Raw genomic sequence first — 461,373 nt, forward strand, 5'->3', positions numbered from 1 at the left:
CGTAGTTATCCGCGAGTTGACTGGCGGTATGTACTTCGGTGAGAAGTATCAGGATAACGATAAGGCATACGATACTGATATCTATACCCGTCCTGAGATTGAGCGCATCCTGAAGGTAGCTTTCGAGTTTGCCATGAAGCGCAACAAGCACCTGACAGTAGTAGATAAGGCAAACGTATTGGCATCTTCTCGTCTCTGGCGTCAGATTGCCAAGGAGATGGAGCCACAGTATCCTGAGGTAAACACCGATTATATGTTCATCGACAACGCTTCTATGCGCGTATTGACTGAGCCTACATTCTTCGATGTTATCGTTACAGAGAATACCTTCGGTGATATCCTGACCGATGAGACTTCTTGCATTACCGGTTCTATGGGCTTGCAGCCATCCAGCTCTCTCGGTGAGCACACACCATTGTTCGAGCCTGTTCATGGTTCATGGCCACAGGCAGCTGGCAAGAACTTGGCTAACCCAGTAGCTCAGATTCTTTCTGCAGCCATGTTGTTGGAGCACTTCGGCTTGAACGAGGAGGGTGCCTTGATCCGCAAGGCAGTAGATGCTTCTCTCGATGCCAATGTCCGCACACCTGAAATTCAGGTAGAGGGTGGTGCTCACTATGGCACAACTGAGGTTGGCGCATGGATCGTTAACTGGATTAAGAATGCTTAATCTGTAAATGGATTTTTCGGCGCTTGATGATAAAAGAGGGTGTGTCATAAGTTTAAACAATGGCAGCCGAAGACGGGCTAAGAGCTTCTGCCCTTTCAGGGCGTATGGGAAGTGGCTTATGACACACCTTCTTTTCTTGTTGATTGTCCTGTCTTTCTGAAATTTAGTTCTTTTTGTAAACTCAAATAAGTTTTATAGTTTTTTATTTGGCAGTTTGCAAAAGTCTTCTTAACTTTGCACCATGAAAAGTTTTTATACATTATTATTGGCATCGATGGTTTCTTTATCTGTATCTGCGCAGAACGTAGATGCCGACAAGGCACGTGCTGCTCAGAATAAAGCCTTGCGCGATTCACTCTCCAAGGCTACAGAAGTGCTTGCATATCATCCCGACAGTATCGATCTGCGACTGAAAAAGGCTGCTTGGAATATCCAGTTGGAGCAGTGGCAATATGCCAAGGATGATCTTGATAAGGTACTCTTTCTGAACAATACCAATATCGCCGGTTTGTTCTATCGTGCCTTTGTCAATGAGAAGTTGCTCCGTTATAACTTTGCACGTCTCGATTATCAGAATCTTCTGGTACTTGTTCCTGGCAACTTCCAGGCGCAACTCGGTCTGGCATTGCTCAATGAGAAAGATAAGCATTATACCGAGGCTTACGATGGCATTAACAGTCTGATAGAGCAATACCCTGACAGTGCGATGGCTTATGCTGCAAGAGGTGGCATGGAGAAGGAGAGGGGTATGCTTGAGCTGGCAGAGTTTGATTACGCCAAGGCGATGGAGTTGGATGCCGGTAATGAGGATTTTGCTTTCAATCATGTAGACATCCTGATTCTGCTTGGAAGAAAGGATGAAGCCTATCGTGATTTGAAGAAACTGCTCGATGCCGGTTGTCAGCCAGGCAGGTTGCAAGGTTTCTATGCAAGGTTGAAAAAGAAGAAAAAGTAGTATTTAAGAGTTATAAAAAAAGAGTTTTTAAAGATAAATAAGACAAGAATGCATAAAATTATTCCCTATATCCTGGCAGCCTGTTGCCTCTGTATGGTGGCATCCTGCGATACCGTCTTCGATGTTCATCCGTATGATGTGCAAATCGACGGCGATAGAAATCTGAATGTTACCAATATTCAGAAGATTGAGGCTGCAGTAAAGTCGAAAGATACAATCCGTTTTGCTATGATCAGCGATTCACACCAGTGGTTGGATGATTTGAAGAGTGAGGTTAATGATATCAATCGCCGCAGTGATTCCCTCGATTTCGTGATTCATTGTGGAGACCTTACCGACTTTGGTGCTACCCGTGAGTTTCAGTGGACCCGTGACCATCTTCAGAAGTTGAAGATACCTTTCGTGGCTCTGCTGGGTAATCATGACTGTTTGGGAACAGGTAACCAGGCTTATGAGAAAATCTTTGGTAATCCGGATTTCAGTTTCATCGCCGGTAAGGTAAAGTTTGTCTGTCTCAATACCAATGCCATAGAGTTTGACTATTCCCGCCCTGTACCTAATTTCGATTTCATGGAAGAGCAGGTTAAGGCAGATGCAGATGACTTTTCGCGTACCATTGTCTGTATGCATGCTGCCCCTTATTCAGAGCAGTTTAATAATAATGTGGCTAAGGTCTTCAATTTTTATACGCATCAGTTCCCAGGTTTGATGTGCTGCCTTTACGGTCATGGTCATCATACCGAGCAAAATGACATTTATGGCGATGGCATCATCTATTATCAGGTGGCCAATGCCGCTAAGCATCAATACTATATATTCACCATTACTCCAAAAGGTTATCGTTATGAAATTATTGAGTTTTAAGCATATATTCATTCTGGGAGCTTTGCTTGCTGCAGGTTCTGTACAGGCTCATGCAGCCGATGGGGTTACCGGGAAAAGTGAGGAGTTGGAACTGACGGATAGTATCGTTCATGATACTCTGGTGTTGGCGGATGGCAAACTGACCCGATATGACCGCCGCGTCATGCGCTACCGTAAGCATTGGAATTTGCTGATACCTACTAGTGGTATCATTCAGACCTGTGGCAATATGGGTATCATTTCGCTGGGTATCGGATGGGAATATGGTAAGCGCCGCCAGTGGGAAACGCAGCTCTTGTTTGGCTACATCCCGAAGTTCAGTTCTGACGATGAGAAGTTAACCATGACGCTCAAGGAAAATTTCATTCCTTGGCGTCGCAATATCGGTAAGGGCTGGTGGTTTGAACCGCTGGAGTGCAGCCTGTATTTCAATACGGTGTTCGGACATGATTTCTGGACAAAGCAGCCTACCAAGTATGAAAGCGGCTACTATCCGTTCTCTACCAGAGTCCGTCCTAATATCGCCTTGGGTGAACGTTTTAAGTATGATATTCCGCACAATAAACGTAAGCGTATCAAGAGTATTACGTTCTTCTATGAGTTGGGTACAACGGATATCTACTTTATGCGTTTCTACCGTAACGGCAATGCCGGTTTCTGGGATGTCTTCGGCCTCTCTATCGGTGCCAAAGTGCAGTACCTTTAAACCAAGAACTGGTTGATGAGTTTGCTTACTCTGATGATATCTTCATCGTTGAGCGATGAGTTGCAAGGCAGACTCAGTTCTTCGTCAGCTATTCTCTTGGCTACCGGAAATTCCAGATGATTCATTTCCGGATAGCATGGCTGCAGATAGGGTGGGCGGAAGTAATGAATCTTTGTGCCGACCCCATTCTCAGCCAGGAAAGCTTTCAGTTGGTCTCGCTTCGGGGTAAGGAAAGGGAAGACGTGGAAAACATTTTCATGAGCAGGGGAGATGAGTTTCGCAGCGATGCATCTGTCCTTGATGCTGTCATCCAGATGCTCCAGGTATAGCTGTACCTGTCTGTGTCTTGCTTTCTGTTCGTTTTCAGGATATTGCAGTTTCACATACAGTACCGCAGCCTGAATCTCATCCATGCGCGAGTTGACGCCCTGATATCTGAAGATGCCGTCTTCTATCTTTCCATATTCGTGTAGTGACATGATGGCTTCCGCCAATTCCCTGTTATTGGTAGTTACAGCTCCCGCATCTCCCAATGCTCCCAGATTCTTGCTAGGATAAAAACTGTGGGCGGCAGCATCCGAAAGATTTCCGGTATATCTTCTTTTCGATGGTTTTTCAGAAGAATCAGATAGAGTAGTGGAGCATCCGAATCCCTGCGCATTGTCTTCGAAAAGCAAGAGATGATGTTTCTTGCAGATTTCTGCAATCTTCGGAGTCCATGCCAGTTTGCCATAGAGATGAACAATCATGATGGCTTTGGTCTTCGGTGTGATTCGGGCTTCTATCAGTCGGTCATCTATCTGTAATGTATCGATATTGGCATCCACCAATACAGGTGTCAGTCCTACGCTGCTGATGGCAAGTACGGTAGCGAAATAAGTGTTGGCAGGCACGATCACCTCATCATCTTTCTGCAACTTTCCGATAGCCAGTTCGCCCATCAGCATCAGTTTGAGCGCATCCGTCCCATTAGCGCAGCTGATGCAGTATTCAGTACCGATAAACTGTGCATACGATTTCTCAAACTTCTTTACGGCTTCGCCTTGCAGATACCATCCGCTGTTGACCACCTTGTTGATAGCATCCTTTATCTCCTTCTCGTATGGCTTATTGATAGCCTTCAGGTCGAGATAAGGTATCTTCTTTATTTCTGTTTCCATTATTTCTTATGTGATGATTTATACCAAGTGATAAAACTTGTTTCTATAAATAAAAACGGATGTTTTCTGGTTTTTATTATATGTGGAGGTATAAAAAAGACAAGAGCAGCTATCTTCTCAGACAACTGCTCTACATTCAATAGGTATTAGTTTTCTTTAAGGTAAAAAGATTGTATTCAGGATAACGTTTGCAAAGGTACTAAAAAAAAATGAAACAAAAAAATAAAATGGCAACAAAATTACCATCAACTTAAAAAAAAGTTCTAAAAACCATTACGGAGTCTTTTCTATTTGTACGGGAAAACAGATTCTTATATAAATATTGCCAAATAAAAAGCTGTGAAATGGAAAAACTGTCACGAAACAGTCTTTTTCCCTTTCACAGCGTTCGATGTCTAAAATATTTTGATTTGTACGGTTGAAATTACCCAACTGAGCCCTTTGGCCTGTTTCAACCATACAGTTCGCACCAATTTCTTCTGTAACTTTCGAGAATTGGATATATTTTTCAGCCTTTTATCGTTTAAAAGAATCTAAAAATCAATAATTGTAGTTTACGAGTTCCCACTGTGGGAACTCTCATTTATTTTATTTTTTGTATCTTTGCACCGTGTGACACAGATTAGAACCTTATTACCTACTTTAGAGACGCCTCGACAAAAACAGTAATGTACGGATCTCTACTTCCGAAAGCCAACGGAGGCGGAGACAGGAGAGTTTATGCCCATAGCAAGAGAGCTATACAGCGCATTCTCAGCTCAGTGTTCACGGTGACACGGTGACAGGGTGACACGAGTTTTTCAACATTTCGCCTCGCACGCGGGCAGGCAGGAAAAATCAGGCCGAAAGTTCCTGCCTGCCCGCGCGAGAGTAAATCTTCAGAATTCCCTGTCACCTCTGTCACCCGTCACCCAGAAGTAGGTTACTTACGATGCGAAAGTCAGTTACTTACGATACGAAAGTCAGTTACTTGCGATGCGAAAGTTAGTTACTTACGCCCCGTAATCCACTGGCTTACGACGCGAATTACAAGTGTTAACTCCTTTAAGATCAAACAAGCTATGGAGATAGAAGTTACATCAGGAGCAAACAGAGTCAGATCTGTTACCTTCATTTTTATGTTAATTCTTTAAAAAATCAATAAATAATCATCTATTTATTTGCATATATAAAAGAATTACCATATCTTTGCAATCGGATAAAGGCTTCTTTATTCAGGATTGGGGTGTCCCCGGTCGGGAAAGGGTTACTTCACAGTGACTCTTTTTTTGTATTATTTTCCTTGTTCTTTTGGGAAAATCTTCATACCATATACCTTTCCGTTTAATTGGAAGATATTCTTTTTCAGTACATCAAAAGCAAGATTCACTCCATTAGGATTCAAAACATGTCGAGTTACCGGATAAGCTATCAAGTCAGCAATCTGAAGTCCAATTATATTTTCAGATTTCCATCTCATGTCGAACTTTTTAAAAACTTTTTTCATTCGATGACTATCCACCCAATATGTTCCTCTGTCTAACAGCTGATTATAATAATTAAGAAGGGATGCATCTTCCTTTTTGCCACGTTTTTCGATAATGGTACAAAGTTCTATGTCAGTCAAACCAAGAGAGTCTAAATAAAACACGACTCTTTCCATGATATACGATAAAGACAACCCATATACATCATTCAGTTTACCATACTGCCTGATATATGGTTCTTTTAATATCGAGCAGCAAACTACGACATATCCATTATCTCCAAGTATATCATTAACACCCTGGAAGAATCGTTTTTTGACATCAAGGTCAAACAAAACCTCGAATCCATTTTGACACTTTCTTATATCCCGACTATGAAAAATAATATTTATATTGTTCCAGATTTCCTTTTTAAGGACATTGATTCGTTCTGTCAACACTTTGTCCTGTTCCTCGGAGACAACAATACCACAAAGTGTAAATATAGGGAATTGTGGGTCAAAACTTGCTAAGTTTTGATCTCCGCATTCATCAAGATACAATATAAATTTATTCGCCATAATTTTTGCCTATTTAAAATGCAAAAATACAACTTTCTTTTCTATTTACAAAGTTTGCTGAGATAAAATAACTTAAAAGATCGCTATGAACAAGTATTCACCCCTTTATTGCATCAGTAGCTCATCATTAGAATATTTTGCCAAACATAATGTTCACCAACGTTTTGAATAGAATCTTGACATCGAACCACCAGGATCTGTGCTCCAGGTAGAAGAGGTCAAGACTTAGTCTTCTCAACATCTTCGGCATCGTATCCGTATATCCATTATATAAGGTAGCGTAAGAAGTCACTCCTGGACGAATTTGGTAAAGAAAACGATATCGAGGATCATGCTCCATAATCTGGTCGATATAAAATTTGCGTTCTGGACGTGGACCAATAAACGCCATGTCGCCCTTGGCTACGTTCCACAATTGTGGCAGTTCATCTAGATGATGTCTTCTAAGAAAAGCTCCAATGCGTGTCATGCGAGTTTCTCGTTCATGTTGGAAGAGTTGAGGACCATCTTTTTCTGCATCCACTTTCATACTTCTGAATTTATATATGTAGAAAGGTTTGGCGAATCGGCCGATTCTCTCTTGTTTAAAGATTGCAGGTCCATTATCTTCTCTTTTTACGAGAAAATAGCACACAACAAATAGAGGTGAGAAAACTATTAAGCCAAAGATAGCTAATAGAAAGTCTCCCGCCCGTTTTACATTTCTTTCAAATTCTGTCATGCCATCAGCAATGAAACGTTCGTCAGCTACGTTATCATTTAATTCTATTTCGAATGGTATGTTCGTAGACTTATTTCGTTGTACTCTGTTCATTTCGTTCTATTATGTTTTATTATCCTTAATTCCGCAACACTATAGTTTAACATTATTTATAAGTGCCTGAGCAACAAAAAGTTGCCCAGGATTTTGCCATGTCAGAATTTTCACTTACCTTAGTGTTGCGAAAAGAAGACAAGCAAAACTCTAATATGACATGGCAAAGATACAAATAAAATCTGAGAAACTCACTCCTTTTGGAGGAATTTTTTCTATTATGGAGCAATTTGATGCTCTTTTAGCTCAAACCATAGATTCCACCTTGGGATTGAGATGCACTATGTTTGGTTATCAATATAGCGAAATTCTACGCTCTCTGATGTGCGTATATCTTTGTGGCGGCTCATGTATTGAGGATGTTACAACTCACTTGATGAAACATTTGTCTCTTCATCCAACTCTTCGCACTTGCAGCGCAGACACCATATTGCGTGCTATCGAAGAACTGACTTGTAAGAACATCACCTATAAATCTGCTTCTGGCAACTCCTATGATTTCAATACTGCAGACAAGATGAACTGCTTATTGATCAAAGCCCTGCTTGCTACTGGTCAATTGAAATCCGGTCAAGAGTATGATTTTGACTTTGACCATCAGTTCATTGAAACAGAGAAGCATGATGCAAAACCAACCTACAAGAAGTTCCTGGGCTATAGTCCAGGTGTGGCAGTCATTAACGACATGATTGTCGGTATTGAAAATAGAGACGGCAACACAAACGTGCGCTTCAACCAAAGAGAGACTTTGGAAAGAATCTTCAAGCGACTGGAGGCATCAGAAGTATATATATCCCGTGCCCGCATGGATTGCGGCTCATGCTCGGAGGAAATCGTAGATATGGTAGAGGCTCATTGCAGGCATTTTTATATTCGTGCCAACAGATGCTCTTCCTTCTACGATTCCATGTTTGCCTTGACTGGATGGAAAACTGTTGAAATCAACGGTATTGAATTTGAGCTGAATTCCATCCTTGTTGAGAAATGGAAAGGAAAACCGTATCGTCTTGTCATACAGAGACAAAGGCGAATAGATGGAGATCTTGACATTTGGGAAGGCGAATATACCTACAGATGTATACTGACTAACGATTACAAGTCGAGTGCAAGAGACATCGTGGAATTCTACAATCTTCGTGGTGGCAAGGAACGCATCTTCGATGACATGAACAATGGCTTTGGCTGGAATCGATTGCCAAAATCGTTCATGGCACAGAATACTGTATTCCTGCTTATGACAGCTCTCATCAGAAACTTCTACAAAGCTATTATGCAGAGATTGAAAACCCATGAATTTGGATTGCGTGCCACCAGCAGAATCAAGACCTTTGTTTTCAAGTTCATCTCTGTTCCTGCGAAATGGATTAAGACATCACGTAGGCATGTATTGAATATTTACTCAGACAACAATGCTTATGCCAACCTGTTCAAGACAGACTTTGGTTAAAGACCATGCTTTTCTGGTTAAACCAGCGTATTACCTCAAGTCGCTTTATGGGGTAAGGGGATTTTGTGTCTGCGACATTTCTGTTGTGCAAGAAATATGTACAATAAAATGAATTTTGTCGCTTTGCAAGCAAAATCCCACTAAACCCTATAGGTTGCGGATTTGAGGATTATAAAACGTTTAGAGTGCTCATATATTGTCTAGAGTCTAGTTTTCTTTTTAGAATTTTGCAACCATAGCTTGGTAGAAACAGCAGAAAGAAGTATAAGTATGCTTTCAGTGTGCTGAATTTCAGTATGGTTTCGTATACAGCTATGTTGTAGTGAATGAGTTGCATCTTTTTCCTGGAAACTGAATTCTTTCTTACACAATAGTAGGCTAGAGGCTTTTTGGTATAAGCGTAGCATATTTTGCATTGTTGAAGAATCTGAATAAACATAGCCCAATCCTGTCTTTTGCGGATAGTAGGCATATAGTATTTCTTCCCCAAAGCTTTTGTATCATAGATAGCTGTGAGACATCCGATTTTATTGTCACGTTTTATCATTTTATACGTGATGCGGCGTGGCGGAATATTGATACCTATGGTCTCATAGTTAGAATTGCATATAAGATAAGTTGCACAGCAGAGAGCGCACTTCTTTTCTGACATGTAATTGATTTGGATTTCCAGTTTCTCAGGAATCCATCTGTCGTCGCAATCACAGAATGCGATGTATCTTCCTTCTGCTCTTTTGATACATGCGTTTCGGACATATCCCGGTCCATGGTTTTCTGAGAGTAGTTCTATTTTTACTCTCTTGTCTGCTTGGGCAAATTCCTTCAGAATCTTAATGGTATCTTCATCAGTAGATGCATCGTCAGTTATAATAAGCTCCAAATTATCGTATGTTTGTCTCAGTATACATTGAATGCTGTCAGCAAGAAATTTGCCGGCATTATAAGTAGGCATGATGACTGATACTAAGTCTTCTTTATTCATATTATTCTATATGTTTATATATTATAACGCCACGTAACATGGATTATTGTTATGGTTGCTAAAAAATATTTGAAAAAAGATATTGCCCCTCTTTTTGACAAAGATGTATGTTTCCTCCTTATCTATCCTCTGCTATTTTCCAAGGAAGAATTGTGCAGTTATCATATTCTTTTTCAGCAGGTTTACAATCACCCAAGATAGGAATCCACATATCGTGAAACCTAAGATAATCAGGACTTCTTCTTTATTGGATGGAACTATGAATCTCAATAATTTAACAGTGTAGTCCATCAGCGTCAGATGGCAAGTGTATATGCCCAGTGATAGTATTCCGACTTCTTGGATGAATTTGTTGAATCTATTGCTGCTGTCCAATGCTTTGCGTGCAACGCCCACAATAACCAGAACGGCTAGTATAGCGGTGACTCCTCTGTATGCGTATTGCAGCAATGAAGTTGGACAAAGTGGAATCCTTGGCATCCAGACTGGTAATTCATGCATGTTCCAGAACCATGCTAATACAGCCCATAGTAGCCCTAGGCAAATCATGGAAGATTTATTGGTAAGCTGTAATTTGTTGAATCTACGCATTGCATATCCTAGAAAGTAAAACAGATAATAGTAAGCCAGGAATTGAAAGCCGAAAACTCGGAGGTTGAGTCCAACCATGATGCCTAATAGCAGAAGGCAGGTGATGCCAATGGGTATAATCTCATCCATGTGATATTTCGCTGCAATTTTCTGATTTAGTATAAAGATGACTTTTATCCAAAAGAGAACCCATAAAAACCAAAAATAAGAATCTGGTGCTATGATGATTCTGCTTAAATTTCCAATGGAATAATCTGCAGAAATGACATAGCGTAATAGCGACCATGAAAGGTAAGGAACCATCAATTGGTTAAATCTTCGTTTACACAAAGACCCTACGTTTATGTTTTTGGATGTGTTGGAAAATGCGAACCAGCCACTGATAGCCATGAAGGCTGGCATATGGAATGAATAAAGGAGATTCCACAAGTGGTTTTGGAAACAGGCATCTCCCAGAGAAGATTGAATGGCATGTCCTAATACTACTAATATCATGAGCCACCCTTTAAGGAATCAATCCAAATTAATCTTTTCTTATCTGACATAATTTTATTTTTTGAATTTAGATATATATCATATTTATAATTAAGAAACGATTCTTTATATCTTTTATTGTTTATTTAGAGGAGATAAAGGAACATTTATTTTGTTGTTCTAAAGAAAAGTCGTACTTTTGCACAAAAATATGTTTAGTAGAAAATTTTATCTCTCTTTTATGTTGGCTCTATCAGTTTTTTTATGTTCTGATACTCCAAATGTCTTGGCAAGAAAAAAAATGCCAAAATATAAACTCGTATTTCATGACGAGTTCAATTCCAAGGATGGTAAGCTGGATACTACAATATGGAGCCGTGCACCTCGTGCTGCAAATATGTGGGCAAAATGGAATAGTAATTCTCCAGAAGTAATCCGAATAAAAAACGGCAAATTGATTTGTAGGGCGATTCCTAACCCAAGTCTCAGTGATACTGCCACTATGGTAACTGGTGCTATCAATACAAAGAATAAGTTCTATGTAAAGTATGGTCGTATTGAAGTTCGCATGAAAACCAATGGCAAGCGGGGAAATTTTCCTGCAGCATGGATGCGTCCTCAGATTGATGGAAATCCTTATCAATATGGAGAAATTGATATCATTGAATATTTCGGAAACGAAGGGATAGCCCGTCAAACGATTCTTTCACATCGAAGTACGATGATGAATAAGAAGGATCAGCAAACGGCTTTCTTTCATAAAGATATTGATTGTACCAAGTGGCATGTTTATGCGATTGAATGGATACCTACTGCCATCGCAACATTTATTGATGGAGTTCAGACAGGATGTTATCCCAAAAGTTCTGATAAAGTAAAACTTGCAGAAGGACAATGGTCGTTTGACAGACCTTTCTATCTTATTCTTAACCAAAGTCTGGGTTACGGGAATTGGCATGCCCCTAATACAGTTGATATTTATGAAACGTATTTTGATTGGGTTAGAGTATATCAGAAAGAGTAAGGGAACGCTTCATAGGCGCTCCCTTATATCTATTCAGTAAGTAGTTTCTTGAGTGTAGCTGCAATTCTTGTCAGATATAAAATACCATTATATGCCAATGGATGCGAAATGTATGTTCTTGTGTATAAGACGAGAAGACGCAGTTCCATTTTCTTTTTCTTTCTTCTCATTTTCGCATTTCTTGATGCCGAGGTATTTCTAACTCTTACATAATATATCGCATCTGATGCAGCTATGTTTACTGTTTTAATCTTGCAGGAGAGTTGAAACATGAAAAAAGAATCTTCTCCATGGGTGATGTTCTCCTTGAAGCGATGAGACCCAATGATGCTACGTGGAATCAACTTGCAGCATGAACTTGAAAGAAAGCTTCGATTCTTTACAATATGATGTCTTTCCTCAGGTTTGTATGACTTGTAAGCTGTAGACAGATAATGATATGTTTCAGCCTTGGAGGAATCATTAAATGCGATAACATTTGCTTCCGTTATCCCTTCTGGAGTGACATCCTTTAATAAGGCTTGCAGATAGCATGGGCTTATGAAGTCATCATCGTCAATGAAACTGACATATTTTCCTTGGGCCTTTTCTATTCCGATGTTTCTTGCCCGTGACACCCCATTAACGTTAGAGTATAATAATTCTATAGAGTATGAATAATTCTTTATTCTTTCTTTTATTAGAGAAAAATAAGGCTCTTTTGTGCCATTGAGAACTATCAGCACTTCATAACTGTCTTTATTTAGTGTCTGTTGTTCCAAACAATCAAGACACTCCCAAAGGTATTCTTTGGGAGTGTATGTTGGGATGATAACGCTGATATCTGGATTCATTGTATTTTATTTTGCGTATTCAATTTCTATTCCACCAATCTCTGCTGCTATTTGTGAGTAGGATGAAGCAACACTGCCTATGATTTTTCTTGTCTTGCTGAGACAAAACAAATCTACCACTGCAAATTTCATTCCTTCCAAGGAATTGCGGTCAGTATCATCCATCAGGGTAATGATGCGGTCTGGATACTTTGTTTTCAGACTTTCCTTTACCTCATCATCATCGCTGGCTACATAGAACTTGGTATTGGCTTTCTTCTTGATTTCCGCATTCATCATGTTGGTAAAGTTCTCTAATGGAGAGGATTGAATGGAAACCACATTGTCTGTTCTGCGGATATGTACACCGATAGTTCGCTCAGAAAAGCCAGCCACTACCTCGTCTATTCTGCGCTGGATATCATCCTGTGGGATGAACATCCCCTGGATGGTATATTTTGTACACATCGGATAGCACGAGATGAGAAGGAGCGAGCGTGAATAGCTCATTTTCAATTTGCTGTATATCTCGCCATCTCGGTAGATACTGAAGTTGAACACGATTTTCTCAAACATTGTTTTCAGCAGGGGCCATCTTACCAGGTAGTCCTTGTTGCCATTGATGTTGTATAGCCATTGCTTGTTCTCTACCAGTTTCACGTCTTCTTGTGGAATTGGTTTGAAAAGTTCACAATAATCAGCTTTCAAGCCCAGGCTGTTATTCCAGTAAATAACAGAAGGACAATGATAGCTTTTTGCCACAGCCACTCCTGTGGCTATGGCACGTAAGCGATTACAAAGTCCTCCTGTTGGTATGATTTTAACTTCCATGTTTCGTTATCGATGTAGTTATTCTTTTATTTCTTAATTGTATTTCTGATGGCATCCAGGAAACCATGACCATACTTGGTGTCTGGTTCCACATAGTTGCCTTCACCCCATTCGTTCCATGAGCGGAGGAAGAGAATCTTTCTCTGCTCTGGCTTGTTCTTGATGAGCTGCAGTGCATCTTCTATATGATGCTCGAAGTTTTCAGGAGTTGCATTCACGTAGATGCCTTCATGCTTACCGGCTCTTGGTGTACGGTCCCACTGTGGGAAAAGGGTAGGGAACACGTTGTCCCAATTGTCTTCTGGTGAAAAGAAATGCTTCATCACCTTAGGATAATCATACTTCAGAGCCGGCATGAAAGGGAATGCCTTCTGCATCGCTTTTCTTGCAATACGCCAATACTTTCCCTGATACATCATCTCGGCTCTACCTTTTCCCATCGGGTTGATGCCATCGAAACCTAATTCCAGGAATGAGTTATAGATGTCTGCACTGCTTTCAAGGTTTGGCATCACACGGCTAATGGTGCCATCTTCGTTTCTCTTGACCGTTGTTGTAGAAGCACACATAGCAACAAAGAAGATGTCTTTCAATCCATTCTCCTTTGCCATCTTTCTCCAGAGTTCCATGAAGTGGCGAACATCCTTGAAATGATATGGATCGAAAATCAAAAACAGTGGCTTACCATCTACGGTGATGTAACGGTGGTCTTTAAATGCCTTGAGCACATAGTTGAAATGGGCGATGTAATCTTCATCGCCAGGATACAATTGCTCACAGATCATCTGGTTGCCACCTTTGTTCTTCCAAGTGTTGGTTTTCCAATCATGGTTTGCCCATGCTAGGCAGAATGGAAAATCTGGCTTGCCGGAATTAAGAACCTCATCGAATGGACGCTGCAATAAACGCTTGCCGTTACCCATCCAGTAATGCCAGTAGCAGAATCCTTCCACACCAGCTTCGCGTGCCAACTGTGCCTGCTGTTCGCGTGTTTCTGGCAATCGAAGATCATAAAAACCTAAATCGGCTGGAATTCTTGGCTGATAGTGCCCATGAAATACGGGACGGGCTTTGGCTACGTTGGTCCATTCAGTAAATCCTGGTCCCCACACTTTGTCGTTTTCATGGATTGGATGAAACTGTGGCAAATAATATGCTATAACTCTTGCTTCCATTTAATATGTTCTTTTATTAATATTCTATTTCTATTTTTTTAATTAAGTATAATCATCATTCCTAGTCCGTAATGTGGAATGCTTACGTAGAGCAGGAGAAGGGAGATGATTAGCACAAAACTGATGCCTATCCACTTCTGCTTGAAAGTGTATAATATATATGTGTAAAGCAGGATATTCACGATGCAATACAGCTGGCTGGTTCGCAAAGCCAATACCGGCAAAAAGGCAAACGCCGAATACAGGGATAATCCTATTGCAGATGTCTTGAGCAATATAGGGAAATTACTGCATAGTTTTGTCAGCGTATCCTTAAAGAGGAACAGGTAATAAAACAGCATAATCGACATGATATGCAGCGGATCAAATATATTGATGCCTACTGTCATTTTACCCTTTTCCACTGCTGCCTGGTAGATAGCTAGTTTGTTTCCGATGAATGGAAGTGACGGGTTCATCAGAATGCTACCTCCTGCATAATATACTACATATCCCAGCGGAATGGCGCAAAGAAACAGAATGGTTGTCTTCTTGCAGAATGGCTTGTTGTTGAGAAACAAGACGGGAAGGAGTATTAATGAAGAATAATGTATCAAAGATGCTCCGAGCAAAATAAAGAAGGCTATTTTCTTTTTGTTCTCTGCTATGAGTGGGAGTGTGCAAAGGAAGATTCCTGATACAACCCCTGCTCTTATCTGGGTAAGATCGTGCAGTACATAGTAGAAACTGATGTAGCACAGCAGCGGAACAAAATAGAATTCGCTCATCTTTCTGAAGGCAAACATTTTCAGAGACACTCCGAATATTGCATAGATCAAGAACAGCATGTGTACATTATCGGTAAAGAGTCCCAAAATGTAAGATATGAGTAGAAAGGATGGCTCAATCATCTCGTCCGTACCATTCTTGAAATAATTCTGGAATGTATATTCGTAATTTTCCGAATCTGGATCCAAACCGATTTCTCGAAATCCTGCCACAAAAATCAGCACAAGCCCTATTAGGAAGAATAATGACTTCTGATACTTCCTAATATAGTCTTCCAAGTAACAAAGTATAGCAATGATTAGAAACAATGCCAATAAGATGTAACCCATATTGCTTTATTTTTTTAATTTTCTATTTACTAACTCTTTGATGAGGGTTCGCTCTTTCTTCGAAATACCCACTGCATATAATAGGATGGATATGCTTATAGCAGAAACGGCAAACGATAAGAGGAACTGAAAGATCCTGTTTGTATGCAATCCTTCTACGCAATACACTATCAGCGTAGTTGTCGAAATAATCAGAATGCCCGGTAACACCAGTCTCACTAGATATTTACTGACGGTTAAATCTGAAATACTTGTTTGCAGCATCAGTAATCGGATGATATGTGCCAGAACGCAAAGTCCAATCATAGTGACGAATACATAGTAGGATGGCATACCTAACTTGAATAAGACCCAACTGACAGGCAGGCATAGTATCGTCATGCTTTCAACATACATACTGTATTGGCGAATATTGCCCGTTGCCTGTATAATAGTCGTTATTGGATTATGTAACGCCAGACATATTGTGTAAACCGCATAGAGCCGGGCAAACAAGACCATGATAGGTGTACATTCTCCTAACCAAAGTGTGAGCAACGTCTCTGCTTCGAAGATGAATGGGATGAGAACCATCGACAGCAAATAGAGTATTGCCTTGCTGCTAGCAAAAAAAAGCAGCTCTAGATATCCATTCTCGTTCGACGAATATGCTTTGATCATCGCAGGTCGGAAAGCAATGACCACACTATTGGTAAGCGTGTTGATGGCATTGTAAATCTGATTGGCGATTCCAAAGGCTGCATTGATGATTGGTCCGAAGAACACATTCAGAATAATGGTACTTCCCTGAGTCATGCCTACACCTGCCAAAGCTCCATAGAATGACCAGCCGGAGAAAGAGAAAAGCTCCTTGTATAGAGTCTTCTTCTTTACGATGGTATATTTACATTCAGGATACTTCCTTCTGGCAATGATAACGTAAAGCATCATAACCATAAATGCTTCGAGCATTAATGCTGCTCCATAATACACTAAATCATCTCCACCAGTTATGCCGATGCAGTAGGCAATAAGGAGTTTCACAATGCAGTCGATAGTAGAAATCAGAGCATAGTATCCCATATTCTCATTGGCAAAGACTGCACCGATGAATGGTATCTGCAGGAGGGTGAATATGAAAGAAAACAGGGAAAACTGAAGAATCCATTGTGCCGCTTCCATACGTTCCACAGGAATGGTGAGTTGTGTAGATATCAACCAGGGACCAACAATCTCAAATAGGACTAACAGAACGAGAGCTATCATCACGACTATGTTGAGGCTCACGGAGAAAATCTCCTTTAATCTGTCTGATTCTCCTTTACCCATTGCGAAAGAATAAAAGCGTTGGGTGGATAGGGCAAGTACACTGCTGATGCATGTGCTTGCTGTCACCACGCCTGCCACGGCATTGAAGATACCATAGTCTTCTGTGCCAAGTCCTGCCAATACCCAACGTACCGTATAGAGATTGACGAAGGTGATAATAAGCATTCTTGCGAATAGCACCAATGTATTGGATGCTATTCGCTTAGAACGGTTTTGTATGTCTTTACAATTTGCATACATATTTAATCGATTTCTCCAAATATAACTTTTCTAATAGAAAAAAATGTAATAATCATGAAGGTCAAAAAAGTCATTCCAATTACAAACAACATTCTTTTTGGACCTGCGGGTTTTAAAGGTACGGAGGCACTTTGTAGCGTTGTAAAAGCTGGTGTTTGAAGTGTTAATTTAGCACGAGCTTGCTGAACTTGAGCTTGTAATGCAGTATAATTATTATAGAGTAACTGCATTTCATTTTCCAAGTCATTTTCTTTCAATTTATAGGATTCCAATATGATGTCATTGTTGGCATCAGCATAGCTACCATATGTCTGTCTAACCTTTTCATATTTGCTTTTTGCTTCAGAACAGAGTTTTTGATAGTACTCTAAATCTTTGCGTGCTTTACTTGTACGGTAATCTGTGATAAATTGTTGTAATCTAGCTTGTACCGTATCAGTTAAAGTTGCGCAAATAAGGGGATCTTGTGCTTCTACAGATATGGAAATCACATAGTTCTTCTTATCTACTGTACATGAAACTTTATCTGCAATGCTCCTTGCTATTTGATCCTGTCTTTTGGTTAGTCTGAAAGGATTTACTGTACTACTAGTGCTACTTGTCGTATCTTTTGTTGTAAACAATATTTTTATACGATTAATCGTTTTAGTCCACCATGGATATTTTTGTTTTGTAGCAAGGTAGTCATAGTAGGTGGTGTTGATGGTCCCGTCAAGTGACTTGACTTTGACATCAAATAAGCTTGTAAGGAAATCATTAGATTCAATCAAGTCTGGATACAATTCAGGGAAAATGGCATCTTCGTTAGAAGAAGAGCTACCTATGTCGAAACCAAAAGAAGAGGCAAGTTCCCCCAAGGAACCAGTACTAAAACTTGATAACTCTGGAGCAAGTTTAGCTGTGCTTTTGTAATGTCTAGGCACGCATATGATAATTAGGATAGATAAAATGAATGAGACAGGTATGCCTATAAAATAAGCTTTCCTGTTTTTTATCATTGCTTTTATGATGGCTGTTACATCAATTTGTTTAACTGAATTATTATTATCCATTTTCTTCGTTATTCTTTTGTTTACTTACTCATATTAGCAATCGTAGCAATCATGGCGGCGATGCTGCTAACTTATCTCTGCTTCCAGCTCTCAACTCCTCTTGTCTTGCTGGAGAAGTTGATGCCTAGCTTGACAACTGTTCGCTTATCCATAGCGAAAGGAGCTGCATAGTTTTTGACTTCTATCTGTTGCAGAGCTTCTTCGGCGCTTCCATCTAATTTGCATTCGATGATGTAAATGTAGTCGGAAGTTTGAATGAGAACGTCCATCCTGCCATCACTTGTCGGTATTTCTACCTGTGTGTGGAATCCCATAATCTTAAAAATGAGATATAGGGAATTTTGGAAGTAAAGTTCTGCTTCGCCTGCTACCTGATAGCTGTTATCTGCAAAGAAAGCGGTAAGCCGATTCATAAATTGTTCAACATGTCCTGCTTCCACATCCTTCACAAACTCATCAACCATAAAGGCGGAACGGTCACCTGCTGAACAATATAGCGGCAGCAGAAAGTTAAGAAAACCTTCTTCCACTTCTTTGTTAGGGAAGCCTAGTAGGTATTTCTTAAACCTTTCGTCATAGCCTTTGATTGTGAGATAACCACTCTGGTATATCACAGGTATCGGATTGGTTGACAGTGAATCCACGCTGTTGATTACATCGTCTGATACCCTTTCCTTTGTCATGTCTGGCAAACGATAGTTGTGCATTTTCAGCAAGTCAACTAGAAATGTGGGTGTGCCAGTCTCAAACCAGTAGTCTTTATAGCGAAGTCTTGACAAAGTGTTCAGTACACTGAATGGGTTATAGATTCCTATTGTATTCTCCTCGAAATGATATCCGTCGTATCTTGCCTTCAGTTTTGCTATTGTGGCTTCTTCTGTATCGCCATTGGCTTCGGCTAATTCGTTGATACCTTCCTTGAAATTCGTAAGCAGTTCCTTCTCTGTCATTCCGCAGATGCTAATATAGCGGTGGTCCATCGAGATGTCCATCAGGTTGTTGAGGTCGCTGAACACGCTAACCTTGCCAAACTTGGTAACACCTGTGAGGAATGCAAACTTGATATATCGGTCTTGTGTCTTCAATACCGAATAGAATGCTTTCAGCTGTGCACGGTGTTCAGCCTGCAACTCTGGGTCGCGCAAGGTCTGAAGTATAGGTTTGTCGTATTCATCGATAAGAATAACGACACCGCATCCTTCTTTCTCTGCAGCTCGTGCTATCACACCCTTGAAACGAAGGGCAAGTGTGGCTTCTGACTCACGGGTTCCATATTTGCTTTCCCAAGTTGTGAGGTAGTCATTAAGAACTGTGTACAGACTGTCTTTCTCTCGAAAGTTGGCTGTGTTGAGATCAATATGGAAGATAGGATATTTCTTCCATTCTGTCTCCAAGTCATATATGGCTAAGCCCTCGAAGAGTTCCTTCTTACCCTGGAAGTATGCTTCCAAAGTAGACAGAAAGAGACTCTTTCCGAATCGGCGTGGACGACTGAGGAAATAGTATTCTCCCTCTGTCGCCAACTTGTACACGAATCGGCTCTTATCTACATACGAATATCCATTTGTACGTAGCTTTTCGAAATCTTGTATTCCTATAGGATATTTCATAAAATGACTCCTCTTTTATAGGTGTTTGATTATTCTTACTTACTCATATTAGCAATCGTAGCAATCATGGCGGCGATGCTGCTTATGCTGCTTCCCATACTCATCATTTCTGCGGTACTCATCTTGCGCTTCAGTTTAGCTGGGACGACAATCTCGCTGCCTGGCTGCACTTTGGCACCATGAGAGAGCTTGGCTACCTTGCCATTCATATAGATGATGTATGCCTTGCTCTTTAATGCATCTGAGGCAAAACCACCAGCCTGATCGATGTAATAGCTTGCCTTCTTGCCCTTTTCGTAGGCTACCGTATTGGCAAACATTACGGCACCATTGATCTTTACCGTACCATTGTACTGAGGAATGACCAGACGGTCGCCCTCTCGTAAGATGATGTCGGCATCACTGCCTGGGTTCGCCAGTGCCTCAGGAAGATCGATACCTACAGGGTATTCGCTAGGTACGTTGAACTTCTCTATGTTGGTGCGTTCTACATCCTTAGAGTTCTGCAAGATGGCACTGGCATTGTTGCTGCTGGAGGCTAGCTGCAGAAGATTTTTCTGCAGCTCTTCGCGCTGCATCTTCAATACTGCCTCCATGCGCTGCTTCTCTTGTTCGTTGGCTTTGCGGATGATGCGGGCGCCCTTGAGGTATGCCTGGTCGGTAGCTCCACCTGCCTTCTTGAAAAGTTCACTCAGGCGGGCGTTGCGATGGTCTAATGTATAGAGACCGGCAAACATCACTTCACCGGTAATTGATACGTTCTGCTGCTCTACATACGCCGGACTCTGACGAATCATTACCTCATCAAATGGCATCAGCTTGAAGCCAGGGGTGCCGTCGATAACGAAGCCGTCTTTAAGAGATAGGGTGTAGGTCTTGGCGATAACGCTGTCTGGACGTAAAGCCTTGGCATCCATCACTCTACGGCTTACCATTACATTAACGGTTGAAGCCTTGTCGGTCAAGCCGCCTGCCTGAAGAACGAAGTCTTCGAGGGTCTCATTGTCGGCATATTGGTAAACTCCTGGATACTGCACTTCGCCACGGATGGTGAGGGTGCGCTCTACAATCTTTTCCTGTCGGGTAGGAATGAAGAGGACATCGTTCTCCTTCAATGGGATATCTGGAGTCTTGCCGTTCATGATGCCGGCGATGTCTACACTTATTACTTCGAGCGAGCGGTCAGACTTCATACGGTGCATTACGGCACGGTTAGTGAATGCCTCCTCAGTCAATCCTTCGGCATGCTCTACAAGGGTGCGTACGCTGTTGATTTCTTCGCCGAGATTGTACATGCCCGGACGGAATACGGCTCCTTTCACCTCTACGGTGTTGGCGTAGCGTGGCAGGATGCTGTCTACGCTGATTGAGTCGCCGTCATCGATGCGGAAACTTGAGAAGTCGAACTCCCCAACATTATATACGGCATGTTCTCTGCCTGTCTTGCGGTTCAGTCTTACTGATTTCTTATAAGCATCGCCTGTAAAACCGCCGGAATACTTCAGAAGGGAATTGACACTCTCGTTCTTCTTCATTTCGTAAATCATCGGGCGCTTAACCTTTCCGGCAATGGTTACGAGACAGTCGTATGGACCTACTACGATAACATCGTTGTCGGCAAGACGGACATTACCCGTCAGTTTGCCGTTCAGAATGTAGTCGTAGATGTCAACAACCGTTACCAGTTTGTTGTGTCTGTATACCTTGATGTTTCGCAATGTACCCAGATCGTTGGTTCCGCCAGCCATGTAGAGTGCATGGAATACGGTGGCGAAGGCTGAGAGGGTATAGGTGCCCGGAATCTTAACCTCGCCCATTACGTTAACCATGATGGTCTTGGTTTGTCCTACAGTGAGTTTGATGCGACTTGAACGGTATCTGCTGCCCACGGTATTGCGTAGGCGGGCATTAGCCTGAGCTACGGTCAAGCCTGAAACGCTGACTGGTCCATAACCCTCGATGGTTACCTCACCATCTGGCGAAACGGTACTCTCGATGGTTTTCTGTGAGGCACCATAGATGTCGATGATAACCGCATCGCCAGGTCCCAGTCGATAGTTCTGTGGGGTGGCGATGTTCATATTTGGCTCGAAACTGAGATCCTTGTTATTAAAGATGTCACGGCCGAATACCTTGTTGCGCTTGATGCCGAGTTCAGCCTGCATCTGTTTAACCATGGTAGCTGTATCTGGAACCAGTGCATTCATCTCCTTGCTGAAGTTAGCATAGTCAGGATTATTCTCATCATAAGATGAATAGTAGCTGTCGTTCTGTTTGCTCTGGATGCGATAATTGCTATAGGTTGAAACCTGCTTCTCATTGTCCTTGTCCTGGTAATCTTCTCTTTGCTTACCATTGTTGGTCCGCATTCTCTTGTTGCCTGCATTTCCTGCAGCGGTTGTGCTGTAGAGCTCGTTCTGCTGCGACATCTTCTGATACTTATTGCGTACACGTCGAATCTGGGAGATGTCTACGCCTTGCTGCATCAGTTTGGTAACAATCTGTGAATTGGATGTGCCACGCTCATGTTCTTTCACCACAAAGCTCATGACCTGATCATCGGTCATGTGTGAACTCTGTGCGAAAAGTGGTCCTGAAGACAGGACGAGCGCCAGTACAAGTATGATATGTTTCTTCATTATTATTCTTTTATCTTAGTTTAATTTATATAATAACTCGAAAAAAGTGATTTTGTTGCTATAGAAGGCTGAAAAGATGTTAATAAAAACAAGAAACCCAGGGTTCAACCCTGGGTTACTGATGTTCTGAGCGAGATACGGGAGTCGAACCCGCCTCACAGGCTTGGGAAGCCCGTGCACTACCGATGTGCTAATCTCGCGAAGGAAAATACTAACTCCTTTCACAAGAAAGAGCCACGAGCGGGACTCGAACCCGCGACCCACGCATTACGAATGCGTTGCTCTACCAACTGAGCCATCATGGCTTTTTGCCCAAAAGCAGATGCAAAGGTAATGAATATTTTTTGAAATAAGAAATTATTGCCTAAACTTTTCTTGTGGTTAACTCTTATTAACTAAAGTTCGTTGGTTGCTATACCGGGTTCATAATAAAAGAGGGACTATCGCTAGTGGATAGTCCCTCTTCTGATTATAGTTTCTTGAATGTTAATTCTTCTTTTTTCGAATTTTTGCCTACCGAGATGGTGTCGCCTGGCTTCATTGTGCCATCGAGTAACATCTCGCAAACGGAATCTTCAATGTAGGTCTGGATGGCGCGGCGGAGTGGGCGGGCACCAAACTGTACATCGTATCCCTTCTTGGCTACCATCTCCTTTGCCTTTTCGGTAATCTGGAAATGGAATCCCAAGTCTTCTATTCTCTTGACCAGTCCTTCCAGGTCGAGGTCGATGATGCGCTTGATGGCATTGAGATCCAACTGGTCGAAGGTGATGATGTCGTCGAGGCGGTTCAGAAACTCTGGAGCAAACTGCTTGCTCAGACTCTTCTGGACGATGCTGCGGGCATACTCCTTGTCTTTCTCATCCATCGCCAATCCGCCTTTTATACCTGCAGAAGTAAAGCCGACGCCTCTGCCGAAATCTTTCAGCTGGCGGGTTCCTGCATTAGAGGTCATGATGATGATGGTGTTGCGGAAGTCGATGAGTCTGCCGTTACCATCGGTAAGTCTGCCTTCGTCGAGTACCTGTAAGAGCAGGTTGAATACCTTGCTGTTGGCTTTCTCTATTTCGTCGAGCAATACGATGCTGTATGGTTTGCGGCGTACCTTTTCGGTCAGCTGTCCACCTTCGTTATAGCCTACGTATCCTGGAGGTGCACCTACCAGACGTGAGGTGTTGAAACTCTCGGAGAATTCGCTCATGTCTATTCTGATGAGTGAATCTTTCGAACCAAACATTTCCTCGGCAAGTTTCTGGGCAAGATAGGTCTTACCTACACCTGTAGGACCCAGGAACATGAATACGCCAATAGGATGGTTAGGGTCGCGCAAGCCTACACGGTTCCTCAGAATGGTCTTTACCATCTTGTTGATGGCATTATCCTGAGCAATCACCTTGTGCTTCAGGTTGTGTTCCAGATCTTTCAGACGTTTGCTTTCACCCTCTGCCATGCGTTGGGCTGGTACGCCGGTCATCATGCTGATAACGTTGGCAATGTCTTCGGCTGTCACCTCAACATATTCGCCAATCTCTCCCTGCTGCCATTGCGCCTTCATGTCCTCAATCTCTTTCTCGATCTTGGTCTGGGCATCTCTGCATGAGGCTGCCATCTCGAAGTTCTGGTTTGCTACAGCCTGCTGCTTCTTGCTGATTATCTTTTTCAGTTCTTTTTCCAGCTTGATATATGGAGCAGGAACACTTGCATTATTAATATGTACGCGCGAGCCGGCTTCATCTATCACGTCGATAGCCTTGTCTGGGAAGAGGCGGTCGGTGATATAGCGCTCTGTCAGTTTGACACATGTCTCGAGAGCCTCGTCTGTATATCTCACACAGTGGTGCTTCTCGTAATGTTCCTTGATGTTGTGAAGTATCTGCAGGGTCTCTTCGCGTGTTGTTGGTTCAACGATAACCTTCTGAAAACGGCGCTCCAGGGCTCCATCTTTCTCGATACTCTTGCGATACTCGTCGAGCGTGGTGGCGCCGATACACTGGATGACACCTCTTGCCAAGGCTGGCTTCAGAATGTTGGCAGCATCCATGCTTCCTTCACCGGAACCGGCGCCTATCATGGTATGAATCTCATCTATGAAGATGATGATTTCCGGATGGTTCTCCAGTTCCTTGATGACATTCTTGATGCGCTCTTCAAACTGTCCGCGGAATTTGGTTCCTGCAACGATGGCAGTCAGGTCGAGACTAATCAGACGCTTGTTGAAGAACATAGGCGATGTTTCCTGGTTGTTGATGAGTTGTGCCAGTCCTTCTACGATGGCACTCTTTCCTACGCCCGGTTCACCTATTAATACTGGGTTGTTCTTCTTTCTGCGACCCAGAATCTCGAGCACGCGCTGAATCTCCTTCTCTCTGCCCACGACAGGATCCAGCTTTCCTTCGGCTGCAGCCTTGGTCAGGTCGAAACTGAATTTGTCGATGGTAGGGGTGCTGCTCTTTTTGCGCGGAGTTCCATTTGAACGGGTAGACAGCCTCATCGGGTTCTGGTCCTTTTCCATATCGAATGGCTCTTCGTCAGTTTCCATCATGTCGTTCTTCTCGTTGTAGTCATCTTCTGCTTCTATTCCACCAGCCATCTCCAGGTTCTCTGCTTCCTCCTGCTTGTCAGCATCAGGGATTTCTGAATCTGGTGTTTGTGGTTCCATTTTGAAATCCTTCGGCTCTTCTGTCTTCTGCTCATCATCCTTGTCAGTAGGATAGAGCATTTCGATGGCACGGTCGTAGCTTAAGCCCAGTTGACTCAGCCAGTTGGCTACAGGGTTCTTGTCATTTCTCAAGATGGCAAGCAGCAGATGTCTTGGCTCTACAATCTTGGAGTGCTCGTAGTTGTTTGCCTCGCGGATAGAGTCTCTGATAATGCTGTCTGTTATCTGGCTGAATGGGATGTGGCTGTTCTCCTTCACGTTATCGGCAGGAGTTTCTTCCACACGCTTTTCCAGTTTGCTGTTAAGAACTCCGCTGAAAGCCATCGGACTGATGTCTGCGCCCTTCAGGAGCTTGTTGACATCGCTGTCGTTCTGGCTGATCAGACTCAGCATCAGATGCTCCACGCTGATTTCACTTCCCAAGGTGCGTGCTGCTTCTTTGCTACTTCTGTTCAGTATGTCCTGTATATGTGAAAACGGATTTATCATATTTGCTTATATTTTTAAATATCTCAGTGCAAAAGTACACATTATTTTCAAAAATAGCAAATGATATGCCAACTTTTTTGCATTGTTAAAATACAAATAATGCTAAAATAATGCGATTTTTCGCCTCTAAAGCGTTTTAGTATCATTTTTTTTTGTATCTTTGTCGGGAATTTCAAAAGGGTAAAACGGCTTAGAACGCAAGGAAATGCCCTTAAACGCGATTTCCGGATGGAAAACAGGCGTTTTGAAAGTAACGAATAAACAATAATACATTAATATAAGAAATGGACGAAAATCAGACAATGGATCATGATAGAATCATGAAGATCAACATTGAGGAGGAGATGAAGTCGAGCTACATCGATTATTCGATGTCAGTTATCGTGGCTCGTGCCCTCCCTGATGTACGCGATGGTTTCAAGCCTGTGCACCGCCGTATTCTTTACGGTATGCTCGGCATTGGAAACACCAGTGACAAACCTTATAAGAAATGTGCGCGTGTTGTTGGTGAGGTGCTCGGTAAGTATCACCCTCACGGTGACTCTTCTGTTTACGGCGCTCTGGTGCGTATGGGACAGGAGTGGAACATGCGTTATACCTTGATTGACGGACAGGGTAACTTCGGTTCTGTTGACGGTGACTCTCCTGCTGCCATGCGTTATACTGAGTGCCGCCTCTCCAAGATGGGTGAGCATATCATGGACGACCTTGACAAGGAAACGGTTGATATGACCAACAACTTCGATGATACCCTGCAGGAACCTACCGTGATGCCTACCAAGATTCCTAATCTTCTGGTAAATGGTGGTAATGGTATTGCCGTAGGTATGGCTACCAATATGCCTACCCACAACCTGGGTGAGGTAATTGACGGTTGCTGTGCATATATCGATAATCCTGACATCGACACCGATGGATTGATGCAGTATATCCCTGCTCCTGACTTCCCAACCGGTGCTACCATCTATGGTATACAGGGTGTGAAGGATGCATACGAAACAGGTCGAGGCAGAATCGTGGTTCGTGCCACTGCCGAGATTGAAAGTGGTGAAAACCATGATAAGATTGTTATCACCGAGATTCCTTATGGTGTTAACAAGGAGCAGCTCGTGATGGCTATTGCTGACCTTGCCAAGGAAGGCAGAGTAGATGGCATAGCTAACGTAAACGATGAGTCTGGCCGTCAGGGTATGCGTATCGTTGTTGATGTAAAGCGTGATTCTAATGCCAATGTTCTTCTGAACAAACTCTTTAAGCTGACAGCTCTTCAGAGTTCATTCTCAGTGAATTGCATTGCTCTTGTTAATGGTCGTCCACGTCTTTTGAGCTTGAAGGAATGTGTGAAGTATTTCGTAGAGCATCGTCATGATGTTACGATCCGCCGCACCCAGTTCGAACTGAAGAAGGCTCAGGAGCGTGCTCATATTCTCGAGGGCTTGATCATTGCCTGCGACAACATCGATGAGGTGGTACATATTATCAGAGCCAGCAAGACTCCTTCTGATGCTCAGCGCAACTTGGAGAAGCGCTTCGAACTCGATGAACTTCAGAGTAAGGCCATCGTGGATATGCGCCTCAGCCAGTTGACAGGCTTGCGTCTGGAGCAGTTGCACAATGAATTCAACGAGTTGATGAAGACCATCGACTACTTGAACCAGATTCTGAACGATCCTGAACTCTGCAAGAAGGTAATGAAGGACGAACTCAACGAGGTGAAGGAGAAGTATGGTGACGCACGTCGCACCATGATTAAGCCTGATGACCATGAGTTCAATCCAGAAGACTTCTATCCAAACGACCCAGTGGTTATCACCGTGAGTCATCTCGGATATATCAAGCGCACCCCATTGTCAGAGTTCCGTGAGCAGGCTCGTGGTGGAGTAGGTTCTAAGGGAGCCCGTACCCGTGATAAGGACTTCACCGAGTATATTTATCCTGCTACCATGCACCAGACCATGCTGTTCTTCACCAAGAAGGGCCGCTGCTACTGGTTGAAGTGTTACGAGATTCCTGAGGGTGACCGCAACTCCAAGGGCCGTGCCATCCAGAACCTCCTCAACATCGAGAGCGATGACCAGGTGAATGCATTCCTCCGTCTGAGAGGTTTGAATGATGCTGAGTTCATCAACAACCATTATGTAGTCTTCGCTACCAAGAACGGTACCGTGAAGAAGACCTGTCTGGAGGCATATTCCCGTCCACGTGCCAATGGTGTGATTGCTATCAACATCGTAGAGGGCGATGAGGTGGTAGATGTTCGTCTGACAAATGGTCATAACGAACTGATTATTGCCAACCGCAATGGTCGTGCTGTCCGTTTCGACGAGAACGAAATCCGTACAATGGGCCGTACATCTACCGGTGTTCGTGGTATGCGCCTCGATGAGGGTAATGATGCTGTAGTAGGTATGATTGTTGTCAACGATCCTGAGAAGGAAACCGTGATGGTAGTGAGCGAGCAGGGTTATGGTAAGCGTTCTGATGTACTCGATTACCGCGTTACCAAGCGTGGCGGTAAGGGTGTGAAGACACTGAATATTACCGACAAGACCGGTCGACTGGTAGCTATCAAGAACGTAACCGATGATAACGACCTCATGATTATCAACCAGAGTGGTATCGTAATTCGTCTTGCCGTAGCCGATTGCCGTGTCATGGGCCGTGCTACCCAGGGTGTACGCCTCATCAATCTTGCCAAGAAGAATGATGTCATTGCCAGCGTATGCAAGGTGATGAGTTCTGAGCTCGAGGCTTCTGTAGAAGAGGAGAGCCGTTCTGCCTGGGCTAAGAAGAGCGAGGAGATAGAGAATGATACCGTAGGTGCCAAGACTGCCGAAGAGGCTGCCGAGGCTGAGGCTCATCTCGCTGACGAAGCATCTGAAGCTGAGGATACCGATTCGGGCAACGTAGATTTCGAATAAAAGAAAAGACGCGTAAAAATAAATAACAACAACTTTTAAACTCATTAAGAAAAATGAAAAAGTTTTTAGTAGCTGCAATGATGGTACTAGGTGCCACATCAGCATTCGCAGGCGACAGTGACGCTCTCAAGGCTGTCATGAAGGCTAAGTCTTATGCCGAGGCTGAGGCTTTGGTTAAGCAGAATTTGGGTCAGATGGCTAACGATGCAGAGAAGGCCAAGGCTTACAACAAGCTCGTTGATCTCGCTATGAAGCAGTTCAACGACCAGCAGAGCATCCAGCAGACCAATCAGATCATGAAGAAGAACGACCCGGTTGACGAGGCTGCTATGTCTGAGGGCGCTTACAATGCATTGATCAATGCTATTGAGTGCTACAAGTACGACCAGCTTCCTAATGCTAAGGGTAAGGTTGCTCCTAAGTTTAACAACAACGCTAGCCGTGTATGGGGTGCTCGTGTTCAGCTCGTTAATGCGGGTCAGACTGCAGCTCAGAACAGTAAGGCTGATGAGGTATTGAAGTATTGGGGTGCATTCCTCGATACAGACAATGAGCCTCTCTTCGCTTCTGTAGACCAGAAGCAGAAGGATAGCGAGAAGGACTATATCGGTCAGGTAGCTCTCTTTGCAGCCCGTTATGCATACCAGGCTAAGGATGCTGCCCGTTGCGAGAAGTATTGCGACATCGCCATGAAGAGTGAGAAGGAGGCTAAGGATGCCCTCAACCTCAAGCTCTATGTAATGAAGGACGGCTTGAAGACTCACGAGGATTCTCTTGCCTATGTTAACAAGCTCAAGGATATCTTTGCAAAGGACGAGACCAATGAGGTTGTTCTCGATGGTTTGAACTCTATGTACTCTTCATTGAAGATGGAGAAGGAGCAGACTGAACTTTTGGACGCAGCTATTGCAAAGAACCCTAACAACTTTGTAGCTCTTGCCAACAAGGGTATGATGTATATCCAGAAGAACGATGCAGACAACGCTATCAAGTGTTTGAAGCAGGCTCTTGCTGCAAAGGAGGATAACGTAGTTGTTCTTACTTATCTGGGTGCTTGCTACAACAGCAAGGCTGGTAACTTGCAGGATCCTAACGGCCGCAAGGTTGTTTACCAGGAGGCTATCAAGGTTCTCGACAAGGCTAAGCAGCTCGATCCAGAGAAGGCTCAGGCTAACTGGGGTTACACCCGTTACCAGGCTTACTATGGCTACTATGGTCCTAACGCAGCAGAAACCAAGCAGGCTGAGGCTGAGAGCAAGTAAAGTTTAAGCTTCAAATAAGTATTTGATTCTCATAGGGGGATGTCACCTAGTGTGGCATCCCTTTTTTTATTTCTTTGAGATAGGGTTGTTCCGGTAAGATAACAAATAGGACTGTGTTTTTTGTGGCAAAATGATTGGTAAAAACATCAGCGAGAAATGTTGGTTTGCTGTAGGCGCCCATCAGCTGGTCTACGCATGCACAACAGGTGTTGTGCGAGCGCATATCAGCTGTTATGCAAGCGCACAACAGCTGTTGTGCGGCCTACGGAGTTAACTTCTCCGATAACCTATACTATCTTTTCCGACAACTTCATCTGTCTTTTCCGACAACTTCTTCCGTATTTTGCGATTGTATCTTACGCTTGTGTGCATTTATTGAAGTTGTTCATGTGTCGTAAAAATCTTCTTGGTATGTCCGTCTTCCATAAAAATAGGCTGAGCCATCATGCGATGACTCAGCCTTAATTCTTTTTTATCCATTCAGAACTTTACTGCTGAACAGGAATCTTCTTGACGCGACGCTCGTGACGGCCACCCTCGAATGTTGTGGCAAAGAACTCGTCGAGAATAGCCTCGGCGGTCTTGTTGTCTACGAAACGACCTGGAAGTACCAATACGTTGGCATCGTTGTGCTGACGAACCAAATGAGCAATCTCCTTGCACCATGCCAATCCGGCACGTACACCCTGATGCTTATTCAATGTCATGGCGATACCTTCGCCGCTGCCGCAAATGCCGATACCTGGATATACTTCGCCGCTCTCAATGCCTTTAGCAAGAGCATGACCGAAGTCAGGATAGTCTACACTCGCATCGCTGTATGTACCATAATCCTTTACAGGATAACCCTTCTTTTCCAAATATTCCAATACGAATTGCTTCAATGGAAAACCTGCGTGATCGCATGCAATACCAACTGTCTTTACTTCCATAATACTTAAGTTTTTAAGTGAAGAACGAAGAGCAAACTCTTCATTACATCACAAGGTTAATATAAAAGAGTGATAGGAGTTAGATGCTGTAAACCAGATGATTGCCTGATGACAAAAACTGATACCAAACTTCTAACTCCTAACTTATCAAACTAATTAAGCTTCAGCCAAGAAAGCCTTTACCTGCTTGTAAACGTTCTCGCCTGTGTAACCGAGCTTCTCATCAAGTACCTTGTAAGGAGCTGAGAAACCGAAGCTCTCCATACCCCAAACCTTACCATTAGCGCCTACGAGACCCTCGAGAGTTACAGGAAGACCGGCAGTCATACCGAAGATCTTAGCGTTCTTTGGCAATACGCTCTCCTGATATTCCTTGCTCTGACCACGGAACAAGCCCTCTGATGGAGCACTTACCACGCGAACCTTGATGCCGTCAGCACGCAAAGCATCGCAACCAGCCTCCAATGTAGAAACCTCAGAACCGCTAGCTACCAAGATAACGTCTGGATTCTCGTCGCTGCCTGCTACTATGTAAGCACCCTTAGCAGCCTGCTCGTAATCATTACCCTCTGGCAATTTAGCGATGCCCTGGCGAGAGAAGATGAGAGCTGTAGGAGTCTCAACATTCTCCATAGCGAGCTTCCAGCAAACTGTAGTTTCGTCAGCATCAGCTGGACGGAATACGCGAACGCTGTCCTTGCCTGCGTGGTTCTTCAACTTCTCCATCAAGCGGATCTGTGCCTCCTGCTCAACTGGCTCGTGAGTAGGTCCATCCTCACCAACGCGGAATGCATCGTGAGTCCAGATGAACTTAACTGGAACCTGCATCAGGGCTGCGAGACGTACAGCTGGCTTCATATAATCAGAGAATACGAAGAATGTACCCATTGCTGCAACCACACCACCATGGAGCATCATACCGATACACATATCAGCCATAGTCAACTCTGCAACACCTGCCTGGAAGAAAGCACCAGAGAAGTCACCGCGAACGATGCTCTTGGTCTTCTTCAGAAAACCATCAGTCTTATCAGAATTAGAGAGGTCAGCAGATGCACAGATCATGTTAGGAACCTGCTCTGCCAAAACACCGAGACAAGCAGCAGATGCTGCACGTGTAGCTGAACCAGCCTTCTGCTCAACCTTGCTCCAGTCTACCTTAGGAGCCTTGCCGCTGAACCACTCATCCATCTGAGCAGCCTTCTCTGGGTTAGCCTTGCGCCACTCAGCCTCTGCAGCCTTGCGCTCTGCTACGATCTTCTTCAACTCCTCAGCACGCTTAGCGTAGATTTCCTTCACATCGTCGAAGATAACGAATGCATTCTCAGGATCACCACCGAGGTTCTTGATTGTATTTACGTATGCGTCGCCACCGAGAGGAGCGCCGTGAGTATTGATGCAAGCCTCGTAGCTTGTTCCGTCTGCGCGGAGAGCACCCTTACCCATTACGGTCTTACCGATGATGAGGGTAGGGCGGTCCTGTTCCTTCTGGGCAGCATCGAGCGCCTCACGAATCTGAGCTACGTCGTTACCGTTGATCTTGATGACATTCCAGCCCCAAGCCTTGTACTTCATCTCAGTATCCTCGTTCATTACAACGCCACACTCTGTAGAGAGCTGGATATCGTTAGAATCGTAGAACATGATGAGGTTGTTCAGACCGAGGTTACCGGCGATACGACCAACACCCTGAGAAATCTCTTCCTCTACAGCACCATCAGAGATGTATGCGTAGATCTTGTGTTGCATCATGGTTGAACCCAGACGAGCCTCGAGGAACTTCTCTGCAACAGCTGCACCAGCTGCGAGGGCATGACCCTGACCGAGAGGACCAGATGAGTTCTCGATACCACGCTGAAGGTCGAGCTCTGGGTGACCAGGAGTTACAGAACCCCACTGGCGGAACTGCTTGAGGTCTTCCATTGAGAAGAAACCGCGCAAAGCCAAACCAGCATAGAGCATAGGGCTCATGTGACCTGGGTCGAGGAAGAAACGGTCACGACCTGTCCATGTTGGGTCTGCTGGATCATATACCAAGTACTCAGCAAAGAGTACGTTGATGAAATCAGAACCACCCATAGCACCACCTGGGTGACCTGAGTTTGCCTTTTCTACCATTGAAGCAGCCAAGATACGGATGTTATCAGCTGCATGATTCATTACTTTAATGTCGTTCATAATTTTATATTAATTATTGTTGTTATTTCTGCTGAAATATTCTTGTTTTTCTAGCTCTGAAGGCTACTCAAAAGAAGGATACTTCCTTTTTCGCCTTCAAAGATACTATTTTATTTTCAAAACTACGATAGATTTTGCAGGAATTTTTACCTTAAGGGTGTTTTTCTTTACTTTTGCATCCTTAAAAACTGCAGGCTTCACTACATCCGGGTGTGCAAAGTCGTTGTAATCGCTCACCTTGTTGCAGGAAAGAATCTGTCCTGTTACAGTTTTTGGAGCAGCTGCACCATCCAGATTAAACTCTACCTGCTGAGCCTTGTCAAGACTGACATTGGCAAGAGCAACCACAATGGTTCCATCTGCCTTCTTGGCTGCTGAAGTAGATACCAATGGAATCTTTCTTCCATCTCTTGCGTGATCATCGCCGCGAACATCCATAGAGTCGCACTTTACATCCATTGGGAGATAGGTTGCCTCCTGGAAGTCCTTGTACATGTTGAATACATGATAGGTTGGAGTCAGAACCATGTGACCTGTTCCCTTTGTATCAGTCAGAATCATTGACTGGAGCACATTGACAATCTGTGCGATATTGGTCATCTTCACACGCTCTGTATGGCGGTGGAATACATTCAGCGAGAGTGCAGCAACGAAGGCATCGCGCATACAGTTCTGCTGATAGAGGTGGCCCTTGATAGTGCCAGGCTCCTCATCCCACCAGGTTCCCCATTCGTCAACGAGGAGGGCTACCTGCTTCTTTGGATCAGCCTTGTCCATGATAGCCTCGTGCTTCTTGATGACATCTTCTATGCCGAGCGCCTTGCCCATGGTCCAGTAGTAATCCTCATTGTTGAACTTGGTGGCAGAACCCTTGCTGCCTGTCCAGCCTGTTACTGTATAATAATGTAGAGAGATGGCGTTGGCACGGTTGCCGATACGGTCCATCAATACCTTAGTCCAGTTATAATCGTAATCACTCGCTCCAGATGCAATCTTATAGAGCTGGTTTCCGTCATAGTTGCGGCAATAAACAGAGTAGCGGCGGAAGAGATCTGAATAATACTCAGGACGCATGTTGCCACCGCAGCCCCAACTTTCGTTACCAACACCGAGGTATTTTACTTTCCAAGCCTTGTCGCGGCCGTTCTGTCGGCGGAGTTTTGCCATAGGAGTATCTCCATCGCTGGTCATATATTCCACCCACTTTGCCAATTCCTCAACAGTGCCGGAACCCACGTTGCCGCTGATGTAAGGCTCGCAACCCAACATCTCGCAGAGATTCAGAAACTCGTGTGTACCGAAAGAGTTGTCCTCAATGGTTCCACCCCAGTTGTTGTTCTGCATCTTTGGTCGCTTTTCACGTGGACCGATACCATCCATCCAGTGATACTCGTCAGCGAAGCATCCTCCAGGCCATCTTAATACAGGCACTTTCAGGTCCTTGAGGGCTTGGAGCACGTCGTTGCGGTAACCCTGAGTGTTAGGAATCTTAGAATCAGGACCTACCCAAAGACCACCATAGATACAACTTCCGAGATGCTCGGCAAACTGGCCATAAATCTCTTTGTTGATTTTCTGTGTTCCTTGGTTGGCATGGATTGTTCCTGTTACATCCTGAGCTTGTGCTGAGAATGCAACTGCTGTTGAAAGCAATGTGGTAGCGAAAAGTTTCTTCATCATTGTTCTTATTAATTGTTGTCGATTTTAAGTATAATACGTTTGTGGAGGAGAAATCCCCACAAACGTATTTATCGTTTATTTACTTTTTGTTCTCAACTGCTGCCTTTTCGATAGCAAGACCAGCCTTGTAGGTTTCAATATATTTATCAAAACCGGCTACATCTTCGGCAGTAGGTGCAATCTCTACACCAGTATTGCCTGCAAATACCTTCTTGTCGAGATAATCTGCCAGGCTCAACTTCTCTTCGTTGTTAACGAGATAACCTGCGAGCAGGGCGATACCCCATGCACCACCTTCGCCTGCTGTCTCCATGACAGAGATAGGGGAGTTAATGGCTGCAGCGAGGATGCGCTGACCTACACCCTTGGTCTTGAACAAACCGCCATGACCTGTGATGCGATCTACCTGTACCTTCTCGTCCTTGAACAATACATCGTTACCAATCTTCAATACAGCTACTGAAGCATAGAGGTTGGCACGCATGAAGTTGGCAAGGTTGAAGTGGTCGTTGGCAGAACGTACGAACATAGGGCGACCTTCTGCGAGACCTGTTACAGGCTCACCAGAGATATAGTTGTAAGCAATCAATCCTCCGCAATCAGCATCGCCTTCAAGAGCGTGGTTGTAGAGCTTGCCGAATACCTCGTTCATATCTACTGGAACACCGAGCAACTCCTGATACTGCTTGAACAAACCTACCCATGCATTGAGGTCGGAAGTACAGTTGTTGCAGTGAACCATTGCTACAGGACTGCCGTCTGGAGTAGTCACCATATCAATGACTTCGTAAGGTTGGCTCAAGGCTTTCTCCAATACAATCATAGAGAAAGAAGATGTACCTGCACTGACGTTACCTGTGCGCTGACGTACAGCGTTGGTAGCTACCATACCAGTACCTGCATCACCTTCTGGAGGACAGAGTGGGGTGCCTGCCTGGAGTGTGCCAGATGGGTCGAGCTTCTTTGCACCTTCCTCGGTCAATACGCCAGCATCTTCGCCTGCGTTCAGTACCTCAGGGAGAATGTCGAGAATCTTCCAGCCCAGGTTCTTAGGCTCGATGAGCTTATCGAACTTAGCTACCATCTCTGCATCGTAGTTGTTGGTGTTAGAGTCGATAGGGAGCATACCTGATGCATCGCCTACGCCCAAAACCTTCTTGCCTGTGAGCTGCCAGTGGATATAACCGGCGAGAGTGGTAAGGAAGTTAATCTTGTTAATGTGGTCCTCACCATTCAGGATAGCCTGATATACGTGAGAGATACTCCAACGCAATGGGATGTTGAAGTGGAAGAGCTCTGAAAGTTCAGCTGCAGCCTTGGCTGTATTGGTGTTACGCCATGTGCGGAAAGGAACGAGAATGTTCTCATCCTTACCGAAAGCCATGTAGCCGTGCATCATCGCAGAAATACCGATGGCAGCCAACTGCTTGATTTCGCAGTCGTATTCAGCCTTCACGTTCTTGCGGAGGTCGGCATAACAATCCTGCAAACCTTTCCAAATTGTGTCGATGCTGTAAGTCCAGAGACCATCAACCAACTGGTTTTCCCACTCAAAGCTACCCTGTGCGATAGGGTTGTTGTCGGTGTCGATCAAGACAGCCTTGATTCGGGTAGATCCAAACTCGATACCGAGAATGGCCTTACCGGATTCTATAATAGTTTTTGCGCTCATTTCTTTTAAATGTTTAATGTAAAGAACAAAGGGTAAAGTATTGAATTTCATTACTTTTTAGCCCTTCGTTCTTCACTTTTTACTTTAATTATCGCAATGCCTTGTTGAGCATGTAATAAATCTCGTTGTTGCGGAGCTGCTGCTTGAAGCTGCTGATAGTTGTGTTCTTGTCGATGTTGACGAACTCAATACCGAGAATCTCGCAGAAGTCTTCCCAGTACTCAGCAGTGATATCGTAAGAGAATGCACTGTGGTGAGTACCACCAGCGAGGATCCAAGCACCTGCACCAATCTCGAAGGTTGGCTGTGGAACCCAGAGAGCTGAAGCTACAGGGAGCTTAGGCATTGCCTTTGGCTCGATGCACTCTACCTCACTTGCGATGAGACGGAAACGGTTGCCGAGGTCAACTACAGTTGCCTTAACACCCTTACCTGTCTTAGATGTGAATACCAAACGGGCAGTCTGCTGCTTGCGGATACCGATGCCGAGGAAGTGAACCTCGAGCTTTGGCTTGTCTGTAGCGATCAATGGGCAAACCTCGAGCATGTGGCTCTGGAGGCTAGATGTGCGGTCGGCAGCGAAGTTGAGTGTGTAGTCCTCGAGGAATGAGCAACCCTTCTCCAAGCCCTGGTTCATTACCCAGAGTGTGCGGTAGAGGCAAGCTGTCTTCCAGTCACCCTCAGCACCGAAACCATAACCCTCTGCCATCAGGCGCTGTGAAGCCAAACCAGGAATCTGGTCGAAACCGCAGAAGTTTGGATCGTTGATGTCAGCATCGCCGAGGTCATCGAAGTTGGTTGTGAATGCTACTGCGTTCTCATCCTTCAATACGCGACGGAGAGCGATCTCAGCCTTAGCTGCGTTCTTCACTTTCTCCCAATATACTTCCTCGCCAGACTCATCGATCTTGATGGTGTACTCCTTCTTGTACTCCTCAACGAGAGCATCAGCCTCTGCATCAGTTACCTTCTTGTAGTACTCCATGAGTGAAGATACTGGGTAGTAATCTACATGGTAACCCAAGCGTTGTTCGAACTCTACGCGGTCGCCATCTGTTACGGCAACGTTGTTCATGTTCATACCGAACATCAAGCAGCGTACGTTGTGAGCATCAGCAACACCTGCAGCTACGCGAGCCCATGTTGCAATCTGCTTCTGAGCCTCTTCGCTCTTCCAGTAACCTACAACTACCTTTCTAGGGATGCGCATACGGGTGCAGATGTGACCGAACTCGATGTCGCCGTGGGCTGACTGGTTGAGGTTCATGAAATCCATATCGATAGAATCCCAAGGGAGTTCTGCATTGTACTGAGTGTGGAAGTGGAGGAGAGGCTTCTCGAGAGCCTGCAAGCCCTTGATCCACATCTTAGCTGGAGAGAAGGTGTGCATCCATGTGATGATACCTACACACTTCTCGTCGTTGTTGGCAGCCTTCATGACAGCCTCTACTTCTGCAGAAGAGTTAGCTGTACCCTTGTAAACTACCTTGATTGGGATGATGCCACTATTGTTCAGACCATCTACCATGTCCTTTGAGTGACCATCAACTATCTTAACTGTTTCGCCTCCGTAAAGAAGCTGTGCACCAGTTACAAACCATACCTCTAAATTTTCAAATGCTTTAATCATGATTGTTTGTTGTATTAATTGTTATTGTTATGTGATTTATTATCTTTATTTGAAACACTGTTGATTAGTGCTTTTTCTGTCCGTAGTAAGCGTTAGGACCGTGCTTGCGGTTGAAGTGCTTCTCTACGAGCAATGGGTTCATGGTGGTGTTTGGATTCACAGAGAATGAGATGAAAGCCATCTTTGCTACCTGTTCAGCTACTACTGCGTGATAAACAGCCTGGTCTGCATCCTTACCCCATGTAAAAGGACCATGGTTCTTAACCAATACGCCAGGAGTATGAACTGGGTTGATGTTATCTTTCTTGAAACGGTCAACGATGACAACACCTGTGTTGTGCTCATATTCTGCCATCATATCCTCTGTCATAGCATCAGTGCAAGGGATGCAATCGTGGAAGTAATCAGCATGAGTTGTACCAATGTTAGGGATGTCTAAGCCAGCCTGTGCCCAAGCGGTAGCATAAGTAGAGTGAGTATGAACTACGCCACCCAACTCTGGGAATGCGCGGTAGAGAACCAAGTGGGTTGGAGTATCAGATGATGGATTCAGATCGCCTTCTACTACCTTACCTGTTTCCAAGTCTACCACTACCATATCGCTAGCCTTCATGGTGTCATAATCGACGCCTGATGGTTTGATGACAACCAGACCTTTCTCGCGGTCAATACCACTTACATTACCCCATGTAAAGAGCACGAGGTTGTGCTTAACGAGATCAAGGTTTGCCTTGAACACTTTTTCTTTTAATTCTTCTAACATAATATCTTTTGTTTTAAGTTATTTATTCTATTTCAAGTTGAACGATGGGTCTTCCTCGTATGCTTTCTTGTTGAAGCGGTAGAGGGCGGCGCCTCGTTTCGAGTTGACTTTATCGATGAGTTCTGTTTTCTCGATGAAGTCGATATCCTTCACGCGTTTGCGGAAGTTGCGCTTATCAATCTCTTCGCCTATTACTGCCTCGAATACATGCTGAAGCTGTGTCAGCGTAAAGAGGTCTGGGAGGAGTTTGAAGCTTAATGGCTCATGATTGATGCGGCGGCGTATCTGTGCGATAGCGTTGCGGATCATGAGTTTGTGGTCTGAGTAAAGTTCTGGAAGTTCGTTCAGACTAACCCATTCCAATCCGTGTTCTACACGGAGGCTGTCATCATAGTCTTTCACATTGATGAGAGTGCAATAGGCGATAGAGATAACTCGCTCACCTGGGTCACGGTCGATGCGGCCGAAAGCTCCTACTTGTCTTATATAGAGGTTTTTCATTCCAGTAAGTTCCAGGATGACTCTGTTAGCTGCATCTTCGAGATTTTCTGTTGCGCCAACGAAACCACCATAGAGTGACCATTCGCCTCTTCCCGGGTCCATCTTGCGTTTGCCTATCAGTACCTGGAGGTTACTACCGTCGAAACCGAAAATGATACAATCGACGGATACTAATACTTTGGAGTATTCATTATAAAACTGGGTCATGGTCTTTCTGCTGTTTTGATGTAATGATTCAATGTATGTATAGTTGTGTTCTTTTGCTTGCTCTTCATAGAGCAGGTTCGAGAGGAAAATCAAGGAGTAAGAAGGAGAAGTAAGGATCGCGGATTTTTTCAACAGAAACAGTTTTGTCTGATCTTTAAGAAAATTCCAGACTCCTCACTTCTTACTCCTGACGTGAATAATATTTTACCAGAAGTATGCGTAGAATGCTGCGCAGAGGCCGATTACTACGAGGGTACCGATAATATCGAAGGCACCCCAACTCTCACGGATAGACTTCTTGAAGTCAGATGTGAAGGTGATTGCCTCTACCTGCTCCTTGCTTGGAGCTGGAGTGAAGCAGCTTACTACTACCATGAAGATGATGAGGAATACGAGCAACCAGCACTCGAATACGAGCCAGTTGGTCTGCCAGAACCATGCGGTGTAATCCCAGAATGCACCATCCATTGTTGCCTTACCTGTGTCAGTAATAACGTTGGTAACGAGGCGGAGCATACCGATGAGGAAACCGGTAATCATGGTGTATTCACCTGCCTTTGGAGTAATCTTCTTGAAGAAGATACCCATTGCAAATACGGCTACCATGGCTGGAGCCAGAAGTGACTGGATACCCTGGAGATAGTTGTACAAAGTATCCATCTTCATCATGATTGGCAACCATGCGAAACCGAGAACTACAACTACAATGGTAGCGATACGGCCAACGAGTACGTAGTGAGCCTCAGACATGCCCTTCTTCAATGGCTTGTAGAAGTCCTCGGTGAAGAGGGTAGCACAGCTATTGAAGAATGCTGCCAATGAAGCAACGAGTGCGCAGATGAAACCGATGGTTACGATACCCTTGATACCTGCAGGAAGAACGGTCTTTACCATGATGGCGAAGGCTGCATCAGTCTCGTTCATCTGGATGGCACCCTTCTGAGCCAAGGCTGCTGCAATCATACCTGGAATCAGGAACATGAAGCAAGGGAGTACCTTGAAGAAACCGGCTGCGATAGTACCGCGGCGGGCACGCTTCATAACCTCTACGTTGCTCTCGCCAGGAACCTGACCCAATACACGCTGAACGATGTGCTGGTCAGTACACCAGTACCAGAAACCAATGATGGTTGCACCGATGAATACTACGAAACCAGGATACTCCTGATACATAGAGTCACCTGCCTCCCAGTGGAACATGTGAGTTGTACCATAACCGTTGTTCAACTTGCCGCAGTAATCCATCATGTCGGCCCAACCTGCAGAGATGCTGCCACCGCCGAGGGTAGAGAGACCGAGGAAGAGTACGAGGAAAGAACCGATGACGAGGATAGGAGTCTGGATGGTTGACAATGTCATCACGCCCTTCATACCACCGAATACGGTGAAGATGGTGGTGAGGATAATCAAACCGATAGCGCCAACCCAAAAGTTCAAGCCCCAAAGATATTCGAAGAAGATACCACCTGTAAGGGCTGTAACGCTCACCTTAGTAAGGATGTAAGCTACGAGGGTGATGATAGAGAGCCATGAACCTGTGCGCTGGGTATAGCGGAACTTCAGGAAGTCTGGCATGGTGATGATTTTACCCATCTTGTTGATGAGCAACTGATAGAAAGGTACGAACAACCAACCGAGGATGAGGATCATCCAACCCTGCATCTCCCAGTGTGCCATACCGACACCACTCTTGGCACCTGTACCAGCCAAACCAACGAGGTGCTCAGAACCAATGTTGGCAGCAAAGATAGCCATACCGATTACATACCATGGCTCACCCTTACCGAAGAGGTAGGCAGAAGAGTCTTCACCTTTCTGAGCCTTTCTGTCTTTCACGATTGCGTGCCAGACAGCCCAAATTACGCCTATTACACCAATGGCGAGTACAGCCCAATCAAGCCATACGAATTCTGTTGAATTCCAATTCATAATTACTATAAGATTGTTTGTTTATTATTATTTGTTTGTTTTTCTCTTTTGTTGGATGCTTATTATGTTAGTTTCTTATCCAGCACATTTCGTTTTTTGTCATTGCGAAAACTTCTTGTTGGATGTTAGCTGTTCCGGCGGACTTTATCCGCCGGTTCGCTAACTTTTAAACTAACTTACGCTTATTTTTTAACGCTGAATTTGTAAGCGAGGTGAGAATAGTATTTCTCTCCTGGCTTCAATGTGGCATCTGTCCAATCCTTTACCCCCTGAGCAATCTTGGTTGGAGAATCAGGATATTTCTGGCTCTCGAAGCAAACGCTTACGTGTTTAGGATACTTGATGCCATGCTTGCAGGCAATACCTGTACCTTGGAAGTTACCAGTGTAGACCTGAATACCAGGCTCGTTTGTAAATACTTCAAGAAGGATACCGCTCTTTGGTGAGTAGAGGCTTGCGCAAACTGTTTTGTCATCGCCCTTACCATTCTTATATGTGTTCAAACACCAGTTGTGGTCGTAACCTGTGGCATTCTTAATCTGGTCAAAGTTATAATCTACCTTCTTGCCGATTTCTGCAGGTTTTCGGAAATCCATAGGGGTTCCATCGACACTCTTGATTTCACCAGTTGGGATGTAAAGTGAATCTGCAGGAGTAAACTTATCTGCATTGATGTACATTACCTGATCGAAACCTTCCTTAGATGGATCGCCATTCAAGTTGAAGTAACTGTGGTTGGTCATGTTGACAACGGTCTCTTTGTCTGTTGTGGCGCCAAACTCGATGTCGAGTGTGTTGTCACTCTTGACGGTATACTTAGCTGTTGCTGTTACGTTGCCAGGGAATCCATTCTCGCCATCCTTCGCATTGATAGTGAAGGTAACGGATGAGTCGTTCTTCTCTGTAATGTCGTAAACCTGGTTCAACCATCCTGTAGCACCACCACCATGCAGGCAGTTGCCGTTATCATTTGCCTTCAACTGGTATGTTGAACCAGCAAGTGAAAGTTTAGCATCCTTGATACGGTTGGCATAACGTCCTACAGAAGAACCATAATCCGAAGGAGAGTTAAGTGTGTCAGCATACTGGTGTATGTTGTCGTAACCCAGAACCACATCCGTTGGCTTTCCGTTCTTATCAGGAACGGAAATGGAAACTACACGTCCACCATAATTGGTGAGGCAAACTTCCATGCCGTTTGCATTCTTGAGAGTTACTAACTCAGTCTTCTTGCCCAATACTGTTGAATCGAAATCTGCTGGATTCAAACCAGATTGTGTGAGACTTGCATTGTTGCTTGATGAACAAGCTGAGAGGGTAGCGATAGCCGCAAAACCAACTCCCATAAATAGGGTCTTAAATGTACTCATTTTTAGGCTGTTTTTTATTGTTTATTCATTTTGGGTGTAAAATTACAATTTTATTTCGAATCTGCAAGCGTTTTCCCTAACTTTTTTTCTTCTAAAGTGTCTTTTTAACACTATTTGTATGAAAACGCCTGTTTTTGGCTTATTTGGGACAAAAAAAACTGCAGTTAGCAAATACTAACTGCAGTTCCTTATATTATATATAATGTATATATTAGCAAACCTTGTGAGAACCCTCAGAGATGATTACAGGGTAAATCTCTGGAGCATGACCATATTTGGCTGTGAACTTAGCTGTAACGTCCTCAACGAACTTGTCGTAGATATCGTCCTTTACCAGGTTGATAGTGCAGCCACCGAAGCCACCGCCCATGATACGGCTACCAGTAACACCGTTCTCCTTAGCAATATCGTTTAAGAAGTCGAGTTCCTCGCAGCTTACCTCGTATTCCTTGCTCAAGCCGTGGTGAGTCTCGTACATCTTCTGACCTACTGTCTCGTAGTCGCCCTTCTCAAGAGCATCGCAGACAGCCAAAACGCGGTCCTTCTCGCCCAATACGAAGTGAGCGCGGCTGTAATCCTCTTCGCCTACCTCAGCGCGAACCTCTTCCAACTGCTCCCATGTGCAATCACGGAGAGTTTCGAACTTAGCCTCTGGATGCTTTGCTGCAATGTGCTTAACAACATTTTCGCAAGAGTTGCGGCGGTCGTTGTATGGAGAACCTGCCAGCTCGTGCTTTACCTTAGAGTTTACCAGGCAGAGTTTATAGCCCTTAGGCTCGAATGGGAAGTATTCAAATTCGCGGCTGTTGCAATCGAGGCGCATCAACTTACCTTCCTTGCCGAAAACAGAAGCAAACTGGTCCATGATACCGCAGTTAACACCTACATACTTGTGCTCAGTAGCCTGACCTGCGAGAACGAGATCCCATTTAGAAACCTTGTTGTCACCAAAAAGGTCGTTCAAAGCAAAAGCAAAACAGCTTTCAAGAGCAGCTGAAGAAGACATACCTGCACCGAGAGGCACATCACCATAGAATGCTGCATTGAAACCCTTTACGTCAACCCCCAATGCCTTCATCTCCTGGCAAACACCATAGATGTAACGCGCCCATGAAGCGCGAGGACCTTCAGGATCATTAACCTTGAATTCTACACGGTCCTTCAAGTCGATAGAGTAGAGCATGACGGTATCTGTTCCGTTAGGACGGATTTCTGCCATAATACCCTTATCTACTGCACCTGGGAAAACAAATCCACCATTATAGTCGGTATGCTCGCCAATCAAGTTAATACGACCTGGTGACATGTAGATGTTACCTGTTTTACCATCGAAATGCTTGATGAATCGGCTTCTTACTTTTTCAATATCCATAATTAGTTAAGTTTTTGTTGTGTTGTTACTAAAGATTTGATTATATGATTTAGCCCTAAGACTATATATGCCTTAGGGCTAATTTATTTCGTGTTTTTAATCAACAGGAATATCCTTGTTGATGTTCTTGCAACCAGCTACAGCATAGAAGAACATGTATGCCATACAGATGAGAGGCACAATGTAACTAGCCATATAGCCAGCGTTGTCTGCGATGAAGTTCTGTACCAATGGCATCAATCCGCCACCTACTACCATCATCATGAAGATACCTGAAGCCTGGGCTGTATACTTGCCAAGACCCTCGGTAGCAAGGTTGAAGATAGAAGACCACATGATAGAAGTGCAGAGACCGCAGAGTACCAGGAACATGGCAGCGATAGGCACTGTTACCATCTGGAATGATGTACCTGTAAATACAGGCATTTCTACTGTTGTTGACTTGCCGAGAAGTACGGCGAGGACGATAAAGATCATACCTGCACCATTGGCAATCATCATCATCATGCGGCTAGATACCTTGTCAGCAATAAAACTGGAGCAAAGACGACCAACCAGCATCAGAAGCCAGTATGTACCTGCAACGAAACCACCGATAGCTGCTGCATTTGCCAAAGCTGTACCATTGATGAAACCACCACCATTTGCTGTTGTATCAGAAATGTAGAAGTTCAATGTTCCAGGAATACCTACCTCAACACCTACATAAACGAAGATTGCGATAACGCCGAGGTTGAAGTGGCGGAAAGCCCATGGTGAATGCTCGAATACAGTCTTGTCTGTAGTCTTACCCATCTCTGGATCCTGGATAGGGATGAAGTTCAAGATAACGAATGCTGCTGCGAATACGGCAAGGGCAATGTAAAGCACGAGGTTCACATCTACCATTTTGGTGTTAGCAGTAACAGTACCGATAAGGGCACCTACGAGCATTGGGGTTAAAGTTCCGGATAAACTGTTCAATGTACCACCGATGAGGTTCAACTGGTTACCGCGGTTACCACCACCACCGATGAGGTTCAACATTGGGTTTACAACAGTATTCAAAATACAAACAGCAAAACCTGAGATGAACGCACCGAAGAGGTAAACGGCGAAGCCTGAGATGTCGGCACCGAACTTACCTGAAAGGAACTGGATGAGCACGCCTACGAATCCGGTAGCGATACCGGTGAGGGCTGTCTTCTTGTAACCAATCTTGGTGAGCAACTTACCTGCAGGGATACCCATGAAGAGGTAAGCCAAGAAGTTCATGGCGTTACCCAACATACCGATCATGTTAGCACTTCCGCTGTCAGCGAATACATTTTTCCAAATAACTCCGATAGGAGCAGCCAAATTCGTTACGAACGAAATCATGGCGTAGAGGAACATCATCGTGATAATGGCGATGATATTGCCATTTTTACTTTGGTTTTCCATTTTTTTTGATAGTTGATATTGTTATTTGTTATTATTATTTGCGAAAAGCTTGTTTATACTCTTTTTGAAGAGGTTATTGATTCTCTTTTATGGTAAAGAGGTTGCTACTCTTTTCTTCTAAGAGGTTGTTTCTTCTTTAAAGACGTTAAGACTTCTCTTTAAGATTGTTGTCGCGCTGGATGAGTTTTGTCATTCAAGCGCGAAAATGGAGCAAGTGCTGTTTAGAGTACCTGCTCCATGATTTATTCTGATTTATTTGTCAATTCCAAACTTATAGATTGTCTTCTGGGTGTATGTTTCACCCGGATTTAATCTGCAACTTGGGAAATAGGTGTGATTTGGAGTGTCTGGGAACTTCTGTGCCTCGAAGCAGACTGCACTGCGACGTGGGAATGTTGCACCAAACTGTCCTGAGATACCTGCAAGGAAATTACCTGTGTACATCTGCAAACCTGGTTCTGTGGTATAAACCTCCATGGTACGGCAGCTTACAGGGTCTTTTATACGGGCAGCGAAACTCAACTCACCTTCTTCTGTCTTGTTCAATACATAGTTGTGGTCATAGCCCTGACCATTCTTGATCTGCTCGTTGTCTGCATTGATGTCCTGACCAATTGGCTTTGGTGTACGGAAATCGAATGGTGTGCCCTCAACCTTCAAAATCTCACCTGTAGGGATAGAATACTTATCAATAGGGAGATAGTAGTTTGCGTTTACCTCACAGATGATATTGTCAACTGTTGGGGTAGGATTAGCAATACCCTGGATTGAGAAGAAAGCGTGATGTGTCAGGTTGCAGATGGTTGTCTTGTTGGTTGTAGCCTGATACTTGATAACGAACTCATTGTCGTCGGTCAATGTGTAAGCTACCCAAACTGTCAACTCACCAGTGAAGCCTTCTTCACCATAAGGGCTTGTGTATTTCAATACGACAGCGCTATCACTCATGCGGGTTGCATCCCAAACTTTGGTATGGAAACCTGTAGGTCCACCATGCAGGTGGTTGGGACCATCGTTGCATGCCAAGTGATACTCCTTGCCGTGAAGTATGAACTTGCCTTCTTTAATACGGTTGCCATAACGACCGATGAGCACACTCAAGAATGGCTCTGGTGAATTGATGACGTCCTGTATGTTGTCATGACCCTGGATGAGGTTGGCATAGTTGCCATCCTTGTCAGGCATCATGATGGCTACGACTGCTCCACCATAGTTAGTCACTGCAACTTCGTTGCCTTGCTTGTTTCTCAACACGAAGAGATCAGTCTTCTTGCCATTCACTGTGGTCTGAAAATCTTCTCTTTTCAAACCACACTTATTTGCTGGTTCTGTATTCATAATATCTCACTTTTTTTAGTTACCTTACTCTGGTTTAAGTAATGTACTGCAAAGTAACTAAAAAAAATGAGTATTACAAATATTTTATGAACTTTTTGATTTAAAAAATCCTAAAACGATTCTGATAGCAAATCGGCAACGACGTAACTTGATCCGCCAATAAAGATAAAATCATCTTTTTTTGCGTTTGCTTTTGCTTTGTTAAATGCCTGTGCGATAGTTTGATAGCATGTTCCGTTTAAGCTGTGCTTTTGCGCGTATCCGTATAATTTGTCTACAGGAATCGCTCTTTTGGTTGATGGCTGTGTCCAATAGAAAATCGTGCTTTCTTTTGGCAACTTTTCTAATAGTCCCATTACATGCTCTACATCTTTGTCGTCAACCATTCCGAAGACAATATGTTTCGTATCGGCTTTGACGGATGCAATCTGAGGTTCCAGATACTCCCATCCGGCAAGGTTATGTCCCGTATCACAGATGGTGAGTGGGTGCTCGTTGAGTTTTTCCCATCTGCCACGTAAGCCTGTCAGCTCGCATACATGTTCGAAGCCGTTCTTTATGCTTTCATCTTTGATTTCTATTCCTTCTTCCTTCAGGCATTCTACGGCTGTGGATATGGTGCAGTAGTTCTTTTTCTGATAGTTGCCTTTCAGTTCGAAGTTCATGTCTGCGTCAGTTGCATGTGCAAAATGGATTGGAGAATTCTGCTCATGGGCTTTCTTGATGAATACAGGTTGGGTCTCTTCGTTCCATTCGCCAATAACGACAGGAATCTGTGGCTTGATGATACCCGCCTTTTCGCCTGCAATCTCGCCGAGTGTATTCCCGAGGAATTGGGTGTGGTCAAAACTGATGTTCGTGATAACGGATAGGATAGGAGTGATGATGTTGGTACTATCCAGTCTTCCTCCCAATCCAACTTCGATGACGGCAAAGTCTACCTTTTGTTCTGCAAAATACTGAAATGCCATCATGGTGGTCAGTTCAAAGAACGAAGGATGTAGCGGTTCGAAGAAATTCCGGTTGTTTTCTACAAAGTCGATTACATACTCTTCGCTTACCATCTCACCATTTACGCGAATGCGTTCTCTGAAATCTATAAGATGTGGAGATGTGAACAGGCCGACCTTATAGCCCTGGCTCTGCAGGATTGCAGCAAGGGTATGGGATGATGAACCTTTTCCGTTGGTTCCTGCAATGTGGATACATTTATATTGGTTATGAGGATGTCCGAAGTGTTCATCCATTTTATACATCGTATCAAGCCCAGGTTTGTATGCCTTGGCTCCAATCTTTTCAAAAACCGGCGTGCTGGTGAAAAGATATTCAACAGTTTCTTGATAATTCATGTTATATGTTATACCTTATTATATATACAGATAATCCCCGAAAAGAGCGAACCGTTCTTTCGAAGATAGTTCGCCCTCTTCGGGGATTGCTCTTTACTGTTTATTTTTTAAAGAGATTCTTGAAACTTTCAAAGAGAGATTTCTTCTCTGCATTATCTGCTTTGAAATTATCGCATTCCTTGAATTTCACAACAAGATCCTTTTCTTCTTTGGTCAGAGAGGTAGGGATGAAAACGGTAATATTGACGATAATATCACCACGGCCATAACCATATCCCTTAATAGCCGGCATACCTTTGCCACGCAAACGGATCTGTTTGCCAGGTTGTGTGCCAGGTTCTATTTTGATCTTCGTCTTGCCATCCAAGGTAGGGACTTCTACCTCGCCACCCAAAGTGGCAGTTGCAAAGTCAAGAACAAGATTATGGTATAAGTCCTGACCAACACGCTCGAAATCATCGTTCTTTTCTACGCTTACCATTACCTGTAGGTTTCCGTAGAGACCATTGTGCTTGCCTTGGTTACCCTTTCCTTCAACGGTAACAACCATATCGTTGTCGACACCTGCAGGGATATTGATTTCTACGAGTTCCTCGCCCTTCACGATTCCGTCGCCACCGCATTCCTTACATTTGTTCTTGATGATAGTTCCCTCACCGCCACACTTTGTACAGGCAGCCTGAGTTTGCATCATGCCGAACATACTGCGCACCGTTTTTAAGACATAGCCGCTTCCGTGACATTCCGGACATGTTTCTGGCTGGGCACCACCTTCGCAACCTGTTCCGTGACATGCAGAGCAAGTTACATCCTTGCGAATCTTGAAGCGTTTGGTAACACCTGTTGCTGCTTCCTGAAGAGTCAGTTTTACTCTTACGCGAAGGTCGCCACCCTGGTAAACCCGCTTCTGTGAGCCGCCACCGAATCCGCCGCCACCAAAGCCGCTGAAACCGCCGTGTCCGCCAAAGATATCTCCAAACATAGAGAAGATGTCGTTCATGTCCATGCTGGCACCACCGCCGAATCCGCCGAATCCACCTTGTGGACCGTCGAAACCAAACTGGTCATACTGCTGGCGCTTCTGGGCATCGTGGAGAACTTCGTAAGCTTCGGCAGCTTCCTTGAATTTCTCTTCCGCCTCTTTGTTGCCAGGGTTGCGGTCTGGATGATACTTGATGGCTATCTTTCGATACGCCTTCTTTATTTCGTCTTCTGATGCCGACTTGTCTACGCCCAGCACCTCATAATAGTCTCTCTTAGCCATTTGCTTATTTCAAATATTGAATTTTCTTACAGAATTCTAATAGAATGTTCTGGATTTTGAAAAATAATTCTTGATATTTCTTTCTTACTGACCTACAGCTACCTTAGCATGGCGAATCACCTTGTCGTTCATCGTATAACCTGTCTGGACGCAGTCAATGATCTTTCCCTTCTTGTCATCGCCCATTCCCGGAACCATAGCAATAGCCTCGTGGAAATCTACATCGAAATCCTTGTCGTTGGTTTCAATCTTCTTTACGCCAAGACCTTCGAGTGTCTTTACGAACTTGTTGAAAATCATCTGAACACCTTCCTTGATAGCCTTAGGGTCTTCGCTCTTGTCAGCGATGGCACGCTCAAAGTCGTCGAGAATAGGCAGAATAGCAGCTACAGTCTTCTCGCCGCCATTCAAAATCAGTTCTGCTTTCTCTTTGAGGGTACGCTTGCGGTAATTCTCAAACTCAGCAGTCTTATAGAGCAACTGTTTCTTGAGTTCCTCTACCTCTTGCTGTGCTTTTGTTAAAGGATCAATCTCTTCTGCCTTCTTGTCAGCAGCGTCTGTATTGTTGTCACCTTCTTCTGCCTTGTTGTCAGTATTCTGATTTTCCTCAGTATTTTCATTTTGAGTTGTCTGCTCATTATTTTCATTCTGAACAGTCTCCTGAACGTTTCCGTCCTCTATATTGATTTCTTTTTCTTTTGACATAGTCTTAAATTTTTTAAACATGATAATTCTTGTTATTGGTTGTTTGACAAAAAGTGTGCCAACCCGATTCTCATCGAATTGGCACTATTAAATTATAAGATAATTTGTGGTTGCTGTTTAAAACAGCAGAATAACTTTCTGTTTAGAATCCGTACATCTTAGCCTTCTGCTCCTTGATAGCTTCATCGTAGATATACTCATCATAAGACATGAGCTTGTCGATGGTGCCTGATGGAGTGAGCTCGATGATGCGGTTTGCCACGGTGTTGATGAATTCGTGGTCGTGGCTAGAGAAGAGGATATTGCCCTTGAAACCTACCAGGTTGTTGTTGAATGCCTGAATACTCTCCAGGTCCAAGTGGTTGGTTGGTGTATCAAGAATCAGGCAGTTGGCGTTCTGCAACTGCATGCGTGCAATCATACATCTCATCTTCTCACCTCCGGAGAGGACATTTACCTTCTTCAGTACTTCTTCGCCGCTGAAGAGCATTCTTCCGAGGTAGCCCTTCATGGCAACTTCGTTACCTGGACCATACTGGCTCAACCAATCTACCAGATTCTTGTCGCTCTGGAAGAATTCTGTATTATCGAGTGGGAGATAAGCTGTTGTGATAGTAACACCCCACTTGTAGTCACCTGCGTCAGCCTTTCGGTTGCCGTTGATGATTTCGAAGAGTGCGGTCATCGCTTTAGGGTTGTGAGAGAGGAACACTACCTTCTCGCCCTTTTCTATGTTGAAGTTTACATTGTCGAAGAGCACTGTTCCGTCTTCGTCGCATGCTTTCAGTCCCTCTACCTCCAGAATCTGGTTACCTGGCTCACGGTCCATCTGGAAGATGATGCCTGGGTATTTACGGCTTGATGGACGGATTTCTTCAACGTTCAGTTTCTCCAGCATCTTCTTGCGGGATGTAGTCTGCTTACTCTTAGCAACGTTAGCTGAGAATCGGCGGATGAATTCTTCCAACTGCTTCTTCTTCTCTTCAGCCTTCATCTTCTGGTTCTGAGCCTGGCGGAGAGCCAACTGAGAACTCTCGTACCAGAAAGAGTAGTTACCTGCAAACATAGTAATCTTACCGAAGTCGATATCTACGGTCTGGGTACTTACTGCATCGAGGAAGTGACGGTCGTGAGATACTACGAGTACGGTCTGTTCAATGTTGCTGAGATAGTCTTCCAACCACTCAACTGTGTCGAGGTCGAGATCGTTGGTAGGCTCATCGAGAAGGAGGTTGTCTGGGTTGCCGAAGAGTGCCTTAGCCAGCATCACGCGCACCTTCTCTGTATTAGAGAGTTCACCTACGAGTTTGTCGTGGCGGTCTTCCTTTACGCCGAGGTTTTGCAGAAGTTGTGCGGCATTGCTTTCAGCCTCCCAACCATTCATTTCTGCAAACTTGAGCTCCAGCTCAGCAGCGAGGTTACCATCTTCTTCTGTCATTTCTGGCTTAGCATAGAGGCGCTCACGCTCCTTCATGTTTTCCCATAATGGCTGATGGCCCATCAGAACGGTATCCATCACGCGGAAATCGTCATATTTGAAGTGGTCCTGTTCCAAGACAGAAAGTCGCTCGCCTGGTCCCATTTCTACTGTACCCTTGTTTGGTTCAAGGTCGCCGCTGATAGCGCGGAGGAAAGTAGATTTTCCGGCACCGTTAGCACCGATGATACCATAAATATTACCATGAGTGAACTTGAGGTTTACATCCTTGTAAAGCACTCTCTTTCCGAATTGGATCGCAAGATTTTGTACTGTAATCATTATTTGTTCCTAAATATCTTTTATTCTGATTATATCTTTAATTCAGCTGCAAAATTACAAAAAAATATTTGAAACACAATGATTTATTGGCAAAAGTTACTAATTTTTAGTTAAAAACATGGTGGCTTTTTGTTATTTTGCAGAAAAGTCTTACTTTTGTAGGCTGAAACGGAGAAAATGCAGCATTGATTCTGTGTTTTTCATGTTAAGAAAATGATATTGATAACAATATGAGACAACAAAATAGAAAAGGAAATTTTAATAAGCATACCAATAATGCTTATGGCTACGGAAACCCTAATGAATATGAGCATTACAAGGTAGAAAAACCTGCTCCGTTGCTGGAATGGCTGATGGAGAATGTGAAGGGACCTAGCAAGACTAAGGTGAAGCAGACTCTGCAGGGTAGGGGAATCAAGGTGAATGGCAAAACCATTACCCAGTTTGATTATGCCCTGAAGCCGGGTATGAAGGTGAGTGTGAGCAAGACAAAGAAGAATCAGGAGGTATTTAAAAGCAGATACCTTAAGATTGTTTATGAAGACAGATATCTGATTGTTGTCGAGAAAAACATCGGTATCTTGAGTATGGCTGCCGGTCATTCTACTCTGAATGTGAAAACGGTGCTTGATGATTATTTTCATAAGACTCGCCAGAACTGCCAGGCGCATGTAGTACACCGACTTGACCGTGATACATCGGGCTTGATGATTTATGCCAAGGATAAGCAGACGGAACTGGCTTTGGAGGATGATTGGCATCATAATGTGTACGACCGCAGATATGTGGCTCTGGTTTCCGGAGAGATGGAAGAAGATGAAGGTACCGTTGCCAACTGGCTGAAAGATAACAAGGCTTATATTACTTACAGTAGTGATACGGATAATGGCGGCAAGTATGCTGTTACCCATTTCCATACATTAGAGCGTACAACGGCTCATTCTCTGGTGGAGTTCAAACTTGAAACGGGCCGTAAGAATCAGATTCGTGTTCATACAGCCGATATGGGGCATCCGGTGTGTGGTGACATCAAGTATGGTAATGGTGATGATCCATGCCAGCGCTTGTGCCTGCATGCCTATGTGCTGTGTTTCTATCATCCCGTAACGCATCAGCCTATGGAATTTGAAACTCCGATACCGGCTGAATTCCGCAGGGCATTAAAGAATGATCGTTAATAGGGTGATGAATGCTGATTGGTAGTTTATATATATAATAATGTGATATGAATGATTTTGGATATTATGCGCTGGCATTGGTAGTCCTTGTTGTAGGACTGTTTGTCTTAAAGAAGGTGGCTACCTGCATGATTAAAGCAATGGTAGCTGTTGTTATGATAGCCGTGCTGGCAGTTCTTTACTGGCTCTTCTGTTGATAGTAGAGTTGTGTAATGATGGCGGGATAAGATTTTAGATATTTTTGATTGGTAAATTGGTTGCGGTTGTCTGGGTGTAAACTTTGGATGGCTGCAACTTTTTTTTATAGTGATATTTAAAGAGATATAAAGTGATATTTTAAAGGTGATATGAAATGGTAGGGAGAAATACAAAACAAAAAAGAGCATTTCTGTTAAGAAATGCTCTTTTTGTACACCCTTAGGGATTCGAACCCTAGACCCACTGATTAAGAGTCAGTTGCTCTACCAACTGAGCTAAGGGTGCAACTATTTGTTGGTGACTCCGCAAGGATTCAAACCTTGAACCTCTTGATCCGTAGTCAAGTGCTCTATTCAGTTGAGCTACGGAGCCAAAACCATTTGTTTCAGTGAAGCTTTGATAGGAGAGTGACTCCGCAAGGATTCAAACCTTGAACCTCTTGATCCGTAGTCAAGTGCTCTATTCAGTTGAGCTACGGAGCCAATTCTTATCTTTTGTACACCCTTAGGGATTCGAACCCTAGACCCACTGATTAAGAGTCAGTTGCTCTACCAACTGAGCTAAGGGTGCAACATTTAAAAGCCTCATTTCTGAATTGCGAGTGCAAAGGTACTACTATTTTTTGATTCCACCAAATTTTTTTGCAACTTTTTTCGAAAAAAATCAATTTTTCTTCATCTTGAAGGTTCCTAATGTATGTCTATACCCCTTCTTGTTGATGCTTACCACGCGGTAGATACCCTCCTTTAAGTTTCTAACATCTAGCGTGTTATCTTTTGCATGGAGGTACAGAATATCGCATCCTTGCAGGGTTTCGACCATCAGAACGTCAAAAATGAGATTTTTGGTGGTTTCTGCTAGATATACCTTCTTTCCGTCACATTCGAGTAATTTCGCAGCTCCTGTGCTTTGGGCAAGAAGTTGAATCTCTTCCTCTTTTTCTTGAGTTGGCTGGCTTTCTATGCCATATCCGTCCATTGAAGTTACGGCAACAAACAGATGTTTTGCATCAGGATTTTCTATTTTGAACGAATTTCCTATGATTCGTGCGGCAACCAGATTGCGTGCATCGGTGATGTCAACCGGATATTTCTTGCTCGCGTATACATTATTATATATATAAGGGGTTGCGATTTTAGTGCCATCCGTATAGTTTGAAGGATTGCTCCAGGAAACTGATACCTTGTTATCGGTGGTGATTACCGATAATTGCTGTGGCTGTTCCGGTTGGTTCTTGCTTGCCCAGGTCATCGGCGGAACCAATGAAGGGTATGGATTGAAACGTTGGGTAAAGTCGAGAATACCCTGTTTGTTGTCCAGGAGGAACTTGTTTCTGAAGAAAGCATATCCCATTCCGAGGTTTCGGATGTGATACATTTCTGCCGTCACGTCATTGATGTTCCACTTTCCTTCTTTCGGATCGAGAAAGTAGATGCCCAGTCCTGGAACTACAATCTTGCCATGGCTCTGTTCCTGCCAGTCGATGGCAAATGGATAGAAGTGTTCGTTCTTGAAATACATCATAGGGAAGAGCTCGTCCATCAGACCGCTCTTGAGCCAGCCCTGTGCATCCTGGCAGACCTTCGTGTATGCATTCCAGCCAAAGCTCAGGTATCTGCTCAGGTCATCATACTTTCCTACAGGTGAGCAGCTCATTTTTACCCAAGGTTTTTCAGCCTTCACTGCATCGTGAATCTTTCTTACGATGTTGGTGATATACCGGCGTCCCTGTTCCCGGCTCACTTTGATGTTCCAGGTTTCAGGGTAACGGATGTAGTCGAGGTGAATACCGTCTACATTATATTTATGTGTAATTTCCCTGCAGATGTTTGCCAGATAATCACCAGTCCGGCTGTTTTCCGGATCCATGTATCCGTCGGCTCCAATCTTCTTGATGAGTTTCGGCATCTTCTGTCTGAGGGTTTTGCAGCCGAGTGCGTTCCATTTTCCTACAGGGATGGTTACCACCCAGGCATGCAGTTCCATACCGCGCTTATGGCATTCGTCGATGGCAAACTGCAGTGCATCATAGCCCGGACTTCTGCCCGGAAATCCTGACAGACATCCATCCCAAGGTTCGTATGCCGACGGATAAATCATGGTACCTCTTACGCGGGTCTGTATCAGTACGGTGTTGATTTTAGCCTGCTGTAACCGGTCCAGTATATCCGTCAGTTCCTTTTTCTGCTTTTCGGCAGAATAAGAAGACTGGGCATAAGAGTGTGGCCAGTCGATACCTCCTATGGTTGTCAGCCATACAGCTCTTACTTCATGTTTCGGCACCTGGTTATTGAACACGATACTCTGGGCTTTTGCGGCCAAAACAGAGCATAAAACGATAAAAAATATCTTAAATCTCTTCATAATCTTACAATTTGGCAACAAAGATACCAATATTTTTTGTATCAGTATGGTGTAGAATAACCTATTGATAACCAAATCGTTACGCTTTCTATTATAATACGTTTGCACGAAATTTGCATGTTTTACGTATTTTAACGTTACTTTATGGTAATGCAACAGCGCACTCTGTACCATCCTCTAATATCAGAAACATCAACAGTAAAGTCTGCAAAATTAGGGTTTACGGAGCGGCATATGACCTTCGTATCATCACCCTTTGCTTGGAATACATTCTTAATGATAGCTCCATTTACTGTATCGAGCACATAGGTGTTGCCCCATTCAATGAAAGCCTTCTCGTTAATCTTCTGCACAAGAACCTTACTACCGCTTGGGTACTCTGGCGACATACTATCCCCCGTGACTGAGATTGCCATCGAAATATTCTCAATAGGAGAAATTATCATTTCGCAATCATGCTTTTTTATCTGATACTCGAAATTGTTTGGTGTACCACCTTGCGCTGCAACCGGAAGAAGCGGTACTTTATAGAATTTGCCTTCCTCCTGTAGCTTATCGGTGTTAGTCATAAAACCCTCACCCGTTTCTAACCAATCAGCATTAATATCAGGGAAGACCTCTGAAACAGCTCTCTTTGTCTTCAATGATAATTTATCTGTATTATAGAAATGACTGATGCTTACACCAATCTTTTCCTGAAACTGAGCCATTGACATTCCCTTGTGCTCAGCCACCTTTTTTGCTCTTTCCAATAGTTCACCCATACGTTTATATTAATTATTATTAAAATATTAATAGAAAATAATAGTATCTCAATTTTTTTTATTAATTTTGCGGTGTAATTATAAAACACCGATATATTTCGGATGCAAAGATAATAATTTAATATTAATTTCTATATAAATTTATAGTTAAATATGGTTATTAAATCTCAAAAAGAAAAAGAAAGCTTGGTAGTTCAATCAGTTGAGAACTACATGAAGCATGGTCTCAAGAAGTCTGAGGCTGTGCGGCGGACAATGAGTGACTTCAAATATGCGTGTGAGGCTAGCATCTATGGCATCCTCAAACGCAACAAGGAGAAAGGAGGTAACGATGATAAACGAACCGCCTGATGTAAAGCCGAAAGGTAGATATTCGGTTAAGGAGACTGCTGAGAAGTTACGAGTTAGTGCGAACACCATCTATCGTTACATTAAGAGTGGATTCCTTAAGAGTATTGTAAGACCGAATGGGCAAGTTGCTATCGCAGGGTCAGAGATTACTCGATTTTGGGGTGGCGAGTATATATAATATATAATAAGGTGTAAATATGGAAAAGGAGATACAAGAAGCAATCACATTATTAGAATCCCAAGGTTATGAGATTATCCCACCACAATCTATCTCTGTTATAAATGAAGAGTTTGAAAAATGGTGGAAGATGTATGGTAAGTGTGTCGGTAAGCAGAAATGCTTAAAAAAGTGGATGCACATGACTAAGAAGGATAGAGCCGCTTGTATGGCAGCTACGCCACGATATGTTGCATCAATCACTCAGAAAGTATATCAAAAACACCCTCTTACTTATCTTAATTCCCGTGCTTGGGAGGATGAAATATATTCTGAGTATGACGAAGTACAGCAACAACAGCAGCGAACAGAGCTTAATTTCGCAAGAACAGCAGCAGAGGTCTTTAACGCTGATTAATTTCGAAGAGTGGGTAGAAACCAATTATCCTTTAATCAGTAAGCGAAAAGAGCCAGTATATTCACTAACTTCTGCTCTTAAAGATACCAATACATTAGCATCTTTAGATAATGATTATGGAGAAGGGTTCGCTCTAAAATGGGTAAAAGCTCAGTTATTAGATACCTTTAGACTTCTCGGTGCTGGTAGTTCTGTTAATAGTCTTCAAATTATCTTCATGGCAAGACGAATAAGAAGTATCTATTATTATCTATCTCCTAGCGAACTTACCTACTTTTTGGAATCATTGGTAGGTGGAGGATATGGAAAGATATATGTAGGTAATACTATTAATCCGCAGAACTTTATGGAAGCTCTAATGAAATTTGATTCAGAAAGAGCAACTAAGCTATCTCAGATAGCTAATGAAACCAATGAGGAGCGAAAGAAGAATGTAAAAGCTGATATTGATACCGTTAATGCTATCTGTAATAAGATACGCAAGGAATTGACTATTAAGCTTATGGGTTCTAGGGCTGGAAATGAATACAAATCGTTTAACGTTAATAAAAACAACAATGAAAATTGAAATCAAATCAATGACTTTACAGAACTTTAAGAAGGTTCGGAGTCAAGAAATTAACTTTAGCCACAATATGGTTATTAGTGGCGCAAATAAAGTAGGCAAGACAACTATCTATGATGCCTATCTTTGGGCAATCTTCGGCGTTATTAGCAAGAAGAATGCCACCGTACAACCTCTTGATATTAATAATGATGTTATTCATCATCTTGAAACCTCGGTCACTGTAGTACTTAACTATAATGATGAGCGAGAGGTTAAGGTACAGCGTATCCTTACTGAGAATTGGGAGAATAAGGGTACAGCAGATGAGAAGTTGCAAAGTACTACACAAGAACGACTTATTAATGATGTTCCTCTTTCACAGAAAGATTTTAATGCCAAGCTCGAAGAACTTTGTTCGCTCAAAAGATGGCTCGTTTTGTCTAATATCAATATCTTTATGTCTTATAAGGTTGATGACAGGAGAAAAATGCTTATGTCGTTGGCAGGCAAAATCAATGAAGAAGAATTGATGAAGCCTTATCCTATGGTGTATAAGGGCGTAATTGAAGAGAAGAAAGAACTCTCCGATATGCTTACACAGCAGAAGGCAACAAAGAAGAAAGCGGAAGAGGAGTTAGATTTGATACCTGCAAAGGTTCAGGCACAAGAGGCTCTTAGAGTTGATGCCGATTTTACTGCTCTCAAAGCGCAGAAGGTAAAGATTGATGCTGATATTGCTGCTATAGATGCGGCATTGGAGGGAACGACTGAGAAAGACCCTGCTATGGAAGAGTACCTCAATAAGTTGCAAGCGCATAACGTAAAGGTTGCGAATGCACAGAAGGTATGGCAAGATGCTAAGATTAAGGCGATTGATGAGCTTACGAAGAAGATTTCTACGGCTTCAACGAAACTCAATGACACTAAATCTGCATATACTACAAATATGGAGACCAATACAAAATACAAGGTTTCCTTGGCAGAGGTCACTATTAATTTCAATAACAAGATTAAAGAGTGGAATAATGCTAACGAAAAGAAATTTAACTATAAGCAAACAGATGTTTGTCCAGTTTGTGGTCGTCCTTATACGGACGAAATGAAGGCAAAGGAATATGATAACGCCGTTGCCGAGTTCAATAAGAATAAGTCTGATGAACTCACAAAAATACAGAATGAGGCTGCTCAAATTAAGCAACAGATGACAGTCCTCAAAGGTAATATCAATACCTATGAGCAGATTACCAAGGCACAAGATGAGGATAAGGTAAAGAATGCCCAATCTGAGTATCAGAAGTTAATTGACGAGCGCACAGAGAAGCAGAATCAAACTTGGGAAGCTGCTGCGGAAAAGGTGGTCTTTGATAAAGACCTCGCCGATATTGAAGCAAGTAAGCCTGTTGTGAAGGTTGATGCTACAATCGAAGAGAATAAGGAGAAAAAGAAGACCCTTACTTCTCAGCGTGATGTATTGGTTAATCAAATCGCAGGTGAGGAGACTAATAAGCGTATTGATACAGAGAAAGAAAAGCTCAATCATCGCTCTGTTGAGTTATCTCAGATTATTGCTGATTGTGGTGAAGTTATTAGCCAAATCAAAGCTTACAAGAAGGCAAAGATTAATCTTGTTGAGCAAAAGGTAAATTCATACTTCTCACTCATTCGTTGGAAGTTCTATGAGCAGAATAAGACCAATGACGATGAGAAGGAAATCTGCACCGCTATTGATAAGGATGGTATTGACTACGATAATACGAATGATGGAACTGTTATTGATATGGGCGTTGATATTATCAGCGGTATATCTAAGGCTTCAAATATCTTCGTACCTCTGTTCGTTGACCGCAAAGAATCGGCAGAGCACATCGTGCCCGTTGAGCAGCAGATTATCTACTTGCAATGCATCTACGGACAGCCATTGGAGATAAAATCACTTTAAAATATAAATATAGAAATTATGGAAGAAAATGGAATCGTGGTTTCACAGCCACAAGTTAGCGGACTTAATATGTTCGCAAATCAAGACAGTTTTAATACTGGTTATAGAATGGCGCAGATTTTATCAGCGTCCACAATTATTCCTGATACATTTAAAGGGAACGTAGGTAATGTAATGATTGCAATTGATTTAGCGCAGCGCATTCACACAAATCCACTTATGATTATGCAAAATATGTCGGTAATTTATGGTATGCCTTCTTTCTCCGCTAAATTCCTTATTGCTTGTATCAATGCAAGTGGATTGTTCGCAACACCTCTTCGCTATGAATTTGTTGGTGAGCAAGGAAAAGACGATTGGGGCTGCTATGCCTATGCAATAGATAAGCAAGGCGAAGTACTTAAAGGTTCTACTGTTACCATTCGCCAGGCAAAAATAAAAGGGTGGTATGATAAAAAAGGTAGCAACTGGCAAGCTGACCCAGAGCAGATGCTTCGTTATCGTGCTGCTACAAGATTTCAGAACGCCTATTGCCCAGAGATTACTTGCGGTCTTGCTGTTAAGGAAGACTTGGAGGATGGCGATTATACTGAGGTTACCGCTAATAACGTTGAGCAGCTTTCTGCCGAAGAGAAGCTCGCACAAGCTCAGCAGCAAGAGGAACAGCAAGCCAATACTCAGTCGCTCGATATGAATAACGGCGAGAATAAGGAAGAAAATAAGGCTGCTAATAATTCCTCAAGCGAAGAGCAGAAAACCGCTCAGACCGCAGAAAATGCGGCTCAAACAAAGCCTAAGGCAAAACCGATGGGTAAGCAGGAAATGCCTGATATGTTTAAGCAGCAGTAAAATGACGGATAGGAGAGGGAGAAATCTCTCTCCTATATATAAAAAGGTATAGAATATGCAATTAATTACATTAGGTAGTGGAAGCTCTGGTAATGGGTATATCCTACAGAATGATGATGAAGCACTTATCATAGAATGTGGAATGCCCTTAAAAGATGCCGTAGAAGCACTTGGAGGAAATCTCAAAAAGGTTGTCGGTTGCTTGATTACTCATAGCCACGGCGACCACGCAGGGTTTATTCTTCAGTATGCACGACCTTTCAATATCTTTGCAACCAAAGGTACTTTGGAAGAAAAGAAGATTAAGGAAGGTGAATTTCATTATAATGCCATACCGATGCTTAAAGAGTTTCGTATTGGTAACTTCGTTATAAAAGCTTTCGATACAGTTCACGACACCAAAGAGCCTTGCGGCTTTATCATTTATCATCCCGATATGGGAGATATGCTTTTTCTCACGGATAGCCATCATATCAAATATAAGCTATCGTTTCCGCTTGACTATATCCTTATCGAATGCAATCACATGGATTCTTTGGTTGATAAGAGTGTGAGAGAGGGCATTATTCCTAAGAAGATTGGCATTAGAGCAAAAGCTACTCACATGAGCTTGGAAAGATGTCTGAACTGCCTTAAAGAGAATAAATTGGAAAGAACGAAAGCGATAGTGCTTATTCACATGAGTGCAAACAACGGCGATGCCGTATTATTCTCTTCTGAGGTAGCGAAAGCCACGGGCAAGGCGGTTCACGTTGCGAAGAAAGGATTTTCGTTAGAATTAATAAAATGAAAACTCTTGAAGAAATGTCGTATATACATATAATAGAGCAGCTACGAGAGGAGGTTAGAAAACTCACCGATGAAAATAAGTTATTGCATGAATCAATAAAACGTTATTTACATGAAAACAGATAATGAAGAGCCTTGTTGCGGTAATTGCATTTCATTTACCAATGAAGGTATTTATGGTGATGGCTTTTGCTGCGATAAAGAAGAAGGCACAGTTTGTTGGGAATGGTGTAATAAACATAAATACAGATAATTATGGTAATAGAAGGAAAACAAGTTAAAGAATGGGTAGAACGTGCTTATAACAATGCCGTGAAACACGGATGGCACGAAGAGAAGAAGCCTACGGCACACTGGGTTATGATGATTAGCACAGAGGTTACGGAAGCCGTTCAAGCTGACCGCAACGGGCGTTGGATGGACGACCTTGATAAAAGTGGGCTTGATTGCGTTATCGCTAACGACCACCACGGAGGTTTGGTTGAAAAATTCTACGGCGAACATATTGAGGGAACTGTTGAGAGTGAATTGGCAGACATCTGCATTCGTTTATTTGACCTTATGGGGTTAAAAAACGTAAAATGTAGAACAAAATATACAACCGATGAAGAAAATGTAGAACTCTGTAAAACAAGAGATTTTACAGTTAATGCATTCTTCATTTCAAGAGGTATATTAAATTTTGCCACCCCGAATAACTCTTTGCTCAGTAAAGCTTATTTTAATGATATAATCGTTGCTACCTTTGAATGGGCAGAATCACTAGGTATCGACCTTGTACAGCACATTAATCTAAAGATGCGCTATAATGAGACCCGTGAGTATCATCACGGAGGAAAGAAATACTAAAAAAAATAAGGCGGCTGCTCTTCACGAGTAACCGCCTTTGTTATCCTAACAATCTTATAACCAAAAAAAACTAAAACCTATAAGTATCTGTAACTATTGAAAATGTCTTATCTTTTTCTATTTTTATATATTGCCAAGAATATCATACCTACCATGAAGAGAAGCACGAATACCGCCGTAACCTTACCTAATCGGTAGAATGTAGCATCTATTTTATTCATCGGTTTCTCTATATACACAAGGTATGGAACAGAATCTTGTTTAGCTTTATCTAAGGAATCGATTTTGAGTCGATACTTGCTTAGACTATCCTTATATGATTTATAGTAAGAAATGCTATCTCTGAGCTTCTGTACGAATACCTCTGTATAGTTATGGCTCTCGTAGTGATATTTGGCTTGTCTGAGAATATTACCATCTTTATCAACCATTGTAGAAGTGCTATCTCTAATATGGTTTGTTTCAGACTTGCTATTTTCTTTTAGCTCACTTTGAGTTCTCTGATAGAGTTCAAAGGTCGCCGAAAGTCTAGCATTAAATATCGAATCCCAATGTGACTGCTTATCGCTGATATAAGTCTGTCTGGTAACCACCTTCGGGGTAGCCGTACACCCGATAACTATCTGCGTCATAAGAAACAGAAGCATTGAAATTGATAAACAATAAAACAAATCTTTAACCCATTTCATAAGCTTATAATATATTAAAGGCTTTCAAAGCTCTCTTCCAATATTTGGTTCTGCTCGGCAAGCCGTTTGTTCCACCATTAATTTTTTTTGTAACCGCTTCAATATCATTCTTATCAGCTACGGCATTCAATCCTCTTACTAACCAATACCACATACCGCTTTTTACTGCTCCTTTCGGTTTCTCCAAGAGCTTTGGCTCTGCTACAACATCACCTTTGCAGTACTTTGAGTTCGTGTAGGCTTGATAATTTGCCCTTCCTGTTAAATGCAAGAAGCCACGACCTTTATATCTGTAGCCGTCACCCTTTTGAGTATTGCCCAACATCTTTGCGAGCCTACCAACCTCATACTTATGGCAGTAGTCAGCATTACCGATTTCTCGCATGTGTACCAACTCTGCGGTTTCGTGAGCCACTTGTGCAAGGAAATGTGCCATGCGAAGTGGAGTATTGATATTAAAAGCATCTGCGTAATCGTTGATATAAGGAAGATATATATCAATCCTTTCTCCAGCTTTCGGCATGATGGCTTTCATTTGTTCTTTTGTTACTTTCATTTTTTATCCTCCGTTGCTTTAAATCCTTCTTCTAAGGCATCACCAACACCTTCACTCTTTGATTTAGCAAGAGCTACGATAAAGGCTTTAATGAAGCCCTTTATTGTTTTCTTTTCTACCGCTACGCCACGAACAAACAAGAAATGTCCTACTATGCTCGGAATCTCTATTCTTACCGCAATAAATGCAGTAACAACCCATCCACCCCAAATATAATCAATATCAATCTGCGGCAATAAAGCTCTACCAAGAGATACACCTACCATTATATAGATAAGGTAGTCCACAAATTTATTTACAGTTCTGCGCCTTGCCCGTGATGCTCTGAACTCATATCTATCAGCAAGGAGAGGGCTCTTGCTTTCTAAAGCATTTTTATGTCGAAGGCTACTTTCTTCACAACCAAAGCGATAGTCAGCAATGATAAGTAGAACGATAGCAATGAGCATCCATCGGGTATCGAGTAACATACAACTCAACTCATCCCCGAATAGCATCATCCCTGCCGCTCTTGTCCCCGTATTTCCTACTTGTCCTACCATATTTTGTTTTTGATGCAAAGATAGCTTTTAAAATTGAAAGACAAAAGAAAATAGATAATCGGGTGTAAACAAATAAAGAGGAACTTACCAAAAGCTCCTCTTTACAAATGATTCAAACAGTATATCTACTTCAAAAAGTATTCTCTTATATTATATACGCCATCCTTATCTTTCAGTAGGTCAAGGGCTAATTTGTAGGCGTATTCTACAAGTTCTTCCTCATTTATATCAGAAAGAGATTTCTCGCCCTTTATTATGGCAATGGTCTCTCCGTGGTCGCTTATTACTTGATTCATGGCTATATACAGCGCATAATCATTGTAATATGGCTTATCCTCCATACATAAGCCCAACTTCTCCATTTCGTCCAACCATCCTTGCATATTCCAAGTTGCTTCGGGATTCATCTTACCGATAATATCCAAAGCCTCATTCTTGGTGAGATAGTTCTTCCATTTGATGGCGCAGAGCTTATCAAGATACTCTTGCGCCAACTCTGGGTGTTTGGCTGCCATATCCTGCATCATGCAACGCATGGTGTCTCCGAATGTGTGCATATACTTTACGTTGGTTGATGAAGCCATCATTCCATACAGCTCATCAAATTTACTCATAATCTCTTTTGCTTCCATATCTTATATATTTTAACCTATTATCAAATCTTTCAACTCTACAAAATCCTCCTCTGTGAAGTTGATGCTTCGCTTGCTTCCAAAGAGGATAGCGGTTGCAATTCCATCCGGCAGGTCAATAGACACAACGCCTTTATCGATATGTCCGTGAATAAAACCTACATCGAATTTGTAATCTTCCACGGATTTTAGCATCTGCATCATATCTTCAAATATCGTGTTGGCATCTATGTTTCCGTTCTCATCGGCGATGAATAGGGTAGCGTTGTCAATGCTCTTGCCCCAACTATCCTTGTGCTTGGCGATGATGTTGTGCGCCGCACGTTTCATGTACACTGATGGTATGGCGAGCATCTGGTTAGCCTTAACCATATCGTCTATTCTAGCATCTGCCCACAAATCAAGCGATGTAAGCAGTTTCTCTTTCAATTCTGTTACGTTCATTTCTTAGTTCCTCCCTTCTTAGCTTGATTCTGACCATTAATCATTGCGAGATAATCCTTGTATGCCATATCTGGATAATTGGTGAGGTAGTCATCAAGCAAGGCTCGCTTCTGTTCCTCCTCCTTAGCCATCTCCTTCTTTAGCTTTGTTACGATGGATAGGTGATGCTTCAAAGCCTCCTTGCCTTGCTCTGTCTGCTCTATACGAGGTCGGATAATGCGTAGTTCCTCATCTTGCACAAGCTTAGATACGTACTGCAAACTCTCCACGTATTCTTGGTTTTGTATCAAGAACTGCTTCTGAGTATCTGTAAAACTATCCTCTATCTTATCTATCTCATCGAAGAGTGGAGTAGAAGATACCTGCGTCTGCATATTGATAGATGCTCGCTTCTGTTGTATTGCTTCGTACATCTTCTGTAGCTCGGCATCCATCATCTGCGGCTGCTGCTGATTTGTACCCATATCCAATAATGGGCTGTTACCAAAATTCATCATAACAATCAAATATCTTTAAAGTTGGTGATATATTATAGAGAGGTGAGAGGGCATCCACCAACGAGGGCAAACGCCCCTCACCAACTCATTTTTTCTTAGTCTTTTTTACGGACTTTCTTGCTCTGTTACGCTCCTGTAGTGGGAGTGGAAGGAGCAGTACCGGTACAGCAATAGCTGCCGTAGCCCGAAATTACTGGCGTAGATGGGAGTACCAACTGACCACGCAAGCAATTGCATGTCTTTTCGTTAACGTAAGCCATCATAAGTTTCTCCTTGTAAGGAGTGAGGGCTTCCATAACGGCTACCTTCTTGTCGAGGTCGCTATACTTAGCCTGTAGTGCGTCATACTGGTCTCTCTGATTCTTGTACAAACCAAAGTCTGCATCAATCTGAGACTTGTACAAACCAAACTCAGCCTGCATTGCACGGCGGTTCTCAGCGTTGATAGCATCGTTAGCACCCTTATACATAGAGAACTTCTCTGCGATGTCAGTTTCACGCATAGCGTAGAACTTGTTAGCGGTGTCGAGCTTCAAACCGAACATGTCGGTAAGCAGCTTAACCTCATCAGCGCATTCCTTCTCCATTACCTGCAAGGCAGTTGGCTGATTAGCATTCGCATTTGCGCCATAACCGTAAGCGTTGATGTTAACGTTCTCAGGCATATTGCCGCCGAGTGAACCAAACACACTGCGATTACCTCCAAATAACCAAGCACCAGCACCGAGTGCCGTGCCAATGATACCAAGGGTAAGACCAGCATTTCCTGTTGCCTTAGAAGCATAATCATCGTGCTTCTTTCCCTCTTCGTAGATTTTCTTCTCTACGACCTTTGCATCTGTCATTTCCATAATACAATCTTTTGAAATCCTTAATATTAACTAACACTATGTAATCGATTACGGATGCAAAGGTACAAAGAACATAGAAGAGCAAATATAACTCTATCACACTTTCTTTTAGTGGTTGATTATCAATGATTTAAGCTGATAGTAGGTAGTATCATATATTGTTATGTATAATTTAAGGCAAAAAGTGCGTATATTTTTCGGGGAAATATGTGTGTTTTTGTCTATTATATTGCACCAAATAAAAAAGAGAGGCAATCACTTACCTCTCTTACTCAACTTGTAAGGAACACTTACATGTTCAACTATTAGGATAGAAGTAGAAACAAATTTCCCCTATACTACGCCAATAGTACAGGGGAAATATCACATTTCTGCTCGGAAATGCGATGCTCAAATATGCGATGCTCAAAAAGCATTGCAAAGATAGACAATAATTCCGAAACCACCAAATTTTTCGTCATTAATCTGTTAGATACAGATACAATCCTTCCCCGAACCACATGATTAATATCATAGTTGACATCGTAACCCAAGTCAAGAAGTACTTATCGACCTTCTTATACTCGTAAGAATAGTATAAATATGCGATGAACGTGCTATTTATTATTGCTAACATCGCTACTATAATCAAAGTACAAAACATATAATCCATACTCATATATGCTCGCTTGACCGTGCTGCGATAGGGCTTATACGTTATGATTTTCTCTTACTCTTAATGAAGTGAAGAATATCCCACTTCTTCCAATATCTCGTATGCCCTCGTTTCTTACACTCGCCATTCGGAATATCGCCTCTAGCAACCATACGATTGAGTGTAGCATCAGAAACGTGAAGTTTCTCCTTGACTTCCTCGGTAGATAGCATCGGGTTGAGCATATCGGGGATGATGTCGCATAGTCTATCCAAGTCATCATCGCTCATTCCGCAGGCGGTAATTTTCTCACCATTTCGCTGTTGCTCGTCTGCCTTGAAACAAGCATCACTGAGCGACTTTAAAGCCGTGCCGAGTATCTTATAATTCAATATCTTTCCCATATCTTATGCACAAATTTTACGTCCTAGTTTCGTATCATTAACAAACATTCTAGCAAAGCTATACAAATAGAATATAGTTGTCACGACCATGACCGTAAAGCAGGAATCCACCATATCTTTAGTTGTGTACCAACTCCACTCTACAATATGAGCCGCATTGATGCCTAAGTAGTACATAAATGGAATGCGATACCACTGGCACAAGAAGAAAAATCTACTTGCCAGTATCGTCACCATCGGCAGGACGTAAACCATGAAATAAATAAAGATATAGCAAGGCATATTTTCATTATATGGGATAAACATCTCACGTGGATGCTGAGAGAACTCCCAAATGCCGTATGCGTGGAAGAACATAATAATGATAGGCACATACTTGCAGAACCAGCGGAAGAACTTTAATATTCTCCTGCTATACCGATTACCATGCTTCTTAAGCATATCCATCAGCTCCGTCACATCAATGTCCTTTATCAACCGTTGGACTTCGGCTTCTTGTTCTAGTGTCATATTAATAAACCTCCTTTTGTCTATAGCTAATTGTTCATAATTCATTGATTTAAATTAAATGATGTTGCAAAGATACACTCTTTTGCACAAAACCAGCGAAAATGAGAATATTTCTGTGTTAAACTTTATAAAAAGTAACAATCTGAAAGTAGATGGCTACAAAAATAGCGTTAGAACGGCTTTCTTGCCTAATTCTAACGCTATTTCTATATCTACTTATCAGTGTTTATCCTATCACAACATCAAGGGTCTCCATATCAGCGAACTTCAAGCCGCAATCTTTCGCTGCCTTGAACAACTCCTTCTCGTCAACTGCCTCGATGGCTACCTCTACCTCCTTGTCGGCAAGTTCCTTGAAGTACTTCTCGGTCTTCTGCTTCTGATTGAAGAAGTACTCATTGACCTCAGCGAACTTGGCTGAATCGTCCTTGGTGTATTCGTAGCCTTCATCGGCGTGCTTCTGCTCCAACTGCTGGCACTCCTGAAGCTTGCACTGCATCTCCTCGAACTTATCGTCCTTCAAGCTCTGCTGCGCTTCCTCCACATCCTTGTCGTAGGTATCGGCTACTTGGCGCAGTGCCTTCATGTTTTTCCAAACTCGCATAGCGGCATCATCGCTCATTGATGATGTCTTCAATGCCTTCAATGTTCTGTAGGCATCAACTGCCTCAATTGTCTTAATCTTTTTCATAATTGTTTCTTTATTTTTATGTTATACAATATTCTTCGCCAGATTGCCATAGCAGAATACCTTTCCTATTAACAGTGCAAAGTTAAGAAAATAATTCCGAATAACAATGCAGGAGGAGCAAAATTTACGAATTTTAAAAATCAGCTTCCCCACGTTTGGTAATCACTAGGTCGCAACGTGTCTGCTTTCTCGGTGAGAACGTAAACCACAAATACATTTCTAGCATATTTGTTATATTAAGAACATCTGCTTTTTAATGCATAATATAACTACCACCTGGAGGAACTTGTTTCCATCCACCATCTATATTAATTTCAAAAGATAATTGACATCTTTGTCCATAATAACCTCCTTCATAAACATTATCAAATCTTATATATATATCAACATAATCTGTTCTATCACCTTCAGGAATAGTTACAGAACCTGTAATTTGACCAGAACTATTAGAAACATAACCTCTTCCGTATGTTGTCTTATTGTTACCATAACCACAAACACTTCTAAATATACCATCAGTAACTGTAAATGTAGCATCAGGAAGTTTATGTATTCTTGCTTTACAAATACAAGTACCACCAACTAATTCTCTCAACGATGAGAAATCAACAAAACCACTAGAACCACTTTTAATACTTTCCATATTAATTTGTCTAGGATAATATTTAAAAGTAATAGCACCCGGAAGAGATATAAAAATTATTTTTGTATTATCATATAAAGTTGCATTACGAGTATATGCTAAAAAAGGCACAATATCAATAAACTTATCTCCACTGCCTATATCAAAAGTTATTTCTTTACTAGCGTATACATAATCTGTTGGTTTTTTGCAATTACCGACATAATAATTTTTATAAATCTTATCATTAACATTATATGGTGAATCATAACGAATTTGAATCCAAAAAGACCAACCTAAATATAAATCAGGTATTATATCATCCATAGTAACATTTGTATTATAATCCACATTTGTTTTCTTATATAGAATACAATTAAATTTAGGAGTTGAAGAATAATAAATTTCAACGTTATGAAATTGAGGAATAGAAGTCAGAAATACATTACTTATTGCTTTACTACTATAGTTTCTAAAATCACTTAATCTATAAGGAGAATTAGCACCACCTTTTGGAAAATGTTTTCCTGATACACTTGTACTTGTGTTATCATGAATATAACCATTATTACCATATACATTATCTTTATAAAGATTTTTACATGCTTCAATAGCAAAACCTTCTCCTCCATAATTATAACGTAAGTTCTTATAAGTGTCCATAGGTATATTCATACCACAACGAACAACACAAGTATATCTACTATATGAAGAATTTACTATTTCCTCAGAGTCTTCTCTAATAGGATATTCTTTAAATTCACCTTTACAACTAATAGGTTTATACTTACTCCATATATTTATATTTTCACTCTTACAAAGAGTAGCAAGGTCATTGCTACTCTCTCCAAGAGCTCGTTTAACATCATCAATGCTAACAGGAGCACTAATAATTCCACTATCACTATTGTAAGACATAATCTTTATTTTTTTAAATATTCAACTTCATTTTCTAATTCTGTTACAACTCGCTCTACTGTTACATTGAACACTTTCGCAAGCTATAATATAAATCGTTCCATACGCTAATCTTTAGAACTTAAAACACTAGGCAAGGCAGCTCTATAAGAGCCACCCTGCGTTAATGCTCACGATACCTACTCTGCTGCCTCGCTTGCCATATTAGCGGCGATAGCGGAATTAACCTCCTTAATCAATGCAGATACCTCACTGAGCTTGCTCTGCGGAACACCGCTGATGTTGTAGGTCAGCTCGCTGCCGTTGTAGCTTGCGTTCGCGTTGCCGAGATAGTTACCATTGGTATCTGCGTAGATACTCATATTGATGCTGTCGATGTTGCCACCCGTCTTGTCAACATTGTAGGTGATTTCTACTCGATAGCCGCCCTTGGTATAAGTGGCGGTTGTCTGTTCACTCTTCTTGTTAATTTTTAAATTCTCCATTTTCTAATCTAATTTAATGAATTAATATTCTTGTTATCTAATCTCTTCTTGTTGCAGTCTTCCTTATCTCCACTCAATCGCAGAACCTCTGATTCAAGGAAGACCACCCGAGCCTTCAACCTGCTGACCTCATCGCCCACCTGCTCGATAGCACCGAATGCCGTTGCAATCAGCTTCGGAGACCAGTAGTTAATCTTGTAGTAGCCCTTCTCGTCAGTCTCCACGATGTCCTTTAAGTGAGGGTTGCACAAGACGTGTTGGGCAATCCAACCGATAGACCTTGTGTTGTCCTTCTTCCAAGCAAAGCTGAACGTGCCACCCATTGCCTTGATGATACCCAAGTAGTCCAACTTCCGCAAATCCTGCTTCAAGCGGATGTCAGAAGATTGATAAGCTGTAACTCCACCTTTAGCAAGAATGCTATTAGGGAAGTAAGTATTCATATTATAATCAAAGTTATATATATGACCTGTATGCCCCATAAATCTATCAGTAGGAAATGAATACTTAGTAAAAGCAAATATTCGTATTTTATTTATTGAAGCATTTCGTAATGCAGTAGTATTTTGGTCATGTTTAAATCTAAAACGAATATATCTTCTATCATCATTTCCTACACCAACAGCCGTATTACCATTAGATAAATTTATATAATTAAACTGATTCCATCCGGTCATATATTTAATATAAGTATTGACTATAACACCTTTACTATTTAAATATTCTACAGTACAAGTAACACCAACACCTTGTCCTATATCAACACAAGCAAAATATACTTGAGAATAACAAGAATTAGGAATGTCAAACGAAAACATTAATTCGTTCTTTTTTATTTGAGCTAACTTTTCAGCATCAGTATTACCAGTAATAACATTTCTACCTAAGTATAAACTATCAACACCTGCAACATTCGCATACGCCTTAAATTTAGTATCATTTGAAATATTATAATTAGTCCAATTTCTACCGTTATCATTAGTATAAACTATAGAAAGATTATCGACTGGTATACTATCAGTAATAGCAGTAATTCCAGAACATAAAGCATCAGCTGAAACATAACAACCCGCTCCTTTCTTATTAACGTCATAATCTGTAGGTAATATACCTTTATTATTTATTAAACCGTTAACTGATAAATTACCAGCAATAACAGCATTTTTACTAACACTAATACTATCACAACTAATAACATCATTAACAGTAAGACTTTTAAACGTAGCACTACCGAATTGTGTTATGTTCCAATAACTACTATTTACTTGACTACACATGTCTTGAACTTTCACAAAACCAGAATTATTAGCATTACCTAAATATAAATCACCACCACTACCTCCAATTCTAGCTCCACCATCAGGAGTTATAGTTGTAATACCTGGAAATTTAAGTGTACCATTACTTTGTGCACTATTAGCATTAAACACAGAATTATCAGCTATACCAAGATAAATAGTTTTATTAGAATGAGTATATTTAAGTCCAGCCCATTGATTCCAATCCCAAGCAGTTTCACCAAAACGAATAGCCGCACCTGTGTTGAAAATAACTTGCGCATCAATGGCACTAATAGGAGTTAACTTGTTGCCAATCTTAAGCGCACCATTCTGCAAGGTGGTACTGATGGTGTTGCTTGCGCTGATGGTGGTCGCACCGCTCAAAGCACCGCTCACGTTAGCCGTTCCGTTGAACGACTGTCCCCAGATGGTTCTTGCCGTTACAAGTTGGTCTGCTTGATTCACGATGCCAATTCTCGTAGCACCATCAAGCAAGGTGTAAGGGCTATCCCCTGTGGTTGCTGGCAAGCTTTGAGCCGCAGAGAACGATATATTTGTCACCAAAGTTCCTTGGCTTGTGAAATCGGCAGACGTGCGTCCTGTCTTCTTGATGATTGTGTAAGACAGACTTCCATATTGACGTTGGCAATTTCCCCAAAGTTGAACATTGCCAGTTGCATTGTTGTAGTACACACGCAACCTTGAAGACATGTTTCCAACCAACTCACGCAAGGATATGATAAAGTTGTATGCCCCAGAGTCCTTCGCTCCATTCTGACGGATTCTCAACACGACAACCGAAAAGGTATCGTTAAATCCGTTGGAGAAGAGGAACGTGAAATTTCTATCATCATATTGGTTGCCTGTGACGGTAATGTCAAACAACTTCGCCCAATAGTGGGAAAGGCTTGCGGTGTTGCTGTTTACCGCTCCCGACCATACGATGTTGTTTTTGTGCCAACCATCGAGCAAATCCGCATTGAGGTTTGTCCATTGTGCGGTAGTCGAAGCTATGTGATTCGAGCCGTTGTAACCGAATTGCATACCTCCCTTGCCGAACTTCACCATTCCTGCGTTGTTGTTGCCAACGCCCATCAAGCCGATAGTGTTGCCAATGTTACAATCACCTATGTAGCAATCATCGCCAATGCGCAATCCATTGTAAGCACCATTCAATGCGCTTGCCACAATCTTAAGCTGACCTGTGAGCGTTCCACCTGTCAAAGGCAAGTACTTTGCGGCGATGGCATCCACCTGTGACTTCGTATAAGCATCCGTAATGCCAAATCCCGACAAAGTGGTTGGCTTGTTGGTGATATAGCTCCACGCAAGGTTTCCTTGGAACGCCGTGAGTGCCTTGATGTGTGGAGCGATGAAGTAAGCATCGCCTTGGTTCGTAACGAAAGAAAGGCTTACACCTGCTCCTATAGTGTCATGGTCAGTATAAACCAATGCAGCCGATTGAACGCCACTTGCATCAGGGTTATCGCTAGTTGAGAAAACCAATTGCGGACCGCCATCGCCATAGGACAGCTTTCCAGCCGACTTGATGTAGTTTGCATCGTTGCCATAGGTAGTTCCATAAATCACCAAGCGATTCTGCTCTGCCTTGTAACTTGTGTTGACGGTGACACTAGCCTTTGACAACTTCAAGATGTTGTCTATCTTGGTGATTCCTGTCAAGGCTTGCTCGGCACTGCTGCCCTGCACCTGTGTCGTTCCCACATAATGAGTATGGTTAGACAAGCTGAAAGAACTACCCTTCGTCAAGGTCAAGGTATGCCCACTGATAGATGCGGTTGTTATCGCATTCCCAGAACCTGTTACGCTAACGGCATTCACACCGTCTGTGATACCATATCCGCTGAGACTTGTTGGCTTAGAGGTCAAACTTGCAAAAGTATGTGTATGCCCATTGAGCGAGAATGTAGAGCCTTTTGTGAAGGTGATGGTCTTGCCGCTCTTTGTAACGGCAGTAACGGCATTTCCACTTCCGCTAACTGCTATCGCATTCACGTAACCATCGAGCGATTGGTGTGCGGTAAGGTAGTTTCCCTTCGGTTGATACAAGCTGGCAGCGTCAGTCTTAGTAAGGTAGCTCGCAAGGCTCTGATGTGAAGTCAAGAACGTTGTTCCCTTTGTCACGATGATAGTCGTTCCACTCTTACTGATGGCTGTCACTGCGTTTCCACTACCGCTAACACTAACGTTCATAGCCGAGCCTCCTTCTAGGCTGGAGATACGAGAATCAAGAGCCTTGATGGAGTAGGCAGAGGCAATCTCACTCAGCGATTCTGATGTAAGCTTCAAGGCATTTGAATAACTCTTCACACTGCCGTTCAAGCCGCCACCACTGGATGAGGATGTCCCAACACCATAGGCAGAAACACCACCACTAGTATAGAGGTTTGCCACCTCGTTAGTCGTAGTGTTCGTAATCTTCAACGCCTTATTGGTTGCATCATACTCCATCTTTATGTTGCCGATGGAGATGTACTTTCCGTCAGGCACGATGATACTTCCGTTAATATCGGCAGTACCGTTAAACGAGTTCCCCCAAAGCTTGCGAGTATTTGTGAGCTGGAGAGCCTTTTTCGCTGAACCGCTTGTAAAGTAGCCCTGCAAGGTGGTGATACTCGTCTTGTTGGTGGATATGCCCGAAGCGTTCACCCCTTCTGCCTTTTTCGCTCTTGTTACCTCGTCAGATATAGACTTATTGATTCCATCAACGATACCACTTAAAGTGTCTGTCTGCGCAATATTGGCGAGGAAGCTCACCACCTCGTTCCACTTATTGATAACGCCGTCCGCAGTCTCCTCGTCAGTAGTTATAAGGGCGTACCAGTCATAGGCACTATCCCAACAAGTTACCTTCGTTGATGTAATGCCGTCCAGTACAGACTTATTGCTATGAGTATGCTTTGCTGATACCGCACCATCCCAAGCCGTCTGCTTTGCCGTTGTCGGTATAGAATAACCCGAAGCAAGACTAATAGCAAACGTACCGCTTGTTGTGATGACCTTTGTTGCGCACGTCAAACCAGTAGGAAGGGTAAGAGCTACAGATGTAACAGTACCCTTATTGGTAGTATAGCCCTTTGCATCAATCTCCGCTTTGGTATAATAGCTTGCGAGAGACTGATGAGCAGTCAGATACCCTTTATCATTGGTAAGCTGGCTTACCTTCGTGATGCGGTCAGTGATTTCTGTCCACTTATGGGTATGCGCACTAGGTGTGAATGTTGATGGCTTACCCGTGATGTTATTCCAAGAGAGATTAAGACCGCCAAGTTCTGTGGCTATGTTGTCAATTCGGCTGCTGAGAGCCTTTATAGCATAGGCATTCGGAATGCTAGTCAAGTCCGCATCCGTATAGTCTCCCTTTATGATTCTCGCATAGCTGATTACGCTTGCATTCAATCCGCCACCGCCAGTAGTACCTGCACCTTTTCCGTATGCGGTAATACCACCAAGAGCATAGAAGTTAGCAGCCTCCTTTCCTGCCGCATCCTTGGATAGTCGAAGGGCATTGTTGGCACTATCATACGATAGATAGATTCCACCAATTTTTAAGCTACCTTCGGTTGTCACGTTACCCGATACGTCAAGATGAGTGAACGGCTTCTGTGGGTCGATAGACAAGACGTTTGCCAACTTTGTCGTATCTGTAGTTCCGCTTTTCCATATAGGAGCGAAGAGAGCAAGCTGAACACCAACATTATTCTTGTTGATAATGAAAGATGTCGGGTCTGCGTGCAAAATACCGTCTGCGTCCCACCAAAGGTTTCCATTTGCGAAATAGCCTGTTCCGTCAAAGCGCAAGAGGGACTTGGCAGCAATTTTCTTCTCTTCCTCTGTTGTCGTGGAGGCTTGCTTGTCGATAGCCTTTCCACCTAGCCAAAGGGCGATGCCATTCTCCTTCGTGTCCGCTCCATTGATACCTGCGGTAACATTTCCCTTATCGTTACGTAAGGCTATCAATGTGGAGAGGATAAGACCACCCTTGACTACTGTGTCTCCATCAACAAGAGCAGCCTTGATGTATTCAAGACCAGCCATATTAGTGATGAGCTTAGTATTGAGACCATCAAACAGATTAGACGTGATATAGTTGTTCGCCACACCCAGCTTGTCGTAGAAAGCCTTATAAGCATTCGTGAAGTTGGTATACTTCTGAGCCGCAGCCGCCTTGATGGTAGCCTTTCCATTTGAATCAGAAGCGTTGTATCTGCTTACGATGTCAGAAAGATAGGTAATGAGTTCATTTTTTGCGCTATCGAGTGTAGCCTTAGCTGAAACCAAATCCGTTTTATAGGTCGTTTCATTACCATCCTTATCCAACAAGAACTTAGAGCCAACAACATTATTATACGACTCAACGGCTGCATTATAATCATCCTCCAGTCGCTTGCTATCCTGTGCGATAGCCGCAATCTCCGAGCTATCCAAGTAGCCATCAGAGGTAAAATCATCGAAAGCCTTCTTGTTGTTAGATACGGTCGTTCCGAGGGTATTCAAGTTGCTCTGTGTCGTCTTAATCTCTTCTTGCGCCTTCTCAGCAGCTTTCTTGGCTTCCTCTGCCTTCGTGTCATCGGTATACTTGCTAGCCAATTTCCAATCGGCAATATCGAACTTTTCTCCTTCTGCCTTGGCGGTGGAACACTTCAAGATTTCATTCTTGTAGGTACTTCCATCGCTAGGATAGGTGGCATTGACCCACATATCGTTCACGTCGTATGGGGGAACTGGCTGTGAACCGAAAATGCGTCTCTTGTCTGCGATATACTTATCCAAGGTTTTGCCATCATAGGTGGACTTTATATCCAATTCTCCCTTGATGGTAACTTTCTTCGTCTCGCTATCAAACTTGACATAGGATTCACCCTCGTAGTTATTGGCACTAGTAGGTCGGTCTCCGAAGTACATATCTCCGTAGACGTGGAAGAAAGCCTTGTTCGTGGAATGGTTCACGCCATAGTTCACATACTCCTTGTTATTAAAGGTGTAGCCGTCAACTCCGTGATAGAGTGTTATGCAAGGGGAATAGGTGTCAACGGCAGAGAATACCAAGCAACTTTGCCTTGTGATGTTCGTTCTATTACCGCACTGATTCAGAATGTCATCAACCATAGGCTCATCGCTGGCTGCGTCCTTGTCGATGTCCGATAAATCCACATAATGATATTTCTTGCCATCTATCTCCACTGCCTCGGAAGACACACCGATGACTAGCCTCCAATAGTAATGGTTGCCTACGTTATGATACTTTCCTGCCGTAAGATTGAAGCTCTTGCTCCTTGCTTGGTCTCCAACCTTCCATTTATTCTCCACCTTTGAGCCATCTTGCTCACCAAGGAAGTAGCATCTGTAAGCCTTCTGACTAACACCATCATAGGTAATATTCACCTCCTCAACCTTCAATATTCGGTTACTGCCTACTGGGGTGATGAACAATTCACCACCCAATGTGTCTGTATGCAATATTTCCAAGGTCTCGAAGATTGCTTTCATTCTGACTTGTAGATAATCTGTGGTTAGATGGGTGTTATCTAGTTCGTCAAGAGTCCAATCCCCGTTCGCCCCGACCTTCATTCCCTTCAAGAACTTCTGGAGCTTTTCCCAAGTGATAGTGCCTTTTGCAATGTCATCGAACTGCTTAGATATAAAATTATCACTTCCGTACTTCGCAATGAGTTTTCTTAGCTGGGAAACGGAATATCCACCTCCGTTACCGCTACTTCCTCCGCTCGCAATAATTGTCTGTACGTCTTCTTTGAGCTGCGTGATAGTGCCCTTAATTACTTGATTGCCTATTGTAATCGACTGAATAAAGTCGTAATCAATATTAGTCGATAGCTTCAACACTCTTGTCGCAAGCTCATATCCGTGTCCGTCCTTATACGTTATACTCTGACCGATTTGTAGTTGAGGGTTATCTTCCAAGAATACATCAGAATATGATTTAACCTCATAGTTATTCAAATCAGAGAGTAATCGCACAATCTCCTCCTTTGCTTTCTCTAACAATCTATTTTGAGCATCCTCGTAATAGATAGTATCAGCCATTGCAATATTATAGAGTACCGTGATATTACACTTCAAAGAAGGTTTGCTTTCTCCACGAGGAATGAGCATTTCTGCTTCATTTGTAGGTATAATGACCTCATTATCCTCTTGATAGATAATTTCGTAATCACCAGCCAATACAGAGAAATTACTATCACTAACATCATCTGACGTATGCGAGGATGATGCCTCTTTATGATAGATAAGTTCAAAGCCTACATATTCGCCGTTAGAGCCACGACCAGCAAGTGGAGTAGAAAGCGCACCCGTATTAAAGTTTGGTTCAAATGAGCATCCGATATTCTTACCATTGATAAGCAAATCATCTGTAACCTCAAAGTCATACCAATAATGAGTAACGCCATCATCAACTGTTGTATTGATAATTGTCTTTCCTTCTACTTTTTCTGTAGCAGGATAAGCCAATTTCATATACCATACTGTAAAGGTCTTATATTCCTTAACCGAGCCATCAGCATTATAAGAAATAGGTATTTTCTTATTATTATCATCAAGCACATACTTAACTCGCCCACGTACATTATATACATAGGTATTGAGCGAAGGATAAATCTGAGAAAAATCAAGCACCTTCGTAAAGAGAGGTTCTTTCGTTTTATCCGCTCTAAGGTCAAGGGTAGAATACTTATCAATAGAGTAGGAGCGTTCCTTTCCGTCTATTAATATTGTACCATTGCCCTCATCTAATTGCAGACGAATATCGCCAGATGAAACATTCTCACCTTTGCTATTTACTTGTGTAATATTTCTAGTACCGCCGAAGATAGAGAAAGCGTTATAGTAGCCTTCTTTGCTATTATTGATACTTGGTACACCTACATTCTTTCCAACCTCTAAAACGACAGGAGTTGCACCGATTAAGACCTTACCGATGTAGATAATTTCATCATCATAGTCAATATGCCATTCGCAGTTATCTCCAATAGCATTTGTAATTGCTGTAAGTGCAGAAATAAAATCGTTATCGCTGAATGATACATTGACAGTATTTGCCGTTACATTTGAAAAGATAACTTTCCATCCGCATTCGCCAAACATTAAATCCTTGTTAAGGAAATCTTTTATTTTTTCGCTAAGTGCAGATGTAGTACCTACGAAAGACCATACATTTTGCTTTACCTCTACATTCTGTGAATTACGAGTATAGATAAAGAATGGGGTCTTCGATAGAATCATCTTCGGATGCTGGAATTGAGGAGTGTACTTCCAAGAGCATTCATCTGATTGAGTAGGCTCATACGATTCCAAGAGAAGAAACTTCCTAGTAACCTCTCTTACTTTATCAATCTTATATGTATAATTGATATACGCACCAATGGGCAGAATAACCTTCTCAGCAGCAGAGAAAGACAGAGAAATGTAATCTGACTTAGACATTTCCTGTTCTCTCTTAGCCGCTGATGTTACTTCTGCTTGCATCAGCAATTTATCGTTAATATCATATATCTTAATCATAACTTAATTCTATCATTCGGGTTATACTCCGTTAATTTGAGTACAAATTTACCTCTTTTTAGACCGTAATCACCAAACTGCGAGCATTGCGTGTAAACAAGTTTAAAAACCCTCTTTAGGCGAGGAACTTTCAAGCAAAATTCACCCGAATAAGCTATCTTATCAAGGAAAGCCTCATACTTCTGTAAGTAATCTTCTTCTGAACTACCTTCAAGAAAGAAAGAGATACTTACTTCACGCTTATCTTTCTTTGCATACTTCGATGTAGCGATAACCGATTGTCCATGTTCCAATCGACTATCGTTAGTTACATAGCTTTTTACTGGGGCTGGGGTCAGCAGAGCTTCTCGCCAACCCCTTACCAATGTAATACCGAAAGTATCAAGGTCAATGTAAGCAGTATCCGCTTCATCGACCAATTTTATAAAAGCATCATTCTTCATAACTTAATACTTATCCTTCATTAATTTATACATACTTGCGATGTCTTCACGTATCAATATAATAGGGGCAGTATTCTTATTGATTGCTTCCAACTGCTGTAATCCTTGATACTGAATATCTCGCATTTCAGAGATATTATTATATGTCTGCTCAGCATAGATGCGCAAGAAAGAAACATCAACTGCGATAGCCTTACGAACCTCATTACCTTGCTCTTGGGCAATTTGCACCGCATAACCGATACCGATAAGGCTGCTTGCTTGGTCTGCGGTGATAGCTTCGATAGCCTTGCCCGTTGCCGTCTGCTGAGATTGCGCCTCCTTATACCCTGTTATTGCAGCAATATTATCTCTTATCTTTAAACCTTCATTAACGATGTTATCGTACTCTTTTTTAAGAGCATTCAAATCATCATCCGAAAGCTGTCCCTGCTTCATCTTATCAGCCCACTTTTCATAAAGGACTTTAAGTCTCTTGTTTGCAATATCATCAACGGCAAAGTTAAGCATTGACTTATTGAGCATCGTTGTGAAATCATTTGCGAAATCTTGCGCCGATTTACTCATATCCATAAGATTGCTAATAAAGTTGTCCTTTAACGAATCGAAGGTTGTCTGCGTAAGATTCTGATTGATTTTATCAGTCAGCTCTTCAAGCTTCTCGGCAAGGTCGGTATAATTCTCCCAATATTCAGTTTTATCATATTTACCTTGGTCGGTCATATTCTTCCATACATCTTGGTTGTATGTGCGAATATCCTTCATCTGCTCTGGAGTGAGCTTATAAATATCCTCCAAGGAATTTACCTTGCTTATCGTAGAATTAACATAACCGCCTCTTACTGCTGATTGCTGTGCCAACGTGCGATTGATAGCAGCATAATCCTGTGCCGACAGATTCCAATAATAAGCATTAGAATGATGCGAGCCATGGTAACCCATCTGTGCTTGAAGAATTTCCATACTCTGCTTATTGATTTGCTTCTGTGCATCATAGGCTTTTTGATAATTGCTGACGGCACTCATTCCCGAAGTCTTATCAATCGAACTCTTCAACTGCTCAATAGAGTATTGCAATCGCTCGTTTGATTCTGTAAGGCGATTCGTAGTCTCGGCAACCTCCTTCGCATTACTTCCATTGCCGATACCAAAAGCACTACCAAGCGATTTGATAGCCCCTATGCCGTTAATAGCTGCCCCGATATAGTTGCCCGTAGCAAAGTCTGATGCCGCTTGCGAACCCTTATTGAAGGCATCTGCACCACTTTTAAGCTTCTTTCCAAGGTCTGAATCACCGAAGCCGAGAACATCAATCAATTCACTTGCTTCTTGTAGCTTCTTAGCAACGTTACCGATGCTTTCTGCCCATTCATTAGCAATCTGCTTAATTGACTTTCTTGCCTTATCTTGTGATACATTTGCATCTTCTTGTGCCTTCTTTACGTCCTTTGTTGCCTTTCCGACTTTTACCTCAGAAACAGCGAGCTCATCAAAGAGTTTCTTTAATTTTTCGAGCTGTTCGTTGCTGAGATTCATCTTATTCTCATTAAAGAGTGCGCTCTTATTCTGAGAGGTTATCTTATTGGTGCTTACAGATACCCCCGTCTCCGCAAAGACTTTTTGTATAGCAATTTTCGTAGAAGACTGCTGTTCTTGTGCATTATATTGCTCTACTGTAGCTTTTCTTAATCGCTCTTGTGCATCAGCAGCCTCTTGTAAGAGCCGATTATATTCACGCACCTTCTCGTTAGACCAACCCCATTTATCGGTCTGCTCAGAAATAGCATCATCAATCTTACCAATCTGTTCAGATACAACCTTCATATCATCAATATCAAGAGTACCCGAACCGAGAAGGTCTTTGAGCTTTTTTCTTAGGTCTTCGAGATAAGATTTGCTCAATCTTCCCATATCAGAGAAAACAGAATCCCAGTTGATAGAATCCTTGAAATCATTAAAGTTGAGCTTCTTTAGCTGCTCTTCAAGGTCAGTTTTCAACTTTGCTTCCTCGAAAATATTACCCTTTGCCCTTGCTTCTTTGATTTTCTCGTTATATTCCTCAACGATGGCGAGCTTCTGCTGTTCGAGATTGCCATACTCCTTCAGGTATTCACGATATGATTTTAATTCATCAGCATAAATCTCATTATTATATAATTCTACAGTCTTCTGTTCAATGATGGTGTACTGCTCGGTAATCTTCTGAATATTCTTTGAATCAAGATGGTTCTTATCATCCCAAGTCTCAGCCTTGCCACCCTTTGCCTTAATAACAGACTGCTGTGCGTCAAATTCAGCTTTCTGTCGGTCACGCTCTGCCTTGATAGCTGCATTCTTTCGCTCTTCAATCTGCTCAATTTCTTTGGATAGCTCTCTTTTGCGCTCGGCAATAACCTTCTCTTCGCCTTCTTTCATCGCCTTAATCTTTGCATCGGTTACCTCCTGTTCCAAAGATTGCCAAGCTTTTGCTCTTTCATAAGCATTCTTATAGATAACATCATCAAGCTTCCCTTCTGCTGAATTAATCTGCTTCTGTTGAGTAGCATCTTTCTTAGCATCCGATTTTGCTTTATTCGCTAGAGAACGTTTTGCTGCTGCCTCTTGTCTGATGAGCATTCTCTGTTCGCTATTCTGCTGAACTTGCGTTCTAAGAACTTGCATTCTAAGTTCACGCTCTGCGGCAATATCCTTCAAAGATTGAGTATGCAATTTAGCTTGCTTTTTATGTAACTCAACGAGCTGTTGCTGCTGCTTTATCTGAAAATCGTATTTCTGCTTAACAAGAGCCTTTGCCTCCTCAATTGCAGCGATTTTCTCCTTTCCTTGTAAGGTATATATTTTATTTCTTACCTCGGCAATTTTTCCATCAAGTTTGAGCTGAGTTTCCTTATTCTTATTGATAGCGATTTGCGTTTCTTGAATCTTACCTGCAAGGGAAGCCGCTTGCTCTGCCTTTGTAAGTATTCCATTGAATGCCGCTCCTAACTTCTTTGATAAATCTTCATTGGTAAAAGCATCATAGATAGTCTTTGTTGCGCCAATAACACCTGATACTTGTGTTTTGAATACATCAATAACAGTTTCACCAGCACCCTTAATTCCATCCCAAGTCTTTTTAAGACCAGCAGTAAAGGTGTCCCAGTCCATATTTAATACACCTTTAATGGTAGTTCCGAGACCTCCAATAAGATTTACCGCTGCTTTCACGGCAGTTTTGAACGTCTTTACGAAGTTATTACCGAAGTCACGAAGGGGAGCGTTTGGCTTTGTGAAGCACTTATACAAGTATTCTCCGAAGATAATCACAATATCTGTGATAGACTTAGCAAGAGAACCAAAGTAAGCCATCAGCTTTGTATAGACCTTCTGACCCTCTGCGGATTTAGTCATCCATGTATGCACCGCCTTGAAAGCAAGAGCGATTGCAGCAATTACCGCACCCACAGGTGTTGCACACATTCCCCATAGAGCCTTTGTTACAGACTTGATGGCAGTAAGAGACCCCGTTACGGGAATACCAAGAGCCTTGAAAGCTTCACCGACCTTACCAATCTCACCTTGCAACTTACCATTGGCAGTCATTACATTAATGATTCCGTCTTTAAAATCATTGAGACCAGACTTTGCTTGTGTAAACTCCTCGCTAAAACGCTGACCAATGGAAGAGCCGCTTATCTTGGATTTTAGCTCATCAATAGGCTGTGTGATTTTATCCTTTATACTCTGCCCAAAATCAGAGATATTTTGCAAGGAATCGGAAATCTGATTACGTAATCTGCCAATAAAAGTCTCTTCGTTCTTCTCACGAATAGCCTCTTGTAATACAGATATATTATTCTTCGTCTTTTCAATCTCAGATTGCAAATTTCCCAAATCCGCTTTCTGCTTATCACCAAGAGGCTTTCCGCTGAATTTATCGGTTTCCGCTTCAAGCTCCTGCAATCTTTGCTTACTCTCGTCAAGTTTATTATTAAGCTCAGATAGAGAAGTATCTTCTATATTGATGCTTACAGTTGAAGATGAAGAATCAGGTTGAACGATAGCTTTTCCACCTTGTATCTGATTTGCAGCTTCAAGCAAGGTCGTGTACTCACGGAGGTCAGCATTAAGTCTTTGCTGCTCTCCACTCATTGCGTTTATCTTAGATTGTAAAGAATCTATATTATCCTGCGCTACCTGTATAAGTTGATTATAGTAATTAGCACCTTGCCCAGATTGATTATCCTCAGAAGAGAGATTTGATATAGCTTCCTTATAGCTATTAATTTTCTCTTTCTGAATCTCTATTTTCTTTGTTGCCTCTTCAATATTCTTAGCATAATCAGTAGAGCCAAGCTTTTGCTGAATATCATTGATGGCTTGCTCATATAGTTTAATATCAGCTTTAAGTTCCTTTGTGCTTTCAGATTGCATTCGTTCAATCTCGGCACGACCCGAAGCAACGGAAATATACTGTTGCAAGGCTTCTGTAAGATGTTTGGTTGCTTCTACGTTCTGATTCTCAGCTTCGGCATTCTGTGTTGCCGCCTCGGCATTTGCTACGTGTGCTGCCGCTTCTGCCGAGGTAGCAGTTGCCGCCGTTGTAGCCGTTGCTCCTACAGCAATATTCGTTGCAGATTGTACACTATTAGCACTTGTGCTTGCAACCGAGAAAGCACTTAGTGCCTGATATGCACCATTTACCTGAGAGATAGAATTTCTAACACCATCATAAGATTCAACAAGGTCTTTTACATCACCTTTCGCCAATTCCAAAGAGTGCTTTTGAGCATCAATCTGCTTTGTAAGCGAACCGAATGCCTCTGAGCCCTTTTCTGTCTTAGCTAACTGCTCGTTAAGTTTACCGATAGTACCTTCAATGGTTTCTACTCGTCTATTGGCAGTATCAATCATTTCTGGTACTACCTGTATCCCCTTTGTGGCTTCATCCATAGCAGATTTAAGAACCTGCATAGCCTTGGTGGTCTTTGTCGCAAGGTCTTCATCGGATTGCGCCACATCGTTAAGTGCCTTATTCATTCTCTGAGATAAGGCTTCTGTATCAACGCCGACACGATTCAAACCATCACAAAGCTTATCAAGTGATGCTTGAATATCGGAAATATCCATCTGTCCGCTGATTCCAAGTATTTCATCTGCTGCTGCCATATTGTTTGCTTATTTATGTGATTATTACATCATGCCCATAAAGAAATCATTAGCAGAAATTGACTTATCTATCTTATGATACTCTTTTTGTGGCTTCTTTTGCTGTCTGCTGCCTTTTCTCGGTTCATCCTTGGTATTTGTATTAAAGGGCGGAATCGAGCGGTTAAGCAGAATAATATTAAGGTATGAGCGATTAAATACGACCTCCTCGTAACTCATACGAAAGTACTTCATTACTTCTCCGATTGTTGCCCACGGGGAGTCGTTTTCGGCTCCGTCATTATCTTCGTCTGAGTTAGGAAAGTTATAGAGGTTAAGAAAAAATTTGCATTGAAAGAACCACTTATAAACTTCACAAGCTCATTGAATGCCATAATATCAAGGTGCTTGCGTATATATCGCCCCCATACCTTGCGTGCCCACTTCTTTCGAAAGGCGCACACGATAAAAATCTCGCTCATTAAACGAGCCGTCTCAGAGTGCTCAAACAAAAGAGGGATGATATTCATCATATCGCCTTCTTTCCATGTTGGTTCTTTGATAGAGTTACCGAATACACCCATTTCATAAATCTGCATAAAGGTAAGTGGCTTCACTTTAAAGCGAAACATACCAACCTTAATCTTTACAGATGCCTCGGAAAGCGTTTTTGCTACCTTTTCCTTATCTGATGTTTTCATATCAAAATATGTTTTATAACATAAAAAGCGGTGCGGCTTGGGAAAGTTCCCTTACCTCACCGCCTTTTGAAGTTTAATTTTAAATCATATAAAAGATAAAAGCTTTACTTACTTCGCAATAGCCGCAGCACTAATATCCTTTGTGAGGATATTGCGATGACCGCTCTTCTTGTCACCCTTTGCATCGAATACCGCCATCTGACGGAACTCAATGTTAAGATTAGGAAGTCCACTCTTACCGATAGAACCACTGCGAGTGATTGTAAGTTTCATCTTAGACCACTGGAAGGTACGAGAAGGAATATCATCCAAATCTTTTGTTACAATCTGTACAGCCTTGTAAATCTCGGTTTCTTGCGGAAGCTCATTCAACCAAGCATCCTTACCACCAGTACCAGAATCCTTTGTGTAACCAAGAAGCTTCGTAAAGTTTTCTTCTGAGAAATCGTATGTCTGCAAGGTAAAGCCCTTTGTTGCTGCTGATGTGGTCAGCACTGCGTAAGGGTCTTCTGAATCCTCAACCTCTACATCCGATGTCTGTGCTGCCTGGTCGTTAAAACTCAAGCTACCAGAAACGACAGCCTTAATTTTGTCGCTCCATGTTGTTGGGTAGCCGCCATTTTCGACACAATCGGCAAAACTGAAGCTTTCCAAGCCATATACACCATTCTTTGCCATAGTTTTATTCTTTTAAATTATTATACGTTACATTAAATTTCATATTGATGTAATAAGTGTTATCACTATCACGAGTAGGGCGAGAGATAGAATAGAAATCGAAGTAACAGCCACCGAGGTAAGTACCGTCACCAAACAGAGAAAGAATCTTCTCCGAGTAATCAGAGAGCTTCTTTATGTTAGGTAGATTTGATAAGGTCTTAGGGCAATGAATATTCAAATTCACTACACCCTCATTAATAGCATCACTATACACAAAGGGAAGATGATTGATTGCGATATAATCACAAACCGCCAACTTCTCGGGTATCTCATATTTAAAGATACGACCTTTCTTTATGCCTATTCTCTCAACATTATCATTGAGATACTTAAATAATGCCGTAACGGCTGTATCACCGAGTATCATATCTAACTATCGCTTTTAATCATTTCAGCTACTTCTTCAAAAATCTTCTTCATTTCGTCACGAAGGAAATACTTTGTAAGGTGTAAGACATTGTAGCCTTTATCTTCTACGTATTTACCATAGTTCATACCAGCAACAATAACGAGAGAGTACCCTTTGGGTGCTACTACACCTTCTTTCAGTGCATACTCACTGAGTGCAGCACTTACGCCCTCCTGTCCTTCTTCCGCTTCTTCTGCCTTTGGAATCTTACCAACTGCCGAGGTAATGAGTTGCCCATCAAGGTAGAGAGCGAAAGAAATTGAGTTCTTCAAATTTGCAGTTCGGTCTTGATAACCTTTGTTTTCTTTAGAGTAGGTGACCGCTTCTTCGGCAAGTTGCATCAAACGCATATTGAGGTAACTGATAATCTGCTGCCTCTTTTCGTTCAACCTTTTCTGTAAGGCTTCACGACCTTTGATTTGTAATTCAACCTTTGCCATATTGCCGCCTATTAGAGCCAAATTCTAAGATAGCGTTTCTTTAAGGTTACGAAGCCTTTAACCTCCATTTCCTTATCAATCGTGCCATCTTTCTTGGTTATCCAAACCTTTTCGCCTTCCTTCGGTATGAGAGGGTATTTTGCTTTTGAGAGAGGAGCATAGATTTCGTGCGAATACACGTACTGCTGCCCGTCTGTTAGAGTGATAATCTTCGCCTGAGAATTAGGCAAAATAACGCACTTTCCAAAGGATTGCCATTCTCCTTCGGGCTGTTCGATAGGATTTCCGTCCTCATCAAAGCCATCTTGTGGAGCACCTTTTACTTTAAGTATATCTTCAAAGTTCATACGCTATCTATTTGATTACCATACCTTCACACTCTGAACCCAATAATCATCAGAAGTACTATCAATAACAAGGTCAGCATCCAATCCAGCATCCTTCGCAATAGATTTAATCATTTTATCAATGAGATTCTTGTCGTTCTTGTAACTCTGAGAGATACCGCCAACATTCTCACTTGATAATGGATTCATCTTGTAGAGGATACGCATAGCCGCATAGGCTACGGGTTTCTTTACCGCTACAGAGTATTCATCAGCCACGGATGCCGTGATGCTAAACTTATCAGTAGCATCAATAAACATCTTCTCCAAAGTCTCATCAGAGGTAGAGAAAGGCTGAATCTCGCTTGCTATGGCTTCTGAAATTGTCATGCTAATCTTGTTATCTTATGAAGTTTCACTTATTAAATCAATATATACATAACTGAGGGTCAGTGCATTAAGCACCAACCTTCAAGATAAAGAAGTCTTCGATACCATCGAATACTGGTTGCATCCACATTTCGTTGGTAAGGTGATAACCCTTCTTATCTCTCCAATAACCGATAAGGTTGTTATCGTATGTAGAGTAAGAAACGCCATCAACTGGGTCGATAGCCTCCAAGCACTCTGCGCACTTAGGCACAGCCACCTTATCGGCACACATCGCAACAACTCGGTTATCTGGGATAAGGTTAAAGACTGTCTTGTCAGGCAGCTCAACAAACTTATCCTCATCAATCTGAATTGTTGGTAAGAGGATAGAGCGCAGATAGATATTCATCTGGTCAACGCTAATCATCGGTGCAGTAGGATTGATGGTAATCTGACCGAGGTTCAAGCGGAAGGTGTCCTTAATCTCCTTTGCTTTACACATTGCGAAGAATGTGTTCTCAGACATACGAAGACGCAGAATCTTACGACCCTTCTTGCGAGCCTCGTCCTTCAATTTCTTAATATCCTCAATAGGAGTTGCGTTCGCCTCACCCCAATTTGTGGTAGCAGAAAGCTGCTTAACACCCAAATCAAAGGTATAAGATACGTTAGCCTTAGAGTTATTGGTACGTGATACAGTCTGAGTACCCTTGAACAATCCCTCGAAGTACAACATATCAATACGCTTATGAGGAGCGATAACCGCCAACTCGAAAGGTTTGAATGAGTACTTGATAAGTTCATCGTACTTAGCATTGAGCTGTGACTGTGTATAACCGCCACGTCCCGACATATCATTATACTTACCCTCCAAGAGGTGCATCTGGTCGAGGTAGTCGTTATCAAGCTCCCACTCATCGGCGATACGACCGATAGAGCCAGTAAGCTGACCCCAATCAGGCATAGTATGCAATGGACGCTCTGCGTTCTTAGCGACAACAGAACCAACCATAGCAGCAGCATAGGTAGCCATATTTGCCTGATATACCTTTGCAGCACAATACTCAACAGGCTTCAACTCGTTCTTCCACTCAGCCTTGTAGGTGGAAGTCTTCATGTATTCGTCAATGTAGGTCTGAAAAGACTTTGGGTCTTGCAGATTTTTCAAAATACTATTCATAATCTATAATCTCCACTTTTAAAGGTTACTGAATCTTGAACAAAGCGATACCATTTGCTCTGATACCTTCCTTAATCTCATCATTGATAGGATAAGGGAGTGAATCTTCCTCTACCTCCATTACCTGTAAGGTAGGAGTAGCTGCGATAGAAGACTCTTGGTCTCTTACATCGAGAGTATCGTATGAAAAGCCAAGAAGTACGTCCTTGGTCTTATCGTAATCCGATACAATCGCATTTGCGGCAACTTCGTTAGCGAGTTCTGATACAGTTAATGTATCTACGCCATCGGAAGAAGTAATTGCCGAAATGGTCGCACCAGCAATCTTATCATTAACCTGGAATAAAGAACCACTAGCAATCTTTAAGCTTGTAGCAGACTTAACAGCCTTCTCTGTAACCTTTGCAGTCTTTACAACCTGCGCTTTACCACCAGTTACAAGTCTGAGAACTGTACCCTTCGCTACAAACTTTAAAGTAGCTGGAAGGTTGGTACGGTCGAGGTTATAACCACCCTGTCGGCGAAGGCACTGCTCTTCAAGCCAAAGTGCTTCCTTGATATCCTCTGGCTTGGTTCTATACAAAAAATAGCCTCTGTTTGACATAATTTTCTTCTTTTAAAGAGTTTAACATAATTCATTGATAATGCCTTACTCCTTTGGAGCATTACGCTCCGAGAAGCCTTGCATTTTTGTAATGAAATCATTCTGCTCGTCTTCGGGAGAGGTTGCCTTGGGTGCTTCAACAAAACTGCCGTTTGCTACAAGTGACTGCTTCAATGCTGTCCAATCATCGGCACATTGCTGTGCGAGAGTTTCAAGATTCTCTTCCTTGTCGAGCTGATAACGTGAACGGAACTGCTGCGGAACGTCCTTCAATTTTTCGCTCTTACCGAAAAGGTCATCAAGACGTGCTCTTTCTTCCTTTTCCTTGTATGGAGCAATGGCGGCGGCTACAGCTTCGCTAACTACTTTCTGGGTACTCTTGGTAGCCTCGGCAATCATCTGCTGAACCTGCTCTTGCGTAAGCCCTGTTGGAGGTACTGGAGGGGTAGGAGGAACTGGTGGAGTAGGCTTATGGTTAGGGTCGTTAGGGTCAATCCATCCATCGAATTTCTTCGTTGTCTCGCTGACCGCACGATTGAATGATGATTGCATCATACCAACATAAGGTTCAACTGCCGTGATAGCACTCGTTACATCCTCGTCCTTTGACTCATCTGTTAGACCACGACTTGCAACAATCAGGTCAACCAGCTTTGAAAGTTCATCCTTCTTCAAACCATACTTTGCAAATGATGTTTTGGCAGAAGCAAGCACTTTTTCTTTTATTGTCATAGTAATTCTGTTTTAAACGTTAATAAATAAATAATTTCCGATTGCAAAATTACTATTTCTATTAATAAAATAATAATAAATAATAGGAGCTGTGTAAACAAATGCTATTTTTGGCGATTTTCTTGCGGTCTAAGCGGCTTTCTTTTAGTTTATGTATAGTTATTAAGAAACAAAAATAAAAGGCAAGATAGCCAATATTATTGGTTACTTTGCCTTGCGTTGTATCATATCTATCTTTGCCTTAACCTTCTTCGGATTCCTAGCATCGTGATTACTCAATCTTACCACATGATACCCGAGCCGCCATATACCCGAAGAGCGGTTACCATCCTTGCGCTTTTGGTCTTTGGTAAAATGGTAGCCACCATCGAGTTCTACTATAGTTTTTATCTCGGGCAGATATATATCAGCGAAGTATAGCTTTCTGCCCGTGACTATCGGTTGCTGTGGTATCACCTTATATCCTAATAGAGTGCAGATTTTCGCCGCAGCCTTCTCCGCATCGGTTGTATGTGAAAGGAGGTCGCAGCGAATCTGATATATGAGTTTCTTGGATAGCATTATTTATAATACTTTTTAAAATTTTCTTCATTTGCGAAGTATTTTCCTGTAGTAGATGTTACTTCTTGCTTGAATTTTTTAACGCCATTAGCTAGTTTATTAAACTTATCTTTTGGCATAGCACTCTTAATAATAGATACGAATGCTTCGTGCGCTTTATCTGTTACATTCGGCTTTAATATGGCATTAAAAATGCTTCTATCATCGCTGAAATTTATATTTCCAGAGATATTTTCTCCATGATTTATCGCACTCATAATTTTTGTCACATCGTACGTTGCATTTTTGAGGAGTTGATGCAAATCTTGTTTATCATATTCACTCAAATTGCTTATAGCACTATTTGGCGAGTTTGTCTTCAAGACTATATTTTCATTTGTCCCCCCGATTGCGCTTTGCGCAAAGGTTCTGCTTGAGGCAGCATTTGCGCTGCTCACGGTTCTTGTACCACCACTTGCCTTACTCATAATCTTTATATTTTTAAAACGTTAAACTTATTTTTTCGATGCAAAGATACTATTTATATATCAGATATTGAGTACCTTTGCAACTTCTGTCTAAACTATTTACCCATCTTCTCCGCTCTTTTTCTTTCCAATCTTTGAAGATGCTTGATATGTCGCTTCTTCTTCTTTTGCTCTCGTTGTGCAGGTGTTAGCATAAAGTAAGCCTGCGTCTTAGTCATTACCTTAATGATAACGTCTTGCACCTTCGAGTATTTCATTTGCTCTTCTTTATCATATCTATCTCATCCTGTAGATAGAAGATTGCTTTGCTCAAATCCTGCACTCTCTGTTCTCGCTCTGAAAGGTTCATTTCCTTCTTTCCCTTGCGTAAAAGATACTTTACTGCCGAGCCGCAGTTAAAATCAAGGTGTCGGCAAATATCAATCGGCTCTATGCCGCAGAGTTCCTTTAGCCAAGCGTAATGGTTAGGGTGATTAACCATTTCTTCCTTTTCCTCTGTGACAATAGTACCATTTTTTGCAATCTCTTCAAACTGAATTGGAATATTCTTTCTATATACAAGATTGTATTCGTCTGGTATAATATTGCATTCTACAATACATCTACCTACCTTGATAACTTTCAATCTGAGAGGGCAAATATTGGCTAGCGAAAATCTTTCTTCTCCGATGTTATAAACGTAAACTTCTAGTCTATCATTTACATGGACTACCATACTAGGCTCTATTGGTAAGGTAAATACCAACCCTTCACGTATCTTCATTGATTCTATCATAATTCTTACTTTTTAAAAAGTTTATCAACTGCTAATTCCTGTAATTACGGATGCATACATCTTACAACCCTTGCTTCTGTATTATTTTTCTTCTGATAGCAACAGATATTGCATTCAAGTGCCCCAACCTTATTTATGGCGTGCGTATATCGCCCACATTCGCCGAAAGGACAATCTGTAATATACTCAATACCGCCGTGAATAAACTCACGTACCTCATATTTAACTGCCGTATTCGGCTTCTTTTCTTTCTTTTGGTATAACATATTATCTTATCTCAATTTTGATTTTATAAATCGACTTCTGCTTCAAGTTTTCCGTGCCATCAAGCAAAAGATGAGCAATGATGTTATCTACTGATTCGCTAATAGCTCTCTTCGTATATTCGTGATAACTGCCGTCTTCTTTTTCTTGATAGACATTTACACTGCCAGAGCTATCATCTGTGACAATAACCCCATTATCGGCGAACTCTAGCTTAAAATTAAGTTTTTCCATATAATTATTTTTTTTGTTCCATAAAATGTTTCTGTTGTATTAACATCATTCTTGTAATCAGATTCTGCATCTTTTCGATAATAAACTTCGGGGTCTCCGAAGTTCTGATAAAGAAAGGATGCTTCCCTCTCTTATGCTTATTGAAGAATAAAGCATCATCTTCACCCTCTATCTTTACAGCTATCATGTACTGACCGATGAAGAGGTGGGCACTTCCCTCTTTTCTCTTTCGAGGTGTGGTGTATTTGATACCGTTCTCGTCTAAGAAAGACATTAGCTTCTTTAATTTCGTTTCATTTTTCATCTTGCATATCTCCTATAGTTTAGTTATCGCTTAACATTTTCTCAACCTCATTATCGTATTTGTTTCTTTTGCACCAAGTAGTGAGGTCAAAGATTACTTCCGCTTCCTTTCTAAAGCTCTTGTATAAGCTCAGATAGTTTTTCTTTGTTTGTGCGTTAGCCTTTCTCGCCTCGTGGAAAAAGGTAAAGTAATTCTTAAAATATTCCGAATGTATTGTGATAATATCGGCATCTTCGCATTTTTGCATCATAAACAGCGTTGCTTCTACCATAACGACTGCCTTTGAAGCGCAATAGATGTGATTCTTTTCTTTTGCTACAACTTCTCCGTTCCTTATGATGATAACTGAAAATTTTCCTGTTGCGAACTTATCTTCATAATCACAACTTACGTAGCACTCATATCCAACAAGTTCTTTTGCTGGTGTGAGGTAAGTATCGAGCCAATTTTTCTTTTTCTCCATTTTGTATCTCCTGTGTTATTATATAATCGGGTGGGGGCATACGGGCGCACGTTAGTTAATTATTTCTTGGGGCTGTCGCCCCTATAAGGGAATAAATTTAATTAAAGCCCAAATCCCTTATTTTATTATTTTTGATTTTACATAAACTACATTTTCGCCTCCTTTCTTCTCATACCATGACGAGATATTGATATTGCATCGTCCATCTGCATACGATAGATATTCGATTCAATGGAAAATGCACTTCTACTTTTTGCGTTTATAACTATTATAGAACCTTCAAAATCCGTAATAGCCATATTGTTAGTACATACCTTTGCATCGCACCTTACTTCCTTGATTCTTGTGCGCTTATTGATGATACCCTTGTTTATAAGCTGATTTGTAACTTTGAACGCTTGGTACATCGTACCATAGATAACATCCTTGATTCTGTCATAAGATAAACCTTTGTTATCGCTAAACTTCTTCCTCAACATACGACTTTCACGTTTGAGAGCCTTGCGAATAGTCTTTGCATTTCTCCCATTCGTCCCCTTATTGTGCGTATTGATTACGTCCTCTTGCATTCTAACTTGGTTCTCCATGACAATCCTTCTCAAAAGGTTTTTGAGGGCAGGAAATGTCATCTTCGTCAAATCATTCTTGCGAAGCTTATAACTATATCCATTATTTGAATGTATGCTACGTGCAATGAATCTCTTCTTTCCATTTTTCTCTTCAAAACGGAAATACCCTATCTTGCAACCATATTCAAGCAGTCTCTTTAATTTATTATTGTCAATATGCAATAATTTAGCACAATGATTATATGATACAAGATTAAGGTCTGATGAGCGGAATAAGAGCTTTATTTTAAGGAGCAAGCAGAAGGCATCTAAGCGATTCCTATCGCTCAGAGCAAACTTAGCTTCCTGTATTCCTATTCTTATTCTTTTCATCATTATATATATATTAATGTAAAAACCAAACAGATGAAAGGTGCTATCTATCATTCTGCTTGGTTTGTATATCGAACCCTTTCACTTGTGTTGATTGGGCATATATGATTCTTTTCTTTGCTTGGAAAATAGCACTTTCCTTTTTATGCCGCAAAATTATAAAGAAAATCTGAGATATTCGCTTAAAATCTATTAAAAAACTAATAGTTAGTATTAATAAACTAAAAATAGCTATTAGAAAATTTGGCAGTCTGAGATAAAGTTATTAATTTTGCGGTATCAAAGTTAATAAAATAGCTTTTGATACATATAATTAATGTGGAAATTATTAATAAATTAAAAATAGGAGATACGAAAAATGAAAAAAGAAAAAGACATGATGAATCCATGTAATTGGAGAACCGAAGATGTAAAAGATGCGGTACAAGCAGCAATGCTTGCCGCTAGTGGAATTATTTTAGCGTATGCTGTTATCTGGCTCGCTTACTAAAAATGGAGGTAATATGGAGATAGTAACAACATTAGTTAAGTTCCGTTGTCGCAAGGATAAAATGATGGAGCAGTCAAAGAATGCTCAGATTTTTCTCTTTGAAGGCAAAGAAGGTAAGACAAAGGTATTCGTACCAAAGTCAAAGTTAATTATTAAGGAGGATGCAATTAGTGATAACTACAATCTTTGCATCATACCTAAATGGGTATTCCTTAGCACAAAGAACCTTTCGCAGAATGTTGAGTTGGTAGGAGAAACGCAACACATGGAGGTTCTCAATGATATTGAAGATTAATAGTATATATAGTAATAATTATTTTGTTTAATGTATTAAAAATAGGAGATACAACAATGAACACAATGGCAATGAATTTGATGGCACAGCCAAGAGTAAATGAAGTAGCGGTTGCAAAGCAGCCAGAGTTGAAGAGTGATAACATGAATCAGTTCTTGGATTTCGAAACATCTAAGGTACAGATTCTGACAATCGACCAGCTTGAACGCACCGAGAAAGAGAATGATGTGTACGGAAAGCCTTTGAAGGGTATATATCATTTTGACCTCATTCATCAGGTGGAAGACTTGTGCGAGAAGCACGGCTATAAGGCTGAGATTTACGACCTCTTTGCGGCGAATAACAAAGACCGCAATACTCCAGGTGTTACCCGTTTGCCTCAAAAGGAAGCTTTGATGGGTGATAGAGCTGTAGAGGCTCATATCCTTCGCCGAGTATTCTGTAATATTCGCTTGCGTGACTTTGATAAAGGAGAGGGCAATGATGAGATTACAACCAATATGGCGGTATCATTCCATCAGAAGGGTATTCAGTTAGGTATCGGTAGAAACGTAGTTATCTGTCACAATCAATGTATGCTTAGTGCTGAACATTACGCTGCTACCTACTCAGATATCAATAGCGGAAGAGGAGCTTTTAAGCTCGATGAGCTTCTTCAACGTGCTAACGCTTGGCTTGCTAATCTGAGAGGCATCATTGATGCCAATGATGAAATGATTGAGCGTATGAAAAATCGTGAGATTAAAGCACAGGAAATGTTTACCATCATTGGTATGCTGACCTCACTCCGTGTTGCTGCTGAAACGAAATACAAAGGCATTCGCAACCCTCAGGTCATTCCTCTCAATCAGGCACAGATTGGTCGCTTGACCGAGAAAATGATGATTGCCTACTACGAGCGCAATATTGTTACCGCTTGGGATTTGTATAATGCGGCTACCGATATGTATAAGTCAACTCAGCTCGACCAGCCAATGATTCTTTCACAGAACTTGGCAATGAGTAGCTTCATTCAGAATAAGTTGATTTAAAATATAACTACATAAGATTGAATATTGAAGTCATAAGAAAGTCGATAATAAGAGCCATAAAGCCGCCGTGAGGTGTCGGCTCTTTCTCTTAGAAGAATTATTTTATTCAGATAAATCTTGCCGTGAGGTAAGTTTTATGACGTTATTTTTGAAAATTTCATCTTTTTGCCCTACGGCGGTAGGGCATTTATATCCCGAGAAAAACCAATCGCACGGGGTGCGTGAGCTGTAGAATAGTGGTTCCGACTTCTTTTAGTTAGAATAGATGTATGTATTATTTTCCATGCTTTTAAAGTATATGCGAAGATACTCCGTAATAAGCAGCTCTTAATAAGCGGAGGTTGGCGAGGGTTCGATTCCCTCTCTTGGGGCTATGTTTTTTTAATATATATAATATGACAGATTTTAACGGAAAATTAAATTTGCTGAAGCTCAAAAGAGCTGGCGTAATGCAAATCCAAGGTCGAACCGAGGTGCTTCGGTGTGTGGTTATTCCTATCGAAGATAATAGTATCTTCGTTACAACAGATGATAATAATCAACCAAAGGCTGCTTATCTCGACCTTACTGCTTGGGAATTAAAGAACCCTAAGTATGACGAGACTCACATGATTAAACAGTCGTTGCCTAAAGAGGTTCGTGAGAAAATGACAGATGAGGAGAAAAAGGCGATGCCTATCCTTGGTGGTTTAAAGCCTGTAATTTTTGAAAGTCAGAATGCGGCTTCTTCTTGTGCTGCACCTTTTGCTCAAACACAGGATTTGAATGACTTACCTTTCTGAGCACAGACTCTCTTAAATAATGGTTTTAGATTAGTTTTAGATTATTAGAAATATGAGAAGTAGAACGAGTAATTGGTTTGAGGTAGGAATCCGCTACCAAAAGACCCAAGAAGATGGTTCAGAGAAATCTGTGACCGAAAAGTATGCGATTGATGCCTTATCCTTTACGGAAGGTGAGAGTGCAATCACAGAGGAAATGGCTGCTTATATTAGCGGTGAGTTTAAGGTTAAGTCAATGCAAGAGGCTTCGTACAGAGAGGTGTTCTTTTCTGATAAGGATGATGATGATTGCTGGTATAAAGCAAAGTTACAATTCATCTCCTATGACGATAAAACCAATAAGGAGAGACGTAGCAACGTGACTTACCTCGTGCAAGCAAAGTCTATGCACCGAGCAATAAGTAACATTGATGAGGTAATGGGGAAGACACTTATCGACTATGATATTGTGGGACTTAATAAAACGACAATCACAGATATCTTTGAGCATGATTTGGAAAAGCATCAAGGGCTTTGAGCAAAGTTATGATATATCAGATACAGGATTAGTTCGTTCTAAGGTAAATAATAAAGGAAAGTTAAGATATTTAATAAAGAAAACTCATGTAAATAATAACGGTTACGAGGTTGTTCCTCTTAGTCATAAAGGGAAACGTAAACTTTTGGCAGTACATCGTATTGTTGCATTAGCTTTCATTCCTAACCCAGAGAATTATCCGCAGATTAATCATAAAAATGAGAATAAACTTGATAATACGGTTGCTAACTTAGAATGGTGCACTTCTAAATATAACTGTCAATATGGAAGTAGAACAGAAAGAATGCGAATGAAAAGACGAAAAGATAAGCGTTCTTTTAATGTAGAGCAAATCGATAAAGAAGGAAATGTTGTTAATACTTTCTTTTCTATGAAAGAGGCTCAAAGAATTACAGGTATAAGAGAAAGTGGTATCTCAAAGTGTGTAAATGGAATAATATTATCAAGTGGAGGATTTTATTGGAGAAGAATAAATAATAAAATAAAAAAGTAAGATTATGGCAAGACCTAAGAAAAATGGCGCAGAACAGCCTTTAAATTTAGATGGCAATAATATGCCTATGGAGAATGAGAACGCTCAGCAGAGCCACGAAAATGCGGCTCAGCAGCAAAGTGAGGAGCAAGTTGAGGAGTTTGAGGAAGAGGATGAGTTTCCTTTTGAAATAAAGGATGGAGTTCCTTCCCCTATTAATAATAATGGTTCGTTCATTATCTACGCTCCTACTGATATTGAATCCCGTAAAGGTCGAATCCCTGTAAATATGGGTATTACTCTCAGAGAGGGTTATCGTGGCTTGATTGTTCCAATCACAGCCAATGCAATTTATGGTCTTCCTACTGAATCAGATTATCGCTTACAGCATTCTGATGTGATTTCCACACAGGTAGGGGAGGAGGAAGAGGTAAGGCTCGTACTCTCTATCAATGACGAGACAATGATACAGGAGCAGACAAACTTTGGCTCACGCTCCCGTAATCTTATTATCCCGAAGGGTACTCCGCTTGCCATTCTTGTGATTTTTAAGCTGTGAAATATATAATTGCGGATGGAGGTCTATTCTATAGTATCTCCTTCCGCTCTATTAAGTAAACTATGACAGAAGTTGAACGTAAAATGCGCAGAAGTAAATACGGCAAGACCTACTATCAAAAGCATCGTGAAGCTTGCATCGAAAGAGCCAAAGCTTGGTACAATGCTCATAAAGAGTATCGTAGGCTGTATATGCTTGCGTATAATGGTAAATAGTATTTTTATATGGATGAGTTGGATAAAATTAAAGAGTTGAATACTCAATATAAATTGCTGCGAAATAACGGAATGGTGGTAAAAGTAGACCTCGTAACCAATGTGGGAACTTATGTAGTAAAGAACCCTAACATTATTAGCAAGGTGCTTGACTTACTTATCCGTGAATCGCAGAAGCAGATAGAAAGTGAGGTGAATACATGATAGGATTGAATGATAGACCAACAAGAGCAAAAAGGGTTGTTGTGGTTCAGTTAAAAGACAAAAAGCCTGAACCTTTCCTTACTTGCCCAGAGATTTATTTAAAGTACGATAAAGAGAAGATTGGCATCTGTCTTAATGCTCTATGGAATGCTCTTGCTAAAGATGGTTTCTACGAGAATAAGAAATGCAAAATCTCTTATCAGAATATCGAACAATTAAAAACATTGGCATGGGAGTAAGTAATAAAGGGTGTTGTGTACTAAAATATCCTCATTCTATAGATAATGGATTGTTAGCTCTGTACGCGCAGGGGCTTACCATACCCGAAATCAGTAAAAAGGTAGGCATACCTTATGAAACAGTACGGCGGCGACTAAAAGGAAATGGAGTTAAACCTGCATCACCACGATTTATCGCTAAGTATGGTGAAATCCGTTATTTAGGGCGCTTTCGCTACTGGAGCAAGGAGGAGGAACAGAGATTTATTAGATTATTTCCCTTTCGTACAAATAAAGAAATTGCTAAAATCTTCTGTTGTAATATCAGAACAGTTAAGAATAAGGCTATGTCTCTTGGATTAAGAAAAGATGCCGTATGGTTGCATGAGTATAGATTATCTTCCATGAAGATTGCTGCCATTATATCCAAATCAAGCTCTAAGAAGTTTAGGTTTAAGGAAGGGAATAAATTCGGACATAAGTTTAAGAAAGGGTTTAAGTACGATAAAGAATTTTGGGAGAAATATAGAAGAGGTGAGGTTTCTTTGCCTTGATTACATTTTCTCGAAATATAAAATGAATAAACTATGAAATTTAATAAAGAATTACCGAGGGATTTGCAAGTAAAGACAATTATGCAAAACTTCGACAAAAAGCAAGCCGAATGCGATGCTCTCAAAAAAGAGAACGAAGAATTGAAAAAGAAGTTAGAGCAGAAGGATATTCTGTATCGTAATATGCTCAATCGCTATAGTAGTATGTCAGAGAGGCATGATATAGATTATAAGGAGAGATACGAACAGCTTAAAGCTAAAAATGCTGAAAGCGGTGAGCGATATAGCAGAATCCTTATGGATTTAACCAAGGCTAACGTAATGCTTCAATCCATCAAAGCTGTTATGGATAGAGCAAACGAAAGAATAGAGGACTTTTGTTCTGATGGTAAGATTGAAAATGAAGATATTCAGCCAAACTTTGATTTGACTGCTTCGGATAACTCTACCAGTCAGATAAGTATCAAAGAACAGAAGTTTATAAGTTATGTCCGTGAGCTTATTGCTAACTTCAAAGAAACTGGCTCTCTTCGAGGAATCGGAATGATTGCAAGAGAGTATGGTGTAAGCTCGTTGACAAAGGAGCAATTCTTTCGCTATGGATTGAATAATGATGGTGTAACTGATGAGTATATCATCAGTGTATATGAAAAGGCTAAAAAACATTTATAACTATGACGGATATAACTATTAAGCAGTATAATAATGGCTACTTCGAGGTCTTTCAAGGTGATAAAAGTAGCGGTGAACTTGGTTTTGATGAAATGTTAGGACTGATAACGTCTCTTACTATGTCTGAACGCCGTCCTTGCTTGCAATGGATGAAGACCAAGGAGCAGCGTGATGCCGAAGAAATCGTTCTCGCTCAGGTAGCGAAAGGTTCAATATTTGAAAACGTTCAAAAGAAAAAAGGAGAATAAAAATGGAAGAAACTAAGTATAATAATGATGTACCTTACGAAAGAGTGGTGCTTAGAGTGTTAGAAAATTATTCGAAGATGCAAACTAAGCTAACTCGTTACCAGAAGAAGGTCAAAGAGCAAGGTGAGTTGCTTAATAAATTAAACAACAAACACAATGATTACGAGAAGGTCGTAGCTGAGCGTGATGAGCTTCTCCAAAAGAATAAAGAACTTTCTCGCCAATTGAAGATTTACGAAGGTGTGCGTAAATACTTCAATGGTCAAGTCTCAAAATTAGAAACTGATAAATAATATATCAATATGAAGAAGATTTTATCTTGGTGCGGTTCTCATACTGAGCTGCTATGTGCATTCTTTTTGTTAGGATGCTGTATCAGTAGTGCGGTCAAAGATGGTTGGTCTGTGGCGATATTATTCTTGCCGTTTATCGCTATGTGGATATTTACCTATCACTTACAGAAAGAGATTTCCCGTCTTATTAAGAAGAATGAAGAGCTGAAAGAAACTAATAAGCAGCTCGAAGAGGCTTATGAGGATAAGACTTTAAAACTGAATAGATTTATGGATTTTAAGTCACTCTTTTATTATAGATACCTCTTAGCGCAGAATGATGTTAATTTATGCAAGAAGAAGATTAGCTGCGGTGACTATCTTTCAAATAGGAAGTATTATGAAAATATGATAGAGTTCTATCTTAAAAAGATTTTGGACAAGGTTGTGTAATAATGAAGTACGATGAGTTTTTAAAGAAGGAGCGCCAGAAGAAAGGCAGAAGCAAACCACGGCACATTGAATCGCAGATTCAGATTCAGATGGTGAAGTGGTTTCGCTTGCAATACCCTCGCTATATCATTGCCGCCATCCCTAACGGAGGACAACGAAGTGCGCTTGAAGCGAAGATTATGAAAGGCGAGGGCGTTTTGGCTGGCTTCTCCGACCTTATTATTATAGCAAGAGAAAATGTCCTATTTATTGAAGTTAAAACTAAGGACGGGTATCAATCTGATTTGCAAGCCAAATTTCAGTCTGACGTTGAGCGATTAGGCTTTCAGTACAGCATTTGCCGCTCATTGGATGAGTTTATCTTAACCATCGAAAAATGGTTAAAAGATAAGTTTTCTGTGTAAAAATATCCGATTTTCTTAGTTTTGTATTAATATCTATTAAAATACTAATAAAAACACCGAAAAGATTTGTTAGTTTCAAAAGAAATTATTAATTTTGCGGTGTAAATAATTAATAAATAGGTTTAACAATTAAAAGATACAACAATGGAAACAAAGAAAATTGCTCGATTCAGATTTACAGCACTTGCCCATACTTTCGATAGTTGGGATGAGGTTATAAGTTATTACGAAAGACTTGTAGAGTGTGGTGAATGTATGGTACTTCCTACTCTTTCATTTTGGGATGGTAAGGTAAGAACCAATAAGTGGCACGCACATGTTAAAAAGAATGGTAAAATTGAGTTTACAGAAATTGAAAAATAGGAGATACGACAATGGAGACAATAAACGTAAATGAGCTTTTAGATAAGCTCTCAGATAAGCAGAAGCAACTTCTGAAAGATACTATTATTAATGGCTGTTGGGGTACATGTGATAGTGAATTTGTAAACGAAAAAGGTATTATTATTGTGTCTAATTGTTATGGATATGTTGTTAATTTAGCAAAGGAAGCAGGGCATTTCAATGGTCGCCAAATATCAGCAATGTTCCGTTCTATATATAGCAAACTCTGCCCGAATAATGGTACAGGTAATTTTCTTTCTCATATCTCTAATTATTGGGGTAATGGTTCGGGTGATGCTTTATTCATAAAGAGAGATTATGTTATAGCTTTCGAGCGTTGGGCAAGAGAGCAATAACTCAATGAAGGAGATACGACAATGATTACAATTATTAATAAATACACAGGCGAGGTTATCACTAAGTACTCAGGTGCTTTGGTTAGTGAATCAGATGTTGATTCTTTTATTGCCAACGCAAAGGGTTCTGGTACGTTCAGAGGACGTTGGAATGCTATCGTAGAGTATTTTATTCCTCTGAAAGGGTTGAATGCAACACAATGCCTTCTTAAAAGCCAATACGCTGTGAAGGAATGTATAAAGAAGAAATAATTAACGTTTAAATATAGGAGATACAATTATGGCAGTAGCAGTTAGTACAAAAGGTGTTGAGAATCTTGTGAAGCAGATTAATGCTGCTTATGGTAAGGTAATAGTCACAGCTGAGTTACACTCAGACGGGTGGCTCATCCTCGTAGGTGAGAATCCTATTAAAAATATAGGAAATGCTAGCGAGGCAGTTCGTTACCTTGAAGGTGTGAAGCATGGCATTGAATTAATGAAAGAAGGACTTTAGTTATTAATCGGGCAGCGTAATAGCTGCCCATAAAAAAATAGGAGATACAATTATGGAAATCAAGGTAAATATACCACAAAACGATTATGTTCAACCAACCGAAGTTAGAGAGGAAGTCGTACAGGCAATCTGTAATGCCTTCTTATCTAATAGTTGTTGGGATATTTTTCATCCTTTCTCAGGTGCAAATAATGGTAGCCGACCTGCTACAAGACGTATTAGTTTGAGCAATCCACGTTTTAGTGGACACGCCAATGATAAGGATATGGTTAAAATACATGGATGTGAAATGAAAGCTGCCTTTAAGGTATTGATGAAGGCTGGTTATCACATGTATAAGGTATATGACTACGGCTCTTGGATGGGTTACGCTTGCGATAAGAAACCTTTCCGTGAGGGTGCATCTGAGGTTCTTACGTTTAACGATTTTATTGATTAAGCTTATGTTTATAGAATTTAAGAATTTAAATGTAGCATTCGGAAAAGAGTTCCCTTTAGCTATCGTGTACCTCAATAAGTGCGATGGTGAACGTTTTTTAAGGGAGCAAGGAATAGCGAAATCTGGCTCTTTTAGCAGCTTTATTTCGCTTATTGCAATCGTTGATAACGTACCACAAAAAGCGAGCTGTAAGATTATCTTTACTAATTATCGCATTCTCAATAAAGGAGAGGAGAAAGATGTGTTAGATACTCTTAAACGAAGTAATCTTACTATCAATGATAAAGGGTTTATTTCCTTTCTTGATTATAAAAAGGTTTGCTTTGAGGTTGATGGAAATATCCTTACCTATGATGACTTCTGTAAGTATGAATTACCAAAGGGACATGTATTCAAAATGGTCTTTGATAATGGTTATTCTTATTATGGCTCAGAGCCTTTTAAGGGTAATGCAAAGAAGTATGCTGATACAGCCATAAAAGTTGCCGAGAAATTAAGGTATCTTTGGTCTGGTTGGGCAATGGGCTTTAGGCTCAATAGTCTTTTGAATATAGATGTTGTTTACGGCAAAGATGAACGTTATTCAGTTGTATCTAACACATAATGATTATGGAAGAGGTTAAAGAAAAGAAGTTTATCATAGAAGCAAAGGGCGAAGTGCCCTTTGCACAACGCACGGGTGATGGCTACGAGCTATTCAATAACGAACGAACAATGAAGTTCTGTGCGAGAAGGCAACAGATACTGGATAATGAAACGGGTGAACAGAAATCTTGTTTTGCTGTTTTCTGCTTCGTTAAAGAGGATGATGGATGGGTACAAGGTGATAACTATCATCAGACGGAAACCATCACCTCTTTTGTTAAGGATTTGAATATCTCTCCTTATTTTACCAATGCTGTAAAGGAATATCGTGAGCAGATGGAAATCACAGAAATATGGGAGGTGAAAAAATGGGAATAGGAGCGATTTTAATCATCATAGGCGCATCCGTCATCGCATTGAGCAGCGTTGTTGCTGTTGGCGCAATGAATGGAAAATTAGAAGGTGTGGTAACCATACAAGAAAAAATCTTGATTACTATATTCTTATTAATCTTACTCATAACGGGTTGGGTGCTATTGTATAACGGAATATCAATAATTAATCTGTAATAAAATGGGAAAGAGATTAAGCTTAGAAGATAAAGCTAAAATAGCTAACGGCAATGAACGTCATTGTAGGCAATGCAATCATCGTGTTTGCCCAGATGGTTTGCTTGAAGTATGTTCGGAGGCTTTTATTCGAGGGTACAAGAAAGCAATACTCTGTTAATTCTTATGTAATCGATTGAAAATGAGAGAGTTAATTAACGTAATACAACTAATAAAATTTGGTTAAGTGGCTGATTATCAGTAACTTTATAGTTCTCTAAGCTCAAAGTTATATGACATCAGAACCACTCAACCAATATACGGAAATATGCAGAGATGCTATCAAAAGTTCATCTGCAAAGTTAAGCAAAACTTTCGAGAGTCTACTCTTGGAAATACTTTTATTGTACATGACGATACAAAGAAAGATAAATTTCACTCAAATGGAGCGTTACGGCACCCATTGTGAGCAGACCTACAGAACGAACTTCAACCGTGGTCGTGCTAAATGCATAGACTGGGTGAAGTTCAACCTTGCCCTATGCCGACGTTACTTGAATATGGATGGTCTATTGGCTATAGCCATCGATCCGAGCTACATCAGCAAGTCGGGTAAGAAGACTCCGCATATCGGTACTTTCTGGTCCGGTTGTGCAAGTTCCATGAAGCATGGGCTTGAAATCATGGGGCTTGCACTTGTCGATGTCCATGCCAACAGTTGCATGATGCTGCGCGCCCATCAGACTCCATCTACTGGAGAATTGAAAATGCGTAACATGACTCTCGTGCAACATTACATAGCGGTCATCAAGCGTTATAAGAAGGATTTGTTGAAGGTCACCGATATTGTTGTCGCTGACGCTTTCTTCTCTATCCGTCCGTTTGTGGACGGAATCAAAGAGTGCGGTTTCCATCTTGTCAGCCGCTTCAGGGATACTGCGAGCCTATATTATGTGTATACGGGACCTCGTTCCAATAAGCCTGGACGTCCCAAGACACTTGACGGAAAAATCAACTACAAGAAACTTGACCTCACACGTATGGCAGAGTTGCATATTGAAGGACTTGAAGGCACAGCCTACACACTCATAGCCTATTCAAAGGCATTGAAGCAGAAAGTGCGCCTTGTCATTTGGGTTATGCCGAACGGAAAACACAAGCTTTTCTTCTCAACAAAGACATCCATGTCGGGTGAGGAAGTGTTGCGCACATACCGCTCAAGATTCCAAATAGAGTTTTGTTTTCGCGATGCAAAGCAATATACTGGTCTTACGCATTGCCAAGCAAGACACAAGAACCAGTTGGACTTTTCCTATAATGCATCATTCGCATCACAGAATGTTGCGAAAGTGATGATGAAGGAAAATGAATTGCCGTATTCCATGGCTTCTTTCAAGGAGATTATGGCAAGCACATACATCGCTAAATTAATTTTCAACAAGTGTCGGAGAATACCGAACCGAAAGTTAATTAGTCATACTATCAAAGAACTCTTTGGCTGGCAACGTAAAGCTGCTTAGCCATTATCTCAAATTTTAACGAACTATTGAGAAAGGCTATAAACAAAGTCAGAAAGAACAGAAAGAACGTATTGATAAGATACTCCACCCTGTTACTGAGCCTTGTGGTAGTAATGCTATCTTTGTCTTTTTTAGAGACGTAAGAAGTGGTGAATTACAACCTTATATTGAGGATATGAGAATGCCTGATGCTAAACGTTACCAAGATATAGGTTCAATAAAGTTTTCGCCAGAAAAAGACGAGCCGCAAAAATTACAGGTTGCATGGTGTTATCCGAAGGATTTGGTTGAGCTTCTTGGATATAACAAGAAGTATGCCGATTTTGAGCGTATAGCTCTTTCTGAAGGTGCATTCTCTTATCCTCGTGAGGAGTATGAGGAAAATCTTCAAAAGTACTCTGCCGTGCGCTATGAACACAAAAAATATTATCATTATCGTAAATTAAAAAAATAGCTTTGTTATGGATAAAAAAGATATTAGTCTAAAAGTTATACTTGAAATCGGTGGCAACCTTTGTGGTATGACCATAAAGGATAAGGATGATAAAGTTGTGCTATTCGAGCATTTGTCATTTAATGAGCAAATTAAGATTCTCAATAGCCTTAGTCAGAATTATAACTGCCTTGTGCGGTTCTTAAAAGAAAAGGAGGGATAAGGTATGAATTTGGTTCTATTTGTATTGATTATCATATCTGTTGGGGTTACTTTCGGATGTCTTGTGCAAGGTAATAATAATAAGGAGAAGTAAAGTATGGAAGCAACTATTTTATTAGGCAATCATAATGATTGTAAGATTGATACGGGAAGATATGTAGAAACGGACGTTATGGGTTGGAAAGCCATTGTCTATCTACCGAGTGGCATTGATAATGAGCAGGTTCAGAAAGCCCTTGATTACGCTTATTCTACTCTCTGTCAGAGTTGCTATATGGAGTTTATCTTGGCAGACAACTTCCTTCTAATTTCTAAGGAGGTCTTTGATAAGAAGAAGGTGTTTAAGTTCAATCTTAAAAAGCACTTTACTGAATGCCAAACTTCTATTCGTGATACGATGAAGTTGTATGAGCGAAACATGGATGAAGACTACTATAATGAGTATTCTACCTATCTTTGGGATTTGATTAAGGATAAGGTTGAGAAGTTACGAAAGATGATTGAAGATAAGCTTCGCAATCTGAAATGCAAGTATAACCCTTATCTCTGCTCGTATGTCATTATGATTCAGAACCTTGTACAGCAGATTAATGATACCCATATACACGTTATGGAGATTACCGAAAGGAAGTATGGAGTTGATATTGCTCCAAGCTACGAAAATTATCGGGCTAAAATGGCATTCACGCAAGCGGATAATTGTCTGTACGACATCATGCACGATGAAGCAGAGAAATTCCGTGACAATATCGTTAAAGATAAGAAGGTTATCGCCGTATGGTCTGATATAACAAGAACTCTCTATGACCCTATCAATGCAAAGAAGGCTCGTTTCTCGGCTTTCTATAGTATGCCTAAGGAAACACAAGCTCTCTATAATTTGAGAGAGGAGGATGGCTTCTGCGAGCCTAAAGAAGGTACTAAGAAATTCAAGAAAGGAGCGTAGGGTATGGAGTTAGATAATATTTACTTCGGAGATTGCATTAACCTTATGCGTGATATTCCTGATAAAAGCATAGATTTATGTGTTACGGATGCACCATATCTCCATAATAAATCGCCACTTAGTCCTACGTATGATGGGAGTGAATGGAATCAGAAAAGTCCCTTTGGAAAATCGGAGCTTTATAAATATGGTGGTGATATGATGGGAGGGATGAGTTGTTTTGGCGAAGAAGAAATAGATAAGTTCCTTGATGCATTAAAGCCGAAAATGAAGATAATGAATGCTTATATGTTCTGTTCGGAAGAACAGGTACCGTATTATTGTAACTGGGCTAATAAGAATGGCTTGATGTTTACAATACTCGTTTGGGAAAAGCCGTTATCTATCATTAACAAAAATCGTTTTTCGCAGAACCTGGAGTACATAGTACGAGTATATGATTACGGTACTGCTCTTAATCGGTTAAATAATAACTTGTATTATAATCGGGTAAAGAAAGAAAAACCGATTAACGGGAAAAGTAAGAATCATCCAACAGAAAAACCTGTCTCAATTATGCAAGAGTTCGTTGAACTGAGCAGTAATGAGGGTGATGTGGTCTTGGATGCGTTCTGTGGCTCTGGTACGCTTGCTATAGCGTGCATTAATACTAACAGACATTTCATTTGCTTTGAGAAGAATAAAAAATTCTTTGATATTGCTAAGAAACGGGTTAAAGAACGGAAGCAACAACAAACAATTTGGTAATTAGTTATAGGAATGGATAGAGAAGATATGCGTAGGCTGATACATTATGCACGTATTCGTGCTAAGCAAAGAGGATTAAAATTATCCCAAATTACCATTGAAGAATGTATTAAAGATATGCAATTTTGGGAGAAAGGGATTTTTGCGTATGCGCCTTTTAAGGTATCTTAAAGAATAGACGGATTCTCATTTTATCTTAATATATATGTTGTATCTCTTTGGGGGCGGTGGTCTCGGCTGCTGCTCCCTTCTATAAGTATAATAAGTTTATCAAGGTAAAGAAATAAGTCTCTGATTCTTAACACGAAAGCTATTAAGCACTATTAATTCCGATTTATTTCTATTAATATCAAAAATAGTTGGAGAAAAATTTGGTAGTTCGCAGATTTCTTTTTAATTTTGCGACGTTCACAGATGATAGTAGGCTATCCCGATAAGAGCACGGTTATTGCTCATTCGTCTGAATGGGCATATTTTATGCTCACGAAGACCGTATAATACACGGTCGCCTATACGTAAGATAAAACGAAGCTCTTTCGGAGTGGACTACCATCTGTGAACAGCGTATATGGCGACCGCTTTTTGTTTGCCATTATCTTCTAAAAAGTTCACAGATGGAAGAAATCAAGATTATTAGTAAATCAACCTTCCTTGATAAGGAGATTGATGTATGGGGGTCAGTTGAAAACCCATTATTTCGGGCTAATGATGTACAGAGTTGGCTCGGTTTAAAGAATGTGTCACGTGCTGTTGCTAACGTTGACGAAGAGGAACGACTTAATTTAAAGTTAAGTCGTGGTGGAAGTATGTGGTTCTTGACAGAGGAAGGTGTTTATGAATTGCTTATGCAATCACGCAAGCCTATCGCCAAGCAGTTTAAGAAGGGAGTAAAAGCTATCCTTCACGAAATCCGAACCAAGGGCGGCTATATAGCTTCTTCGGTCAATGATACTCCCGAAGCTATCATGGCACGAGCCTTGAAGATTGCGGATGAGACATTGAAGCGGAACGAGCAAAGAGTTCGTGAGCTTGAAGCTCAGACCGAGCAGCAGGCACAGACCATCGGCATTCAGCAGAAAGAATTGACTGTAGCCGCACCAAAAGTAAAGTACTACGATGATACACTTGCATCAACGGACTGCCTTACTACCACACAAGTTGCTGATGACCTCGGTATCAGCGCAAGAGCACTAAATCAGCAGCTTTCCAATGCAGGTATTCAATACTTTCAATCAGGTTCTTGGCATTTGAAGGGCAAGTTCCGTGAATGGCAGCTCGCAAGCACCCGAACCTACAATTATATCAAGGGTGATGGTTCTACGGGCACAAAAGTAAACCTTGTATGGAATCAACGTGGCAAGCGTTTTATTCTTGCTCTCTATAACAACGACTTTAATGTGAAAGATGCTATCGCTGAAATCAACGGCGAGAAGAGAGCTGCGCTTGTATCTAAAAACAATCAGTCTAACTTTTAATTGAATAGGAGAAATCAAAAATGGATAATCAGAATATGATGATAGAGGTAACAGTTGATAATGATGCTACTCAGCGGTGTGTCGGTCTGCTTAAAGAACTTATGGCGGTACAGGAGAAGGCTATGAAGTTCTTGGTATCTGAGGGTATTGATGATAGCAATGAGGGTACGATGATTGCCGAGGGCATCGGTAACGCTGTGAAAGCCTTTGGTGGCGTACTGCCAGAGGGTATCTACAATAATGTAGTCGGTATTGAGGTTTAATGTTATGCGTGAATAGGAGATACGCAATACAACAAGGTGTAAATAATTATAGGAGATACAGCTACTATAAGAAAGGCAGGGCACTATTTGCGCTCTGCCTTTTCTTTTTCTCTTTGCTTTCGTTCAGCCCTTGCGAGCCGAATCTCTTCGTTAATCTCGTCCATCGTCATATTGACGTTATTCTTCCTTGCTTCTTCTATGAGAGCATTAAAGTTCTCTAAAGCCTTCTTCTTTTCTTCTTCTGTCATTATTTTATATTAATCAGTTCGTTTCTATCTATCTTAGGAACTTCCTTTTTATCTGAATCAAAGTCGAGTATATATTTTTGAGGATAACTAATACAATGTAGAAAAATATACTTCCTCTCATCAATATTTATAGTCCTTACGACAAAGGTATCATTTCTATAGAAATATGAGTTATTATCATTGAGAGTGAAATCAGCTCTTATCTTCTCTTTGATGATATTATTATCAACGGGCGTTTGCTCATATCCGTTCTCGGTAAGTAGATAAAGAAGCTTATCGTTACTTTGCAGTTTTAAGTCTTTATATTGGTAATCCTGTCCAACAACAATAAAGCTACCTGTTAGCTCACCGAGATATTTATCTACATAACTATATCCTATAAGGCTATATATGTTAGACAATACGACCGTATCTTTATTCATTTCATCAATAGGATGAGTAGAGATATATTGCTCGATAGTTTGTTTGGTCGCATCTGGTATAGGTGATAAGCTTGTTATCTTCTGTTGAGCGTTGGCTGCTATACAAAAGAGAAGTTCACTAAATATACATATCTTCTTTATCTGTTTCATATTATTTATCTCCAAGTGTTATAAAAGTCAGATTATCTTTATCGCAAGAAAACATAGCTTGTCCCACATTATAACCACCGAAGCCATTTTTTGCTCTATATGTAACAATAAACAACTTCTCTCCCTGTTTTGACGTTTCTTGCTCTTGCATATCAACGAACTCATAACTATCTGGGTCACGTAAGCGTTGTTTGATTAAATCGCCAGCCATCGTCTCAACATACTCCTTGTTTTCGTACAGAGGGGTATTCATAAGTTTTTCTGTCTCTTTTTTGTTTTCATTCTGTCCGATAGCTATCATTAAAAAGAATAAAATAACAAGGATTCCAAGACATCCACATCCCTTTTTCATAACTATATCTCCTATATTAATATTTATAAATTGCACGATACCTACTTAAAACACGCTCTGCGGCATTATCTTTCCTTTGCTTGGTATATACTAAGGCAAGGCGAAGATAACCCGTTCTGCGCAAGCAACCGAGGTACATTAGCCGCTCGTAGCAATATGTGGCTCTGCTTAGTATTCCATCACGGAGGTAGCGTTGAGCCATTGCCGCCAACTCCTTTGGTGATGCGTTATAAATCTGTGTCATAACTCGTCTGATTTGGTTATGTATGCAAAGGTAGCGAAAAATCGGTTACTATATTTTTATATTGCATTTTTTATATTAATATAACCTTAATTTACATATCAATATATTAAAAGCTATTAAAATAATAATAAAAAAACCGGAAAGATTTGGTGGTTTTAAAAGAAATTATTAATTTTGCGGTGTAAATAATTAATAAATAGGTTTAATATTCAAATTATAGGAGATACAACAATGAAAGTTACAATGATTAACGGAAAGGTAGTAGAGGCTAACGTTTTTGATTACGTTGCTCAGATTTACGAAGGTGGCAAATGGCAGGCAGTTGCCGTTAGCTCTGATTACAATGAGGTTGAGAAGAAACGTGTTGAGTACGCTGTGAAGGGCTGCTATACAAGAACAGAACAGCTTTACTAATTTAAAAGGAGATACAATTATGAATAGATACGCAGAATTAAAGAAGAAGCATCAGAAAGAGCTTGATAAATTGCCCATGAAAGCTGCTTTTGGTAAAGAGCAGTTTAAGAAAATGATGGAAGAGTGGGGGCTGACTACCTCGAAGGAGGACTTGATGAAGATTCGCTCACTCGGTTGCGGCGCATTCTGCCTTGCCTCTGACGTTTACCTTTTCGAGGAAATGCGTAAACGTCACGATAAGGAAATCTTGGAGCTCATAAAGACAGATGAAGGCTTGAAAGATGCTTTCATGTATGAGTTCGCAAACCACGAATGCGGCTATACATACAACCCAGAAGAAGCCGTGCTTGCCCTTGGGATAACAATGAGGGATGTAAGAAATAATATATTCATCAAGCCTGTCTTTGATAAGGCTTGGAAAGAGTATCTTGATAGATGTGAATAGCTTATGTACAAAGAAGGAGATATACTTAGGTTTTATAATGACGAAAGAGGTGAAAGTTGTGTTTTTATCTTGTCAAATATTCATAACGATGACTGGATAGAGGCTCACATAAAATACTCGTTCGCATTCAAATCTTTCGGTGTAGGCAAAGGAAATATGAGTACAAACATTAAATACTCGTCGGGTTGCTTACGATACGCAAATGAATGGGAGAAGAACTTTCTTCTGAATATAATGGAGAATAATGGTTATTCTTATGATTTTAAAACTAATAAAATAAAGGAGATTTAATTATGGCAAAGTTTATTGAGGTAAAGTATAAAGGGTTTTGTATCCTTATTAATATAGATAATATCGCTTACGTTGAACCTTCACGTAATGGCGATATAGCAACATCTATAAAGCTTAATTGCAAGACCACACCAACGGGCGGTCAAGTGATTCTCTGCGAGGATGATTATCACACATTCTTGGAGAGATTGAAAAACCTTGTTATCGTTGATAAAGCTGAGTAAGATATGAGAGCATTTGACGTACTTTTAGCCTTATTCGGCAACGTTATGCTCGAAATGGAGTATAAGATAATCAAGTATAATTAGCTTATGGCTCGTTTCGCTCTTAGAAATCAGGAGAAGATAAAGCAAGCATTCGGGGAAGAAAGATTGAATGAGCTTCTGAAAGCATTGAAGCTATATTCAGCCAAGTACCCGAAATTATCGTTGAACACAATCATCAAAGAGGGTAAGCCTTATCCTTCTTTTGTAGTTGATAAGGTTGCCGTACTATACGTAACTCGCCTGATGTATGATGTTTATCACGTTGCTTTAAAGGAGTTCTTATAAACAAAAAGCACCGCCCTCGGAGATACGAATGAGGACGATGCTAGATGTAAATAATTATTATGTTTAACGTTGTGAGTACATAGGAGATACGCACTCGATACAACAATTAATGCAAAAGTAATAAAAAATATTTGGTTATCTGAATATTTCTTCGTAAATTTGCGAATAATTAACATTAAAATAGGAGATACAGCTATGATAGGAGCAATTATAGGTGATATTGTAGGCTCAAAATATGAGTTTAATAACACATTTGATTATAACTTTAAACTATTTGATAAAGATTGTAATTTTACAGATGATACTATCTGTACAATAGCCGTAGCCGATGCTATTCTTAAAAAAGGTGGTGATGAAAAGCCGAATGTCGAAGATTATAGTATCTCGCTTCAATACTGGTGTCAGAAGTATCTAAACCCAATGGGTGGGTATGGTGCAAGCTTCGCAAAATGGGTTCGTAGCTCTAATCCACAGCCTTATGATAGTTTCGGAAATGGAGCAGCTATGAGAGTTAGTCCTGTGGGTTGGGCATTCAAAGAAAATTCTGATATTATTCGTCAGGCAATGATGAGCGCAAAGGTTTCGCATAGCCATGTTGAGGGATTGATTGGTGCTACTGCGGTAGCAGATTGTGTACATGCTTTAAAAGCATATAAACAAAAAGATTTGATTAGGGTAATAGCAAAACAATATTATGGCTCTGATTGGAATAAAAATCTTATTCCAAGAAGGAAATGGGCAGAAACTTGCCAAGAATGCGTTCCACTCGCCTTTATGATAGTCCTTAATAGTGGTAGCTTCGAGGATGCAATCAGATATGCTGTATCCTACGGCGGTGATAGCGATACGATGGGAGCAATCGTTGGTTCAATCGCTCAGCCACTCTTTGGTATTCCACAAGAAATGGAGGAAAAAGCATTGAACTATCTCCCTTTGGATATGAAGAATGTAGTAACTAAATTTATTGATAGATATGGCGAATAAGGAAGATTTAATCAAGCACTGCCGATACTATAGAGGTGGTGAGAACCCAAATACCAACGAAAATATGGCTTGGTTTTGGGATATGGAAAGAGTGTATGTTAATAGCGAAGGAAAGTTTAAAGGTGAGGAAGAATATTATAAGAAAATCAATGGTAAGGAATATAAGGGGATTCCACATACATTGCTTATTATAATGTTCACTTCATGGGCTAAAGCAGCCTACAATATTAAGGAAGAGATAGATAGGTTCTATAAGCTGATAGACGAATACCTCTTTATCCCAAACGACCATTTCCCAGAGGATAAAATTCCAAACGAACTATAACGAAAAAGGTGCGCCGTAATGGTACACCTTTTTTGTTTAATATCCGATATTGCTATCCTTTACATAAGATAAATCTCTTATTTCTTGCCCTATAACCTCGCAGTCTATGTAGGTCTTTCCACCTTCTTCATAAACCTTTGTTATTCGCATTCGTGTTCCTCTCTGAAAGAGTGTTTCGTGCTCGGAACTATACGTAGAGAAACGGCTTACTCCATCCCAACTTCTTTTATCACCACAACCGAAAGCAGAGAAAGGTTCTACGTAAGCAGCCTTTGTTCCTTTTGGTGCATATATGTTCATGATAACACTTCGAGTATTGAAGCCTTTTCCTTTTCGGCTACCAGTTGACATAAAACCACCTTCTTGCATTTCCATTCCAACAAGGTCTTGAAGGTTTTTTGGCATAGAACCGCCAGCAAACTTAATTCGTGATTCAATAACTTTCATTCCATCATCACCTCTTGTAAACCACATATCGGTAGGAAGTTCGTTCTTTTCTATATAGCTTGTTATATTATTAACCTTCTCTATGAACCTTTCCTTCGTTTGGTAATTATCATATTTTCTTCCTTGTAATGGTTCATTTACATCGCAATAATGATGAGTGTATTCGTATGTGAAATCTTTTTCTTTTTCTGTTGCTGCTATCCATTGTTTGGATGCAACATCTACGAGGGTTTTATCAGCTTTTGCACCATTACCCTTATCCCATACTGCGGCATCTTTCCTTGATTGAGAGAATCGGTCTGTATCAAATACAACATTCTTCGCATTTCGTTTTGCTTTCGCATTAATAAGCGTTTCTTTCTTTTGCTTAGCTTCATAAAGCAACTGCTCAGCAAGGGTCTTATCCTTTGCGAGCATAGCGTGTTCAAGGTCATAGATAAGCTTATGATATATCTTGCTCTGTGTCTTATAACCTTTTACGTCAGCATAAGCTTTATTGATATTTACCCAATCAATCGCCGTATTTACCTCATCAAGCTTTTTGAGATATGCCGCTTGCGATACCTTCCATGTAGCATACTTCTGCTGAACCCCGTGCATATTTCCACCAAGGAAATCAACTGCCTCAAATTGCAATTTGCTAGCTTGCTTTTCAAGCGTCAAGCTTTGCCATTGAGCCAACTTCGCTTCTACGGCATCATATACTCCGTGCAATTCCTGTGACGTGAACTGCTTATGCCACTTATTGACATCAGGGATGAGAGCGGAAAGTGATAGTTCATCCTTTTTAATAGCAGAAATGGCGTTTGCGAGCGTTTTTGCTTCTTTCCTTGCTAATGTATAGTTAGCAGACTTTAATGCGCTTAGAACGGAAGAAACATCGGTTTCTCCGTAATTAGCAGCCACCTTCATAACATTCATCGCAACCTTGCGGTCAGTCCATGCAAGTTTAGTCTGATAACCTCGCTTGAATCTATCAAACAAAAAAGCTATCTCTGAAGCACTCTTTTTGTCCTTGATAGCATAACGGATAGCATAGTACCGTTCAAAGAGGTCTTGGCTCTTTATATCCGTAACAGATTTACTACCGAGCAGATTATGAACCAAGCCATTGTAATAGTCACGTCTATGCTTATCCCATCGGCTCTGTATTTTATCTATCTGCTCCTTAGTTCTAAGGGCGTGGCGTTCCTTTGCCTTCGCAAGTATAAGCTCCTTAGAAGAAACCGCCTTTAACCCCAATTTCTTGCGGTCTGACGGGCTTAAAAGATGTACCCAATACTTTGTGTTGTCTTGTAAATGCCAAGCCAATTTACCCTTCATTCCTGCCTTCACGATAGCTTCGGAGTTATCCTTGATGTATTGATTGTACTTTTCTGGCATAGTGAGCACGGCAAAAGGGGAGACGTAGTTACTCATATCCTCGCCAGCCATCAAGCGTTTATAAAACTCCTTCTTCTCCTCGCCTTGTATAGTGATAGGGTCTGAGGTGCAGATACATTGAGGATGCCAAGAAATCCATACGTAATCTTTCGGGTAGCGACCTTCAAGGTCGTTGCATATATCATCAATATTATGCTGTGGTGATACGTGAATATACTGACCGATAACGAATGGTTCGTTCTGCCATCGTTCATTTCTTGCCTTGTGATATGCGGAATTTATCTCCGTTCTTGCTACTCTGAGAGCGTTCTTTCTCGCCGAGCGGTAAACACCCATGCCTACCTTCTCCAATGGCTCTTCAATAAAGCGCACCTTGCCGTCTATGATTCTACGTCTGCGCCAAGTCACCACATCTTTCTTCTTTCCGTTCTTCTGAACCTTGATAGTATGATAACGGCGATACATCATATCTGGGTCGTTGAGATACTTTCGTATGCTCTTGCCTACTTCCTCTGCTGATGAGCCTTTTTTGATTCCGTCCGCAATGGTATCACTCATAGCCATTTCAAATTCACTCTTTGTCTGTTGGCAGTAGTTCCAAATAATCTGAGCGAGATTCAATCCGTTCTTTGTTTTCAAGCGATTTGAAATAAACGTGGCTGCGGCGGTATCTCGTGCGACCCTTATAGCTTTATCAGTAAGCACGGAATAACCGCCTATAACCATTTCATCGTGGTTATACGCCAACGCAACGCCATCGGTGATACCGCTCTTATAACAAAGAAGGCTATTCTGATAGTAATCATTAAAGATGTCGTTCAAACGAGCCTTTAACTGCGGAAAGTTATCAAAGTTGAAAAGCACATCATCTTCGAGCACATCTTCTCCATAGCCAAGAGAGGTGAGCTTCTTGACATAATCGCTGTATAATCTGCCCAACCGCTTGTTATAAACGGCGAACAGATTATTCAGTTGTTCTTTCTGCTGTTTTGATGTGAGCTTCTTTGACATAGTTATTCTTCTTCCTCTTCTTCATTGGAAACTGACTGACTTCCACTTGCGGCACTACCAAGTCCCGAAAGGGCTGCTTGCTGCGCCAACGCTTCTTCCTGTTCACTCTTCATTTCTTCCTCAACCTTATCAGGGTCATCATTGAGAGGGTTAAGCTCGATAGCACGGCGATTAGAGGTAGATTTCGCACCACCATTGGATGAAGTGATAAGTTGCAACATTTCAACATCATTCTTTGGCAGATATGGCTTGAAGACCGGTTCAAAGTCAATCTGCTCAGCAACACTCTGGTCGATACCTTTTACGTAAACTCCCGTATTACAGATGCCGTTAGCTACGATATTCGAGCGGCGAGTAAACATTTCACCGAACATTTCTGTCTTTAAATCCGCTTTCATATAAGGAGCGGTGAACATCAAACGGATAGCCGCACCCGAGGTGTTGCTGCCCAAAGTCTTCATATTCTCAAAGCTGATGTCGGCTGTTGAGGTAAATGAATAGATGATATTGAAGAGATAAGCAATTTCACCCTTCACACTCTCAGGTGATTTATCCCAAGAAAGGACGTTCATACTTGCATCACTGCCACCTTGGAAAACTGCGCCTTGCTCGCCCTTCTCAGCGAAGCCCTCCAAACGACCTTTGATAAAGTACTTAGGCGTGCCGAAGTAGTCATTCGTATCACCCCAATTTGAAATACAGGTCTCCACTCTATCAATAGCCCATTGAACATCTTCCCACTCAGCTTGGTCTTGTCTATAGTAAACGACAGGCACTTTGGTGAAGCCATGAGGTAGGGCAGAAATAAGCTTCCAACCTGCGCCATCAATATTAGTGTACTGATAGCACAATCTATCTGTATATACATCAAAATGTAGCTCAGATTTTCCAAGCTCATCATATACATAGTACTCTCGAGCGAAGCCGTCCATGATATGGAAATCGTTGAAATGAGGGTAGAGCTTATCGCCGTTTGAAGGTGAAAGCAACTGAACTCGGATTTCGCCTCGAAGCTTTCCCTCTGCGTCTGTTGGCATATACCATAACTCGGCGCACTCACATTCCTTGAAGAGGGTACGGGCAAGTCGCTTATCGAAGTACTTCATCTTGTTGTCGTGATAGCAGTGCATGATGCCGTCATATAGCTTCTGCTGCTTATCGTCCATCTTCTTTATATCAACACCATGTGCCGTAGCTTTATAGGTAACGGCATTCATAAACAAGAAACCAACAGTAAGATTTGTGATTGACTTCTGAGCAGGGATAGCGATTCTTACTGGCTCAACTTTCTTATCCTTATAAATCGGTTTCTGTGTGATAGGGTCATACTGACCCGTAGGTACTTTGATTCGCTTCTTAGGACGGAAATCCTCATCAAAGATTTTATGCTTTGATGGATTCCATTGGTCTTCAAGCACAATCAGTGGTGTCTTAAAGCCTTTCTTTCTTGCTGTCAATACCGAGCGGACTGTGCTCGCATCTTGTATTGATACTATCTGTTCTATTGCTCTCATATATGAATATTTTTTGTTATAACAAGGGCAAAGTTAGTAATAATATGACTTATATAGGCATAAAGAAGAAACCCTGTGTAAACAAAAGAAAAACGCCTATTTCGGCAGTCTTCCAATGTGCCAATGATTGCACTCACTACAAAGATATACGGAGTAACCGAGTAGCCGTTTTTTCTTTATGTATCTTGCGGCTACCTTCTCATTATCAAAGGATAATTTGGCTACTCCTCTGCTATTATAGTGGGAGCGTTTACGATGATGCTCCCTTGGTTGTTTATCATATATTCGTTTCATAAGCATTTCGATTTTAACCCATCAGACCGAGAATGTCGGCGGCTTGCATTCCGCTACCATAATCACCCAATAACTTCTCCATAATAACATATCGGCATGCATCGATGGCGTGATTATACATATCTATAGGCTCATTAAGCCACTTTCCTTCCTTGTCTTGGCGATAGGTATAATTATTAAATTCCCTTCTTACATTTGTAGAGCGTTTTGTTATATGAATTGTGTATTCTTGCATCTTCATAATACTAGCTTGAATAGAACCTGCGAACTTCTTTACAGGTTTTATATCAATACCAGCATTATAGATTTCATCAATCAGACGAGGGTCGGCACTCTCTGATATTACCTCAATATTTTTTTTATCCTCTTTCAATACCCTGATAATATCAGAAGTAAGCATTTCTGTCTGATAGCATATTTCATCTATATAGATAATCTTTCCGTAGATATACACATCAACAATCGCCGTAGGGTCATTGGAGTAACCGAAGTCAATACCTCTGTATCGGTGTCTGTGCGCTTGTATAGGAATATAATCATCAACAACTACATTCTTAAAAATCAAGCCCTCAACCATAGAGCGCAATCCCAAACCATAAATACGCCAAAGGCTCGGATTCTTCCATCTAAGGCTCTCAATCTCAGCGATAACCTTTGGTTCGAGAAAAGGGTTATCCTTATAGGTGGATATAAACCAATAAGTGCTTTTCTCCTCGTTTACCTGATTTATCCAATGGTCTTCTGAGAAGGAAGGGTTATAATCAAGGATAGAGAACTCCGTGGTACGCATCTGTAGCTGCTGCCATTCGATGAAAGAAAGCTCATTCGCCTCATTTACGAAAAGTATCTTACGCTTAGAACCACGCACCTTCTGCTCGTTATCGGTGGAGAAGAACTCAATCCAAGAGCCGTTAGGGAAAGTATAAACGAACTCCGATTTATTCATGCACTTATCATCCCACCAACCAAAGTTGAGCATTATATCCTTGAAATCACGATAGACAGTTCGTTTAATGGAAGGCATACCAGCACGAATGATGGAAACGGTCGTTCCAGCATAGTTGAAGCAAAACATACAAAGGAACTGCACAACGCTATACGTCTTGGCACTACGACTTGAGCCTTGAAGAGAGCAAGTTGTAAACCCTGCTTCCTTTGCTGCCTTTACCCTCATGTAGTTCTTTGCTAAATATACGTGCGGCATATCTCTATTATCCTTTATTTGTCTCTTTTATCATTCTGCTGTCCTGTCTGGCTCAGCGTCCTTCTTTTCCTTCTCTTTCTGTATCTCAGCGAGAATCTTCTGATACTCTTCATTATTGGTAACAACATGTACTTGCAATGGGTCTTGCTTAATCTGCTCACCCTTGCTTGTAAGGTCAATGCGCTGAATCTTTCCGTAAGCTCTATCAATAACTCTTTCGAGCACATCAAGTCCTTTCTTGTCAAGTATTCCCTTGGCAATAATGCGTTGCATCATCGGGCGTGACTTATCAGCCAACACCGCCTTCAATTCGTCTTCGGGCAGCGTAGCGATATACAGAAAAGACTCTGCGATAATCTGAGAGGAAGGCACTTCATAGCCCTTCTCCTTCATTTCCTCGATGAATAATGACATCGTCTTAGGCTTTGGTGGTCTGCCCTTGGGGTTGCCAACTCCACCTTTTTTAAACTTACCTTTTTCAAGGTTTGCAAGCTGTTTTTTACGCTTGCTTTCATCTCTTGATAATGGCATATTAATAACTTTTATTCCTAATTTATTCCCAACAATAGCTTTTATTTAAGAAAAGCACCTTTATTTTCTTCTTCCTCTGCTGCCATATCTCGGCACATTTTCAGCACATCGAAATACTCTCCGAGATTGTTGTTATAGAGCAATTTTGCTATCTGCTGAACAAAAACAGCCTTACGCCCATCTTGCTGTAGCTTCACCACTTCGCAAGCTGGCATCATCAAAAACTGCTCCATGATTTCAACCTTTTCCTTAGAGGAAAGAAGCTTCTTGGTAGGAAGCAGAAAACCCACTTCCTCCAAGATTTGTGTTTTGACTGACTTAACCTTCATACTTATCACCATTTACGAGGTTCATAAACTCAGCCCTCACTTGTGGGTCATCTTTGAAAGCACCTTCAAGGTAAGAAGAGGTCATAATGCCCTTCTTCTTTGCGCCTCTGAACTCTTTGCAAGAATGATGACCCTTCATCACGAGAGCAATACCAAGTGGTGGGTATTCGCTACCGAGAGCCGCTTTCAGCATATCTACGATGTCGTGTACCAATCGCTCCTGTATCTGTAAGCGAGCGGAGCAGTAATCAACTACACGACCAATCTTAGAGATACCGAGAATCTTTCCCTTTGGGTTCGGAATATATGCGAACCAATACTTGCCCCAAAACCAAACACAATGATGCTCGCAGTTTGAATGGAAATCACCTTGGTCGATAACCATGTTATCATAGACGATACCATCCTTGCCATTATCAAAAGTAGTAATCTTTGGCTTCTGTGATGGGTCGTAGCCTCTGAATATTTCTTTCCACATTCTAATAATGCGGTCGGGCGTACCCTCTAAGCCCTTGCGGTTAGGGTCTTCACCGATATACTCCAAGAGTTCTTTGATATGCTTTTCTGCTGTTTCTTTTGTAATCTTAGCCATATTATTTACCTTTCCAAAATTCTTTATAATCTTGTTTCTCCTCCTCATTAGGCTCATATACCTCATAAGAAGTACCGCATTGCATACAATGATAGTAATCCACTACGGAATCATCATCCTCGCTGCGGTCACCTGATGAATCCCAACAAAGTTTCCCACCACAATAAAAGCAGATAGGACGATACTTTGTCGGGGTTTTCTTTTTATTCTTGCTCATAGGCGAAATGATTTATTTCACGTTGAGAATCTTCTGCTGCTGTAAGGAAAGCCGCCATTTAGGGTTAGCCTCTACGAAAGCAACTGTCTGTTTCAGAATCTCAGCATTCTTCTTCGCATCGCCTGTATCACAAGGCTGAACGTAGTAGTAATCTGCATCAATACCACAATCGGTAATCTCGTGCTCACCATCAAAGACAACCTTCACCTCAGTAGCAATCTTTATGATAGGTTCTGCGCCCTTAACGAATAAGCACTTAGGAGAACACGTAACCCAGTTGATACCACCTGGAATCTTGTGCGTTCCGTTGGTCTCCACAGCAATATAGTAGCCCCAATTTTGGAGAAGGGTAGTAAGCTCCTCATCCACTTGCAATGTAGGCTCACCGCCCGTAAAGACAACGAACTTGCAATCAGGTGAGAGCAACTGAATCTTATTCAGAATATCAATAGCCCCCATTTCCTCATACTTCTTAAAATCAGTATCACAGAAAGGACACTTTAAATTACAACCCGAGAAGCGGACGAAGATAGCCGCTCTGCCTGCATGTCTTCCCTCACCTTGGATAGAGTAGAAGATTTCGTTTACTTTATACTTAGCCATTAGAGAGCCTCCTTTCCGTCAATCTTATCATCGTCACAATAAACGGCGATATTGCCTTCACTTTCCTGTACCTGTGCCTTGTAGCACTCTTGGAACTGAGCAACAATCCATTTGGCGATATTCTCAGCAGTAGGATTGAAAAACAAAAGCTCGTTGAGGTTGCCGTGGTCGAGGTAGTCGTGAATCTTCTGCTTAATATGCTTGAAGTCCATCACCATACCATCCTTGTTCAGCTTTTCAGCCTTGCAGTAGACAGTAATAATCCAATTATGCCCATGAAGGTTGGCACACTTGCTTTCATAAGAGAGATTCAGCTTATGACAAGCGGCAATCTCCATTCTTTTTGAAACGTAATACATAATTTTTCTTCCTTTTATTTTGTTATTTCAATTTTTATTCTTAATTTTGCGACCGAGAGGAATAAATCGGGTGGGTCAGTACACTGGCTGCTCGATTTCATGCTTATTCTTCAAAGGCAAAGAGGTGTACCTGCTTTGCTGTTTTTATCAAAGCTTATGGCGATGAACATTGCCTGATAAGCCAACAACAATAACTTCTTTTAAGTTACCTCTTTCATTTCCTTTTGCATGAGTGAGATACATAGAAATTTGGTCTTTGACATATTCCTTTGTCATAGCCTTGTTATTCTGTATGAGGATAGCAACCTCTGCCCCTTGCTTTGCAGCACTCTTCAACGCATTCTCTACCTTATAGGCACTCGCCGAGTTGATGGTTTTCATATCCATCACGGCGTGCTCTTTGAAGCCATCAGTTTTCTTCGCTCCCGTTATATACGACATTTCGCTCATTAAATATATACGATAACCCTTCTTTGCAAGAACTTCTGCGGCATACATTTCCTTATTGGTGTTCGGGTCAGCAATTTCATTATGATGTTTATGTACCACATAGTAACCGCCGCTCTTATCGAAGTAGCTATCTTTATAGTTGCCCGTAGAGACGATGGCTTGAAATTCTGATTCTCTCTTAGCCATCGTCTTAGGATTACCCGAATAGTTTCGTGTACCTCCACTTGCCTTACTCATCCTCGTATTCAGTTGGGTCAGAGATACCAGCATCACGGAGAGCTTCCTTGCGTTCCATACAAGTTCCACACTTACCGCAATGCTTCTCACCACCCTTGTAGCAGCTCCAAGTTTCAGCGTAGTTGATACCAAGCTTCTTGCCGTGGCGAGCAACATCTGTCTTCGTAATATTGGTATAAGGAGCATCAATGGTAATACCCTCGTAAGTACCATTCTTCATTGCCTCTGACATGGCATCAATGAAGCCCTTGCGGCAGTCTGGATAGATAGCATGGTCGCCGAAATGGTTAGCAATAAGCACCTTCTTCAATCCATTACTCTCAGCAATGCCGCAAGCGATAGAGAGCATAATGCCGTTACGGAAAGGAACTACGGTTGATTTCATATTCTCATCATCGTAATTACCTTCTGGGATAGCTTCTGCGCCCTCAAGGAGAGACGACTTAAAGTAGTCGTGGATAAAGCCAAGTGAAATAACAATATGCTTGATACCAAGTCGCTCACAATGCAACTTAGCAAAAGGAATCTCCTTCTGATTGTGGTTAGAGCCATAATCAAAAGATACTGCGAGAGCGATACTCTCTTTCTTCTCATGCAGGAGAGTTACCGAGTCCATACCTCCTGATACAATAATCAATGAATCTTTCATAATCTATAAATTTTTATCAGCGTAATGCTGGAATTTTAACCATTCTTTAAAGTTATATAAAGTAAGAGCTTCTTTATCTCTCACCATCTTGTATTTAACTCCCTTATCTCTAAATGATAAACGTTTTATGCTACCATTTTCAAATTTAGAAGCTTCTCCAAATCGCCCCCCTACAGTCCATGTTGTGGAATCAATAGAATCGAATCTATATTTTTGTAGATTATCAACTCTTGTATATCCCAACCCATGAACCTTACATCCATTCTTATGAGCCATCCCTATCATGTAAGGAAATAATGCCTCAAATTTAGATATGGGCATTTCTTTTGCTGCTATCCCACCAATGGCAATATAAGGATATTCTTTTATCATTTGTAGATAATACTCTTTTCCTCTCCCTATATGCCAAACAGGTATTGGCTTGCGATGAGTTTTATCTTCAATTCGCTGCCGTAACATTTCTACATATTTGAGACCTTTAATCTTATCAATATCCAACTCAAAGAATAGTCTTATATCGTTTTCTATGATAAAATCGCAATATCTATCAACATAGCTGAGCCAATCTATATTTCCGTGCTTTGCGGCATTACTCATAAATGTGAATGCTCCACTATCCAAGAGAAATGATGCAAACTTTGGAATCAACGGTTTCTGCCAATCTCTTACGGAATAGAATGATTCAAGAGCAAATACCTCGTTTGCTTTAATATCTCCATTTAAGAGATAAGGCTTTACTCCCGATATGCCACTAAGATAAACCTTCATAAGCGAGCACGAGCGTACTTCATAAAGCGTACCCACTCGCCGAAATTATGTGCAGCAACCAACTTTGAGCGAAGTTTCTTGCCCTCAGGTGCTTTTGTTTTATCCATAGTTCCGTTCTTGGCATTGAACTTATATATAGAACCGCTCATATTGCCATAAAGCCAAGCTGTAGAATCTACAGAATCAAAGTGATACGTATGCAATCCTCTGATATTTGTATATCCAAGGGCATGTATCTTGCAGCCATATTTATGTGCTGTCTTTACGAACCAAGGAAATAACTTCTCATATTTATTGATAGGTATTTCTTTGGTTACGATACCACCGATAGCCACATAAGGATAATTCTTGCACATTTCAACAAAATACTCTTTTCCTCGTGACTTGTGCCAAACGGGGATAGGCTTACGTCCACTTAATCTTTCGAGCTTTTCACGAAGTCTTTCAACCTCTCTGATACCAACAACGGAATCAATATCAAGCTCAAAGAAGTTCTTTACGTTCCACTTCTTAATGAATGCAGCATATCCTTCCACGTATTTGTCGAAGTTAACTACACCTGCTCCCGACATAAATGTGAAAGCACCACTATCTAATAGGAAATTCTGAAAATTGCCTATCAATCGAGGAAACTCTTTATTATTCTGTAGATAATAGTAAGTTTCCAATATATTTAATCCTTCCCAATCGGCATCCTTGCCGTTCTTTACTGGGTGTTCACCTGCTAAAAAAACTTCCATAGCCTTTTCATAAACATAGGGTCTGCTTAAAGTCCCTGCTATATATAATTCCATACTAACACTTTTCCAAAACTTACTAAGATTTCCAGTAAGCCTCCCACGCAAGATAGACTTCCATATCTCTGTTATTTTATTTCCACACCATCGTATTCGGAGACGGCAGACTTGATAATCTCCTTAATCTCATCTACCTTATCTTCCAACTCTTGTGGAATATGGACGGAGAGCTTAATATCTTTAACTTTACTCTCGGTATTTTGAGCATCTTCGAATAGCTCATCAATATCGGTATCATCCTCATCGGTATTAAGAAAAGAGCAATCAACGCCCCAATTCTGCAAATCATCGGTTTCCCACTCACCATTCGCAAGCTCATCCCAATCCCAATTACCAGCTTGCACGTTATCCTTGATAGCATACTCCTTGATTTTCTGAATTGGGGTATCGGTCTTCAATACGAAACAAGGCAGCTTATCGAAGTTCGTATTTCCACCGATGCGTAACTCGTTAGCCACTCTGAGGCGCATATTACCGCAGATGGTGACGTATGTACCATCCTCCAAGCCATAAACCATCAAAGGCTTGTACTCTAAGAACTCTGGGCTATCGGCGAGTGACTTGACGAGCTTGTCGTGCTCGCTCTCCTTTAAGTAGCGAGGGTTCTTTGGAACGCCATCAATCTGCCCCTCATTATAGAGGAGCTTTGTAATGTCAATCATTTCACGAAAACCCAGCTTTACAAGAAGCTCATCCTTTGCGATGGATGGGTTCTGTGAGATTCTCTTTTCTCTTGCCATAATTTTATTATTTAATAATTATTATTTGCAAAGTTACGGAGATTATTCGGGTTTTAATAGAAAATAATAGATTGTGTGTAAACAAATAAAAAAGCTACCCATATAATGAGTAGCCTTTGAAGTTATCATAAAATATTATACCTCTTATATATAAGAAAAGCAGCTACCTATCACAGGCGGCTGCTTATAGACTAATAACTAACTATTATTTTCAATTAACCAAATCTTAACTAATACATATTGTTATGACACCTCAGAACCTATATTCCACAATTTCTGTTTTGCTGATGCAAAGATACAAAAGAAAGCGAGATACAGCAAATAAATGCCATATCTCGCATAAACAATCTTATTTTTCCTCAATCTGTTTAGAGACGTTATCTGTTCGGAAATCCTCAATCTGCTTGGAGAAAGGGGTGAGCTTATCAAGCTGCGCCTTAACAGAGAACTCTTCGCCGATAAAGGCAACACCTTCGTGAATCTTCTGCAAGGCGGCAAGCTGCTTCTTAGTAGTGACAACGGGGTTGATGTAGATGCAACCTCTATGGGTCTGGGCGAACCGCCGACACTCAGCACCGCCGCCGTAGATAACAAATAGCGGCTCTTTGCCCTCTGCCCAATCGCTTGCGATGGAATACTCAAAGGCGAGGTTATTCTGTCTATCCGAATATCCACGGGTAGCGAAGGCACGCCATCCACGAGGTACGCCAATCATATTGAGGCGATAGAACTTCTGCGCCACGTTGAGGTCAACGAAGATACCGATACCCTTACCTTGCATACAACGGGCAATCCAACGTTTCTTGTAGATAGCCTGCAAGCCGAAAGATACGGGCATCTCATTATATAAGGAGAAGTTCGGCTCAACGATAACGGCAGGGTGATGCTGCAATATCTTCTCAGGGTGCTCGTAGATAGCTGAGAAGCGGTAATCATCGGTATAGAAGTGCAAAGAGCCTTCGCCATTGAGGTTGAAGGTTCTCTTCTGTTCGCCGAAGCAAAGGAAGGGTGACTGACACTCCTTGGCTTGCATACCAATATCGAGTGTCGGAATCTCTAGGTCATTGTCCGTTGGGAAGAGCTGGTCGGGCAGGGTAAGCTCATAATCTGTTCTTTTCATTCTTTGTTACTTTTTAAGAGTTCTACGATTTGGTTATATATAGATAAGGTATACCTATCCTTTGACTGAACGTATTGCATATACTTTCGTGCTTGGTTGATTACGTTTGCTCTGGTACGGCAGAGTAGGCGAGCCGAGCGGTCGGGATGAATGCAATAATCACGGCTTATGAGGCAATATAGTCCTCTAAGGGTGTTGAGCTTGACGGTCTTCACCGCAGAGCAAAGTTCCATGAACGTAACCTTGCCTACCTCACATACCGCTTGCATGATGCGGTCGGAGAGTTCGTATTGCTGATATTGATTGTATATCATACGCTATTACTTATTATTTGGTTATTAATAGAAAATATAATGCAAAGTTATAAAAATCTATTAAAAAGCGAATAAAAACTATTAATTATTTTAAATTTATTAATAGAAAAGTTGGTTATTTGACAGATTTTTATTAATTTTGCGGTGTGTTTAAGATAGAACACTATCACTTAGCGAGTTTATGGGGAACTTTCTAATGTGTAAGAGTTTGGATTTACGTGAGCCGCAAGGCTACTAAATACGGAGCAGCAGAGAATCCCCATTTCTTTGCTGCTCTTGACTTTTTAAAGCATCTGTAAAATGGAGATACGCAGAAAGATATTGAACAATATGTATTGCAATCCCGAACTAAGGAAAGCAATTGCATTTTCCCTTTTCATTAAGACAAGGGTCAAGTCTTCTGCCGTGCAAAGATGGAGCATCAATAAGCTTCACGAAATCACGGGAGTAAGTGCCTGTGCTGTCCGTAAGCGTATTGATACCTTGAAGGCTCTGGGCTTGGTTGAGTTCACGGGCAAGAATAATCGTTGCCTCGTCTTCAAGTCTCTAAAAAGTCATACCTCTCACAGGAACGTCCTTGTTCCTAATATCGAGTTTATTTCAAGGAATGATTCTAAAAAGAATGCCTATGCGCAGAATGTAAAGTTTATAGAAGATACCTTATCTGCTATGCTTATCATTGATGTACAGAATCGAAAGAATTACGCTAAGCAAATGATTCAGCAGTCTAAGCACCCTAAAGGCTTAAAAGAGTTGAAGGCGGCAAAGAAGGTTTGTAATCGTTTTGGCTACGGCGATAAGTTTAGAGAGAATGGTATATCATATAAGTATATAGCTAAGAAATTAAGCGTGAGCGTACAGAAAGCCTTTGATTTAGTAAAGTTTGCGGTCAAAAACGAGATTTTATGCAAATACAGAAACATAGAAAAGCGTTTTTTATCCTCTATTGACTACATAAAGGATATGATACTCAATAACTATACTTATATCAAGGGAGGGGTAGTCTGTAGGGTGTATGCTAATACCTATGAGGTAATGGAGGGCTCGCCTTCGGCTCGTTTCGCTTCTATCGTGGTATATAATTAAATTATAAAAAACTAAGATTTTGTTTAACGTTTAAATAATAGGAGATACTAAAATGTTATTTGAGAAAATTACTCGCAGATGTTTGCTTACTTTGGATGGGGGGGGCAAAGATTCAAGCCGTCCTTACTATGCCGAAGCCGACAAAGCCCATTTTTCCCGAGAAAATGGAGCGTCAGTTCATTAATAGTTTTAATGAATCGCAGCCAAATGCGGTTCACAAGGTTATTAAGTGTCACATAATGAGAAATTAAGCGTATGGAAGATTTACCTATAGGCTCAGAAATCGTCTTGAAGGTGGTTGAAAGCGAGACAGAAGAATGTAATGGTTGCTTCTTTGACGAGATAAGCAGCAATATTTATGAAAATATCTGCAAAGATATTTGTTGTGCCGCAATCGAAAGAAAAGACAAAAAGAATGTTCAATTTATAAGAGTAAAATAATATGGAAACAAAAATAAATATAGCGGAAATCCTAAAGGATAAGCCGCAAGGAACTAAGCTGTATTCCCGAATATGTGGAGCTGTAGAGCTTAAAAAAATTATTGATGTTCGTAAAAAGAAATCTATTGTGGTGAAAGAACTTAATTCAAATAACCAACATAGATTTTGGCATAATGGCAATTTCTTTAGAGCAGGGCAATGTGTATTGCAACCTTCTGAGAATATGGCAGACTGGTCTAAATTCTTATGGAAAAAGGGCGATGTACTTCAAAATAACGACTATAATACACAAGTCATTTTTGATAGATTTACAAGTGATACTTATGAAATGATAAGATGTAAGTATTGGCTGAAAGTTGATAATGGTATTGAAAGGTTTATCATAGAAACGAATGTATTAACAAAAGATTACTTTAAGGTTAGTGAAGAATTGAGCCAGTGTTACATCAATAAAATAGAGAATAGATGTGGCGGTAAGTTAAACCTTGAAACTTTGGAAATTGAAAAGAAGCTTGAGTTCAAGGATGGGGATATAGTGGTATATGGAAAATCAGTAGCAATATGCCGAAAGATTTATAAGCATACCCTTAGTTTCTATGTTACTCTAAATGAAATGGTTGGATTATTGTTTGCCGATGAGGTGGAATCATCTGAAGAGTATAGATTTGCTACAGAAGAAGAGAAACAGCAGCTCTTTGATGCTCTCGCAAAGAAAGGCAAGGCTTGGGATGCTGAGAAGAAACAGATTGTGGATTTAAAGCCAAAGGTTGAGCTGAAACCATTCGATAAAGTGCTGGTAAGAGACTTTAGTAGAGATAAATGGAGTATAAGTTTCTTTAGTTTTAAAAAGGAAGACTGCTACGTATGCATAAATCATTGTAGTTGGAATCAATGTATTCCTTACATCGGCAATGAATCATTGTTAGGTACAACTAATAACGTGGAGGGTTAAGTATGATTAGAGACGATGCAAAGATAATTGTAACACCAACTGGTGTATCACTTAAAGAAGCCTTGACTAGTGAAGAAATCAATGCAATCAATGAAGCTCATATCTATAGAGATTATGATTGCATTCCACATTTTAAACTCGCTGGTAATCCTCCTAGTGGCAAGGAAAACCGTAGAACTAGGAGGATGTTAGAACTTAGAAAAAGAAAGGGTAGATTATGATAGATGATAATAAAATAGAAGCTGCAAAGGAAGAAATCTACGAGGATAGATTCTTGCTTAATGGTGAAGAGATAGTCTTCAACAATGATGAAAAGGAAGAAATGTTCTACAAAGAGGACATCAAAGAAGCCATTGGACTAGGTGCTAAGTGGGGTATCAATGAGCTATTGAAGGACATGTTTCACCCTGCTAGCGAAGTTCCACGTAACGACAACGGAAAGGTTCTTGCGTTCTCAAAAGAATTCGGTAATAGAAAGCTCTACGATATGAACGATGAGCTTGATAAAACCACTTGCGATACATATAAAGAAATGTGGGAAGAGCAAGTCAATATATTCCATTTGTCTGATTGGATATTCGTAGAAGAGTTGTTTGACTTAATTACGAAAGGAGGCAACCATGATTAAGACAGTTACTATGTACTCTGTCGTTTGTGACAGATGTGGAAAGACCTTCATTGATGAGTTTAATGGCATCGGGGCTTGGTTGGACGAAGGAACTGCAAAAGAGCAAGCAATGGAAAGCGAATGGGCAGAGATAGGCGATAAGCACTACTGCCCAGACTGCTATGAGTTTGACGATGAGTTAGATGAGTACGTTCCTAAAAAGAAAGGAGGAAGCAATGAAAGAGCTTAAAGATTTGGTGGTTGGTGATGATGTTCTAGTTATAAGTAGGTATTATAGACGTATCGCCAAGGTTGATAAAGTGACAAAAACTCAAATTATTGCTAATAACGCTAGATTTAGGAGAGATTCTGGCTGGCAATATGGTGGCGATAGCTGGGATAGGAAAAGTATATCTGTTCCTACAGAAAAGGAAATATCAGATGTTAAAGAAGAGAATCTTCGTAATACTCTCGTCTACGCTATCAGTTCTTTTGATTTCAAACGCTTATCAACAGATGAGTTAAAACAAGTGTACAATATTGTAAAAGGCAAAGAAAATGAAAGAGAATAAACACTCATTAAAGATAAGTCGTGGCTACTTTGGCGAAACTACCCTTGATGGTTATCCTATAGCTACATATTCAAATGATGAATTGAAGATTCTAAAGAACCTGCTAGAAAAGGTTCTGTGTGAAGTAAATGGATATATTCATCTTTAGAAAAGTAAAGCGTATGGCACATAAAGAATTTAGGAAACCACCTCGTTATATGGTGGGTGATATAGTTTATAGTCACGGATTTATTTGTATTGTCTGTAGCATCTATCCGTTCAATATAGATTATTCTTACGACTTGAAAGTTATTGATGGGCAAAGCTTGGGCAAAATTTGTCAAAATGATATTATGCACGTTCATATTTGGGAAGAGTTTCTTAAAAAGAATGGATGGACATGTTATCGCTCAGAAGGAGAATGTTTTGGGCATAGGTGGTATAAACACCAAGAATACCCTTTCACTTTGCGATATAATAATTTCTTGGGAATTATCGGAGTATCTTTCAATGACGGAAAAGACGATACTGTTATGATAAAATGTGTAGATGAACTCCAACATATTCTTTTTGGCTTGCAATTAGATAGCAATTTAAAAATATAAGCGTATGTATTTTGAATATAGAATAGTCAAAATTGAGAAAGGTTTGTTTCTCATCGAGTATAAAACCGCTCCTTATGGAGTTTGGCATGAAGTAAAAAACAAACAGTTCAAGACTAAGCCAAAGGCAGAAGCTTGGGCTAGAAAGAACTTAGGTTAATGAAGTAAAGCGTATGGATAAGCTAGAATACATTCCAGGAGATTTTATCTCTGTATATGTAGGTGTAAAGAAATATATCGTTGAGGTAATTGGTACGGAAAACGAAAATGAAGTACTCTCATACCAAATCAAGTTCCCAAATGGAGAAATTCAATATGCTGATAAGGATAATATTGTTCCGATTCCTCTCACTCCAGAGATTCTAGAGAAGAACGGATGGAAGAACGATGGCTATGATTGGTATAAATTGCCAACAAAAAGAGCTTATCTGTATATAACAAAAGATATAATAACTTTGGGTGAGTTCTTGGTGTGCGTAGGTCTAGACAGACACAATCTTGCTAGTATTAACTTTGTTCATCAGTTACAGCACATTTTCTTTAGCTTGAATATTAATCACAAAATGGAGGTGTAGGTATGGCAAAGTGTCCTTTTAATAAATATAAAGAGTGTCAAGAATCAGATTCGAGATATTGTTATTGTACTCTTCCATGTGATATATATAATAATTATAAGAAGAAGTTGTTAACTTAAAAGTATAGAGATATGAAATTAGGAGAACTCAGAAAAATCATAGCAGATATAGACACAGTATATGATAATTGTGATGTAACTTGTTATGAGAGCAATGGTAATTTAGGATATGCAAGTATTGCAACTACTGCTTATCTTGGTAAGACGTATGTAAATCAAGGCTATCCTATACGTAGAACATTTCAAATTCAATTTGAATTACCAGATAAATTAAAAATAATTATTTAAAGTAACTAACCGCCTTCGGGCATAAATTTTAAAGATATGACAAAAGAAGAATTAGAAGCAAAGGTATCAATACAGAAAGACATCATTCGTAATGCCAATTATCAGATTTATTCTGATGTGAATAAATATATCAAAAGTCTTCCTTTCAAGGTTAACGACAAGGTAAGATGCTCAAGATTTGATATTTGTTGGATTGTTAGTTTAGTTCCATGTAATAGCAATGGTTATTATAATGGAAAGATTCAGGTTAGAGTTAATATTCCCAAGAAAGATGGCACTCGTTCTAACCGAGAATACTTAATTTATAGTTGGGAAGTCGATAGTATAAAGAAGATTGATTAACTATCCCTTATGGGATATAAATAGAAGTAATATGAAAAAGATTATTTTAGCAGCCTTAGTCGTTGCAAGTTTGTTCGCTTCTTGCTCTAGCGAGAAGACTTTTAAAAAGAAAGATGGCTCTACGATTACAGCAAAGCCTTATGGCTGGGCTAGTAAGGAAAACAAAGTAGAAGGTGTTAACTACGAGTTGAATGCTCCAGATGTTGTAGCATCTATCATCTTCGCCCCATCTGTTATCGCTCCAGTTTTGCTGACAGCTTACGATGTATGGGAACCAGTATCATATACTGAGCCATCCAAGTAATTAACCACCCTCTCCTGTAAAAGGGAGAGGGTAAAAAGAAGAATATGATAATTTTATTAAAATTAGGAATCTTTCTTGTAATTGTTGCTATTGGTATAGGAATGGCACTTAAAGAGTTGGAGGAGTGATATGAAAATCTTGAAGCGATTAGTATATGTGTTACTTATGATTCCTATATGTACTATAGTATTCGTAATTGAAGGTTCTTTGTTGCCTTTAATCATACTAGCAATATGGGTAATAACAGGAAGTACTATATTACGAGTGAAAGAAACTAAAGGATGTAAATCATTCTATGTATACACTATTACTCAGATAGTGTATTATAGTATGGATAAGTATTTAACTAAATTATTAAAGCTATGAATAGAATTGAAGCTAAAGAATTTTATCCTATTATGCAAGCTTTTGCAGAAGGAAGGATAATTGAGTGTAGAACCAAACCAAGTTTCATAGAAGGTTCAGATGTTCCGAATGATTGGACGGAAATGAAGGAGATTGAGTTTTGGAAACATACAGAGTATCGCATCAAGCCAGAGACTACCTACCGCCCATTTAAGGACGCAGAAGAGTGCTGGGCAGAGATGCAAAAGCATCAGCCGTTTGGGTGGGTGAAGGATAAGGACACACAAAAGTTTTTAGTATGCAAGGCTCTTGGGAAACTTTTTTTCATAGGTATTGAAGATAAACCTTATAATTACAAGGAGGTATTAAGAGACTATACCTTTGCCGATGGCACTCCATTTGGCGTAGAAGTGGAGGAATAGTATGGCGTATTGTTTTTGTGATTTTTGCGATTACAAGGATGAATGTAAGCACTATCGAAAGGTAGTTGTTTGTCCTTATATAAAAACGGAGGAATAGTTATGGCATGGGTAGCAAAAGATTATATCGGAGAATGGATATTCAACTGCAAGCCTGATATGTGGGCTGGTGATTGTATCGAACATAATTATTGGTTGCCACAAGATAGATATGGAGCTTATGGTTTTCAACTTCCACAAGGTAGCATTAAAAAACTCATCGGAAGAGAATTGTCTTTTTCCGATGAGCCAGTCAAACTTAAATAAGAATAGCTTATGTATAGACCAATTACAATGTATCAGATTGTTTGCGATAGATGCGGAGAAGTTTTTGGCGGTACAGATACTTGCTCTGCACTATTCCACGACAAAAGTACTGATATTGAAGACTTCTCAAACTGGAAGATGATTGATGGTAAACACTATTGTCCTGTGTGCGATGGGGTGAGGTCATTAATGGAGTGTATACCTTTAAAGAAAAAATAGTTATGGCAACCTATAGAATAGTAGACATGTATCGCAAAAGTAAGGCTGTTAAAGGCATACATTACGATTCTCAGGATAATCCAATCCTTGCTTATCGTGTAGATAAGAGACATTCATTGTTATTTGGACTTATCCATTATTGGGATTATGGTGCATATAACCTTTGCCCAGACTATTTGTTTTCTTCGATTGATAAAGCAGAAGAAGCTATATTGAAGGTAGATAAAAGTAAAAGAATAACAATTTTATATGAATAGCTTATGAAAATAAAAAACATAAAATCCAAGGCTAAGCAGCTCAACTCAGGAAAATGGTTTGAGGGCGATTTAGTACGTCTAGGGAATAGGGTATGTATAGGAGGAGACCATATAAAAGATGGTATAACTGACGTTGACCCTTCTACAGTCTGTATGTTCACAGGACTGAAAGACAAGAATGGTGTAGAGGTATGGGAACACGACCTTTTAACAAAGGATGGCTCAGTAATCTATGAGGTTGGCTATGAAGGTTGTGGATTCAAAGCTTCTATTAAAGGAGAAGATGAGTTTGATTTAAATCTTGTTGCCGTATGTAAGTATGATTGTATTTGCGGAAACAAGTTCGACAGAAAGGAAGGTGAGAAAAATGATGAAGAAAAGAACATCTAGGATACTCATTATAGTCTTTTCCTGCATTATAATGGGATATTTTCTCGTTGGAACAATCCTTAATCCATCTGTTTATGAAGTGACAAGATGTTTTTTGTTTGGATTGTTCTTGGGATATTATACATATTGTTTATATAGCATTTATGAAGGAGGTGAGAAATGAAGATTAGACTAGCAAAGAAGATAATGAGGCGCAATACGCCTTATTGGATATTTCGTTATCTCTGCTATAATCGCATATTGTTACCAGGAGCGGGATATAAAGTCGATTTCAAAGACCACCGCATCACCAAGACGATAAGTTTAATAAGTAAAAAGAAGAAAAATGAGAATAAAAGATACTGACACTTTTATGGATTTAAGTAAAGAAGATAAGGATGCTTTAGATACTTGGGCACATTATTGTAAACAACATGAAGGTTATGAAAGAAATGAAGAAGGAAACTAGACTAAAGGTATATCGTATGTATGATGGTCATTGTGCCTATTGTGGCAGGACTATAGAGTACAAGGATATGCAAGTAGACCATATTGTTCCCAAAAACAGAGGAATGTATTCCAGATGGGATGAGAAACAAGGCAAGTTCGCAGTAACTCAAGGCGAGGATAGCTTAGAGAACTATATGCCAGCTTGCCGTGCTTGTAACTTCCGTAAGAGGGATATGACCTTAGAACAGTTCAGAGCAGAAATAAAGAGGCAGGCGGTTGGCTTGCTAAGTGGCGCTGCCAAGTTTCAAATGAAGATGAGTATTGCCTATGGTCTTATTATTCCTCAGTTCGATAAGAAGGTAGTGTTTTATTTTGAGAAAGTTAAACGTAAAGATTAAGAGATATGAATGAGTTTACAAAGATTTTCGCAAAGACAATAAAAGATGAAGCTATCAAACAGATAGAAACCCTATCTAATAGCGAGGCTTACAATAGTTGTAAAATAAGAATAATGCCAGATTGCCATGCAGGTAAAGGATGCACTATTGGCACGGTAATAGAGCTTGATAACAGAGTAGTTCCTAACACTGTTGGAGTAGATATAGGCTGCGGCATGAAAGTCGTAAGACTTGGTAAAGTTGATATTGACTTGCAGAAATTTGATGAAGCAGTCAATAAGTTGATTCCGTCTGGTTTTAATGTCAACGAGGGAGAAGTATCAGCCTACATAAACGGATTGGTTGATGGTTGTATGTTTGGCAAATTCCGTGCTTGGGATTGTCTTGACAGCATGGAAATAGTATATCGTTCTGTTGGAAGTCTTGGCGGTGGCAATCACTTTATTGAGTTAGATGCAAATGAAGAAGGAGAGAAGTTTCTTGTGATACATACAGGAAGTAGAAACCTTGGTGTTAGGGTATGCAACTATTACCAAAAACTTGCCTACGAGTATTGCCGTAAGAAAATAGCTGATAAGTCTGAGGTTATTGCCAAGCTAAAAAGCGAAGGCAGAGAAAATGAGATACAGAGTGTTATTAAGTCATTAGGTACTAAAAATATAAGCAAGGAACTTTCTTACTTGGAAGGTGATTTGCTCAATGACTACCTCAATGATATGCGCATAGTTCAAAAATATGCTGAACGAAACAGAATGATTATCGCCAACAGACTTGTAAATGCTTTAGGTGTAGATATTGATGCTAATTCAGATAAGTATTCTTTTACAACCATTCACAACTATATAGATACAGACAAGGGTATATTGCGAAAGGGAGCTATCAGTGCAAAAAAGGATGAGGTAGTCATTATCCCAATGAATATGCGTGATGGTTCTCTTATCTGCAAGGGAAAAGGTAACAAAGATTGGCTATGCTCTGCCCCTCATGGCGCAGGTAGATTAATGTCTCGTACACAGGCAAAGAAAGAGTTATCTATGGATTCTTACAAGAATGAAATGAATGGTATTTATTCCACATCAGTTTGTGAAGAAACCATTGATGAAGCACCTATGGCATACAAGCCAACCGAAGAGATTGTTGAGCTAATAAAACCTACGGTTAATGTGATAGATGTCATTAAACCAATTTACAACTTTAAAGCAAAATTATAATGAGCAAGGAAACATTTGACTTCTCGGAGGCTCTGAGAAGAATGAAGGAGGGGAAGAAAGTGAGACGTAAGATTTTTGCGGACGGCACATACGCATACATTGATAAGAACTATCTTGGTTCAGAGGCATTAATGTATAATAGCGTAGGAAGAGCTGCACCAGTTTTATGGTTACTTCCTGAGACTATTCTCGCAACAGACTGGGAGGAGGTGTAAGGATGGAAAAGAAAGTATTGACCCTCACCGTCAGCAAGCAATGGTTCGACATGATTGCGGACGGAAGAAAGAATGAAGAGTATCGGACAATAAAAGGATATTGGGTAAAACGCCTTTTCTTATTATGGAATGAAGATACTTGTACCAACGAGAAGATACCCACTCATTGCGTTAAAAACTGGGATAGTATTAGCCCCGAAATGGCTAACTATTGCATCAATAGTCCATATTACAAGGCTATTCCTTACACACACGTCCTCTTCATCAACGGCTACCGCAAGGATAGTCCACGAATTGAGAAGGAGATAGAGAGCATTAGTATCGGCAAGCCTAAGAAAGGCTTATGCCCCGATAAATGGCTTGATACCGAGTTTTTTATCATTAAATTCAAGTGATATGAATTACATACAATGTGATGAATGTAAATATAGATTAGTCTGTAACGGAGAGCCACTTACTAGTGGAAGTACAGGAAGTTGCGACCATCGTGTTATCAGCAATACTCCTATATTTCCAAAGATTAAAACACCACCAGATGAAAGATACGCTGACATTTGGAATTGGTAAATATTCATAAATTAAGTTTAAGGGATATGAAAATAAAGAATTTACCTAAGAAGATTTATCTCAATATCTGTAGCAATGAAGATGAGGTAGATTACAATGAGCTTAACGGGGTAACGTTCAGTACAGAAAAGATTGGTGTTACCGATTGTGATACAGAAAACGTTCCTTACGTGAATGCTGCATCATTATGGCACGACCTAAAGGAAGAGAAGCCACCATTAAAAAAGTGGGTAATGTTCCGATATAGTGGAGGTGGCGTAAATCCTACTGCTCTTCACTATGGAGCGATGAGTGATGACGTATGGCTTGTCACTAGAGGAGACGGAACACAGCGTATAGAAGTTCTGTACGAGTGTTACGAAAAGATTGAGTGGCTTGACTTTGATGAACTAAAATAGCGATAGCGTATGACAAACGAGGAATTTTTCTATGCTCATCTTGGTGAGCGAGTTCTTTATAAAGGTAAGGATATTGGCGCATACGTAGCAGGGTATATTGAAGATAAGTATATCATCTTAGGATTCGATAATTATACAGGCTGCATTCTGTACTTCACATCTAAGGTGTATAAAACGCTTGGTAAAACATATAACTCATACCGATTCGCAAAGTTAAAGTATTTGGAAGTAATAGAATAATAAGAAAGGGTAGGGCGAAAGCTCTACCCCTTCTTGTTATATAGAACATAATCAATAACCTTTCGATTGGCTTCATCAATCCGTTGTTGGTCTTTTCGCACATATATAGAGGTTATTCTATGGCTATTCTTATGCCCAAGGCAGTCTGCAATAATATCCATACTGATACCAATCTCATAAGCAATAGTAGCAAAGGTATGTCTTGCCCAATAAGTAGTTACTTCGGGTATTCCTATACTTTTGCAGATTTTGCTAAGACATCTATTATTGGCTTGGTCAAAGCTTAGATACGATGCTTTTCTATCGAATTGCTTGATAAGATGCTCTTTCCCTCTATATCGTTCAATAATCTCCATAGCCTCAGGTTCTACCTTTATATTATATAGCGTTCCCGTTTTTGAGCGGCGATAGGAGATTCTGCCGTTTTCTATTTTTTCTAATTTCGATAGGTCTTTAACATTGATACCCATTAGATAGAAGATAAGAAAGAACATATCACGATGTTTAGAACGGATAGGTGATAACTTTGCTTCATGCAATTTTCTTAACTGCTCAACAGTTAATGAGCGTTTCCTTGTTTCTTCTGATTTAATACTATACATATTAAAAACATATTCTTTAAGGACACCTTTTTTGCGAGCATAGTTTAAGATGGTTCGGATAATCCTTAATCTCATAGCAATGGTGTTTTTGCAATTTTTTATCTTTAGAAAATCAACGAAATCATCCAACCAGTCTATATCTATATCTTCAACCCTTAATGTATCATAATCACAGAAATCTTTTATTCTGTTTTCTGCTGCGATATATATGCGTTTAGTTCCCTCACTTTCTTTCTTGGATAGAAATTCTGCCATCTGTGTTTTGAAAAGATGATTCTCGTAATCGGTTTTATCTTCTTCGTTAGACAGATAAAGTGATAGCTTCTTATTAGAGAAGTAGCGCAGTTTGCCTTCTTCTTGTAACTGCACTATCTTATCATTGAGAAGGGAAATTCTTTTCATAAGTTTCATATTGATAACTCTCTGTTCGGGTATTCCTTTCACCTTCTCATTCTTAGCATCCCATTCATCTTCTTTCAGCTCATAGCCTGTGGGAATATAAATGGCACTATCTTTCCTTGCCACTTTGAACTTCAAAGGGAATCTGCCGCTATTCAATCGCCTCCTTTTATCCAACTTAATTGAAATCTTAATCATAAGTATGTATCTCCTTTATTTGCACGAAATTTGCACGTTTTATTGCAAACAATAGCAAAGTATGCAATATATTGATAATCATTCATAATGCAAAGATAACTATTTTTTTGCGGATTAATGCCTATTTAATAGTTTTTTTTGCATATTCACCATAAATATTTCAATATTTTTTTTTATTTCAAATAAAAATATTACTTTTGCGGTTGAAATATTAAAATAAAGTGCATTTTGCACCGAAAAGAGAGAAAATTTTAAGCAATAAAAGCAAAATGGTCAGTTTCGTTATTAGTTTGGTCGCCCTTGTATTGGGTTACCTTCTTTATGGAAAGTTTGTGGCGCATGTGTTCGGTCCTGATGACCGCCCTACGCCTGCAGTGACCAAAGCCGATGGGGTCGACTTTATGGTACTGCCTAGTTGGAAGATCTTCATGATTCAGTTCCTCAACATTGCAGGAACGGGTCCTATCTTCGGTGCCATTATGGGTGCCTGGTACGGACCGGTGGCTTATCTGTGGATTATCTTCGGGTGTATCTTCGCAGGAGCCATGCATGATTACATGAGCGGTATGCTCAGTATCCGTAACGGTGGAGCTGGTTTGCCGGAATTGGTAGGTAAGTATTTGGGTGGACGCACCAAGAAAGTGATGTTGGTCTTTTCGGTACTTTTGCTGATGATGGTGGGAGCTGTGTTTGTATACAGTCCGGCTATCATTATGAGTGGCATTTGTAATACGGATGCATTCTGGGGCAGCCAGATGTTTTGGATTGTGGTGATTTTCGTTTATTACGTCATTGCTACATTACTGCCTATCGATAAGATTATCGGTAAGGTTTATCCGCTCTTTGCCTTCTCGCTTCTCTTTATGGCGGGTGCTCTGATGATAGGTCTCTTTGTGAAGTGGCCTTCATTGCCTGAACTTTGGAGCAATTTGCAGAGTTGCAATCTCAATGAGAATCCGGCTTGGTTGGGAACGGAGTCTTTTGTACAGAAGAGTCCGATTTTCCCTTGCCTCTTTATCACGATTGCCTGTGGTGCCATCAGTGGTTTCCATGCTACGCAGAGTCCGCTCATGGCACGATGCATGAAGAATGAGAAGATGGGACGCCCTATTTTCTATGGAGCCATGATTACAGAAGGTGTCGTTGCCTTGATATGGGCTACGGTTTCCATGTATTTCTTCTATTATGGTGGATGGCGTGAATGCGTAAGTCCTGAGGTGGCTCAGCAGTTTATAGCTCAGTTTGATGGCGGCAAGTCGCTTATCCAGAACTTCGATGCGCCTACCGTTGTGAAGATAGTATGTTCCAGCTGGTTGGGTGTGGCTGGTGGAATCCTGGCTCTGTTGGGTGTCGTCGCAGCGCCTATTACCAGTGGCGATACGGCTTTGAGAAGTGCCCGTCTGATTATCGCCGAGTTTATCGGTTTGGAGCAGCGCTCTATGCGCAAGCGTCTTTATATCTGCGTTCCGTTGTTTGCTCTTACGGTGGGCATTCTGGTTTGGCAGATGGAGAATCCTGATGGTTTCAATATCATCTGGCAGTATTTCGGCTGGGCTAACCAGACGCTTTCTGTGTTCACTCTCTGGACATTGACGGTTTATCTGGTACAGCAGAAGAAGCCTTTTGTGATGACGCTGGTTCCTGCCTTGTTTATGACCGTGATATGTTCAACCTTCCTGCTCATTTCGCCAACAGCTTTGGCTTTGGGTGAGAGCCTGGCTTATGCGGGCAGTGTCATCATTCTGGTGATAGCCTTGGTTTGGTTCCTGGGTTGGTATCGCAGTTATCAGAAGAAACAATAGATTTATATATAAGTATTAATCAATATACGTAAATTTATATGATACGAATGAAAAAATTAGCTATTGCAGCATTGGCACTTGTCGTTTCGACAGCTGCCCATGCTCAGTTTGAAAGTGGAAAACAGTATATAGGTGCGTCGATGACGGGCTTAAACTTGAGTTATAATGGCTCTCAGGACCTCAATCTCGGTATTCAGGCTAAGGCTGGATACTTCGTAGAAGACGACTGGATGCTGTTGGGGCAGGTAGAATATAATCATTCTGGTCTTGAAGGCGTGAAGGATTATTTCGCTGTCGGTGCCCAGGCACGTTATTATATCGAGCAGAATGGTCTGTATCTGGGCGGCGGCGTAAAGTTGGCTCATTCCGGAGGTTATAATGATTTCATGCCAGGGGTAGAGGTAGGTTATGCTTTCTTCCTCGGCAAGTCGGTTACCCTCGAGCCAGCTATCTACTACGATCAGAGTTTCAAGAAGCATGTAGATTATTCTACTGTAGGTTTGAAACTGGGTATTGGTATTTATCTCTAAACTGCTAAGATGCAACAACAGTTTTCTTCGACTTTGTTGGAAAAGGCAGTGGCGGAGTTTTCTAAATTGCCAGGTATAGGGCGCAAAACAGCTTTGCGCCTTGTACTTTTTATGCTCAAGCGTAAGAGTGAGGATGTGGAACTCTTTGCTGATACCATTTCCAGGATGCGGCGTGAAGTGAAATACTGCAGAGTTTGTCATAATATCAGCGATACTGATTTCTGTCCGATCTGTTCTGATTCCCGGCGCGATGCTTCTACCATCTGTGTCGTTGAGAATGTGCAGGATGTACTGGCGATAGAAAACACGCAGCAGTTTCACGGACTCTATCATGTCTTGGGCGGCATCATTTCGCCGATGGATGGTATCGGTCCTTCGGATATAGAGATAGAATCGCTGGTTCAGCGTGTGGCTGAAGGTGGGGTGAAGGAGGTGATTTTTGCTCTCAGCAGTACGATGGAGGGTGATACAACCAACTTCTATATCTCCCGTAAACTTGCTGATTATCCTGTTAAACTCTCTGTTATCGCCCGTGGTATCTCGGTGGGTGATGAATTGGAGTATACAGATGAGGTTACCCTCGGAAGGAGTATTCTGAACAGAACTCCATTTGGACAATAATAAAAGACAACAAAATGAAAATCAAACAAGTACAACGAATATTGATGACCAATTTCCTCTTTGTCCTGTTGGTAGGATTCCTGCTGGTCTTGCTCTATGAGACAGAAATTTTGGAACCTACTAATCTGGCAGGGGATGTTACGTTGGTCTATGTGATTACCGTAGCGATGGAGTTTCTTACCATTGCCGTTATTCCTCTGGCGCTCAAACTCTTCAGTTTCAAGGCTATTCACCGTCAGTTGGTAACCCGTAAGGGAGATGCACTTCTTCCTCTGGGCACTGCCCGTCTGAATATGCTCTGCTTGCCAATGCTGATCAATACGTTTATGTATTATCAGACGATGGCGCCTGCTTTTGGATATATGGCTATCATCCTTTTTCTCTGTCTCTTCTTTGTCTATCCTTCTGTCGGAAGATGTGAGGACGAAACAACAGAGGCGGAAGGTTAAACTCTCAGTATCTAATATTTGCTATTCGGTATGAAACTTAGTGTTATCATAGTAAGCTATAATGTGAAGTACTATCTTGCCCAGTGTCTGCGTTCGGTAGAGAAAGCTATCGGCGTGTTGGAGTGTGGGCAGCAGGGTGATGCAAGTGGCGATACGGCAGAGATTATCGTGGTTGATAATCATTCTCAGGATGGAACGGTGGAATTTCTCGAACAGTGTTTCCCGGCTTCCCGATATCCTAATCTCCATGTTGTAGCCTGTACGCATAATAACGGATTTGCCCGTGCCAACAATCTTGCTATCCGCAAGAGCGAGAGTGATCTGGTTCTTTTGCTGAATCCGGATACCATTATCGGTGAGCATGTTCTCAAGGATGCTGTTGGTTTCATGCGTACTCATTCTGACGCTGGTGCATTGGGTGTAAGGATGTTGGGAGCCAATGGCAAACCAGCTCCTGAGAGTAGGAGAGGATTGCCTTCTCCGATGGTGGCTTTCTATAAGATGATGGGGTTGTGCAGCCGGTTTCCTCAGCATCGCAGTTTCGGTCATTATTACATGGGTTATCTTCCATGGGATAAGCCGGCAAAGATAGAGGTTGTGAGCGGTGCTTTCTGTATGATTCGTCGTGAAGCCTTGCTGAAGGTGGGGTTGCTGGATGAGGATTTCTTCATGTATGGCGAGGATATTGATCTTTCTTACCGTATCTTGAAGGGTGGTTATCAGAACTATTATCTGCCTGTAGATATCCTGCATTACAAAGGTGAAAGTACTCAGAAGTCGAGCTTCCGCTATGTTCATGTGTTTTACGAGGCGATGCTTATCTTCTTCCGTAAACATTATTCGGGTATGTCGCATCTCTTGAGTATTCCTATCAAATTTGCTATTTATGCCCGTGCCTCTGTAGCCTTTACGCAGATGATGACTGCGAGAATCAGAAAGAGTCTGGGATTCTTTTCTCCTTCTCATGTCGACCTGTCAAACCAGGTATTGTTTGATGCTGACGAGATGAGCTATGAAGAGATGCTGCATCAGCTTGCGCAGCGGTCTGACGAGAATATCAAACTGGCTACCTATACGAAGGACATCGGTAAGGTGATTACGGATAGGGAGGTGATGGATAAGGATGAATTTGGTTATTTATAAGGATAGATTTATTTCTATATTATAAGGTACGCGCGTACATTATTAATAAGTGTAGTTTATGAAAGAACCGAATATTCGATTACGTGCTTTAGAGTTGGAAGATCTAGATTTTCTCTACCATATAGAGAATGATGATCGGCTTTGGGAACTGGGTGTTTCCAATGTTCCATATTCGCGCCGGGTGCTGCTCGACTATATAACCAGTGCTTCGGCAGATATTTATGTAGACAATCAGGTGCGCCTGATAGTAGAGAATGAGCAGAATGAGCAGGTGGGCATCCTGGATCTTACTGATTTTGATCCCCGTCATCACCGTGCCGAACTCGGAATTGTCATCAAAAAGGAGTTTCAGGGGCAGGGTTATGCGAAGGCTTCTGTGTCACGCTTGTTGCAATATGCCCGGAATATACTTCATCTTCAGCAGATTTATGCTATTGTAGGTATCAGAAACCAAAAAGCGGCTAAAATGCTGCAATCTGTTGGATTTGAGGGGAATAATATCCTGAAACAATGGCTTTGTAGCCCAGTTGGATATGAGGATGCGATGTTTTTTCAATATTTTCTGTAAAAAAGTTGCATAAAAATTTGGTAGAACCAAAAAAAAGTAGTACCTTTGCACTCGCAAATGAAAAATGAGCGCTAAGCCATTCAATTTGATTTCATGATTGGTGCGTTAGTTCAGTTGGTTAGAATGCCTGCCTGTCACGCAGGAGGTCACGAGTTCGAGTCTCGTACGCACCGCTCAAAATCATCTTGCTGGCTTGCCAAAATAGTTTGGTGCGTTAGTTCAGTTGGTTAGAATGCCTGCCTGTCACGCAGGAGGTCACGAGTTCGAGTCTCGTACGCACCGCTAATTTCATTTTAACATTTCGACTCCTCCATAATAATAATGGTGCGTTAGTTCAGTTGGTTAGAATGCCTGCCTGTCACGCAGGAGGTCACGAGTTCGAGTCTCGTACGCACCGCAGAAACCTTCGAGAGTGATCTCGGAGGTTTTTTGTTTTTATATAAATTTAAGAGAATATGGCTATCGTTATCACAGTTCTGGCATACTTCTGTGTGCTTCTGCTCTTCAGTCATCTTACTGCCCGCAAAATGGCAAGTAATGAAACTTTCTATCGTGCCAACCGCCGTTCGCCTTGGTATATGGTTGCTTTCGGTATGGTGGGAGCGTCTATTTCGGGCATCACTTTTGTCAGTGTACCGGGCATGGTGATGAGAACGGATATGACCTACCTTCAGATGTGCATCGGTTTCATCCTGGGTTATTTCCTGGTTGCCTTTCTTTTGCTTCCTATCTATTACCGGTATAATCTCACTACGATTTACGGTTATCTGCAGCAGCGGTTGGGGGAACGTTCGTATAAGACTGGAGCTTCGTTCTTCCTCTTGTCCAAGATGACGGGTGCGGCGGTCCGTTTCTTTGTCGTCTGTATCCTCTTGCAGCGTTTCGTGCTCGATGGGATTGGTGTTCCGTTCTGGGTCACGGTTCCTGTCATGGTACTGCTTATCTGGCTTTATACGCGCAAGGGTGGCATCAAGACGCTGGTGTGGACGGATACCTTTCAGACGCTCTGTATGTTTGCTGCGCTCATCCTCATTATCTGTCAGGTGATGTCGGCGTTGGGCATGAGTCCTTCCGAAGCGATAACTGCGATTGCTAACGACAGTCATTCCCGTATTTTTGTCTTTGATGACTGGATGTCGAAACAGAATTTCTGGAAACAGTTCCTAAGCGGTGTCTTTGTAGTGATTGTGATGACCGGTCTTGATCAGGACATGATGCAGAAGAATCTTACCTGCAAGTCGCTCCGTGAGGCCCAGAAGGATGTTTGCAGCTATGGTTTTGCCTTTGTGCCTGCCAATCTGCTTTTCCTGAGTCTGGGTGTGTTGCTGGTGATGCTGGCTCAGAAACAGGGAGTGGCTTTGCCTGATGCTCCTGATGATCTGTTGCCGATGTTCGCAGCTTCGGGAGTGATGGGAAACCTGGTAGTGGTACTGTTCACCATCGGTATCGTGGCGGCGAGCTTTTCGAGTGCCGATTCTGCTTTGACCGCCATTACTACGAGTCTCTGTGTGGATATATTGGGCAGGAAAGAGGATATGAAGCTCCGCAAGCGTATGCATCTGCTGGTGGCTTTCGTCTTCATGCTCTTTATCATTGCTTTCAAGGCGATTAATTCTACGAGCGTGATAGATGCCATCTACATCCTCTGCTCTTATACTTACGGTCCGCTGTTGGGTTTGTTTGCCTTCAGTCTGCTCACCAAGCGTCAGGTAAACGACCGCTGGTCGCCATGGGTCTGCATTGCCAGTCCGCTCATCTGCTACGCCATCGATACCCTTACCTCGCAGTATGTGGGCTATAAGTTCGGCTATGAGCTTCTGATGCTGAATGGCGCCCTGACCTTTGCAGGTCTCGCCCTTATAAAAAAAGAAACAGTTAAATACAAACAATAATGAGAACAAAAGTATTATTCGCAGCATTGTTGCTCAGTGCAACAACTGCTTTTGCCCAGCAGGAGAAGTTGGGCTCCGGTATTGACAAGACCAACATGGACTTGACCATCAAGCCGGGTAATGATTTCTATCGCTATGCCGCAGGCAACTGGATGAAGAATCATCCACTCGATGCCGAGCATACCGACAATGGTGCTTTCACCGACCTCTTTGAGCAGAACCAGAAGCGCATCCAGGACATCATCCTTGAATATGCTTCCAAGCCACAGCAGAAGGGGTCACTCGGACAGAAGATCGGTTCGCTCTACAACCTCCGTATGGACAGCGTTCGCCTGAACAAGGAGGGATGGGCACCTATCAAGCCAACTCTCGACCGCATTGCAGCTATCAAGGACCGCAGAGAGTATCAGCTCGTTACCGCTCAGCTCGATTTCCGTGGCGAGGGTACCATGATGTATGGCATCGGTGTGGGCGCCGACCTTCGTGATGCCGCCAACAACCTCGTTGAGGTAGACCAGAGTGGTCTTGGTCTTGGTGTACGCGATTACTATGTAAACGATGACGAACAGACCAAGAAGATTCGTGATGCATACAAGGCTTATATGAAGAAGCTCTTCCAGATGGTAGGCAACGACGAGGCTACTGCCCAGAAGAAGATGGAGGCTGTGATGGCTATCGAGACCCGCATCGCTAAGGCAAGCTATAGTCAGGTACAGCTCCGCGACATCGACAAGAACTATCACAAGATGACTTACAACCAGCTCGTGCTCGATTATCCTGGCATCGACTGGGGCAATGTGTTCCTGGCATCCGGTTTCCCTGCTTTCAAGGAAATTTGCGTGGGTCAGCCTGAACCAATCCACGAGGTTGAGAAGATTCTCGCAGAGACCTCTCTGGATGATCTGAAGACATACGCAGAGATCAAGGTGATTTCTGGTGCAACCAGCGTATTGAGCGATGATTTCCGTGCCGTATCCTTTGAGTTGAGCAAGGTAATGAGTGGTGTTCAGCAGGACCGTCCTCGCTGGAAGCGTGCTGTAAGTACCGTGAGCGGCGTGTTGGGCGAGGCTATCGGAAAAATCTACGTAGAGAAGTACTTCCCAGAGAGCAGCAAGAAGCGTATGCTCGACTTGGTTCACAATCTCCAGACTGCGCTTTCACAGCGCATCGACGAGGCTACCTGGATGAGTGCTGCTACCAAGGCACAGGCTAAGGACAAGCTGGAGAACTTCATCATCAAGATAGGTTATCCTGACAAGTGGAAGGACTATAGCGGATTGCAGGTAGATGACAGCCTCTCTCTCTACGAGAATATGGCAAATATCTCTGAGTTCTTTACCAAGGATGCCATCGCCCGCAAGGTGAACAAGCCGGTAGATAAGACAGAGTGGGGAATGACTCCTCAGACTATCAATGCTTATTATAACCCAACTACCAACGAGATTTGCTTCCCTGCAGCTATCCTGCAGCCTCCATTCTTCGATCCAACAGCTGATGATGCGATGAACTATGGTGGTATAGGTGGTGTAATCGGTCATGAGATGAGTCATGGCTTTGACGATCAGGGCAGCCAGTTTGACAAGACCGGTAACCAGCACAACTGGTGGACTGCTGCTGACAAGAAGAACTTCGAGTCTCGCACCAAGATCCTGGTTGACCATTTCAACAAGATTGAGTTGGCTGGCAAGAAGGTAAACGGCCAGATGACCCTGGGTGAGAACATCGGTGACAATGGTGGTTTGAACATCGCTTTCCGTGCACTTCAGAATGTGATGAAGACAGAGAAGTTGGGTGTGAAGGATGATTTTACTCCAGAACAGCGCTTCTTCCTGGCATGGGCACGTGTATGGGCAGGCAATGCCCGTCCTGAGTACCTGCAGTATCTGATGACCGTGGATGTTCACTCTCCAAACGAGGCTCGTGTGAACGGTGCCCTCCCAATGGTGGATTCATGGTATAAGGCATTCAACATCAAGAAGGGCGACAAGCTCTTTGTTCCTAAGAACAAGCGTGCACATATCTGGTAAAAACATAAAAAAAAGTCTTGCAGGCTATATGCTTGCAAGACTTTTTTTTATCTAATCATTACTTCGTTCCGAAATAGAGGAACAGCATTCCGAGCAGAACGAGGAGAAGGTCCACGAACTTCGCCTTGAGATTCTTCTCGTGGAAGATGGCTGCACCGAAGAGGAAGCTGACGATAACCGAACCGCGGCGAATCATGCTCACGATACTGATCATGGCGCCAGGCAGACTCAGAGCGTAGAAATATACGAAGTCGGCTGCCGAAAGGAAGATACTGATGAAGATGATACTCCAGTGCCAGTGGAATGGGGTAGAATTCTTCTTGGTAGGCCACCATATCATCAGCAGCATGGCTCCCATGAGGAAACACTGGTAGATGTTGTACCAGCTCTGCACAATCATTCTGTCTAATCCTACACCACCATTCTCTGGTGGAGCCATCAGATACTTGTCGTAGAGACCGCTTATTGCACCGAGTACGGCAGCCAGCACGATGAAGTAAATCCATTTATTGTGCTTGAAGTCGATACCCTCTTTCTTGCCGCTGCGCGAAAGCATGGCAAAGGAGATGATGGCAAGGATGACACCAATCCACTGATACAGATTCAGTACCTCGCCGTAAACCAGCAGCGCACCCACGAGTGTCATTACCGGTCGGGTGGCGTTGATAGGTCCCACGATGGTGAGCGGCAGGTGTTTCATGCCGAAATAACCGAAGATCCAGCTGCTCAATACGATGAAACTCTTGAGCACGATGTACTTGTGAACTTCCCATCCGCCTTCTGCTACATGAAACATCGTTCCATCCAGCGAATTTCCTGTATAGCTCATCACGATGAACGGCAGGAAGATGAGCGATGAGAAGAGCGTGTTCAGAAAGAGCACGGGAATCACTGCGTTACCTGAAAGCGCCTTCTTCTTGAAGGCATCATAAAATCCCAGCAGCGCTGCTGAGAGAAATGCTAATACTAACCACATTTTTATGAATGTTAAATGTTAAATGTTGAATGTTGAATGTTGAATGAGGCTCGCGCCCTTGTGTTTCTAATCATTTAATCTTTGAAATCATACCCTACCTCTTCCAGGAACAATGCGTTACCTGGCATGCTTTCGCCTGCATCGCTGCGGCTTCCGTTGTGCAGGATATCGAGAAACTGTTCCATCGTAATCTTTTCTCTGCCTACATCGATGAGCGTTCCCACTACGGCTCTCACCATGTTTCTCAGGAAACGGTTGGCGGTAATCTCGAAATACCAGGTGGTAGGAGAGGTCTGTATCCATCGGGCGGCTGTTACATGGCAGATGGTAGTCTTGTTGTCGCCACCCGCCTTGCAGAACGCTGCATAGTCTTCGTGATGCAGAAAATGCTGAGCCGCCTCGTTCATCTTCTCGAAATTCAGGGGATAGTTCATCTGCAGTGAATAATGGCGCTCAAACGGATCTTTCTGCGTATGTATATAATAATGGTATGTGCGCGATGTGGCAGAGAAACGGGCATGCATCTCTGGGGCTACCTCCCTTACTTCGTATACGGCGATGTCGCGGGGCAGGATGCGGTTCAGGCGGTATACCAGCTGGTCGGGTTCCATCGGAATCCTGTCGGTATCGAAGTGGGCTGCCATGTGTCGTGCATGTACGCCGGTATCGGTCCTTCCTGCTCCCACCACCTCCATGTCCTTTCTCAGAAGTATGGAGAGGGCGCGCTGCAACTCCTGCTGCACCGAATTGGCATTGGGCTGAATCTGCCAGCCGTGGTAGTTGGTGCCGTCGTAACCGAAGAATATGAAATATCTCATGATGATCTTTGAACTTTTTTGTTTTTTGCTATGAACTTTGAGCTTTGATTTGTTCTTCGTTCTTTGCTTAATTCGGGTGCAAAGTTACTAAAAAAACGTGAAATATGGTATAATAATACAGATTTTTTTCAAAAATGGTACAATCTTGAAAGAAAAGTTCAATTTTATTTTGCAAATTGACAATAATTGTGTACTTTTGCCAACGTTTTTGATATTATAGATTATGGCACAGAACATATTCAAGGGTTTAGGTGTTGCCCTTATTACTCCTTTCAACACCGATGGCTCGGTTGATTATCAGTCGCTCAAGCGATTGGTAGAGTTTCAAATTGACAATGGTGCAGACTTCCTTTGCATCCTTGCCACAACTGGTGAGGCTCCATGTCTTACACAGGAAGAGAAAGATAAAATCACAGAATTGGTGAAAGACGTGAACAAGGGTCGCATCAAGATATTGAAATATTGTGGTGGTAATAATACTGCTGCTGTCGTTGAAGAAATCAAGAACACCGACTGGAGTGGCATCGATGGCATCCTCAGTATCTGTCCTTACTACAACAAACCTTCTCAGGAAGGTCTCTATCAGCACTTCAAGGCCATTGCCCAGGTTAGTCCGCTGCCTATCGTGCTCTACAATGTTCCTGGCAGAACCGGTATCAACATGAAGCCTGAAACAACCTGCCGTATCGCCCGCGACTTCCCTAATGTGGTAGCCGTGAAGGAGGCTAGTGGCAGCCTGGAGCAGGTAGATGAGATTATCAAGAACAAGCCTGATAATTTTGATGTTATCAGTGGTGATGATGCGCTTACCTTCTCAATGATTGCCAGTGGTGCTGCCGGCGTTATCTCTGTTATCGGCAATGCCCTGCCTAAGGCTTTCAGCCGTATGATCCGTCTCGAGTTCCGTGGCGAATATGAGCCAGCCCGTAAGATTCATCATTCTTTTACCGAGCTCTACAGTCTGCTCTTCGTTGACGGTAACCCTGCCGGCGTAAAGGCGCTGCTCAATGATATGGGCTTCATCGAGAACGAGCTCCGTCTGCCTCTGGTTCCTACCCGTATCGCAACCAAGCAGAAGATGAGCGACATTCTGAAGACTTTGAATATCTAAAATAGTGATTAGTTATTAATCATTTAGTACCATGGCAGAAGATAGAAGAATCATACACGAGATAACACCGCTGATGGGTAAGGATGTGCTCTATATTGCAGACCGACACAAGAAGGAGTTTACTTATCCTATCCATAACCATTCGGTGTACGAGTTGAACTTTGTTGAGAATGCAAAGGGAGTAAGAAGAATCGTTGGAGATTCGCAGGAGGTGATAGGCGACTATGATCTCTGTCTCATCACATCGCCCGATCTGGAGCATGTATGGGAGCAGAACGAATGCCACAGCGATGACATCCGTGAGATTACCGTCCAGTTTGATTTCTCCATGAGTGATGAAACGCTCTTCGGAAGAAATCCCTACGCCAGCATTACCCGTATGATGCAGGAAGCGAAGAAGGGACTGGTCTTTCCGATGCAGGCAATCATGAAGGTATACGGAATGCTTGATACTTTAAGTTCCGTAAAAGACGGTTTCTATGCCGTACAGCAGTTCCTGACCATTCTCTACGAACTGTCACGCTGCGAAAATGCCCGCACCCTGGCTTCCAGCAGTTATGCCAAGGTAACGGTAGAAGACGATAGCCGGCGCATCCTGAAGGTGAAGAATTTCATCTCCAAGAACTATATGGATGAACTCCGTCTGCCGGAGCTTGCCTCGCTGGCAGGCATGAGCAGCAGTGCGTTCAGCCGTTTCTTCAAGCTTCATACCGGCAGAAATATCTCTGAGTATATCATCGACCTGCGTCTGGGTTATGCTGCCCGCATGCTGGTAGATACCGCCAAGAGTATCAGCGAGATAGGTTTTGATTGCGGATTCAACAATCTCAGCAACTTCAACCGCATCTTCAAGAAAAAGAAAGGATGCTCGCCAAGCGAGTTCCGTGAAAGCTATCATAAGACAAGAATCATTGTATAATACAGCCAACGTAATCGTTTAAGTGAAATTATCAAAAATATTTCGCTTAAACGATTCTTTTTTCCGATATTTGTTGTATCTTTGCGCTACAATTTGAAATGTATAAATAAACATTTAAAAACTACGATAACGAATTATGAAGCAATTTATGGATGAAAACTTCCTGCTCGACACCAAGACTGCACAGGATCTTTTCCACAATCATGCGGCTAAAATGCCAATTATCGATTATCACTGCCACCTCATCCCTGAGATGGTAGCCAATGATCACAAGTTTAAGAGTATTACAGAACTTTGGCTCGGCGGCGACCACTACAAGTGGCGTGCTATGCGTACCAACGGTGTAGATGAGCGTTTCTGCACAGGTACTGATACTAGCGACTGGGAGAAGTTCGAGAAGTGGGCTGAAACAGTGCCTTATACTTTCCGTAACCCTCTCTATCACTGGACTCACCTGGAGCTCAAGACTGCTTTCGGTATCAATAAGCAGCTCAGCCCTAAGACAGCCCGTGAAATCTACGATGAGTGTAACGAGAAGTTGCAGTTGCCTGAGTTCAGCGCTCGTGGCTTGATGCGTCATTATAACGTAGAGTGCGTTTGTACTACAGACGACCCAATCGATGACCTGCGTTACCACAAGCAGACCCGTGAGAGCGGTTTCGAAATCAAGATGATTCCAGCTTGGCGTCCTGACAAGGCTATGAACATCGAGAAGCCAGATTTCGCTGACTATATGAACAAGCTCGGTGAGGTAGCAGGTGTTAATCTCGTTACATTCCAGGATATGGTAGATGCTTTGCAGAAGCGTCACGACTTCTTTACTGAGAACGGCTGTAAGTTGAGCGACCACGGTATCGAGGAGTTCTACGATGAGCCATACACAGATTCTCAGATTGAGACGATCTTTGCCAAGGCTATGCGTGGCCAGCAGCTTTCTGCTCTCGAAATCCGTCAGTACAAGCATGCATTCCTCAAGGTTTGCGCTGAGATGGATCACGCTGCCGACTGGACACAGCAGTACCACTATGGTGCTATCCGCGACAACAATACACTGATGTACAACAAGCTTGGTGCTGATACCGGTTTCGATTCTATCGGTGAGTTCACTACAGCCAAGGCTATGAGCAGCTTCCTCAATGAGCTCAACATGGAGGGTAAGCTTACACGTACTATCCTCTATACATTGAACCCATGCGCCAACGAGGTAATCGCTACCATGCTCGGTAACTTCCAGGATGGTTCTTGCCCAGGCAAGATTCAGTTCGGTTCTGGCTGGTGGTTCAACGATCAGCTCGATGGTATGACTCGCCAGATGAACGCACTCTCTGTATTGGGTCTCCTGAGCCGTTTCGTAGGTATGTTGACCGACTCTCGTTCATTCCTCAGCTACCCACGTCACGAGTACTTCCGTCGTTTGCTCTGCAACCTCCTCGGCAATGATGTAGAGAAGGGCTTGCTTCCTAACGACATGGAGAGCCTCTCTCGCATGGTAGAGGATATCTCATACAACAATGCTCGCAACTACTTCAAGTTCTATTAATCTATAGAACAGAAGCAATTTATACTAAGACAAATCCCTTCACGGCATCCCGGTGGTGTTGTGGAGGGATTTGATGTTTTATTCTGAAACCAATACTTTAAGCTTATGGGGGTAATAGACAGAATACTAGGTTTTTACGAAGATATCAGAGAGTTCAATTCTTCTAATATCAAAGACTTCCGGGGCAGACTCAAGTCTTGGATCAAGATGGGTATGCTTGCCGGTCGCATCTTCTATCTCAAGGATATGTGGGCAAGGGATGTGGCTGCCTTGACTTTTGCCTCCTTCATGGCTCTGATACCTTTCATGGCTATGATGTTTGTCATAGCCCGTGGTTTCGGCTATGCCTCTCTGCTCGAATCCTGGCTCTCTACCACCTTCGAGGCACAGCCCGTTGTAGCGCAGACCATCGTTAACTTCGTTCACAATTATATTGAGAATACACAGAGCAACTACATCATCGGTACGGGTATCGTGATGTTTCTCTATACCATCGTTTCGCTGATGCAGAAGATAGAGCTTACCTTTGATGACATCTGGCATACGGGCGAGCGTTCGTGGAAGCAGATTGTTACCGAATATCCTACCATTCTGTTTGGTCTGGGACTGCTGATACTCTTTGCTTCCAGCATCAATGTATGGACGGTGAATATGGTGGATAATGTAGACAGGATAGCGGATATCGGCGATACCATTCCTTCGTTCATCCTCCATCTGGCGGCTTTTGTTCCGATGTTCCTGTTCTTCGTGTTCTGCTATTATGTCATCCCGAATACCTATATCCGGGTTCGCAGTACCCTGATTCCATCGTTCCTGGCGGGTGTCTGCATGACGGCACTTCAGTATGGATATATCTATCTGCAGGTTTTTCTGTCCAGCTACAATGTCATCTATGGTTCGCTGGCAGCCATTCCGCTCTTCCTGTTATGGCTTCAGATTTCGTGGGCTATCGTAGTGTTTGGCGCCTTGCTTTGCCATACCAACCAGAACATCCATTATTATGATGGTGATTTGCAGTACGACCATCTGAAACTGGTGCAGCGCATCAAGGTTTGTGGGGTAGTGATGCATCTGGTATGTCGTCGGTTCAATCAGGGCGAACAGGCGTATACTCCGAAAGAAATTCATGATTTAACGAAGATACCTCAACAGATTGTCAACCAGTCGGTTAAGGAGCTGTTACGTGCCCGTTTGCTGGTAGAAATCCGGAATGGTAAGAAGAGCAGTTTTGAGGAATCGGTGGTTCTTCATCCGATAGAGAAGATAGAGCATCTTACCTATGGTGTGATGATAGAGCGCCTCTTCGGTTATGGCGAGGATATCTCAAGCCTGGCCGCATTGGAGTCGGATATGGCGATGTGGAAGGATATCGACATCGTGAATGCAGAGTTTATAGAAAAGGGAAAGCAAATCGCTTTCTGTTGAAAAAAGGTAGTTTCGCAAGTTCAGAAGTTAAAGGAGTTAAAGGAGTTAAAGGAGTTAAGGAGTTAAGACGTATGTCTTGCTGTTTGAAAAACTACGCCAAAAAGACTATTGTCTTAACTCCTCAGCGACCGTAGGGAGCGATAACTCCTTTAACTCCTTTAACTTCCTGATATGCGAAAGTAAAATATCTTATTTCTGGTCATATCCGTCAGAAATCTTTTTTCCCAGTGCTAGCGCCAGTTCAACCTTGGCACCATATCCTTCCAGCTGGTCGGCAAACTTGGCTACCGAATTGCCGGATGCGATGATGTCATCAAAGAGAATAATCTTTTTGCCCTGGAAGAAAGCCTCGTCGATATGGAGTTCATCTACAGGATCGCCATCTTCATCTACATCATGCGTGTAGCTGAAGGCAGGGTAGGCGTTGGTCATGCCCGTAGCCTTGCATATCTCCTCGCTGAACTCCTTGAAACGGCGCTTGGTATGCGCCTCAAGAGCTGCAGGAATGCAGACCAGGGTAAACTGTGCTGCCTCTTCGCCCAAAAGACTCTTCAGCTTGTCTGATACCATTTCGATAGCCTTCTTCAGGGCTTCCTGATGGTCCATCTCCGTAGTGAGCTCAGAGTTACCTTTAAAGTTGACGATAAAGTCGCGTTTTTCCCATTCCTCTGCTGTGAGTTCAAAAGTACCGAAGGCGCTGAATGCAGCGTAGTCGACAAGCCATTTGTAGTGCAGTCCGTTTTTCAGGACCGGCCACGAGTTGATTTCATTTTCGTAATTAGCCATAGACTAGAAATTTTTGATTATTAATAATGCATAGTTTCTGCAAAAATAGGAAATCTTTTCGAATTAAGGTGCCGGTTTCATAAAAAAGATTGGTTTTTTAAGTAATATTTCACGTAGCTGCCTTTTTTTTACTTATTTTTTAGTACCTTTGCACCGCATTTTAAGAAATACGTATATTTATATGACGAGAAAAACAAAACTTCATGAAATCCGCGACTACGTTATCATTGCCCTGGCGATGATAGAAGGTAGTATCGGTTTGAACATCTTCCTGCTTCCCAATCATATCACGATGGGTGGTGTAGGAGGTATCGCTTCTATCCTTTGCTGGGGATTTGGCATCCCGGCATCTGTATCTTATCTGGCGCTCAATGTGTTCCTGCTTCTCATCGCATTCCGCATTCTGGGCTATAAGTTCTGTCTGAAGACCATCTATGGTGTTGGTATCTTTGCCTTAACCACCCGTCTGATTGAGACGCATACGGTAGGCATGACGCCGCTGCTTCACGACCAGCCGTTCATGGCAACGGTCATCGGTGCGTTCTTCATGGGCAGCAGTGCCGGTCTGGGTCTTTCCTGCAATGGTTCTACGGGTGGTTCTGATACCGTAGCGGCGATGATCAACAAGTATTGGAACATTTCCCTGGGTCATGCCATCATGATTTGCGACCTGTGTATCATCACCAGTTCTTATCTGGTATTGCGCGATTGGGAGATGGTGATTTACGGTTATGTCTGCCTCTTTGTGCAGTCGCTCTGTGTAGATCATGTGGTGAATGCGTTGCGCCGTTCGGTTCAGTTCTTCATCATCAGCGACAAATATCTGGAGCTCAGTGCAGCCATCAATACCGCTGCCGACCGAGGTTGTACGGTGATGGATGGTCATGGCTGTTACAGTGGCAAGGATGTCCACATGCTCTTTGTATTGGCGCGTCAGCGCGAGTCTCAGAAGATATTCCGTCTTATCGACGAGATAGATCCTACCGCCTTTGTCAGCCAGAGTGCCGTCATCGGTGTTTATGGCGAAGGTTTCGACCGTTTCAAGGTAGGCAAGAAGATAGGTTTGCCGAAGAAGAAATAGTTTTAGATAGAAAAAGCCCGATAGGAGAGCGTTACAGCTTCCTGTCGGGCTTTGATTATTGTGTATCGTTTAAGCAATTTGTAAAGGCTTAACCGATTACTTGTTCTTGTACTTGACAACTACCTTGTTGGCATAAATGCCTTGTGCCTGTGAAATGGCAGCACCTGTGCTCTGTATGGTCAAAGCGTTGTTCTCAAATGAACTCTCAATACCTGTTGTGGCTTTGATCATTTCTCCTGTCTCCATATCCTGATCATCAGCAACTACCTGATTTGGAACATAGGTAGATACCTTTACGTTGCGGTTGAGAAGGAAACCAAGGAATAAGTCATCACGGCTCATTAACCAGCTAAAGGTGTTCAGCAAATAATAAGGCTCTACGGTGTTTGGACATGTACGGATACTCTTATTTGTTGTGAACTCGTTAGTTAAACTTAGAGTATAAGCAGACAAGTTGCCATCAGTATAAGTGCTCAGGAAATTTACATCAGCATCATCTGCTGCACCTACCTGCTTAACGCTTGTTAGGTAACCGTTTGCATCGTAGCTCCATGTATAAGTTACATCTTCGCCTGTCATCATATCCATACCTGTACTGCTGATAACGCGACCCTGGTCATCAAGAGTATAAGTATAAGGATTATTCTCTACAGAAACAGTTTTCCCGTTGTAATTGAAAACCCAACCAAGACTACCATTAGAAGTAATTTCCTTGAGAGTTCCATCTTCATTGTAAGACATGTTGAGAGTTAAAATGCCTTCTTGAAGACCCAAGTATGGGGCATACATGTTGAGTGCCGTATTATCTGATACAGTAATGCTCTCAATCTGGCGTTTCTGGAAGGCATATACCTTACCCAACTCCCAAGAAGCATTGCCGCGAACCAGAGATACGGCATATTCGCCCTCTGCCAAATCAGCAGGAATAGTAACCTTTACGCCATCAGAAGTAACTGTTGTCTCTAATGTCTTGTCACCAACTACAATCTTGTCGCCCTGGGCAAAACCGATACCGGTAAGGGTTACTTCCTCGCCAATACCCATCTCGCCTGGCAATGACAAGGTAGAGATTGGGTTGTCAGCTGCAAGAAGAGTCATGCTGCCCAATGTCCAGCTATCATTACCTGTCTTCAATACTACATTTACCTTACCTTCAGTCATGGTGTAAGGAATGGTGAAGGTTGCACCGTTAGAAGACATCTTGGCATTGGTGTTAACCTCAGTTACCTGCTCAGGCTGGAGATAAAGAGTCTGACCAGCAGCGAAACCGCTACCCTGTACGGTTACCTCGGCACCAATCTTTGCAGAAGTTGGAACCACTGCATTGCTTACTGGGTTAGTAGGCCCATCGTCGTCTGACGAACACGCTGAGAAAGTGATGAATGCACAAAGCATCAACATCATTGAAATCAATTTTTTCATAGTGCTGTATTTTAATTAATTAATAAATAAATTGTTTTAAACTCTAATTCTTACAAGCCAGGCTGACTGTTCAGAATCTTTTCTGTGTCCTCGCTTGAAGGACGGGTCATGTCTGGATTCACGATTCTGCCGTTAGGATCGAGGAGGATGAAGCGAGGAATGCCGCTGATGCGGTAATCGCTCTGGAACTTGCTGCCCTTACCGATATAAAGTTGGGTACCGCTCAGTGTACCGCTCTTAACCCGGGCTGCCCACTTCGCCTTGTCCTGATCGATAGAAAGACCTACGAAAACGATGTTTCTGCCCTTGAACTTCTCTTCCAGTTTCTTGAGGAATGGCAACTCCTTCTGGCATGGTCCGCACCAGGTAGCCCACATATCTATATATATGTACTTGCCGCGGAAATCACGGAGCGTCATCTCCTTGCCGTATACATCTACACCCTTGAACATAGGTGATGGACGGCCCACAGCCGCCTTGTCCCATTTGGCACATGCCTTCTTGAAGATTTCATTCAGGCGAGGCGATGTAACATAGGTATAGTACAGATTCTGCAGATCGGTGATGTTCTCCACGCCATTACCTTCAACATAGGTGAATGCCAGAAAATGAATCAGCGATTCGCGCACCTTGTCGCTCTTCGTATTCTCGCCGATATAGCTCATCTCTGCAAGCACCTTTGGATAGAGTTGGCGGATGTTCTTTCCCGCTTCATCAAATACATGGGCTGTCTCAATCATATAGTTGCGATACTCATCGTTGTCGGCGAGATCATCATCCTCCTTCACATACTGGCGCAGGGTATCGTAATAGTCCTTACCCAATACCAGAGTGGTATCCTGAGTGAGATAAGTATGACTTACCGGATACATCAGGAAGGCATTGGCATAGAAGTAGGTAATTCTGCCTTCTTCCATCTTCAGAAATTTGTCGTCGGCAGCAAACTTGCGTGCTTTCAGCAGGCGTTTCATCGAAGCGATCTTTTTGTCAACGGTAGCCTTAAACTCGCTCCAAGGCTGGCTGTAAGCCTCATTAGGCAAGCCGGTTAACTGAATCTTGTTCAAGTAATCGATAGCCTTCTCGTTGCCGCCCTTCACGGCGAAGGTGTTGTCGAAATTGTTGGCATCGAACGAGATGGTTACATCGTCGCCCTTCTGAAGATACACGTTCTTTGTCTTCTCGCCATAATAAACGTTGGCGTAGAGAGCATCCATGCCGTCGAGCTGCACGGTAGCCTTTCCGTCGGTCAGTGGAAATTCGTTGACGCTCATGTGGTAGACGAGTACCACATTAGAGAGCACCGGATTCTTGACGTCAAATCTAACGGTGATGCCCTCAGCTGCGTGCATGTTCACTGCAGCAAGCAGGAACAGAAGCAATGATAATATTCTATTCTTCATTTTTACTTTCTTTTTTTAAGTTGATGATTAGTTGGTACGCTCACGGTAAGTAGCATCTACTATCTTGCCGAAGCCTGAATAGCTGGTAGGTGTAACCTTAGAGAAATCGCCCTCTGCGCTCATGCCGTCGTAGATGCGGAGTGTGCCCGAACCATTGCTGTTCTCTGAACCTACGATGAGATCGTAATCATGGGCTGAAGCTGAATTCTGATAGAAATTAAACTTCATCATCGTGATGGTTTCGCCGTTGAAACTGAACTGGCGCTCTGCCTTCAATGGTTTCTCCGAGAGGTTTACGCGATAAACGGTACCGCCTACAGCATAATACATGTAGTTCTTCTGCGAACTGAAGGCGAAGCAAGAGGCATTGGCGATGTCTTTGCAGTCGCTCAAGTCGCCGTAGTAAGCCTTACCCAGTGCAAAGGTGCAGTCGGCATAGCAGAGCATATCACCCAGCTGAATGCCATACAGTTCAAACTTCTTTCCGCTGCGCAGGATGGTATAGGTGATGCCCATCTTGGCATTTCCCGGGTCGTACTTGGTATTCTCCATATATACAAAGTCCATGCCTGTAGGGTATTCGCTGAAGGCTTTTCCTGTTACCATATTCGATCCCTTGTATCCGGTAGCTATCTCTTCCATATCCTTCATGCTGTGATAGGAAACATCAGAGAGCGAAAGGCCTGGTAGGAAAGGACAGCAGGACATGAAGCACTTGTTCACATTATCATAAAGCAGATAGATAGATGCGTAAGAGGATGCTCCGATGTTGGCTCCTACAGCTGGTGCAAGAACAGGCTGCTTGTTGACGGCAGCGAAGAGTCCCTGGATACCCATGTTGGATGCCGAATATGCATAGCCGTTGCTCACAATCATTCTCATCATGCCGCTCTGGTCGCATACCATGCTCTGTGGCTTCAGATTGGTCTGCTTGGCTACCTCGTACTTGAAGTCGTAATCCTTCTGCCATACAAAACTGTTCTTTGACAGACGGGTGGCTCCGTCGGCTGTAAAGAGATAGAAAGGAGAGTCGGAATGTCCGCTGTTTGGCGCATACTGGATGTTGTATGGATGATTCAACTCAGGCATTCCGCTGGTCTTGAGGATGTCGAGATAGGTTTTACCTGTAACCTTCGATATCATGTCGAGACGGGTCTTGCCGTTCACATCACAGAGCACCATCCAGCCTTCTGAAGAGGTATCGCTCACAGTGAGTGTATAGCTCTGCTGCCAGAAGAGTCCGGTCTTCTTCTCTGTTGCGGTGAAGTAGAGGGTATATTCTCCTGCAGGAAGCGTCATTTCCTGCACGAGATGTTTTTCGTTGCCAAGTACAGTCACCTTGTTGTCACCCGACTTATTGATGACCTTCCACTCGTAGTTGTAGGCATCGAGGTCGGTGATGTTATCGCCCAGATTCGGGTCGAGGTCGATGTTGGCATGGGTGAGTACCGAGATGGTCTCAGGTACGCCGGTGATAGTAGGCTCGTTCAGACTGTGATAATCGTAGTTGCCCTCATCTTGCGAGCATCCTGCCATCATTGTAGCCATCATCAGAGCCGCTGCCATTATTTTATAATTTCTCATAATCTTCCAGTTTTTTTTTTATTCTCCATAGAAAGCCAGCGCATTGCCCTTTGCATCGAATGCATCGGCATCGTATGCCTCGCCGTTGTTGCGAAGTTTCTGCTGCTCTCTCACATAACTCTGCATCTCAGAACTTACATAGCTCTGCATGGCAAGCGTCATCTTAGAATCGTCGTTGAAATCGGCTGGGTCCAGGTCGAGTACCTTACAAGCCAGTTCGAACTTCTGCTGGGTGAAATCGCCGAGCAGATCGGTCTTCCATGCCTTTGGTGCCGTGGTAAACTTGTCAGAGAAGATAATCTGATAAGAAAGGGTAGAAACCACATCGCCGTTGGCTGTCGTCTCTTCGGTAACGGGAAGTGTGAAGTTCTCGTTAGGCTGCAGACTTACCTGTATATGCTTCTCCTGAGTTTTCAGGATGGCAGTACGTTTCAGCGTAATCATATATTCCAGTACGGTTTCGCCCGCTGGCATCTCAGCCTTTTCCGGCAGGATGTAGTCTGTGCCTTCCTGTGCATCCTCCGAGCAAACCATTAGGGCTATCTCGCGAGGCTGGTCTGTAGGACGGCCTACCAGCTGTATCTTGACAGGCACCTGCATCTCATCGCCTTTCTGATAGACAAAGGTCACATTGGTGTTTGCCTGTAGAATATTGGTGTTGGAGCGATTGTTCAGGTAAACACCGTTAATGTTCTGAAAAACATCCGGTTCCTGTTCGCTACATGAGCCTAGAGATAGGGCCGCCATCGCTCCAATCAATAGAGTCTTTATCTGATATTTCATATAAAAATCGTATATAATTAGTCTTAACTATAAACTCTCAACTGTAAACTGTTAACTAGTTCTCTGTCTCTGAGTCAGGTAGTGGAACCACGAAGATGAGGTCGCTTGCCTTTGGATTCTTGTTCGCGTTAGAAGAGGTGATGATGTCGCTGTTCAATCGCTTGTAGAGATAAAACAGCTGGCCTTCGCCATACAACTCGCGGATGTACTCATACTTCAGCAAATCAGGAGTCAGAGTCTGAAGGTTTGCTACACCGCGGTTTCTGCGTAGGGCATTGACATACTGTACTCCGTTAGCCAGGTTGTCGCTCTGGCTCTCGGCTGCAATGAGGAACATCTCACCCAGACGTATCATCGGAATCATCGTGTTCTGGATACTTCCGTTAGCCACCATATCGCTATACTTGTAGAAATAACGGTTGCTGCCTGTTGCTATCCAGTTGGCACGGTAACGGTAGTCGTCCTGATAGCCGCCGGTTGTTGCTGCACCGCCATACACGATGTTGCTCATCAGGTTATCGTCCATGCGGAACACATAGTTTGGCAATCGTGACGGATCGTAGAAATTCTTGTGAATCTTGCTGCGGCTGGTGTTGGTCAGTGCAAACAGAACCTCTGAAGAGAAGATGCGGTCAGGGTCGGCTGGCGAACCTATAACCAGACTCTTGTCTACGAATGGGAAGATGCCCTGGTCGGCAGTCTTGATGACATCGGTGGCATACTTGAACGCTTCGGTCTTATTGCCCATATAGAGATTCACACGAGCCAGAAGGGCCTCTACGGCATAGTAGTTGAGTCGGAGAGCACGGTAGCGCATGAAGTTGCTGGTACCGTCCTGCGAACCGCTCATCAGGGTTCCTTCTGTTTTAACCGGGTCGTTGGCAAGCAGGATGCGGGCTTCCTCTAGGTCGGCAACCACCTTCTCTGCCACCTCCTTGGCTGTAAGGATAGGCTCCGGACTGTTGGTCTGCTTATTATAATAAGGTATCGCCTTCTTCTCGCTGTCCTTGGCATAAACCGGACCGAAGAGGCGCAGCATGTCGAAGTGCAGCATCGCTCTCAGTGCCAGTGCTTCTCCCTTTACGGCATAATAGTTGCCGCCTGTAAAGAGACCTTGGTTCTGGTCGATACTTTCCAGAATCTTGTTGCAGTTCAGAATCAGCGCATAAGCCTTGTTCCAGGTCTGGTCCAGGCGGTTGCGCCAGTATTCTGTGCCATACTGGTAGTTGGAGAGGTCTTTGTAGTTGCCCCATACGCTGTTGTCAGTACCGATGGCGTATGCACCACCCATCACCTCAATCATCTCTACCGACAGCGACTGACCGTAGAGTGCATCGCTGTTGAGGTCGATGTAGATACCGTTGAGCATTTTCTGGTAGCCTTCTTCTGATTTCTGAAGCTCGCCCTCCGATATCTTGTCGTATGGTTTCACTTCCAACCAGCTGTCGCACGATACCATCATCGTGCTGCAGGCTAAAATCATTGTATATAATATCTTTTTCATTGCGTTCTGTTTAGAATGTTGCACCTATTGAGAATGACACGGTACGGGCAAAAGGATAGTCGATGCCTCGCTCTGCCTTCACGGTAGACCAGCGGAAGATGTCGTTCATGTTGGCCTGAACTGAGAGTGCCTGCATGCCAAACTTCTTGGCGATGTTGAGCGGAAATTCGTAACCCAGATTGATTGACTCGCACGTAAGTGTATTCTCATCCATTACGAAGCGGGATGACTTGTCGGTCTTCTGTACCATCGAGATGCCCTTGAACTGGGCATTGCGGTTGTTGATGCTCCAGCGGTCGTAGAGGGCACGGCGGTCCTGGTTGTTGTAGATGTCGGCAGTTCCGATGTTCTCTACCTTGTCGAAGAGCGAACTGTTGAAGAGCTGACCGCCATACTGATAGCGGAAGAAGCAGCTGAATGAGAATCCCTTATAATAGAAGGTGGTTCCCAGCAGTCCCTCTACATCCGGTTCGGTATCGCCGCATACTACCTCGTCGCTGGCATCATAGGTAAACGAATAGGTGCCGTCGCGCTTGATGAACAGCTCCTTACCTGTGGCAGGATCGATGCCCGCAGAGCGTACTGCCCAGATGGCTGTAGGACTTCCGCCGTCGTAATAGCGGGTGGTGTTGTGAAGACCGGTCTTTCCGCTCTCGTTCAGTGCGCTGAAGGCATTGCCTATGTTGGCATATTTCGACTTGGAGTGGGTGGCACTCAGCGAGATATTCCAGTTGATGCGCTCATGAGGCATATAAATAGGAGAGAACTTGATGGTGGCTTCCCATCCGTTGGTCTTCTGCTTACCGGCATTCAGAGCCTCGCTCGTTACACCCATTGAACCTGGGGTGGTGATGATGGCGAGCAATGGGTCGGTGTTCTTGATGTAGTAATCAAGCGTCAGATTCAGTCGGTTGCCCAGCGTGGTGATATCGGCTCCCACGTTGTAGTTGATGGTCTCCTGCCATGCCAGATCGTTGTTGCCCAAGCTGTTGATGATGACACCGGTACCGAATACGTTGGTCATCAGACTGTTGAACATATAGGTGGTATAGGCCTGGTAGGCAGAGAAGTTCTGGTTGCCCGGATTACCCACAGAGGCACGCAGTTTGAGCATCTGGAAAATGCCGTTCTCCTGCATCCACTCTTCGTTGTGGATATTCCAACCCAGACCTACTGACCAGGTGGTACGGAACCGGTTGTCGGTGCCAAACATTGAGGCACCATCGTTGCGCAGGTTGAAGTCCAGCAGATAGCGGTTGTCGTAGGCATAGCCACCGTTCAGATAGAAACTGGAGGCATGCTTGATGTTTTCGCTGTAGCTTGGTTTGCCGCCTGTAGGGTAGTTGTTGGCAAAGGATGGGGCATCAAACTGGTCGTCGGTAAAACCGGTGGCTGAGTAGCCATTGGTCTTGCTGGTGGTATTGCTGAAGTTGAAACCCAATACGGCGTTTATCTGATGCTTCTCTGCTATCAGCTTGCCGTAGGTGGCAGAAAGGTCGCCTTCGTAGTAGAGATATTTCTGCAGGCTGTGCTTGAACAGTCCCTTCTGGGTTGCTTCCTGGTCATCGAAATCGGTATGCTCTGGCGAGAGGCGCTGATCCTGGGTATCATCATACTTGGTGATACCGAACTTGCCACGCACACGGAGATCATCTGTAGCAAACCATTCGGCGATGAAGTTGTTGGTAAAGCCGAAACGCTGTCCCTTGTCGTAGTTGTTGAGATGCGCATTCCAGAGTGGGTTTGATACAGGGTTGTCATTCAGCCCCTCTTCCGGATAGTAAAGATACTTGTTGATCTTGCCGTCGGCACCATACTTTCTGTAATATGGGTTGGCATAGGCATATTCCGAGAAACTAACGGTCGGGTTGTTGGTCTCCAGATAGTCGATGGAGAGTTTGTTACTGAACTGGAATTTGCCGGTGCGGTAAATCAGGTCGAGGTTTCCGCCCAGAGTCTGGCGGTCTGAGCCCTTCATCACGCCGTTCACCTGTCCAAAGTTAAGTCCCAGTCCGTATCTCACGTTGCCTTCTCCACCTTCGGCATATACGTTGTGCTTATGGGTGAATCCGGTGCGCAGAGGCACACTGAGCCAGTAGGTATCTACGCCCTGCTCGATATCGCGCAGACGGGAATTGTAGAGATTATCCAACTTGATCTGGTTGAACGGATCATTGGTATTGTCCTTGTATACGCCTGCCAGTTTTTCGAACTCCAACTTTTCGCGGGAGTTCATCAGATTGTAGTCTGAAAGGTCAGCGAAATCCAGACTGTAGTCGCCCTTATATGAAATCTGCAGCTTACCCTTTACCGGTGCTTTGGTCTCGATAACAACCACACCGTTGGCAGCTTTTGAACCATAGATGGCTGTAGATGCGGCATCCTTGAGCAGCGTAACCGATGCTACGCGGTTCATGTTGAGGTTCATCACGGTTTCCAGGGTTGTTTCGAAGCCATCCAGAATAAAGAGCGGCTGGTTAGGGTCGGAACCGTATTCCTCCTTCAGTCCCGCCACGCTCGACTTGCCACGGATTTCCACGTCAGGCATCTTGTTAGGGTTAGATCCTGAGAGTGCGTTGTCCATAATCTTGAAAGATGGATCCAGGGTCTTCAGACTTTGGAGCACGTTCTGTGCACCTACGCTCTTGAGTTCATCGCCCTTGAAGGTAGCCGAAGAACCTGTAAAGCTTTCCTTCTTGCGTCGGTACACACCTGTAACCACCACATCCTTGATACTCTGGGCTTCAGATTTCATCATGATGCGGGCAAAGTCGCTATGGTTACTGCCTGTAAATCGGATTATTGTCTTTTTATAGCCGATGAAGGAGAGTACGATGTTGCACTCTTTCCTGACAGGCAGTTCGAAGTGTCCGTCGATGTCTGTCGTTACGGCGTTGGTTGTACCTTCGATAGCTACGGTTACACCAATCATGGGTTCATGGTCCCCGCTATCGAAAACTTTTCCCTCTATCACTCCTTGCTTGACAGTAATTTCTGTTTGGGCTGCTGTGTTCCCATTCACATTCTGTGCCTGTATCGAGGCAAGGGATGGAGGGGTGAGGCAACAACCTAGCAAAATCCAGCGGCAAGCGCTAGGGGTAAATTGATTTTTTTGCATAAAGTTTATTGGCTCTTCGCAAATTTTGGTGCACATAATGCCCAACTGCAGAATTCTTTAAGAAAGTTTTACATAAAATGTTAGCGATTGTCCGACAAAAAATGTAAGTTTATTAGTGTTCAAAAAATAAGACTTACAATGGAGACAATCGCTAACATTTGCAAAGGTACAGAAAATTTAGGAAACAACCAAACGGATTTAAAATTAAATGCTTTTGAAGTGGGAGAAAACCTCGTTGCTTTCCTCATCCCCCACTTTGCTAATTTCGTTATAATCAACTATACCATCACAGAGGATGAAGTGGCACTGACGCTAAAAAGCAAGTCTACTTGCGCTTGCTGTGATCGTTGCCATATCGAGACACATCATACCCGTGGCTGGCAAAAAAGGAAAGTAACCATGCCTCCGCTCGGTGGAAAACGTTTTACACTGATTTTGTATATGCGTAAATTTCACTGTAAGGCCGATGGTCATTTCTTTACAGAGCAACAGCCCGATTGGCTCAACAAGTATGCTAGATTTTCCATTGACTGTACAAGACTAATGAACCAAGTGCACTTACAGATGTCATCAGTCTCAGCTTCCAGAATATTGTCGGATATGGGAATACATTGCTGCCCCAACACATGTATCAATCATCTCAAGAATATAAAACTAGCTTCAGATAGGACGGCAACCAACATTGGTATAGACGATTTTGCTAAAAGGAAAGGCTATTCGTATGGTAGTGCCATCGTCAATCATGACACTGGTCAAGTGTTGGAATTGATTGATTCTAGAGACTCCGAAAAGGTCGCTGAAGTCCTGAGCCTCTATCATCATGTGTCCACCATCACTCGCGATAGGGGCAAGTGTTACATCAAGGCTATAAAGAAGGCTCTTCCTGCAGCAACTGTTGTCGCAGACAAATTCCATATTATGGAAAATTTGACGAAAGCACTTTTCCCACAAGTCCAAAGCCGCTTCTTGCATGAAAGAAAACGTTTGTTGGACAAAAGTGAAATTGGTCCCAAACCTCCAGTCTTAGATCAATCCTGGGTGCTACAAGGTATTTATGCATCTTTGGACTCAATGAGTAAAGACGTGGAAAAAGCTAAAACATTGGCTAAGCGGAAGTTGTGTCTTCAAATGCATGTAAATCAAGAGCTCTCTATAAAGGATATCCATGACAAAACAGGCTATAGCAGTTGCGAGATTAAGAAACTGCTAGATGCAACTTATGAGAGTTTTCTCAACCCTAGCCAACTATGGGTATATAAAAATGTGAAGTACATATCAGATAGAATCTTAGAGAAAAAGACTTTGGAATACTCAGGTGTGGTCAAGGGCGTTCATGGTTCGGGGAAAAAGTATGCAATGAAAATGTTGCTGTCCATTCTGAGGGAGAAATGGAAAAATGAATATGGGGAGTACAAAGAAAGAATGAGGAAATTTCTATCAAAAGAAAGCATACGAATGGAAGAGCATGATCTTTGGAACGCAATTGTACACTTTAATTCAAGACCAAAGACGGAATCTGTCAAGATTTTCATGCAACAAAAAAACATGTATGATTTGAAATACTTTGTCTCCACATTTCAAGGGATATTGAGTGGAGAGAACAAAATGGGACTATACAAATGGATAAATATGGCCATTGGATGTGGGGTGGATGGAATAGAAAAGTTTGCCATGGGTTTGCTTGACGACTACCAGGCCATCAAGAATTCCATTACCAGCAAATGGAACAATGGAATTCTTGAAGGAACGGTATGCAAGATAAAAACAGTAAAACGAATTATGGCAGGACGAGCCTCCATCACCTTGTTGGAGAAAAAGGTTGCGCTTAAGCTTTAGCACTATGTGCACCAAAATTTGCGAAGAGCCAGTTTATTTTTTCTTGTATTCTACAATACTCTGTTAATTCTTATGTAATCGATTGAAAATGAGAGAGTTAATTAACGTAATATAACTAATAAAATTTGGTTAAGTGGCTGATTATCAGTAACTTTATAGTTCTCTAAGCTCAAAGTTATATGACATCAGAACCACTCAACCAATATACGGAAATATGCAGAGATGCTATCAAAAGTTCATCTGCAAAGTTAAGCAAAACTTTCGAGAGTCTACTCTTGGAAATACTTTTATTGTACATGACGATACAAAGAAAGATAAATTTCACTCAAATGGAGCGTTACGGCACCCATTGTGAGCAGACCTACAGAACGAACTTCAACCGTGGTCGTGCTAAATGCATAGACTGGGTGAAGTTCAACCTTGCCCTATGCCGACGTTACTTGAATATGGATGGTCTATTGGCTATAGCCATCGATCCGAGCTACATCAGCAAGTCGGGTAAGAAGACTCCGCATATCGGTACTTTCTGGTCCGGTTGTGCAAGTTCCATGAAGCATGGGCTTGAAATCATGGGGCTTGCACTTGTCGATGTCCATGCCAACAGTTGCATGATGCTGCGCGCCCATCAGACTCCATCTACTGGAGAATTGAAAATGCGTAACATGACTCTCGTGCAACATTACATAGCGGTCATCAAGCGTTATAAGAAGGATTTGTTGAAGGTCACCGATATTGTTGTCGCTGACGCTTTCTTCTCTATCCGTCCGTTTGTGGACGGAATCAAAGAGTGCGGTTTCCATCTTGTCAGCCGCTTCAGGGATACTGCGAGCCTATATTATGTGTATACGGGACCTCGTTCCAATAAGCCTGGACGTCCCAAGACACTTGACGGAAAAATCAACTACAAGAAACTTGACCTCACACGTATGGCAGAGTTGCATATTGAAGGACTTGAAGGCACAGCCTACACACTCATAGCCTATTCAAAGGCATTGAAGCAGAAAGTGCGCCTTGTCATTTGGGTTATGCCGAACGGAAAACACAAGCTTTTCTTCTCAACAAAGACATCCATGTCGGGTGAGGAAGTGTTGCGCACATACCGCTCAAGATTCCAAATAGAGTTTTGTTTTCGCGATGCAAAGCAATATACTGGTCTTACGCATTGCCAAGCAAGACACAAGAACCAGTTGGACTTTTCCTATAATGCATCATTCGCATCACAGAATGTTGCGAAAGTGATGATGAAGGAAAATGAATTGCCGTATTCCATGGCTTCTTTCAAGGAGATTATGGCAAGCACATACATCGCTAAATTAATTTTCAACAAGTGTCGGAGAATACCGAACCGAAAGTTAATTAGTCATACTATCAAAGAACTCTTTGGCTGGCAACGTAAAGCTGCTTAGCCATTATCTCAAATTTTAACGAACTATTGATTCTATATTCTATTTTTTTTTCTGCAAGCTCTTGCTTTTTATTGTGCATGTTTCTGCAAGTTCTTGCTATATATAGTTTGCAAAGATAATGCAAATGAGCGCAATGAAAGCTTGCTTTCAAATTGCCGAGTGCAGCTTATCTTCTGCAAAGATAATGCAAATGAGCGCAATGAAAGCTTGCTTTCAAATTGCCGAGTGCAGCTTATCTTCTGCAAAGATAACATATTTTTCGAAAAATAACCTCTTTTAAATGTTAATTCTGCACTTTTTTTTTCACATTCTTACAAATTGATGCTATTTTTTCCATTTTCGTATGTGATTTTTCTGATATATAGTTCATATAACGCCGATGAAAAAGAAAAAGCCCCGCAGGAATACTACCTGTGGGGCTTGAATCAACTTAAAAAATAAATACAATGCAATCCAATTTTCTTCTGTCGTTGCGTATATTTGAGAGATTTGTACGATAAGCAGGGATTCGGGAAAAATTCCGTTATATGAGGAAAAAGAGTAAAATAATGCATTTTTTTTCAAATTCATTTGGCACTTTCAATAAAAAAATGTAGTTTTGCAATTGCTAAATAGAAAAAGATTATTATGGCAACAATTACATTAAGACCAGATGTATATGACAAAGCGGCAATCTTTGCAAGAAAAGATAAACTTAATATTGAGGATTGGGTAAATAAAATCCTGCAAAAAATTGTTGTTGATATATCTGAAAAGGAAGATATGAAAGCTCCTGCTGAGTCAAAAATGTTCAGTTGGGAAGAAATGGGCGGCATGTTCGCTTCTGATAAAAGTGATAAAGAACTGCGTGATGAGTATCTGGAAGAAAAATATGGGATATGAAAATCTTTTGTGATACCAATATTATAACGGAATTTTTAGAAAAAAGACTTCTGTTTGATGCAGTGGCTAAAATTCTTACCTTGGCATCTACTAGTCATACTTTGTTCTTGTCTGAAGGAGGATTCTACACCATCACTTTTCTCGTGGATAAACAATTACGAAGAATGAGTATCTACAATCCTGAACGTTTAGTACAGGAAAGGAAAATTCTGCTCCGCATTCTTGACACTTTCCAAATTTCGTCTGCTTCAAGATTTGGACTGAAACAAGGAGTAGAGGATGAAAACTTTAGAGATTTAGAAGATAGTTATCAATATCAGGCGGCTATTAATTGTGGTGCTGACATTTTGTTGACTATCAATGTTAAAGACTTCGTTGGTGTCTCAGATAATAAACGAATCAAAATAATGACTCCCCAGTCTTTTGTTGATGAGTTTCTTTCTAATACGCCTAGCTGACTTACGAGCCTGCGTTTATGTTCTTAAAACAGAAAAGGGTGTGTCATAACTGCATGACACACCCTTTTTTAGTAATTTTCTAAGTATAGACATCTATATCCTCTGGCTTCGACTAGATGTGGAAATCTACCAACTTCAGCCATCGCTTGACATCAAACGACGGACAGTCTTTGTGAACGTTTGGCAAATCGCGGTGGCCCAGTATCTCTGCATCAGGATAGGAGAGGCAGAGGCTCTCCAGAAGCGAATACAGAGCCTGATTCTGGGCTGGAGTACGCGTATCGGCAGGCTTGCCGTTCTTGTCGAGACCTCCCTCATAACAGATGCCGATGCTGTGGGCATTGTAATGACGGGCATGGGCTCCGACTTCCGACTCCGGACGACCCGGATATACCACACCATCCTTCGTGATGTAATAATGATAGCCGATACTCCGGAAACCGCGGGCAAGATGGCAGGCCTCCAACTGCTCGAATGTGAAATCCTGAGTCACTCTCGTGGCTGAACAGTGGATCACGATGAGTGAAATGCTACGATGTTTCTGTGTCATGGCAACCTCCCTTCTTTTAGCAGTTCTGTACACAGAATGAGCTGGCTACAGCTGTTAATACCGTGATGAGGAAGTTGATGATGGTTTTCCAATTTACTTTTTTCATTTTGCTTTGTTTTTTAATGATTAATACTAAGTGGATAATGATAGTCACATGCTTGTTTTAGTGGTTGAAATTTAGTTTCAGTAAGCGTTTCTGGAAGAAGAAGGGCGGGGGAGGAACTGCCAGCCCAGATACCCGTAAAAGGCAGGTTCTTGGGTCATTATGATTTGCTGTTTATCCGTAATCGTCAGGATGAAAACCAGCCGCTTTGTGCCTTCGGAATATCCCTGTCGCCGGTCAGTTCACTCCTTCCTTCTTCTGTCGTTTCGCATATTTGAGAGATGGATCACTACTCCAGACCGTCTCCGCTGTCGCCTGTTCCGTCGGTGCTGCCGCCTTGTGATGTACCGCCGCCTTGTGATGTTCCGCCGCCCCCAGTGGTTCCGCCGCCCTGTGTGGTATCGCCAGTGGTGGTATCGCCTGCAGCGCTCTCGCTAGAGTTGAGGAGATCCATGGCGTTCTTGGCGTTGGCATCGAGAGAGAGCTGGGTGTTGCTGAGCTTGCCGGTAGCACGGGCTCTGAGGCGGTAGCCTTCTACAAACTTGGCGAGGCTCCACTCCTTGATGCTGGCGGCTCCCATCTTGTTGATGATGCCGATGGAGAAGATGGCGAGGTTGTCTATCTTCACTGCCTTGTTCTGGAGCACGAGCTCCTTCACGCAGCTCACCATATCGGTGAGAAGGCCCTTGATGGCACCCTTCGAGAACGGGGTGTTGTGGCTCGCCATGTGTTCGGCGAGTTCATCGATACCGATGGTTTCTGTTACTACTGGTCGCGCATAATACTTGCCATACGCTTCCTTGATTGTCTTGTTCTTGTTCTTCGCTAACTTGATGAGAATCATACTTTTAAAAATTTAGTTTTAGTAAAAAGCAGTCTGTGTCTCCGCCGAGACCGTTGCTGCATCAACCTCTCTGATTGACGATACAAAGATACAACATTCCCGAACCCCCAACTATGCGATTTGTGCGATTTGCAGGGATTCGGGAAAAAAAGGTTGAAAAAAGTGGTATTTTTTATGTTAAAATCGAAAAAAGTTTTTGTTGTATCAGGTATTTAGCGTATTTTTGCGGAAAAATTTATAAACAATGAAAATTGAATATGAAGATGAAGACTTAAAGGAACTGATAGAAACGGGACAAAATAAGAAATATAAGAAAATAGCAAAGAATAAAGTCTTGATGGGTGGGTTGCTAAAGGTCTATAGAATTTTAGATCAAGCTCCTCATGTTTCTTTACTCAATCAATTCAGTTTTTTAAAGTTTGAAAAGTTAAAATATCAATATTCTGGGTGTTGTTCTGTGAGAATAGCAAATGGGCATATAGAACGTTTGATTTTCACAGAGCACGAAGGAGGTATAACAATAAAATTATTGAAATTAGACGATTCGCATTATGGAAACAAGAAATAATATTAATCCGCGTCCTTTTCAGCCGGTTAGTCCTGGTTGTATTTTGAAGGAGGAATTGGAAGCTCGCAGTCTTCCAATTTCTGACTTTGCTCATAAAATAGGGCTTGAAGAGTTTGAATTAGATAAACTTTTGAATGGAACGTTATGTTTAAGTCCTGAGATAGCTTCTTCTTTAGAACGTTTTTTGGGCATTCCTGCTTCTTTTTGGCTTTCTTTGCAATCTGCTTATGAAGAAGATTTAGATAAGAGCGATAATAAAGGCATGGTTCGAACTTTTCTTGATAAGTTTACAAGAAATCGTGTTGCACTTTAAATCAAGGAATTCCTATAATAAACTCACCCTGGAAGGGATATGCATAGTGTGTTGTATGCATTCCCTTCCAGGGTGATTTTTTATGGTTCATCCAGAAATTCGATGATTTTTGCCACTTGTTGCCTGGTGTAGAAGTGGGAAAACTTGCCGGCGTAGCCCGAACAGAGGCTCTGCTTGAGCTCGGGGCACCGGTTGATCCATCTCACCAGCCGGTTGAGCGCTACCCTGGGGGTAGCGGTGGGAAAGTAGAGCATGGCGAGCTCCGCCTTCCCGTAACTTCTGTCTTCTATCATAATTTGTTCTTTTTAGTCTGTTTTTGTCAGTTGCTTCTTTCTTCTGTCTGCTAGAATAAAATCTCTCCGAATCATAAGAAAATCCCTCCGAAAGATACGGAAATATCTCCGAAAGATAAAAAAATATCTCCGAAGCAGAATTTCCTAAAATGGGAGATCCCCGGGCGGAATATTCTCGCTGCCATCCATCTTCTGGTTGTTCTCTATCTCGTCAGGACGCATTTCTATCACCTTCCAGCCGTTGCCCGTCTTGCGGTGAATCTTCTTGAATCCCAGCGCCTCCATGAACATCGAAATATCCTTGTTCGACATCGACTGGCGGAAGGCGGGGTTCGTGCAGATGCGCTCCATCACATCACTCGCCGTAACAAACTTGCAGAACTCGGGCGGCGTATCGGCATCAGGAACACGGTAGAACTTGTTGATGCGCTCGGCTATGTAGTTGTTCACACGGAAATAAAGATTGTGGCGCTGAATCTCCTCGTTCTCCTCCTTCGTAAACCAGTAAACCCAGTCGCAGGGCTCACCCCTCCGGCGCTTCTCTATCACCTCCTGAGCCAGTGCCACAGCCTGGGAGTAGATGCCCTCGTAATTGAAGGGGAAGTCGATGGGACTCTTGATCTTCTCGATGCGCCAGATGAGGAAACGGCGGTTCTCGTCATCATCGATGATATGAACCTCATTGCTCGTGGCACAGAACCCCGCATTGTTCTGCAAGATGCAGTCCCACTCGGCATAAGGGATTCGCATGCTGATGTTGCGCTTCGTGATGTTGCTCTTGAAGGAATCCAGGTTCTTGCCGCGCAGACAGCTGAACTCATCCAGACACACTATCGCCTTGCTGGCACACATCTGCAGGAAATCCTTGTTCTTGTAGTCGCCCGTAGAATCGTTGGCGAAATACTTGCGCAGATGGGGCGGCAGGAGATGGTCGAAAAACGTGGTCTTGAAGATGCCGCCCTTGCCTACGAAAACCATGATAGACTGGTTGGTGACATCGGGCCGCACCCAGCAAACCACCATGTTGACCAGCCATTTCCTGAAGGCATAGGCAAAATCCTCCTCCGTATGGCGGTAACCGCCTGTCTGCATCACGGTTACCCGATGGGCTAATTCTGCGATATGGTCAGTCTTTCGGTCCCATTTCGGCAGACTCTTCAGATATTCCTCCATGGGGTTGAATTCGGGGCTGAAGTTACTTCTGATTACCGTATCCAGCTTTTTCTGGGTGGTGCAGATGTTCTCCAGTTCCATCTTCACGAACAGGGAATTGCTCACCCGGGTATCCACTTCGGTCCAGTCGAGATAGAGTTTCTCTCCGGTGTTGATGGCGCGCACTTCATACTGGTTGCTCAGCGTGTTGTGGTGCATTTCATATCGGGCTCCCAGCCATCCCAGCAGTGCTCTCATGCTGGTATAGCGTTTCTGCTCCTCATCTCCCTGCTGTCTTATCTTCCAGGTTCCCATCCGCTCGGTATGCTTGTAAATCTCTCTTGCCACCCGCTCGGTATCGGCATATTCGCCGCCAAACTTATCTGCCATGTGTTTCACAGCCTCCTCCTTTTCGGCTCCGAAACAGAGGCAGAATGTGGCGTATCTCACTACGTAGCTGTTGTGATGATGCTCCTCAAACCGCTCTTCCCAGCTCTCAGCCAGTTTGTCTACATACTGCAGAATCTCTTCGGTGGTGAGCGTCTTGGGTGGCGCCTCGTCTTCCTGTTTTCGAGGGCTTTTCTTTCTGGTTTTTTCAGTCTCCGTCTGTCTTTTCCTGTTCTGTTCCTCCTGTTGCTTTGTAGCTTTTTCGAAGTTCTCAACCTCCTCCCGGCTGATGGGGAGAACTTCGGCATTCCAGTTGAAGTAAGCCTCGGGGTCGTAAGCCAGTCCGCAACTCCTCACCATGTCCTGGCATTGCTTGTCGCTGCTGATACCCAGCAGTTTGTCGTACATGCTCATGGCTTTCCTGATGGCGAGCAGGTGGAGTTCGGTGGCAGTGAGATTGCATCCTTCAGGCCGCATATATCTGAGCAGGATGCGGAATCCCTTGCCCGAGACGGTGATGTAGAAGACCATGGTGAAGGGGATTTTCCGGGCTTTCTGCCTGAGTGCCGCGATGTTTTTGGGGGGCACGTCGTCATAATCGAGCATCAGCCAATAGGTTTCCTTCCTGAAGTCAGTCAGCTTCTTGGAGCTTCCCTTGAGCTGCACGCTGGGAGTGATGCAGGGCAGCCTGTGCTTGATGTCCTCTGCCGTTCTCTTGTCCACCTTCGTCATCGACCTGTAGCCTTCGGTATTGGTTTTCACCGGTGCCGAATGCATGATGTTGTACTCCAGCACCTCTCTGTTGGGGAGAGGCTTGCTGGTAGAGGTCTTCAGAGTCTGGAAAAAAGAGGGCAAGACCTCTTTCTCCTGTTCTGTTTCCGGGTTCTTTCCGGTCTCGTTTGTGGTTTTGTTTTCTTTCATTTCTTTTTGGGTTTTATGAGTTTGAATTTTTGGTTTAATTCCGCCTTTTTCATCGCAACAGAATTGTAGGATAGGATATTTTTCCAGTTGCTCAAACTATTGCTGAGGTCGTCCCAGTGTACCGAACCTTTGTGCAGTATCCATTTGCTCACTTCATCGCAGTAATACCAGAATCTGGTTTTTCCGTGGATGTTTCCTTCATATTCCCAGGTCGTACCATTGCAGGCATCCTCCAGATCCATTTTTATGAGAATGGATATAATGGCTTTATCCATTGCGTAGAGGATTTCAGGAGTGATTATCTTTTTTTTTATCTTTTCCGATATTGTGTCGCGTCCACCCATTACTATTCTGATGTCTGTGACATTTACGTCACATACTTTGGCGATAGCCAGTTTTATGCTGGCTTCTTCTTCCATTTCTGCTGAAAATTTCAGCACTTCTTGTTTTGTTACGTTATTATTTTCCATGCTGCGAAGTTACACAAAAAGCTGCACATTGGAAGTGAAGGTTATAGCCCTCACTTTTTACAAAGAATAACCTAGGTTAAAGTTTTTAACGCAGCATTTTTGCGCCTATTTTTGTTGGGGTATTTTGAAGAAGAAGTAGTGAAGAAGCGAAACATCGGAAAAGTGATGAGGTGAAGGGTGAAGGGTATATTTTAAATCTTATATTATATTCTTTTTTTTAGGATTTTTGGAAAAACCAGATAATCAGAAAAATGAAAAAACGGATTTTTTTCCTTGCCGCGCGTATATATAAAAAAGAGTTTTCAAACCTTCACCCTTCACCTTTTTATTTAAGGTTTTGTGTGTCAAATAGTTACTGGTGAAGGGTGGTGAAGGGTGTTTTTCGCTTTTTATAAACATATTTTAAGAATTCAGCCCGTTTTTACATATTTTAAGCGTTTATTTTTGGTTCCGAAAGGGGTGTCTTTTTTTAGGGGTCCACTTTTTCCTCTTTTCTTACCGCTGAAATCTTTGAAAAAGCGAGTGGGGTAGTGAATCCCGTCTTATGTTGTGTTAAACAATTATCAGATAAAAGAAGTTAACGATACCGAAAAAGGACTGATTTTTAAACAAATATTAATGCAGAAAATTTGAAGTTTCGCATATTAGATTCTGGTTTCGCAAGTTCAGAAGTTAACGAATTTTAAGGAGTTATTCAAGTTTCGCCAGTGTGGGAATTTATTGAAGTTAAAGAAGTTATCACTCCCTACGGTCGTTCGTGAAGTTAAGAGACAATAGTCTTCTAGCTTAAAATGCAGGACATTTGTCCCTTAACTTCCCTCTAACTTCCATCTAACTTCCCCCCATGCGAAAGTTCAGTAAGAAAGTGCAAAAAAGATGAGAAAAGTATGGCGGTTTCGGAAAATAATCGTAAATTTGCAATTGGAAAACAAAGATTAGGAATTATGGTAGAGATAAATGATAGAAAATTACCTGTAGGCATCCAGTCTTTTGAGAAAATCAGAAAGGATGGATACCTTTATGTTGACAAGACAGATATCATCTGGCAACTTGCCAACAGAAATAAAACGTACAACTACCTGAGCCGCCCACGCCGCTTTGGTAAATCTGTGCTGGTAGATACGCTCGAAGCCTACTTTCTGGGTAAGAAGGAACTCTTTGAGGGCTTGAAGATCATGCAGATGGAGACGGAATGGGTGAAGCGTCCTGTCATCAGACTGGATATGAGTCGTGCAGGCGCAGAACCGGAAACATTGCGCTCTTATCTCAATAATATTTTCAGACAATACGAAGGAGAATATTCATTGGTTCCTGACCCTACAGATAGTCTTGCCGACCGCTTCAATGCAATAATCGTGGGGGCGTATGAGCAAACTGGACAGCAGGTTGCCATCCTCATCGATGAATACGATTCTCCATTGCAGCATTCTTGGAAAACTCCTCACCACGAAGCATGTACCGCTATCTATAGAGAGGTTTTTGCCATTCTCAAGGCAGATGATAAATACGAAAAGTTTGTTTTTATCACCGGCATCACCAAGTTTACGCAAATCTCCCTCTTCTCTGTGCTCAACAATCTGAGCAACATCAGCTTTGATTCTGAGTATGCGGCTCTCTGCGGTATCACGAAGGAAGAAGTCTTACGTGATTTCAAACCGGAAATCAACAAGTTGGCAGCAAGTAAGGGATGGACTTTCGATGAAGCCGTAGTGCAATTGACAGCTTATTATGATGGCTATCATTTCAGCCATGAAAATATGGTTGATGTCTTCAATCCATTCAGTCTTATCAATGCACTCGCTGATTCTAAACTGAGGAACTACTGGGCTTCTTCGGGTGCAACCTCGCTGCTTCCAAAGTTTGTGGATGACATGGAGATTCGTTTGAAGGATTTCGATCATAGTGCCCTCTTGGGCACTATCATAGAAACTTCTGACGTAACAGGCGGTGGAGCAGAGCTGTTTCTCTATCAGTCGGGCTATCTCACGATTAAGGGTTACATAAACGGAACTTATCTTCTTGGCATTCCTAACTTCGAGGTTCGGCAAGCCTTGAATGAAATCGTGTTGCCAACGCTTGCCATGCGCAAGAATAATGACCTTCAATCTACCCAGGCATTTCTGAATGTTCACCTCAGCCTTGGCAATCTTCCCGAAGCCATGAAATGCCTGAAGGCTCTCATAGCTGACGTGCCCTACAGCAACAAGAAGCTTGCCAGCATGGATATGGAGGAGCGCTACCGACTGATTATGAGCACCATATTCAATGCCATCGGCTGCCGGGTAGAAGTAGAAAAGATGATTGCTACGGGCAGAATAGATATGGTGGTAGAAACCACCAACTTCATCTATGTGCTGGAGTTGAAACTGAGCAACAACGGTGGCGTGGATGCTGCCACGGAGCAGATGAAAGCCAAGCAGTATGCCGAACCTTTCAAGGCTGATAAGCGCAAGGTAATTGCTCTTGCCATAGAACTGGATGATATGGGAAAGGGACTGGTTGATTGGAAGGAAGTATAATAGTGCAAAAAGGGTCTATACGCCACCTATCATCGTGGCATATAGACCCTTGTCGTTTAATGTTCGTTGCGGACGGAACTTTTCCGCCCGCAACGGCTTACTGCTTCTTCAAGGTAGGCAATGCTCCTTTAAGTTCGTAACGCCACTTTGAACCTGCGTTCTGCAAGGCGGTGTTCATGGCATCGACGGCTTTCTGCCAGGTAACGATAGAGCCGTTCACCTCCGTGGCTCCGGTGCTTTCCCTATTGTAGCCGATGCCTTGTTCATGATTGTTCTTCCAATAGCAGGCGGTCATCACGGGGGCGTAGTTATTTCCCAAAAAGCCGCCGATATGTACTTGGCCAGTGCTACTACCCGTACTGGTTACGTTGCCCGTGGCATAGCAGGCAAGGAGGCTGCTTCCTGCGTTCATTCCCACCAGACTGCCGCCAGCGATATTCTTTGCGGGGTTTATTTCTATGGTCACGTTGCCCGTGGCATAGCAAGCGGTCAGGGTGGCACTCGAATTCGTCTGACCTGTCACGCCGCCGACATCGACCGTTCCCTTCACTGTGGCAGAGGAGCTGCATCCGGTGATGGAACCGCCTATTTGAACACCCACCACACCGCCGACATACACCGTGCCGCTGATGCTGCCCGACACCGAGCAGTTTTCAATGGTGCCATAGCTAGATCCTACCACGCCGCCAATACTGCCGCCATATATTTGATTGCTTGTTATCTGTACGCCCTCCATCACCACGTTCTTCACCGAACCAGCTCTATTGAGCCAGCCGAACAGACCCACACCTTCGTCATTTGTCGTAACGGTCAGCCCCGTGATGGTATGGCCGCCACCGTCGAAGGTGCCGGTGTATGAGTTGCTGTAGCTTGTGCCTATCGGCGTCCAGTCTTTGCCTGTGAGGTCAATGTCTGTGTCGAGGGTAATGTTAATGTCGGTCTTACCTCCGTTCACTAATTTGGCTATATTCATCAGACCATCGGCGGAGGTCACGGTGTAGCTGCCGTCGTCCTCTATGATATAGCCTTTTTCCGCAGCGAGGGACACGGTGTAGGTATATTCACCGCCAGCCTGCCAGTCGGCAGCATTCTTCATCTTATAAACGAAGGTCTTGCCGTTAGTGAAGGTGCAGGTAATGAATGCCGTGCCAGCTGCCACACTTTGCGGGGCTACAAGAGCGGTGTAGGTGTTGCTACCCTTGTCATACGGGACGATTATATCCGGGTTGTCGCCTTTGGTAGAGAGACCCGTCAGCTGCACGGATGCCAGCCCCTCGGTGTAGTCCGTCAGAACGATGGTCACCCGCGCCGTGCGGTGGGTGAAGCGGAGCGTGGGGCTACCGTAAGTCACCGTCTGTCCGTCGGCTACGATGAGGTCGCTGCCCTCAAAGTCTTTTTGGGCACTTTGGTTGGCTTTTACCTTTACCGCAGGTGGGGTTGTCTCGCCAGCGGTGTAGGGCCACCACGCCGTGACGGTGATGTTGTTGTGGTTGGTCCAGTAGTACGGGTCGGTGGAGGTCAGCGTGGCGCTGGTGGGGTCGGCGGTGGAGGGCGTCACGTTGTACGTCTTCACCGTGCCGTCCATCAGAACTGCCACGCTCTGCACACCCTCCCAATTGCCGTCCGCTGGGGCACGGGTGCCGGCGGTGGCTGTCGCGGCGGGGTTCAGCCCCGTGGCGGTGAAGACGATGGATGTGCCTTCCGCCCCTTCCGACAGCAAGCCCGCTTCATCCTGCGTGCAGGCGGCAAGGCCGAGCAGCAGGGCGAGGGCTGCGAATATATGAATGGTTGTTCGTTTCATGATGCGTGTTGTTTAGAGATTGTTATTGTTTCTTTTGCAGTACGGGCAGACCGTTGGTGCCTAGTGCCCACTGGTAGTCGCCAGCGGTGAGGGCGGTGTTCATGCCGTCGACGGCTGTCTGCCATTTCACTGTCGCGCCGTCCACCTTCGTGGCATCTACCGTTCCTCCTTCAATACGGAATACTCCTTGCCCGGCATTGCCTCCCCAATAACAGGAAGTTATATCAGCGTAGTTATAACGCACTATAGCTCCATTGTTAGACTCTTTCAATGTGCCGTCGAACCAGCAAGCGATGATATCGCCATAATTTGATTCGGCTATACCACAAGTTCCACCATATGATGCAGAAATTTTTCCCGTCACAGAGCAGGCAATGATTTGGCCATGATTTCGGCCCACTATTCCAGCAGTATTTCCACTACTGCCATACAGATTCACATCTATGAGTTGTAGGTTCTTTATCACTCCACGTTCACTTAAGAGTGAACCCAAAAATCCAGTATTATTCATTGCTGAAGAGTTAAATCCTGTAATGCGGTGTCCTTGTCCATTAAAGACGCCGGAGTAGAATGTAAATATGTCTGACCGTGTCCATTCCTTACCCGTCATGTCGATGTCGGCGGTGAGGGTGCAATTTATCGATTCATCTTTTTGTGAGGCTTCGTTCCATGCCAGCAGGCCGTCGGCGTTATAGACCGTGTAGGTCTTGGTGTTGCTGTCGTAGATGTAGCCCAAATCCTCGGCTGTGCCGCTCTCGCCGCCGCCGTCAGCCCAGCTGCCGATGGTGCAACCCTCTAACGTCAGGTCGGTGGCGTTCACCTTAACGGTGTAAGAATAGCGGTTACCAGCCTCTAATACGACGTTGTTCTGTGGACGGAAGTAGAAGGTTCCGCCGCCGAGTTCCACCTTGACGAACGACTTGCCTGCCGCAACGGTCTGCGGGGCGGTCAGTGCCTCGTAGGTGTTGCCGCTTGCGTTGTAGGTCTTGATGGCGGTCGGGTTGCCGTTATCGGCGGAAAGGCTCACGAGGCTCACCGTGGCACCGGCGACGCTCGTGAATCCCGTGCCGGGCTTCAGTTCGATTGCGACGCGTGCCGTGCGGTGGGTAAATCCAAGTGTCGGGTCGTCAAATTTCACCGTCTGGTTTTCGGCGGAAATGAAGTCGCTTTTCTGGAAGTCAGCCAATATGCTCTGGTCTTCGGCAACCTTCACGACAGGCATCTGTGTGATGTCTGTATTATCCAAGGGCCACCATGCCGATACGGTAATCGGGTTGCGGCTGGTCCAGTAGTACGGGTCGTTCTCGCGTGAAAGCATGGCACTCTTGTATCCGTCGGCATCCGTAGCCGTAACGGTGTATTCCTTTACCGCATCGCCAATCTTGAGTGCCACGGAAGTGACGCCCTGCCAGTCGCCGTCCACGGTGGTACGGGTTGATGGCGTTGCCTCCACGGACAGTCCGGTGGCATGGATGACTATTGGGTATTCCTCTTTGGACAGACGGCTATCGTCAGCCAGTTCGTCCTGTGTGCAGGCGGCGAGGGCGAACAGCAGTGCGGTGGCTGCGGGGATTAATAATCTATGTCTCATAATTCTTCATTCTAATCAATTAATTATTAATATCTTACAGGTCAGCATCCACTTCTCCACCGTCTATATCGTTCCACTTTGCAATGGTGGCTTCGCTGACTTCAAGGACTTTGTTGCTCACCTTGACAGTATAGGTGTAGTTGTTGCCCGTCAGCAGTGCGCCTTCGGGCACGGTGAGTGTGGCAGGATATTCCTGACCTTTGTAATTCACAACCAACGGCAGGGATGCAACTGTCTGCGGGAAGAGGATGACCGATGACGTGAGATTGCCGTCTGCCAGATTCATGGACAGTTCTCCGGTCTGTGCACCGTTGTCTGCGGTGGCAATACCGTCGGCCGTGTTGAACGTACCAGTGAGTAACAATCCGTCCAGCTTGTAACGTTCGGGCTTGACCACGCTGAAATCCACACCATCGCCCGCCTCGAAGGTAAGGGTTATCCGGCTCATGCGGTGGTGGAAGGAGTTGTCTTCACCGCCTTTGTAGGTTTTGTCGGTAAAGCTCACCACCGGGCTGCTTTTGTCTCCCGTGGCTCCTGAAGCAAAGAGAAAGTCGATGGCAGGCTGGTTCTGCTGCGCCGTGGCATCGGTCGTGGCTGTGAGGATGCCTCCCGCCGCGTTGTACGGATAGTAGGCGCGGAAAGTATGGGGCTTTGCATCTTCGATATAGATGACCTTTCCTTCTGCCTCAAATTTCCCGTTCTTCAGGATGAAAGGCACGTTGCCGTACTGGGTATCGTTGTCGATATCGGTGATGCCGATACGGTCACCGTTGTCCCAAGTGGTTCCGCTGGCACGGGTGTTTACGCTGATACCACCAGTAAACTGCACGGCTACCTTACCATTTGCTGTTGTAGGAGCTGTATCTTCTGTACTGCATGAAACCATTGCACCTGCTAAGAGTGCAAGGGCGAAAAACTTCGTCATCTTTTTCATATTATCCATATTTTAAAAGTTATTATTATTATTTGGTTTCTACTTCATTGTTGAGGTTCGTCCAACCGTTGATGGTAGCTTCCAGATTCATCTTCGGCTGCATTTCTTCGTACTTGAACCTTAGCTCATACTTTCCACCAACATTCATCTTAGGAGCAGTGATGTCAAACTCCTGCAAGGTCTTGTCTGGGAGCTGTAGTCGGAGATAAATATGAGAGGCGGGGCTTCCCTGTATGGTTGGCATCAGTCGGATGACTTCCGATTTCAGGGTTGATTCCGTAGCCAGGAGGGTAGGGAGTTCCACTTCCGTTGGCTCTATGCTCGGCAAACCGTAGTCTCCATCACTGTTCTTCAGTGTTGGGAACAGGCACCCGGCACAATCCAACACCTTGCCACTCATCTCTGTGCCTTTCGGTATGTTCTCGATGATGATGATCAGTTCGGCAAGCACGCTCTTTATAGGGGTTTGCACCACATAGCTGCCTTCCTTGTTATCTATCTTCACATCGGCAACTCCGAAATAGGCATTATGCTTCACATCTTTAGGATTGGTCAAACCTATCAGAATATTGTTCCAGTTGGTCAAAGACCGGGTCTGGTCAGTGGTGAAGAATGGCTCTATGAGATTGGTAATAGCCAATATCTGATAATGCCCTTCAGGAAGAGCGAAGCGTTGGCTTGCCACCTCCTGTGCACTGCCATATTGTTTTTCCTCTACAAGCGAGCCGTCATTGGCATTGAATATCCAGAGTTTCACATCCTTCACTTCCGTGCCTTGGTCAGCTTCATCTGCCCAAGTGAGCGATACCGACAAGCCGCTTTCTTCCTTGTCATCATGAACATCATGGTCGCAACTTGCCAACAGGCATGGGACGCATACCAGCACCCATAACCAAATATTAAATCTTCTTTTTGCTTTCATTCTCTATCTTACCTGTTGGCGGAATTAAAAAACCGCCTGAAAATTAGTATATTTTTATGGAGAAAAAAGTTGTGCATCTCGTTGATTTTTAGTAACTTTGTAGTGTCCAATTATAAAGTTATATATTTCACGCTATGCACAACTTGTATGCAAATTTCGTAAAAATTCTTGAGATATGCAAGGATTTCTCCAAAAATTTAGTTAATGAGCTAGGAAATATTCCTCGCCCAGGAGTCGTACCACGTTTTTCAGACCTCGAAGTTGTTGCTTTGAGCTTGACAGCCGAGCATCTTAGCATCGACAGTGAAAACAACTTGTTCGATAGGCTGAAGGAGTATAAGGCAGATATGCCAAATCTGATTTCTCGACGCCAGTTCAATGACAGGCGAAAGTTCACTGCGGAACTATGTGAGAAGATTCGTAAGCGCATAGCGTCAAAGATGGATGGTGCAGAAGAATATTTCTGCATAGATTCCAAACCAATAGAGGTGTGTCGCTTGTCCAGAGGCTTGCGTTGCAAGATGAAAGGAACAGACGTAACAAACTCTCCTGCATTTGGCTATTGCGCTACTCAGAAGATATACTACTTTGGGTATAAACTCCACGCTGTCTGTGGGTTAAGTGGAGTTATCCACTCGTATGACCTGAGTCCAGCTAATGTTCATGACATTCATTTTCTTAAAGATGTAAAGTTTCAATTCCATGACTGTTGCATCCTTGGCGATCGAGCTTACCTCAGTGCGGAACTACAGCAAGACTTGTTTTCTTCTGTAGGCATCAAGTTGGAAGTTCCATATCGCTTGAACATGAAGAATTGGCGACCAACATTTAAGCCTTATGCTAAGGCGAGGAAGAGAATCGAGACAAATTTCTCTCAACTTTGTGATCACTTCATGCTCTTCCGAAACTATGCTAAGCAAACACTAGGACTGTTTACCCGAATCATCGGGAAAATCAGCGCATTTACAGTCTTGCAATATATTAATTATGTAAACAACAGACCGGTTGGCAGGGTTAAGTATGCGCTAAATTAATTCCGCCAACGGGTTCTATCTTGTTTTAGGAGTTACGGATGATGATTGGTAAAAGGCAAGTTGATTCCTAATCTTATGCCACTTTCCCACAAGAAGTTGTTCTTATGCAGATATTCCGGCATTCCATCCATACGTTCGCCAGTAAGACGGGTCAAACCGGAATAGATACCAAGTTTTAAGCAAGAGGTCAGTTGGTAGCCAACCTGCAAGTCTGCGCCATACCCCAAATGCCAGTTGGTAGAACCTTTTATCACCTTAGCATCATCGGCTATAGTCTGAATATCAGCCTTGGTCGTTACTGCATAAATATGAGGTGATACTGCCAAATCCCATCGGCTGTCAGCTGTTTGAGGGAACAACCCAAGGAGGTTGATATTTACTCTGGCTCCATATTGTCCCATACAGACATGGCTTTTCAGATTGGCATACTCCCAACTGTCCATGCCCAGGACACCTGCCTTGTAAAGCACACCGTCGCTACCCAACCAATAGTTACGTTCTACACAACAGTCTTGTGCCGACAAGTTCATTTCTCCATACTTGGCAGATAACTCAGCCGAGAAGATGGAGTTGAAACGATAGCCCCCATATAAGCCAGCAGCCCAACCGGGATGAGTCTTGTCGTGTCCGAAACTCGAGAAAGTAGAGAAGCCGAAAGGCATTCCACCCTCTACTCCTACATACCAGCCTTGCTGACCGGTCTTTCCATCTTCTCTTGCTTCTGCTTTCGCGAAAGAAAATGGAAGAATTAAAGCAAGTGCTGCAACCAGTAATCGTTCTTTTCCAGTTAAATAATTTCTCATATTAATCTATTATGTTTTGATTATAATTTACAATATTTTAAATCCTTCATGATACAGATTGTAAAAATCCTGGTGCAAAGATAAGGTTTTTATTTGAAAGTGGGGGGTAATATTTGTTTTTTTAGGTATGATTTTTTGTTTTTTGGTGTCTCATTCGTGGGCAATGCGACACCTTGTTTGTATTTTTTAACGTTTTCCAGGCTCTATTCAAGCCCAGAATCTGTGTAAATCTTTAGCCGGTGTCCATTGGTTCAATACGCCCTGAAAGGGCAAAAGCTCCTAGCCCAGGGCAGCGCCCTGGGTAATGTTGGCAAAAAACAAGGTCGCCCTGAAAGGGCAAAAGCTTTCAATTTCAAAGCTTTTGCCCTTTCAGGGCGACTTTGCTGAGTTTATTCTAAAACCCAGGGTGCTGCCCTGGGCTAGGAGCTTCTGCCCTTTCAGGGCGTATGGCATGTGGCTTGTGACACACCCTCATAGTTTCTTATTTCTTCTTGAGCCCCTTGTATGCAAGGAACGCTACAATAACAACGGCAAGAGCCAAGATGATGTAACCGAGCTCATGACTATACTTTAATGCCTGCTGATATACATCTTGAGTTGTTTTATAGTCTGTATATTGGTAAATACCCCAACCGATGGTTGCTAAAACTGTATTCCAGATGCCAGCACCGATTGTGGTATAGAGCAAGAGTTTGCCTACATGCATACCTGCCAAACCGGCTGGAATGCTGATTAACTGGCGAACAGCTGGTACCAGGCGCCCAAAAATAGTGGATGCGGCTCCATGCTTGCGGAAATACTCTTCTGCAACTTCTACCTTTTGGCGGTCTATCAGGCACATATGTCCGATGCGGCTGTCGGCAAAACGGTAGATGATAGGGCGGCCTACCCATTTAGCTAAATAATAGTTGATAAGTGCACCGATATTGGCACCAATGGTGGCAAATACGATGACTAGGATAAACGACATTCCGCTATCAGGATCCATGGCTTTCCATGCTGCAGGTGGAACAACCACCTCTGATGGGAATGGGACGAATGAACTCTCGATAGCCATGAAAAGGGTTACTACCCAGTAATTTAAATTGTCGAGTATCCAAAGAAAAAGATCTGCAGTATTCATTTGTTATCTTGAATCTGAATAATATCTGTCTCAGCTGTTGAAACTGAGACAGATATAGGTGATTTATTTATTCTGTTTTGCCCATGTATCCTTCAAGCCAACGGTTTTGTTGAATACTGGTTTTTCTGCAGTAGAATCAAGATCGGCCATGAAATAACCGATACGCTGGAACTGGAGATATTCACCTGGCTTCTTGTTGGCTGCATATTCCTCAACATAGCAGTTAGGATAGTCGTGGAAGCTATCCGGGTTGAGCAGCTCGTGGAAGTCACGTTCATCAGCAGATGGATTTTCTACCATAAAGAGACGGTCGTATTCGCGCACCTCTGCCTTTACGCAGTGATCTGCTGATACCCAATGCAATGTACCCTTAACCTTACGGTTGGCACCTTCCATGCCGCTCTTACTGATAGGATCGTATTCTGCCTGAATCTCAGTGATAACGCCATTTTCGTCCTTTGTGCATCCAGTGCACTTAACGATGTAAGCATTCTTCAGACGAACTTCTTTACCCGGAGTCATACGGAAGAATTTTTTAGGAGCATCTTCCATAAAGTCAGCACGCTCTATCCAGAGATTCTTAGAGAATGTGATGGTATGTGTACCGTCAGCTTCATTTTCTGGATTATTGATTGCTTCCATTTCCTCAGTTTCACCTTCCGGATAGTTGGTAATTACGAGTTTTACAGGATCAAGTACTGCGCTCACACGACATGCTTTCTTGTTCAAGTCTTCTCTAACAGATGCTTCGAGTAAGGCCATATCGTTGAGAGCATCGAACTTAGTATAACCGATACTGTCGATAAACATACGAATACTCTCAGGAGAGTAACCGCGACGGCGCATTCCGCAAAGAGTAGGCATACGTGGGTCGTCCCATCCGATAACCAGTTTCTCATCTACCAGCTGGTGAAGCTTACGCTTGCTCATTACTGTATAAGTGAGGTTCAATCGGTTGAACTCAATCTGGCGTGGACGATTGTCGTTTAATACATCTGCAGTTCCGTCCTTCTCCTTCAAGAAATCGATGAACTTATCGTAAAGCGGACGGTGAGGTACAAATTCCAATGTACAGATAGAGTGGGTTACCCCCTCAAAGTAGTCACTCTGTCCGTGAGCGAAATCATACATAGGATATGCATGCCATTTTGTTCCTGTACGGTGATGAGGAGTTTGGATGATACGATACATGATAGGATCGCGGAAATGCATGTTTGGATTCGCCATATCGAGTTTTGCGCGAAGCACCATGCTGCCTTCTACGGCCTCAGGAGTATTCATCTTCTCAAACAAAGCAAGGCTTTCTTCGATTGGGCGATCACGATATGGACTAGCAGTACCCGGTGAGGTAGGGGTACCCTTCTGCTGTGCTATTTCTTCAGCAGTTTGTTCATCAATATATGCATTGCCCTTCTTGATCATCCAGACAGCAAAATCCCAAAGCTTCTCAAAGTAGTCTGAAGCATAGTAGATATTGCCCCACTTGAATCCGAGCCACTGGATGTCTTGAAGAATATTCTCTACATATTCATTGTTTTCCTTGCTAGGGTTAGTGTCATCAAAACGAAGATTGCAAACACCATTATATTTCTCTGCAACACCAAAGTCCATGCAGATAGCTTTGGCATGGCCGATATGCAGATAACCATTAGGCTCTGGCGGAAAACGCGTCTGGATTCGTCCTCCGTTTTTGCCTTCTTTGAGGTCTTCCTCAACTAACTGTTCTACGAAAGAGATACTTTTCTTCTCTTCCAAATTGTTTTCTTCATTAATTGCCATAATTCAATAAAAAGAATAATTTTTAAATTTATGGTGCAAAGATACAAATTTAATTGTAAGTACCGAAATTATCTGGCAGATAATTTTGTTTTGGGAGCAATAATTCACAAAATATGTTTTTAAACATATAAAAAGATTCGTTCGTTTCGAAAAATATGTCTATCTTTGCATCGTTATCCTGAATACAATCTTTTTACCTTAAATGAAACTAATACCAAAAAAGAACGCCTTCGCTGTGAAGCGAGGGCGTTTTGCTTTTATACCAGGTTCATATTTAATTACTTTTTGCGGAATGTTTCGTTCTTAATAATGATAGAACCTTCTTCTGTATCGAGTGTTGCCTGCTCCTGAACGTCGGCATCGAGACCCTTGCGGCTCAGGATAATCACAGCAGCTTTACCTTCTGGCTTAGCAGGCAATTCCCACTTGTAAAATTCCTTATCAAGGCCTTTTACTTTAACAGAGAAATCACTGTTCAAAGTTACACTGCGTTCACCATCTGCGCTCTTATATTCACCGGCTGCGGCAGCCTGAAATGCAGAATCGGTTACAACAGTCTGTTCTGCCTGAGCTGGTGCTGGAGCTGGTGCTTTTTTCTCAGAACATGCTGTGAAAGCTATCAGACCCATAGCAAATGCAAGAATTGATAATTTCTTCATAATCTTTAAATTTTATATGTTAATAATAAAGTTAATCTAAACCATTTTTATAAGCTAACTCTTTTTATACATTTGTTTATCTCAGTGGTATGCTATAGAAAGATAGTATTCCACTGGTACAAATGATTACCCAAATAGAAACGAGCCCCGTAATGATAGGGACGCTTGCAAATCTGATGTCGTGGTTGGGCTTAAAACGTTCGGTATGCTTCCTTAAAAAATACTGAAATATATAATAATATAAGGTGGCATAGAGAAAACCAATGAGGGTACCAATCAGGATGTCGCCAAAATAGTGTACACCGAGATACATGCGGGAATAACTGGTTATCAATGCCCACAGGCATAAGAATATCGTGAGTTTGCTCCGGCGAACCAGATATTGTGCAAAGAAGGCCATGCTCCATGCATTGGCTGCATGAGAAGATGGGAAACCATATCTGCCACCCCGATATCCTTGAACAACATGTACCATCGGACTGATAGGATTATCAGGATTGCTGGGACGCATTCTTGCTACTAATGGCTTCAGAATACCTGATGCAGTCTGGTCTGAAAACAAGATAATCAGAGTGATGACAACTATAGTGCTCATCACAACCTTGACAGGAAAATTCTTAAGCAGTACAAAGATAAAACTGGCATAGAACGGAACCCATACAAAACGGTCTGAGAAAATCATCATGAAGTAATCCCAATACACGTTGTGAAAACCATTGAAAAACAGAAAAATCTGCGTATCAATCTGTTCTATTTGATGAAGTAATTCTATCATAGTCTTTCTTTATGAAATTCTGTAATGTTCGCTTTCTTGTTTCTGATAATCTGTTGCCCTGTCGTTTGGGCTATTTTGCACTCAAGTCATCGTACAACTTCTGTAGATAAGCCATGCCTCGCTTCAGGTTATAACCTTTTTTGCCTTTATCATAAACAACCTTTTTGGATTTATTGTCGTAGATGATAGAGTTCTCCTCTGATACCATGCCGAAAGCATCGGGTACATCAAAGAATGCAAATTTAGGAGTAGCATCACTCAACATATTCTTGCTGAACAAGAAGTCTTTGTGAGGAATGCCTAATTGTCCGAGCAGTGTAGCTGCTATATCATGCTGACTTCCTATGAGTTTTACATTCATTGGGCGAGCTATTGCTCCACCGGTCATGATAAGTGGAATCTGATAGCGGCTGCGGTCAAAGTTGTCAAGATGTTCTTTGTATGCGCCAACATGATCGGCAACGAGTAATACCAAAGTATTTTTCCATCTAGGCAATTTGCTGTATTCACGCAGAAGATGACCTATGACACTATCAGTGTAAGCAAATGCATTTAACCGTTTGTCTTTCAGTCTGCTATATGGTACATCGAATGGCTCATGACTGCTTGATGTCTGGAATACTCTCAGCATAGGCTGTTTGGCATTCTGTTCTTTCCTGAGGTCTGCAAGCAGCCGGTTGGCTACTATATGATCGTGTACTCCCCATTTGCTCAATTTGTCTTCTATAGGGAAATCACTATCTGAAATGATTCTCTCATAGCCCTGGGAAACCAGCCAAGAGCGTTGGTTGGCAAAATCAACATCACCACCATAATAATATGCATTGCCGTAATGCTTTGCTTTAGCCAATGAACGTGCCAATGATGGTAATTGTGCAGATTTTGCCGGGTAGCGCATGATGCTGGTTGTAGGTTGTGCAGGATAACCGCTCAAAACAGCAACCAGACCACGATCCGTGCGGAAAGTGTTGGAATAGAATCTTGGGAAGAAAATTCCCTTTTTGGCTATTGAGTCCAAGCAGACCGCTACGTCTTTATGTGTTCCGACGGAAGGCATGATGTCGTTGGCAAAGCTTTCCATAATAATAATAAGTATATCCGGCTTTCCGTTTTTCCGAGCTTCTTCATTCAGGAGTGGGTAGGTGTTCTGGTCGCTTGAACTTACCATTTGAGCAAAGAGCTTGTTAGCTTCTTCTTCTGGCATGTATCGGTATTGCGATGCAAAATCTTCTTGATGGGTCAGTGATTCAAACAGGCTGAACATCGGATTGACGGCAGCATGATTCAAAAACGCATTTTGGCTGAAATATGCCTTTCCTGTATTTGTTGTAGATACAGTAAATCCTCCTCTGATAGGAATGAAGAGAAGGGCAGTAAGCAGTAACAGAATAAGAGAATGGCGCATACGATGATACTCTATGTCTGAGTAGCGTGTTCTACGACCACTGCCGAAATCTCCAAAACCATAGTTGCTGTATCTGCTGGAATAGCGCTTCTGGGTATGAGGCATGCGGAGTGCGAACCAGACGGCTATGGTAAGCAGCACAGTGATGAGGAGAGCAAAAAAGATGTAAAGCCCTCCAACACTTGCAAGTGCATCCTTTGGCGAGGTAAAGAAATAATATAATGGAGTGCTATCTAGCGGGAAGTTCCAATATGGATATAATCCTGCATTCAGTATGAATGTAATGGAAACCAGGAAAGATGCCAGTATAAAATAAGCATTCAGAATGGGACGTATAATCTCCTTACGAAACCAAATCATAGCGATGAGCAACAAACCCGGTAGTGCGGTGAGGTAACCAGCCATAGAGAGGTCGAGTGATAAACCGTACCACATCACTGTAGGCATTTCGCTCCAGATATTATCGATAGGTTGTGTAGCAGAAGCCTTTTCCAATATCATGAAAAATGGTTTCTGAATACTGAACAAAATGACAAACGTAAAATACGTTTTTATAAACCACAATATTTGCTTCATATCTATGCTTCTTGACTAATAATTATGATATACTCGGCTTTGAGCTTGAAAATTAATGCAAAAATAACCATTTTATTTCATATAAACGACTTTTTTGTGTTTATTTTTCAAAAAAGTGAGAAAAAATTTGGTCGTTCTAAATAAAAGTCGTACCTTTGTTGTAATAAATTTTATAACATAACTATGGCTAAGTACAATATTCAACCTAAAAAAGAAAAAATAGCAAGATATCAATCTATGCTGAGTGAAGAAACTAAGGACCGCCTTCGCGACGAGATAATCCGTGTTCTTGTTACTGAAAGAAAGTACAAGGACCCAGACTATAGTTCCAAGAAACTTGCAGAGGATTTGAATACTAACTCTCGCTATATTTCTGCTGTATGCGCAACTCGATTTCATAAGAATTATGCCGAGTTGGTGAATGATTATCGAGTAAACGATGCTATGTCTTTACTTACCGATAAGCGTTATGCAAGAATGAGTGTAGAAGGTATCAGCGAAATGGCTGGTTTCAATACTCGTCAGAGTTTCTATGCTAATTTCTTCAAGCGAATAGGCGTTACTCCCCGTCAATATCGTGCTAATCATTTTAAGGGATTGGAGTAAGTTTTAATTGTTAATAACTAGAACATGAAACAAAAAGGAGGGTGTATCATAAGTTAATGATTCACCCTCCTTTTTGTTTTTACAAACTATTGCGAGTTACCTCTTGAAGTAGTTTCTCAATGCCTGGTGGCGGATACTCCTGTTCAATCTGCGTATGGTCAGATTTCGTATCTGGCGAACTCGCTCGCGTTTGAGCCCCATATCTTCAGCAATTTCTGCCATCGTTTCTTTAGGAACACCTATACCATAGAATTTGGTGATGATTTCTTTCTCTCGTGGCAATAAATCTGCAATGCTTTCTGCCATCTTTTTCTTCATCATTTCTATATTCAGGGTATCATCTGCAATCTTTACATCCGGATCGTTTAATATGTCTAATAGGGTATACGGATTGTTTGCGCTTAGTGGCGCATCTACAGATACAGCCTTGTCTGCGTTTCTTGGGGCAAATTTCTTCTGGTCTTTCGGTAAACGATAAAGTCCTGATTGTTTATCGATGGTCTGTGATATAGCCTTGTGAACGAATGGACCGGCATAAGCCACAAAATCGGTGCCCCGGTCGGCTTGGAACTTTCTGGCTGCCATAAGCATTGCCAGAGTTCCTTCGCTAACCAAGTCATCAAACTCAACGCCTTTACCTTTATACTGGTTGGCTACTGATTTTACATAGTTTAAGTTCTCACTAACTATCTTGTTTATTTCTTTTTCTGTCATACTCAATAATTCTTTTTGCAAATATACATAGAATAATTCAAAAAAGCAAGTATTTTGCGCATTTTAACCAATCATTTTGGTTTCCACATATTATATATGTTTCTATGATTTGCATAAAGCTGCATATGGACAGTATTCGCAACGATGCTTATCATCTGTAGGCCGGAATGGTTGGTCCTTGTCAAAGATGTTGGCGATGAGAACTTTCAGTTGTTTCATAAACTCTTCTTCGTATACATCTATGCTACTGATGAGTTCCTTGCCCATTTTTAATGTCGGATCATAATCTTCTGCTCCTGCATTTTGTATAAACAGCAAGCCTGGAGATACGGGCTCTTGAGCCGGATTCAGATTCCTGTTGTGGCTTACAATAATCGAGTAGAGCATAGATTGTAAATAATAATCTGTATGCTTGTTGAGCATGGATGGATCAAACACTTCGCTCAGTTCTCTTGGACGTGTTGTTGAAATACGTCCTGTTTTATAGTCTATTACGCGGATTCGTTCTGCAAGATTATTGCCATTTGCATTACCGTTAGCTGCAACAGCGTCCAGTCGGTCGATAAAACCTCCTATTGACAGAGATAAATTGCCGATACTTGTTTCTACTTCGACGTCAGTTTTTACAACCAGCTCTAATCCGAGTATGGTGAATGGAGCCTGGCGCATATCTATCGTGACAAGTTGCCGGATATATCTTGCTATTACTTCTTTATTGATCAGTTGCAGACCATTATATTTTGGACGATATCCTGCAGCGCTAACTTTAAAGAGTTCTTCTCTGAATGCCTGATCAACCAGGCGATAAATCAGAGATTCGTCTTTTAAGGCTTGCTCTAATTGCTCTTTTGATACAACGATAGGACGAGTCAGTTTGAGTTCTCCTTTACCGTCGGTTGTCAGAGCATCGCTGCTTGCTAATCCCAGATAGAACAGTTCTGCTGCCCGATGGAATATATTTCCAAATACTTTGTTGTCTACTTCGTCCTCATCAATTTCATCTGGCTCAATCAGTCCTTCTACATATTTATAGTAGAATTGCTTTTCACATCTCAAATAGGTATTCAAAAATGTTGGCGTAAGCATTTTCAAATTCCTGAGCTGGCTGAGCGCATGCAGTTTTTTCTCTATTGGTTCATAAGTAGGACGCAGCGTGTTTTGTCCTGCGACCAAAGAAAAGCGCTCGATGTCATGATGGCTTTCTACCAGGAGTTGTAGCATAAAACGGCTCATCTCACCCGATTGGCCATCTTCTGTTGCGTTATTGTAACACAAAGTGATGTCGTGTGAGCGTTGGAGCAGACTGTGAAAATAATAGGCGTATATGGCTACTTTGTTATCTACCGTAGTCAAGCCGTATGCCTTTCTCAATGAATAGGGAATAAATGAAGCATCGTTTACACCTTTCGGCAGTTTTCCTTCGTTACATGAGAGTACTAAGATATGCTCGAAATCAAGATTTCGAGTTTCCAATACACCCATTACCTGTATTCCTTCTGCAGGTTCTCCGTGGAAAGGAATACTTGTTGACTGGACGAGCTGTTGGATGAGTCGTTCCAGAGTGATGCAGTCTACTGCTAAGTCTCCTGTCTGGATGAGTTCTTGCAGACGGTTCAATAATGTATAGGTCCTGAAGAGCGATTCCTGGAATAAAGGATCGTCCTGTTCTTTACTATTCACACCTATTGTCTTCAAAATATCCAGCAGATACTGGATGAGTCTCAAGTTGTATTCATTTTCTGTTGCAGTCTCACCCAAATCTTTGAAAAGCAGTGACAAGCCTTCATCACCATCCATGCTTAGGAATTGGCGGGTAGGATAGAACTGCTTCTGCTCGTCAAGAGCGCTCAAGAGTTTGCTATAATTTTGAGAGATATAGCGTGTGTATGGATGACGGAGCACCATGAGCACATTATGTAAGCGATAGTTGTTACTATGCTTGGGGTGACCTACGCCCTGCAACTTGATGAGCTGTTGCAGCAAACTGTAGAATGGTGTCTGTTGAAGCGGATAACCCAATGTTATGTTATATGATAACTGGTCGTTCTCAGAATAATCTGGCAACGACTTGATGTCTTCGTTTGTAGGAAGACTATGTATAACACTTTGTAACAATCCTTCATCGGCTAATACTATAGCCACTTTTTTCCCATATTTATAGCGTTTCTTTTCTTTAAGCCATTGGTTTACATAGCGGGCCTGAATGTTTTCAGTTGATGCCGAAATGTATGTAATGTCTTTATTGTTATCAAAGTTATGATAAATATCACGAAGATCCTGAGGAGGCATATCATTCAATTCGTTAGGATAATATTTGAGATATTCACGAATGTAGTGACCTGCCTCATGATTGTTTTGCATATAATAGTCATCGTAGTCCCAATAGAAATGTGCTTTACCCTCTTTCATCAAGCGGTCGCAGAGTTTCCGTTCTACTACTTGCATCATATTAAAACCGACAAAGAGATATTTCTTGTGTTGGAATCTGATATTTTCATCATTTACAACTTTCCTGTATAGAGCCCCCTCATAAGCCAATCCTTGTTCTTCAAGACGCATGTTGAACTGCTTATAGATATCAAGAAAATGGCTCCATAATTGTAGAAATCTCTTTTTGAGTTCTGAGTTGTGATCATCGTTGAAATTGCTGAAAAATTTCTTAATCAGCGTTTTCTGTTCTTCTGTAAGATATGAGATGTCATCAAGTTCATGTATATTGCTAAGATTGGCAAAGAGTTTTTCTGCTTCTGCCATGTTTTTATCAATATCGTCAAAATCTGTGATAAGAAGTTGTCCCCATCCATAAAAATGGTCGAGGGTCTCATCAATACCAGTGCAGGCTACGAATGTCTTATGTAAATCGCAAACAAGTTTGATTGGGTCTCCAACTTTCAATGTGCTATGTTTGCGAAACAGGTCGCTGATAGTTATGTAAGATGGCGACCAGATAGGGTGATCAGTCAAACGGGCCAGACTCTCGTTGAGGAAAAGAGCGGCGCGTTTATTTGGAAACACGACGGCAATGTCGCTGAGATTGTTTCCGTATTTCTCGAGAATATCTCTTGCTACATATTTTAAAAATGCTTTCATATCTTAATGGACTTTTCAATGTTTGCAACTGTTCTTTATGTTGCCCTACTTTTTGGAAAGGGGCAATAGAACCATATTATTTTATTACTTCAACTATTCTGTTAGGGTATACATACCATAGATAACCTTTTACTCGGTGATGTCCCATACTTTTTAACAAACCGATGTATTTTCTAACCTGTTCATGGTGTTCTACTTTCTGCTTACCGAATTTGAAGTCTACCACGATGGTTTCTTTTTTTGAGTTTTGCATCACGCGGTCTGGACGGTATTCTGCCACTTTTCCATTTTCAACTGTCAGGATAGAACATTCATTTAGTATGGTCAGTTCCTTGTCAAACCATTTTGCGACCTTTGGTGATTCAAGTCTTTTCCTGATCATCTCCTTTATTTTCTCTGGTGTGAGGTCTTGATCGTATAAAAGTCCGTCTAACTCCAACTGTTTCAGGGCTCCATCAATATCATCAACCGTGCGGATTGTAGAAAAGAGGTTGTGCAAAATGGTACCCATTTTGATATAAAACTTCTGTTGTTCTTCAGTTTCATCACGCTTTATAAAGTCACGGCTCTGGTTACTCTGTCTGAATTCTGGCATTTCAGGCGTAACATTTATTTTAATTTCTAAAGGTTGAGAATAGGCTGAGAGCACGTTTGTATCCTTCTTCTCGTTTGATTTCTTGGAAGAATCAGGTACATATATTTCATTATAGCAGAAAGATATGTCATCTGTTTTGGCATCAGAACCTATTCCTGTTAACTCCATCTTTACATCATTAGCTTCAAGTCGACTGGCTACCTTGTCGAGTACAGATTCGATAATGGCAGAACGATATGCACTATTAGCTCGTTTGCCAATTACAATCAGGTTGTGACTGGCACGTGTGAAGGCTACATAAAGCAGATTCAAATTGTCGACTATGTTTTGCAGATGTTCATGATTATAATCTGCTTCATATATACTTTGCTTCATCAGCTTAGCACTGAAATCTATAGGTACCAGTGGAAGCTCGTTGTATGGAGCTTCTTGCGGTGTGCACCAGATAGTGTTGGCTTTTTCTAGTTGCCAGTCACAGTAAGGCATGATAACATGATCGTATTCCAGTCCCTTACTCTTATGTATAGTAAGGAATCTGATACCTCCATCGCCATCGCTATGAATGCTTTTTTCGTGAATACGGTTATCCCACTCTTTCAGAAATCCAGTGATATCACTACTGTTATCTGTGAGATATTTACTTAAGCAATCATAAAAAGTACAGATGTAGGCAGTTTGCTTGATCATGTCTTTTATTTCGCCAAGTTTAAGTTCTGCAAAAAGGCGTTCTGTGAGATCGAACAGTGGCATTTCCAGATACTCAGAACGATTGGTCAAAAGTTGTTCCGGCATATTTCCTGCTTCAGAATACGTGTCACAAAACTTGTTGAGAGTTGCTAATGCAATATTGTCATTTGGGTGTACCAGTATGTAGAGAGCGTTAACCAATGTGCATACTGCTTGGGAGGCATCCAGCCTGAATGCCTCATCAGAAACCAACGGATAGTCGGAATGGTTCATAAAATACTCAGCAATGTCCTGTATGTTACGGTTGCTTCTTACCAGGATTGCTATTTTGTTGCAAGGAACACCTCTTTCAACCAACTTGTCTACAGTGTCCAGTGTGGTTTGCATCATTCTGTCTTCAATATTTTCACCGCCCAGGAGCTGAATACTGATAGAACCATTAGGAACAGAATGGTGGTCTGGTACTTGCTGGCAGACATCGCTATATGCACTTTCCAGCTGTTTACATTCCTCAGGACATTTATCCGTCAGGTCTTCAATCTCCAATTTTACTGCTTCTGTGAAAAAAGCATTGTTGAACTCAATGATGTTTCTATCAGAGCGGTAGTTGGTACCCAAAGTTTCTATGCTTACTTTTTTCGCGCTTTTATTAAATTCTTTATCAATATTATTGAGCAGTCTCCAATCGCCGGATCGCCATCTGTAAATACTTTGTTTTACGTCACCAACAATGAGGTTACCTGCATCTTCTCTACTCATGGTTTCTTCGAGCAGCACTTTAAAGTTCTTCCATTGGATGGTGCTAGTATCTTGAAACTCGTCAATCATTATATGGTCGAGTTGAGTGCCAATCTTTTCAAAGATGAATGGCGAATCGCTATCCTTTATCAGTGAGTTGAGCAAGGTCTGAGTATCGCTCAAAAGGAAACGGTTCGCCTCTCTGTTCATCTCCCTGACTTTTTTATCTATGCTTCCCAAAAGGCGGAGCTGATTAAGATGCTTTATGGTCAGATCGGTACTTTTGAAGATTCGGGTGAGTCTTGGACGATTATCTTCTGCAAACAGCAGAATAGGGTAGAGCACCGATTCTACATAATTGAAGATATCAGTACAATTTTTTACATCAGATTTTTTGACCCATGCTTCCGGACTTTCCCGACATTTACAGAAAGTATCATTATGTAGATCATCATCTGTATATTTGCCATTTTTCAGCTTGTTGAAATAGCTCCAAATACCTCTCGTTTTTCCAGCTAAGTCGTCTGACGTAAAGCCTTCTTCTTCAAGGGAATCGAAAAAAGTAGCAGCAATTTCTTTAAGCTGCTCTTTTGCCTTATTGCGCATGTTCTTCATTCGGTCGGTAAAATCCTTGAAGAAATCTTCTTGTTCCATCAATTCTGTCAGCTTGTCGGAATGAGCTTTGTAATAATCCTTGAATATGTTCTCACCGAATTTCTTGATCTGTCCTATGACATTCCAACTCTTATCATCATCAATATTTTCTTTGATATAATCCATAATCCAGAAAAGTAGACGATCGGTATCTTCAAGACTTTCTATAAGTTCATCAACGGCATGCTGTTCTATTTGATAGTCATTGAGTTCTATCCGTAAATTGGCAGTCAGATCAAGTTCACGTGCTAGATTTCTCAATACACTCTGAAAGAACGTATCGATGGTCATAACCCGGAAATAGTTATAATTATGTATGAGCAAATGCAGGGCAGATTCTGCATTTTTCTGAATTTGTTTGGATGAAAGATACGGTAAAGCCTGCTGTATTTGATTTACATAATCGTTTGCTTCTGGTAGTCCGTGTGCAATTTCGTATAATTTTCCTAAGATACGCATTTTCATTTCTTCAGTAGCTTTGTTGGTGAAGGTTACTGCAAGAATGGTTCTGTAGGAAGCAGGATTAGCTATCACGAGTGTCATATACTCGCGAGCCAAAGTAAATGTTTTACCTGATCCTGCACTTGCTTTATAAACAGTTAGTTGTGAACTCATATTTTGATTTTTTTATGATGTTATTGATATTGTGCCCTAGAAATCATGTTTTATCCATGCTTTTATGAATATTACCAATCTCTAAATAGTTCAAAACCGAAGCGACAGCCTATGCCATTAAACTTCGTGTTTTTGAAGGCTGCAAAAATCCCTAGGGTAATAGCTCTTGTTGTTACTCCATATCCCCATTCTGTATATGGGTGTAAATGGTTTACAACAAGACTGCTTACATACAGACGCTCTGCTTCTATATATTTCCCAATCAGGGGGAGCCATGCAGTTGCAATCATGGGAGCTTCATAAGTGAAATTTCCGCGAACGTAATAATCACTGGCATTATACCATTGGGATGGCAGTAATTCGAATTCTCCACTCCAACTGTCATTCCAACCTCCAGGAATATTGTTGTCATGGAAATTGGTATAGTCAACGAAGTCCCAATGGTCACCTTTACGGGTATAAAAACCTGCTCCTAATCTAACAGAATATGATTGACGGCGTGATGCTTGAAAAATAGTTTGTGCATCTACTTCTACCCGTTCGTAGTCTATGTTTGAACCTAGTAGGTTTTTCCATCCCTTTTCATAGTCTATTTTAAAGATAGAGCCTTTCTTACCCCATGGTAAGAGTTCTAAAGCTACAGCTGGTGCTACTGACACATATTTGCTTGGGTAATTAAACTGTTTATAGAAACTTTCTACTACAGCTTTTCGTTGATGTGAAACTAAACCTACTTCAAAACCGATATAGTCGTTGAAACTCCAGTGGTTAGTAAGACGAAGGTAATCATCTTTAAACTCTGTCAGTTTCCTGTTATTAGCATCAATATCTGTTGAGATTTCCGGTAACGATAATCCTGGATATTCTGAGAATAGTGGATATAGGAAATCGTTATCTTCAGGTTTGCTGATGCCTAACATCTTTCGTGCAACACGATTATTCGATATTCTATTACCATTACCGATTTCTAACTTCAGATATCCATTGTGCTTCGGGTTATAGTTGAATGTCAATGGTATATTGAAATAAAATCTGTGTTGTTTCATACTGTAACCTCCTTTAAAGCGAAGCCCCAATTCCAGATTTTCTGTAAACCTGTAGCCTCCCTTCAGGTCAAACTTGTATACAATTCCTTTTCGCTCGGAGTATCCCATATAGAGTGGGTTGAGAATAGGACTGATACGGAAGTAGCCTTGGTTTTGCTTTCCGAAGCCTTGGGAAATCCTGTTTAATACATTGTCACCGATAACATCCCAAAGTATGTCTTTTGCAAAGTTTTTCTCTGGTGTGTTGTTATTCAAGGAATCTGTTATTTGTTTTCTTTTTTCATAGAATTTTTTGTATATGTCAGCCTCATCTTGGTTTAACTCAATTGGGCGCACTTTTGCCATTAATGCTGTGTCGGCAACATTATTGAGTGAATCACTTAATATTTTCGGCAGTCCGTATACAGTTGTATACATGCCCGTTATCTTGTTACCCATAAAACTGAAGTTGGCTCTCATGCTGCACCTTGCAGGAGAAAGTGAACCAAATCCGTCTTTACCCATAATAATAGAGATATAAAAACGGGTCATATCATATTCGCCCTCAAAGTCTACCATGCTTATCTTTCCGCTTTGGGAATCAACAATGGCACGTGCTTCAATAACTTGGGTGTTTTTGAGACGTGGATATACGTAGACTTGTGCTTTGCCGAATGGTAATTGGGTGACGGCATATTTATAATATCTGCGATTCTTATAGTGGAAAGGAGAAAGAATATTCGTCTCGAAAAGTGTTTCTCCATATACCGTTGGAGTCATGTATTTCAAAACAGATGACAATGTGTTGCTTCTATGCGGAATGGTGCTTATGTTCAGCAAACGCTTGGCAACTGGTCTGCCATTTGCGTCTAGCGTCATTTGGTTATAATACTCGCTGATGAATCTTCTGCCACCGCCATGAGCCACCGCATACATTGTCGGTACTAGCATGAGCGTTGCATTGCGTTTGTTTGTTTTGATTTGAAATTTAGTGTAGGCATAACTCTTGTGCTCAGCTCTACCTGTTGTGTCAACAGATTGTGAATATTTAAATACCAAACACATCACCGAGTCACTAAAGGTGTCTCTCGGTGACATTCTTCTTGCATGTGCTGCAAAAGCCATCATGCAGAAGATAATCGTCAAAATGATGTGTGTTTGATATTTCTTCATCTATTATGAGTTAAGATGTTACTTGGCAGAAAAACTATTCCAAATATTTTGGACAGCAGCTTTCCTAACCAAGATATTTCATAAGGATTCCTATCTTCCCGGATTCTCTCAGTTTGGTGATGCTTTTTTCTCTTATTTGGCGAACTCGCTCACGGGTCAGCCCCATTTTATCACCAATTTCCTCGAGTCCCTTTTCGGTTTCCCCAATTCCGTAGCATGCGCAGATAATTTTCAGTTCGCGATCCTTGAGGCAAACTTTTAAAACCTGTCTTAGGTCTTGTGCCATACTTTCATGGTCAACCTGCTTGTCTGTTCTGGCATCGTCTCCGCTTGCCATTACATCTGCCATAGAGTTGTCATCGTCATCACTGAATGGAGCATCGATGCTTACATGATGACCACTGGCAGCCATGCTCTGAGAAATCTTGTCCTCGTCAACACCTGTTCTGGCAGCAAGTTCTTCAACGCTTGGACGACGTTGGTTTTCCTGCTCAAACTTATTAATTTCCTGGTTTACCTTATTGAGTGATCCTACCTGGTTGAGAGGAAGTCGAACAATTCGGCTTTGCTCTGCTATTGCCTGTAAAATACTCTGACGAATCCACCATACAGCGTATGAGATAAATTTGAACCCTCGTGTTTCGTCGAAGCGTTCCGCAGCTTTGATGAGTCCGATGTTTCCTTCGTCAATCAAGTCTGTCAAGGTGAGTCCCTGGTGCTGATATTGTTTTGCTACCGACACCACAAAACGTAAGTTGGCTTCAATCAACTTATTTTTTGCTCTTTCGCCAGCTCTACCTCCCTTGCGGATAGCTTGAGCCAATTCTATTTCTTCATCAATAGAAACCATTGGGGCTCTACCTATCTCTACAAGATATTTGTCGAGGGCTTCACTATTACGATTGGTTATACTCTTTTGTATCTTAAGCTGTCTCATTATCTTTCCTCTTAGTTACACATTGCACAATTGGCGCAAAGATAATAAAAATATTGATACACGACTATAATTATAACTTACTTTAACGTAATTAACCTAACTTACTCATTTAAAGGTTATTTTACGGTCTTGTTCTTAACAAAACTTTGAAAAGCGTCATCGTATCCGTTAAACACGTTGATGTCTACCTCTCCATGTATTCCTGCTACTCTTCCGTCGGGGCAGAGTTGCCAATATACCAATCGGATGTCTGGTTTATACTCTCCATATCGTGCAATCCAAACCTGGTAGTTATGTTTCAGATCGGGAGCCTTTGGCAGATAGCGATTTACGAAAGTTTGGCTGATGTAAAGAATAGGCTTAACACCTGTTGTTCTCTCTACTATTCTAAGCCAAGTTCTAATGCGTGCAAACAATATTCCAGACCCTCCCATTTTCTTGATTTGACTAGGAAGCGGTTCAACATCAAGAACTGGAGGAAAATCGCCTTTCCTAATGATACTGTGTTTCAGAAAGTGTCGTGCCTGTTCGGCAGCAGGTGTTATGGTGGTAAAGAAGTGATAGGTTCCAACCTTGTAACCATGTGCTTTTGCATCACGATAATCTTTTCTGTAATATGGATTTAACAGCGATTTACCTTCTGTACTCTTGATATAGATGAAGCGAATAGGGAAGTTTACTGTACCTGAAACTGTCTTTTTGCTGAGGCGGCCAAGATGTGTAATGCGTAAACGGTTCCAGTTGATAGCATATTTTTTTCTGCCTTTTCCATGCTGGTATTTGCTCAGATCAATTCCATAAATACGTTCCGATGTATATACGAGTCTTTCGCCTTTATAGCGGTCATTTTTCCATTCGCCTATTCGTAATGGCTTCTTGGGAGCAATGCTGAATCCGAATCCTTCACGTTTCCCGTTTTTCCAGTAACCTTCATAATAGGTTCCATCGTATCCTTGCCAGCATCCATGACCGTTTGGTTGATAGATGCTGTCGGTTGTACCCCGATAATATCCTAGAGAATCAGGTAAGAGGGTGTAATCAATAGAGCGTCGAAGTGTGACTCCATGAGCTGTTGCTAAAGATGCTGCAAGTTGAGGTGAAATAGCTTTAACCCCTTCAGGAGTTGTTTCTGAGGAAAGTTGGAATGTGTGGCTTCCTTGTGCAGTTTCTCCATTCATTGCTTTGATGAGTTTGCATGCCTGACTCTTCCATTTTCCGTTCTCGTCTCTATAATAGGCTTGATATGAAATGGAGCGTTTCAACTTGAAATGTCCCTTTTTCTGTACATGTTTCAGGGAATCAATCAGTTTCTTGGCAGAATCGCGTAGTTCCAGTTCGTGTTGGGTATAAGCGCAAATAGCGTTGTAGCCTACATCCTGGACTGAATGAGAGTGAATATAATAGTTCAGTTCTCCAACTTTCCATTTGGAGTCTCTATACAAACTGTCTAAAGAATCAACTTTCTCTTTAAAGATGCTATCCGCATCTTTGCCAAGATAGTGACTCCGGCTGATGCTGTTGTTGTAGCAGGCGGCAAGTCTTCCTTCACATGAAGGAATCAACGCCCAACGATTCATAAAGTTGGCAGCCAGTGTCGTAGTGTCTTCGTCGAACCGGAGTATTGTTTTTCCATTTTGAATTAATTCATAGTGACTGTATACTTTTATGTTTGCTTTTGCCTTGTTCACTCTATCACTTGATGGGTTCAGGCAATAATAGCTCCATGTGCTGGCGGCAGCCAGCAGAATGAGAACTAAACTTGTGATATATAATATTTTCTTTTTCATTTGATGATGACCTCCAATATTTTCTTGGTGGTTTCGGTAATCTTTGTTTTTTCAGACGTACGTTCGCCGATAAGCCAGATGATTTCACCTTTACTATCAGTTAATACATGCTGTGTCTTCTTTTGTATAAAGTCAAATTTCCTATCGGTCATATAGTCACTCAACAGTTTGCTACCCTTCATGCCGAAAGGTTGAAATCTGTCGCCTTCTTTTACCAGTCGGTAGGTGAGGGGAAAACTGACTTTTTCAGCATCCAAAGTGATACATTGCGATTCTTTGCTTGGCATGAAGTCACCCATATGCGAGAAGATTCTTATCTTGATTTGGGTTCCTTCGTCCATGTTGTAAATGCCTTCTTCTGGCAGTCGGAACGCTCTTTGCTCCTGAATGTTATTCAAGTCTTTTATGTTAGAGATCAACAGCTGTTCTCTGTCGATGACTATCATATAGTCTTCGTTTTTCCAGATTTTACCGACACCACAACCCTGACTGAAGAGGCTTTCACAGATGTCATCAATGACATTGCCGTGAAAACCATATCTGCCTAATTCTTTATGGAGTATGAATTCCGGACTTGGAGCATTCATGACAGATACTTTAGGGATATATATAACTTTCCTATAAGAGTCGGTTGTACTGATGCTATCCATGCTCTCAAGTATACTTTTCGCTTGGCGTATGTATTTGGCAGAGAGAGCGATATTTTCACTTGCTGCCGGGTTGATACTTTCTAAAAGAGGTACTACATGATGGCGAATTTTATTTCTTAAAGCATCGTCTTCCAAATTTGTTGAATCTGTGACAAAATCTTGCTTTTTTTCTTTTAGGTATTGCAATATATCCTGTCGGCTGATGCAGAGAAGAGGGCGCAGAATATTTCCGTTTTTGGGGGCGATGCCTGCTAATCCGTCTACTCCAGATCCTCTTAACAGATTCAGAAGTAAAGTTTCTACATTGTCATCGCGATGATGGGCCACACAAATGCCTCCTGCATGCAAGTCTTTTACTAATTGGGCAAAATAGCTGTAGCGTAAGTTGCGTGCAGCCATTTCGATACTTACCTTGTGCAAATGGGCATAAGCATAAGTATCAAAATGGATTCGAGACAAACTGATTCCCTGTTGTTGGCACAGATTTACACAAAATTGCTCGTCTCTGTTACTCTCTTCACCGCGAAGGTGAAAGTTACAGTGCGCAGCAGAAATATTCAGTCCTATATTTTTCAAGATAAGCAATAGGGCAACGCTATCTGCTCCTCCGGACAAGGCAACGATATATGGTGTTTGCCACTTGAACATACCATGGTGAATAATATATTTTTTGACGATATTTTCAATTTTGTTCATTCTGTGATACTTTAAAAGTATATGATGTTTCTTATTACTTTCTGTTTTTCAAAAAGTCTTCTGCCCGCTGCAAATCTTCTGGCGTGTCGATGCCTACAGTTTCTACATCTGTAGTACCAACTTTTATCTTGTAGCCATTCTGCAGCCATCGAAGCTGTTCCAGGCTCTCTGCTATTTCTAGTGAGCTTTGTGGCAGTTTGGTTACCTCTTTTAAAACTTCTTTGCGGTAAGCATAGATGCCCAAATGTTTCAGATAAGGAAAACTCTTGAGCCATTCTTCCTCTTCCTTTCCTCTTACGTATGGAATGATGCTGCGAGAAAAATACATAGCAAAGCCTTGATTGTCTACAACAATCTTTGGACTATTAGGATTTTTTACAGCTTCCATACTGGTAAAAGCTTTTCCTAAAGTGGCAATTTGGGTTGTTGGGTCATCAAAACACTGGCAGATGGTTTCCAATTGACTCTTGTCTACAAAAGGTTCATCTCCTTGAACATTGACAATGACATCCCAGTCTCCACCAATTTTTTCGATAGCTTCTTCTATGCGGTCAGTACCGCTCTTATGATCCTTGCGCGTCATAACAGCTTTACCGCCAAATGCTTCTACAGCATTGAAAATTCGCTCATCGTCTGTTGCAACATAGGCTGCTTCTAGACAAGCTGCTACTTTCTCATAAACATGCTGTATCACTGGTTTGCCATCTAACATGGCAAGTGGCTTTCCCGGGAAACGTGTTGATGCGTATCTTGCTGGAATAATTCCTATAAATTTCATAATCTTCTATATTTAAACCTGTTTACTATTCAATTCATGCGATTCGTTTAACTTCAAATAAAAAAAAGTTGCACTTCCGCAGACGCAAAAGTACAACTTTATTTTGTATTCACCAAAAAACTTTTTGTTTTTTTTGAAAAACCTCAGAGAATATTTAATGTTCTCCCCATTTTTTTATTCGTATCTGATAGCCTCGATAGGGTCGAGCCTTGCTGCCTTCTTTGCAGGATACCATCCAAAGAAAACGCCAGTAAATGTACAGACTGCAAAACTCATAATAATGCTCCAAGGCTCTATTTGGGTGGCTATATGGAAGAAAGAGTTCAGACTGAGCGATAAACTAACTCCCAATATCACTCCTATAATACCGCCAGTTACAGAAAGTAAGATAGCTTCTATCAGAAACTGGTTCAAAATATCAATACCTCGTGCGCCCACACTCATTCGAAGACCTATTTCGCGGGTGCGTTCTGTTACAGATACATACATGATGTTCATGATTCCGATGCCGCCTACCAGCAGCGAGATTCCTGCCACGGATCCGAGCAGGATGGTGATTGTAGACATGGTAGAATTCATCATGCTTGAAATTTCCTCTTGAGAGCGGATATTGAAGTCATCTTCATCTGCTTCAGTAGTATCTGTTGCGTCTTTCAATTTGTGTTTGCGTCGCAATATTTCTGTAATCTGATCTTGGGCAGGTTGAGAAGCCTCTTCGGTGATAGCTGAGCAGACGATGCCTCCTAAATAGGTTTGTGCCATAATTCGCTTCATTACTGTTGTATAGGGGGCAAGTACCAAATCATCCTGGTCCATACCCATACTATTGTAACCTTTCTTCTTCAAGACACCGATTACTCTGAATGGAATGCTGTTAAATCGCACAACCTTACCGATAGGATCACTGCCATCAGGGAAAAGATAGTCAACTACTGTCTGTCCCAAAATACAAACTTTAGATGCAGCCTTAATGTCTGTATCAGTAAACATTTCTCCATCTGCCACTTTCAGTTGTCGGATGGAAAGATAGTCTTGGTTTACACCATAAATGGAACTTTGGGTGTTGTTGTTTCCGTAGATCCACTGTCCGGAACTGTTTACAGTAGGAGAAATAGCTGAGATATAATTACATTCGTCTTTGATGCTCTGATAGTCGGCTTGCTTCAGCGTCTCCATTGACGAAGCATCCTGTCTCACACCGCCACGCATGTCTGCACCTGGTGAAATCATAATCATGTTTGATCCCATCTCTGCGATGTTTGCCTTGATGCTGGCTTTACTTCCTTGTCCGATGGCAAGCATGGTAATAACCGCAGCAATACCGATGATGATGCCAAGTGCGGTAAGGAAAGAGCGCATTTTGTTGGCAGCAATGGCGCGGATGGCTATTTTGAAAAGATTCTGATAATTCATTTTACTTGTTGTAATGTTAAATGTTAAATGTTAAGTGTTAAGTGAAAACTTCGTTTGCTATTGGATGCTAAGTAATTTAACATTCAACACTTAACATTGAAAACTTATTCGTCCGTGTTGGCCGGCAAGGCTGCCAGACCTTCGGCTGCCGAGAGAATATGTTCGTTATAGGTGTCGCTGATGATGTGACCATCACGCAGTTCGATATTACGACTCGAATAATTTGCAATGTCTGGGTTATGGGTAACGAAGATGATGGTTCTTCCTTCTGCATAAAGTTTCTGGAAGAGTACCAGAATCTCGAAACTGGTTCTGGTGTCGAGATTACCCGTAGCTTCATCAGCAAGTATCACAGCGGGGTTGTTGACCAACGCACGAGCTATGGCTACACGCTGCATCTGTCCTCCAGACATCTGATTACTCTTATGATAGAGACGTTCTCCTAAACCAACAGCTTTCAGCGATTCGATAGCACGTTGCTTTCGTTCTTCTGCGCTTACGTTCGGGTTGTACATCAGTGGAAGTTCTACATTTTCTACACTTGTAGTCTTCGGTAGAAGATTGTAGTTCTGGAAGATGAATCCAATCTTTCGGTTTCTAAGAATGGCGCGATCATTACGTGACATCTTTCGTACGCTTACTCCATCCAGATAGTATTCGCCACTGGATGGGGTATCGAGACAACCTAGCTGGTTCAGCAGGGTAGATTTACCTGATCCTGATTTACCCATGATGGTAACAAACTCACCTTCGTATATTTTAAAGCTTACACCTTTTAGGGCGTGGACAGTTTCCTCACCCACAAGAAAGTCGCGACGAACATTGTCGAGTTCTATCACAACTTTCTTTTCGCTGTTTGCTTGAATATTGTCGTTTGTCATACTCTTATTCCTTATTTTTTCTTTCCTCTAGGTCCAGGACCGCTAATCAAACCTTGACTTTGTTGAGGCTCCTCATTCTCTTCAGGGGTATTAACTATGATTTCAGTTACAATCTTCTGTCCCTTCTTCAAGCCCTTGATAATTTCAGTATGTATACCGTCGCTCTGACCGATGGTTACAGAATGAGCTGTAAGGGTATTGTTAGCAAGCGTCCAAACTTTGTTCTTTCCTTTGCAGTCAACAATCTTGATGTTCTTTCCCACTGTTTCCTTGGTTGGAGTAAAGCGGAGTGCTTTGTTGGCAACGGCAAGAATACCAGCTCGTTCTTGTGTAAAGATGGTAACATTTGCAGTCAGTCCTGGTTTTAACTTGAGATCTGCGTTGGGTGCAGAGATGACAACTTCGTAAGTAACTACATTGTTTGTTGTAGTAGCTTCCAGACGAACCTGTTTTACTGTTCCCTGGAATACATCGTCAGGATAAGCATCTACTGTAAAATTAACGCGGTCACCTTCTTTTACACCGCCTATATCTGCCTCGTCAACATTTGCAATCACCTGCATGTTGGTCAGATCTTTAGCGATAGTAAAGAGTTCTGGCGTGTTGAAACTTGCTGCTACGGTCTGTCCTTCCTCTACGCTTTTTGATATGACAGTTCCATCTATTGGGGATGTAATTGTAGCATAGCTCAGGTTGGTTTGGGCTTTCTGTACATTTTCCTTGGCCGAAGCTACTTGCTCTTTCGCCTGGCGATAGGTGAGAAGCGCATTTTCATAATCGTCAGCACTTACCAAACCTTTCTTATAGAGGGTCTGGTAGCGGCTCATGTTTGCACTCTGATAGTTCAAACTGCTTTGCGCACTTGCCAGGTTAGCTTTGGCAGTATTCAACTCGCTCATCAGGTTGGTTTTGTCGAGTTCAGCTATGACTTCACCTTTTTTTACCTGCGAATTGTAATCAACATAAAGTTTGTTTACAATACCACTCACCTGTGTACCAACCGTTACAGAAGTTACCGCTTCAATAGTACCGGTTGCAGTTACACTATTCTGTAATGTTTGTGTGGTTACTGCTTCTTGCTTGAAGTCTATTTGCTCTTCGTTTTTGCTTCCTGAGAACAGCCATGCTGCCACAGCTACGATGATTACCACAATCATGGCAATCCAGATTTTGCTGATTCTAAGTTTTTTCATAAAAATGTATGTATACCTATTAATGATTTGCAATATGTTTTTGGATGTTAATACCAATCTTTCTCTTTAGATTCTGCCGTTTTGGTAGAATTTCAACATGTTGATATTCAGAATGGTAAGATACTTTGCCTGAAGTTCGTTCTGCTTAGCCTTCAGAAGATTATCTTTGCCAGTTCTCAATTCTACGATGTTCTTTAATCCCAGTTTAAACTGCTCACTTAACAGATCGTAGCTTGTTTGGGCACTCTCGCTGCTCACCTTGGCAGCCTTAAACTGGCTTTGGTTTGTATTAGCCTGCAACCAATAGTTTTCGATAGTAGAGTAGAGCTTAGTTTGCTCATTCTTTATATCGAGCAGGATGCTTTCACGCTGAATGAGTGCTTTGTTGACAGAAGTCTTGGTCTGTCGGTTATCAAAGATAGGAATGCTGACACCGATTCCACCACCCAGGCTGAAGTTGGTTTTTATCTGGCTGCCCCAACCGTTTTTGTTCATGGATGTGGTGCTGGTCGTAGCTCCTGCATTTGCGCTGATGGTTGGCAACTTTCCTGCCTTTGCAATCTTGATGTTCAGATCGTTCTGGTCGAGTTGGTTTTGATAGCTCAAAAACTCAGGGCGATTCTGAAGCGCAGCTGTATAGACACTGTTCATTCCTGGGATAGAGGCCAGAGCCATCTGGTCAGTTGTGCTTGGAATAGCGATGTCGAAAGCTTCTTCACTGGTAATCTGCAGGATTTCCTTCAACTGTCGTTTGTAGTTCTTTACGTTGCTTTCAGCCTGCACGATGTTAAACTCATCTTGTGCTCTCTGTGCTGTGAGTTGTGCTAAGTCTGCTTGGCTCATCTTGCCAATTTTTACCATTTCCTTACCACGCTCTTCGTTTTGAACACTCGACTGATAACTTTCTTTGTTTACGTTGATAGCCTCTGTAGAGTAGAGTATCTGTACGTAAAGTTGAGCTATCTGTTCTTGCAGGTTGAGGGCTTGTGCTGTCGAATCGAGTTGTGCCGCTTCCTTTGCCAGCTTGTTCAGTTTCACCTGATTTCTGTTTTTGTTTCCGTTCCAAATCGTGTAATTGCCCATCACGCTATAGCTGCCATTGTAATATACCTTGTCGATGGAAGCTTTGCTGAAACCTTCTCCGCTGATTCCATTAGAAACCCAAGGCGTATAGTTTACATTTTGATTGGTGCTGGCAGAGAGCGATGGCAGAAGTGCTGACTTTGATTGCAGATAGTCCTCCTGAGCTGAAGCTTTTGTGAGTTGAGTCTTCTGCAGTTGAATGTTGTTAGCCAGTGCGTAACTGATACAATCCTGCAGTGACCATTGCTTAGCTTGTACAGCGATAGGAGCCGACATGATGAACAGCGCTACCGCCATGTTTTTTAAACTTGCGTTCATACTCTTTTTACTTTTTGTTTTCATTTTTACAGAACTCTTTGCATCTGTTCTGATTAAATGTGGATTAATGTTCTTACTTTCCATAATTGCAAATCTTAATAGGATACATCATTTTTTGATTTGACGTAAGCGTCGCCTATAAAGTTGCAACTGATATGTGTTTTTGATTAAAAACGTGATGATAGGTTTAATATTTTCATTTATCTTTAACAATCCTTTTCATAGTGAAAGATTTCTTTTGCTTTTCCACATTAATTTATTTATATTTCTCAAAAAAATGTTTCTTCTTTCGTTATCTTCGCTGAAATTGTGTAACTTTGCAGAAAAATTTAAGAAAGGAATAAAATAAATGCCGTTAAGATTACCAGATAAGCTTCCAGCTATCGAACTGCTGAAGCATGAGAATATATTCGTGATGGACGAAAGTCGTGCGCATAAACAGGAGATTCGTCCGTTAAAAATCTGTGTGCTCAATTTGATGCCCCTCAAGATTACGACCGAGACAGATCTCGTTCGTCTTCTGTCGAATACTCCTCTTCAGTTAGAGGTTTATTTTATGAAGTTGAAAAGTCACACGCCAAAGAATACTCCAATAGAGCACATGATGATGTTCTACAAGGATTTTCAGGAACTTTCCAAACAGAAGTTTGATGGAATGATAGTTACCGGTGCTCCTATCGAAACGATGGCTTATGAGGAGGTAGAATATTGGCCTGAAATCAAAGAGATTTTTGATTGGGCCCGTACCCATGTTACTTCAACACTCTATATCTGCTGGGGTGCCCAGGCTGGTCTTTATCATTTTTATGGTGTTCCTAAGTATCCTTTAGAGAAGAAGATGTTTGGTATTTTTAAGCAGAAGCCTCTCGATTTGTCTCAGCCAATCTTCCGCGGTTTCGATGATATCTTTAATATGCCTCATAGTCGCCATACGGAGGTAAGACGTGAGGATATTGAAAAAGTGCCAGGACTTGACATCATTGCCGAATCGCCTGAAAGCGGTGTCAGCATTGTGATGGCCAGAAACGGCCGCGAATTCTTTGTGACGGGTCATCTTGAGTATGCGCCAAACACGCTGGATAAGGAATATAAGCGTGATATGGGCAAGCGTGATGATGTAGAACTACCAAAAAATTATTATTATCATGACGATCCGAACGAAGAACCTTTGGTGACATGGCGTGCTCATGCCAACCTCTTTTATAGTAATTGGATCAACTATTATGTTTATCAGGAGACTCCTTACAATATTGACGAAATCAGTTAATTTGAAGGAGTCGGATGATTTCGAGATAGATTTCTTATGCAAACATTAGAATTATTGGCGCCTGCCAAGAACTTGGAATGTGGTATTGCAGCCATAGATCATGGTGCAGATGCCGTATATATTGGTGCACCTCGTTTTGGTGCACGAGCAGCAGCAGGCAATTCGCTGGAAGATATCAGACAGTTGTGTGATTATGCTCATCAGTTTGGAGCAAAGGTTCATGTTACAGTGAATACTATCATCTATCAGGATGAGATGTTGGATACGCTTAAGATGATCCAGCAACTTGATGAGATTGGTGTTGATGCACTTTTGCTGCAGGATATGGGTGTGCTTACTGAGGTGAGGGCGCAGAATTTGTGGAGTAGAGAATTGCATTCCAGTACCCAGTGTGATGTAAGAACTCCTGAAAAGGCGTATTGGCTTACCACGTTAGGTTTCAAACGTGTTGTTCTGGCTCGTGAGCTTTCGCTCGATGAAATCAAGGCGATCCATCAGGCGATTCCGGATAGAGAAATAGAGGTCTTTGTACATGGAGCGCTCTGCGTAAGCTATTCGGGTGTATGTTATGCTTCCGAGAAGTGTTTCGGGCGCTCTGCCAATCGTGGAGAATGTGCACAGTTCTGTCGTATGAAGTTTGATTTGCTTGATTCCAATGGACAGGAGATAGAACATCAGCGTTATCTGTTGTCGCTCAAGGATCTTTGTCAGCTTGATCATCTCAAGGATCTTGCTGATGCTGGAGCTACTTCGTTCAAGATAGAAGGAAGATTAAAAGATATCAACTACGTCAAGAATGTGGTGGCTGCCTATAGCAGACAACTCGATGCAATCGTAAAAGCTGAACCGCGTAAGTATCGCCGTGCATCGGTGGGACATGTTCAATATAATTTTACACCTAATCTGAAGAAGACTTTCAATCGTGGCTTTACCCATTATTTCCTGAATGGGCGACAGCCGGATATCGCTTCTTTCGATACTCCGAAAGCTATCGGCGAGTTTGTGGGCAAGGTTAAAGAAATACGTGGCAATATTTCTTTCAACGTTGCCACAGTAGCCAGCTTTAAAAATGGCGATGGACTGTGTTTTATCAATGATGACCGTGAGTTGGAAGGCTTTCGTGTGAACAGAGTAGAGGGCAATCGCCTCTATCCGTTTGGAATGCCTGAACATTTGCGTCCGGGCATGGCTCTTTATCGTAATAACGATCGTGCTTTCGAGAATTTGCTGGCCCGTAAGTCTGCTGAACGTAAAATCTATATTGTCATAGCAATGGAGCCTGTGATGGGCAATGAGTTCAGGGAAGAGCCGCAGGGGGTAAAGGCTGTTGTCAACATCATGAAGACGATAGAGGCTGATGGAGGCTTGATTTATCAGGTGGCTGAGGTGTTTAAAGAGTTGAAACTCGAAAAGGCGAAACGCCCGCAGGGCGAAAATATAAAGGCTCAGATGAGCAAACTGGGCGATACGATTTACGAAGCTTACCAGGTAGAACTTCTGAAGGGAATGGAGACATACTTCGTTCCGAACAGTATTCTCACTGCTATCCGGCGTGAATTGATAGATGAACTTACCAAGGCAAATCAGAAACAGCTTGATAAGTCGTTGTGGGGTGGATGGGATAGAACCTTGTTCAACAATGGTTTTGGATTCAGTCAGCCCGGTGAGCACCGACTTACGAAAGAGGAATTTACTTGGCAGCCGGAATACGGAAAATGGGGATATCTCTATAATATAGCTAACTATGATGCAAGAGATTTTTATCAGATTCATGGTCTGTCGCCAGTAGTTCCGGCATTTGAGTTGGGTAAGAATATTCCTTCTGCATGGGATGCTAAGACCCAGGAAGAATATGATGAGAATATAGAAAAAGACAAGGCAAACCGAAGTATGCAGCCTAAGTATACCAATGAAAAGGGAGAATCGCTCCTCATGCAGTGCCGCCATTGTATCCGCTATTCGTTGGGCTACTGTGTGAAGCGTGGAGGCAAGAAACCATCTTGGAGAGAGCCTCTCTTCCTGCAGTTGGGTGACGGTCGCCGCTTCCGTCTGGAGTTTGCGTGCAACGAATGTCAGATGAACTTATATAGTGAGAAATAAATGAAAAAGAAATGGACGATACAGATTCTTTGTATGCTGGGCATCCTCTTGATGTTCAGCAGTTGTTATCATCGCCGTGCTCATCACCAGATGCATGCTGCTATGGTAGAGTACAGCAATAAACAACTCGATTCCATTTCGTTTTCTACCACCCATCATTATACCAACAAATTCAATTTTCTGGTATTCAAGGATTCCCTGGAATTGATAGCGCAACAGCCTGAAGAGTTTTTGAGCAATTTGCCTATCGACTCCTTCGCCGTCCGAAAGAACCGCCTGCTGGTGGTTACGGATATCCGTATGGTTCCTCAGGATTCTATAGATTCTGTTTGGGTGCAGTTGGCTACTGAAGATAATCAGTTTGGTTGGACCCGTGAGTCCCGTCTGCTGCCGAAGGTTGTGCCCGATGATCCTATTTCAGAGTTCATCATGACCTTCAGCAATACTCACTTGCTCATCTTCCTGGTTATCATTATCATCATAGCCGTAGCCTATACAGTTCGTAAGATTTTCCATAGTAATGGTAAACTGGTTCATTTTAATGATATTGATTCACCATATCCTACAGCCTTGGTGCTTATTGTTTCGATATCAGCAACCTTCTATGCAACCATTCAGTTGTTTTTGCCAGAAGTATGGCGTCATTTCTATTTTCATCCTACGCTCAATCCTTTTGCCGTACCGCCAATATTGGGCTTCTTCCTGGCTACCGTCTGGGCGATATTGATAGTAGGACTGGCTTGTGTTGATGAGGTGAAACACCGTTTGCCGGCAGGCGATGCAGTTCTGTATCTGGGTGGTTTAGTGGGTGTTTGCGCCATTGATTACATCATTTTCAGTGTCACTACCTTATATTATATAGGTTATTTACTGCTCGTAGCCTATATATGGTTTGCCATACGGGCTTATCTGTTTCCTCATAAATAAGGATAGGGGGTGCAGGAAAAAATATGTACCTTTGCACCCGTTATGAAAAGAATAGTATTTTATAGTAAAAAGAGCGTATGCATTGGTTTGGCAGCAGTAGCGTTGCAGGCTAGTGCTGCGGATAACGAAAGGGCTACTTGCTCTGACCTGTCATTGGGTACGAGTGAAAAGTTAGCAGACGCTAACGGTTTGCTGGCTGATAGCAGCCGAGTTTTTGATATTGATGAAGTTGTGGTTGTTTCGCAGCCTAAAGAGAATTTCCGTCTTCGTCAACAGCCTCTCAGCAGCACTTCCTTTGGTTCTTATCAGATGCAGCGATTGGGGTCTCGCGATTTGCGTGAACTTTCCTGCTATGTTCCTAACTTCGTAATGCCCAACTATGGCTCGCGTTTTACCAACGCCATGTATGTGCGCGGTATTGGAAGCCGTATCAACAGTCCGGCTGTAGGAATTTATCTTGACGGAATTCCAGTGTTGAGCAAGGCTGCTTTCAATCTTCACCATTATCAGACCAGCCGTATAGATATTCTCCGTGGTCCACAGGGAACACTCTATGGTCAGAATTCTGAAGGTGGTTTGGTGCGCATCTATTCCCGCGATGCTTATGATAGCAAGGGCACCTACGTTAATCTGGGATTGGGCTCTCATTTCTATCGTAATGTAGAAGCGGCTCATTATATGAAACTTTCACCTCGTATCGCATTAGGGGTAGCTGCTTTTTATGATGGACAGAAGGGATTCTTCCATCGTGCAGGAACCAGCGATTATGCAGACAATTATGATGAGGCTGGCGGTAAGTTTAATCTTAAGTTCCGTTTTGATAGAGGATGGAGCATGGATTTGCTGGCCAATTACCAATTTGTTTATCAGCATGCATTTCCTTATGGTCAGTTGGATTTAAACAGTGGCAAGGCAGCATTGCCAAATACAACATTCCCTGGGCTTTATCACCGCAACATGCTGCTTTCGGGTGTCAATCTTCGTCATGAAGGAGCGAAATGGGATTTTGCCTCTACTACCAGCTATCAGTTCCTGGATGACAATATGAAGATGGATCAGGATTATCTTCCTGAAGATTATTTGAGCTTGCAGCAAGATCAGTTGCAGAATTCTATCACTCAGGAGTTCACATTTAAGAGTCGTCAGCCTTTCTTCGGTTTCTGGCATCTTACCCAGGGTGCATTCTTCTCCCATGTGTGGTTGAAGACAAATGGTCCTGTAAAATTCGGTTCAGCATTGACGAAGCCTATCAGTAAGGTTATCCAGACTCAGATGCAGCATGCAATGCCTCCGGCAATGGCTAATGGGGTTTCTGTCAATGTAGATATGGGAGCTCCGGGTTTGTTTCATACTCCTCAGAGCAATTTGGGCCTCTATCACGAGAGTACGTTTGATCTTTCTTCCCGTCTGAAAGCAACGCTTGGCTTGCGTTACGATTTCATGCATACAAGTATTCATTACGATACTTATGCTTATATGGCGATGACAGCTAAGGTGATGGGCATGGAGGCTACTCGTACTTTGCGTTCAATGCTCGACCGCAAAACGAGTGATGATTACAACCAGCTCCTGCCAAAATTTGGATTAAGTTACAAGCTTGATGAGCAGGGGAGCAATGTCTATGCTACGGTGAGCAAGGGCTATCGTGCAGGCGGTTATAATATCCAAATGTTCAGTGATATCTTGCAGGCCGATCTTAAAGCTAATAGTCAGAAGGCGATGCGAGGCAATTATGACGTTCCTCATACCGATGAAGATTATGATAGAGTGAACCAGACTATTGCCTTTAAACCGGAAACCTCATGGAATTATGAGGTTGGAACGCATCTCAATCTTTTTGATCATCGTCTTCATTTCGATTTGAGTGCCTTCTATATGCAGGTTCGCAATCAGCAACTCTCTGTGATGGCAGGAACCTATGGCTTTGGCCGAATGATGGTTAATGCAGGTAAGAGTCACAGTTGTGGTATTGAAGCCGCGCTCAAGGGCCAGGCTTTCGACGGTGCTTTTGATTGGGGTGTAAACTATGGTTTTACACGTGCCGTATTTGATGAATATACTGATGGCGAGGGTGATAAGGCTGTGAATTATAAGGACAAGAAGGTTCCTTATGTTCCCCAGCATACGATAGCAGCCATGGCTGACTATCATTTAGGACAGTTTACCTTCGGATTGAACATGAATGCGCAGGGCAAGACTTATTGGGATAATGCCAATACCTACAGCCAGAAGATGTATTTCGTGATGGGTGCGCATTGTGATATTGATTTCAGCAAGATGAGCATCAGTATCTGGGGTAAGAACCTCACAGATACTAATTACAATACCTTTGCTGTTGATAATGCAGCAACAGGAAAGAAACTGTATTTTGCCCAGCGTGGCAATCCTTTCCAATGTGGTGTTGATCTGAAATTCCACTTTTAGGATTAAATAGAAAAGGAGTTCCGGCATTCTGAAATGCTAGAACTCCTTTTCTTTTTAATCTCATTTATCTCCTTCCTTTATTTTAATTCTCCATATCCTACCAGCCGGTCGGTGCGGTCGCTCTGAGCCCGATAGTAAACCAGTACATTGTATTTGTTCTGGGTCTGGTAGAAATTTCCTTCTGATGGGAGCAGCCTTATGCTTCCGTCTTCCATCTTCATGAGATACTGATAACTGTAATAACCTTGCTTCATGAAGAGACGTGCGTGATAGGTTTTCGTCATTTCATCATATTCCATCCGATATTCGGGGAGGAAACGGCCGTAGGTCCAATCTGCGTTCAGATAAACATCGCCTGGCTGTTTTGGAGCTTTCAGGGTAAAGTGAATCTGTGCATATTCGCAGGTGTTGTTGTTTTCTACGTTGTCGCTGTTGCGGATATAAAACGAACCTTTGGCAGCTTCATCGTAAACGTAATTGGGGCGAGGGCTGTCAGTCATTACCTTTACCTGATAGTCGCTTCCATCCCAATCTATAGCGTCTATTCCCATGGTTGGATGGTCGGTGTCCAGAAATTCAAACTTTCTGTATTCGTTGCCCGCATCGAAAATCAGAGCTCTTACATACTGCCAACTCATTTTGCCCGCACTCAGGTAGTCGGGTTTAGGATTGATGACAGCATTGTCCCATCTTCCGTTCTGAAGCACTACGATGTTCAGCTGGTTGGGATGAGTGATTCTCAGCTGGCTGTGATCCAGTTCCATTTTCAGTTGCTGATGGGCTTTCTGGATATCTATATCTGTTGTTGAAGTAGCTTCTAACTTCAGTTTAACCAATGGCTGAGGCTCTGTAATCATCCAGCAGGCTGTAAACATTTTGCCTTCTTCCTCGTTTTCCGCATTGTCGTCATAAACCGTCAGTCTGTAGTTGCCGCTCATGGTAAGTTGGCAGTCGGCATTGGGAATTGCCAGATGATAATGAGTGTAAGGATGATTGGTGTTGATGGATTGCTCTACATCTTCAATCATCTGATTGCCGTTGAAGCCTCTCATATAGTCGCTTTCAAAGAGCGAAGCAGATACGTTCCAGTTTGCATCACAATGTTCAATCTTGTATCTGTACCGATGATAATCGTGCGTCATGTCGTCAAAATCGATATGGATAGGTTCTCCGCCCAGCGACGATACTGGGAGCGATAACCAGTTGGTTCCGCCTACAACCTGTAGGGTTCTGATGCGCTGGTTGAATATCTCGTGCTGCTGTGCCCAGGCAGGATAGGTAAACAGAAAGAGAAGGGAGATGATAGTGTATAATTGTTTCATATTGCTTCTTACGTATATATAAAAAAATAACTTGCAGTAGCCTTTTGACAAAGAACTAAATGCAAGCTTAAACAATCTAAATTAATACATGAAAACACTTTTGTAGTCGATAGGGGAATCGAACCCCTATGCCAAGATTGAGAATCTTGTATCCTAACCATTAGATGAATCGACCATTCAAAAAAAATCTCTATTGGTCTCCCGACTTATAGAGACTTTATAAATCTAATACCATGAAAAACACATGTAGTCGATAGGGGAATCGAACCCCTATGCCAAGATTGAGAATCTTGTATCCTAACCATTAGATGAATCGACCAACGGTACATTTTTCGTACGATAGCTTGCGGAAGGTGGGGGATTCGAACCCCCGGTACGGTAACCCGCACGGCAGTTTAGCAAACTGCTGGTTTCAGCCACTCACCCAACCTTCCAGTCGGATTCTTAACCGAATCAACCAAGCATCGTTCTTAAATGCGAGTGCAAAGGTACTACTTTTTTCTGATTCTACCAAATCTTTTTGCAACTTTTTTTCGATAAAAATGCATTTTCTTTGTAACTCCCACATTATCAGGGGTTGTTTTCTTTCAGTATGATGAGTGCTTTCATTCCTAAAACGAGCAGAGGCGGATTTCTTTCTCAGAAATCCGCCTCTTGTAAAAGAAAGGGCCGCTCGATGATGTGATGAAACTCCGAATGTATAAACATTTGAGAGTCCTCCGCCTTTGTAATCCACCGGCTTTTCAGCTTACCTGCCTGCTGCAGTTTATGTGGCCCGCCATGAGCAAGAGTATGTCCTCTCGGTTTCAATAGTGTAATTTGATGAGTATCCCGATCGAACCGAAACGACCCTTATTCCTTCTAGCACCCCTGCATCATCACGATGCAATGGTGCAAACATCTTAGTCATTATTTGATAATGCAAAGATAATGCAATATTTTGAAACTACCAAATGTTTTAGCTGTTTTCTTCGAATATTTTTTCGAAATATTTTCTCAACTCTGTTTTGTCCTCTATAATATTGCGCAGTTCGTTGAGCGCTTTCTCGTTAGGGGAGTTGGGAATCCATAACCTGATGTATCCGTTTCTTGAATATTTCTCGTCCATGTGCTGGCTGAACCGCTCCCATTGCTGCTCCTTGTCATCAGCTGGATTGTTTTCTTTGCCATACTGTATGGCGCGCAGAAATATCTCGTGAACGTCAATGTCGCGATCGGCTTCTGCCACAATCTTGCCATAGATGCTACGAGGCTGACGGCTAGATGAAGCCCGATGGTCCTCAACGGCTTCTTTCATGATTTTAATCTGCTCTTTATTGAACCAGCGCTTCAGTCTTGCATCTGCCTGCAGAATCTTACCGCTGGTGATGTGATGAATGGCACGCGGACCGCTCATCCCCAGGTCGTGGTAAGCGGCTATTACATACACCATATCGATGTCGGCTCCGGTTACCGGAACCAGTTTCAGTGAGTTTCTGATGACTCGGGTAACATGTCTGAGTCCATGACTTTCGCCAAAAGCATTATATTTGGGGAGAATCTGTTTCTCCACAAAGTCCATGATTTCGAGATTTACCTGTTGCTTCATTGATATTCCTCCACTTTATTTATATAATAAGGTACGCGCGTACATTATTATTAGTTTATTATTGTTCAATTCGCCATTCCGATGATGATCAGGGATGATACAATGCCGAAACAGAAGATGTTCAGAGCTGTTTTGCCTAGAATTCTGTTCAGTTCTCTGCCTTCGCCTATCTTTTTCATCTCCATATAGGTTCTGTTGTGCAGAATGATATAGAGTGCTGCAAACGGCAGGAACATGCTGCTGGCTTCATGCTGAAATACTTCGCAGATGGTTACACCTATTATGGTAAGGATGCCCAGATTGCCCAATGCGCAGTATAACCGCTCGGCATTCTTCTTTCCTATGTGAACCACAAGGGTCTTCTTGCCGGCTCTCAGGTCGTTGTCATGATCACGATAATTGTTCAGAATAAGTAGCGTATCAACTACCAGTCCGCAGGCTACAGATACGAGAACCGTTTCCAGGCTTACTCCCTGCATGGTTTCGGGCATTACGAGATAGTATGTGCAGCATACGGGTACAATGCCGAAGAAGAGCAGTACCAGAAGATCGCCCATGCCCAGATAGCTGAGACAGGTAGTATAGAGGAAACAGAAGACTACGCAACAGATGCCTACAATGACCATTTCCCAACCACCGAAAAGAACCAGCGGAAGTCCTATGGCGCAGCCCAGAAGAGTAGTGAGGATGATTCCCCATTTCATGGCTCCCAATGTAATCCAGCCTTCAGCGCAGGCACGTTTCGGTCCCAGCCGGGTTTCGTCGTCATTACCATGTTTGAAGTCGAAATAATCATTCACCAGATTGCTGTCTATCTGCATCACCCATGCAAAGAGCAGGCAGAGTAGGGCTGGCAATGTCTGTATCTGCTGAGCGTCTTTATAAGCCAGCGCAATACCCAATAAAACAGGAACAGCCGCCGCCGTCAGAGTCTTCGGGCGAGCGGCTAGATACCATGCTTTTATAGAATTTGTTTCTATCATATTCTAAAAAGATTAAAATTGAATCTCCTGAAATTCTGAAGGAAAATCAGAAAGATTAATTGAAGAAGTTCCAACTTACTCCAATACGGAACACTCGCTCGTTCATCGGATAATGAGGCGCGAAGAAGTAGTTCTTGTCGCCCTGTCCTGCATTGATGTGGCTCATCATTACGAAGAAACGGGTGTGCTTGATGTGAACGTTGGCGTAAACATTGACGATAGGATAGTTGCCTATCTTTACGTTGTTCTCGCCGTTGCCCTGTACCGTATACTGTCCCATATAAGGTGAATAGTCGGGAGCTTCATAGCTTGTAAAGTAGCGCATGTCAGCACCCAGGTCTACGTTCAGCACCTTTACTACCTTGAACTTGATGTAGAGGTTGGTGTAGGCATTGAAGGCTGGTACTGGCAGAACACTCTCCTTGCTCGAATGCTGGTAGGTAAACTGGTTTTCCCAGTTCAGAATGCCCAGTCTGAAGTTCTGCTCCAATTGTGCTGTCAGCAAGTTGATTCCTCCACTTTCCTGCATCGGTGTTACCATGACTCCTGTTCGCAACCCTTTTTCTGTAATGTCATAGCTCTGCGAGAAGTAGGTGTAGTTCTTGATTTCATCTACAGCCACTCTCAGTTTGGTGTGCGTCTTAGGGAAGGAGAGTGTACCCATGATGCGGGTATGGATGGTCTTGTCGAGATCATTCTCCCACCACAGATGGCGGGCGTGATAGTTGCGGTAATAGAACGATGGGGTTTCTCTATGGAAGAAAGCATCGCCTCTTACCTGAAGCGTGTCGCCCAGGAATGGGATGTTCACGTCTACATTACCATCTATGGCAAGGGTTCCTGCGTCAACACCCGTCAGTCCTATTTCTGCTACGGCATTGTAGTGGAGTGTCTTGCCTTCCTGCTTGCTCAGCTGTCCGCCTACGCTCAGCACATGCTCGTTGTATTTTTCGAAACCGCCTTCCATGGTTGGCAGTTCATAGTGACGGAGGTCGTAGCTGGCGAAAGCCTTCAGTCCTGCCTTTGCCCATTTATTGAAACCTTCAAGCATGGCAATGGCGAAGGTATTCTTCATGTGCCAGTGCTTGGTCTGGTCGTAGATGGAATCACCGGTCAGCCTGCCTGCATCGTAATATTCATTCAGATAATAGTCGGCTGGAGTCTGATAAGCTTCGTAAATACGGCGATAGTTGTCAAACTTTACCGTGTGGATGAAGCTTGTTACCGGAACATATTCGCTCTTGTAGAAAAGCGAGTCTTCGGCATTTTTCTTCTGGACGGCAAGCAGACTGTCGGCAGCAGCTTTTCCGTTTACTGCGATTCGGGTACTGTCGTTCCTGATGTCCTTTGCGGCTAAGTCTTTAGCTGGTTCATCGCCTGCAATCTTGGCTCCGTCAGGACGGCCGCTGAATTTAGCTTTTTGCTGTTTTTCGAAGGCTTTCTCATCAAATTTCTTGCCTTGTTCCTTGGCTTTTTTTCTGGCTTCTTCCTTCGCATCCTCTTCAGCATTTTCCTTTTTCGAAGCCATGGCAAATTTCTTTGCCTTGATTTCTTCTTCGGTCATCTTTACCTTTCGGCTGAAACCTACGTTGTAGCGGTGGGTAAAGAAGATGTGCTGGTTGTCCAGTCGGTTCCAGTTCTGTTCCAGAACGGTAGGAATTTCATTGGTGGCAAACGATTCGGTGTAGATTTCCGGATGTTTGATGTAATCATCGTTGGTAATACCGCCGTTCTCGGTCATCTTCTCATGATTGGTACTGAAGAGGAAGTGTGCCTGATAGCGGTCGCCCAGGTAAGATGCCCACATGGTGTATTTAAAGTGGCTGGTACTCTGTGCGTTATAATATCCTCTGCCATACTTGTAGTCGAATCTGAAACCGGCGCCTAGCCTTTTGTTGGCATTCACGGCAAACATGGCCTTGAAGTCGTCTTCTCCCGTCACCTTATCGCCGCAGCTGTTCAGCGTTACGTTGGTGATAGGTGAGTAGGTGTTGGTGAAGTGGAAGTCGCTTACCGGATTTACGATATAATCGTAGGGCTCTGTAAAGATGAAGTTGCCCTGCGTGTTGCGGCGGTCGATGAAGATTCGGTTCAGTCGGGCAGTACCCATGTTTCCGAGGGTATTGTATTCGCCTCTCAGTCCTTCCGTGAAGGTTGAGTTCATGTACATGTGCTGCAAGGTGTCTACTACCGCAGCCTTTGTGTCGCCGAAGCGTTCGTCTACGGTCCATACTCTGATGCCTTTCGGAATCTCCTTGTCTGAGCCTAGTGAATCGGTGTTCACCTTGCGGTTGGTTTGAGGACGGAACTGCGAATCTTCGTTATAGTTAAAATCGTTTTGTGCCGCAACCGGGAGGGTTGCAGCACAAAATAGGAGTGATGAGAATATAATTTTCTTCTTCTTCATTATTTCTTAAATAGTCGGATACATACTTCGGCAATCTTGAGCACTACACCCACGATGAGTACGATGTAGGCGATATTGCGGCTTTCTTCCAGCTGGGTCCAGAGTATTACCCCCACGATGGCGAGCAGCATGAAGGCGATGTTGAGATAGTTGCGCACCTTCAGCATGTTGTTCTGGTCGCTGTAGGCCAATGGGCGGAGCCGGCGGTGCTGAGGTCTTACGGCGTAGCTGGTAGGCTGCTTCTGTTCAGTCTGTTCTGCGCCCTGCTCAGCTGTAGGCTGGGCTGTAGCGTTTGCAGGCTGTTGTGCCTCGTTCTGTTGTATCTTGTTGTCTGTATTCTGATTATCCATTTTTCTTCAACTTATTGTTTTACTAATGCAGCTAACTCTGCGAATATCTGGTCTTTGCGGTCGATGGTGCATTTGCGGAACTTTCCGAAGATCTTAGCCAGGTCGTTCTGCTTCTTGTTGAGCGCAATCTTGTCACTGATTACCTCTTCTGCAGGTTCCTTGAAACCGGTGCTTCTTCCTTCCTCGTAGTTGTAGATGATGCGGCCGAGCGAGAGATTCAGATGATTGTCTGAAATCCTGGCTACCAGCTGGTATTTGAATTCCGTGCGGTCGAGCGAGATGAATGACTGGCTGAAGACGAGCCATTCGTCCATCGTGTTGGCGATGATGTGTTCAGCTTCGTTTACCAGTGCTACTCGGCTTGCTATGTTCTGCTCGTTCTGTGTCAGTTCACTCATGTATTTTAATACGATGTCGTAAATCTGCTTGGCAGTTTTCCCGTTAGCATCCGTATCGAGCGTGAATTCTATCTTGTTTTCATCATTATATGTGATGGCGCCTGCCAGATATTTCATGTCCACTTTGGCTGTGGTGCCATTTGCCAGCTTGTTGGCAGGCTTGGCAGCCTCCTTTGGCTTAGCGGCTACGGCAACAGGAATCGCCCATCCCGTGGTTGGTGTGGTTGGCTCCTTTACAACAACTGGTTCTGGCTCAGTAGCATTGCCCTTCTTTGCTTCCGCCTTTTTTGCTTCAGCTTCAGCCTTGGCGCTTGCAGCGTTGATGCTGTCGGCCTGGGCCTTCAGTTTGGCAGCCTGTGCTTTAATCTTAGCCACTTCTAGTGCCTTCTTGGCAGCTTCCAGCTGTTTCTGTGCCTGTTCCAGCTGCTGCTCTTCTGTCAGCACGGTTTGCGCCTGTGCAGTCATCAGCGGGAGGAGCATAAATATGGGGATGATGATTTTTTTCATGTCGAGTTGTTTTATGAAACTATAAAATGACGGTTCCTGTAGGGGAACTTAGCGGAAGATGAGGGATTCAAACCCCCGATACCCAGAAGAGGGTATACCGGATTTCGAGTCCAGCGCATTCGGTCACTCTGCCAATCTTCCTTTTATTTTATCAGATGCAAAAGTAATACATTTTTCGCATCTGACAAAATATTGCTGTTATTTTTTAACTATATTAACCCCGCTTTATAGGATTTTATACTATAGTTTTTACTGTTGCTGCAGGAATCTGTCGGCCTCGATGGCAGCCTTGGCTCCCGAGCCTGCGGCAACAACACCCTGGCGGTAGATTGGGTCGGCCACATCGCCTGCTGCGAAAACGCCCGGAATGTTGGTGGTGGCAGTACCTGGCACTACTTTGATGAAGCCCTGCTCGTCGAGATCTATCTGCCCTTTGAAGAGGTCGGTGTTAGGCTTATGTCCGATAGCCAGGAAGAATCCGTCGATGCTGATGTCAAACTTCTCTTCGTTGGCTTCGCCCTTGTGGCGCACGAGATGAGCACCTTCTACACCGTTCTCGCCGAAGAGCCCCAGCGTATTGGTTTCGAACAGAATCTCGATGTTCTCCTTGTTCTTTACACGCTGCTGCATGATTTCTGAAGCACGGAGATATGGCTTGCGCACAATCATGTAAACCTTCTTGGCAAGTCCGGATAGATACATAGCCTCTTCGCAGGCAGTATCGCCACCGCCCACTACAGCTACGGTGCGCTTGCGGTAGAAGAATCCGTCGCAGGTAGCGCAGGCAGAAACGCCCTGTCCGCGATATTTCTCTTCATCGGCAAGACCCAGATATTTGGCTGATGCACCTGTGGCGATGATCACGGTTTCTGCCTCAATCTCGTTGTCGCGGTCATCTGTAAGATGAAATGGGCGTGAGCTGAAATCTGCCTTCACGATGCTTCCGTCTCTCATTTCGGCTCCGAATCTGGCTGCCTGTTCCTTCATGTCCATCATCATCTGTGTTCCGTCTACGCCGTCAGGATAGCCCGGAAAGTTTTCTACCTCTGTGGTGATGGTGAGCTGTCCGCCCGGTTGCATACCTGAATAGAGTACTGGCTGCAGGTTGGCTCTGCCGGCATAAATGGCAGCCGTATATCCTGCAGGACCGCTACCTATAATTAATGTCTTTATCTTTTCCATTTTTTATCTTATAGTTATATTTTTGTTTCCGATGGCTCGAAATGAGCCATTTTCTTTGCAAAGGTACATCAAAACAATGAGAAATCAAAATAAAAATACATTATTTTTCTTTTCTTGCATAAATTATTGCTTTCGTTTGAAGAATTATTGTTATCTTTGCACCCGAAAATAAAATGCTCCGGAAAGAACATCAATTAGAAGAAACGAAAAATATTTACTTGATATATGAATCAGATTAAGAAGATTGTACTGACGGGTGGACCTTGTGCGGGCAAGACTACCGCTATGGTTAAGGTGATTGAACATTTCTCCAGTCTCGGCTATAAGGTCTTTACCATTCCCGAGGTTCCAACCATGTTTACCCAGGCGGGCATGAATTATCTCACCTCCAACAAGGATTTTTTCTTCGAGGGCGAGAAGGCTACTTTCCAGACTCAGATCAACTTGGAAGACAGTTTTCAGCGCATGGCTGAAACATTGCAGCAGCCGGTCATCATCGTCTGCGATCGTGGTACGATGGATATTTCTACCTATCTCACTCCCGATTTCTGGCACCGCATCATCTCTGAAGAGGGTTATACTGATGCCCAGCTTCGCGACCGCTATGATGCTGTGCTGCATCTGGTGAGTGCTGCCGATGGTGCCGAGCAGTTTTATACTACAGCCAACAATGCGCAGCGCTTGGAGAAGGCGGATGAAGAAGGACTGAAGATAGCGCGCGAGTTGGACAAGAAGATTGTTTCTGCATGGAAGGGTCATCCTCATCTCAGGGTAATCAATAACCACGAAGATTTCAACAACAAGCTGAACCGTGTGCTCAAGGAGATAAGTAATGTGCTTGCCATTCCGCAGCCGATAGAGGAGGAGCGAAAATATATCGTGAAGCTGACAGGCGAGGTTCCTAATGCGATAGACAGCGATATTGTTCAGACTTATCTTTCGGGTGAGCCGGGTAGTGAGATTCGTCTTCGCCGTCGCGGTTTCGAGGGAGGCAAGTATGTGTATGTTCACACCACCAAGAAGCGTATTTCAGACAATGAGCAGATTGAGACCGAGCGACAGATTAATGCCAATCTTTACGAGAATATGCTTCAGCAGGCTGACCCTTACCGCCAGCGCATTCATAAGCATCGCAAGAGCTTTATCTGGAAGGGTCAGTATTTCGAGCTCGACGAGTTTCTTGAGCCGGTTTCCGACCTGATGATTCTTGAAACCCGCGGCATTTCTGCCAACGAGAGTGTGAAGTTTCCTCCTTTCATCCAGGTGCTGGAGGATATTACGGGCAACAGTAAATATTATAATTATAACATAGCGCTGAAGCGGTAAATCAGCCGAAAATGTAAAAAGTTACGGAGATAATTCATATTCTCCGTAACTTTTTACATAAACCACTCACTTTTGGTGTTATTGAGTTTCATCATTCTATTTTCTCCTTTATCCGTTGTACTTGAACACCTTGACCATTTCCTTGTCGCCACCCACGAGCTGGCTACATCTGTTCAGCATTCCGGTGTCAGAGAAACCGCATTTCTCCATGACTCTTCCTGATGCAGGATTGCCTGTGAAATGGTCTGCCCAGATGTTTTCGAAATGCTTCTCGTTGATGCAGTAGTCAAGCATCAGCTTCAAGGTTTCGGTGCAGATTCCTTGGTTCCAAAATGGCTTTCCTACCCAGTAGCCCACCTCACAGTCGTTTTCTCCGATAGGGATGTTGCTGGTTTCATGGGTGTAGTAGCCGATGCAGCCGATAGCCTCGCCAGTCTCTTTCAACACAATCGCCCATGTCGTTTCATTATGGAAGAATGTCCGGATTATCTCCCGACTTTCCTCTACAGACTTATGCGCCGGCCATCCAGCACGTGGTCCTACGTCAGGGTCGGAGGCGTACTTGAAGAGCGCCTCTGCATCAGATTCCTCCCAATAGCGAAGTAAAATTCTTTCAGTTTCCATCAGATTATTTCAATGAAATTCTTCGTTCTTTATTTTGTTATCTATTATCTTGTAGCAGAGATGTTTGGGGGTACTAGCTTATCTTATATGTTGTAATCTAAATATTTCTTTCTGCTTTTCTATTTCTTCCTTAAGTTGCTGTTCTGTAGGGAGATATGTAAGATATTTTGAAGCAAATAATTGCTTGCTGTCGTGCAAGATGGAAAATCTTGCGATATCCTGGCTGGTTTCCGAACAGAGTAGTATGCCGATGGTCGGATTGTCGCCTTCCGTGCGTTTCAGTTCATCATACATTCTTACATACATATCCATTTGTCCTACGTCCTGATGGGTGATCTTGGTCGTCTTCAGGTCAATCAGTACAAAACATTTCATCAGGTAATTGTAGAATACCAGGTCTATGTAGTAGTCCTGGGTATCGGTGATGATGTGCTGCTGTCGCTCTACGAAGGCATAGCCTTTGCCCATCTCCATCAGAAATTTCTGAAGATGGGTGATGATTGCACTCTCCAGTTCGCTTTCCGAGAAGCTCATGTCTCGGGATAAGCCCAAGAATTCTGTCACCATTGGCGACTTGATGAACATGGCAGGTGAGTCTGCGTATCCTTTTGTAAGGGTTTTCATCTCGTTCTCTACCTCATCTTTGTGCTCATTGCTGGTTTGCAGGAGTCGATAATAGTATTGTGAGGCAACATTGCGGTCGAGGGTTCTTGTGCTCCACATTTGCTCTGACGATTCCTTTAAATACCATAGACGAGCTTCTGCATCTGTAACTCTTAGAATACTCTTTAGATGAGTCCAAGTAAGATTTTGCACGCGCGCGTGCAAAATCTCCCAATCAGGAAAATATTGGTATAATTGCTTGAAATAGGCAAGGTTACGAACACCATAGCCGGAGCCGAACTCAGTCGTCAACTGCTGAGATATGGACTTGATGAGCTGTATTCCATAATCAGCACGCTGCTTGCCAAGCTGCTCTTCTTCAACAATACGTTTGCCGATTTCCCAGTTTGAGCGTATCAGGGTTTCGTTGATAGATTGATACGCCTTGTTTCTTGCCCTTGTGATGATGGTTCTGATATCATCTATGACATGTGCATCTATATTTATAATATTCTTTTCCATCTATATATTTTTTCATTTATTCAAGTTTCGTAAGTTTTGTCCCATACGCCCTGAACCAACGGTCACCGGCCGAAGGGAATTGAAAATCGCTGGCCGAAGGGTAAAGCAAAGGTAAAGGGCAGAAGCCCCTAGCCCAGGGCTAGGAGCTTTTAGGCCTTCAACCCGTACTTGAACCACATACGAAAGTTCAATTATTAATTTTAAGGCAAAGATAATAAAAAAAAGGAAAATGAGCAAAAAAATGATGATTTTTTACTCATTTCCCTTTAACTTTCTTTGTAAATCCTTAATGACCTTAATGACCGGATTTCTCAGTTTCCTTTATCCCATGCAGCTCGTTACTCCGAGCGTAGTAGCGATAGCGGTCAGAATGCTGATGGCTATCTGAAGAATTGTTTTCCAAGTGTTCGCTTTCATTTTTTTTGAATGTTGAATGTTGAGTGTTGAATGTTGACTTTTTTGGGGGGCGGATAGGCTGGGCTAGGGGCTAGCACCCTAGCCAGTCTATCCTTGGGCTATTCAAGGCCGTCGCCAGTATCGTCCTTGCCGGTAGTACCGCCGCCTGATTCAGAGCCTTGGCCTTCGCTGCCGGTCTGACCGGTGTTTGAGCCGCCTGGGGTAGAAGCGCCTGGCGTATTATCCGGAGTGGTTGGCGCGTTGAGGTCAACGCTGGTCTTACCCTCCTTAATCGCCTTGATAACGGCTGCCTGAGCACTGCGGCTGGCTACGAGGTTGAACTCGGCGTCATCGCGAAGGTTCTTGAACTCCTGACCTGGCTCCCACTGAACCTTCACACCGGTGATGTTCTGCGAGGTGAACTTGTCGGCATCCTCAGCACCCTTCGAGGTGAGAAGGAGAGAGAAATCACCGAGGTCGCCCAGACGAATCTTCTTGCCCTCAAGCAACATCTCACGCATGCAGTCTACGGCGATGTAGAGGATGGCGCTGATGTCGGCTCTCGAATAAACACTGCCATGAGAGGTGATGTGCTTGGCAAACTTCTCGATGGTCATGATGTCGGTGTACTGTGAGATGGCGAAAGCATTCTGCTTCTCAGTCTTCACGAGTTCCAGGTCCTTTGGGTCAGGGGTAGTACCTTCCTTCTTCGCCTGGTTGATGCGTGATTTAGCCTGGTTGATTTCCAGAAGATTTGCGTTCACGCTACGCATTACGATGCTGTAATTAATCATAGTCGTTTGTAGTATGTTTAGAGTCCTTTGTTTTGCAACTCCCCAGAACGCCCCGTTCCTGCCGTTTTCGGGGTCTTCATTGATGACCGGCGCCTGCCATCATTTATGACCCGTGTTGGTCTTAATAGAAGACCGCCTTCAGGCACCTAAGGCATTTCCTTCGATTGCTGGTGCAAAGATACGAATAAATCTGGTATCTACCAAATTTAGACATGTGATAAGGAGCGATTTTCAGCAAACTTACAATTTGAAAGTTGGTTCTAAATACAAACTCTATGTTTCATGTGGCGCATCTCTATGTTTTCGCGGTATAGAAGCTGTGTTTTTGCTGTAAAAACAGCATATTACAAAGTAATAACCTATTTACAGGAAACGTGTTCAGTATTCAGTATTCAGTTTTTTTCGCTGTTGTTACCACTCTCTGTAAAGATAGTATATTATATATATAATAATATATATATAATATAAAATAATTACTTACAATTTATAACCATGAAAAAGGTAACTATCGCGAAAAAAACTGAATACTGAATACTGAACACCCTTTAGGCACTAATTAGTTTACTCCGCAAGGGGTATTCCATTCGGGATGTGGCAAAAGTTAAGTGGAAGGGGCGTGAGTATGGTGCAACGAGTTAAGCGATTAAAAATACACAATCATAGCAATAAAACTATTAATTTTACGTTCTTTTCAAAAAAGGGGTTGTGCAATAGTGGCTTAAAGGCTAAAAGCACTACCTTTGAATGCAGTTAAATATGGTAATGTTCAAAGTCACAATTTGTGATTTTGGAAAAATGAATATAAATATGACAGATAAAATAGAAAAAAGGGAGAGCAGCGAACTGTGTATATCACATAGGTGCATCCATTAAGGACTTAGGCAAAAAGTGGTTTGGTTTCTCCAAGATGGAGATACTTACACCAGACGAATTGGAGGAAAGAATCAACAGGGAATAAGAAAAAATCAGAGCTCTCTATTGAGTATGGAAGAACTTTTCAGATATTATTTGGGGAATATTATTATTCTTCGTATCGGTACAGGCTTACGCTATCTATGGCTACGCTTTGTAAGGCATCGCAAGATTTCTTACCGAACCCTTTATGAAGGTAGTAAATCGAAAAAAACATCAGAATTATCTAATTTTGAGAATGAAATGTCAAATCGGGCATGGGGATGTGGCTTTATGCTTTTTGTGATATTCTTAATTATATTTTTACGCAGATTTTTATAATAGACATACAAAAAAAATGATTAATCACAACAAGGCTGCCTCGGAATGGATGTGGTGAAGAACATTTTGCCATGTAATGCTCATTAAGATAATGGTAAAAACAAAAAGTGAAATGTTTATTTTTGCAAACATTGATATGATAAGCACTTTAAATTTGAATTGGAAACAATATGAAAATTAAAACATTATTTAAAACACTTTTTTGTGCAGGGTTAGTTTTATCTCTTGCTTTATATTTGTTATATTTACATGGTAACCAGATCGAAAGAACTCAGAAGTCTATTGTAGATTATCAGTATAATGGATATGAAGAAAAACTTAATTATAAACGTTCAAATACAATTTTAATAACATATAAATCAAAACAATATGCATTACATACGGGAGATCGAATTTTGGACAAGATAAAGTCAGGGTATTTTCCTAAATTATACTATTCTTCTAAAACTGATTATCTTTTTTTTGAAGGAGATTATTTGCCTGTCGGTTATGCCCAAGCAGCTTTAATTTTCACGTTCATCTTTTCAGGTATCGGAACTTTAATCTGGAGGAAACAACTTGATGATGATATTAGTAAAATGTAAAAGTATCCAAGGACTATATTGTTTATTGAAGCGGAATCTCTCCTAATCCGCTTTTCAATAAAGTATTTGTCTTGTGCTATAAAAACTCAACAGCACAATTATTAATTGCAGTTCGACCTCCATATTTTCATTCGATAGTTCAAAGTATTGCATATTTCCTTACCCCTCATTGTCAGATTTTGCACGAGGATACTTTCTATTGCTCCTGATACAGACACATTAAATTCCATCATACGTTGGGTTAGACATGAAGCATTTTCCATCTTACGCATCAAAGTTTTTGTACAATAATCAATGGCTATGTAGTTGTTAGAATATATACTAATTAGGCGAAATTGCTCCACATCTTTAAAATAGATTGTTCGATATGTTCTCTTGCGCTGTTCGTAAATGTCAAGCCTATCGTCATGGATTATCAAAAATGGTATATGAGTAGTTATGTTATACAAAGTCATCATAAACATAAGCATTCCGCCACAACCAAAAAACACCATGCTTCCTATACCGCCAAATACTTTTGTTGGCCATGAGGTATTAGCATCATGGAGTATGAAATATCCACCTGCAGCAAAAGCGAAACAACCAACAGTCAGAAGAATATTCTTCCAAAGGCTATGGTATATTCGTATCTCTTTTATATTTTTATCGGTTTGTTTCATCTTTTTATATCGCTTTATTGTTATTACATAAAGTACATTATTTAAGCAACAAAGTTTGTACTTTCTTACTATAAGAACGTGTGTAAATTAGAATTATTGCAATGCTTGCAATAAAAAGTAGCCAAATTAAACAGAAAGGATATTTTGCATTGAAGCGGAATCCCTCCTAATCCGCCTTTCAAGATAAAGCCTTTGTCTTGCGCCCAACCAACGTAGGACAATGGCTTTTCCTTTGTGGGCAGCAGCCAACGGCTTCATCTCCTGTTACGCTTCGCTTCATCTGCACTTTTTTTGGTGAAAACAACCTGAATCAGAAGAAGACCTTCTCGAACACCGTACCGACGGCACCGATGCCTTCGAAACGCTCTATATCGGCTGCGAGAAGTTCCCACAGCACGATTTATATCCAATTGCTATTGGTGGAGTAAGAAAATTGCTAATTTTTGCAGAAAATAAAAAGAAATTCTGTATTTTTGTCGCAATAAAAATAAAAATAAAAAGAAGTATGAAAAAGATAGTTTTTATTCTACTCATTTTTTGTAGTTTTCTTGTTGTATGGGGATGCAATAAGAATAAAACGAAATGTGTTCTACAGAAAGAAGCAACTTCTGATTCTTCTATGAGAAGTAATGACGACACTCTAAGCCTTATGATAGAACATGAGGTTGACGATGTTGATTATGGCGTGATTATAAAACGTGGCGACAAGACCATTCATCGCTTCGGATACAAATATCCTGAAGATGATGATCTTGTACCAAATGAAGAACGTATTGATAGTTGTCTGTTGACTGACTTGAATTTTGACGGTATAAAAGAAGATGTGCTGTTTTATTTGGGTAGCTTTGGTGCTTCTGGCACTAAACATTTTGATGCATGTGTTTGGAATCCTAATACTGAGCATTATGACAAAATTGAAGAATTCAAAGATATTCCAAACCCCAAAATCAGCGACAAATACAAGTGTATTCTTTCAAAAGTGCATGTTTCTTCCGCAGAGAACGAATATGCAAAATATGTATGCACCAATGGACATCTCATTAAGGTTGCCGAATTGAGACAATATTGGAAAGGGAACATTTATCCAGAGCGAGACAGGGCTGTTTATGAAGAGCATTTTATTAAAGCTAATGTTTGGAAGAGAAACTTGAAACTAAATCAAATTAGCGATTTCTGGAAACCGGTCGTACCGTTTTGATTATATCCAATTGGAGTTGGTGGGGTCATATAAAAATAAAAGGAATTATGGGCAAATATTGCTTTCCATAATTCCTTTCTAATATTTTTTCTTTTTAATGAGTTGTAGATATTACCTTTTTCCCAGACAAATCATATATCTGTTCTTCCTTTTGTGGACTTATTGTAATGTTATTGACTCCTGTTGTCGGGAAATCATCCGTTTAAGGGGTAAATACGGTACAACGAGTGAAACGATTAATAAAAGTACAATCATCGCAATAATACTATTGATTTTACGTTCTTTTCAAAGAAAGGGGTTGTGTGATAGTGGCTTAAAGGCTAAAAGCACTACCTTTGCATACAATAATAAAAATTAACGCAATGAAATGATCAAAATATTTAAAGACAATGAAAAGAATTATCGATAGTACATTAGTAATACTTTCTTTGATGTTGATCTTCGGTTGCAAGGAAAGTAAGGTGGGGCAGGGAAACCCTACCAAAGACAGCATGTCTATTGACACCGATAGTGTGATTTCGGGCAAAGTTTTTAACAAGCAAGATATTGCATCGGAAGATACGCTTAACGCTGTTATAAGAACACAATCTCCCAAGTCCAAGGATTTCGATTTTGAAGTATTTATTATGCGAGGGGAGAAAACTGTACAAATTATACCTTTCTCTTATCCGAAGGACGATACTTTTGACCCAAATGGTGGCCGGAAGGATAGCTGTCTGATGGCTGATGTGACGTTTGATGGCAATAAAGATCTGTTGGTATATTTGGGACAATTCGGAAATCAAGGTGTGGAATATTGGGATGCTTATGTCTGGAATGAAGTCAAGCAGAAGTTCTTGTTTGTTCCATCATTCCATGATATTCCCAATCCTACGCTTAACAAAAAAGAAAAGATTATAGAATCTTTCAGCCGTGGTTCTGCCGTTGATTATGAGTTTGGAAAATGGAAGTTCGAGAAAGGAGTGTTTGTACAAAAAGAACTTCTGTCACACCCTCCGAGAGAGTGTGAGTAGTGTTATTCTCCGTTCATCACCACTTCATGGCCTCCTTGGGAAGCAACAACTTCGTGCTTTCTCTAAAGGTATGGATTCAAAAAACAGACGCAACAAGTGATAAAAAGATAGGGAACGCAGTGCGTTCCTATCTTCGTTTCTATTACTTGCCGATGCAGACAGTGAAGGAAATACACGCATGGAGGGAGTTCTTAACATCCAACAAAATGCTGATAATACAGAAGTTTGGTATTTGTTGCCTTTCAAAGATTATAGAGAAGTTGTCTTGGCTACATTCTATAGTGACGGTGAGAGTATCTTTAAAGATGTGACAGATAATTATAAGAAGACTTATCCTCACATTTAAAAGGTCGAGCTACAAGCCATTTGCGCAATAAAGGAATTGGAGCGGGACAAATAATTGATAGAAGTAAGTTACATTTATATCTGAATAAATTGCAACATTGTGGCATTAACCTTTACATTCAAAATGAACAGCTTATATTATTGGACGAAGAAGGACATCCGTCCCTCTTTGCCCCGATAATGATAGCCACACTTTCGACCTGTGCGCAATTGGAACGTGATAATATCTCATTCCGATTACAGTCAGGAAGGAAGCGGTTTGTATCTTTGTCGCAATAAAAATAAAAAGAAGTATGAAAAAGATAGTTTTTATTCTACTCATTTTTTGTAGTTTTCTTGTAGTATGGGGATGCAATAAGAATAAAACGAAATGTGTTCCACAGAAAGAAGCAACTTCTGATTCTTCTATGAGAAGTAATGACGACACTCTAAGCCTTATGATAGAGCATGAGGTTGACGATGTTGATTATGGAGTGATTATAAAACGTGGCGACAAGACCATTCATCGCTTCGGATACAAATATCCTGAAGATGATGATCTTGTACCAAATGAAGAACGTATTGATAGTTGTCTGTTGACTGACTTGAATTTTGACGGTATAAAAGAAGATGTGCTGTTTTATTTGGGTAGCTTTGGAGCTTCTGGCACAGAATATTTTGATGCCTGCGTGTGGAATCCTAAAACTGAGCATTATGACAAAATTGAAGAATTCAAAGATATTCCAAACCCCAAAATCAGCGACAAATACAAATGTATTCTTTCAAGAGTGTATGTTTCTTCCGCAGAGAACGAATATGCAAAATATGTATGCACCAATGGACATCTCATTAAGGTTGCCGAATTGAGACAATATTGGAAAGGGAACATTTATCCAGAGCGAGACAGGGCTGTTTATGAAGAGCATTTTGTTAAAGCTAATGTTTGGAAGAGAAACTTGAAACTAAATCAAATTAGCGATTTCTGGAAACCGGTCGTACCGTTTTGATTATATCCAATTGGAGTTGGTGGGGTCATATAAAAATAAAAGGAATTATGGGCAAATATCGCTTTCCATAATTCCTTTCTAATATTTTTTCTTTTTAATGAATTGTAGATATTACCTTTTTCCCAGACAAATCATATATCTGTTCTTCCTTTTGTGGATTTATTGTAATGTTATCGACTCCTGTTGTCGGGAAATCATCCGTTTAAGGGGTAGATACGGTGCAACGAGTTAAGCGATTAAAAATACACAATCATAGCAATAAAACTATTGATTTTACGTTCTTTTCAAAAAGGGTTTGTGCAATAGTGGCTTAAAGGCTAAAAGCACTACCTTTGAATGCTGTTAAATATGGTAATGTTCAAAGTCACAATTTGTGATTTTGGAAAAATGAATATAAAAATGACAGATAAAATGAAGAAAAGTATTTTTATATTGGGAGCAGTTGTGCTTATGACATCATGCTCTACAAAAAATCAGACTGAATACACAAAATACATTAGGGCAATAACCAAGGATGTACCATTTCCTGTGAATGGTTTACGCACTGTTGATGATAATATGTATGTATTTGAAGGAGTGAACAGCTGTGAGGTTCCTGATTATGAGATCAGCAAGGATGGAGTGTTGACTGTAACCAGGACAACTTTGTGGAAGCTACCAAAGAATGATGTTGAAAACATTTGGCGAAATCTATATTTCAATAAAAGACAACACCGACTTGTTTGTGTTGACAGAATAAATAAGGCTGGTAAGACAATACTGGGAATAATGTATGTCATGCAGACAGAATCTAAGAAATGGCCAGAGAAAGGTGTTTATCATTGGGATGTAACTGATATGCATAATATGCAGTCTGTAGCTATATCTTTGGAGGATTTCAAGAACAAGAGCATCAGAGTGATGCAGTCTGGTACTTTACCTGATGTGGAGGAAAGTCGGAAGTACAATAGTCTAATATCAAAAGCTGATTCATCCTACATGCAGCAGAATTATCAAGAAGCTGAACGATACTTCACCCATGCATTTGATTTTAAAAACTACGTTCGCGGCCAGCATCTCTATAATGCTGCATGTGTGGCATCACTGGCAGGTCATAAAGATGCTGCGTTCTGGTTTCTTGAGGAGAGAATGAAAGCTGAACCAGAATGGTATAGTCTGAACATAGAAACTGACAAAGATCTGCTCCCTATTCATGATGATGTGCGATGGAATGAAATCATGAATGCGATGCATGAGCGTCAGACAAGGAAAGAAGCCAACTACGATATTCCTCTCCGCAATCAACTGCTCGAAATAGCAAAGGATGACCAAGCCATTCGACAGGAATGGAGGATGACATCAAGACAGCAGCCACAAGACAAGGCAAAGATAGATTCCATTTTTTCCGTAATGGCTACGATTGACAGCATCAACCAACAGAAGATTTTTAAAATCCTTGATTCACGTGGATTTGTCGGTAAGGACAAGGTTGGTGATGCATGTAGAGCTTATTGGCTTGTTGTTCAGCATTCATCGGTCGAGATGCAAAGGAAATATCTGCCATTGTTCCTAAAGGCTGCAGAGAGAGGTGATATTCCTCGTGAGAATGTGGCGATGATGGAAGACCGTATCTGCCTTTTCGAAGGTCGTCCACAGCGATATGGCACCCAATTGGAAGAAGACAAGGACGGCAAATGGCATCTTTACAAGCTGGAGAATCCTGAGAAAGTTGACGAATACAGGAAGTCTGTAGGTATGGGAACGTTATCAGACTATCTTAAAATGATGGGAATCAAATTATGATAGACAGAGACTTGGCAGAACTTTATGGAGTGGAAACCAGGGTGTTAAATCAAGCTGTAAAGCGTAACATAGAGCGATTTCCCTATGATTTTCGTTTTGAATTGAGTAGAGAAGAATGTTTGAGGTCACAAATTGTGATCTCAAATGGAAGAGGCGGCAACCGCTATTCAACTTATGCTTTTACAGAGCAAGGCGTGGCAATGCTTAGTAGCGTTCTTCGTTCACAAACAGCTATTGAGGTTAATATTCAGATCATGCGAGCATTTGTTTCCATGCGTCACTTTATGGTAAACAATGCTTCTGTTTTTAGTCGTTTGGAAACGATGGAATATCATCAGTTGGAAATCCTGCAACATCAACAAGATACCGATAAGCACATTGAAGCAACCAATAAGCGCATAGACGAGGTGTTTCGCAGATTGGACGAGGGCAATGCAAAGCCGAAACAAGGTGTGTTCTACGTTGTCAGAGTTAGTTAACGCCGAGGATTGCATAAAGGCTTTCCAAGCCATATGTTTAATTCAAATTTAATCCACTTTTAAAGTGGAGTCATAGATAAAATCATATAGAATAAAGATGAAGGAATTAGTGGGTATTATATTATTGACAGTTTTGGTAGTATTTGGTTCATGCAACTCCAATACTAATGTGTCTCTTGTGGAAACATCTCCGCAACTATTTGATGTATGCCAAGTAAGCACAGGTAATCCAGACTATAGAAATAAAGAGTTGTTTATAAACGAATTGAAAAGAAAATGTAAATATCCTATTGAGTTTCAAAAAAATAATTTGGAGGCATACGTTGCTATTGAATACAAGACAGACCAACGAGGATATATTGTAAAAAAAAGAGTGGTTATTTGCGACAATAAAAAATTCAAAAAGACAACAATGGAAACATTCAATCAAGTTAAAACTCTCAAAATAGCCACAACAGAGAAAATAGATACAATCTACTTCCAATACAAGATACAAGGTTCACAAACTTTAATCCATTCAAAAGTAGATGTAAAGATTATCGGCTATGGCTACAATAATAAATCAATTTTAATGAAGTAACTCGATTTATCATAATTCACTACTGTCCAATAAAAAAGGCAATTCAAATACACGTTCTTCTTCAAGTGGGAATGGTTTTGGTTCTTTTGGAAGTGGAAGCAATAGTAGTAGTCAGGATTTTAATAGATGATTGTTTATGAAGAAACTGTTAATAATTTACTTGATTATATCATTTCTAATGGTTTTTGTTTATGCTATCTTTGTGGTAAATGCGTATGTTAGTATAAAATACGAGGTAGAAACTATAGATAATGATGCTATCATAAATATGGTTTACCAGATATTCGATACTGGTGTTACTATAAATTTTATTTGGTTTGCCATAAATACGATAATAATTTTGGGCTTGTATATAAAGCTTCGTCATAAGTGAAAAATAATATGATTATGCAAAAGATTGCATAATGTTAAGTATTGAACTTGGAACAGAAATCCTAAAGCAAGGAACTAATTTAAAATTATCTGGAGCCGAAAGGATTACAGATATGATAATTGAAAAGAAACAAGAAGAAGTCAAAAACGATAGTACTATTTGCAAAAAGTAATAATTATGAACGATATTTGTCTTTGGGGAATATTAGCGTCTATAACAGGAATTGCAATAATGTTTTCTGTTATTAAGCACAAAAAGTCGGTAAGTGCCATAAAAAATGGCACTTACTTGATTTTTTCAATTTTGATGATATGCTTAGGAATAACAACCATCTTATTTAAAAGATATGATAGTATTTGTGCAATATCCTTTGGTATTACATTCCTAAATATCACATACAAAGACAGGCGTAATTACCCACCGAGTTTTACAATAAGCTATATTGATTATCTTAAAGGATATTTTGTTGGTTTTGGGTCTATAATGTATGGTTTGTTTAGAATTTTTGAATAAATAATCAAGTAATATGTCACGACTTATAAAAAACGTGAGTAGCAAAATTGCTATCAACGTTTTTTATAAGTCGCATATTTTTTACTTTTTCAACACATAAAATTTTGTAGTCTCACCCTCTGGCTCATTACCAACAGAGTCTGTTAATACAATAAAGATGGTATCCTTCACCTTGTATTCAATCTGTACAGGTCGAAATAGTTCATCATTTCTCGCGCTGTGCGAATCGGCAAGCCTCGATGAGTTTCTGCTTCAGCTTGCCACGGCCAGCCATCACAGATTTATTTTGCTTCAACACGCTGCTAGGCCAGCCATCCTCGAAGCAGGTCACACTGAGATACTCCGAGGTCTGGGCATCTTGGTCAACTGCCTTGTCTATCTCCTTCTTAAACTCGTCGTTCAAGTCCTTGATGTCGCCATCATGATCCTTGCCGTCCTCGGTCTTCTTGCCCTTCAGTCCTTCCGTGAAGGCACCCATCAGTCCGCCCATCACCTTCTTCACAGTCTCCTTTGGTATCACGCTGACCACCTCGCAGGAGATTGTGTAGTTGCCATTCTTCTCTAGGCTGGCATTGATATAAGTGTCGTTGGCGTAGCTATCCTTGGTGGCATCCTCGTGCTCGTGATGCTCGCCCACGGCATATTGGCTTCCGTGGCAGGCGAAGAGCAGTTTCAGCTCCTCCAGGTAGCCCTCCACCACCTCGTCGGTGTTAGCCTGGTTGCCTATCTTCATGAAGTCTAAACCTATCGCCTTCTTCATTGCCTGCATGATGGGCATGGAGGCGATGTCCTTCATACTCGCCTTGAAGAGAGCCTTTGCCTGCTTCTTGATTTGCGAGAGATTGGTAATCTTGGTGATGCGACCGTATTCATCGGTCTCAAAGTTGATGGTGGTGCCTATCACGCTCTTGGCGGTGCGCTCCGCTATCATGGCCATCATCTTGTCCCGGAAGTTGTCGCCCACCGAATCGGCCTTTACGTCCAGGAAGGTGTAGCTCATCTTATAGCCCTTGCTGGTGGAATCGTTTACCACGAGGCGCACCTGGGTGGATACGCCGAGCGTCTTCACCGTGTCCTTGCCGTCCACCTTCCACTCATTCTCATATATCCAGTATTCGCAGGTGTCGCCCTTGCAGAAGTAGGCCACCACATTCACCACCGAGTCTTCGCCAGCAGTGTCCACTTCCAACGTGTCGGAGTTGTTCGATAGCCATTGACTATCAGTGATTTTCTTGGCAATCGATACCGTGTCCTCTACCTTAGGCGACATTTCTCCGCCCTTCACGATGCTGTGGTTGGCGAGCAGTCCGCAAGCTATTATGCAGCTCATCACTATCAACGAGATTTTCTTCATAAGTTTATTTTTTATGTTGTTTATTCTTCAAGTTTTTATTTTCTCGCTGCAAATTTACGATTTTTTTTTGTAAAAAAAGCCAAGCTCCTAAAAAAAACTGTAAAGTTAACCCAAGTTTAACAGTAAGTACGGTACAACGAGTGAAGCGATTAATAAAAGTACAATCACAGCAATAAAACTATTGATTTTACGTTCTTTTCGAAGAAAGGGGTTGTGCAATAGTGACTTAAAGGCTAAAAGTACTACCTTTGAATGCTGTTAAATATGGTAATGTTCAAAGTCACAATTTGTGATTTTAGAAAAATGAATATAAATATGACAGATAAAATAGAAAAAAGGAGAGCAGCGAACTATGTATATCACATAGGTGCATCCATTAAGGACTTAGGCAAGAAGTAGTTTGGTTTCTCCAAGATGGAGATACTTACACCAGACGAATTGGTGGAAAGGATCAATAGAGAGTAATCAATACGCAATATTTCAAGAATATAAATATTAAAAATTACGAATTATGAAAAAAATACCATCTATAAGGATTGTAGTTTGGGGAATAGCGGTATTATGTACACTATTCTTGAGTTCATGCAAGCGACCAGAGGTCTTAGACAATAGTACTCTTGTAAATAGCGCAAGAAACGTGGCTTTGACCTTTGGTCCTGCGTATGTTCCATATTTTAAAGAGGCTAACGTATCGGATGTTCAAGTTTTCAAAAAGGAGGATTACGGAGGAGACAGCCGCCCTCAAATAAGAAAACAGATAGGAAGAAAGTTCTATACTGTAACTTTTACATATGATAGTACTGCCGTTAAATTTGATTTTGGATTTGCAGCAAGAGTCAGAATATGGAAAGATACAGGGGAACCATTAGATGTTATATTTGGTAATGGTTGGGGAAGAAATTTTTTCTTTTTAAGTTTTGAGGAACAAACAGATCATTCTGCAAATGACTATGAGAAAGTGGCTTCTGACTCTATTGTTAAAGTACCATTGCAAACTGTACATGAACCAGAGAACATTTGGAACTCCAATGCTGACAACAAACAAGACAGCTTATCAACGAGAGACTTTTCATCCCATGGCTTTGTGGAAGACAAGAAGGCTATTACAAAAAGTTTTTAAAGAGTTCAACAAGTTTTGCATGGGACAGAAGCTCTTTTCCAAGTCGTACATCTCTATTGATGGAAGCAAGTTTAAGGCTGTAAATGCTAAGGACAACAACCTTACTCTAAGCAAACTCGATGACCGAATCAGAAAGCCAACGAAGGCTTTTGTGTCGGTCATGATGAGCAAACAGCTGTTGATGCGGAGAGCCATCTGATAGCAGGCTTCCAGGTAAGCAACAGTCCAACAGACCATGGTCAGCTTACAAGCGTAGCATCTGAGGTGAAAGCCGATTATGGTGTTGACGTTCTATAATCTACAGCAGACAAGGGGTACGAGTGTCCCGAGGATCATGCAGATGCATTGGCTAATGGTATCGTACCAAATTAAAAAAGTTAAGAAATAAAATTATGACAAAAAAAATATCGCTTATATTTTTCTTTCTCTTTTTTATACAATATTTCATAGGACATCAATCCAATATGTTAGCTAAAGGTATTAAATCTTATGTCGGAAAGTTCGAACTTTCCGACATGAAAATATCTTTAAGACTTACTATTGAAGATAATAGAAATGGAACGCTTAACATTTCCAAATGGATAAAAAGTAAGGGAAAGAAATATAAAATTGAAGAATTCTATTTTACTTCATTTGAAGCCGACACTTTGATATTGTCAGGAGAATTATTATATGATATAAAATATTTAGTAAAGAAACAAAAACGTAGTTGTTTTATTTATCCTATAAACTCTTTACCTGACGGCGTCCTTTTCTGTGATGAAAATACGAAAAGAATTGAATTGATAGAAAAAAAACATAGTAACAAGTAATATGTTTTTAACAATTAATTCGTGGGCATCACCTATGTTGTCCACGGATTGTATTTTAGTATTCAAACTTTATGCTTTAATAGTGTTTTCTTTAGCTCATTGCTGAAATAAAATAAGTATAAAATAAACTGTGCCAAGCTATATCAATTATAGTTCTGCACAGTTTATTTACATTTCATCCTTTCTTCTTAAGAGAATAGTTCTTCCGATTCTCTTTTTGGGGGGCATTACCAAACGAATCTATCAGAATAATATGGTTGACATCCCTCACTCTTATAAAATAGATTGTCCCCGTTCGAAGGATACACAAGCATCAGGATGTTGTAGTCAAGCACATGGAAAGAACCTTTTAACCATTCCTGTTTGTTCTGCTTTTCATTGTATGACTGTATCAACAAATAGGTACCATCAGCATTTAATGTGAGTGTTGTTTCAACATTAGGTGGTAACACTCCGTTATAAGTTCCAGCTATGGAATCCAAGCTAACTCTATTTTATAAAGCATATCATTCGATTTTAATTGAAATATATGCGTGTCGCAAAGTTTTCTATGATTATTTAAATATAGCGTAATACGTATAAAACCATTGATAGATCAGTATTTTGAGATAATGCTGCAATTCTATGCAATAAAATCAAATGTCAATCGTTCTTTAGATAAAACATAAAATAAAGACGTATGAAAGTATCAACAAAACAAGGCTATAAACCGCCTTAAAATTCGTCAGGGCTTATCAGAGGAAATTTCCCTTGTATCTTTGAAAGTTTTTCCATATAAAATCCAAGCACTACGGGTTAGGGATGATTTATCCAGACGAGGAGAAGATTACTTACTCTTACAATCTCGGTGGTCAGCTTGAGAAGGTGCATGGCTACAAGTCATACGGCTACGACTATGTGAGCAAGATTGACTATGACAAGTTCGAGCAGCGCACATATTTGAAGTATTGCAACGGTGCGGAGACCTTCTACACCGTAAGTTATCTTGCTTACATACCTTTACTAAAATTTAAAATATTGTTATGAACAAAATAATAAAAATATTATCAAGCTTAATTTGTTTTGTTTGCTTCGTCATTCATGATTGGATCGATTATTTTAATGGCTTTTTGTTTTTTTTGCCAAATCTTCCAGAATCATTAATATCTGAAAAAAAGTGGGAAAGAATATTACGCAAATTAATCAAAAAATCATAACATTATGAATGTGAACTAACCAGTCTTTTTAGGGGATATTGATTAGGGCACGAAAAACCGCAAAGAAATTTTTAGGTATCACTGAAAATCCCAAAAGAGTCCAAAGACAAAGCAATTCAACTTGTTCAGTTCTCCTTCAGGGCTGATGTGCAAGCGAGAGAGTCGTATGTACGACGATGAGTCAGCATGGCATAACAAGTTCTACAAGGAAGTAACCTCCAAGGTTGACGAAGACATTTTCAAACCGCTCTATACAACAGAGCGAGAGGATAATCGTGTCGGGTGTCCTCCTGAACGGGCTCCGTTATAAGTTCCAGCTATGGAATCCAAGCTGGCTCTATTTCCCAAAACTGCCGTATATTCTTCAAGCTTATCAGCACACCTGCCTCTAGCGTAATGAGGCTGGCGAACGAGTGTCGTCCCGAATGGTAGGAACAGGTAAGTCCGTTCTCTTTTCCACAAGCACATCGAAAGCCTTTTGGATGGAAAGCAACAACTGCTCGATGTCCTTGTTGGTCTCCACTGCTTCCTTGCTTTTGTTCTCCTTTGGCTGCTTTAGAGCTTTATGTTAATAAAACTACAATCATAGCAATAATACTATTGATTTTACGTTCTTTTCAAAAAGGGGTTGTGCAATAGTGGCTTAAAGGCTAAAAGCACTACCTTTGAATACTGTTAAATATGGTAATGTTCAAAGTCACAATTTGTGATCTCAAAAATAAAGATAGAAATATGGCAGATAATATAGAACATCAAGATAAAGGAGAACTGGTCGCAAATTGCGACCGGTTCTACAGCCATCGCCTCAAAGCGTCATGTGCCACCAATGGCTACTTTTATAAGCTCTATGCACCATTACAGGCAAATCGTCCGCAAACTGCGGACAATTTCAAATTGCTTTTTCTTATTCCTTGGGACCACCATCGTCGTATCATAGATAAGTGCAAGGGCAATGGCGCAACAGATAACCAAAGACCCTTCAATGCCCACCTCCATGCCTATGTGGTATATAAGAAAAATTACGGAATGCAAGCCGCAGTGGTTCTCAACCTCATGCATAAGGGAAAGGACTTGCTGGCTTTTATGAAGTAAATATAAGTGAGTTTTTCCGCCTCTCTATGTGTTAGCGAACTTATTTTGAGGCTAATTCTAATCTATAAATAAATACCTAAAAAAAAGAAAGTAAAATATGATGAAATCGGAGACCAACTGTCCCCTAAGGGTGTATTCCCTTATAGCTCTCCTGGCATTTGCTTGTACCAGCAAAATTGTTAGCGCAAACAAATTCTAACGTCCTCTACTAAGGAACGAGCGACAAAGAACTTATTACTAACTATTATAAATTTCGAATTATGGGGAGATTTATAATCAAGCTCTTGCGCTTGATACTGAAGTATGGGCGATTCGGCCTTTTTTGCGTGGTCATTCAATTGAATGGCAACAGCAAGTATATTGAGTATATTTACAATTTGAGGCGTTCCCTCCTATGGATATGAGCATACACGTACACATACTGGTAGATGTTGCCATGCAGGAAAGAGATTATCATGATGCGCTCGTAGTACGTCGCTTCCTGGAGACCTTTAACAGAATAGACAATCATTTGGTTGAAGCTGAACTTCCTAGGCTTGATGCCTATATCGCCACTCTGGATGGCTATTATGAATACCTAGAACAAAGGAATAGAAAACCATTAAAGAATGGTACCAGAGTCGGCCGAAAAAGAGAGTACCTTTTTGTGACTGATGAAGCATCTTCTTTAAAAGATGAAGAGACGACCGCCGAGCAAGCCTCTTTATTTATAGAATTTCTCACCCTAAATGGCCTAAATTCAATGTCTACCAGTGCTAGCAAGTCTTCACCAATGAATATCGCAATATTTGCGTTTATCAGATATTGGAGAAGGAAGGGCATCCTGGCACCGCAGCATATCGTTAGTGCCAATGCCATTTATCGATTTCTTACCGATGATTGCCATATACGAAAAGAAGTTACGATAAAATCGTTCAACAATGTCTTCAATCATTATGAGGACATAAAAAATCAAGAAATGGATGATAAAGTGGCTGATTTCTTTGCCCATAGATGATTTTTTTTATGGGACAAATATTAATCCTATTTTTCCTATTTTTCCCAAAGGTGTTTTTGCCCTATCTTTGCACCCGTAATCAGACAAGCAAAGTCTGATTGCGGGCGTTTTTTGTTTATAGGAATCCGGTACCGTTCCTGAAACAGAAATTTGGCGAATAACTCGCAGCCCAACCCTTTAATATGATATATTGATATGGCAGAAAATGCTTATGTGTTTTATCATCCGCAGTATGGCGGATTGAGAGTGGTGAACAACGACGAAGGTTTGTTCTTTTGCCTCGAAGACCTGGTTGCCATCACTGATATCGGCAGAGATACATTGTTCCCGGTATTAGCCGACACGGAGGGAAAAGTGGTCGAAATATATGTGGAAGCGGAAACCAAAAAGGTTCCGAAGGCTTTTAAACAACGTTTGTTTTTCGGTGAATTCTTTGGCAATGCTGACAAGGTGAAACAAAAATGTGGAATAGCTTGGAGAAGCATGATATTCGTTGACTCTCAGGTGGTGAGAGATATGACCATAGGCTGTTCGAAAGATCCTGAGCGTAAGTTGTTTTACAAGTGGGTCAAGGATTATATCCAGCCTGTGATGGAGGACGAAGGTAGATGTTGGCGTCATGAATGTGTCATGATGAAAAGAATCTGTTATGACCCTCTAGAAAAGCCGATTGACATCCGATATGCTGCCGACGGCCTGTATATCAACGATATGAGAATCAACTGACATTATTCATCTTTTAAACAAGTTATTACGATTATGAAACAAGCAGCAAAGAAGCAGCTCCTCAACGCCCAGAAGGTGGACGGAGCCATCATCAGTGAAGAAAACGGTACCATCGCCTTCCGCAAGGCGCCATGGAACGATACCGAGGTTATCTGCGAACAGCCTAAGGTGATACCGGGCAGAATGGTATGCTCTGGCGAGAAGGGAGGCGATGAGTTCGACTTCAAGCCTTATGAACGTACGGGCGAGAAGCTTTTCGAGGAAATCTTCAAGACCAAGCATGCCGTGGTGCGCACCACCAAGCGCACGGTGCAGGTGAACTATACCTTCAGCCGTGACCTGGACAAGCAGGACATGCTGCGCTACCTCAAGGTAGAGCACAAGGAACTGATTGCCGGATTCAAAGATAATGTTGAATGTTGAGTGTTGAATGTTGAATTAGGCTAGCGCCCTTGCGACCGTTAGGCAATTCAACATTCAACATAAAATTCAACATTCAACACTCAACATTCAACATTAAATTCACCATTCAACATTCAAGAACGATGGAACATATTATAGCATATAATCCGTACAAGAATGGCAATAAGGGGAGCGTAAGCTCCCAGCCACTCTCGGTCTACGACAAGACCATCGCTTATCCCTGGATGGCAGAACTGGTAGCTGCCATCCGTGGGGGTAACGATGAGCTGAAGAAGCAGCTGCCCTTCCGCTGCGCTCACTACTACCAGTTCCGAGACAACAGGCGTTCGCAGAAAAATGCCGTGCCCGAAAGCTTCCTCTTCCAAACCACCATCGACGTGGACGACAAGGAATATGTGGATAAGGCGATAGAGAAGGCACGGGAGCTGAACTGCAGCGACACCATCTGGAACGGAGCCTTGCTGCACCTGGAGTACTCAGCCCGCAAGAAGTTGCACATCGACATCCGCATGCCCATCGGCATGACTATCGAGGAGACGCAGCGAGCCTATTGCGAGGCGCTGGGCGTGCCCTACGACGAGAGCTGTATCACGCCAGAACGCATGCTCTTCATCACCGACAAGGCGTCGGAAATCTATCGCTCGCCCCACTGGTACGAGGTGCTGCCACAGGAAGAGCTGAAGAAGCGCAGACAAGCCTACCTGGACCGTGGGCTCACTATCGACGGGCGAATCCAGCAAGGCACCCAGCCAAAACCACTCAACATTCAACATTCAAAATTCAACACTCAACAAAATGTTCAAGACCATCGACTTCCGGGCTCTGACAGCCATCACGCTGTTTCTGCTGGCTCTGCTGTTCAGCCTGCCCAACCTTGTGATAGCAATGCTGCTCATGCTGCTCATCTCAGCCCTGCTGGAGCTCATCAGGATGCTGGCGCTGTGGCAACCGGCAAGAACCTAGCAGCCTTCGACCTCTTCCGCAATGCGGCAGGTCTGAAGGATGTAGACATCAACACCCCAGGCTCGCGTCACTCATCGCTCCTGGCGATTATGAGCGCAGGCGCATCGAGAGTGATGCCCGAAGAGGAACTGAAGGCGGTGGTGGCGCAGAAGATGCCTGCCTTCTCGCAGGAACGTGACTGCCAACAGCTCATCCACGACTTCTATGCGAAATATGGTGACAGTTCGAAGCCGATGTCGCAAGCCGTAATCCGCATCAATGCTCAGGCTGAGAAGTCCTCCCAGAAGGATGCCGTGACATTCAAATCCGCAAGTTCCGTGGGTTCCGAGGGCGGCACGGATTCCAATGCGGAAGATGATAAATTAGCTCCACCTCCGATGCCCGAACATCTCCCAAAACTCGTGGAGCTGCTGTTATCGAAGACACCGGACGTATACAAGCCAGCCGTGGCACACGCCATCTTCCCGCCACTTGCTACACACCTCTGTAAGACCACCTTCAAGTATATCGACAACGTGGAGCACGAGGCTACCCTGATGTGCTGTCTGCTGGCGGGTACGGGCGCAGGCAAGAACTGTGTGCAGATGCCCATCAACATGATTATGGAGGACATCAGACAGCGCGACCGTGAGAACCTGCAACGGGAGAAGGAATGGAAAGAAGAGGTGACACGCAAGGGCGCCAACAAGGATAAGCGCAAGCGTCCGGAAAACCTCATCATCCAGGAGATAGACGCCGATATGACCAATCCAGCTTTCGTTATGCGCACGGCTGAGGCTCAGGAGCATTTCCTCTATACAACGCTCAACGAGATAGATCAGTTCGACGCCCTCAAGGGACAGGGCAACCAGCAGTTCAAGATTATGTGCCTTGCCTTTGATCCTGGAAACTCATACGGCCAGACTCGCGTGGGCACATCGAGTATCACCGAGCGCATCACCATCCGGTTCAACTGGAATGCATCAACCACCGTCCAGCTGGGGCAGCGATATTTCTCCAAGGTGCTCACCGACGGACCTATCAGCCGCATCAACTTCTGTACCATCCCGGAGCGGGAAATCGGTGCCGAAATGCCAGTATACGGCGAATACGACGATGCCTTCAGAGAGGCGCTCAGACCGTACATAGAGAATCTGTGCAAGGCGTCGGGTAGGATAGACTGTGCTGAGGCTTTCGCCCTGGCAGAAAAGTTGAAGGATGAGAACGCCGACTTTTCGCGCATGTCGCAAAACAGGGTGTTCGAGAATCTCTCCTTCCGTGGCAACGTTATTGCCTTCCTCAAGGCTTGCGTGCTATACGTGGCAAACGGCTGCAAATGGGAACCCGAAATAGAAGAGTTCATCAGATGGAGCGAGAGCTACGACCTGTGGTGCAAGATGATTTTCTTTGGTGCCAGCATAGCCAAGGCTAATGAGGTAGGAGAGAAATCGAGCAAGCGAGGACCTACCAACCTGCTGCAGCAATTGCCTGACACATTCACTTATGCACAGGCTGAAATGGTACGTCTGCATAACGACTTCGGCAAGAAGGGTACGGTGACGATGCTGAGAAACTGGGTGAACCGCCATTATATCGAGAAAATCCCTCCGAAGGGAGTAAATGCCGACGGAGCTGACGGAAAGCAGGGCGGAAAGGTGTTCAGTATTCAGTTATTCAGTTTTAAGAAGCTATTATTCCGTTCTGACGGACTCGACCTGAGATGTTTTAGCGCAAAATAGTTTAACACTTAACATTCAAACAAAATGGAAATAGTATTAAAGCGTATAGCTAAAAAGGGAACTTATACCATCGGCAGACTCTATCTGCTGACCGATGCAAGCGTAAGTCGTAACTCGCTGCCCGGCAAGAAGAAAGACGACAAGTGCAAATTGATTCATACCTTTGACAGCCAGCTGCTGTCCAAGGATACATATCTCTGCGATACCATGGAGCCTACATGGCGCAATCTGTTGGGTATCAAGCTAAAGCCAGAGGAAGTGGATGCCCGCTATAGCCGCAAGAGCGGCGTGAAGGCGCGTAAGATACCTGGCCATACTGCCATTCCTGAGGGTACTTATCCTGTGGTCATATCGTATTCTCCAAGATTCAAACGTTGGTTGCCATTGCTGGTGGGTGTGCCGAATTTCGAGGGTATCCGCATCCATGCAGGCAATTATCCTGACGACACACAAGGCTGCATCCTTGTTGGAGAGAACAAGTTCGAGGGCATGGTGGTGAACTCCCGTATCTGGCTGCAGCGGCTCATCAACGCCATGACAGCGGCGCGCGACCGAGACGAAAGTATCTGGATAACCATCCTATAGACAAACAGCATCCCTGCATAAGGGATGCTGCTAATCTGTTTTTATATATTTTCTGACTGAAAACGTTCTTAAAGCTTTGACCAGTCGATGCTGCGGATAAATGCCAAGGTTGAAACCCAATCGCAGTCGAGGCAGAAAGGAGTAGGAACATCCGGGGTGTTGTAATAAGCCAGGGTAAACTCTGTATCTTCATCCTTAAATGCCTTGTGGTCGATGGTTGCCTGCTTGAAAAACTGGGTAACGAGCGGCTTGTTCTTGTTTGAAGCCTCCTTCAGTCGCCTCTGATAGAGCGTAATATAAACGCTCATGGCGTAGGCCTGCTCGTTGAGATAGCGAACCTTTATGTTCAAGGTGTCCTTGCTCAGATTCTTGTCGAGCATTACATACGGTGGCAGAATCTTGCTGCGCATGTAGGTCATTGCGTCAAACTTGAAGAGGGCTGTACGGCGCTCGTCCATGCTCTTCGTGGTGTCGTTGATGATTGCATCAGAAGTGCGGAGCACCTCGTTTAATACATCCTGGGCGCTTGCCTTAGCTATGCTGAGGGTGAGCGCAAATAATAATATTATGTATCTCATCTTTCTGAAATTATTAATTATCAATTTTTTTTAATCGTTGGTGTGGCGCAAGAGGAAGATGCTGTGGTCGATGCACGCTGGCAATTCTTCCTTATAATGCGTTACCATGATCATGGTTTTGTTCTGGCGGCGACAGAAGGCTTCGATGACGTCTTTTACAAGACGGCGGTTGCGGTTGTCGAGTCCGTGGAGCGGTTCATCGAGAATCAGCAGTTCCGGATCCTTGACAAAGGCACGAGCCAGGAGAACGAGGCGCTGTTCGCCGCTGGAGAGCTTCAGGAAACCACGGTCTTCAAGACCTTCCAGTCCGAAGACTTTCATCCAGAAGCGGCACTTGTCCATATCTTCTTCCTTCGGCTTTACATAGAGACCTACGGAATCCATCAGGCCGCTTGCCACGATGCGGATGGCTGGCAGGTCGCGCTGGTAAGAGCGGTGAAGCTCAGGAGATACGTAGCCGATGTGTTTCTTGATGTCCCAGATGCTTTCGCCGCTGCCTCGAGGATTGTTGAAGAGGGTAATGTCGCAGGCATAACTCTGCGGATTGTCGGCACAAACCAGACTGAGAAGTGTACTCTTTCCGGCTCCGTTCTGTCCGCTCAAAGCCCATCGCTCGCCGTTCATCACGGTCCAGTCGAGGTCGTTGAGGATGATTCGCTCGCCATACTGTATGCGTACCTTGTTCATCTTCACCACTTCCTGGGTGTGATATTCGCGGTCGCTGTAAGGCTGGTCTACGATGGCCTGTTCCATCTCCGGGCTCAGCACATGGGCAGGCACGGATTCTCTGCCGGCAAGATATTCGGCGAGGGTTACCTTAGGCAGAACCTTCATGTCCTTCACTTCTACCACGTGGGTGATGAAGTCGGGAATGTCATCGCTCTTGCTCAGTACGAGGATAATCTGCAGGGCTCGCTCAGAAGAGAGGGTCTTGAGCAGTTCCTTGAGCTGGTTGCGGGTTTCAGCATCGAGTCCGATAAACGGATTGTCCATGATGAGCACGCGAGGCTCAGAGAAGAGGGTAGAGGCAAGTTTGAACTTGCGGAGCTCGCCACTTGAGAGCAGGATGGTGTATTTGTCCATCAGGTGCTGCATGTGGAAGAGCTCGTAGATGTGCTGCTGCAGGGCTCTGCGCTCCGGTGTGTCTTCGCCGGCCATCTGGTAGGCTTCTTCCAGTTTATCCTTTACGATAGGCGTGTTTTCGTCTATCTCCAGCTGGTTCCAGCGCTGCTGCAGGAAATAAGTGCGGTCGTTATCGCCTCCGTAGGTGTCGCGGAAGGTAATATACTTGATGTTGTCGCTCACCATAGTCTTCCGGCTAGGTGAGAAATCGTAATCAGGATCGTGCATCAGGAGTGGGTGGCGACCTACGATGATGTCGACAAACATTGATTTTCCTCCACCGTTCGGACCTACGACAGCGATGTGTTCACCATCGCACGCCTCGAAGTTTACGGGTTCTGCCATACGCCATTCGGGCATACGGGTAACACCGTTTTTTATGCTAATAATCTTTTGCATCTCTCTTATTTTTTTATTCTACTCTGATTCTTTGTTGCAAAGTCTTTCCAGCTGCTGTAGTGCTTGGCATCGGTCTCGGGGCGGTTCATCTGCAGAAAGTGGCAGTAGGCTGCCCCCAGCGCATCGGTAGCATCCATGAACTTCGGCATTTCGTCTTGCTGAATATGGAGCAGTCGCTGCAGCATTCCCGCCACCTGTTCCTTTGAAGCCTGTCCCTGTCCGGTAATGGCCATCTTGATTTTGAGCGGCGCATATTCGTGGATAGGAACGCTGTGATGAATGGCGGCTGCGATGGCTACTCCCTGCGCCCTGCCCAGCTTGAGCATCGACTGCACGTTCTTGCCGAAGAAGGGAGCTTCTATGGCCATCTCGTCGGGCAGATAGCTGTCGATGATGCCGGTTACGCGGTCGAAGATCTTGCCCAGCCGGAGATAGGGATCGCTCTCTTTGCGCATGTCGATGACGCCCATCACCACCAGTTCTGCCTTGTTGCCGATGATGCGGATTACGCCATAGCCCATCACGTTGGTTCCGGGGTCAATGCCGAGAATAATCTTCTCTGTATTCGATTTCTTGATCATCACAAATAAATCTCCTGACTTTTTAAAAAGACGCTTGTTCTAGCGGTCCATATAAGGATTGTGAGCGAGCTCTTCGCCTATGCTGGTGTATTCGCCATGACCCGGGAGCACCTGGGTTTCGTCAGGCAACTGACCGAGATGGCGCAGACTGTTGATGATGCGGAACATGCTACCTCCAGGGAAATCGGTTCTGCCGATAGAGTTGTGGAAGAGGGTGTCGCCGGTGAAAGCTACGTGCTCTGCCTCGCAATAGAAGGTGACGGAACCGCTGCTGTGGCCCGGAGTGGCGATGACCTGGAACTCGTGGTTGCCGAACTTGATGACCTCTTCATCTTCGAAGAATCTGCCGATAGGCGGAAACTGGTAATCGAGCTGTATCTGATAGAAGGTTTCTGCCTGCTTGGCAAGTCCCTTCATCAGGTTTTCATCAGCTGCCGATACTTCCGGTTTCAGTCCGAACTCCTGATAGATGGTGTTGTTGCCGAAGTTATGGTCAAGATGACCATGGGTTACGAGCAGGTGAACGGGCTTGAGCTGGTTCTCCTTAATATATTGTGTAATAGCCGTGCGCTCTTCCGGATAGAAGGCGCCGCAATCGATGATGACGCATTCCTTGGTCTCATCGCTCACCACGTAGCAGTTTTCCTGCAACATGTTTACTTGAAATCTTTCTATATGTAACATTTCTTACTTTGAACTTTATGATTACTTTTCACTCTTCACTTCTACTACGCCGGAACGTAAACCAGTTGCTTGTCCTGACTGAACCATTCTTCATCGAAGAAAGTGCTGAGCGGAGTGATTTCTGAAATCTTGAAGTATTGCTTCAGTTCTTCTTTCAGATTACCGCCTTTCAGACACAGAAGTCCGTTAGGTAGAGCGTTTTGCCCCTTCTGCTTAAAGTTTTTCTTGATAATCTTCATCAGGTCAGGAAGCTGCATTACCGCACGGCTTACCACGAAATCGTACTTGCCTTTTTCGTCTTCTCCGCGCAGGTGTTCAGCCTTGAGATTCTGTAGATTGATGGCCGTAGCCACCTCGTTGCAGACTCTGATTTTCTTGCCCGTTCCATCTATCAGCTTGAACTTGCATTCAGGGAAGAGGATGGCGAGCGGAATGCCTGGGAAACCTCCGCCGCAGCCGAAATCGAGAATCTCCGTGCCCGGACGGAAATGGATGGCTTTGGCTATAGCCAGAGAATGGAGCACGTGGTGCTCGTACAGATTATCGATGTCCTTGCGGCTGATGACATTGATCTTGCTGTTCCAGTCGCGGTATAATGCATCGAGTGCCTCGAACTGCTTTTTCTGCTCTTCCGTGAGGTTCGGGAAGTATTTCTCTATTATTTCTATCATATAATTATATGTATTCTTCTTTATTTCTACTGATTTTTCTGCAAAGGTAGTGTAAAAAATCGGAAAACACGCTATAAAAACATCAAAATCTGTCAGATTATGCTCGTATATTAAGTTTTTTGCGTAACTTTGCACCCGTTTTCAATATAATTTAAGCAAAAATAGATAAAAACAGACAAGAAAATATGATAAAAGCAGCACTCTTCGATCTGGATGGCGTGGTTTTCGATACAGAATCGCAGTACTCCATCTTCTGGGGAATGATAGGCAGGGAGTATCATCCGGAAATGCCCGATTTCGAATATCGCATCAAAGGACAGACTCTGGTTCAGATTTACGACAAGTATTTCACCGATGAAGCCGTCTTCGCCCACATCGAAGGTTTTACAGGCGCAAAGGAGGAACAGGCTAAGATTACAGCCCGACTGGATGAGTTTGAAAAGACCATGCAGTATGAATATATTGCAGGGTTCGAAGACTTCATCAGCGACTTGAAGCAGCATGGCGTAAAATGCGCTGTGGTAACGAGCAGCAACATTCAGAAGATGCTGAATGTCTATGAACGTCACCCGGAATTCAAGGCTTATTTCGACCGCGTGCTGACCAGCGAGGATTTCGCCGAGAGCAAGCCTCATCCAGACTGCTATTTGAAAGGTGCAGCCTATTTCGGTGTGGAACCGGAGGACTGTGTAGGGCTGGAAGACAGCTTCAACGGACTGAAGGCGGTGAGAGCCTCAGGAGCCTTTACCCTAGGTCTCGCCACAACGAACAGCAGAGAAGCCATCCAGCCGCTATCCGACTATGTAATAGATGATTACAGAGGTTCCGGCTTTGCTGATTTGCAGCGCATCGTGGATGCTGCGAAATAGATTCAACGCAGAACAATAAATAAATCAAAATAAAAAAAATGGGATATTTATCTACTGACAAGAAGAAAATTACCACCAAGACCTTCGCGGAAATGAAGAAGGCTGGCGAGAAAGTAACCATGCTGACAGCATACGACTTTACAACAGCCGGAATTATAGATGCTGCAGGAATTGACTCTATATTAATAGGTGATTCGGCCAGCAATGTGATGGCAGGAAATGCAGACACATTGCCGATTACCGTAGACCAGATGATTTATCACGCCCGCAGCGTGGCCCGTGCCTGCCAGCATGCTTTCGTGGTTTGCGACATGCCTTTCGGCAGCTATCAGATCAGCAAGGAAGAGGCGCTGCGCAATGCTTGCCGCATGATGAAGGAAACGGGTGTAGACGCTCTGAAACTGGAAGGCGGCGTAGAAATCTGCGACACGGTTAAGGCGCTGGTTAATGCAGGAATCCCGGTTCATGGTCATCTCGGACTTACCCCGCAGAGCGTAAACAAGTTTGGCGGTTATGGCATTCGTGCCAAGGAAGAGGCTGAGGCACAGAAGCTTATCAGCGACGCCATTGCGCTGGATGAAGCAGGCTGCTTTGCCATCGTGCTGGAGAAGGTTCCTGCTAAGCTCGCTGCTGAAGTAAGCAAGAAGGTGAAGGCTGTAACAATTGGAATCGGTGCTGGTAACGGCTGCGACGGACAGGTTCTGGTTTATGCTGATGCACTCGGAATGACACAGGGCTTCAAGCCTAAGTTCCTGCGCCACTTTGCTCAGGTAGGCGAGGAAATGACCAAGGGTGTGAAGGCTTATATTGATGCGGTGAAGACCGTAGATTATCCTAGCGCTGAAGAGAGTTATTAACATTAACTCTCTTTTTAGCGAAGTGTAAGAGAGTATAAATACGATAGATTCATAAAAGAGTTTAGAATAATGGATACACAAAATACTCCAGTACATATCAAACTGTGGCACAAGGACTTCTGGCGGTTATGCTTTGCCAACCTCTTGCTGATGTCGAGTGTGTACATGCTCATTATTGCCATTCCTTATTTCCTGATTCCGGCGAATTATCAGATGTGGCAGATAGGGTGTGTGCTTCTTGCATACGGCTTTGGACTTTTCCTGTTTGGCGGCTTCTGCTCTTATCTGGTGCAGCGCTACCGCAGGAATATGGTCTGTCAGCTTTCCATTTTAGGTGTGGTTGTTTGCCTTTCGGTTCTTTACTATCTGGATACGTTCTGGAACATCAGGTTTCCTTTTGAGATTCTCCTGGCGGTCCGTTTTCTGCAGGGAGCTTTCCTGGGGCTGGCTCAGATGACGCTTGCCAGTACGCTGGTTATTGATTCCTGCGAGTCGTTCCAGCGCACCGAGGCTAATTATATTACCTCCTGGTTTGCCCGCTTTTCGATAGCTGTAGGACCCTTGTTGGCATTTTTTGTTTACAACTATTTCGGCATGGGCTATGTTTTCCCTACGGCTTCGTTGCTGGCTTTGGGAGCCTTCGTGCTGGTTTCTCGCGCCAAGTTTCCTTTCAAGGCGCCTGCCGAAGGAATGAAGGTTTTCAGCCTCGACCGCTTCTATCTGCCACAGGGAACTCCGCTGTTTGTCAATATCATTCTGATTACTTTTTCTGCGGGATTATACTTTTCTTTGCCTCATTCTTCTGGCATTTTTCTGATGATTTTCGGAGGATTGGTCTTGGCGTTTCTGGCAGAAAAGTTTGTCTTTGCTGATGCAGATCTGAAGAGTCAGATAATAGTAGGTCTGGTGCTGCTGGGAGCAGCTCAGCTGATTTCGTTTGCGAATCAGGAGTTTGCTGTAGAAATCGTGGTTCCAACCTTGCTGGGTTTCAGCTTGGGAATCATCGGAAGCCGTTTCCTGCTCTTCTATATCAAGCTTGCCAAACATTGCCAGCGCGGCACGAGCGTGAATTCGTTCTTCCTGGCTTGGGAATTAGGATTGAGCTTGGGACTCGGTCTCGGATTCCTGTTCCATAATCTTCCGGCGAGAGCGCATTTTGACGTAGATCATCCTGTATATAATATGGTTGAATCAGGGATGTTGCACTATGCGCTTCTTTTTACAATCGTATCGTTGCTGGTGTACAATTTCTTGGTTCATCCATGGTACATGAAGCATAAAAACAGATAAAATATTTGAAATCTCGTTTGTTTCATAAAAGCTATTCTTTAAAAGAACCTAAAAATAGCTTTTATGAAACATTTTTAATATTATTTAGATAGGTTTTTTCGCTTTTGTGGCTTAATTTGAGTACTTTTGCGTTTAGTTTTGGAAATATATTGTTTGAATTAAGAAATTAAACGTAAAAATATAGAATTATGGCAGAAGCTATTGATATCCGCGAATTGAATATCCGGATAGAACAACAAAGTCAGTTTGTTACCAACCTGGTAATGGGCATGAATAAGGTAATCGTAGGTCAGAAACACCTCGTAGATTGCCTTCTTATCGGTCTTCTCTCCGATGGTCATATCCTGCTTGAGGGTGTGCCTGGACTGGCGAAGACACTTGCAATCAAGACATTGTCACAGCTTATCAGCTCCGACTATAGCCGCATTCAGTTTACTCCTGATCTTTTGCCTGCCGATGTGGTGGGTACTCAGATTTATTCACAGAAAGATGAGGCATTCCATGTAAAGCGCGGTCCTGTCTTCGCCAATTTCGTCTTGGCAGATGAGATTAACCGTGCCCCAGCCAAGGTGCAGAGTGCGCTGCTCGAAGCCATGCAGGAACATCAGGTTACCATTGGTGATGAAACCTTCAAACTGCCTAGTCCGTTCCTGGTAATGGCTACACAGAACCCTATCGAGCAGGAAGGAACCTATCAGTTGCCTGAAGCACAGGTAGACCGTTTCCTGCTGAAGGTAATCATCGATTATCCTACACTGGAAGAGGAGAAGCTCATCATCCGTGAGAATATCCAGGGCGGACTTCCTGAGGTTACTCCTGTAACATCTGCCGAGGAGATTCTGAAGGCCCGCAAGATAGTAAACGAGGTTTATCTCGATGAGAAGATTGAGCAGTATATTGCCGATATCGTCTTTGCTTCACGTTATCCTGAGCGCTACGGACTGGGCGAGCTGAAAGACATGATTACCTTCGGCGGCAGTCCTCGTGCCAGCATCTCTCTTGCCAAGGCAGCCAGAGCCTATGCGTTTATCAAGCATCGCGGCTATGTGATTCCTGAGGATGTAAGAGCTGTAGCCCATGACGTAATGCGCCACCGTATCGGTCTTTCTTACGAGGCTGAGGCAAGCAATGTAACAAGCGAGGAAATCGTGAGCCGCATCATTAATAAGGTGGAAGTGCCTTAATAGTTAACAGTTTATAGTTAACAGTTTATAGTTAACAGTTAATAGTTTATAGTTAATAGTTTAGGATTTTGGATACACAAGATATCTTAAAAAAGGTTCGGAAGATAGAAATCAAGACTCGCGGACTGAGTCAGAACATCTTCGCAGGTCAGTATCATTCTGCCTTCAAGGGCAGGGGAATGGCCTTTGCCGAGGTGCGCGAATATCAGTACGGCGATGATGTGAGAGACATCGACTGGAACGTGACCGCCCGCTTTCATAAGCCTTATGTCAAGGTGTTTGAAGAGGAAAGGGAACTGACGGTGATGCTGCTCGTAGATGTCAGCGGGTCGCTCGATTTCGGTACGATGAAGCAGATGAAGCGCGATCTGGCTACTGAGATTGCTGCCACACTCGCCTTCAGTGCCATTCAGAACAATGACAAGATAGGTGTCATCTTCTTCTCTGACCGTATCGAGAAGTACATTCCGCCTAAGAAAGGAAGAAAGCATATTCTCTATATCATCAGAGAAATGCTCAACTTCCAGCCGCAAAGCCAGCGTACCGACATCGGTTGCGCCCTGGAATATTTCACCCGCGTGATGAAACGCCACTGCACAGCTTTCGTAATCAGCGACTTCTACGATCATAAGGATTTCCAGCATCAGCTGCAGATTGCCAACCAGAAGCATGATGTAGTAGCCATCCAGGTTTACGACCCGCGTGCCAAGGTGCTGCCTGATGTAGGACTGCTCAAGGTGATGGATGCAGAAACCGGACACGAAATGTATATTGATACAAGTTCGAAGAAACTGCGAATGGCCCATACCCAGCAATGGCTGATGCAGCAGGAGAATCTGAAAACCGACTTTGCCAAAAGCAAGGTCGACTGGACTTCGATTGCCACTAACGAGGACTTCTCGAAGGCGCTCCTGATGCTTTTCAAGCAGAGGGGCTGATAAACCGAAAGCTCAAAGTAAAGAAACTATGTTTAAAGTAAAGAATATCATATTGTCGCTCGCTCTCCTGGGGTGCTCAGGCTTGGCTCAAGCCCAGCAGGTAGAGCAACGCATCGACTCGCTGCAGATACTGATAGGACAGCAGACCGTGCTGCATCTGAAGGCTTCGGTCAAGCAGGGCGATAAGGTGCAACTGCCATCTTTCAAGCCGCAGCAGCAAATTACGCCGGGAGTGGAAGTGGTAGAGCAGAGTAAAGGCGACACTTCACACATAGGCGACGACCGCATGGTGGTGAGCCGCGACTATACGCTGACATCGTTTGATGAAAAGGTGTACGTGATTCCTGCGCTCAATGTGAAGGTAAACGGCAAGAACTGTCATGGCAACCAGCTTGCGCTGAAGGTGCTCACCGTGCCCGTAGATACGGTTCATCCCAACCAGTTCTATCCGCCCAAGGATGTTCAGGATAATCCTTTCTCCTGGAGCGAATGGAGTGCGATTTTTTGGTTGAGCCTATTGCTGTTAATCCTCTGTGGCGCATGGCTTTATCTGCGCAACAGACTGAAAAACAACAAGCCAATCATCACCCATATCCGCATCGTAAAACGAGTTCCGGCTCATGAAAAGGCGCTGAATCAAATCAACGTCATCAAGCAGCAGCACGTTGAGAATCAGGAAACACAGAAGGCTTACTACACTCAGCTTACCAATACGCTGAGAGAATACATCGTGAGCCGTTTCGGATTCAATGCCATGGAGATGACCAGTGCCGAAATCATCGAACGTTTGCGCGAAGCAGGCGACCAGAAGATGATAGATGAACTGAAGGAACTCTTCCAGACTGCCGACCTCGTGAAGTTTGCCAAATATGAAACCCTGGTGAATGAGAACGATGCAAACCTGGTGAATGCCATCAACTTCATCGACCAGACCAAGACAGATGAGAAACCTACAGAAGAAAAGGTGGTTCCACAATTGACCAATGAAGAGCAGAAGACGCAATCTCAGCGCCGCCTCATCAAGTCGCTCCTCTGGATAGGAGCCATCGTAGGTCTGGCTCTGTTGGGTTACATCATTTATCAGTCAGCCATGCTGCTGATGTAAAGCAGGGTGTTCTTATGAAACGTTTCGCCGGGCAAAGCGGTTTATTCCGAAACTCTTTGCCTGGCTATAAATAGAAAAATATAGAAATGGAATTTGCAAGTAAAGGCTATTTTCTGTTGCTCCTGTTGCTGATACCTTATATATTATGGTATTTCCTCTACAGGAAGAAGAATGCGCCAACCATGCGCATGAGCGACACGAAAAAGTATCAATATGCTCCGAAGAGCCTGCGTGTGCGTCTCATCCATCTGCCAATGGTGCTGAGATGCATCTGTTTCGTGCTCATCGTCTGTGCGATGGCTCGTCCGCAGACGCATACGGCTTGGGACAACAAGACGGTGGAAGGCATTGACATTATGTTGGCGATGGACGTTTCCACCTCTATGCTTGCCGAAGATTTGAGACCAAACCGTATGGAAGCGGCTAAGGATGTGGCAACAGAATTCATCTCGGGAAGACCGAACGACAACATCGGTCTGACTATCTTTGCCGGTGAAGCCTTCACCCAGTGCCCGATGACAACCGATCATGCCAGTCTGTTGCGCCTCTTGCAGGCAACCCGTACGGATATTGCCGCCCGGGGACTGATTGACGATGGAACCGCAGTGGGAATGGGACTCGCCAATGCCGTGAGCCGCCTGAAGGATTCTAAGTCAAAATCGAAGGTTGTGATTCTTCTTACCGACGGCAGTAACAACATGGGCGAAATCTCGCCAATGACCGCAGCAGAGATTGCCAAGAGCTACGGAATCCGCGTTTACACCATCGGTGTAGGAACCAACAAGGTGGCTCCTTATCCAATGCCTGTGGCAGGAGGAGTACAGTACGTCAACATTCCGGTAGAGATAGATACGAAGACGCTGAGCGACATTGCGCAGACAACCGATGGTAATTTCTATCGCGCAACGAACAATAATGAGCTGAAGAAGATTTACAGGGACATTGATAAACTGGAGAAAACCAAGTTTAATGTCAAGCATTTCGCTAAGCGATATGAAGCTTATCAGCCATTCGCCTTGGCAGCTCTCCTGGTATTGCTGGTAGAAATCCTGCTCCGCATCACCTGGTTCAGAAGAATTCCGTAATCCGGATACTGAGCCATTACTGATTATCGGAGATATTCCGCTATCTTTCGGAGATATTCTGCTATCTTTCGGAGATATTTTACCAGTTATCGGAGATATTTTACTGATTATCGGATAATCGAATAGAAGATATAATTAGAATAGAAAATGTTAAGATTTGAAGATCCTATATTTCTCTGGCTGTTGTGGATAATACCAGTACTGATTCTGATCAGACTGATAGGATGGAGAAGAAGAAAGGCTAGACTGAAGAAGCTCGGTGATCCGGAACTTCTGAAACAGCTCATGCCCAACATCTCCAAATATCGCCCAACAGTTAAGTTTGTGCTGATGCTTGCAGCCTTGGCGCTTCTCATCGTGATGGTAGCTCGTCCGCAGATGGGCAGCAAGATTTCTCACGATAAGCGACATGGTATTGAAACCATCATCTGCCTCGATATTTCAAATTCCATGCTCTGTCAGGACGTGGTTCCATCCCGTTTGGACAAGAGTAAGATGCTTATCGAAAATCTGGTCGACAACTTTAACAACGACAAGATTGGACTCATCGTCTTTGCAGGCGATGCGTTCGTGCAGTTGCCAATTACCACCGATTATGTTTCGGCAAAGATGTTTCTCCAGAATATAACCCCTGGTCTTATCCAGACCCAGGGAACCAATATCGGCGAAGCCATCGATTTAGCTTCCAAGAGTTTCACCCAGCAGGAGAATGTAGGCAGAGCCATTATCGTAATTACTGATGGCGAAAACCATGAGCCTGGCGCACAGGAGGCAGCGGCTGCTGCCAACAAGAAAGGAATCAATGTCTTTATCCTGGGCATTGGTAACACCAAGGGAGCGCCAATCCCTATGGGCGACGGCTCTTATCTGAAGGACAATGCAGGCAACACCGTAATGACCGCCCTGAATGAGCAGATGTGCAAGGAACTTGCCCAGGCAGGCAAGGGTCAGTACATTCATGTAGATAATACCAGCGATGCGGAAAGAGCATTGAATGATGATATTGCCAAATTGCAGAAAGGCGATGTGACGAGTGTGGTTTACAGCGCTTATGATGAACAGTTTCAGGCTGTAGGTATTCTTGTCATCCTGTTGCTTATCATCGAAATCTGTCTGCTTGAGGTAAAGAATCCTCTGCTCAGAAACATCAAGTTTTTTAAGAAAGACATCAAGAAGCCTTTCTGATAAACGTTTATACATTATTATATAATAGGAATGAGATATTTAAGATATATATTGGTTTTTGCCCTGATGGTGCTGGGCTTGGCGAAGGTGGGAGCGCAGAACGACCGCAACTTCATCCGCCAGGGAAACCGTGCCTATCATAAACAGAAGTGGGCTGCAGCTGAAACGCAATATCGCAAGGCTATCTCCAAGAACCAGAAGAATGCGCAGGCTGTCTATAATCTGGGTTGCGCCCTGATGATGCAGCAGAAGGATTCGATGGCGATGATACAGTTTGAGAATGCTTCGAAACTGGAAACGAACAAGATTCGGCGCGCCAGAAGTTACCACAACATGGGTGTGGTCATGCAGCAGCATCAGCAATATGCGCAGGCCATAGGATGTTATGAGAACGCCCTGCGCTGCAATCCGCAGGACAATGCAACCCGATATAATCTTGCCCTCTGCAAGAAACTGCTCAAAAACCAGAAGCAGAACAAGCAGAACGATAAGAACAAGAACAACAAGAATAAAAACAAGGACAAGAACAAGGACAAGCAGAATAAGGATCAGAACAAAGATCAGAATAAAGACAAGAACAAGAACGATAAAAATAAGAACAATCAGCAGAATCAGAACAATCAGGACAAGATGAGCAAAGATAATGCTGAACAACTCTTGAACGCTGCCATCCAGCAGGAGAAGGATACGAAGCGCAAGATGCAGAAAGCGATGAGTCAGCCTCGCAGAAAGCAATATGAGAAAAACTGGTAAAAAGTAAAATAATTCAACGAGCATAATAGATTTAGAACATGAAACATATAGGTTGGTATATTATTATATGGGCAATGCTTCTGGGCTTCAGTTTGCAGCTGAAAGCCCAGCATATCAGTGTGTCGGCACCAACACACGTGGCGGCGGGAGAAAACTTCCGTGTGGCCTATACCATCAATACACGTGATGTAGAGGAATTCCGCATGGGCGGAGTAGGAGAAGGACTTGAGGTAATCGCAGGTCCTTATACCTCATCGCAGTCCAGTTATCAGATGATCAATGGCCATACTTCCTCTTCATCATCGGTAACCATTACCTATACGCTCTACGCAGCTAAGAACGGAACCTTTGGCATTGGTGCCTCTCATGCCATCGTAAATGGTAAGAAACTCTCTTCCCATCCGGTAAAGATTACGGTTTCTGGCCATGCTGCACGCAACAACGGCGCTCCTTCCATGCACGGACAGGATGATTATAATGAACCACGCATGCGAACTGCCGGATCAAGAATATCAGGCAGAGACCTCTTCATCAAGGTTACAGCCAACAAGCGACGTGTTCACGAACAGGAACCGGTGCTCCTTACTTATAAGGTTTACACGCAGGTAGACCTTACCCAGTTGGAAGGCAAGATGCCTGACCTGAAGGGATTCCACAACCAGGAAGTTCCGCTGCCTCAGCAGAAGAGTTTCCATACTGAAACCGTAAACGGCCGACCTTACCGATGCGTTACATGGAGCCAGTATGTCATGTATCCGCAGATGACGGGAAGCCTCACCATTCCTGCTATTACCTTCAAGGGAATCGTAGTTCAGCAGAACAGAAACGTTGACCCGATGGAAGCTTTCTTCAATGGCGGTTCTGGCTATGTTGAAGTAAAGAAAGATATTATTGCTCCTAGTGTGAAAATTCAGGTTGATCCATTGCCTCAGCGCCCTGCCGACTTCTCGGGCGGTGTAGGTAAATTCAATATTACTGCTTCCATCGACAAGAAGGAAGTAAAGGCTGGCGAACCAATCACCATTCGTGTCGTGGTAGGAGGAATCGGAAACCTGAAGCTGCTCAAGCAGCCTGTCATCACCTTCCCTAAGGATTTTGACAAGTACGATGCGAAGGTGACAGACAAGACCCGTCTCACAGCCAATGGCGTAGAAGGCAATATGATTTATGACTTCCTGGCTGTGCCTCGTAATCAGGGAAATTATACCATTCCTGCGGTAGAATTCACCTATTATGATACTTCGGCTAACAAGTACAAGACAATCAAGACCCAGCCGTTTACGCTGAACGTAGAGAAGGGCGATGGAACATCAGACAATGAAACATCAGATTTCAGCAACAAGGATAAGGACATTCATGCGCTGAAACTGGGCAAGTCTAAGCTCCATGATATTGACGATATGTTCTACGGAAGCTTCGGCTACTGGACCAGTCTGCTGGTTCCATTGGCAGCCTTCTTTGCCCTGCTCATCGTCTTCCGCCGCCGTGCTCTCGAGAATGCCGACCTTGTAAAGGTCCGTTCCAACAAGGCAAACAAGATAGCAACCAAGCGCCTGAAGAAGGCTCATCTGCTGATGCTCGGTGGCAAGCAGGAAGAATTCTACGATGAAGTGCTCCGTGCTTTGTGGGGCTATGTAAGCTACAAGCTCAACATGCCAGCTGAAAAACTCTCACGTGAAAACATTCAGGCTATGCTCGAAAAACATTGTGTAGAGGAGAGAACTATCGAGAAGTTTACAACTGCGCTTGATGAATGTGAGTTTGAACGCTATGCGCCGGGCGACCCTGCCGGCAATATGAACCGTACATTCGAATCAGCAATGACTGCTATTATGGATATAGAAAATGCTATCAATGCAACGCGTAAGCAGCGCAAGAAGAGTGCAACCGGATACTCATTCGTCATGATGATCATGGTGATGTTGGGCTGCTCTGTTTCTGCAGGCGCTGTAACCAAGAACAATGCTGATACGGAATATCAGAAAGGTAATTATCAGCAGGCCATACGCGACTATGAGGAAATATTGAACAACTATGGTGTTTCTGCCGAAGTTTACTATAACTTGGGCAATGCTTATTACCGTACAGACAATATTACCAAGGCTGTGCTCAATTATGAGCGTGCCCATCTGCTCTCGCCAGGCGATGAAGACATCAGCTTCAACCTGCAGTTTGCACGTAGCAAGACCATCGATAAGATTACTCCGGAAAGCGAGATGTTCTTCGTAACCTGGTGGAAGGCGTTGGTTAACTTTACGAGTGTTGACTGTTGGGCAAAGACTGGCATCATAGCCATCATCATGGCGCTGGTTCTGGTCTTGGTTTATCTCTTCGGTTCGCATATTGTGTTGCGCAAGATTGGTTTCTTCGGTGGAATCTTCTTCGTGGCAGTCTTCCTGCTGAGCAATCTCTTTGCTTACCAGCAGCGGCAGATGCTCATAAACCGTACGGGAGCCATCATCATCGCTCCTTCTGTCAATGTGAAGAAAACTCCATCCAAGACGAGCGCTGACCTCTTCCTGCTGCATGAAGGAACCCGCGTTGACATTACCGATAAGGCGATGAAAGGCTGGCGTGGAATCAAGGTAGGAGACGGCAGAGAAGGCTGGATAGAGACCAAGGCAATTGAGGAAATCTGATTAAGATAAAATCTGATTAAAATAAAGAGAATGGATTTTAGTAGGATACAAGATTTTGACATGCAGCTGTTGCATGTGTTTAACGGCAGCGAGAATGTCTGGCTCGATCAGATGGCGATGGCGCTTACGTCGGGCTGGACATGGATTCCGCTTTATATCGTCCTCTTCGTTGTTGTGATAAGAAACAACGAGATGATGGGGCAGATTGCGCTCGTGGTTGGAGGAGCGGTGCTCTGCATCTTTCTGGCTGATGGACTGGTGGATGGAATTATCAAACCGCTGGCTGAAAGATGGCGACCTTCCAGCGACCCGATGTTCAAGTATACGGTTCAGGTGGTTGACAATATGCGCCTCAAGAGTTTCAGCTTCTGTTCGGCTCATGCGGCTAATACGCTTTCTATAGCCATCTTCTTCTCGTTGCTTATCCGCAGCAAACTGGTTACGTGGACCCTGTTATTATGGTCGCTCGTGAACTGTTGGACCCGTCTTTACCTGGGTGTTCATTATCCGGTCGACATTCTTTGCGGTCTGGCTATCGGAGCTGTGGTAGGAGTTGTCGTTTATCTTATCTACATCAGGATGTATTACCGCATCTCCCCAAAGATTAAATATATTTCCAACCAGTATACAAGTACGGGTTACGACTATGATGATGTAGATAAAATCATGACCGTAGTGATATTTACCCTTATCATGGTTGTGTTTTATGCCACCTGTCAGATGGCTTATCTTTAGTACAGAAATAAAAGTTCAAAAAGTAAAATAAATAATGGATACAAAACACATTAAGATTAGTGATTATAACTATGATTTACCGGATGAGCGCATCGCAAAATTCCCTATTGCCCAGCGCGACCACAGCAAACTGCTGGTCTATAAGCACGGCGAGGTAAGCGATGATGTTTTCCATCATCTTCCCACATATCTCCCTCAAGGAGCCTTGATGATATTCAACAATACCAAGGTGATACAAGCGCGTCTGCACTTCCGCAAGGAAACAGGTGCGCTTATTGAGGTTTTCTTGATGGAGCCTGCAGAACCTACTGATTATGAACTCATGTTCCAGACCGCCGGACATTGTTCCTGGCTCTGCATGATCGGTAATCTGAAGAAATGGAAAGAGGGAAGCCTGAAGCGTGATTTCGAAATCAAGGGCCACAAGCTTACGCTCAGCGCCACTATGCGACGCGGAGATGCGCTAGGCTCTGAAGCGCAGGAAATGGTTGCCAAAGGCGGAGGAACCAACTATTGGGTTGATTTTGATTGGGACAACGACAAGGTTTCTTTCGCTGAGATTCTCGAAGCAGTAGGCGAGTTGCCTATTCCTCCATATCTCAACCGCAAGACAGAGGAGAGCGACAAGACCACCTATCAGACGGTTTATTCTAAAATCAAGGGAAGTGTGGCTGCTCCAACTGCCGGACTTCATTTTACCGATGCTGTTCTCAAGGATCTTGATGCGCATGGAATCGACCGCGAAGAAGTAACCCTGCATGTAGGAGCCGGCACATTCAAACCGGTGAAGAGTCTTGAAATCGAAGGCCATCAGATGCATACGGAATACATTGTTGTTCATCGTCGCAGTCTGGAAAAACTCATCAAGCACGAGTGCCGGGTCATTGCCGTAGGAACAACCAGCGTTCGTACCATCGAGAGTCTCTATTACATGGGCGTTCATCTGCTGAAGCATCCTGAGGCAAATGAAGAAGATCTGCACGTAAAACAGTGGGATCCTTACGAGCTTTCTGAAGATGGCAATCTGGTAGATGGAATCACTCCGATGCAGGCTATCCAGGCAATCATTGATTATCTGGACCGCAACGGCTTGGAGGCTCTCCATTCCAGCACGCAGATTATCATTGCTCCTGGCTATCAGTATAAGATTGTGAAGATGCTGGTCACCAATTTCCATCAGCCTCAGAGCACACTCCTGCTTCTGGTGAGTGCTTTCCTCAAGGGCGACTGGAAGAAGGTTTACGATTATGCTCTTTCGCATGATTTCCGTTTCCTGAGTTATGGAGATTCATCCCTGCTCATTCCGTAAAAGGAGTTAGGAAAACTATCAATTATTCAAGTTTCGCAAGTGAGCTCCACACGCCCTGAAAGGGCAGAAGCTCCTAGCCCAGGGCAACGCCCTGGGTAATCATGGACGCAAGTTTGTCGCCCTGAAAGGGCAAAAGCTTTCAAGTACCAGGCAATTTACAAAGCTTTTGCCCTTACAGGGCGCATTGTTGCGCTGCCATTATACCCAGGGCGATGCCCTGGGCTAAGAGCTTTTGGGCCTTCAGCCCGTACTTGAACCACGTGCGAAAGTTCAGTAAATTATTAATTGTAAATTATAAATTAAAATAGATGATTTCAGTAGAAGGACTGAAAGTAGAGTTTGGCGTCAAGCCTCTCTTTCATGATGTAAGTTTCGTCATCAACGATCGCGACCGCATTGCCCTGGTGGGTAAGAATGGTGCAGGAAAATCTACGATGCTCAAGATTCTCTGCGGTTTGCAGAAACCTACTGACGGCGTTGTGGCTATTCCTAACGAAACCACTATCGGCTATCTGCCACAGGTGATGAAACTGCAGGACGATACGACCGTGAAAGAGGAAACCCGCAAGGCTTTCGCCCATAATACCGAGATGAAGGCGCGTCTGGACAAGATGCAGCAGGAAATGGCCGACCGCACCGACTATGAGAGCGAAAGCTATGCCCAGCTCGTAGAGAAGTTTACCCAGGAACATGAACGCTACATGATGATGGGTGGCGAAAACTATGAGGCTGAGATAGAGCGCACCTTGAGCGGTCTTGGCTTTACGCGCGATGATTTCGAGCGCCCTACCAAGGAGTTTTCCGGCGGTTGGCGAATGCGTATCGAACTTGCCAAGATTCTGTTGCAGAAGCCTGATGTACTGCTCCTCGATGAGCCTACCAACCACCTTGATATTGAAAGTATCCAGTGGTTGGAGCAGTTCCTGGCGCAGAGTGCCAAGGCTGTGGTTCTGGTGAGCCACGACCGTGCTTTCATCAACAATGTAACTAACCGTACTCTCGAAATTACTTGCGGAAGGGTAGAAGACTATAAGGTGAAATACGATGAGTATGTGGTGTTGCGTGCCGAACGCCGCGAGCAGCAGCTCCGTGCTTACGAAAACCAGCAGAAGGAGATTGCCGACATCAAGGATTTCATCGAGCGATTCCGCTACAAGCCTACCAAGGCGGTTCAGGTGCAGAGCAGAATCAAGCAGCTTGAGAAAATCGTGTCTATCGAGGTGGATGAGGTTGACAACAAGCAGATGCACCTCAAATTCCCTCCTTGTCTCAGAAGTGGCGATTATCCTATCATCTGTGATGAGGTGCGCAAGGATTACGGCGCACACACCGTCTTCGACCATGTTACCTTTACCATCAAGCGTGGCGAGAAGGTGGCTTTCGTGGGTAAGAACGGCGAAGGTAAGTCTACCCTGGTAAAATGTATCATGGGTGAGATTCCTTTCACCGGAACTCTCAAGATTGGTCATAATGTGCAGATCGGTTATTTCGCCCAGAATCAGGCGCAGCTCTTGGATGAGAATCTTACCATCTTCCAGACTATCGACAATGTGGCAACAGGCGAAATGCGTCTGAAGGTGAACGATCTCCTGGGCGCCTTCATGTTTGGCGGCGAGACTTCTGAGAAGTTTGTCAAGGTTCTGAGTGGAGGAGAACGCAGCCGACTGGCTATGATCAAGCTCCTGCTCGAACCGGTGAATCTCCTCATTCTCGATGAGCCTACCAACCATCTCGACATGCAGTCGAAGGATGTGCTGAAAGAAGCCATCAAGGCTTTCGATGGAACAGCCATCATCGTGAGCCACGACCGTGAATTCCTCGATGGTCTGGTAGATAAGGTCTATGAGTTTGGCGGCGGCAAGGTTCGTGAGCATCTCGGTGGTATTTACGATTATCTCCGTGCCCATAATGCCGAGAACATCAATCAGGCTCTTGCCAACCAGAGCATGGCTTCTGCCGGTTCGCCTTCTGCCAATACTTCCGGCTCTTCTGTCGCATCAGGTTCTACAGCCGACAGTCTTGCCTCTGCCACATCCGGCAAGCAGAGCTACGCTGAACATAAGGAACAGCAGAAGAAGATCCGCAAGGCTGAGAAAGCCGTGAAGGAATGTGAGGCGAAGATTGAGAAACTGGAAGCGAGAAAGAAGGAGATTGATGAACTCCTGATGAAACCGGAAAATGCAACCAACATGGAACTCGTTACTGAATACACCGAACTCATGAAGGGTCTCGATGAGGAGAACGAGCGCTGGATGCTCCTTTCGGAAGAATTGGAAGAAGTTTCGAAATAACAGTAACATTAATATAAAATAAAGAGAAGAAAATGAAAATGAAGATGATCTTACCGATGATGCTGATCGCAGCTCTGCCGTTAGGCACTGATGCTCAGAACAAATCGGGTCTTGTCATGAGCAATCTCGACAAGACAGTGAAGCCAGCAGACAGTTTCTATCAGTTTGCTACAGGTGGATGGCAGAAGAACAATCCTCTTCCTGCCGCTTACAGCCGTTATGGTAGTTTTGACCAGCTGGCTGAGAACAACAACAAACGCATCAACACCATTCTTTCTGAACTCCAGAAGAAGACTTACAAGACTGGAACCATTGAGCAGAAATTGTCTGATTTCTACAAACTCTCTATGGATGTTGACAGCCGCAACAAGGCTGGAATCGCTCCAGTAAAGCCTCTTATGGATGAGATTGAAGCTGCCAAGACCAAGGACGAGCTTCAGAAGCTTCAGGTTAAGTATGCATGGATGGGTCTCGGTTTGAGCTATGGCGCAGGTTTCGCTGCCGATGAGAAGAACGTAACCATGAACATCTACAACCTGATGCAGGGCGGTCTTACTCTCGGTGCCAAGGATTATTACCTCAACAACGATGCTGCAACTGTAGCTATCCGTGAGGCTTATAAGACTTACCTCAGCAAGATGTTCCAGCTCTATGGTTTCTCTGCTGATGAAGCTGCCAAGAAGGCTTCTGCCGTATTCCTTCACGAAACAACGCTCGCTACTTTCTCTAAGAGCCGTACCGAACTTCGTGATCCTCAGGCAAACTACAACAAGATGACCTTGGCAGAATTCAAGGAGAATTATCCTAACATTCCTCTTGAGGCACTTGCCAACGCCGAGGGAATCAAGAGCGAATATCTCAAGGAGATGATCGTAGGTCAGCCTGCTTTCTTCGCCGGTTATGACAAGGTGGCTGCTGCAGAATGTGCAGGCACATTGAAGGCTTTGATGGAGTGGGACATCATCAGTAGTTCTGCTTCTTACCTCAGCGATGAGATTCGCGAAGCCCGTTTTGAATTCTTTGGCAAGACTATGAGTGGCCGTAAGGAGGATTATCCTCTGTGGAAGCGTGCTACTGCTCAGGTAGAGGCTCAGTTGGGCGAGGCGCTCGGTCGCATCTACTGCAAGCGCTATTTCCCAGAAAGCTCTAAGAAGATGATGGAGACTCTCGTGAAGAATCTTCAGATCAGCCTCGGTCAGCGTATCGATGCTCAGACCTGGATGAGCGAGGCTACAAAGAAAGCTGCTCACAACAAGCTCGACAAGTTCTATGTAAAGATTGGTTATCCTAACAAGTGGACAGATTTCAGCAAGCTCAGCATCGACCCATCTAAGAGCTATTATGAGAACGTGTTGGCTTGCCGCAAGTTTGCCAACGATAAGGAGATTGCAGAGAAGGCAGGAAAGCCAGTAGATAAGGATGAGTGGTTCATGACTCCTCAGACCGTGAATGCTTACTACAATCCTACTACCAATGAGATCTGCTTCCCAGCCGGTATTCTCCAGTATCCTTTCTTCGATCCTAAGGCTGATGCAGCATTCAACTATGGTGCTATCGGCGTAGTAATCGGCCATGAGATGACTCACGGATTCGATGATCAGGGTCGTCAGTATGATGCTAGCGGTAATCTGAAGGACTGGTGGACTGCAGCTGATGCAGAAGGTTTCAACAAGCGTGCTGATATGTATGCTGATTTCTTCAGCAACATCAAGGTGTTGCCTGATCTGAATGCCAACGGTCGTTTCACCCTCGGCGAGAACCTTGCCGACCATGGTGGTTTGATGGTTTCATACAATGCCTTCAAGAATGCTACAGCCAAGAAGCCATTGAAGAACAAGGATGGTTTTACTCCTGACCAGCGTTTCTTCCTCGCCTATGCAGGTGTTTGGGGACAGAACATTACTGATAAGGAAATCCGCAACCGCGTAAAGGATGATCCTCATTCTCTCGGCAAGTGGCGTGTTGATGGTGCGCTTCCTCACATCGATGCATGGTATGAGGCATTTGGTGTAAAGCAGGGCGATAAGCTGTTCATTCCTAAGAACCAGCGCCTGGAGCTTTGGTAATTCCCGGAAGAAAATTTTTCCGAATAGAATTTTTCGGGAATGGTTTTTCCGAATAGATAGAAAGAATAAAGTCCTGATGTTTCGTTTGTTTGAAACATCAGGACTTTTGTTTTATGCTTGAAATATTTTTTGATAAGAAAACAATAGAATAGGGGTTATTGTTTCTTCTCCAGTTCCTGAAGATTTTCCATCTTCTTCGATTCCAGGAATTCGTAAATGCCGCAGAGATGTTCGCGGACGCGACCATGACCGAACTCATAAACCTTGCTGACAAGACCATCGAGGAAATCACGGTCGTGACTAACTACGATGAGCGTTCCGTCGAAATCGAGCAATGCCTGCTTCAGCACATCCTTGGTCTTCAGGTCGAGGTGGTTGGTAGGCTCATCGAGAATCAGCAGATTCACCGGCTCCAGCAGCAGTTTGAGAATGGCAAGGCGGGTGCGCTCACCTCCCGACAATACTTTCACCTTCTTGGTAGAATCCTCTCCGCCAAACATGAAGGCTCCGAGCAAATCGCGTATCTTGTTGCGGATTTCACCTTTGGCAACATCATCAATGGTCTGGAATACGGTAAGTTCGCCATCGAGCAGAGAAGCCTGGTTCTGGGCGAAATAACCTATCTGCACATTATGTCCCAATTCCAACTTTCCTTCGTTCTGAAGCTGACCCATGATACATTTCACAAGCGTTGACTTACCCTCTCCGTTTCTTCCCACGAAGGCAATCTTGTCGCCTCTTTCTACGGTAAGATTCACGCCGCTGAAAATCTTCTTGTCATCAAACGACATCGCCACATCGCTCATCTGAACCGGATAAGCACCGCTTCGTGGGCTCGGCGGGAACTTGAGTCGAAGGCGACTTGTATCTTCTTCATCCACTTCGATAAGTTCCAGTTTCTCTAGCATCTTCACGCGGCTCTGCACCTGGAAGGTTTTAGAATAAGTGCCTTTGAAGCGTTCTATAAAGTCCTTGGTTTCAGCAATCATCTTCTGCTGTTCCTCATATTTCTTCATCTGCTGTTCGCGGCGTTCCTTACGCAGTTCCAGATATTGGCTGTAAGTGGCTTTGTAGTCGTAGATGCGGCCCATGGTTACTTCGATGGTTCTTGTTGTAATGTCGTCAACGAATTTTCGGTCGTGGCTGATGACAACTACTGCTTTCGAACTGTTGATGATGAAGTCTTCGAGCCAGCCGATGGATTCAATGTCGAGATGATTGGTTGGCTCATCGAGCAGCAGTACGTCTGGCGATTTCAAGAGCAGTTTTGCCAGCTCAATCCTCATTCTCCATCCTCCCGAAAACTCGCTTGTAGGGCGGTTGAAATCAGAGCGCTCGAAACCGAGACCGAGCAGCGTCTTCTCTACATCTTCCTCGAAATGAGTCATGTCGATGGCGTAGAATTTCTCTGAGAGAGAGGATACTTTCTCAATGAGCTGCATGTAATCATCGCTGTCGTAATCGGTACGGGTGGTAAGCTCGTTGTTGATGCGGTCAATCTCAGCCTGCATTTCGTGCAGATGGGCAAACGCCTGACAGGTTTCCTCGAATACGGTTCTGCCGTCTTCGGTCATCAGATGCTGAGGCAGATAGGCGATGACGCAATCCTTGGGAGCGGAAACGGTGCCACGAGTAGCATTTCTCACACCGGCGATAATCTTGAGCAAGGTGCTCTTTCCTGCGCCATTCTTTCCCATCAGGGCTATACGGTCCTTCTCGTTGATCTGGAAGGAAATGTCTTTGAATAGGGTGGTGCCGCCAAATTCTACGGTCAATCCATCAACTGTAATCATATTATTTTCTTCTTGTTCAAATTTTTGTTTCTTTAAGCAACTCCCCAGAATGCCCCGTTCCTGCCGTTTTCGGGGTCTTCATTGATGACCAGCGCCTGCCATCATTTATGACCCGTGCTGGTCTTAAGAGAAGACCTGAGCAAGGCACAAAAGGCTGTTCTTTCGATTGCCGGTGCAAAGATACAACATTTTTGGGCAGAATGCAAGCTTTTACCCTGACTTTCTTTCGGAGAAGTAGTGTAAGTGATTGATTGATACTGATTTCTATTGGTTTTCTAGCTGAACTTTGTTACAGAAACAATGAAAAGCAAGAAAAAGACTCGGAAGTAGCTGAAGAAATGAAAAGGGGTCATTTGGTGTCAATGTCATTTAGGGTCATTTGAAAAAGTAAATGTCACTTTGCTGCTATAGTATATATAAATATATATTTATATATATCTATAGTGACTTTTTTACTCTCGGAAAACATAATGACCCTAAATGACTTTGACCTAATGACCCACTAAGTGTAATGCTTGAATTGGTTGTTTGTTAGTGTATTTGATAGTTCTAAATTGCTTGTATATGAGATGATTACGAAAGTTTATGTAAGTTGTGCTTTATTTGTATGTGTATAATAATAATCTACATATTCTGGTGTGGAATACTGCACGCTGTACCGCTCAGGTACTCATTTCCTATATCCCAATTCATTGTATTTGTCAAAAATACCTACCTTTGGAGCATGATTTCGAGTCAGAGGAGGTGCATTTTTCACTCTTAGTAGAGGGGTTAAAACATCATCCTACCCCTCATATTTTGCTTTTTTTCTTCGAAAACTCACTAAAAAGCACTGATTTTTGCCTCTTTTGGTTTCTGTTTTGGGTAGGTAAGGATAATTTACATTGCTCAGTCTGATTGCGCTTCTTGCTCCGTTTCTTTTAGCGGATTAAAAATCCGCAATAGTTCGATCTGTACGGTTGAAATTACCCAATACACCCTGAAAGGGCAGAAGTTCATAATTACCCAGGGCGATGCCCTGGCCTAAGAGCTTTTGGGCTTTCAGCCCGTCTTATACCACATGTGAATGTTCTGTTTTCTTAACAAAAGTATTCTAAATTGCCCCTAAAGAACTCAATTTTAAAATCATGATTTTTCCCTATGTTTCATCTCTTATTTCCAATTTTTACATGAATATGGAGCATTTTTAAACAAAAAAGACCTTGATTGCAGAACGCAACCAAGGTCTTCGGAGATTATATATTTAACCTATTGAAATCTCGCTAGATTAGATCTGCTCGCTCCAGTCCTCCTGGCTCTTACGAACGTAAGTCTGGTAACGGAGCTTAGCCATCTTCTCTGCCTGAGAGAAGAGCTCATCAGCCTCCTTAGGGAATGCCTTCTGTACAGAGAGGTAACGAACCTCACCGAGCAGGAAGTCGCGGAAGTTCTCCCAGTTAGGAGCCTTAGAGTCGAGTGTGAATGGGTTCTTACCCTCATCAGCCAACAGTGGGTTGTAACGCCACAAGTGCCAGTAACCGCACTCAACAGCCAACTCTTCCTCGTGCTGTGAACGACCCATACCGCCCTTACGCTTCAAACCGTGGTTGATACATGGTGCGTAAGCGATGATGAGTGATGGACCTGGATAAGCCTCAGCCTCGCGGATAGCCTTCAATGTCTGAGCATTGTCAGCACCCATAGCTACCTGAGCTACGTAGATGTAACCATATGTAGTCTGCATCAAACCGAGATCCTTCTTACGGATACGCTTACCCTGAGCAGCGAACTGTGCGATAGCACCGAGTGGAGTAGACTTAGAAGACTGACCACCAGTGTTAGAGTAAACCTCAGTATCGAGTACCAGGATGTTAACATCCTCACCAGAAGCCAATACGTGGTCGAGACCACCGTAACCGATATCATAAGAAGCACCGTCACCACCGATGATCCACTGTGAACGCTTAACGAGGTAGTGATCCAAAGTCTTGAGCTCCTTGCAGATAGGGCAACCCTTCTCAGCGCAAGCAGCGATGAGAGGCTTCAACTCTGCAGCAGCCTCCTTAGAACCCTCAGAATCGTTCATGTTAGCCATCCACTTGTCAGCAGCAGCTACGAACTCAGCAGAAACCTTCTCGCTAGCCTTAGCCTCCTCGAGCAAGTGAGCGATACGCTCCTTCATCTTCTTGTTACCCATTACCATACCGAGACCGAACTCGCAGAAGTCCTCGAACAATGAGTTGTCGAATGCAGGACCCTGACCCTTAGCGTTCTTTGTATATGGAGTTGATGGGATAGAAGCTGAGTAGATAGAAGAACAACCAGTAGCGTTAGCAATCATCTGACGATCACCGAAGAGCTGAGAAATCAACTTAACGTATGGAGTCTCACCACAACCAGAGCAAGCACCAGAGAACTCGAACAATGGCTGAGCGAACTGAGAGTTCTTAGGGCTCTGCTTGATGTCAACGAGATCCTGCTTAGAAGCTACCTTGTGTACGAGGTACTCCCAATTAGCTGCTTCCTTGATCATATCCTCTGCGTCTACGTTGAATGGAACCATTGTCAACGCCTTCTCACCCTTCTTACCTGGGCAGACGTCAGCACAGTTACCACAACCCAGACAGTCGAGTACTGATGTCTCGATGCGGAAGTGCATACCAGCCAAAGCCTTAGGTGCCTTTACATCCTGAGTCTCGAGACCCTCGATGCCTGCAAGCTCCTCGTCGGTCAATACGAATGGACGGATAGCTGCGTGAGGACAAACGAATGAACACTTGTTACACTGGATACAGTTCTCTACGTTCCATACTGGTACGAATGCCTCAACACCACGCTTCTCGAATGCTGAAGTACCGTTCTGCCATGTACCGTCAACTGTGTTGTGCTTAACGAAGTCAGAAACCTTCAAGAGGTCACCTGCCTGGCCGTTGATAGGACGAACGAGCTCCTTAACGAATGCTGGAGCGTTATCCTCCTTAGCCTCATCGTCAGCGAGGTTAGCCCAAGCTGGATCTACTGTCAACTGCTTGTACTCACCACCACGGTCAACAGCGCCGAAGTTCTTGTCAACAACGTCCTGACCCTTCTTAGAGTAAGACTTAACGATGAATGCCTTCATCTGCTCTACAGCGAGATCCAAAGGAATAACCTCTGTGATACGGAAGAATGCAGACTGGAGGATGGTGTTGGTACGGTTACCGAGACCAATCTCCTGAGCAATCTTAGTTGCGTTGATATAGTAAACAGTGATGTTGTTCTGAGCGAAGTAACGCTTTACCTTGTTAGGGATGAAGTTAACCAACTCCTCACCGTCGAAGATAGTGTTCAACAGGAAGAAACCGTTCTTACGCAAACCACGTGTTACATCGTACATGTGGAGATAAGCCTGTACGTGGCAAGCTACGAAGTTAGGAGTATTTACCTGGTATGCGCTGTGGATAGGGCTGTCGCCGAAACGCAAGTGAGAGCAGGTGAAACCACCAGACTTCTTAGAGTCGTAAGAGAAGTATGCCTGGCAATACTTGTTAGTATTGTTACCGATAATCTGAACTGAGTTCTTGTTAGCACCAACAGTACCGTCAGCACCCAAACCGTAGAACTTAGCCTCGAACAAGTCGTCGCCACCCATTGGGATCTCCTCCTCTTCTGGGAGAGAAGTGAATGTAACGTCATCAACGATACCTACAGTGAAGTGGTTCTTTGGCTGTGGCAACTCGAGGTTCTTGAATACAGCAACGATCTTAGCTGGAGTTGTATCAGAAGAACCGAGACCGTAGCGACCGCCAACGATCAATGGCTTGCGCTCGTCATCGTAGAGAGCTGACTTAACGTCGAGGTACAATGGCTCACCCTCTGCACCTGGCTCCTTAGTACGGTCGAGAACAGCGATGCGCTTAACAGTAGCTGGGATAACCTTCTTCAGGAAGTCAACAGAGAATGGACGGTACAGGTGAACTGCAACCATACCAACCTTCTTGCCCTGCTTGTTCAAGTAGTCGATAGCCTCGCGAGCTGGCTCTGTAGCAGAACCCATCAGGATGATGATGTTCTCAGCATCCTCAGCACCATAGTAGTTGAAGAGGTGGTACTCACGGCCAGTGATCTTAGTCATCTCCTGGCAGTACTTCTCTACTACCTCAGGGATTGCATCGTAGTAAGTGTTGCAAGCCTCACGGTGAGTAAAGAATGTCTCTGGGTTCTCAGCGGTACCGCGAGTAACAGGACGCTCAGGAGTCAAAGCACGGTTACGGAAGTCCTCGATGAACTCATCCTTAACCAATGGACGGATGTCTTCCATATCCATCTCCTCGATCTTGTGGTACTCGTGAGAAGTACGGAAACCGTCGAAGAAGTTAATGAAAGGAACCTTTGTCTCCAATGTAGCCAAGTGAGGAACTGCAGAGAGGTCCATAACCTCCTGAACAGAACCTGAGCAGAACATAGCGAAACCTGTCTGGCGGCAAGCCATTACGTCCTGGTGGTCACCGAAGATACAAAGTGAGTGAGAAGCCAATGTACGAGCTGATACGTTGAACACGCAAGGGAGCAACTCACCAGCAATCTTGTACATGTTAGGAATCATCAGCAACAAACCCTGAGAAGCAGTGTAAGTTGAAGTCAAGGCACCAGCCTGGAGAGAACCGTGAACTGCACCGGCAGCACCAGCCTCTGATTCCATTTCCTGGATAGAAACTCGCTGACCGAAAAGGTTCTTACGACCTTTGGCAGCCCATTCATCTACATGCTCCGCCATTGGTGATGATGGAGTAATAGGGTAGATAGCAGCAACCTCAGTAAACATGTAGCTTACGTGTGCGGCAGCTGTGTTACCATCACAAGTGATAAATTTTTTCTCTTTAGCCATTTTACTTTTAGATAAAATATTAAAAATGTTTTGTATTTAATTCATTCTTATTCTAATGTTCTTATTCTAATGTTGAGTGTTGAATGTTGAGTGTTGAGTTAGGCTTGCGCCCTTATGTGTCTTCATGCTGATGCCGTTAGGCAATTCAACATTCAACACTCCACATTCAACATTCCCTAATAAAGGAACCCCAGAAGCCATAACGGAATCCTGTTGTCCTTGCCTACCTCGGTATTGTATCGGGCGTAGATGATGTCGGGATTGTTGCGCACCTTGTTTGGAGATTGCGCATCGCAGATTCTGAACTTCTTCTCACCATCTACAATGAAGTAATGGTCCTTGCCGGTCTGGCTTACCTTGTGGTCTTTCCAGACCGAGTTGACGAAGAATGTTTCCATTACCTCCTGCTTGTCTATCTTGATAGGATAGATGGCGTACATCAGGTTGGAGTTGTGCATCATCACCTTGGATGGTTTCTTTGGGAACTCCTGCCCGGTAGGGTAAATCATGTTGATGAGTCGCGCATCAGCAAGATACTTGATGTAGTTCATTACCGTAGCTCTACTGGTGTTGATCTCTTCGGCAAGCTGGCTCACGTTGGGAGCCTTGGCACCTTCTACAGCTAGCTGATAGAAGAGCCGCTTGATCTTGGTGAGATATTTCAGTTCGATTTGCTTGATGAGGAGGATGTCTACCTCGGTCATCATGTTCATTGTCTTTAGTAGATTCTCTGTGAAGTTGCGGTTCTCCAGGAAGAATGGATAGAATCCATGATGCAAGTAGTCCTGGAAGTATTTCATCGGGCTCACCTTAGGTAGTATCTGCTTGATGATGTGCTCGTGATTGCGCAAGATTTCATCGAGTGTATATGGCTGGAAACTGTTGCCAGTCTGCAGGTTGATAAACTCTCTGAAAGAGAAGCCTCGCAAATTATAGCTTTTCACGATTCCATTGAGCTCAGGATTCTCTTCCTTCAGTCTCATCACGCTGGAACCTGTGAACACGATTCTTAACTCTGGATAGAGGTCGTAGCATTTGCGCAGCTCCTTGCTCCAGTCCGACTGCTTGAAGACCTGGTCGATGAGAAGGGTTCTGCCGCCGTGGCGAACAAAGTCACCGGCAAAATCTGCGATTCCTCTGCTTTGAAAATAGAAATTGTTCATATTCACATACAGGCACTTGCGGTCAGTAGGGCCAAAGTGCTCCTTGGCATATTGAAGGAGGAATGTAGACTTACCTACACCGCGTGTTCCCTTTATGCCAATCAAACGGTCGCTCCAGTCGATTTCGTCCATCAGAGTGCGTCTTACTGGTGCGTCCGTATGCTCTACGAGGTATGTATGTGTTCTGAAGAATGCTTCTTCCATGAGTTTATATCGTTTCTAATTGTTTTTACGATGCAAAGGTAATTAAATATTTCTAATTTGCAAACTCTAGATAGCAAAAAGTAACTTTTTTTTCATTATTTAGCACTTGTCTAAGTAAAAATGGGGATTTTCTGCCCTTTTTTGCACTTTTCTTTATATCTTTGCACCATGAAGTTATATATTTTCAATCCAGAACATGATTTGGCTTTGGCTGCAAATCTGAAACAGTTCACCGCGCCTCATGCGGGTAGACAACTTAGAAGTGATCTTGCTTTCATTCCGGCTCTTTGGGCGGGAGAGGGCGACCTCGTACTTGTGGATGATATTGATTTTGCGAAGAACAGGGTGCGCCATTTTGGGGCTGAACTGAACAGCAAGGTTGAGTTCATCACCAAGCCTCAGCTGAAGCATCTGCTCAAGACTGAATTTCTGGACAGTGTTCATCCCTGGGGATGGAACCTGTCGCTGAAAGGTGAGTTGGAGCGTTTGGGAATGCCGGAGATTATGTTGCCGACTGATGCTTTATTAAATAAGGTACGCGAGGTGAGCAGCAGGCAATGGGCTGCCCTTCATCTGCAGCGAGGCGTGGAATATGTTACTGAGACGACCCGCGTCAAAGAACTTATTCTCCAGCACGGCAAAGCTGTTGTCAAGGCTCCCTGGAGCAGCAGCGGGAGGGGAGTGAAATATGTAAGTGCTGAGGACTTCAGAACAGCCGGAGATTATCCTACCTTCGAAAGATGGGTGGCAAACATGATTTATCATCAGGGCGGCGTAACCGTAGAACCTTTATATAATAAGGTGAGAGATTTCGCCATGGAGTTTGAAATGAAAGACGGTAAGGTGCTCTATCGCGGTCTTTCGCTCTTCGATACGATCAAGAACGCCTATTCGGGCAATGTGCTCTGCTCTGAAGATGATAAGGTGGAAATGATGAAACCGCTCATTAGCGAGGCGCAGCTTGTCGGAATCAGACAGCGCATCATCGAGGTAATGGAGCCGGCGCTGAAGGATATTTACAGTGGTCCGTTCGGCGTTGACATGATGATCTGCACGAAAGGGGAGAAGGATGAATTCTGCGAGGCTGTGCTGAATCAGGAAGGTGAGGACGAAAACAGAACCGGACTGGGCGTGGTTCCTTGCATTGAAATCAATCTGCGCAGAACGATGGGTCATGTGGCAATCGATCTATACGAACATCTTGTAGCTCATTCGAGCGATGAGATGAAGACCAACAGGACGAACATCATGCGCGTGGAATATGATGGAAACAGATATCATCTCAGAATAAAGCCTGGCAGACCTTCGGAAGAGGCACCGCTGCATTGATTTTTTTGTAATGAACATAGATGTTTTTGTTAAGAAATAGTAAAATCGGCTTTTCCCGTGCAAGGATTAGCCGATTTTTCATTTTATCTTCAGAACTCACGATTCAGATTCCGATTCGGGAACTGCCTTTTAAAGAGGAACAGTCCCTTTGGGTTCAGGAGCGTTGAGTCATTAAAATGAACTAATAAATTAGAGAAATATGAACAAGAAAGTATTTAGTGCAGCTGTTTTAGCTTCAGCTGCAATGGCAATGACTTCTTGCAGCACTAGCAAGAATGCACAGAATGAGAACGCAACAAAGGCTGAGAAGATAACGGAGGCAGAGGCTGCCCGTCCGTCAGCAGATGAGGAAATGGACGAGAGTTATCTTATTCTCTCAGAGGCTCAGCAGAACATCGTGAAGAAGAATAATGATTTCGCTTTCAGACTCTATCAGCAGATCAGCGGCATGGATTCTGAGGTGGTTTCGCCAATGAGTATCGCCTATCTGATGGGAATGCTTGCAAATGGTGCCGACGGCATGACTCAGCAGGAGATTCTGAAGGCAATCGGTTGCGAGGGCGTGAGCGTGAAGGAACTCAACGACTGTTATAAGGCGCTGATGCTTTCGGCTGGCAAGCTCGACAAGCAGACAACCGTAAATATTGCCAACTTTATCGCTATCAACAAGAATTTCACATTGAACAGCGATTTCGCTCACACCGTGGCCGATTCTTATCAGGCTGGCGTGGAGAGCATGGACTTTACCTCTCCTAAATCTGCCACTCGTATTAATGACTGGTGCAAGAAGCAGACTAAAGGCATGATTCCTAGCATCATCGACCAGGTAGACCCTGCAGCCGTTTCTTACCTTCTGAATGCTATTTATTTTAATGGAATCTGGCAGGAGAAGTTTGATGCGAAGAACACCCGCCTCGAGAACTTCAGCGGTTACACCCGCGATATTAAGAAGGTGAACATGATGCACCAGAACAAGAAGTTTGCCTATACTGAAAATGATATGTTGCAGGCTGTAGAGCTGCCATACGGAAATGGAAGTTATCAGATGACCGTTCTTCTTCCTAAGGCTGGCAAGAGCATCAGCGAGGTGATGAAGGAGATGAATGCTGATAAACTTCAGAAGTTGAGTAATGACATGGACCGTTGCCAGGTAGATTTAAAATTCCCTAAGTTTACCACAGAGATGGATTTGTCGCTCAACCAGATTATCAGTAAATTGGGAGCTCCAAGCATCTTCCAGCCAGGTACGGCAGATTTCAGCCGTTTTGCCAATGGCAGCTTCTACGTATCGAAGATGTTGCAGAAGGCAAAGATTGAGGTAAGCGAGCGTGGAACAAAGGCTGCTGCCGTAACTGCTGCTGTGATGCTGACCTCACTGGATCCTAACGAGATGAAACGTGTAGAATTTCATGCCAACCGCCCATTCGTTTATTTCATTACAGAACGTAACAGTGGCGCCATTCTCTTCATGGGTCAGTTCCTGGGAGAATAATAACAGAGAATTTGCAGGTTCTTAAAACTAGAAAAGAGAAAGCCAAGTCCGTAATCCGGAATCTGGCTTTCGCTTTTTATTTCGCTTTATTCACTTGTTTACTCCTGAAACTTTTCTATGAACTCATCCTCAGTAATGATTGGAATATTGAGTTCATGGGCTTTCTTGTTCTTCGAACTCTGCGAAGCTGCATCGTTGTTAATCAGGAAGTTAGTACTCTTGCTCACGCTTCCCGTAACTTTGCCGCCCTGGCTTTCAATATAAGCCTTCAGCTCGTTGCGGTTCTTGTAATGATACACATCTCCCGTTACGACGAAAGTCAGCCCTTGGCATTTATTTCCCGTTTCTACAGGCTCCTGCTCCTCGATAATCAGCTCGGACAGCAGATGCTGCACATGCTGGAAATGAATATCGTCCTTGAACCAGGCGATAAACTTGGCACTCTTTTCAGGTCCAATGCCATCAATGCTTGCAAACTCATCATCAAACATGCTCAGGCGCGCTGTTTCTATCAGTTCCTTCACCTTGAAACGGCTGAGCAGTTTTTTAGCCACATCGCCGCCGCAGAGCGGAATATTCAAGGCGTAGAGCAGATGACGGCCGTCAGTATGGCGGCTTTTCTCTACACTCTCCAGAAGATTGCTTACGCTCTTCTTGCCAAATCCTTCGAAACAGGAAATCTCGAACGCATAATTCTTCAGTTTGTAGAAATCTGCATATTCCCTGATAAAACCATGATTGATGAATTTCCAGACAGTCTGTTCTGAGATTCCGTCAATATTGATTCCTTCCTTGCTGACGAAGCGGGCAAATTTCTTAAGTTGTTTGGCTGGGCAGGCTGCATTGGTGCAATGGAGAGTCTTGGTGCCGCTCTCACTCTCACGCACTACGGCAGGAGCATGGCAGACCGGACATTCGTTGGGAATGACGAAACTCCCCACAACCTCTGTAATATTGATTACCTTCGGGATAATCTTATTGGCCTTGATGACCTGCAGTCTGGTTCCCTTGTCGCCAATGCCCAGACGCTCGCATTCGCTTACATTGCAGAGCGAGGCACGCTGCACGGTGGTTCCTTCCAGTTCTACCGGTTTGAAAACAGCTACAGGCGTGATGGTGCTGGCTGCGCACGACCATTCGATGTGGTCGAGTTCTGTCTCTGCATGCTCGTCTTGCCATTTGAAGGCAAATCCTGCCCTCGTAGCGTGGTGGCCTGTAACCGACCCCGTAGCTGCATAAGCCGTATCATCGTAACAAATCACCAGTCCGTCTACCGGGAAAGGATTCTTCTTGCTTGTCACCTTCTCCGTAAACTTGTCTATTTCCAGCTGGATATTTTCTGTGGTAGGGTGGTCAATACGCTCTCGTTCTACAGGATTCATTCCCAGGTCTTTCAGCATCTGCATGCGTTCGCCCCATGAGGTAAGTTCCCGCTCAGTATAAACCAGGGTGAACGGAATCCATTGGATGTGGCGCTGCTTCACCTCATCAATATCCTTCAGCGTGAGTGAGCCTGAAGCGAGGTTTCGTGGATTGGCGTAATCGCCTTCGCTTTCGATGATGAACTGTTCGAAATCAGTATACGAAATGACGGCTTCTCCTCTTACTACAAGATGTCCTTTCTCTGAAATGGTAGCAGGAATGCCTGAAATGGCTGGAGCCAAGTGGGTAATGTTGGTGCCGATGTGTCCGTTACCGCGGGTAACGATTTTGGTGAGTTTTCCGCCGTCATAGGTTACTACGAGGGTCAGTCCGTCCAGTTTCCATGAAATCCAGATAGGGCGGTCTTCTGCCCATTTTACAAGATCACTTACCTGTTTGGTCTTTGCCAGAGAGAGGGCGGCAAATTCATGCTCCTCTTTCTTTCCTACGATAGAATCTTCTGACACGCGATTAGTAGGGGAGTCAGGCAGAATTTCGCCTGTTTCCTCTTCCAATCTCTTGAGCTGGTCGAAAAGGGCGTCCCACTCATAGTCGGTCATGAGTTCGCCTTTTCCGTTATAATAACTATCCGAAGCTTGGTTGAGTCTTTCAACCAAGCTCTTCATCTGCAATAGTTTCTCTTCCATAATGAATGTTTGAGGATGTTTATCAAATGTTGTGTTTTTCGATGGTAAGAAATTATTCTGCAGGTTCCATGGCTATGGAGAGTTTTTCAAAGGCGAAACGCTGACCTCTGTTTCCTCCATAGTTTACACGTCCGCAGATGCAGAAACCCATCGAAGACAGAAGGTTAATCATCGGCGTATTGTCAAAGTTGGTGTCAACCTTGATGCTAGGTATTTTTTCTACCTCGCACATGCTGTTCACCTTACTGATGAAAATACGCGCCAAACCTTCACGCTGGAAACTAGGCAACGTGGCAAAGCGATGTATTACATAATAATCGCCATCAGTAATCCAGTTGCCTACTAATTTCTTATATTTGGGTTCACCATTCAATATGACTGCTCCATAGACAACTACCTCTTCGTTTACTGTCAGAACGAAGGCGTTGCCATTTTCTATGTCTTTTCTGATGTCTTTTTCTGATGGATATTCCTCAGTCCATTGGTGACGTCCCGATTCTATCATACTTTGGCGAGCCTGGTCGATGACTTTCCAGCAAGCAGCAAAGTCCTTTATATACGCCGGTCTGAAGTTTGTCTTCATATTTAATTACGCTTTTATTATTCGGGTGCAAAATTAACAAAAAAAACGAATTAAACTAAAAAACGGAGGAAAAACTTCACTTTTTTGTTCGTTTTCCTCCGTTTTTCTTGTTTCCTGCTCATTTTGAGCTGTTTTTCCTTTGCTTTTTGCTAAGAACTGGGCAGAATAAGATTCTGCAATATTTGTTCTGAAGATAGACTTCTGTTCTGCTTGTCTACTTCTTTAATCTGTTTTATGCCAAGCACTTGTCGAGCTCAGCAATGATAGCATCTTTCTGCTCCTTGATATGCTGACCGATGAATACGATTTTTATCATGCGGTCGCCCAATTCCTGATCCCATTCCTTCTGCAGCTGTGGGTTATTCATCAAGACCTGGGCGAGTTCGTCTTTCGGCATGGTAGCCAACCATTGGCCAGCCTGCTTTACAGTCTTCTGCTTGCCAGCCTGTTCGAACACGTAGCACATGTCGCGCTCATCATCGAAATAGCAGATTCCCTTGGCGCGAACCACGTCTCTAGGCCATTTTCTTGCTACGAAATCATCGAAGAGACCCAGGTCGAAAGGCTTGCGACGATAGTAAACGAAGGTGCCGATTCCGTATTCCTCAACTTCTCCGCCTTCATGATCATGGTCATGATCGTGGTGATGATGATGGTGATGGTGCTCATGCTCATCGTGGTCGTGGTCATGGTCATCGTGGTCATGATGATGATGCTCATGTTCGTCTTCCTCGTCATGATCGTGATGATGTTCATGTGCTTCTTCTTTATCATCTTCTTCATGCTCTTCGTTTCTTTCTGATTCAATCTCCTGAATCCAGCCGGCCGAAGTGGCTACGGTTTCCCAATCAAACTTCTTGGTGTTGACGATCAGATTCAAGTCAACGTCACCATAGTTGCATTCAAAGATTTCTGCCTTAGGCTGGATGGCACGGATAATCTGCTTCAGGTGCTCCAGTTCCTTTGGTTCAACCTCTGCAGCCTTGTTCAGAAGAATGATGTTGCAGAACTCAATCTGCTGGATGACGAGAGAAGCCAAATCTTCCTCATCCATATTCTTCTTCATCAGGTCGCTGCCGTTGGAGAATTCATCCTTCATACGCAAAGCATCTACTACGGTAACGATGCTGTCAAGGCGCAGAATGCCATTCTCGATGTACTGAGGACCGAGGGATGGGATAGAGCAGATGGTCTGTGCAATAGGAGCAGGCTCGCAGATTCCGGAAGCCTCGATGACGATGTAATCGAAACGCTTCATGTCTACGATTTCCTTGAGCTGTTCAACCAGGTCCATCTTCAATGTGCAGCAGATGCAACCATTCTGGAGAGAAACGAGCGAATCATCTTTCTGACCTACTACGCCACCTTTTTCTATCAGGGCTGCATCAATATTGACTTCACCAATATCGTTGACGATGACGGCAAACTTAATACCTTTTTCGTTAGCTAAAATCTTGTTGAGAAGGGTTGTCTTTCCACTACCCAGGTAGCCTGTCAAGAGCAATACAGGCACTTCCTTCTTTGTGTTCATATTAAAATATTTTAATGTTATACTTCTTAAACCCAGTCTGCTGATAATGCTGCTTTCTCGGGCAGCTGTCATCTGGCAGTCTGACGGTTTTGCGAAACTGCAAAGATTGTGCCACACCTTATTTTTTTGCCATCTTTTTTTCGTACACCCCTTTTTGTCAGTTATCTTGTGTTATTTTTAGGTTATATTTCATGTTTTTCTCATTTTTCTTTGGTGGTTTCAACTAGAAATAGTATATTTGCAGAGAAAATGTGTTTTAAACAGCACATTAACTTAATGAATAAACATATTTAATATACATAAGTAAGTTAAGATGAAAAAGTTTAAGGTTTTAGTTCTGACGGTTGTGGCAGTCCTTGCGCTGTCATCTTGCGGCACTACTCAGACGGTGCCTCTGACCGGTCGCACTCATCGCATCTCTGTATCCGATGAGCAGGTTCTCAGTCTGTCTAATCAGGAATACACAAAGTACATGGCTTCTGCCAAGAAGTCGACCAATGCAGCCAATACGGCGATGGTTCAGCGGGTAGGAAAAAGACTTGCCAATGCTGTTGAACTCTATTTGAAGCAGAATGGATTTGAAGCCGACGTGAAGAATTATTCATGGGAATTCAACCTGGTACAAGATAAGTCTGCCAATGCATTCTGTATGCCTGGCGGTAAAATCGTGGTTTATGAAGGACTTTTGCCTTACACTCAGAATGAAACCGGTTTGGCAATCGTTTTGGGTCACGAAATAGCTCATGCTGTGGCTAAACATAGTGCTGAGCAGCTCACCAAACAGCAGAATCAGCAAACCGGTACAAGTATCCTGGGAACTGTGTTGAACCAGACAGTAGGTAATGGTGTAGGTAATGTGGCAAGTGCAGTTGCCGGACAGTATTTCTCATTCCGCAATCTGAAGTATTCCCGTGATAATGAAACCGAGGCAGATTACATGGGGCTTATCTTCGCAGCCATGGCAGGTTACGATCCTCAGCAGGCCATTCCTTTCTGGAAGAGAATGTCACAGGGCTCAAGCAGCAATCAGAGCGATATTTTCAGTGATCACCCTTCAGACGCCAAGCGTATTGCTGCCTTGCAGAAGGAAATGCCTACTGCGCTGAAGTATTATAAACCTCAGACAACTTTTAAGGTAGGTTCTACGAGCAAGACTTCTACAACCAGAAAGAAGACTACAACCCGCAGAAGATAAGGATTAGAAGAATCAAATTAAAATTGTTAAGTATGGAGTATTTATCTCATAACCTTTGGCTGATATGGACATCGGTGATGTTCATCTGCCTCATCTTAGAGTTGTCTTCGGGCGATTTCTATGTTACTTGTTTTGCCATTGGTGCGCTCATCAGCATTCCTGTGGCAATAGTAGGAGCACCTTTCTGGGTGCAGGTAGTGGTTTGGGCTATCTGCTCTATGCTTAGCATCTGGTTGGTTCGTCCGCATCTGCTGAAATCGCTACACAAGGGTGGGGAAGACCGCCGCAGTAATGCCGATGCGCTGGCAGGACAGATAGGGGAAGTGACCGAGATGATTCCTGCCGGAGGATATGGTAGAGTGAAGCTGGATGGAGATGATTGGAAAGCGGAAGCTCCGCATCTTGCCGAACCGCTTGCTGTAGGCGATAAGGTTCGAATCTTAGGTCACGAATCTATCATCCTCAAGGTAGAAAAAGTTTAGATAGAAAAAGTTTAGAGTCAACATTATTCACTTAATCGTATAAACATCATGAACATAGGAATTTATGTGCTGGTGGCTCTAGTAGCACTTGCACTCGTAGTGGTTAAGAAAACCATCGTGATCATCCCTCAGAGTGAGACGAAAATCATAGAGCGTCTCGGACGATATTTTGCCACGCTCAAGCCTGGTATTAATGTCATCATTCCTTTCATTGACCATGCCAAGGATATTGTGTCTATGAGAAACGGAAGATACGTTTATACAAACAGCATCGACCTTCGTGAACAGGTCTACGATTTCGACCGTCAGAACGTAATCACTAAGGATAATATCCAGATGCAGATAAATGCGTTGCTCTATTTCCAGATTGTGGACCCATTCAAGAGTGTGTATGAAATCAACAATCTGCCAAACGCCATAGAGAAACTGACCCAAACTACCTTGCGTAATATAATAGGTGAGATGGAACTTGACCAGACTCTTACTTCCCGCGATACGATTAACACCAAACTCCGTGCGGTTTTGGATGATGCAACCAATAAGTGGGGAATCAAGGTAAACCGAGTAGAGTTGCAGGATATTACACCTCCTGAGAGTGTGCTCCAGGCGATGGAAAAGCAGATGCAGGCTGAACGCAACAAGCGTGCTACCATCCTGACTTCTGAAGGTGAGAAGGAAAAGCAGCGCCTGCTCTCAGAAGGTGAGAAGGCTGCCATCGTGAACAAGGCTGAGGCTGCCAAACAGCAGGCTATCCTGAATGCAGAAGGTGAGGCTACTGCCCGCATCCGTAAGGCTGAGGCCGAGGCTATTGCCATTCAGAAGATTACGGAAGCTGTAGGACAGAGTACGAATCCAGCCAACTATCTCCTGGCCCAGAAATACATCAGTATGATGCAGGAAGTAGCACAGGGTAAGGATAATAAGGTGGTTTATCTGCCATACGAGGCAACCAATCTCTTGGGTTCTATCGGAGGAATCAAAGACCTTTTTAAGGGATAAAGACCTCTGAGTCAATGGATAATGCCCTTTGGCTCAAGATTGGCTCAAGAAATAAAGCACTCTGAATATCAGTAAACTGCAAGTTCAGTAAGTAAAAATATAAAACAGGATAAAAATGAAGAAAATCTGTATCGTTGCAGGTGCAAGACCTAACTTTATCAAGGTTGCGCCCGTAATTAGAGCAATTCGTAATGCTCAGGAAGCTGGTAACGAAATCAGCTATCAGTTGGTTTACACAGGAAAAGAGGATGAACCGACTTTGGAATCTTCTCTTTTCGATGACTTAGGCATTCAGAAACCGGATGCTTATCTCGGCGTAGACTGTCCAAACATGAATGAACTTACCGGACAGGTGATGGGTCAGTTTGAGCGCTATCTGCAGCAGAATGCTACAGATGTTGTCATTGTGGTTGATGATCTTGCTTCAACCATGGCCGTGGCTATTGTTACCAAGAAGCAGGGTGTGCAGCTTGCTCATATTGCAGCCGGAACCCGTAGTTTTGACATTACCATGCCAAAGGAAATCAACCGTCTGGTGATTGATGGCTTGTCAGATATCCTCTTTACCGCAGGCATTTCAAACAACAGCATCGCCAACAAGGAAGGTGCAGAATTGTCTAAGGTTTATATGGTAGGAAATGTGCTTATCGACAACATCCGCTTCCTTCAGTCTAAAATGCAGCGTCCTGAAGTCATGGACGAGTTTCATCTGAAAGAAGGCGAATATATGGTTCTGACCTTGAACCGCAAGGCCATCGTCAATAACATTGATGAGATGAAATCGCTCATTTCTGTCATAGATGAAGAGGCGCGCCAGGCTGGAGTGAAGGTGATTGCTCCGCTTCGAGGTAAAGCCTTGGGCTTCGTGCTCGCATTCAAGGCTTATCAGGAAGAGAGTAATCATCAGAGTGGAATCCAGGTGGTTCAGCCGCTGGATTATCTGTCGTTTGCTTATCTTACAGCTCACGCCAAAGGTGTGATTACCGATTCGGGTAATGTGGCTGAAGAAGCTACCTTCAATGGGGTCCCTTGCATTACGCTCAACAGCTATACTGAGCATATTGAAACTGTAAAGGTGGGCACAAACGAACTGGTTGCTGAAGATCCGGAGTTACTGAAGCAATCTATGCAGAAACTTCTGAAGGGTGAATGGAAGAAAGCGGGCATTCCTGACAGATGGGATGGTCGCTCAGCAGAAAGAATAGTCCAGATTCTCGCTGAATAGAATCTAAACTCATAGGTATAATCTCATGGAGAGAGATGATTCTATGTAAACTGATTCTTTTCAGAATAAACTTAGAGGTTCACTTCAATATCATTATATTGAAAAGTGAACCTCTTTCTTTTTATGCTTTATCTTTTTCTTAAGTTAAAACCATCCTTTTCCTTAATCTTTTTCAGGCGCCTTTGGCACAGGATAGTCGTATTGCTTGAAATAGGACGGCGTCTTATTATCATACCATACTCCTTCTACGTTTAAGCCGATAGAGAAAGTTTTTTTGGAATTAGTGTATCTTACACCGGCTCCTAAAACGTTGGCGCCAGGTACTCCCATTCCGTAGCCACCCGGCATGATTCCTCTGCCCATTCCCCAAGGATACATTCCGTAGCCCCAAGGCGAATAGCCGTAGGGACCATAGCCATAACCGCCATAACGGCCGTAGAGAGAATTGTAATTGTTGGCTACACTAAGCTGACCGTAAACGTAAGCCTCCCAATGCTCATTAAACTGGTAGCCCAGAATGCCGTAGACTCCGCCGTCATGATAACTGTCTCCACCATAGTTTACGTTGTTGATATAAGTACCAAGAGCCAGCCAGAGTTTGTTGTCTTTGGTGAGTGGCGTTAAGTAGGTTGCATCGATGGTCTGGGTGAAACCGCCTCTGTGAGGCACATTCTTGCCGAATGTGGCAAAGGCAGAAAGATCTACCGAGAGATTCAATCCTTTGTGCAGCCCCCAGCCATAGCCCAACGGATAACTCAAGCTGTTGGTAAGGTTGGAGATGGGATTATTATAATAGGTGCTGTCTAGCGAAGCATCGCCCAGCAATCCGTTTTTGCCGAGAGTTTCTTTCTTATCTGATAGTCGGGCAGGAGTCATATATGCATTCTTCACCGGTTTCCCCTGATAAATCATAGGTTTTCCTGCCTGGTAAACCGTATCGCCAGGCAGCAACCATTCTTCGCGCGGACTGTCCGGACTGTGCAATGGTCCTAAGCTTACCTGTTGCTGTGCACTTGCTTCTGTAGTGAGGAAAGTGCAAAAAGCGATGATAATATATGTTTTTTTCTTCATAATTGATTGCATTTTCTGTCTTCTGCTGCAAAGATATGAAGAATGTATGAAACAAAGTAACTTTTCCCGCATAAAAAATCAATTTTTTAGAATAAAATCATTATCTTTGCATCCGATAACATAAATAGATGTAAAATTATACAAAAATATGAAGAAGATCATCAGATTATTGACACTCGCTCTTCTTACGGTGCCTGTTACGACATTCGCTCAGAGTGAAGGCAATCAGAACACATCAGAACCAGCCGGAAAAGTTGTGGCGTCTAAGCCCGATTCTCTGCTCGACTGGGAAACACCGCACGATCCAACCTGCCCTCAGGTGCTGCTGGAAACATCGATGGGCAACATTCTCGTGGCTCTCTACAACGATACTCCCAAGCATCGGGATAATTTCCTGAAACTTGTCAATTCGGGCTATTATGACGGTTGCATCTTTCAGCGTGTCATCAAGAATTTCATGATTCAGGGTGGCGATTATTCATGCAGAAAGGTGAACATGGAAAAGCCGCAGAAGTTTGATGTAAACTATACGGTTCCGGCAGAAATCATCTATCCTAAATATTATCATAAGCGCGGACAGCTCTGTGCTGCTCGCGAAGGAGATGATGAAAATCCGACCAAAGCTTCGGCGCCTACTGATTTCTACATCACCTGGGGCAGAAATTTTTCTCCACGGCAGATGGAATATTATGTAGAAAAACTGAAACGGGACGGCAAGTATTACGCCATTCCTTCAGAACAGTTGCAGAAGGGCTACATCAAGCATGGTGGTGTTCCTCACCTTGACAACGGATACACTGTATTCGGAGAGGTGCTTGAAGGCATGGATGTGGTTGATAAGATTCAGAATGTGGCTACCGATAAGGCGAACAACGACAGACCTCTCACGGATGTCATCATCCTGAAAGCCAAGCAGATGAAGTAACTTCCGGATGGTAAACTGAAGAAATAAGTAACTGAGCCCATTAAAAGGGAAAAATCAATAAGTAAAAATATTAAATACGAGAAAAATGAAGTCATTAAAGGAATTATATAGAATAGGTAAGGGACCATCGAGCAGTCATACGATGGGGCCTCAGCGTGCTGCCAAACTTTTTCTGGAGCGTTGCCCTAACGCTTCTTATTATGAAGTAACCCTCTATGGAAGTCTAGCTGCTACTGGTAAGGGACACATGACTGATGTGGCAATAGAAGAAGTGCTCAGACCTCATAAAACTGTGAATATTATCTGGCAGCCACAGACTTTCCTGCCTTATCATCCCAACGGAATGAAATTTGTGGGCAAGGATCTGAACGGCGATATTATTGATGAATGGACCGTTTACAGTATTGGTGGTGGAGCCATATCAGATGGTACAGCCGGCAACGAAGAGCTGGGCGCCAAGGATGTTTATGATCTGAACAAGCTCGCCGACATCAAGCAATGGTGCTATGATAACGGACGCTCATTCTGGGAGTATGTTGAGAAATGCGAATCGGAAGATATCTGGGATTATCTCGACATGGTTTGGCAAACGATGAAGCAGAGCATCAGGAATGGTTTGGACCATGAAGGTGTTTTGCCTGGTCCGCTGAAGCTGCAGCGTAAGGCTGCCACCTATTATATAAAGGCGAAGGGTTACCGTGCTTCCCTGCAGAGCCGCGGCTTGGTTTATGCTTATGCGCTGGCTGTGAGCGAAGAGAATGCTTCGGGTGGCACCATCGTTACAGCTCCTACCTGTGGCGCCTGTGGTGTATTGCCAGCTGTACTCTACCACATGTTTACTTCTCATGATATGAGTGAACAGCGCATCTTGAGAGCCTTGGCTACAGCCGGATTGGTAGGCAACATCGTAAAGCAGAATGCTTCTATCAGTGGTGCTGATGTAGGTTGCCAGGGCGAGGTAGGTGTTGCCTGCGCCATGGCTTCGGCTGCAGCCTGTCAGCTTTTCGGAGGCAGTCCGGCTCAGGTAGAATATGCTGCCGAAATGGGATTGGAGCATCATCTCGGAATGACCTGCGACCCGGTTTGCGGACTGGTTCAGATTCCTTGCATCGAGCGAAATGCCTTTGCTGCCGCCCGAGCTTTGGATGCAGACCTCTACGCTTCCTTCTCAGATGGCCATCATACCGTATCTTTCGACCGTGTAGTTGAAGTAATGCGACAGACGGGTCATGACCTACCTTCGCTTTACAAGGAAACAAGCGAAGGCGGTTTGGCAAAGGGATTTCCAAGAGACATTTAACCATGAGATTCAGTTTCCGAAAGTGAACTCTACACGCCCTGTAAGAGCAAAAAGCTTTGATTATACCTTGATGCAACGAAGCTTTTGCCCTTGCAGGGCGTGATGTATTTGGGGCTTTCAGACCTTTCTTATATTTTGGCACGCTATTTGTAAGCCCCCTTGCCAAACAATAATAAAGTAAATACGAATAAAAACATTTTATATTATGGCACAGAAAGGTAATATTGGTGTAACGACAGAGAACATTTTCCCTGTCATCAAGAAATTCTTATATTCAGATCACGACATCTTCCTCCGTGAGATGGTTTCAAACGCCGTAGATGCTACACAGAAGTTGAAGACTCTTGCAGCTCAGGGCGATTTCAAGGGCGAGATAGGCGACACAACCGTTCGTGTCTCTCTCGATGAGAAGGCTGGAACCTTGACTATCAGCGACCATGGTATAGGTATGACTGAGGAGGAAATCGATAAATATATCAACCAGATTGCATTCTCAGGCGTAACTGACTTCCTCGATAAGTATAAGGAGAATGCCAACGCCATCATCGGCCACTTCGGTCTCGGCTTCTATTCTTCTTTCATGGTAGCCAGCAAGGTAGAAATCATCACTAAGAGCTACAAAGAGGGAAGCAAGGCTGTAAAGTGGAGCTGCGATGGTTCACCTGCTTTCGAAATCGAAGATGCAGACAAGGCTGAGCGTGGTTCAGACATCATCCTCCATATTGCTGATGATTGCAAGGAATTCCTGCAGAAGAGCAAGATTGAGGAACTTCTGAACAAGTACTGCAAGTTTATGGCAGTGCCTGTTGCTTTCGGCAAGAAGACCGAGTGGAAGGATGGCAAGAATGTGGAGACTGATGAGGATAACATTATTAATAATGTGGAGCCTCTCTGGACAAAGACTCCTAGCACCTTGAAGGATGAGGACTACAAGAAGTTCTATCACACCCTTTATCCGATGCAGGACGATCCGTTGTTCTGGATTCATCTGAATGTAGACTTCCCATTCAATCTCACGGGTATTCTCTACTTCCCACGCATCAAGAGCAGCATCGACATGCAGCGCAACAAGATTCAGCTCTATTGCAACCAGGTGTTCGTAACCGACCAGGTAGAAGGCATTGTACCAGAATTCCTCACATTGCTTCATGGTGTAATCGATTCACCGGACATTCCGCTGAACGTAAGCCGAAGCTACCTTCAGAGCGACAGCAACGTGAAGAAGATTTCTACCTACATCACCAAGAAGGTAGCCGATCGTTTGAACTCTATCTTCAAGGAGAACCGCAAGGAGTTTGAAGAGAAATGGGATGATCTCAAGATCTTCATCAACTACGGAATGCTCTCTCAGGAAGATTTCTACGAGCGCGCAAAGGACTTCGCGCTTCTGAAAGATGTTGAGGGAAAGTACTTTACTTTCGAGGAGTACAAGACGCTGATTAAGGACAACCAGACCGATAAGGACGGCAACCTGGTTTATCTCTATGCCAACAATAAGGAAGAGCAGTATTCTTACATCGAAGCTGCCAAGCAGAAGGGTTATTCTGTACTCCTGATGGAAGGTCAGCTCGATACGCCGATGGTAAACATGCTGGAGCAGAAGCTGGAGAAGAGCCGCTTTACACGTGTTGACGCCGACATCATCGACCGCCTCATCGTGAAGGAAGATGCTAAGAAGACCGATTTGAGCAAAGAGCAGTCTGACAACTTGACAGAAGTATTCCGCTCTCAGATGCCTCAACTTGACAAGACAGAATTCTTTGTAGAGATTCAGGCTTTGGGCGAACAGAACCAGCCAGTGCTCATCACCCAGAACGAGTACATGCGCCGTATGAAGGCGATGAGCCAGTTCCAGGCAGGCATGAACTTCTACGGTCAGATGCCAGACAGCTACAACATCGTACTGAACTCAGACCATGCTCTGGTAAAGAAGGTATTGGAAGATGCTGAGGCCAACACTGCTGAAACATTGAAGCCAATCCTTGCAGAAATCAAGGGTCAGGAAGCTCGCCTTGCCGTACTCCATCAGGAGCAGAACAAGAAGAAGCCTGAAGAGATTACCCAGCAGGAGAAGGATGATGTCCACAACACAGAGAAGGCTATCAGCGATGAGAAGGCTAAGCGCAACGAAATCATCTCGGGTTATGCTAAGAACAACAACATTGTTCACCAGCTCATCGACCTCGCCCTGCTTCAGAATGGTATGTTGAAGGGTGCTTCGCTCGACGCATTCCTCAAAAGAAGCGTTGACATGATTAAGTAATCCAACCTGTAAAGGGTTTGAATTAAGAAATAAAACTTTGCGATGCGTAACATTTCATGTTACAAATTGTTTCTATCATATGTGCTAAATGTTTCAAAACGAACATTTAGCACATTTTTTTTCTCTTTCCTTTGGTGGCTTTCTGTTTTTTTATTACCTTTGCAATATAGAAAAACGAAAAACATGATTAAAACAATCGCCATCATGGAACAAACAAATTCAAATTACAGCATTATTGCAGATTATTACTCTGAACACTACAACGAGCTGAAGTTGTATGTCATGTCGCGTTCGCTTCCGGCAGACGAGGCTGAAGATATCGTGCAGAATATTTTTGTGCGATTACTTCGAGGCGATAAGATGATTACGCCTGTAACCTTACCATGTTTTGTATACACCATTGCCAAGAATCTGATTATCGATTATTACCGTCGCAAACATAAGATTGAGGAGTATGAACACTTCCTGGGAGCTAGCGACTGGATGGGAAGATATGATGTTGATGGCGAATCTGTTTTCTCTGCCCAGCAGACCAACGAGATTCTGGAGCGTGGAATTGCCAGGCTCACGGAGAAGAGAAGCAAGGTTTACCGCCTGAACCTTTTCGAAGGAATGCAGGTGAGCGAGATTGCCCAAAGTCTGAACCTCGGATATAAAGCGGCTGAGAATCGTCTGACTCTGGCTAGAAAAGAAATAAGAGATTATATGAAAAAAGAGTTGGCTAGTTAAAATGCTAGTCAACTCTTTCTGTTTTTACTGCCTTGCTGAAAGGCAATTCTTAACTGTTTTTTTAGTTTTCCTTAAACCCGATTACTCTTGTCAAACCTTTATCAAGATAAAAGGTTTGGGTTACTTCCTGCTTCTCGCCCTGATGGTTGGTCAGCTTGTATGTAGCCCTTAAATATAATAAGGTGTCGGGATAAGCTGCATCATTATAATCAATATTCTTCTTGACGTAAGGCAGTTTGCTGACATTTTGTCGCATCTCCTTCATCTGGTCGAAACTGATCATGGCGGTAGGAGTGAGGCGGGAGAACCGCTCATAGCTGCAGTCCTGATCAACGAGGTTTTCATTAAGAAAATCCTTGACCAGAGATTGAGCCTTGTGCTGATCGCCACACGAGGTGAACATCAGCACAAGTCCTGAAACCATGACAAACATCATTTTCTTTATCATAGACATCTTCTTTATATTAAGCCGCGCTGCTTTTATGAAACTGGTTGTTTTATTTAGCACGCTTGCTTATTTAGCCACGCTGCGGAGAATCTCCAGCAAGTGGTCCCAAACCATCTCTACTGTAGGAATGAGAAGAGCCTCGTCTGGGGTGTGAACATAGCGAAGGGTAGGACCGAAACTTACCATATCGAGCTCAGGATAACGCTCAGAGAAAAGACCACACTCCAAACCGGCATGAATACCCTTTACCAATGGCTTTTTGCCGAAGAGCTTTTCGTAAGCCTTCACAGCCAGGTCGGTAAGCTCGCTGTTGGCGCGCATCTTCCAGGCAGGATACTTGTCGCCTACAGTTACCTCGGCGCCAGCCAGTAGGAAGGCTGCCTTTACGGTGTTGGTCATGTTCTCCAGATTGCTCATCACGTTACTTCGCTGAGAAGCTACGATGTTGATGCTGCTTTCATCGGTCATCACGCTTGCCACATTGCTTGAGGTTTCTACCATCCAGGCAATCGCCTCATCCTGACAGGTAGTAAGCGGACCGTTGTCTACAGCCTGGAGAGCCATTACGAACTTGTCAGCTACAGCTTTCTCGATGACAGGTGCAGCATCGGTGCTGCTCATATTGAACTGCATAGCCTGTTCGGTTACGTGGAATTCGTCTTCTACTTCTGATGCAAAGATGTTCCAGTCGGCACGAACCTGTTCCTTATCAGCATTCTTGACGGCGAAAACTATCTTTCCGTCGCGAGGAATGGCATTATGCATCTTGCCGCTGTTGAAGCTTACGAGGCGCAGACTTCCATCCAGTTTCTCATTTTCGAGGAAGAGGAAGCGGGCAAGAATCTTGATGGCATTGGCGCGCTTCTTGTTGATGTCATCGCCCGAGTGACCACCGTTGAGACCCTTCAGCGAAGCTTCCATGAAGAAATAACCCGCAGGAGCCTCTTCGCGAGAGAAGTGGAAGGTGGCATGGGTTGTCTGACCACCGGCGCAGGATACGAAGATTTCGCCCTCATCCTCTGAGTCAAGATTGATGAGCATCTTTCCGGTCATAAAGCCCGCCTTCATGCCGTGAGCACCGGTCAGTCCGGTTTCTTCATCACGTGTAAAGACGCACTCGATAGGACCATGCTCAATATCGTTGCTTGCCAGGATAGCCAGCTCGATGGCGCAGCCTATACCGTCGTCAGCACCCAATGTAGTGCCTTTTGCCTTAAGCCATTCTCCGTCTACGTAAGTCTGGATGGCGTCTTTGTGGAAATCGAAATCAACATCTACCAGTTTATCGCAAACCATGTCCATGTGGCTCTGCAGGATGATGGTTTCAGCATGCTCGTAGCCTGGAGTGGCAGCTTTACGGATGAGCACATTACCGGTTTCATCTACCAGCGTTTCGAGCTGATGAGCCTCTCCGAAAGATTTCAAAAACTCAATCATGTTCTCCTCGTGCTTGGAAGGACGAGGTATTTCGTTGATTTTTGCGAACTGCTCGAACACGAGAGCAGGCTTCAATTCACTTTTATTCATTTATTTTCTATTATTTTGTTTTGATAAAACATTTATTTCTGCTATTTTGTTTTGGTTATTCCCAAAAAAATAGTACCTTTGCACCCAAAAGTGCACTAAGGCACTGCAAAGGTAATAAAAATGATAAAATTAATGTTATTAAGCGTGTTAATAATTGCTATTTGCATGGCATTATTTTGCGTAAAGTTGATTTTTAAGAAGAACGGCAAGTTCTCTTCCCAGCATGTGCACGACAATCCGGGCTTGCGCAAGCAGGGCATTCATTGTGTGGTGGATCAGGACCGCGAGGCAAGGGAAGCCAACAAGGCTTATTAGAAAATAGTAATAATATAATATGATAGAAAAAATGAGAAAGAACATTTTGGGTTCAGTGGCAATTGCAGCTGTTGCTGCCCTGTCATTGGCATCATGCAACAAATCTCAGCCTCAGGTAGAGGCTAAGTCAGAGAGCAAGGCTCCTGCTGAATTGAAGATTGCTTATGTAGAGGTAGACTCTATCATGACTCAGTATACCTTTGCTAAGGAGTATTCTTCTATCTTGGAGAAGAAGGGTCAGAACATTCAGGCTACTATTGCGCAGAAGGGTCAGCAGCTCCAGGCTGCAGCAGCCAACTTCCAGCAGAAGATTCAGCAGAATGCTTACACTCGCGAGCAGGCTGAGGCTATCCAGGCTGGACTGCAGAAGCAGAACAACGACCTGCAGGGCTTGCAGCAGCGCTTGAGCAACGAGTTTGCTGCTGAGCAGGAGAAGTACAACAAGGCGCTCCACGACAGCATTGCCAACTATCTTGCCCGCTACAACAAGGACAAGAAGTACAGCATCATCTTCTCTAAGAGCGGCGATAACCTGCTCTATGCTGACAAGGCTTACGATATTACAAAAGAGGTGATTTCCGGCTTGAACAAGGCTTACAAGGGAAAGCTGAAGAAAGAGGAGGCTGCTCCTGCTAAAAAGTAAGAGAAATGCTTCGTAAGGAAAGATACGATTTTATATTGAATCATTTCAGAAGTGCGCTGCCGAATGTAACTACCGAGTTGCAGTTCGGTAGCGCATTTCAGCTTCTGGTGGCTACCTTGCTTTCTGCGCAATGCACCGACAAACGCATCAACATGGTTACGCCTGCTCTCTTTGCCCGTTATCCTGATGCGCAGCACATGGCACAGGCGAGCGAGGATGATATTTATGAGTTGATCAGTTCGGTGAGTTATCCGAATGCCAAGGCGAAGCATCTTGCTGAAATGTCTCGCCAGCTGGTTGAGATGTTCGGAGGTGAGGTGCCTGAGGCTGCGGATGATTTGGAGAAGTTGGCAGGAGTGGGGCGCAAGACGGCGAATGTGATTCGTGCCGTATGGTTCGGTCATGCTACGATGGCGGTGGATACGCATGTTTATCGTGTGAGTCATCGCATGGGTTTGGTGCCGAAAACGGCAGATACGCCCCGAAAAGTAGAAGATTATCTGATGAAACACATTCCGGCTGAGGATATTCCGAATGCGCATCATTGGATTCTGCTGCATGGCAGATATATTTGCAAGAGTACGAAACCGCTCTGCGATAAATGCTTTTTTAATGAATATTGCCCAAAACTATTAAAGGACAGTAAGCTTTAGAAATAGTTAATAGTTAATAGTTTATAGCGGCTTCGCCGTACAGCAAACTAGCTTAAAGTAGAGGGAAGATGATAAAAAAATAGTTTATAGTAAATAAGAACTCTGCTTGTCGCAAGAAAGCCCTATTTACTATAAACTATTAACTATTAACTGATTCTGACTGTTTTATTCAAGAGATAATTATCCAGAATCACCATGGCAGCCATGGCTTCAACCACTGGTACGGCTCTTGGCAAAACGCATGGATCATGACGGCCGCGGGCAGTCAGCGTGGTGGCATTTCCTTCCAAATCTACCGTATTCTGCTCCATCAGCAGAGTAGCAACCGGCTTAAAGGCAACACGGAAATAAATGTCCTGACCATTGCTCAAACCGCCCTGTATTCCTCCGCTATGATTGCTCTTTGTTGTAATACGGGCAGCAACATCCTGATTCACGGCAGCATCTTCTGGCATCTCTCCAGCATCAGCCTTCGGGATAAAGACATCATTCTGCTCACTTCCGCGGGCAGTAACTCCGGCAAATCCCTCGCCATATTCAAAACCCTTCACGGCGTTAATGCCAAGCATGGCAGCACCCAGTTGTGCATGAAGCTTGTCAAACTCAGGCTCGCCCAATCCTACCGGGCAACCCTTGATGACGCAAGTGATGATTCCGCCAATCGTATCGCCGTCAGCCTTAACCTGGGCGATGAGATCTTCCATTTCCTTCGCCTTCTGCTGGTCAGGACAGCGCACCGGATTATCTTCTATGGTGTTAAGGTCATACAGATGATAATCTTTCTCCAGCGCAATACTGCCCACCTGTGATGTATAAGCCGTGATGCTGATGCCCAACTTTCGCAAGGCAAGTTTAGCCAAGGCTCCACCTACACATCGGGCAATGGTGATGCGGGCTGAAGAACGGCCGCCGCCACGATGATCGCGTACGCCATACTTCTCGTGATAGGTGAAATCTGCGTGAGAAGGGCGGAAGAGGCAGCGCATATTCTCATAGTCCTGAGAATGCTGGTTCTGGTTACGCACCTCAAAGCCGATAGGGGTTCCTGTTGATTTGCCTTCGAACACACCACTCAGAAACTCTACCTTGTCAGCTTCCTTTCTGGCCGTAGTGATGTGGCTCTGTCCTGGGCGTCGGCGGTTCAGCTCGCTCTGGATAAAGTCCATGTCGATTTCTATGCCTGCAGGAAATCCGTCAATAACGCCTCCTACAGCTATTCCATGACTCTCTCCAAACGTAGTGAGAGTGAAAAGATTGCCAAATGTATTCCTCATTACCTTATATATTATAAAGGTGTTTGTTACTTGTTGCAGCCGCCTTCGCAACCACCTTCACAGTTGCCATCCTTGCAGTCGCCGCCGCAGTTGTCGCAGCCACCTGAGCAGCCGCCACCTTCGCCGCTGATCATCTGAGCCATCTTGGCAATTTCCTCAGCAGTAGCCTCGCGGCTCTCGAGAATCTGACCGCAGAAGTTGAGTTTCAAGCCAGCCAATGGGTGGTTCAGGTCGCAGGTTACCTTTGTATCGCTGATGTTCTTCACTACAGCGTTGAAGTGGTTGCCATCCTCGTTCTGCAATGGGATGATAGCGCCTACCTGTACGTGCTGTGCATCAAACTGGCCGTTGATGGTAAAAATCTGCTTGTCGAGCTCCAGTACGCGCTCATCATAGTGCTGTCCGTAAGCCTGCTCTGGGTCCAGCTGGAAGTCGAACTCTTCACCTTTAGCCAGGTCTACCACCTTCTCTTCGAAAGCTGGCAGGGTAACACCCATACCGCTGATGAAGATGAACGGACGCTCGTCGGTTGTGCGCTCGATGAGCATCTCCTCGCCGTTATCACCATTAGTTACATCATACAGTGCGTATGAAACTACAATAAACTTGTTCTTGTTGTTTGTTTCCATTTTATTATTTATTTTTTATTATTTCTTTTTCTTTTCTGAATGCTTACGCTCTTTACCATCTCCATGCGCTCCAGATAGATAGGGCGCCATTTGTCGATGATGTCTTGCAGACTTTTGCTTTTCTGCGAGAGTTCAGCATATTCCTCGCCGTCGGTCTGATTCTCTTTCTTGAGATCCAGCATTCGGGCGATGAGCTGTTTCTGGTGTTCCTCAGCCGCCTTGAGCTGGTTGCCCAGTTTCTCGAGACTTTCCATAAAGGCGAGTGCCTTGTCTATATGATTTTCCTGTACCATTTTGCTTGTTTTATAGGTTGAATCTTCTGCAAAGGTACAAATAATAATTGGTATAAACGAAGAAAAAGGGCTTTTTTTTCGATGATATTACAAAATGATAGAGAAAATGTAATATCTCTAACGTTCTGACACCTATTTCGGTGCATTGTTGTTGATTTAAGTCAAGAAATAGACGGAAAACTGAAAATATCCCAAGAAATGTTTGCGTACACAGAGAAAAGTTCGTATCTTTGCAGCGTCTTAAAGAAAAAGACTATAGGATAATGTTTAACAGAGCCGGCGTCTACGGATGTGCAAGGCTCACAAAGTAAAGAAAGGTAAAAAGATTATGAAGAAGATTATGGTATTAGCAGTAGCTATGCTTGCAATGGCAACAACTACTTTTGCAGCTGAAGAGGAGACAAATGCAACAGCAGCTTTCAACATGAACGTTAACATGTCTAGCATGGCAGATGCTTTGAGCTTGAACATCGACCAGGTAGAGGCTGTAGCTGATGTACACAAGAACTTCACCGCAGACATGATGAATGCTGCAACAGCAAAGGGTGAGGATCGTTCTGCAATGATTGACAAGGCTGTTATGAAGGATCTCAAGTACATGCACGTTATTTTGAACAACAGTCAGTATCGTAAGTACGTGATGCTTCTCAACACAACCCTTATCAACCGTGGTTTGAAGTAATCATCTTTTTATAGATGTGAAAAATAAGAGAGAGATTTAAAATAAGAATCCCAGTCGAGGTTTTATCCTGACTGGGATTTTTTTTTTGCTTTTGGGCCTTCAGCCCGTAGTTAAACCACTTGCTAAACATAGCTTCCTGATATGCGAAAGGAATGTGTAAATGCGTCATCAGCACAGGCTGCTCATGGTGGATGATGATTCGGATTACGGCTGTGTGATTTTTGCCCTAATCCGGCTCAGGCTTGCCTGCGTTACACCTAAATAGGTGGCGATGCTTCCCAATGGCAACCTTTGTAATAAGTCTGGTTCTTTCTCTAGCAGCTCCTTGTACCTTTCCGAAGCGATGGCGGATAGCATGGAAATCAGTCGTTCCTCGGTGGCAAGCAGCTCCATCTCTGCATAACGCCGTCCCCAATTGGCGATGTGTAAATCATCCAAAAACAACTCTTTCAGCTGTTTTCTTTCCAATTTATATAAGACCGAATCTTCCATCAACTCCATCGTCTCATATCCTGGCTCGTCGTTCACATAGCCTTTCAAGGAGACAATAGTCGCTCCCTCTTTGCCAAACCAAAAGGTAATTTCCTTTCCGTCCACTGAAGTATATGCGCGGACAATGCCTTTCTTGATGAAAAAGATGTTCTTCTCCACCTTACCTCTTTCCAACACCCGGAATCCTTTGGGATATGAAACTTCCGTTAAGCATCGCTGCAATTTGTCCAAAGACGCATCCGGCATGGCGTATCTCTTATTAATGATTTCTTTTATATCCATATTCTTTATTTGCTGTATTTGGTGTGCAAAATTATAAAATTTCACACGAAAACGAAAGTAAATGGTTATTTTTTTGCAAATGCAAAATCCGTTTTTGTCAAATGCAAAAAGCTTTTAGTTTTTTTTTTGCTTACTTTTGCACCCGAATTTAAAATTATAAAATAAATTAATAGATATGAATTGGATAATTTTATTGTTCGCAGGATTATTTGAGGTGAGCCTCACGTTCTGCTTGGGAAAAGCGAGAGCAGCATCAGGAATTTGGTTTTATCTGTGGGGGAGCGGTTTCCTTGCTTCCACCATTCTGAGCATGGCTTTTCTCGCCAAGGCGGTGCAGACTTTGCCTTTGGGCACGGCCTACGCCATCTGGACAGGCATCGGGGCAGTGGGTACGGTTTTGATAGGGATATTCGTTTTCAAGGAACCAGCCACTCCCATCAGGCTTTTCTTCCTCTTCACGCTCATTGCTTCCTTGATTGGATTGAAGATTGTGTCATATTAAAAAAAGAGGCGAAAAATGAAGTATGAATTGAGAGAGAACCAAGGTATTCCGGCACCTCTGCTGGCTCTGATGGCAGTAGCTACCGGACTTTCCGTTGCCAACTGCTATTACAACCAGCCCTTGCTGGGCAGTATGGCAAAAGAGTTTGCGGTATCAGACTTTTCTGCCAGCATGGTAGCTACCTTGACCCAGATAGGCTATGTGGTAGGACTTGTATTTGTCATTCCGCTTGGTGATCTGGATTCACGAAAGAAACTGATACAGGCCAATTACATCATTTCTTTGTGCGCCTTGCTTGCCATAGCCCTTGCTCCGAACATCTATTGGGTGTGGGGCGCATCCCTGGTTGCTGGCGCATCTTCGGTAATGCCGCAGTTCTTCATCCCGCTGGTGTCTTACCATTCCACGCCTTCACGCAAGGTGCGCAATGTGGGAATCATACAATCCTGCCTGCTCATAGGCATTCTAGGTTCACGTGTTTTCAGCGGCCTGCTGGCCGACGAATGGGGATGGCGTTCTGTTTATCTTGTGGCTAGTGTGTTTATGCTCGGATGTTTTCTGCTCATACACAGGATGCTGCCAGAGTTGTCTGCCCGTTCGCGGGAAAACTATGCAGGGTTGATGAAATCATTGTTGCGCCTGCTCCTCAAATACCCATACTTGCAAATCGCGTCGCTAAGGGCGGCATTGGCGTATGGTTCCTTCTTCGCCTTATGGAGTTGCCTGGCCTTCCGGATGAAGCAGTCGCCTTTCTTTGCTGGCGACGACATGATTGGAGCTCTCGGTTTGTGCGGACTGGCAGGTGCATCTACGGTGGTCTTCATTAGTGGCTACGTCCAAAAGTATGGTGCAAGGTTCTTCTCTGTTGCCGGAGGATGCGTCTTGTTGGCTGCCTGGCTGCTGGCATTTTGGGGGAATGACAGCTACTTGTGGATAATAATAGCCATCTTGCTGATTGATGCCGGTATGCAATGCATCCATTTGTCGAATCAGACCAGCGTAGTAGCCCTTGACGCATCTGCCATCAACCGTATCAATACTGTTTATATGACCATTTATTTCCTGGGTGGTTCTGCCGGAACTTTCGTTTCTGGCCTGTCCTGGCAGCATTATGGATGGACAGGCGTGGTGGGGGTAGGGGTTGCCTTTACCGTGGCTTCCTTGCTCGTAAACTGCATCAAGCCTAATGGCAAGCCCCAAACAGGGCGTGTGGGGCTTACTTGCGAAACTTGAGTCAGATTATTTCAATTTACTCCTTTACGATTTCTTTTCCTGCTGCCTGCCAGCCAATAAAGCCGGAATCGAGTTCTATTACCTGATAGCCGTTCTTTGTCAATATAGCTGCGGCATTTTTACTTCGCTTGCCGCTTCGGCAGTTCACGGCGATAGTCTTGCTTTTGGGAAGAGCGGCAGCGGCCTTCTGCTCGAAGTCTGATTTCAGTACGTCAATATTGATTGCGCCACGAATATGCCCATTGGCAAACTCCTCTGCGGTTCGTACGTCGAGACGGATTACTGCGGTGTCAGCGATGGCTTTCTCATAGTCATCTGCCGACAGACTCTTATAGCCCTTATTTTGCGCCTGACAAGAAGACAGGCTTGATAGCATGGTTAAAATGCTCATGATAAATATTTTCTTCATTTTCTAATCTTTTAATAATTATGCGCCTTTAATCTAGGAGGATAAGCCATGCTCAACCCCCTACATTCTAGTAATATATCTGCAAAAATACAAAAAATATTCAGAAAAGTGATTATATGGATGGATTTTGTTTGCAGGGCGAACTTGATTTAACCTTATTTTATAAGATAGAGGGATATTTTGATAATCTGAAATCCTTAATGACCTTAATGACCGTGACCTTAATGACCGGATTTATGAATACATGTACACATATACATCATGGGGGAGTTTGCTCGTGATGAGTAAACTCCCCTAATTATCTTAAAAAATCTTATTTGTTCAATAGAAAGTTTTGATATTCAGAATATAATCACTATATTTGCACGTAATATTAGTGGCGATATTATGTGCAATATTAAATATTATATAGATGAAACAGCTGCATATTTCGGCAATATGTTGGGCGAAAAAGTAGCTTTGGAACCAGCAGATAAAGATTTGTTGGAAGGAATACCTATGAATGTTTCTTCCAGGTTCTCTTTTTATAAAGGATGTATTTTGGGGCAGCACATTTTGATGGCTTACCTAAAGGATGGCGACTCTGTGCCACCTGCCCAGTTGAAGAAGCAATTGGATATTATACGTCGACAGACACAGCTCGTCGTCGTATTAATCACTCCATGCATTACATCTTATAATAAGGTAAGATTGGTGGCACAAAAAGTTAACTTTGTTATCCCCAATAGACAAATGTTCCTGCCATCTCTTTTGCTTGACATCAAACCTGACAGAAAGGTTGGCTTGGATTTGAAAGAAACCATTCCTCCCTTTGCCCAATGTTTGTTGCTTTATCATTTGCAGATAGAATCCATTGTTGGGACAACTGGTTATGGACTGAGCGATAAGTTTGGCGTTTCTTATGCGACCGCAAACAAATCATTGCGCTGGCTTGTCTCCAAAGATCTGATTAAGTTGGAAGGAGTAAAGACAAAGACGGTGCAAATTGATATAAGCAATAGGGAACTTTGGAATAAAGCATTGCCAATGTTAGTCTCTCCGATAGAGCAGCTTTACTATACGGATGCTATACTTGAAGGACAACAGATAAGTGGGGTGAATGCGCTGGCTTCCTACACGATGCTTAATGAAGAATCAAGGCAGTGTTGGGCTGTTACAAAGAAAGAACTGAAAACTTTGGCCGTCGCAACCGACAAGCAGTTCGGAGAAAATGAAATCCAAGTTTGGAAGTATAACCCCAAAATGTTAAGTACAGAAGGAGTGGTTGATAAGCTCTCGCTTTATCTGTCATTGAAAGACAATGATGACGAGCGCATACAAATTGAGTTAGAACGATTGATTAATGAAATGTCATGGTAAGAGGAATAGATACATTCAAGGAGTTCTTCAAAGGTTTTGAGGGCAATTATGTTATAATAGGTGGTACGGCATGTGAAATCCATGAGGATTTGTATGCTCAGGTGCCTCGTGCTACTAAGGATATTGACATTATCTTAGTGGTTGAAGCGTTGTCAGCAGAGTTTGTTGCCAAATTCTGGGAGTTTGTAAAGAAGGGCAATTATGAGCAGCGAAACAAGGGTGTTAATGAGAATGTTGAGCCCAAACATGAATATTTCCGCTTCATGAAGCCTGCTAATTCTGCTTTCCCATATCAGGTTGAACTCTTCTCACGTAGTCTTGGCTTGATGAATTTCCCAGAGGAGGCTCGTATCACACCGATTCTTGTAGAAGAAGACCTTTCAAGTTTATCGGCAATACTCATGGATGAAGACTATTATCGTTTCACGATTGATCATAGCTTGCAGGAAAATGGCGTACATATCGCCAATATCGAGAGTCTTATCTGTTTGAAAAGCAAGGCATTCTTGGATTTAAGTCAAAGAAAAGCTAAAGGTGAAAGTGTTGATAGCAAACATATTGCAAAGCATAAGAAAGATGTCTTTCGTCTTGCAGCAATGCTTACTCCAGCAAGTAGATATGAACTGCCCAATACATTAAAAACTGATGTTTGTGACTTTTGTGATGCTATCATGCAGGATTTGCCTAATGCCGATTTCATCAAGTCAGCAGGTCTTGGCAATGTGACAAGCCTGCAGATTATAGAACAACTTAAGAAATCAATGTTGTAGTCATGGTTAAGATACAATATGCTTCAGATTTGCATCTGGAATTCATGGAGAATACCCTGTATTTGGAGACTCATCCTCTTCAGCCTGTTGCTGACATCCTGGTGTTGGCTGGAGATACTGGCTATTTAGGTGATGAAGGCTTTGTCAAGCATCCATTCTGGGATTGGGCTTCAGAGAATTTCAAGGAAGTAATAGTAATACCAGGTAATCATGAGTTTTATTTGGGTTATGACTTGGAGCAACTCTATGATGGATGGTGCATGGAAATTCGGCACAATATCAGATGCTATTATAATGCTGTAAAACATCTTTCGGATGATACAGACCTCATCGTTTCTACACTATGGGGATATATAGAGCCGCAGGATGCTTTTTCAACCGAGCGCAGAGTAAATGATTTCCATCGTATTAAGGATTGTGGCGTTGTGATAAACAGCGAACGGTTTAATCAAGAGCATGCTAAGTGCCGCGCTTTCATAGAAAAGGCTGTTAGTGAAAGCCAGGCAAAGCATATTGTTGTGGCAACGCATCATGTTCCATCATTTCAACTGGTGTCTCCGGATTTCAAGGAAAGTCCGATAAACGGTGCTTTCACAGCAGAGCTGGGGAACTTCATTGCTTATAACCGAATAGATTATTGGGTTTATGGTCATTCTCATCGTAACATAGACAGGATAATAGGAAATACTCAATGTGTTTCGAATCAGCTTGGGTATGTGAATCATGGAGAATCTGAGTCTTTTGATTCAAAGAAATGTATTAATTTAATGCTTTAGTTGAGGCTCTACATTATATAGAGAGCCAATAGCGTCCGTACTGCGGACGCTATTGGCTTAAGCTCATAAAAAGACACAGCCCCTTCATGACACCCCTGAAAATTCGTAATTCGACACTTAAGTTATACGTGTTGAATGGCATTCTGTTAGTTACCAGTGTATTCGCATTTTGCCCCCCCAAAAAAATCCTTAATGACCGAAAAAGACCGTGACCTTAATGACCGGAATTCTCGGTAGAACGAAAACGACCGCTCTCCTCATATAGAGGTGAGCGGTCGATTTTGTTTTTATCCCATGCAGCTCGTTACTCCGAGCGTAGTAGCGATAGCGGTCAGAATGCTGATGGCTATCTGAAGAATTGTTTTCCAAGTGTTCGCTTTCATTTTTTTTGAATGTTGAGTGTTGAATGTTGAATTTTTTGTGGGGCGGATAGGCTGGGCTAGGGGCTAGCACCCTAGCCAGTCTATCCTTGGGCTATTCAAGGCCGTCGCCAGTATCGTCCTTGCCGGTAGTGCCGCCGCCTGATTCAGAGCCTTGGCCTTCGCTGCCGGTCTGACCGGTGTTTGAACCGCCTGGGGTAGAACCGCCTGGCGTATTATCCGGAGTGGTTGGGGCGTTGAGGTCAACGTTGGTCTTACCCTCCTTAATTGCCTTGATAACGGCTGCCTGAGCGCTGCGGCTGGCTACGAGGTTGAATTCGGCGTCATCGCGAAGATTCTTAAACTCCTGACCTGGCTCCCACTGAACCTTTACGCCGGTGATGTTCTGAGCGGTGAACTTGTCGGCATCCTCAGCACCCTTTGAGGTGAGAAGGAGAGAGAAATCACCGAGGTCGCCTAGACGGATTTTCTTGCCCTCGAGCAACATCTCACGCATGTAGTCTACGGCGATGTAGAGGATGGCGCTGATGTCGGCTCTTGAATAAACACTTCCATGAGAGGTGATGTGCTTGGCAAACTTCTCGATGGTCATGATGTCGGTGTACTGTGAGATGGCGAAAGCGTTCTGCTTCTCGGTCTTCACGAGTTCCAGGTCCTTTGGGTCAGGATTCTTGCCCTCCTTCTTTGCCTGGTTGATGCGTGACTTCGCCTGGTTGATTTCCAGAAGATTTGCGTTCACGCTACGCATTACGATGCTGTAATTAATCATAGTCGTTTGTAGTATGTTTAGAGTCCTTTGTTTTGCAACTCCCCAGAACGCCCCGTTCCTGCCGTTTTCGGGGTCTTCATTGATGACCGGCGCCTGCCATCATTTATGACCCGTGTAGGTCTTAATAGAAGACCCGAGCAAGGCACAAAAGGCTGTTCTTTCGATTGCCGGTGCAAAGATACAACATTTTCGGGCAGAATGCAAGCTTTCACCCTGATTTTCTATGTAAGAAAAGCTATAAGTAGCTGCAATACAATAAGTTCTGTTGATTTTCTGTCTGAACTTTATTGCAGAAACAATCAGCAATGGGAAAGTAAGGATGAAAAACAAGCGTGTCATTAAGGGTCAGTGTCATTAAGGGTCATTTAGAAAAATGAAAGTGTCATTTTGAGCTATAGTATATATAAATATTTATTTATATATATACTATAGGGTTTTTTCTCCCCAGAAAATGAAAATGACCCTTAATGACCTTGACCCTTAATGACACGCTAGATGAACTTGTGAGTTTTACCTGATATAGGTTGGGTGTATGTCTGAATGTATTGGTTATTAGTGTGTTATGTGTATTTTGTTATATTTATACTCTAATATTTTGTGTATAATAATTATCTACGTATTAAGTCGCTTTAGTTAGCTGATATGTTGTTCGATTCTACATTTTTATCCTTGTTTCCTGTTGCATTTTGTCAAAAATACGTCATATTAGAGGCGGATTTAATGTTCGAGGAGGGGCATTTTTTACCCTTAGAAGAGGGGGTAAAACATCTTCCTAACCTCCATATTTTGCATTTTTCCGTTAAATAACGTGATAAAATTCTTGGGTTTGCCAACTTTTTATTATCTTTGCTAGCAATTAACAAATTATTGACGTAGCAATAGTCCGAAAAGCTAGAAACGACATAATAACAATACTAAGATGGAAAGGGATAACCTATTGTTATATAGTTATTTGGTATGTATATTTTGTGTGTGAAGTATAGTCTGTATGTTGGGTTATAAAAGAAATTTATATTTACTTTTTAAATCATAGCATTCGCTTTTTGTGCATTCTTCCAATATCTGTTTTCAGCGATGAAAAACGGAAAAATTAGAGTTTTCTGATTAGATAAACCCGTTTTTTAGCCCATGAATAGCCGATTTTGCACTTTAATTTATGCCCTCATCGAGCAGCTGAAGGAGGAATATCCATTTGCCACGATTCATGGTCACAATGAATTTGCCAACAAAGCTTGCCCCTGCATTGATATGAAGAAGGAGTGGGGCTAACAGATAGGGAATGCGCTGCGTTCCCTATTTATACTTATTTTCCGATGCAACATGTGAATGTTGCTGATAGTATAGCTCTCTCTTGGATTTTTGGCTAAATGATATGCTAAATAATAATAAAATTGCTGCAAAGTAAGTCTGTTTTCAAAATTTTCAATTATCTTTGCTGATAGCAATTAAAATAGATAAAAGATATTAATCGAATAAAAGTCGTGTTGGTTATCAATATGTAACCACCGATTTGTATTATCTAAAAACTAAGGATTATGGCAAAGATAAAAGTTGAAAATACAGAAATATCTGTTGTTAATGTTCAAAATGAGGATTATATCTCTCTGACAGATATGGCACATAGCCAAATGCAAGAGCATATTATTTTCAGATGGATGAGCCTCAAAAGTACAATAGAATACCTCGGTGAATGGGAAAAGCTATATAATCCGAATTTTAATTGTACCGAATTCGATACAATTAAAAATGCAGCAGGAAGCAACAACTTCGTACTTTCTGTAAAGGCATGGATTCAAAGAACAGGTGCAATAGGCATCATGGCAAAAGCTGGCCGATATGGTGGAACTTATGCTCATAGAGACATTGCGTACCACTTTGGAATGTGGATTAGTCCTCGTTTCCAACTTTTGTTGGTAAAAGAGTATCAACGTCTTAAAGCTGATGAGCAGAAACAATTGTCATGGTCTGCCAAGCGGGAACTATCAAAGATAAACTATCGCATTCACACGGATGCTATCAAAGTAAATCTCATTCCTGCGGAAGTGACTCGTGAGCAAGCTGCCATGAAATATGCTGATGAAGCGGATGTACTCAACATAGCCATGTTCGGCATGACTGCGAAACAATGGCGTGAGCAGAATCCCGACAAGAAAGGCAACATTCGTGACTATGCCAGTATTAATGAACTTATCTGTCTCTCAAATATGGAGAATCTCAATGCTGTATTTATCAATGATGGTATGGCGCAGTCTGAGCGACTTATCAAGCTCAATCAGATTGCCATTCAGCAGATGAAAATTCTTGAAGATACAGGCGGAAGAAACTTATTAAAATAAAGATTAATTTGGCAATAAAGGATAAGGATGGAAATACGGTGGGATGCATTTTTTATCTGATGCATCCCCCTATGTAAATCCATATATTTCTTGTAGCGGCTTTAAACTTTGTCTTCTATCTCCTCATCATTTTCAGTACCTATTTATATTATATATGGTACTTATTCTGGTAGTGGCGCTTGGATTTAACAGGGGCTCCATGGAAGGAACCGCTGCCCATACCGCTGCCACGAAGGCTCTCATGGAAGCCTGAACCACCACTATATTCGCCCCAGCGAGCTCTGATTCTATCTACATAATTAACCGTCTCCGTGCCTCGCATATAACCATATTTCACTACCGGATCTGTGTAATAAGCCGGTTGAGAAAGGCGCAGAATATAATCGCGAATTACGCCCCAATTGTGCGGATTCTGACCATGTTTGCGAGCCAGCGACATCGCATCTCTGATGTGGAAATAGCCACCATTATAAGAAGCAAGGGCGAAAAGCATGCGCTGCGACGGGTCGCCCACATCCGCAAAATGCCCCTGCAGTTCCGCCATATATCTGGCTGCCGCAGCCACATTCGCCTCAGGTTCATGAATCATGCTCATCGGCAAACCCAGATGGGCAGCCGTGCCTGGCATAATCTGCATCAGTCCGCAAGCTCCAGCCCATGACTTCGCATTCGGGTCGAAACAGCTCTCCTGATAACATTGGGCAGCCATCAGACGCCAGTCCATGCGAGCCGTTCCGCTATAGCGCTGGAAGAGGTGGTCGTAGCGGGAAATAACACCCTTAGAACGGTTCAGGAATGGTGAATAAACGTGGCGGCGCACGCTGGCAGAAGAAAGCAGCCACGATTCTTCCTGCTTGACCTGAGCAATCAGCTTAGGCTTAAACCAGCCGTTCAGGGTGTCGGCAAGACTCTTGTTACCGTTCAGCACAGCCCATTGGGTTCGGGTGCTGTCGGGCGTAACTCCACAGAAAAGCAGATTACCTCTGGTCTGTTTTCGGGGTAGGGGAACGGCAATCACATCGCCTTCTCCCTTCTCCAACTTGCGCACCATTTCAGCCGTATCCTTACATTCTTCTACGCGTAACGACACGCCGATCTGCTGGGCAAACTTCTCGCAGAGCAGATATTGCAGTCCCATTCCGTGGCTGTGGTAATCATAATAGGTCGTAGGGCCGTTAACGGTAAGCATGATGAGTTCACCATTGGCCTGAATATCTTCGAGCGAAAGCCCCTTGTTGGTTGAAGCAGGTTTCTTTTCATCGCCATCAGCCCCATCAGAGTTATCCGCATACTCCATTTCGCCTACGGGAGTTCCCCATGGCGTAAGCTCCTGCTGCGGTTTCTTGTCGGCACAGGCAGCGAGCAAAAATAGTGCATATAATGCGTATAAATATCCTTTATTCTTCATTTCAGCTGCAAAAGTACAAAATATTTTGCACATAAGTGAGAAATTATTTGTTTATTCTAATAAAAATATGTACTTTTGCAATGTTTTTCAAACAAAATATAGAAATATGTTACGAATAGCAGTACAAAGCAAGGGTCGTCTTTTCGACGACACCATGAATCTCTTAGCAGAGGCTGACATCAAAGTAAGCGCCTCTAAACGCACCCTCCTGGTGCAGTCAAGCAACTTTCCTCTCGAGGTTCTCTACCTTCGTGATGATGATATTCCTCAGAGCGTAGCCTCTGGTGTGGCAGATATCGGAATCGTGGGCGAGAACGAGTTTGTAGAGCGTGGAGAGAATGCGCAGATTATCGACCGTCTGGGTTTCAGCAAGTGCCGCCTGAGCCTCGCCATTCCTAAGAAGATTGATTATCCGGGATTGGAATGGTTCAACGGCAGGAAGATTGCTACTTCTTACCCTAACATCCTGCGCAAGTTTATGAAGAAGAATAATATCAATGCCGACATCCATGTCATTACGGGTTCTGTAGAAATCAGTCCGGGCATCGGTTTGGCTGACGGTATTTTCGATATTGTAAGTTCAGGTTCTACTCTGGTCAGCAACAATCTTGCTGAGGTTGAGGTGGTGATGAAGAGCGAGGCTCTGCTCATCGGCAACTGGAACATGGACGAGGAGAAGCATGAGATTCTGAACGAGATGCTGTTCCGCTTCGAGGCTGTACGTTCTGCACAGGACAAGAAGTACGTGATGATGAATGCTCCTAAGGCAAAGGTTCAGGAGATTACAGAAGTATTGCCAGGCATCAAGAGTCCTACGATTATCCCATTGGCTGATGAGGAATGGTGCTCTATCCACACCGTGCTCGATGAGAAGCGTTTCTGGGAAATCATAGGCAAGCTGAAGGAACTCGGTGCACAGGGCATCCTGGTAACACCAATCGAAAAGATGATATTGTAATAATGTGTAGCGTTTAATGTGTAATGTTTATTTAGAGACATTATGCGTTAAAAACTAAACATTAAACATTAATAATTAAACATTAATAAAAGGAATGAAGGTAATAAAGTATCCTGCAAAGGAGGAATGGAGCGAGATTGTAAAACGCCCACACCTGGATGTTTCGCAGCTGAATGCGACCGTACAAGGTGTACTCGACGATGTGAAAAACCATGGCGACGAAGCCGTGAAGCGTTACGAGGAGAAGTTTGATCATGCCCATCTCGATTCTTTGGCTGTGACTGAAGCTGAAATCGAAGAGGCAGAGAAATTGGTTTCTCAAGAACTGAAAGACGCTTTGCACCTCGCCCATCATAACATTGCCGCATTCCATCATAGCCAGAAGTTTGATGGTGTAAAGGTTGAAACTTGCCCTGGAGTAACCTGCTGGCAGAAGAGTGTGGCTATAGAGAAGGTGGGATTGTATATCCCGGGAGGTACTGCTCCTCTCTTTAGCACCGTTCTGATGCTAGCTACTCCTGCCAAGATTGCGGGATGTAAAGAAATAGTACTGTGTACTCCTCCTAATAAAGAGGGCAAGGTGAACCCGGCTATCCTCATGGCGGCAAAGATTGCGGGCGTAAGCAAGATCTTTAAGGCGGGTGGCGTTCAGGCTATCGGAGCCATGGCTTACGGTACGGAGAGCGTGCCTAAGGTTTATAAGATTTTCGGTCCGGGCAACCAGTTTGTCATGGCTGCCAAGCAGCAGGTTTCCCTGCACGATGTGGCTATAGACATGCCTGCCGGTCCGTCTGAAGTTTGTCTTATTGCCGACGAAACAGCCAACCCTGTGTTTGCTGCTGCCGACCTGTTGTCGCAGGCTGAACATGGTTTCGATTCTCAGGTTTTCTTCATTACTACATCTGAAAAGGTGTTGGATGCTGTAAAGAATGAAGTTGAAGTACAGCTTGAACGTTTACCACGTAAGGAGATGGCACAGACCTCGTTAGACAACTCTAAGTTTATCCTCGTAAAGACCGAAGAGGAGGCAATCGACCTCTGCAATACTTATGCGCCGGAGCATCTGATTATCGCCACAGCCGATTACGAGCAGCTGGCAGAAAAAGTTGTGAATGCAGGTAGTGTATTCCTCGGAAACTATGCGTGCGAAAGTGCAGGCGACTATGCAAGCGGTACGAACCATACCTTGCCAACCCATGGTTATGCTTTGGCTTACAACGGAGTGAATCTGGACAGTTATAATCGCAAAATCACCTTCCAGCATCTTACAGAAGAAGGTATTCGTAACATTGGAAATGCTGTAGTGACCATGGCGGAAAATGAGCAATTGGAAGCTCATGCCAATGCGATGAGACTGAGAGTGAACAGTTTGAAACAATAGGGTGAAACGGGAAGTTGTAAAGATACTTCTTAATAGCTTTTGAAAGAAAAATGAAAGAATTGAAAGATTTGTGCCGAGAGAACATCTGGAATCTGGCACCTTACAGTTGCGCCCGTACGGAGTTTGCAGGCAGAAATGCCCGCGTCTTCCTCGACGCCAACGAAAATCCATATAATGACCCTTACAATCGCTATCCTGATCCGCTGCAGGTTGAACTGAAGAAGCAGATCAGCAAGATTAAGGGTGTGGCTGAAGAGAAAATCTTCCTGGGCAACGGTTCCGACGAGGCCATCGATTTGGTTTACCGTGTATTCTGCCGCCCGGGCAAGGATAATGTAGTAGCGATTGCACCTACTTACGGAATGTATGAAGTATGCGCAGACATCAACGATGTGGAGTATCGCTCTGTGCTGCTCGATGAAAACTATCAGATTTCTGCCGGAAAACTCCTGGCAGCCTGCGATGAACAGACAAAGGTTATCTGGATCTGCAGTCCGAACAATCCTACGGGCAATCACATCAACCGCGAGGCAATCGTAGAGGTGTTGCAGAAATTCCAGGGTATTGTCATCATCGACGAAGCCTACAGCGATTTCTCTTCGGAGCGCACATTCCGCAGCGTACTCGACAGATTTCCCAACATGATTGTGCTCAACACCATGAGTAAGGCATGGGGCTGTGCAGCCCTCCGTTTGGGAATGGCTTTTGCGAGCAAGGAGATTGTTGACATATTCAATAAGGTGAAATATCCTTATAACGTCAATCTGCTTACTCAGGAGCATGCGCTGGAAGTGATGAAGAATCCGCTGAAGGTTGACGAATGGGTGAAGAACATCCTGCAGGAGCGTTCTAAGGTAATGGCTGCATTCCTGGATCTGCCTATCTGCGAGAAGGTTTATCCTACTGATGCAAACTTCTTCCTGGCTAAAATGACCGACGCCAACGCCATCTATAATTATCTGGTGGCACAAGGCATTATCGTAAGAAACCGCAATAAGGTTCAGTTGTGCGGCAACTGTCTGAGAATTACGATAGGAAACAAGAGCGAGAATGCTGAATTACTCGGTGCTTTGAGACAGTACTAAATTATTTTGGGAAAGTTCAGTATATAATATGAAAGAGGGTGAGTCATAAATATATGATTCACCCTCTTTTTAGCATTTATCTTCTTCTGCCTCTACCTTCATTTCTTCCTTGATTTCCACGACCGCCGCGTTCGTTCTTATCCCCGCTGTTGTAGCGGTTCTTGCGGTTATGGTTGTCGTTGTCGAAATTAGGGTTGAAACTCTTTTTCTTCTTGTCCTTGAAGAAGCCGGCACCCTGGTCTTTCTGATTTCTCAGCTCGGCTCTCGCCGCTGCTACGGCATCACGGATGTTGGCATTCGAAGGCTTACCTGATTTTAGAGATTTTCCGTTATTCAGATATTTCTCCTCATCATAGCAACCCACATTGCCATATCCCTTTGGGGCAAAGCGGTCAGAAGCATTTCTGCCACGGCTTTTTCCTGCATTCGGTTCAGAAGCATTTCTGCCAGCTCCACGCTTGCCTTTAGCACCTTTTCCTACACCTGGATTATCGTATGTAGAACCTATCGCCTTATCGTCATAATGCGTCTTCTTACCCTTGAAACTGCCACCCATGCTCTTCCTGTCGTAGAGTTTGTCGATGAGGTCGGCTCTGCCTATCCGGCGAAGTTCACTCTCGATGGCGCGGCGCTCTTCAGGCTTGTACCAGAAGAAGAACATGCGCTGGGCAAGCTTCTCTTTCTGAGTCTTGGCGCTGAAGACCGGCTCCAGGGTGTAAGGATCGTATCCCGTGTACCAGGTCTCGGTAGAAATGGTCATAGGAGTAGGGGTGAAATCCTGCACCTGCTCCAGATGGAAATCCAGTCCCTTCGTAATGACGGCAAGTTCGGCCATGTCTTCTTCATGACAGCCCGGATGCGAACTGATGAAGTAAGGAATGATCTGCTGGTTCAGACCTTCTTCCTTGTTGATTTTGTCGAAGATGCGCTTGAACTCGTAGAAGAGGTCGAACGATGGCTTGCGCATGAACTTCAAGACCTCCGGACTCGTATGTTCAGGAGCCACCTTCAGTCGGCCGCTCACGTGCTTGGTAATCAGTTCGCGCGTGTATTCTCTAGCCGCCTGATTCACCTTTTCGTCCTTGCTCTTATGCAGCAGAAGGTCGTAACGCACACCACTACCAATGAAGCTCTTCTTGATTCCCGGCAAAGCATCTACAGCATGATAAATCTCCAGAAGCTTGCTGTGGTCGGTATTGAGGTTCGGACAAATCTGAGGGTTTACACACGACGGACGCTTACACACTTCGCAGGCTTTCTGATTCTTGCCGTGCATTCCGTACATGTTGGCAGAAGGACCGCCCAAATCGCTCAGATAGCCCTTGAAATCAGGCATCTGGATGATTTTCTTCACCTCCTTCAGAATGCTCTCCTTGCTGCGGCAAACCACGAATTTACCCTGATGGGCAGAAATGGTGCAGAAAGAACAGCCGCCGAAACAGCCACGATGAAGGTTCACGGAGAACTTGATCATCTCGTAGGCTGGAATGGTCTTGCCCTTGTATTTAGGATGAGGCAAACGCGTATAAGGCAGGTCGAAAGCCGCATCCAGTTCCGCGGTAGTCATCAGCGGGAAAGGCGGATTTACCACTACATATTTGCCGTCAACTTCCTGAATCATGCGCTGAGCATGCATCTTGTTGGCTTCTTCCTCCAGATGGCGCACGTTCTCAGCCTGTCCCTTCTTGTTGTGGAGACATTCTTCGTGGCTGTGGAGGATGATGTCATCGTCCTTGAAACCGCCCGGAATCTCATTCTCCTTGCAGTAGAATGCCACCTGCGGCATTTCGTGGATCTGGCTAAGCGTCTTGCCTTCTGCAAAGGCATTGGCCAGTTCAACGATAGAACGTTCGCCCATTCCGTAGAGAATGAGGTCGGCGCCCGAATCGCAGAGAATGCACTTGCGGAGCTCGTCTTTCCAATAGTCGTAGTGGCTGATGCGGCGCAACGAAGCCTCAATACCGCCTAGTGCTACAGGTACGTCGGGAAAGAGTTTCTTCAGTATCTGCGTATAGACGATAGATGGATAGTCGGGGCGCATGTCGTGGCGGGAGTCGGGACTGAAAGCGTCCTCGCTACGCATGCGGCGGTTGGCCGTGTAGCGGTTCACCATCGAGTCCATGGCGCCCGGAGAAACACCAAAGAAGAGGCGAGGACGACCGAGTTTCTTGAAGTCTCGGAAATCGCCGTGCCAGTCGGGCTGGGGAACGATGGCTACCCGATAGCCGTTGGCTTCCAGCATTCGTCCGAGGATGGCAGGACCGAAGGATGGGTGGTCAACGTAAGCATCTCCTGAAAAGAGGATGACGTCGAGTTCGTCCCATCCGCGCAACTCGCATTCTTTCTTGGTGGTAGGTAAGAAATCTGTTAACTTATAATCCATTCAATATTTTTTAATCATTTACTGCGTCTGGTTCTGCATCTGCTGCAGCCTCAGCCTGTTTCTTGTCTTTCCAGTCTACGTAGAGCAGAACGAGGTTGTGAAGACCGAGCGCCTTCATGTTCTGATTGTAGATGACGTCGAGACAGAGATCGAGCAACTCCTTATCCTTGATGTCGCTGCTCTCGAGGAGTGAACGCACATTAAGTTTCAGTTTATCGAGCACTTCCTCGTCGATAATGCCTGTGCTGTCTACGAGGTTGCGGAGTAACTGATACTTTTCGATGGTCTCTAAATGCTGGTCGCTCACTTCGATAGAGCGAGTGCCAGACTGGTTGGCTTGAATCTTATACATAAGCTTAAAATTTTTTATCTGTTTTACTTAGAATTTAATCTGTCAGAAATTTAAGAATGCCGAGCAACACGCTGGTGCGGGTTCTTTCGTCGATGATGCATTCCAGCGGGAATCCCATGACGAAGCTGCGGTAAGTAGTGCTCTTGTAGGCAACCGCCGCACTCGTTCCCGTATCGTATTGCATCGCCGTGAAGGCGTAATTGCCAACCGGTTTCAATATCTCGGGATGGGTTGCCGCATAATGCTGGGCATTCAACTCGTTATAATAGCTGAACTGCAGACCTAAACCCTTGACGTTAGGCGAAGTGCAGACAATACTGTCTCGTTCTGTTACGGTTGAATCTTCGGGATTGATGTCCCTGGTGATGGCCGTAGAACCTGTAGGCTCATAGCTGAGTTTCAGAATATCGCTCAGAAACGCCTGTTCCTCTTCAGTCTGCATGTCGCTTCCGGTGTAAGAACCGCTTATCAGGATTCTGCCGCCTTGGCTGGCGTATTGCCTGATGCTGTTCTGCAGGGCAGGCGTGAACGACTTGAAGAAGGCGTGAGTATAGCCGTCATGGCGCTCCAGTCCGTTGATGAGGTCAACTGCCTGATAGTTCTTCATCTGAACCCTGCCGCTGGCGATGACTTCGCTCGAACAGCTGGAAATATTATATTTGCCCGAAGCCGCAATACTTGTAGCGTGCGCCTGAACGTAGTTGAAGTCGTTGCCTGCCACAAACTTGCCAATCATTTCGTTGCCGCTGAAACCGAGTCCGAAACTGGTTTCGTTGCCCATTCTGCTTCTGTCGAACACCTGCTGCTTGCCGCTCCATCCCGCCGTCAGTCCGTAGCTTACGCCCGGATCCTGATTGAGGTCGAATCCCTGCCTTTCCTCATCATCCACGACCTGCGGAGAGGCTAGGCGATGGAAATTGTTTACGATGAGCACAGACTTGCTGGCAGCAGGATTATAGAGCACAGAGAGGGTTTCGGTGGTGAAACTTTCTCCTCCTGCATTAACCGCAGCCACCTTAAAATGATATAGTTTGCCCGGTTCCAGCTGCATCTGGCAGCGGGTGGTGTTCACGATGGTTCCGTTGTCAAAACCGCCTTGTCCCTCAGCCTTATAAATAATGTAAGAAGTAGGGCGGGCAGATGGTTCCGTCTTGTCCAGCTGGGCAGTCCAGGAGAGTAGGGCAACACCTTGGTTCTGCGTAACGCTGAAGTTCTGCGGAGCCAGCGGCTGTACCACGTATCGGGTTCCATGATTGCTGTTTACGAAGCGCAGGATGGTTTTGTAGATGGAGCGTGCGATATAGAATTTTCCGAGCGGATCCTGAGCAATTCTCATGTCAGGGAAATTCTGATGCGAAAGCATTTCGAGAATAGCCGACGGAACTTCCGGCAGACGGGTTTCAGAATAGTTTCTGTCCCATAGGTAGCGTTTGCCGAATTCTCCGAACTGAGCCGTCAGATCCGTAACAAGATTATCGCGCAAAGCCCTGGCGAAATCCTTGGATGTGAATCTGGAGATTCCGCTGTTCAGTATTCCGTCGTTATAATCTGTGGTGCAGATGGCGAGGGCTCCAAAGGTAGATTTTCCGTCCCTATTGTAACCCGCATCACTATGAAGCGCCAGCGAGAGTTCTATAGGCACGTGCTTGCCCTTCCTGGCAGGCATGTAAACCGAACCGCCGCCCAGCCAGTTGGTCATCAGCGAACGGGTGTTGATGTCGTCGGCGTAATCATTTTCTCCCTTTCTGCCTCCATAAACCTTATAAGGAGCACCAGCCCATTGGGCGTAGTATCTTGCTCCTTCCAGGCAACGGGGCAATCCGCTGGTGTAACCGCCACGCTCTATGTTTCCCATGCCGCCGCCAAAGCGGACAGCATCTGTAGTTACTACTCCACGGCGTGAAGCCTTGTTGGTGCAGACCACGCGGTTGAACTCGTTGCAGCCCTTGTCGAAATCGAAGGTGCCCAGGTAAACCCAGGTGCCTCCGCCCATGCGCTGGTTAACGGAAAACTCCGTGGCTTCGCCCTTGTGATAAACGATGTATTTTGCATCGCTCACGCTCTTGGGTAGCGACTGGTAGCTTACGTAGACTGCGTATTTGCCGGCTTCCTTGAAACGGGGCTGGTAGCTTACCTGGCTGGTTTTCTTGCGCTTGGTAGCCTTCGCCTGTCTCACGGTTCCCATGCGGAACGGATTTTCCCCATCTTTCAGTCGGGAGCGGTTGGCAAAACCGACCGAATCGCAGTTTTTCCATCGCTTGCTCCCCTCCTTTTCGAAATAATAAACCGACTTGACAGCATCATCATTATCGATGACGATTTCGTTCGTCTGCCAGTCTCTTTCGCGGGGTGTGAAGACGATGGCTCCCGCATTCTGGAGCATCGGGATGAGGTAGGGCACGACGATGGTTTGGGTAAAGAGATCTTCGTTTGTGCAAAACAGGTTAGGGCGTTGCCATTTCCATACATCTCTGTCGGCATAATAATACCGTCCGTGCGAGGCCCATAACGAAAGATGCCTGTTCTGTAGTCCTGCCGTAACGAAATAAGGGCGGGAAACATTAAACACCCATGGGTCGCCATCATAATCTATGCCTTGCCATGCGCCGCTGTTCGCCTCGTCGTAGATAGGAAAAAACGATTTGCCGTTAGCCTGAAGCGAAGCTCCAGCGGCTAACAGCAAACTGCTTATCAAACAATATGTTATGTTTTGGTGTTTCACTTTACGAATACTCCTTCTTTAATAGCTGACTAAACCGTTATCTTCTAACGTTTAATCAATATTTCCGATTGTGAACTTCTCCGGTTTCTTTCCTTTGAAATCCTTGAAGTACAACTTGATTTCACGCATGTCTTTGTCAACATCTCCTGACGGGATAATCTGCCTGGTGCATTGGATGACCTTCTTCTCATAGTCAAGCCCATAGAGATGGATAGGCAGATGCGCCTTGAGGGCTATGAAATAGAATCCCTTTTTCCATTCCGGGTTGAGCGAGCGGGTACCTTCGGGCGTAATGCACAGTCCGAAAGCCTTGCGCTTATCCGCTTCTGCAGCCAGATTATCCGTCATGCTAGTATGTTTGCTTCTCCACACAGGAATACCTCCCATCTTTCTGAAGATAGGACCTAGCGGCCAGAAGAACCATTCCTTTTTCATGAGGAAATTACATTTGATTCCCTCAGCATGGGCAAAGAGCTGGCCCAGGATCAGGTCCCAGTTACTGGTGTGCGGAGCCATGCAGATAATATACTTTTCAGGAAGCTCCTGGGTGATGATTTTCTTATAGCCCAAGCGCTTATACAATATCCATTGACAAATTCCTTTTACCATATATATAAATAGGTGTATTTTCTGATTCTGATGATAATAGGATTATGCCAAGTTTGAAATCTGGTCGATGATTTCGCTCATCTGCTTGTTGAAGTCGCCTATGAGCTTTTTATAATATTCACCCTTCTTGATTCCCGGTTCCGGGTGAGACACGCGGCTGATGTAATCGCCGTTGATCATGACGATAGCTGAAAGAATGCCATCCACATCTTCCTGTGAAGGCTTACCATTATACAAAGATGCAGCTACTGTTTCGGCGAAAAGTTCGCTTGTAATGTAGTTGATTGTGCGCTTTAAATCTCTTTTATTAGCCATAATTCTTTTCTCCTAATTAATGAATAATTAAAAATATCGCTCAAAGATAATCATTTTCTTTGAAATAACATCATTTTTTGGGAAAAAATGTATCTATTAACGCATTTTTAGCATTTTTCTTTCCGTATCTCGCAGAAAAGAGTTATTTTTGCAGATGTTTTTGAAGTTTCAACTAATTAAAATAAAAACGAATTATGGAAAAAAGTGCATTGCAGATTGCAAGAGCTGCTTATCAGCCAAAATTGCCTAAGGCTCTCCAGGGCCCAGTAAAGGCAGTTGAAGGTGCAGCAACACAGTCAGTAGGTAATCAGGATGAAATCAAGGCGTTGTTCCCTAACACTTATGGAATGCCTGTTATTACATTCGAGGCAGGTGAGGCTAAGGAACTTCCTGCTTTCAACGTAGGTGTTATCCTCTCAGGTGGTCAGGCTCCTGGCGGTCACAACGTGATTTCTGGTCTCTTCGACGGTGTGAAGTCTCTTAACCCAGCTAACAAGCTCTATGGTTTCATCCTCGGTCCTGGTGGTCTCGTTGACCATAAGTACATGGAGATTACTTCTGAACTCATGGACGAATACCGCAATACTGGTGGTTTCGATATCATCGGTTCCGGACGTACCAAGCTTGAGAAGGAAGACCAGTTTGAGAAGGGTATTGAGATTCTTCGTGAACTCGGCATCAAGGCACTTGTCATCATCGGTGGTGACGACTCAAATACCAATGCTTGCGTTCTCGCAGAATACTATGCTGCCAAGAAGTATGGCGTACAGGTAATCGGTTGCCCTAAGACTATCGACGGCGACTTGAAGAACGAGCAGATTGAGACTTCTTTCGGTTTCGATACAGCCTGCAAGACATATTCTGAGCTCATCGGTAACATCGAGCGCGACTGTAACTCAGCACGTAAGTACTGGCACTTCATCAAGCTGATGGGTCGTTCAGCATCTCACATCGCTCTTGAGTGCGCTCTCCAGACTCAGCCAAACATCTGCTTGATTTCTGAGGAGGTAGAGGCTAAGGAAATGTCACTCGATGATGTTGTTACTTATATTGCAACTGCAGTAGCTAACCGTGCTGCTGAGGGCAACAACTTCGGTACTGTTCTCATCCCTGAGGGCCTGATCGAGTTCATCCCAGCTATCAAGAAGCTCATCGCAGAATTGAACGAGGTTCTTACAGACCCTGCAACAGGCGAGAGCCGTGAGTTTGCAAGTGCTGAGGAGCAGATTGCATTCGTTAAGGGTGCCATCGCTAAGGACAACCTCGCAGTATTGGAGTCTTTGCCAGCTGACGTAGCTCGCCAGCTTTGCCTCGACCGCGACCCTCACGGAAACGTACAGGTTTCTCTCATCGAGACAGAGAAGTTGCTTTCTCGCATGGTAGCTGAGAAGTTGGCTGCATGGAAGAAGGAGGGTAAGTACGTAGGTAAGTTCTCTGCACAGCACCACTTCTTCGGTTACGAGGGACGTTGCGCAGCTCCTTCTAACTACGATGCTGACTACTGCTACTCACTCGGTTTCAACGCTTCACGCCTCATCGCTAACGGCAAGACCGGTTACATGTCAATCATCAAGAACACAACAGCTCCTGCAGCCGAGTGGATTGCAGGTGGTGTGCCAATCACTATGATGATGAACATCGAGCGTCGTAATGGTGCTAACAAGCCAGTTATCCGCAAGGCTCTCGTTGAGCTGGATGGCGCTCCATTCAAGTTCTTCGCTTCTAAGCGCGATGAGTGGGCTAAGGAAACATCTTACGTTTATCCAGGTCCTATCCAGTACTGGGGTCCTTCTGAGGTTTGCGACCAGACCACAAAGACTCTCCAGTTGGAGCAGGCTAAGTAAAAAATAGAATAAATATTTTTTTATATGTCAACAAGACGAACGGCTTCTTCACAGAAAAAGAGTGCCATGGCGAGAAAGAAAACTCCTCGGCGTGGCGGCTCCCGTGGTAGAAGGCGTTCGTCTTCTTTTTTGCAACGCTATCCCCGTTGGGCATGGTGGATAGGCGGAACGGCGGTTATCGTGCTCTATGTCTTTCTGTTCTATCATTTCTTTGTAGGTCCAACTGGTTTCCGCTGGCGTGCGCTTTATGGCGATGCTGAATATCCTGAAGGTTACGAGATTCATGGAATCGACATTTCGCATTATCAGGGCAAGATAGACTGGGAACAGCTCAAGAATGCGATGATCAAGGGGTGTCCTGTGCGCTTCGTCATCATCAAGAGTACGGAAGGTTCTTCACGGCTCGATGAGAATTTCCGCGAGAACTTTAATCAGGCTCGCGATTTCGGTTTCATCCGGGGTGTTTATCATTTCTGGAGCAATAAGTCGACAGCCCGAGAACAGGCTTATTATTTCCTAGACCAGGTTCATCTTACGGATGGCGATTTGCCTCCGGTACTGGATATTGAACATAAGCCGGCAGATAAGAGTGTGGAGGATTTCCAGCGTGATGTGCTTACCTGGCTGCATATTGTAGAGGATAAGTATCATGTTAAACCTATCATCTACACCTATTATAAATTCAAGGAGCAATATCTGAGTGCGCCTGTCTTCGAAGATTATCCTTACTGGATAGCCCACTATTATGTTGACAAGGTTCAGTATAAGGGCAAATGGAAGTTCTGGCAGCATACGGATGTGGGCAAGTTGCCGGGCATTAAAGGCTACGTAGATTTCAATATTTACAACGGCAGTTATTATGAGCTCAAGCAGCTCTGCATAGGAAGCAATAATAATGAGAAGAAATTCATGGAATAAAGGTTGGACTTTTGGCAATATGCGAAAATCCAACCTTTATTCGTATGTTTTTATCTGATATTTCTGATTTCAGATTTTTCGTTCTGAATGTTTAGAATCAGAAAAGAATCTTTATGAACCTAAAACAAGGCAGGCCCAATTGTTGTCAATCTGTCTGTTTATTTCATGCATTCCCAGTTCTTCTGCTTTCTCCAGGAGTACAGGAATATCTTCTTCGTAGAAGCCGCTCAGAACCAGGGTTCCGCCGATGTTCATCACGCTACGGAAAGCGCGCATGTCGTCGAGCAGAATGTTGCGGTTGATGTTGGCTAGAACCAGGTCGAAAACGCCGCTGATGTGGTTGATTACCTGACTGTTGCCAAAGAGAACTTCCATGTTAGTTACGCCGTTGAGCACGGCATTATGCTTGGCATTTTCCACGCTCCACTCGTCAATATCGTAGCCTACCACGTCTTTCGCTCCGAGTTTTGAGCAGGTAAGGGCAAGGATTCCCGTACCCGTTCCGCAATCCAGGATGCGTTTGGTTCTGATAGGCATGTGGAGCAGCTGGGAAATAATCATGCGTGTGGTTTCGTGGTTTCCTGTTCCGAACGCCAGTTTCGCCTCAATACCTATTTCTATAATGTCGGGTCTGTTGCTCGTATCGGGATAGAGTTCGGGATGTTTCGCATCGTAAATCACCACCTGGTTGTCCACATAAATTGGTTCGAATCCCTGTTCTTCCCATTCCTGGTTCCAATCCTTGTCTTCTGCATCTTTCACCTCGTAGGTAATTTTCGTATCCCCGATAGGGAAATCAGCAATATAGGCATCCAGTATCTCCTTGTCGAAGAGTTCTTTCTGCACATACGCTTCCAGTCCGGTTTCTGTTTCTTCAAAAGATTCAAATCCGGCTTCGGCTGCACCATCGGCAAGCAGATCCTGAGAGGCCTGCATCAAGTCGGCAGTCGTTTCAATAGTGAATGTTGCTACTAAATATTTCATATTTAATTTGTATTAATTTCTTGTCTAAAAACGCCTTCGAATGTTCAAAAAAGCTAGATTTGTTTTAAATCTTCTGCAAAATTATAAAAAAATAGGAGAAAACCTACAATTATTTAGGGAAATTCTGTATTTTTGCATAAAGATAAGCAATATTTTTGCATTCAGATTATTATATAATCAGAAAAGGGCTCTTTCGGGAGCCTTCTTCCTGATGATTGATGATGATTCGGGATGAGAAAAATAGAAGAAAGAAAAGAGAAAAAATAAATAGGAGAACAGAATATGAAAAGAAAGTATCTTCTTGCAGTCCTTATCGCAGCTGCGATGCCACTCACTTCGATGGCACAGGACGATGACCTCTACTTCAATCCGAAGAAGGAGGCCAAGGAAAAGGCTGAAAGACGGGCTCTGCTCCAGCGCCAGTATGCTGAACAGCGGGCACGTAGAGATAGTATTTATCGGCTGTTTTGGAGCGGAAGCGACCGATCGGTTGATGAATACAATCGAGGCGGCAGAATCTTCAGCCATTATGAGAATGTAGGGAAAGATTCCCTGGGCAATGACATTATCCAGTTCCATGTGGGCAAGGGTGTGGCGCCAGATAGCATTTATGATGATGCTTACTTCGCCCAGAAGTATGCTGATAGGGATGAGGATTTCGTACGCACACGCGAGATGAGCCGATGGGACGGATTCTATGATCCGTGGTTCTACGATTATTATGGTTACGGTCCTTACTACTGGCGCAGCCGTATGTGGGGCTGGCACAATCCATGGCGCTACGGCTATTATGCCGGCTGGTATGATCCTTGGTTCGACCCTTGGTACGATCCATGGTATTATGGTTACTGCGGCTGGTATGGCGGCTGGTATGACCCTTGGTATTATGGCTGGGGCGGCTACTACAATCCTTGGTATTGGGGCGGTCCGATATACGGACATGTAAGTTATGGCGGCTCTCGTGGATTCAACTCTAATGGAACAAACTTTGGACCTTCATATAGTAATAATGGTATAGGCGCTCCTTCAAGAGGTAATTATCGGGTAAATGGTAATAGGGTTAGTTATGGCAACATGACACGTCGAAATGTCGATAACCAAAATTTCTCTAATTTCCAGCCACGCAATAATGGAAATAATAATTCATTCCGTAATTCTTCTTCTAGTTTCGGAGGTAGTCACTTCGGTTCTTTCGGTGGTGGAAGTGTAGGTGGTGCTCGTTCTAGTGGTGGATTTGGTGGCGGTTTTGGCCGTCGAAGATAATAGATATAATAGGTTTTAATGATTATAGATTTTCACAATGAAAAATTCTAAATATTTTCTTTTAGCGATGTTAGGGCTGATGTCTGTACCTGCTCTTGCACAAGAGACTTATCAGAATACCAAGATGGCAGAGAACAGCCTTACTGGTACAGCTCGCTATGTGGGCATGGGTGGTGCAATGGAAGCATTAGGTGCAGACATTTCTACTATGAGTAGCAACCCTGCTGGTATTGGATTGTTTCGTAAAAGCCAGGTTAGTATGACTTTTGGTGTGGTTGCTCAGACTGATGCAGAAACAGCCCTTAATTATAATGGTTCGACATTATCATTTGATGGTAAAAAATCAAAACCTAGTTTTGATCAAGCAGGTTTTGTATGGTCGCCTAGCAGTAAAGGCAGCAATTATATTAATTTGGGCTTTAATTATCATAAAAGTACAAATTTTAATCAAATACTTACTGCCGTAGGACGATTGGATGGTGCTTCACAAAATCGATTAACTGCAGCTAAATATGCTAAAATACGGAAAGAAGTAAATGACTATGCAGAAAGTCATCCTAATGCATCCTCTAAAGATTTGCAGGACTATTCCAATTATTTAGGAGATATGATTGCTACGGGTGTAGATTATGGTTATCAAAATATGTTTGGAACTAATGCTGATGGTTCTATGATGAATAGTTTGAAAGGTGAAGATTTCCTTTTTGGGCAGTATCAGCATGGTTACATTGGCGTATATGATTTTAATATATCAGGTTCCCTTAACAATCGCGTGTGGTTAGGATTGACAGTTGGTTTGCATGATGTGCATTATAAAAGCAATTCTTCTTATGGGGAAATATTGGAACAAGTGGGCACGGCCTCAGATGGTAGTTCTGTAAATGCAGCAACCAACTCTATGGAGCAAGTTAAAATCACAGGTACTGGTTTTGATGTTAAATTTGGTGCAATATTTAGACCATTTGTCGATTCTCCTTTCCGTATTGGAGTTTACGTGAATTCTCCAGTCTTCTATGATTTGACTCGTAGTTCCGCTATTGATATGGAAGCTTACAATTTGCCAAAGTCTTTTGCTCCATCTGAATCGCAACCAGGAATTTCTGGCAATTTATATGATTCTGATTATCATAACATTTCGGATTATGATTTTCGATTAAACACTCCATGGAAGGTTGGTGCTAGTTTAGGACATACCATAGGTTCTAATATTGCTTTAGGTGCTACTTATGAATATGCTTGGTATAATCATATGGATACTCGAATTAAAGATGGTGGTTATTATGATGGCTATTGGGGAGAGTATTATGAGTCAAGTACTAGTGATAAAGTCATGAATGAAAATACAAAATCTTCTCTTAATGGGGTTAGTACTTTAAAAATAGGTATGGAGTATAAACCAATACAAATGTTGGCGTTACGTTTTGGATACAATTATGTTTCACCAATGTTTGACAAGTATGGCTTTCGTGATCAATCTTTGATATGTGGTGCAGATGCTAATGATAACAATGGAGTAAACACCTCTGCTTCTAGTGACTATACTAATTGGAAGGCTACCAATCGTTTCACGGTTGGCGTAGGATTCAATTATCAGAAATTGTCTATTGATGTAGCTTATCAGTATTCTTCTCAGAATGGTGATTTTTATCCATACATGAGTTACTATCCAGAGGATAATAGTAAGTTTGGCGCTAATATAGCTCCTGTAACGGAAGTAAACAACAAGCGCCACCAGTTACTGATGACCGTTGGCTATAGGTTCTAAAATGTGAAGGTAGGGGAGTTATTGATTAAATAATGTGAAATCCCGATAAAAAAGCCCACTCTTAGAAAAAAAGTTGGGAAAAAGTTTGGCGGTTTCATATAAAACCCCTATCTTTGCAATCAAGAAATCGGGATGATTTCGTGTCATAGATTAGGTTTTTAGATTTAAGGTGTTCTTCACCTTATTCTCTAGGATTAAAAAATATTAGTTTTTTTAGTGGTTAATTTAGTTTTAGTAAGTATGTTTAGGGTCTGTTGTGAAACAGGCCCTATTTTTTTGTGCTTTTACAAAAAAAAATCCCCAACAGGATGGCTTGGAAACCATACCTGTCGGGGGAAAGTAATAATCCTAAATAAATCTACCTTGAATAAACTTACCTATTGAAATTTATCCTTCATAAATCTACTTAAATGAACCAATACCGGCCTTATCAACAATTAAATCTTATATTATTTGTTTCTGTAATTATCCAGACCCTTGTTCAGGAAGTCGAGATAAGCACTAACATCTTCTTTGAAACTGAAGGCTGCTGCAAGAGGATTGCCATCGTTGTCAATAGCCACATAGAATGGCTGGGCATTAGCTCCAAACTTGCTTGCCTGCAGATAACTCCACTTGTCGCCTACGGTTCGCAGGGTGCGCTTCTCTCCATTAAACGTTACCTCCATAGGTTCAGGAAGAGGAGTCTTGTCATCTACATAAAGTGAGATGAGAACATAATCCTTTGCCAGCTTATCGGCAACCGATGGATCTGTCCATACAGAAGCCTCCATCTTGCGGCAGTTTACACAACCATAACCCGTGAAATCAAGCAATACCGGTTTGCCGGAAGCCTTGGCAGCAGCCATTCCCAACTCATAATCCTTGTAAGCAGGCTCTACGGTCTTGGTGTTGAGGTTGAAGTCCTGTGTATTAATAGGTGGAGCAAATGCGCTCACAGCCTTGCAAGGAGCACCCCAGAGACCTGGAATCATATAAACCGAGAATGCCAAAGAACAGAGACCCAACATGATGCAGGCTACAGGCATAGGCTTGTTGATGTCGCCCCCGATTGCATCAACCTGGAACTTCAGCTTGCCGATGAGATAGAGACCCAACAGACCGAAGATGACAATCCAGAGCGAGAGGAATACCTCGCGGTCCATGATGTGCCAGCCGTAAGCCAGATCGGCTACAGAGAGGAACTTCAGAGAGAAGGCAAGCTCGATAAAGCCGAGCACAATCTTGATGGTCTCCATCCACGAACCCGACTTAGGAGCCGACTTCAACCATGATGGGAAGAGGGCGAAGAGGGTGAATGGGAGCGCCAGAGCAAGCGCGAAACCGAACATTCCCACGGTAGGAGCGAGCCAGTCGCCGGATGTAACGGTCTGAACCAGCAGCAAACCGATGATAGGAGCTGTACATGAGAAGCTGACCAATACCAGGGTGAAAGCCATCAGGAAGATAGAAATCATACCCGTGGTGCTGGAAGCCTTGTTGTCTACCGCATTTCCCCAACTGTCAGGCAATTTGATTTCGAACCAACCGAAGAACGAGAAGGCGAAAACGGCAAGCAGGAGGAAGAGGATGATGTTGAAAACGGCACTTGTACTGAGCGCATTCAGGGTGCTAGGACCTGCGATGGCTGTTACGGCAAGACCCAAAACCAGATAGATGACTACGATGCTCAAACCATAGGTAATCGCATCGCGGATACCTTTCTTCTTATCGTTCTTAGCACGCTTCAGGAAGAAACTTACGGTCATCGGGATGATAGGCCAGATGCAAGGCATGACGAGCGCAAGCAGACCGCCCACAAAACCGATGAAGAAGATATAGAAGAGCGAATGGTTGGCGATGTCGTTAGCTCCGCCAAATGCCTGGAGTTCTTTAACAACCGGTTTCCATAAGTCCTTGACGTTCAGATTTTCCATAGCAGATGCCAAAGCTGCGGAATCTACAGGCTGGGTAGCGCTATCGGTCTGAGCCAGGGCTGCGGCCTTGGCAAGCGAATCGGCCTTCATCTTGGCTGCAAGAGCAGGATCAATCGCCTTCGCATTCAGAGCATCTTTTGCCCCAGCTGCAGGAGCATCAACGGCAGGCGATTTGCCACTCTGCTTAAAACCAGCCTCGCTTGGTGGCATACAGTTCTGGTCGTTGCAGGCGCCATACTCCAGATAGGCATCAATATGATAATTTGGTTGGGTAAACTTCACCTTCTGTACAAAGGTAACGCTACCTTCAAAATAACGGAGTTTCATCTCGAAGAGAGGGTCAAACTTTGCAATCTCTCTGCCGCGTGGCTGAAGTTTTCCTACGAGTTCAACACCTTCAAGCTTGTTTACGTTGAACGAAGCAGAAATCGGACCATCGCCACCCAAACCGGTAGAATAGACGTGCCATCCCGGTTGGATTTTTCCGCTAAACACGATTTCGGCCACAGCACTTCCGTCTGTTTTCAGCGAGCTGGTGAACTTCACAGGGTTCATCATCTGCGCCTGAGCCAGCATTACTACAAGGAGTAATTGAAAGATTAAAAATACTTTTTTCATTTCTATTTTTTAATTTTATGTTGCAAAGTTACTAAAAACTACTCATATTACGTATTCAGATGGCTTTAAGGGTACTCGGTTTTAATTTTTTTAAGAAAAAATGCTAATTTTCTAAGTTTTACTTGGCTATTTCGTACTTTTAATGTAATTTTGCGGTCAGAAAAGCAATTGTAAAATCGGAAGAAAAAATGGCAAAGAAGAAACTATACTTGTTCAGCCTCTTTGTGGCCACGTTGAGTGTGCTGCTCTCTACGGTGGTGATGCATCATCACCACATGGGGCGTATTTGTATGGTTGTAGAACGTTGCCAGCAGGATGGTAATTTCAACGATGAGCATACTGAGCATCATGAGAAAGAAGCCGATAGTTGCCGGGTGCATCAGCTGCACCATTTCGTAACCGGCTGCAAGATCATGAAGGGCATTCAGAAACTGCTTTTCGATGGAAACCATCTGCTTTCCATGCTTTCTTCTGAGTATTTGTTTATCCCAACCTCGTCGCTCATTAGCGTGCGCTGGCAGCAGTTTGCAGCCAGTCTTCCTTGCGTAGATGAAACGGCCATCAGTAGACGAGGACCTCCTTCTTTTTGTTGATTTTCTGTAGTAAGAGCAACCAGGATGCAGCTTTTGCAACCGGGTTGCAGGGAAAGGTGTGTACTTTTGCACCCGAAATTATTAATCAATAAAAAGAAGAAAAAATGAAAAGAATTTTGGTGGTTGCCGTTGCGGCAATCTTAGCCTGGTGTGGTTTCACCTTTTTCTCAAACTACGCCGGAGCAGAGGCTCATGCTGCCGAACACGGACATGAGCATGAACATGAAGAGGTGGATTTCGACAACATTCCGCTCTCTCAGAAACAAGTAGATGCTGTAGATCTGAAGATGGGCGAGGCGGTTGACCGCGTGATGGATGCTACGATTGCAGCCAACGGTCAGCTCGTTTTGCGCGCCCAGAACAAGGGCGATGTGGCTTCGCTCATGGGGGGCGTGGTGAAGGCTATCTATGTAAAGGAAGGACAGAATGTGAAGCGCGGACAGATTGTGGCTTTGGTTGAAAATACCGATGTGGTCAGTCTGCAACGAGAATATTATTCTGCCAGCAAGGAGTGCGAACTGGCTCTTGCCGACCTGGAGCGACAGAAACTGCTGAACAGGACCGGAGCTGGCGTCAAGAAGAATGCGCAGCAGGCTGCCAAGGAGTATCATGTAGCCCATGCCAACCTCATCGGCATCGGCAAACAGCTTGCCCAGATGGGCATTTCTACCGCCGCCGTTGCCAGGGGTAAGTTTACCACAGCCTTCCCTTTGCGTGCTCCGATATCGGGTACGGTTTCGCAGATTACAGCCAGCCTGGGCAGCTTTGCCGATATGCAGACGCCGCTCATGAAGATTCAGAACAACCAGGCTGTAGAGTGCGATCTGAACATTTTTGAGAAAGATCTGCAGAAGGTTAAGCCGGGCGATAAGGTTTATCTCTCGCTTACCAATCAGCCGGGCGTGAAACTCGCAGGTCATGTTTACGGCTTAAACCAATACTTTAACGATAATTCGAAATCTGTTGCTGTTCATGCAAAAATAGATGCGCAGTCGCTTAAAACCAACGGGGTTCACGGCTCAGCCCGACTCTTCGACGGAATGTATGTAAGCGGCAAGATAGCTACGGGCAGCCAGTCGTGCATCGCCCTTCCTTCCAAGGCCATCGTCACTACCGACGGCAAGCAGTTTGTCTTCGCTCTGAATGGCAAACCAAAGAAGGGCGAGTACAGTTTCTCCCGCCATGAGGTCATTACGGGCGTTTCTGACGGAGCTTATACCGAGGTAAAACTCTGCAAGCACCTGAAGCAGGAAGGAAAGAAGATTGTGACAGAAAACGCGTATTATCTGGCTTCGCTCACGGGCGAGCATGCAGATGAGCATTAATATAAGGTAAGCTTTTTCATCAATAAAGAGCTTTTAAAAGAAAGACAGATTATGTTTCAGAAACTGATTACTTACTCCATCCGCCACAAGCTGGTGGTGGGAGTATTCACGATAGCCCTCATCGTCTGGGGCATCGTATCGCTCATCCATCTTCCTTTCGATTCCACACCAGATATTACCGACAATCAGGTGCAGGTCATTACTCAGGCGCCTTCGCTCGGAGCGCAGGAGGTGGAGCAATACGTTACTACTCCGGTGGAAATGGCACTCGCCAACATCCCCGAACTCAAGGAGCGAAGAAGCATCTCGCGAAGCGGACTCTCGGTCATCACCCTCGTCTTTGATGACGATGCAGATATCTACTGGGCACGTTCGCAGGTGAGCCAGATGCTGACCCAGGTGGAGAAAGATTTGCCCAATAATGTGGAAACCGAGATGGGGCCGATTGCTACCGGACTGGGCGAGATTTACCATTATACCGTGCGTGCCGAGAAAGGTTACGAGCACAAATATTCGCTAACCCAGCTGCGAACCATCCAGGACTGGATTGTGAGAAAGCAGCTCTCGGGAACCCCGGGCGTAGCGGAAGTGAGCGGCTGGGGAGGCTACGTGAAGCAATACGAAGTGGCTATCAATACGGATAAGCTCAACGCCAGCAATCTTACCGTGAGCGACGTGTTTGATGCGCTCGAAAAGAATAACGCCAACACGGGCGGAAGTTACATAGAGGAGAACTCCAATCAGTATTTCATCCGCGGCATAGGCGTGGTGAAGAGTCTGGAAGATGTGGCAAATATCGCCGTCAAGACCATGAACGGCACTCCTATTAAGATAGGTGATGTGGCGAAGGTTCAGCTGGGGCACGCCACCCGTTTCGGAGCCGTTACCCGAAATGGCGAGGGCGAAGTGGTAGCCGGAATTGCCATCATGCTGAAGGGAGAAAACTTTCAGGAGGTTATCAGGAATGTGAAGTTGCGCATAGAGCAGATTCAGAAATCTCTGCCCGAGGGCGTGGTTATCGAACCATTTATCGACCGAACCAACCTGGTTGACCGTGTGGAGGGAACCATCGCCCGAAACCTGATTGAGGGCGGACTCATCGTCATCTTCGTGCTGGTTATTTTCCTGGGCAACTGGCGGGCCGGACTGGTTGTGGCGAGTGTCATTCCGCTCAGCATGCTCTTTGCTTTCGGCATGATGAAGACCTTCGGAATCGACGGCAATCTGATGTCGCTCGGAGCCATCGATTTCGGTATGATAGTCGATTCTGCCGTCATTATCGTAGAGGCTGTTGTGGCCCATCTGGGCGTGAAGAGTATTGAGCGGAGAGCGAGAAATTCTTCCGATACTCCCATCCGTTTCTCTCAGGCAGAGATGGATGAGGAGGTTCATGATTCCGCTTCGCGCATCCGCAAGAGTGCGGCATTTGGCGAAATCATCATCATGATAGTTTACATTCCGCTGATGACGCTTGTGGGCATCGAGGGCAAGATGTTCCGTCCGATGGCGCTTACCGTTTTCTTCGCCATCCTGGGTGCCTTCATCCTCTCGCTCACCTATGTTCCGATGGCAAGTGCGCTCTTCCTGAGCAAGAAGGGACATGTGTGTAAAACTTTCAGCGATAGGATGATAGAGAAATTGCAGGGCTGGTACCGACCGGTTCTGGAATGGGTCTTGGCGCGATATAAGGATGTGATTACCGGCGCCGTTTCGCTCTTCTGCATGAGTGCCGTAGCCTTCCATTTCCTGGGTGGCGAATTTATCCCGAGCCTGGAAGAGGGCGATTTTGCGGTAGAAATGACCATGTCGCAGGGCACTTCGCTCTCGCAGATGGTAGAGAGCTGCTCCAAGGCGGAGAAACTTCTGAAGGCTGAATATCCTGAAATCAAGCAGGTGGTGAGCCGCATAGGTAGCGCCGAGATTCCTACCGACCCGATGCCTGTGGAAAGGGCCGACATCATGGTGGCGCTCAAGCCGAAAGCCGAGTGGACTTCGGCAGAAACTACCGCCGAACTGATGGAGAAGATGGAAGAAACCCTGAAGACGATTCCGGGCTTGGAGGCTGAGATTTCGCAGCCTATCCAGATGCGCAACAACGAGTTGCTTACGGGCATCAAGCAAGATGTGGCGATTAAGATTTTTGGCGACAATCTCGACGGGCTTACCCAGCAGGCCGAAAAGGTTTCGCGCATGATCAGGAATGTGCCGGGCGTGAGCGGAATCTTCGTCGAAGAGGTATCGGGATTGCCTCAGATTCAGGTAAAATACAACCATGAACGCATGGCGGCTTATGGGGTAAATGTTGACGAAATCAACCGCATTCTTGAAACTACCTTTGCAGGCGCCACGGCTGGAGCTGTATACGAAGGCGACAAAAAGTTTGACATCGTTCTGCGTCTTGACCCTAAGGAGCGCAACTTCGAATCGCTCCAGTCGCTCTGTATTCCGCTGGCTGGTGGCGAGAGCATTCCGCTTTCCCAGTTGGCTGATGTGGTTTACGAACCGGCTCCGGCTCAGGTTTCTCATGAGAATGGCGCCCGCCGCATCTACGTAGGTTTCAACGTGAAGGGTAGGGACGTGCAGAGTACCGTAAAGGATATTCAGACCATCCTCGACGAGAAACTGAAGCTGCCTGAAGGCTACTATTATAATTATGGTGGCGAGTTTGAGAATCTTCAGAGTGCCACCCAGCGCCTGCTCATCGTGGTTCCGATAGCGCTCATCATCATTCTTCTGCTGCTCTATGCCACGGTCAAGAATCTGCGCGAGTCGCTCTTCGTGTTCTCCGCCATTCCGCTTGCCGCCATAGGTGGCGTCTGGGCGCTCTGGTTGCGCGGAATGCCTTTCAGCATTTCGGCGGGCGTAGGTTTCATCGCCCTTTTTGGTGTGGCGGTTCTCAACGGTATCGTGCTGATAGGTCAGATGAACCAGATGCAGAAGCAGGCGGCTGCGGTTTTTGAGGAGAATGGCGCAAGTTTGGCGGCTGTTATTCAGAAAAGAATTATTGACAGTTGCATGGTTCGTCTCCGTCCGGTTCTGATGACGGCTCTGGTAGCCTCTATGGGTTTCCTCCCGATGGCATTATCCCATGGCGATGGAGCAGAAGTCCAGCGTCCTCTTGCCACGGTTGTGATTGGCGGTCTCATTACCAGCACGCTCCTCACGCTCCTGGTTCTGCCAGCCATCTACAAGATGTTTACGAAAAAGTAAGATTTCAAGATATGAAAATAATGAACAGAAAAAAGATAAATGAAAATAGGGTGGTGGCTTGTTTTGCCGCCATCCTTCTCCAGCTGCCATCCCCAGCTGGAGCCCAGCATTTTGATGCTCATATTGCGGGCAGGAAAGTTACCCTGCAGGAATGTTTCGATTTGGCTGCCCGACAGAACCTACAGATGCAAGTCGGAAAGAAATCGGTAGAACGTGCGCAGGTAATGCAAGGCACGGCTTGGGAGCTGGATAAAACCGAGGTTACCTTCTCGCAAAACCCTGCCACGGGAGGCGAATCGGACAACGGATTTACCTTTACCCAGAGCCTCGATTTTCCTACCGTCTACACATCGCGCCGCAACCAGCTCAAGGCTGAAACCCAGGCTGAAAAGAGCCGCTTGAATGTGGTAAACCAGCAACTGAAGGCTGAAATCGCCAACACCTATTATCAGATGCTTTATCAGGCTCACAGACTTCAGATATTGCAGCGAATCGACTCAGTATTAGAGCGTTACAGCAAGATAGCTGAAATGCGTTACAAGGCAGGAGAGAGCCGCCAGCTGGAATATCTCTCTGCCGATCGCAAATGCAACGAAAACCGCCTGGAAATGGCTGATGTGAAGAGCGAAATCGAGCGCCTGCAAATCGACCTCATGTCGCAGCTCAACACGCAGGAGCCCGTAAAACCGGCAGAAGAGAATCTCACGGCCATCGCAGCCCAGAATCTCAATACCTATAATTATCAGCAGTCAGCCGACGGTCTTTACCAGCAGGATAAGCTCATCGCTCTCGATAAGGAAATCAAGGCAGCCAAGACGGGTTTTGCTCCGAGTTTATCCTTATCTTTGCGCACCCAATGTGTCATTTCCAGTTGGAATCCATACAACATAGACCGTTCAAGATTTGCCGAGGGCAATTTCTTCGGTTTCGAGATTGGCGTAGGCATTCCTTTGTTTTATGGTTCTACGAAGGCAAAGGTCAAGGCAGCTCAGAAAGACCGCGAATTGGCTGAAATCGAAATGCGTCAGGAGCAGACAGAGAAAGAGCGCGATTACCGTCTCTGTACGAAGCGCCTGCAGGCAGCATCCAACCGTCTGAAATATTACGAGCAGAACAACCAGGCACATTCTGCGCAAATTTCGAAGTTGAGTGCGATAGAATATGAAAATGGCGAAATTTCGTATATTGAATACGTGAATGCCATCGAGGAAACCATAGATGTTCTGATGAAGCATGCTGATGCGATTAATGAATACAACCAGGCAGTAATCGCCATCCAGCGTCTTACGGGCATGATGTAAGATTCTGTTCTGAGATATTTCTTTTAGATTGATATGAGAATTAATCTCAGAACAGGCAGAAAGTAAGAAATGATCAGAAAGGGGTGAACCGGTTCCATTTTCAGGCTCCAAATTTCCTCTCTTTCTTTATCTCATAACGCCTATTTACCATAATACCTGTTAGAATTGAAAAGAGGAAAGTAAAAAAAGGGGGAATTTTTCCGTTGTCAGCCACTTATGGTTTCATTCCGATTAATTTCATTTTCTTCATTTCTAAATTCTCCCTTTACATGATATTCAGGTTCCTTCAGTTTTCCTGCGCTAAATAACACATTTTTGATAAACCACCAAGAAAAATGCTCAAAAAACTTTGCTTATTCCAAATAATAATCTTAACTTTGCGGCATAATTCTAAGGTAAAACCAAGATTGTCGGGCACTCAGAATCATCAAAGGTTTTGAGGCTTTACCGATGATGGAAACCGACGTGACGCTTTTTAATCCGAATACGCAGGAGAAGCTTATTCTTGATGCCAAGTTTTACCGCGAGGCGCTGGTTTCGAAGTTTGGCGGCAGGGAGAAGGTTCGCAGGGATCATCTCTCGCAGATTCTTTCTTACGTGATGAACCAGGAGGAAGACCGGAGCAAGCCGCATACTATGAATGCTTGCGGAGCTTTGGTCTACCCTACCGTGGATGAGGATTTCGACTTTTCTTATAGGTATAAGGAGACGGGGCATCGCATCTTTGTGAGGACGATAAACCTGGGGCAACCTTGGAGGAAAATAGAGGAACGGGTGAAGGAGATTGTGAAGGGAGAAGGCAGGGATGAATGGTGATGATTGGCGATGAAGGACAAAGCGATGAAGGACAAGCGATGGAATCGCTTGGAACGGGGGTGACAGGGGGACTGCTCCCTTCTTTGCTTCTTTGCTTCTTTGCTGGAGGGGCGGGCTTGCAGGAGAAACGGGGGCGGGAGCTTTAATTATTTACTTTTTACTTATTTTATTATGGATAGAGATGAAGCTATAGCTAGAGGATTGAGGGTGCATGAAACCCAGCACTCCATGAAACGCAGAAGCCCATGGCATGATTACCATGGAAGGGGTACTTATATGCTGACGCTTGTGGTGGAGGGACGCATGCCTCTGCTGGGGAAACTGTGGGGACGGGTGGATGCCCGTCCTGGGGATGGTGATGCGCCGAAAGTGATGCTTTCTGAACTGGGGATTGCCATCGCGAAGGAGGAGATTCCGAAGATTCATAAATATTACCCCCAGGTGGAGGTTTGGAGGGTTTGCATCATGCCTGATCATATTCACCTGATTGTGAGGGTGAAGGAGGACTTGAGAGGGGGACAAGCGATGGAATCGCTTGGAACGGAGGCTCGAGGGGGACAGGCTTCGGCTCTGGCTAAAGGGGCTAACCAGGCTCTGGCTGGAGAGAATGAGGCGGGCTCGATTGGGATGACGGCGAAAAGAGAGAAAGAGATGGGTTCGCTGGGAATGGTGATAAAGGGGTTTAAGATGGGATGCAACAAGGCTTACTGGAGGATTTATGGGATGAATACGACAGCTAGGAAGGGGCTCTTTGAATTGGGGTATAATGACAAGGTTCTGCTACATGAGAGACAACTGGAGGGATGGAAGAAATACTTGGATGATAACCCGAGAAGACTGATGGTGAAGAGGATGAACCCGGGGCTTTTTACCGTGATGCAGAATAAAGAGGTGGCGGGTCGCAGATGCCAGATGGTGGGAAACTGTTTCTTGCTCGATATTCCTGATAAGGTGGCGGTCGTTGTACATCGCCGGTATTCTGAGGGGGATTTGAGGCGCTTGCGCGAGGAATGGCTGGCTTGCGGAGAACGTGGTGGCGTGCTGGTGAGTGCTGCTATCTCGACTAAGGAGAAGGAGGTTTTGCGCGAGGCTATGAACCGGGGGTACCGTATTGTGCTCTTGAGGGAGAACGGGTTCCCGAGGTTGTATAAGCCTTGCGGAGAGAGTTTTTATGCCTGTTCTGAGGGGCTGCTGCTGCAAATTAGCCCCTGGGATTACCATATGGAGAAGAAGACTATTACCAGGGAACAATGCCTGGAACTGAATGAGATGGCGGAAAGGATTGCGGAATGGAGATAGGGAAAATGGAGGCGCTTGGAGAGGAGGCTGGGTGGAAAAGAGAGGATGAAGGGGGACAAGCGATGGAATCGCTTGGAACGGGGGCGAGAGGGAGAATCAGGATGCGATTTAGGCTAAACCAGAGGTAAAAAATACGAAGAAACAGACAAGAAATAAAATGTTTTTTCACCAAATAAAGAGAGTGTAAACTAAACTGTGTCAATCTACAATAAAAGTAGTTTAACACAGTTTTTATATTATGGACAACTTAGAAATTGATTACAAGAAAGTAGCTCAGCAGTTGCGTAGTGGTGAAGCCTTATTTGGCAAGGACGGAGCATTAGCTCCATTGTTAGAGCGTATTCTCAACTCAGCTCTCGAAGGTGAGATGGACGCTCATTTAAGTGAAGAGGAACGCTCTTCCGGCAACCGTCGTAATGGTAAGATGAGTAAGAAGGTTCAAACAAAATATGGTGAGGTCACTATAGAGACTCCTCGTGACCGAGACGGAACTTTCCAACCTGAGACCGTAAAGAAGCGTGAGACTATTCTTGCCAATGGCATGGCAGACCAGATTATTGAGATGTACGCCATGGGCACCAGCACACGTGACATCAGCAGCTACTTTGAGCGTGAGTTCAACACAACTCTATCAGCCGATACTATCAGCTCTATAACAGACCGTGTATTACCCGAAATCACCGCCTGGAAGTCTCGCATGCTCGATCCTGTATATGCCATTTGCTGGCTTGATGCTATCCATTATAAGGTAAAGGATGAGAATGGCAGAGCTGTCACACGAGCCATTTACAACATTCTTGGTATCAACAAGGAAGGCCAAAAAGAACTGTTAGGTATGTATGTGTCTAAGAGTGAAGGAGCTAACTTCTGGCTAGAAGTTCTTACGGATCTTCAGAACCGTGGTGTTCGAGACATCTTGATTTGTTGTATTGATGGTCTCAAAGGCTTCCCAGATGCCATCCAAAGCGTATTTCCTGAGAGTTCTGTGCAGCTCTGTATTGTCCATCAGATACGCAATTCTATCAAGTATGTTGGCAGTAAGCATCAAAAGGAGTTTATCAAGGATTTAAGAACAGTATATGGTGCAGTAAACAAAGACTCCGCTGCTGCTAATTTAGACCTGTTAGAGTCTAAGTGGGGAGAGATGTACCCAATTGTCATCAAGTCATGGCGTGACAATTGGGAACGTCTGACAGAGTATTTCCAATATACTCCAGTCATCCGTAAACTCATTTATACGACCAATACGGTTGAGGGGTATCACAGACAGGTAAGAAAGGTCACAAAGACTAAAGGGGTCTTTCCTACGGATAATTCTTTGGAGAAGCTTGTGTACTTAGCTTACCGCAACATCCGTAAGAAATGGACTATGCCACTGGCAAATTGGGGACAAATTTCTCAACAATTGGCAATAAAATTTGGAGATAGATTTAAAATTATGTAACTTTCATTCCCACTCCCTGCTGGGGGCAGCCCCCAGCAGGGAGTGGGAATGAAAGTTAAGAACAAGCCTTGACACAGTTTAAATTACACCCCCCAAATAAAAACAAAATCTCTCTCTCTTTTATATCCATTCCTTATTATTTTACAATAATATTTTGTTAATTAAGATGTTTTTATTACTTTTGTATCTGTAAAGCATCGTTTACCCTTGCTATCTATAAAATAATAACAAAAATGAAGCAGCAGAAATTTGTTTTTTATAGATATAGCTTTCAGGAAGATCCTGATACTATACCTGATAAGAGAGTAGCTGAAGAAAAAATCAGCACACATTTTGGTAACCTATTCCATGTCGGAGAGAAGTTAACCATGTATATGAAAAAAGGTAAGGCTGACGTCAGTTTGCGGAATGATACCTTTGCCGTATGCAAAGATATTATCGTGTTTAGACTCAACGATGACAAAGATCTGAAAAGAACCTTGCCAACAGGTACCACAACCAACGCTGTTGATGACTATGCTGAAACTATAGAACAATCATTTCCCCATTGCCTAATCATCTTCTTCAATCAGCCAGGAATGCATTATGTGGCCATAGAGAAAAAAGCAGGTGCGTTCTATGGAAAAATGGACAAGATTACCAAGATTCTGAAGCAGAACTTCGATCGCATGATAAAGACATTTGGCTATACTGTAAACTTTGAGGAAATCTATATGCAAGCAAAAGCATGGGATGTGGTAAAAAGAAAATGCAGAGAGAACAACGACTATGTAACCCAAGTTTGCCTGACTGCCAAGCGTGACAAAGATAAAACCAACTATTCTGATTACACCCGCAACAGCAATATCAATGGTTTTATCGAAGAAGGAATGGAGAATGAAGCCAAAGAGGTGTTTGCCGGATACAAATATGGCAAAGAGGCAAGCGAGCAGAGCGTTAAAAACATTATCGATAAAATGTTCTATATCAACAAGTTTATAGAGGACAACGAGTGTGAGATAAAAGTAAAGTTGAGCAAAAGCGGTATCATATGCCTCAACGAAGAAGTTGTGCCTATGTACTTTCTCCCAGAGAGAGCTATAGAGAATTTCCAGATAGGTTCTTCTATAAGTGAAACCGAAGATGTATCCACTCTAGAAGAATGGCTCAAGAATAGTATAAATGACATTAAGAAAACAGAAGATGCAACAACGCCTCCCCAAAAACTCACAAGACCTCGTCAGTAAGTCTTTCAAGAATCATATCATCCTAAAAGTGATAGACAAGAGCTGCAAACAATATGAGAGCCGCATGAATTCCATGCGGTTCTCTACAACCGAAATTTTCGTTGAAGTAATTTCCATGATAGACGAGATTAGGGAAGAATCCATCGATTATGACTTCGGCAACGCTTTCGACAATCTTTTCTGTCGCCTGCGTGAATACGACTCTAGTGAAAATAATGACGATGCAAAAATGGCCACAAGTGTCAGTATAACATGGGTAGCCTATCTGCTTTTCCTATGTTATGACAAAAAAGACGACTACGACCATTGGGCACATCGTCTGACTGGGAATCTTAGATCACATGATATTAATTATCGTCAGATCCTCGAAGATATTAATTCAAAACTTCCAGAACATCAGCACGAAGAAATCAAAATCTACATACTGGGCTATATAGATAACCCCGACAAATGGTTGTCGCAACTGATTGAAGATACCATTAAGTATGAGGGTATGAACAGAAAACTCATCCAAGACCTGAAACCACTTTTCTATTCAGACGAAGACCAACTGGCTCATATCATCGCCTATATAAAAGAGGTAAAAGCCGCCAGTTCGGATTCTGCAACAGCTAGGATTACTGCAAAATACATTCATGCAAAAAAGATTTCCAATTATGATAACTCTTTCAAAAGTTCTCTGTGGAAGATTCTGAATGAATATGAATTGTATAAGACCTCGAAAAATAATTGGAACAAGGCAATAAACAATGCGATGAACCAATAATCTTTCTTTTTGATTGTTGGAGCCGAATATATTCCACGAAATTCCGTCAAAAAATCCCGATTTTCCGCGCAAATTCCTCGTTTTTCCGCTCATTTTCCTCGATAAGATGGAAAATCTGAGCGGAAAAACGATTTTTTTCTTCTATAAGACCCTAAAAACACAAAATTATCAGAGTTCATCCCCCTATTTTCCTCGATTCTTTCCTTTTTCATTCCTTTTCATTCCTTTTCATTCCTCAGCCTGACGAAAGAAGACTTTTTCGGCCATGAGCATTTCCTTTTTGCCTATCTTTGCATCGTCATTTAAAACAAGATGACTACCCATCAGGCGAGTTGCAAATCACAAAGTGGGGAATGATGGTACTAGAAAAGATGGCAGGGAAACCTCTTCGAACGTCATCGTACCAGAGAGGCTTATTTAATACTCAAGTAAAAATGAATATAGTATTAAATGGCAATATGAACGAAAGTTCAAATAAGGCAGGAAAGGGATTCTACCCAAACACAGAATTGGGTATCGACCTCAAGTTGATGACTAAGGAGCCAGGGCGCATGGCCGTTGGCGAGTATCTGGATGGAGCTATTACGCACGATGGAGAAGACCACTTCACCTTTGTGCAGAATGACCAGGAGAAGAAGCTGCAGAAGGTGGTGCAGAGAAATCCGCATGTGTATGAAGGAAAGTACATCAACGTGAACCGGAAGAAAGACGGTACGCTCTACCCTACCTTCAACCGCCCGCAGTTCTCAGAGCGCTTCACCTTCCAGGACTTCTGCCAGGGTGCCGCCGACGAGCTGCGCATCATTAGCGGCAAGAGTGATGACAGTCTCAAATCTCAGTCTCAGTTAGGATAAATGTCACAATCCAACTTCAAACCCGCTTCTTAAAGCTTTATAACTTATTGATTATTAATTAGTTATATATAATATATATAGGAAGCGAGACCATAAAAAAAACAACTGAGACTCTGAGACTGAGACTGCAAGCAAGAAAAAATGAACATGAAATTTGATTTAACTCTCTAAAAAGCAATGGATTATAATATTTTTAGCAACATCGCTCCGGCGATGCCAAAACCCAGCACGGGTACTGAATTTGTAAAATTTGCCATCTCTCAGGCATCAAAAGACATGCAGGAAGTGCTCATTCCGATGGCAATTCCGGCATTAGCAGCTCATCTCACAGACGTAAGATTCATGTATTCCGACAACAAATATTACGAAATGTGCGGGCAAATGGGCCATCTGATTGGTCCGTCGGGTATCGGAAAGGCACAGTTGGGTCATCTTGTAGAGGCCATCATGAGACCTTTTAGAAAGCATGATGAGACTGAGTTCAAGAAACTGGTTGACTGGCAGCGACAGATGAAAACCAAGGGCGCCAACAAGGAAAAACCGGAGCGCCCGGACGTGAGTTTCTGGTTTCCACCTTCTGATGTCACCAATCCTGCCTTCATCCAGAACGCTATGGCTTGCGAACAGCTGGGCGGAAGAACCCAGTACATCAATCTGCCTGAGGTGGAGATGGCCGACAGAATGTGTGGTGGGCATAAGCAGGTGAGCCAGATGGTAAGAAATATCTTCGACTGTCAGAGGGCTGGAGCCTTGCGAGCCACGGCTGATGGCGTAACGGGTAACCCTCTGCTCCGTGTGAACCTCACCTTTACCTCTACACCCGAGGCGGCCCGACTCTTCTACAAGAAAGACCTGACCAATGGTTTCTTCGGGCGCATACCTTTCGCCTACAAAGCCCGTGGCGAGCGAAGCGGAAAGATTCCGCGACAGGGAACGTACAACAAAGATTTCCTTGAAAAGCTCGATGGCTATCTGCTGAGGCTGGACAACTGCAAGGGCAGTTTTGTGGTGAAGCAGCTCAACAAGATAGCCGACAAGCTGGCAGAGGAAATGGCACGCCTTGCCGACCTTGCTGATGATGATACGCTCTGGGAACTCTCCCACCGCAGCATCTTCTCGGCATGGAAGAAGGGAGCCGTGCTGTGGATTCTGAACGACCAGAGCTGGTCGAAATCCATCGGCGACTTCGTTGAATGGTTCTGCTACTACGATTTGTGGTCGAAGGTTAAGGTGTTCGGCGATATGTTTAAAGCGAGCGATGGGCAGGAAGAGGCTCAGAGAAGCGGACCGAAAAACATGCTCGACCAGCTGGAGAATTCCTTCAACGAGCTGCAGTTGGAAACCCTGCGCCTGAGTCTGGGCAAGAATCAGGAAGGTACCAAGCATCAGCTCAACGTATGGAAGAACCGCCAGTTCATCACTTATAACAGCCAGACGAAACTCTATACCAAGACTGCTGAATATCTGACGGGTATACCGGCCAAGAAAAAGAAAGGGAAACAGAAATGATGGAGAAATATGAGATTCAGAAACTGCGCGAACTTCCGATAGAGAAGGTTGCGAAAGAGATGGGGATGAAGGTGGAGCACCATAAGGCGCTCTGCCCCTTCCATGACGACCACCACGCCAGCCTTATGTTCAGCAAGACCAAGAATTGCTGCAGATGTTATGTATGCATGAGGAGTTCCATCGGCACCATCGACCTGGCGATGCGATACCTGGGGAAGGATTTTCCGGCGGCTTGCCGATGGCTCGCAGAAGAACATCAGATTCAGCTGGAGGAGGATTCTTCTTCGGGGAAAAACTCTTCCTTTGGGGGCTCTTCGGGCAGAGGGGCTTCCTCGGGCTCTTCATCCGGTGATTCTTCTTCGGGTGATAATTCGGGGAAATCTTCCTTCGATGCAAGCAGGTATGCTAGGTTCTTCGAGCATCCCTGGCTCAACCAGGCAGCTCGGAGATTTCTCTTCGAGGAGAGGAAGATTGACTGGAGAGTGGTGAACTGGTGCCGACTGACTTCCTGGACGGATAAGAAGGGTATCAACTGGCTGCAGATTCCTTACTTCAATACCGATGGGCGGCTTATTGGTATTCAGAACCGGAACCTGGATTACACGAAGAAAAAATCTTCATCGGGAGGCTGTTCTTCTGAGGGGAATGTTTCTTCTGAAGAAAAAAGTCCGGGCGAAGAAAAGGAGCAGGATGCTCCCCGCTTCCGGTTCCCTTACGGCGCAAGATGCAGCATCTATAACCTGCCGGTTGTGAAGAGACTGAAACCGGGCGAGAGGCTGTTTATTACGGAGGGATGTAGCGATTGCTGGGCGATGCTTTCTGCCGGACATAAGGCGATTGCCATCCCTTCTGCTACGCTTCTCAAACCCGAGGATAAGCAGCTGCTGACGGATATCGGAAGACTGTATCAGGTGGAATTCCACATGTTTCCCGATCAGGATGTGCCGGGCGAAAGCCTCTTCATGCAACTCAGGGAGATGCTCCCCCAGCTGGTTCACCACCAGTTGCCACCGGGCTGCAAGGATTTCAGCGAATACTATCTTTTAGGGGCTGCTGCACCTTCTGGGAGCAAGGAGCCGATAAACAAATGATTAAAAAATTAAGATTATGGAAGATTTTATAAACCGCACGTATACGAAGAAGGAACTGGGACTGATGTACTTTCCCGAGAGTATGCCACGCACGGCCGTGAATCATCTCATGAGTTGGATTCGGCGATGCCAACCGCTCTGGGATGAATTGCAGGAGATGGGGTATGAAAAGACTTGCAAGTCGTTCACGCCCAAGCAGGTGAAGGCTATTATCGATAACCTCGGGGAACCGGGATAAAATGTTCCGCTATCGCATGGTATCGCACGCTATCGCACACCTGATAAATCGGGATTTCGTATCTTTGCATCGTGATTCAGAAAGCGCGCAAAATCACTTGCCCAGTTGGAGAAAAATATCTCCCTAATTGGGAAAATAAAAAAGTAATGAAAACAAGACTCCAAGCCTCGAAACGAGTCGTTTCGCAAAGTACTTCTTCTAAGAGAAATCTGAGGAAAGAGGAAAAAGCGAAACTTAGCAGGAGGCAGAAAAAATCATGAACCAGAACATGAAGGCATTCATCCGGTATCTCATCGTGGCGATTTGCTCAGCCATCGTCACCTTCCTATCCAGCTCCTGCACGGCAGGACTCGTAATCGGAAAGAACCAGCGGCAACATCAGGAGAACAACATCTCCACCAAAGTAGATTCTACCTACTACGTGCCAACCATCACCATCAGGTAGTTTAGAGTTGATAGTTAATAGTTTATAGTATTCACCATTAAAATTTATTGAGATTATGGCAATTAATTTGAAAGCAAAGGAGACCCTTATCCAGGTAGGCGAAATGAAGGGTCAGTACAGATTCATCCTCGGTACCGAACTTTACAACAAGCTCTCAGAGAGCAAGGTAATCAAGGAGGCGGCTATCAGAAGCGGCGTTAGCGTGGGCGTGATGCAGGTTTGCTGGGATGCAGCAGGCGAGGTTATCAAGGCGTGGTGTACCGAAGGCCATTCCGTAGCCGTTCCGGGATTGGGAACCATGCGATTCGGCGTAAGAGCCAAGAGTGTGCCTACCGTAGGCGAAGTGGCTACCAGTCTGATTACCAACCGCCGTGTAATCTTCACCCCAAGCGTTGACATCAAGCGCGAGCTGCAGGAAACCTCCATCCAGATTACCTGTTACGACCGCAACGGCAAGGTGGTGAAAAACGTTACTTCCGACGATAAGGGCGATGTGGAAGACCCAGACAATACCCCAGGTGGTGGCGGCGGTTCGGATAACACCCAGGGCGGCGGAAATACTGAAGGCGGCGGAACCACCGGCGGTAATGAGGGAGACGGTTTGGAGTAAGCGAACTCCCCGAAAAACCGAACAGGAATCCCTGATTTTACTACAATAAGAAAAGAAGCCCCTGATGCAAGGAAACGAGCATCGGGGGCTCTTATTTTACTCCATTACATAGAGGATGGATGTATAGAGCTGCATCACGAGAATGTAGAAAAGAAAGCAGGGCGACAGGAGACGGATGCCTTGATTCATCGCATCATAAACCTGACTGATGCCCTTGATACTCTCGCTCATGATGCCGTAACTCATGCTCATCACCATGACCGAGAAACAGATGTACGGAATGAGACTATGCGTGAACGGACCCGGAAAGAGGGTTCCTACGGCATTCAGCAGAATGGCATGGGGCAAGAGTGTGAGCGCCAGCAGGATACCTACAGAGATGCACAACTCGATGAGCATCAGGCGCAAGGCCGTGCGCTGGCGATACTGGGTATGGTCGAAATGGAGCACCCTACTCTGCTTTACCACCCCGATGGTGATGCTGATGAGCACCAGCCATACGAGCCATACTGAGGTGAGATGGTCTACAAAATGGCCCATAAACCAGCGGATGCCCTCGGGGCTGGTAAGCGAATGGGCGAACGACTCGGGCATCGCAGCAGTAAGCAGCCACGAAACCAGAATCACCACTACTTCGGCTATTCCCAACGATAATGCCAGATAGGCCAATACTTTCTTATACATTCTTTAAAAAGCACTTATTGAAACGAATTATTCTTCATCTGCCTGCAGATGGTCGATATCGAGGATGCGGAGCTCGCAGGCTTTTACCACCAGGCGGGTGGCGTTGATGCCCATGCCGTGGTTGCCGTCAGGGAAGAGTTTCTGAACCAGTTCTGCCTGTCGCTTCTCCAGACTCTTTACGCCGAAAGGCATTCCGCGCAGGTTGGTAATCTGCTCCTTGGTGTAACCCAGCGCAAGATGGCGCAGGAAACGCTCGTCATACTCATCAATCTCATAATTCACCAGAGCCTCCTGACGCATCAGCTGACTGTTTACGCTCCGCTTGAAACGGTCTACTATCTTCTGAAGAATAGGCTGGTTGAACACCAGTTTCTTACCTCCCATGCAGCTCGCCACATCGCCACGCGTAAGGAGTTCGCCACTCTTCAGAATGATGCCGTCGCAGCCCGCATCGAGCACATCTACCCAGAGTTTTTCGTTCAGAATTTCTCCTGTAAAGATGAGCACCTTCACGTCAGGATACTGCTCCTTGGTCTGGCGGCAGATTTCTACGCCTACCGTGGTGGAACCGCCCAGTCCGAGGTCGAGCAGAACCAGATCAGGCAACTGCTGCTTGATGAGTTTCCAATAGGCTATTTCGCTCTCGGCAGTACCGATGATTTCAGCCTCGGGAATATCATTCTTGAAGATACCCTCTGTGCCCTTCAGTTCCAGGGGCACGTCTTCTACTATGATGACTTTAAAATTTTCCATTTTCTGATATTTTTATTTTCTTATGACTTTAAACTTTTCCATTTGATGCGTGCCGGCAGCACGGCCTCTATCCTGAGGCAACCCTTATCGCTCTGGCAGGCCTTGATGCCGCAGCCGCGCAGATTGGTAATCTCGCCCAGTTCCCTCACAATCTGCCGGCACAGGAGATAGCGCAAATCGCCCGTCAGAGGGGTGAAGAGCTGGGCATGGAGCGCAGCATCATAGGCCACATCCTGCTGGTCAATCCAATATCTCACGTAGGCAGAACCCGGAATCTCAGCCACTCCGGTATGGTAATCCTTGGAATTGCCACGCATCAGAGAAACAAGATAGCGGTTCAGGAAATCATCTGCCTTGATGTTGCCTTCTACCTGCTCCATCGCCTGGGCGCTGAGCAGAGAATAGAGCGATTTATAATAATCTACCAGTTCCTTGAGCGAATCTACATCATCGGGCTGCGAATCGATAAGCTGGCGGATGCGCGACGGATAATACATCGTTTCGTGCTTGAGCGTAGACAGACAGTTGTCGAGCACGGAATTGGAGATATGAAGCTTATCGTTCTCATATTCAGCCCTATGCAGCTCATCGGTCAGCAGCTCCAGTTTCAGGGATTCCTGCTCAGCTTCGTCGGTTCGCTTAGCCTTGGTCTGCTCAATCATGGCAAACCGGTAGCTCAGCACGTGGCGGTAATAGAGCAGATAATAAGCCAGCGGCAACTGCAGCAGCAACAGGATGAGCAGCACCACGGCCACGGTCTTCGAGTTCTCGCTCTGCTGCATCGTGTGCACGTAATTATCGAGCGTATTATCGGCACTTATCTCGCGAAACAGCTGGGTATAAACCTTGTTGTTGCTCTGGTAGAGCGACCATTGGTGCAACGCCAGGGCAGCCACGGCACACTCGTTTCTCAGGTCCAGGATGACGTGATAATTGGTTGGCAGTCCGGAGCGTATCCAGAAGAGTTCTGCCGCCATTCCCACCTCCGGATGAGCCACCATGAGATACTTGCCGTCGGGATATTTCGACAGATAGAACGCGTTGAGATAATGGCGCGAAGAATCGGCAAAGGCCAGGGTACGCTGGTAGGTACGGTTGATATTGCTGAAGTAGGCGCTATCTGCAAAATCGTCGGCACGCTGGAGATTGGCATCTACGTTCGTCTTGAGATGATTGTGGCGCTGGCGGATGCCGTTGGTCTTCTTTGCCTCACAAGGCTGGACCGAAGCCGACAGCAGCACGAAGAGCATGATGAAGATGCCCAGCAGCTGATGGGTTCGGCGGGCGATGCCTTTAGGCAGACGGAAACTGAAGCGGCTCCCCTCGCCCAACTTGCTTTCTGCCTTAATCTGACAGCCGGCAAAGAGCGAACTCACCTTCTTATATTTCTCGATGATGCCCTTGCAGTTGAGCAGTCCGAAGCCGTGACCGCCCGTATAGGTCCGGTCGAAGACATGCGCCAGCTGCTCCTCGTCCATACCCTTTCCGGTATCTGAGATGCTGATTTCCACTAAGTCAGAAACCTTGGCGCTAATGGTTACCTTTCCGCCTTCAGGTGTAAACTTGCGGGCGTTATCGGCTATGGTATTGATCATGAAGAGCGTAAGGATGCGGTCGGCCTTGACCACGGCATCTGTAGGTTCTACATCGAGTTTCACGCCCTGCATCTGGAAGCTCATCTTGCCCTTGCTTACAATATCGAAAAGCTGCTGGAGCGGGAAACTTTCGATACGCAGGCTGAGTGAGCCCTGGCGCATCTGAATCCACTCCGTAAGCACGTTGTTATATTGGTTAATCTTATCCGTGAGTTCGGCGATATACTGGTAACGTTCCTGCCGCACCTCATCGCTTTCGCCCCCTTCGGAAAGTCGGTTTACCTCGTGAATCATGCGGTCGATGAAAGGCGTAATGCTGTTTACGAGCGAAACTTTAGCCCTTTGTTCCAAATTGCGTTTCTTGTTTTCTTCGATATGCAGTCGGGTTACGTTCAGTTCATCCTGAACCTCCTCCTGCTTATCTTTTAATTCTTTGATTTTCTTAGTGTTATTCTCGCTCCACTCACGCAAAGGTGCAAGCAGCTCGTCCATCGTCTGGTTCTTCATCTTCTTGCGCTTCATGCGGTCGAAAACGTAGAGCAGAACCACCACGAGCACAATCATCGCCACCACGGCAGCAATCATCAGGTTGAGCTGCTGGGCGTTCTCGTCGAGTGCCGCGGCACGTGCCTCCAGCTGGCGGTCCTGTCGCGAACGGTCCTGCAAATCCAGATAGATATTGCGGTTGTAATCGCTCTGCTGCTTATCATCTATAGCCGAATAAACCAGACAGAGTCTTTCACGTATCGACGCTACGAGGTCGGGTGCCTGCTCTATCGCCTTGTTGTCGTTCAGAGCATGATTCAGGCAGTCGAGCGCCGAAGAATAATCATGGATATCCCAGAAACATTCAGCCAGCGTACGGTTGGCTCCGGCAGTCTGATAAACATCTCCGTAGCTCGAAAAGATGTTGAGGGCACGCTGGGCAAAGTTGCCTGCCAGCAGATTGTTTGGCATCTGCTCGATGTTGAGATACTGGAAGGCAGGCAGGTTGTTGCGGATGAGGAAATCGCTCACCTCTCCTTTTCTGAGGTGCTCGCTAATAGATTGCAGGGCATTAGCCTGCCAGTAAGGATAAGGATGGGCAGGGTCGCTAGCCAACATGTAGCAACTGATCAGCCGGTCGAATTCCGCCTGATTGATTTCGTTTTCGGTTCCCTTGACGATAGCTCCGCCCGAACCTATATTATAAAGATAGTTGAGATATTGTGCCGAATCCTGTTCCAGCTCATCTGGGTCCAGACGGTTAAGCTCCTGAAGCATCGGCTCGTCTAAGCCCACATAATAAAAATAGGTGGCGGCAACAATACTGAATTCAGATTTCGCATAAACCACGCGTTTGCTTTCCCTCTTTGGCATGGAATTCACCTCTTCGCGAATTCTGCGCAAACGCCTCATCGCCTTCTCGCGATAAGCATAAAAATCTTTGTTGTGCGATTCTCTCTGGCAGAGTCGCATGTTCTGAACATCGGCAATGGCGAGTTCTATCTGATTATCGCTCTCCTCTTCAACTTTCCTCAGCCATCCCTTGGCACCCTTGTAATCCATCTTGGCTATACAGACGAAGGCAAGGTTGTTATAGGCTTCAGCACGGCCTGAGGAATAATTTTCTGAAAGCTTCAAAGCCCTCTCAGCCAGCACTTTAGTAGAATCGAGGTTGCGATAATGATAAGCATAGGATTGCTCGTTCAGCTCATCTACCCTAGCCTTATTCGCAGGAGAACAAGCTGAAAGAAAAAGTGTCGCCACCACCAGAACTGATGATGGCGACATGGAAAAGAAGGATGCAGAAATTTGCATCTCGATGAAAAATAGTCTAAATTAAGCGCGAGCCTTCGCGATGTAACCGAGAGCCTCCTGACACTTGGCTGTGATGGCAGCCCAGTCGCCAGCAGCAACTGTCTCCTTAGGGAAGAGCTTAGAGCCCATACCTACGCAGAGAACGCCAGCCTTGATCCAAGGAGTAAGATTCTCCTCTGTTGGCTCTACCGCACCTGTTACCATGATGTTGCTCCAACGCAAAGGTGCCATTACGTTCTTGACGAATGAAGGACCGCCTACGTTACCTGCTGGGAATACCTTGGTTACGTCGCAACCGGCAGCCTGAGCATTATTGATTTCAGTTACAGAACCGCAACCTGGTGAATAAGGAACCAGACGACGGTTGCAAACTGGAGCAATCTCTGGGTTGAAGTTAGGACCTACGATGAAGTTAGCGCCGAGCTGGAGATACAGAGAAGCTGTACCGGCGTCAACAACTGTACCTGCACCCAGAATCATCTCAGGACAAGCCTTGTCGGCCCACTTTACCAACTCTCCGAAAATCTCGTGAGCGAAGTCACCACGGTTAGTAAACTCGAAAACACGTACGCCACCCTCGTAACAAGCCTTGATGACGTTCTTGCAGATTTCAACATCCTTATTGAAGAAAACAGGTACCATACCAGTCTCTTTCATAGCTGCCATAACCTGCATTTTGCTAAACTTTGCCATTACCTTATATGAATTAATAATGAATAGTTTATAGTTTATAAGAGCTACGCCGTAAGCAAGACTGCCTATAAACTATCAACTATCAACTATAAACTTTAAACTATAATTATCTCTGAACTCGACCATTAGCGTTACCGCCAGCCAGGCTCTCTACCTCGTCAGCAGATACCAGGTTGAAGTCGCCTGGGATAGTATGCTTCAAAGCAGAAGCAGCTACCGCAAACTCAAGAGCCTCGCCCTGAGTCTCCTTAGTAAGAAGACCGTGAATCAGACCACCAGAGAAAGAGTCGCCACCACCAACGCGGTCGATGATAGGGTTGATGTCGTAGTGCTTGCTCTGATAGAACTCCTTACCATCATAGATAAGAGCCTTCCAGCCGTTGTGTGTAGCAGAGAGAGATTCGCGGAGAGTAGAAACAACATATTTGAATCCGAACTCCTTCATCATGCCCTTGAAGATTCCGTAGTAACCCTCAGCATCAGTCTTACCGCCCTCTACGTCAGCATCTGGCTTGAAGCCCAGACAGAGCTGAGCATCTTCCTCATTACCGATGCAAACATCAACATACTGCATCAGAGGACGCATAACAGAGATAGCCTTCTCAGAAGTCCAGAGCTTCTTGCGGAAGTTGAGGTCAACAGAAACAGTTACGCCGTGACGCTTAGCAGCCTCACAAGCCAACTTGGTAAGTTCAGCAGCCTTGTCGCTGATAGCTGGAGTAATACCGCTCCAATGGAACCATTGGGCACCCTCCATAATCTTGTCGAAATCGAAATCAGATGGGTCAGCCTCAGCAATTGCGCTGTGTGCACGGTCGTAGATTACCTTGGATGGGCGCATAGAAGCACCAGTCTCGGCATAGTAGAGACCTACGCGGTCGCCACCACGTGCGATGAACTCTGTGTTAACGCCGTAACGACGGAGACCGTTGACAGCAATCTGACCGATCTCGTGCTTAGGGAGTTTAGATACGAAGTAAGCATCATGGCCATAGTTAGCCAAGCTTACAGCTACGTTAGCCTCACCACCACCAGGGATGATGCGAAGTGATTCACTCTGAATGAAACGATCATTGCCTTCTGGTGATAAACGAAGCATGATCTCGCCTAATGTTACAATTTTTGCCATGTTTGATAGTTTTAATTTTTTTGTTTTTATTTTGTTTGTTATGAGTAACAAATTAAATTCCACTTTTCAGTAGAGAAATGAAGTTCAATTATCAGTTGTCGTTCAATTTCGAGGGCAAAAATAACCATAATTTCTCGAATAACGAAATAAAATCGCATTTTTTTTTGTTTTTCGTGCAAAAAAGTTGCTGTGTCTTCGCACAATTCAAAAAAATGTTGTATATTTGCGGCAAAATTCGTACTTGTGGTCGCACACAACAGAATTGCTTAATACTAATTGTGGTCTGTGCACAGCTAGGAAGTACCTGCGACGTTTTATCTATCGTAGCCCCCAGGAGAGGCTCCTTATATAATAAGTACACGCGAGGCTACCAGACCCGTAATGCTAAAAAACAATGGCCGAAAAAATCAGAATCAAGGATATTGCTGAGAGAGCTGGCGTATCCGTTGGAACCGTAGACCGAGTTCTGCACGACCGTCCAAACGTGTCGAAAACTGCACGCGACAAGGTCGAGAAAGCCCTCAAGGAAATGAATTATCAGCCTAATGTGTACGCCAGCGCTCTGGCTTACAACAAATCCTATACCTTCTACCTGCTGATTCCGAAACATGAATCGGAGGCTTACTGGGAGGAGATAGAGGAAGGCGCAAAAAAATGTGAAGATATCCGACGTGACTTCCATATCGATGTAGAGATTCGTTTCTATGAGCGTTCCACCGAGGAATCGTTCCGCGAAGAAGGCAACAAGATTCTTGAGGCCAGTCCGGAAGGAGTCATCGTGGTGCCTTCATCGCTCGACGTGACCCGCGAGTTTACCGAGGCGTTACACCACAGAGGCATCCCGTTCATCCTGCTCGACTCCTACATGCCCGATCTGCGTCCGCTCTCTTTCTTCGGTCAGGATTCGTTCTGTTCGGGGTTCTTCTCAGCCAAGATGCTGATGATGCTTGCCGCAAAGGAAGATGAAATCATGCTCATGAGGCAAACCAAAGACGGAAGAGTGGTCAGCAAGCAGCAGGATAACCGAGAGGTAGGATTCCGCCATTACATGCACGATCACTTCCCTAACGTGAAGATTACCATGCTCGACCTGCCGTTGAGCGGCACACGTGCAGAATTCGTCAAAATGCTGGAGAAGTTCTTTGCCGAGCATCCGAACATCCACCATTGCATCACCATGACTTCGAAGGCGCACATCGTGGGCGACTTCCTGCTGAAAACCAACCGCCGCGACGTTCAGATCATGGGCTATGATATGGTAGAGAAAAACGCCCGCTGTCTGCGCGAAGGAAGCATCTCCTTCCTCATCGCCCAGCACGCCTACATGCAGGGTTACTCCTGCGTAGACACGCTCTTCCAGGCCATCGTGCTGAAGAAGAAAGTTACGCCGGTAAACTATATGCCTATCGAGCTGTTGATGAAGGAAAATGTAGATTTCTATCGCAGAACCCAGCTCTAAGGCTATCGGGCAGAACAGGGCTTCCGCATGGAAGACAATTCATACAGGAACATTATAAATGATAAACAATAAATAAAAGACAGACTACGTATGGAACAATCAAGTTTTATCAAGATTAACCCTGCCGACTCGGTAGTGGTTTGCTTGCGCCCTATGAAGAAGGGTGAAACGATTGAAGTAGATGGCAAGACCATCACATTATTGCAGGATACTCCTGCAGGACACAAGGTGCTCATCAACGATGCTGCCGAGGGTACAGACATCCTGAAGTATGGCTACCCTATCGGTCATGCAAAGACCGGTCTCAAGGCGGGCGAATGGGTAAACGAGAACAACCTCAAGACCAATCTTGCCGGTACGCTCGAATATACCTACAACCCGGTTAACGAGCAGCTGAACATCGCTAAGGAAAACCGCACCTTCATGGGCTACGTTCGCAAGAATGGCGAAGTAGGCGTAAGAAACGAAGTATGGGTAGTTCCTACCGTGGGCTGCGTTAACGGCGTGGCTGAGAAACTGGTAGAACTCCTCAAGAAAGAAACAGGCTGCGAAGGCATCGACGCCATCCACGCATGGCACCACAACTTCGGTTGCTCACAGCTCTCGGGCGACCATGAGAATACCCGCAAGGTGCTTCGCGATATCTGTCTGCATCCAAACGCAGGTGCCGTGCTCGTTCTCTCTCTCGGCTGCGAGAACAACCAGCCAGATGATTTCATGAAGATGCTCGGCGACTATGATCACGACCGCATCAAACTTCTTGTAACACAGAAGGTTGAAGGCGATGAGCTAGAGGAAGGCATGAAGATTCTGCGCGACCTCTATGCCCAGGCTAAGGAAGACAAGCGCGAGGAAGTTCCGGTAAGCAAACTGCGCGTAGGTTTGAAGTGTGGCGGTTCTGACGGCTTCAGCGGAATTACAGCCAACCCATTGGTAGGTGAATTCAGCGACTGGCTCGTAGCACAGGGCGGTACAAGCATCCTGACAGAGGTGCCTGAAATGTTTGGCGCAGAAACCATTCTGATGAACCGTTGCGAGAACAAGGAACTCTTCGACAAGACTGTTCACCTGATTAATGACTTCAAGGAATACTTCCTGAGCCATGGTGAGCCAGTTGGCGAGAACCCTTCTCCAGGTAACAAGGCAGGTGGTATTTCTACCCTCGAAGATAAGGCTTTGGGTTGCACCCAGAAGTGCGGCCGTGCTCCGGTAAGCGGCGTGCTCCAGTATGGCGACCGTCTGGAGACAACCGGTTTGAACCTGCTTTCAGCTCCGGGTAACGACCTTGTAGCAGCCACAGCTCTGGCTTCAGCAGGTTGCCAGCTCGTTCTCTTCACCACAGGTCGCGGAACCCCATTCGGAACCTTCGTGCCAACGATGAAGATTTCTACCAACAGCAATCTGGCAAAGAACAAGCCAAACTGGATTGACTTCAACGCCGGTGCTCTGGTAGAAGGTGTAGAAATGAAAGACTTGGTAAGCAAGTTTATTGATAAGATTATAGCCGTAGCAAGTGGCGAGGAGGCTCGCAACGAGTATAATGGCTATCGTGAAATCTCCATCTTCAAGAATGGAGTAACTCTTTAATTAAGAAGAAAAAAGAAGTATGAGTAATAAAAAAGGTTTGCTGGCGTTGTCGCCATTATTTTTGCTGATTGTCCTCATCGTGGCTTTTACCGTATATTCGGTAGACAGCAGCCATCAGGACACCAGCCTTTCGCTCACAGTAGCGTTCATGATTTCGAGCATTTATGCCGTGGCTATTTCCGGCGGAATGCCTGTCAGGAAACGAGTGGACACATACAGCAAGGGTGCCGGCGCCAACAACCTGATGCTCATGCTCTGGATTTACGTGCTGGCTGGCTCGTTTGCCGCATCAGCCAAGGCGATGGGAGCCGTTGATGCAACCGTCAACCTGGCGCTCAGCATCCTGCCAGCCAGCATGATTCTGCCAGGACTCTTCCTGGCTGCCTGCTTTATCTCCGTATCTATCGGAACAAGTGTGGGAACCGTAGTGGCTCTGGTTCCGATAGCCGCCGGACTGGCCCACTCGATGGATGCTAATGTAGGCATGATGACCGCCATCATCGTAGGTGGCGCTTATTTCGGCGACAACCTCTCGTTCATCTCCGATACGACGGTTGTTGCTACGCAGACGCAGAACTGTAAGATGAGTGATAAATTCAAGGTCAACTCCATGATTGTGGTTCCGGCCGCCGTACTCGTACTCATCGCCTATTCTGTCATGGGAGTCGGTCTTCAGGCCCCAACCCACATCAACGAGGTAGAATACATGAAAGTATTGCCTTACCTCATCGTCCTCATTACCGCTATTGCCGGCATGAATGTAATGGCTGTTCTCACTCTGGGCACCCTACTCTGTGGCGCCATCGGCATAGGCAGTCATCTTCTGGGTGCCTCCGGAAGCTACGACCTCTTTGGCTGGTTCTCAGCCATGGGCAACGGCATTATCGGCATGGGCGAACTCATTATCATCGCCATGATGGCAGGTGGTATGCTCGAAATCATCCGCGAAAACGGCGGAATCGATTTCATCATCAACAAGATTACAGCCCACGTAAACAGCAAGCGTGGAGCCGAACTTTCTATCGCTGCCCTCGTTTCGATGGTAAACATCTGTACGGCAAATAATACGGTAGCGATTCTGACAGTAGGAAATATTTCGAAAAAGATAGGCGACCGGTTTGGCGTAGACAACCGCAAGGCAGCCAGCATTCTCGACACCTTCTCATGCATGGTTCAGGGATTGATTCCTTATGGCGTGCAGATGCTCCTGGCAGCCGGTCTGGCCAATCTCAGTCCGATGGACATTCTTCCTTATCTCTACTATCCGCTGGCGATAGGTGTGGCAGCCCTGCTGGCCATCCTCTTGCGCTATCCTAAGAGATACAGTTAGGAAGACTTCTCAAATCAGAGGAGGGTCTCCTTCTGCGTTAGAGATTTCTTGACAGGAAGAACAAAACTTTATTATTGACTATTAATAAGAACAAGGCATATGAATTTTCTTCAGCGCAACCTTTTTACTAAGCTCCGTGCCGACAACTTTGGCATCAAGGAAGAAATGGAACCGATGACTACCTTTAAGAAGAAAAAGATAGCTCAGATGCTCAAGAATGTGAATGATGTTCCTGCCGGAGAGGTGAAGATGAACAACAGTTTTCTGAACCGACGGCTCAACAAGATTCAGGAAGATGAACGCCACGCCATCGATACCTCTATCGAGACCATTTATCTGCTGCGCATCATCGTGGCAAACGTAAATGGAATGCTGGCTAACGGAATCAATCTCAGAGGAATCATCCAGTTGGGAGACTACCTGAGAACCCGAGGCGACAAGGTAGATTTCGTGAAACTGGAGAAGTGGCTTGCCAAGCTCCGCATCCAGCGCATCGCCCAGCTGGAAGGAAGCGTTCTCATCACCTTCTTCGATTTTGAACAGGACGAAATCCCATTCGTTCATCACATAGAAAGAGGCGCCTACAAGCTGACGCTCCGCTCGCTCTACTATAATATCATGGACCAGCAGGCCATTCAGTTTGAGCAGACCAGCAGCGGCTTTGTACGCACCACGGGGGGAACCATGCGCAAGAATCTGCGCCGCAGCATGCGCTATCTGCAATACGCTCCGATAGAAACCATGAGCAATTTCATGAACAATTTCTTCCGTTCATTATCTGAGATTGAAGAGTAAATTTCAGTAAGGATTTAAGGGGTTAACCTGGGATTCATCAGGACGAAGAGTAAAATATCTATAAAATTAATCTCTTAGTAGTACGATTTTCATCTGATTTTCGTATCTTTGCATCTATGAAAAAGTTATTTATCTCTATTATAGCATCCATTATTGCCTTGGGAGCCCATGCCCAGGTGCAATGCGAAGACACTTGTCGGCACGTTCACGGCATCGACTTGAGTCATTATCAGGGCAACGTGTTCTGGGAAACCGTGGGCGACAACTCTAAGATGGCTTACGTTTATCTGAAAGCTACCGAGGGCGGAACCAACATCGACAGCAAATACAAGAAGAATATCGACCTGGCTCATCGCTACGGAATGAAAGTAGGCTCTTATCATTTCTACAGACCCCGCATCCCACAGCAGACGCAGCTGGAAAATTTCATGGCCCAATGCCGTCCGGGAGATCAGGACCTCTTGCCTATGATTGATGTGGAGACGAAAAGCGGCATGAATACAGAAGAATTCTGCGATTCGCTCTTTAAGTTTCTGCATCTCGTAGAGAAAGCATACAAGCAGAAACCCCTCATCTATACGGGAGCCAATTTCTATGACAACTATCTTCTGGGCAAGCTCGACAGCTACAAGCTGATGATTGCCCAGTATACGAAGCGCATCCCTGTATTGCGCGATGGTAGAGATTTCGAAATGTGGCAATATACGGGTAAGGGCAGACTTAACGGAATAAACGGCTATGTTGACAAAAGCCGTTTCATGGGGCGCCACAAGCTCAGAGAAATCAGATTCAGACATCGATAGTACTTTAAACCTTGAAGTTGGAACTTTATGATTAGCTTCAAGGTAAAGAGTGGATAAGGTCTGGAAGTAGAGAAGCATGAATTATATAAGTAAATTAATAAACACAAAAATAGAATTATGGCAATTATAAAATGTCCGGAATGCGGACGCCAAATTAGCGATAAAGCACCTACCTGCCCTAGTTGCGGAGTAGAAATAGCAGGCAAAATTACCAAATGCCCAAATTGTGGCGAGATTTATTTCAGCAACCTGGAAATGTGTCCTAACTGCCATGAGCTGAATCCTTCGCTCACAAGAATGACGCCTCCGACAGGAATGAGCCAGCAGACTCCTGCCAGCCAGGCTTCTATGACTCAGCAGCAAGAAGCTGAAAACGCAGCCAGACAGAATGCAATCAGACAAGAAGAAATCCGCCGTCAGGAGGCTCTCAGACAGGACGCTCTCAGGCAGCAGGCTCGTCCTCAGACACCTGTCAGAACAGCAACACCTCCTACTCCACCCGTTCCTCCGGTTCGCCCACAGCAATCTAATTCTCAGAACGGCGGAAACGGCGAGGGAACCCAGGAAAAGAAAAAAAGCAACCGTGGCGTCATCATCATCTCTCTGATTTTCGCCTTCCTCGTTTGTGGCATCTTCTACTATTTCTATGATAGTGCCAATAAGAATAAGGAACTGGAAGCTTATGAGTATGCGATGCAGAGTAGCGACCCGATGGTTCTGCAGAGTTACCTCGATACTTACAAAGATGCTGACGAGGCGCATCGTGATTCCATCATGGCTCACCTCGAACTTCTGAAACAGACGGATCAGGACTGGACCAACGCCGTAGTAAGCGGTTCGAAAGAGGCCCTGCAGGCTTATCTCGACAAATACCCAAACAGTCCACACAAGCAGGAGGTTTTGAACAAGATAGATTCCATCGACTGGAATGTGGCCAAGAATGCTGATAATGTAGAAGCTTACCAGGCTTATCTCGCCGCTCATGCTGACGGTTCGCATATCGAAGAGGCTGAGAATGCGATGAAGAAAGCCAAGAGCAGAGATTTGCAGCCAGAAGAGAAAGATATGGTAAGCAGTCTGTTCCGCCATTTCTTCCAAAGCATCAATACCCGCGATGCTGATGGGTTGCAGGCTTCATGCGAGGACATTCTCTCTTCGCTTCTGGGTAAGAATTCTGCTACCAAGGCAGATGTTGTTACCTTTATGAATAAGCTTTATAAGGAAGATGTGACCAACCTGAACTGGTTCCTCACAAACGATTATAAGATTAAGAAGCGCGAGGTGGGTGACGAAGATTATGAATATCAGGTTCAGTTCTCAGCACGTGAGGAAGTTCAGCTTACCGACGGTACTAAGAAAACCAACCATTTCAAAATCAACGCAACCGTTTCGCCAGACGGCAAGGTTTCTGCGTTCAACATGTCGAAGATTAATGCCGCAGAATAGAATAAAAAACGCCCTGCAAGATCAGGAACTTCATTTCTGAATGTTCCCTTCTTGCAGGGCGTTTCTTTTTACCTTCATGTTTCGGGAAAGGTCTCATGTCCGAGAACCCGTTCCCTTCTTTTAGAAATTACTTTGCATCCTTCATCTGACGGAGCAAATCTTTCTGCTTATCATTCAACCCGGTTGGCAACTTCACGTTGTAAGTAATCATCAGGTCGCCAAAGGTTCCGTCACCTCGGTCGTATCCTTTTCCGCGAACACGAACCTTCGTGCCATTCTGCGTTTCCGGCTTAATCTTCAGTTTGATTTTAGAACCATTACTCAATTTAATGATTCCTTCGCCGCCCAGCAGAGCCGTATAAAGGTCGATATTCACATTCATGTTCATTTCGCCGTTATTGGCACGGCCATTCTGGCCGCAACCGCCGCCACAACCACCAGTACCGAAATCAGCACCAGCTCCGTAGCCAGCCCCATTAAAGCCGCTACCATAACCGGCAGAACCATTAAAACCGCCAAAATTGCCGGAACCGAATCCTTCAGCAGACTGCTGGCTTCTACCACGACCTCCGAAGAGATTTTCGAAGAAGCTGGAGAAACCTCCGCCTCCGCCAAACTGGCTGAAGTCGAAACCCTCGAATGGATTTCCACCTGCTCCACCATAGCTTCCGGAACCGCCTGCACCACCAGCTCCGCCGAAACCGCCGAATGCATCAGCATTCTTCCATTGTTCGCCATACTGGTCGTATTTAGCACGCTTATCTGGGTCAGAAATCACCTCATACGCCTCGTTCAGCGCCTGGAACTTAGCCTTCGCCTTCGGGTCGTTAGGGTGCAAATCTGGGTGAAACTGTTTTGCACGTTTACGATACGCAGCTCTCACATCCTTCTGCGGAATGTTCTTGTCTACGCCGAGAATCTTGTAATAATCAACAAATGCCATATTATAAAACCTCCTATTTTTTAGTTTTTAAAAAATATCCAACAAAAAGTATGCCTATTTAAGTTCTTTTTTGTACTTTTGCAGAGAAAATAAGAAACAGAGCTCAACTGATGGGCTTTCATTACTCAAAAGATATACATTAATTAATATGAAACAATTATTTGCTGCGCTTCTTCTGGCGCTAACTTTCAATTCACAAGCTATGGCACAACAACGTACCGTAAAACTGAGAGTGATAGAGACAAGCGATGTGCACGGCTCTTTCTTCCCTTACGATTTCATCAACCGTAAGCCAAAAGCAGGAACCTTGGCGCGCGTTTCTTCCTACGTCAATAATTTGCGAAAAGACTATAAGGATAACCTCATCCTCTTGGAGAATGGCGATATTCTGCAGGGACAGCCTACCTGCTATTATTATAATTATGTAAACACAGAGGCTAGAAACGTGGCTGCCGATGTGGTTAACTACATGAAGTATGATGCGCAAGTGTTTGGCAATCATGATGTTGAAACGGGTCATCCAGTTTACGACAAATGGATAAAAGAACTCAATTGCCCAGTTCTTGGTTCCAACATCATCAGCACTTCTACAGGCGAGCCATACGTTAAGCCTTATCTCATCCTGAAACGCGAGGGCGTGAAGGTGGCTGTCTTGGGAATGATTACTCCTGCCATTCCAAACTGGCTCACGGAGAATCTATGGAGCGGACTGAAATTTGAAAATATGGTAACAAACGCCCGCAAATGGGTGAAGTATCTCCAGGAGAATGAAAAACCGGATGTTATCATCGGCCTCTTCCACAGCGGAAAAGACGGAGGCATCCAGACTGCCGAATATGATGAAGACGCCTCTATCAAGGTTGCAAAAGAAGTGCCGGGCTTCGACCTCGTTCTCTTCGGCCACGACCATACGCGCGACAACGAAACCGTAACCAATACTGATGGAAAGCAGGTGGTTTGCCTGGATCCTGCCAACAACGCCATTAGCGTGGCTGATGCTGAAATAACCCTCACACTCAACAAAAAAAAGGTGAACGGAAAGAAGCAGCTGGTGGTAACTGACAAAAAAGTGACAGGCAAGATTGTGGATGTGACAGATTGTCCTATCGACGAGGATTTCATGAAGACTTTCGAACCTCAGATTGCAGAAGTAAAGAAATATGTGGGCAAGCAGATTGGCAACTTCAAGACGACCATCTACAGCCGCGACCAGTTCTTCGGCAGTTCTGCCTTCAACGATTTCATCCTCAACCTCCAGTTGCAGATTACAAAAGCCGACATTTCGTTCAACGCTCCCCTTCAGTTCAACGCGGTTCTGAAAGCCGGCCCAATCTGTGTGAGCGACATGTTCAATCTCTATAAATATGAGAACCAGCTCTACGTAATGCGCATGACGGGCGAAGAAATCAGAAAGCATCTGGAAATGAGTTACGACCTCTGGGTGAACACCATGAAGAGCCCCGACGACCATCTCCTGCTGCTCGATGAGAAGACCGTTGGCGACCAGCAACGCCTCGGTTTCAAGAATCTCTCGTTCAACTTTGATAGTGCTGCGGGAATCGATTACGAAGTTGACGTAACCAAGCCAGATGGCGAGAAGGTGAAGATTCTGCGCATGAGCAACGGCGAACCTTTCGATGAGAAGAAATGGTACAAGGTAGCCGTTAACAGCTATCGTGGAAATGGCGGCGGCGAACTCCTTACCAAGGGTGCCGGAATCCCGAAAGACAGTCTTGAAAGCCGAATCATCTATCGCAGCAAGCGCGACCAGCGCTACTATCTGATGGAAGAAATTGAAAAGATGGGAACGGTTGATGCAAAACCAAACAACAACTGGAAGTTTGTTCCGGAAGCATGGACCAAGCCAGCTGCCCAACGCGATTTCGAATTGCTGTTCGGTAAGAAGGAATAGCTCCTCGAAACGCTTCTGGAAAAGCATATTATAAAGTTCAAAGTAAAAAAGCAAATAAGTTCAAAATAAAGAATGAAGTATTGGTTTATATTTTGCAAGACAGATCTCTTGCTCGAAAAGAAAGAAGACGGAACCTATACGATTCCTTGTTCAGAAGAGAGTCCAATCCCAACAAAGCCTTGGACTCACATTCTCAATATTACCCCGATGGAAGACGGAACAGAGGTGAAGACCTTTACCATTCCTGAGCCCGTTACCGGCAATCCGAAGTACGAAATGTGCGGCTTGCGCCCTAGTTTCTACAAACTCTCTTCCGCCCTTTACCAGAAAGCAGGAAAGTGTCAGGAACTCAACTATTGGAATATGAATACCCAATTCTGCGGCGTTTGCGGAGCTCCGATGAAAATGGCAACCGATATCAGTAAGAAATGTACAGAATGCGGCAAACAGGTCTGGCCTTCGCTTGCCACAGCCATTATCGTTCTGATTAAGAAAGATGATCAGGTATTGCTGGTACACGCTCGCAATTTCAAGGGAAATTTCGACAGTCTCGTGGCTGGTTTCGTAGAGACTGGCGAGAATCTGGAAGAGGCGGTTCATCGTGAAGTAATGGAAGAAACCGGTCTGACTATCAAGAACTTGAAATATTTCGGTTCCCAGCCTTGGCCTTATCCGAGCGGTCTGATGATTGGCTTCTCGGCAGAATATGTAGATGGAGAAATTCATCTTCAGAAGGAAGAACTCTCTCGTGGTAAATGGTTCACGAAAGAGAATCTCCCTATTCTCCCAGAGAAACTTTCCATCGCCCGAAAACTCATCGACGCCTGGCTGGCGGACAAACTCTAATAATGAGGACAAACTCTAAAAGTGAGGATAAACTCTAAAAAATGATGAAAGAGAAACTTTGGAATGCAAACTACATCAAGGTGATGACAACCAACTTTCTGTTGTATTTCGCCTTCTATCTGCTCACACCTTTGCTCCCTCTCTATCTGAGCGAAAATTTTGGAGCCACGAAAGATGTGATTGGAATTGTGCTGAGCGGCTATACGGTTGCCGCCCTCATCATTCGTCCGTTCAGCGGATATGTGGTTGACAGCTTTTCGCGCAAGAAGGTTCTGATGGTCTGTCTCTCGGCCTTCGCCATCTTCTTTGCCGGCTATATTGCAGCCAGCACCATCCTGATGTTTGCCATCTGCAGAACCCTTCACGGAGGTCCGTTCGGAGCCGTAACGGTTGCCAACAGCACCTGCGCCATCGACGTTCTTCCGGCAAGCCGGAGAAATGAAGGAATCGGACTCTACGGACTGAGCAACAATTTTGCCATGGCAATTGCTCCATCCATCGGAATCTATCTCCATAATGCGGTAGACAGTTATATGATTCTCTTCTGGATAGCTTTCATCGTGGCGATTGCCTCAGTTGTGATTGCAGGAACCATCCGCCTCCCCGAAAAGGAAATCGTTAAGAACAAGGAGAAGCTTTCTCTCGACCGCTTCTTCCTGACGCGTGCCTGGCTCCTTGCCATCAACATCGCCATGTTCGGTTTCTGCTGGGGCGTTCTGAGCAATTATCTCGCAATCTACAGCAAGGAGGAACTCGGAATTACGGGCGGAACCGGCACTTATTTTGCCCTTCTTTCCATGGGCCTGTTCCTGTCAAGATTGCAGGGAAGAAAAGCCTTGAGTCAGGGCAAACTTACCCAGAATGCGGCCGAAGGAATGCTGCTTTCGCTTGTAGGTTTCATCATCTTTGTTGCCGTCAAGCACCCGGTAGCCTATTATCTTTCGGCTTGTCTTATCGGCCTGGGCAACGGTCATCTTTACCCAGCCTTTCTCAATATGTTCATTAATGTGGCTCGTCACAACCAGCGTGGAACGGCAAACAGCAGCATTCTTACAGGTTGGGATTTGGGCTTCGGAATCGGCTGTCTGCTAGGCGGAGTTGTGGCAGAACATTTCGGTTACAACGGAACATTCTGGATGGTTGCTATAGAAAATGCAGCTTCCGTTCTCCTCTTCTTTGCCGCTTCGAAACAATTCTTTGAGAAGAGACGCAGAGAATAGAAAACAGTTGATAAAGAGAAATATAAGATTATGAATAAAAAAGAGCACTTCATCCGAGACAGAAGAAAGTCTCAGGCGAAGTGCTCTTATTTTTATCTTACTTTTCTGTTTTTAGAAAGGAAGATCATCTGCGCTACCACCCTCTGCTGCAGGAGCTGCAGGCTGAACTGGAGGGAATGCTGCAGTTGCGCCATTAGCAGGAGCTGCTGGCTGAGCAGGAGCTACAGGAGCACCTACTGGAGGAAACGCACCTGGCTGCATTCCGCCCATAGCACCAGCTACGGCGTTAGGATCAACACGCTGGATGTTCCAGGCACGGATGCTGTTGAACCAACGGCCCTGATACTCGTGAGCATCAATATCGAAAGAAACCAGGAGTTCCTCACCACTCTGAATGTTGAACTGAGCCAGACGGTCTGCTCCGAAAACATCAAAGCACAATTTCTTTGGATACTGCTCGTGGGTTTCAATTACGAACGACTGAGCTTTCCACTCTCCTCTTGCAGAGACGCCGCTTCTTTCAGGCAAAACGGCAATAACCTTTCCTTGTAATTCCATATGATAATATTTAAAGTTTTTCCTTTGTTTAAAGGGTGTTTTTTTCTTTCTGACTGCGAAATTACTAAAAATAGTTCAAAAACTAGAACTTTTCTCCAATTATTTTTGCTTATCAGCGATATTTTTTGTATTTTTGTGCTCAATTAGGTGATATTGCCTAATTAAATTAAGGTGAAACAGAAAACAAAATAAAATTTAAATAAAATACTCATGAGATTTACAGTATCAAGTTCTGCATTGAGCAGCAAGCTCAACATGCTCGCAAAAGTGATTGGAAGCAAGAATTCGTTGCCAATCCTCGATTGTTTCCTTTTCCAAGTTGCTAACGGTGAAATGAGCATCACGGCTAGCGATAGTGATAATGTCATCAAGAGTACACTCGCTCTTACCGACCACGATGGAGAAGGTGAGTTTTGTGTGCCTAACCGCGTAATCCTTGATGCGTTGAAGGAACTGCCTGAGCAGCCTCTTCACTTCGATGTGGATGCTGCCGGAGAAGCCGTTGCCATCAAGATTGTTTACCAGAACGGTCTTTACAACTTCACAGGTCAGAGCGCAGAGGAATATCCTCGCACACAGAGCATGAACGATGCTTGCACCACCGTTTCTTTGCCTACAGAAATGCTGATCAACAACATTTCACGCTCGCTCTTCGCTACAGCCAACGATGAGTTGCGCCCTGTCATGAACGGTATTTACTTCGACCTGACAGCAGATGCTCTCGCTATCGTAGCAAGCGATGGTCACAAGCTGGTTCGCAGCAAGAACTTCACTATCAAGAGCGAATCTCCTTCAGCATTCAACTTGCCTAAGAAGCCAGCTTCTCTGCTGAAGAACATTCTGAGCAAGGACGGCGACGACGCTATCATCAAGTTTGATGACCGAAGCGCAGAAATCCAGTTTACTGACGGCGTTATGAGATGCAGACTGATTGATGGCCGCTACCCTAACTACAACTCTGTTATTCCAAACAACCCTAACGAGGTTACAGTAGACCGCAGAGGCTTGCAGAGTGCTTTGCGCCGCGTATTGCCATTTGCAAGCGAGAGCAGCCAGCTCATCCGTTTCCACATCGAGTCAGGTCGATTCGAGGTTTCTTCTGAGGATATTGACTTCTCAACATCTGCAAAGGAACAGTTGTCTTGCGAATACAACGGCTCACCTATCAGCATCGGCTTCAAGGGAAGCAGTCTGATGGAAATCCTGAGCAATCTTACCAGCGACAACATCATCATCCAGCTGGCAGACCCAAGCCGTGCCGGAATCATCGTACCAGCAGAACAGCCTGAGAACGAAGATATTCTGATGCTCATCATGCCTATGCTCCTTAACGACTAAAGGAGCACGGGCTTTCTCTGAAACAACAAAAAGAAAAGTATTTCTACAAAAATGAAACTCAATTTGACAAAGCCTCTGATTGTGTTCGACCTGGAGACAACGGGTCTTGACATGATCAAGGATCGTATTATACAGATTTCTTACATCAAGGTAATGCCTGATGGAACTGAAGACCGCAAGAACCTCTTCGTAAATCCTTGCAAGGAGATTCCTGCCGAAGTAGTTGCCCTTACAGGCATCAGCAACGAAGATGTAAAAGATGCGCCAACCTTCAAGCAGCTGGCTGCCACATTAGAGAAGGAATTTACAGGTTGCGATTTCGCAGGCTACAATTCCAACCACTTCGATGTACCGATGCTCGCAGAAGAATTCCTGCGTGCTGGAATCGACTTCGATTTCAACAAGTGCCGTCTCATCGATGCGCAGACCATCTTCATGAAGATGGAACGCCGTAACCTGGCTGCTGCCTACAAGTTCTATTGCGGCAGAAAGATGGAGGAAGATTTCGAAGCTCATCGTGCAGATCAGGATACAGAGGCTACTTACCGCGTGCTCATGGGCGAGCTCGACAAGTATGCTCCAGGCGTGCAGGATGAACCTGAGCGCGTGCTCAACAACAACATGGATGAACTTGCCGATTTCTCTAAGCAAAAGGATAATGTAGATTTCGCCGGACGCATCGTTTGGGAAGAGGTAAAAGACGCCCAGGGCAACGTTGTAAACGATGAGAACGGAAATCCTTTGAAGCACGAAGTATTCAACTTCGGAAAATACAAAGGATGGGATGTGGCTGAGATTCTGACCAAAGATCCGGGTTATTTTACATGGGTCTTGGGAAGCGATTTCACCAACAATACCAAGCAGGTACTTACCCGCATCCGCCTTCGTGAATTCAACAAGAGAATGGGAAAATAATTGTTACCGGACTTTCGCAAGCAGTTGAAGAACAAACCTCTTGCGAAACTCGGATTTATTTCTTAACAGTTAGAAAAATTCATGTTAAAAGGAAAGAAAATCGTATTGGGCATTACGGGCTCTATTGCAGCCTACAAGTCTTGCCTCATCATACGAGGTCTCATCAAGCGGGGAGCCGAAGTACAAGTAGTCATTACGCCTGCAGGAAAGGAGTTCATCACTCCCATCACCCTTTCGGCTCTTACGCATAAGCCTGTGGTAAGCGAATTCTTCTCGCAGCGCGATGGAACCTGGAATTCGCACGTAGACTTAGGTTTATGGGCCGACGCCATGCTCATCGCTCCTTGCACAGCCTCTACCATGGGAAAGATGGCTCACGGAATTGCTGACAACATGCTCATCACAACCTATCTGTCAATGAAAGCGCCTGTTTTCATCGCTCCAGCCATGGACCTCGACATGTATAAGCATCCTTCTACCCAAGCCAACATGAAAACACTTCTGGGCTATGGAAATCACATCATAGAACCCGAAGTGGGATTCCTGGCAAGCGGACTGGAAGGAAAGGGACGCATGGAAGAACCTGATATTATCGTAGAATGCCTCGACAGATTCTTCGATGAACAGGCTCAGCAGAATGCAGAGACCGATGAAGCTGCATCAGAAAACTGCAAGGAAAAAGAAAGCGATAAGCTCGATTTGAAAGGCAAGAAGATCATGATTACAGCCGGACCAACTTACGAAAAGATTGACCCGGTACGTTTCATCGGCAATTATTCTTCCGGCAAAATGGGCTTTGCTCTTGCTGAAGAGTGCTGCCGTCGTGGTGCTGAGGTTACGCTGGTTGCAGGTCCGGTTTCGCTCAGCTGTTCCGAAGCCATTCATCGCATCGATGTAGAAAGTTGCGAGGAAATGTATCAGGCAGCCACACAAGCCTTCGCCTCAACCGATGCTGCCATTTTATGTGCTGCTGTTGCTGATTTCAAACCAAGCGAGATTGCTGACAGGAAAATCAAGCGCGAGAAAGATGATTTGGAACTCCGTCTCGTCCCTACTCACGATATTGCCGCAGCCCTTGGCAAGATGAAACAAAAACATCAGCGAATTGTGGCTTTCGCCTTGGAAACCAACGACGAAGAGGCTAATGCACAGAAAAAGCGCAAAAAGAAAAATGCCGATTTCATCGTGCTTAACTCTACTCGCAATCCGGGAACCACATTCCGTACGGATGACAACCAGATAACGATTATTTCTGAAGAGGGTAAGAAAGAATATGAGAAAAAACCGAAAACTGAAGTGGCTCGCGACATTATCAACGAGCTGGCTCATCTCTTGTAGTCCCATCACATCAGCCGCTCAGGAGTTGCAGGCTAAGATTACCATCAACCATGTCCAGATTCAGGGCACGGAAAACCGGGTATTCGATAATCTGCAGCAAACTCTTGAGCAGTTTGTGAACGACAGGCAATGGACGAATCTTCAATTCAGGAAGAACGAGCGCATCGTGTGCAACTTCAATATCACGGTAAGCAAGTATGATAAAGACCAGAATATCTTTACCTGCAAGGCGCTCATCCAGGCCAACCGTCCCGTCTACAATTCAGCCTATACGTCCACCTTATATAATAATGTGGATGAAAACTTCACGTTCAAGTTTGCCGAGTTCGACCAGCTGGAGTTTACCGAAGAGCGGATTGACAACCAGCTAACGGCTCTGCTCGCCTACTATGCTTACCTCATCATCGGTTTAGATCTTGACAGTTTTGCGCCTAAAGGTGGTGAGGACATTCTGCAACGTTGCATGAACCTCACCAACAACGCCCAGAATCTTGATTTTCCGGGCTGGAAAGCGTTTAGTGACAACAGAAACCGGTTCGCCATCATTTCCGATTATCTCGACGGAGCCATGGAACCTTTCAGAATGCTGCAATACAACTATTACAGAAAAGGGCTCGATGAAATGGCGAATAATGTGGAACGTGGTAGAACTGAAATCACCAACACCCTGCTCCAGGATCTGAAGAAGGCACGTACGGACAGACCGCTCAGTCTGCTGCCACAAATCTGGACCGACTATAAGAAGGACGAGCTTGCTAACATCTATCAGAAACATGGCACTCAGAAAGAGAAAGAAAGCATTTATGAGCTACTCTTCTCCATCAATCCTTCTCAAAACTCATATTGGGACAAAATCAAGGAATAAGGCTACATGCAGAATGAATCGAGGCAACTTCTCGGATGATAAAGCAAAGATTCTTCCTAGGTAGGTTAAGTTCCTTTAAAACAATAAGATAAGAAATTATGCTCAAGCAATTATACATCAAGAATTTCACGTTGATTGACGAGTTGGACATTCCTCTTTATCCTGGATTCTCAGTCATCACGGGCGAGACGGGTGCCGGAAAAAGCATCATTCTCGGAGCCATCGGACTGCTTCTGGGCAACCGTGCTGACAGCAAGGCCATCAAGGCTGGAAGAGACCGATGCGTGATAGAAGCCCACTTCGATCTGTCAAAATACGGAATGCAGGATTTCTTCGATGCTAACGATATTGATTATGATGCAGAAGACACCATCATCCGCCGCGAACTGACTGCTGCCGGAAAAAGCCGTGCCTTCATCAACGATACGCCTGTTCCGTTGAGCAAGATGAGAGAACTGGGCGAACAGCTCGTCGATATTCATTCGCAGCACCAGAACCTCCTACTGCAGAAGGAAGACTTCCAGCTCAGCGTGGTCGACATTATTGCCCACGACGAAAAGCAGAAGAAGGCTTATCTTGCCGAATACAAGAACTATAAAAAGGCTAAGCAGCAGCTGGAAGACCTGAAAGCGGAAATCGCAAAGAACAGGGAGAACGAGGAATTCATGCGCTTCCAGTTTAAGGAACTGGATGATGCAAACCTGCAGGAAGGCGAACTTGAGCAACTGGAACAGGAAGCAGAAACCCTGAGCCATTCTGAAGACATCAAGACTGCGCTCTATGAAGCAGATAATGCTCTCTCGGGCGAAGACGGCAGTATTCTCGACAAACTGAAAAATGCAGCCCAGCAGATTGACAATATCAAGGAGGTTTATCCGGATGTGAAAGAGGTGGCTGAGCGAATGCAGAGCAGCTATATAGAACTCAAGGATATTGCCCAGGAAATAAGCGGAAGCGTTGACAATGTTGAGTTTGACCCGAACCGGCTTGAAACCATCAATTCCCGGCTTGACCAGCTCTACTCGCTCCAGCAGAAATTCCATGTGGAAAATGTAGAAGAACTCATCGCCACTCGCGAGCGAATCAACGAACAGTTGCAGCACATAGATAATGGAGATGAAGACATAGAAGAGCTGGAAAAGCAAGTTGCCCTTCTGCTTGCCAAGGCTGAAAAGCTGGCTGGTGATCTGACTGCCATCCGAACGAAATCGGCAAGAAAGATAGAAGAAGAAATGAAGAAACGTCTCATTCCTCTGGGAATTCCAAACGTCCGCTTCGAAATTTCATTCTCTGCCAAGCCGCTCAGTTCTGATGGTGTTGACAAGGTAAATTTCCTGTTCAGCGCCAACAAGAGCACGCTTCTCCAGCCGGTGAGTCAGGTTGCTTCCGGTGGAGAAATCGCCCGCGTCATGCTTTCTCTGAAGGCTATGATCAGCGGCGCCGTAAAACTGCCAACCATCATCTTCGATGAAATCGACACGGGAGTAAGCGGTAAGATTGCTGAAAAGATGGCTGAAATCATGACAGAGATGGGCAACCTGAACCGTCAGGTTATTTCCATCACCCACCTGCCGCAGATTGCTTCCATGGGAACCCATCATTACAAGGTTCTGAAAGAAGAAACCGAAGAGGGAACTCTTTCTCACATGAAGGAACTCAACGAGCAGCAGCGTATAGAAGAAATCGCCCAGATGCTCAGCGGAAGCGACATTACGCCTGCTGCCCTGGCAAATGCTAAGGAGTTGCTCAATAAACACAAGCAACACAAATAAGATTATGAAAAAAATAAATATGATCATGATGGGACTGATGCTCGGAGCATCATCCCTCTATGCACAGCCGGGTTCGGTCCAGAAACTGGCTAAGAGCGTTTTCACCTTGACTACTTTCAATCAGAAAGGCGACATTATCGCCTCTACTCAAGGTGTTTTTATCGACAACAAGGGAACGGCTATCAGCACCTTCAAACCATTTGTCGGAGCTGTAAAGGCAAGCGTTGTTGACGCTTCCGGCAAATCGATTCCTGTTGAGGCCATCATGGGAGCCGACGAACTCTACGATGTGGCTAAATTCCGAATCAACGCCTCTACAGTTGCTGCCCCTATCGCAACCAAGGAATCGGCTGCTGGCGACAAGGTCTGGCTGGTTCCTTATTCTATCAAGAAGCCGGCTTACCAGCAGGAGGACATCAGCAGCGTGGAGAAGTTCAAGACTACGTACAACTATTACATCTTCTCGAATAGTGCTCCCGAAAATGCAGTAGGTTGTCCGTTTGCCAACAAGAACGGACAGGTCATCGGTCTGATGCACAGCAATGGTCAGGTTACGGCCATCGACGCCAACTACGCCAAGCAACTGAAGGTAACCGGTCTTTCGAGTCTTGACGCAGCCCTTCGCGAAACCACCATCCGTACAGCTCTTCCTGATACAGAGAACGAAGCGATGACGATGATGACTCTGAAGAAAGGCCAGACTACTGCTGATGAGTATGCGAAATATAGCGATGAGTTTATCAGCAAATTCCCTACTTCAGCCTTCGGTTACAAGGAGAAAGCCGCTTATCTGACGGATAAGGCAGAATATGATGCAGCTGCCAAACTGATGGAAGAAGGCATTAAGAAATCGGCTGCCAAGGATGAGGCTCATTCCAACTATGCCGACCTGATTTATCAGAAGATTATTTACAAGGGCGATTCTGTTTATAAGGACTGGACGCTTGATAAGGCAATAGCTGAGGCTCAGAAGGCATACGAAATCAAGGCTCAGCCTATTTACCGCCATCAGGAAGCGCAGATTAATTTTGTAAAGGGTGAGTATCAGAAAGCTTACGATACTTTCATGGATTTGACCAATACTTCACTTCTCAGCGGCGAACTCTATTTTGAGGCTGCCCAGGCTAAGAAGAATCTCAAGGCTCCAGCCAAGGAGATTGAAGTTTTGCTCGATAGTGCGGTAAGCGTTGGAAGCAAGACCGGAATGGTTGCGAATTATTATCTGGCACGTGGAGAATTTCTGAAGGAGCAGGGTGAATTCCGCCGCGCTATTCAGGATTATAATATGTACGATTCCATTGCCCGTCCTGTTTCGCCAGCCTTCTTCTACACCCGTTACCAATGCGAAACCAAGTTACGCATGTGGCAGCCAGCCCTGCTTGATATTGCCCGCACCTGTTACCTGGCTCCTAAAGAGCCTACATATTTTGCAGAATGGGCAAGTCTCGACTTGCGTGTAAAGCGTTATGATGAAGGAATCAGCGCAGCCACCCATTGCATAGAGTTGGCTCCTGAATATGCTGACGGCTACCTTCTCTTAGGTCTGCTCCAGAAGGAGAAAGGAAATAAGGAAGAGGCCATCAAGAACCTGAAGAAAGCTCAGGAACTCGGCGATTCCCGCGCTGGAGAATATCTCAAGAAAATGAAGTAATTATTTTAGTAATAAGTAAGAAAGTCCGTAGGCATTTTAACAGAACGCCTACGGACTTTCTTTTACATTTTAGTCATGTGGTAACCCAGCATTTTTAGCTCTACGGCTATTCCCATGAGGAACATCTGGTGAAGGGCGGCAACGAAACCACGGAAGGCTTCCTCGCTTCCAGGCTGCAGATTCAGATGAATCAGCTTGCTGTAAGAGCGCGAAGCACATTCTGCCACTACATTCGTAACAGCCTTATGCGCTTCCTCATTCAGCAGCAGAACCTTTTCGCAGATGTAATCATCCATGTGGTCGAAATCTATTCTGTCACGAAGATATTCATAATGATTCTCTACCTTGCTGTAGAGTTCCCAATCCTCATCCCAATACTTGGCAAGTGCCATTCCTACATACATGATCCAACCCAATGAAACCGTAGGATATTTGGCAAACTCGCGAATCGCATCAGGCAGATAACTCTCGCCTACTTTCTGCCACAGCTCTTCCAAATCCGGAGCTTCCGGCAAATGAGCATCTACCTTATCAATACTCAGCAGATATTGATAAAGATCTTCCTTGAAGATCGCTTCAAAATTCTTTTTCTCTTCCATTTATCTTTTCTTTTCTAATATTTTTTTACTGAACTCTGCAAACCCTGATTCCTATCTGCACCGGATGTTTATGCATGTAAGTATAAAGCGTCATCGGTTCATCAATCACTTTCTTGTGAATGCTGCTGGCGTTGAGCAGATGCAATCCGTCTTTGTGCCAGGAAGCAATACCGATGTGGGTCGTGTCGAGCCCCTTCTTGTTGGTAATGATGGCGATAATGTCACCATCGTGAATAGCGTTGCGGAAAACTGCCGTGTTGGCAATCTTACCCTTCGGAACATAACGGTAACGCTTGCCGTTTACACTCTGTTCCAGTTTTCTGATTCCCGATTTCCATTCCGGATGAGCCTTAAGCATCTTATAGCTCGAAACATGCGTACTCATCCAGTTGATGTTCACAGTCTGAACGGCCGAGAAAGGAGGATTGGGCGCAATATTCTTCACGATTCCCTCGCGCTCGTTTGCATCCATCCAAATCGTGAAATAATGCTGGCGCTTCACATAGGAAATCTCTCCGCCCACATAACGCACATTTCGGAGATGTTCACAGAAAGCCGAGAAAGAAGTCTCGTTCTTCTTGGCGCACAGGGTGAGCGCCGTAACCATCTCTACGTATGTGGTGCAGTCCAGCTCACGGGTGTTCACGATGAGCACCTCTTCCTTCGTCCGGTCCAACGTGCCGCCCACATAAGGAACGCCCGCCATCTGCTTGCCAAACCAGAGCATCCAACTGGCTGGTTTCTTCTTCATAGCCCTTGCCTGCTGCAGCAGTCCTACAATCCGCAGACTGTCCTGCCGCTGATAAACCACATTCACCCTGGCTTCTCCCGGAACAGCCAGCATGCAAGCCAGCACGACAGCTGCCATTTTCGTAAATATTTTCATCTCTTCTCTTTTTATATGTTAATGATGACGTTTCCTGCCGAAGTTCACACCCACATATATATTGAGTGAGCCAAACGAATTGTTGGTAGAAAACTGTTTTTTCTTATAGTTGTAGGAATGGATGATGGTGCTGGCGCCCGCGTACCAATGCGTGTTGTTCCACACAATACCGAAGCGGCCTATTCCATCCAGGTTCACATTCTTGAAACTGAAGTTGGTAATGTCCAGATGTTCCCTTTCATTATCCGATTTCGAGCTGTTGTAAGCCACACCTACCGAGAGCGAAGCATTGAAGAGCCAGTTCTTGGCGAAAACCCAGTTGTAAGCATAGCCGCAGGTTACGTTCACATCGCTGTATTTCACCTTGCTGAACATCAGCGAACTGTCTATCTTGGCTTCCGGAGTCCCCCCGTTTGTCAGATTTTTGTTCAGCCGTTCATCTACAAGATTTGTCAGTTTATCCCAGTTCACCTCCAGTTCGTGCTCCGTGTAACCGACTCCCAGAAGCATGGAACCGGCACTTCTCCGCTGCACCGTACTCTGCGAATAGGCGGCAGGATAAGAGAAGCGACGATGGTTGAAGATGTAATAAAGATTGAATCCCTTGATGCTCGATTTGAAACCATCGAAAGGAGCCTTGCGGATAGGGTCACAATCGATGTGCTCACCCAGATTCATCCGCAGAACATGATAGTCATTTCCCGTCTGTCGCCAGAACAGGTCTATTCCCAGCAGAATGCTGTAGAGGCTCAGGTCAAACTCCTTTTTATTAGTGTGGTTATTCCTGAAATTAATGTGCTTCAGGTCGAACGTATAACCCAGAAACACCCATCGCCAGCCCAGATAAGGCCCCAGGCGGTAAGAAGGATCAGGCGAGAAGGAAATGCTCTGTCCTTCGCTGTTTCTGAGCGTATATTCCTCGTAGGTATTGGTGTTCTGCAGCATCACCGTATAATTGTAATGCTGGTCTTCTATATAAGCCGAATCCGTACTGTTGAATTCTCTGAAGAACCGGGTGAACACATCTCCCACCTGATGGAAGAAGGTTTTGCGATGGCGCTCTTTCACGAGGCTGTCCTGGGAATTGGACATGAACATCGTCTTGTTGAAGAGCGTTCCCAGCATGGTAGAATCCACGGGCTCCCCTGCCCTTGCCGAAGTGCAGGCAAGGGAACAGATAAATCCTACTATACAGAAACATCTCTTCATAACTTACGTTTTAATCCTGATGATGAATTTGTAAAAAATCAGTTCTTCCACAAGACTCGGTCCAGCACCCAGTTAACAGCCGTAGCCGAAACGCTGGTGCAGTCGCATTTTCCTATTCCCTGCAGATGCTGAATCACACTCTTGATGAGCGGCAGCTGCACATAAGGCGGATTCGGAACCGTAATCAAGTTCTTTCCTTCGCTCGTAATCACTTCTATCGGCTGGTAAGTGAACACCGAGAATGAGAGCGAACCTTTCTCGCCAATCACCTCGATGCAGTCTTCCTTCGCACTCTCATGTCCCACGAAGCACCAGCTTCCGCTGCCCGGAATTCCACTCTCAAAGAAGAAGCACGCCGAGAGCGTATCTTCAGCCTGATAAAGATGCGCTCTGTTGGCAGGATAGCCGTGCGCACGGGTAATCACACCAAACAGATTCTGGAGCAAATCTATCTGATGAGGAGCCAGGTCGTAGAAATAGCCGCCGCCCGCAATATCCGGCTGCAGTCGCCAAGGCATTTCCTTGCCGCTCTGAAAGTCGAGATCGCGCGGAGGAACCGAGAAGCGCACCTGAACATTCACCACGTTACCGATGGTTCCGCTCTCGATAATCTCCTTTACCTTCTGGAAGTAAGGAAGATAACGGCGATAGTAAGCTACAAAGCAGGGGACACCCGTCTGCTCGCTGATGCGGTTGATGCGGATGCAGTCGTTGTAGCTCGCTGCCAGCGGTTTCTCTATGTAGCAGGGTTTGCCCGCACGCATCGCCATAATGGCGAAGGTGGCGTGAGAAGAAGGTGGCGTGGCGATGTAAACAGCATTCACATCGGGATCTTCTATCAATTCCGATGCATCCGTGTACCATTTGCGCACATGATGGCGCTCAGCATAGCTGCGTGCCTTGTTCTCGCTTCGGCTCATCACAGCCACCACCTGCGAACCCTCCACTTCGTTGAAAGCCGGTCCGCTTTTCTTTTCGGTTACTTCTCCGCAGCCGATAAATCCCCAATTAATCTGTTTCATTCTCTGTTGGTTTATTCTCTCCCGAAAGATTATTCTCCGGCGAGAGATTTGTTGATTTCGTCAATATAGTCGAGCACCTCGTCGCGTCCCATCTTCTTTTCACTACTGGTAATGAAATAAGGTGGAAGTGCTTCCCAGCGGTCTTCCAGCGCATGCATCCATTTCTCCGCATTCATGCGAGCCTTGACCGGACCCAACTTGTCGGCCTTGGTAAAGACGATGCAGAAAGGAACGCCGCTCTCGCCCAGCCAGTCTACAAACTCGCGGTCTATCTTCTGCTGATCGTGGCGCACGTCGATGAGCACAAAGACATTAGCCAACTGCTGGCGCTGCAGAATATAACTGCTTATCATTTGTTCCAGCTGCTTCTGTACGGTCTTCGAACGTTTGGCGAAACCATAGCCAGGAAGGTCTACCAGATACCATTCGTTGTTGATAATGAAGTGGTTGATAAGCAGCGTCTTACCCGGTGTGGCTGAAGTCTTAGCCAAACCCTTGTGGTTGCAGAGCATATTGATGAGGCTCGATTTTCCCACATTACTTCTGCCGATGAAAGCATATTCAGCCTTCGTATCTTTCGGACACATGCTCACTCGTGGAGCCGATATTGTAAATTCTGATTTCTTAATTTCCATTCTTTCTATTTTCTTTTATAAATGTTTATTATTAACGGCCGCACATCAACTAATCATAAAGTTCAATGTTCAACGCTCAAAGTTCAAAGTCTAGAGCATTTCAGCCAGTTCCAGCCATCTCATTTCCTTCTTATCAAGTTCATCCTTGATTTCAGGCAGGCGCTTGCTTTTCTCCGTCAGTTCCTCAACCGATAGATTTCCGCTGCAGAGTTCCTCTTCCAGCTTCTTCTGTTCCTCGGTCAGCGCATCTATTTCCTGGGTCAGCTGCTCATATTCGCGCTTCTCCTTGTAGCTCATCTTGCGCTTGTTCTCAAAATTGGCGTCGCGCTTGGCCGAGCCAGCTCCGTCGCTTTCTGCCGTTGCATTTCCGCTCTTTGCCGGTTTCGCCTGTTCCGCCTCGTCCTTCGCCTGCATCCGGCTCCATTCCCTGTACTGCGTATAGTTGCCTGGGAAATCCTGTATTTCGCCTTCGCCCTTGAAAACCAGCAGATGGTCTACTACCTTGTCCATGAAATAGCGGTCGTGGCTCACCACGATGACGCAACCCGCAAAATCCTGAAGATATTCTTCCAGTACCTGCAGCGTCTGGATGTCGAGGTCGTTGGTCGGCTCGTCCAGCACCAAGAAGTTCGGATTCCTCATCAGCACCGTACAGAGGTAAAGCTTGCGCTTCTCGCCGCCGCTCAGCTTGTAAACGTAGTTGTGCTGCTCTTCGGGCGTAAAGAGGAAGAACTGCAGAAACTGCGAAGCCGTCATGTGCTTGCCGCCCAGATCTATGTAATCGGCAATCTCCGTAATCACGTCAATCACCTTCTGGTCTTCACGGAATTTCAGTCCCTCCTGCGAGAAATAGCCGAAGCGAACCGTCTCGCCGATGTCAAACTTGCCGCTGTCGGGCTGAACCTCGCCCAGCAGCATCTTGATGAAGGTCGATTTTCCCGTTCCGTTATTACCCACAATACCCATCTTCTCGAAGCGGGCAAAGTTGTAGTAGAAGTTGTCGAGAATCACCTTCTTCTGTCCCCTGTCGTCGAAAGCCTTGCTCACATACTGGCATTCAAAAATCTTCGAACCTATATAAACGGTAGAAGCCTTCAGCCTTACCTGCCTGTCTTCTATGCGCTGCTTCGCCACCTTCTCCAGCTCGTAGAAAGCATCCTCGCGGTATTTCGCCTTGTGTCCGCGAGCCTGAGGCTGGCGGCGCATCCAGTCGAGTTCCCTGCGGTAGAGATTCTTCGAGTGCTGAATTTCGGCTCTCAGATTGTCCATTCTCTCCTGCCTCTTCTCCAGATAATAGGCATAATTGCCGCGGTAGGTGTAGATGGTGCGGTCGTCGAGTTCCAGAATCGTATTGCACACCTTGTCCAGGAAGAATCGGTCGTGCGTAACCATGAAGATGGTCTTGTTGCCGCGGTTCAGATAACCCTCCAGCCACTCTATCATCTCCAGGTCCAGGTGGTTGGTTGGCTCGTCCAGCATCAGGAAGTCGGGTTCCGTAATCAGCACATTCGCCAGCGCCACTCGCTTCTGCTGTCCGCCGCTGAGCTGTCCCATCGGCTGTTCCAGGTTGGTAATGTGCAGCTGTGTGAGAATCTGTTTCGCCTTCAGCACCTTCTCCGGATCATCCTCATGATTGAAGCACGCCTGCAGCACACTTTCCTCCGGATCAAACTGCGGCGACTGCTCCAGATAGCCCACCTTCAAATCGCGTCGGTAGATGATGTCTCCGCTCTCGTGTCCCTCTTTATCCATCAGCACCGACATGAGTGTAGACTTTCCCGTGCCGTTTCTCGCCACGAGTCCCACTTTCTGTCCTTCAGCGATAGAGAAGGAAATATTATCAAAAAGAACCTGTGCACCAAAGCGTTTGGTGAGGTTTTGAACGTCTAAATAGGGTATTTGACTAGCCATTTTTATTTTTTTTGTGCAAAGATAGGCAAAATATTTGGCAGAAACAAATTTTTTAATTATCTTTGCACACGAATTTATCAATCAATACCGTGTTTCCATTCAGAAACGCGACATTTCAGAAAGAAAATCATTAATATACAATATATAATATATGTATAGCAAAGAAGAATTACAAGCAAAGAGTGTCGTTCAGTTGAAGGACATTGCCAAGGAACTTGGAGCCAAGGTAAAGAAGAGCGATAACAAGGGAACTATCGTCTACGCCATTCTCGACGCCCAGGCAGAACAGCCAGCTCCTGAAGCAGCCCCTAAGCGCAAGCGCACCCGCATTGCAACCAAGAAAGAAGACCGTGTTTATTCCGTACACGGTAATGAAGGAGAGAATTTCGACGTGCAGAAGAACCAGGTATTGGGTCCTAACGGCGGCGAGACTGCTCCTCAGGCTATGAACGAAACTGCCCCAGCCCCAGCGGTTGAGGAAGAAATCCAGTTCAGCCCGGCAGAGCAGAGTTTACAATCATCTGCCCAGAAGCAGACTCTAAACCAATCAGGCGAAGACATCGAGGCTCAGGTACTTGCCAACTTCCCGAAACACCGCGGCAGAAGAAGCAAGGCAGAACTCGAAGCCATTGCAGAAGCCAGAGCAGCTGCCATCAGAAAGCATCAGGCGGTAAAAGCCGAGATAGAAGCGCAGATGGCGAAAGATGCACAGGAGAAGGCTAAACAGCAGGCTGCTACTGAGGCAGAACAGCCGGAAGAGGCAACAGCCGATAACCAGCAGACTGCTCCTGAGCAGGCAGCACCTGAGCAAGCTGCCGTTCCTGAAGAGCAGTTCTCTGCCGGAAACGATGAGAGCGCTAACATCAGCGGCGATTTGCAGGCGATGCTCCAGGCTAAGATGAATGCACAGAACGCAGCAGCAGCTCCAGCTCCGGCAGCCGCTCCGGCTCCAGCTGAGGAGGCAAAGGAAGAAGCTACTGAAAAAACTGCAACCGATAAGAAACAGGAGTCAGCTCCTATCCACTATACTGAAGGTATGAAGATAGAACTCGATGCAGACGGAACCTGGAAGGGTGATCCGGGCGACGGAACCGATTTCATCCCGGTAGTCGACATTCCTATCGAAGACCAGGCTGCCATTCCTACTGTCGACATCTTCGACCGTCCTACCACTCCACAGACTTCTCACCAGCACACACCTGCTGCTGCCCCTGCAGCCAAGAACAAGCAGGAAGCACCAGCCTACGATTTCAGCAATCTCGTGAAATCCAACGGTGTGCTCGAAGTGATTTCAGAGGGCTACGGATTCCTGCGCAGCAGCGATTACAATTACCTTTCTTCACCAGACGATGTTTATGTAGCATCCAGCTTCGTCAAGAAGTTCGGTCTGAAGACTGGCGATGTCATCGAGTGCAAGGTGCGTCCGCCTCACGAAGGCGAGAAATACTTCCCGCTCACCAGCATCATCAAGATCAATGGCCGTGACCCGTCGGAGGTTCGTGACCGTGTTCCTTTCGAGCACCTCACCCCACTCTTCCCTGATGAGAAGTTCAATCTCTGTGGCGACCGCCGCACCACCAATCTCAGCACCCGCATCGTAGACCTCTTCTCGCCAATCGGTAAGGGTCAGCGTGCGCTCATCGTGGCTCAGCCTAAGACCGGTAAGACCATCCTCATGAAGGATATTGCCAACGCCATCGCAGCCAACCATCCTGAGGCTTACCTCATGATGCTGCTCATCGACGAGCGTCCTGAGGAGGTTACCGACATGGCACGCACCGTGAATGCAGAGGTTATCGCCTCTACCTTCGACGAACCTGCAGAGCGCCATGTCAAGATTGCCGGAATCGTGCTCGAGAAGGCTAAGAGAATGGTAGAATGCGGACATGATGTTGTCATCTTCCTCGATTCCATCACCCGTCTCGCCCGTGCCTACAACACCACAGCTCCTGCATCTGGTAAGGTGCTTACCGGTGGTGTAGATGCAAACGCCCTCCAGAAGCCTAAGCGTTTCTTCGGTGCTGCGCGTAACATCGAAGGCGGCGGTTCGCTCACCATCATCGCTACTGCCCTCATCGATACAGGTAGTAAGATGGATGAAGTCATCTTCGAGGAGTTCAAGGGAACAGGTAACATGGAGTTGCAGCTCGACCGCTCACTCAGCAACAAGCGCATCTTCCCTGCTGTCAACCTCATTTCTTCGTCTACCCGTCGCGACGATCTCCTACAGGACAAGACAACGCTCGACCGCATGTGGATTCTGCGCAAGTATCTGTCAGATATGAACGCTATCGAGGCGATGAGCACCATCCACAAGAACATGCAGCATACTCGCAACAACGACGAGTTCCTGCTCTCTATGAATTCATAACCACTCATCCGGGTTTAACCATATCTGAATATCCGGCAAAAGGCTCCGTTCATCGGCAGTCTTTACTAGATATAAATGAAGAGAGATTTGAAAGAGAAGGGCAAGTTCCATTTTCGGGATTTGCCCTTCGTGCTTTTTTACTGTTTAAAATCATTAAAAAAATATTCCATTTCATTTTTTATTCGTATCTTTGCTAATCTTAAACACAGAGGGGCGCAAAGCCCCAATATAAATAATGTATAACTTAAAATCAAAAGAACCATGAGCAAATATTTTGCAGAATCAGAATTGATTATCAATGAAGACGGAAGCTGCTTCCACCTTCATCTACGCCCGGAACAAGTGGCTGATAAAGTAATCCTCGTTGGCGACCCAGGTCGCGTAGCCCTCGTAGCCTCCCATTTCGATGAGAAGGAATGCGAAGTTTCAAGTCGGGAATTCCACGCCATCACCGGCACATATAAAGGTAAGCGAATCACCGTGCAGAGCACCGGAATAGGATGCGATAATATCGATATAGTAGTCAACGAGCTCGATGCGCTGAAGAACATCGATTTCAAAACCCGCACCGAGAAACCCGAGCACACCACGCTCACCCTCGTGCGCATCGGAACCTGCGGCGGTCTGCAGCTCAACTGCCCTGCCGGAACCTTCGTAGCCTCGCAGAAGAGCATCGGTTTCGACGGACTCATCAACTTCTATGCCCGTCGCAACGAAATCTGCGACCTCGAAACAGAGGCAGAATTCAAGCGCCAGGTAAAATGGAACGACCAGATTGGCAACCCATATTGTGTAGACAACAATCCGGAACTGCTCAACCAGATAGCCGGCGATGATATGGTACGCGGAATCACTATAGCCTGTGGCGGTTTCTACGGACCTCAGGGCCGCGAACTCCGTGCCCCACTTGCCGACCCGGAACTTAATCAGAAGATTGAAGCATTCGAGTATAACGGTCTGCGCGTCAACAACTTCGAGATGGAGAGTTCAGCCCTCGCCGGTCTTTCCCTTCTCCTCGGTCATAAGGCATTAACCTGCTGCATGGTCATCGCCAACCGCCGTGCCCTCAGCGCCAACACCGGCTACAAGAGCACCATCGACAATCTCATCAAGGTTGTATTAGATAGAATCTAGCTCCATTGCAGCAATACGCCCTGAAAGGGCAGAAGCTCCTAGCCCAGGGCAACACCCTGGGTTAAAACAGCAAACAACCCTGTCGCCCTGAAAGGGCAAAAGCTTTAAAATACGAATCAATAAATGAAGAATCAAGAAGAATGTATCTGCGCCCTGGCAACCCCAGCCGGCGGTGCTATCGGAATCATCCGACTCAGTGGCTCCGACGCCATTACCCTCACCGACAAAATCTTCCAGTCTGCCAACGGCAAATCCCTGGAAGAAGCCAAGCCCTACACCCTGCATTATGGCGAAATCAAGGATAAGGATGGCAACACCATTGATGATGTACTGGTGAGCGTGTTCCGTGCACCCCACAGTTATACAGGCGAGAACTCCACCGAGATTTCCTGTCATGGCAGCCGATACATTCTTCAGCAGGTTCTCCATCGCTTTACGGAGGTAGGATGTCGCCAGGCAGAACCGGGCGAATACACCCGTCGTGCCTATCTCAACGGCAAGATGGACCTCTCCCAGGCAGAAGCCGTAGCTGATCTCATCGCCTCTACCAACAAGGCAACCCACAAGATGGCGCTCAGCCAACTGAAGGGTCATTTCAGCAACGAACTCTCCCTCCTTCGCGAAAAATTATTAAAGATGACTTCGCTCCTGGAGTTGGAGCTCGACTTCAGCGACCACGAAGAACTGGAGTTTGCCGACCGCAGCGAACTCCAGGCACTAGCCGAAGAAATCAATCACAAGATTACCACCCTCGCCCACTCCTTCGAAACCGGCAATGCCCTAAAGCAGGGAGTAGCCGTAGCCATCGTAGGCAAGACGAATGTGGGCAAGAGCACCCTGCTCAACCGTCTGCTCCACGAGGAGAAGGCAATCGTGAGCGACATTCACGGAACCACCCGAGATGTAATCGAAGACACCACCCTCATCGACGGAATCACCTTCCGCTTTATTGACACAGCCGGAATCCGCAAGACGGATGATATAGTAGAAAACATCGGAATAGAGCGCACCTTCCAGAAGATGGAAGAGGCGAAGATAGTAATCTGGCTATTGGATGAGCAGCCGTCAGCCTCAGAAATCGAGGAGATGAAGCAGAAGAACCAGGGCAAGAAGCTGCTGGTAGTATTTAATAAGATGGATAAACTTGAGAATGACAAACTTGCGTTCGATAAATTCACCCATTCCTGTGGCTCAGATTCCAGCGAATCAGAAGCCAGCGAAGGAGATTCCAGCGAACCAGAAGCCCCACTCTTCATCAGTGCCCGCACAGGCGAGAACGTTTCATCCCTGGAGCAGGCATTAGTAAAAACCGCTGATATTCCTGAGATTACCGAGAACGACGTCATCATAACGAGTGCCCGCCACTACGAGGCCCTTCTCCGTGCCCACAATTCCCTCTCCCGAGTATTGGAGTCGATGGAAATGGACATGAGCGGCGACATCATCGCCGAAGACCTGAAAATGGTATTGGAAGAATTGGGCGAAATCACTGGCGGACAGATCAGTAGCCAGGAAACGCTAAATAATATCTTCAAGCACTTTTGCATCGGAAAATAAGTATAAATAGGGAACGCAGCGCGTTCCCTATCTGTTAGCCCCACTCCTTCTTCACATCAAAGCAGGGACAAGCCTTGTTGGCAAACTCATTATGACCATGAATCGTAGCTAATGGATATTCCTCCTTCAGCTGCTCAATGAGGGCATGAATTAAAGTGCAAAATCGGCTATTCATGGGCTAAAAAAGGGTTTATGTAATCAGGAAACTCTAATTTTCTGTTTTTCATCGCTGAAAACAGGTATTGGAAGAATGCATAAAAAACGAATGCTATGATTTAAAAAGTAAATATATATTCCATTCATAACCCAACATACAGACTTTACTTCACACACGAAATATACATACTAAATAGCTATATAGCAATAGATTACCCATTTCCATCTCAGCATTGTTGTTATGTAGTTTCTAGCTTTCCGGACTATTACTACGTCAATAATTTGTTAATTGCTAGCAAAGATAATAAAAAGTTGGCAAACCCAAGAATTTTATCACGTTATTTAACGGAAAAATGCAAAATATGGGGGTTAGGAAGATGTTTTACCCCCTCTTCTAAGGGTAAAAAATGCCCCTCCTCGGACATTAAATTCGCCTCTAACATGACGTATTTTTGACAAATGCAACATAAAACAAGGATAAAAATATAGAATCGAACAACATATCAGCTAACTAAAGTGACTTAATATGTAGATAATTATTATACACAAAATATTAGAGTATGAATATAATGAAATACGCATAACACACTAATAACCAATACATTCAGACATACACCCAACCTATATCAGGTAAAACTCACAAGTTCATCTAGCGTGTCATTAAGGGTCAAGGTCATTAAGGGTCATTTTCATTTTCGGGGGAGAAAACTCCCCTATAGTATATATAAATAAATATTTATATATACTATAGCTCAAAATGACACTTTCATTTTTCTAAATGACCCTTAATGACACTGACCCTTAATGACACGCTTGTTTTTCATCCTTACTTTCCCATTGCTGATTGTTTCTGCAATAAAGTTCAGACAGAAAATCAATAGAACTTATTGTATTACAGCTACTTATAACTTTTCTCGCATAGAAAGTCAGGGTGAAAGCTTGCATTCTGCCCGAAAATGTTGTATCTTTGCACCGGCAATCGAAAGAACAGCCTTTTGTGCCTTGCTCGGGTCTTCTCTTAAGACCAACACGGGTCTTAAATGATGGCAGGCGCCGGTCATCAATGAAGACCCCGAAAACGGCAGGAACGGGGCATTCTGGGGAGTTGCAAAACAATGGACTCTAAACATACTACAACGACTATGATTAATTACAGCATCGTAATGCGTAGCGTGAACGCAAATCTTCTGGAAATCAACCAGGCTAAGTCACGCATCAACCAGGCAAAGAAGGAGGGTACTACCCCTGACCCAAAGGACCTGGAACTCGTGAAGACTGAGAAGCAGAATGCTTTCGCCATCTCACAGTACACTGACATCATGACCATCGAGAAGTTTGCCAAGCACATCACCTCTCATGGTAGTGTTTATTCGAGAGCCGACATCAGCGCCATCCTCTACATCGCCGTAGACTGCATGCGTGAGATGTTGCTCGATGGCAAGAAGATCCGTCTGGGTGACCTCGGTGATTTCTCTCTCCTTCTCACCTCGAAGGGTGCCGAGGATGCCGACAAGTTCACCTCGCAGAACATCACCGGTGTGAAGGTTCAGTGGGAACCTGGTCAGGAGTTCAAGAACCTTCGCGATGACGCCGAGTTCAACCTCGTAGCCAGTCGCAGTGCTCAGGCAGCCGTTATCAAGGCTATTAAGGAGGGTAAGACCAACGTTGACCTCAACGCGCCAACTACTCCGGATAATACGTCAGGCGGTTCTACCCCAGGCGGTTCAAACACCGGTCAGACGGGCAGCGATGGCCAAGGCTCCGAATCAACCGGCAGCACTACCGGCAAGGACGATACTGGCGACGGCCTTGAATAGCCCAAGGATAGACTAGCTAGGGTGCTAGCCCCTAGCCCAGCCTATCCGCCCACAAAAAAAGTCAACATTCAACACTCAACATTCAACATTCAAAAAAAATGAAAGCGAACACTTGGAAAACAATTCTTCAGATAGCCATCAGCATACTGACCGCTATCGCTACTACGCTCGGAGTAACGAGCTGCATGGGATAAAGAACATGGAGTCCACCTTTTATAATAAGCAGACTCATCCATAAAAATGAAAATCGACCGCTCACCTCAGAGATATTCCCCGAGGAGAGCGGTCTTTTTCGTTTCTGCCGAGAATTGTATCACCAGCTTCTTCATAACCATTTACACCAACAGCTAAAACTTCCTTATAAGACTCTGCATAGTTAAGTATGGCAGATGTTTACAACTATCCATTTACCACTTTTTCTACCTCCTTCACGTTTCAAGATTCCCTTGGCTTGAAGAGCAGCAATATCTCTTTCAATAGTACGTGTCGTAACAGTTTTCTTTCCCGACATTCTCTGCGCCAATTCCGGAATCGTTATTGCCGGATGACATTTAACAACAGAAATGATATTCTGCTGACGTTCAGAAAGTTCAATCAGTTTTTCTTTCCCGACATTTTTAAAGTTTTTCCCGACATTTATCACGACATCATCATCCATAGATCTTTCATACTGTTCTATCTCAGCCTTAAGATTTTTGATATGTTCTTGAAGCATGAAAGACTGGAATGGTAACATCGACTCTTCTTCTCGAGATGCATTAAGAGCTTCAATATAAGCTGCCTTATCATCAGTCATTACCTTTGTCGGAACAAGATTAAATTCAAACTGAAGGTGGTTCATGATGAGACGCGACATTCTGCCATTTCCATCCACCCAAGGATGGATACTGACAAGGATGTTATGAGCATCGAAGCTCAACAAATATGCATCCATTTCACTCGGGTTTTCAAGAAGCAATTCACGCCTGCGGTTTATCTCATTGCAGAAATCAGCCAACCTTGCAGGAACCTTCAGAAAGTTCATATAGGAACGTCCACCAGCTCCCGCTGTGACACCTAATAGACGGAGGTCACCTTTAGAAGAATCGAATTCCCCCTGAAGCGTGCTATAAACGCTGCCGGTATTCTTCATCACCAATGCAGACAATTGCTTAAGCATTTCTACAGAAAAAGGTTTGTGCTCCTTAGCCCATCGAATAGATTGCTCATAGGCATGCTTCAAATCAAGATTCATCAACTGCTCTACCAAGGGTTTACCTTTAGCAGAAATACCTTCATCAAAGAGCAATTGATTCTCTATTTCCGTCACAGTAGAACCTTCTATGGCAGTAGAGTGTGTAATGATGGAATACAGATAGAACTTATCGTAATCTATCTGCTGCGAAATACCAAGACTTCTATATTTGTCTAGTACAGCCTGTAATTCTAACACATACTTTTCCATTTTGCAACTTCTATTTTTTAAGGCACAAAGATAGGTAAAATATGTTAGAAACACGAATGATTATGAAGAAAAATGCAAATTACTCTACATTTTACTAAGATTATATCTACCATACCTTACACCTTTTTGCTTTAAGAGGTCATGAAGTGTCGAATTCATTATCGGTCATTAAGGATTTCAGATTATCAAAATATCCCTCTATCTTATAAAATAAGGTTAAATCAAGTTCGCCCTGCAAACAAAATCCATCCATATAATCACTTTTCTGAATATTTTTTGTATTTTTGCAGATATATTGCGCTGATATGGGAGTAGAGCATGGCTTATCCTCCTAGATTACAGGCGCATCATTATCAAATGATTAGAGCATGAAGAAGATATTATTCCTACACGGATTCTTCGCCACGGGCAGCTGTCCGATGGCGAGAGCCTTGAAAGAGGCGTTTGAGGGGACGGCGGTGGTGCTGACTCCCGACCTCCCTTTGCACCCCAAGGAGGCACTGAAGGAGATTCGCTCCATCATCGACCGGGAACAGCCCGACTTGCTTCTGGGCAACAGCTGCGGCTCTTTCCTCGCCCAGATGCTGGCTCCGGTGGTGGGCATTCCTGCCCTGCTCGGCAATCCGTATTTCATGATGACGGAGTTTCTGAAGGAGCGAATCGGCGAGCATGAATACAAGGCACCGAGAAGGGATGGAAATCAGCGGCTGGTGATTGACGAGGCGCTGATTGAGGAGTTTGCGGAACTGGAAGCCGTGCAGTTTGACCATTGCAACCCCTATTATAAGGATCGTGTGTGGGGACTTTTTGGTGAACAGGACACCCTGGCTCACTTCTCCCCTCTCTTCCTGCAGCATTACAATCAAGCCTTCCATTTCCCTGGCGGTCATACGCCTACTGAGCAGGAGGTGAAGACCTGGTACGCTCCCCTTGCCCAGAAAATGCTGATGGAGTTTTCTGCAAAGGAAGAAAGATATTTCCAGCACTTTAAGGGTGGCAAATACAGGTTCATCCATTCTGCCTTCGACTCCGAGACTCAGGAGCGCATGGTGGTTTATCAGGCTCGCTATGGAGACCAAGCCTATTGGGTAAGACCGGAAGATATGTTCTTCGGGAAAGTAACAAGGGACGGCAGAACTTTCAATCGTTTCACGGAAATAGATAAATAATTATGGAGACATTTAATAATGTAATAAACAGTGGCCAGCTTGTTCTGGTCGATTTCTTTGCCACCTGGTGCCAACCTTGCAAGGCGATGCACCCCATTCTGGAGCAGGTAAAGAGTGTATTGGGCGACCGCATCCGAATCATCAAGGTGGATGTAGATAAGTACGGCGTAACAGCAAGCCAATACCGCATTCAATCCGTGCCTACGCTGATGCTTTTCCGAAACGGAGAAGTATTGTGGCGCACAAGCGGTGTGGTAGATAAAGCCGAACTGCTGGCTACGCTTGATCCATTCTTGATATAAAAGATGAAAAGAATAATCTTATGCGCATAATAGGAAACTTATAATAACAATATAAAGTACGAAGTATATGAAAAGTTTTGCACCAAAGCCGTGGTTTGCACCACAGCCTGTGCTGATTATCGGCACATATAATAAGGATGGAGTTGCCAACGCAATGAACGCTGCCTGGGCAGGACAGTGGGACATGAAGGAGATTATGATCTCGATGGGAAACCACGTCACCACAGACAACCTGAAGCTTGGCGGCGAGTTTACCGTTGCCTTCGCTACCAAGAAAACCATGGTGGCTTCTGATTTCGTGGGCATTGTTTCTGCCAAGAACGACCCGAAGAAGATGGAAAAGACGGGATGGAACATCGAGAAGGCGACTATGGTCAACGCTCCTGTGTTCACCGATTTCCCAATGACCCTGGAGTGCCGCATCAAGGAGAAGTACGACGAAAGCGAAACCGGTTATTATCTCGTTGCCGAAATCGTCAATATTCTTGTAGATGAGAAATATCTGGCTGAAGACGGATATCCAGACATGGAGAAGATGGAGCTGATTGTCTTCGACCCTATTCATCATAGCTATATCCAGCTGGGCGAGAAAGTCGGAAACGCTTTCTCCGACGGCAAGGCTTTGAAATAATCAACGTAATTTTAACGACTCAGAAACAATGAATCCAATAGCAATACGCCTGCTTTCGCAGCAGCTCATCTGCCCTCAATTTGATACTCCCCAAAAGGTGGTGTCTCATTTTGGAGCCATGCAAGCCCAGGATTACCGAATGGTAAGATGGGCTGTGACGATGCGTACTCGCAAACCTTCTTCCTTCGCATTCAAGAATGCATACGATGAGGGTGAGATAGTCCGTCTTCACCTGCTGCGTGGCACTTGGCAACTGGTTTCAAATGAAGACTATTGGTGGATGCTGGACCTGATTTCACCTAAGGCAACTTCTGTTGTAAAAGGATGGATGAAGAGCAATAAAATCAGCATCGATGATTCTGAGCTCAATCTGATTCACGAGATATTTGTTCAAAAACCGATGAGATGCAGTCTGTAACAAGCAAAGACCTGAACGAGGCTTTGCTCGAAAAGGGCATCATCATGGACAGTCATCGCCTATCCTACCACATTCGCTTTAACGAATTGAACGGTACTTTTTGCAGCGGCAGTCTTCTTCCAACAAAGGCAACATACAGTCTCACGGAGAAGAAGATTCCCCGAACTGCCAGGCTGGAACGTGATGAAATGCTGATGCTTCTGGCAAGAAAATATTTTCAGAGCCATTCGCCAGCCACATTCGAAGATTATGTCTGGTGGTCAGGACTGAGCACTTCTGATTGCCAACGAGGCATTGAGTTGCTTGGTTCAGAACTGAGGATTGAAAAATGGAAAGACTATCGGTTCTATCTGCATGAATCATGTCGAACACGTGGATTCAGAAGTGGAAAGACTCATCTGATTGCTCCCTTTGATGAATATCTGATTGGTTATAAAAGCCGGGAATTAGTAATCCATCCACATCAAATGCCGTCTGCATACACTAATAATGGCATTTTCTTTCCTGTTATCGCCCATGATGGCAGAATTTGCGGCAACTGGAATCCTTGGGAGAAAAATCTCAACATCAGTTACTTTGATTCGACAGAAAAAGATTTGTCATTTGAGAAGCAATGGAAAATATTTAATGGAACGATAAAGAAGAAATAAATGACTATTGATACAACAAACCTCTGCTCGCATCTTCAAAAAAAGTTGTTTGAACCTGAGGGCGTATATTATCCTATCTGGCAAGCCATGCAGAACGATAAGGAGTTGACTGCCGCGGTTCGTTCACGACAGCTTCATATTTATCGTAATGGTAAAAAGATTCTCATTCTCGCTGGCAAGGCTCAGCCGAAGATTATCAGAGAGGATAAACTGAATGAATTGATAAAAATATAAAGAACGAAGCTTATGAACTTTCCAGAAATATATTCAGCAACAGGCATAATGGAGCTGATTCAGAAAATCGGCTTTCTCCCTCTTCTTGATAGCGGCATTGAAGGATTCTCTGCCGAAGATATCGTGGCAGAAGACTGCGGTTACGTAAGACTTCCTGAAGGCGGTTGGGACTGGCCGCTATGGAAATGGAAGGGCGAGATTGTGCAGGAAATGCCGTGTATGTACGGAAAGTTCTTTAACAAGAAAGCAGGATTCATCAGCCAGGAATGGTGGCCGGACTTCTGCAACTACAGAAGAAGCAAATACCCCCATCCGGATGAAGAATCGATAGAAGGAGCCATTCTCTGCACGCTTCAATCTACTGGCAGTCTCATCACGAGAGAACTTCGGGCAGCCTGCGGTTTCACGGGCAAGGGAATGAGAAGCAAGTTTGACGGTTATCTCACCCGACTGGAAATGGCGACTTACATCGTGACCGAGGATTTCATCTACCCTCGTGACAAGCACAATCACGAATATGGCTGGGGATGGTCGCTACTCAATACTCCCGAAGATCTCTATGGCAAAGAGGCTTGCCAATGCAACCGAACTCCAGAAGAGTCTCAACAGAAGATTTTCGAGCATCTGAAAGAAATCCTGCCTGATGCTTCGGATAAACAGATTATTAAATTAATTGGATAAAAATGAGAAAAGAATCAAGAGCAATGGATAGTGAGTGGGCTTTGGAAGTAATGCACAAGGCTCCGTATATAACGGTCAGTTTTATTGACGAAGAAGGCAAGCCTTATGGTTTACCCCTGTCACTCGCATCAGATGATGATGTGAACTGGTATTTTCATGGTGCCTTGGAAGGCAAGAAGTTGGAGGCAATCAAAGCTCATCCAGAGGTTTGCCTTTCAGCCGTAACCCGTTGTGCGCCTACAGTTGGTCCGAAGGACGGCAGTTTCACCCTGCAATTCAAATCAGCCATTGCATTCGGCAAGGCAGAAATCGTGACCGAGGATGCAGAGAAGATTCATGGTCTCCGACTAATCAGTGAACGTTTCCTTCCTCAATACATGGATGCTTTCGACGAGAGCATCGCCCGTTCCCTTTCACGCACGGCTGTAGTTCGCATCACACTTACTGAGTCACCAACCGGCAAGCGCAAGCAGTATGATAAGGAGGGCGTGGAAATGAAATATGGCAGAATGGAATAAACGAACTTTAAAACATATTGATTATGAAGAAGATAAAGTTAAGCAATGGCGTGGAAATGCCACAACTGGGTTATGGTGTTTATCAGGTGGAACCTGATCCAACCCTACCCTCACCCAGATAGGCGAGAAATACGGCAAGACTGCTGCACAGGTAGCCTTGCACTGGCTGTTGCAGAGCGATGTAATCATCATCCCGAAGACTGTTCATAAGGAACGAATGCAGGAGAATCTGAACATTTGCATAAAAGTCATTAGAATGGAGAATTATGGAAGAAAAATTATCGACTATATATTTAGTTAGCGGTCAAACAGCTCTGCAGTATCTTATGAACGTGAGCAAAAAATACAGGCAAATAGCGACCGAAGCGATATTCGAGTGTTTGAGACTGGGATATCCCCTCAACGACATGGAAATATCAGGCAAAGCTCGCGAGCTGCTGAGGAAGAGGAATGTAATAGGTTGAGAACTTTGACAAGGCTCCAACATCAAAGTCGGCAAATCCAGACTTGATTATTCAATGCATCGAGGAAAAGAAAAGGCACAACTCAGTCGGAGTCAAGATTGTGCAATACCACAAAAGCCCATTGCTGATAGAAACCCACGATAGGGCTACGGAAGCAATGGCTAAGACAAGGAAGGAGTTTCATCAGAAAAACAAATAAATGTTTAGGGGCGTTTTCCGGTCATTAAGGTCACGGTCATTAAGGTCATTAAGGATTTCTGTTTTCAAAATATCCCCAGGCACTCAAGACATCCCTCAGCATCCCTCTATCTTATAAAATAAGGTTAAATCAAGTTCGCCCTGCAAACAAAATTAATCCATATAATCAGTTTTTCTGAATATTTTTTGTATTTTTGCAGATATATTGCGCCAATATGGGGATTGAGCATGGCTTATCCTCCTGGATTATAGGCGCACAAGCATCTAATGAATAGCGCATGAAGAAAAAATGGACAAGAATTTCGAACCAATAGAGCAACTGTATCTCTCGCAGGCGTTTGATACGGAAAGCGATGAAGAACAGATGCTTACAGAATGTAAGATGATAGCCCGGACATACGCCCTGGCAGAGAATGCAGTGGTCTCGATGGGAGACAACCGCAGAAACTGCAGTTACTGCTACTTCGGCGGAGTGGCCGACGTGCTGGGCATTTCGCCGGAGGAACGGGTCAGCCAGCTGCCTTCGCTTTACGAGAATTTCATCTTCGACCGTTGCCATCCCGATGATCTCAGCAGGCGCCATGCAGAAGAGATTGCCTTCCTTCGCTACATCGCCGGCAACTCTACCCCCCAGCACTATCGTGATTATGTGCTCTGCAACTACCTGCGGGTAAAAGATGCCTGCGGAGAATACCGCTGGGTGAAGCATCGAATGATTCCGCTTGCCACCGATAAGAACGGTTGCCTGCTGCTCTGCGCCTGCATCTATACGCTGGCAACTGATGAGGACAGGAAAGCAAAATTCGCCAATACCCGAACCGGAGAGGTGCGGATATTGACGCATAAGGATTACGAAAATATACTTTCTAAACGGGAGATGGAAGTGCTCCGTCTTATCGACCAGGGACTGCTGTCGAAAGAGATTTCAGACAATCTCTGCATCAGCATCAACACCGTGAACCGCCATCGCCAGAACATTCTCCAGAAACTGAAGGTAGATCGTGCCATCGAAGCATGCAAACTGGCACATGTGATGGGATTACTCTGACTCGGTTTCTACTCTCCCATTCGGAAGTCACCCACCGTCTCGGTTGATAGGCGCAACTCTGAGAATTCACTCACACATACTCCTTTTTGAGGAGCCTGAGAACTGATGCCCACCTTCAGGTTCTTGGGATAGTTGTTGCGGTAAAGGCGAACCATCTGCCATTCCTTGCCATCCAACGAATAATAGGAAGCGATGGTTCTTGTGTCAGAACTTATCTTATAATAGATAAAATTCTGATTCACAACCTCATGGTTGTTATCATCGCTCGTCCCCACGGTGCGCACGGTCACCACACGGTGCTTGCCTCGTTCATCCTGTTCGAAGCAGAATTTCTGATAGAGTGTGTCGTTGGCCATCACAACAAGATCTGCTGCATTATAGAGTCCATCAGGAGTAAAGCCCGGCTTCATTTTGGCAGAGAATGTAAAGGGCTTGGTGTTGTCAACCTCCGTAAAAAGCACCTTTGCCGTATTGGCGGTCAGCTTTGCATCGTTGGGGTCGATGAACAAATCGGTTTTCTCAGGAGCAACGAAAGTGATGACACCAGCCTTCTCGCTCACCTGCTTGTCGGCTTCATTAAGCATCTTGGTGAAGTGAATACCGCCAAGCGTGAGGTCACAATTCTGAAAACTCATGACAGGTGTCTGAACAGAATCAGCTGAAGAACTGTCTGCTTTCTCCTGCTTTGAAGAGTTGCTGCACGATGCTAGCACGCATAAGGCAGCCATTGGTAAAAATGATTTAAATGTCATATTATTTATTGTTTTAATTCGCGCTGCAAAGGTACGTATTATCTGCAGTTCTGACAATAGTCATTTATAACCAATTGAAGATGACGCACGGCTGTAGAACTCTTTTGGAGAATGTGCGTATTTTTTATTGTCCACATACTTGCATTGAGCCTCCTGCGCCATTTTCGCAGCCTCTTGCTCCAACTGCTTCCAATATGTCCGGTCTTTATGCTGATAGATTTCTTCATAAAGTGGAATCGTAAGACATTGGATTCCAGCGAGTTCTGCACAAGTTCTGCTGTAGATACGGATTGAGAAAAATAGGCTCTTGCCTGCTTCACTAACAGCTTCCTTGAATCAGCATTCTCAGAAATGATCATACAAGCCATACGTGATAGATGGAAAGCTTCGACCTTACGAAACGATTCACTACCCAGCTTAACCATTTCAACCACGTGGTTGAAATGGTCATCTATATCCATACCTTTTTCACTGGCAACCTTGATTGCTTTGTCTATTACATTCTGGAATTTCCAATATCCCGAATAGCCCATCGCATTACAAAGATCACGTGAGCTCCAATATTCTTTCCCGTTATCATCCATTTTCCGAATTTCTTAGAATGTCGGACGCATGTCAGGCACATTATTCTCATCCATATCTTTTCCGTTTCTTTTGTATTGACGTTCAACAATATTGAATAGCAAAAATACAAAAAAAGATGAAATCGCCACTAATCATTTATAAGAAGTATGATTTTTAATGTTATTTACGCAAAAAGAAAGAAACATGTCAGAATATATTAATTTTAGCACTTATCAAGACAATGCAATAATCCAGCGTCCCTTACGTTATTACAGAAGAAGAGGACAACCGCATCCGCAACCGAAGGGAGACCTTCATTAGGGAAACAGGCACCGAGAAAACGGTACTCATCACGATGATCACCTCCAATGGACTTGCGCCGGGCGGCTATTCTGATGACATCCAATGCCAGCTGACGATGGCAGATTTATTCAGATAATAGACAAATAATTATGGAGACATTCAATAATGTAATAAACAGTGGCCAGCTTGTTCTGGTCGATTTCTTTGCTACCTGGTGCCAACCTTGCAAGGCGATGCACCCCATTCTGGAGCAGGTGAAGAGTGTGTTGGGCGACCGCATCCGAATCATCAAGGTGGATGTGGACAAGAACAGAATAAAGGAGTAAAATAGGAAAATGAGCATAAATACATTACATATTCTGCTGATACAGATTGCGCTGATGGCGTATTTGCACATGAATTAATAACAAAATAAATAACTAAGTATATGAGCATTAAAAAGAATGGGATTTATTGGAAGGGCATCAAGCGCCGGATAGGGAGATTCTTTGAGAAGGTGCACGAATGTATACTTATCTTCACCGACTGGCTTGGGTAAGCACACAAAGTAAATAGACAGCAAAACATTGATATAATCTGATGGAAACAGAAAGAATTTTACTCCGCCATTAGCAGGAATCGGATGCAGAGGCACTCTTCAAGTACGCCTCAGACCCAGATGTGGGACCTCGTGCAGGATGGCCGACACATAAGTCTGTTGAGGAAAGTCGGGAGATAATCCGGACATTCTTCCATAATGAAACGACATGGGCGATTGTACTGAAAGAGACTGGCGAGGCTATCGGCTGCATCGGCTACTACACCCATGAAACCAGCAACATCCCTATCGGAAAAAACGATTGTGAGGTGGGCTACTGGGTAGGAAAACCTTACTGGAACAAGGGTATCTGCACCGAAGCCTTGAAGCTGATGCTCGACTACTGCATCAACGAGAAGCATTTTGAAAACATCTGGGCAGATCATTTCACAGGAAATCCTGCATCAGGAAAGATCATGGTAAAATACGGTTTCTCTGACATCGGAATGCTGAACAGATGCAGCCAGCTTGTGGGTGGCGACAAAGATATGGTTAAAGTGTTTAAGTACAAAGGATATAAATAAAGTGTTTAAGTACAAATGATTAAAATAAATTAAAAAGAATATGAAGCATAAAGTAAAAGTGACCGTTATAGACAAGAAAATCTATCCGGAACTACAGGAGAAGTATTGCGCCGACCCTAAAGCAGGAATGTGTCCATGCTACAATATTGGCGATGAGTTTATCTTTGAGCGTGACGAAGAGAACGACCATTTCTGGCATGGAGGATTGAATACACTCGTCAAAACATCCGCTGACCCGAACACGGTAGCTGGAGGTCCGAAAATGCCACATTGCTCTGAGGTATGGGATGCTATTTCACGATATATATACACCGGACTGCAAGGTGGTTCAATCATGAAGGGGTGGATGAAGCGTGAAAACGAAATGATATGCTGTTGTTCTGACGGAACAAGACCAGTCATATTCAAAATTGAGCGTATAGACGAAGAGTAGTTGTTTTGCGGGGCATGGATGGTATGGTTGGGGTTGGTCGCTGCGTTATTAGGATAAAAATAATCAAATTAATTAGGATAAAAATGAGAAAGGAATCAAGAGCAATGGATAGCCAATGGGCATTGGAAGTAATGCACAAGGCTACGTACATGACTGTAAGTTTCATTGACGAAGACGGCAAGCCTTATGTTTTACCCCTGTCGCTCGCATCTGATGATGATGTGAACTGGTATTTTCATGGTGCCTTGGAAGGCAAGAAGCTGGAGGCAATCAAGACTCATCCCGAGGTTTGCCTTTCAGCCGTAACCCGTTGTGCGCCTACGGTTGGTCCGAAAGACGGCAGTTTCACCCTGCAATTCAAATCAGCCATTGCATTCGGCAAGGCAGAAATCGTGGCAGATGAAGCAGAGAAGATTCATGGTCTCCGACTGATCTGTGAACGTTTTCTTCCTCAACACATGGATGCTTTCGACGAGAGCATCGCCCGTTCCCTTTCACGCACGGCTGTAGTTCGCATCACACTTACTGAGCCACCAACCGGCAAGCGCAAGCAATATGATAAGGAAGGCGTGGAGATGAAATATGGAAGAATGGAATAAATCTCCGATAATGGTAAAATCTTCCGGAAACCAGGTATAAGCTCTTTTGGAGAATGTGCGTATCTTTGCATAAGATAAGCTGCACTCGGCAATTTGAAAGCAAGCTTTCATTGCGCTCATTTGCATTATCTTTGCGCCCAAGAAATTTAGGAATTTAAAAGACTTAGGATTATGAAGGAATTATTCTTTAATACAATACAGGAGTTCAATGACTTCATAGGGGTGAAAACACTTCATCCTCTGGTGAGCATTGCGCGTGTAGAGAACACCTCTCCTATTCAGGAGGCTGTGCACCATTACGGACTTTACGCCCTCTTCCTGAAGGAAAACAAGGGCTGCAAATTGTCATACGGCAGAACAGAATATGACTTTGACGAAATGACCGTAACCTCGTTTGCTCCGGGACAATCGATTAAAGTAGAACCCATTCCAGGAGTTCCGATAGCCAAATATACGGTATTGATTTTCCATCCCGAGCTGCTCAACCGCACCCAGCTTGGCAAGAACATCTCCCGCTATGAGTTCTTCGACTATACAAGCAACGAAGCACTACATTTATCCGCTGCCGAGGTGAACATCTTCCGTGATGTACTCTCAATGATTGGACAGGAACTAGAGCATCCTATAGATAAGCATTCGCGTGAACTCATCGTTTCTAACATCGAGTTGCTGCTGAACTACTGTCTGCGCTTCTACGACCGCCAGTTCATCACTCGCGAGGAGATTAATCATTCGGTGGTAAAGAAGTTCATCTCTCTGCTCGATGAATACATTGCCCGGAAAGCGGAGCATGAAGGGCTGCCTACCGTAGCCTACTTTGCCGACAAATGCTGCTATTCTACCAAATATTTCGGTGAATTAGTCAAGACAGAGACTGGCAAAACCGCTAAGAGTATGATCAACGACCGACTGCTTTCTGCAGCCCGCCAACTACTTGTAGATGAAACCTTAACCATTACGCAAGTCAGCCAGCGCCTCGGCTTTGAATATTCTCAGCACTTCGTCCGCTTTTTCAAGGCGCAGACGGGCAAGACTCCAAGCGAGTACCGCAAGACTGCTTAAATATCCTAAAATCCGCAACTATCATCCAATACACGATTAAGGGTAGATTTATGAGTCGTTAGTAGCAGCTTTCAGTAAAAAGCAACAGCACAACATCAATATGTAGCCACCATCCCCTTACCCCACGATGCGACTTGAGGTAATACGCAGATTCAAACCGGAAAGAAAGGATTCTTATCCGAATTCTGTTTTGAAGGGTTTTGCATAAGCTCGGTTCTCTGTGTAGATATTCAGCACGTATTGCCTTGCAGTCATGATCCACTTGGCAGGTACGGAGATGAATCTGAAGACAAAAGCCTTTATGCGACTCGTTTTCTTGAGCCCAAAAGCCTTGGTGTCAAGCCTGCTCATGATGGTCTTGTAGAAATTGTGTATCAATGCAGTAAGCAGAAGAAAGACAGTATTCTCCGCCATGAATGACTTGGGGAGCCTGCTCCAACCGAATCCGTTGTTCATGTCGTCAAAGATACGTTCCTTGCCGCCACGCAGATTGTAGAATTCAACAATGTCCCTTGTCGATGACTTGTAATCGTTGGTCAGAATACAACGGTAAGTGTATTCGCCTTCCCACAGGTCAAGGTCGCCACTGTTGCGTCTTTGTCTCTGGATGACAAGACGATAGCACTTGCCTTCCCATTTCTCAACGAGAATGGAATTGAGTTCGAACTGGATGCCGTTAATCTCCTCCGTCTTCCATCCTCTCAGAGCAAAGATGTCATTGTAGAGCGAACTGCATCGGTTGGCACGGATGTAGAAATGTTTGCAATGCTTCTCTATCTCACTGACGATTTCCTTCGAGCAGGAACCGCAGTCTGCCCTGAAGCGATTTACACGGATGTTCTGGGATTCCAGAAGAGCGAAGAATCTCTTATGGGTGTCTGCCTGATGAAAACGCACATTCGTGTTACCATCGCTGTTCTCGATATAGACTATCTTGTCACCGATAACATATACGCCAGGCCTGTAGCCGAGGAACTTTTTGTAGGTCGGTTTTGCATCATACTTCTCCGTTTCAAGGAACTGATGGTCAAAGTCAACATCGTATTCCTCAATTTCCTTCAACTCGCCTGTAGAAACCAAAGCGTTTATAAGCAATGTGTTGAGTTTGTCTGCAGTATTGAAATCATAGGTCTTGCCTTGGTCGGAAGTATAGGAGATGTTTTCCTGTGTCAGTTCCTTGATGGCTCTGAGGATGGTATCAGAGCTGCATGTACGAAGGGTAGGATGATACGAGAGATGGCGCATCAGTTGTGACGTTACATCTTCCACGCATGAGCCGCCACAGAAATAAACGCTCATCAGCGAACGGACTATCTCGCTGAACTGATATCCGAAGATACTGCTGCATCTCTGACCCAGTGTTGAGTCGATAACGGGTGAAAGCATGGAGTCAAATTTCTCCATGATTGAAAAAATTCCTCCAAAAGGTGTGAGTTTCTCAGATTTAATTTGTATTTTTGCCATGTCATATTAGAGTTTTGCTTGTTTTCTTTTTGCAACACTAAGATAAGTGAAAATTCTGACATGGCAAAATCCTGGGCAACTTTTTGTTGCTCAGGAACTTATAAATAAAGTTAAATTATAGTGTTGCGGAATTAAGGAATATAATGAAGCATATATAGAATAACTGTTTTTTTTTTTACATCGAAGATGTTTCCTGGAGAAGAATTTGAAAATATGGAGAAGAATTAAAAAAAATGATACAATGAAGAAAATAGTACAGACAGCAGGGCGCACCCAACTGGGTGAGTTTGCCCCAGAGTTCGCCCACCTCAACGACGACATCCTCTTCGGAGAAGTATGGAGCCGCAATGACCTGCTTTCATTGCGTGACCGCAGTTTGGTAACCATCACTTCGCTTATCAGTCAAGGAATCACCGACAGCTCGCTGAAATATCACCTGCAGTCAGCAAAGAACAATGGAATTACTCGCACGGAAGCGGCAGAGATCATCACCCACATCGCCTTCTACGCAGGTTGGCCAAAGGCCTGGGCTGCCTTCAATCTGGCAAAGGAGGTATGGAACGAAGATGTAAAAGGCGACGATGCGAAGGCTGCATTCCAGTGCGAGATGATTTTCCCTATCGGTGAGCCTAACACCGCTTATGCCAAGTACTTCAAGGGCAACAGTTATCTGGCACAAATATCCGACAGTCAGATACCTTTCTTCAACGTAACCTTTGAGCCTGGTTGCCGCAACAACTGGCATACGCACCACGCCACAAAGGGCGGCGGGCAAATGCTGGTAGGCGTAGCCGGACGAGGCTGGTATCAGGAAGAAGGCAAGCCTGCACAGGAGATTCTCCCAGGCACAGTCATCCACATTCCTGCCAACGTGAAGCATTGGCACGGTGCAGCAAAAGACAGCTGGTTTGCCCACCTCGCCTTTGAAATACCTGGCGAGAACAGCTCCAACGAGTGGCTTGAGCCTGTGACCGATGAGAAATATGAAAAGTTAAAATAACAATAAGATTTATGACTTCACTTCAAGAAAGGCTGTTCGCCATGCAGGATAAGCAGTATGCTGCTTTCCAGGCCAAACTGACACCGGGAGTGCCTGTGGAGAGTTTCATAGGCATTCGTGTGCCTGTGCTTCGCAAGTTCGCAAAAGAATTTACAAAGGAAGTAGATTGCGAGGAATTTCTTCATCAGCTTCCTCACGAATACTACGACGAGAACATGCTTCACAGTCTCCTCATTTCCGAGGTGAAGGACTACGATGAATGCATTCGTCTTACTGACAGCTTCCTGTCATTCGTGGATAACTGGGCTGTTTGCGACATCATGTCTCCGAAGGTGTTTGCCAAACACAAGGAGGAACTATTGGTGAAGATCAAGACTTGGAGTAAATCGTCACACGTTTATACTTGTCGCTTTGGAATAGATACACTTATGTCTCATTACCTGGATGAAGACTTCAAGGCAGAATATCTTGAAATTCCTGCATCTGTAAGGAGCGAAGAGTATTACGTAAAGATGATGGTAGCCTGGTTCTTCGCCACCGCCCTTGCCAAGCAATGGGACCAGGCGATTCCCTACATCGAACAAAACCGCCTTGCTCCCTGGACGCACAACAAGACCATCCAGAAGGCCATCGAGAGCTACAGAATCACGCCCGAGCAGAAGGAATATCTGCGGGCATTGAAGATAAAATAATTATGACACAAGATACTTCTACATATTACGTTTGGATAGGTGGCTCATGTGATTATGGCCATAAAGAGCGAGCTGGTGGTGCTGCCGTTGTGATTGAGCATAACGGCAATATCATCAGCCGTGATGTAATCAGCGACCTACACACCACAGAGTTCCGCATGATGCTAACCCTCATGGTGAAGGTAATGCAGGAAATACCTAAAGGTTCCGACATTCTCTTCCTGACCAACGCTGCCTATATTCAGAACTTTGACAAGACTCCAACCTCAAAGTCTGCCAATCCAGACTTGATCATTCAATGCATCGAGGAAAAGAAAAGGTACAACTCAGTCGGAGTCAAGATTGTGCAATATCATAAGAGCCCATTGCTGATAGAGACCCACGATAGGGCTACGGAAGCAATGGCAAAGACAAGGAAGGAGTTTCATCAGAAAAACAAATAAATGTTTAGGGTCGTTTTCCGGTCATTAAGGTCACGGTCATTAAGGTCATTAAGGATTTCCGGTTATTCAAGATGTCTGACCCCAAATATGGTTTACAGCTAATGAGCGATGATTATATTCTTGAAAAGCTCATAGAAGAACTGAGGGAAACTCAATAACACCAAAAGTGAGCGGTTTATGTAAAAAGTTACGGAGATAATTCACATTTTCCGTAACTTTTTACATTTTCATCTTATATGTTTTTTGGAGCATTTCATTGCGTTAATTTTCTTATATAAGATAAGACAGTACTACTATGACATAATTCAAGCGCCATACTCAACCCCTATTCTTTTGGATCAATGTCAAATGGAAGCAATGGAGTATCATCATCATTTCCACTATTGAATCGGTCGAAATCCGAGATATAGGAACGGTCTTGAATAACCTTATATTTCTCATACTCAGAATAAGCCTTTTCTCTGGCTTCTTCTTGCGAAACCTTACCTGCACTACTCTTAGCATCATAGTCCATAGTTTCAAGCAACAGCTTCAGGCGATTCTTCCAATCCTCCATCGTAGTAAATTTCCGCATCAGCTCGCTCATAAACAATCTCAGCTGCCGTATGATTGGTAACCGCCAGGTGCATCATATTCTGCACCATCTTATAGAAGAGTTTGGTACTTTCAGCCTTTACATCATAATCTGCACTACACTCTGCATAAATATCAGTTATCTTCTGGTAGTATCTGCGTTCAGAAGTGCGGATTTCACGGATACGTTCCAGCAAATCGTCAAAATAATCCTTGCCGAAGTGCTTACCTTGCTTCAGACGTTCATCATCCAAGACATAACCCTTAATGATGAACTCCTTCAATACAGAAGTTGCCCATATACGGAATTGGGTTGCCTGATAGCTGTTCACTCGATAACCAACAGCGATGATAACATCAAGATTGTAGAACAATGGAGCACGCTCAACATCACGCTCTCCCTCCAGTTGAACTTGTTGAATTTTTCTACAAGTTGCCTCTCTTTGCAATTCACCAGACTCATAAATCTGAGAAATATGATAAGTGATAGTTGCTCTATCAATACCAAACAAAGCAGCCATCCTTTTCTGTGACATCCAAAAAGTTTCGTTGTTGAAAATCACTTCAATGCGAGTCTCTCCCTGTGCAGTTTTATACAGTAAAATATTGGATTCCAGTGAGTTCCGCATAAGTTCGGTTGTAGATACGGATTGAGAAAAATAGGCTCTTGCCTGCTTCACTAACAGCTTCCTTGAATCAGCATTCTCAGAAATGATCATACAAGCCATACGTGATAGATGGAAAGCTTCGACCTTGCGAAACGCTCCATTACCCACCTTGAACATGTCAACCGCATGGTTGAAATGTTCGTCTATATTCATACCTTTTTCACTGGCAACCTTGATTGCCTTGTCTATTACATTCTGGAATTTCCAATATCCCGAATAGCCCATCGCATTACAAAGTTCGCGTGAACTCCAGTATTCTTTCCCGTTATCATCCACTTTCCGAATTTCTTCGAATGTCGGACGCATGTCAGGCACATTATCATCAGGGAAACAGGCACCGAGGTACTTATCACGATGATCACCTCCTATGGACTTGCGCCGGGCGGCTGTAAAACGTTATCACTTCGCATGGTAGTGTTTATTCGAGAGCCGACATTAGCGCTTTTTGATAACACATTTGTAACACACATGGATGATTTCTCAATACATCAAATTCATAACATATTGATTAACAGCTATTTACAAAAAGAGTACATAAAAGAGGAATAAGTGATAAAATATATTTAAAAACAAAAAAAAGAACAACAGAGATAAGTACCTATGAATAAGCAACTTACTACTATTGTTCTCTCACGCTATTTTGTACAAATAAGTTTCATTTTGCTTATTATAGTGATTCCGTTGGGGTTCGAACCCAAGACCCACAGCTTAGAAGGCTGTTGCTCTAATCCAACTGAGCTACGGAACCAACACTTTTCAAAACGCAAACCAGCTAACCAATAACGCAATCAGCCACTTTTCTTATTTGCGGCTGCAAAGGTACATATATTTTTTGAATACACCAAACTTTTTCTCACTTTTTTCTTTTTTTATGCTTAAATATCGCAAAAAATAACTACCTTTGCATCCGTTAGGAGCAAGAAACAGCATTCTGACCCCGAAAGAGAAGAGATTTTTATAACGCATATTGAAACATAAAACATACGCAAATGAAAAAGTTAATCTTTTCAGTAGCCCTGCTCTCGGCAGCACTCTCTGCCAGCGCAGAAGAACATCCGCTCTGGATGCGCTACCCAGCCATCTCGCCCGATGGCACAACCATCGCCTTCGCTTATAAAGGCGACCTCTACAGTGTTTCTGTCAACGGCGGTGAAGCACGACAGCTCACAACCCATGCGGCCTTCGATTCGCATCCTGTATGGAGCCCTGACAGCAAGAAAATTGCCTTCCAGTCTAACCGCGAAGGAAGTCTCGACATCTTCGTAATCGATGCAAAAGGCGGTGCTCCTACCCGACTCACCACCAACAGCGGCAGCGAAACACCTATCGCCTTTGCAGACAACGACCATGTGCTCTACTCAGCCAGTCTGCAGCCTACAGCCCAGAGCATCATCTTCGGCGACAACACATTCCCACAAGTATATAAGGTAAGCACCAAGGGCGGAAGACCGGAACTCTTCTCTACCCTCACCATGGAGAATATCAGCATCGCCAAGAACGGCGACATTCTCTACCACGACAAAAAGGGATACGAAGACCCTTGGCGCAAACACCAGAAATCACCTATCGCTCGCGACATCTGGCTGAAGAGCAACGGTAAGTTTGCCAAGCAGACTACCTTTGCCGGCGAAGACCGCTCGCCAGTATGGACATCAGACGAGAAATCATTCTTCTATCTGAGCGAGCAGGACGGCACATTCAATATCTACCGCCGCAGCCTCAACAGTTCAAGCGACAAGCAGATTACCCACCACAAAGGCAATCCGGTAAGATTCCTCACTGCATCCAGCGCCGACCTGCTCTGCTACGGATATGATGGCGAAATCTACACCGTGAAAGAAGGTGGAGAGCCTCAGAAGGTGAACATCTCCATTACAACAGATAACGATGCTCCAAGCCTCGTACGTCAGATTAAAAGTTGGGGAGCTACGGAGATTTCCGTTTCGCCAGACGCCAAGGAAGTGGCTTTCGTGATGCATGGCGACGTATACGTAACTTCTGTAGAATACACCACTACCAAGCGCATTACCGACACACCACAGCAGGAGCGCAACCTGAGTTTCTCGCCAGACGGCAGAGCTCTGGTCTATGCAGCCGAGCGCAATGGCGTATGGCAGATTTACCAGTCTAAGATCAAGAACGAGAAAGAGAAGAACTTCACCTACGCTACCGATATCGAGGAAGAGCAGCTGGTGAAAACAGGCATTACATCGCAGTATCCGCAATACTCTCCTGACGGCAAGGAAGTGGCTTTCTTCGAAGACCGCGCTGCACTCCGCATCGTCAATCTGAAATCGAAGAAAATCCGCACCGTGCTCGATGGCAAATACGTCTACTCTTACAGCGATGGAGACATCGCTTTCGAATGGTCACCAGACAGCAAATGGCTCCTTTCAACCTATATCGGCAACGGTGGCTGGAACAACCAGGATATTGCGCTGGTAAAGGCTGACGGCAAAGAGGTTCACAACCTGACCAATTCCGGCTACAGCGACAGCAACGGCAAATGGGTGCTCGACGGCAAGGCTATGCTCTTCCAGAGCGACAGAGCCGGTTACCGCAGTCATGGAAGCTGGGGAGCAGAAGACGATGCCTACATCATGTTCTTCGACCTGGACGCCTACAACCGCTTCAACATGAGCAAGGAAGAGATAGAACTGGCTGACGCCAACAAGGACGAAAAGGAGAAGAAGGAAGACGAGAAGAAGGAAGAGGCTAAAAAGAAAGCTGACGAAAAGCAGAAGAAGACAGGAAAGATAGAGGTGGAAAAAGTGAAGCCACTGGAGCTGGACATCGAAAACTGCCGCGACAGAATCGTACGCCTCACCGCAAACTCTTCGCACATGGGCGATGCTGTGCTCTCTAAAGACGGCGACAAGCTCTACTACCAGGCAGCCTTCGAGGATGGTTACGATCTCTGGCAGCACGACCTGAAGGACGGCTCTACCAAGCTCGTGATGAAGGGCGTAGGCCAGGGCAACCTGCAGACCGACAAGGATGTGAAGAACCTCTTTATCTGCAACGGAAGCAGCATCAAGAAGGTGGATCTGAGCGGATTCAGCACCAAGGACATCAGCTTTGAGGCTAACTTCAACTATAAGCCAGCCGAGGAGCGCCAGTATCTCTTCGACCACATATGGCGACAGGTGAAAGACAAGTTCTACGACCCTAAGATCCATGGTGTTGACTGGGAAGGTTACCGCAAGACCTATGAGAAGTTCCTGCCTTACATCAACAACAATTTCGACTTCCAGGAGATGTTGAGCGAAATGCTTGGCGAGCTGAACGCTTCGCATACAGGAGCCCGCTACTACGCTTCGAACAGCGCGCTTACCACCGCCAACCTGGGAGTATTCTTCGACTCTCAGTACAAGGGCGACGGCCTGAAGATTCAGGAGATTATCAAGCGTGGTCCTTTCGATGTGAAGAATACGGGCGTAACAGCCGGCAGCATCATCGAGAGCATCGACGGCGAGGAGATTAAAGCCGGAATGGACTACTTCCCATTGCTCGACGGAAAGGTTGGCAAGAATGTACGACTCGGCATCAGAAACGCCAAGGGCAAGAAGATGGAGGTTACGGTAAAGGCTATCTCTCAGGGCAAACTCAACAACCTGCTCTACAAGCGATGGGTAGACCGCAACCGCGCTTTCGTTGACAGCATTTCGGGCGGACGCATCGCTTATGTTCACATTAAGGCGATGGATTCGGAGAGTTTCCGCACCGTTTACAGCGAACTGCTGAGCGACAAGAACCGAAACAGAGACGCTGTAATCGTAGACGAGCGCCATAATGGTGGCGGCTGGTTGCACGATGATCTCTGCACCCTACTCAACGGCAAGCAATATCAAGAGTTTGTACCTCACGGTAAGGTCGTTGGCCGCGATCCGTTCAACAAATGGGTGAAGCCATCTTGCGTCATGATCTGCGAGAACGATTACAGCAACGGTCACGGTTTCCCATGGGTTTACAAGGAACTCGGAATCGGCAAGCTGATCGGTGCTCCTGTAGCAGGAACCATGACAGCCGTATGGTGGGAAACGCTGATGGACAACACGCTGGTATTCGGTATTCCTCAGGTAGGCTGCCGCGACATGCGTGGCGTGTTCGGCGAGAACACCCAGCTGAACCCAGACATCGAGGTTTACAACAGTCCGGAAGATTTCATCAATGGCCATGATACCCAGCTCGAAAGAGCCGTAAAGGAAATGATGAAGAAATAAACAGAACGCCCTGCAAGGGTCCAGAAGCCAAACCACTTCTGTCCCTTTGCAGGGCGATTTGTTTTTGTATCTGACAACATTATTTATTAAACCTTATTAACCCACAATATCGGCGAAAACCCTTCTGTCATGACATAAAACCCTCTAAATCTTTACTTTTTTTCTTGAAAAGGGCGAAAAAGCAAATGAAAAAGCCATAAAATAAAAAAAAATGAGTATCTTTGCAGAAGATAAAAAACAAGATTATGGGATTATTCGGATTATTCAGCAACAAAAAGAAAGAAACTCTCGATAAGGGACTTGAAAAAACCAAGGAGAGTGTGTTTGGCAAACTGGCGCGCGCCGTTGCCGGAAAGTCTACCGTCGATGATGATGTGCTCGACGATCTCGAAGAGGTACTCATCACCTCAGATGTAGGTGTAGAAACCACGGTCAAGATTATCCGCCGCATCGAAGAACGTGTGGCCCGCGATAAATATGTTTCAACCAGCGAGCTTAACCGCATTCTGCGCGAGGAAATCGCCATTCTCCTCTCCGAGAATCACAGCGATGACCTGGCAGACTGGGATCTCCCTGCCGACCATAAGCCTTACGTTATCCTCGTAGTAGGCGTAAACGGCGTGGGCAAGACAACCACCATCGGCAAACTGGCTTACCAGTTTAAGAAGGCTGGCAAGAAGGTTGTTCTGGGAGCTGCTGACACCTTCCGTGCCGCTGCCGTAGAGCAGATTTGCATCTGGGGCGAGCGCGTGGGTGTGCCTGTAGTGAAACAGCAGATGGGAAGCGACCCAGCAAGCGTAGCGTTCGACACCCTGCAGAGCGCCAAGGCAAACGGCGCCGACGTGGTGCTCATCGATACGGCAGGCCGACTGCACAACAAGGTGAACCTGATGAATGAGCTCAAGAAAATAAAGGAAGTGATGAAGAAGGTAATGCCTGAGGCACCAGACGAGGTAATGCTCGTGCTCGACGGAAGTACCGGACAGAATGCATTCGAGCAGGCTAAGCAGTTCTCTGCCGTTACCAACATCTCCTCGCTCGCCATCACCAAGCTCGACGGAACCGCTAAGGGCGGCGTTGTCATCGGCATCAGCGACCAGCTCAAGGTGCCTGTAAAATACATCGGACTAGGCGAAGGTATGGAAGATCTGCAGCTCTTCAACAAGACAGAATTCGTAGACTCGCTCTTTAAAAATTAGAAAATGAAGAAAAATCAGATAGATATTATTACCCTGGGCTGCTCGAAGAATCTCGTAGACAGCGAGTTGCTGATGAAGCAGTTTGAGGCAAACGGCTACCATTGCGTTCACGATTCCAAGCGCCCTCAGGGCGAGATAGCCGTCATCAATACGTGCGGATTCATCGAGGATGCAAAGCAGGAAAGCATCGACACCATCCTGGAGTTTATCCAGGCTAAGGAAGAAGGCCGACTCAGAAAGCTCTACGTAATGGGCTGCCTCTCGCAGCGCTACCAGAAGGAACTGGAAGAAGAAATGCCCGAAGTGGATAAGTTCTACGGCAAATTCAACTACAAGCAGCTTCTGCAGGAACTCGGCAAGGCGGAAGTTTCATCCTGCAACGGCCAGCGTCATCTCACCACTCCGCGCCATTATGCCTACATCAAGATAGCTGAGGGCTGCAACCGCCACTGTGCCTACTGCGCCATTCCTATCATCACCGGCAAGCACGTTTCCCGTCCGAAGGAAGAGATTCTGCAGGAGGTGCGCGAACTGGTGGCAGAAGGCGTGAAGGAGTTTCAGATTATCGCTCAGGAACTCACCTACTACGGCGTAGATATTGACGGCAAGCATCATATTACCGAACTCATCAGCGAGATGGCTGATATTCCGGGCGTGAAATGGATTCGCCTGCATTATGCTTATCCGAACCAGTTCCCTATGGATCTTCTGGACGTGATGCGCGAGAAGCCAAACGTATGCAAATATCTCGACATTGCCCTCCAGCACATCAGCGACCACATGCTCACCAGCATGCATCGCCACGTAACGAAGCAGGAAACCATCAATCTGCTGAAGGCCATCCGCGAACGCGTGCCAGGCATTCACATCCGCACTACGCTGATGGTTGGTTTCCCAGGCGAGACAGATGAGGATTTCCACGAGCTCCTCGACTTTGTACGCGAACAGAGATTTGAGCGCATGGGCGCCTTTGCCTACTCTGAGGAAGAAGGAACCTACAGCGCCACCCACTACGAAGACAACGTGCCTGCCGAGGTAAAGCAGCGCCGGCTGGACGAACTGATGATTCTGCAGCAAGACATCAGCTCTGAGATTGAGGCAGATAAGGTGGGCAAAACCATGACCGTTATCATCGACCGCAAGGAAGGCGATTACTACATCGGACGAACAGAGTTCTGCTCTCCGGAAGTAGACCCTGAGGTTCTGATCCGTGCCGATGAGAAGCGTCTGCGCGTGGGTTGTTTCTATCAGGTAGAAATTACTGCAAGCGAGGAATTTGACCTCTATGGCAAGGTGGTGAAATAATCATTCTCTCCCCCATAGCCTGGAGTTTTAGAAATTTTGACTACATATTAAATAAATATGAACAATAAGGAATACATCGCTGAACTGGCTCAGCAAACCGGCTATTCGCAGGAAGACACCCAGAAGTTGGTGCGCAAGGCGATAGACGCTATGATTGCCGAGTTTGAGGATGGAGAAGCTGTCTCTATCCCCAATTTTGGCACCTTCGAAGTGAAGAAGCGCATGGAGCGAGTGGTGGTTAATCCTACTACCAAGAAGCGCCAGCTGGTGCCGCCTAAGTTGGTGTTGGGTTTCCGACCGGTTGCTTCGGTCAAGGAAAAACTAAAGAATGGAGGGGATGAGCAATGAGCAAATTCAGTTTAAATACACTCGGAAAACTGCTTGCTGACAAAAGCGGGCTGAGCCAGGTGGAAGCAGAACTCTTCATCCGGAAAATGTTTGATGTGTGCAACCAGGGACTCGAAGCCGACAAGCAGGTGAAGATAAAATGGCTGGGCACCTTTAAGGTACAGGCCACGAAAGACCGTGAGAGCATCAATGTGAACACGGGCGAGCGCTTCACCATTGAAGGCAGAGACAAACTCACCTTCACGCCTGACAACATCCTGAAAGAAATCGTGAACAAGCCATTCGCCCAATTTGAAACGGTGGTGGTAAATGACGGCGTAGATTTCGATGAAATAGATGAGAAGTTTGGAGAAGAACAGACAGAAGATGCTCCTGCACAAGTAATCGATTTTCTGGACGAAGAAAAAACTGCAACTCCAAATCCGGAGGTTGTTGTAATCGGATCTGAAAAGGAAAAAGAAAAAGAAGACGAAGACGAACTGGCAAAGCAAATTGCTATTGAACAAGCTAAACTGGAAAGATTAAAACAAGCCCAACTGGAGCAGGAAAGAATACAGAAAGAAAAGCTTGAAAAAGAAAAGCAAGAGCAGGAAAGACTGGAGCAGGAAAGACTGGAGCAGGAAAGACTTGAGCAGGAAAAACTTGAGCAGGAAAGACTGGAGCAGGAAAGGCTGGAGCAGGAAAGACTGGAGCAAGAGAAGCTTGAATTAGCCCAGCAACAGCAAGCCCTGAAAGCAGTTGTTGAACCTGCAGTACCTGCATCAGATGAATCTGAAGAAGAAGAGGAGGAAGAAGAATCTTCCAATTCTCATCATATTGTTATTCCTCGCTATCTGGTTGTTGCAGTCTGTCTCATCGTAGTAGCTTTGATTGGCGGAATGGGATGGTTTGCCTTCAACTATGGTCAGATGACTGCCCAGCGCGATCATCTAGCCATGCAGCTAAACCAGTATCACCAGGCTCCAGCCAAGAAAGTCCCAGCCAAACCAGCTGCCGCCCCACTCTCTCAGGAACAGAAACTCCGCCAGAAAGCGATGGAAGACAGCATCCGTATGGCTAAAACTGCAGAAGCAGTAAAACTGGCTGAAAAATCGGATGAGGAAAGTGCTAGCGCTGAAAAAGCTAAGCAGGCTGAAGCAAAAGCTAAGGCTGAAGCGAAAGAAAAGGCTAAAGATAAAGCCGAAGAAAAGGCTACTTCGAAAATAGCATCATCCCAGTATGACAAGGATGCTCGCGTACGCACGGGAGCTTACCGAATCATAGGAGTTGCCCAAACCGTTACGGTTGGCGCCGGTCAGACCCTCGAACAGATCAGCACCCGCTATTTAGGTTCTGGCATGGAATGCTACGTAGAAGCCCTGAATGGTACAAGCACCGTAAAGGCCGGACAGAAAATCAAGATTCCGAAACTGGAATTGAAAAAGAAAAAGAAGTAAAATACTGAACAAACAAAAAATCGCCCTGTAAGAGCAAATATATTTTTGCACTTACAGGGCGACATTGTTTTATGTAATATTACTTGCCCAACACTTCATCAAGCAATGTGTAGAAAGCTGGATCCTCACCAACAATAGTCTTGATAATCTTACCATTAGCATCTATCACAATCTTTGTAGGGAAGCCCTGAACAGCGTAATCGCTGAGAACCTTGCTGTCCTTCGGATTGTAAACATGAATCCATGGCAGCTGGTGCTTCTCAACAGCAGCCTTCCACTTAGCCTCTGTATCATTACAATCTACACCAAGAATTTCAAACTTACCCTTGTACTTTTCGTAATACTCCTTCATCTTAGGCATTCCCTTGATGCACCATCCGCACCATGAACCCCAAAAGTCGAGAACTACAATCTTGCCGCGAAGGCTGGAAAGCTTGAAATCATTTCCTTTAATATCCTTCAGCGTGAAGTCAGGAGCCTCAACACCAGCAGCCTGCACCTTCTTAGCCTTCTCCTCAGCCTCAGCACGCTTCTTAGCCATATCAATCATTGGCTGGTAGAAAGCCTTCATTCTGCCGTTTTTCACATTCTCAGAGAGCAAGCCCAGCAGTTTCTCCATCTTGCTGACATCATCAAACTGCTCTATGATAGTAGCACAAGCCTCATAATCAGGATGCTGCTTTACGAAATCGAAAATCTTATCGTCCTTTGCCTTTTGCAGGGCAGGAGCCTTCTGCTCATATTCTGCCATGATGCTCTGCTGGGTCTCACCATTCTTGATTCTCTGGTTCAGGGAAGCTTCGTAATCTCTCAACTCCTTATTAGCAGTCTCCAGCAGAACATCTACTTCATGATACTGCTGATAGAACTTAGAACCCGAAATATCGAAGCGGTTCTTTGTATCGCCCTTAACTTCAGCCTTCTCGCCAGGAACACAAGGCAGGTTGAACATAAACTGACCAGCACCACGATAAGTTTCAGGTGAGAGGAAAACGTATCCGGCAGCCTTATCAAGGTTTGCAGAATAGGTAAACTTGCCATTCTTCACCAAAACCGTATCCATCTTAACATTTCTACCCTTGTAAACAAGTACAGAATCGGAATTGAAATTCTTCAAATCCACCTTCAACTGGAAGTTGCTCTTCTGAGCCATCGCAACAGTTGATGCAAGCATCAACGCCGCAGATAAAATCGCTGTTTTCATTTTTCTTTTATTATATTTATTCTGATTACACCTTATTATATATAGGGAACGAAGAACGTCTGGTTCATCTTCATCCTTATTCTTCATACTCGGTAGTATCCTCAATACCCGCCTCGGCCAAAGCCTCCTTGCGCTCTACGCAGGTTCCGCATTTGCCACAATGCTTCTCACCGCCCTTATAGCAGCTCCAGGTTTCAGCATAGTCAATGCCCAACTTCTTACCTATCTCAGCAATCTGCCCTTTGGTAATATTCGTATAAGGAGCCACTACGCGCACATCAACGAACGTTCCTGCTTCAGCAGCCTCATCAATCGCCTTGATAAACTCCGGACGGCAGTCAGGATAAATCGTATGATCGCCACCATGGTTCGCGATGAAAACTTTCTTCAGTTTATTACTCTCTGCAATGCCGATGGCAATGCTCAGCATGATTCCATTACGGAAAGGAACCACCGTACTCTTCATATTATCAGCAGCATAATGACCCTCAGGAATTGCATCGGCACCTTCAAGAAGAGAACTCTTGAAATACTGATGCATGAAACCCAAATCTATCGTAATATGCTTGATTCCCAAACGCTCACAATGCATCTTGGCGAAAGGAATTTCACGCTCGTTATGATTACTTCCATAGTTAAAACTAATGCCGAGTGCAATCTCGTCTTTCTTATCGTAGAGCAGCGTGATGCTATCCATGCCGCCACTCACAATGATTACTGAATCCTTCATTTTACTTTGAATTTTGAATTTTGAACTTTGAACTGTATGATTACTTTTTACTTCACCCGAACAGGCAGCGGAATGCTTCTTCCACCTTCCTTACGGGATGAATTTCTATCTTATATTTCTTATGGTCGAAACCATGATTGTTGTATTTCGGAATGATGATGTGCTGGAATCCGAGTTTCTCGGCCTCAGCAATACGCTGCTCGATACGGCTCACCGGACGGACTTCACCGCTCAGACCTACCTCGCCCGCCATACACCAGCCTTGCTCGATAGGTGTGTCAACATTGCTGCTCAATACGGCTGCCAACACACTCAAGTCCATGGCAGGATCGGTTACTCTCAATCCTCCGGCAATATTCAGGAACACATCCTTCTGCATCAGTTTGAACCCCACACGTTTCTCTAGAACCGCCAGGAGCATGTTCAAACGGCGCTGGTCAAAACCCGTTGCCGAACGCTGCGGAGTTCCATAGGCTGCTGTTGAAACCAAAGCCTGCGTCTCTACCAGGAACGGACGAACACCCTCGATGGCTGCGCTGATGGCAACACCCGAAAGCCCGTCATGATCTTCGGTAAGAAGCAACTCTGAAGGATTGCTCACCTGTCGGAGTCCGCCTTGCATCATCTCGTAGATTCCCAACTCAGAAGTACTTCCGAATCGGTTTTTGATGCTTCTCAAGATGCGGTACATGTAATGCTGGTCGCCCTCAAACTGAATCACCGTATCTACGATGTGCTCCAGAATCTTTGGTCCGGCAAGCGTTCCCTCCTTATTAATATGTCCTATCAGAATAACCGGAATGCCACTCGTCTTGGCAAATCGGAGCAGGGAGGCTGCACACTCACGAACCTGGGAAACAGAACCCGGCGAGCTGTCTACTTCTTCTGTAGCAATAGTTTGGATAGAATCTATAACTATCAGCTGTGGAGCCACTTCCTGGATATGGCTGAAGATTTTCTCCAACTGTGTTTCGCAGAGAACCGTAATATGATCAAAGGCTCCTTCTGATGAAAGAGAAACCGTTTTCTGTGTGTCCGCAGATGAACCCTCTCTGAGCATCGCCTGTCCTTTAGCCAACCGGTCGGCACGGAGTTTAATCTGATGGGCACTTTCCTCTCCGCTCACATACAGGATGCGGCGGTCAGTCATGTTCAGAATAGTCTGCAAGGTGAGCGTACTCTTACCGATTCCCGGTTCACCGCCCAAGAGCGTGATGCTGCCGGGAACCATTCCGCCACCCAGCACACGGTTCAGCTCCTCGTCCCTCATATCGATGCGCGGTTCATCAATCGCAGAAATATCGCGAAGCTTCATCGGCGCAGCGTCATGCTCGCTGTGCTGCCCGCCAAACATCGTGGCAGCCCCACCATGACGCATGGTCATTCCGGCATTCTTCGCAGCCTGCGATCCGGAATCGGCAGCAATACGAATTTCCTTAAATGTATTCCATTGTCCGCAGCTAGGACATTTGCCCATCCATTTGGCACTTTCCTGTCCGCAATTGCTGCACACAAAAGCAATCTTATCTTTCGCCATTTTATCTCATTTATATGTAATAACGTTTTAACTGCGCACAAAGGTACTATTTATTATCGAAAAATCCAAAAAAAAAGTAATTTGTTAAGAATATATTTCATTTCTCTCCATTTTGTTTAACAAATCAGGCAGAAGGAAGCGCAAAACACGAATTTTGCAAACCCGATATAGCAAACAGACGATTTCATCTACTAAAAATCATAAAAACCGCTACTATATTTTGCTGATTCAAATATAATTTGTATCTTTGCCTTCGGTTTTTGAAACCAGCAGAAAGGTTTAGAACAATAAATTAGTACATAAACTAAATAAAATTTAGGTAAAATGAAAATTGAAGATTTTAACTTTGCCGGTCACAAGGCAATCGTGCGCGTTGACTTCAACGTGCCATTGGATGAAAATGGTAATGTAACAGACGACACTCGTATCCGCGGTGCCCTTCCTACATTGAAGAAGGTACTTGCAGACGGCGGTGCGCTCATCATGATGAGCCACATGGGTAAGCCAAAGGGCAAGGTTAAACCAGAGCTTTCTCTCTCTCAGATTGTTAAGAACGTATCAGACGCTCTCGGCGTAGACGTTAAGTTCGCTAAGGACTGCGGTAACGCTGATGCTGAGGCAGCTGCCTTGAAGCCAGGTGAGGCTCTCTTGCTCGAGAACCTCCGCTTCTATCCAGAAGAGGAAGGCAAGCCAGTTGGCGTTGAGAAGGGTACTCCAGAATTCGATGCTGCTAAGGCTGAGATGAAGGAGCGTCAGAAGAAGTTCGCTGCTAAGTTGGCTTCTTACGCTGACGTATATGTAATGGACGCATTCGGTACAGCTCACCGCAAGCACGCTTCTACAGCTGTCATCGCTGATTCTTTCGACAAGGATCACAAGATGCTCGGTTTCTTGATGGAGAAGGAAGTTAAGGCTGTTGACGCAGTTCTCGGCAACATCAAGCGCCCATTCACAGCTATCATGGGTGGTTCTAAGGTTTCTACTAAGATCGGTATCATCGAGAACCTGTTGACTAAGGTTGACAACCTGATTCTCTGCGGTGGTATGACTTATACATTCTCTAAGGCTCTCGGTGGCAAGATCGGTATGTCTATCTGCGAGGATGACAAGCTCGACGTTGCTCTCGACGTAATCAAGAAGGCTAAGGAGAACGGTGTAAACCTCGTACTCGGCACAGACTCTATCTGCGGTGACGACTTCAAGAACGACTGCAATACTCAGGTTTGCCCATCTAACAACATCCCTGACGGTTGGGAGGGTATGGACGCAGGTCCTGAGACTCGCAAGGCTTTCGCAGCTGCCATCAAGGGTGCCAAGACTATCCTCTGGAACGGTCCTGCAGGTGTATTCGAGTTCGACAACTTCGCTGGTGGTTCTAAGGCTATTGCTGACGCAATCGCTGAGGCTACTAAGGAAGGTGCATTCTCACTCATCGGTGGTGGTGACTCTGTAGCTTGTATCAACAAGTTCGGTTTGGCTGATCAGGTATCTTACATCTCTACAGGTGGTGGTGCTCTCCTCGAGGCTATCGAGGGTAAGGTATTGCCAGGTGTAGCAGCTATCGAGAAGTAATCTTATGTTTAAAAGAAAGCCATTTGAAAAAAGGGCTTGATTTTTTACAAGAAAAAAATAGGTTGGAGGGCATCCTATGTGATGTCCTCCAATTTTCAGTTTTAACTGAATCCCCTAATAATCTACAGATTCTCTCTATAAACAGAACTGTATCTTTCATTTAAAACAAGCAACAGAAAACATAAATTCTAAAATCATTTGGTAAACTACAAGGAATATAATTTTCTGATTTTAAAACGAATACATGGATTGGATTGTTAATCTCTTCACCAATACCGAGTCGGTGGCTCACATCGCCCTACTCTACGCTATCGTGATAGCTATTGGTGTTTACCTCGGAAAGATAAAGATTGGCGGCATTTCGTTAGGTGTCACCTTCGTTCTCTTCGCAGGTATTTTGGCTGGCCACGTTGGCTTCACCGGTCCAAAGGAAATTCTCACTTTCGTGCAAGACTTCGGCTTAATCCTCTTCGTCTTCATGATTGGTCTCCAGGTAGGACCTGGTTTCTTCGAGAGTTTCAAGAAAGGTGGTGTTACGCTCAACATGCTTTCGGCTAGCGCTATTCTACTCAACATCCTCGTGATGTTTGGTTGCTATTATCTCTTCTTTGACACAAGCAACCCTAACAACTTGCCTATGATGGTAGGTACTCTCTATGGTGCGGTTACCAATACTCCGGGTCTTGGTGCTGCCAACGAGGCTTTGCTCAGCGTCTTCCCTAATGGTGCTCCAAGTATTGCCAACGGTTATGCTTGTGCTTATCCTCTTGGTGTAGTAGGCATTATCGGTGCTACTATCCTTATCAAGTACATCTGTAAGATTAATACTGCTGATGAGGAAGAACAGCTTAACGAAGAAGATGCTGCAAACCCACACGCTAAGGCCCACAACATGCACTTGCGCGTGGAAAATGCTTATATTACAGGCAGAACGCTGAGAGAAGTTTCAGAATTCTTGAACCGTGACATTGTATGTTCACGACTGCTCCACAATGGCGAGGTGAGCATTCCTAACAGCAAGACTAAGTTTGAGGTTGGAGACGAATTGCTCGTTGTATGTGCAGAGGCTGATGCTGAAGCCATCAAGGCTTTTATCGGACCAGAGGTTGAAGCTGAATGGGACCGCGAGAAGGATGAAGTACAGCACTTTGTTTCTCGCCGTATCATCGTTACCCGTCCGGAAATGAACGGTAAGACCTTGGGTAAGATGCACTTCTCCAGCGTATACGGCGTTAACGTAACACGTATTTCCCGTCAGGGAATGGACATTTTTGCAGGCAGAAACCACCACTTCCACGTAGGTGATAAGATTCTGGTTGTAGGTCCTGAAGAGAATGTGAACCGTGTGGCTGAAATCATGGGTAACTCTGTAAAGCGCCTCGATGCGCCTAACATTGCTACTATCTTCGTAGGCATTATGGTAGGTATTATCTTCGGTTCTCTCCCATTTGCCATTCCGGGAATGCCGGTGCCTTTAAAGTTGGGTATTGCCGGAGGTCCGCTGATCATCGCCATCCTCATCGGCCGTTTCGGCTATCGCATGAAACTGGTAACTTATACGACGACTTCGGCTAATATGATGCTGCGAGAAATAGGACTTGTACTCTTCCTGGCGAGTGTGGGAATCAAGGCTGGAGCCGGATTCTGGGACACAGTAGTACAGGGTGACGGTTTGAAATATGTGGGATGTGGTTTCCTCATCACCGTTATTCCTATCCTCATCATCGGTACAATTGCCCGCCTGAAGTTTAAATTCAACTACTTCACCATCATGGGTATGCTCGCCGGTACTTACACAGACCCTCCTGCATTGGCTTATGCAAATGCTTCTTGCTCTAAAGAAGCTCCAGCTGTAGGATACTCTACGGTTTATCCATTGAGCATGTTCCTCCGTATCTTTACAGCCCAGATAGTGGTGCTGTTCTTCTGCGGAGCGTAAGACTTACAAAAGTTAACAAAACAACTGGAAATAGTTATAAATTATAAAAGAGGTGCACAAAGACAAAAATTTGTGCACCTTTTTTGTTGTCTTTTCAGAAATTCTTCGTACCTTTGAGCACAAGAAATAAACCTAATGAATCTACTAGGAACAGCTATCGTTCCTATATGATGCAGATTTTTTCGAAATATGAAACAATAACCCTATAAACGTTAGTAAGCGTATGAAGAAATTGGGATTTCTGATAACCATGCTAGTCATCACGTCCTTGCCCGCTTGGAGTCAAGGAGCCAAAAGTATCCGTATTACGGAGGTGATGACCGACAACCGTACCAATCTTGTAGATGAGTACGGGCAGCACAAACCATGGGTGGAATTGAGCAATTCCTCCTTTACCACGTATAATGTGCGTGGTATGTTCCTAACCACCGACCGAAGGGTTCTCGACAAGAAAATGTCGCCTGAAGCTCGCCGACAGCTGATGTGTCCATTGCCTAACAATGAACCACGAACCACACTGGGAGGCAAGAAGAGCATCGTTATCTTCGACAGCAGTTCCTGGTACCAGGATGGCTGGAACGGACAACATTGGAAGGCAAAGAATTCTTCCAACTCGGGACCTTTTCATCTCAATCTTATTCTACAGGAAAAGATGCCCAACTGGATAGCACTCTATGACGGAAATGCCGTTGACCTGATAGACTCCGTAAGCGTGCCAGTGTTGGCTGCCGATGAGAGTTTTGAACTGAGTAAGGACTTCAAGACATGGGAGAAAGCCATTGCCGGATCAGTAACTCCAGGCTATCTGCCTCAAAACACAGGTTTGAGTAAAGCCCAGCAATTGAAGAAAAGCGACCCATACGGAATAGGAATCGCCGTACTTTCAATGGGAATCGTATTTGCCTGCCTTGCTCTCCTCTTCATCGTGTTCTGGGTTTTCGGAGCCTACATGAAACATAAACAGCGCATCGCCCGTGCTACTGAGAAGCACGCCACCTTATTATATAAGACAGGAAAGAAGACCATCGAGGTTACTCAAGACCTCAGTCATAAGACCAACGTGATTCTGAAAGATGGTTTAGAAACCAAGGGTATTGATAAGGAGATTTACATGGCAGTCATCTCCCTTGCATTACAGGAATATTTAGAAGATGTTCATGATGTAGAATCCGGCATTATCACCATCAAGCCAAAACAGACCAGATGGAATGCTCCGAAATTCAACAACAACAATAACAACGTTAAAATATAGAAACTATGGCAAAGTACGAATATAAGGTTAAAGGCGTAGATTACGTCGTTGAAATACAGGATATTGAAGGCAATATCGCCAATGTAACCGTGAATGGAATTCCATTCGAAGTGGAAATGAAACAGCCGGTTAAGAGCAGTAAGCAGAAAGTGAAGTTAACTGATGGACAAAACAACATTTCTGCCAGCTCTGTTGCAAGCGCAGGTTCTGCTGCAGGTTCAAGTTCTGCAGCAAGTTCTGATTCTGCTTCATCAAGCAAACAAGCAACTCCTGCTGCAGGCAAACCAGTTGTTGCCCCTCTGCCTGGTACTATCAACGAAATCAAGGTGAAAGTCGGTGACAAGATGAACACAGGCGATACTGTTGTCGTTCTCGAAGCCATGAAGATGCAGAACAACATCGATGCAGAAACTTCAGGAACCATTACCAGCATCAACGTGAACAAGGGAGACGCAGTAATGGAAGGAGACACGCTTGTTACGATCGCGTAATAAGCTGTTTAGACAAAAAGCTAATGATTACTCTTCCAATCAAAAGACTAATCATAAAGTTCAATGTTCAATGTTCAACTTTCAAAGTTCAAAGTAAATCAATGTCTAACTTTCAAAGTTCAAAGTAAATTATGGATTTCATCATACAAAACTTCAATGAGTTTCTTACCTTTACAGGCTTTGCCAACGCCTCGGCAGGAAACCTCATCATGATTCTGGTGGGAGCACTCTTTATCTGGCTCGCCATCAAGAAAGATTTTGAGCCGCTGCTCCTGGTTCCTATCGGATTGGGAATCATTCTTGGCAACATTCCATTCCGTGCCGATGCAGGACTCGAAATAGGTTTATACGAAGACAACTCCGTTCTGAACATCTTCTACCAGGGAGTGAAACAGGGCTGGTACCCGCCACTCGTATTCCTGGGCATTGGAGCCATGACCGACTTCTCTGCGCTCATTTCCAACCCGAAGCTCATCCTGATTGGAGCCGCTGCCCAATTTGGAATCTTCGGCGCCTACATGATTGCACTGGCTCTGGGATTCGAACCTAACCAGGCAGCTGGCATTGCCATTATCGGAGGAGCAGACGGACCAACCGCCATCTTCCTGAGCAGCAAACTGAGTCCGAACCTCATGGGAGCCATTGCGGTTTGCGCCTACTCTTACATGGCACTGGTGCCTGTAATCCAGCCACCTTTGATGCGACTGCTTACAACCAAGAAAGAGCGCGTCATCAAGATGAAACCGGCACGTCAGGTTTCACAGACCGAAAAGATTCTCTTCCCTATCATCGGTCTGCTTCTCACCACCTTCATCGTTCCATCCGGTTTGCCATTATTAGGAATGCTGTTCTTCGGAAATCTTCTGAAAGAGAGTGGAAAGACAACCCGACTCGCAAAGACAGCAAGCAGCAGCTTGAATGATATTGTCGTCATCCTCCTCGGCCTGACCGTAGGCTGTTCTACCCAAGCTTCAGAGTTTCTGACATTAAACACCATCAAAATCTTTGCTCTCGGTGCTCTTGCTTTCATCATCGCATCGGCAAGCGGAATCTTATTCGTCAAGCTGATGAATCTCTTCTTGCCAAAAGGCAAGAAACTGAACCCACTTATCGGAAACGCTGGAGTGAGTGCCGTACCAATGAGTGCACGCATCTCCAACAACCTAGGCCTGGAATACGACCGCCACAACTTCCTTCTCATGCACGCCATGGGACCAAACGTTGCGGGAGTCATCGGTTCTGCCGTTGCAGCCGGAGCTTTGCTGGGATTCTTCAATTAAAAGTTGAGCCACCAAGCTATCCCTCCAGGATAAGCACATAAAAAATAGAATCGCCCTGAAAGGACAAAAGCATCTTACATCCAATGCTTTCCCTTTCTGGGCGACTTTTTTATTTCTTTTTTTAGCTCTTAACCCGCATTCTCATTTTTCCTTCAAAGGAAATGATAACCTCAACCTGATAACTCAAACTGCTGTCAGGCATTGCCAGAACAGCAAGATAATGAATGCCAGATTCATCTATCTTATTGAATACGATGTCGCTCAATATAGACTGGTCCAAGAAAGAAGCAGGAACCTGCTTATCGAAATCCTTCTTATGAAAATCACGAGAGAACAGACAGTTGGCACCATGATAAACATGCAAGTTCACAATATTATCATAATAAACATTGTCTACCTCAACACCATCATCATTATAAGAACTCTTGTAGACCTTATAACTTGTTGGGTTAACCTGTACGTAGAGATGATATTTCTCATCGCCCCTTACAACCACCGTATCACGTTTAATCAGCGTATTCTGATTCAGCGCCACGGAAACATGGTTGTGGATGAACTGCTGCAAATAAGACTTATCTTCCGTCTTCACCAGCTTAACCACATCCCCATTCTGCACCTTAAACTGGAAAATATGCTCAGCCTGTTTTACGATCGGATATTTTGCAATATTAGCACCCTTCATTACAAGCGTATCGCCAGCAATGTAGAAGTAGACAGGCTGACTGGTAGAATCAGGATAATAAATCGTATCGCCTTTTACGCGGAACGCCACATCATCCTCATCGTCATCGTTTAGCCAAATGCCTTGCAACATTTTCTTAGCCGCAGTATCTTCCTTTACTTCCTGTTGCTTTTCGGCCTTCTGCCCACAAGCAACAAGAGTCAAGATACAACTGAGCAGCCATAAATTAACTATCTTTTTCATGATGAGTTCTTTAAATAAATTAATCGGTAAAAGCTAATGCCAATTCTACTCGAAATAATCAGCCTCTCCGAAAGACTTTGCCTTGGTTCTGTCTTTTTCTGACGTAAGCACCTCAACTCCTTCAATAGGCCATTTTATTCCGATAGTAGGATCATCCCAATGAATACTGGCTTCGTAATCAGGAGCATAAACATTATCTACTTTATAAGTAAAGATGGCTTCGTCACTCAGTACCAGAAAACCATGGGCAAAACCGCGAGGAATGAAAAACTGACGTTTGTTCTCTCCACTCAGTTCAACCATTACATATTTACCGAAAGTCTTACTGCCCTTTCTCAAGTCAACAGCTACATCCAGCACGCAGCCTTTGATGACACGCACCAACTTAGCCTGTGAGAATTCACCTTTCTGATAATGCAGTCCTCTGAGCACCCCACGACTAGACATTGACTCATTGTCTTGCACAAACTCCACATGCCCTCCAACGTGAGCATCAAAGTCAGCCTGCTTCCATGCTTCAAAGAAATAGCCGCGAGCATCATCAAATACCCGAGGTTCTATCAGCCAGACTCCTTCAATTTCTGTCTCTGTATATTTCATTGATTTATACCTTATTTATTTTAGGCACAAAGGTAATACTTTTTCCCGAAACGACAAAACAAATTAGACTTTTTATGATTTCATCGAAAATTTTCTCTATTTTCTGTTGGTCATTTCCGAAAAAATCACTACCTTTGCAAACGTGAATAGACTAGAAAGACATATAGAGATCCTACTTTTGAGCAACGATTGCGTGATTGTCCCAGGATTTGGTGGCTTCATGGCTCATCATGTAGATGCGCGTTACGATGGCAGAGACAGCATGTTTTTGCCACCGCTGAGAACTATTGGCTTTAACCCACAGCTCCAGATGAACGATTCTCTCCTTGCACTTTCGTATGTTGAAGCATACGACATCAGCTATCCGGAAGCTTTGAACCACATTACTGATGAGGTGACAGAGATGCGTCAGACTCTGGAGAATTCAGGAAAATTTGAACTGAATGATATTGGCACCATCATATTGAACGAAGACGGAAATTATACCTTCGAACCATGTGAGGCAGGCATCCTTACACCTGAGTTATATGGCTTGGGCGGCTTAAACATGCTTCCACTCGCGCAGATTTCTGCAGAAGAGGTTCAGAAGACTGAAGATTCTGCTGCTTCAATCATTGAAATGCCAGCAAAGACAGTAGAAAACAATCGTACAGAAAGCGAAGTCAAGAATCAGGATAGTAACCAGAAGATGGAGAGTGGACTCTCTGTCAACAATTCTGTGTTCGTTAACGAAGAAGAAGAATCAAATGCCGAATTCATCAGCATCAAGAAGAGTTGGTTGCGCAATATTGCAGCAGCCTGCATCGCTCTCATTGCATTCTTCACCTACTCTTCTCCATTGGGAACCCCAACCGTTCAGAAGAGCCAAATCGACACAGGTATGTTGAACCGCATCATGCCTAAGGAGATCAATAAAGTTGCGCAACCTCAAGAACTGGTACTTAGTACAGAATCACAGGCAGAAGAGAGCATTCCTGACAAGTCTGTCAACATGGCTCAGGACAACGAATTGCAAACAGCCTCTTCTTACTACAGCATCGTTTTGGCAAGTCGTGTTACCAAGCGCAATGCTGCCTGCTATGCTGAACTCCTCCAAAACAAAGGATTCAAGGAAGCTAGGGTGTTGATTACGGATAATAATGTGAAAGTTATATACGGAACATACTCTACCGAGGGCGAAGCTTATACTGCTCTCAACCGTTTACACAACTATGATGCTTTTACTGACGGCTGGATTACGAAAGTGAAAGAATAGTTGACAGTTAAGAGTTTATAGTTTATAGCTAGAACAAAGAGCAAGGAGTATCGGAAACTTCTACAACACATTATTATAATAAAGACAGAAAAGTAAGAAAAAGAATATGAAAAGAGTACGTTGTCCTAAGTGCGATAATTTTATCACCTTCGACGAGACCAAGTATCAGGCAGGTCAGAGTCTCGTTTTCGTTTGTCCTAATTGCAATAAGCAGTTTGGCATCCGAATGGGAGTTTCCAAGCTCCGCGAAACCCGCAAAGAGGAAAAACTTGACGAGAATGCCAACGAGAAGGGATACGGCTCTATCGTTGTCATCGAGAACGTATTCGCTTACAAACAGGTCATCCCGCTCCAGTTAGGCGACAACATCATCGGCCGCTACATGAAGAACAGCGGAATCAACTGCCCTATCGAAACCGTAGACCCAAGCGTTGACACGAACCATTGCGTAATCAACGTTAGCCGCGACAAGAAAGGCAAATTGAAATATGTACTCCGTGATGGACCAAGTTATACAGGAACTTTCGTTGACAATGAGATTCTGGGCGACAGAGAACGCCGCGTTATCGAAGACGGAACCCTGTTCACCATCGGAGCAACTTCTATCATTCTCCGCACAGCAGACAGTGAAGAAGAAAACTAAGAAGTTTCGATTATCAAAATAAACACTTCAAAAGGAGCAATTAGATGTTGGTTTACATCCTATTGCTCCTTTTTCACTTAACGAAAACGTAAAAACACGCCATATTTCTAACTTTCTGAAAGAAATCTACTATATTTCGTAATCTTTTTGTTTTTATTTTCTTTAAATTAAAAGAAAATGTGTACCTTTGCATCGAAAAATAAGAAATAGAAATGAATTACGTTAGGTAATGGATGTAGCAATCGTAAAATATAATGCCGGAAATATCTATTCCGTAGTCAACGCCATGAAGCGTTTAGGCATCGAACCTGTACTTACAGATGATGCAGAAATGCTCCAGAAGGCAGACCGTGTGCTCTTCCCAGGACAAGGCCAGGCAAGAGAAGCAATGGAATATCTGAAGGCTCATCAGCTTGATCAAGTAATCAAGAACTTGAAGCAACCCGTCCTGGGCATTTGTGTAGGACAGCAACTCTTGTGCCGCCATTCGGAAGAAGGTGACGTAGATTGCATCGGAATCTTTGATGTAGAAGTAAAGCGATTCCAGCCTCAGAAACACGAAGACAAGGTGCCTGCTATGGGATGGAATGAAATCTATGATTTGAAGACTGACCTTTATAAGGGGTTCGGAAACAGAATGGATTCTGACTCAGACAAGTCTACCGCTGATGCGCTGCTTCATCCCTACTCCTATTTCGTACATAGTTATTATGTGCCACTCTGCGAGGAGACCATTGCCAAGGCAGAATACATTCTTCCTTATAGCGCATCGCTCCACAAAGATAATTTCTATACCTGCCAGTTCCATCCGGAAAAGAGCGGAAAGGTGGGAGAACAGATTTTAAAGAACTTTTTAGAGATAAAATAAAAGAGGAAATACTAATATGATAGAATTAATTCCAGCTATCGACTTGATAAATGGCCAGTGTGTTCGTCTTACAAAAGGCGATTACGACCAAAAGAAGGTTTACAATGACAATCCTGCCGAGGTTGCAAAACAGTTTGAGCAGATGGGCTTCAAGCGCCTTCATGTAGTAGACCTCGATGGAGCCAAGTCAAAGCACATCGTAAATGATGCGGTGTTAAAGGCCATTACCACAGAAACCTCTCTCGTGGTAGATTTCGGTGGCGGAATCAAGACCGAAGAAGATATTGAGAAAGCTTTTGCTGCGGGAGCAAGCATGGTTACAGTGGGCAGCATAGCCGTCACCAATCCTGAACTCTTCATGCAATGGCTGGACAAATATGGAGCTGACCGCCTGATTCTGGGAGCCGATGTAAGAAACGGAAAGATTTCTATCAACGGATGGAAAGAAGATTCTTCTGAAGATCTCCTTCCTTTCCTGAAAAAGTACATCGATAAAGGAGTACGCTATGTTCTCTGCACAGAAATCAGCAAAGACGGAACGCTGCAGGGACCTGCCATAGAACTCTACAAAGAAGTAATGGCTGCCTATCCTCAACTGCATCTTATCGCCTCAGGCGGAGTGAGTTGCAACGAAGACATCGAAGCATTGGAAACTGCAGGAATTCCTGCCGTAGTATTTGGAAAAGCTTTCTACGAAGGGAAAATCGATGTTAAGAAACTAGTTAATAGGTAAATAGTTGACAGTCAAAAAGTTTATAGTTAGGAGTTAAGTAATCATAAAGTTCAAAGTTCAATGGTCAAAGTTCAAAGCAACAAAGGATTAGCTAAACGAATCGTTCCTTGTCTTGATGTAAAGAACGGCGAGACGGTAAAGGGAACCAATTTCGTAAACCTTCGCAGCGCTGGTGACCCGGTAGAACTGGGAAAAGCTTATAGCGATGCTGGAGCCGATGAGCTCGTATTCCTCGATATTACAGCGAGTTTCGAAGAGCGCAAAACCTTTACGGATATGGTAACCCGCGTGGCTGCCGAAATCAATATCCCATTTACTGTGGGAGGTGGAATCAATGAACTCAAAGATGTTGACCGCCTGCTCAACGCAGGAGCTGACAAGGTTAGCATCAACAGTGCTGCCATCCGACATCCGGAGCTCATCAATGAAATTGCCAACCATTATGGCTCACAGGTTTGCGTATGCGCCATTGATGCACGTCTCGATTCTGACGGCTGGCACTGTTATGTAAAAGGCGGAAGAGAACGGGTGGAACTAGGACTGTTTGACTGGGCTAAGGAAGTAGCCGACCGGGGTGCCGGTGAAATTCTCTTTACCAGTATGGATCATGACGGTGTGAAACAGGGATTCGCAAACGAGGCCCTCGCCCGTCTTGCTGAAGAAGTAAGCATTCCTATCATCGCCTCAGGAGGTGCTGGAAAGATGGAGCATTTCCGCGATGCGTTCACCCAAGGCAAGGCTGATGCTGCCCTGGCAGCTAGCGTGTTCCACTTCGGTGAAATCGCCATTCCTGACCTCAAGAAATACCTGAGAGAAGAAGGAATCAACGTGAGAATATAGAACACGTAAGGATACTGAGACACGTGAATATAACAATGTAAGAAAATAAAAACATGATAAAATGGAAATAGATTTCGAAAAATTAGGCGGACTGGTTCCTGCCATCATCCAAGACGCAGTTACAAAGAACGTCTTGATGCTTGGCTTCATGAATCAGGAAGCATACGATAAGACAATAGCAACCAAAAAGGTAACATTCTGGAGCCGTTCACGCAACTGCCTCTGGACAAAAGGTGAAACATCAGGCAACTTCCTGAACCTCGTTAGCATTCAGAACGACTGCGATAACGACACCTTGCTGGTTAAGGTTCACCCAGATGGTCCAACCTGCCACAAAGGTACAGACACCTGCTGGGCAGAAGAGAATACACTCAACCCAATCCTCTTCCTCTCAGAGCTTCAGGACTTCATCAACAAGCGCCACGAAGAAATGCCAGAGGGAAGTTACACTACCAGCCTCTTCAAGAAAGGCGTTAACAAAATGGCGCAAAAGGTTGGAGAAGAAGCTGTTGAAACCATTATCGAAGCAACAAATGGCAACAACGAGAAACTCGTTTACGAGAGTTCAGACCTTCTCTATCACCTCATCGTTCTGCTCACAAGCAAGGGCTTGAGAATAGAAGATGTTGTGAAAGAACTTCAGATGCGTCACGATCCGGAATGGGATAAGAAACGCCGCGTTGCCAAGAGCAAGGGCGAAATGAAATAACAAACCAACATTAAGGAGAAAAAATAGAAGATGTTAATAGATTATCAGAACGTCAGCATATATCAGGCCGACAAGTGCGTGCTCCAAAACATCAATTTCCATATTGATGAAGGAGAATTCGCCTACCTTATCGGAAAAGTCGGCTCTGGTAAAAGTTCGCTATTAAAGACACTTTATTGCGAACTAGACCTTGTAGAAGGCGAAACCGAGAAGGCTGAAATTCTCGGCAGAGACCTCAAAACTATAAAGCGAAAGGAGATTCCGGCTCTGCGTAAAGAACTGGGAATCATCTTTCAGGATTTCCAGCTGCTACACGACCGCACCGTTCGCAAGAACTTTGAATTCGTGCTTAAGGCAACAGGCTGGAAAAACAAGAAAGACAGAGATAAGCGCATCGAAGAAGTACTCAACGAAGTGGGCATGATTGATAAAATCGACAAGATGCCTCATGAGCTCTCAGGTGGTGAGCAGCAGCGTGTAGCCATCGCCCGCGCCATTCTCAATAATCCAAAAATCATCATCGCCGATGAGCCTACAGGCAATCTCGACCCAGAGACAGCCAGCAACATCGTGAGTCTGCTGAAAGACATCACCAAACAAGGCACAGCTGTTGTGATGACAACCCATAACATCCCGATGCTCGACAAATTCCCAGGCATCGTTTACCGCTGTAAGGAAGGTGTGCTCTACGACGTAACAAATGAGTACAACCGTATCGACCTCACAGAGGATGGAGAAGATAATTAAGTGAAATAATTAAATAAAATTACGACTATGAAGGTAATGAAATTCGGAGGTACTTCTGTAGGCTCACCAGAGCGCATGAAGGGAGTAGCCTCTTTGGTTACAGAATCAGGTGAACCAACTTTCATCGTATTGTCTGCGATGAGCGGTACAACAAACTCTCTCGTTGAGATCTCTGACTATCTTTACAAGAAGAATCCAGAGGGCGCCAACGAGGTAATCAACAACTTGGAGAAGAAATACATGCAGCATGTAGAAGAACTCTACTCTACCGAGGAGATGAAAAATACGACTCGTGAGTTCTTGCAGGGCGAATTCAACTATCTCCGCTCATTCACCAAAGACCTCTTCACTTCTTTCGAGGAGAAGAGCATCGTGGCTCAGGGCGAGATGATGAGCACCAACATGGTTGTAAACTACTTGAAGGAACAGGGTGTAAAGGCTGTATTGCTCAACGCATTAGACTTTATGCGAACTGACAAGAACGCAGAACCAGATCCTCAGTACATCAAGGAGAAGTTGGCTGCTATCATGGAGCAGAACCAGGGCTATCAGATTTACATCACTCAGGGATTCATCTGCCGCAACGCATATGGCGAGGTTGACAATCTGCAGCGTGGCGGTAGCGACTACACCGCATCTCTTATCGGTGCAGCTCTCCCAGCTGAAGAGATTCAGATCTGGACCGACATCGACGGAATGCACAACAACGACCCTCGTGTCGTAGAGCACACTGAGGCTGTCCGCCAGTTGAACTTCGAGGAGGCCGCTGAGTTGGCTTACTTCGGTGCCAAGATTCTCCACCCTACCTGTGTTCAGCCAGCTAAGTATGCAGGCATCCCTGTACGCTTGAAGAACACCATGGATCCTAAGGCCGACGGTACAATCATCGACAATGTCATCGTACGCGGCAAGATCAAGGCTGTTGCTGCCAAGGACAACATCACAGCCATCAAGATCAAGAGTAGCCGCATGTTGCTCGCTACAGGTTTCCTCCGCAAGGTATTCGAAATCTTCGAGAGCTATCAGACTCCAATTGATATGATTGCCACTTCTGAGGTGGGTGTCAGCATGAGTATTGATAATGATTCTCATCTTAACGACATCGTAAACGAGCTGAAGAAATATGGTACAGTAACTGTAGATTCAGATATGTGTATTATCTGCGTTGTAGGTGATTTGGACTGGAGCAACGTTGGCTTCGAGACCATCGCTACCGATGCGATGAAGAACATTCCTGTACGCATGATTTCTTACGGTGGTTCTAACTATAACATCTCATTCCTCATCAGAGAGAAAGATAAGAAGCAGGCATTGCAGAACTTGAGCAACGTATTGTTCGAGAAGAAGTAATGCAAATGAAAACGAAGAGTGAAAAGTGAAGAATTCGTATGTAATGCTTCCTATCCACTCTTCGTTGGTTATTCTGATTTACAATAAATTGGATATTCTGATTTAACTATAATAAGGTATTAATTTAAGATTAAGTGAAATGAAAGGTACATTTCCGATAGATAAGTTTCAGGAGATACAGACTCCGTTCTACTATTACGACACCAATGTGTTGCGCCAGACATTGAAAACCATCAATGAAGAGGCTGGCAAGCACGAGGGATTTGAAGTGCACTATGCCGTAAAGGCAAATGCCAACCCTAAGGTGCTCAATATCATCTGTCAGGCTGGTTTAGGAGCCGACTGTGTGAGCGGAGGAGAAATTCAGGCTGCCATCAAAGCCGGATTCCCAGCCAGCAAGATTGTTTACGCTGGTGTAGGCAAAAGCGATTGGGAAATCAACCTCGGATTGGAGAAAGGCATCTTCTGCTTCAATGTAGAGAGTATTCCGGAGTTGGAAATCATCAACGAACTGGCTGAAAAACAGAATAAGATTGCACAGGTTTGTTTCCGCATCAATCCGGATGTCGGCGCCCATACGCATGCTAACATAACAACTGGTCTGGCAGAAAACAAGTTCGGTATTGCCATGCGCGACATGGAAGCCGTAATCGAAGAGGCTGCCAAGATGAAGAACATCAAGTTCCTGGGTCTGCACTTCCACATTGGTAGTCAGATACTTGATATGGGAGACTTCGAGGCTCTCTGTAACCGCATCAACGAGTTGCAAGACCAGTTGGAGGCTCATCACATCGTAGTAAAGAACATCAATGTAGGCGGTGGATTGGGTATCGATTACAACCATCCAAACCGTGTGCCTATCCCAGACTTCAAGGATTATTTTGATACATACGCTAAGAAACTGAAGTTGCGCGATGGTCAGAAGCTTCACTTCGAGTTGGGCCGCGCCGTAGTGGGTCAGATGGGTTCTCTCATCACCAAGACACTCTACATCAAGCAGGGCACAGCCAAGCAGTTTGCCATTGTGGATGCAGGAATGACCGACCTCATCCGTCCAGCCCTCTATCAGGCTTACCATAAGATTGAGAACATCTCAAGCGATGAACCTGTAGAAACTTACGACGTTGTAGGTCCAATCTGCGAATCAAGCGATGTCTTCGGCAAGGCTGTCGACATCAATAAAGCCCATCGCGGCGACCTCATCGCCCTCCGCTCAGCCGGAGCCTATGGTGAGATTATGGCGAGCCAGTATAACTGTCGCCAGTTGCCAAAGGGGTATATTACAGAAGACTTTTAATATAGTTGAAAGTTAAAAGTTAAGAGTTTATAGGATTCTCCTTTCTCTAGCTTTCTATATTACGAGAAAAAGAATATGATGATCATTAGTACAACTACTATAATAGCAGGCGCAGTGGTGGTTTTATTGGCGGTTCTCGGATCACTGATAAATCCATTTCTGCGCTCGTTGCGCTTTCAAAAAACAGAAACGGCAGAGAATCAACCTCCTGTCAGTATTCTCATTACCGCACACGATAATCTTGCTGAATTGGAGAGGAATCTCCCTATGTTCCTGCGCCAGCAGTATGCTGCCGACTATCAGGTAATCGTAGTCTGCCAGAGTACAGATGGCGAGACACAGGATTTTCTGAAGCGAACAGCAGCCGAGAACCCTCATCTGTATTATACTTACATTCCTGAGAGTTCACGCTACATGAGCCGCAAGAAATTGCAGATTACACTGGGTGTGAAGGCTGCCAAACATGAATGGATTATTCTGACAGAACCTAATTGCCGCCCAAGCAACGACAAGTGGCTGCAAACCATGGCCCGTCAATGTCAGGACCCTAACCATCTGGTATTGGGATATGTAGCCCTTGATGAGGAAACTAAGAGCGTACGCCGTTTCGACAGCATCCGCAAGGCTTACTATGTTTTGCGTCGTGCCCAACAGACCTACGGCTATCGCAGTCACATGCCAAACGTAGCGTTCCGCAAGAGCGACTTCATGAAGGAACAGGGCTATCAGGGCAACCTGGAATATGTTCGCGGCGAATACGATTTTCTCGTCAACAAGTATGCCCATTGTGGCGATACAGCTACAGAACTGGATTGCGATGCATGGCTCATCCGCGAAACACCATCGAACAAGAGCTGGCACAATGCCCACCTCTATCTGCAGGCTTCACGCAAGAGTTTGGAAAGAGCCGGTTCCATGCGAACCCTCATGTTCTTTGACCATCTCATGCCACATCTCAGCCTGATAGCAACGCTGGCCGTAGCAGCCTACTCTATCCTTATGAAGAATTGGATTCTTACAGGATGCGCAGGTTTCAGTTTCCTCCTGCTGTTCATCGGGAGAATGCTGATAGCCAACAAGGCCATCAAACACTTTGATGACGGAATAGCGATGTTCAAACTGCCATTCTTCGAATATGGAATTATCTGGAGAAATCTGGCTACCAAATTGCGCTATTGGCGGGCTGACAAAAACGATTTTACTTCTCATAAACTCTAAACAGGGTAAAAAGGAAGTAACAGTCTATCAGAATAATAACAGTCAAAAATAACCGACAGAACGATGAAAGTATATTTGTTCATTTCCAACCATAAGAAGTTGCTGAAGATGTATCTTCCATACATCGAAGCCTTGAATAAGCAGCTCGACATCACCAACAACCTGGTTGATGCCGACATTGTGTTGATTATAGGAGCATGGACATGGCAGGGAGCCCAGATAGCCAAGAAAGCAAAGCAGATGGACATTCCCTACATCGTTTGTCCACTAGGTGATATTTCTGAGAGAAATTGCAAGAACCCTTACTTGAAGCGTTCGCTGCAACAGTCTATGTATCAGAAATCCATGTACGCCAAAGCCAACCTCGTGGTAGCTACTACCCCTATGGAGAAAAGCTATCTTGAAAAGAAGGGTTGGAACAAGCGCATCGCCCTGATTCGCTATGCAGGCTACAGTCATCTTACCAACACTGAAGCCATGATGCAAAACTGGCAGGAGACGGATGAGGAGACGCTGGCAGCCTTCGAGCAGCAAAAGGCAGAAGCCATCGCTGCCCAAACCAAACAGGCAATCATCGCACAGATTATGCAGATAAAAAGCCGCATGCCGCATCAGAATATTCCGCAAAAATATCTTGACGATTTGCACACTCTGCTCTATGCTGATGATTATGATGAGGATGCTATCAAGCAAGAACTGGCAGAGAAGAAACTCTCTTCCTATGCCGCCTCCGTTTTCCAGACCATGACAGATAAAACAGGACTCACAGAAGGCTTCATGCCGATTCCTGCCAAAAAGGGCAGAAAGAGTAAAGAGATTCTGAAATTTGTAAAATAAAAGAAATCTGAAGTTTGTGAAATAAGAAGAAATGAACTTAGATAGAATAGAACAGCAGGCTGGTCATCTGCCAGCTTACCAGATAGCCGACTCTGTCAATGAAGCATTGATGGAGTCGGCTAACCTTGTTATTACAGCTCCTCCAGGAGCCGGTAAATCAACCCTCCTCCCACTCACCATTTTGCGGGGCATGAGTGATCAGGCACAGGAAGGCTTCATCCATAATCATCTTACAAGTCAGGGTAAGATTCTGATGCTCGAACCGCGCCGCCTGGCTGCTCGCCAGATAGCCGAACGGATGGCGCAGATTCTGGGAGAACCCGTGGGCAAAACCATCGGCTATCGGGTAAGATTCGAAAGCAAGGTTTCGGATGAAACACACATCGAAGTCCTTACCGAGGGCATTCTCACCCGAATGCTGGTCAATGACGCTACACTCGAAGGCGTTTCGTGCCTCATCTTTGATGAGTTTCATGAGCGCAGCATCAACTCCGACCTGGCGTTAGCACTGGCCCGGCAGACACAGGAAATCATCCGCCCCGACCTGAAGCTCATTATCATGTCAGCAACAATCGATGCTTCTATCATCTGTCAGTCACTTCAGGCTCCGCTTATCGAGAGTAAAGGCAGAATGTTTCCGATAGAAACCATTTATGCAGACCACGACATCGACAGATATCAGGTAGCGCAGGAAATGGCAGCCACTATCTGTCAGGCTTTCAGAAACCAGGAAGGTGACATTCTTGCCTTTCTGCCGGGACAAGGAGAAATCATGAAATGCGAAGAACTGCTTCGTTCTGTCTTATCTTCAACGGAAATCTATCCACTCTACGGCAACCTCTCGCCAGAAAAGCAGCGGCTCGCAATCGCTCCTTCCAAACCGGGTGAACGAAAAATCGTATTGGCCACTCCTATCGCCGAAACTTCTCTCACCATCGAAGGAGTAAGAATCGTTGTGGATTCCGGACTCTGCCGAAAACAGGTTTATGATGCCCGTACAGGCTTGAGCCATCTCGAAACCGTTCGTATCAGTCAGGACATGGCTACGCAACGAAGGGGGCGTGCGGGCAGAATAACATCAGGCGTATGTTACCGGCTTTGGACACAGACCTCGGAACATCTGATGCCAGAACAACGGCTGCCCGAAATACTGGATGCAGATCTCTCTTCGATGGTTCTCGACATTGCTGCTTTCGGCGAAAACAAACCGGAACTGCTGCCTTGGCTCACCCATCCTCCCAAGGGCAACCTCGTATTGGCACAGCAACTTCTTATGTCGCTCAATGCCCTCACTCCTGATCATGATACTCACGCTCTCAGTGGCAGCATCACCGCAGAAGGCAGCAGAATGGCACAACTTCCATGTCATCCGCACATTGCCAAGATGATGATCAGCAGCGATTCTCCGACGAGCCAAGCCCTTGCCTGCGACATTGCAGCTCTGCTGGAAGAGAAAGATCCGATGAGCGAAAATGAGGATTCAGACATGACGCTCCGCCTTTCTATCCTACGTTCCGCACGCTGCAAGAAGAATCTGGGACGTTGGAACCATATCGCTCAGATTGCCCAGGAATACAGGAAGATGCTGCACATCAGAGAAGACAACGAGCCAATTGATGCTGAGGAAGTGGGCCATCTCATCGCCCTAGCCTATCCTGAGCGCATCGCCCATGCCACCGACCATGCGGGCAACTTCAAGATGTCGAATGGCAACACGATTTTCATCGACCCGTGCGACAGCATGGCAGCAAACGAATGGCTTGCCATCGCATCACTCAACCTCGCTTCAACCTCATCATCCAGTTCTGGGCAGGGACGGAAAGGAAGGGTATTTCTCTCAGCCCCCGTCAACTGGAAGAACTTGCCGGCACAAACCTGCGAGAATATTTCATGGGACAGCAAAGCGCTGGCAGTAAAGATGCAACGGGAAACACGGATAGGAGCGCTCATCATAGACAGCAAGCCGATACAAAATGCCAACCGAGAGACAGTTTCAGACATTATCTGCGAAGCTGCCAGAAAAGACGGACTCAGCATGTTCGATTGGAACGAATCGGTTCATCGTCTGCAACAGCGCGTGGCGCAAGTAGCTGAGTGGCATCCGGAACTGGAGATTCCCGATCTGTCAACAGAGCATCTCCTTTCAACTGCCCGAGAGTGGCTCCCATTCTACCTCGAAGAAGGTGGTAAGATGAAGACTTCTGTTACTGAGCTGAAGAAACTCAACCTGTGCGAAATCCTTTGGAACATCCTTCCTTACGACCTTCAGCAGGAGATAGACCACCTTGCTCCCACCCACATCCGTGTGCCATCGGGCAGCAATATCCGCATCGATTACCGCCAGGGAACAGAAGCCCCGGTTCTGAGTGTGCGGCTTCAGGAGTGTTTCGGAATGACATCAACACCAACTGTCGATGCTGGCAGACAGCCTCTTCTGCTTGAGTTGTTATCTCCCGGCTTCAAGCCCGTTCAGCTTACTCAGGATCTCGCAAGTTTTTGGCAAGGCACTTATTTCGAAGTCCGCAAGGAACTGAAGCGCCGATACCCTAAGCATTACTGGCCGGAGAATCCGTTAGAGAGTCAGGCCGTGAGAGGTGTCAAACGATGATAAGAAGATGTTTGAACCCGTCAATGTAGCATAGCCTGCCAGCTTACACTCCTTAGACTCCGAGAAACTGAAAAAGTTAAAACAAAACGTTGAAAAAAATCCTCTCATCGTTGGCTTTGTCAAATAAAAATAGTACCTTTGCAGCATCTTATTAATAATCATAGAGCTATGGTAGTAAAAGAAAGAAGAAAGCGAATCTATCGCAAGCGCATACCATACGGTATGCAAAACTTTGAGGATGTGATAAAAGATGATTGTTACTATGTTGACAAAACACCTTTTATCGAGGATATAGAAGAGGCTAACAAATACTTCTTCTACATTAGGCCTCGCCGTTTTGGCAAGACCCTTACCCTCTCCATGCTCGAAAATTACTATGATGTCAATAAGAAAGATGCCTTCGAGGACATTTTTGGCAAACTGTATATTGGACAAAATCCTACGCCTGAGCGCAACCAGTATTTGGTTCTTCATCTTAACTTTGCCCAAATAGTTGGCGGTTTGGACGATTATCAGCAGGGCATGGACAATTATTGCAGTATCCGTTTCAACCTTTTCGTAGATCTTTACTCTCACCTATTGCCCGAAGGTACTAAGGAAGGCTTAAATCAACAGAAAGATGCAGTTTCACAGTTGAGCTATCTTGACGGACAATGCCAAAAGACCAATCAGAAGATTTACCTCTTCATTGATGAATATGATCATTTCACCAATCAGATACTTGCCAACCAAGCGCATGAAGGCAACTATCGTCAGCAAACCCATGGTGAGGGGTATCTGCGTAAGTTCTTTGATACCATCAAGGGTGCATCAGTCACAAGCCTGGGGCGTATCTTCGTGACGGGTGTCAGTCCTGTTACGATGGATGACCTGACAAGTGGTTTCAACATCGGAACCAACTATTCATTACATCCTCAGTTTAATGAGATGACAGGATTCACGGAAGAGGAAGTGCGTGAGATGTTGGAGTATTATTCCAGCGTGCTGCCTTTCAATCATACTGTAGATGAACTCATTAAAGAGATGAAACCTTGGTATGACAATTATTGCTTTTCTATCAAAAGATATGGCAAGACCACAATGTATAATTCTGTGATGGTGCTCAATTTCTTGGACAACTACATCCACAATGATTATGACATTCCTGATTCCATGATAGAAAGTAACATCCGTATCGACTATGACAAGATACGCATGCTCATCCGTCATGACAAGGAGTTTGCCCATGATGCCAGCATCATCCAGCAGTTGGTAACCAAGGGATATGTAACAGGCAAGTTGGTGGAGCACTTCCCTGCTGAGCGCATCAATGACCCAGATAATTTTGTAAGCCTGCTTTTCTATTTCGGTATGTTAACGATAGACGGAACCAGTGATGGTGACACTAAGTTTATCATTCCTAATGAAGTGGTGCGAGACCAAATGTATACTTATCTACTAAACACATACGAGGAAAACGACTTGACATACGACACCTACGGAAAAGGCAAATTGGAGAGTCGATTGGCTTATCATGGCGACTACAAAGCATACTTTGACTTTATCGCAGACAGTTTGAAGCGTTATTCTTCTCAGCGAGACAAGCAGAAGGGAGAGGCATTCGTGCATGGCTTTACCCTGGCAATGACATCCCAGAATCGCTTCTACCGTCCTATCTCAGAGTTGGATAATGATGGTGGTTATGCCGACATCTTCCTTTGTCCGTTATGTGACATCTATAAGGACATGGTAGACTCGTACATCATCGAATTGAAATATTGCAAGTCCAGCACCACCGACGAGCAGGTGAAGCAACTCTTCAAGGATGCCTCAGCGCAAATATGCCGATATGCCGATAGCGACATCGTGAGGGAATCCGTCAAGACCACCACGCTCCATAAACTCGTTGTGATATATCGAGGAGCCGAGATGGTAGCATGTGATGAAGCCAATGAGCAATAAAAACATTCCCCGAAATCTGAATCGGGGAACACATAGGTAGCAGCCCTCGCTCTCCGAGCGTGGGCTGCATTAGAGGCAATGCCGCCGCTCGGAGAACTTCGGCTACTAGATGATGGTGATCCAGATGCTCTCGCCTCGGTCTCTCGCCGCCGTGATGGCATTGACGAGGCGATGCAGCCAGATGCGGGAGTTTACCACCATGCCTCGGAGTTTGTTTTCGCCCGGCAGGATGCAGCCCTGCGTATCATCGGGGTAGTTGCCGGCATGGATGCGGATGCCCTCAAAGCCAGGAACGCCCTGCAGCAGGGGCAGCCACTGCTTGAATCTCGGCGACTTGGTGATGAGCAGCGGATAGGTGCCCTCGGGTATGGCAGTCTTGCCCTTCATCTTCTGCGCCTTCTTCTCCGACACTCGCCCCAGGCGCACATTCTCCTCTTGGGGCAACAGGGTGATGCCCAGCAGGTTGCGCCACGTAGGCTCCAGGGTATCGCAGAAGTAGTGCTCCCCGTCCAGCTTGCCCACATCTACCACATGGCAGAAGCTGCGCTTCTGGTCCTTATTGAGCGTATAGTTCACCTTGCGCTCCACCTCCTCGTCCTTCAGGATATACATACGCCCTATGGTGTAAGTATTCTGCTTAGCTATTCTTTTGAGTACGATTTCCATAATTGTTTCTATTTAGATTCATTTTTGAGAAAACATAGCTTGCGATAAAAACTGTAATTACCGTAATTGTAATTGCTATGGCTGTTATCAGCTTTGTCATTACCAGCATGAACGCCTTGTTCGCCTGCCTCCACTTTCACGATATACTTTCTGAACACCCAGGTGGCTATCATCCGTCGGGTGCCCTTGGTATCCAGCCCCAAGTCGCTTCTCAACTGCTCAGCCTGCTGATAAGAGAACTCATTTGGCAGAAGTTGCAGCATATTGGAAGGCCCTCTTTTGCTCGACTTCACTCCCTCCTGCTCCGACTTCACGATAGCATCTCGGAAGAATCTCATCTTGCAGTACAGGTCATACTGCTCGCTCCAGCGCACAAACTCCTCTATCTCGGATTCCCATTGGCAACCATTCGCCACATAGAGCACGCAAGCCTTCAGATAGGCAATGACATTGGCTCTGAACGAGAGGTTCTCGTAAACCCTGTCTTGGCTCATACGGGCAAAGTCGGCATTCTCCTCTTTCAGCTTCTGTGCCAAAGCGAAAGCCTCAGGGCAATTGATAGTACCAGAAGCCATGTTAAGATGCTCGATATAGGGTTTTAAGTTCTCTCTGAATGTGTCATCGTATGTGCCATAGACAGGCATCTCGGCTCCTATCTCACGCTCTGGGATAGTACAGAAGTTGATTCTAGAGATAGGACCATCGGTCAATACCTTGGAGAAATATCGGATACCCTTGTTGATGGTGGTCGAGGCATTCCAGTTAAATCGGATGGTTACTCGCTCCGTAACACTCTGCGTACCCACTCGGGTTTGTCCATATTGATTACCAGGGTCGAAGGCGAGGCACATGATACGAAACTGCTGGTTGCCAATGCCCCTTAGGTTATCAAACTGGTCTATCTCGTTGAGAGCAGTATAGAGGAAATGCTCCTGCGCCTCGGCGGTACGCATCACGAAGGCAGGGTTGGTCATATCGGCGTCTATCTCCTGGATCACGAGGTTTTCAGGTCGCTTACGCTTATCCTTGTTAGCACCTTTTCTTGTCACCTCATCCTTCCACTCCTTCTCTCGTTTCAGGTTATCTTTGTCTCGTTTTCTGATGTCTTCCATAATCAGGTTGATAGGCATCTGCACGCAGTTCTTTCCTGCGCCCGTACCAGCTAAGAGACAACACATTAGCGTAGCCTCATGCTCCACATTGTCGATGTAATTAAAATAGGTGCGGCAGAGGTGGGTGGCTAGCGGAGGAAAGATGGCATGGGCTACGGCAGGCTTATAGACATCCGGTGTCTGAGACACGAGGAGCTCCACGAGCTTAGGCAGCTTCTTCGGCATCTCGGGCGGAGCGGGGTAATCATCTTCGGAACTTTGAACATTGAGGTTTGAACTTTGAACTGTTTGATTACCTGCACTTGCGCCTTGAATTCTTAATTCTTCATTATTAATTCTTAATTGATTAGCCTGAGTCTCTGCTTGCGCATTGATGCGGATCACATCTCTAGAGAATGGCTTCGAACTGTCTCCATATTTCTCATAGAAGTCATGGATCAGCTGCTGGCAGTCACGCTCTTGGGCAAAGCTAGGCATCTTCACTGCCACCACTCTTCTCAGTTCTTCCTCACTCATCACCCTGCTCGCTCCTGCGCTCATAATGGCTAGCAATGAGGAGTGGCGAGAGCCCTCGGTATCGATATTCACATTCTTCAGTCCAGCTGACTCCGTGAAGAGGTCGAAGGCTATCAGGCTCTTCTCGCTGGCGGTACCAGAGGTTGGTAATCCGTCAGGAATCTGATGAGCTCCAGCAGGGCTGAGATTACTTTGAACTTGGAAATTTGAACTTTGAACTTTATGATTACTATTAACTTTTAACTTTAAACTATCAACAGCCTTGCCTCTGCCGTCGATGGTAAGCCCACGGTCCAGGTAGGCTTGTCTGCGCTTCTTCAGCTCTTCCTGTGGCAGCACCTCGTACCAGTGGGGCGAGCGATAGATTTCCGAGTCCTGATCCGTGATAAAGAGGATTCTCTCTGGGGTGAAGCAACTCTCATCGCAGGGCACGCCAAGTGCCTTACAATACGCTCTCTGCGTCTCCTCGATAGTCATACCTATCGGCATTCGGATGTCGATATGCAGCTTCTTTCTCGCCGAGTATTCCAGATGCAGTAGCATTCCCTTCCAGATGGAGTCGGAGCAATTCAGCTGCCTTGCCATTTCGATGGCGATACCCACCAGTTCCTTATCATCGATGTCGATGGTGGTCTGGAAGAGGAAGCTCGTAGGGTCAGCATCCTTCTGCGAGCGATGATTCTTGAGGAATCGGCTGTAGTGGCCGCAGCGGAAGGGCATCAGCCCCTTCAGTTTGTCACTGCCCCCACGTATCTGCTCCACCATATCGTGGAGCCAAGGCTGAGCTATCAGCTTGTCATATTCAGCCAGGGGCAGGCAGCTAGCGCTGCCCTTATTGCCCCCACGCTGAGGATTCATTGCTATAAAGTGGTTCATGCTTAATTATACATTATTAATTATACATTATCTATTACTCCTTATAGTCCTCCCACTCCACATTTTCCTTGAAGGGCTTGATAGCCTTCACCATCTCCTGGTGCTCACCCTTGAGGCAGCGCAGAATCTCCGCCTTGCTCATGTCCTTGGAGAAGGCATAGTTCACCTGCACGGTTCGCTTGCTAGTGCGCACCACCCCGTGCTTGGTCTTGAGAATCTCCGTGAAGGGCTTCTCTCGCTTGCCCTGCATATAAGGCTTGAAGTCCACCCAGTCGCCTCGCCCATTCTCGCCACCCGAGAATATCATTCTGCCCCTGATCACTTGCGGCTTGTCACTGATTACCTCCGTCTCGTTCCATGGCGCCTTGCGCACTGATACGTTACCATTCTCCTCGGTGATCACAGCACCGTCCACCTTTACTGCATTGAGCAGCTTCTTGCTAGTTGCTTTCTTCATAACTTTGTAAAAATAATAATAGGTTATTAATGTCTCTTTAACTTAAAATAAAAATCGGGAACACCTGATGGTTCACCTTCATCACGTCGTCATAGAAGTGGAGGTCAAACTTCTTGTCCGTTCTCTCCATGACGGGCGGCACATCCAGCTCATACTTCTTGCGCTTCACCTCGTCCTGGAAGTCAGCCACCAGCTTCTTCCCTACCCACTCCATGGCTTTCTTGCCCTTCCGGCCCACGTCGCAAGCCAAGTCCTGAAGCATTCTCACGTCGCACATCGGAGCCGACACCATGCCGCCCTCCTGTAGCTTCAGGTCAAACCAGTGGAGCGTGCCCTGGGATGCCATCACTCTCGCCACCACTCGTTCGGGCTTCAGCCCAAACATGTCCACCACGTCGTTCACCAGGAAGAGCACCACTCCCTTCTCATTCACTGCGCCTCTCATATCCCCGAATATCGGGTGCTGCGCCATCAGTCTTGTAAACATATTATATGTATTAAAAGATTGAGAACCCGCAATACGCAAAGTCCCCGCAACCAGACGCACTGTGCATCTGATTACGGGGGCAAAGGTACTAAGAAGTAAAATGTTATCTTTATAACTGTTATATAATATTATACGATTATATCAGCTATAAGTATCTGAACATCAAGAGATATATTCCAATAAAATTCTTCGAATATTTTTTGCCTCATTACACCAGGCATTATAATTACTAAACTGTGATATGTTATTGCTCACCGATGCTTTAGCCACACCTTCGATATGCGAAGCATTCAAGAATAGGGCCTGAAAAGGTTTCCACATGATAGTATTGTTAGCAGGGTGCTTCACTCCCAGAATATCGGATACGATATACACCATATATCCATACTCAGCCTGCGTACGATCCCATACATACCAAGAGCCCTCAGTATGAATATACTTATGTTCTGCCAGTGTTTTCCATATCAGGGCAGCCTTCTCAGTCTTGAGTCTGGGGTCCACCTTGATTTCCTGGTCTACTTTAAGATTTTGGGTACCAGCAGCTGTATTCTGCAAAAAATCACTCACCTGCGCATTGCTACCAATGACTACAGAGCAATTCAGTATGGTTACTCCACCAGTCAGAATTGCCTGGGCAAAAATTTCTTCTAACGACATTTTCCTTTTCTTGTTAGAATGTTAATGATAAAGAACAAGTCACGTTTACCTATCGTTGGGGAAAGGACTTCTAGCAAACGGTGTCCGAACACAACCTTGTTGCATACGGTAGTCTTTAAGGCAAATAATCTTCGCCCATTCTGATATGAACTTTCATTTTTACAAGAAAAATTTATTAATTAATAGCATATTAGGTTGCGCTACCCTGGCAAACTCTCATTCTTCACCACTTGGCGCAAGTCTTTCTTCTTATATAAATCCTCCACGAAGCTAGCCATCATGCCATATATCTTCTCATAACGCTCTTTCAGTTTGTTGATTTCATTCATCTCATCCTTCTTTTGTTGCTCCTTGTCTCTCCCCCATCTTACCTTACTTTCTCTGGCAGCCTCTTCTTTCATCAGGTAATAGCCTATGACATAACAAAACTTTCGGATGCTCTCAAAGGTAACAGATGTCTTCTTCTTTCTCAGCGCAGCGATAGTTTTAGGGTCTACACCAAACTCCATATGAATCTCCTTGGGGGTCATCATATCCTCATTCATCATCAAATCGAGCAGTGTTCCCACCTCCTCAATCATATTTTCTCTCATGATTCTATCAGCATAAGAGTTGATGTAACTTCTACCTTTAGTCATAGCTTATTCCAATTTTTGCCTCAAAATTAGCTTTCTTATTTGGAATAAACAAGCGATATAGGATTCCTTAAATCCCAAAAAGAGTGCTATTTTTTTACTATCTCACAGAAAATTAAGTAAAAATCTAGCAAAAGTGTGCATTTTTATAGTAAAGGAACTGGCAGCCCGGAAGCTACCAGTTCCTTCTACTTTTTGGAAAATTTACGGTAGATGTGCTCGGCACATTGTCGTTAATCCTTTATAAAATTCCTTATCATAGGTTACTGCTGGTGCACCTCTTTATTTACCACTTGATAGCTCGCCCCACCATGGGTAATTATTATATACCAAAGTTTCGCAAGTGGTTCAAGTACGGGCTAGGAGCTTCTGCCCTTTACCTTTGCTTTACCCTTCGGCCAGCGATTTTCAATTCCCTTCGGCCGGTGACCGTTGGTTCAGGGCGTGTGGGGCTTACTTGCGAAAGTTCACCTTCAACGTCCTCATATATATTACAAAAAAGAGCGACCCGAAGGCCGCTCTTTTCGCAAAGACTCATTCAAATGTCACATAAATATTGTATTCCCTCAAATCCGCAACCTATAGGGTTTAGTGGGATTTTGCTTGCAAAGCGACAAAATTCATTTTATTGTACATATTTCTTGCACAACAGAAATGTCGCAGACACAAAATCCCCTTACCCCATAAAGCGACTTGAGGTAATACGCTGGTTTAACCAGAAAAGCATGGTCTTTAACCAAAGTCTGTCTTGAACAGGTTGGCATAAGCATTGTTGTCTGAGTAAATGTTCAATACATGCCTACGTGATGTCTTAATCCATTTCGCAGGAACAGAGATGAACTTGAAAACAAAGGTCTTGATTCTGCTGGTGGCACGCAATCCAAATTCATGGGTTTTCAATCTCTGCATAATAGCTTTGTAGAAGTTTCTGATGAGAGCTGTCATAAGCAGGAATACAGTATTCTGTGCCATGAACGATTTTGGCAATCGATTCCAGCCAAAGCCATTGTTCATGTCATCGAAGATGCGTTCCTTGCCACCACGAAGATTGTAGAATTCCACGATGTCTCTTGCACTCGACTTGTAATCGTTAGTCAGTATACATCTGTAGGTATATTCGCCTTCCCAAATGTCAAGGTCTCCATCTATTCGCCTTTGTCTCTGTATGACAAGACGATACGGTTTTCCTTTCCATTTCTCAACAAGGATAGAATTCAACTCAAACTCAATACCGTTGATTTCAACAGTTTTCCATCCAGTTAAGGCAAACATGGAATCGTAGAAAGAAGAGCATCTGTTGGCACGAATATAAAAATGCCTGCAATGAGCCTCTACCATATCTACGATTTCCTCCGAACATGAGCCGCAATCCATGCGGGCACGAGAAATATATATTTCCGAAGCCTCCAATCGCTTGAAGATTCTTTCCAAAGTTTCTTTTTGGTTGAAGCGTACGTTTGTGTTGCCGTCTCTATTTTCAATACCAACAATCATGTCGTTAATGACAGCTACGCCTGGACTATAGCCCAAGAACTTCTTGTAGGTTGGTTTTGCATCATACTTCTCTGTTTCAATGAACTGATGGTCAAAGTCAAAATCATACTCTTGACCGGATTTCAATTGACCAGTAGCAAGCAGGGCATTGACCAGTAAGCAGTTCATCTTGTCTGCAGTATTGAAATCATAGGATTTGCCAGAAGCAGACTTATAGGTGATGCTCTTAAAAGTCAGTTCTTCGATAGCACGTAATATGGTGTCTGCGCTGCAAGTGCGAAGAGTTGGATGAAGAGACAAATGTTTCATCAGGTGAGTTGTAACATCCTCAATGCATGAGCCACCACAAAGATATACGCACATCAGAGAGCGTAGAATCTCGCTATATTGATAACCAAACATAGTGCATCTCAATCCCAAGGTGGAATCTATGGTTTGAGCTAAAAGAGCATCAAATTGCTCCATAATCGAAAAAATTCCCCCAAAAGGAGTGAGTTTCTCAGATTTTATTTGTATCTTTGCCATGTCATATTAGAGTTTTGCTTGTCTTCTTTTCGCAACACTAAGGTAAGTGAAAATTCTGACATGGCAAAATCCTGGGTAACTTTTTTGTTGCTCAGGCACTTATAAATAATATTAAACTATAGTGTTGCGGAATTAAGGTATTCAACAAATCTTTATATTGGGGAATCCATTGTTCTGCTTGATAATCGTAAAACTTATCATCGGAATTAATAGCAAAGGGGATTCCATACTTATCAAGTTGCTGCGTCATGAATGAAGCAAATTCTATCTGTTCTTTTACACTATAATTATCGCCTTTGTTATAATCTCCAGGCATCCAAGCCCCAACCCATGTATAAATACCAGTTTCCTTTTGCCAATCAACTGCAACCTTGATACTTTTCTTTATCAGTTGCTTTTCTTTTGCCGTACCTGAAGTCCAGCGTTTTTTGTCGTTTGACTTGCTGGGACCAGCTGCATAGAAATGCCATTCTGCCATCAGATAGCCGTTTCCCATCGAAGGAATCTTCAAGTTTTTAAGACCTTCTGGATGAGACAGTTTCGGAGGGGCTATAAAGATTATTCGCTTTGGATTGGTCTTGCGAATAGTCGCCACACAATCCTCATAAAGAGAGTTGAGTTCTGCCACATCCTTTTTTACTTTGTCCGAAGGTTCTACAATCAAATCAAACGAAACCTTTGGCGAGAGATCCTTGCATCTTTCAGCCATTATCTTCCACCACTCTACTACTTTCTCATGCTCCTCAGCATTTGGATTCTCCTTATAAGGTTTGGCGGAGAAGGCTATAATTGGAATCAGGTTATTCTGCATGCAGGTATTTATCTGCGAAAACAGTCTCTTGAAATCCTCATCCGTGAAATGATAATGATGCAGGCGGAATCTTACATGCTTGATACCTTGCTGTGCAAATCTCTTTACAGCTGTTTCCGAATAGGCACCATATTTATTTTTCTCACTTCTTCCCCACCAATCTACATCTATTCCCTTCTTCAGCATCTGCTGATAGTCATGTGGAGCGATGGCAGAAGGCTGGGCGTTTGCTATGAATGCTGTCAAAGTCAGCATCAGACTTACAAATAATCTTCTCATAATTTTATTATTCTCTATTTTACTAATATAGTCACAATATAAAGACCATCTAAAACAGTTGAAGTTAAAAACGGGAGCATCTTTTTTCATATCTTTTAACCATCATCGGTGCTCTCCATTCTTATGTAGAGAGAACCTTTTTTAGATTATCCTTGTGAATGTACTTGCTGCCGATGCAAATGCTGATGCGCTTTTCCTTACAGAACTCCATTGCCTCACACAACACTGGACGCTCATCATTCTTCTTTGCGCCAGAGATGTGTTCCTCAAAGACCTTGCAGACTTCGAAACCCTTATATTTTGCATACTCCGACAAGTCCTTGACCTGTCTTTCTATAAAGCAAAAAAAATCCCGCACACCGACAAAGTTTTAAATACGTCGAGGCGGGATTAATCTTTGTTGCTGCATCAATATAAGATTAGTTTCTCATATAGCAACATTTATTTTCCCGATGTCATCCATCAAAGCTTCATCTGGATGCTTAAGCAATGCTGCCCACAAAGGTAGAAATGTTTTTGAAACAACCAAGGATTTTTGAAGATTATTTGTATTACGGTAATTACAATTTCAGTTATTACAGTTTTTTCCTGAGGGGGTATAAGGGTTTAAAGGTAGTAACAATCTGTTACTACTAATATTTATATATACTTTTCTATACTTACATTTTAAAAGCGTGATATTGGGTCAAAATAAAACTGTAATAACTGAAATTGTAATTTGTAATCGATTTTTTAGCGGTATCGAGATGCATACTTTCATTGCCCCTAAAACTATGACTATCTCATCACAAAGCTATGAGTTATGACCCACAAAACTATGAGTTAGTTTTTTTAACATAAAAAAAATAACTCGCTCTAAATTGGACTTTGATTGAAAATCAAGAAGTTGGGCGTTTGCCTATATTATATAGGTAACAATATGGAAACGAGCGGACTTCTGCTAGTTTCTGTATTTTGCAATATACAAAGAACGCCTTAATTCGGGGACAAAGATACGATAATTTTCTAAATATCCTATGAATTACGATGAGAATTTTATGGCAATTAGAACTTTTTGTGTTAAATCCCATGCATAAAATGCAGTTTTCTAAGAAAATATTTGGAGATTCCGACAAAAAAGCGTATTTTTGCAGCAACAAATCCCACCACGCCTCTCAACGATGCGTACCACGGTGGGACTTCGCTTTTTATATGGGTATATGAACTACGACAAACAACCGATAAATATAGATGAACAATTAGCCTTGCTCCAAAACAGAGGACTAATGATAGAGGATGTTGCTACAGCCAAGTTACAGCTTCGCAATATCAGCTATTTCCGTATCGCTAGTTATCTTCGATACATGGAGCAAGACCGACAACAGCATCTTTACAAATCCGGCAGTACATTCGAGCAAGCCATCAACCTTTATCTCTTTGATAAAGAACTACGCCAACTTATATTCAAGGCTATCCAAGATATTGAGATTTCTCTCCGAACCAAGATGATTCAAGTGTTCTCAATGGAACATGGGGCATTTTGGTTTATGGATTCGTCATTGTTCAAGGATGCAGAGTTTTATGAAGGTTGTCTTGACAATATCAAGAAAGAGGTGTCTCGCTCAAATGAAGATTTCATCAAGGAACATTCCGAGAAATATAATTATCCAGCTCTTCCACCCGTGTGGAAGACCTTGGAGGTTGTTTCATTTGGTACTCTTTCCAAGTTGTTTTGCCTGTTTAAGGACAATCGATTAAAGAAGCAAGTGGCAAGAGAGTTTGGACTTCCTCAATACACTTATTTGGAAAGTTGGATAAGGTGCATTACCGTACTTCGTAATTGCTGTGCTCATCATGCACGTATATGGAATAGGCGTTTTGCCTTGAAACCTCAATTACCGAACCGACTTCCTCTCAATTGGATTACTCCAAGTCAGAAGCCTATCAAGTTGTACCATCAGCTATGCACCTTATTATATTTGGAACAAACTATTAAACCTTGCATGGACTTGAAAAGTTCTCTACTCAAACTCTTTGCAAAATACTCTAATGTAGATTTGCATGCCATGGGCTTTCCGCAAGGATGGGAAAATGAACCTTTATGGAGATAGTAGGCGGTGTTCGGATATAGCTTATCCGAACACCAAACTGCTATCTCCACAATGGCTCATCTTGCCAATGTTTAGGAAATCCCATGGCATTCGTGTCAACTTCTGGATATTGTGACAATAAGTCCTTGAACTTAGCACATAATTCATTTCGTGGATCAATGGCATTGAGCCAATATAACAAGCAACAAAGAACGGAACCAAGTGGTGGATTAATATATTCCATACGCATATAAACAAAAAGTTCCGCCCTGGTACGCTGTTCTATGGGAAGCGTGGCGGATTCTAGTGCTGCAAAGATACTGGTTTTATTTGATTTCTCCAAATATTTTCTTCAAAATCTACTTATCAAATATGTATTTAACGTAAAAAGTTCTAATTTCCATGTTTTTTCCCCTCACAATCTATGGCAGAAATGTTAATGGAATTTCACATAACTCTGCAAGGTGATTTTTGGTGGTGTAGGAAAAATGTAGTACCTTTGCACCTGTAATCAAGAACATTATTAATCACTAAAAAACTAGAAAATTATGAAGAAAGAAACTTGGAAACAGATTTTTCAGATTGTACTCACAATCTTGACGGCGCTCGGCACTACCCTCGGAGTAACATCATGCATGGGGGTATGATAGTTGATAGTTAATAGTTAATAGCGGCTTCGCCGTATAGCAAGACTGCTATAAACTATAAACTTTAAACTATAAACTATTATCATGCATGGGGGTATAAACTATTTTTCAATCACTTTAAAACAAAAAGAACTATGGCAACAAAAGGAACATTGAAGTATCGTAAAGTAACTCGCACTCCTCAGAGCGGACCTAACAAGAACAAGCAGATGTATTACGCAACTGCTGTAACTGACCGTGAGATGAACTTCGAGGAGTTTGTAACTCACATCTCGGAGCACAACTCTCCTTACAGCCGAGGCACCGTACACGGCGTATTGATGGATACACTCGACTGCCTGCAAGAGCTCATCCTCGATGGCAAGAGCGTACGTCTCTCCGACCTGGGTCTCTTCTCCATCGGTATGACATCACGTGCCGAGGCTACCAAGGACAAGGTATCGGCAGCGAGCGTGGAGGGCGTACACCTCATCGTGCGCAACACCAAGACTTGGAGCAACGCTGAGCTGCGCAAGAAATGCCGCATAGAGGAGTATGACACCTACGGCAAAACTACCGACGAGGGCTCTGTGCCGGGCGACGGCAAGGACAACGACGGAGGCGGCGGCTCTACCCCTAGCGGCGGCAACAGCGGCACTACCACTCCTGGCGGCGACAGCGGCACCACCACTCCTGGCAGCGGCGATGGACTGGAGTAATCTACGGCTAATAGAGTAGATGTGGGGAGTTACCCCCCAGCACCGACACACTAAAAAAAGGTCGCTACCCTAATTGGGTAGCGACCTTTATCTTTATATTTGAATTTTGATGTAATCTTAATTCAACGATGCATCATCTGCAAGAAAATTAATCCTTGAAGAAATCCTTAACAGCCTCGTTTGGTACCATCTTCTCATCGAAAACGTATGCACCAGTCTTAGGGCTCTTAACCATCTTGATAACCTTTGTATATGCGCGACCATCCATGTTACCTTCGTGGAGGGTAGCGACCGCTTTCTTTGCCATAGTCTATTTAAATTGATAAAATTATTAAACTTGTAAGCTAAACTTACTTAATCTCCTTGTGAAGAGTCATCTTCTTAAGGATTGGGTTGTACTTCATCAACTCAAGACGCTCAGGAGTGTTCTTACGATTCTTTGTAGTCACGTAACGGCTTGTACCTGGCATACCACTGTTCTTGTGTTCAGTGCACTCGAGGATAACCTGTACTCTATTACCTTTTGCTTTCTTTGCCATGATATTTATTCTCCTATAACTTTAATGTCCTTCCAATCTACGTAGCCCTTCTTTACTGCCTGATTCAAAGCAGCATCGAGACCTACCTTATTAATAAGACGAAGACCAGCAGCACTGATCTTGAGGCTGATCCAGCAACCCTCTTCTACATAGTAGAATTTCTTGCTGAAGAGGTTAACATCAAAGCTTCTCTTTGTACGGTGCTTTGAGTGAGACACATTGCAACCTAACTGTGCCTTCTTACCTGTAATTTGACAAATCTTAGACATTTCTATCTTTAATTTTGTAATTCGTTAATTGATACCTATTCCAAACAGAGTGCAAAATTACAAAATAATTTGGTAATAACAAAATAATCCCTAAAAGAACGCTATCTTTTAAGGATTATTAATATTTAGTAGCCTTAAATTAGCAATTAAGCCTCTTTTTTAAGTTCTTCTGCATGTTCTTTCAAGAATTCGAGCATGCCTTTAAGCGCTGTATTTGTGGCAATTGCAAGGTTGATGTCACGTCCGAAATCATCGGTGAGTTTTACCACGCGAACATCGTTCTTATCGCCATAACCTACATAGATTGTGCCCAC

At 44.0% G+C, this 461,373-nt stretch carries 445 protein-coding genes, 14 tRNA genes and 7 pseudogenes (2 of these 466 only partly in view); 251 read left to right on the forward strand and 215 right to left on the reverse strand.

What is annotated here, in order from left to right:
• The 4 genes from leuB to FO447_RS03125 all read left to right on the forward strand — a co-directional run.
• A protein-coding gene (gene leuB / locus FO447_RS03110) for a 3-isopropylmalate dehydrogenase (protein ID WP_200757578.1) crosses the window boundary here: on the forward strand, window positions 1-670 show its 3' portion. Its footprint begins 392 nt before the window's first position; 670 of the gene's 1,062 nt are visible here — the last part of the coding sequence; its start codon lies off the left edge, out of view; the stop codon is at window positions 668-670.
• Between the two features lie 241 nt (window positions 671-911).
• On the forward strand, window positions 912-1,625 hold the full coding sequence (locus FO447_RS03115) for a tetratricopeptide repeat protein (RefSeq protein ID WP_228121596.1): 714 nt from the start codon (window positions 912-914) through the stop codon (window positions 1,623-1,625).
• 48 nt (window positions 1,626-1,673) lie between these two features.
• Window positions 1,674-2,489: a metallophosphoesterase family protein gene (locus FO447_RS03120; protein ID WP_234699054.1), complete on the forward strand. Its 816-nt coding sequence runs from the start codon at window positions 1,674-1,676 to the stop codon at window positions 2,487-2,489.
• Window positions 2,470-3,195, forward strand: coding sequence for a hypothetical protein (locus FO447_RS03125; RefSeq protein WP_200757579.1), 726 nt, complete (start codon window positions 2,470-2,472; stop codon window positions 3,193-3,195). The genes FO447_RS03120 and FO447_RS03125 overlap by 20 nt, the downstream gene beginning before the upstream one ends.
• On the opposite strand, the gene FO447_RS03130 is transcribed toward FO447_RS03125, so the two are convergent.
• From FO447_RS03130 to FO447_RS03140, 3 genes are all read right to left on the reverse strand, one after another.
• Window positions 3,192-4,355: a DegT/DnrJ/EryC1/StrS family aminotransferase gene (locus FO447_RS03130; protein WP_200757581.1), complete on the reverse strand. Its 1,164-nt coding sequence runs from the start codon at window positions 4,353-4,355 to the stop codon at window positions 3,192-3,194. The two genes, FO447_RS03125 and FO447_RS03130, sit on opposite strands and share 4 nt — an antisense overlap.
• A 1,273-nt stretch (window positions 4,356-5,628) precedes the next feature.
• Window positions 5,629-6,381 carry a DUF3800 domain-containing protein gene (locus FO447_RS03135; RefSeq protein WP_022120945.1) on the reverse strand — a complete coding sequence of 251 codons (753 nt, stop codon included), beginning with the start codon at window positions 6,379-6,381 and terminating at the stop codon, window positions 5,629-5,631.
• A gap of 127 nt (window positions 6,382-6,508) precedes the next feature.
• Window positions 6,509-7,102 (reverse strand): sugar transferase, encoded by a 594-nt coding sequence (locus tag FO447_RS03140; RefSeq protein WP_234699105.1) that lies wholly within the window; start codon window positions 7,100-7,102, stop codon window positions 6,509-6,511.
• 253 nt (window positions 7,103-7,355) lie between these two features.
• Here FO447_RS03140 and FO447_RS03145 point away from each other — a divergent pair, with 253 nt between their 5' ends.
• Window positions 7,356-8,642 (forward strand): IS1380-like element IS942 family transposase, encoded by a 1,287-nt coding sequence (locus FO447_RS03145; RefSeq protein ID WP_055235773.1) that lies wholly within the window; start codon window positions 7,356-7,358, stop codon window positions 8,640-8,642.
• Between the two features lie 169 nt (window positions 8,643-8,811).
• Here FO447_RS03145 and FO447_RS03150 read toward each other — a convergent pair whose 3' ends face one another.
• The gene (locus tag FO447_RS03150; protein WP_200757583.1) at window positions 8,812-9,624 is read right to left on the reverse strand and encodes a glycosyltransferase family 2 protein; all 813 of its coding nucleotides are present in this window, start codon (window positions 9,622-9,624) and stop codon (window positions 8,812-8,814) included.
• Window positions 9,625-9,756: 132 nt separating this feature from the next.
• Window positions 9,757-10,713, reverse strand: a pseudogene (locus FO447_RS03155) (acyltransferase family protein); the annotation flags it as partial.
• A gap of 187 nt (window positions 10,714-10,900) precedes the next feature.
• On the opposite strand from FO447_RS03155, the gene FO447_RS03160 reads away from it, so the two are divergent.
• Window positions 10,901-11,713, forward strand: coding sequence for a glycoside hydrolase family 16 protein (locus tag FO447_RS03160; RefSeq protein ID WP_118080529.1), 813 nt, complete (start codon window positions 10,901-10,903; stop codon window positions 11,711-11,713).
• Window positions 11,714-11,742: 29 nt separating this feature from the next.
• On the opposite strand, the gene FO447_RS03165 is transcribed toward FO447_RS03160, so the two are convergent.
• From FO447_RS03165 to FO447_RS03215, 11 genes are all read right to left on the reverse strand, one after another.
• Complete coding sequence (locus tag FO447_RS03165; RefSeq protein ID WP_118080531.1) at window positions 11,743-12,546, reverse strand: glycosyltransferase family 2 protein; 804 nt, start codon at window positions 12,544-12,546, stop codon at window positions 11,743-11,745.
• Window positions 12,547-12,552: 6 nt separating this feature from the next.
• Window positions 12,553-13,356, reverse strand: a complete 804-nt coding sequence (locus FO447_RS03170) for a hypothetical protein (RefSeq protein ID WP_118080533.1) — start codon at window positions 13,354-13,356, stop codon at window positions 12,553-12,555.
• Between the two features lie 26 nt (window positions 13,357-13,382).
• The gene (locus tag FO447_RS03175) at window positions 13,383-14,531 is read right to left on the reverse strand and encodes a glycosyltransferase WbsX family protein (protein WP_153113773.1); all 1,149 of its coding nucleotides are present in this window, start codon (window positions 14,529-14,531) and stop codon (window positions 13,383-13,385) included.
• A 38-nt stretch (window positions 14,532-14,569) separates the two neighbouring features.
• The gene (locus tag FO447_RS03180) at window positions 14,570-15,628 is read right to left on the reverse strand and encodes an EpsG family protein (protein ID WP_118080537.1); all 1,059 of its coding nucleotides are present in this window, start codon (window positions 15,626-15,628) and stop codon (window positions 14,570-14,572) included.
• A gap of 6 nt (window positions 15,629-15,634) precedes the next feature.
• Entirely contained in the window at window positions 15,635-17,176 is a 1,542-nt protein-coding gene (locus tag FO447_RS03185) for an oligosaccharide flippase family protein (protein WP_200757585.1), read from the reverse strand.
• A gap of 2 nt (window positions 17,177-17,178) precedes the next feature.
• The gene (locus FO447_RS03190; RefSeq protein ID WP_118191346.1) at window positions 17,179-18,228 is read right to left on the reverse strand and encodes a chain-length determining protein; all 1,050 of its coding nucleotides are present in this window, start codon (window positions 18,226-18,228) and stop codon (window positions 17,179-17,181) included.
• A gap of 71 nt (window positions 18,229-18,299) precedes the next feature.
• Window positions 18,300-19,838 carry an ATP-binding protein gene (locus tag FO447_RS03195; protein ID WP_200757586.1) on the reverse strand — a complete coding sequence of 513 codons (1,539 nt, stop codon included), beginning with the start codon at window positions 19,836-19,838 and terminating at the stop codon, window positions 18,300-18,302.
• A gap of 35 nt (window positions 19,839-19,873) precedes the next feature.
• On the reverse strand, window positions 19,874-22,477 hold the full coding sequence (locus FO447_RS03200; protein WP_200757587.1) for an SLBB domain-containing protein: 2,604 nt from the start codon (window positions 22,475-22,477) through the stop codon (window positions 19,874-19,876).
• A 129-nt stretch (window positions 22,478-22,606) separates the two neighbouring features.
• Window positions 22,607-22,677: transfer RNA gene (locus FO447_RS03205), tRNA-Gly, on the reverse strand.
• A 32-nt stretch (window positions 22,678-22,709) separates the two neighbouring features.
• Window positions 22,710-22,782: transfer RNA gene (locus FO447_RS03210), tRNA-Thr, on the reverse strand.
• 164 nt (window positions 22,783-22,946) lie between these two features.
• Window positions 22,947-25,625 carry an ATP-dependent Clp protease ATP-binding subunit gene (locus FO447_RS03215; protein ID WP_200757588.1) on the reverse strand — a complete coding sequence of 893 codons (2,679 nt, stop codon included), beginning with the start codon at window positions 25,623-25,625 and terminating at the stop codon, window positions 22,947-22,949.
• Window positions 25,626-25,909: 284 nt separating this feature from the next.
• Between FO447_RS03215 and gyrA the strand changes: the two genes are divergently transcribed.
• On the forward strand, window positions 25,910-28,546 hold the full coding sequence (gene gyrA, locus FO447_RS03220; RefSeq protein WP_200757589.1) for a DNA gyrase subunit A: 2,637 nt from the start codon (window positions 25,910-25,912) through the stop codon (window positions 28,544-28,546).
• Window positions 28,547-28,599: 53 nt separating this feature from the next.
• Entirely contained in the window at window positions 28,600-29,808 is a 1,209-nt protein-coding gene (locus tag FO447_RS03225) for a hypothetical protein (RefSeq protein WP_118139553.1), read from the forward strand.
• A 488-nt stretch (window positions 29,809-30,296) separates the two neighbouring features.
• Here the strand turns inward: FO447_RS03225 and rpiB are convergent, their stop codons facing one another.
• The 16 genes from rpiB to FO447_RS03305 all read right to left on the reverse strand — a co-directional run bounded on the left by rpiB (window position 30,297) and on the right by FO447_RS03305 (window position 51,879).
• The gene (gene rpiB / locus FO447_RS03230; protein ID WP_006846783.1) at window positions 30,297-30,740 is read right to left on the reverse strand and encodes a ribose 5-phosphate isomerase B; all 444 of its coding nucleotides are present in this window, start codon (window positions 30,738-30,740) and stop codon (window positions 30,297-30,299) included.
• Window positions 30,741-30,896: 156 nt separating this feature from the next.
• A complete protein-coding gene (locus tag FO447_RS03235) occupies window positions 30,897-32,918 on the reverse strand; it encodes a transketolase family protein (protein ID WP_200757591.1) in 2,022 nt (673 codons plus the stop codon).
• Between the two features lie 105 nt (window positions 32,919-33,023).
• Entirely contained in the window at window positions 33,024-34,598 is a 1,575-nt protein-coding gene (locus tag FO447_RS03240) for an alpha-N-arabinofuranosidase (RefSeq protein WP_006846781.1), read from the reverse strand.
• Between the two features lie 79 nt (window positions 34,599-34,677).
• A complete protein-coding gene (locus tag FO447_RS03245; RefSeq protein ID WP_200757592.1) occupies window positions 34,678-36,270 on the reverse strand; it encodes a xylulokinase in 1,593 nt (530 codons plus the stop codon).
• An 88-nt stretch (window positions 36,271-36,358) separates the two neighbouring features.
• Window positions 36,359-37,900 (reverse strand): L-arabinose isomerase, encoded by a 1,542-nt coding sequence (gene araA / locus FO447_RS03250; RefSeq protein ID WP_117726917.1) that lies wholly within the window; start codon window positions 37,898-37,900, stop codon window positions 36,359-36,361.
• Window positions 37,901-37,964: 64 nt separating this feature from the next.
• Window positions 37,965-38,663, reverse strand: coding sequence for an L-ribulose-5-phosphate 4-epimerase (locus FO447_RS03255; protein ID WP_006846778.1), 699 nt, complete (start codon window positions 38,661-38,663; stop codon window positions 37,965-37,967).
• Window positions 38,664-38,690: 27 nt separating this feature from the next.
• Window positions 38,691-39,371 carry an NUDIX hydrolase gene (locus FO447_RS03260; protein ID WP_040552774.1) on the reverse strand — a complete coding sequence of 227 codons (681 nt, stop codon included), beginning with the start codon at window positions 39,369-39,371 and terminating at the stop codon, window positions 38,691-38,693.
• A gap of 204 nt (window positions 39,372-39,575) precedes the next feature.
• On the reverse strand, window positions 39,576-41,300 hold the full coding sequence (locus tag FO447_RS03265) for a sodium:solute symporter (RefSeq protein WP_200757593.1): 1,725 nt from the start codon (window positions 41,298-41,300) through the stop codon (window positions 39,576-39,578).
• 182 nt (window positions 41,301-41,482) lie between these two features.
• On the reverse strand, window positions 41,483-42,670 hold the full coding sequence (locus FO447_RS03270; RefSeq protein ID WP_200757594.1) for an aldose epimerase family protein: 1,188 nt from the start codon (window positions 42,668-42,670) through the stop codon (window positions 41,483-41,485).
• 211 nt (window positions 42,671-42,881) lie between these two features.
• A complete protein-coding gene (gene galK / locus FO447_RS03275; RefSeq protein ID WP_118139547.1) occupies window positions 42,882-44,042 on the reverse strand; it encodes a galactokinase in 1,161 nt (386 codons plus the stop codon).
• A 96-nt stretch (window positions 44,043-44,138) separates the two neighbouring features.
• On the reverse strand, window positions 44,139-45,464 hold the full coding sequence (locus tag FO447_RS03280) for an MFS transporter (protein ID WP_006846773.1): 1,326 nt from the start codon (window positions 45,462-45,464) through the stop codon (window positions 44,139-44,141).
• Window positions 45,465-45,716: 252 nt separating this feature from the next.
• Complete coding sequence (locus tag FO447_RS03285; RefSeq protein WP_006846772.1) at window positions 45,717-46,802, reverse strand: aldose epimerase family protein; 1,086 nt, start codon at window positions 46,800-46,802, stop codon at window positions 45,717-45,719.
• Window positions 46,803-46,912: 110 nt separating this feature from the next.
• On the reverse strand, window positions 46,913-48,151 hold the full coding sequence (locus FO447_RS03290; RefSeq protein ID WP_200757596.1) for a bifunctional folylpolyglutamate synthase/dihydrofolate synthase: 1,239 nt from the start codon (window positions 48,149-48,151) through the stop codon (window positions 46,913-46,915).
• 100 nt (window positions 48,152-48,251) lie between these two features.
• Window positions 48,252-49,415 carry a molecular chaperone DnaJ gene (gene dnaJ, locus FO447_RS03295; protein WP_118065568.1) on the reverse strand — a complete coding sequence of 388 codons (1,164 nt, stop codon included), beginning with the start codon at window positions 49,413-49,415 and terminating at the stop codon, window positions 48,252-48,254.
• A gap of 84 nt (window positions 49,416-49,499) precedes the next feature.
• Window positions 49,500-50,120, reverse strand: a complete 621-nt coding sequence (locus tag FO447_RS03300; RefSeq protein WP_022122109.1) for a nucleotide exchange factor GrpE — start codon at window positions 50,118-50,120, stop codon at window positions 49,500-49,502.
• A gap of 142 nt (window positions 50,121-50,262) precedes the next feature.
• Window positions 50,263-51,879 carry an ABC-F family ATP-binding cassette domain-containing protein gene (locus FO447_RS03305; RefSeq protein WP_117586876.1) on the reverse strand — a complete coding sequence of 539 codons (1,617 nt, stop codon included), beginning with the start codon at window positions 51,877-51,879 and terminating at the stop codon, window positions 50,263-50,265.
• Window positions 51,880-52,109: 230 nt separating this feature from the next.
• Between FO447_RS03305 and FO447_RS03310 the strand changes: the two genes are divergently transcribed.
• Window positions 52,110-53,057 carry an RluA family pseudouridine synthase gene (locus FO447_RS03310; protein ID WP_022120709.1) on the forward strand — a complete coding sequence of 316 codons (948 nt, stop codon included), beginning with the start codon at window positions 52,110-52,112 and terminating at the stop codon, window positions 53,055-53,057.
• A gap of 47 nt (window positions 53,058-53,104) precedes the next feature.
• Window positions 53,105-53,254 carry a sulfate transporter gene (locus FO447_RS03315; RefSeq protein ID WP_117726909.1) on the forward strand — a complete coding sequence of 50 codons (150 nt, stop codon included), beginning with the start codon at window positions 53,105-53,107 and terminating at the stop codon, window positions 53,252-53,254.
• 213 nt (window positions 53,255-53,467) lie between these two features.
• On the opposite strand, the gene FO447_RS03320 is transcribed toward FO447_RS03315, so the two are convergent.
• The 6 genes from FO447_RS03320 to FO447_RS03345 form a co-directional block, all read right to left on the reverse strand.
• Window positions 53,468-53,540: transfer RNA gene (locus FO447_RS03320), tRNA-Lys, on the reverse strand.
• A gap of 10 nt (window positions 53,541-53,550) precedes the next feature.
• Window positions 53,551-53,627: transfer RNA gene (locus tag FO447_RS03325), tRNA-Arg, on the reverse strand.
• A gap of 36 nt (window positions 53,628-53,663) precedes the next feature.
• Window positions 53,664-53,737: transfer RNA gene (locus tag FO447_RS03330), tRNA-Arg, on the reverse strand.
• A 15-nt stretch (window positions 53,738-53,752) separates the two neighbouring features.
• Window positions 53,753-53,825 (reverse strand) — tRNA-Lys (locus FO447_RS03335).
• Between the two features lie 93 nt (window positions 53,826-53,918).
• Window positions 53,919-55,619 (reverse strand): glycoside hydrolase family 10 protein, encoded by a 1,701-nt coding sequence (locus tag FO447_RS03340; protein WP_200757597.1) that lies wholly within the window; start codon window positions 55,617-55,619, stop codon window positions 53,919-53,921.
• 137 nt (window positions 55,620-55,756) lie between these two features.
• Window positions 55,757-56,383, reverse strand: coding sequence for a LexA family transcriptional regulator (locus tag FO447_RS03345; protein WP_200757599.1), 627 nt, complete (start codon window positions 56,381-56,383; stop codon window positions 55,757-55,759).
• Between the two features lie 186 nt (window positions 56,384-56,569).
• Between FO447_RS03345 and FO447_RS03350 the strand changes: the two genes are divergently transcribed.
• From FO447_RS03350 to FO447_RS03390, 9 genes are all read left to right on the forward strand, one after another.
• Window positions 56,570-56,734, forward strand: coding sequence for a hypothetical protein (locus tag FO447_RS03350; protein WP_200757601.1), 165 nt, complete (start codon window positions 56,570-56,572; stop codon window positions 56,732-56,734).
• Window positions 56,715-56,912, forward strand: a complete 198-nt coding sequence (locus tag FO447_RS16250) for a helix-turn-helix domain-containing protein (RefSeq protein WP_200757603.1) — start codon at window positions 56,715-56,717, stop codon at window positions 56,910-56,912. Before FO447_RS03350 ends, FO447_RS16250 begins: the two co-directional genes overlap by 20 nt.
• A gap of 19 nt (window positions 56,913-56,931) precedes the next feature.
• The gene (locus tag FO447_RS03360; protein WP_200757605.1) at window positions 56,932-57,309 is read left to right on the forward strand and encodes a hypothetical protein; all 378 of its coding nucleotides are present in this window, start codon (window positions 56,932-56,934) and stop codon (window positions 57,307-57,309) included.
• Window positions 57,230-57,877 (forward strand): hypothetical protein, encoded by a 648-nt coding sequence (locus FO447_RS03365; protein ID WP_200757607.1) that lies wholly within the window; start codon window positions 57,230-57,232, stop codon window positions 57,875-57,877. The genes FO447_RS03360 and FO447_RS03365 overlap by 80 nt, the downstream gene beginning before the upstream one ends.
• On the forward strand, window positions 57,867-59,795 hold the full coding sequence (locus FO447_RS03370; RefSeq protein ID WP_200757609.1) for an AAA family ATPase: 1,929 nt from the start codon (window positions 57,867-57,869) through the stop codon (window positions 59,793-59,795). The genes FO447_RS03365 and FO447_RS03370 overlap by 11 nt, the downstream gene beginning before the upstream one ends.
• An 18-nt stretch (window positions 59,796-59,813) precedes the next feature.
• Complete coding sequence (locus tag FO447_RS03375) at window positions 59,814-60,644, forward strand: hypothetical protein (protein WP_200757611.1); 831 nt, start codon at window positions 59,814-59,816, stop codon at window positions 60,642-60,644.
• Window positions 60,645-60,699: 55 nt separating this feature from the next.
• Window positions 60,700-61,434 (forward strand): MBL fold metallo-hydrolase, encoded by a 735-nt coding sequence (locus tag FO447_RS03380; protein ID WP_200757613.1) that lies wholly within the window; start codon window positions 60,700-60,702, stop codon window positions 61,432-61,434.
• A gap of 111 nt (window positions 61,435-61,545) precedes the next feature.
• A complete protein-coding gene (locus FO447_RS03385) occupies window positions 61,546-61,686 on the forward strand; it encodes a hypothetical protein (protein ID WP_200757615.1) in 141 nt (46 codons plus the stop codon).
• A gap of 2 nt (window positions 61,687-61,688) precedes the next feature.
• A complete protein-coding gene (locus FO447_RS03390) occupies window positions 61,689-62,282 on the forward strand; it encodes a hypothetical protein (protein WP_200757617.1) in 594 nt (197 codons plus the stop codon).
• 107 nt (window positions 62,283-62,389) lie between these two features.
• Here the strand turns inward: FO447_RS03390 and FO447_RS03395 are convergent, their stop codons facing one another.
• The 31 genes from FO447_RS03395 to FO447_RS03545 all read right to left on the reverse strand — a co-directional run bounded on the left by FO447_RS03395 (window position 62,390) and on the right by FO447_RS03545 (window position 94,645).
• Window positions 62,390-62,971: a hypothetical protein gene (locus FO447_RS03395; protein ID WP_200757618.1), complete on the reverse strand. Its 582-nt coding sequence runs from the start codon at window positions 62,969-62,971 to the stop codon at window positions 62,390-62,392.
• A 4-nt stretch (window positions 62,972-62,975) separates the two neighbouring features.
• Window positions 62,976-63,527: a glycoside hydrolase family 19 protein gene (locus FO447_RS03400; protein WP_200757619.1), complete on the reverse strand. Its 552-nt coding sequence runs from the start codon at window positions 63,525-63,527 to the stop codon at window positions 62,976-62,978.
• Entirely contained in the window at window positions 63,524-64,069 is a 546-nt protein-coding gene (locus FO447_RS03405) for a hypothetical protein (protein WP_200757620.1), read from the reverse strand. Before FO447_RS03405 ends, FO447_RS03400 begins: the two co-directional genes overlap by 4 nt.
• A 125-nt stretch (window positions 64,070-64,194) precedes the next feature.
• Window positions 64,195-64,683, reverse strand: coding sequence for a hypothetical protein (locus FO447_RS03410; protein ID WP_203031483.1), 489 nt, complete (start codon window positions 64,681-64,683; stop codon window positions 64,195-64,197).
• Between the two features lie 30 nt (window positions 64,684-64,713).
• The gene (locus FO447_RS03415; protein WP_200757622.1) at window positions 64,714-65,145 is read right to left on the reverse strand and encodes a hypothetical protein; all 432 of its coding nucleotides are present in this window, start codon (window positions 65,143-65,145) and stop codon (window positions 64,714-64,716) included.
• Window positions 65,142-65,642, reverse strand: coding sequence for a hypothetical protein (locus FO447_RS03420; protein WP_200757623.1), 501 nt, complete (start codon window positions 65,640-65,642; stop codon window positions 65,142-65,144). Before FO447_RS03420 ends, FO447_RS03415 begins: the two co-directional genes overlap by 4 nt.
• 125 nt (window positions 65,643-65,767) lie before the next feature.
• A complete protein-coding gene (locus tag FO447_RS03425) occupies window positions 65,768-66,493 on the reverse strand; it encodes a hypothetical protein (RefSeq protein ID WP_200757624.1) in 726 nt (241 codons plus the stop codon).
• A 696-nt stretch (window positions 66,494-67,189) separates the two neighbouring features.
• Window positions 67,190-67,531: a helix-turn-helix domain-containing protein gene (locus FO447_RS03430; protein ID WP_118063062.1), complete on the reverse strand. Its 342-nt coding sequence runs from the start codon at window positions 67,529-67,531 to the stop codon at window positions 67,190-67,192.
• Between the two features lie 3 nt (window positions 67,532-67,534).
• Window positions 67,535-68,086: a hypothetical protein gene (locus FO447_RS03435; protein WP_118063060.1), complete on the reverse strand. Its 552-nt coding sequence runs from the start codon at window positions 68,084-68,086 to the stop codon at window positions 67,535-67,537.
• 181 nt (window positions 68,087-68,267) lie between these two features.
• Window positions 68,268-68,732 carry a hypothetical protein gene (locus FO447_RS03440; RefSeq protein ID WP_200757625.1) on the reverse strand — a complete coding sequence of 155 codons (465 nt, stop codon included), beginning with the start codon at window positions 68,730-68,732 and terminating at the stop codon, window positions 68,268-68,270.
• 253 nt (window positions 68,733-68,985) lie between these two features.
• Window positions 68,986-70,272, reverse strand: a complete 1,287-nt coding sequence (locus FO447_RS03445) for a hypothetical protein (protein ID WP_200758620.1) — start codon at window positions 70,270-70,272, stop codon at window positions 68,986-68,988.
• Between the two features lie 179 nt (window positions 70,273-70,451).
• Entirely contained in the window at window positions 70,452-70,757 is a 306-nt protein-coding gene (locus FO447_RS03450; protein WP_200757627.1) for a hypothetical protein, read from the reverse strand.
• Between the two features lie 8 nt (window positions 70,758-70,765).
• Window positions 70,766-79,579: a hypothetical protein gene (locus FO447_RS03455; RefSeq protein WP_200757628.1), complete on the reverse strand. Its 8,814-nt coding sequence runs from the start codon at window positions 79,577-79,579 to the stop codon at window positions 70,766-70,768.
• Complete coding sequence (locus FO447_RS03460) at window positions 79,576-80,022, reverse strand: hypothetical protein (RefSeq protein WP_200757629.1); 447 nt, start codon at window positions 80,020-80,022, stop codon at window positions 79,576-79,578. Before FO447_RS03460 ends, FO447_RS03455 begins: the two co-directional genes overlap by 4 nt.
• 3 nt (window positions 80,023-80,025) lie before the next feature.
• Entirely contained in the window at window positions 80,026-85,170 is a 5,145-nt protein-coding gene (locus FO447_RS03465; RefSeq protein ID WP_200757630.1) for a hypothetical protein, read from the reverse strand.
• Between the two features lie 233 nt (window positions 85,171-85,403).
• A complete protein-coding gene (locus FO447_RS03470; RefSeq protein ID WP_200757631.1) occupies window positions 85,404-85,850 on the reverse strand; it encodes a hypothetical protein in 447 nt (148 codons plus the stop codon).
• 108 nt (window positions 85,851-85,958) lie between these two features.
• The gene (locus FO447_RS03475; RefSeq protein ID WP_200757632.1) at window positions 85,959-86,528 is read right to left on the reverse strand and encodes a hypothetical protein; all 570 of its coding nucleotides are present in this window, start codon (window positions 86,526-86,528) and stop codon (window positions 85,959-85,961) included.
• Between the two features lie 4 nt (window positions 86,529-86,532).
• Window positions 86,533-86,937, reverse strand: coding sequence for a hypothetical protein (locus FO447_RS03480; RefSeq protein WP_118313030.1), 405 nt, complete (start codon window positions 86,935-86,937; stop codon window positions 86,533-86,535).
• A 2-nt stretch (window positions 86,938-86,939) separates the two neighbouring features.
• Complete coding sequence (locus tag FO447_RS03485) at window positions 86,940-87,419, reverse strand: hypothetical protein (RefSeq protein WP_200757633.1); 480 nt, start codon at window positions 87,417-87,419, stop codon at window positions 86,940-86,942.
• Between the two features lie 11 nt (window positions 87,420-87,430).
• Window positions 87,431-87,766 carry a hypothetical protein gene (locus FO447_RS03490; protein ID WP_200757635.1) on the reverse strand — a complete coding sequence of 112 codons (336 nt, stop codon included), beginning with the start codon at window positions 87,764-87,766 and terminating at the stop codon, window positions 87,431-87,433.
• A gap of 15 nt (window positions 87,767-87,781) precedes the next feature.
• Window positions 87,782-88,135 carry a hypothetical protein gene (locus tag FO447_RS03495; protein ID WP_200757637.1) on the reverse strand — a complete coding sequence of 118 codons (354 nt, stop codon included), beginning with the start codon at window positions 88,133-88,135 and terminating at the stop codon, window positions 87,782-87,784.
• 67 nt (window positions 88,136-88,202) lie between these two features.
• Window positions 88,203-89,297 carry a major capsid protein gene (locus FO447_RS03500; protein WP_200757639.1) on the reverse strand — a complete coding sequence of 365 codons (1,095 nt, stop codon included), beginning with the start codon at window positions 89,295-89,297 and terminating at the stop codon, window positions 88,203-88,205.
• Window positions 89,298-89,322: 25 nt separating this feature from the next.
• A complete protein-coding gene (locus FO447_RS03505) occupies window positions 89,323-89,901 on the reverse strand; it encodes a hypothetical protein (protein ID WP_200757641.1) in 579 nt (192 codons plus the stop codon).
• Between the two features lie 45 nt (window positions 89,902-89,946).
• Entirely contained in the window at window positions 89,947-90,633 is a 687-nt protein-coding gene (locus FO447_RS03510; protein ID WP_200757643.1) for a hypothetical protein, read from the reverse strand.
• 204 nt (window positions 90,634-90,837) lie between these two features.
• Entirely contained in the window at window positions 90,838-91,194 is a 357-nt protein-coding gene (locus tag FO447_RS03515) for an endonuclease domain-containing protein (RefSeq protein ID WP_200757645.1), read from the reverse strand.
• A complete protein-coding gene (locus FO447_RS03520) occupies window positions 91,194-91,661 on the reverse strand; it encodes a hypothetical protein (RefSeq protein WP_200757647.1) in 468 nt (155 codons plus the stop codon). Before FO447_RS03520 ends, FO447_RS03515 begins: the two co-directional genes overlap by 1 nt.
• 253 nt (window positions 91,662-91,914) lie before the next feature.
• On the reverse strand, window positions 91,915-92,436 hold the full coding sequence (locus FO447_RS03525) for a DUF3310 domain-containing protein (protein ID WP_200757650.1): 522 nt from the start codon (window positions 92,434-92,436) through the stop codon (window positions 91,915-91,917).
• A 267-nt stretch (window positions 92,437-92,703) separates the two neighbouring features.
• Window positions 92,704-92,934, reverse strand: a complete 231-nt coding sequence (locus tag FO447_RS03530; protein ID WP_200757652.1) for a hypothetical protein — start codon at window positions 92,932-92,934, stop codon at window positions 92,704-92,706.
• Between the two features lie 4 nt (window positions 92,935-92,938).
• Window positions 92,939-93,208, reverse strand: coding sequence for a hypothetical protein (locus tag FO447_RS03535; protein WP_200757654.1), 270 nt, complete (start codon window positions 93,206-93,208; stop codon window positions 92,939-92,941).
• 49 nt (window positions 93,209-93,257) lie between these two features.
• Window positions 93,258-93,701: a hypothetical protein gene (locus FO447_RS03540; RefSeq protein WP_200757656.1), complete on the reverse strand. Its 444-nt coding sequence runs from the start codon at window positions 93,699-93,701 to the stop codon at window positions 93,258-93,260.
• Between the two features lie 146 nt (window positions 93,702-93,847).
• Window positions 93,848-94,645 carry a hypothetical protein gene (locus tag FO447_RS03545; protein WP_200757658.1) on the reverse strand — a complete coding sequence of 266 codons (798 nt, stop codon included), beginning with the start codon at window positions 94,643-94,645 and terminating at the stop codon, window positions 93,848-93,850.
• A gap of 355 nt (window positions 94,646-95,000) precedes the next feature.
• Between FO447_RS03545 and FO447_RS16180 the strand changes: the two genes are divergently transcribed.
• The 31 genes from FO447_RS16180 to FO447_RS03690 all read left to right on the forward strand — a co-directional run bounded on the left by FO447_RS16180 (window position 95,001) and on the right by FO447_RS03690 (window position 110,463).
• Complete coding sequence (locus FO447_RS16180; protein ID WP_262893225.1) at window positions 95,001-95,132, forward strand: hypothetical protein; 132 nt, start codon at window positions 95,001-95,003, stop codon at window positions 95,130-95,132.
• A gap of 13 nt (window positions 95,133-95,145) precedes the next feature.
• Window positions 95,146-95,427 (forward strand): hypothetical protein, encoded by a 282-nt coding sequence (locus FO447_RS03550; protein ID WP_200757660.1) that lies wholly within the window; start codon window positions 95,146-95,148, stop codon window positions 95,425-95,427.
• 65 nt (window positions 95,428-95,492) lie between these two features.
• Entirely contained in the window at window positions 95,493-96,458 is a 966-nt protein-coding gene (locus tag FO447_RS03555; RefSeq protein ID WP_200757662.1) for a DUF932 domain-containing protein, read from the forward strand.
• A gap of 449 nt (window positions 96,459-96,907) precedes the next feature.
• Window positions 96,908-97,240, forward strand: a complete 333-nt coding sequence (locus FO447_RS03560; RefSeq protein ID WP_200757664.1) for a hypothetical protein — start codon at window positions 96,908-96,910, stop codon at window positions 97,238-97,240.
• A gap of 52 nt (window positions 97,241-97,292) precedes the next feature.
• Entirely contained in the window at window positions 97,293-97,757 is a 465-nt protein-coding gene (locus tag FO447_RS03565; RefSeq protein ID WP_200757666.1) for a DUF4494 domain-containing protein, read from the forward strand.
• Window positions 97,729-98,271: an NUMOD4 domain-containing protein gene (locus FO447_RS03570; RefSeq protein ID WP_200757668.1), complete on the forward strand. Its 543-nt coding sequence runs from the start codon at window positions 97,729-97,731 to the stop codon at window positions 98,269-98,271. Before FO447_RS03565 ends, FO447_RS03570 begins: the two co-directional genes overlap by 29 nt.
• A gap of 4 nt (window positions 98,272-98,275) precedes the next feature.
• A complete protein-coding gene (locus FO447_RS03575; RefSeq protein WP_200757670.1) occupies window positions 98,276-98,809 on the forward strand; it encodes a hypothetical protein in 534 nt (177 codons plus the stop codon).
• A 287-nt stretch (window positions 98,810-99,096) separates the two neighbouring features.
• Window positions 99,097-99,228 (forward strand): hypothetical protein, encoded by a 132-nt coding sequence (locus FO447_RS16185; protein WP_262893226.1) that lies wholly within the window; start codon window positions 99,097-99,099, stop codon window positions 99,226-99,228.
• A complete protein-coding gene (locus FO447_RS03580; protein ID WP_200757672.1) occupies window positions 99,225-99,467 on the forward strand; it encodes a hypothetical protein in 243 nt (80 codons plus the stop codon). Before FO447_RS16185 ends, FO447_RS03580 begins: the two co-directional genes overlap by 4 nt.
• On the forward strand, window positions 99,458-100,000 hold the full coding sequence (locus tag FO447_RS03585; protein ID WP_200757674.1) for a helix-turn-helix transcriptional regulator: 543 nt from the start codon (window positions 99,458-99,460) through the stop codon (window positions 99,998-100,000). The genes FO447_RS03580 and FO447_RS03585 overlap by 10 nt, the downstream gene beginning before the upstream one ends.
• Before the next feature lie 33 nt (window positions 100,001-100,033).
• The gene (locus FO447_RS03590; protein WP_200757676.1) at window positions 100,034-100,672 is read left to right on the forward strand and encodes a hypothetical protein; all 639 of its coding nucleotides are present in this window, start codon (window positions 100,034-100,036) and stop codon (window positions 100,670-100,672) included.
• A 2-nt stretch (window positions 100,673-100,674) separates the two neighbouring features.
• Window positions 100,675-100,920 carry a hypothetical protein gene (locus FO447_RS03595; protein WP_200757678.1) on the forward strand — a complete coding sequence of 82 codons (246 nt, stop codon included), beginning with the start codon at window positions 100,675-100,677 and terminating at the stop codon, window positions 100,918-100,920.
• A gap of 2 nt (window positions 100,921-100,922) precedes the next feature.
• Complete coding sequence (locus FO447_RS03600) at window positions 100,923-101,213, forward strand: hypothetical protein (RefSeq protein ID WP_200757680.1); 291 nt, start codon at window positions 100,923-100,925, stop codon at window positions 101,211-101,213.
• Between the two features lie 9 nt (window positions 101,214-101,222).
• The gene (locus FO447_RS03605) at window positions 101,223-101,645 is read left to right on the forward strand and encodes a hypothetical protein (protein WP_200757682.1); all 423 of its coding nucleotides are present in this window, start codon (window positions 101,223-101,225) and stop codon (window positions 101,643-101,645) included.
• Window positions 101,646-101,647: 2 nt separating this feature from the next.
• Entirely contained in the window at window positions 101,648-102,049 is a 402-nt protein-coding gene (locus FO447_RS03610) for a VRR-NUC domain-containing protein (protein WP_200757684.1), read from the forward strand.
• 144 nt (window positions 102,050-102,193) lie between these two features.
• Window positions 102,194-102,412, forward strand: coding sequence for a hypothetical protein (locus FO447_RS03615; protein ID WP_200757686.1), 219 nt, complete (start codon window positions 102,194-102,196; stop codon window positions 102,410-102,412).
• Between the two features lie 11 nt (window positions 102,413-102,423).
• Window positions 102,424-102,789, forward strand: a complete 366-nt coding sequence (locus FO447_RS03620) for a hypothetical protein (protein WP_200757688.1) — start codon at window positions 102,424-102,426, stop codon at window positions 102,787-102,789.
• A 21-nt stretch (window positions 102,790-102,810) separates the two neighbouring features.
• Window positions 102,811-103,041 (forward strand): hypothetical protein, encoded by a 231-nt coding sequence (locus FO447_RS03625; RefSeq protein ID WP_200757690.1) that lies wholly within the window; start codon window positions 102,811-102,813, stop codon window positions 103,039-103,041.
• A gap of 28 nt (window positions 103,042-103,069) precedes the next feature.
• Window positions 103,070-103,285: a hypothetical protein gene (locus tag FO447_RS03630; RefSeq protein ID WP_200757692.1), complete on the forward strand. Its 216-nt coding sequence runs from the start codon at window positions 103,070-103,072 to the stop codon at window positions 103,283-103,285.
• A 265-nt stretch (window positions 103,286-103,550) separates the two neighbouring features.
• Window positions 103,551-103,724: a hypothetical protein gene (locus FO447_RS03635; protein ID WP_200757694.1), complete on the forward strand. Its 174-nt coding sequence runs from the start codon at window positions 103,551-103,553 to the stop codon at window positions 103,722-103,724.
• A gap of 4 nt (window positions 103,725-103,728) precedes the next feature.
• Window positions 103,729-104,328 (forward strand): hypothetical protein, encoded by a 600-nt coding sequence (locus FO447_RS03640; RefSeq protein ID WP_200757696.1) that lies wholly within the window; start codon window positions 103,729-103,731, stop codon window positions 104,326-104,328.
• Between the two features lie 5 nt (window positions 104,329-104,333).
• Window positions 104,334-104,687, forward strand: a complete 354-nt coding sequence (locus FO447_RS03645; protein ID WP_200757698.1) for a hypothetical protein — start codon at window positions 104,334-104,336, stop codon at window positions 104,685-104,687.
• Complete coding sequence (locus FO447_RS03650; protein WP_200757699.1) at window positions 104,678-104,878, forward strand: hypothetical protein; 201 nt, start codon at window positions 104,678-104,680, stop codon at window positions 104,876-104,878. Before FO447_RS03645 ends, FO447_RS03650 begins: the two co-directional genes overlap by 10 nt.
• A gap of 272 nt (window positions 104,879-105,150) precedes the next feature.
• Complete coding sequence (locus FO447_RS03655; RefSeq protein WP_117664388.1) at window positions 105,151-106,377, forward strand: transposase; 1,227 nt, start codon at window positions 105,151-105,153, stop codon at window positions 106,375-106,377.
• Between the two features lie 175 nt (window positions 106,378-106,552).
• Window positions 106,553-106,831 carry a hypothetical protein gene (locus FO447_RS03660; RefSeq protein ID WP_203031487.1) on the forward strand — a complete coding sequence of 93 codons (279 nt, stop codon included), beginning with the start codon at window positions 106,553-106,555 and terminating at the stop codon, window positions 106,829-106,831.
• Window positions 106,832-106,838: 7 nt separating this feature from the next.
• Window positions 106,839-107,033 carry a hypothetical protein gene (locus FO447_RS03665; protein ID WP_200757701.1) on the forward strand — a complete coding sequence of 65 codons (195 nt, stop codon included), beginning with the start codon at window positions 106,839-106,841 and terminating at the stop codon, window positions 107,031-107,033.
• 96 nt (window positions 107,034-107,129) lie between these two features.
• Window positions 107,130-107,978, forward strand: a complete 849-nt coding sequence (locus FO447_RS03670) for a hypothetical protein (protein ID WP_200757702.1) — start codon at window positions 107,130-107,132, stop codon at window positions 107,976-107,978.
• Window positions 107,979-107,981: 3 nt separating this feature from the next.
• Window positions 107,982-108,725, forward strand: a complete 744-nt coding sequence (locus tag FO447_RS03675; protein ID WP_200757703.1) for a DNA-methyltransferase — start codon at window positions 107,982-107,984, stop codon at window positions 108,723-108,725.
• 12 nt (window positions 108,726-108,737) lie between these two features.
• A complete protein-coding gene (locus FO447_RS03680) occupies window positions 108,738-108,896 on the forward strand; it encodes a hypothetical protein (RefSeq protein ID WP_200757704.1) in 159 nt (52 codons plus the stop codon).
• A gap of 443 nt (window positions 108,897-109,339) precedes the next feature.
• A complete protein-coding gene (locus FO447_RS03685) occupies window positions 109,340-110,200 on the forward strand; it encodes a phage antirepressor KilAC domain-containing protein (RefSeq protein WP_200757705.1) in 861 nt (286 codons plus the stop codon).
• Between the two features lie 20 nt (window positions 110,201-110,220).
• Complete coding sequence (locus tag FO447_RS03690) at window positions 110,221-110,463, forward strand: hypothetical protein (protein ID WP_200757707.1); 243 nt, start codon at window positions 110,221-110,223, stop codon at window positions 110,461-110,463.
• An 83-nt stretch (window positions 110,464-110,546) separates the two neighbouring features.
• On the opposite strand, the gene FO447_RS03695 is transcribed toward FO447_RS03690, so the two are convergent.
• Genes FO447_RS03695 through FO447_RS03710 form a run of 4 tightly spaced genes read right to left on the reverse strand, consistent with a single transcriptional unit; the run spans window position 110,547 to window position 111,879 of the window.
• Window positions 110,547-110,711: a hypothetical protein gene (locus FO447_RS03695; RefSeq protein WP_200757709.1), complete on the reverse strand. Its 165-nt coding sequence runs from the start codon at window positions 110,709-110,711 to the stop codon at window positions 110,547-110,549.
• Window positions 110,711-111,283, reverse strand: a complete 573-nt coding sequence (locus tag FO447_RS03700) for a hypothetical protein (RefSeq protein ID WP_200757711.1) — start codon at window positions 111,281-111,283, stop codon at window positions 110,711-110,713. The genes FO447_RS03695 and FO447_RS03700 overlap by 1 nt, the downstream gene beginning before the upstream one ends.
• 1 nt (window position 111,284) lies before the next feature.
• Entirely contained in the window at window positions 111,285-111,635 is a 351-nt protein-coding gene (locus FO447_RS03705; protein ID WP_200757713.1) for a hypothetical protein, read from the reverse strand.
• A gap of 16 nt (window positions 111,636-111,651) precedes the next feature.
• Window positions 111,652-111,879: a hypothetical protein gene (locus tag FO447_RS03710; RefSeq protein ID WP_200757715.1), complete on the reverse strand. Its 228-nt coding sequence runs from the start codon at window positions 111,877-111,879 to the stop codon at window positions 111,652-111,654.
• A 231-nt stretch (window positions 111,880-112,110) separates the two neighbouring features.
• Between FO447_RS03710 and FO447_RS03715 the strand changes: the two genes are divergently transcribed.
• The 6 genes from FO447_RS03715 (at window position 112,111) to FO447_RS03740 (ending at window position 114,889) form a co-directional block, all read left to right on the forward strand.
• On the forward strand, window positions 112,111-112,293 hold the full coding sequence (locus tag FO447_RS03715) for a hypothetical protein (protein WP_200757717.1): 183 nt from the start codon (window positions 112,111-112,113) through the stop codon (window positions 112,291-112,293).
• A gap of 19 nt (window positions 112,294-112,312) precedes the next feature.
• Window positions 112,313-112,738, forward strand: a complete 426-nt coding sequence (locus tag FO447_RS03720; protein WP_200757719.1) for a DUF7659 family protein — start codon at window positions 112,313-112,315, stop codon at window positions 112,736-112,738.
• Window positions 112,739-113,031: 293 nt separating this feature from the next.
• Complete coding sequence (locus FO447_RS03725; RefSeq protein WP_200757720.1) at window positions 113,032-113,253, forward strand: hypothetical protein; 222 nt, start codon at window positions 113,032-113,034, stop codon at window positions 113,251-113,253.
• An 87-nt stretch (window positions 113,254-113,340) separates the two neighbouring features.
• A complete protein-coding gene (locus tag FO447_RS03730; RefSeq protein WP_200757721.1) occupies window positions 113,341-113,580 on the forward strand; it encodes a hypothetical protein in 240 nt (79 codons plus the stop codon).
• A gap of 195 nt (window positions 113,581-113,775) precedes the next feature.
• A complete protein-coding gene (locus FO447_RS03735) occupies window positions 113,776-114,564 on the forward strand; it encodes an ADP-ribosylglycohydrolase family protein (protein ID WP_200757722.1) in 789 nt (262 codons plus the stop codon).
• The gene (locus tag FO447_RS03740; RefSeq protein WP_200757724.1) at window positions 114,554-114,889 is read left to right on the forward strand and encodes a hypothetical protein; all 336 of its coding nucleotides are present in this window, start codon (window positions 114,554-114,556) and stop codon (window positions 114,887-114,889) included. The genes FO447_RS03735 and FO447_RS03740 overlap by 11 nt, the downstream gene beginning before the upstream one ends.
• 36 nt (window positions 114,890-114,925) lie before the next feature.
• On the opposite strand, the gene FO447_RS03745 is transcribed toward FO447_RS03740, so the two are convergent.
• The 16 genes from FO447_RS03745 to FO447_RS03820 all read right to left on the reverse strand — a co-directional run bounded on the left by FO447_RS03745 (window position 114,926) and on the right by FO447_RS03820 (window position 128,448).
• Entirely contained in the window at window positions 114,926-117,730 is a 2,805-nt protein-coding gene (locus FO447_RS03745) for an ADP-ribosyltransferase (protein ID WP_200757726.1), read from the reverse strand.
• 2 nt (window positions 117,731-117,732) lie between these two features.
• Window positions 117,733-119,244: a phage portal protein gene (locus tag FO447_RS03750; RefSeq protein ID WP_200757727.1), complete on the reverse strand. Its 1,512-nt coding sequence runs from the start codon at window positions 119,242-119,244 to the stop codon at window positions 117,733-117,735.
• A gap of 307 nt (window positions 119,245-119,551) precedes the next feature.
• Window positions 119,552-120,742 carry a PBSX family phage terminase large subunit gene (locus FO447_RS03755; protein ID WP_200757728.1) on the reverse strand — a complete coding sequence of 397 codons (1,191 nt, stop codon included), beginning with the start codon at window positions 120,740-120,742 and terminating at the stop codon, window positions 119,552-119,554.
• Between the two features lie 30 nt (window positions 120,743-120,772).
• Window positions 120,773-121,273: a hypothetical protein gene (locus FO447_RS03760; protein WP_200757729.1), complete on the reverse strand. Its 501-nt coding sequence runs from the start codon at window positions 121,271-121,273 to the stop codon at window positions 120,773-120,775.
• A gap of 41 nt (window positions 121,274-121,314) precedes the next feature.
• On the reverse strand, window positions 121,315-121,602 hold the full coding sequence (locus FO447_RS03765) for a hypothetical protein (RefSeq protein WP_200757730.1): 288 nt from the start codon (window positions 121,600-121,602) through the stop codon (window positions 121,315-121,317).
• Window positions 121,592-122,194, reverse strand: coding sequence for a GTP cyclohydrolase I (folE, locus tag FO447_RS03770; RefSeq protein WP_200757731.1), 603 nt, complete (start codon window positions 122,192-122,194; stop codon window positions 121,592-121,594). Before folE ends, FO447_RS03765 begins: the two co-directional genes overlap by 11 nt.
• Before the next feature lies 1 nt (window position 122,195).
• Complete coding sequence (locus FO447_RS03775) at window positions 122,196-122,411, reverse strand: hypothetical protein (RefSeq protein WP_200757732.1); 216 nt, start codon at window positions 122,409-122,411, stop codon at window positions 122,196-122,198.
• Between the two features lie 12 nt (window positions 122,412-122,423).
• Window positions 122,424-123,014, reverse strand: coding sequence for a 7-carboxy-7-deazaguanine synthase QueE (locus FO447_RS03780; protein ID WP_118312638.1), 591 nt, complete (start codon window positions 123,012-123,014; stop codon window positions 122,424-122,426).
• Entirely contained in the window at window positions 123,014-123,373 is a 360-nt protein-coding gene (queD, locus tag FO447_RS03785; protein ID WP_200757733.1) for a 6-carboxytetrahydropterin synthase QueD, read from the reverse strand. The genes FO447_RS03780 and queD overlap by 1 nt, the downstream gene beginning before the upstream one ends.
• 147 nt (window positions 123,374-123,520) lie before the next feature.
• Window positions 123,521-124,060: a hypothetical protein gene (locus tag FO447_RS03790; RefSeq protein ID WP_200757734.1), complete on the reverse strand. Its 540-nt coding sequence runs from the start codon at window positions 124,058-124,060 to the stop codon at window positions 123,521-123,523.
• Window positions 124,053-124,709, reverse strand: a complete 657-nt coding sequence (queC, locus tag FO447_RS03795) for a 7-cyano-7-deazaguanine synthase QueC (protein ID WP_200757736.1) — start codon at window positions 124,707-124,709, stop codon at window positions 124,053-124,055. Before queC (FO447_RS03795) ends, FO447_RS03790 begins: the two co-directional genes overlap by 8 nt.
• Window positions 124,710-124,712: 3 nt before the next feature.
• Window positions 124,713-125,477, reverse strand: coding sequence for a hypothetical protein (locus tag FO447_RS03800; protein ID WP_200757738.1), 765 nt, complete (start codon window positions 125,475-125,477; stop codon window positions 124,713-124,715).
• Window positions 125,474-126,217: a hypothetical protein gene (locus tag FO447_RS03805; RefSeq protein WP_200757739.1), complete on the reverse strand. Its 744-nt coding sequence runs from the start codon at window positions 126,215-126,217 to the stop codon at window positions 125,474-125,476. The genes FO447_RS03800 and FO447_RS03805 overlap by 4 nt, the downstream gene beginning before the upstream one ends.
• A 125-nt stretch (window positions 126,218-126,342) precedes the next feature.
• Window positions 126,343-127,014 carry a ParB N-terminal domain-containing protein gene (locus tag FO447_RS03810; protein WP_200757740.1) on the reverse strand — a complete coding sequence of 224 codons (672 nt, stop codon included), beginning with the start codon at window positions 127,012-127,014 and terminating at the stop codon, window positions 126,343-126,345.
• Between the two features lie 349 nt (window positions 127,015-127,363).
• Window positions 127,364-128,134, reverse strand: a complete 771-nt coding sequence (locus FO447_RS03815) for a DUF4417 domain-containing protein (protein WP_200757741.1) — start codon at window positions 128,132-128,134, stop codon at window positions 127,364-127,366.
• Window positions 128,131-128,448: a hypothetical protein gene (locus FO447_RS03820; protein ID WP_200757742.1), complete on the reverse strand. Its 318-nt coding sequence runs from the start codon at window positions 128,446-128,448 to the stop codon at window positions 128,131-128,133. The genes FO447_RS03815 and FO447_RS03820 overlap by 4 nt, the downstream gene beginning before the upstream one ends.
• Before the next feature lie 300 nt (window positions 128,449-128,748).
• Between FO447_RS03820 and FO447_RS03825 the strand changes: the two genes are divergently transcribed.
• The 22 genes from FO447_RS03825 (at window position 128,749) to FO447_RS03925 (ending at window position 139,409) form a co-directional block, all read left to right on the forward strand.
• Entirely contained in the window at window positions 128,749-129,534 is a 786-nt protein-coding gene (locus FO447_RS03825; protein ID WP_200757743.1) for a hypothetical protein, read from the forward strand.
• Between the two features lie 255 nt (window positions 129,535-129,789).
• Complete coding sequence (locus tag FO447_RS03830; RefSeq protein ID WP_200757745.1) at window positions 129,790-129,975, forward strand: hypothetical protein; 186 nt, start codon at window positions 129,790-129,792, stop codon at window positions 129,973-129,975.
• Window position 129,976: 1 nt separating this feature from the next.
• Window positions 129,977-130,927, forward strand: a complete 951-nt coding sequence (locus FO447_RS03835; protein WP_200757747.1) for a hypothetical protein — start codon at window positions 129,977-129,979, stop codon at window positions 130,925-130,927.
• Between the two features lie 2 nt (window positions 130,928-130,929).
• On the forward strand, window positions 130,930-131,148 hold the full coding sequence (locus FO447_RS03840; protein WP_200757749.1) for a hypothetical protein: 219 nt from the start codon (window positions 130,930-130,932) through the stop codon (window positions 131,146-131,148).
• Window positions 131,145-131,555, forward strand: coding sequence for a hypothetical protein (locus FO447_RS03845; RefSeq protein WP_200757752.1), 411 nt, complete (start codon window positions 131,145-131,147; stop codon window positions 131,553-131,555). The genes FO447_RS03840 and FO447_RS03845 overlap by 4 nt, the downstream gene beginning before the upstream one ends.
• A complete protein-coding gene (locus FO447_RS03850) occupies window positions 131,548-131,784 on the forward strand; it encodes a hypothetical protein (RefSeq protein ID WP_118063117.1) in 237 nt (78 codons plus the stop codon). The genes FO447_RS03845 and FO447_RS03850 overlap by 8 nt, the downstream gene beginning before the upstream one ends.
• Window positions 131,771-132,106, forward strand: coding sequence for a beta barrel domain-containing protein (locus tag FO447_RS03855; protein WP_200757754.1), 336 nt, complete (start codon window positions 131,771-131,773; stop codon window positions 132,104-132,106). Before FO447_RS03850 ends, FO447_RS03855 begins: the two co-directional genes overlap by 14 nt.
• Window positions 132,107-132,267: 161 nt before the next feature.
• The gene (locus FO447_RS03860; protein ID WP_200757755.1) at window positions 132,268-132,690 is read left to right on the forward strand and encodes a hypothetical protein; all 423 of its coding nucleotides are present in this window, start codon (window positions 132,268-132,270) and stop codon (window positions 132,688-132,690) included.
• A gap of 170 nt (window positions 132,691-132,860) precedes the next feature.
• Window positions 132,861-133,262: a hypothetical protein gene (locus FO447_RS03865; RefSeq protein WP_200757756.1), complete on the forward strand. Its 402-nt coding sequence runs from the start codon at window positions 132,861-132,863 to the stop codon at window positions 133,260-133,262.
• Between the two features lie 131 nt (window positions 133,263-133,393).
• Window positions 133,394-133,609, forward strand: a complete 216-nt coding sequence (locus FO447_RS03870; RefSeq protein ID WP_200757757.1) for a hypothetical protein — start codon at window positions 133,394-133,396, stop codon at window positions 133,607-133,609.
• Between the two features lie 36 nt (window positions 133,610-133,645).
• Window positions 133,646-133,951 (forward strand): hypothetical protein, encoded by a 306-nt coding sequence (locus FO447_RS03875; RefSeq protein WP_200757758.1) that lies wholly within the window; start codon window positions 133,646-133,648, stop codon window positions 133,949-133,951.
• A gap of 31 nt (window positions 133,952-133,982) precedes the next feature.
• Window positions 133,983-134,255, forward strand: coding sequence for a hypothetical protein (locus tag FO447_RS03880; RefSeq protein ID WP_153081646.1), 273 nt, complete (start codon window positions 133,983-133,985; stop codon window positions 134,253-134,255).
• A 362-nt stretch (window positions 134,256-134,617) separates the two neighbouring features.
• Entirely contained in the window at window positions 134,618-135,022 is a 405-nt protein-coding gene (locus FO447_RS03885) for a hypothetical protein (RefSeq protein WP_200757760.1), read from the forward strand.
• A 99-nt stretch (window positions 135,023-135,121) separates the two neighbouring features.
• Window positions 135,122-135,325, forward strand: a complete 204-nt coding sequence (locus tag FO447_RS03890; RefSeq protein WP_200757761.1) for a fructan hydrolase — start codon at window positions 135,122-135,124, stop codon at window positions 135,323-135,325.
• Window positions 135,326-135,546: 221 nt separating this feature from the next.
• Window positions 135,547-135,801: a hypothetical protein gene (locus tag FO447_RS03895; protein WP_200757762.1), complete on the forward strand. Its 255-nt coding sequence runs from the start codon at window positions 135,547-135,549 to the stop codon at window positions 135,799-135,801.
• Between the two features lie 3 nt (window positions 135,802-135,804).
• Window positions 135,805-136,191: a YopX family protein gene (locus tag FO447_RS03900; protein WP_200757763.1), complete on the forward strand. Its 387-nt coding sequence runs from the start codon at window positions 135,805-135,807 to the stop codon at window positions 136,189-136,191.
• Between the two features lie 325 nt (window positions 136,192-136,516).
• Complete coding sequence (locus FO447_RS16190; protein ID WP_262893227.1) at window positions 136,517-136,639, forward strand: hypothetical protein; 123 nt, start codon at window positions 136,517-136,519, stop codon at window positions 136,637-136,639.
• Window positions 136,623-137,018 (forward strand): HNH endonuclease, encoded by a 396-nt coding sequence (locus tag FO447_RS03905; RefSeq protein ID WP_200757764.1) that lies wholly within the window; start codon window positions 136,623-136,625, stop codon window positions 137,016-137,018. Before FO447_RS16190 ends, FO447_RS03905 begins: the two co-directional genes overlap by 17 nt.
• 5 nt (window positions 137,019-137,023) lie before the next feature.
• The gene (locus FO447_RS03910; RefSeq protein ID WP_200757765.1) at window positions 137,024-138,229 is read left to right on the forward strand and encodes an RtcB family protein; all 1,206 of its coding nucleotides are present in this window, start codon (window positions 137,024-137,026) and stop codon (window positions 138,227-138,229) included.
• Window positions 138,229-138,444 carry a Thoeris anti-defense Tad2 family protein gene (locus FO447_RS03915; protein WP_200757766.1) on the forward strand — a complete coding sequence of 72 codons (216 nt, stop codon included), beginning with the start codon at window positions 138,229-138,231 and terminating at the stop codon, window positions 138,442-138,444. Before FO447_RS03910 ends, FO447_RS03915 begins: the two co-directional genes overlap by 1 nt.
• 2 nt (window positions 138,445-138,446) lie before the next feature.
• Window positions 138,447-138,839, forward strand: a complete 393-nt coding sequence (locus FO447_RS03920) for a hypothetical protein (RefSeq protein ID WP_200757768.1) — start codon at window positions 138,447-138,449, stop codon at window positions 138,837-138,839.
• Between the two features lie 198 nt (window positions 138,840-139,037).
• Window positions 139,038-139,409 carry a hypothetical protein gene (locus FO447_RS03925; RefSeq protein WP_200757770.1) on the forward strand — a complete coding sequence of 124 codons (372 nt, stop codon included), beginning with the start codon at window positions 139,038-139,040 and terminating at the stop codon, window positions 139,407-139,409.
• Window positions 139,410-139,672: 263 nt separating this feature from the next.
• Here the strand turns inward: FO447_RS03925 and FO447_RS03930 are convergent, their stop codons facing one another.
• Window positions 139,673-140,848 (reverse strand): site-specific integrase, encoded by a 1,176-nt coding sequence (locus FO447_RS03930; RefSeq protein WP_200757772.1) that lies wholly within the window; start codon window positions 140,846-140,848, stop codon window positions 139,673-139,675.
• Window positions 140,849-141,117: 269 nt separating this feature from the next.
• Between FO447_RS03930 and FO447_RS03935 the strand changes: the two genes are divergently transcribed.
• The 11 genes from FO447_RS03935 to FO447_RS03985 all read left to right on the forward strand — a co-directional run bounded on the left by FO447_RS03935 (window position 141,118) and on the right by FO447_RS03985 (window position 149,880).
• A complete protein-coding gene (locus tag FO447_RS03935) occupies window positions 141,118-142,650 on the forward strand; it encodes a carbon starvation CstA family protein (RefSeq protein WP_200757774.1) in 1,533 nt (510 codons plus the stop codon).
• 38 nt (window positions 142,651-142,688) lie between these two features.
• Complete coding sequence (locus FO447_RS03940) at window positions 142,689-143,180, forward strand: outer membrane beta-barrel protein (RefSeq protein WP_200757776.1); 492 nt, start codon at window positions 142,689-142,691, stop codon at window positions 143,178-143,180.
• A 9-nt stretch (window positions 143,181-143,189) separates the two neighbouring features.
• Window positions 143,190-143,801, forward strand: coding sequence for a recombination mediator RecR (gene recR, locus FO447_RS03945; protein ID WP_200757778.1), 612 nt, complete (start codon window positions 143,190-143,192; stop codon window positions 143,799-143,801).
• 14 nt (window positions 143,802-143,815) lie between these two features.
• Entirely contained in the window at window positions 143,816-144,250 is a 435-nt protein-coding gene (locus FO447_RS03950; protein WP_144155377.1) for a hypothetical protein, read from the forward strand.
• 30 nt (window positions 144,251-144,280) lie between these two features.
• The gene (locus FO447_RS03955) at window positions 144,281-145,393 is read left to right on the forward strand and encodes a glycosyltransferase family 2 protein (RefSeq protein WP_200757780.1); all 1,113 of its coding nucleotides are present in this window, start codon (window positions 144,281-144,283) and stop codon (window positions 145,391-145,393) included.
• A 58-nt stretch (window positions 145,394-145,451) separates the two neighbouring features.
• Window positions 145,452-145,961, forward strand: a complete 510-nt coding sequence (locus tag FO447_RS03960; protein ID WP_118078943.1) for a GNAT family N-acetyltransferase — start codon at window positions 145,452-145,454, stop codon at window positions 145,959-145,961.
• Window positions 145,962-146,060: 99 nt separating this feature from the next.
• A tRNA-Asp gene (locus tag FO447_RS03965) sits at window positions 146,061-146,134 on the forward strand.
• A 35-nt stretch (window positions 146,135-146,169) separates the two neighbouring features.
• A tRNA-Asp gene (locus FO447_RS03970) sits at window positions 146,170-146,243 on the forward strand.
• A gap of 41 nt (window positions 146,244-146,284) precedes the next feature.
• A tRNA-Asp gene (locus tag FO447_RS03975) sits at window positions 146,285-146,358 on the forward strand.
• Between the two features lie 58 nt (window positions 146,359-146,416).
• On the forward strand, window positions 146,417-147,853 hold the full coding sequence (locus tag FO447_RS03980; RefSeq protein WP_200757782.1) for a sodium:solute symporter: 1,437 nt from the start codon (window positions 146,417-146,419) through the stop codon (window positions 147,851-147,853).
• A complete protein-coding gene (locus tag FO447_RS03985; protein WP_200757784.1) occupies window positions 147,853-149,880 on the forward strand; it encodes a M13 family metallopeptidase in 2,028 nt (675 codons plus the stop codon). The genes FO447_RS03980 and FO447_RS03985 overlap by 1 nt, the downstream gene beginning before the upstream one ends.
• Window positions 149,881-149,938: 58 nt before the next feature.
• Here FO447_RS03985 and FO447_RS03990 read toward each other — a convergent pair whose 3' ends face one another.
• Together FO447_RS03990 and truA are read right to left on the reverse strand one after the other, a co-directional pair.
• Window positions 149,939-150,856, reverse strand: coding sequence for a DMT family transporter (locus FO447_RS03990; protein ID WP_117586885.1), 918 nt, complete (start codon window positions 150,854-150,856; stop codon window positions 149,939-149,941).
• 74 nt (window positions 150,857-150,930) lie between these two features.
• Window positions 150,931-151,674, reverse strand: coding sequence for a tRNA pseudouridine(38-40) synthase TruA (truA, locus tag FO447_RS03995; RefSeq protein WP_200757786.1), 744 nt, complete (start codon window positions 151,672-151,674; stop codon window positions 150,931-150,933).
• A gap of 223 nt (window positions 151,675-151,897) precedes the next feature.
• Here truA and dapA point away from each other — a divergent pair, with 223 nt between their 5' ends.
• From dapA to FO447_RS04015, 4 genes are all read left to right on the forward strand, one after another.
• Window positions 151,898-152,785 carry a 4-hydroxy-tetrahydrodipicolinate synthase gene (gene dapA / locus FO447_RS04000; RefSeq protein ID WP_117693154.1) on the forward strand — a complete coding sequence of 296 codons (888 nt, stop codon included), beginning with the start codon at window positions 151,898-151,900 and terminating at the stop codon, window positions 152,783-152,785.
• A 31-nt stretch (window positions 152,786-152,816) separates the two neighbouring features.
• The gene (locus tag FO447_RS04005; protein ID WP_200757787.1) at window positions 152,817-153,704 is read left to right on the forward strand and encodes an AraC family transcriptional regulator; all 888 of its coding nucleotides are present in this window, start codon (window positions 152,817-152,819) and stop codon (window positions 153,702-153,704) included.
• Between the two features lie 136 nt (window positions 153,705-153,840).
• Complete coding sequence (gene uxaC / locus FO447_RS04010; protein WP_119227416.1) at window positions 153,841-155,244, forward strand: glucuronate isomerase; 1,404 nt, start codon at window positions 153,841-153,843, stop codon at window positions 155,242-155,244.
• Between the two features lie 105 nt (window positions 155,245-155,349).
• Window positions 155,350-156,669 (forward strand): YihY/virulence factor BrkB family protein, encoded by a 1,320-nt coding sequence (locus FO447_RS04015; protein ID WP_200757788.1) that lies wholly within the window; start codon window positions 155,350-155,352, stop codon window positions 156,667-156,669.
• Between the two features lie 189 nt (window positions 156,670-156,858).
• Here the strand turns inward: FO447_RS04015 and FO447_RS04020 are convergent, their stop codons facing one another.
• The gene (locus tag FO447_RS04020) at window positions 156,859-157,455 is read right to left on the reverse strand and encodes a phosphoribosyltransferase (RefSeq protein WP_200757789.1); all 597 of its coding nucleotides are present in this window, start codon (window positions 157,453-157,455) and stop codon (window positions 156,859-156,861) included.
• A gap of 181 nt (window positions 157,456-157,636) precedes the next feature.
• Between FO447_RS04020 and FO447_RS04025 the strand changes: the two genes are divergently transcribed.
• Entirely contained in the window at window positions 157,637-158,536 is a 900-nt protein-coding gene (locus tag FO447_RS04025) for a YitT family protein (RefSeq protein WP_117693158.1), read from the forward strand.
• A gap of 96 nt (window positions 158,537-158,632) precedes the next feature.
• Here the strand turns inward: FO447_RS04025 and FO447_RS04030 are convergent, their stop codons facing one another.
• Genes FO447_RS04030 through FO447_RS04055 form a run of 6 tightly spaced genes read right to left on the reverse strand, consistent with a single transcriptional unit; the run spans window position 158,633 to window position 168,347 of the window.
• A complete protein-coding gene (locus tag FO447_RS04030) occupies window positions 158,633-159,958 on the reverse strand; it encodes an IPT/TIG domain-containing protein (protein WP_200757790.1) in 1,326 nt (441 codons plus the stop codon).
• 50 nt (window positions 159,959-160,008) lie between these two features.
• A complete protein-coding gene (locus FO447_RS04035) occupies window positions 160,009-161,358 on the reverse strand; it encodes a TlpA family protein disulfide reductase (RefSeq protein ID WP_200757791.1) in 1,350 nt (449 codons plus the stop codon).
• Window positions 161,359-161,385: 27 nt separating this feature from the next.
• Window positions 161,386-162,942: a PKD-like family lipoprotein gene (locus FO447_RS04040; protein WP_200757792.1), complete on the reverse strand. Its 1,557-nt coding sequence runs from the start codon at window positions 162,940-162,942 to the stop codon at window positions 161,386-161,388.
• A gap of 18 nt (window positions 162,943-162,960) precedes the next feature.
• Complete coding sequence (locus FO447_RS04045; protein ID WP_200757794.1) at window positions 162,961-163,725, reverse strand: DUF4843 domain-containing protein; 765 nt, start codon at window positions 163,723-163,725, stop codon at window positions 162,961-162,963.
• Between the two features lie 55 nt (window positions 163,726-163,780).
• Window positions 163,781-165,229: a RagB/SusD family nutrient uptake outer membrane protein gene (locus tag FO447_RS04050; protein ID WP_200757796.1), complete on the reverse strand. Its 1,449-nt coding sequence runs from the start codon at window positions 165,227-165,229 to the stop codon at window positions 163,781-163,783.
• Window positions 165,230-165,239: 10 nt separating this feature from the next.
• A complete protein-coding gene (locus tag FO447_RS04055; protein ID WP_234699056.1) occupies window positions 165,240-168,347 on the reverse strand; it encodes a SusC/RagA family TonB-linked outer membrane protein in 3,108 nt (1,035 codons plus the stop codon).
• 138 nt (window positions 168,348-168,485) lie between these two features.
• Here FO447_RS04055 and FO447_RS04060 point away from each other — a divergent pair, with 138 nt between their 5' ends.
• The 4 genes from FO447_RS04060 to FO447_RS04075 all read left to right on the forward strand — a co-directional run bounded on the left by FO447_RS04060 (window position 168,486) and on the right by FO447_RS04075 (window position 172,929).
• Window positions 168,486-170,183 (forward strand): ISL3 family transposase, encoded by a 1,698-nt coding sequence (locus FO447_RS04060; RefSeq protein ID WP_118082171.1) that lies wholly within the window; start codon window positions 168,486-168,488, stop codon window positions 170,181-170,183.
• 179 nt (window positions 170,184-170,362) lie between these two features.
• On the forward strand, window positions 170,363-171,589 hold the full coding sequence (locus FO447_RS04065; RefSeq protein ID WP_117664388.1) for a transposase: 1,227 nt from the start codon (window positions 170,363-170,365) through the stop codon (window positions 171,587-171,589).
• Between the two features lie 627 nt (window positions 171,590-172,216).
• Window positions 172,217-172,471, forward strand: a complete 255-nt coding sequence (locus tag FO447_RS04070) for a hypothetical protein (RefSeq protein ID WP_117586890.1) — start codon at window positions 172,217-172,219, stop codon at window positions 172,469-172,471.
• Window positions 172,468-172,929 carry a hypothetical protein gene (locus tag FO447_RS04075; RefSeq protein ID WP_117586891.1) on the forward strand — a complete coding sequence of 154 codons (462 nt, stop codon included), beginning with the start codon at window positions 172,468-172,470 and terminating at the stop codon, window positions 172,927-172,929. The genes FO447_RS04070 and FO447_RS04075 overlap by 4 nt, the downstream gene beginning before the upstream one ends.
• 112 nt (window positions 172,930-173,041) lie before the next feature.
• Here FO447_RS04075 and FO447_RS04080 read toward each other — a convergent pair whose 3' ends face one another.
• The 3 genes from FO447_RS04080 to FO447_RS04090 form a co-directional block, all read right to left on the reverse strand.
• Complete coding sequence (locus tag FO447_RS04080; protein ID WP_200757801.1) at window positions 173,042-173,479, reverse strand: N-acetylmuramoyl-L-alanine amidase; 438 nt, start codon at window positions 173,477-173,479, stop codon at window positions 173,042-173,044.
• 16 nt (window positions 173,480-173,495) lie between these two features.
• Window positions 173,496-173,585 carry a smalltalk protein gene (locus tag FO447_RS04085; RefSeq protein ID WP_022120265.1) on the reverse strand — a complete coding sequence of 30 codons (90 nt, stop codon included), beginning with the start codon at window positions 173,583-173,585 and terminating at the stop codon, window positions 173,496-173,498.
• Window positions 173,586-173,871: 286 nt separating this feature from the next.
• The gene (locus tag FO447_RS04090; protein ID WP_200757803.1) at window positions 173,872-174,426 is read right to left on the reverse strand and encodes a DNA-binding protein; all 555 of its coding nucleotides are present in this window, start codon (window positions 174,424-174,426) and stop codon (window positions 173,872-173,874) included.
• A 244-nt stretch (window positions 174,427-174,670) separates the two neighbouring features.
• On the opposite strand from FO447_RS04090, the gene FO447_RS04095 reads away from it, so the two are divergent.
• Both FO447_RS04095 and FO447_RS04100 read left to right on the forward strand, forming a co-directional pair.
• On the forward strand, window positions 174,671-174,994 hold the full coding sequence (locus FO447_RS04095; protein ID WP_022120263.1) for a hypothetical protein: 324 nt from the start codon (window positions 174,671-174,673) through the stop codon (window positions 174,992-174,994).
• Entirely contained in the window at window positions 174,978-175,307 is a 330-nt protein-coding gene (locus FO447_RS04100) for a helix-turn-helix transcriptional regulator (RefSeq protein ID WP_118064486.1), read from the forward strand. The genes FO447_RS04095 and FO447_RS04100 overlap by 17 nt, the downstream gene beginning before the upstream one ends.
• Before the next feature lie 80 nt (window positions 175,308-175,387).
• On the opposite strand, the gene FO447_RS04105 is transcribed toward FO447_RS04100, so the two are convergent.
• The 3 genes from FO447_RS04105 to FO447_RS04115 form a co-directional block, all read right to left on the reverse strand.
• Window positions 175,388-175,600, reverse strand: coding sequence for a DUF4248 domain-containing protein (locus FO447_RS04105; protein WP_200757805.1), 213 nt, complete (start codon window positions 175,598-175,600; stop codon window positions 175,388-175,390).
• A gap of 144 nt (window positions 175,601-175,744) precedes the next feature.
• Window positions 175,745-178,060: a BT4734/BF3469 family protein gene (locus FO447_RS04110; RefSeq protein WP_200757807.1), complete on the reverse strand. Its 2,316-nt coding sequence runs from the start codon at window positions 178,058-178,060 to the stop codon at window positions 175,745-175,747.
• Window positions 178,057-178,530: a hypothetical protein gene (locus FO447_RS04115; protein ID WP_200757809.1), complete on the reverse strand. Its 474-nt coding sequence runs from the start codon at window positions 178,528-178,530 to the stop codon at window positions 178,057-178,059. Before FO447_RS04115 ends, FO447_RS04110 begins: the two co-directional genes overlap by 4 nt.
• A gap of 944 nt (window positions 178,531-179,474) precedes the next feature.
• On the opposite strand from FO447_RS04115, the gene FO447_RS04120 reads away from it, so the two are divergent.
• Complete coding sequence (locus tag FO447_RS04120) at window positions 179,475-181,049, forward strand: ATP-binding protein (RefSeq protein WP_234699057.1); 1,575 nt, start codon at window positions 179,475-179,477, stop codon at window positions 181,047-181,049.
• Window positions 181,050-181,146: 97 nt separating this feature from the next.
• Here FO447_RS04120 and FO447_RS04125 read toward each other — a convergent pair whose 3' ends face one another.
• Genes FO447_RS04125 through FO447_RS04140 form a run of 4 tightly spaced genes read right to left on the reverse strand, consistent with a single transcriptional unit; the run spans window position 181,147 to window position 186,297 of the window.
• Window positions 181,147-182,850, reverse strand: coding sequence for a fimbrillin family protein (locus tag FO447_RS04125; protein WP_200757813.1), 1,704 nt, complete (start codon window positions 182,848-182,850; stop codon window positions 181,147-181,149).
• 22 nt (window positions 182,851-182,872) lie between these two features.
• Complete coding sequence (locus tag FO447_RS04130) at window positions 182,873-184,441, reverse strand: fimbrillin family protein (protein WP_200757815.1); 1,569 nt, start codon at window positions 184,439-184,441, stop codon at window positions 182,873-182,875.
• A 34-nt stretch (window positions 184,442-184,475) separates the two neighbouring features.
• A complete protein-coding gene (locus FO447_RS04135) occupies window positions 184,476-185,375 on the reverse strand; it encodes a fimbrillin family protein (protein WP_234699106.1) in 900 nt (299 codons plus the stop codon).
• A 28-nt stretch (window positions 185,376-185,403) separates the two neighbouring features.
• Window positions 185,404-186,297, reverse strand: a complete 894-nt coding sequence (locus FO447_RS04140) for a FimB/Mfa2 family fimbrial subunit (protein WP_200757817.1) — start codon at window positions 186,295-186,297, stop codon at window positions 185,404-185,406.
• 48 nt (window positions 186,298-186,345) lie between these two features.
• On the opposite strand from FO447_RS04140, the pseudogene FO447_RS04145 reads away from it, so the two are divergent.
• Window positions 186,346-187,331 (forward strand): annotated as a pseudogene (locus FO447_RS04145) (IS982 family transposase).
• Window positions 187,332-187,363: 32 nt separating this feature from the next.
• Here FO447_RS04145 and FO447_RS04150 read toward each other — a convergent pair.
• The 6 genes from FO447_RS04150 to FO447_RS04175 all read right to left on the reverse strand — a co-directional run bounded on the left by FO447_RS04150 (window position 187,364) and on the right by FO447_RS04175 (window position 194,451).
• A complete protein-coding gene (locus tag FO447_RS04150; RefSeq protein WP_200757819.1) occupies window positions 187,364-188,134 on the reverse strand; it encodes a hypothetical protein in 771 nt (256 codons plus the stop codon).
• A 481-nt stretch (window positions 188,135-188,615) separates the two neighbouring features.
• Window positions 188,616-189,257: a DedA family protein gene (locus FO447_RS04155; protein WP_200757821.1), complete on the reverse strand. Its 642-nt coding sequence runs from the start codon at window positions 189,255-189,257 to the stop codon at window positions 188,616-188,618.
• 63 nt (window positions 189,258-189,320) lie between these two features.
• Window positions 189,321-191,036: a glutamine--tRNA ligase/YqeY domain fusion protein gene (locus tag FO447_RS04160; protein ID WP_117586669.1), complete on the reverse strand. Its 1,716-nt coding sequence runs from the start codon at window positions 191,034-191,036 to the stop codon at window positions 189,321-189,323.
• A gap of 278 nt (window positions 191,037-191,314) precedes the next feature.
• A complete protein-coding gene (locus FO447_RS04165) occupies window positions 191,315-191,695 on the reverse strand; it encodes a hypothetical protein (RefSeq protein ID WP_144153095.1) in 381 nt (126 codons plus the stop codon).
• 76 nt (window positions 191,696-191,771) lie between these two features.
• Entirely contained in the window at window positions 191,772-192,470 is a 699-nt protein-coding gene (locus FO447_RS04170; RefSeq protein ID WP_117694862.1) for a phosphatase PAP2 family protein, read from the reverse strand.
• A gap of 70 nt (window positions 192,471-192,540) precedes the next feature.
• Window positions 192,541-194,451, reverse strand: coding sequence for an LTA synthase family protein (locus tag FO447_RS04175; protein WP_200757823.1), 1,911 nt, complete (start codon window positions 194,449-194,451; stop codon window positions 192,541-192,543).
• A 237-nt stretch (window positions 194,452-194,688) separates the two neighbouring features.
• Here FO447_RS04175 and FO447_RS04180 point away from each other — a divergent pair, with 237 nt between their 5' ends.
• Entirely contained in the window at window positions 194,689-195,057 is a 369-nt protein-coding gene (locus FO447_RS04180) for a helix-turn-helix domain-containing protein (protein ID WP_228023599.1), read from the forward strand.
• A gap of 96 nt (window positions 195,058-195,153) precedes the next feature.
• Here FO447_RS04180 and FO447_RS04185 read toward each other — a convergent pair whose 3' ends face one another.
• The 12 genes from FO447_RS04185 to FO447_RS04240 all read right to left on the reverse strand — a co-directional run bounded on the left by FO447_RS04185 (window position 195,154) and on the right by FO447_RS04240 (window position 214,084).
• A complete protein-coding gene (locus FO447_RS04185; RefSeq protein WP_200757825.1) occupies window positions 195,154-195,771 on the reverse strand; it encodes a sigma-70 family RNA polymerase sigma factor in 618 nt (205 codons plus the stop codon).
• 102 nt (window positions 195,772-195,873) lie between these two features.
• Window positions 195,874-198,861 (reverse strand): PD-(D/E)XK nuclease family protein, encoded by a 2,988-nt coding sequence (locus tag FO447_RS04190; protein WP_200757827.1) that lies wholly within the window; start codon window positions 198,859-198,861, stop codon window positions 195,874-195,876.
• Between the two features lie 76 nt (window positions 198,862-198,937).
• Entirely contained in the window at window positions 198,938-202,150 is a 3,213-nt protein-coding gene (locus tag FO447_RS04195) for a UvrD-helicase domain-containing protein (protein WP_200757829.1), read from the reverse strand.
• A gap of 71 nt (window positions 202,151-202,221) precedes the next feature.
• Window positions 202,222-204,348 carry a DUF5686 family protein gene (locus FO447_RS04200; RefSeq protein WP_200757831.1) on the reverse strand — a complete coding sequence of 709 codons (2,127 nt, stop codon included), beginning with the start codon at window positions 204,346-204,348 and terminating at the stop codon, window positions 202,222-202,224.
• 64 nt (window positions 204,349-204,412) lie between these two features.
• Window positions 204,413-205,285 (reverse strand): sigma-70 family RNA polymerase sigma factor, encoded by an 873-nt coding sequence (locus FO447_RS04205; RefSeq protein ID WP_006846722.1) that lies wholly within the window; start codon window positions 205,283-205,285, stop codon window positions 204,413-204,415.
• A gap of 116 nt (window positions 205,286-205,401) precedes the next feature.
• A complete protein-coding gene (locus tag FO447_RS15940) occupies window positions 205,402-207,072 on the reverse strand; it encodes a GH25 family lysozyme (protein ID WP_234699058.1) in 1,671 nt (556 codons plus the stop codon).
• Entirely contained in the window at window positions 207,069-208,418 is a 1,350-nt protein-coding gene (gene tilS, locus FO447_RS04215; protein WP_200757840.1) for a tRNA lysidine(34) synthetase TilS, read from the reverse strand. Before tilS ends, FO447_RS15940 begins: the two co-directional genes overlap by 4 nt.
• 34 nt (window positions 208,419-208,452) lie before the next feature.
• Window positions 208,453-209,196: a 3-deoxy-manno-octulosonate cytidylyltransferase gene (gene kdsB, locus FO447_RS04220; RefSeq protein ID WP_153119194.1), complete on the reverse strand. Its 744-nt coding sequence runs from the start codon at window positions 209,194-209,196 to the stop codon at window positions 208,453-208,455.
• Between the two features lie 174 nt (window positions 209,197-209,370).
• Entirely contained in the window at window positions 209,371-210,609 is a 1,239-nt protein-coding gene (locus FO447_RS04225; protein WP_200757842.1) for an ABC transporter permease, read from the reverse strand.
• 104 nt (window positions 210,610-210,713) lie between these two features.
• Window positions 210,714-211,490 (reverse strand): ABC transporter ATP-binding protein, encoded by a 777-nt coding sequence (locus FO447_RS04230; RefSeq protein ID WP_118064192.1) that lies wholly within the window; start codon window positions 211,488-211,490, stop codon window positions 210,714-210,716.
• Window positions 211,491-211,501: 11 nt separating this feature from the next.
• A complete protein-coding gene (locus FO447_RS04235; RefSeq protein ID WP_153083121.1) occupies window positions 211,502-212,683 on the reverse strand; it encodes an efflux RND transporter periplasmic adaptor subunit in 1,182 nt (393 codons plus the stop codon).
• Window positions 212,684-212,749: 66 nt separating this feature from the next.
• Window positions 212,750-214,084: a TolC family protein gene (locus FO447_RS04240; protein ID WP_200757844.1), complete on the reverse strand. Its 1,335-nt coding sequence runs from the start codon at window positions 214,082-214,084 to the stop codon at window positions 212,750-212,752.
• 349 nt (window positions 214,085-214,433) lie between these two features.
• Here FO447_RS04240 and metA point away from each other — a divergent pair, with 349 nt between their 5' ends.
• From metA to FO447_RS04260, 4 genes are read left to right on the forward strand one after another with little or no spacing between them, the layout of a single operon-like run.
• Complete coding sequence (gene metA / locus FO447_RS04245; protein WP_006846715.1) at window positions 214,434-215,351, forward strand: homoserine O-acetyltransferase MetA; 918 nt, start codon at window positions 214,434-214,436, stop codon at window positions 215,349-215,351.
• Between the two features lie 36 nt (window positions 215,352-215,387).
• On the forward strand, window positions 215,388-217,451 hold the full coding sequence (locus FO447_RS04250; RefSeq protein ID WP_200757846.1) for a peptidase U32 family protein: 2,064 nt from the start codon (window positions 215,388-215,390) through the stop codon (window positions 217,449-217,451).
• The gene (locus FO447_RS04255; RefSeq protein ID WP_200757847.1) at window positions 217,452-218,378 is read left to right on the forward strand and encodes a zinc ribbon domain-containing protein; all 927 of its coding nucleotides are present in this window, start codon (window positions 217,452-217,454) and stop codon (window positions 218,376-218,378) included. It begins immediately after the preceding gene.
• A gap of 42 nt (window positions 218,379-218,420) precedes the next feature.
• Window positions 218,421-220,802 carry a TonB-dependent receptor gene (locus FO447_RS04260; RefSeq protein WP_200757848.1) on the forward strand — a complete coding sequence of 794 codons (2,382 nt, stop codon included), beginning with the start codon at window positions 218,421-218,423 and terminating at the stop codon, window positions 220,800-220,802.
• A 77-nt stretch (window positions 220,803-220,879) separates the two neighbouring features.
• Here the strand turns inward: FO447_RS04260 and FO447_RS04265 are convergent, their stop codons facing one another.
• The 12 genes from FO447_RS04265 to trxB all read right to left on the reverse strand — a co-directional run bounded on the left by FO447_RS04265 (window position 220,880) and on the right by trxB (window position 229,539).
• Entirely contained in the window at window positions 220,880-222,124 is a 1,245-nt protein-coding gene (locus FO447_RS04265) for a DUF5103 domain-containing protein (protein ID WP_200757849.1), read from the reverse strand.
• 103 nt (window positions 222,125-222,227) lie between these two features.
• Window positions 222,228-222,299 (reverse strand) — tRNA-Glu (locus FO447_RS04270).
• A gap of 72 nt (window positions 222,300-222,371) precedes the next feature.
• Window positions 222,372-222,443 (reverse strand) — tRNA-Glu (locus FO447_RS04275).
• A gap of 28 nt (window positions 222,444-222,471) precedes the next feature.
• A tRNA-Ser gene (locus FO447_RS04280) sits at window positions 222,472-222,558 on the reverse strand.
• Complete coding sequence (locus FO447_RS04285; protein ID WP_147329692.1) at window positions 222,537-222,860, reverse strand: hypothetical protein; 324 nt, start codon at window positions 222,858-222,860, stop codon at window positions 222,537-222,539. Before FO447_RS04285 ends, FO447_RS04280 begins: the two co-directional genes overlap by 22 nt.
• A gap of 222 nt (window positions 222,861-223,082) precedes the next feature.
• The gene (locus FO447_RS04290; RefSeq protein WP_117694903.1) at window positions 223,083-223,712 is read right to left on the reverse strand and encodes an HD domain-containing protein; all 630 of its coding nucleotides are present in this window, start codon (window positions 223,710-223,712) and stop codon (window positions 223,083-223,085) included.
• A 65-nt stretch (window positions 223,713-223,777) separates the two neighbouring features.
• A complete protein-coding gene (gene menA, locus FO447_RS04295; RefSeq protein ID WP_200757850.1) occupies window positions 223,778-224,695 on the reverse strand; it encodes a 1,4-dihydroxy-2-naphthoate octaprenyltransferase in 918 nt (305 codons plus the stop codon).
• A gap of 55 nt (window positions 224,696-224,750) precedes the next feature.
• The gene (locus FO447_RS04300) at window positions 224,751-227,102 is read right to left on the reverse strand and encodes a putative porin (RefSeq protein ID WP_200757851.1); all 2,352 of its coding nucleotides are present in this window, start codon (window positions 227,100-227,102) and stop codon (window positions 224,751-224,753) included.
• Window positions 227,102-227,452 (reverse strand): hypothetical protein, encoded by a 351-nt coding sequence (locus FO447_RS04305; protein ID WP_006846707.1) that lies wholly within the window; start codon window positions 227,450-227,452, stop codon window positions 227,102-227,104. The genes FO447_RS04300 and FO447_RS04305 overlap by 1 nt, the downstream gene beginning before the upstream one ends.
• Before the next feature lie 11 nt (window positions 227,453-227,463).
• Window positions 227,464-228,357 (reverse strand): DUF4468 domain-containing protein, encoded by an 894-nt coding sequence (locus FO447_RS04310; protein ID WP_200757852.1) that lies wholly within the window; start codon window positions 228,355-228,357, stop codon window positions 227,464-227,466.
• 52 nt (window positions 228,358-228,409) lie between these two features.
• Window positions 228,410-228,498: transfer RNA gene (locus FO447_RS04315), tRNA-Ser, on the reverse strand.
• Window positions 228,499-228,606: 108 nt separating this feature from the next.
• Window positions 228,607-229,539: a thioredoxin-disulfide reductase gene (gene trxB / locus FO447_RS04320; protein WP_200757853.1), complete on the reverse strand. Its 933-nt coding sequence runs from the start codon at window positions 229,537-229,539 to the stop codon at window positions 228,607-228,609.
• Window positions 229,540-229,764: 225 nt separating this feature from the next.
• Here trxB and FO447_RS04325 point away from each other — a divergent pair, with 225 nt between their 5' ends.
• On the forward strand, window positions 229,765-230,865 hold the full coding sequence (locus FO447_RS04325; RefSeq protein WP_200757856.1) for an AAA family ATPase: 1,101 nt from the start codon (window positions 229,765-229,767) through the stop codon (window positions 230,863-230,865).
• A 108-nt stretch (window positions 230,866-230,973) separates the two neighbouring features.
• Here FO447_RS04325 and FO447_RS04330 read toward each other — a convergent pair whose 3' ends face one another.
• From FO447_RS04330 to FO447_RS04345, 4 genes are all read right to left on the reverse strand, one after another.
• Complete coding sequence (locus tag FO447_RS04330) at window positions 230,974-231,489, reverse strand: GNAT family N-acetyltransferase (RefSeq protein ID WP_200757858.1); 516 nt, start codon at window positions 231,487-231,489, stop codon at window positions 230,974-230,976.
• 78 nt (window positions 231,490-231,567) lie between these two features.
• Window positions 231,568-232,614: a PDDEXK nuclease domain-containing protein gene (locus tag FO447_RS04335; protein WP_117729323.1), complete on the reverse strand. Its 1,047-nt coding sequence runs from the start codon at window positions 232,612-232,614 to the stop codon at window positions 231,568-231,570.
• Window positions 232,615-232,935: 321 nt separating this feature from the next.
• Window positions 232,936-233,031, reverse strand: a complete 96-nt coding sequence (locus FO447_RS04340) for a smalltalk protein (RefSeq protein WP_153072405.1) — start codon at window positions 233,029-233,031, stop codon at window positions 232,936-232,938.
• Window positions 233,032-233,129: 98 nt separating this feature from the next.
• Window positions 233,130-233,804, reverse strand: coding sequence for a DNA-binding protein (locus FO447_RS04345; RefSeq protein ID WP_118417208.1), 675 nt, complete (start codon window positions 233,802-233,804; stop codon window positions 233,130-233,132).
• 984 nt (window positions 233,805-234,788) lie between these two features.
• Here FO447_RS04345 and FO447_RS04350 point away from each other — a divergent pair.
• Together FO447_RS04350 and FO447_RS04355 are read left to right on the forward strand one after the other, a co-directional pair.
• Complete coding sequence (locus FO447_RS04350; protein WP_147380055.1) at window positions 234,789-235,037, forward strand: hypothetical protein; 249 nt, start codon at window positions 234,789-234,791, stop codon at window positions 235,035-235,037.
• 170 nt (window positions 235,038-235,207) lie between these two features.
• On the forward strand, window positions 235,208-235,621 hold the full coding sequence (locus FO447_RS04355; protein WP_117695804.1) for a hypothetical protein: 414 nt from the start codon (window positions 235,208-235,210) through the stop codon (window positions 235,619-235,621).
• Window positions 235,622-235,722: 101 nt separating this feature from the next.
• On the opposite strand, the gene FO447_RS04360 is transcribed toward FO447_RS04355, so the two are convergent.
• The gene (locus tag FO447_RS04360; RefSeq protein WP_234699059.1) at window positions 235,723-236,280 is read right to left on the reverse strand and encodes an STM3941 family protein; all 558 of its coding nucleotides are present in this window, start codon (window positions 236,278-236,280) and stop codon (window positions 235,723-235,725) included.
• A gap of 505 nt (window positions 236,281-236,785) precedes the next feature.
• Here FO447_RS04360 and FO447_RS04365 point away from each other — a divergent pair.
• From FO447_RS04365 to FO447_RS04400, 9 genes and pseudogenes are all read left to right on the forward strand, one after another.
• Entirely contained in the window at window positions 236,786-237,478 is a 693-nt protein-coding gene (locus FO447_RS04365) for an XAC2610-related protein (RefSeq protein WP_200757860.1), read from the forward strand.
• Between the two features lie 389 nt (window positions 237,479-237,867).
• Complete coding sequence (locus FO447_RS04370) at window positions 237,868-238,491, forward strand: XAC2610-related protein (protein ID WP_117695848.1); 624 nt, start codon at window positions 237,868-237,870, stop codon at window positions 238,489-238,491.
• Window positions 238,492-238,926: 435 nt separating this feature from the next.
• Window positions 238,927-239,100: pseudogene (locus tag FO447_RS15945) on the forward strand (recombinase family protein); the annotation flags it as partial.
• Between the two features lie 29 nt (window positions 239,101-239,129).
• Window positions 239,130-239,822 carry an XAC2610-related protein gene (locus tag FO447_RS04375; RefSeq protein WP_200757862.1) on the forward strand — a complete coding sequence of 231 codons (693 nt, stop codon included), beginning with the start codon at window positions 239,130-239,132 and terminating at the stop codon, window positions 239,820-239,822.
• 411 nt (window positions 239,823-240,233) lie between these two features.
• A complete protein-coding gene (locus tag FO447_RS04380) occupies window positions 240,234-241,604 on the forward strand; it encodes a DUF6624 domain-containing protein (RefSeq protein WP_234699060.1) in 1,371 nt (456 codons plus the stop codon).
• Window positions 241,601-242,083 carry an ORF6N domain-containing protein gene (locus tag FO447_RS04385; protein ID WP_117729795.1) on the forward strand — a complete coding sequence of 161 codons (483 nt, stop codon included), beginning with the start codon at window positions 241,601-241,603 and terminating at the stop codon, window positions 242,081-242,083. Before FO447_RS04380 ends, FO447_RS04385 begins: the two co-directional genes overlap by 4 nt.
• Window positions 242,084-242,180: 97 nt before the next feature.
• On the forward strand, window positions 242,181-242,663 hold the full coding sequence (locus FO447_RS04390; RefSeq protein ID WP_200757864.1) for an energy transducer TonB: 483 nt from the start codon (window positions 242,181-242,183) through the stop codon (window positions 242,661-242,663).
• 404 nt (window positions 242,664-243,067) lie between these two features.
• Window positions 243,068-243,208: a hypothetical protein gene (locus FO447_RS04395; protein WP_181976548.1), complete on the forward strand. Its 141-nt coding sequence runs from the start codon at window positions 243,068-243,070 to the stop codon at window positions 243,206-243,208.
• 5 nt (window positions 243,209-243,213) lie between these two features.
• Window positions 243,214-243,549: a hypothetical protein gene (locus FO447_RS04400; RefSeq protein WP_200757866.1), complete on the forward strand. Its 336-nt coding sequence runs from the start codon at window positions 243,214-243,216 to the stop codon at window positions 243,547-243,549.
• Between the two features lie 205 nt (window positions 243,550-243,754).
• On the opposite strand, the gene FO447_RS04405 is transcribed toward FO447_RS04400, so the two are convergent.
• Window positions 243,755-244,903 (reverse strand): hypothetical protein, encoded by a 1,149-nt coding sequence (locus tag FO447_RS04405; RefSeq protein ID WP_200757869.1) that lies wholly within the window; start codon window positions 244,901-244,903, stop codon window positions 243,755-243,757.
• A gap of 511 nt (window positions 244,904-245,414) precedes the next feature.
• Between FO447_RS04405 and FO447_RS04410 the strand changes: the two genes are divergently transcribed.
• The 3 genes from FO447_RS04410 (at window position 245,415) to FO447_RS04420 (ending at window position 246,835) form a co-directional block, all read left to right on the forward strand.
• A complete protein-coding gene (locus FO447_RS04410) occupies window positions 245,415-246,023 on the forward strand; it encodes a hypothetical protein (protein ID WP_200757871.1) in 609 nt (202 codons plus the stop codon).
• 19 nt (window positions 246,024-246,042) lie between these two features.
• A complete protein-coding gene (locus FO447_RS04415; protein WP_200757873.1) occupies window positions 246,043-246,222 on the forward strand; it encodes a hypothetical protein in 180 nt (59 codons plus the stop codon).
• A gap of 193 nt (window positions 246,223-246,415) precedes the next feature.
• Window positions 246,416-246,835 carry a hypothetical protein gene (locus FO447_RS04420; protein WP_118201088.1) on the forward strand — a complete coding sequence of 140 codons (420 nt, stop codon included), beginning with the start codon at window positions 246,416-246,418 and terminating at the stop codon, window positions 246,833-246,835.
• Window positions 246,836-247,062: 227 nt separating this feature from the next.
• Here FO447_RS04420 and FO447_RS16255 read toward each other — a convergent pair whose 3' ends face one another.
• Window positions 247,063-247,287 carry a copper resistance protein NlpE N-terminal domain-containing protein gene (locus tag FO447_RS16255; protein ID WP_367379691.1) on the reverse strand — a complete coding sequence of 75 codons (225 nt, stop codon included), beginning with the start codon at window positions 247,285-247,287 and terminating at the stop codon, window positions 247,063-247,065.
• A gap of 349 nt (window positions 247,288-247,636) precedes the next feature.
• Between FO447_RS16255 and FO447_RS04430 the strand changes: the two genes are divergently transcribed.
• From FO447_RS04430 to FO447_RS04465, 8 genes are all read left to right on the forward strand, one after another.
• Window positions 247,637-247,861 carry a hypothetical protein gene (locus FO447_RS04430; protein WP_118201086.1) on the forward strand — a complete coding sequence of 75 codons (225 nt, stop codon included), beginning with the start codon at window positions 247,637-247,639 and terminating at the stop codon, window positions 247,859-247,861.
• A gap of 336 nt (window positions 247,862-248,197) precedes the next feature.
• A complete protein-coding gene (locus FO447_RS04435) occupies window positions 248,198-248,341 on the forward strand; it encodes a hypothetical protein (protein ID WP_182429251.1) in 144 nt (47 codons plus the stop codon).
• A gap of 422 nt (window positions 248,342-248,763) precedes the next feature.
• Entirely contained in the window at window positions 248,764-249,123 is a 360-nt protein-coding gene (locus FO447_RS04440; protein ID WP_200757875.1) for a hypothetical protein, read from the forward strand.
• Between the two features lie 400 nt (window positions 249,124-249,523).
• Window positions 249,524-250,120 carry a hypothetical protein gene (locus tag FO447_RS04445; protein WP_200757877.1) on the forward strand — a complete coding sequence of 199 codons (597 nt, stop codon included), beginning with the start codon at window positions 249,524-249,526 and terminating at the stop codon, window positions 250,118-250,120.
• Between the two features lie 195 nt (window positions 250,121-250,315).
• Complete coding sequence (locus tag FO447_RS04450; RefSeq protein ID WP_200757879.1) at window positions 250,316-250,846, forward strand: hypothetical protein; 531 nt, start codon at window positions 250,316-250,318, stop codon at window positions 250,844-250,846.
• A gap of 33 nt (window positions 250,847-250,879) precedes the next feature.
• Window positions 250,880-251,269: a hypothetical protein gene (locus FO447_RS04455; RefSeq protein WP_117588149.1), complete on the forward strand. Its 390-nt coding sequence runs from the start codon at window positions 250,880-250,882 to the stop codon at window positions 251,267-251,269.
• A 122-nt stretch (window positions 251,270-251,391) separates the two neighbouring features.
• A complete protein-coding gene (locus FO447_RS04460) occupies window positions 251,392-253,950 on the forward strand; it encodes a hypothetical protein (RefSeq protein ID WP_200757881.1) in 2,559 nt (852 codons plus the stop codon).
• A 24-nt stretch (window positions 253,951-253,974) separates the two neighbouring features.
• Window positions 253,975-254,535, forward strand: a complete 561-nt coding sequence (locus tag FO447_RS04465; RefSeq protein ID WP_200757882.1) for a DUF5675 family protein — start codon at window positions 253,975-253,977, stop codon at window positions 254,533-254,535.
• A gap of 68 nt (window positions 254,536-254,603) precedes the next feature.
• Here the strand turns inward: FO447_RS04465 and FO447_RS04470 are convergent, their stop codons facing one another.
• Genes FO447_RS04470 through rsmG form a run of 5 tightly spaced genes read right to left on the reverse strand, consistent with a single transcriptional unit; the run spans window position 254,604 to window position 258,570 of the window.
• Complete coding sequence (locus FO447_RS04470; protein ID WP_200757883.1) at window positions 254,604-255,113, reverse strand: hypothetical protein; 510 nt, start codon at window positions 255,111-255,113, stop codon at window positions 254,604-254,606.
• A 30-nt stretch (window positions 255,114-255,143) separates the two neighbouring features.
• The gene (locus FO447_RS04475; protein ID WP_200757885.1) at window positions 255,144-256,634 is read right to left on the reverse strand and encodes an ATP-binding cassette domain-containing protein; all 1,491 of its coding nucleotides are present in this window, start codon (window positions 256,632-256,634) and stop codon (window positions 255,144-255,146) included.
• 5 nt (window positions 256,635-256,639) lie between these two features.
• The gene (gene ruvC, locus FO447_RS04480) at window positions 256,640-257,215 is read right to left on the reverse strand and encodes a crossover junction endodeoxyribonuclease RuvC (protein ID WP_006846693.1); all 576 of its coding nucleotides are present in this window, start codon (window positions 257,213-257,215) and stop codon (window positions 256,640-256,642) included.
• A gap of 39 nt (window positions 257,216-257,254) precedes the next feature.
• Window positions 257,255-257,899: an MBL fold metallo-hydrolase gene (locus FO447_RS04485; protein ID WP_200757887.1), complete on the reverse strand. Its 645-nt coding sequence runs from the start codon at window positions 257,897-257,899 to the stop codon at window positions 257,255-257,257.
• A 44-nt stretch (window positions 257,900-257,943) separates the two neighbouring features.
• Window positions 257,944-258,570, reverse strand: coding sequence for a 16S rRNA (guanine(527)-N(7))-methyltransferase RsmG (rsmG, locus tag FO447_RS04490; RefSeq protein ID WP_040552760.1), 627 nt, complete (start codon window positions 258,568-258,570; stop codon window positions 257,944-257,946).
• 185 nt (window positions 258,571-258,755) lie between these two features.
• Here rsmG and FO447_RS04495 point away from each other — a divergent pair, with 185 nt between their 5' ends.
• The 14 genes from FO447_RS04495 to FO447_RS04560 all read left to right on the forward strand — a co-directional run bounded on the left by FO447_RS04495 (window position 258,756) and on the right by FO447_RS04560 (window position 276,876).
• Entirely contained in the window at window positions 258,756-259,439 is a 684-nt protein-coding gene (locus tag FO447_RS04495) for an HAD family hydrolase (RefSeq protein WP_200757889.1), read from the forward strand.
• A gap of 38 nt (window positions 259,440-259,477) precedes the next feature.
• Complete coding sequence (gene panB, locus FO447_RS04500; RefSeq protein ID WP_022120572.1) at window positions 259,478-260,296, forward strand: 3-methyl-2-oxobutanoate hydroxymethyltransferase; 819 nt, start codon at window positions 259,478-259,480, stop codon at window positions 260,294-260,296.
• 69 nt (window positions 260,297-260,365) lie between these two features.
• Entirely contained in the window at window positions 260,366-261,586 is a 1,221-nt protein-coding gene (locus FO447_RS04505; RefSeq protein WP_200757891.1) for an MFS transporter, read from the forward strand.
• Window positions 261,587-261,774: 188 nt separating this feature from the next.
• A complete protein-coding gene (locus tag FO447_RS04510) occupies window positions 261,775-262,770 on the forward strand; it encodes an AAA family ATPase (RefSeq protein ID WP_117586534.1) in 996 nt (331 codons plus the stop codon).
• 68 nt (window positions 262,771-262,838) lie between these two features.
• Entirely contained in the window at window positions 262,839-263,708 is an 870-nt protein-coding gene (locus FO447_RS04515; protein WP_006846686.1) for a DUF58 domain-containing protein, read from the forward strand.
• A 28-nt stretch (window positions 263,709-263,736) separates the two neighbouring features.
• Complete coding sequence (locus tag FO447_RS04520) at window positions 263,737-264,813, forward strand: hypothetical protein (protein ID WP_200757892.1); 1,077 nt, start codon at window positions 263,737-263,739, stop codon at window positions 264,811-264,813.
• Window positions 264,814-264,899: 86 nt separating this feature from the next.
• Entirely contained in the window at window positions 264,900-265,898 is a 999-nt protein-coding gene (locus tag FO447_RS04525) for a vWA domain-containing protein (RefSeq protein ID WP_006846684.1), read from the forward strand.
• 147 nt (window positions 265,899-266,045) lie between these two features.
• Entirely contained in the window at window positions 266,046-267,083 is a 1,038-nt protein-coding gene (locus FO447_RS04530) for a vWA domain-containing protein (protein ID WP_200757893.1), read from the forward strand.
• Window positions 267,084-267,113: 30 nt separating this feature from the next.
• Entirely contained in the window at window positions 267,114-267,836 is a 723-nt protein-coding gene (locus FO447_RS04535) for a tetratricopeptide repeat protein (protein WP_200757894.1), read from the forward strand.
• A 38-nt stretch (window positions 267,837-267,874) separates the two neighbouring features.
• Window positions 267,875-270,475 carry a BatD family protein gene (locus tag FO447_RS04540; protein ID WP_200757895.1) on the forward strand — a complete coding sequence of 867 codons (2,601 nt, stop codon included), beginning with the start codon at window positions 267,875-267,877 and terminating at the stop codon, window positions 270,473-270,475.
• 30 nt (window positions 270,476-270,505) lie between these two features.
• Complete coding sequence (locus FO447_RS04545) at window positions 270,506-271,210, forward strand: phosphatase PAP2 family protein (RefSeq protein WP_200757896.1); 705 nt, start codon at window positions 270,506-270,508, stop codon at window positions 271,208-271,210.
• 34 nt (window positions 271,211-271,244) lie between these two features.
• Window positions 271,245-272,519 (forward strand): S-adenosylmethionine:tRNA ribosyltransferase-isomerase, encoded by a 1,275-nt coding sequence (locus FO447_RS04550; protein WP_200757897.1) that lies wholly within the window; start codon window positions 271,245-271,247, stop codon window positions 272,517-272,519.
• Between the two features lie 308 nt (window positions 272,520-272,827).
• Window positions 272,828-274,810, forward strand: a complete 1,983-nt coding sequence (locus tag FO447_RS04555) for an ABC-F family ATP-binding cassette domain-containing protein (protein WP_200757899.1) — start codon at window positions 272,828-272,830, stop codon at window positions 274,808-274,810.
• 32 nt (window positions 274,811-274,842) lie between these two features.
• Entirely contained in the window at window positions 274,843-276,876 is a 2,034-nt protein-coding gene (locus FO447_RS04560) for a M13 family metallopeptidase (RefSeq protein WP_200757901.1), read from the forward strand.
• A gap of 155 nt (window positions 276,877-277,031) precedes the next feature.
• Here the strand turns inward: FO447_RS04560 and FO447_RS04565 are convergent, their stop codons facing one another.
• The 3 genes from FO447_RS04565 to FO447_RS04575 form a co-directional block, all read right to left on the reverse strand.
• A complete protein-coding gene (locus tag FO447_RS04565) occupies window positions 277,032-278,669 on the reverse strand; it encodes an ABC-F family ATP-binding cassette domain-containing protein (protein ID WP_117727937.1) in 1,638 nt (545 codons plus the stop codon).
• A gap of 1,267 nt (window positions 278,670-279,936) precedes the next feature.
• The gene (gene nifJ, locus FO447_RS04570; protein WP_200757903.1) at window positions 279,937-283,515 is read right to left on the reverse strand and encodes a pyruvate:ferredoxin (flavodoxin) oxidoreductase; all 3,579 of its coding nucleotides are present in this window, start codon (window positions 283,513-283,515) and stop codon (window positions 279,937-279,939) included.
• A gap of 176 nt (window positions 283,516-283,691) precedes the next feature.
• Window positions 283,692-284,882, reverse strand: a complete 1,191-nt coding sequence (locus FO447_RS04575; RefSeq protein WP_117727939.1) for an ATP-binding protein — start codon at window positions 284,880-284,882, stop codon at window positions 283,692-283,694.
• A gap of 168 nt (window positions 284,883-285,050) precedes the next feature.
• Here FO447_RS04575 and FO447_RS04580 point away from each other — a divergent pair, with 168 nt between their 5' ends.
• On the forward strand, window positions 285,051-286,211 hold the full coding sequence (locus FO447_RS04580) for a hypothetical protein (RefSeq protein WP_200757905.1): 1,161 nt from the start codon (window positions 285,051-285,053) through the stop codon (window positions 286,209-286,211).
• 199 nt (window positions 286,212-286,410) lie between these two features.
• A complete protein-coding gene (locus FO447_RS04585) occupies window positions 286,411-287,703 on the forward strand; it encodes a serpin family protein (protein ID WP_200757907.1) in 1,293 nt (430 codons plus the stop codon).
• Between the two features lie 98 nt (window positions 287,704-287,801).
• Here the strand turns inward: FO447_RS04585 and ligA are convergent, their stop codons facing one another.
• The 3 genes from ligA to FO447_RS04600 all read right to left on the reverse strand — a co-directional run bounded on the left by ligA (window position 287,802) and on the right by FO447_RS04600 (window position 291,886).
• A complete protein-coding gene (gene ligA, locus FO447_RS04590) occupies window positions 287,802-289,772 on the reverse strand; it encodes an NAD-dependent DNA ligase LigA (RefSeq protein WP_200757909.1) in 1,971 nt (656 codons plus the stop codon).
• A gap of 52 nt (window positions 289,773-289,824) precedes the next feature.
• The gene (locus tag FO447_RS04595; protein ID WP_006846667.1) at window positions 289,825-290,355 is read right to left on the reverse strand and encodes a GNAT family N-acetyltransferase; all 531 of its coding nucleotides are present in this window, start codon (window positions 290,353-290,355) and stop codon (window positions 289,825-289,827) included.
• 232 nt (window positions 290,356-290,587) lie between these two features.
• The gene (locus FO447_RS04600) at window positions 290,588-291,886 is read right to left on the reverse strand and encodes a CobW family GTP-binding protein (protein ID WP_200757911.1); all 1,299 of its coding nucleotides are present in this window, start codon (window positions 291,884-291,886) and stop codon (window positions 290,588-290,590) included.
• Between the two features lie 313 nt (window positions 291,887-292,199).
• On the opposite strand from FO447_RS04600, the gene FO447_RS04605 reads away from it, so the two are divergent.
• The 4 genes from FO447_RS04605 to FO447_RS04620 all read left to right on the forward strand — a co-directional run bounded on the left by FO447_RS04605 (window position 292,200) and on the right by FO447_RS04620 (window position 295,787).
• Window positions 292,200-293,081, forward strand: a complete 882-nt coding sequence (locus FO447_RS04605; protein WP_117694783.1) for a M48 family metallopeptidase — start codon at window positions 292,200-292,202, stop codon at window positions 293,079-293,081.
• A 32-nt stretch (window positions 293,082-293,113) separates the two neighbouring features.
• The gene (locus tag FO447_RS04610; RefSeq protein ID WP_117694781.1) at window positions 293,114-293,563 is read left to right on the forward strand and encodes an NfeD family protein; all 450 of its coding nucleotides are present in this window, start codon (window positions 293,114-293,116) and stop codon (window positions 293,561-293,563) included.
• A gap of 48 nt (window positions 293,564-293,611) precedes the next feature.
• A complete protein-coding gene (locus FO447_RS04615; protein ID WP_117694779.1) occupies window positions 293,612-294,562 on the forward strand; it encodes an SPFH domain-containing protein in 951 nt (316 codons plus the stop codon).
• Window positions 294,563-294,677: 115 nt separating this feature from the next.
• Window positions 294,678-295,787 carry a UDP-N-acetyl glucosamine 2-epimerase gene (locus FO447_RS04620; protein WP_200757913.1) on the forward strand — a complete coding sequence of 370 codons (1,110 nt, stop codon included), beginning with the start codon at window positions 294,678-294,680 and terminating at the stop codon, window positions 295,785-295,787.
• Between the two features lie 162 nt (window positions 295,788-295,949).
• Here the strand turns inward: FO447_RS04620 and FO447_RS04625 are convergent, their stop codons facing one another.
• On the reverse strand, window positions 295,950-296,858 hold the full coding sequence (locus FO447_RS04625) for a hypothetical protein (protein ID WP_234699061.1): 909 nt from the start codon (window positions 296,856-296,858) through the stop codon (window positions 295,950-295,952).
• A gap of 148 nt (window positions 296,859-297,006) precedes the next feature.
• On the opposite strand from FO447_RS04625, the gene FO447_RS04630 reads away from it, so the two are divergent.
• The 4 genes from FO447_RS04630 (at window position 297,007) to FO447_RS04645 (ending at window position 302,075) form a co-directional block, all read left to right on the forward strand.
• Entirely contained in the window at window positions 297,007-297,783 is a 777-nt protein-coding gene (locus FO447_RS04630) for a peptidylprolyl isomerase (RefSeq protein ID WP_200757916.1), read from the forward strand.
• Window positions 297,784-297,868: 85 nt separating this feature from the next.
• Window positions 297,869-299,083: an L-serine ammonia-lyase gene (locus tag FO447_RS04635; RefSeq protein WP_117694771.1), complete on the forward strand. Its 1,215-nt coding sequence runs from the start codon at window positions 297,869-297,871 to the stop codon at window positions 299,081-299,083.
• 205 nt (window positions 299,084-299,288) lie between these two features.
• Window positions 299,289-301,346, forward strand: a complete 2,058-nt coding sequence (gene htpG, locus FO447_RS04640) for a molecular chaperone HtpG (RefSeq protein WP_022120204.1) — start codon at window positions 299,289-299,291, stop codon at window positions 301,344-301,346.
• Window positions 301,347-301,529: 183 nt separating this feature from the next.
• On the forward strand, window positions 301,530-302,075 hold the full coding sequence (locus FO447_RS04645) for an RNA polymerase sigma factor (RefSeq protein WP_234699062.1): 546 nt from the start codon (window positions 301,530-301,532) through the stop codon (window positions 302,073-302,075).
• Between the two features lie 61 nt (window positions 302,076-302,136).
• Here FO447_RS04645 and FO447_RS04650 read toward each other — a convergent pair whose 3' ends face one another.
• The gene (locus FO447_RS04650) at window positions 302,137-302,523 is read right to left on the reverse strand and encodes a hypothetical protein (protein WP_200757917.1); all 387 of its coding nucleotides are present in this window, start codon (window positions 302,521-302,523) and stop codon (window positions 302,137-302,139) included.
• Window positions 302,524-302,589: 66 nt separating this feature from the next.
• On the reverse strand, window positions 302,590-304,050 hold the full coding sequence (locus FO447_RS04655) for an aminoacyl-histidine dipeptidase (protein WP_200757918.1): 1,461 nt from the start codon (window positions 304,048-304,050) through the stop codon (window positions 302,590-302,592).
• 120 nt (window positions 304,051-304,170) lie between these two features.
• Between FO447_RS04655 and FO447_RS04660 the strand changes: the two genes are divergently transcribed.
• From FO447_RS04660 to nth, 3 genes are read left to right on the forward strand one after another with little or no spacing between them, the layout of a single operon-like run.
• Window positions 304,171-304,365 (forward strand): hypothetical protein, encoded by a 195-nt coding sequence (locus FO447_RS04660; RefSeq protein ID WP_006846653.1) that lies wholly within the window; start codon window positions 304,171-304,173, stop codon window positions 304,363-304,365.
• A gap of 31 nt (window positions 304,366-304,396) precedes the next feature.
• Complete coding sequence (locus FO447_RS04665) at window positions 304,397-305,008, forward strand: OmpH family outer membrane protein (RefSeq protein WP_117727960.1); 612 nt, start codon at window positions 304,397-304,399, stop codon at window positions 305,006-305,008.
• Between the two features lie 5 nt (window positions 305,009-305,013).
• Entirely contained in the window at window positions 305,014-305,661 is a 648-nt protein-coding gene (nth, locus tag FO447_RS04670) for an endonuclease III (protein WP_200757919.1), read from the forward strand.
• Between the two features lie 146 nt (window positions 305,662-305,807).
• Here nth and aroC read toward each other — a convergent pair whose 3' ends face one another.
• From aroC to FO447_RS04685, 3 genes are read right to left on the reverse strand one after another with little or no spacing between them, the layout of a single operon-like run.
• Window positions 305,808-306,935, reverse strand: a complete 1,128-nt coding sequence (gene aroC / locus FO447_RS04675) for a chorismate synthase (RefSeq protein WP_200757922.1) — start codon at window positions 306,933-306,935, stop codon at window positions 305,808-305,810.
• A gap of 26 nt (window positions 306,936-306,961) precedes the next feature.
• Entirely contained in the window at window positions 306,962-307,564 is a 603-nt protein-coding gene (locus FO447_RS04680; protein WP_117694761.1) for an FKBP-type peptidyl-prolyl cis-trans isomerase, read from the reverse strand.
• An 8-nt stretch (window positions 307,565-307,572) separates the two neighbouring features.
• Window positions 307,573-307,857: a hypothetical protein gene (locus FO447_RS04685; protein WP_118415353.1), complete on the reverse strand. Its 285-nt coding sequence runs from the start codon at window positions 307,855-307,857 to the stop codon at window positions 307,573-307,575.
• Window positions 307,858-308,185: 328 nt separating this feature from the next.
• Between FO447_RS04685 and FO447_RS04690 the strand changes: the two genes are divergently transcribed.
• Window positions 308,186-308,539 carry a hypothetical protein gene (locus FO447_RS04690; protein ID WP_200757924.1) on the forward strand — a complete coding sequence of 118 codons (354 nt, stop codon included), beginning with the start codon at window positions 308,186-308,188 and terminating at the stop codon, window positions 308,537-308,539.
• A gap of 204 nt (window positions 308,540-308,743) precedes the next feature.
• On the opposite strand, the gene FO447_RS04695 is transcribed toward FO447_RS04690, so the two are convergent.
• The gene (locus tag FO447_RS04695; protein WP_117586557.1) at window positions 308,744-309,313 is read right to left on the reverse strand and encodes a Crp/Fnr family transcriptional regulator; all 570 of its coding nucleotides are present in this window, start codon (window positions 309,311-309,313) and stop codon (window positions 308,744-308,746) included.
• A gap of 175 nt (window positions 309,314-309,488) precedes the next feature.
• Between FO447_RS04695 and FO447_RS04700 the strand changes: the two genes are divergently transcribed.
• Together FO447_RS04700 and FO447_RS04705 are read left to right on the forward strand one after the other, a co-directional pair.
• Window positions 309,489-309,815, forward strand: a complete 327-nt coding sequence (locus FO447_RS04700) for a DMT family transporter (protein ID WP_117694755.1) — start codon at window positions 309,489-309,491, stop codon at window positions 309,813-309,815.
• 15 nt (window positions 309,816-309,830) lie between these two features.
• Window positions 309,831-311,048 (forward strand): MFS transporter, encoded by a 1,218-nt coding sequence (locus FO447_RS04705; RefSeq protein ID WP_200757926.1) that lies wholly within the window; start codon window positions 309,831-309,833, stop codon window positions 311,046-311,048.
• Window positions 311,049-311,064: 16 nt separating this feature from the next.
• Here FO447_RS04705 and FO447_RS04710 read toward each other — a convergent pair whose 3' ends face one another.
• Window positions 311,065-311,457 (reverse strand): rhodanese-like domain-containing protein, encoded by a 393-nt coding sequence (locus tag FO447_RS04710; RefSeq protein ID WP_117694751.1) that lies wholly within the window; start codon window positions 311,455-311,457, stop codon window positions 311,065-311,067.
• Between the two features lie 387 nt (window positions 311,458-311,844).
• Between FO447_RS04710 and FO447_RS04715 the strand changes: the two genes are divergently transcribed.
• Genes FO447_RS04715 through FO447_RS04725 form a run of 3 tightly spaced genes read left to right on the forward strand, consistent with a single transcriptional unit; the run spans window position 311,845 to window position 314,362 of the window.
• Window positions 311,845-312,816 carry a hypothetical protein gene (locus FO447_RS04715; RefSeq protein WP_200757928.1) on the forward strand — a complete coding sequence of 324 codons (972 nt, stop codon included), beginning with the start codon at window positions 311,845-311,847 and terminating at the stop codon, window positions 312,814-312,816.
• Window positions 312,810-313,586 (forward strand): hypothetical protein, encoded by a 777-nt coding sequence (locus FO447_RS04720; protein WP_118190736.1) that lies wholly within the window; start codon window positions 312,810-312,812, stop codon window positions 313,584-313,586. Before FO447_RS04715 ends, FO447_RS04720 begins: the two co-directional genes overlap by 7 nt.
• Before the next feature lie 2 nt (window positions 313,587-313,588).
• Window positions 313,589-314,362, forward strand: a complete 774-nt coding sequence (locus FO447_RS04725) for a metallophosphoesterase (protein ID WP_200757931.1) — start codon at window positions 313,589-313,591, stop codon at window positions 314,360-314,362.
• Window positions 314,363-314,649: 287 nt separating this feature from the next.
• Here FO447_RS04725 and FO447_RS04730 read toward each other — a convergent pair whose 3' ends face one another.
• Together FO447_RS04730 and FO447_RS04735 are read right to left on the reverse strand one after the other, a co-directional pair.
• Window positions 314,650-314,745 (reverse strand): smalltalk protein, encoded by a 96-nt coding sequence (locus tag FO447_RS04730; RefSeq protein ID WP_153072405.1) that lies wholly within the window; start codon window positions 314,743-314,745, stop codon window positions 314,650-314,652.
• 91 nt (window positions 314,746-314,836) lie between these two features.
• Entirely contained in the window at window positions 314,837-315,511 is a 675-nt protein-coding gene (locus FO447_RS04735) for an HU family DNA-binding protein (protein WP_200757933.1), read from the reverse strand.
• 1,128 nt (window positions 315,512-316,639) lie between these two features.
• Here FO447_RS04735 and FO447_RS04740 point away from each other — a divergent pair.
• Window positions 316,640-316,780, forward strand: coding sequence for an N-acetylmuramoyl-L-alanine amidase (locus tag FO447_RS04740; protein ID WP_118065112.1), 141 nt, complete (start codon window positions 316,640-316,642; stop codon window positions 316,778-316,780).
• Window positions 316,781-317,046: 266 nt separating this feature from the next.
• The gene (locus FO447_RS04745; RefSeq protein WP_006846641.1) at window positions 317,047-317,847 is read left to right on the forward strand and encodes a KilA-N domain-containing protein; all 801 of its coding nucleotides are present in this window, start codon (window positions 317,047-317,049) and stop codon (window positions 317,845-317,847) included.
• Between the two features lie 148 nt (window positions 317,848-317,995).
• Here the strand turns inward: FO447_RS04745 and FO447_RS04750 are convergent, their stop codons facing one another.
• Window positions 317,996-319,255 (reverse strand): transglycosylase SLT domain-containing protein, encoded by a 1,260-nt coding sequence (locus tag FO447_RS04750; protein ID WP_200757935.1) that lies wholly within the window; start codon window positions 319,253-319,255, stop codon window positions 317,996-317,998.
• Between the two features lie 106 nt (window positions 319,256-319,361).
• On the opposite strand from FO447_RS04750, the gene hisG reads away from it, so the two are divergent.
• From hisG to hisC, 3 genes are all read left to right on the forward strand, one after another.
• Window positions 319,362-320,213, forward strand: coding sequence for an ATP phosphoribosyltransferase (gene hisG, locus FO447_RS04755; protein ID WP_200757937.1), 852 nt, complete (start codon window positions 319,362-319,364; stop codon window positions 320,211-320,213).
• 94 nt (window positions 320,214-320,307) lie between these two features.
• Window positions 320,308-321,594, forward strand: coding sequence for a histidinol dehydrogenase (gene hisD, locus FO447_RS04760; protein ID WP_200757939.1), 1,287 nt, complete (start codon window positions 320,308-320,310; stop codon window positions 321,592-321,594).
• 50 nt (window positions 321,595-321,644) lie between these two features.
• The gene (gene hisC / locus FO447_RS04765; RefSeq protein ID WP_117727772.1) at window positions 321,645-322,679 is read left to right on the forward strand and encodes a histidinol-phosphate transaminase; all 1,035 of its coding nucleotides are present in this window, start codon (window positions 321,645-321,647) and stop codon (window positions 322,677-322,679) included.
• Window positions 322,680-322,755: 76 nt separating this feature from the next.
• Here hisC and FO447_RS04770 read toward each other — a convergent pair whose 3' ends face one another.
• The 5 genes from FO447_RS04770 to FO447_RS04790 all read right to left on the reverse strand — a co-directional run bounded on the left by FO447_RS04770 (window position 322,756) and on the right by FO447_RS04790 (window position 329,060).
• A complete protein-coding gene (locus FO447_RS04770) occupies window positions 322,756-325,062 on the reverse strand; it encodes a YgiQ family radical SAM protein (protein WP_200757941.1) in 2,307 nt (768 codons plus the stop codon).
• A gap of 10 nt (window positions 325,063-325,072) precedes the next feature.
• Window positions 325,073-325,414 carry a hypothetical protein gene (locus tag FO447_RS04775; protein ID WP_117727774.1) on the reverse strand — a complete coding sequence of 114 codons (342 nt, stop codon included), beginning with the start codon at window positions 325,412-325,414 and terminating at the stop codon, window positions 325,073-325,075.
• 34 nt (window positions 325,415-325,448) lie between these two features.
• Window positions 325,449-328,097 carry a fibronectin type III domain-containing protein gene (locus tag FO447_RS04780; protein ID WP_200757943.1) on the reverse strand — a complete coding sequence of 883 codons (2,649 nt, stop codon included), beginning with the start codon at window positions 328,095-328,097 and terminating at the stop codon, window positions 325,449-325,451.
• Window positions 328,098-328,187: 90 nt separating this feature from the next.
• Window positions 328,188-328,745, reverse strand: coding sequence for a 1-acyl-sn-glycerol-3-phosphate acyltransferase (locus FO447_RS04785; protein ID WP_022121200.1), 558 nt, complete (start codon window positions 328,743-328,745; stop codon window positions 328,188-328,190).
• Between the two features lie 42 nt (window positions 328,746-328,787).
• Window positions 328,788-329,060: a hypothetical protein gene (locus tag FO447_RS04790; RefSeq protein WP_117694106.1), complete on the reverse strand. Its 273-nt coding sequence runs from the start codon at window positions 329,058-329,060 to the stop codon at window positions 328,788-328,790.
• A gap of 194 nt (window positions 329,061-329,254) precedes the next feature.
• On the opposite strand from FO447_RS04790, the gene FO447_RS04795 reads away from it, so the two are divergent.
• Window positions 329,255-330,904, forward strand: a complete 1,650-nt coding sequence (locus FO447_RS04795; RefSeq protein ID WP_118065096.1) for a diphosphate--fructose-6-phosphate 1-phosphotransferase — start codon at window positions 329,255-329,257, stop codon at window positions 330,902-330,904.
• A 66-nt stretch (window positions 330,905-330,970) separates the two neighbouring features.
• Entirely contained in the window at window positions 330,971-331,822 is an 852-nt protein-coding gene (locus FO447_RS04800; RefSeq protein ID WP_117586208.1) for a glycoside hydrolase family 25 protein, read from the forward strand.
• Between the two features lie 111 nt (window positions 331,823-331,933).
• On the opposite strand, the gene prmA is transcribed toward FO447_RS04800, so the two are convergent.
• Entirely contained in the window at window positions 331,934-332,806 is an 873-nt protein-coding gene (prmA, locus tag FO447_RS04805; RefSeq protein ID WP_200757945.1) for a 50S ribosomal protein L11 methyltransferase, read from the reverse strand.
• A gap of 282 nt (window positions 332,807-333,088) precedes the next feature.
• Between prmA and FO447_RS04810 the strand changes: the two genes are divergently transcribed.
• A complete protein-coding gene (locus tag FO447_RS04810) occupies window positions 333,089-334,069 on the forward strand; it encodes a hypothetical protein (protein ID WP_200757947.1) in 981 nt (326 codons plus the stop codon).
• 37 nt (window positions 334,070-334,106) lie between these two features.
• Entirely contained in the window at window positions 334,107-335,834 is a 1,728-nt protein-coding gene (locus tag FO447_RS04815; protein WP_200757949.1) for a hemin receptor, read from the forward strand.
• Window positions 335,835-336,283: 449 nt separating this feature from the next.
• Here the strand turns inward: FO447_RS04815 and FO447_RS04820 are convergent, their stop codons facing one another.
• On the reverse strand, window positions 336,284-338,368 hold the full coding sequence (locus tag FO447_RS04820) for a protein-disulfide reductase DsbD family protein (RefSeq protein WP_200757950.1): 2,085 nt from the start codon (window positions 338,366-338,368) through the stop codon (window positions 336,284-336,286).
• Between the two features lie 188 nt (window positions 338,369-338,556).
• Between FO447_RS04820 and FO447_RS04825 the strand changes: the two genes are divergently transcribed.
• From FO447_RS04825 to FO447_RS04895, 15 genes are all read left to right on the forward strand, one after another.
• The gene (locus FO447_RS04825) at window positions 338,557-338,961 is read left to right on the forward strand and encodes a hypothetical protein (protein ID WP_200757951.1); all 405 of its coding nucleotides are present in this window, start codon (window positions 338,557-338,559) and stop codon (window positions 338,959-338,961) included.
• A gap of 104 nt (window positions 338,962-339,065) precedes the next feature.
• Entirely contained in the window at window positions 339,066-340,286 is a 1,221-nt protein-coding gene (locus FO447_RS04830) for an efflux RND transporter periplasmic adaptor subunit (RefSeq protein WP_200757952.1), read from the forward strand.
• A 51-nt stretch (window positions 340,287-340,337) separates the two neighbouring features.
• The gene (locus FO447_RS04835) at window positions 340,338-343,496 is read left to right on the forward strand and encodes an efflux RND transporter permease subunit (protein WP_200757953.1); all 3,159 of its coding nucleotides are present in this window, start codon (window positions 340,338-340,340) and stop codon (window positions 343,494-343,496) included.
• A gap of 20 nt (window positions 343,497-343,516) precedes the next feature.
• Entirely contained in the window at window positions 343,517-344,797 is a 1,281-nt protein-coding gene (locus FO447_RS04840; RefSeq protein WP_200757954.1) for a TolC family protein, read from the forward strand.
• Between the two features lie 450 nt (window positions 344,798-345,247).
• Window positions 345,248-345,613 (forward strand): hypothetical protein, encoded by a 366-nt coding sequence (locus FO447_RS04845; RefSeq protein ID WP_200757955.1) that lies wholly within the window; start codon window positions 345,248-345,250, stop codon window positions 345,611-345,613.
• Window positions 345,614-345,784: 171 nt separating this feature from the next.
• Window positions 345,785-346,912, forward strand: a complete 1,128-nt coding sequence (locus FO447_RS04850; RefSeq protein ID WP_200757957.1) for a transposase — start codon at window positions 345,785-345,787, stop codon at window positions 346,910-346,912.
• A gap of 238 nt (window positions 346,913-347,150) precedes the next feature.
• Window positions 347,151-348,356, forward strand: a complete 1,206-nt coding sequence (locus tag FO447_RS04855; protein WP_200757959.1) for an IS256 family transposase — start codon at window positions 347,151-347,153, stop codon at window positions 348,354-348,356.
• 374 nt (window positions 348,357-348,730) lie between these two features.
• Window positions 348,731-349,582 (forward strand): hypothetical protein, encoded by an 852-nt coding sequence (locus FO447_RS04860; protein ID WP_200757962.1) that lies wholly within the window; start codon window positions 348,731-348,733, stop codon window positions 349,580-349,582.
• Window positions 349,539-350,348: a hypothetical protein gene (locus tag FO447_RS04865; protein WP_234699063.1), complete on the forward strand. Its 810-nt coding sequence runs from the start codon at window positions 349,539-349,541 to the stop codon at window positions 350,346-350,348. Before FO447_RS04860 ends, FO447_RS04865 begins: the two co-directional genes overlap by 44 nt.
• Window positions 350,349-350,782: 434 nt before the next feature.
• Window positions 350,783-351,202 carry a hypothetical protein gene (locus FO447_RS04870; RefSeq protein WP_234699064.1) on the forward strand — a complete coding sequence of 140 codons (420 nt, stop codon included), beginning with the start codon at window positions 350,783-350,785 and terminating at the stop codon, window positions 351,200-351,202.
• A 177-nt stretch (window positions 351,203-351,379) separates the two neighbouring features.
• On the forward strand, window positions 351,380-352,711 hold the full coding sequence (locus FO447_RS04875) for a hypothetical protein (protein WP_200757968.1): 1,332 nt from the start codon (window positions 351,380-351,382) through the stop codon (window positions 352,709-352,711).
• Entirely contained in the window at window positions 352,708-353,802 is a 1,095-nt protein-coding gene (locus tag FO447_RS04880; RefSeq protein ID WP_200757970.1) for a CHC2 zinc finger domain-containing protein, read from the forward strand. The genes FO447_RS04875 and FO447_RS04880 overlap by 4 nt, the downstream gene beginning before the upstream one ends.
• 16 nt (window positions 353,803-353,818) lie before the next feature.
• Window positions 353,819-354,040: a DUF4248 domain-containing protein gene (locus FO447_RS04885; protein WP_117586186.1), complete on the forward strand. Its 222-nt coding sequence runs from the start codon at window positions 353,819-353,821 to the stop codon at window positions 354,038-354,040.
• 256 nt (window positions 354,041-354,296) lie between these two features.
• Complete coding sequence (locus FO447_RS04890) at window positions 354,297-354,485, forward strand: hypothetical protein (protein WP_040552569.1); 189 nt, start codon at window positions 354,297-354,299, stop codon at window positions 354,483-354,485.
• A gap of 55 nt (window positions 354,486-354,540) precedes the next feature.
• Entirely contained in the window at window positions 354,541-355,095 is a 555-nt protein-coding gene (locus FO447_RS04895; protein ID WP_117694152.1) for a DNA-binding protein, read from the forward strand.
• A 96-nt stretch (window positions 355,096-355,191) separates the two neighbouring features.
• Here FO447_RS04895 and FO447_RS04900 read toward each other — a convergent pair whose 3' ends face one another.
• The 5 genes from FO447_RS04900 to FO447_RS04920 all read right to left on the reverse strand — a co-directional run bounded on the left by FO447_RS04900 (window position 355,192) and on the right by FO447_RS04920 (window position 361,749).
• Window positions 355,192-355,779: an AbgT family transporter gene (locus FO447_RS04900; RefSeq protein WP_119227521.1), complete on the reverse strand. Its 588-nt coding sequence runs from the start codon at window positions 355,777-355,779 to the stop codon at window positions 355,192-355,194.
• Window positions 355,780-355,806: 27 nt separating this feature from the next.
• Entirely contained in the window at window positions 355,807-356,532 is a 726-nt protein-coding gene (locus FO447_RS04905) for a DUF5932 domain-containing protein (RefSeq protein WP_006846602.1), read from the reverse strand.
• Between the two features lie 20 nt (window positions 356,533-356,552).
• Window positions 356,553-359,927, reverse strand: coding sequence for a sensor histidine kinase (locus tag FO447_RS04910; RefSeq protein WP_234699065.1), 3,375 nt, complete (start codon window positions 359,925-359,927; stop codon window positions 356,553-356,555).
• Window positions 359,928-359,948: 21 nt separating this feature from the next.
• Window positions 359,949-360,620: a bifunctional 4-hydroxy-2-oxoglutarate aldolase/2-dehydro-3-deoxy-phosphogluconate aldolase gene (locus FO447_RS04915; protein WP_022121226.1), complete on the reverse strand. Its 672-nt coding sequence runs from the start codon at window positions 360,618-360,620 to the stop codon at window positions 359,949-359,951.
• 106 nt (window positions 360,621-360,726) lie between these two features.
• Entirely contained in the window at window positions 360,727-361,749 is a 1,023-nt protein-coding gene (locus FO447_RS04920) for a sugar kinase (RefSeq protein ID WP_117694163.1), read from the reverse strand.
• A gap of 394 nt (window positions 361,750-362,143) precedes the next feature.
• Between FO447_RS04920 and FO447_RS04925 the strand changes: the two genes are divergently transcribed.
• The 6 genes from FO447_RS04925 to FO447_RS04950 all read left to right on the forward strand — a co-directional run bounded on the left by FO447_RS04925 (window position 362,144) and on the right by FO447_RS04950 (window position 369,169).
• Window positions 362,144-363,208: a LacI family DNA-binding transcriptional regulator gene (locus tag FO447_RS04925; RefSeq protein WP_118065060.1), complete on the forward strand. Its 1,065-nt coding sequence runs from the start codon at window positions 362,144-362,146 to the stop codon at window positions 363,206-363,208.
• A gap of 90 nt (window positions 363,209-363,298) precedes the next feature.
• Window positions 363,299-364,795, forward strand: a complete 1,497-nt coding sequence (locus tag FO447_RS04930) for a UxaA family hydrolase (protein WP_117694170.1) — start codon at window positions 363,299-363,301, stop codon at window positions 364,793-364,795.
• 19 nt (window positions 364,796-364,814) lie between these two features.
• On the forward strand, window positions 364,815-366,125 hold the full coding sequence (locus tag FO447_RS04935; protein ID WP_118065058.1) for a Na+/H+ antiporter NhaC family protein: 1,311 nt from the start codon (window positions 364,815-364,817) through the stop codon (window positions 366,123-366,125).
• A 99-nt stretch (window positions 366,126-366,224) separates the two neighbouring features.
• The gene (locus FO447_RS04940) at window positions 366,225-366,920 is read left to right on the forward strand and encodes a hypothetical protein (protein WP_117694176.1); all 696 of its coding nucleotides are present in this window, start codon (window positions 366,225-366,227) and stop codon (window positions 366,918-366,920) included.
• Between the two features lie 116 nt (window positions 366,921-367,036).
• On the forward strand, window positions 367,037-367,723 hold the full coding sequence (locus FO447_RS04945) for a glycoside hydrolase family 25 protein (RefSeq protein WP_117694179.1): 687 nt from the start codon (window positions 367,037-367,039) through the stop codon (window positions 367,721-367,723).
• A 117-nt stretch (window positions 367,724-367,840) separates the two neighbouring features.
• Entirely contained in the window at window positions 367,841-369,169 is a 1,329-nt protein-coding gene (locus tag FO447_RS04950) for a double zinc ribbon domain-containing protein (RefSeq protein ID WP_153119221.1), read from the forward strand.
• Window positions 369,170-369,296: 127 nt separating this feature from the next.
• On the opposite strand, the gene FO447_RS04955 is transcribed toward FO447_RS04950, so the two are convergent.
• A complete protein-coding gene (locus tag FO447_RS04955) occupies window positions 369,297-370,112 on the reverse strand; it encodes a J domain-containing protein (RefSeq protein WP_117694184.1) in 816 nt (271 codons plus the stop codon).
• A gap of 148 nt (window positions 370,113-370,260) precedes the next feature.
• On the opposite strand from FO447_RS04955, the gene FO447_RS04960 reads away from it, so the two are divergent.
• The 3 genes from FO447_RS04960 to FO447_RS04970 all read left to right on the forward strand — a co-directional run bounded on the left by FO447_RS04960 (window position 370,261) and on the right by FO447_RS04970 (window position 374,090).
• On the forward strand, window positions 370,261-372,024 hold the full coding sequence (locus FO447_RS04960; RefSeq protein ID WP_200757972.1) for a bifunctional metallophosphatase/5'-nucleotidase: 1,764 nt from the start codon (window positions 370,261-370,263) through the stop codon (window positions 372,022-372,024).
• Window positions 372,025-372,096: 72 nt separating this feature from the next.
• Window positions 372,097-372,870 carry an NAD(+) diphosphatase gene (gene nudC, locus FO447_RS04965; protein ID WP_117694189.1) on the forward strand — a complete coding sequence of 258 codons (774 nt, stop codon included), beginning with the start codon at window positions 372,097-372,099 and terminating at the stop codon, window positions 372,868-372,870.
• 41 nt (window positions 372,871-372,911) lie between these two features.
• Window positions 372,912-374,090, forward strand: coding sequence for an MFS transporter (locus FO447_RS04970; protein ID WP_117727804.1), 1,179 nt, complete (start codon window positions 372,912-372,914; stop codon window positions 374,088-374,090).
• Between the two features lie 111 nt (window positions 374,091-374,201).
• On the opposite strand, the gene FO447_RS04975 is transcribed toward FO447_RS04970, so the two are convergent.
• Window positions 374,202-374,648 carry a DUF3127 domain-containing protein gene (locus FO447_RS04975; RefSeq protein ID WP_117727805.1) on the reverse strand — a complete coding sequence of 149 codons (447 nt, stop codon included), beginning with the start codon at window positions 374,646-374,648 and terminating at the stop codon, window positions 374,202-374,204.
• 210 nt (window positions 374,649-374,858) lie between these two features.
• Between FO447_RS04975 and dnaN the strand changes: the two genes are divergently transcribed.
• The 6 genes from dnaN to FO447_RS05005 all read left to right on the forward strand — a co-directional run bounded on the left by dnaN (window position 374,859) and on the right by FO447_RS05005 (window position 382,527).
• Window positions 374,859-375,986: a DNA polymerase III subunit beta gene (gene dnaN / locus FO447_RS04980; RefSeq protein ID WP_022120654.1), complete on the forward strand. Its 1,128-nt coding sequence runs from the start codon at window positions 374,859-374,861 to the stop codon at window positions 375,984-375,986.
• Between the two features lie 51 nt (window positions 375,987-376,037).
• Window positions 376,038-376,901 carry a 3'-5' exonuclease gene (locus tag FO447_RS04985; protein ID WP_117586197.1) on the forward strand — a complete coding sequence of 288 codons (864 nt, stop codon included), beginning with the start codon at window positions 376,038-376,040 and terminating at the stop codon, window positions 376,899-376,901.
• 81 nt (window positions 376,902-376,982) lie between these two features.
• Complete coding sequence (locus FO447_RS04990; protein WP_118139691.1) at window positions 376,983-378,239, forward strand: bifunctional phosphopantothenoylcysteine decarboxylase/phosphopantothenate synthase; 1,257 nt, start codon at window positions 376,983-376,985, stop codon at window positions 378,237-378,239.
• Window positions 378,175-379,104 (forward strand): DUF4835 family protein, encoded by a 930-nt coding sequence (locus FO447_RS04995; RefSeq protein ID WP_234699066.1) that lies wholly within the window; start codon window positions 378,175-378,177, stop codon window positions 379,102-379,104. Before FO447_RS04990 ends, FO447_RS04995 begins: the two co-directional genes overlap by 65 nt.
• Before the next feature lie 98 nt (window positions 379,105-379,202).
• Complete coding sequence (gene recN / locus FO447_RS05000; RefSeq protein WP_118190634.1) at window positions 379,203-380,876, forward strand: DNA repair protein RecN; 1,674 nt, start codon at window positions 379,203-379,205, stop codon at window positions 380,874-380,876.
• A 4-nt stretch (window positions 380,877-380,880) separates the two neighbouring features.
• Entirely contained in the window at window positions 380,881-382,527 is a 1,647-nt protein-coding gene (locus FO447_RS05005; protein ID WP_200757974.1) for a tetratricopeptide repeat protein, read from the forward strand.
• Between the two features lie 62 nt (window positions 382,528-382,589).
• On the opposite strand, the gene FO447_RS05010 is transcribed toward FO447_RS05005, so the two are convergent.
• From FO447_RS05010 to FO447_RS05035, 6 genes are all read right to left on the reverse strand, one after another.
• Window positions 382,590-383,126, reverse strand: coding sequence for a hypothetical protein (locus tag FO447_RS05010; protein ID WP_022120659.1), 537 nt, complete (start codon window positions 383,124-383,126; stop codon window positions 382,590-382,592).
• Window positions 383,127-383,151: 25 nt separating this feature from the next.
• Window positions 383,152-384,012, reverse strand: coding sequence for an N-acetylmuramoyl-L-alanine amidase-like domain-containing protein (locus FO447_RS05015; protein ID WP_153119215.1), 861 nt, complete (start codon window positions 384,010-384,012; stop codon window positions 383,152-383,154).
• Window positions 384,013-384,030: 18 nt separating this feature from the next.
• Window positions 384,031-385,104: a DUF4421 domain-containing protein gene (locus tag FO447_RS05020; RefSeq protein ID WP_200758463.1), complete on the reverse strand. Its 1,074-nt coding sequence runs from the start codon at window positions 385,102-385,104 to the stop codon at window positions 384,031-384,033.
• Between the two features lie 155 nt (window positions 385,105-385,259).
• Window positions 385,260-386,243, reverse strand: coding sequence for a Gfo/Idh/MocA family protein (locus FO447_RS05025; protein WP_022120662.1), 984 nt, complete (start codon window positions 386,241-386,243; stop codon window positions 385,260-385,262).
• 29 nt (window positions 386,244-386,272) lie between these two features.
• Window positions 386,273-386,878, reverse strand: coding sequence for a ribosome biogenesis GTP-binding protein YihA/YsxC (gene yihA / locus FO447_RS05030; RefSeq protein ID WP_022120663.1), 606 nt, complete (start codon window positions 386,876-386,878; stop codon window positions 386,273-386,275).
• A gap of 90 nt (window positions 386,879-386,968) precedes the next feature.
• Complete coding sequence (locus tag FO447_RS05035) at window positions 386,969-388,789, reverse strand: ABC-F family ATP-binding cassette domain-containing protein (protein WP_200757976.1); 1,821 nt, start codon at window positions 388,787-388,789, stop codon at window positions 386,969-386,971.
• Window positions 388,790-388,940: 151 nt separating this feature from the next.
• On the opposite strand from FO447_RS05035, the gene rho reads away from it, so the two are divergent.
• The 3 genes from rho (at window position 388,941) to mnmE (ending at window position 393,851) form a co-directional block, all read left to right on the forward strand.
• Entirely contained in the window at window positions 388,941-391,160 is a 2,220-nt protein-coding gene (gene rho, locus FO447_RS05040) for a transcription termination factor Rho (RefSeq protein ID WP_200757978.1), read from the forward strand.
• 261 nt (window positions 391,161-391,421) lie between these two features.
• Window positions 391,422-392,294: a nucleoside phosphorylase gene (locus FO447_RS05045; RefSeq protein ID WP_006846571.1), complete on the forward strand. Its 873-nt coding sequence runs from the start codon at window positions 391,422-391,424 to the stop codon at window positions 392,292-392,294.
• Between the two features lie 123 nt (window positions 392,295-392,417).
• Window positions 392,418-393,851, forward strand: a complete 1,434-nt coding sequence (gene mnmE, locus FO447_RS05050) for a tRNA uridine-5-carboxymethylaminomethyl(34) synthesis GTPase MnmE (protein WP_200757980.1) — start codon at window positions 392,418-392,420, stop codon at window positions 393,849-393,851.
• Between the two features lie 34 nt (window positions 393,852-393,885).
• Here mnmE and FO447_RS05055 read toward each other — a convergent pair whose 3' ends face one another.
• Window positions 393,886-394,026, reverse strand: coding sequence for an N-acetylmuramoyl-L-alanine amidase (locus tag FO447_RS05055; RefSeq protein ID WP_006846565.1), 141 nt, complete (start codon window positions 394,024-394,026; stop codon window positions 393,886-393,888).
• 1,123 nt (window positions 394,027-395,149) lie between these two features.
• Between FO447_RS05055 and FO447_RS05060 the strand changes: the two genes are divergently transcribed.
• Both FO447_RS05060 and FO447_RS05065 read left to right on the forward strand, forming a co-directional pair.
• On the forward strand, window positions 395,150-395,824 hold the full coding sequence (locus FO447_RS05060) for an HU family DNA-binding protein (protein ID WP_118415284.1): 675 nt from the start codon (window positions 395,150-395,152) through the stop codon (window positions 395,822-395,824).
• 98 nt (window positions 395,825-395,922) lie between these two features.
• Window positions 395,923-396,018 carry a smalltalk protein gene (locus tag FO447_RS05065; RefSeq protein WP_153072405.1) on the forward strand — a complete coding sequence of 32 codons (96 nt, stop codon included), beginning with the start codon at window positions 395,923-395,925 and terminating at the stop codon, window positions 396,016-396,018.
• 182 nt (window positions 396,019-396,200) lie between these two features.
• Here the strand turns inward: FO447_RS05065 and FO447_RS05070 are convergent, their stop codons facing one another.
• Complete coding sequence (locus tag FO447_RS05070; RefSeq protein WP_118066357.1) at window positions 396,201-397,268, reverse strand: Fic family protein; 1,068 nt, start codon at window positions 397,266-397,268, stop codon at window positions 396,201-396,203.
• Between the two features lie 368 nt (window positions 397,269-397,636).
• On the opposite strand from FO447_RS05070, the gene FO447_RS05075 reads away from it, so the two are divergent.
• From FO447_RS05075 to FO447_RS05105, 8 genes are all read left to right on the forward strand, one after another.
• Window positions 397,637-398,437, forward strand: coding sequence for a YqiA/YcfP family alpha/beta fold hydrolase (locus tag FO447_RS05075; RefSeq protein WP_118066355.1), 801 nt, complete (start codon window positions 397,637-397,639; stop codon window positions 398,435-398,437).
• Between the two features lie 2 nt (window positions 398,438-398,439).
• On the forward strand, window positions 398,440-398,739 hold the full coding sequence (trxA, locus tag FO447_RS05080; protein WP_022121765.1) for a thioredoxin: 300 nt from the start codon (window positions 398,440-398,442) through the stop codon (window positions 398,737-398,739).
• Window positions 398,740-398,806: 67 nt separating this feature from the next.
• Window positions 398,807-399,370 (forward strand): flavin reductase family protein, encoded by a 564-nt coding sequence (locus tag FO447_RS05085; protein ID WP_118141474.1) that lies wholly within the window; start codon window positions 398,807-398,809, stop codon window positions 399,368-399,370.
• 28 nt (window positions 399,371-399,398) lie between these two features.
• Window positions 399,399-399,788 (forward strand): winged helix DNA-binding domain-containing protein, encoded by a 390-nt coding sequence (locus FO447_RS16195; RefSeq protein WP_262893229.1) that lies wholly within the window; start codon window positions 399,399-399,401, stop codon window positions 399,786-399,788.
• Window positions 399,776-400,438: a winged helix DNA-binding domain-containing protein gene (locus FO447_RS05090; RefSeq protein WP_262893230.1), complete on the forward strand. Its 663-nt coding sequence runs from the start codon at window positions 399,776-399,778 to the stop codon at window positions 400,436-400,438. The genes FO447_RS16195 and FO447_RS05090 overlap by 13 nt, the downstream gene beginning before the upstream one ends.
• Window positions 400,439-400,672, forward strand: coding sequence for a hypothetical protein (locus FO447_RS05095; protein WP_118190606.1), 234 nt, complete (start codon window positions 400,439-400,441; stop codon window positions 400,670-400,672).
• Between the two features lie 12 nt (window positions 400,673-400,684).
• On the forward strand, window positions 400,685-401,353 hold the full coding sequence (locus FO447_RS05100; protein WP_200757982.1) for an AlkZ-related protein: 669 nt from the start codon (window positions 400,685-400,687) through the stop codon (window positions 401,351-401,353).
• Window positions 401,354-401,355: 2 nt separating this feature from the next.
• Window positions 401,356-401,871 (forward strand): pyridoxamine 5'-phosphate oxidase family protein, encoded by a 516-nt coding sequence (locus FO447_RS05105; protein ID WP_200757984.1) that lies wholly within the window; start codon window positions 401,356-401,358, stop codon window positions 401,869-401,871.
• Window positions 401,872-401,892: 21 nt separating this feature from the next.
• Here the strand turns inward: FO447_RS05105 and FO447_RS16260 are convergent, their stop codons facing one another.
• Window positions 401,893-402,063, reverse strand: a complete 171-nt coding sequence (locus FO447_RS16260) for a hypothetical protein (RefSeq protein WP_181975336.1) — start codon at window positions 402,061-402,063, stop codon at window positions 401,893-401,895.
• On the opposite strand from FO447_RS16260, the gene FO447_RS16265 reads away from it, so the two are divergent.
• Window positions 402,029-402,172, forward strand: a complete 144-nt coding sequence (locus FO447_RS16265; protein WP_367397167.1) for a hypothetical protein — start codon at window positions 402,029-402,031, stop codon at window positions 402,170-402,172. The two genes, FO447_RS16260 and FO447_RS16265, sit on opposite strands and share 35 nt — an antisense overlap.
• A 650-nt stretch (window positions 402,173-402,822) precedes the next feature.
• On the forward strand, window positions 402,823-403,581 hold the full coding sequence (locus FO447_RS15950) for a LuxR C-terminal-related transcriptional regulator (protein WP_118415275.1): 759 nt from the start codon (window positions 402,823-402,825) through the stop codon (window positions 403,579-403,581).
• 8 nt (window positions 403,582-403,589) lie between these two features.
• On the opposite strand, the gene FO447_RS05125 is transcribed toward FO447_RS15950, so the two are convergent.
• Both FO447_RS05125 and FO447_RS15955 read right to left on the reverse strand, forming a co-directional pair.
• Complete coding sequence (locus FO447_RS05125) at window positions 403,590-404,333, reverse strand: DUF1349 domain-containing protein (protein ID WP_118141488.1); 744 nt, start codon at window positions 404,331-404,333, stop codon at window positions 403,590-403,592.
• A 233-nt stretch (window positions 404,334-404,566) separates the two neighbouring features.
• A pseudogene (locus tag FO447_RS15955) lies at window positions 404,567-404,917 on the reverse strand (RhuM family protein); the annotation flags it as partial.
• Between the two features lie 432 nt (window positions 404,918-405,349).
• Here FO447_RS15955 and FO447_RS05135 point away from each other — a divergent pair.
• The 5 genes and pseudogenes from FO447_RS05135 to FO447_RS05155 all read left to right on the forward strand — a co-directional run.
• Window positions 405,350-405,508 (forward strand): annotated as a pseudogene (locus FO447_RS05135) (thioredoxin family protein); the annotation flags it as partial.
• Between the two features lie 319 nt (window positions 405,509-405,827).
• A pseudogene (locus tag FO447_RS05140) lies at window positions 405,828-406,301 on the forward strand (GNAT family N-acetyltransferase); the annotation flags it as partial.
• A 40-nt stretch (window positions 406,302-406,341) separates the two neighbouring features.
• Window positions 406,342-406,734 (forward strand): TIGR04076 family protein, encoded by a 393-nt coding sequence (locus FO447_RS05145; protein ID WP_118141492.1) that lies wholly within the window; start codon window positions 406,342-406,344, stop codon window positions 406,732-406,734.
• 83 nt (window positions 406,735-406,817) lie between these two features.
• Window positions 406,818-407,333 carry a pyridoxamine 5'-phosphate oxidase family protein gene (locus tag FO447_RS05150; RefSeq protein ID WP_118141494.1) on the forward strand — a complete coding sequence of 172 codons (516 nt, stop codon included), beginning with the start codon at window positions 406,818-406,820 and terminating at the stop codon, window positions 407,331-407,333.
• Between the two features lie 171 nt (window positions 407,334-407,504).
• Window positions 407,505-408,395 carry a helix-turn-helix domain-containing protein gene (locus FO447_RS05155; protein ID WP_200757990.1) on the forward strand — a complete coding sequence of 297 codons (891 nt, stop codon included), beginning with the start codon at window positions 407,505-407,507 and terminating at the stop codon, window positions 408,393-408,395.
• A 174-nt stretch (window positions 408,396-408,569) separates the two neighbouring features.
• On the opposite strand, the gene FO447_RS05160 is transcribed toward FO447_RS05155, so the two are convergent.
• Window positions 408,570-409,859 carry an IS1380-like element IS612 family transposase gene (locus FO447_RS05160; RefSeq protein WP_005814044.1) on the reverse strand — a complete coding sequence of 430 codons (1,290 nt, stop codon included), beginning with the start codon at window positions 409,857-409,859 and terminating at the stop codon, window positions 408,570-408,572.
• 241 nt (window positions 409,860-410,100) lie between these two features.
• Here FO447_RS05160 and FO447_RS05165 point away from each other — a divergent pair, with 241 nt between their 5' ends.
• Genes FO447_RS05165 through FO447_RS05175 form a run of 3 tightly spaced genes read left to right on the forward strand, consistent with a single transcriptional unit; the run spans window position 410,101 to window position 411,994 of the window.
• Window positions 410,101-410,859: a carboxymuconolactone decarboxylase family protein gene (locus FO447_RS05165; protein ID WP_200757992.1), complete on the forward strand. Its 759-nt coding sequence runs from the start codon at window positions 410,101-410,103 to the stop codon at window positions 410,857-410,859.
• 11 nt (window positions 410,860-410,870) lie between these two features.
• A complete protein-coding gene (locus FO447_RS05170; protein ID WP_200757994.1) occupies window positions 410,871-411,551 on the forward strand; it encodes a DNA alkylation repair protein in 681 nt (226 codons plus the stop codon).
• Window positions 411,552-411,553: 2 nt separating this feature from the next.
• Complete coding sequence (locus tag FO447_RS05175) at window positions 411,554-411,994, forward strand: ribonuclease H (RefSeq protein ID WP_200757996.1); 441 nt, start codon at window positions 411,554-411,556, stop codon at window positions 411,992-411,994.
• Window positions 411,995-412,319: 325 nt separating this feature from the next.
• On the opposite strand, the pseudogene rhuM reads toward FO447_RS05175, so the two are convergent.
• Both rhuM and FO447_RS05185 read right to left on the reverse strand, forming a co-directional pair.
• Window positions 412,320-413,541, reverse strand: a pseudogene (rhuM, locus tag FO447_RS05180) (RhuM family protein).
• Between the two features lie 367 nt (window positions 413,542-413,908).
• Window positions 413,909-413,983: transfer RNA gene (locus tag FO447_RS05185), tRNA-Arg, on the reverse strand.
• A 241-nt stretch (window positions 413,984-414,224) separates the two neighbouring features.
• Between FO447_RS05185 and FO447_RS05190 the strand changes: the two genes are divergently transcribed.
• The 5 genes from FO447_RS05190 (at window position 414,225) to FO447_RS15960 (ending at window position 421,746) form a co-directional block, all read left to right on the forward strand.
• On the forward strand, window positions 414,225-417,458 hold the full coding sequence (locus tag FO447_RS05190) for a S41 family peptidase (RefSeq protein WP_200757998.1): 3,234 nt from the start codon (window positions 414,225-414,227) through the stop codon (window positions 417,456-417,458).
• 245 nt (window positions 417,459-417,703) lie between these two features.
• On the forward strand, window positions 417,704-418,657 hold the full coding sequence (gene ftsY / locus FO447_RS05195; protein ID WP_117728375.1) for a signal recognition particle-docking protein FtsY: 954 nt from the start codon (window positions 417,704-417,706) through the stop codon (window positions 418,655-418,657).
• Between the two features lie 3 nt (window positions 418,658-418,660).
• Entirely contained in the window at window positions 418,661-419,962 is a 1,302-nt protein-coding gene (gene rimO / locus FO447_RS05200; RefSeq protein WP_022121781.1) for a 30S ribosomal protein S12 methylthiotransferase RimO, read from the forward strand.
• Window positions 419,963-420,019: 57 nt separating this feature from the next.
• On the forward strand, window positions 420,020-420,310 hold the full coding sequence (locus FO447_RS05205) for an HU family DNA-binding protein (protein ID WP_006846479.1): 291 nt from the start codon (window positions 420,020-420,022) through the stop codon (window positions 420,308-420,310).
• The gene (locus FO447_RS15960) at window positions 420,307-421,746 is read left to right on the forward strand and encodes an HU family DNA-binding protein (RefSeq protein ID WP_234699068.1); all 1,440 of its coding nucleotides are present in this window, start codon (window positions 420,307-420,309) and stop codon (window positions 421,744-421,746) included. Before FO447_RS05205 ends, FO447_RS15960 begins: the two co-directional genes overlap by 4 nt.
• 79 nt (window positions 421,747-421,825) lie before the next feature.
• Here the strand turns inward: FO447_RS15960 and FO447_RS05215 are convergent, their stop codons facing one another.
• From FO447_RS05215 to radA, 3 genes are all read right to left on the reverse strand, one after another.
• Window positions 421,826-422,950 (reverse strand): TlpA disulfide reductase family protein, encoded by a 1,125-nt coding sequence (locus FO447_RS05215; protein WP_118140314.1) that lies wholly within the window; start codon window positions 422,948-422,950, stop codon window positions 421,826-421,828.
• A 76-nt stretch (window positions 422,951-423,026) separates the two neighbouring features.
• Entirely contained in the window at window positions 423,027-423,680 is a 654-nt protein-coding gene (gene queC, locus FO447_RS05220; RefSeq protein ID WP_117693736.1) for a 7-cyano-7-deazaguanine synthase QueC, read from the reverse strand.
• Between the two features lie 52 nt (window positions 423,681-423,732).
• On the reverse strand, window positions 423,733-425,217 hold the full coding sequence (gene radA, locus FO447_RS05225; protein WP_118066321.1) for a DNA repair protein RadA: 1,485 nt from the start codon (window positions 425,215-425,217) through the stop codon (window positions 423,733-423,735).
• A gap of 324 nt (window positions 425,218-425,541) precedes the next feature.
• Between radA and FO447_RS05230 the strand changes: the two genes are divergently transcribed.
• The 5 genes from FO447_RS05230 (at window position 425,542) to FO447_RS05250 (ending at window position 431,751) form a co-directional block, all read left to right on the forward strand.
• Entirely contained in the window at window positions 425,542-426,789 is a 1,248-nt protein-coding gene (locus FO447_RS05230; RefSeq protein ID WP_022121786.1) for a phosphoglycerate kinase, read from the forward strand.
• A 244-nt stretch (window positions 426,790-427,033) separates the two neighbouring features.
• A complete protein-coding gene (locus tag FO447_RS05235; RefSeq protein WP_117693730.1) occupies window positions 427,034-428,728 on the forward strand; it encodes a putative transporter in 1,695 nt (564 codons plus the stop codon).
• A 223-nt stretch (window positions 428,729-428,951) separates the two neighbouring features.
• Complete coding sequence (locus FO447_RS05240) at window positions 428,952-429,980, forward strand: OadG family protein (RefSeq protein ID WP_118140288.1); 1,029 nt, start codon at window positions 428,952-428,954, stop codon at window positions 429,978-429,980.
• 5 nt (window positions 429,981-429,985) lie between these two features.
• Window positions 429,986-430,471 (forward strand): biotin/lipoyl-containing protein, encoded by a 486-nt coding sequence (locus FO447_RS05245; RefSeq protein ID WP_200758000.1) that lies wholly within the window; start codon window positions 429,986-429,988, stop codon window positions 430,469-430,471.
• 131 nt (window positions 430,472-430,602) lie between these two features.
• The gene (locus FO447_RS05250) at window positions 430,603-431,751 is read left to right on the forward strand and encodes a sodium ion-translocating decarboxylase subunit beta (protein ID WP_022121790.1); all 1,149 of its coding nucleotides are present in this window, start codon (window positions 430,603-430,605) and stop codon (window positions 431,749-431,751) included.
• A gap of 121 nt (window positions 431,752-431,872) precedes the next feature.
• Here the strand turns inward: FO447_RS05250 and FO447_RS05255 are convergent, their stop codons facing one another.
• Window positions 431,873-432,676, reverse strand: coding sequence for a DUF4738 domain-containing protein (locus tag FO447_RS05255; protein ID WP_022121791.1), 804 nt, complete (start codon window positions 432,674-432,676; stop codon window positions 431,873-431,875).
• A gap of 45 nt (window positions 432,677-432,721) precedes the next feature.
• Complete coding sequence (rfbC, locus tag FO447_RS05260; RefSeq protein WP_118066761.1) at window positions 432,722-433,276, reverse strand: dTDP-4-dehydrorhamnose 3,5-epimerase; 555 nt, start codon at window positions 433,274-433,276, stop codon at window positions 432,722-432,724.
• A 178-nt stretch (window positions 433,277-433,454) separates the two neighbouring features.
• Here rfbC and FO447_RS05265 point away from each other — a divergent pair, with 178 nt between their 5' ends.
• From FO447_RS05265 to FO447_RS05325, 13 genes are all read left to right on the forward strand, one after another.
• Complete coding sequence (locus FO447_RS05265) at window positions 433,455-434,531, forward strand: SPOR domain-containing protein (protein ID WP_437182719.1); 1,077 nt, start codon at window positions 433,455-433,457, stop codon at window positions 434,529-434,531.
• A 106-nt stretch (window positions 434,532-434,637) separates the two neighbouring features.
• Window positions 434,638-435,174, forward strand: coding sequence for an FHA domain-containing protein (locus tag FO447_RS05270; RefSeq protein WP_200758005.1), 537 nt, complete (start codon window positions 434,638-434,640; stop codon window positions 435,172-435,174).
• Between the two features lie 229 nt (window positions 435,175-435,403).
• The gene (hisH, locus tag FO447_RS05275; RefSeq protein ID WP_118066759.1) at window positions 435,404-436,042 is read left to right on the forward strand and encodes an imidazole glycerol phosphate synthase subunit HisH; all 639 of its coding nucleotides are present in this window, start codon (window positions 435,404-435,406) and stop codon (window positions 436,040-436,042) included.
• Window positions 436,043-436,058: 16 nt separating this feature from the next.
• Complete coding sequence (gene hisA, locus FO447_RS05280; RefSeq protein WP_118066758.1) at window positions 436,059-436,775, forward strand: 1-(5-phosphoribosyl)-5-[(5-phosphoribosylamino)methylideneamino]imidazole-4-carboxamide isomerase; 717 nt, start codon at window positions 436,059-436,061, stop codon at window positions 436,773-436,775.
• Window positions 436,776-436,835: 60 nt separating this feature from the next.
• Window positions 436,836-437,615, forward strand: coding sequence for an imidazole glycerol phosphate synthase subunit HisF (hisF, locus tag FO447_RS05285; protein WP_117693702.1), 780 nt, complete (start codon window positions 436,836-436,838; stop codon window positions 437,613-437,615).
• Window positions 437,616-437,676: 61 nt separating this feature from the next.
• Window positions 437,677-438,324 (forward strand): bifunctional phosphoribosyl-AMP cyclohydrolase/phosphoribosyl-ATP diphosphatase HisIE, encoded by a 648-nt coding sequence (hisIE, locus tag FO447_RS05290; protein WP_117728361.1) that lies wholly within the window; start codon window positions 437,677-437,679, stop codon window positions 438,322-438,324.
• A gap of 30 nt (window positions 438,325-438,354) precedes the next feature.
• The gene (locus FO447_RS05295) at window positions 438,355-439,071 is read left to right on the forward strand and encodes a cell division ATP-binding protein FtsE (RefSeq protein ID WP_118190548.1); all 717 of its coding nucleotides are present in this window, start codon (window positions 438,355-438,357) and stop codon (window positions 439,069-439,071) included.
• Window positions 439,072-439,098: 27 nt separating this feature from the next.
• Window positions 439,099-440,421 (forward strand): aspartate kinase, encoded by a 1,323-nt coding sequence (locus FO447_RS05300; protein ID WP_117693694.1) that lies wholly within the window; start codon window positions 439,099-439,101, stop codon window positions 440,419-440,421.
• A 139-nt stretch (window positions 440,422-440,560) separates the two neighbouring features.
• A complete protein-coding gene (lysA, locus tag FO447_RS05305) occupies window positions 440,561-441,718 on the forward strand; it encodes a diaminopimelate decarboxylase (RefSeq protein ID WP_118415249.1) in 1,158 nt (385 codons plus the stop codon).
• 75 nt (window positions 441,719-441,793) lie between these two features.
• Window positions 441,794-442,936 (forward strand): glycosyltransferase family 2 protein, encoded by a 1,143-nt coding sequence (locus tag FO447_RS05310; RefSeq protein ID WP_200758007.1) that lies wholly within the window; start codon window positions 441,794-441,796, stop codon window positions 442,934-442,936.
• A 63-nt stretch (window positions 442,937-442,999) separates the two neighbouring features.
• Window positions 443,000-443,773, forward strand: a complete 774-nt coding sequence (locus FO447_RS05315; RefSeq protein ID WP_200758009.1) for a hypothetical protein — start codon at window positions 443,000-443,002, stop codon at window positions 443,771-443,773.
• A gap of 31 nt (window positions 443,774-443,804) precedes the next feature.
• Window positions 443,805-446,381 carry an ATP-dependent helicase HrpB gene (hrpB, locus tag FO447_RS05320; protein WP_200758011.1) on the forward strand — a complete coding sequence of 859 codons (2,577 nt, stop codon included), beginning with the start codon at window positions 443,805-443,807 and terminating at the stop codon, window positions 446,379-446,381.
• Window positions 446,382-446,549: 168 nt separating this feature from the next.
• A complete protein-coding gene (locus tag FO447_RS05325) occupies window positions 446,550-448,322 on the forward strand; it encodes an ATP-binding protein (protein ID WP_234699069.1) in 1,773 nt (590 codons plus the stop codon).
• A gap of 105 nt (window positions 448,323-448,427) precedes the next feature.
• On the opposite strand, the gene FO447_RS05330 is transcribed toward FO447_RS05325, so the two are convergent.
• The 9 genes from FO447_RS05330 to FO447_RS05370 all read right to left on the reverse strand — a co-directional run bounded on the left by FO447_RS05330 (window position 448,428) and on the right by FO447_RS05370 (window position 457,195).
• Complete coding sequence (locus FO447_RS05330; RefSeq protein WP_200758014.1) at window positions 448,428-448,988, reverse strand: DUF5675 family protein; 561 nt, start codon at window positions 448,986-448,988, stop codon at window positions 448,428-448,430.
• Window positions 448,989-448,996: 8 nt separating this feature from the next.
• Complete coding sequence (locus tag FO447_RS05335) at window positions 448,997-451,492, reverse strand: hypothetical protein (protein WP_200758016.1); 2,496 nt, start codon at window positions 451,490-451,492, stop codon at window positions 448,997-448,999.
• A gap of 34 nt (window positions 451,493-451,526) precedes the next feature.
• Window positions 451,527-451,949, reverse strand: a complete 423-nt coding sequence (locus FO447_RS05340; protein ID WP_200758018.1) for a hypothetical protein — start codon at window positions 451,947-451,949, stop codon at window positions 451,527-451,529.
• A gap of 37 nt (window positions 451,950-451,986) precedes the next feature.
• The gene (locus FO447_RS05345) at window positions 451,987-452,496 is read right to left on the reverse strand and encodes a hypothetical protein (protein ID WP_200758020.1); all 510 of its coding nucleotides are present in this window, start codon (window positions 452,494-452,496) and stop codon (window positions 451,987-451,989) included.
• Between the two features lie 102 nt (window positions 452,497-452,598).
• Window positions 452,599-453,093 (reverse strand): hypothetical protein, encoded by a 495-nt coding sequence (locus FO447_RS05350; RefSeq protein ID WP_200758022.1) that lies wholly within the window; start codon window positions 453,091-453,093, stop codon window positions 452,599-452,601.
• Between the two features lie 200 nt (window positions 453,094-453,293).
• On the reverse strand, window positions 453,294-453,731 hold the full coding sequence (locus FO447_RS05355; protein ID WP_118066721.1) for a hypothetical protein: 438 nt from the start codon (window positions 453,729-453,731) through the stop codon (window positions 453,294-453,296).
• 729 nt (window positions 453,732-454,460) lie between these two features.
• Window positions 454,461-455,747: an IS1380 family transposase gene (locus FO447_RS05360; protein WP_200756500.1), complete on the reverse strand. Its 1,287-nt coding sequence runs from the start codon at window positions 455,745-455,747 to the stop codon at window positions 454,461-454,463.
• A 91-nt stretch (window positions 455,748-455,838) separates the two neighbouring features.
• On the reverse strand, window positions 455,839-456,837 hold the full coding sequence (locus FO447_RS05365) for a glycoside hydrolase family 5 protein (RefSeq protein ID WP_200758024.1): 999 nt from the start codon (window positions 456,835-456,837) through the stop codon (window positions 455,839-455,841).
• Window positions 456,838-456,958: 121 nt separating this feature from the next.
• Complete coding sequence (locus tag FO447_RS05370) at window positions 456,959-457,195, reverse strand: recombinase family protein (protein ID WP_234699070.1); 237 nt, start codon at window positions 457,193-457,195, stop codon at window positions 456,959-456,961.
• A gap of 841 nt (window positions 457,196-458,036) precedes the next feature.
• Between FO447_RS05370 and FO447_RS05375 the strand changes: the two genes are divergently transcribed.
• Window positions 458,037-458,927, forward strand: coding sequence for an Abi family protein (locus tag FO447_RS05375; RefSeq protein ID WP_200758026.1), 891 nt, complete (start codon window positions 458,037-458,039; stop codon window positions 458,925-458,927).
• Window positions 458,928-458,967: 40 nt separating this feature from the next.
• Here FO447_RS05375 and FO447_RS05380 read toward each other — a convergent pair whose 3' ends face one another.
• The gene (locus FO447_RS05380; RefSeq protein WP_234699071.1) at window positions 458,968-459,249 is read right to left on the reverse strand and encodes a hypothetical protein; all 282 of its coding nucleotides are present in this window, start codon (window positions 459,247-459,249) and stop codon (window positions 458,968-458,970) included.
• Between the two features lie 205 nt (window positions 459,250-459,454).
• Between FO447_RS05380 and FO447_RS05385 the strand changes: the two genes are divergently transcribed.
• A complete protein-coding gene (locus FO447_RS05385) occupies window positions 459,455-459,553 on the forward strand; it encodes a smalltalk protein (protein ID WP_153080643.1) in 99 nt (32 codons plus the stop codon).
• Between the two features lie 134 nt (window positions 459,554-459,687).
• On the forward strand, window positions 459,688-460,251 hold the full coding sequence (locus FO447_RS05390) for an HU family DNA-binding protein (protein WP_200758028.1): 564 nt from the start codon (window positions 459,688-459,690) through the stop codon (window positions 460,249-460,251).
• A gap of 148 nt (window positions 460,252-460,399) precedes the next feature.
• On the opposite strand, the gene FO447_RS05395 is transcribed toward FO447_RS05390, so the two are convergent.
• The 4 genes from FO447_RS05395 to FO447_RS05410 form a co-directional block, all read right to left on the reverse strand.
• Window positions 460,400-460,558, reverse strand: coding sequence for a DUF4295 domain-containing protein (locus FO447_RS05395; protein ID WP_006849046.1), 159 nt, complete (start codon window positions 460,556-460,558; stop codon window positions 460,400-460,402).
• Window positions 460,559-460,601: 43 nt separating this feature from the next.
• Window positions 460,602-460,790, reverse strand: coding sequence for a 50S ribosomal protein L33 (gene rpmG, locus FO447_RS05400; RefSeq protein ID WP_006849045.1), 189 nt, complete (start codon window positions 460,788-460,790; stop codon window positions 460,602-460,604).
• A 5-nt stretch (window positions 460,791-460,795) separates the two neighbouring features.
• Window positions 460,796-461,059 (reverse strand): 50S ribosomal protein L28, encoded by a 264-nt coding sequence (gene rpmB, locus FO447_RS05405; RefSeq protein WP_006849044.1) that lies wholly within the window; start codon window positions 461,057-461,059, stop codon window positions 460,796-460,798.
• Between the two features lie 146 nt (window positions 461,060-461,205).
• On the reverse strand, window positions 461,206-461,373 hold the 3' portion of the coding sequence (locus FO447_RS05410; RefSeq protein WP_117693679.1) for a CinA family protein. 345 nt of this gene lie beyond the right edge of the window; the window shows 168 of its 513 coding nt (coding positions 346-513); its start codon lies off the right edge, out of view; the stop codon is at window positions 461,206-461,208.

Origin of the sequence: Segatella copri (assembly GCF_015074785.1) — a bacterium.
Taxonomy (GTDB): Bacteria; Bacteroidota; Bacteroidia; order Bacteroidales; family Bacteroidaceae; genus Prevotella.

Bases quoted from the DNA above. Each gene is read 5' to 3' on its own strand.
- FO447_RS03115 (WP_228121596.1), top strand. From the start codon at position 912: ATGAAAAGTTTTTATACATTATTATTGGCATCGATGGTTTCTTTATCT.
- FO447_RS03120 (WP_234699054.1), top strand. From the start codon at position 1,674: ATGCATAAAATTATTCCCTATATCCTGGCAGCCTGTTGCCTCTGTATG.
- FO447_RS03125 (WP_200757579.1), top strand. From the start codon at position 2,470: ATGAAATTATTGAGTTTTAAGCATATATTCATTCTGGGAGCTTTGCTT.
- FO447_RS03130 (WP_200757581.1), bottom strand. From the start codon at position 4,355: ATGGAAACAGAAATAAAGAAGATACCTTATCTCGACCTGAAGGCTATC.
- FO447_RS03135 (WP_022120945.1), bottom strand. From the start codon at position 6,381: ATGGCGAATAAATTTATATTGTATCTTGATGAATGCGGAGATCAAAAC.
- FO447_RS03140 (WP_234699105.1), bottom strand. From the start codon at position 7,102: ATGACAGAATTTGAAAGAAATGTAAAACGGGCGGGAGACTTTCTATTA.
- FO447_RS03145 (WP_055235773.1), top strand. From the start codon at position 7,356: ATGGCAAAGATACAAATAAAATCTGAGAAACTCACTCCTTTTGGAGGA.
- FO447_RS03150 (WP_200757583.1), bottom strand. From the start codon at position 9,624: ATGAATAAAGAAGACTTAGTATCAGTCATCATGCCTACTTATAATGCC.
- FO447_RS03160 (WP_118080529.1), top strand. From the start codon at position 10,901: ATGTTTAGTAGAAAATTTTATCTCTCTTTTATGTTGGCTCTATCAGTT.
- FO447_RS03165 (WP_118080531.1), bottom strand. From the start codon at position 12,546: ATGAATCCAGATATCAGCGTTATCATCCCAACATACACTCCCAAAGAA.
- FO447_RS03170 (WP_118080533.1), bottom strand. From the start codon at position 13,356: ATGGAAGTTAAAATCATACCAACAGGAGGACTTTGTAATCGCTTACGT.
- FO447_RS03175 (WP_153113773.1), bottom strand. From the start codon at position 14,531: ATGGAAGCAAGAGTTATAGCATATTATTTGCCACAGTTTCATCCAATC.
- FO447_RS03180 (WP_118080537.1), bottom strand. From the start codon at position 15,628: ATGGGTTACATCTTATTGGCATTGTTTCTAATCATTGCTATACTTTGT.
- FO447_RS03185 (WP_200757585.1), bottom strand. From the start codon at position 17,176: ATGTATGCAAATTGTAAAGACATACAAAACCGTTCTAAGCGAATAGCA.
- FO447_RS03190 (WP_118191346.1), bottom strand. From the start codon at position 18,228: ATGGATAATAATAATTCAGTTAAACAAATTGATGTAACAGCCATCATA.
- FO447_RS03195 (WP_200757586.1), bottom strand. From the start codon at position 19,838: ATGAAATATCCTATAGGAATACAAGATTTCGAAAAGCTACGTACAAAT.
- FO447_RS03200 (WP_200757587.1), bottom strand. From the start codon at position 22,477: ATGAAGAAACATATCATACTTGTACTGGCGCTCGTCCTGTCTTCAGGA.
- FO447_RS03215 (WP_200757588.1), bottom strand. From the start codon at position 25,625: ATGATAAATCCGTTTTCACATATACAGGACATACTGAACAGAAGTAGC.
- gyrA (WP_200757589.1), top strand. From the start codon at position 25,910: ATGGACGAAAATCAGACAATGGATCATGATAGAATCATGAAGATCAAC.
- FO447_RS03225 (WP_118139553.1), top strand. From the start codon at position 28,600: ATGAAAAAGTTTTTAGTAGCTGCAATGATGGTACTAGGTGCCACATCA.
- rpiB (WP_006846783.1), bottom strand. From the start codon at position 30,740: ATGGAAGTAAAGACAGTTGGTATTGCATGCGATCACGCAGGTTTTCCA.
- FO447_RS03235 (WP_200757591.1), bottom strand. From the start codon at position 32,918: ATGAACGACATTAAAGTAATGAATCATGCAGCTGATAACATCCGTATC.
- FO447_RS03240 (WP_006846781.1), bottom strand. From the start codon at position 34,598: ATGATGAAGAAACTTTTCGCTACCACATTGCTTTCAACAGCAGTTGCA.
- FO447_RS03245 (WP_200757592.1), bottom strand. From the start codon at position 36,270: ATGAGCGCAAAAACTATTATAGAATCCGGTAAGGCCATTCTCGGTATC.
- araA (WP_117726917.1), bottom strand. From the start codon at position 37,900: ATGATTAAAGCATTTGAAAATTTAGAGGTATGGTTTGTAACTGGTGCA.
- FO447_RS03255 (WP_006846778.1), bottom strand. From the start codon at position 38,663: ATGTTAGAAGAATTAAAAGAAAAAGTGTTCAAGGCAAACCTTGATCTC.
- FO447_RS03260 (WP_040552774.1), bottom strand. From the start codon at position 39,371: ATGACCCAGTTTTATAATGAATACTCCAAAGTATTAGTATCCGTCGAT.
- FO447_RS03265 (WP_200757593.1), bottom strand. From the start codon at position 41,300: ATGAATTGGAATTCAACAGAATTCGTATGGCTTGATTGGGCTGTACTC.
- FO447_RS03270 (WP_200757594.1), bottom strand. From the start codon at position 42,670: ATGAGTACATTTAAGACCCTATTTATGGGAGTTGGTTTTGCGGCTATC.
- galK (WP_118139547.1), bottom strand. From the start codon at position 44,042: ATGGATATTGAAAAAGTAAGAAGCCGATTCATCAAGCATTTCGATGGT.
- FO447_RS03280 (WP_006846773.1), bottom strand. From the start codon at position 45,464: ATGGAAAACCAAAGTAAAAATGGCAATATCATCGCCATTATCACGATG.
- FO447_RS03285 (WP_006846772.1), bottom strand. From the start codon at position 46,802: ATGAATACAGAACCAGCAAATAAGTGTGGTTTGAAAAGAGAAGATTTT.
- FO447_RS03290 (WP_200757596.1), bottom strand. From the start codon at position 48,151: ATGAATTATCAAGAAACTGTTGAATATCTTTTCACCAGCACGCCGGTT.
- dnaJ (WP_118065568.1), bottom strand. From the start codon at position 49,415: ATGGCTAAGAGAGACTATTATGAGGTGCTGGGCGTAGACAAGTCGGCA.
- FO447_RS03300 (WP_022122109.1), bottom strand. From the start codon at position 50,120: ATGTCAAAAGAAAAAGAAATCAATATAGAGGACGGAAACGTTCAGGAG.
- FO447_RS03305 (WP_117586876.1), bottom strand. From the start codon at position 51,879: ATGATTACAGTACAAAATCTTGCGATCCAATTCGGAAAGAGAGTGCTT.
- FO447_RS03310 (WP_022120709.1), top strand. From the start codon at position 52,110: ATGAGACAACAAAATAGAAAAGGAAATTTTAATAAGCATACCAATAAT.
- FO447_RS03315 (WP_117726909.1), top strand. From the start codon at position 53,105: ATGAATGATTTTGGATATTATGCGCTGGCATTGGTAGTCCTTGTTGTA.
- FO447_RS03340 (WP_200757597.1), bottom strand. From the start codon at position 55,619: ATGAAGAGATTTAAGATATTTTTTATCGTTTTATGCTCTGTTTTGGCC.
- FO447_RS03345 (WP_200757599.1), bottom strand. From the start codon at position 56,383: ATGGGTGAACTATTGGAAAGAGCAAAAAAGGTGGCTGAGCACAAGGGA.
- FO447_RS16250 (WP_200757603.1), top strand. From the start codon at position 56,715: ATGATAAACGAACCGCCTGATGTAAAGCCGAAAGGTAGATATTCGGTT.
- FO447_RS03360 (WP_200757605.1), top strand. From the start codon at position 56,932: ATGGAAAAGGAGATACAAGAAGCAATCACATTATTAGAATCCCAAGGT.
- FO447_RS03365 (WP_200757607.1), top strand. From the start codon at position 57,230: ATGACGAAGTACAGCAACAACAGCAGCGAACAGAGCTTAATTTCGCAA.
- FO447_RS03370 (WP_200757609.1), top strand. From the start codon at position 57,867: ATGAAAATTGAAATCAAATCAATGACTTTACAGAACTTTAAGAAGGTT.
- FO447_RS03375 (WP_200757611.1), top strand. From the start codon at position 59,814: ATGGAAGAAAATGGAATCGTGGTTTCACAGCCACAAGTTAGCGGACTT.
- FO447_RS03380 (WP_200757613.1), top strand. From the start codon at position 60,700: ATGCAATTAATTACATTAGGTAGTGGAAGCTCTGGTAATGGGTATATC.
- FO447_RS03385 (WP_200757615.1), top strand. From the start codon at position 61,546: ATGAAAACAGATAATGAAGAGCCTTGTTGCGGTAATTGCATTTCATTT.
- FO447_RS03390 (WP_200757617.1), top strand. From the start codon at position 61,689: ATGGTAATAGAAGGAAAACAAGTTAAAGAATGGGTAGAACGTGCTTAT.
- FO447_RS03395 (WP_200757618.1), bottom strand. From the start codon at position 62,971: ATGAAATGGGTTAAAGATTTGTTTTATTGTTTATCAATTTCAATGCTT.
- FO447_RS03400 (WP_200757619.1), bottom strand. From the start codon at position 63,527: ATGAAAGTAACAAAAGAACAAATGAAAGCCATCATGCCGAAAGCTGGA.
- FO447_RS03405 (WP_200757620.1), bottom strand. From the start codon at position 64,069: ATGGTAGGACAAGTAGGAAATACGGGGACAAGAGCGGCAGGGATGATG.
- FO447_RS03410 (WP_203031483.1), bottom strand. From the start codon at position 64,683: ATGAGTAAATTTGATGAGCTGTATGGAATGATGGCTTCATCAACCAAC.
- FO447_RS03415 (WP_200757622.1), bottom strand. From the start codon at position 65,145: ATGAACGTAACAGAATTGAAAGAGAAACTGCTTACATCGCTTGATTTG.
- FO447_RS03420 (WP_200757623.1), bottom strand. From the start codon at position 65,642: ATGATGAATTTTGGTAACAGCCCATTATTGGATATGGGTACAAATCAG.
- FO447_RS03425 (WP_200757624.1), bottom strand. From the start codon at position 66,493: ATGGAAATGACAGATGCAAAGGTCGTAGAGAAGAAAATCTACGAAGAG.
- FO447_RS03430 (WP_118063062.1), bottom strand. From the start codon at position 67,531: ATGGGAAAGATATTGAATTATAAGATACTCGGCACGGCTTTAAAGTCG.
- FO447_RS03435 (WP_118063060.1), bottom strand. From the start codon at position 68,086: ATGAATTATGAACAATTAGCTATAGACAAAAGGAGGTTTATTAATATG.
- FO447_RS03440 (WP_200757625.1), bottom strand. From the start codon at position 68,732: ATGAAAAAGATTAAGACAATTGAGGCAGTTGATGCCTACAGAACATTG.
- FO447_RS03445 (WP_200758620.1), bottom strand. From the start codon at position 70,272: ATGTCTTACAATAGTGATAGTGGAATTATTAGTGCTCCTGTTAGCATT.
- FO447_RS03450 (WP_200757627.1), bottom strand. From the start codon at position 70,757: ATGGAGAATTTAAAAATTAACAAGAAGAGTGAACAGACAACCGCCACT.
- FO447_RS03455 (WP_200757628.1), bottom strand. From the start codon at position 79,579: ATGATTAAGATATATGATATTAACGATAAATTGCTGATGCAAGCAGAA.
- FO447_RS03460 (WP_200757629.1), bottom strand. From the start codon at position 80,022: ATGAAGAATGATGCTTTTATAAAATTGGTCGATGAAGCGGATACTGCT.
- FO447_RS03465 (WP_200757630.1), bottom strand. From the start codon at position 85,170: ATGGCAGCAGCAGATGAAATACTTGGAATCAGCGGACAGATGGATATT.
- FO447_RS03470 (WP_200757631.1), bottom strand. From the start codon at position 85,850: ATGAAAACATCAGATAAGGAAAAGGTAGCAAAAACGCTTTCCGAGGCA.
- FO447_RS03475 (WP_200757632.1), bottom strand. From the start codon at position 86,528: ATGGCAAAGAATGGTGTATATGGCTTGGAAAGCTTCAGTTTTGCCGAT.
- FO447_RS03480 (WP_118313030.1), bottom strand. From the start codon at position 86,937: ATGATACTCGGTGATACAGCCGTTACGGCATTATTTAAGTATCTCAAT.
- FO447_RS03485 (WP_200757633.1), bottom strand. From the start codon at position 87,419: ATGGCAAAGGTTGAATTACAAATCAAAGGTCGTGAAGCCTTACAGAAA.
- FO447_RS03490 (WP_200757635.1), bottom strand. From the start codon at position 87,766: ATGAACTTTGAAGATATACTTAAAGTAAAAGGTGCTCCACAAGATGGC.
- FO447_RS03495 (WP_200757637.1), bottom strand. From the start codon at position 88,135: ATGACAATTTCAGAAGCCATAGCAAGCGAGATTCAGCCTTTCTCTACC.
- FO447_RS03500 (WP_200757639.1), bottom strand. From the start codon at position 89,297: ATGAATAGTATTTTGAAAAATCTGCAAGACCCAAAGTCTTTTCAGACC.
- FO447_RS03505 (WP_200757641.1), bottom strand. From the start codon at position 89,901: ATGTCAAACAGAGGCTATTTTTTGTATAGAACCAAGCCAGAGGATATC.
- FO447_RS03510 (WP_200757643.1), bottom strand. From the start codon at position 90,633: ATGACAATAAAAGAAAAAGTGCTTGCTTCTGCCAAAACATCATTTGCA.
- FO447_RS03515 (WP_200757645.1), bottom strand. From the start codon at position 91,194: ATGCTATCCAAGAAACTCATATATCAGATTCGCTGCGACCTCCTTTCA.
- FO447_RS03520 (WP_200757647.1), bottom strand. From the start codon at position 91,661: ATGAGTAAGGCAAGTGGTGGTACAAGAACCGTGAGCAGCGCAAATGCT.
- FO447_RS03525 (WP_200757650.1), bottom strand. From the start codon at position 92,436: ATGATAGAATCAATGAAGATACGTGAAGGGTTGGTATTTACCTTACCA.
- FO447_RS03530 (WP_200757652.1), bottom strand. From the start codon at position 92,934: ATGGAAAAACTTAATTTTAAGCTAGAGTTCGCCGATAATGGGGTTATT.
- FO447_RS03535 (WP_200757654.1), bottom strand. From the start codon at position 93,208: ATGTCTTTCTTAGACGAGAACGGTATCAAATACACCACACCTCGAAAG.
- FO447_RS03540 (WP_200757656.1), bottom strand. From the start codon at position 93,701: ATGGAGAAAAAGAAAAATTGGCTCGATACTTACCTCACACCAGCAAAA.
- FO447_RS03545 (WP_200757658.1), bottom strand. From the start codon at position 94,645: ATGATGAAAAGAATAAGAATAGGAATACAGGAAGCTAAGTTTGCTCTG.
- FO447_RS16180 (WP_262893225.1), top strand. From the start codon at position 95,001: ATGAAAAAAGAAAAAGACATGATGAATCCATGTAATTGGAGAACCGAA.
- FO447_RS03550 (WP_200757660.1), top strand. From the start codon at position 95,146: ATGGAGATAGTAACAACATTAGTTAAGTTCCGTTGTCGCAAGGATAAA.
- FO447_RS03555 (WP_200757662.1), top strand. From the start codon at position 95,493: ATGGCAATGAATTTGATGGCACAGCCAAGAGTAAATGAAGTAGCGGTT.
- FO447_RS03560 (WP_200757664.1), top strand. From the start codon at position 96,908: ATGCAAATCCAAGGTCGAACCGAGGTGCTTCGGTGTGTGGTTATTCCT.
- FO447_RS03565 (WP_200757666.1), top strand. From the start codon at position 97,293: ATGAGAAGTAGAACGAGTAATTGGTTTGAGGTAGGAATCCGCTACCAA.
- FO447_RS03570 (WP_200757668.1), top strand. From the start codon at position 97,729: ATGATTTGGAAAAGCATCAAGGGCTTTGAGCAAAGTTATGATATATCA.
- FO447_RS03575 (WP_200757670.1), top strand. From the start codon at position 98,276: ATGGCAAGACCTAAGAAAAATGGCGCAGAACAGCCTTTAAATTTAGAT.
- FO447_RS16185 (WP_262893226.1), top strand. From the start codon at position 99,097: ATGGTGGTAAAAGTAGACCTCGTAACCAATGTGGGAACTTATGTAGTA.
- FO447_RS03580 (WP_200757672.1), top strand. From the start codon at position 99,225: ATGATAGGATTGAATGATAGACCAACAAGAGCAAAAAGGGTTGTTGTG.
- FO447_RS03585 (WP_200757674.1), top strand. From the start codon at position 99,458: ATGGGAGTAAGTAATAAAGGGTGTTGTGTACTAAAATATCCTCATTCT.
- FO447_RS03590 (WP_200757676.1), top strand. From the start codon at position 100,034: ATGAAATTTAATAAAGAATTACCGAGGGATTTGCAAGTAAAGACAATT.
- FO447_RS03595 (WP_200757678.1), top strand. From the start codon at position 100,675: ATGACGGATATAACTATTAAGCAGTATAATAATGGCTACTTCGAGGTC.
- FO447_RS03600 (WP_200757680.1), top strand. From the start codon at position 100,923: ATGGAAGAAACTAAGTATAATAATGATGTACCTTACGAAAGAGTGGTG.
- FO447_RS03605 (WP_200757682.1), top strand. From the start codon at position 101,223: ATGAAGAAGATTTTATCTTGGTGCGGTTCTCATACTGAGCTGCTATGT.
- FO447_RS03610 (WP_200757684.1), top strand. From the start codon at position 101,648: ATGAAGTACGATGAGTTTTTAAAGAAGGAGCGCCAGAAGAAAGGCAGA.
- FO447_RS03615 (WP_200757686.1), top strand. From the start codon at position 102,194: ATGGAAACAAAGAAAATTGCTCGATTCAGATTTACAGCACTTGCCCAT.
- FO447_RS03620 (WP_200757688.1), top strand. From the start codon at position 102,424: ATGGAGACAATAAACGTAAATGAGCTTTTAGATAAGCTCTCAGATAAG.
- FO447_RS03625 (WP_200757690.1), top strand. From the start codon at position 102,811: ATGATTACAATTATTAATAAATACACAGGCGAGGTTATCACTAAGTAC.
- FO447_RS03630 (WP_200757692.1), top strand. From the start codon at position 103,070: ATGGCAGTAGCAGTTAGTACAAAAGGTGTTGAGAATCTTGTGAAGCAG.
- FO447_RS03635 (WP_200757694.1), top strand. From the start codon at position 103,551: ATGGTTAAAATACATGGATGTGAAATGAAAGCTGCCTTTAAGGTATTG.
- FO447_RS03640 (WP_200757696.1), top strand. From the start codon at position 103,729: ATGTTTATAGAATTTAAGAATTTAAATGTAGCATTCGGAAAAGAGTTC.
- FO447_RS03645 (WP_200757698.1), top strand. From the start codon at position 104,334: ATGGAAGAGGTTAAAGAAAAGAAGTTTATCATAGAAGCAAAGGGCGAA.
- FO447_RS03650 (WP_200757699.1), top strand. From the start codon at position 104,678: ATGGGAATAGGAGCGATTTTAATCATCATAGGCGCATCCGTCATCGCA.
- FO447_RS03655 (WP_117664388.1), top strand. From the start codon at position 105,151: ATGACATCAGAACCACTCAACCAATATACGGAAATATGCAGAGATGCT.
- FO447_RS03660 (WP_203031487.1), top strand. From the start codon at position 106,553: ATGAGAATGCCTGATGCTAAACGTTACCAAGATATAGGTTCAATAAAG.
- FO447_RS03665 (WP_200757701.1), top strand. From the start codon at position 106,839: ATGGATAAAAAAGATATTAGTCTAAAAGTTATACTTGAAATCGGTGGC.
- FO447_RS03670 (WP_200757702.1), top strand. From the start codon at position 107,130: ATGGAAGCAACTATTTTATTAGGCAATCATAATGATTGTAAGATTGAT.
- FO447_RS03675 (WP_200757703.1), top strand. From the start codon at position 107,982: ATGGAGTTAGATAATATTTACTTCGGAGATTGCATTAACCTTATGCGT.
- FO447_RS03680 (WP_200757704.1), top strand. From the start codon at position 108,738: ATGGATAGAGAAGATATGCGTAGGCTGATACATTATGCACGTATTCGT.
- FO447_RS03685 (WP_200757705.1), top strand. From the start codon at position 109,340: ATGGAAGAAATCAAGATTATTAGTAAATCAACCTTCCTTGATAAGGAG.
- FO447_RS03690 (WP_200757707.1), top strand. From the start codon at position 110,221: ATGGATAATCAGAATATGATGATAGAGGTAACAGTTGATAATGATGCT.
- FO447_RS03695 (WP_200757709.1), bottom strand. From the start codon at position 110,711: ATGACAGAAGAAGAAAAGAAGAAGGCTTTAGAGAACTTTAATGCTCTC.
- FO447_RS03700 (WP_200757711.1), bottom strand. From the start codon at position 111,283: ATGAAACAGATAAAGAAGATATGTATATTTAGTGAACTTCTCTTTTGT.
- FO447_RS03705 (WP_200757713.1), bottom strand. From the start codon at position 111,635: ATGAAAAAGGGATGTGGATGTCTTGGAATCCTTGTTATTTTATTCTTT.
- FO447_RS03710 (WP_200757715.1), bottom strand. From the start codon at position 111,879: ATGACACAGATTTATAACGCATCACCAAAGGAGTTGGCGGCAATGGCT.
- FO447_RS03715 (WP_200757717.1), top strand. From the start codon at position 112,111: ATGAAAGTTACAATGATTAACGGAAAGGTAGTAGAGGCTAACGTTTTT.
- FO447_RS03720 (WP_200757719.1), top strand. From the start codon at position 112,313: ATGAATAGATACGCAGAATTAAAGAAGAAGCATCAGAAAGAGCTTGAT.
- FO447_RS03725 (WP_200757720.1), top strand. From the start codon at position 113,032: ATGGCAAAGTTTATTGAGGTAAAGTATAAAGGGTTTTGTATCCTTATT.
- FO447_RS03730 (WP_200757721.1), top strand. From the start codon at position 113,341: ATGGCTCGTTTCGCTCTTAGAAATCAGGAGAAGATAAAGCAAGCATTC.
- FO447_RS03735 (WP_200757722.1), top strand. From the start codon at position 113,776: ATGATAGGAGCAATTATAGGTGATATTGTAGGCTCAAAATATGAGTTT.
- FO447_RS03740 (WP_200757724.1), top strand. From the start codon at position 114,554: ATGGCGAATAAGGAAGATTTAATCAAGCACTGCCGATACTATAGAGGT.
- FO447_RS03745 (WP_200757726.1), bottom strand. From the start codon at position 117,730: ATGTCAAAGAAGCTCACATCAAAACAGCAGAAAGAACAACTGAATAAT.
- FO447_RS03750 (WP_200757727.1), bottom strand. From the start codon at position 119,244: ATGAGAGCAATAGAACAGATAGTATCAATACAAGATGCGAGCACAGTC.
- FO447_RS03755 (WP_200757728.1), bottom strand. From the start codon at position 120,742: ATGCCGCACGTATATTTAGCAAAGAACTACATGAGGGTAAAGGCAGCA.
- FO447_RS03760 (WP_200757729.1), bottom strand. From the start codon at position 121,273: ATGCCATTATCAAGAGATGAAAGCAAGCGTAAAAAACAGCTTGCAAAC.
- FO447_RS03765 (WP_200757730.1), bottom strand. From the start codon at position 121,602: ATGAAGGTTAAGTCAGTCAAAACACAAATCTTGGAGGAAGTGGGTTTT.
- folE (WP_200757731.1), bottom strand. From the start codon at position 122,194: ATGGCTAAGATTACAAAAGAAACAGCAGAAAAGCATATCAAAGAACTC.
- FO447_RS03775 (WP_200757732.1), bottom strand. From the start codon at position 122,411: ATGAGCAAGAATAAAAAGAAAACCCCGACAAAGTATCGTCCTATCTGC.
- FO447_RS03780 (WP_118312638.1), bottom strand. From the start codon at position 123,014: ATGGCTAAGTATAAAGTAAACGAAATCTTCTACTCTATCCAAGGTGAG.
- queD (WP_200757733.1), bottom strand. From the start codon at position 123,373: ATGTATTACGTTTCAAAAAGAATGGAGATTGCCGCTTGTCATAAGCTG.
- FO447_RS03790 (WP_200757734.1), bottom strand. From the start codon at position 124,060: ATGAGTAAGGCAAGTGGAGGTACACGAAACTATTCGGGTAATCCTAAG.
- queC (WP_200757736.1), bottom strand. From the start codon at position 124,709: ATGAAAGATTCATTGATTATTGTATCAGGAGGTATGGACTCGGTAACT.
- FO447_RS03800 (WP_200757738.1), bottom strand. From the start codon at position 125,477: ATGAAGGTTTATCTTAGTGGCATATCGGGAGTAAAGCCTTATCTCTTA.
- FO447_RS03805 (WP_200757739.1), bottom strand. From the start codon at position 126,217: ATGGAAGTTTTTTTAGCAGGTGAACACCCAGTAAAGAACGGCAAGGAT.
- FO447_RS03810 (WP_200757740.1), bottom strand. From the start codon at position 127,014: ATGGCAAGAGAAAAGAGAATCTCACAGAACCCATCCATCGCAAAGGAT.
- FO447_RS03815 (WP_200757741.1), bottom strand. From the start codon at position 128,134: ATGAAAAGAACAGATTATGAGCTTACCCTGCCCGACCAGCTCTTCCCA.
- FO447_RS03820 (WP_200757742.1), bottom strand. From the start codon at position 128,448: ATGATATACAATCAATATCAGCAATACGAACTCTCCGACCGCATCATG.
- FO447_RS03825 (WP_200757743.1), top strand. From the start codon at position 128,749: ATGGAGATACGCAGAAAGATATTGAACAATATGTATTGCAATCCCGAA.
- FO447_RS03830 (WP_200757745.1), top strand. From the start codon at position 129,790: ATGGAAGATTTACCTATAGGCTCAGAAATCGTCTTGAAGGTGGTTGAA.
- FO447_RS03835 (WP_200757747.1), top strand. From the start codon at position 129,977: ATGGAAACAAAAATAAATATAGCGGAAATCCTAAAGGATAAGCCGCAA.
- FO447_RS03840 (WP_200757749.1), top strand. From the start codon at position 130,930: ATGATTAGAGACGATGCAAAGATAATTGTAACACCAACTGGTGTATCA.
- FO447_RS03845 (WP_200757752.1), top strand. From the start codon at position 131,145: ATGATAGATGATAATAAAATAGAAGCTGCAAAGGAAGAAATCTACGAG.
- FO447_RS03850 (WP_118063117.1), top strand. From the start codon at position 131,548: ATGATTAAGACAGTTACTATGTACTCTGTCGTTTGTGACAGATGTGGA.
- FO447_RS03855 (WP_200757754.1), top strand. From the start codon at position 131,771: ATGAAAGAGCTTAAAGATTTGGTGGTTGGTGATGATGTTCTAGTTATA.
- FO447_RS03860 (WP_200757755.1), top strand. From the start codon at position 132,268: ATGGCACATAAAGAATTTAGGAAACCACCTCGTTATATGGTGGGTGAT.
- FO447_RS03865 (WP_200757756.1), top strand. From the start codon at position 132,861: ATGGATAAGCTAGAATACATTCCAGGAGATTTTATCTCTGTATATGTA.
- FO447_RS03870 (WP_200757757.1), top strand. From the start codon at position 133,394: ATGAAATTAGGAGAACTCAGAAAAATCATAGCAGATATAGACACAGTA.
- FO447_RS03875 (WP_200757758.1), top strand. From the start codon at position 133,646: ATGACAAAAGAAGAATTAGAAGCAAAGGTATCAATACAGAAAGACATC.
- FO447_RS03880 (WP_153081646.1), top strand. From the start codon at position 133,983: ATGAAAAAGATTATTTTAGCAGCCTTAGTCGTTGCAAGTTTGTTCGCT.
- FO447_RS03885 (WP_200757760.1), top strand. From the start codon at position 134,618: ATGAATAGAATTGAAGCTAAAGAATTTTATCCTATTATGCAAGCTTTT.
- FO447_RS03890 (WP_200757761.1), top strand. From the start codon at position 135,122: ATGGCATGGGTAGCAAAAGATTATATCGGAGAATGGATATTCAACTGC.
- FO447_RS03895 (WP_200757762.1), top strand. From the start codon at position 135,547: ATGGCAACCTATAGAATAGTAGACATGTATCGCAAAAGTAAGGCTGTT.
- FO447_RS03900 (WP_200757763.1), top strand. From the start codon at position 135,805: ATGAAAATAAAAAACATAAAATCCAAGGCTAAGCAGCTCAACTCAGGA.
- FO447_RS16190 (WP_262893227.1), top strand. From the start codon at position 136,517: ATGAGAATAAAAGATACTGACACTTTTATGGATTTAAGTAAAGAAGAT.
- FO447_RS03905 (WP_200757764.1), top strand. From the start codon at position 136,623: ATGAAGAAGGAAACTAGACTAAAGGTATATCGTATGTATGATGGTCAT.
- FO447_RS03910 (WP_200757765.1), top strand. From the start codon at position 137,024: ATGAATGAGTTTACAAAGATTTTCGCAAAGACAATAAAAGATGAAGCT.
- FO447_RS03915 (WP_200757766.1), top strand. From the start codon at position 138,229: ATGAGCAAGGAAACATTTGACTTCTCGGAGGCTCTGAGAAGAATGAAG.
- FO447_RS03920 (WP_200757768.1), top strand. From the start codon at position 138,447: ATGGAAAAGAAAGTATTGACCCTCACCGTCAGCAAGCAATGGTTCGAC.
- FO447_RS03925 (WP_200757770.1), top strand. From the start codon at position 139,038: ATGAAAATAAAGAATTTACCTAAGAAGATTTATCTCAATATCTGTAGC.
- FO447_RS03930 (WP_200757772.1), bottom strand. From the start codon at position 140,848: ATGATTAAGATTTCAATTAAGTTGGATAAAAGGAGGCGATTGAATAGC.
- FO447_RS03935 (WP_200757774.1), top strand. From the start codon at position 141,118: ATGGTCAGTTTCGTTATTAGTTTGGTCGCCCTTGTATTGGGTTACCTT.
- FO447_RS03940 (WP_200757776.1), top strand. From the start codon at position 142,689: ATGATACGAATGAAAAAATTAGCTATTGCAGCATTGGCACTTGTCGTT.
- recR (WP_200757778.1), top strand. From the start codon at position 143,190: ATGCAACAACAGTTTTCTTCGACTTTGTTGGAAAAGGCAGTGGCGGAG.
- FO447_RS03950 (WP_144155377.1), top strand. From the start codon at position 143,816: ATGAAAATCAAACAAGTACAACGAATATTGATGACCAATTTCCTCTTT.
- FO447_RS03955 (WP_200757780.1), top strand. From the start codon at position 144,281: ATGAAACTTAGTGTTATCATAGTAAGCTATAATGTGAAGTACTATCTT.
- FO447_RS03960 (WP_118078943.1), top strand. From the start codon at position 145,452: ATGAAAGAACCGAATATTCGATTACGTGCTTTAGAGTTGGAAGATCTA.
- FO447_RS03980 (WP_200757782.1), top strand. From the start codon at position 146,417: ATGGCTATCGTTATCACAGTTCTGGCATACTTCTGTGTGCTTCTGCTC.
- FO447_RS03985 (WP_200757784.1), top strand. From the start codon at position 147,853: ATGAGAACAAAAGTATTATTCGCAGCATTGTTGCTCAGTGCAACAACT.
- FO447_RS03990 (WP_117586885.1), bottom strand. From the start codon at position 150,856: ATGTGGTTAGTATTAGCATTTCTCTCAGCAGCGCTGCTGGGATTTTAT.
- truA (WP_200757786.1), bottom strand. From the start codon at position 151,674: ATGAGATATTTCATATTCTTCGGTTACGACGGCACCAACTACCACGGC.
- dapA (WP_117693154.1), top strand. From the start codon at position 151,898: ATGGCACAGAACATATTCAAGGGTTTAGGTGTTGCCCTTATTACTCCT.
- FO447_RS04005 (WP_200757787.1), top strand. From the start codon at position 152,817: ATGGCAGAAGATAGAAGAATCATACACGAGATAACACCGCTGATGGGT.
- uxaC (WP_119227416.1), top strand. From the start codon at position 153,841: ATGAAGCAATTTATGGATGAAAACTTCCTGCTCGACACCAAGACTGCA.
- FO447_RS04015 (WP_200757788.1), top strand. From the start codon at position 155,350: ATGGGGGTAATAGACAGAATACTAGGTTTTTACGAAGATATCAGAGAG.
- FO447_RS04020 (WP_200757789.1), bottom strand. From the start codon at position 157,455: ATGGCTAATTACGAAAATGAAATCAACTCGTGGCCGGTCCTGAAAAAC.
- FO447_RS04025 (WP_117693158.1), top strand. From the start codon at position 157,637: ATGACGAGAAAAACAAAACTTCATGAAATCCGCGACTACGTTATCATT.
- FO447_RS04030 (WP_200757790.1), bottom strand. From the start codon at position 159,958: ATGAAAAAATTGATTTCAATGATGTTGATGCTTTGTGCATTCATCACT.
- FO447_RS04035 (WP_200757791.1), bottom strand. From the start codon at position 161,358: ATGAAGAATAGAATATTATCATTGCTTCTGTTCCTGCTTGCTGCAGTG.
- FO447_RS04040 (WP_200757792.1), bottom strand. From the start codon at position 162,942: ATGAGAAATTATAAAATAATGGCAGCGGCTCTGATGATGGCTACAATG.
- FO447_RS04045 (WP_200757794.1), bottom strand. From the start codon at position 163,725: ATGAAATATCAGATAAAGACTCTATTGATTGGAGCGATGGCGGCCCTA.
- FO447_RS04050 (WP_200757796.1), bottom strand. From the start codon at position 165,229: ATGAAAAAGATATTATATACAATGATTTTAGCCTGCAGCACGATGATG.
- FO447_RS04055 (WP_234699056.1), bottom strand. From the start codon at position 168,347: ATGCAAAAAAATCAATTTACCCCTAGCGCTTGCCGCTGGATTTTGCTA.
- FO447_RS04060 (WP_118082171.1), top strand. From the start codon at position 168,486: ATGGAGACAATCGCTAACATTTGCAAAGGTACAGAAAATTTAGGAAAC.
- FO447_RS04065 (WP_117664388.1), top strand. From the start codon at position 170,363: ATGACATCAGAACCACTCAACCAATATACGGAAATATGCAGAGATGCT.
- FO447_RS04070 (WP_117586890.1), top strand. From the start codon at position 172,217: ATGGCAACAATTACATTAAGACCAGATGTATATGACAAAGCGGCAATC.
- FO447_RS04075 (WP_117586891.1), top strand. From the start codon at position 172,468: ATGAAAATCTTTTGTGATACCAATATTATAACGGAATTTTTAGAAAAA.
- FO447_RS04080 (WP_200757801.1), bottom strand. From the start codon at position 173,479: ATGACACAGAAACATCGTAGCATTTCACTCATCGTGATCCACTGTTCA.
- FO447_RS04085 (WP_022120265.1), bottom strand. From the start codon at position 173,585: ATGAAAAAAGTAAATTGGAAAACCATCATCAACTTCCTCATCACGGTA.
- FO447_RS04090 (WP_200757803.1), bottom strand. From the start codon at position 174,426: ATGATTCTCATCAAGTTAGCGAAGAACAAGAACAAGACAATCAAGGAA.
- FO447_RS04095 (WP_022120263.1), top strand. From the start codon at position 174,671: ATGAAAATTGAATATGAAGATGAAGACTTAAAGGAACTGATAGAAACG.
- FO447_RS04100 (WP_118064486.1), top strand. From the start codon at position 174,978: ATGGAAACAAGAAATAATATTAATCCGCGTCCTTTTCAGCCGGTTAGT.
- FO447_RS04105 (WP_200757805.1), bottom strand. From the start codon at position 175,600: ATGATAGAAGACAGAAGTTACGGGAAGGCGGAGCTCGCCATGCTCTAC.
- FO447_RS04110 (WP_200757807.1), bottom strand. From the start codon at position 178,060: ATGAAAGAAAACAAAACCACAAACGAGACCGGAAAGAACCCGGAAACA.
- FO447_RS04115 (WP_200757809.1), bottom strand. From the start codon at position 178,530: ATGGAAAATAATAACGTAACAAAACAAGAAGTGCTGAAATTTTCAGCA.
- FO447_RS04120 (WP_234699057.1), top strand. From the start codon at position 179,475: ATGGTAGAGATAAATGATAGAAAATTACCTGTAGGCATCCAGTCTTTT.
- FO447_RS04125 (WP_200757813.1), bottom strand. From the start codon at position 182,850: ATGAAACGAACAACCATTCATATATTCGCAGCCCTCGCCCTGCTGCTC.
- FO447_RS04130 (WP_200757815.1), bottom strand. From the start codon at position 184,441: ATGAGACATAGATTATTAATCCCCGCAGCCACCGCACTGCTGTTCGCC.
- FO447_RS04135 (WP_234699106.1), bottom strand. From the start codon at position 185,375: ATGAAAAAGATGACGAAGTTTTTCGCCCTTGCACTCTTAGCAGGTGCA.
- FO447_RS04140 (WP_200757817.1), bottom strand. From the start codon at position 186,297: ATGAAAGCAAAAAGAAGATTTAATATTTGGTTATGGGTGCTGGTATGC.
- FO447_RS04150 (WP_200757819.1), bottom strand. From the start codon at position 188,134: ATGAGAAATTATTTAACTGGAAAAGAACGATTACTGGTTGCAGCACTT.
- FO447_RS04155 (WP_200757821.1), bottom strand. From the start codon at position 189,257: ATGAATACTGCAGATCTTTTTCTTTGGATACTCGACAATTTAAATTAC.
- FO447_RS04160 (WP_117586669.1), bottom strand. From the start codon at position 191,036: ATGGCAATTAATGAAGAAAACAATTTGGAAGAGAAGAAAAGTATCTCT.
- FO447_RS04165 (WP_144153095.1), bottom strand. From the start codon at position 191,695: ATGAAGAAATTATCAATTCTTGCATTTGCTATGGGTCTGATAGCTTTC.
- FO447_RS04170 (WP_117694862.1), bottom strand. From the start codon at position 192,470: ATGATAGAATTACTTCATCAAATAGAACAGATTGATACGCAGATTTTT.
- FO447_RS04175 (WP_200757823.1), bottom strand. From the start codon at position 194,451: ATGAAGCAAATATTGTGGTTTATAAAAACGTATTTTACGTTTGTCATT.
- FO447_RS04180 (WP_228023599.1), top strand. From the start codon at position 194,689: ATGCTGAGTGAAGAAACTAAGGACCGCCTTCGCGACGAGATAATCCGT.
- FO447_RS04185 (WP_200757825.1), bottom strand. From the start codon at position 195,771: ATGACAGAAAAAGAAATAAACAAGATAGTTAGTGAGAACTTAAACTAT.
- FO447_RS04190 (WP_200757827.1), bottom strand. From the start codon at position 198,861: ATGAAAGCATTTTTAAAATATGTAGCAAGAGATATTCTCGAGAAATAC.
- FO447_RS04195 (WP_200757829.1), bottom strand. From the start codon at position 202,150: ATGAGTTCACAACTAACTGTTTATAAAGCAAGTGCAGGATCAGGTAAA.
- FO447_RS04200 (WP_200757831.1), bottom strand. From the start codon at position 204,348: ATGAAGAAATATCAAACACACATCATTTTGACGATTATCTTCTGCATG.
- FO447_RS04205 (WP_006846722.1), bottom strand. From the start codon at position 205,285: ATGAGACAGCTTAAGATACAAAAGAGTATAACCAATCGTAATAGTGAA.
- FO447_RS15940 (WP_234699058.1), bottom strand. From the start codon at position 207,072: ATGAAAAAGAAAATATTATATATCACAAGTTTAGTTCTCATTCTGCTG.
- tilS (WP_200757840.1), bottom strand. From the start codon at position 208,418: ATGAACAAAATTGAAAATATCGTCAAAAAATATATTATTCACCATGGT.
- kdsB (WP_153119194.1), bottom strand. From the start codon at position 209,196: ATGAAATTTATAGGAATTATTCCAGCAAGATACGCATCAACACGTTTC.
- FO447_RS04225 (WP_200757842.1), bottom strand. From the start codon at position 210,609: ATGAATTATCAGAATCTTTTCAAAATAGCCATCCGCGCCATTGCTGCC.
- FO447_RS04230 (WP_118064192.1), bottom strand. From the start codon at position 211,490: ATGACAAACGACAATATTCAAGCAAACAGCGAAAAGAAAGTTGTGATA.
- FO447_RS04235 (WP_153083121.1), bottom strand. From the start codon at position 212,683: ATGAAAAAACTTAGAATCAGCAAAATCTGGATTGCCATGATTGTGGTA.
- FO447_RS04240 (WP_200757844.1), bottom strand. From the start codon at position 214,084: ATGAACGCAAGTTTAAAAAACATGGCGGTAGCGCTGTTCATCATGTCG.
- metA (WP_006846715.1), top strand. From the start codon at position 214,434: ATGCCGTTAAGATTACCAGATAAGCTTCCAGCTATCGAACTGCTGAAG.
- FO447_RS04250 (WP_200757846.1), top strand. From the start codon at position 215,388: ATGCAAACATTAGAATTATTGGCGCCTGCCAAGAACTTGGAATGTGGT.
- FO447_RS04255 (WP_200757847.1), top strand. From the start codon at position 217,452: ATGAAAAAGAAATGGACGATACAGATTCTTTGTATGCTGGGCATCCTC.
- FO447_RS04260 (WP_200757848.1), top strand. From the start codon at position 218,421: ATGAAAAGAATAGTATTTTATAGTAAAAAGAGCGTATGCATTGGTTTG.
- FO447_RS04265 (WP_200757849.1), bottom strand. From the start codon at position 222,124: ATGAAACAATTATACACTATCATCTCCCTTCTCTTTCTGTTTACCTAT.
- FO447_RS04290 (WP_117694903.1), bottom strand. From the start codon at position 223,712: ATGAAGCAACAGGTAAATCTCGAAATCATGGACTTTGTGGAGAAACAG.
- menA (WP_200757850.1), bottom strand. From the start codon at position 224,695: ATGATAGAAACAAATTCTATAAAAGCATGGTATCTAGCCGCTCGCCCG.
- FO447_RS04300 (WP_200757851.1), bottom strand. From the start codon at position 227,102: ATGAAGAAGAAGAAAATTATATTCTCATCACTCCTATTTTGTGCTGCA.
- FO447_RS04305 (WP_006846707.1), bottom strand. From the start codon at position 227,452: ATGGATAATCAGAATACAGACAACAAGATACAACAGAACGAGGCACAA.
- FO447_RS04310 (WP_200757852.1), bottom strand. From the start codon at position 228,357: ATGAAAAAAATCATCATCCCCATATTTATGCTCCTCCCGCTGATGACT.
- trxB (WP_200757853.1), bottom strand. From the start codon at position 229,539: ATGGAAAAGATAAAGACATTAATTATAGGTAGCGGTCCTGCAGGATAT.
- FO447_RS04325 (WP_200757856.1), top strand. From the start codon at position 229,765: ATGAATCAGATTAAGAAGATTGTACTGACGGGTGGACCTTGTGCGGGC.
- FO447_RS04330 (WP_200757858.1), bottom strand. From the start codon at position 231,489: ATGGAAACTGAAAGAATTTTACTTCGCTATTGGGAGGAATCTGATGCA.
- FO447_RS04335 (WP_117729323.1), bottom strand. From the start codon at position 232,614: ATGGAAAAGAATATTATAAATATAGATGCACATGTCATAGATGATATC.
- FO447_RS04340 (WP_153072405.1), bottom strand. From the start codon at position 233,031: ATGAAAGCGAACACTTGGAAAACAATTCTTCAGATAGCCATCAGCATT.
- FO447_RS04345 (WP_118417208.1), bottom strand. From the start codon at position 233,804: ATGATTAATTACAGCATCGTAATGCGTAGCGTGAACGCAAATCTTCTG.
- FO447_RS04350 (WP_147380055.1), top strand. From the start codon at position 234,789: ATGGAAGAACTTTTCAGATATTATTTGGGGAATATTATTATTCTTCGT.
- FO447_RS04355 (WP_117695804.1), top strand. From the start codon at position 235,208: ATGAAAATTAAAACATTATTTAAAACACTTTTTTGTGCAGGGTTAGTT.
- FO447_RS04360 (WP_234699059.1), bottom strand. From the start codon at position 236,280: ATGAAACAAACCGATAAAAATATAAAAGAGATACGAATATACCATAGC.
- FO447_RS04365 (WP_200757860.1), top strand. From the start codon at position 236,786: ATGAAAAAGATAGTTTTTATTCTACTCATTTTTTGTAGTTTTCTTGTT.
- FO447_RS04370 (WP_117695848.1), top strand. From the start codon at position 237,868: ATGAAAAGAATTATCGATAGTACATTAGTAATACTTTCTTTGATGTTG.
- FO447_RS04375 (WP_200757862.1), top strand. From the start codon at position 239,130: ATGAAAAAGATAGTTTTTATTCTACTCATTTTTTGTAGTTTTCTTGTA.
- FO447_RS04380 (WP_234699060.1), top strand. From the start codon at position 240,234: ATGAAGAAAAGTATTTTTATATTGGGAGCAGTTGTGCTTATGACATCA.
- FO447_RS04385 (WP_117729795.1), top strand. From the start codon at position 241,601: ATGATAGACAGAGACTTGGCAGAACTTTATGGAGTGGAAACCAGGGTG.
- FO447_RS04390 (WP_200757864.1), top strand. From the start codon at position 242,181: ATGAAGGAATTAGTGGGTATTATATTATTGACAGTTTTGGTAGTATTT.
- FO447_RS04395 (WP_181976548.1), top strand. From the start codon at position 243,068: ATGTTAAGTATTGAACTTGGAACAGAAATCCTAAAGCAAGGAACTAAT.
- FO447_RS04400 (WP_200757866.1), top strand. From the start codon at position 243,214: ATGAACGATATTTGTCTTTGGGGAATATTAGCGTCTATAACAGGAATT.
- FO447_RS04405 (WP_200757869.1), bottom strand. From the start codon at position 244,903: ATGAAGAAAATCTCGTTGATAGTGATGAGCTGCATAATAGCTTGCGGA.
- FO447_RS04410 (WP_200757871.1), top strand. From the start codon at position 245,415: ATGAAAAAAATACCATCTATAAGGATTGTAGTTTGGGGAATAGCGGTA.
- FO447_RS04415 (WP_200757873.1), top strand. From the start codon at position 246,043: ATGGGACAGAAGCTCTTTTCCAAGTCGTACATCTCTATTGATGGAAGC.
- FO447_RS04420 (WP_118201088.1), top strand. From the start codon at position 246,416: ATGACAAAAAAAATATCGCTTATATTTTTCTTTCTCTTTTTTATACAA.
- FO447_RS04430 (WP_118201086.1), top strand. From the start codon at position 247,637: ATGATTTATCCAGACGAGGAGAAGATTACTTACTCTTACAATCTCGGT.
- FO447_RS04435 (WP_182429251.1), top strand. From the start codon at position 248,198: ATGTACGACGATGAGTCAGCATGGCATAACAAGTTCTACAAGGAAGTA.
- FO447_RS04440 (WP_200757875.1), top strand. From the start codon at position 248,764: ATGGCAGATAATATAGAACATCAAGATAAAGGAGAACTGGTCGCAAAT.
- FO447_RS04445 (WP_200757877.1), top strand. From the start codon at position 249,524: ATGAGCATACACGTACACATACTGGTAGATGTTGCCATGCAGGAAAGA.
- FO447_RS04450 (WP_200757879.1), top strand. From the start codon at position 250,316: ATGGCAGAAAATGCTTATGTGTTTTATCATCCGCAGTATGGCGGATTG.
- FO447_RS04455 (WP_117588149.1), top strand. From the start codon at position 250,880: ATGAAACAAGCAGCAAAGAAGCAGCTCCTCAACGCCCAGAAGGTGGAC.
- FO447_RS04460 (WP_200757881.1), top strand. From the start codon at position 251,392: ATGGAACATATTATAGCATATAATCCGTACAAGAATGGCAATAAGGGG.
- FO447_RS04465 (WP_200757882.1), top strand. From the start codon at position 253,975: ATGGAAATAGTATTAAAGCGTATAGCTAAAAAGGGAACTTATACCATC.
- FO447_RS04470 (WP_200757883.1), bottom strand. From the start codon at position 255,113: ATGAGATACATAATATTATTATTTGCGCTCACCCTCAGCATAGCTAAG.
- FO447_RS04475 (WP_200757885.1), bottom strand. From the start codon at position 256,634: ATGCAAAAGATTATTAGCATAAAAAACGGTGTTACCCGTATGCCCGAA.
- ruvC (WP_006846693.1), bottom strand. From the start codon at position 257,215: ATGATCAAGAAATCGAATACAGAGAAGATTATTCTCGGCATTGACCCC.
- FO447_RS04485 (WP_200757887.1), bottom strand. From the start codon at position 257,899: ATGTTACATATAGAAAGATTTCAAGTAAACATGTTGCAGGAAAACTGC.
- rsmG (WP_040552760.1), bottom strand. From the start codon at position 258,570: ATGATAGAAATAATAGAGAAATACTTCCCGAACCTCACGGAAGAGCAG.
- FO447_RS04495 (WP_200757889.1), top strand. From the start codon at position 258,756: ATGATAAAAGCAGCACTCTTCGATCTGGATGGCGTGGTTTTCGATACA.
- panB (WP_022120572.1), top strand. From the start codon at position 259,478: ATGGGATATTTATCTACTGACAAGAAGAAAATTACCACCAAGACCTTC.
- FO447_RS04505 (WP_200757891.1), top strand. From the start codon at position 260,366: ATGGATACACAAAATACTCCAGTACATATCAAACTGTGGCACAAGGAC.
- FO447_RS04510 (WP_117586534.1), top strand. From the start codon at position 261,775: ATGGCAGAAGCTATTGATATCCGCGAATTGAATATCCGGATAGAACAA.
- FO447_RS04520 (WP_200757892.1), top strand. From the start codon at position 263,737: ATGTTTAAAGTAAAGAATATCATATTGTCGCTCGCTCTCCTGGGGTGC.
- FO447_RS04525 (WP_006846684.1), top strand. From the start codon at position 264,900: ATGGAATTTGCAAGTAAAGGCTATTTTCTGTTGCTCCTGTTGCTGATA.
- FO447_RS04530 (WP_200757893.1), top strand. From the start codon at position 266,046: ATGTTAAGATTTGAAGATCCTATATTTCTCTGGCTGTTGTGGATAATA.
- FO447_RS04535 (WP_200757894.1), top strand. From the start codon at position 267,114: ATGAGATATTTAAGATATATATTGGTTTTTGCCCTGATGGTGCTGGGC.
- FO447_RS04540 (WP_200757895.1), top strand. From the start codon at position 267,875: ATGAAACATATAGGTTGGTATATTATTATATGGGCAATGCTTCTGGGC.
- FO447_RS04545 (WP_200757896.1), top strand. From the start codon at position 270,506: ATGGATTTTAGTAGGATACAAGATTTTGACATGCAGCTGTTGCATGTG.
- FO447_RS04550 (WP_200757897.1), top strand. From the start codon at position 271,245: ATGGATACAAAACACATTAAGATTAGTGATTATAACTATGATTTACCG.
- FO447_RS04555 (WP_200757899.1), top strand. From the start codon at position 272,828: ATGATTTCAGTAGAAGGACTGAAAGTAGAGTTTGGCGTCAAGCCTCTC.
- FO447_RS04560 (WP_200757901.1), top strand. From the start codon at position 274,843: ATGAAAATGAAGATGATCTTACCGATGATGCTGATCGCAGCTCTGCCG.
- FO447_RS04565 (WP_117727937.1), bottom strand. From the start codon at position 278,669: ATGATTACAGTTGATGGATTGACCGTAGAATTTGGCGGCACCACCCTA.
- nifJ (WP_200757903.1), bottom strand. From the start codon at position 283,515: ATGGCTAAAGAGAAAAAATTTATCACTTGTGATGGTAACACAGCTGCC.
- FO447_RS04575 (WP_117727939.1), bottom strand. From the start codon at position 284,882: ATGGAAGAAGCATTCTTCAGAACACATACATACCTCGTAGAGCATACG.
- FO447_RS04580 (WP_200757905.1), top strand. From the start codon at position 285,051: ATGAAGTTATATATTTTCAATCCAGAACATGATTTGGCTTTGGCTGCA.
- FO447_RS04585 (WP_200757907.1), top strand. From the start codon at position 286,411: ATGAACAAGAAAGTATTTAGTGCAGCTGTTTTAGCTTCAGCTGCAATG.
- ligA (WP_200757909.1), bottom strand. From the start codon at position 289,772: ATGGAAGAGAAACTATTGCAGATGAAGAGCTTGGTTGAAAGACTCAAC.
- FO447_RS04595 (WP_006846667.1), bottom strand. From the start codon at position 290,355: ATGAAGACAAACTTCAGACCGGCGTATATAAAGGACTTTGCTGCTTGC.
- FO447_RS04600 (WP_200757911.1), bottom strand. From the start codon at position 291,886: ATGAACACAAAGAAGGAAGTGCCTGTATTGCTCTTGACAGGCTACCTG.
- FO447_RS04605 (WP_117694783.1), top strand. From the start codon at position 292,200: ATGAAAAAGTTTAAGGTTTTAGTTCTGACGGTTGTGGCAGTCCTTGCG.
- FO447_RS04610 (WP_117694781.1), top strand. From the start codon at position 293,114: ATGGAGTATTTATCTCATAACCTTTGGCTGATATGGACATCGGTGATG.
- FO447_RS04615 (WP_117694779.1), top strand. From the start codon at position 293,612: ATGAACATAGGAATTTATGTGCTGGTGGCTCTAGTAGCACTTGCACTC.
- FO447_RS04620 (WP_200757913.1), top strand. From the start codon at position 294,678: ATGAAGAAAATCTGTATCGTTGCAGGTGCAAGACCTAACTTTATCAAG.
- FO447_RS04625 (WP_234699061.1), bottom strand. From the start codon at position 296,858: ATGAAGAAAAAAACATATATTATCATCGCTTTTTGCACTTTCCTCACT.
- FO447_RS04630 (WP_200757916.1), top strand. From the start codon at position 297,007: ATGAAGAAGATCATCAGATTATTGACACTCGCTCTTCTTACGGTGCCT.
- FO447_RS04635 (WP_117694771.1), top strand. From the start codon at position 297,869: ATGAAGTCATTAAAGGAATTATATAGAATAGGTAAGGGACCATCGAGC.
- htpG (WP_022120204.1), top strand. From the start codon at position 299,289: ATGGCACAGAAAGGTAATATTGGTGTAACGACAGAGAACATTTTCCCT.
- FO447_RS04645 (WP_234699062.1), top strand. From the start codon at position 301,530: ATGATTAAAACAATCGCCATCATGGAACAAACAAATTCAAATTACAGC.
- FO447_RS04650 (WP_200757917.1), bottom strand. From the start codon at position 302,523: ATGATAAAGAAAATGATGTTTGTCATGGTTTCAGGACTTGTGCTGATG.
- FO447_RS04655 (WP_200757918.1), bottom strand. From the start codon at position 304,050: ATGAATAAAAGTGAATTGAAGCCTGCTCTCGTGTTCGAGCAGTTCGCA.
- FO447_RS04660 (WP_006846653.1), top strand. From the start codon at position 304,171: ATGATAAAATTAATGTTATTAAGCGTGTTAATAATTGCTATTTGCATG.
- FO447_RS04665 (WP_117727960.1), top strand. From the start codon at position 304,397: ATGAGAAAGAACATTTTGGGTTCAGTGGCAATTGCAGCTGTTGCTGCC.
- nth (WP_200757919.1), top strand. From the start codon at position 305,014: ATGCTTCGTAAGGAAAGATACGATTTTATATTGAATCATTTCAGAAGT.
- aroC (WP_200757922.1), bottom strand. From the start codon at position 306,935: ATGAGGAATACATTTGGCAATCTTTTCACTCTCACTACGTTTGGAGAG.
- FO447_RS04680 (WP_117694761.1), bottom strand. From the start codon at position 307,564: ATGGAAACAAACAACAAGAACAAGTTTATTGTAGTTTCATACGCACTG.
- FO447_RS04685 (WP_118415353.1), bottom strand. From the start codon at position 307,857: ATGGTACAGGAAAATCATATAGACAAGGCACTCGCCTTTATGGAAAGT.
- FO447_RS04690 (WP_200757924.1), top strand. From the start codon at position 308,186: ATGAAGAAGATTATGGTATTAGCAGTAGCTATGCTTGCAATGGCAACA.
- FO447_RS04695 (WP_117586557.1), bottom strand. From the start codon at position 309,313: ATGGATATAAAAGAAATCATTAATAAGAGATACGCCATGCCGGATGCG.
- FO447_RS04700 (WP_117694755.1), top strand. From the start codon at position 309,489: ATGAATTGGATAATTTTATTGTTCGCAGGATTATTTGAGGTGAGCCTC.
- FO447_RS04705 (WP_200757926.1), top strand. From the start codon at position 309,831: ATGAAGTATGAATTGAGAGAGAACCAAGGTATTCCGGCACCTCTGCTG.
- FO447_RS04710 (WP_117694751.1), bottom strand. From the start codon at position 311,457: ATGAAGAAAATATTTATCATGAGCATTTTAACCATGCTATCAAGCCTG.
- FO447_RS04715 (WP_200757928.1), top strand. From the start codon at position 311,845: ATGTGCAATATTAAATATTATATAGATGAAACAGCTGCATATTTCGGC.
- FO447_RS04720 (WP_118190736.1), top strand. From the start codon at position 312,810: ATGGTAAGAGGAATAGATACATTCAAGGAGTTCTTCAAAGGTTTTGAG.
- FO447_RS04725 (WP_200757931.1), top strand. From the start codon at position 313,589: ATGGTTAAGATACAATATGCTTCAGATTTGCATCTGGAATTCATGGAG.
- FO447_RS04730 (WP_153072405.1), bottom strand. From the start codon at position 314,745: ATGAAAGCGAACACTTGGAAAACAATTCTTCAGATAGCCATCAGCATT.
- FO447_RS04735 (WP_200757933.1), bottom strand. From the start codon at position 315,511: ATGATTAATTACAGCATCGTAATGCGTAGCGTGAACGCAAATCTTCTG.
- FO447_RS04740 (WP_118065112.1), top strand. From the start codon at position 316,640: ATGAATAGCCGATTTTGCACTTTAATTTATGCCCTCATCGAGCAGCTG.
- FO447_RS04745 (WP_006846641.1), top strand. From the start codon at position 317,047: ATGGCAAAGATAAAAGTTGAAAATACAGAAATATCTGTTGTTAATGTT.
- FO447_RS04750 (WP_200757935.1), bottom strand. From the start codon at position 319,255: ATGAAGAATAAAGGATATTTATACGCATTATATGCACTATTTTTGCTC.
- hisG (WP_200757937.1), top strand. From the start codon at position 319,362: ATGTTACGAATAGCAGTACAAAGCAAGGGTCGTCTTTTCGACGACACC.
- hisD (WP_200757939.1), top strand. From the start codon at position 320,308: ATGAAGGTAATAAAGTATCCTGCAAAGGAGGAATGGAGCGAGATTGTA.
- hisC (WP_117727772.1), top strand. From the start codon at position 321,645: ATGAAAGAATTGAAAGATTTGTGCCGAGAGAACATCTGGAATCTGGCA.
- FO447_RS04770 (WP_200757941.1), bottom strand. From the start codon at position 325,062: ATGGATTATAAGTTAACAGATTTCTTACCTACCACCAAGAAAGAATGC.
- FO447_RS04775 (WP_117727774.1), bottom strand. From the start codon at position 325,414: ATGTATAAGATTCAAGCCAACCAGTCTGGCACTCGCTCTATCGAAGTG.
- FO447_RS04785 (WP_022121200.1), bottom strand. From the start codon at position 328,745: ATGGTAAAAGGAATTTGTCAATGGATATTGTATAAGCGCTTGGGCTAT.
- FO447_RS04790 (WP_117694106.1), bottom strand. From the start codon at position 329,060: ATGGCTAATAAAAGAGATTTAAAGCGCACAATCAACTACATTACAAGC.
- FO447_RS04795 (WP_118065096.1), top strand. From the start codon at position 329,255: ATGGAAAAAAGTGCATTGCAGATTGCAAGAGCTGCTTATCAGCCAAAA.
- FO447_RS04800 (WP_117586208.1), top strand. From the start codon at position 330,971: ATGGCGAGAAAGAAAACTCCTCGGCGTGGCGGCTCCCGTGGTAGAAGG.
- prmA (WP_200757945.1), bottom strand. From the start codon at position 332,806: ATGAAATATTTAGTAGCAACATTCACTATTGAAACGACTGCCGACTTG.
- FO447_RS04810 (WP_200757947.1), top strand. From the start codon at position 333,089: ATGAAAAGAAAGTATCTTCTTGCAGTCCTTATCGCAGCTGCGATGCCA.
- FO447_RS04815 (WP_200757949.1), top strand. From the start codon at position 334,107: ATGAAAAATTCTAAATATTTTCTTTTAGCGATGTTAGGGCTGATGTCT.
- FO447_RS04820 (WP_200757950.1), bottom strand. From the start codon at position 338,368: ATGAAAAAAGTATTTTTAATCTTTCAATTACTCCTTGTAGTAATGCTG.
- FO447_RS04825 (WP_200757951.1), top strand. From the start codon at position 338,557: ATGGCAAAGAAGAAACTATACTTGTTCAGCCTCTTTGTGGCCACGTTG.
- FO447_RS04830 (WP_200757952.1), top strand. From the start codon at position 339,066: ATGAAAAGAATTTTGGTGGTTGCCGTTGCGGCAATCTTAGCCTGGTGT.
- FO447_RS04835 (WP_200757953.1), top strand. From the start codon at position 340,338: ATGTTTCAGAAACTGATTACTTACTCCATCCGCCACAAGCTGGTGGTG.
- FO447_RS04840 (WP_200757954.1), top strand. From the start codon at position 343,517: ATGAACAGAAAAAAGATAAATGAAAATAGGGTGGTGGCTTGTTTTGCC.
- FO447_RS04845 (WP_200757955.1), top strand. From the start codon at position 345,248: ATGATGGAAACCGACGTGACGCTTTTTAATCCGAATACGCAGGAGAAG.
- FO447_RS04850 (WP_200757957.1), top strand. From the start codon at position 345,785: ATGGATAGAGATGAAGCTATAGCTAGAGGATTGAGGGTGCATGAAACC.
- FO447_RS04855 (WP_200757959.1), top strand. From the start codon at position 347,151: ATGGACAACTTAGAAATTGATTACAAGAAAGTAGCTCAGCAGTTGCGT.
- FO447_RS04860 (WP_200757962.1), top strand. From the start codon at position 348,731: ATGAAAAAAGGTAAGGCTGACGTCAGTTTGCGGAATGATACCTTTGCC.
- FO447_RS04865 (WP_234699063.1), top strand. From the start codon at position 349,539: ATGCAACAACGCCTCCCCAAAAACTCACAAGACCTCGTCAGTAAGTCT.
- FO447_RS04870 (WP_234699064.1), top strand. From the start codon at position 350,783: ATGAATATAGTATTAAATGGCAATATGAACGAAAGTTCAAATAAGGCA.
- FO447_RS04875 (WP_200757968.1), top strand. From the start codon at position 351,380: ATGGATTATAATATTTTTAGCAACATCGCTCCGGCGATGCCAAAACCC.
- FO447_RS04880 (WP_200757970.1), top strand. From the start codon at position 352,708: ATGATGGAGAAATATGAGATTCAGAAACTGCGCGAACTTCCGATAGAG.
- FO447_RS04885 (WP_117586186.1), top strand. From the start codon at position 353,819: ATGGAAGATTTTATAAACCGCACGTATACGAAGAAGGAACTGGGACTG.
- FO447_RS04890 (WP_040552569.1), top strand. From the start codon at position 354,297: ATGAACCAGAACATGAAGGCATTCATCCGGTATCTCATCGTGGCGATT.
- FO447_RS04895 (WP_117694152.1), top strand. From the start codon at position 354,541: ATGGCAATTAATTTGAAAGCAAAGGAGACCCTTATCCAGGTAGGCGAA.
- FO447_RS04900 (WP_119227521.1), bottom strand. From the start codon at position 355,779: ATGTATAAGAAAGTATTGGCCTATCTGGCATTATCGTTGGGAATAGCC.
- FO447_RS04905 (WP_006846602.1), bottom strand. From the start codon at position 356,532: ATGGAAAATTTTAAAGTCATCATAGTAGAAGACGTGCCCCTGGAACTG.
- FO447_RS04910 (WP_234699065.1), bottom strand. From the start codon at position 359,927: ATGCAAATTTCTGCATCCTTCTTTTCCATGTCGCCATCATCAGTTCTG.
- FO447_RS04915 (WP_022121226.1), bottom strand. From the start codon at position 360,620: ATGGCAAAGTTTAGCAAAATGCAGGTTATGGCAGCTATGAAAGAGACT.
- FO447_RS04920 (WP_117694163.1), bottom strand. From the start codon at position 361,749: ATGGCAAAAATTGTAACATTAGGCGAGATCATGCTTCGTTTATCACCA.
- FO447_RS04925 (WP_118065060.1), top strand. From the start codon at position 362,144: ATGGCCGAAAAAATCAGAATCAAGGATATTGCTGAGAGAGCTGGCGTA.
- FO447_RS04930 (WP_117694170.1), top strand. From the start codon at position 363,299: ATGGAACAATCAAGTTTTATCAAGATTAACCCTGCCGACTCGGTAGTG.
- FO447_RS04935 (WP_118065058.1), top strand. From the start codon at position 364,815: ATGAGTAATAAAAAAGGTTTGCTGGCGTTGTCGCCATTATTTTTGCTG.
- FO447_RS04940 (WP_117694176.1), top strand. From the start codon at position 366,225: ATGAATTTTCTTCAGCGCAACCTTTTTACTAAGCTCCGTGCCGACAAC.
- FO447_RS04945 (WP_117694179.1), top strand. From the start codon at position 367,037: ATGAAAAAGTTATTTATCTCTATTATAGCATCCATTATTGCCTTGGGA.
- FO447_RS04950 (WP_153119221.1), top strand. From the start codon at position 367,841: ATGGCAATTATAAAATGTCCGGAATGCGGACGCCAAATTAGCGATAAA.
- FO447_RS04955 (WP_117694184.1), bottom strand. From the start codon at position 370,112: ATGGCATTTGTTGATTATTACAAGATTCTCGGCGTAGACAAGAACATT.
- FO447_RS04960 (WP_200757972.1), top strand. From the start codon at position 370,261: ATGAAACAATTATTTGCTGCGCTTCTTCTGGCGCTAACTTTCAATTCA.
- nudC (WP_117694189.1), top strand. From the start codon at position 372,097: ATGAAGTATTGGTTTATATTTTGCAAGACAGATCTCTTGCTCGAAAAG.
- FO447_RS04970 (WP_117727804.1), top strand. From the start codon at position 372,912: ATGATGAAAGAGAAACTTTGGAATGCAAACTACATCAAGGTGATGACA.
- FO447_RS04975 (WP_117727805.1), bottom strand. From the start codon at position 374,648: ATGGAATTACAAGGAAAGGTTATTGCCGTTTTGCCTGAAAGAAGCGGC.
- dnaN (WP_022120654.1), top strand. From the start codon at position 374,859: ATGAGATTTACAGTATCAAGTTCTGCATTGAGCAGCAAGCTCAACATG.
- FO447_RS04985 (WP_117586197.1), top strand. From the start codon at position 376,038: ATGAAACTCAATTTGACAAAGCCTCTGATTGTGTTCGACCTGGAGACA.
- FO447_RS04990 (WP_118139691.1), top strand. From the start codon at position 376,983: ATGTTAAAAGGAAAGAAAATCGTATTGGGCATTACGGGCTCTATTGCA.
- FO447_RS04995 (WP_234699066.1), top strand. From the start codon at position 378,175: ATGAGAAAAAACCGAAAACTGAAGTGGCTCGCGACATTATCAACGAGC.
- recN (WP_118190634.1), top strand. From the start codon at position 379,203: ATGCTCAAGCAATTATACATCAAGAATTTCACGTTGATTGACGAGTTG.
- FO447_RS05005 (WP_200757974.1), top strand. From the start codon at position 380,881: ATGAAAAAAATAAATATGATCATGATGGGACTGATGCTCGGAGCATCA.
- FO447_RS05010 (WP_022120659.1), bottom strand. From the start codon at position 383,126: ATGGAAGAGAAAAAGAATTTTGAAGCGATCTTCAAGGAAGATCTTTAT.
- FO447_RS05015 (WP_153119215.1), bottom strand. From the start codon at position 384,012: ATGAAAATATTTACGAAAATGGCAGCTGTCGTGCTGGCTTGCATGCTG.
- FO447_RS05020 (WP_200758463.1), bottom strand. From the start codon at position 385,104: ATGTCCAATTCCCAGGACAGCCTCGTGAAAGAGCGCCATCGCAAAACC.
- FO447_RS05025 (WP_022120662.1), bottom strand. From the start codon at position 386,243: ATGAAACAGATTAATTGGGGATTTATCGGCTGCGGAGAAGTAACCGAA.
- yihA (WP_022120663.1), bottom strand. From the start codon at position 386,878: ATGGAAATTAAGAAATCAGAATTTACAATATCGGCTCCACGAGTGAGC.
- FO447_RS05035 (WP_200757976.1), bottom strand. From the start codon at position 388,789: ATGGCTAGTCAAATACCCTATTTAGACGTTCAAAACCTCACCAAACGC.
- rho (WP_200757978.1), top strand. From the start codon at position 388,941: ATGTATAGCAAAGAAGAATTACAAGCAAAGAGTGTCGTTCAGTTGAAG.
- FO447_RS05045 (WP_006846571.1), top strand. From the start codon at position 391,422: ATGAGCAAATATTTTGCAGAATCAGAATTGATTATCAATGAAGACGGA.
- mnmE (WP_200757980.1), top strand. From the start codon at position 392,418: ATGAAGAATCAAGAAGAATGTATCTGCGCCCTGGCAACCCCAGCCGGC.
- FO447_RS05055 (WP_006846565.1), bottom strand. From the start codon at position 394,026: ATGAATAGCCGATTTTGCACTTTAATTCATGCCCTCATTGAGCAGCTG.
- FO447_RS05060 (WP_118415284.1), top strand. From the start codon at position 395,150: ATGATTAATTACAGCATCGTAATGCGTAGCGTGAACGCAAATCTTCTG.
- FO447_RS05065 (WP_153072405.1), top strand. From the start codon at position 395,923: ATGAAAGCGAACACTTGGAAAACAATTCTTCAGATAGCCATCAGCATA.
- FO447_RS05070 (WP_118066357.1), bottom strand. From the start codon at position 397,268: ATGGAAAAGTATGTGTTAGAATTACAGGCTGTACTAGACAAATATAGA.
- FO447_RS05075 (WP_118066355.1), top strand. From the start codon at position 397,637: ATGAAGAAGATATTATTCCTACACGGATTCTTCGCCACGGGCAGCTGT.
- trxA (WP_022121765.1), top strand. From the start codon at position 398,440: ATGGAGACATTTAATAATGTAATAAACAGTGGCCAGCTTGTTCTGGTC.
- FO447_RS05085 (WP_118141474.1), top strand. From the start codon at position 398,807: ATGAAAAGTTTTGCACCAAAGCCGTGGTTTGCACCACAGCCTGTGCTG.
- FO447_RS16195 (WP_262893229.1), top strand. From the start codon at position 399,399: ATGAATCCAATAGCAATACGCCTGCTTTCGCAGCAGCTCATCTGCCCT.
- FO447_RS05090 (WP_262893230.1), top strand. From the start codon at position 399,776: ATGCAGTCTGTAACAAGCAAAGACCTGAACGAGGCTTTGCTCGAAAAG.
- FO447_RS05095 (WP_118190606.1), top strand. From the start codon at position 400,439: ATGACTATTGATACAACAAACCTCTGCTCGCATCTTCAAAAAAAGTTG.
- FO447_RS05100 (WP_200757982.1), top strand. From the start codon at position 400,685: ATGAACTTTCCAGAAATATATTCAGCAACAGGCATAATGGAGCTGATT.
- FO447_RS05105 (WP_200757984.1), top strand. From the start codon at position 401,356: ATGAGAAAAGAATCAAGAGCAATGGATAGTGAGTGGGCTTTGGAAGTA.
- FO447_RS16260 (WP_181975336.1), bottom strand. From the start codon at position 402,063: ATGATGATTACATCGCTCTGCAACAGCCAGTGCAAGGCTACCTGTGCA.
- FO447_RS15950 (WP_118415275.1), top strand. From the start codon at position 402,823: ATGGACAAGAATTTCGAACCAATAGAGCAACTGTATCTCTCGCAGGCG.
- FO447_RS05125 (WP_118141488.1), bottom strand. From the start codon at position 404,333: ATGACATTTAAATCATTTTTACCAATGGCTGCCTTATGCGTGCTAGCA.
- FO447_RS05145 (WP_118141492.1), top strand. From the start codon at position 406,342: ATGAAGCATAAAGTAAAAGTGACCGTTATAGACAAGAAAATCTATCCG.
- FO447_RS05150 (WP_118141494.1), top strand. From the start codon at position 406,818: ATGAGAAAGGAATCAAGAGCAATGGATAGCCAATGGGCATTGGAAGTA.
- FO447_RS05155 (WP_200757990.1), top strand. From the start codon at position 407,505: ATGAAGGAATTATTCTTTAATACAATACAGGAGTTCAATGACTTCATA.
- FO447_RS05160 (WP_005814044.1), bottom strand. From the start codon at position 409,859: ATGGCAAAAATACAAATTAAATCTGAGAAACTCACACCTTTTGGAGGA.
- FO447_RS05165 (WP_200757992.1), top strand. From the start codon at position 410,101: ATGAAGAAAATAGTACAGACAGCAGGGCGCACCCAACTGGGTGAGTTT.
- FO447_RS05170 (WP_200757994.1), top strand. From the start codon at position 410,871: ATGACTTCACTTCAAGAAAGGCTGTTCGCCATGCAGGATAAGCAGTAT.
- FO447_RS05175 (WP_200757996.1), top strand. From the start codon at position 411,554: ATGACACAAGATACTTCTACATATTACGTTTGGATAGGTGGCTCATGT.
- FO447_RS05190 (WP_200757998.1), top strand. From the start codon at position 414,225: ATGAAAAAGTTAATCTTTTCAGTAGCCCTGCTCTCGGCAGCACTCTCT.
- ftsY (WP_117728375.1), top strand. From the start codon at position 417,704: ATGGGATTATTCGGATTATTCAGCAACAAAAAGAAAGAAACTCTCGAT.
- rimO (WP_022121781.1), top strand. From the start codon at position 418,661: ATGAAGAAAAATCAGATAGATATTATTACCCTGGGCTGCTCGAAGAAT.
- FO447_RS05205 (WP_006846479.1), top strand. From the start codon at position 420,020: ATGAACAATAAGGAATACATCGCTGAACTGGCTCAGCAAACCGGCTAT.
- FO447_RS15960 (WP_234699068.1), top strand. From the start codon at position 420,307: ATGAGCAAATTCAGTTTAAATACACTCGGAAAACTGCTTGCTGACAAA.
- FO447_RS05215 (WP_118140314.1), bottom strand. From the start codon at position 422,950: ATGAAAACAGCGATTTTATCTGCGGCGTTGATGCTTGCATCAACTGTT.
- queC (WP_117693736.1), bottom strand. From the start codon at position 423,680: ATGAAGGATTCAGTAATCATTGTGAGTGGCGGCATGGATAGCATCACG.
- radA (WP_118066321.1), bottom strand. From the start codon at position 425,217: ATGGCGAAAGATAAGATTGCTTTTGTGTGCAGCAATTGCGGACAGGAA.
- FO447_RS05230 (WP_022121786.1), top strand. From the start codon at position 425,542: ATGAAAATTGAAGATTTTAACTTTGCCGGTCACAAGGCAATCGTGCGC.
- FO447_RS05235 (WP_117693730.1), top strand. From the start codon at position 427,034: ATGGATTGGATTGTTAATCTCTTCACCAATACCGAGTCGGTGGCTCAC.
- FO447_RS05240 (WP_118140288.1), top strand. From the start codon at position 428,952: ATGAAGAAATTGGGATTTCTGATAACCATGCTAGTCATCACGTCCTTG.
- FO447_RS05245 (WP_200758000.1), top strand. From the start codon at position 429,986: ATGGCAAAGTACGAATATAAGGTTAAAGGCGTAGATTACGTCGTTGAA.
- FO447_RS05250 (WP_022121790.1), top strand. From the start codon at position 430,603: ATGGATTTCATCATACAAAACTTCAATGAGTTTCTTACCTTTACAGGC.
- FO447_RS05255 (WP_022121791.1), bottom strand. From the start codon at position 432,676: ATGAAAAAGATAGTTAATTTATGGCTGCTCAGTTGTATCTTGACTCTT.
- rfbC (WP_118066761.1), bottom strand. From the start codon at position 433,276: ATGAAATATACAGAGACAGAAATTGAAGGAGTCTGGCTGATAGAACCT.
- FO447_RS05270 (WP_200758005.1), top strand. From the start codon at position 434,638: ATGAAAAGAGTACGTTGTCCTAAGTGCGATAATTTTATCACCTTCGAC.
- hisH (WP_118066759.1), top strand. From the start codon at position 435,404: ATGGATGTAGCAATCGTAAAATATAATGCCGGAAATATCTATTCCGTA.
- hisA (WP_118066758.1), top strand. From the start codon at position 436,059: ATGATAGAATTAATTCCAGCTATCGACTTGATAAATGGCCAGTGTGTT.
- hisF (WP_117693702.1), top strand. From the start codon at position 436,836: ATGGTCAAAGTTCAAAGCAACAAAGGATTAGCTAAACGAATCGTTCCT.
- hisIE (WP_117728361.1), top strand. From the start codon at position 437,677: ATGGAAATAGATTTCGAAAAATTAGGCGGACTGGTTCCTGCCATCATC.
- FO447_RS05295 (WP_118190548.1), top strand. From the start codon at position 438,355: ATGTTAATAGATTATCAGAACGTCAGCATATATCAGGCCGACAAGTGC.
- FO447_RS05300 (WP_117693694.1), top strand. From the start codon at position 439,099: ATGAAGGTAATGAAATTCGGAGGTACTTCTGTAGGCTCACCAGAGCGC.
- lysA (WP_118415249.1), top strand. From the start codon at position 440,561: ATGAAAGGTACATTTCCGATAGATAAGTTTCAGGAGATACAGACTCCG.
- FO447_RS05310 (WP_200758007.1), top strand. From the start codon at position 441,794: ATGATGATCATTAGTACAACTACTATAATAGCAGGCGCAGTGGTGGTT.
- FO447_RS05315 (WP_200758009.1), top strand. From the start codon at position 443,000: ATGAAAGTATATTTGTTCATTTCCAACCATAAGAAGTTGCTGAAGATG.
- hrpB (WP_200758011.1), top strand. From the start codon at position 443,805: ATGAACTTAGATAGAATAGAACAGCAGGCTGGTCATCTGCCAGCTTAC.
- FO447_RS05325 (WP_234699069.1), top strand. From the start codon at position 446,550: ATGGTAGTAAAAGAAAGAAGAAAGCGAATCTATCGCAAGCGCATACCA.
- FO447_RS05330 (WP_200758014.1), bottom strand. From the start codon at position 448,988: ATGGAAATCGTACTCAAAAGAATAGCTAAGCAGAATACTTACACCATA.
- FO447_RS05335 (WP_200758016.1), bottom strand. From the start codon at position 451,492: ATGAACCACTTTATAGCAATGAATCCTCAGCGTGGGGGCAATAAGGGC.
- FO447_RS05340 (WP_200758018.1), bottom strand. From the start codon at position 451,949: ATGAAGAAAGCAACTAGCAAGAAGCTGCTCAATGCAGTAAAGGTGGAC.
- FO447_RS05350 (WP_200758022.1), bottom strand. From the start codon at position 453,093: ATGTCGTTAGAAGAAATTTTTGCCCAGGCAATTCTGACTGGTGGAGTA.
- FO447_RS05355 (WP_118066721.1), bottom strand. From the start codon at position 453,731: ATGACTAAAGGTAGAAGTTACATCAACTCTTATGCTGATAGAATCATG.
- FO447_RS05360 (WP_200756500.1), bottom strand. From the start codon at position 455,747: ATGGCAAAGATACAAATAAAATCTGAGAAACTCACTCCTTTTGGGGGA.
- FO447_RS05365 (WP_200758024.1), bottom strand. From the start codon at position 456,837: ATGAGAAGATTATTTGTAAGTCTGATGCTGACTTTGACAGCATTCATA.
- FO447_RS05375 (WP_200758026.1), top strand. From the start codon at position 458,037: ATGAACTACGACAAACAACCGATAAATATAGATGAACAATTAGCCTTG.
- FO447_RS05385 (WP_153080643.1), top strand. From the start codon at position 459,455: ATGAAGAAAGAAACTTGGAAACAGATTTTTCAGATTGTACTCACAATC.
- FO447_RS05390 (WP_200758028.1), top strand. From the start codon at position 459,688: ATGGCAACAAAAGGAACATTGAAGTATCGTAAAGTAACTCGCACTCCT.
- FO447_RS05395 (WP_006849046.1), bottom strand. From the start codon at position 460,558: ATGGCAAAGAAAGCGGTCGCTACCCTCCACGAAGGTAACATGGATGGT.
- rpmG (WP_006849045.1), bottom strand. From the start codon at position 460,790: ATGGCAAAGAAAGCAAAAGGTAATAGAGTACAGGTTATCCTCGAGTGC.
- rpmB (WP_006849044.1), bottom strand. From the start codon at position 461,059: ATGTCTAAGATTTGTCAAATTACAGGTAAGAAGGCACAGTTAGGTTGC.